General features: G+C 35.2%; 355 protein-coding genes, 1 other RNA gene and 13 pseudogenes (2 of these 369 cut by a window edge). 199 read left to right on the plus strand and 170 right to left on the minus strand.

The annotated features are described in order from the left end of the window. The 15 genes and pseudogenes from M2306_RS03860 to M2306_RS03930 all read left to right on the plus strand — a co-directional run. Positions 1–1,348: the 3' portion of a tetratricopeptide repeat protein gene (locus M2306_RS03860; RefSeq protein WP_259188067.1), read on the plus strand. Its footprint begins 71 nt before the window's first position; only the last 1,348 of its 1,419 coding nucleotides appear in the window; its start codon lies beyond the left edge, outside the window; the stop codon is at positions 1,346–1,348. A 10-nt stretch (positions 1,349–1,358) separates the two neighbouring features. Then, complete coding sequence (locus tag M2306_RS03865) at positions 1,359–2,696, plus strand: alkaline phosphatase family protein (RefSeq protein ID WP_259188069.1); 1,338 nt, start codon at positions 1,359–1,361, stop codon at positions 2,694–2,696. A gap of 249 nt (positions 2,697–2,945) precedes the next feature. Continuing rightward, positions 2,946–4,296, plus strand: a pseudogene (locus M2306_RS03870) (sigma-54-dependent transcriptional regulator). 437 nt (positions 4,297–4,733) lie between these two features. After that, complete coding sequence (gene kdpF / locus M2306_RS03875) at positions 4,734–4,811, plus strand: K(+)-transporting ATPase subunit F (protein ID WP_081474131.1); 78 nt, start codon at positions 4,734–4,736, stop codon at positions 4,809–4,811. 114 nt (positions 4,812–4,925) lie between these two features. Further along, a complete protein-coding gene (gene kdpA, locus M2306_RS03880; protein WP_259188074.1) occupies positions 4,926–6,620 on the plus strand; it encodes a potassium-transporting ATPase subunit KdpA in 1,695 nt (564 codons plus the stop codon). 3 nt (positions 6,621–6,623) lie between these two features. After that, positions 6,624–8,642, plus strand: coding sequence for a potassium-transporting ATPase subunit KdpB (kdpB, locus tag M2306_RS03885; RefSeq protein WP_115090582.1), 2,019 nt, complete (start codon positions 6,624–6,626; stop codon positions 8,640–8,642). A 4-nt stretch (positions 8,643–8,646) separates the two neighbouring features. Then, positions 8,647–9,207, plus strand: coding sequence for a potassium-transporting ATPase subunit KdpC (gene kdpC / locus M2306_RS03890; protein ID WP_115090581.1), 561 nt, complete (start codon positions 8,647–8,649; stop codon positions 9,205–9,207). Between the two features lies 1 nt (position 9,208). Next, positions 9,209–10,300, plus strand: coding sequence for a porin (locus tag M2306_RS03895; RefSeq protein ID WP_259188077.1), 1,092 nt, complete (start codon positions 9,209–9,211; stop codon positions 10,298–10,300). Then, positions 10,301–11,432: pseudogene (locus M2306_RS03900) on the plus strand (sensor protein KdpD). Continuing rightward, complete coding sequence (locus tag M2306_RS03905) at positions 11,429–13,135, plus strand: sensor histidine kinase (protein WP_259188080.1); 1,707 nt, start codon at positions 11,429–11,431, stop codon at positions 13,133–13,135. The pseudogene M2306_RS03900 and the gene M2306_RS03905 overlap by 4 nt, the downstream one beginning before the upstream one ends. A gap of 76 nt (positions 13,136–13,211) precedes the next feature. Continuing rightward, entirely contained in the window at positions 13,212–14,423 is a 1,212-nt protein-coding gene (locus tag M2306_RS03910; RefSeq protein WP_259188081.1) for a serine hydrolase domain-containing protein, read from the plus strand. Positions 14,424–14,517: 94 nt separating this feature from the next. Then, entirely contained in the window at positions 14,518–15,345 is an 828-nt protein-coding gene (locus M2306_RS03915; protein ID WP_259188082.1) for a helix-turn-helix domain-containing protein, read from the plus strand. A 61-nt stretch (positions 15,346–15,406) separates the two neighbouring features. Continuing rightward, positions 15,407–16,021 carry a DUF417 family protein gene (locus M2306_RS03920; RefSeq protein WP_259188084.1) on the plus strand — a complete coding sequence of 205 codons (615 nt, stop codon included), beginning with the start codon at positions 15,407–15,409 and terminating at the stop codon, positions 16,019–16,021. Between the two features lie 186 nt (positions 16,022–16,207). Further along, a complete protein-coding gene (locus M2306_RS03925) occupies positions 16,208–17,062 on the plus strand; it encodes an alpha/beta hydrolase (RefSeq protein ID WP_259188085.1) in 855 nt (284 codons plus the stop codon). A 384-nt stretch (positions 17,063–17,446) separates the two neighbouring features. Further along, on the plus strand, positions 17,447–20,281 hold the full coding sequence (locus tag M2306_RS03930) for a TonB-dependent receptor (RefSeq protein WP_259188086.1): 2,835 nt from the start codon (positions 17,447–17,449) through the stop codon (positions 20,279–20,281). Positions 20,282–20,371: 90 nt separating this feature from the next. Here the strand turns inward: M2306_RS03930 and M2306_RS03935 are convergent, their stop codons facing one another. Further along, the gene (locus M2306_RS03935) at positions 20,372–21,463 is read right to left on the minus strand and encodes a zinc-binding dehydrogenase (RefSeq protein WP_259188087.1); all 1,092 of its coding nucleotides are present in this window, start codon (positions 21,461–21,463) and stop codon (positions 20,372–20,374) included. Between the two features lie 241 nt (positions 21,464–21,704). Between M2306_RS03935 and M2306_RS03940 the strand changes: the two genes are divergently transcribed. From M2306_RS03940 to M2306_RS03950, 3 genes are read left to right on the plus strand one after another with little or no spacing between them, the layout of a single operon-like run. After that, positions 21,705–22,991 carry a DUF5690 family protein gene (locus M2306_RS03940; RefSeq protein ID WP_259188088.1) on the plus strand — a complete coding sequence of 429 codons (1,287 nt, stop codon included), beginning with the start codon at positions 21,705–21,707 and terminating at the stop codon, positions 22,989–22,991. A 21-nt stretch (positions 22,992–23,012) separates the two neighbouring features. Beyond that, on the plus strand, positions 23,013–24,170 hold the full coding sequence (locus tag M2306_RS03945) for a TIGR03364 family FAD-dependent oxidoreductase (protein WP_259188089.1): 1,158 nt from the start codon (positions 23,013–23,015) through the stop codon (positions 24,168–24,170). Between the two features lie 2 nt (positions 24,171–24,172). After that, entirely contained in the window at positions 24,173–24,853 is a 681-nt protein-coding gene (locus M2306_RS03950; protein ID WP_115090571.1) for a phosphonatase-like hydrolase, read from the plus strand. Positions 24,854–24,910: 57 nt separating this feature from the next. On the opposite strand, the gene M2306_RS03955 is transcribed toward M2306_RS03950, so the two are convergent. After that, positions 24,911–25,498, minus strand: a complete 588-nt coding sequence (locus tag M2306_RS03955) for a helix-turn-helix domain-containing protein (protein ID WP_259188091.1) — start codon at positions 25,496–25,498, stop codon at positions 24,911–24,913. A 214-nt stretch (positions 25,499–25,712) separates the two neighbouring features. Here M2306_RS03955 and M2306_RS03960 point away from each other — a divergent pair, with 214 nt between their 5' ends. From M2306_RS03960 to M2306_RS03980, 5 genes are all read left to right on the plus strand, one after another. Next, on the plus strand, positions 25,713–26,180 hold the full coding sequence (locus M2306_RS03960; protein WP_259188093.1) for a hypothetical protein: 468 nt from the start codon (positions 25,713–25,715) through the stop codon (positions 26,178–26,180). Positions 26,181–26,314: 134 nt separating this feature from the next. Continuing rightward, positions 26,315–27,196, plus strand: coding sequence for a hypothetical protein (locus M2306_RS03965; protein WP_259188094.1), 882 nt, complete (start codon positions 26,315–26,317; stop codon positions 27,194–27,196). Positions 27,197–27,373: 177 nt separating this feature from the next. Further along, entirely contained in the window at positions 27,374–27,511 is a 138-nt protein-coding gene (locus tag M2306_RS03970) for a hypothetical protein (protein ID WP_259188096.1), read from the plus strand. A gap of 182 nt (positions 27,512–27,693) precedes the next feature. Then, positions 27,694–28,497, plus strand: coding sequence for a hypothetical protein (locus tag M2306_RS03975; protein ID WP_259188097.1), 804 nt, complete (start codon positions 27,694–27,696; stop codon positions 28,495–28,497). 1,258 nt (positions 28,498–29,755) lie between these two features. Beyond that, complete coding sequence (locus M2306_RS03980) at positions 29,756–29,977, plus strand: helix-turn-helix domain-containing protein (RefSeq protein WP_115090566.1); 222 nt, start codon at positions 29,756–29,758, stop codon at positions 29,975–29,977. A 62-nt stretch (positions 29,978–30,039) separates the two neighbouring features. On the opposite strand, the gene M2306_RS03985 is transcribed toward M2306_RS03980, so the two are convergent. The 7 genes from M2306_RS03985 to M2306_RS04015 all read right to left on the minus strand — a co-directional run bounded on the left by M2306_RS03985 (position 30,040) and on the right by M2306_RS04015 (position 37,232). Then, on the minus strand, positions 30,040–30,483 hold the full coding sequence (locus M2306_RS03985) for a hypothetical protein (RefSeq protein ID WP_259188100.1): 444 nt from the start codon (positions 30,481–30,483) through the stop codon (positions 30,040–30,042). A 34-nt stretch (positions 30,484–30,517) separates the two neighbouring features. Then, positions 30,518–31,330, minus strand: a complete 813-nt coding sequence (locus tag M2306_RS03990) for a 5'-nucleotidase, lipoprotein e(P4) family (protein WP_259188102.1) — start codon at positions 31,328–31,330, stop codon at positions 30,518–30,520. A 145-nt stretch (positions 31,331–31,475) separates the two neighbouring features. Further along, positions 31,476–32,414, minus strand: coding sequence for a cysteine synthase A (gene cysK / locus M2306_RS03995; protein ID WP_002985321.1), 939 nt, complete (start codon positions 32,412–32,414; stop codon positions 31,476–31,478). 18 nt (positions 32,415–32,432) lie between these two features. Next, complete coding sequence (locus M2306_RS04000; RefSeq protein ID WP_259188107.1) at positions 32,433–33,254, minus strand: serine O-acetyltransferase; 822 nt, start codon at positions 33,252–33,254, stop codon at positions 32,433–32,435. Between the two features lie 6 nt (positions 33,255–33,260). Continuing rightward, entirely contained in the window at positions 33,261–33,635 is a 375-nt protein-coding gene (locus M2306_RS04005; protein ID WP_115091652.1) for a winged helix-turn-helix transcriptional regulator, read from the minus strand. Between the two features lie 1,112 nt (positions 33,636–34,747). Continuing rightward, entirely contained in the window at positions 34,748–36,562 is a 1,815-nt protein-coding gene (locus tag M2306_RS04010; RefSeq protein ID WP_002985317.1) for a chloride channel protein, read from the minus strand. Between the two features lie 70 nt (positions 36,563–36,632). After that, complete coding sequence (locus tag M2306_RS04015; protein WP_115090562.1) at positions 36,633–37,232, minus strand: acyl carrier protein phosphodiesterase; 600 nt, start codon at positions 37,230–37,232, stop codon at positions 36,633–36,635. Between the two features lie 99 nt (positions 37,233–37,331). Here M2306_RS04015 and glmM point away from each other — a divergent pair, with 99 nt between their 5' ends. Further along, entirely contained in the window at positions 37,332–38,720 is a 1,389-nt protein-coding gene (glmM, locus tag M2306_RS04020; RefSeq protein ID WP_259188110.1) for a phosphoglucosamine mutase, read from the plus strand. A 378-nt stretch (positions 38,721–39,098) separates the two neighbouring features. Here the strand turns inward: glmM and M2306_RS04025 are convergent, their stop codons facing one another. After that, a complete protein-coding gene (locus tag M2306_RS04025) occupies positions 39,099–40,172 on the minus strand; it encodes a peptide-N-glycosidase F-related protein (RefSeq protein WP_259188112.1) in 1,074 nt (357 codons plus the stop codon). A 155-nt stretch (positions 40,173–40,327) separates the two neighbouring features. Between M2306_RS04025 and M2306_RS04030 the strand changes: the two genes are divergently transcribed. From M2306_RS04030 to aroC, 3 genes are all read left to right on the plus strand, one after another. After that, on the plus strand, positions 40,328–41,377 hold the full coding sequence (locus tag M2306_RS04030; RefSeq protein WP_002985308.1) for an AI-2E family transporter: 1,050 nt from the start codon (positions 40,328–40,330) through the stop codon (positions 41,375–41,377). 5 nt (positions 41,378–41,382) lie between these two features. Beyond that, complete coding sequence (locus M2306_RS04035) at positions 41,383–41,925, plus strand: YqiA/YcfP family alpha/beta fold hydrolase (protein ID WP_259188114.1); 543 nt, start codon at positions 41,383–41,385, stop codon at positions 41,923–41,925. Positions 41,926–41,987: 62 nt separating this feature from the next. After that, positions 41,988–43,076, plus strand: a complete 1,089-nt coding sequence (gene aroC, locus M2306_RS04040) for a chorismate synthase (RefSeq protein WP_259188116.1) — start codon at positions 41,988–41,990, stop codon at positions 43,074–43,076. Between the two features lie 251 nt (positions 43,077–43,327). Here the strand turns inward: aroC and M2306_RS04045 are convergent, their stop codons facing one another. From M2306_RS04045 to hutI, 3 genes are read right to left on the minus strand one after another with little or no spacing between them, the layout of a single operon-like run. After that, complete coding sequence (locus M2306_RS04045) at positions 43,328–44,002, minus strand: response regulator transcription factor (protein WP_259188117.1); 675 nt, start codon at positions 44,000–44,002, stop codon at positions 43,328–43,330. Further along, positions 44,002–45,048: a formimidoylglutamase gene (locus M2306_RS04050; RefSeq protein ID WP_259188118.1), complete on the minus strand. Its 1,047-nt coding sequence runs from the start codon at positions 45,046–45,048 to the stop codon at positions 44,002–44,004. The genes M2306_RS04045 and M2306_RS04050 overlap by 1 nt, the downstream gene beginning before the upstream one ends. Before the next feature lie 27 nt (positions 45,049–45,075). Continuing rightward, positions 45,076–46,329 (minus strand): imidazolonepropionase, encoded by a 1,254-nt coding sequence (gene hutI, locus M2306_RS04055; protein ID WP_259188119.1) that lies wholly within the window; start codon positions 46,327–46,329, stop codon positions 45,076–45,078. A 76-nt stretch (positions 46,330–46,405) separates the two neighbouring features. Here hutI and corA point away from each other — a divergent pair, with 76 nt between their 5' ends. From corA to M2306_RS04070, 3 genes are all read left to right on the plus strand, one after another. Further along, positions 46,406–47,491: a magnesium/cobalt transporter CorA gene (gene corA / locus M2306_RS04060; protein WP_115090554.1), complete on the plus strand. Its 1,086-nt coding sequence runs from the start codon at positions 46,406–46,408 to the stop codon at positions 47,489–47,491. A gap of 777 nt (positions 47,492–48,268) precedes the next feature. Then, on the plus strand, positions 48,269–48,991 hold the full coding sequence (locus M2306_RS04065) for an OmpA family protein (RefSeq protein WP_259188120.1): 723 nt from the start codon (positions 48,269–48,271) through the stop codon (positions 48,989–48,991). A 121-nt stretch (positions 48,992–49,112) separates the two neighbouring features. Further along, a complete protein-coding gene (locus M2306_RS04070) occupies positions 49,113–49,802 on the plus strand; it encodes a phosphoribosylaminoimidazolesuccinocarboxamide synthase (protein WP_002985289.1) in 690 nt (229 codons plus the stop codon). Positions 49,803–49,837: 35 nt separating this feature from the next. On the opposite strand, the gene M2306_RS04075 is transcribed toward M2306_RS04070, so the two are convergent. The 5 genes from M2306_RS04075 to M2306_RS04095 form a co-directional block, all read right to left on the minus strand. Next, positions 49,838–50,911 carry an alanine racemase gene (locus tag M2306_RS04075; protein ID WP_002985287.1) on the minus strand — a complete coding sequence of 358 codons (1,074 nt, stop codon included), beginning with the start codon at positions 50,909–50,911 and terminating at the stop codon, positions 49,838–49,840. Further along, the gene (locus tag M2306_RS04080) at positions 50,911–51,354 is read right to left on the minus strand and encodes a GNAT family N-acetyltransferase (protein ID WP_115090552.1); all 444 of its coding nucleotides are present in this window, start codon (positions 51,352–51,354) and stop codon (positions 50,911–50,913) included. Before M2306_RS04080 ends, M2306_RS04075 begins: the two co-directional genes overlap by 1 nt. Before the next feature lie 344 nt (positions 51,355–51,698). Next, complete coding sequence (locus M2306_RS04085) at positions 51,699–52,814, minus strand: GNAT family N-acetyltransferase (RefSeq protein ID WP_002985284.1); 1,116 nt, start codon at positions 52,812–52,814, stop codon at positions 51,699–51,701. Positions 52,815–53,081: 267 nt separating this feature from the next. Next, positions 53,082–53,714 (minus strand): spermidine synthase, encoded by a 633-nt coding sequence (locus M2306_RS04090; protein ID WP_498882769.1) that lies wholly within the window; start codon positions 53,712–53,714, stop codon positions 53,082–53,084. Positions 53,715–53,843: 129 nt separating this feature from the next. After that, entirely contained in the window at positions 53,844–54,728 is an 885-nt protein-coding gene (locus M2306_RS04095) for a hypothetical protein (protein ID WP_259188123.1), read from the minus strand. Positions 54,729–55,103: 375 nt separating this feature from the next. On the opposite strand from M2306_RS04095, the gene M2306_RS04100 reads away from it, so the two are divergent. The 7 genes from M2306_RS04100 to M2306_RS04130 all read left to right on the plus strand — a co-directional run bounded on the left by M2306_RS04100 (position 55,104) and on the right by M2306_RS04130 (position 62,015). After that, entirely contained in the window at positions 55,104–56,054 is a 951-nt protein-coding gene (locus M2306_RS04100) for an ABC transporter permease (RefSeq protein ID WP_259188124.1), read from the plus strand. Continuing rightward, positions 56,047–56,994, plus strand: coding sequence for an iron chelate uptake ABC transporter family permease subunit (locus tag M2306_RS04105; protein WP_002985280.1), 948 nt, complete (start codon positions 56,047–56,049; stop codon positions 56,992–56,994). The genes M2306_RS04100 and M2306_RS04105 overlap by 8 nt, the downstream gene beginning before the upstream one ends. Beyond that, positions 56,991–57,749, plus strand: coding sequence for an iron ABC transporter ATP-binding protein (locus M2306_RS04110; protein WP_002985279.1), 759 nt, complete (start codon positions 56,991–56,993; stop codon positions 57,747–57,749). Before M2306_RS04105 ends, M2306_RS04110 begins: the two co-directional genes overlap by 4 nt. A 17-nt stretch (positions 57,750–57,766) precedes the next feature. After that, on the plus strand, positions 57,767–58,705 hold the full coding sequence (locus M2306_RS04115) for a siderophore ABC transporter substrate-binding protein (RefSeq protein WP_002985277.1): 939 nt from the start codon (positions 57,767–57,769) through the stop codon (positions 58,703–58,705). A gap of 172 nt (positions 58,706–58,877) precedes the next feature. Beyond that, the gene (locus tag M2306_RS04120; RefSeq protein WP_002985276.1) at positions 58,878–59,450 is read left to right on the plus strand and encodes a hypothetical protein; all 573 of its coding nucleotides are present in this window, start codon (positions 58,878–58,880) and stop codon (positions 59,448–59,450) included. A 110-nt stretch (positions 59,451–59,560) separates the two neighbouring features. After that, positions 59,561–61,744 carry an SEL1-like repeat protein gene (locus tag M2306_RS04125; protein ID WP_498882770.1) on the plus strand — a complete coding sequence of 728 codons (2,184 nt, stop codon included), beginning with the start codon at positions 59,561–59,563 and terminating at the stop codon, positions 61,742–61,744. Between the two features lie 22 nt (positions 61,745–61,766). Then, positions 61,767–62,015: a hypothetical protein gene (locus M2306_RS04130; RefSeq protein ID WP_498882771.1), complete on the plus strand. Its 249-nt coding sequence runs from the start codon at positions 61,767–61,769 to the stop codon at positions 62,013–62,015. Between the two features lie 51 nt (positions 62,016–62,066). On the opposite strand, the gene kdsA is transcribed toward M2306_RS04130, so the two are convergent. Beyond that, on the minus strand, positions 62,067–62,885 hold the full coding sequence (gene kdsA / locus M2306_RS04135; protein WP_002985271.1) for a 3-deoxy-8-phosphooctulonate synthase: 819 nt from the start codon (positions 62,883–62,885) through the stop codon (positions 62,067–62,069). Between the two features lie 18 nt (positions 62,886–62,903). After that, complete coding sequence (locus tag M2306_RS04140) at positions 62,904–63,461, minus strand: DUF4199 domain-containing protein (RefSeq protein WP_002985269.1); 558 nt, start codon at positions 63,459–63,461, stop codon at positions 62,904–62,906. A gap of 163 nt (positions 63,462–63,624) precedes the next feature. Between M2306_RS04140 and M2306_RS04145 the strand changes: the two genes are divergently transcribed. Genes M2306_RS04145 through M2306_RS04155 form a run of 3 tightly spaced genes read left to right on the plus strand, consistent with a single transcriptional unit; the run spans position 63,625 to position 67,146 of the window. Then, positions 63,625–64,113 (plus strand): SixA phosphatase family protein, encoded by a 489-nt coding sequence (locus M2306_RS04145; RefSeq protein ID WP_002985267.1) that lies wholly within the window; start codon positions 63,625–63,627, stop codon positions 64,111–64,113. Positions 64,114–64,116: 3 nt separating this feature from the next. Then, positions 64,117–66,225, plus strand: coding sequence for a polyphosphate kinase 1 (gene ppk1, locus M2306_RS04150; protein WP_002985265.1), 2,109 nt, complete (start codon positions 64,117–64,119; stop codon positions 66,223–66,225). A gap of 3 nt (positions 66,226–66,228) precedes the next feature. Beyond that, positions 66,229–67,146, plus strand: a complete 918-nt coding sequence (locus M2306_RS04155; protein ID WP_002985263.1) for a Ppx/GppA phosphatase family protein — start codon at positions 66,229–66,231, stop codon at positions 67,144–67,146. Between the two features lie 150 nt (positions 67,147–67,296). Here the strand turns inward: M2306_RS04155 and M2306_RS04160 are convergent, their stop codons facing one another. Both M2306_RS04160 and M2306_RS04165 read right to left on the minus strand, forming a co-directional pair. After that, positions 67,297–67,671, minus strand: coding sequence for a DUF488 domain-containing protein (locus M2306_RS04160; protein ID WP_115090543.1), 375 nt, complete (start codon positions 67,669–67,671; stop codon positions 67,297–67,299). Between the two features lie 89 nt (positions 67,672–67,760). Continuing rightward, positions 67,761–68,330 (minus strand): hypothetical protein, encoded by a 570-nt coding sequence (locus tag M2306_RS04165; RefSeq protein ID WP_115090542.1) that lies wholly within the window; start codon positions 68,328–68,330, stop codon positions 67,761–67,763. Positions 68,331–68,644: 314 nt separating this feature from the next. On the opposite strand from M2306_RS04165, the gene M2306_RS04170 reads away from it, so the two are divergent. Beyond that, the gene (locus M2306_RS04170) at positions 68,645–70,426 is read left to right on the plus strand and encodes a T9SS type B sorting domain-containing protein (RefSeq protein WP_259188133.1); all 1,782 of its coding nucleotides are present in this window, start codon (positions 68,645–68,647) and stop codon (positions 70,424–70,426) included. Between the two features lie 153 nt (positions 70,427–70,579). On the opposite strand, the gene M2306_RS04175 is transcribed toward M2306_RS04170, so the two are convergent. The 4 genes from M2306_RS04175 to M2306_RS04190 form a co-directional block, all read right to left on the minus strand. Continuing rightward, on the minus strand, positions 70,580–71,338 hold the full coding sequence (locus tag M2306_RS04175; RefSeq protein WP_259188134.1) for a TIGR02757 family protein: 759 nt from the start codon (positions 71,336–71,338) through the stop codon (positions 70,580–70,582). A 40-nt stretch (positions 71,339–71,378) separates the two neighbouring features. Continuing rightward, entirely contained in the window at positions 71,379–72,764 is a 1,386-nt protein-coding gene (locus M2306_RS04180) for a di-heme oxidoreductase family protein (protein ID WP_259188136.1), read from the minus strand. 86 nt (positions 72,765–72,850) lie between these two features. Beyond that, on the minus strand, positions 72,851–73,924 hold the full coding sequence (locus M2306_RS04185) for an imelysin family protein (protein ID WP_259188138.1): 1,074 nt from the start codon (positions 73,922–73,924) through the stop codon (positions 72,851–72,853). 26 nt (positions 73,925–73,950) lie between these two features. Then, positions 73,951–75,285 (minus strand): autotransporter outer membrane beta-barrel domain-containing protein, encoded by a 1,335-nt coding sequence (locus M2306_RS04190; RefSeq protein ID WP_115090537.1) that lies wholly within the window; start codon positions 75,283–75,285, stop codon positions 73,951–73,953. Between the two features lie 553 nt (positions 75,286–75,838). On the opposite strand from M2306_RS04190, the gene M2306_RS04195 reads away from it, so the two are divergent. The 6 genes from M2306_RS04195 to M2306_RS04220 all read left to right on the plus strand — a co-directional run bounded on the left by M2306_RS04195 (position 75,839) and on the right by M2306_RS04220 (position 80,574). After that, positions 75,839–76,252, plus strand: a complete 414-nt coding sequence (locus tag M2306_RS04195; protein ID WP_259188139.1) for a thioredoxin family protein — start codon at positions 75,839–75,841, stop codon at positions 76,250–76,252. Positions 76,253–76,295: 43 nt separating this feature from the next. After that, positions 76,296–77,225 (plus strand): FAD:protein FMN transferase, encoded by a 930-nt coding sequence (locus M2306_RS04200; protein WP_115090535.1) that lies wholly within the window; start codon positions 76,296–76,298, stop codon positions 77,223–77,225. Positions 77,226–77,227: 2 nt separating this feature from the next. Further along, entirely contained in the window at positions 77,228–77,437 is a 210-nt protein-coding gene (locus M2306_RS04205) for a DUF4266 domain-containing protein (RefSeq protein ID WP_230848010.1), read from the plus strand. 10 nt (positions 77,438–77,447) lie between these two features. Then, entirely contained in the window at positions 77,448–78,902 is a 1,455-nt protein-coding gene (locus M2306_RS04210) for a DUF3570 domain-containing protein (RefSeq protein ID WP_259188141.1), read from the plus strand. A gap of 11 nt (positions 78,903–78,913) precedes the next feature. Continuing rightward, positions 78,914–79,438 (plus strand): hypothetical protein, encoded by a 525-nt coding sequence (locus tag M2306_RS04215; protein WP_259188142.1) that lies wholly within the window; start codon positions 78,914–78,916, stop codon positions 79,436–79,438. Between the two features lie 110 nt (positions 79,439–79,548). Beyond that, positions 79,549–80,574, plus strand: coding sequence for a hypothetical protein (locus M2306_RS04220; protein ID WP_259188144.1), 1,026 nt, complete (start codon positions 79,549–79,551; stop codon positions 80,572–80,574). A 68-nt stretch (positions 80,575–80,642) separates the two neighbouring features. Here the strand turns inward: M2306_RS04220 and M2306_RS04225 are convergent, their stop codons facing one another. Further along, a complete protein-coding gene (locus M2306_RS04225) occupies positions 80,643–81,311 on the minus strand; it encodes an ABC transporter ATP-binding protein (protein ID WP_115090531.1) in 669 nt (222 codons plus the stop codon). Positions 81,312–81,456: 145 nt separating this feature from the next. Between M2306_RS04225 and msrA the strand changes: the two genes are divergently transcribed. The 6 genes and pseudogenes from msrA to M2306_RS04255 all read left to right on the plus strand — a co-directional run bounded on the left by msrA (position 81,457) and on the right by M2306_RS04255 (position 86,888). After that, on the plus strand, positions 81,457–81,987 hold the full coding sequence (gene msrA, locus M2306_RS04230) for a peptide-methionine (S)-S-oxide reductase MsrA (RefSeq protein WP_259188145.1): 531 nt from the start codon (positions 81,457–81,459) through the stop codon (positions 81,985–81,987). Between the two features lie 8 nt (positions 81,988–81,995). Beyond that, positions 81,996–82,290: pseudogene (locus M2306_RS04235) on the plus strand (hypothetical protein). Between the two features lie 112 nt (positions 82,291–82,402). Continuing rightward, the gene (locus M2306_RS04240; protein WP_115090528.1) at positions 82,403–82,816 is read left to right on the plus strand and encodes a hypothetical protein; all 414 of its coding nucleotides are present in this window, start codon (positions 82,403–82,405) and stop codon (positions 82,814–82,816) included. A gap of 271 nt (positions 82,817–83,087) precedes the next feature. Then, complete coding sequence (locus M2306_RS04245; protein ID WP_002985225.1) at positions 83,088–83,828, plus strand: sensor histidine kinase; 741 nt, start codon at positions 83,088–83,090, stop codon at positions 83,826–83,828. Then, positions 83,794–84,504 (plus strand): LytR/AlgR family response regulator transcription factor, encoded by a 711-nt coding sequence (locus M2306_RS04250; protein WP_115090527.1) that lies wholly within the window; start codon positions 83,794–83,796, stop codon positions 84,502–84,504. Before M2306_RS04245 ends, M2306_RS04250 begins: the two co-directional genes overlap by 35 nt. A 116-nt stretch (positions 84,505–84,620) precedes the next feature. Further along, complete coding sequence (locus tag M2306_RS04255) at positions 84,621–86,888, plus strand: cation:proton antiporter (protein ID WP_259188200.1); 2,268 nt, start codon at positions 84,621–84,623, stop codon at positions 86,886–86,888. 59 nt (positions 86,889–86,947) lie between these two features. On the opposite strand, the gene mdtD is transcribed toward M2306_RS04255, so the two are convergent. After that, positions 86,948–88,375: a multidrug transporter subunit MdtD gene (gene mdtD / locus M2306_RS04260; protein WP_259188147.1), complete on the minus strand. Its 1,428-nt coding sequence runs from the start codon at positions 88,373–88,375 to the stop codon at positions 86,948–86,950. Between the two features lie 172 nt (positions 88,376–88,547). Then, positions 88,548–89,126: an anthranilate synthase component II gene (locus M2306_RS04265; RefSeq protein WP_115090524.1), complete on the minus strand. Its 579-nt coding sequence runs from the start codon at positions 89,124–89,126 to the stop codon at positions 88,548–88,550. Positions 89,127–89,165: 39 nt separating this feature from the next. Here M2306_RS04265 and M2306_RS04270 point away from each other — a divergent pair, with 39 nt between their 5' ends. After that, positions 89,166–90,134: an aminodeoxychorismate synthase component I gene (locus M2306_RS04270; protein WP_259188148.1), complete on the plus strand. Its 969-nt coding sequence runs from the start codon at positions 89,166–89,168 to the stop codon at positions 90,132–90,134. A 91-nt stretch (positions 90,135–90,225) separates the two neighbouring features. Here the strand turns inward: M2306_RS04270 and M2306_RS04275 are convergent, their stop codons facing one another. Next, positions 90,226–91,752, minus strand: a complete 1,527-nt coding sequence (locus M2306_RS04275) for a hypothetical protein (RefSeq protein WP_259188149.1) — start codon at positions 91,750–91,752, stop codon at positions 90,226–90,228. Between the two features lie 207 nt (positions 91,753–91,959). On the opposite strand from M2306_RS04275, the gene M2306_RS04280 reads away from it, so the two are divergent. Further along, positions 91,960–92,778: a helix-turn-helix domain-containing protein gene (locus tag M2306_RS04280; protein ID WP_236594140.1), complete on the plus strand. Its 819-nt coding sequence runs from the start codon at positions 91,960–91,962 to the stop codon at positions 92,776–92,778. Between the two features lie 87 nt (positions 92,779–92,865). Here M2306_RS04280 and M2306_RS04285 read toward each other — a convergent pair whose 3' ends face one another. Further along, entirely contained in the window at positions 92,866–93,585 is a 720-nt protein-coding gene (locus M2306_RS04285) for a response regulator transcription factor (protein ID WP_259188150.1), read from the minus strand. A 338-nt stretch (positions 93,586–93,923) separates the two neighbouring features. Here M2306_RS04285 and M2306_RS04290 point away from each other — a divergent pair, with 338 nt between their 5' ends. The 5 genes from M2306_RS04290 (at position 93,924) to M2306_RS04310 (ending at position 99,870) form a co-directional block, all read left to right on the plus strand. Further along, positions 93,924–96,308 (plus strand): TonB-dependent receptor domain-containing protein, encoded by a 2,385-nt coding sequence (locus M2306_RS04290; protein WP_259188151.1) that lies wholly within the window; start codon positions 93,924–93,926, stop codon positions 96,306–96,308. 131 nt (positions 96,309–96,439) lie between these two features. Further along, entirely contained in the window at positions 96,440–97,165 is a 726-nt protein-coding gene (locus M2306_RS04295; protein ID WP_259188152.1) for a redoxin domain-containing protein, read from the plus strand. 239 nt (positions 97,166–97,404) lie between these two features. Continuing rightward, the gene (locus M2306_RS04300) at positions 97,405–97,965 is read left to right on the plus strand and encodes a HutD family protein (protein WP_259188153.1); all 561 of its coding nucleotides are present in this window, start codon (positions 97,405–97,407) and stop codon (positions 97,963–97,965) included. 15 nt (positions 97,966–97,980) lie between these two features. Further along, positions 97,981–99,327 (plus strand): HEAT repeat domain-containing protein, encoded by a 1,347-nt coding sequence (locus M2306_RS04305; protein WP_259188154.1) that lies wholly within the window; start codon positions 97,981–97,983, stop codon positions 99,325–99,327. Next, positions 99,328–99,870, plus strand: coding sequence for an RNA 2'-phosphotransferase (locus M2306_RS04310; protein WP_259188156.1), 543 nt, complete (start codon positions 99,328–99,330; stop codon positions 99,868–99,870). It begins immediately after the preceding gene. A 543-nt stretch (positions 99,871–100,413) separates the two neighbouring features. On the opposite strand, the gene M2306_RS04315 is transcribed toward M2306_RS04310, so the two are convergent. Then, entirely contained in the window at positions 100,414–101,436 is a 1,023-nt protein-coding gene (locus tag M2306_RS04315; RefSeq protein WP_259188158.1) for a M28 family metallopeptidase, read from the minus strand. A 160-nt stretch (positions 101,437–101,596) separates the two neighbouring features. On the opposite strand from M2306_RS04315, the gene M2306_RS04320 reads away from it, so the two are divergent. Beyond that, complete coding sequence (locus M2306_RS04320; RefSeq protein WP_002985184.1) at positions 101,597–102,406, plus strand: SDR family oxidoreductase; 810 nt, start codon at positions 101,597–101,599, stop codon at positions 102,404–102,406. A gap of 82 nt (positions 102,407–102,488) precedes the next feature. Continuing rightward, complete coding sequence (fsa, locus tag M2306_RS04325; RefSeq protein ID WP_002985182.1) at positions 102,489–103,145, plus strand: fructose-6-phosphate aldolase; 657 nt, start codon at positions 102,489–102,491, stop codon at positions 103,143–103,145. Positions 103,146–103,222: 77 nt separating this feature from the next. Here the strand turns inward: fsa and M2306_RS04330 are convergent, their stop codons facing one another. Together M2306_RS04330 and gltS are read right to left on the minus strand one after the other, a co-directional pair. Next, positions 103,223–103,378 (minus strand): hypothetical protein, encoded by a 156-nt coding sequence (locus M2306_RS04330; RefSeq protein ID WP_002985179.1) that lies wholly within the window; start codon positions 103,376–103,378, stop codon positions 103,223–103,225. 250 nt (positions 103,379–103,628) lie between these two features. Continuing rightward, positions 103,629–104,834: a sodium/glutamate symporter gene (gene gltS, locus M2306_RS04335; RefSeq protein ID WP_115090510.1), complete on the minus strand. Its 1,206-nt coding sequence runs from the start codon at positions 104,832–104,834 to the stop codon at positions 103,629–103,631. A gap of 251 nt (positions 104,835–105,085) precedes the next feature. On the opposite strand from gltS, the gene guaA reads away from it, so the two are divergent. From guaA to M2306_RS04360, 5 genes are all read left to right on the plus strand, one after another. Beyond that, positions 105,086–106,612 (plus strand): glutamine-hydrolyzing GMP synthase, encoded by a 1,527-nt coding sequence (gene guaA / locus M2306_RS04340; protein ID WP_259188161.1) that lies wholly within the window; start codon positions 105,086–105,088, stop codon positions 106,610–106,612. 68 nt (positions 106,613–106,680) lie between these two features. Beyond that, positions 106,681–108,708 (plus strand): LysM peptidoglycan-binding domain-containing protein, encoded by a 2,028-nt coding sequence (locus tag M2306_RS04345; RefSeq protein ID WP_259188163.1) that lies wholly within the window; start codon positions 106,681–106,683, stop codon positions 108,706–108,708. Then, on the plus strand, positions 108,708–109,115 hold the full coding sequence (locus M2306_RS04350; RefSeq protein ID WP_002985170.1) for an OsmC family protein: 408 nt from the start codon (positions 108,708–108,710) through the stop codon (positions 109,113–109,115). Before M2306_RS04345 ends, M2306_RS04350 begins: the two co-directional genes overlap by 1 nt. Then, the gene (locus M2306_RS04355) at positions 109,115–109,336 is read left to right on the plus strand and encodes a DUF3820 family protein (protein ID WP_002985168.1); all 222 of its coding nucleotides are present in this window, start codon (positions 109,115–109,117) and stop codon (positions 109,334–109,336) included. Before M2306_RS04350 ends, M2306_RS04355 begins: the two co-directional genes overlap by 1 nt. 317 nt (positions 109,337–109,653) lie before the next feature. Next, positions 109,654–110,958 carry an NAD(P)/FAD-dependent oxidoreductase gene (locus M2306_RS04360; protein WP_115090507.1) on the plus strand — a complete coding sequence of 435 codons (1,305 nt, stop codon included), beginning with the start codon at positions 109,654–109,656 and terminating at the stop codon, positions 110,956–110,958. Between the two features lies 1 nt (position 110,959). Here the strand turns inward: M2306_RS04360 and M2306_RS04365 are convergent, their stop codons facing one another. Next, on the minus strand, positions 110,960–112,054 hold the full coding sequence (locus M2306_RS04365) for a DUF3810 domain-containing protein (protein WP_259188165.1): 1,095 nt from the start codon (positions 112,052–112,054) through the stop codon (positions 110,960–110,962). A 64-nt stretch (positions 112,055–112,118) separates the two neighbouring features. On the opposite strand from M2306_RS04365, the gene M2306_RS04370 reads away from it, so the two are divergent. The 10 genes and pseudogenes from M2306_RS04370 to M2306_RS04415 all read left to right on the plus strand — a co-directional run bounded on the left by M2306_RS04370 (position 112,119) and on the right by M2306_RS04415 (position 120,153). Beyond that, complete coding sequence (locus tag M2306_RS04370) at positions 112,119–112,397, plus strand: (2Fe-2S) ferredoxin domain-containing protein (protein ID WP_002985161.1); 279 nt, start codon at positions 112,119–112,121, stop codon at positions 112,395–112,397. Between the two features lie 24 nt (positions 112,398–112,421). Further along, positions 112,422–113,243: a helix-turn-helix domain-containing protein gene (locus tag M2306_RS04375; RefSeq protein WP_259188167.1), complete on the plus strand. Its 822-nt coding sequence runs from the start codon at positions 112,422–112,424 to the stop codon at positions 113,241–113,243. A gap of 75 nt (positions 113,244–113,318) precedes the next feature. Next, on the plus strand, positions 113,319–114,068 hold the full coding sequence (locus M2306_RS04380; RefSeq protein ID WP_259188168.1) for an MBL fold metallo-hydrolase: 750 nt from the start codon (positions 113,319–113,321) through the stop codon (positions 114,066–114,068). Between the two features lie 304 nt (positions 114,069–114,372). Beyond that, positions 114,373–114,528, plus strand: a pseudogene (locus M2306_RS04385) (RHS repeat domain-containing protein); the annotation flags it as partial. 821 nt (positions 114,529–115,349) lie between these two features. Beyond that, on the plus strand, positions 115,350–115,826 hold the full coding sequence (locus M2306_RS04390) for a hypothetical protein (RefSeq protein ID WP_259188172.1): 477 nt from the start codon (positions 115,350–115,352) through the stop codon (positions 115,824–115,826). A gap of 437 nt (positions 115,827–116,263) precedes the next feature. Further along, positions 116,264–116,764 (plus strand): hypothetical protein, encoded by a 501-nt coding sequence (locus M2306_RS04395; protein WP_259188173.1) that lies wholly within the window; start codon positions 116,264–116,266, stop codon positions 116,762–116,764. A 389-nt stretch (positions 116,765–117,153) separates the two neighbouring features. Next, on the plus strand, positions 117,154–117,396 hold the full coding sequence (locus M2306_RS04400; protein WP_259188174.1) for a hypothetical protein: 243 nt from the start codon (positions 117,154–117,156) through the stop codon (positions 117,394–117,396). Positions 117,397–117,751: 355 nt separating this feature from the next. Next, complete coding sequence (locus tag M2306_RS04405) at positions 117,752–118,207, plus strand: hypothetical protein (protein ID WP_259188175.1); 456 nt, start codon at positions 117,752–117,754, stop codon at positions 118,205–118,207. A gap of 54 nt (positions 118,208–118,261) precedes the next feature. After that, positions 118,262–118,513: a DUF8617 domain-containing protein gene (locus tag M2306_RS04410; RefSeq protein WP_498882772.1), complete on the plus strand. Its 252-nt coding sequence runs from the start codon at positions 118,262–118,264 to the stop codon at positions 118,511–118,513. 1,319 nt (positions 118,514–119,832) lie between these two features. Next, positions 119,833–120,153, plus strand: a complete 321-nt coding sequence (locus tag M2306_RS04415; RefSeq protein ID WP_259188176.1) for a hypothetical protein — start codon at positions 119,833–119,835, stop codon at positions 120,151–120,153. A gap of 201 nt (positions 120,154–120,354) precedes the next feature. Here the strand turns inward: M2306_RS04415 and M2306_RS04420 are convergent, their stop codons facing one another. Beyond that, the gene (locus tag M2306_RS04420) at positions 120,355–121,581 is read right to left on the minus strand and encodes an MFS transporter (RefSeq protein ID WP_115090493.1); all 1,227 of its coding nucleotides are present in this window, start codon (positions 121,579–121,581) and stop codon (positions 120,355–120,357) included. Positions 121,582–122,271: 690 nt separating this feature from the next. On the opposite strand from M2306_RS04420, the gene M2306_RS04425 reads away from it, so the two are divergent. The 5 genes from M2306_RS04425 (at position 122,272) to M2306_RS04445 (ending at position 127,822) form a co-directional block, all read left to right on the plus strand. Continuing rightward, positions 122,272–123,141 (plus strand): helix-turn-helix domain-containing protein, encoded by an 870-nt coding sequence (locus M2306_RS04425; RefSeq protein ID WP_259188177.1) that lies wholly within the window; start codon positions 122,272–122,274, stop codon positions 123,139–123,141. Between the two features lie 85 nt (positions 123,142–123,226). Then, positions 123,227–124,546 carry a TolC family protein gene (locus M2306_RS04430; RefSeq protein WP_259188178.1) on the plus strand — a complete coding sequence of 440 codons (1,320 nt, stop codon included), beginning with the start codon at positions 123,227–123,229 and terminating at the stop codon, positions 124,544–124,546. Positions 124,547–124,563: 17 nt separating this feature from the next. After that, the gene (locus tag M2306_RS04435; RefSeq protein WP_259188179.1) at positions 124,564–125,691 is read left to right on the plus strand and encodes an HlyD family secretion protein; all 1,128 of its coding nucleotides are present in this window, start codon (positions 124,564–124,566) and stop codon (positions 125,689–125,691) included. Between the two features lie 18 nt (positions 125,692–125,709). Beyond that, entirely contained in the window at positions 125,710–127,287 is a 1,578-nt protein-coding gene (locus M2306_RS04440) for an MFS transporter (protein WP_259188180.1), read from the plus strand. Positions 127,288–127,462: 175 nt separating this feature from the next. Continuing rightward, positions 127,463–127,822 carry a four helix bundle protein gene (locus tag M2306_RS04445; protein ID WP_002985118.1) on the plus strand — a complete coding sequence of 120 codons (360 nt, stop codon included), beginning with the start codon at positions 127,463–127,465 and terminating at the stop codon, positions 127,820–127,822. Between the two features lie 848 nt (positions 127,823–128,670). Here the strand turns inward: M2306_RS04445 and M2306_RS04450 are convergent. Both M2306_RS04450 and M2306_RS04455 read right to left on the minus strand, forming a co-directional pair. Beyond that, positions 128,671–129,435 carry a sulfite exporter TauE/SafE family protein gene (locus M2306_RS04450; protein ID WP_259188182.1) on the minus strand — a complete coding sequence of 255 codons (765 nt, stop codon included), beginning with the start codon at positions 129,433–129,435 and terminating at the stop codon, positions 128,671–128,673. A gap of 52 nt (positions 129,436–129,487) precedes the next feature. Continuing rightward, positions 129,488–130,027 (minus strand): AAA family ATPase, encoded by a 540-nt coding sequence (locus M2306_RS04455; protein ID WP_259188183.1) that lies wholly within the window; start codon positions 130,025–130,027, stop codon positions 129,488–129,490. 583 nt (positions 130,028–130,610) lie between these two features. On the opposite strand from M2306_RS04455, the gene M2306_RS04460 reads away from it, so the two are divergent. The 24 genes and pseudogenes from M2306_RS04460 (at position 130,611) to M2306_RS04575 (ending at position 182,292) form a co-directional block, all read left to right on the plus strand. Then, on the plus strand, positions 130,611–130,943 hold the full coding sequence (locus M2306_RS04460; RefSeq protein WP_259188185.1) for a hypothetical protein: 333 nt from the start codon (positions 130,611–130,613) through the stop codon (positions 130,941–130,943). A 69-nt stretch (positions 130,944–131,012) separates the two neighbouring features. Continuing rightward, on the plus strand, positions 131,013–135,350 hold the full coding sequence (locus M2306_RS04465) for a CusA/CzcA family heavy metal efflux RND transporter (protein WP_259188187.1): 4,338 nt from the start codon (positions 131,013–131,015) through the stop codon (positions 135,348–135,350). Positions 135,351–135,362: 12 nt separating this feature from the next. Further along, positions 135,363–136,532 (plus strand): efflux RND transporter periplasmic adaptor subunit, encoded by a 1,170-nt coding sequence (locus tag M2306_RS04470; protein ID WP_115090485.1) that lies wholly within the window; start codon positions 135,363–135,365, stop codon positions 136,530–136,532. Between the two features lie 200 nt (positions 136,533–136,732). Then, positions 136,733–138,175, plus strand: a complete 1,443-nt coding sequence (locus M2306_RS04475) for an SWIM zinc finger family protein (protein WP_259188190.1) — start codon at positions 136,733–136,735, stop codon at positions 138,173–138,175. Positions 138,176–138,194: 19 nt separating this feature from the next. Further along, on the plus strand, positions 138,195–140,027 hold the full coding sequence (locus M2306_RS04480; RefSeq protein WP_259188192.1) for a HEAT repeat domain-containing protein: 1,833 nt from the start codon (positions 138,195–138,197) through the stop codon (positions 140,025–140,027). A gap of 24 nt (positions 140,028–140,051) precedes the next feature. Further along, positions 140,052–141,149 carry an ATP-binding protein gene (locus tag M2306_RS04485; protein WP_115090483.1) on the plus strand — a complete coding sequence of 366 codons (1,098 nt, stop codon included), beginning with the start codon at positions 140,052–140,054 and terminating at the stop codon, positions 141,147–141,149. Positions 141,150–141,260: 111 nt separating this feature from the next. After that, complete coding sequence (locus M2306_RS04490; protein WP_498882773.1) at positions 141,261–143,453, plus strand: DUF5682 family protein; 2,193 nt, start codon at positions 141,261–141,263, stop codon at positions 143,451–143,453. Between the two features lie 30 nt (positions 143,454–143,483). Further along, positions 143,484–144,638: a VWA domain-containing protein gene (locus M2306_RS04495; RefSeq protein WP_115090481.1), complete on the plus strand. Its 1,155-nt coding sequence runs from the start codon at positions 143,484–143,486 to the stop codon at positions 144,636–144,638. Between the two features lie 210 nt (positions 144,639–144,848). Further along, a pseudogene (locus tag M2306_RS04500) lies at positions 144,849–146,775 on the plus strand (LTA synthase family protein). A gap of 564 nt (positions 146,776–147,339) precedes the next feature. Beyond that, entirely contained in the window at positions 147,340–148,953 is a 1,614-nt protein-coding gene (gene pyrG, locus M2306_RS04505) for a CTP synthase (protein ID WP_115090479.1), read from the plus strand. 48 nt (positions 148,954–149,001) lie between these two features. Next, the gene (gene yidC / locus M2306_RS04510; RefSeq protein ID WP_115090478.1) at positions 149,002–150,900 is read left to right on the plus strand and encodes a membrane protein insertase YidC; all 1,899 of its coding nucleotides are present in this window, start codon (positions 149,002–149,004) and stop codon (positions 150,898–150,900) included. 250 nt (positions 150,901–151,150) lie between these two features. Then, the gene (locus M2306_RS04515; protein WP_259188197.1) at positions 151,151–151,930 is read left to right on the plus strand and encodes a hypothetical protein; all 780 of its coding nucleotides are present in this window, start codon (positions 151,151–151,153) and stop codon (positions 151,928–151,930) included. A 354-nt stretch (positions 151,931–152,284) separates the two neighbouring features. After that, positions 152,285–159,715, plus strand: coding sequence for an MBG domain-containing protein (locus M2306_RS04520; RefSeq protein WP_498882774.1), 7,431 nt, complete (start codon positions 152,285–152,287; stop codon positions 159,713–159,715). Between the two features lie 79 nt (positions 159,716–159,794). Continuing rightward, complete coding sequence (locus M2306_RS04525; RefSeq protein WP_259190351.1) at positions 159,795–160,655, plus strand: outer membrane beta-barrel protein; 861 nt, start codon at positions 159,795–159,797, stop codon at positions 160,653–160,655. Positions 160,656–160,832: 177 nt separating this feature from the next. Beyond that, positions 160,833–162,047, plus strand: coding sequence for a tRNA 2-thiouridine(34) synthase MnmA (gene mnmA / locus M2306_RS04530; RefSeq protein WP_115090474.1), 1,215 nt, complete (start codon positions 160,833–160,835; stop codon positions 162,045–162,047). Positions 162,048–162,064: 17 nt separating this feature from the next. Then, entirely contained in the window at positions 162,065–163,009 is a 945-nt protein-coding gene (locus tag M2306_RS04535; RefSeq protein WP_259190352.1) for an NAD(P)H-dependent flavin oxidoreductase, read from the plus strand. Between the two features lie 175 nt (positions 163,010–163,184). Further along, a complete protein-coding gene (gene acs, locus M2306_RS04540; protein WP_002985092.1) occupies positions 163,185–165,092 on the plus strand; it encodes an acetate--CoA ligase in 1,908 nt (635 codons plus the stop codon). A gap of 579 nt (positions 165,093–165,671) precedes the next feature. After that, the gene (locus M2306_RS04545; RefSeq protein ID WP_259190358.1) at positions 165,672–171,647 is read left to right on the plus strand and encodes a phage tail-like protein; all 5,976 of its coding nucleotides are present in this window, start codon (positions 165,672–165,674) and stop codon (positions 171,645–171,647) included. Positions 171,648–171,711: 64 nt separating this feature from the next. Further along, on the plus strand, positions 171,712–176,235 hold the full coding sequence (locus tag M2306_RS04550; protein WP_259190362.1) for a DUF8202 domain-containing protein: 4,524 nt from the start codon (positions 171,712–171,714) through the stop codon (positions 176,233–176,235). A 69-nt stretch (positions 176,236–176,304) separates the two neighbouring features. Further along, positions 176,305–176,853, plus strand: a complete 549-nt coding sequence (locus M2306_RS04555) for a phage tail-like protein (protein WP_259190363.1) — start codon at positions 176,305–176,307, stop codon at positions 176,851–176,853. Positions 176,854–176,909: 56 nt separating this feature from the next. After that, entirely contained in the window at positions 176,910–178,238 is a 1,329-nt protein-coding gene (locus tag M2306_RS04560) for a T9SS type B sorting domain-containing protein (RefSeq protein WP_259190364.1), read from the plus strand. Between the two features lie 11 nt (positions 178,239–178,249). Next, the gene (locus M2306_RS04565; RefSeq protein ID WP_002985079.1) at positions 178,250–179,182 is read left to right on the plus strand and encodes a PorP/SprF family type IX secretion system membrane protein; all 933 of its coding nucleotides are present in this window, start codon (positions 178,250–178,252) and stop codon (positions 179,180–179,182) included. Between the two features lie 11 nt (positions 179,183–179,193). After that, positions 179,194–181,155: an OmpA family protein gene (locus M2306_RS04570; RefSeq protein WP_259190366.1), complete on the plus strand. Its 1,962-nt coding sequence runs from the start codon at positions 179,194–179,196 to the stop codon at positions 181,153–181,155. 267 nt (positions 181,156–181,422) lie between these two features. After that, complete coding sequence (locus M2306_RS04575; RefSeq protein WP_259190372.1) at positions 181,423–182,292, plus strand: AraC family transcriptional regulator; 870 nt, start codon at positions 181,423–181,425, stop codon at positions 182,290–182,292. A gap of 89 nt (positions 182,293–182,381) precedes the next feature. Here the strand turns inward: M2306_RS04575 and M2306_RS04580 are convergent, their stop codons facing one another. Continuing rightward, positions 182,382–182,912, minus strand: a complete 531-nt coding sequence (locus M2306_RS04580; protein WP_259190373.1) for a DMP19 family protein — start codon at positions 182,910–182,912, stop codon at positions 182,382–182,384. Positions 182,913–183,150: 238 nt separating this feature from the next. On the opposite strand from M2306_RS04580, the gene M2306_RS04585 reads away from it, so the two are divergent. From M2306_RS04585 to M2306_RS04595, 3 genes are all read left to right on the plus strand, one after another. Next, a complete protein-coding gene (locus M2306_RS04585) occupies positions 183,151–183,540 on the plus strand; it encodes a hypothetical protein (RefSeq protein ID WP_115090464.1) in 390 nt (129 codons plus the stop codon). A gap of 209 nt (positions 183,541–183,749) precedes the next feature. Beyond that, a complete protein-coding gene (locus M2306_RS04590; RefSeq protein ID WP_259190374.1) occupies positions 183,750–184,796 on the plus strand; it encodes an SGNH/GDSL hydrolase family protein in 1,047 nt (348 codons plus the stop codon). Between the two features lie 3 nt (positions 184,797–184,799). Beyond that, complete coding sequence (locus tag M2306_RS04595) at positions 184,800–185,750, plus strand: phosphodiester glycosidase family protein (RefSeq protein ID WP_259190375.1); 951 nt, start codon at positions 184,800–184,802, stop codon at positions 185,748–185,750. Positions 185,751–185,815: 65 nt separating this feature from the next. Here the strand turns inward: M2306_RS04595 and M2306_RS04600 are convergent, their stop codons facing one another. Continuing rightward, the gene (locus tag M2306_RS04600; protein WP_259190376.1) at positions 185,816–186,988 is read right to left on the minus strand and encodes a proline dehydrogenase family protein; all 1,173 of its coding nucleotides are present in this window, start codon (positions 186,986–186,988) and stop codon (positions 185,816–185,818) included. 93 nt (positions 186,989–187,081) lie between these two features. On the opposite strand from M2306_RS04600, the gene aroB reads away from it, so the two are divergent. From aroB to M2306_RS04630, 6 genes and pseudogenes are all read left to right on the plus strand, one after another. Beyond that, entirely contained in the window at positions 187,082–188,149 is a 1,068-nt protein-coding gene (gene aroB, locus M2306_RS04605; protein WP_259190378.1) for a 3-dehydroquinate synthase, read from the plus strand. A gap of 299 nt (positions 188,150–188,448) precedes the next feature. Next, positions 188,449–189,853, plus strand: a pseudogene (locus M2306_RS04610) (type III PLP-dependent enzyme domain-containing protein). Between the two features lie 26 nt (positions 189,854–189,879). Further along, entirely contained in the window at positions 189,880–190,854 is a 975-nt protein-coding gene (locus tag M2306_RS04615) for a deoxyhypusine synthase family protein (RefSeq protein ID WP_259190380.1), read from the plus strand. A gap of 98 nt (positions 190,855–190,952) precedes the next feature. Further along, positions 190,953–191,249, plus strand: a pseudogene (locus M2306_RS04620) (DNA primase); the annotation flags it as partial. A gap of 685 nt (positions 191,250–191,934) precedes the next feature. Beyond that, positions 191,935–193,176, plus strand: a complete 1,242-nt coding sequence (locus tag M2306_RS04625; protein ID WP_259190383.1) for a phage tail-like protein — start codon at positions 191,935–191,937, stop codon at positions 193,174–193,176. A gap of 83 nt (positions 193,177–193,259) precedes the next feature. Further along, positions 193,260–194,459 (plus strand): CLIPPER-2 domain-containing protein, encoded by a 1,200-nt coding sequence (locus tag M2306_RS04630; protein WP_259190384.1) that lies wholly within the window; start codon positions 193,260–193,262, stop codon positions 194,457–194,459. 261 nt (positions 194,460–194,720) lie between these two features. Here M2306_RS04630 and M2306_RS04635 read toward each other — a convergent pair whose 3' ends face one another. After that, positions 194,721–195,185, minus strand: a complete 465-nt coding sequence (locus M2306_RS04635) for a GNAT family N-acetyltransferase (RefSeq protein ID WP_259190386.1) — start codon at positions 195,183–195,185, stop codon at positions 194,721–194,723. 189 nt (positions 195,186–195,374) lie between these two features. Between M2306_RS04635 and ychF the strand changes: the two genes are divergently transcribed. From ychF to M2306_RS04665, 6 genes are all read left to right on the plus strand, one after another. Beyond that, positions 195,375–196,469 (plus strand): redox-regulated ATPase YchF, encoded by a 1,095-nt coding sequence (ychF, locus tag M2306_RS04640; RefSeq protein ID WP_115090456.1) that lies wholly within the window; start codon positions 195,375–195,377, stop codon positions 196,467–196,469. An 82-nt stretch (positions 196,470–196,551) separates the two neighbouring features. Next, a complete protein-coding gene (locus M2306_RS04645) occupies positions 196,552–197,220 on the plus strand; it encodes a TIGR02117 family protein (RefSeq protein ID WP_259190390.1) in 669 nt (222 codons plus the stop codon). A 1-nt stretch (position 197,221) separates the two neighbouring features. After that, positions 197,222–198,145 carry a YihY/virulence factor BrkB family protein gene (locus tag M2306_RS04650; protein ID WP_115090454.1) on the plus strand — a complete coding sequence of 308 codons (924 nt, stop codon included), beginning with the start codon at positions 197,222–197,224 and terminating at the stop codon, positions 198,143–198,145. Positions 198,146–198,231: 86 nt separating this feature from the next. Further along, entirely contained in the window at positions 198,232–200,085 is a 1,854-nt protein-coding gene (locus M2306_RS04655) for a DNA topoisomerase IV subunit B (protein WP_115090453.1), read from the plus strand. Positions 200,086–200,088: 3 nt separating this feature from the next. Beyond that, the gene (locus M2306_RS04660; RefSeq protein WP_259190391.1) at positions 200,089–202,734 is read left to right on the plus strand and encodes a DNA gyrase/topoisomerase IV subunit A; all 2,646 of its coding nucleotides are present in this window, start codon (positions 200,089–200,091) and stop codon (positions 202,732–202,734) included. 99 nt (positions 202,735–202,833) lie between these two features. After that, the gene (locus tag M2306_RS04665) at positions 202,834–203,724 is read left to right on the plus strand and encodes a phospholipase A (RefSeq protein WP_259190394.1); all 891 of its coding nucleotides are present in this window, start codon (positions 202,834–202,836) and stop codon (positions 203,722–203,724) included. A 75-nt stretch (positions 203,725–203,799) separates the two neighbouring features. Here M2306_RS04665 and M2306_RS04670 read toward each other — a convergent pair whose 3' ends face one another. The 3 genes and pseudogenes from M2306_RS04670 to hemN all read right to left on the minus strand — a co-directional run bounded on the left by M2306_RS04670 (position 203,800) and on the right by hemN (position 206,046). Continuing rightward, positions 203,800–204,204, minus strand: coding sequence for a DUF5367 domain-containing protein (locus tag M2306_RS04670; RefSeq protein WP_259190399.1), 405 nt, complete (start codon positions 204,202–204,204; stop codon positions 203,800–203,802). A 270-nt stretch (positions 204,205–204,474) separates the two neighbouring features. Further along, positions 204,475–204,675, minus strand: a complete 201-nt coding sequence (locus M2306_RS04675; RefSeq protein WP_259190402.1) for a hypothetical protein — start codon at positions 204,673–204,675, stop codon at positions 204,475–204,477. An 8-nt stretch (positions 204,676–204,683) separates the two neighbouring features. Continuing rightward, positions 204,684–206,046: pseudogene (hemN, locus tag M2306_RS04680) on the minus strand (oxygen-independent coproporphyrinogen III oxidase). 92 nt (positions 206,047–206,138) lie between these two features. Between hemN and M2306_RS04685 the strand changes: the two are divergent. Continuing rightward, the gene (locus tag M2306_RS04685) at positions 206,139–206,513 is read left to right on the plus strand and encodes a rhodanese-like domain-containing protein (protein WP_259190406.1); all 375 of its coding nucleotides are present in this window, start codon (positions 206,139–206,141) and stop codon (positions 206,511–206,513) included. A 79-nt stretch (positions 206,514–206,592) separates the two neighbouring features. Continuing rightward, positions 206,593–206,886: a DUF4834 family protein gene (locus tag M2306_RS04690; protein WP_115090446.1), complete on the plus strand. Its 294-nt coding sequence runs from the start codon at positions 206,593–206,595 to the stop codon at positions 206,884–206,886. Between the two features lie 186 nt (positions 206,887–207,072). Here the strand turns inward: M2306_RS04690 and M2306_RS04695 are convergent, their stop codons facing one another. From M2306_RS04695 to M2306_RS04705, 3 genes are all read right to left on the minus strand, one after another. Beyond that, on the minus strand, positions 207,073–208,209 hold the full coding sequence (locus M2306_RS04695) for a hypothetical protein (RefSeq protein ID WP_259190408.1): 1,137 nt from the start codon (positions 208,207–208,209) through the stop codon (positions 207,073–207,075). Between the two features lie 137 nt (positions 208,210–208,346). Beyond that, a complete protein-coding gene (locus M2306_RS04700) occupies positions 208,347–209,549 on the minus strand; it encodes a hypothetical protein (RefSeq protein ID WP_259190410.1) in 1,203 nt (400 codons plus the stop codon). A gap of 114 nt (positions 209,550–209,663) precedes the next feature. Then, positions 209,664–213,017 carry a DUF4280 domain-containing protein gene (locus M2306_RS04705; RefSeq protein ID WP_259190411.1) on the minus strand — a complete coding sequence of 1,118 codons (3,354 nt, stop codon included), beginning with the start codon at positions 213,015–213,017 and terminating at the stop codon, positions 209,664–209,666. Positions 213,018–213,361: 344 nt separating this feature from the next. On the opposite strand from M2306_RS04705, the gene M2306_RS04710 reads away from it, so the two are divergent. Both M2306_RS04710 and M2306_RS04715 read left to right on the plus strand, forming a co-directional pair. Continuing rightward, positions 213,362–215,791: a YfhO family protein gene (locus M2306_RS04710; RefSeq protein ID WP_259190413.1), complete on the plus strand. Its 2,430-nt coding sequence runs from the start codon at positions 213,362–213,364 to the stop codon at positions 215,789–215,791. Between the two features lie 26 nt (positions 215,792–215,817). Beyond that, positions 215,818–217,116 carry a glycosyltransferase family 4 protein gene (locus M2306_RS04715; RefSeq protein ID WP_259190421.1) on the plus strand — a complete coding sequence of 433 codons (1,299 nt, stop codon included), beginning with the start codon at positions 215,818–215,820 and terminating at the stop codon, positions 217,114–217,116. A gap of 111 nt (positions 217,117–217,227) precedes the next feature. Here M2306_RS04715 and uvrA read toward each other — a convergent pair whose 3' ends face one another. After that, entirely contained in the window at positions 217,228–220,038 is a 2,811-nt protein-coding gene (gene uvrA / locus M2306_RS04720) for an excinuclease ABC subunit UvrA (RefSeq protein WP_259190436.1), read from the minus strand. A 222-nt stretch (positions 220,039–220,260) separates the two neighbouring features. Between uvrA and M2306_RS04725 the strand changes: the two genes are divergently transcribed. Next, positions 220,261–220,845, plus strand: a complete 585-nt coding sequence (locus M2306_RS04725) for a sigma-70 family RNA polymerase sigma factor (RefSeq protein WP_115090443.1) — start codon at positions 220,261–220,263, stop codon at positions 220,843–220,845. 49 nt (positions 220,846–220,894) lie between these two features. Then, complete coding sequence (locus M2306_RS04730; protein ID WP_002984984.1) at positions 220,895–221,050, plus strand: hypothetical protein; 156 nt, start codon at positions 220,895–220,897, stop codon at positions 221,048–221,050. A gap of 16 nt (positions 221,051–221,066) precedes the next feature. Here M2306_RS04730 and M2306_RS04735 read toward each other — a convergent pair whose 3' ends face one another. Then, a complete protein-coding gene (locus M2306_RS04735) occupies positions 221,067–221,738 on the minus strand; it encodes an endonuclease III domain-containing protein (RefSeq protein WP_259190450.1) in 672 nt (223 codons plus the stop codon). A gap of 275 nt (positions 221,739–222,013) precedes the next feature. On the opposite strand from M2306_RS04735, the gene M2306_RS04740 reads away from it, so the two are divergent. Next, positions 222,014–223,108, plus strand: a complete 1,095-nt coding sequence (locus tag M2306_RS04740; protein WP_259190451.1) for a hypothetical protein — start codon at positions 222,014–222,016, stop codon at positions 223,106–223,108. 114 nt (positions 223,109–223,222) lie between these two features. Here the strand turns inward: M2306_RS04740 and lpdA are convergent, their stop codons facing one another. From lpdA to M2306_RS04760, 4 genes are all read right to left on the minus strand, one after another. Next, positions 223,223–224,626: a dihydrolipoyl dehydrogenase gene (gene lpdA, locus M2306_RS04745; RefSeq protein ID WP_259190452.1), complete on the minus strand. Its 1,404-nt coding sequence runs from the start codon at positions 224,624–224,626 to the stop codon at positions 223,223–223,225. 16 nt (positions 224,627–224,642) lie between these two features. Beyond that, positions 224,643–225,818, minus strand: coding sequence for a thiolase family protein (locus M2306_RS04750; RefSeq protein WP_259190453.1), 1,176 nt, complete (start codon positions 225,816–225,818; stop codon positions 224,643–224,645). Positions 225,819–225,902: 84 nt separating this feature from the next. Continuing rightward, positions 225,903–226,496 (minus strand): TetR/AcrR family transcriptional regulator, encoded by a 594-nt coding sequence (locus tag M2306_RS04755; RefSeq protein WP_115090439.1) that lies wholly within the window; start codon positions 226,494–226,496, stop codon positions 225,903–225,905. Positions 226,497–226,621: 125 nt separating this feature from the next. Then, positions 226,622–227,521, minus strand: coding sequence for a helix-turn-helix transcriptional regulator (locus M2306_RS04760; RefSeq protein ID WP_259190454.1), 900 nt, complete (start codon positions 227,519–227,521; stop codon positions 226,622–226,624). 200 nt (positions 227,522–227,721) lie between these two features. Between M2306_RS04760 and M2306_RS04765 the strand changes: the two genes are divergently transcribed. From M2306_RS04765 to M2306_RS04785, 5 genes are all read left to right on the plus strand, one after another. After that, positions 227,722–229,881, plus strand: coding sequence for a TonB-dependent siderophore receptor (locus M2306_RS04765; protein ID WP_115091645.1), 2,160 nt, complete (start codon positions 227,722–227,724; stop codon positions 229,879–229,881). Positions 229,882–229,883: 2 nt separating this feature from the next. After that, positions 229,884–230,756 (plus strand): ABC transporter substrate-binding protein, encoded by an 873-nt coding sequence (locus tag M2306_RS04770; RefSeq protein WP_115090437.1) that lies wholly within the window; start codon positions 229,884–229,886, stop codon positions 230,754–230,756. A 2-nt stretch (positions 230,757–230,758) separates the two neighbouring features. Beyond that, a complete protein-coding gene (locus M2306_RS04775; RefSeq protein ID WP_498882775.1) occupies positions 230,759–231,784 on the plus strand; it encodes a FecCD family ABC transporter permease in 1,026 nt (341 codons plus the stop codon). Between the two features lie 12 nt (positions 231,785–231,796). Continuing rightward, complete coding sequence (locus tag M2306_RS04780; RefSeq protein WP_259190467.1) at positions 231,797–232,561, plus strand: ABC transporter ATP-binding protein; 765 nt, start codon at positions 231,797–231,799, stop codon at positions 232,559–232,561. Between the two features lie 138 nt (positions 232,562–232,699). Next, positions 232,700–234,073 carry an MFS transporter gene (locus M2306_RS04785; RefSeq protein WP_259190470.1) on the plus strand — a complete coding sequence of 458 codons (1,374 nt, stop codon included), beginning with the start codon at positions 232,700–232,702 and terminating at the stop codon, positions 234,071–234,073. A 71-nt stretch (positions 234,074–234,144) separates the two neighbouring features. Here M2306_RS04785 and M2306_RS04790 read toward each other — a convergent pair whose 3' ends face one another. Continuing rightward, positions 234,145–235,020 (minus strand): DMT family transporter, encoded by an 876-nt coding sequence (locus M2306_RS04790; RefSeq protein WP_115090433.1) that lies wholly within the window; start codon positions 235,018–235,020, stop codon positions 234,145–234,147. Between the two features lie 87 nt (positions 235,021–235,107). On the opposite strand from M2306_RS04790, the gene M2306_RS04795 reads away from it, so the two are divergent. The 25 genes and pseudogenes from M2306_RS04795 (at position 235,108) to M2306_RS04915 (ending at position 268,024) form a co-directional block, all read left to right on the plus strand. Then, positions 235,108–236,523 carry an aminotransferase-like domain-containing protein gene (locus M2306_RS04795; protein ID WP_259190473.1) on the plus strand — a complete coding sequence of 472 codons (1,416 nt, stop codon included), beginning with the start codon at positions 235,108–235,110 and terminating at the stop codon, positions 236,521–236,523. 222 nt (positions 236,524–236,745) lie between these two features. Continuing rightward, a complete protein-coding gene (gene pnuC, locus M2306_RS04800) occupies positions 236,746–237,342 on the plus strand; it encodes a nicotinamide riboside transporter PnuC (RefSeq protein WP_115090431.1) in 597 nt (198 codons plus the stop codon). Beyond that, positions 237,329–238,336 carry an acyl-CoA dehydrogenase family protein gene (locus M2306_RS04805; RefSeq protein WP_259190498.1) on the plus strand — a complete coding sequence of 336 codons (1,008 nt, stop codon included), beginning with the start codon at positions 237,329–237,331 and terminating at the stop codon, positions 238,334–238,336. Before pnuC ends, M2306_RS04805 begins: the two co-directional genes overlap by 14 nt. Positions 238,337–238,480: 144 nt before the next feature. Further along, positions 238,481–239,323, plus strand: coding sequence for an EamA family transporter (locus M2306_RS04810; RefSeq protein WP_259190499.1), 843 nt, complete (start codon positions 238,481–238,483; stop codon positions 239,321–239,323). A 142-nt stretch (positions 239,324–239,465) separates the two neighbouring features. Then, a complete protein-coding gene (locus M2306_RS04815; protein WP_115090428.1) occupies positions 239,466–240,938 on the plus strand; it encodes an aminoacyl-histidine dipeptidase in 1,473 nt (490 codons plus the stop codon). A gap of 208 nt (positions 240,939–241,146) precedes the next feature. Continuing rightward, positions 241,147–241,572, plus strand: coding sequence for a hypothetical protein (locus M2306_RS04820; RefSeq protein WP_259190507.1), 426 nt, complete (start codon positions 241,147–241,149; stop codon positions 241,570–241,572). A gap of 113 nt (positions 241,573–241,685) precedes the next feature. After that, positions 241,686–242,288, plus strand: coding sequence for a YceI family protein (locus M2306_RS04825; protein ID WP_115090426.1), 603 nt, complete (start codon positions 241,686–241,688; stop codon positions 242,286–242,288). Positions 242,289–242,382: 94 nt separating this feature from the next. Further along, positions 242,383–243,456: a peptide chain release factor 1 gene (gene prfA / locus M2306_RS04830; protein WP_115090425.1), complete on the plus strand. Its 1,074-nt coding sequence runs from the start codon at positions 242,383–242,385 to the stop codon at positions 243,454–243,456. 59 nt (positions 243,457–243,515) lie between these two features. Further along, on the plus strand, positions 243,516–244,337 hold the full coding sequence (gene pyrF, locus M2306_RS04835; RefSeq protein ID WP_259190513.1) for an orotidine-5'-phosphate decarboxylase: 822 nt from the start codon (positions 243,516–243,518) through the stop codon (positions 244,335–244,337). Beyond that, the gene (locus M2306_RS04840) at positions 244,334–245,134 is read left to right on the plus strand and encodes an ABC transporter substrate-binding protein (RefSeq protein ID WP_259190515.1); all 801 of its coding nucleotides are present in this window, start codon (positions 244,334–244,336) and stop codon (positions 245,132–245,134) included. Before pyrF ends, M2306_RS04840 begins: the two co-directional genes overlap by 4 nt. Positions 245,135–245,541: 407 nt before the next feature. After that, the gene (gene gyrA, locus M2306_RS04845; RefSeq protein ID WP_259190522.1) at positions 245,542–248,103 is read left to right on the plus strand and encodes a DNA gyrase subunit A; all 2,562 of its coding nucleotides are present in this window, start codon (positions 245,542–245,544) and stop codon (positions 248,101–248,103) included. Positions 248,104–248,124: 21 nt separating this feature from the next. After that, a complete protein-coding gene (locus M2306_RS04850; RefSeq protein ID WP_259190530.1) occupies positions 248,125–249,384 on the plus strand; it encodes a tetratricopeptide repeat protein in 1,260 nt (419 codons plus the stop codon). A gap of 560 nt (positions 249,385–249,944) precedes the next feature. After that, positions 249,945–253,112, plus strand: a complete 3,168-nt coding sequence (locus M2306_RS04855) for a phage tail-like protein (protein WP_498882776.1) — start codon at positions 249,945–249,947, stop codon at positions 253,110–253,112. 20 nt (positions 253,113–253,132) lie between these two features. Beyond that, positions 253,133–255,544 carry a phage tail-like protein gene (locus M2306_RS04860; RefSeq protein ID WP_259190951.1) on the plus strand — a complete coding sequence of 804 codons (2,412 nt, stop codon included), beginning with the start codon at positions 253,133–253,135 and terminating at the stop codon, positions 255,542–255,544. Between the two features lie 107 nt (positions 255,545–255,651). Further along, the gene (locus M2306_RS04865; RefSeq protein ID WP_498882777.1) at positions 255,652–256,956 is read left to right on the plus strand and encodes a T9SS type B sorting domain-containing protein; all 1,305 of its coding nucleotides are present in this window, start codon (positions 255,652–255,654) and stop codon (positions 256,954–256,956) included. An 11-nt stretch (positions 256,957–256,967) separates the two neighbouring features. Beyond that, a complete protein-coding gene (locus M2306_RS04870) occupies positions 256,968–257,900 on the plus strand; it encodes a PorP/SprF family type IX secretion system membrane protein (RefSeq protein WP_115090420.1) in 933 nt (310 codons plus the stop codon). A 12-nt stretch (positions 257,901–257,912) separates the two neighbouring features. Then, positions 257,913–259,866, plus strand: a pseudogene (locus M2306_RS04875) (OmpA family protein). A 287-nt stretch (positions 259,867–260,153) separates the two neighbouring features. Continuing rightward, complete coding sequence (locus tag M2306_RS04880) at positions 260,154–260,483, plus strand: hypothetical protein (RefSeq protein WP_115090418.1); 330 nt, start codon at positions 260,154–260,156, stop codon at positions 260,481–260,483. A 286-nt stretch (positions 260,484–260,769) separates the two neighbouring features. After that, positions 260,770–261,666, plus strand: coding sequence for a hypothetical protein (locus M2306_RS04885; protein WP_259190836.1), 897 nt, complete (start codon positions 260,770–260,772; stop codon positions 261,664–261,666). Positions 261,667–261,669: 3 nt separating this feature from the next. Then, positions 261,670–263,652, plus strand: coding sequence for a TonB-dependent receptor plug domain-containing protein (locus tag M2306_RS04890; protein ID WP_259190835.1), 1,983 nt, complete (start codon positions 261,670–261,672; stop codon positions 263,650–263,652). A gap of 25 nt (positions 263,653–263,677) precedes the next feature. Continuing rightward, positions 263,678–264,547: an MbnP family protein gene (locus M2306_RS04895; RefSeq protein ID WP_115090415.1), complete on the plus strand. Its 870-nt coding sequence runs from the start codon at positions 263,678–263,680 to the stop codon at positions 264,545–264,547. Between the two features lie 44 nt (positions 264,548–264,591). After that, positions 264,592–265,618: pseudogene (locus tag M2306_RS04900) on the plus strand (cytochrome-c peroxidase). Between the two features lie 111 nt (positions 265,619–265,729). Further along, positions 265,730–266,293 carry a hypothetical protein gene (locus tag M2306_RS04905; RefSeq protein ID WP_115090413.1) on the plus strand — a complete coding sequence of 188 codons (564 nt, stop codon included), beginning with the start codon at positions 265,730–265,732 and terminating at the stop codon, positions 266,291–266,293. A gap of 131 nt (positions 266,294–266,424) precedes the next feature. Next, the gene (locus tag M2306_RS04910; RefSeq protein ID WP_115090412.1) at positions 266,425–266,988 is read left to right on the plus strand and encodes a hypothetical protein; all 564 of its coding nucleotides are present in this window, start codon (positions 266,425–266,427) and stop codon (positions 266,986–266,988) included. A gap of 172 nt (positions 266,989–267,160) precedes the next feature. Continuing rightward, entirely contained in the window at positions 267,161–268,024 is an 864-nt protein-coding gene (locus tag M2306_RS04915; protein ID WP_259190833.1) for a DMT family transporter, read from the plus strand. Between the two features lie 136 nt (positions 268,025–268,160). On the opposite strand, the gene M2306_RS04920 is transcribed toward M2306_RS04915, so the two are convergent. From M2306_RS04920 to ribD, 4 genes are read right to left on the minus strand one after another with little or no spacing between them, the layout of a single operon-like run. Next, positions 268,161–268,778, minus strand: a complete 618-nt coding sequence (locus tag M2306_RS04920) for a Type 1 glutamine amidotransferase-like domain-containing protein (protein WP_259190831.1) — start codon at positions 268,776–268,778, stop codon at positions 268,161–268,163. A 2-nt stretch (positions 268,779–268,780) separates the two neighbouring features. Continuing rightward, complete coding sequence (locus M2306_RS04925) at positions 268,781–269,341, minus strand: methylated-DNA--[protein]-cysteine S-methyltransferase (protein ID WP_115090410.1); 561 nt, start codon at positions 269,339–269,341, stop codon at positions 268,781–268,783. A gap of 36 nt (positions 269,342–269,377) precedes the next feature. Then, complete coding sequence (locus M2306_RS04930; RefSeq protein WP_115090409.1) at positions 269,378–270,004, minus strand: IMPACT family protein; 627 nt, start codon at positions 270,002–270,004, stop codon at positions 269,378–269,380. Further along, positions 270,004–271,074 (minus strand): bifunctional diaminohydroxyphosphoribosylaminopyrimidine deaminase/5-amino-6-(5-phosphoribosylamino)uracil reductase RibD, encoded by a 1,071-nt coding sequence (gene ribD, locus M2306_RS04935; RefSeq protein WP_259190830.1) that lies wholly within the window; start codon positions 271,072–271,074, stop codon positions 270,004–270,006. The genes M2306_RS04930 and ribD overlap by 1 nt, the downstream gene beginning before the upstream one ends. A 45-nt stretch (positions 271,075–271,119) precedes the next feature. Between ribD and prmC the strand changes: the two genes are divergently transcribed. Further along, a complete protein-coding gene (gene prmC, locus M2306_RS04940; protein WP_115090407.1) occupies positions 271,120–271,959 on the plus strand; it encodes a peptide chain release factor N(5)-glutamine methyltransferase in 840 nt (279 codons plus the stop codon). A 122-nt stretch (positions 271,960–272,081) separates the two neighbouring features. Here the strand turns inward: prmC and M2306_RS04945 are convergent, their stop codons facing one another. The 3 genes from M2306_RS04945 to M2306_RS04955 form a co-directional block, all read right to left on the minus strand. Continuing rightward, positions 272,082–272,978: a 3-hydroxyacyl-CoA dehydrogenase gene (locus M2306_RS04945; RefSeq protein WP_115090406.1), complete on the minus strand. Its 897-nt coding sequence runs from the start codon at positions 272,976–272,978 to the stop codon at positions 272,082–272,084. Positions 272,979–273,193: 215 nt separating this feature from the next. Beyond that, a complete protein-coding gene (locus M2306_RS04950) occupies positions 273,194–273,622 on the minus strand; it encodes an acyl-CoA thioesterase (protein ID WP_115091641.1) in 429 nt (142 codons plus the stop codon). A 316-nt stretch (positions 273,623–273,938) separates the two neighbouring features. Continuing rightward, positions 273,939–275,144, minus strand: a complete 1,206-nt coding sequence (locus M2306_RS04955) for an NAD(P)-dependent oxidoreductase (protein WP_259190829.1) — start codon at positions 275,142–275,144, stop codon at positions 273,939–273,941. Positions 275,145–275,308: 164 nt separating this feature from the next. On the opposite strand from M2306_RS04955, the gene ssrA reads away from it, so the two are divergent. Next, positions 275,309–275,705, plus strand: a transfer-messenger RNA (tmRNA) gene (gene ssrA / locus M2306_RS04960). A gap of 998 nt (positions 275,706–276,703) precedes the next feature. Here ssrA and M2306_RS04965 read toward each other — a convergent pair. The 10 genes from M2306_RS04965 to M2306_RS05010 all read right to left on the minus strand — a co-directional run bounded on the left by M2306_RS04965 (position 276,704) and on the right by M2306_RS05010 (position 302,786). Continuing rightward, positions 276,704–277,288 carry a hypothetical protein gene (locus tag M2306_RS04965; RefSeq protein ID WP_498882778.1) on the minus strand — a complete coding sequence of 195 codons (585 nt, stop codon included), beginning with the start codon at positions 277,286–277,288 and terminating at the stop codon, positions 276,704–276,706. 34 nt (positions 277,289–277,322) lie between these two features. Beyond that, entirely contained in the window at positions 277,323–279,029 is a 1,707-nt protein-coding gene (locus M2306_RS04970) for an NERD domain-containing protein (RefSeq protein ID WP_259190827.1), read from the minus strand. Between the two features lie 41 nt (positions 279,030–279,070). Then, the gene (locus M2306_RS04975; RefSeq protein ID WP_259190826.1) at positions 279,071–283,111 is read right to left on the minus strand and encodes a hypothetical protein; all 4,041 of its coding nucleotides are present in this window, start codon (positions 283,109–283,111) and stop codon (positions 279,071–279,073) included. Positions 283,112–283,152: 41 nt separating this feature from the next. After that, complete coding sequence (locus M2306_RS04980; RefSeq protein ID WP_259190825.1) at positions 283,153–285,288, minus strand: DEAD/DEAH box helicase; 2,136 nt, start codon at positions 285,286–285,288, stop codon at positions 283,153–283,155. 5 nt (positions 285,289–285,293) lie between these two features. Further along, entirely contained in the window at positions 285,294–286,613 is a 1,320-nt protein-coding gene (locus tag M2306_RS04985) for an ATP-binding protein (protein WP_259190824.1), read from the minus strand. Then, positions 286,613–288,967 (minus strand): tellurite resistance TerB C-terminal domain-containing protein, encoded by a 2,355-nt coding sequence (locus M2306_RS04990; protein ID WP_259190823.1) that lies wholly within the window; start codon positions 288,965–288,967, stop codon positions 286,613–286,615. Before M2306_RS04990 ends, M2306_RS04985 begins: the two co-directional genes overlap by 1 nt. Before the next feature lie 730 nt (positions 288,968–289,697). Then, a complete protein-coding gene (locus M2306_RS04995; protein WP_259190822.1) occupies positions 289,698–290,288 on the minus strand; it encodes a hypothetical protein in 591 nt (196 codons plus the stop codon). Then, on the minus strand, positions 290,275–300,684 hold the full coding sequence (locus tag M2306_RS05000; protein ID WP_498882779.1) for an RHS repeat-associated core domain-containing protein: 10,410 nt from the start codon (positions 300,682–300,684) through the stop codon (positions 290,275–290,277). Before M2306_RS05000 ends, M2306_RS04995 begins: the two co-directional genes overlap by 14 nt. Before the next feature lie 19 nt (positions 300,685–300,703). Then, the gene (locus tag M2306_RS05005; protein WP_498882780.1) at positions 300,704–301,006 is read right to left on the minus strand and encodes a hypothetical protein; all 303 of its coding nucleotides are present in this window, start codon (positions 301,004–301,006) and stop codon (positions 300,704–300,706) included. 7 nt (positions 301,007–301,013) lie between these two features. Further along, positions 301,014–302,786, minus strand: coding sequence for a DUF8202 domain-containing protein (locus tag M2306_RS05010; RefSeq protein ID WP_259190819.1), 1,773 nt, complete (start codon positions 302,784–302,786; stop codon positions 301,014–301,016). Positions 302,787–303,246: 460 nt separating this feature from the next. Between M2306_RS05010 and M2306_RS05015 the strand changes: the two are divergent. Beyond that, a pseudogene (locus M2306_RS05015) lies at positions 303,247–303,348 on the plus strand (IS1595 family transposase); the annotation flags it as partial. 817 nt (positions 303,349–304,165) lie between these two features. Here M2306_RS05015 and M2306_RS05020 read toward each other — a convergent pair. The 7 genes from M2306_RS05020 to M2306_RS05050 form a co-directional block, all read right to left on the minus strand. Beyond that, complete coding sequence (locus M2306_RS05020) at positions 304,166–306,583, minus strand: phage tail-like protein (protein WP_310503498.1); 2,418 nt, start codon at positions 306,581–306,583, stop codon at positions 304,166–304,168. Between the two features lie 19 nt (positions 306,584–306,602). After that, positions 306,603–311,792, minus strand: a complete 5,190-nt coding sequence (locus M2306_RS05025; protein WP_498882781.1) for a beta strand repeat-containing protein — start codon at positions 311,790–311,792, stop codon at positions 306,603–306,605. Positions 311,793–311,825: 33 nt separating this feature from the next. Continuing rightward, positions 311,826–313,787: an OmpA family protein gene (locus M2306_RS05030; protein WP_115091668.1), complete on the minus strand. Its 1,962-nt coding sequence runs from the start codon at positions 313,785–313,787 to the stop codon at positions 311,826–311,828. A gap of 11 nt (positions 313,788–313,798) precedes the next feature. Then, positions 313,799–314,731 (minus strand): PorP/SprF family type IX secretion system membrane protein, encoded by a 933-nt coding sequence (locus M2306_RS05035; protein WP_115091048.1) that lies wholly within the window; start codon positions 314,729–314,731, stop codon positions 313,799–313,801. A 12-nt stretch (positions 314,732–314,743) separates the two neighbouring features. After that, positions 314,744–316,060: a T9SS type B sorting domain-containing protein gene (locus M2306_RS05040; RefSeq protein ID WP_498882782.1), complete on the minus strand. Its 1,317-nt coding sequence runs from the start codon at positions 316,058–316,060 to the stop codon at positions 314,744–314,746. Positions 316,061–317,257: 1,197 nt separating this feature from the next. After that, complete coding sequence (locus M2306_RS05045; RefSeq protein WP_259188738.1) at positions 317,258–318,082, minus strand: hypothetical protein; 825 nt, start codon at positions 318,080–318,082, stop codon at positions 317,258–317,260. 1 nt (position 318,083) lies between these two features. Continuing rightward, positions 318,084–318,683: a hypothetical protein gene (locus M2306_RS05050; protein ID WP_259188737.1), complete on the minus strand. Its 600-nt coding sequence runs from the start codon at positions 318,681–318,683 to the stop codon at positions 318,084–318,086. 221 nt (positions 318,684–318,904) lie between these two features. On the opposite strand from M2306_RS05050, the gene M2306_RS05055 reads away from it, so the two are divergent. Both M2306_RS05055 and chrA read left to right on the plus strand, forming a co-directional pair. Continuing rightward, the gene (locus M2306_RS05055) at positions 318,905–319,702 is read left to right on the plus strand and encodes a helix-turn-helix domain-containing protein (RefSeq protein ID WP_259188735.1); all 798 of its coding nucleotides are present in this window, start codon (positions 318,905–318,907) and stop codon (positions 319,700–319,702) included. Positions 319,703–319,780: 78 nt separating this feature from the next. Beyond that, complete coding sequence (gene chrA, locus M2306_RS05060; protein ID WP_259188733.1) at positions 319,781–320,914, plus strand: chromate efflux transporter; 1,134 nt, start codon at positions 319,781–319,783, stop codon at positions 320,912–320,914. Positions 320,915–320,933: 19 nt separating this feature from the next. Here chrA and M2306_RS05065 read toward each other — a convergent pair whose 3' ends face one another. The 8 genes from M2306_RS05065 to nhaA form a co-directional block, all read right to left on the minus strand. Further along, the gene (locus M2306_RS05065) at positions 320,934–321,500 is read right to left on the minus strand and encodes a lipocalin family protein (protein ID WP_259188732.1); all 567 of its coding nucleotides are present in this window, start codon (positions 321,498–321,500) and stop codon (positions 320,934–320,936) included. A 98-nt stretch (positions 321,501–321,598) separates the two neighbouring features. Further along, positions 321,599–322,633: an ACR3 family arsenite efflux transporter gene (gene arsB / locus M2306_RS05070; protein ID WP_259188730.1), complete on the minus strand. Its 1,035-nt coding sequence runs from the start codon at positions 322,631–322,633 to the stop codon at positions 321,599–321,601. 3 nt (positions 322,634–322,636) lie between these two features. Continuing rightward, positions 322,637–323,251, minus strand: coding sequence for an arsenate-mycothiol transferase ArsC (locus tag M2306_RS05075; RefSeq protein WP_259188725.1), 615 nt, complete (start codon positions 323,249–323,251; stop codon positions 322,637–322,639). Between the two features lie 18 nt (positions 323,252–323,269). Next, complete coding sequence (locus M2306_RS05080) at positions 323,270–323,722, minus strand: DUF6428 family protein (protein WP_259188723.1); 453 nt, start codon at positions 323,720–323,722, stop codon at positions 323,270–323,272. Positions 323,723–323,782: 60 nt separating this feature from the next. Continuing rightward, on the minus strand, positions 323,783–324,112 hold the full coding sequence (locus M2306_RS05085; protein ID WP_259188722.1) for an ArsR/SmtB family transcription factor: 330 nt from the start codon (positions 324,110–324,112) through the stop codon (positions 323,783–323,785). A 90-nt stretch (positions 324,113–324,202) separates the two neighbouring features. After that, the gene (tatC, locus tag M2306_RS05090; RefSeq protein WP_060875535.1) at positions 324,203–325,009 is read right to left on the minus strand and encodes a twin-arginine translocase subunit TatC; all 807 of its coding nucleotides are present in this window, start codon (positions 325,007–325,009) and stop codon (positions 324,203–324,205) included. A gap of 707 nt (positions 325,010–325,716) precedes the next feature. Next, positions 325,717–327,051, minus strand: a complete 1,335-nt coding sequence (locus M2306_RS05095) for a DUF389 domain-containing protein (RefSeq protein ID WP_002992104.1) — start codon at positions 327,049–327,051, stop codon at positions 325,717–325,719. Positions 327,052–327,069: 18 nt separating this feature from the next. Continuing rightward, entirely contained in the window at positions 327,070–328,392 is a 1,323-nt protein-coding gene (gene nhaA, locus M2306_RS05100) for a Na+/H+ antiporter NhaA (protein ID WP_259188719.1), read from the minus strand. Between the two features lie 292 nt (positions 328,393–328,684). Between nhaA and M2306_RS05105 the strand changes: the two are divergent. Next, positions 328,685–329,199, plus strand: a pseudogene (locus M2306_RS05105) (GNAT family N-acetyltransferase). 137 nt (positions 329,200–329,336) lie between these two features. Here M2306_RS05105 and M2306_RS05110 read toward each other — a convergent pair. After that, the gene (locus M2306_RS05110; protein WP_259188718.1) at positions 329,337–330,932 is read right to left on the minus strand and encodes an FMN-binding glutamate synthase family protein; all 1,596 of its coding nucleotides are present in this window, start codon (positions 330,930–330,932) and stop codon (positions 329,337–329,339) included. A 258-nt stretch (positions 330,933–331,190) separates the two neighbouring features. Beyond that, positions 331,191–333,800, minus strand: coding sequence for a cyanophycin synthetase (gene cphA / locus M2306_RS05115; RefSeq protein ID WP_259188717.1), 2,610 nt, complete (start codon positions 333,798–333,800; stop codon positions 331,191–331,193). 143 nt (positions 333,801–333,943) lie between these two features. On the opposite strand from cphA, the gene M2306_RS05120 reads away from it, so the two are divergent. Then, positions 333,944–334,822, plus strand: coding sequence for a cyanophycinase (locus M2306_RS05120; protein ID WP_060875538.1), 879 nt, complete (start codon positions 333,944–333,946; stop codon positions 334,820–334,822). Between the two features lie 14 nt (positions 334,823–334,836). After that, complete coding sequence (locus M2306_RS05125; RefSeq protein WP_259188715.1) at positions 334,837–335,691, plus strand: isoaspartyl peptidase/L-asparaginase; 855 nt, start codon at positions 334,837–334,839, stop codon at positions 335,689–335,691. A gap of 672 nt (positions 335,692–336,363) precedes the next feature. Here the strand turns inward: M2306_RS05125 and M2306_RS05130 are convergent. The 5 genes from M2306_RS05130 to M2306_RS05150 all read right to left on the minus strand — a co-directional run bounded on the left by M2306_RS05130 (position 336,364) and on the right by M2306_RS05150 (position 340,094). Then, the gene (locus tag M2306_RS05130; RefSeq protein ID WP_259188714.1) at positions 336,364–337,860 is read right to left on the minus strand and encodes an acyl-CoA dehydrogenase family protein; all 1,497 of its coding nucleotides are present in this window, start codon (positions 337,858–337,860) and stop codon (positions 336,364–336,366) included. A gap of 226 nt (positions 337,861–338,086) precedes the next feature. Beyond that, positions 338,087–338,320, minus strand: coding sequence for a hypothetical protein (locus M2306_RS05135; RefSeq protein ID WP_002992090.1), 234 nt, complete (start codon positions 338,318–338,320; stop codon positions 338,087–338,089). Between the two features lie 99 nt (positions 338,321–338,419). Further along, on the minus strand, positions 338,420–338,980 hold the full coding sequence (locus M2306_RS05140; RefSeq protein WP_002992089.1) for a helix-turn-helix domain-containing protein: 561 nt from the start codon (positions 338,978–338,980) through the stop codon (positions 338,420–338,422). A gap of 297 nt (positions 338,981–339,277) precedes the next feature. Then, on the minus strand, positions 339,278–339,508 hold the full coding sequence (locus M2306_RS05145; RefSeq protein WP_259188710.1) for a hypothetical protein: 231 nt from the start codon (positions 339,506–339,508) through the stop codon (positions 339,278–339,280). A 367-nt stretch (positions 339,509–339,875) separates the two neighbouring features. Beyond that, complete coding sequence (locus M2306_RS05150) at positions 339,876–340,094, minus strand: hypothetical protein (RefSeq protein WP_002992087.1); 219 nt, start codon at positions 340,092–340,094, stop codon at positions 339,876–339,878. A gap of 254 nt (positions 340,095–340,348) precedes the next feature. Here M2306_RS05150 and M2306_RS05155 point away from each other — a divergent pair, with 254 nt between their 5' ends. Beyond that, the gene (locus M2306_RS05155; RefSeq protein ID WP_259188709.1) at positions 340,349–341,275 is read left to right on the plus strand and encodes a beta-1,6-N-acetylglucosaminyltransferase; all 927 of its coding nucleotides are present in this window, start codon (positions 340,349–340,351) and stop codon (positions 341,273–341,275) included. Positions 341,276–341,410: 135 nt separating this feature from the next. Here the strand turns inward: M2306_RS05155 and M2306_RS05160 are convergent, their stop codons facing one another. Then, positions 341,411–341,602, minus strand: a complete 192-nt coding sequence (locus tag M2306_RS05160) for a cold-shock protein (RefSeq protein ID WP_002992085.1) — start codon at positions 341,600–341,602, stop codon at positions 341,411–341,413. A gap of 93 nt (positions 341,603–341,695) precedes the next feature. Next, positions 341,696–342,808, minus strand: a complete 1,113-nt coding sequence (locus tag M2306_RS05165) for a DEAD/DEAH box helicase (RefSeq protein ID WP_259188707.1) — start codon at positions 342,806–342,808, stop codon at positions 341,696–341,698. Between the two features lie 629 nt (positions 342,809–343,437). Between M2306_RS05165 and M2306_RS05170 the strand changes: the two genes are divergently transcribed. After that, positions 343,438–344,151 carry an ion channel gene (locus M2306_RS05170; protein WP_115089920.1) on the plus strand — a complete coding sequence of 238 codons (714 nt, stop codon included), beginning with the start codon at positions 343,438–343,440 and terminating at the stop codon, positions 344,149–344,151. 231 nt (positions 344,152–344,382) lie between these two features. Here the strand turns inward: M2306_RS05170 and M2306_RS05175 are convergent, their stop codons facing one another. The 16 genes from M2306_RS05175 to M2306_RS05250 form a co-directional block, all read right to left on the minus strand. Beyond that, positions 344,383–344,568, minus strand: a complete 186-nt coding sequence (locus M2306_RS05175) for a hypothetical protein (protein WP_147279615.1) — start codon at positions 344,566–344,568, stop codon at positions 344,383–344,385. A 6-nt stretch (positions 344,569–344,574) separates the two neighbouring features. Further along, the gene (locus M2306_RS05180) at positions 344,575–345,705 is read right to left on the minus strand and encodes a cytochrome-c peroxidase (protein WP_115089919.1); all 1,131 of its coding nucleotides are present in this window, start codon (positions 345,703–345,705) and stop codon (positions 344,575–344,577) included. Positions 345,706–345,725: 20 nt separating this feature from the next. Then, a complete protein-coding gene (locus M2306_RS05185) occupies positions 345,726–347,249 on the minus strand; it encodes a DUF6850 family outer membrane beta-barrel protein (RefSeq protein WP_115089918.1) in 1,524 nt (507 codons plus the stop codon). Between the two features lie 13 nt (positions 347,250–347,262). After that, positions 347,263–348,477 (minus strand): DUF4876 domain-containing protein, encoded by a 1,215-nt coding sequence (locus M2306_RS05190; protein WP_115091600.1) that lies wholly within the window; start codon positions 348,475–348,477, stop codon positions 347,263–347,265. Between the two features lie 13 nt (positions 348,478–348,490). Then, positions 348,491–351,319, minus strand: coding sequence for a TonB-dependent receptor (locus M2306_RS05195; RefSeq protein WP_259188703.1), 2,829 nt, complete (start codon positions 351,317–351,319; stop codon positions 348,491–348,493). A gap of 1,136 nt (positions 351,320–352,455) precedes the next feature. Then, on the minus strand, positions 352,456–352,674 hold the full coding sequence (locus M2306_RS05200; RefSeq protein ID WP_002992054.1) for a hypothetical protein: 219 nt from the start codon (positions 352,672–352,674) through the stop codon (positions 352,456–352,458). An 18-nt stretch (positions 352,675–352,692) separates the two neighbouring features. Continuing rightward, on the minus strand, positions 352,693–352,923 hold the full coding sequence (locus tag M2306_RS05205) for a hypothetical protein (RefSeq protein ID WP_060875544.1): 231 nt from the start codon (positions 352,921–352,923) through the stop codon (positions 352,693–352,695). A 580-nt stretch (positions 352,924–353,503) separates the two neighbouring features. Next, positions 353,504–353,836, minus strand: a complete 333-nt coding sequence (locus M2306_RS05210) for a hypothetical protein (RefSeq protein WP_002992048.1) — start codon at positions 353,834–353,836, stop codon at positions 353,504–353,506. 1,045 nt (positions 353,837–354,881) lie between these two features. Further along, complete coding sequence (locus M2306_RS05215; protein WP_259188697.1) at positions 354,882–355,496, minus strand: hypothetical protein; 615 nt, start codon at positions 355,494–355,496, stop codon at positions 354,882–354,884. A gap of 39 nt (positions 355,497–355,535) precedes the next feature. Then, positions 355,536–356,486: a thioredoxin-disulfide reductase gene (gene trxB / locus M2306_RS05220; protein ID WP_259188695.1), complete on the minus strand. Its 951-nt coding sequence runs from the start codon at positions 356,484–356,486 to the stop codon at positions 355,536–355,538. A gap of 21 nt (positions 356,487–356,507) precedes the next feature. Continuing rightward, complete coding sequence (locus M2306_RS05225; RefSeq protein WP_259188693.1) at positions 356,508–357,434, minus strand: ketopantoate reductase family protein; 927 nt, start codon at positions 357,432–357,434, stop codon at positions 356,508–356,510. 132 nt (positions 357,435–357,566) lie between these two features. Beyond that, entirely contained in the window at positions 357,567–358,766 is a 1,200-nt protein-coding gene (locus M2306_RS05230; protein ID WP_259188691.1) for an MFS transporter, read from the minus strand. Between the two features lie 144 nt (positions 358,767–358,910). Continuing rightward, positions 358,911–359,294 carry a hypothetical protein gene (locus M2306_RS05235; protein WP_259188690.1) on the minus strand — a complete coding sequence of 128 codons (384 nt, stop codon included), beginning with the start codon at positions 359,292–359,294 and terminating at the stop codon, positions 358,911–358,913. A 329-nt stretch (positions 359,295–359,623) separates the two neighbouring features. Further along, positions 359,624–359,929 carry a helix-turn-helix transcriptional regulator gene (locus tag M2306_RS05240; protein WP_259188689.1) on the minus strand — a complete coding sequence of 102 codons (306 nt, stop codon included), beginning with the start codon at positions 359,927–359,929 and terminating at the stop codon, positions 359,624–359,626. 105 nt (positions 359,930–360,034) lie between these two features. Further along, positions 360,035–360,253, minus strand: coding sequence for a hypothetical protein (locus M2306_RS05245; protein WP_498882783.1), 219 nt, complete (start codon positions 360,251–360,253; stop codon positions 360,035–360,037). Beyond that, on the minus strand, positions 360,228–361,289 hold the full coding sequence (locus M2306_RS05250) for a phage integrase SAM-like domain-containing protein (protein ID WP_498882784.1): 1,062 nt from the start codon (positions 361,287–361,289) through the stop codon (positions 360,228–360,230). Before M2306_RS05250 ends, M2306_RS05245 begins: the two co-directional genes overlap by 26 nt. A 1,016-nt stretch (positions 361,290–362,305) precedes the next feature. Here M2306_RS05250 and M2306_RS05255 point away from each other — a divergent pair. Further along, the gene (locus M2306_RS05255; RefSeq protein ID WP_259188687.1) at positions 362,306–363,286 is read left to right on the plus strand and encodes a glycine zipper 2TM domain-containing protein; all 981 of its coding nucleotides are present in this window, start codon (positions 362,306–362,308) and stop codon (positions 363,284–363,286) included. A gap of 672 nt (positions 363,287–363,958) precedes the next feature. On the opposite strand, the gene M2306_RS05260 is transcribed toward M2306_RS05255, so the two are convergent. Both M2306_RS05260 and M2306_RS05265 read right to left on the minus strand, forming a co-directional pair. Next, a complete protein-coding gene (locus M2306_RS05260; RefSeq protein WP_259188685.1) occupies positions 363,959–364,321 on the minus strand; it encodes a hypothetical protein in 363 nt (120 codons plus the stop codon). A gap of 58 nt (positions 364,322–364,379) precedes the next feature. Next, positions 364,380–364,598 carry a hypothetical protein gene (locus M2306_RS05265; protein ID WP_259188684.1) on the minus strand — a complete coding sequence of 73 codons (219 nt, stop codon included), beginning with the start codon at positions 364,596–364,598 and terminating at the stop codon, positions 364,380–364,382. A gap of 914 nt (positions 364,599–365,512) precedes the next feature. Between M2306_RS05265 and M2306_RS05270 the strand changes: the two genes are divergently transcribed. The 3 genes from M2306_RS05270 (at position 365,513) to M2306_RS05280 (ending at position 371,757) form a co-directional block, all read left to right on the plus strand. Then, entirely contained in the window at positions 365,513–366,730 is a 1,218-nt protein-coding gene (locus tag M2306_RS05270; protein ID WP_259188680.1) for an ATP-binding protein, read from the plus strand. Between the two features lie 186 nt (positions 366,731–366,916). Further along, entirely contained in the window at positions 366,917–368,113 is a 1,197-nt protein-coding gene (locus M2306_RS05275) for a hypothetical protein (RefSeq protein ID WP_259188678.1), read from the plus strand. 428 nt (positions 368,114–368,541) lie between these two features. Then, complete coding sequence (locus tag M2306_RS05280) at positions 368,542–371,757, plus strand: KAP family P-loop NTPase fold protein (protein WP_259188676.1); 3,216 nt, start codon at positions 368,542–368,544, stop codon at positions 371,755–371,757. Positions 371,758–372,155: 398 nt separating this feature from the next. Here M2306_RS05280 and M2306_RS05285 read toward each other — a convergent pair whose 3' ends face one another. From M2306_RS05285 to M2306_RS05335, 11 genes are all read right to left on the minus strand, one after another. Continuing rightward, positions 372,156–372,746, minus strand: coding sequence for a calycin-like domain-containing protein (locus tag M2306_RS05285; RefSeq protein ID WP_259188674.1), 591 nt, complete (start codon positions 372,744–372,746; stop codon positions 372,156–372,158). Positions 372,747–372,797: 51 nt separating this feature from the next. After that, entirely contained in the window at positions 372,798–373,889 is a 1,092-nt protein-coding gene (locus M2306_RS05290) for a DUF4903 family protein (RefSeq protein ID WP_259188672.1), read from the minus strand. Positions 373,890–373,901: 12 nt separating this feature from the next. Further along, on the minus strand, positions 373,902–375,395 hold the full coding sequence (locus M2306_RS05295) for a hypothetical protein (protein WP_259188671.1): 1,494 nt from the start codon (positions 375,393–375,395) through the stop codon (positions 373,902–373,904). 17 nt (positions 375,396–375,412) lie between these two features. After that, a complete protein-coding gene (locus M2306_RS05300; protein WP_259188670.1) occupies positions 375,413–376,129 on the minus strand; it encodes an HmuY family protein in 717 nt (238 codons plus the stop codon). A 4-nt stretch (positions 376,130–376,133) separates the two neighbouring features. Further along, positions 376,134–378,389 carry a TonB-dependent receptor plug domain-containing protein gene (locus M2306_RS05305; RefSeq protein WP_259188668.1) on the minus strand — a complete coding sequence of 752 codons (2,256 nt, stop codon included), beginning with the start codon at positions 378,387–378,389 and terminating at the stop codon, positions 376,134–376,136. 579 nt (positions 378,390–378,968) lie between these two features. Beyond that, positions 378,969–379,139 (minus strand): hypothetical protein, encoded by a 171-nt coding sequence (locus M2306_RS05310; protein WP_259188665.1) that lies wholly within the window; start codon positions 379,137–379,139, stop codon positions 378,969–378,971. A 52-nt stretch (positions 379,140–379,191) separates the two neighbouring features. Continuing rightward, a complete protein-coding gene (locus M2306_RS05315) occupies positions 379,192–380,670 on the minus strand; it encodes an FAD-binding oxidoreductase (RefSeq protein WP_259188664.1) in 1,479 nt (492 codons plus the stop codon). 10 nt (positions 380,671–380,680) lie between these two features. Further along, the gene (locus M2306_RS05320) at positions 380,681–382,591 is read right to left on the minus strand and encodes a thiamine pyrophosphate-binding protein (RefSeq protein ID WP_259188663.1); all 1,911 of its coding nucleotides are present in this window, start codon (positions 382,589–382,591) and stop codon (positions 380,681–380,683) included. Positions 382,592–382,594: 3 nt separating this feature from the next. Continuing rightward, the gene (locus M2306_RS05325; protein ID WP_259188661.1) at positions 382,595–383,896 is read right to left on the minus strand and encodes a hypothetical protein; all 1,302 of its coding nucleotides are present in this window, start codon (positions 383,894–383,896) and stop codon (positions 382,595–382,597) included. 24 nt (positions 383,897–383,920) lie between these two features. Beyond that, on the minus strand, positions 383,921–384,979 hold the full coding sequence (locus tag M2306_RS05330) for an FAD-dependent oxidoreductase (protein WP_259188659.1): 1,059 nt from the start codon (positions 384,977–384,979) through the stop codon (positions 383,921–383,923). Next, complete coding sequence (locus M2306_RS05335) at positions 384,948–386,705, minus strand: peroxidase, FMP-type (protein WP_259188658.1); 1,758 nt, start codon at positions 386,703–386,705, stop codon at positions 384,948–384,950. Before M2306_RS05335 ends, M2306_RS05330 begins: the two co-directional genes overlap by 32 nt. 658 nt (positions 386,706–387,363) lie before the next feature. On the opposite strand from M2306_RS05335, the gene M2306_RS05340 reads away from it, so the two are divergent. From M2306_RS05340 to M2306_RS05350, 3 genes are all read left to right on the plus strand, one after another. Further along, positions 387,364–387,513 (plus strand): DUF5808 domain-containing protein, encoded by a 150-nt coding sequence (locus tag M2306_RS05340; RefSeq protein ID WP_498882913.1) that lies wholly within the window; start codon positions 387,364–387,366, stop codon positions 387,511–387,513. 296 nt (positions 387,514–387,809) lie between these two features. Continuing rightward, positions 387,810–388,136, plus strand: coding sequence for a hypothetical protein (locus M2306_RS05345; protein WP_259188656.1), 327 nt, complete (start codon positions 387,810–387,812; stop codon positions 388,134–388,136). 263 nt (positions 388,137–388,399) lie between these two features. After that, positions 388,400–388,723, plus strand: a complete 324-nt coding sequence (locus M2306_RS05350) for a hypothetical protein (RefSeq protein ID WP_259188655.1) — start codon at positions 388,400–388,402, stop codon at positions 388,721–388,723. A 200-nt stretch (positions 388,724–388,923) separates the two neighbouring features. Here the strand turns inward: M2306_RS05350 and M2306_RS05355 are convergent, their stop codons facing one another. Both M2306_RS05355 and M2306_RS05360 read right to left on the minus strand, forming a co-directional pair. Continuing rightward, positions 388,924–389,538 (minus strand): Vat family streptogramin A O-acetyltransferase, encoded by a 615-nt coding sequence (locus M2306_RS05355; protein ID WP_259188654.1) that lies wholly within the window; start codon positions 389,536–389,538, stop codon positions 388,924–388,926. A gap of 128 nt (positions 389,539–389,666) precedes the next feature. After that, complete coding sequence (locus M2306_RS05360; protein ID WP_259188652.1) at positions 389,667–390,122, minus strand: GNAT family N-acetyltransferase; 456 nt, start codon at positions 390,120–390,122, stop codon at positions 389,667–389,669. A gap of 371 nt (positions 390,123–390,493) precedes the next feature. Between M2306_RS05360 and M2306_RS05365 the strand changes: the two genes are divergently transcribed. The 3 genes from M2306_RS05365 (at position 390,494) to M2306_RS05375 (ending at position 392,925) form a co-directional block, all read left to right on the plus strand. Continuing rightward, the gene (locus tag M2306_RS05365; RefSeq protein ID WP_259188651.1) at positions 390,494–390,787 is read left to right on the plus strand and encodes a hypothetical protein; all 294 of its coding nucleotides are present in this window, start codon (positions 390,494–390,496) and stop codon (positions 390,785–390,787) included. Positions 390,788–390,952: 165 nt separating this feature from the next. Next, positions 390,953–392,353: a phosphatase PAP2 family protein gene (locus tag M2306_RS05370; protein WP_259188650.1), complete on the plus strand. Its 1,401-nt coding sequence runs from the start codon at positions 390,953–390,955 to the stop codon at positions 392,351–392,353. Between the two features lie 245 nt (positions 392,354–392,598). Continuing rightward, positions 392,599–392,925, plus strand: coding sequence for a hypothetical protein (locus tag M2306_RS05375; protein WP_002992485.1), 327 nt, complete (start codon positions 392,599–392,601; stop codon positions 392,923–392,925). A gap of 191 nt (positions 392,926–393,116) precedes the next feature. Here M2306_RS05375 and M2306_RS05380 read toward each other — a convergent pair whose 3' ends face one another. The 8 genes from M2306_RS05380 to M2306_RS05415 all read right to left on the minus strand — a co-directional run bounded on the left by M2306_RS05380 (position 393,117) and on the right by M2306_RS05415 (position 409,038). Further along, complete coding sequence (locus M2306_RS05380) at positions 393,117–393,764, minus strand: hypothetical protein (RefSeq protein WP_259188649.1); 648 nt, start codon at positions 393,762–393,764, stop codon at positions 393,117–393,119. Between the two features lie 41 nt (positions 393,765–393,805). Further along, positions 393,806–394,558: a hypothetical protein gene (locus M2306_RS05385; RefSeq protein ID WP_259188648.1), complete on the minus strand. Its 753-nt coding sequence runs from the start codon at positions 394,556–394,558 to the stop codon at positions 393,806–393,808. 67 nt (positions 394,559–394,625) lie between these two features. Continuing rightward, entirely contained in the window at positions 394,626–395,336 is a 711-nt protein-coding gene (locus M2306_RS05390) for a hypothetical protein (protein WP_259188647.1), read from the minus strand. A 94-nt stretch (positions 395,337–395,430) separates the two neighbouring features. After that, on the minus strand, positions 395,431–396,363 hold the full coding sequence (locus tag M2306_RS05395; RefSeq protein WP_259188645.1) for a PorP/SprF family type IX secretion system membrane protein: 933 nt from the start codon (positions 396,361–396,363) through the stop codon (positions 395,431–395,433). 4 nt (positions 396,364–396,367) lie between these two features. Then, a complete protein-coding gene (locus M2306_RS05400; RefSeq protein ID WP_259188644.1) occupies positions 396,368–397,639 on the minus strand; it encodes a T9SS type B sorting domain-containing protein in 1,272 nt (423 codons plus the stop codon). Between the two features lie 90 nt (positions 397,640–397,729). Then, a complete protein-coding gene (locus M2306_RS05405) occupies positions 397,730–403,702 on the minus strand; it encodes a phage tail-like protein (protein ID WP_259188643.1) in 5,973 nt (1,990 codons plus the stop codon). 1,414 nt (positions 403,703–405,116) lie between these two features. Then, positions 405,117–407,078, minus strand: a complete 1,962-nt coding sequence (locus M2306_RS05410; protein ID WP_259188642.1) for an OmpA family protein — start codon at positions 407,076–407,078, stop codon at positions 405,117–405,119. A 778-nt stretch (positions 407,079–407,856) separates the two neighbouring features. Then, positions 407,857–409,038, minus strand: a complete 1,182-nt coding sequence (locus M2306_RS05415; RefSeq protein ID WP_236594155.1) for a helix-turn-helix domain-containing protein — start codon at positions 409,036–409,038, stop codon at positions 407,857–407,859. Between the two features lie 289 nt (positions 409,039–409,327). Here M2306_RS05415 and M2306_RS05420 point away from each other — a divergent pair, with 289 nt between their 5' ends. From M2306_RS05420 to M2306_RS05430, 3 genes are all read left to right on the plus strand, one after another. Then, a complete protein-coding gene (locus M2306_RS05420) occupies positions 409,328–410,134 on the plus strand; it encodes a helix-turn-helix domain-containing protein (protein ID WP_236594156.1) in 807 nt (268 codons plus the stop codon). Between the two features lie 255 nt (positions 410,135–410,389). Further along, the gene (locus M2306_RS05425; protein WP_259188641.1) at positions 410,390–410,911 is read left to right on the plus strand and encodes a hypothetical protein; all 522 of its coding nucleotides are present in this window, start codon (positions 410,390–410,392) and stop codon (positions 410,909–410,911) included. Between the two features lie 494 nt (positions 410,912–411,405). Beyond that, positions 411,406–411,906 carry a GNAT family N-acetyltransferase gene (locus tag M2306_RS05430; RefSeq protein ID WP_259188640.1) on the plus strand — a complete coding sequence of 167 codons (501 nt, stop codon included), beginning with the start codon at positions 411,406–411,408 and terminating at the stop codon, positions 411,904–411,906. Between the two features lie 58 nt (positions 411,907–411,964). Here M2306_RS05430 and M2306_RS05435 read toward each other — a convergent pair whose 3' ends face one another. After that, positions 411,965–412,873: an NAD(P)/FAD-dependent oxidoreductase gene (locus tag M2306_RS05435; protein WP_259188639.1), complete on the minus strand. Its 909-nt coding sequence runs from the start codon at positions 412,871–412,873 to the stop codon at positions 411,965–411,967. Between the two features lie 86 nt (positions 412,874–412,959). Between M2306_RS05435 and M2306_RS05440 the strand changes: the two genes are divergently transcribed. Beyond that, complete coding sequence (locus M2306_RS05440; RefSeq protein WP_259188636.1) at positions 412,960–413,340, plus strand: Fur family transcriptional regulator; 381 nt, start codon at positions 412,960–412,962, stop codon at positions 413,338–413,340. 30 nt (positions 413,341–413,370) lie between these two features. Here the strand turns inward: M2306_RS05440 and M2306_RS05445 are convergent, their stop codons facing one another. Beyond that, positions 413,371–413,721: a winged helix-turn-helix transcriptional regulator gene (locus tag M2306_RS05445; protein WP_115090377.1), complete on the minus strand. Its 351-nt coding sequence runs from the start codon at positions 413,719–413,721 to the stop codon at positions 413,371–413,373. Positions 413,722–413,806: 85 nt separating this feature from the next. On the opposite strand from M2306_RS05445, the gene M2306_RS05450 reads away from it, so the two are divergent. After that, positions 413,807–414,319 (plus strand): dihydrofolate reductase family protein, encoded by a 513-nt coding sequence (locus tag M2306_RS05450; RefSeq protein ID WP_259188633.1) that lies wholly within the window; start codon positions 413,807–413,809, stop codon positions 414,317–414,319. 139 nt (positions 414,320–414,458) lie between these two features. On the opposite strand, the gene M2306_RS05455 is transcribed toward M2306_RS05450, so the two are convergent. From M2306_RS05455 to M2306_RS05465, 3 genes are read right to left on the minus strand one after another with little or no spacing between them, the layout of a single operon-like run. Next, entirely contained in the window at positions 414,459–416,054 is a 1,596-nt protein-coding gene (locus M2306_RS05455) for an MFS transporter (protein WP_259188632.1), read from the minus strand. Continuing rightward, a complete protein-coding gene (locus M2306_RS05460; protein ID WP_259188631.1) occupies positions 416,044–417,117 on the minus strand; it encodes an HlyD family secretion protein in 1,074 nt (357 codons plus the stop codon). Before M2306_RS05460 ends, M2306_RS05455 begins: the two co-directional genes overlap by 11 nt. After that, complete coding sequence (locus M2306_RS05465) at positions 417,117–418,454, minus strand: TolC family protein (protein ID WP_259188630.1); 1,338 nt, start codon at positions 418,452–418,454, stop codon at positions 417,117–417,119. The genes M2306_RS05460 and M2306_RS05465 overlap by 1 nt, the downstream gene beginning before the upstream one ends. A gap of 129 nt (positions 418,455–418,583) precedes the next feature. On the opposite strand from M2306_RS05465, the gene M2306_RS05470 reads away from it, so the two are divergent. From M2306_RS05470 to M2306_RS05485, 4 genes are all read left to right on the plus strand, one after another. Then, entirely contained in the window at positions 418,584–419,372 is a 789-nt protein-coding gene (locus M2306_RS05470; RefSeq protein WP_115090372.1) for an AraC family transcriptional regulator, read from the plus strand. 359 nt (positions 419,373–419,731) lie between these two features. Continuing rightward, positions 419,732–420,265, plus strand: coding sequence for a DUF4334 domain-containing protein (locus tag M2306_RS05475; RefSeq protein WP_259188628.1), 534 nt, complete (start codon positions 419,732–419,734; stop codon positions 420,263–420,265). A gap of 35 nt (positions 420,266–420,300) precedes the next feature. Further along, the gene (locus M2306_RS05480; RefSeq protein ID WP_259188627.1) at positions 420,301–420,837 is read left to right on the plus strand and encodes an alcohol dehydrogenase catalytic domain-containing protein; all 537 of its coding nucleotides are present in this window, start codon (positions 420,301–420,303) and stop codon (positions 420,835–420,837) included. Next, complete coding sequence (locus tag M2306_RS05485) at positions 420,803–421,414, plus strand: zinc-binding dehydrogenase (RefSeq protein WP_259188623.1); 612 nt, start codon at positions 420,803–420,805, stop codon at positions 421,412–421,414. The genes M2306_RS05480 and M2306_RS05485 overlap by 35 nt, the downstream gene beginning before the upstream one ends. A gap of 138 nt (positions 421,415–421,552) precedes the next feature. On the opposite strand, the gene M2306_RS05490 is transcribed toward M2306_RS05485, so the two are convergent. Then, positions 421,553–422,599, minus strand: coding sequence for an alpha/beta hydrolase family protein (locus M2306_RS05490; protein WP_259188621.1), 1,047 nt, complete (start codon positions 422,597–422,599; stop codon positions 421,553–421,555). 301 nt (positions 422,600–422,900) lie between these two features. Here M2306_RS05490 and M2306_RS05495 point away from each other — a divergent pair, with 301 nt between their 5' ends. Further along, complete coding sequence (locus tag M2306_RS05495; RefSeq protein WP_259188618.1) at positions 422,901–424,181, plus strand: chloride channel protein; 1,281 nt, start codon at positions 422,901–422,903, stop codon at positions 424,179–424,181. 7 nt (positions 424,182–424,188) lie between these two features. On the opposite strand, the gene M2306_RS05500 is transcribed toward M2306_RS05495, so the two are convergent. From M2306_RS05500 to M2306_RS05510, 3 genes are all read right to left on the minus strand, one after another. Next, positions 424,189–424,755 (minus strand): HPP family protein, encoded by a 567-nt coding sequence (locus tag M2306_RS05500; RefSeq protein WP_115091639.1) that lies wholly within the window; start codon positions 424,753–424,755, stop codon positions 424,189–424,191. Positions 424,756–424,962: 207 nt separating this feature from the next. Beyond that, positions 424,963–426,048 carry a TFIIB-type zinc ribbon-containing protein gene (locus M2306_RS05505; protein WP_259188615.1) on the minus strand — a complete coding sequence of 362 codons (1,086 nt, stop codon included), beginning with the start codon at positions 426,046–426,048 and terminating at the stop codon, positions 424,963–424,965. 136 nt (positions 426,049–426,184) lie between these two features. Continuing rightward, positions 426,185–427,300: an SPFH domain-containing protein gene (locus tag M2306_RS05510; RefSeq protein ID WP_259188613.1), complete on the minus strand. Its 1,116-nt coding sequence runs from the start codon at positions 427,298–427,300 to the stop codon at positions 426,185–426,187. A gap of 397 nt (positions 427,301–427,697) precedes the next feature. Between M2306_RS05510 and M2306_RS05515 the strand changes: the two genes are divergently transcribed. Beyond that, entirely contained in the window at positions 427,698–429,638 is a 1,941-nt protein-coding gene (locus tag M2306_RS05515) for an oleate hydratase (protein ID WP_259188612.1), read from the plus strand. Positions 429,639–429,790: 152 nt separating this feature from the next. On the opposite strand, the gene M2306_RS05520 is transcribed toward M2306_RS05515, so the two are convergent. Further along, positions 429,791–430,375, minus strand: a complete 585-nt coding sequence (locus M2306_RS05520; protein ID WP_259188611.1) for a rhomboid family intramembrane serine protease — start codon at positions 430,373–430,375, stop codon at positions 429,791–429,793. A gap of 371 nt (positions 430,376–430,746) precedes the next feature. Here M2306_RS05520 and M2306_RS05525 point away from each other — a divergent pair, with 371 nt between their 5' ends. Genes M2306_RS05525 through M2306_RS05540 form a run of 4 tightly spaced genes read left to right on the plus strand, consistent with a single transcriptional unit; the run spans position 430,747 to position 435,414 of the window. After that, a complete protein-coding gene (locus M2306_RS05525; RefSeq protein ID WP_002992446.1) occupies positions 430,747–431,379 on the plus strand; it encodes a TetR/AcrR family transcriptional regulator in 633 nt (210 codons plus the stop codon). After that, the gene (locus M2306_RS05530) at positions 431,366–432,682 is read left to right on the plus strand and encodes a TolC family protein (protein ID WP_259188610.1); all 1,317 of its coding nucleotides are present in this window, start codon (positions 431,366–431,368) and stop codon (positions 432,680–432,682) included. The genes M2306_RS05525 and M2306_RS05530 overlap by 14 nt, the downstream gene beginning before the upstream one ends. Beyond that, positions 432,683–433,828, plus strand: coding sequence for an HlyD family secretion protein (locus M2306_RS05535; protein ID WP_259188609.1), 1,146 nt, complete (start codon positions 432,683–432,685; stop codon positions 433,826–433,828). Between the two features lie 11 nt (positions 433,829–433,839). Next, entirely contained in the window at positions 433,840–435,414 is a 1,575-nt protein-coding gene (locus M2306_RS05540) for a DHA2 family efflux MFS transporter permease subunit (protein ID WP_259188608.1), read from the plus strand. A 133-nt stretch (positions 435,415–435,547) separates the two neighbouring features. Here the strand turns inward: M2306_RS05540 and M2306_RS05545 are convergent, their stop codons facing one another. Next, on the minus strand, positions 435,548–436,066 hold the full coding sequence (locus tag M2306_RS05545; protein WP_259188607.1) for a hypothetical protein: 519 nt from the start codon (positions 436,064–436,066) through the stop codon (positions 435,548–435,550). A 931-nt stretch (positions 436,067–436,997) separates the two neighbouring features. Here M2306_RS05545 and M2306_RS05550 point away from each other — a divergent pair. The 6 genes from M2306_RS05550 (at position 436,998) to M2306_RS05575 (ending at position 441,981) form a co-directional block, all read left to right on the plus strand. Beyond that, positions 436,998–437,876 (plus strand): pirin family protein, encoded by an 879-nt coding sequence (locus M2306_RS05550; RefSeq protein ID WP_259188605.1) that lies wholly within the window; start codon positions 436,998–437,000, stop codon positions 437,874–437,876. 43 nt (positions 437,877–437,919) lie between these two features. Then, positions 437,920–438,450 carry a YceI family protein gene (locus M2306_RS05555; RefSeq protein ID WP_115090360.1) on the plus strand — a complete coding sequence of 177 codons (531 nt, stop codon included), beginning with the start codon at positions 437,920–437,922 and terminating at the stop codon, positions 438,448–438,450. Between the two features lie 27 nt (positions 438,451–438,477). Continuing rightward, positions 438,478–439,167 carry a hydrolase gene (locus M2306_RS05560; RefSeq protein ID WP_115090359.1) on the plus strand — a complete coding sequence of 230 codons (690 nt, stop codon included), beginning with the start codon at positions 438,478–438,480 and terminating at the stop codon, positions 439,165–439,167. 57 nt (positions 439,168–439,224) lie between these two features. After that, on the plus strand, positions 439,225–440,997 hold the full coding sequence (locus M2306_RS05565) for an amidohydrolase (protein ID WP_259188603.1): 1,773 nt from the start codon (positions 439,225–439,227) through the stop codon (positions 440,995–440,997). 79 nt (positions 440,998–441,076) lie between these two features. Beyond that, complete coding sequence (locus tag M2306_RS05570; RefSeq protein ID WP_115090357.1) at positions 441,077–441,397, plus strand: hypothetical protein; 321 nt, start codon at positions 441,077–441,079, stop codon at positions 441,395–441,397. 5 nt (positions 441,398–441,402) lie between these two features. Then, complete coding sequence (locus M2306_RS05575; RefSeq protein ID WP_259188602.1) at positions 441,403–441,981, plus strand: Crp/Fnr family transcriptional regulator; 579 nt, start codon at positions 441,403–441,405, stop codon at positions 441,979–441,981. A 135-nt stretch (positions 441,982–442,116) separates the two neighbouring features. On the opposite strand, the gene M2306_RS05580 is transcribed toward M2306_RS05575, so the two are convergent. The 25 genes and pseudogenes from M2306_RS05580 to M2306_RS05700 form a co-directional block, all read right to left on the minus strand. Next, positions 442,117–442,548: a VOC family protein gene (locus M2306_RS05580; RefSeq protein ID WP_002992429.1), complete on the minus strand. Its 432-nt coding sequence runs from the start codon at positions 442,546–442,548 to the stop codon at positions 442,117–442,119. A gap of 60 nt (positions 442,549–442,608) precedes the next feature. Then, positions 442,609–443,055: an SRPBCC family protein gene (locus M2306_RS05585; protein ID WP_259188601.1), complete on the minus strand. Its 447-nt coding sequence runs from the start codon at positions 443,053–443,055 to the stop codon at positions 442,609–442,611. A gap of 16 nt (positions 443,056–443,071) precedes the next feature. Further along, entirely contained in the window at positions 443,072–443,527 is a 456-nt protein-coding gene (locus M2306_RS05590) for a DUF1801 domain-containing protein (protein WP_259188600.1), read from the minus strand. A 71-nt stretch (positions 443,528–443,598) separates the two neighbouring features. Next, positions 443,599–443,946 (minus strand): DUF2200 domain-containing protein, encoded by a 348-nt coding sequence (locus M2306_RS05595; RefSeq protein WP_259188599.1) that lies wholly within the window; start codon positions 443,944–443,946, stop codon positions 443,599–443,601. A gap of 284 nt (positions 443,947–444,230) precedes the next feature. Next, positions 444,231–445,118: a helix-turn-helix domain-containing protein gene (locus M2306_RS05600; protein ID WP_259188598.1), complete on the minus strand. Its 888-nt coding sequence runs from the start codon at positions 445,116–445,118 to the stop codon at positions 444,231–444,233. Between the two features lie 79 nt (positions 445,119–445,197). Then, positions 445,198–445,710 carry an urea transporter gene (locus tag M2306_RS05605; protein WP_498882785.1) on the minus strand — a complete coding sequence of 171 codons (513 nt, stop codon included), beginning with the start codon at positions 445,708–445,710 and terminating at the stop codon, positions 445,198–445,200. After that, the gene (locus tag M2306_RS05610) at positions 445,643–446,110 is read right to left on the minus strand and encodes an urea transporter (RefSeq protein WP_498882786.1); all 468 of its coding nucleotides are present in this window, start codon (positions 446,108–446,110) and stop codon (positions 445,643–445,645) included. Before M2306_RS05610 ends, M2306_RS05605 begins: the two co-directional genes overlap by 68 nt. Positions 446,111–446,148: 38 nt before the next feature. Beyond that, the gene (locus M2306_RS05615) at positions 446,149–446,940 is read right to left on the minus strand and encodes an urease accessory protein UreD (RefSeq protein WP_259188596.1); all 792 of its coding nucleotides are present in this window, start codon (positions 446,938–446,940) and stop codon (positions 446,149–446,151) included. A gap of 1 nt (position 446,941) precedes the next feature. Beyond that, the gene (ureG, locus tag M2306_RS05620) at positions 446,942–447,580 is read right to left on the minus strand and encodes an urease accessory protein UreG (RefSeq protein WP_002992420.1); all 639 of its coding nucleotides are present in this window, start codon (positions 447,578–447,580) and stop codon (positions 446,942–446,944) included. A 27-nt stretch (positions 447,581–447,607) separates the two neighbouring features. Beyond that, a pseudogene (locus tag M2306_RS05625) lies at positions 447,608–448,301 on the minus strand (urease accessory protein UreF). A gap of 3 nt (positions 448,302–448,304) precedes the next feature. Then, positions 448,305–448,802, minus strand: a complete 498-nt coding sequence (locus M2306_RS05630) for an urease accessory protein UreE (RefSeq protein ID WP_259188594.1) — start codon at positions 448,800–448,802, stop codon at positions 448,305–448,307. A 90-nt stretch (positions 448,803–448,892) separates the two neighbouring features. Further along, positions 448,893–450,614, minus strand: coding sequence for an urease subunit alpha (gene ureC / locus M2306_RS05635; RefSeq protein WP_259188593.1), 1,722 nt, complete (start codon positions 450,612–450,614; stop codon positions 448,893–448,895). Continuing rightward, positions 450,611–450,985, minus strand: coding sequence for an urease subunit beta (locus M2306_RS05640; RefSeq protein WP_259188592.1), 375 nt, complete (start codon positions 450,983–450,985; stop codon positions 450,611–450,613). The genes ureC and M2306_RS05640 overlap by 4 nt, the downstream gene beginning before the upstream one ends. 16 nt (positions 450,986–451,001) lie before the next feature. Continuing rightward, positions 451,002–451,304: an urease subunit gamma gene (ureA, locus tag M2306_RS05645; RefSeq protein ID WP_002992410.1), complete on the minus strand. Its 303-nt coding sequence runs from the start codon at positions 451,302–451,304 to the stop codon at positions 451,002–451,004. A 134-nt stretch (positions 451,305–451,438) separates the two neighbouring features. Beyond that, complete coding sequence (locus M2306_RS05650) at positions 451,439–451,825, minus strand: hypothetical protein (RefSeq protein ID WP_115090344.1); 387 nt, start codon at positions 451,823–451,825, stop codon at positions 451,439–451,441. A 272-nt stretch (positions 451,826–452,097) separates the two neighbouring features. Beyond that, positions 452,098–453,168 carry an SMI1/KNR4 family protein gene (locus tag M2306_RS05655; RefSeq protein WP_259188591.1) on the minus strand — a complete coding sequence of 357 codons (1,071 nt, stop codon included), beginning with the start codon at positions 453,166–453,168 and terminating at the stop codon, positions 452,098–452,100. A 97-nt stretch (positions 453,169–453,265) separates the two neighbouring features. Next, positions 453,266–453,853 (minus strand): hypothetical protein, encoded by a 588-nt coding sequence (locus M2306_RS05660; protein ID WP_259188590.1) that lies wholly within the window; start codon positions 453,851–453,853, stop codon positions 453,266–453,268. A gap of 242 nt (positions 453,854–454,095) precedes the next feature. After that, complete coding sequence (locus M2306_RS05665; RefSeq protein ID WP_259188589.1) at positions 454,096–456,525, minus strand: TonB-dependent receptor; 2,430 nt, start codon at positions 456,523–456,525, stop codon at positions 454,096–454,098. A gap of 55 nt (positions 456,526–456,580) precedes the next feature. Further along, on the minus strand, positions 456,581–457,081 hold the full coding sequence (locus M2306_RS05670; protein ID WP_259188588.1) for a GNAT family N-acetyltransferase: 501 nt from the start codon (positions 457,079–457,081) through the stop codon (positions 456,581–456,583). Between the two features lies 1 nt (position 457,082). Next, positions 457,083–457,844: an ABC transporter ATP-binding protein gene (locus tag M2306_RS05675; RefSeq protein WP_259188587.1), complete on the minus strand. Its 762-nt coding sequence runs from the start codon at positions 457,842–457,844 to the stop codon at positions 457,083–457,085. Continuing rightward, complete coding sequence (locus M2306_RS05680; protein ID WP_259188586.1) at positions 457,841–458,839, minus strand: FecCD family ABC transporter permease; 999 nt, start codon at positions 458,837–458,839, stop codon at positions 457,841–457,843. Before M2306_RS05680 ends, M2306_RS05675 begins: the two co-directional genes overlap by 4 nt. A 15-nt stretch (positions 458,840–458,854) precedes the next feature. Next, positions 458,855–459,853 carry an ABC transporter substrate-binding protein gene (locus M2306_RS05685; protein ID WP_259188585.1) on the minus strand — a complete coding sequence of 333 codons (999 nt, stop codon included), beginning with the start codon at positions 459,851–459,853 and terminating at the stop codon, positions 458,855–458,857. A 4-nt stretch (positions 459,854–459,857) separates the two neighbouring features. After that, the gene (locus M2306_RS05690) at positions 459,858–460,316 is read right to left on the minus strand and encodes an urease accessory protein UreE (RefSeq protein WP_259188584.1); all 459 of its coding nucleotides are present in this window, start codon (positions 460,314–460,316) and stop codon (positions 459,858–459,860) included. A gap of 7 nt (positions 460,317–460,323) precedes the next feature. Then, positions 460,324–461,031: a hydrogenase nickel incorporation protein HypB gene (gene hypB / locus M2306_RS05695; protein WP_115090336.1), complete on the minus strand. Its 708-nt coding sequence runs from the start codon at positions 461,029–461,031 to the stop codon at positions 460,324–460,326. 12 nt (positions 461,032–461,043) lie between these two features. Then, positions 461,044–461,373: the 3' portion of a hydrogenase maturation nickel metallochaperone HypA/HybF gene (locus M2306_RS05700; protein ID WP_115091637.1), read on the minus strand. It continues 15 nt past the right edge of the window; 330 of the gene's 345 nt are visible here — the last part of the coding sequence; its start codon lies beyond the right edge, outside the window; its stop codon occupies positions 461,044–461,046.

Consider the following 461,373-nt stretch of genomic DNA (forward strand, 5'->3'; position numbering starts at 1 on the left):
TCCCTATGTAACGGAAGACAACTATCTAAATAAACCCAATGCAGGACAGAGCTGGGTGATTGGATTGCAAAAACAAATGGCCTTAACCACTAATATTATCGTCATTAATGCAGAAATCACCTCTGACAATTACTTCAATAATTACACCCAATATTCGAAAGTATTTGATCAACCTCAAATTGATTATTTTGATCCTGACGTCAATAATTTACAAGCGAGTATCCAAGCGTTGCGCGAAATGGCTACTTATGGATTGGAAGTTGTTTTACCAAAAGATCCAACCTTGACCGAAACGGATATTGCCTATATGAATTTCTGTAAGGGGTATGCCAATCTATTAGGGGGAGAGCTATTTCTGGGGTTACCTGAATCGAACTTAGGTCCTGTTATTACAGCCCAAGACATGTTGAAAAAAGCCGTTGAACATTTTACAAAGGCGTATGAATTAGAAACTAAAGCAGACAGTAAAAATGCCTACGCCTTGTTTATTGCACGTGCCAATTACCGCTTGGGCAATAAAGCACAAGCTAAACAATATGCAGAGATGGCTATCGCTACGCCAAACTTACTGTACAACATTCAGTTTGACGGTAAAAACAGCGTGCCAAATGAAATGCAAAATGCAACGTATGATGCCTTGCCGAATCGCTTAGCTCCATTGCCTCGTTTAGATTACCTCGATCCGAAGTTTTTCTCGGTGGGAACCCCACAAAATGATCAGAAATCACTAGCACTGGCTAAAGGAGAGGAAGGATATTTAATATTAGCTGAAATTGCTTTAGCAACCCAAGATATAGCAGGAAGTAAACACCAGTTGTACCAGCTGTTGGACTTGGTTGCTTCTCGACCAACGGAATTAGTAGATGACAAAAGAGAAACGAGAAATGGAGGAATCCGCCCAGATTATCCGTTGAAAGAAGTAAAGGTTCGCTTTGATGTAAACGCACCGGAAAAAGAAGGATATGTACTGGATCGTCAAAAAGGAAAAGTACTGGTGAGTAAAGTATCGGGAACCAAGGTAACAAAAGCTGATATTGAATCAATCACTACCGCAGATGAGTTGCTGTATACGATTTATTTGTTGCGCCAAGAAATCTTCATCAGTGAGGGACGTCGTTTGGCCGATTTGGGAATCAAATTTCCTATTTCGCAAATTGAAGCGGGAAACAATGCCCATGTTTCTGCGGAATATACCAAAGCGTTGATTCCTGATTTTATTCCGGCAAAGGCTGGGATGGATGATTTTACAACGGATACAACAACGGGAACTGTAACGATGAAATACGACATGAATAAGGTATTGGTTACGCATAAGAATAGCCCATACATCATGCCTTTATTTAAATAATAAGTGAACAATGAGAAAAGTAATTTTAAGTATAGGCTTGAGCTGTGTATGGGTATGCACCAGCTGGGCACAGGAAATTAAACACGTCATCTTAGTGAGTATTGATGGATTCCGTCCTGAATTTTACCAAGAAGAACAATGGGGAACGCCCAATTTAAAACAAATGGCAAAAAAAGGAGTATCGGCGAATGGGGTGCGTACTATTTTTCCTTCTGTTACCTATCCTTCCCATACAACCTTGTCAACAGGAACGCTCCCACATAAGCACGGCGTATACTACAATACAACCGTAGGCGAAAATGGTCAACCTGGGGAATGGATTTACGATAGTAAAGACATTAAAGTACCCACAATTTGGGAAAAAGCAAAAGCAAAGGGACTGATTACGGCTTCGGTTTCTTGGCCAATTACGTTACACAATACGTTTATTGATTATAATCTACCAGAAATATGGGATTTTGAACGTCCAATGGATCGCATTACACCAACCAAATTATACGCCACACCGAAAGGGTTGTTTGATGAGGTGATGACGCAGGCATTGGGGCAAATTCACTACAATCAATTGAATTTAAGTAGTCTAGCAATGGATGAAAATCTAGGACGTAGTGCTGCTTACCTCATCAAAACGTATAAACCCAATTTGCTAACGCTACATTTGCCAAATACTGACGGTGCACAACACAGTGAAGGTAGAGAAGGAGAAGAAGTAGTTCGTGCAATTGCTGGTGCGGATAAAGCAATAGGAAATATTTGGGATGCAGTGGTTCAGGCCGGATTAGAGAAGGAAACGCTCTTACTTGTAACGGGAGATCACGGATTTGTATCTACAGATTTTAGTATTGCACCCAATATCTGGCTTAAAGAAGCGGGACTATTGGATCGTGCTTTTTTCTTTTCAACAGGAGGAAGTGCAGTATTGCAAGTGAAAAACCCCAAGGATCAAAAGATTGTAGAAGAGGTGAGTCAACTCATTCGCAAACTGCCAGAACGCTATCAGGCCATGTTTGAACGTATTGATGAATCTTTGATTCGCGCTAGAGGAGGAGAAACAAAGGCGAAGTTGGCCTTATCAGGAAAATTAGGTTATGCGTTTTCGAATCAATCAACGGGAGAAATCGTTACCCCAAGTAAAGGTGGAAAACACGGATATTATCCGAATTTCCATGAGATTTACACCGGTTTTGTGGCTTATGGTCCAGGTCTGAAAGCGGGATTAGTAATTGATGAACTGAATTTAGAAGATATTCCCGTACTCATTAGCAAGGTATTGCAATTTGAAATGGAAGAAGCGGAAGGCATGTACCTGCCTCTTTTTGAATCAAAAAAAAATGAATCAAAAAAATAAGGGAAGTAATTGTATTTTAACTGGAAAAGAGTGGAGCAGTAATCTTCACTCTTTTTTTATTTTCAGCTGTTTGTATACCCACTTATAGGGTAGTTCGAACTTGAGGAAGAAGCGAGGAAGAAGTGATGAGGAAATAAGGGAAGAGTGAGGAAGATGTGAGAAAAAGAATTGACGATAGATTCGTGGAAGGGGGAAAATAATTCCATCATTTATTTTATACCTTTAGCCTATTCTTATTAAACAAAGCAAATGGCACTACAGAAAATTTTAGTGGTCGATGATGAAGAGAAATTGCGCAAGTTATTATCTCGTATTATTGAGTTGGAGGGATTTGAGGTTCACCAAGCAGAAAATCTAAAAGTTGCTGCTAAGAAATTGGCCCAACTGCCAATTGATGTGGTATTATGCGATGTGAAGTTACCTGATGGGAATGGTGTTGCTTTTGTCGAACAAGTAAAGGTAACGCATCCAACGGTAGAGATTATTTTATTGACCGCTTATGGCAATATTCCAGATGGCGTACAAGCAATGAAGAATGGAGCCTTTGATTATATCACAAAAGGGGATGATAACAATAAAATACTTCCCTTGTTGTATCGCGCCTTAGAGCGAGTGGCTGTCAATCGCAGTTTGGAGCAAAATAAAGTAGATCGTATCGAAGAAACCACAGGATTTGATCAAGTGATTGGCAAATCTCAAGCGTTTATGGGGGCGATTCATTTGGCAAAGCGCGTAGCTCCAACGAATGCAACAGTATTGTTGACAGGAGAAACAGGAACAGGAAAAGAGGTGTTTGCCCAAGGGATACATCAAGCAAGTACAAGAGCAAACCATAATTTTGTCGCCATTAACTGCTCCGCGTTTAGCAAAGATTTATTGGAAAGTGAACTATTTGGACATAAATCAGGATCTTTTACCAATGCGACAAAAGATCAAAAAGGATTATTTGAAGAAGCGCATCAAGGAACAATCTTCCTCGATGAAATAGGAGAGATGCCCATCGAGCTTCAAGCAAAATTACTTCGCGTGGTAGAAACGGGAGAGTTTTTAAAAATTGGAGAAACAAAACCAACGAAAGTAGAAGTACGCATTATTGCGGCTACCAATAGAGATTTAGAAAAAGAAATAAAAGAAGGGCACTTTAGAGAAGATCTGTACTATCGTGTTTCTGTATTTGAGATTAGCCTGCCTGCTTTAAGAGAACGCGAAGAGGATATTCCCTTGTTAGCGATGCGCTTTTGCAAACAATTTGCAGCCGCACAGCACAGTATGGTGCAAACCATCTCAAATGAAGCCTTAGAAGCAATGAAACGATATACCTGGCCAGGTAATATTCGAGAATTGCGCAATGCCATGGAACGCGCCGTTATTCTGTGTACACATACGGCCCTACAACTGGATGACTTGCCTTATGAGGTGCAACAAAAATCCCAAACAGCAGGAGAAGGCCTTGTTGCTTTAGATTTGGCTACGGTAGAAAAACTGCATATTCAAAAAGTATTGCAACACACCAAGGGCAATAAAACCAAAACAGCAGAATTTGTTGGGCATTGCCCTAACAACCTTATACCGTAAAATGACAGAATACAACTTGATGTAAGATTGAAATAATACTAGAAAAGCTCCCAATACGGGAGCTTTTTTCGTTTATACCTCAACTTCACCCTATCGTTTTGATAGGGTTGAACGACACAAACCCTATCAAAACGATAGGGTTTATTTTGTGCCAGTTGCTACCTTTTTTTATAAGATGTTGATTTATATGTAGTTAGGTTTTTGGTGTAAAAGCTGGTACGGCATTCGCTTATACCTAGGCAAAATAATACATCATGAAAGCACAATATGCAGTACAAAGCAGGCGTAGTCCAAAGCGACTACACAACACAGAATGCGCACTTCACGTAATCAATCACAAGTTTACTCTAATTTAAAAACAAATCCATGACCATTTTAGCGTGTATCCTTTTAGGCGTTGTGTGCTTTGTCTTGTTTTACAAAGCCATTCAATTTTTTGATAATCTATAATTTATTAGCCCCATGATTTTATTGTTCCTTATTGCGTTGGCAGTATTTGCTTATTTGTGCTATGTCCTACTCAAGCCCGAAAAGTTTTAAAAATAGCTTGAAAGAGACTGTGAAAGAAGTAGGTCTAACCCTACTAATCTTTACGATGGTATACGGTATGGTATACCTCATTCATCAGATTTTATTATTAATTGATTAATTAAAATGAATACAGAAATAATCGGAATCCTTGTCACCTTTTTAGTGGCCATCGGAATCTCCTTTCCCTTAGGGAAATATATAGCAAAGGTTTATGCAGGACAGCCAACCTTTTTAGATACAATCATGTCACCCTTAGAGCAGTTCTGCTATAAGAGTAGTCGAATTAATCCAGAAGAAGGGATGAACTGGAAGCGACATTTAGTCGCTTTATTGACGCTGAATGCCGTGTGGTTTGTCGTGGCCTTTATTTTGCTACTGACGCAAGGATCATTACCCCTCAATCCAGACCAGAATCCGAGTATGTCGCCTGATTTAGCGTTTAATACCGCCATCTCTTTCCTCGTCAACTGTAACTTACAACACTATGCAGGAGAAACAGGAGTAACGTATTTGGCTCAATTGGCGTTGATGTTTTTGCAATTTGTGAGTGCGGCCACAGGTATGGCAGCAGCAGTAGCTTTATTTGAAGCATTTAGAAACAAAACCACCACTTTGTTGGGGAATTTTTATGTGTACTTTGTGAAGTCAATTACGCGTATTTTATTGCCCTTGAGTGTGATTGTAGCCGCTATCTTGATCTTTCAAGGTACTCCTATGACATTTGAAGGGAAAGATACCATCACCACCTTAGAAGGACAGCAAGTAGAAGTATCCCGCGGTCCTGCAGCTGCATTCATCGCTATCAAACACTTGGGGACAAATGGAGGCGGTTTCTTCGGAACAAATTCAGCACACCCTTTTGAAAATCCGACTTACTTGACCAATATGGTGGAGATGATTGCACAGTTGATTATTCCCTTAGCCATGATCTTTGCTTTTGGTTATTACATCAACCGCAAGCGATTTTCTTGGATGATGTTTGGGGTAATGACACTAGGGTTTTTGTGTTTGGCGATTCCAAACGTGGTAATGGAAGCCAATGGAAACCCCAATATTACAGCCATGGGAATTGACAATAGCCTAGGAGCAATGGAAGGAAAAGAAGTGCGAATCGGTGCCGCAGCTTCGGGGTTTTGGAGCATTGTAACAACAGTAATCTCGACCGGATCTGTCAACTCAATGCACGATAGTACCATGCCGTTATCGGGAATGAATCAATTGCTCGCCATGATGATTAATGCCTTTTATGGCGGGGTAGGTGTTGGCATCTTAAATTTCTTTGTTTTTATCGTATTAGCAGTATTTATCAGTGGATTAATGGTCGGCAGAACGCCAGAACTATTTGGTAAAAAGATTGAAGCAAAAGAAATGAAAATTGCGATGGTTATCGCTTTAATACACCCTTTCTTAATTTTAAGTAGTACCGCTTTAGGTGCGGCTTTCCCCGAATTTACAAAGGATACTTTAAACAACCCTTCCTTCCATGGATTCAGTGAAATACTCTATGAGTATACGTCCTCAGCCGCAAACAATGGAAGTGGATTTGAAGGATTAGGAGACAATACGCCTTGGTGGAACTTCTCTACGGGGATTATATTGCTGTTGGGGCGTTTCTTACCCATCATTGGACCAGTAGCTTTAGCGGGTTGCCTAGCACAAAAACGCTATGTACCAGAAAGTGCAGGAACGCTAGCCACAGATACAACAACATTTGGAATGATTGTATTCACTGTTATTTTAATTGTAGCGGCGCTAGCTTTCTTCCCCGTGTTAACATTAGGCCCTATTGCAGATTACTTTACAATACTAAGTTTATAAAAAATGGCAATTCAACATAATCAAGCTCTTTTTCAAAAAGAGGTCGTACTAAAAGCAAGTAAAGAAGCTTTTAAGAAATTAGATCCAAGAACCTTGTTTCGAAACCCCGTGATGTTTACCGTAGAAATCGGAACGATTATTATGCTTGGCGTTTGTATCTGGATTTTATTTGGAGAAGAAAGTCAAGGGAGTTTGGGATACAATGTGATTTTATTCTTCTTGTTATTTATCACCCTATTGTTCGCCAATTTTGCAGAAGCAATTGCGGAAGCAAGAGGAAAAGCACAAGCAGATAGTTTGCGCAAAACCAGAGAGGAAACTCCTGCTACATTAGAAGATGGAACAAAAGTATCTTCATCAACCCTTTTAAAAGGCATGGTGTATAGCTGCGTGGCAGGAGATATAATTCCAGCAGATGGTGAAATTATCGAAGGCTTGGCAACGATTGATGAAAGCGCCATAACAGGAGAAAGCGCACCCGTCATCAGAGAGGCAGGAGGAGATAAAAGTGCGGTAACTGGCGGAACAAAGGTATTGTCTGATCGCATTAAAGTACGAGTAACCGCACAAGCAGGAGAGAGCTTCTTAGATAAAATGATTGCTTTAGTAGAAGGAGCCAACAGACAAAAATCGCCCAATGAAATCGCGCTAACTATTTTATTAGCTGGTTTTACCTTGGTGTTTACTATTGTGATTATCACGTTAAAACCCTTTGCTGATTTTGCCAATGTTGCGCTTAGTATTGGAGCATTGATTTCACTTTATGTGTGTTTAATTCCCACAACGATTGGGGGGTTACTATCGGCGATTGGTATTGCAGGAATGGACAGAGCCTTGAGAGCGAATGTAATTACCAAAAGCGGTAAAGCAGTTGAAACGGCAGGAGACATTGATGTTTTACTATTAGATAAAACAGGAACCATTACGATTGGAAACCGAAAAGCAACGCATTTTCATCCCGCTCCAGATGTAGATAAAAGTGTATTGATCAAAGCAGCAGTATTGAGTTCCCTTCGTGATGCTACACCAGAAGGAAAGTCTATTATTGAATTGGCTCGTGTAGACCCAACGGATTTTACAGTAAACAACCCGCGTTTTATTTCCTTTACTGCCGAAACAAGAAGCTCTGGTATTGATTATGATGAGGTACGCATTCGAAAAGGTGCTGTAGATGCCATCAAAAGCATTTGTATACAGGCAGGAAATGAATTTCCTTCAGCGGTTGCAGATTGTGTCCGCAAGGTTGCAGAAAATGGAGGTACGCCTTTGGTTGTGGCTCAAAATGAGCAAGTACTGGGCGTTGTAGAATTGCAAGACGTTATTAAACCGGGAATTCAAGAGCGTTTTGCGCGATTGAGAAAAATGGGAATCAAAACGGTAATGGTAACAGGGGATAATCCCATGACCGCAAAATACATTGCAACAGCTGCAGGGGTAGACGATTTTATCGCGGAAGCAAAACCCGAAGACAAGATGAACTACATCAAACGCGAACAAGCAGAAGGTAGATTGGTGGCGATGATGGGGGATGGGACCAATGATGCTCCAGCCTTAGCACAAGCAAATGTTGGGGTAGCAATGAATAGCGGAACACAAGCAGCAAAAGAAGCGGGTAATATGGTGGATCTCGACAATGACCCAACCAAACTCATCGAAGTGGTAGAAATTGGTAAGCAATTGTTGATGACTCGCGGTACCTTGACTACGTTTAGTATTGCCAATGACGTAGCGAAGTATTTTGCCATTATCCCCGCCTTATTCATTACGGCAATTCCCGCTTTGCAAGGATTAAACATTATGCATTTATACAGCCCTGAGAGTGCCATACTATCTGCTGTGATTTTTAATGCTATCATTATTCCATGCTTAATTCCACTGGCTTTAAGAGGAGTCGCTTATAAACCTATTGGAGCCAGCGCTTTATTGCGTCGCAACTTATTAATTTATGGCTTAGGTGGTGTAATTGTACCCTTTATCGGGATCAAACTCATCGACCTTTTTGTCTCACTATTTATGTACTAAACAAATGAAAAAAACGCTTATACCCTCTATTATATTAACAACCGTTTTATTCGTGTTGTTAGGAGGAATTTACCCCTTAGTTTTATGGGGAATTGCTCAAGTTGCCCCAAATGCGGGAGAAGGATTTATTGTGGAATCAAACAAAGGAAAACAGTATACCAATATTGGGCAATCCTTTACGACAGAGGCGTATTTCTGGTCGCGTCCTTCTGCTGTCGATTACAATGCAGCAGGTTCTGGAGCAAGTAATAAAGCCGCTACGAATGCAGCATATCTTGCAGAAGTAGAGCAACGCATAGCGGATTTTAGTAGACTGAATCCAACCGTTCAAAAAGAAGAGATTCCCGTGGATTTAGTTACCGCTAGTGGTAGTGGATTAGACCCCCATATTTCAGTTCAAGCTGCACGTGTGCAAATAGCGCGTGTTGCGGTACATAGAGGGATAGAAGCTAGTCGTTTGGAACAATTGGTTACAGCGCAAACACAGCATCCGTTGTTAGGTGTATTCGGGCCACAAACGGTCAATGTTTTAGCACTGAATATGGCATTAGATGCTTTACAATAACATGAAAAAGAGATTTTCTTTGGTGGGTGCGCTAGTCATCGGCGCACTTGCTTTTTCATCCGTACAAGCACAAGAACGCAAATGGATGGACGACATCCAGGTACAAGCTTATGGCGAATTGTATTATATGTACGACTTCAATCAATCCCAATCGGGGCAGTTGAACAATTTTTTGTATTCCTATAATCGACATAATGAGGTGAACTTGAATTTTGGCATGGCCAAATTGAGCTATACCAAAGAAAGGGTGAGAGCCAACTTAGCTTTGATGGCGGGAACCTATGTGAAATCAAATCTAGCCAACGAACCCGAAGGATTAAAAAATATATATGAAGCCAATGTAGGGGTGAAGTTATCCCCGACACAAGCGCTGTGGTTGGACGTTGGTATTATGCCTTCCCATATTGGATTTGAAAGCAATATAGGAGCGGATATCATGACGATGACCCGCAGTATGATGGCGGAGAATTCGCCCTATTTCTCATCGGCTGTAAAATTGTCGTATAGTACACCCAATCAAAAGTGGATGCTAGCGGTAAACGTTATGAATGGGTGGCAACGTATACAGCGCCCAGAAGGCAATTCAACACTAGCCATAGGACACCAATTGACTTACACACCCAATGCCGCATGGACCTTAAATAGTAGTTCTTTTATTGGCAGTGATACCCCCGATGTGGAGCGCAAGATGCGTTATTTTCACAACTTATATGTTGCGTATCAGTTCAACGAACAGTTGAAGTTACTTGCCGGTTTTGATATAGGCATGCAACAAAAGGAAAAACACAGTAAGGCCTATAACACGTGGTATGCCCCATTGATTATGGGGCAGTATAAAATCAGTGATGCTTGGCGTGTGGCGGCAAGAGTAGAATACTACGGAGATAAAGAAGGGGTAATTATACCAACGGATACAGCGCATGGTTTTCAAACTTGGGGGTATTCAGTTAATGTGGATTATCAAATTACAAAAGAGGTATTATGGAGAATAGAAGCCCGATCGTTTAACAGTAAAGATGCAGTGTTTAGTAGAAATGATCACGCCGTATCGGGACAAACGGTTATAGGAAGTAGTATCGCAATTCATTTATAGATGGAAAGAGAAACGCGTCAAAGTGCAGAAGATTTTTTAGCGCTTATTCGTCGTGCTAAACGAGGAAAGTTTAAGGTATATATTGGGATGAGTGCCGGTGTAGGTAAAACCTATCGCATGCTGATGGAAGCGAGAGATTTACAACGCAATGGCATCGATGTCAAGTTGGGATTCATCGAAACACACAACCGCCAAGAGACTCATGCGCTTTTAGAAGGATTGCCTCTTATTCCTCGAAAAGAGGTCTTTTATAAAGGGAAAATGGTAGAAGAATTAGACTTGGAAGCCATTTTAAAAGAACATCCTGAAATCGTTATTATTGATGAATTGGCGCATTCCAACATTGCAGGAAGTAAAAATGCAAAACGCTGGCAAGATGTAATGGAAATATTAGAGGCAGGAATCAATGTGATATCTGCCTTAAATATCCAACATATTGAAAGTTTAAATAATGCAGTGAAAGACATTACGTTCATAGATGTGATGGAACGCGTCCCGGATAAGGTCCTACAAGAGGCGGATGAGGTTGTTAATATCGACCTTACCGCAGATGATTTGATTGAGCGATTAAAAGAAGGAAAGATTTACCCTCCCGCTAAAGTACCGGCAGCTTTGCAAAATTTCTTTACATCATCGAATATTCTTCAATTGCGCGAGCTAGCTTTAAAAGAAGTAGCCTCTCATGTGGAGAATAAAGTAGCTTCCGAGGTGAGTATGTCCGTATCGGCCAAACCAAGTCGATTTATGGCTTGCATCAGCTCGAACGATAAACACGCCAAAAATGTAATTCGAAAAACAGCACGCTTAGCCAGTTACCTCAATTCAAAATGGTATGTGCTCTATGTACAAACGCCCAAAGAGCACCCAGATAAAATTGCCCTAGACAAGCAGCGACATTTGATTAATAATTTTAAATTAGCTACTGAATTAGGCGCGGGAAATTATTAAAAGTGAGCATCCTAATATTGCTAAGGCTATTATGGTACAGGTAGAACAACGGCAGGTCACAACAATCTGTATTGGAAAACCTCGATTGCGTTTATACCAGATTATTTTAGCCACTAATGTATTCAATCAGTTGTTGAAGAAGTTGACTTCTTTACCCATTGATATTATAATTTTTTCGAAATGAGAATTAAAACAAAACTAACGTTAGGTTTAGGCCTTTTATTCACGCTAATTATTTTTTTAGGGGGAATAGGAGCGGTATACATTCACTTTTTAAAGCTTGATACACGCAATATCCTACACGACAATTACAATTCACTGTTATATGCCAAAAGTATGTTACGTGCATTAGATAAGTCGGGGGATGGTCGTTTGGCTCAGTTTGAAGAACAATTGAAAAATCAAGAAGGGAATGCAACTGAAGTTGGTGAAAAGGAAATGAATAGTACGTTGCGCAACTATTTTGAAACCTATAAGAAAAACGGACAACGTCAGGAGGATGTTGTGCAAATTAGGGAATGGTTGATTGAAGTGATGGAGATGAATATGCAGGCAATTGCGCTGAAGAGTGAGTTGGCCAATAAAACAGCGGTGCAAGCAACCATCTGGATTGCTATTGCAGGGACTGCCTGTTTTGTCATTGCTTTAGGCTTGTTGATTAACCTGCCTTCCAATATTGCAGATCCCATTCAGAAGCTGACCGCCAGTATTAAACAAATTGCCAGTAGCAATTATAAAGAACGCGTTTTTTTAGATAAAGATGACGAGTTTGGAGCCTTGGCTCAATCCTTTAATACCATGGCTCAAAAGTTAGAAGAATACAACAGCAGTCATTTGGCTAAATTGATGCGTCAGAAAAAGAGAATTGAAGCTTTAATCAACAATATGTCCGACGTTGTCATCGGTTTAGATGAGAATATGCAAGTGATATTTGTCAATGAAGAAGCTTGTAAAGTGCTAGGATTAGGAGAGGATGAAATGGTTGGGAAAAACAGTAAGGATCTCGCGTTGTACAATGATTTAATGCGATTATTACTGAAGGAGATGAGTCTAGAACAAGTCGAAAAAGAACCACTCAAAATTATCCACAACGACAAAGAAAACTATTTTGACAAGCAATTCTTGCCCATTGAAATTACCCCAACAGGAGAAGAACACAAAGAGCTGGTAGGGCATGTTATTATCTTGAAAAATATTACCGAATTTAAAGAACTTGATGCAGCAAAGACTCGATTTATCGCCACAGTTTCTCATGAGTTTAAAACGCCTATATCTTCGATGAAAATGAGTTTGCAATTGTTGAAAAATGAGCGAATAGGTGCATTGAATGAAGAGCAGAATACGCTGATTGACAGTATTCAGGATGATGCAGGACGATTGTTGAAAATTACTTCGGAGTTGTTGAATCTGACGCAAATAGAAAGTGGTAAGATTGCGATGAATAAGCAATCGTGTTTAGTTAGTGAGATGGTACAAGACGCCGTAGAAGCTAATCACAGTCAAGCCGAACAAAAAAGAATTACACTCGAAGTGAATCTTCCCGAAGTTTTGCAACCTGTCGAAGTAGATGGAGAAAAAACAACCTGGGTATTGACCAACCTGATTGCCAATGCCATTAATTACTCCCATGAATCGTCAGTAGTACAAATCACTGTAGAACAACAGGAACAAGGAACCACAATTAAGGTGAAAGACGAAGGAATGGGGATTCCGCCCGAATATTTAAACAAGGTATTTGATCGTTACTTTAGAGTACCAGGCACCCATAAAGAAGGTACAGGGTTAGGTTTAGCTATTAGCAAAGAAATTATAGAAGCACAGCAAGGGACTATCACAGTACATAGTGAGTATGGCGTGGGAAGTGAATTCGTTTTATTGTTGTACTAGTAAAAGAGGTGAGAAAATAGCTAAATAATAAGAAAAGATGTAAAATTTATGCCTTTGAATAGTGTATATTTAAAAGATGAAAAATAAAATACAGGTAGCCTTAGCTTTTTTAGTACTTGCCCTCGCTGGAGGTGCTGTTGTGCTGTATCAAAGATGGAATGCAGTAGCGGATGTAACTGTAACCAAACAGGTCGAAAATGATAAACAGCCAAAGAAAAAAGAGAAGAGCCCGTCTTTTATAGCGTTAAGTCAATTAGTCGATCAATATGCTGCTAATGCATTACAACAAGGAAATATAAATGCGTTGGCAATTGCTGTATATAGAGATGGAGAAGTCTATCAACAATATTATGGCGCACTGGATTCAGTAACCAACCAAAAACCAACACCCCATACACTCTATGAAATTGCCTCCATATCGAAGGTCTTTTTGGGATCAATGGTAGCAAAGGCTGTGGTGGAGAAAAAGCTAAATCTACAGGATGATATCAGGCTCTATTTGCCAGGGGATTATGCTAATCTGCAATATGAAGGAACGCCCATTACCATTAAAAATTTATTGACTCATACGTTGGGATTTCAAAAGAAAGCACCGCCAAAATTAGATCAGATTTATCAGGGCGTACGAAAGGGAGATTATCAAGATAAAACCTTTGATTATACCATGACTGATTTACTGCAAGAATTACAAACCGCAAAGCTAAATAAGAAACCAGGAACAGTCTATGAATACAATTCGGTTGGTCCTGAATTGATGGCGTACATTATGGAACAGGTTTATCAAAAACCATATAAAGAAATACTCCAGGATTTTTTAGATACGCTTGATTTGCAGCATACTTATCTGTATGAATACGAGAAACATAAAAAAGATCTAGCTGTTAGCTTTGATGAAGAAGGCAAAGTTGCACCTTGGTTGAAAAATCCATTATTGGGAGGGTCTCATGGGATGATTAGTACGTTACCTGATTTGAGTACTTTCATGCAATTTCAACTAGAAAGCAATCATCCGCTTATTGGAGAATCTTCTCGTTTACTATTTAAAGAGGAAGAAGAAGGAGATGATAAAGGCTACTTATGGGATGTGGGATATGGTCAGAAGGAAGGAGCTTACCACGGCAAAACAGGAACATCAAATGGCGTGCAAAGTGGAATTTTAATCTGTCAAGATTCCAACTACGGTATGATTATCATTATGAATAATACCGCAGAAGCAGCTCAAGAGGATTGGATGAATCTATATAATCAAATAGAAACCGCCTTAATCGTATATCCCAAGCTGAATTAACGATAACAAAACCATGTTATTCTAACGGTAAACGGTTATTTCTATTGGAAATGACCAATAAGGAATGTATTTTTAGCATGAAAAACCAAGCATTTTGACTGATACTGTTAAGATTCAAAACTATAGTCACGCAAGTGAATTAGATCCTATAAGGCATCCTTATTACGATATCTTGTTACTCGATGGAGACTTTGCGTTTACCCTTGATGAGAAGCAATATCGCTGTCAAGGAAAGACGATTTTATTTATGTCGCCTTTTCAGCAGTTGGAGTGGTTGGAAGTTAATTCACATCAGGCAATCGTCTTGCGCTTTCACGGCGACTTTTACTGTATTGAATACCATAAAGAAGAAGTAGCGTGCAATGGAATTCTATTCAATAACATCTATCACGCTCCTTTTGTTCGTGTTTCTGATTCGTTTTTCGACGAAATTCGCTCCTTATATACTAAAATTGAAGAAGTCGAAGATAGCAGTCAATCGTATAATGTATCCATTTTAAAATCTTATCTACAGCTAATTTTAGCCTTGGTGAATAGAGAAAAACAGCTCGAATTACATCAATGGGATTATCAATTGGAAGAAGATCAACTTCAATTCAAGCATCAGTTGGAACAATCTTTTGCCCAACATAAATCGGTGGTATACTACGCGGAATTAAATGGTATTTCCCTCGCTAGTTTTAGCAAGAAAATTAAAAAAATATACGGCAAAACACCAACGCAATTGATTCAAGAGCGAATCGTATTGGAGGCGAAAAAACTCCTGCATTTGACAACAAAATCCATGAAGGAAATTGCCGCTGCTTTGGGGTTTGAAGATGAATTTTATTTTAGTCGGTATTTTAAAAAAGCAGTGGGATTATCCCCCAGCCAATTTCGCAAAGAAGTAGGCCTTTCTATCGTAGCAAAAAAGTCTAGGTAATAGGCTATTTTGTCCATGTTGTCAGCGAAATTACCCGCGTATTTTTGGATAAAAAAACAAGATGAACATACTTCAAGTTGCTGCAGATTTACAAAAACAATTTTTTAATGTATTGAGAATCGCTATCTGTCTCGTTATGGTGTGGATTGGCGGTTTAAAAGGCTTTCAGTATGAAGCGGATGGCATTGTGCCCTTTGTCGCTAATAGCCCTTTGATGAGTTTCTTCTACCAACACGCCAATGATCGGGTATTGACAGAGGAAGGAAAGGAAGTAGCCGCCTATACGTTGCATAAAAACCCAGAGGGAAAAACAGTAAAACAAAATGTAGATTGGCATACACAAAATGGAACCTATCTTTTTTCATATGGATTGGGGATTGTTATTTGTGCGATTGGTATTTTGGTGTTCTTAGGAATATGGTCACCCAAAATAGGGTTACTAGGTGCTATATTAACGGTAGGGATGTCTTTGGTGACACTTACTTTTCTTTTAACGACCCCAGAAGTCTATGTCCCTAATTTAGGAGGCGATTTTCCTACACCAAATTTTGGTTTCCCTTATTTATCCGGTGCAGGCCGATTGGTGCTTAAGGATGTTATCATGCTCACTGGTGGTTTATTGCTAGTTTCGGATGGAGCAAGTAGAATGCTGAAAGACAAACAGAAGGGTAAATAATAAAAAAAACGAAGCTGATGGCTTCGTTTTTTTGTTGTTGGTTAAGTTAAATTAGGTAATTGTTATTAAGTGGAATAATAATCGCACAATATGATTTTGATAGGAATAAATTAAAGTATATTTGAATATATAGGTAAAAGAAGGAATTGTTTTACCTAGGTAATTTAAAATAAAACATTTGATAGGATGAAACTTTATATATCCCTTTTCTTCTTTTTCTTTTTAGCGAATGGCTTGGCGCAGGATCTTACGATGAAAGGACATGTCGTTAAAACTACCGCAAGTAAGAAAGAATATCAAGTATATGTTTCTTTACCTTCGAGTTACACCAAAGAAGACCAAACGCGTTATCCTGTGCTGTTTGTATTAGATGCCTATTATGCTTATCCTTTAGTATCTTCTTTTTCAAAACTATTAGAAGCTAGTCAAGAAATTGAAGACGTTATTATTGTTGCAATAGGAGATAGAGACCAAACACAATCCACTTGGTATAAAAGTAGAATGGTTGATTTTAGTCCATCCAATGATCCTCAAGTAGATCAAGAAATAGCAAATGGATTAGGTGTTTCTATCGGTGAGGTTACAACAGGTAAAGCCAACGAATTTTTACAGGGGATGCGAGAGGATATCCTTCCGTTTATTGATCGCACGTATAAAACAACGGCGGATAGAGGTATAGTAGGCCATTCGGTTGGCGGGCTTTTTGTTGTTTATAGTCTCATTCATGGGCAAGATTTATTTAATAAATATGGGGTAAATAGCCCTTCGTTATTTTGGAATAACAACGAGTTAATAAAAGATGTGGAGCTTGCTTTTCAAGCCAATAAAGATGTAAAAGCGAATGTATTTGTTTCGTATGGGGCTTTAGAGCCAGAACTCATCATCTCATCAACACAGTCCTTTTTAAAGGTTATTGAACGCTATCGAATGGAAAATCCAAAGATGTTGATTACAACCAAAGTATTTGACGAAGAAACACATACTTCTGTCATTGGGGCATCGTTAACCCGAACATTGAAAACATTGTATGGCAAGAAATAGAAGGAAAGACTAGGCCGTACTCTTTTAGTCTGATTTTTAGTATCCAGAAACACGACACATTTCATTTGAAGAAAATAGTATGAGTAAGGTGAACTTTCCACTTTTTGTTATTTATATACTCCACTATATTTAATTTTTATATTTTACAAATAGTAAACTTTTTTAACTAAAGGTTTTATTTTAACTCTTTGTAATACTTTGTGTTTTCCTGAATTTCCTCTGTTTTATCTTTAAGATACTGTTTTATAACAATTTAGTCATGTTGTGGGCTTTTTTACTGATTTTATTTATGAATAGATAAAATTTTGTTAATGTAAAATAGTGACAAATAGTAAAAATTATTTTCAGTTTTGTATCGTTAATTACTAAAAATAAAACGATACTATGAATACAAAGTTTACCCTATGTCTAATTTTATCTTTGAGCGCAGTGGTGATATTCGCTCAGAATAAGACACTAAAAGGAAGAGTAGTAGATGGAACCGAACCTTTGCCGGGTGTTGTTGTGGCACTCGTAGAGGAGAATAAACATACGGCTACAGATTTGAATGGTTATTTCTCCTTTCAGGATTTGGATGCAAAACAGTATGAAGTTCTACTTAAGTATTTTAGTTACAACGATAAGCACGAAGTAGTCGATTTGATACAACAAGAGAACTATACCTTTCAAATGAATGCGTCTAGTGGTAATTTGGAGGAAATTGTGATTACGTCTGCAAAGCGATTAAGTGAAGCAAAAGCAATCAACATGCAGAAGAATTCCATTAACTTGGTTAATGTCGTTGCTTCGGATGGGATTGGAAAACTGCCAGATCGAAATGCAGCGGAGACAGTGCAGCGTATTCCTGGGGTTTCTATTGAACGCGATCAAGGGGAAGGACGTTATGTTGCTGTTCGCGGTTTACCTGCAGAGTGGAATTCTACTACGATGAATGGACATCGACTGCCTACAGCAGCGGATGAAGGAGCAAGTAGAGCAACTGCTTTTGATTTTTTTCCTACAGAAATTATTGGTTATGTTGAGGTTTTTAAGGCATTAACTCCTGATATTGATGGCGATGCTTTAGGTGGAAGTGTGAATTTCATCACTAAAACAGCTCCAGCTAGTTTTACGTTACATGCTTCGGCCGGAATGGGGTATAATCAACTGGCGGATAAAGGCGTGTATAGTGGAAGTTTTACAGTAGGTGATCGTTCAAAAAATGGCAAGTTTGGCTACATTGTCAATGCATCGCGATGGAATCGAAATTGGGCCACCGATAACTTTGAAGCTAGGCGCTCAGGAGATGAAGGGGTATATCGTTTGGAATTAAGAGATTATACTGGAGAACGTCAAACCACGGGGTTCAATACGGGATTGGAGTATAAGCTCAGTGAAAATTCAAAATTATTTGCTCGTTTGAATTATGGAAAATTGCTAGATAAAGAGTTGCACTATAAAAGACGCATTCGATTTGATAAATTTAATGCAGCAACAAATACAGGTCGCATCGAGTTACAAAATATTGTCAATGATTTGAATTTTGATTTTTATGGAGGAGAAGTGGGAGGAGAGCATCAAGGGACGAAAGGTAAAATGGATTGGAGTTTAGGGCATTACCGTACAGAGTTTTACTATGGTAATATTCCGGATAAAGCGAATCACAGTTACTTAGCAATGATGTATACCCAGGATCAAGTTCCTTTTAATGCCGATTTGTTAGAAGATAGAGGAAATGGGATGCGTGCGTATTGGGGGGCGGATCAAGGAGCTTTGAATGAGCATAATGTTTTTGACTATCTAGGAGATACTGCTTTTGTGGAGGATCCTACTAAAATGAAATTCACAAACTTTCAACTCTACAAAGTAGGGGTGAAAGAAAGGGATAATATCGTTGCTTCAGTAAATTACGAGTGGGAATCTGCCAATCAGTTGAAATGGAAGTTCGGGGCTAAATTCGTAGATAAAGAAAGATCTGCGGTGTTCGCTGATGAATTTTACGGATGGGCAGGCACACAAAGCACTCCTGTTTTAGCCGATCAGCAGCCGTATTTGGTTGGTCAACCTGGGGCTGCAGACTACTTAAAGCCGATAAATACAACTATTGGTAGTAGCTTCGGACCAGTTTTGTCTAAAGAAGGGATGAAAGATTTTTACTACAATCACTTCTTTAATGGTGATTTAGCTCTACTGAAAGGAGACTCGGAAATACTAGCTGCAGGACGCGGACTGGGGCGTAATTTTACAGTAAGAGAGCAACATACGTCAGCTTATGGAATGGTGACTTATCAAATCAATGAACAGTTAACGTTCTTGGGGGGATTAAGAGCAACGCATACGAATACAACGATTGAAGGGTATAATTACCAACAAGAAGAAGGGCAAACAGAGGGTGAGCTTACAAAAGTAAAGGATCGAAAGAAATATTTGTCTTTGTTGCCGATGTTGCACTTGAAATACACCATGGACGACAATACTAATTTGCGTTTAGCCATGACTCGAACATTTACACGTCCTGATTTTGGATATTTGGCGCCTGGAGGAACGTATTTGGCAGCAGATAATCAATACATAGGAGGGAATCCATCAGTAAATCCTACTTATGCGTATAATTTTGATGTAATGGCAGAACACTATTTTGGGGAATTAGATGTAATCGCTGGTGGGGTATTTTACAAGCAAATTACAGATCCTATTTTTGTCAATGCTGAACAAGGAACGTATAACGGAATCAGTGGGGTTGAAATGGCTCAGCCTAGAAATGGAGATAATGCTTGGTTATTGGGAGCAGAAATTAGTGGAAATAAGAGATTTGATTTCTTGCCTGGTTTTTGGAGTGGATTTGGAATACAAGCAAATTATACTTTTACAAAATCAGAAATGAAAATTCCTTCCAGAGCAGGAGTTACCGCTCTACCGCGTCAAGCGAAACACTTGTTTAACGCTCAATTGTATTACGAAAAAGGAGGGTTAAATGTGCGTGCTGCTTATAATTTTAAAGGAAAATATATTACAGAACACGGAGCGAGTGGCTTGTCAAGAGATGATGTGTATTATGGCAATTACGCAACATTAGATGCCAATATTACCTATAAATTAAGTAAGAATTTTACTGTTTTTGTGGAAGCAAATAACCTGTTAAATTCTAAATTAGAATATTATTACGGTGATTCAAGTCGCCCTTTACAAGTGGAATACTACGGGGTGAAAGGAATGCTGGGCTTGAAATGGGAATTGTAAATGAAACAAGAAAAGAATAAGAAAAGAATAAAAAAGGAATAAAAAAGGAATAAGAAAAAGACCTGATTCACTAGTGAATCAGGTCTTTTTTTAATGGGAAGTGGGAGTAATACCAACCCTGTAATGCTCTCCTGCGGAAGCTGTTTCAAAGGCATCTGCTAAATCTTTGAGTTGAAATTCAGCACTGACCAAGTCTTCAAAAGGAAAACGGGTGTGATAGCGGGTTAAAAATTGAATGGCTGTGGCTAAATCCTCAGGAATATAATTGTGTAATCCTTTGATGGTTAATAGTTTTCGAACAACCATTTCTGCGTTAATAGAAGTTGGCGGTTGATTGAACACTGCGCCTATCCATACACTTATTCCACCAATAGAAAGAAGCTCAATGCCTTCTTCCATTACTGCGGGAATACCTGTTGTGTCAATGACAACATCAAGGGATAGGTTGGATTCCAAAAGTATTTGCTTCTTTTCTACCGTTGTTAATTGACTGTCTAGAATGAGGTCTGCTCCAAATTTTTTTGCTAACACAAGTCGCTCTCTATTTAGGTCACAAAGAATGACTTGCTTGGCACCTAAAGTTGATATCATGGCAGCAGCAGAAAGGCCTAACATGCCTGCGCCGTAAATCAGTACGGTTTGGTTGATTAAAGAACCCGCTAGTCGAATACCACCTGCAATAGTAGCATGGGTGCAGTTCAGCGGAGCAATTTCCTTTAGGCTTAATCGGGGATCTAGTTTGAAGATGGCAGTCCCTTTTTTTAGGACGCAATGTGTAGCAAAACCACCGTTTAGCTCCTGATGATGAAAAGGATGATGTCCATATTTGTAAAGGGAAGTGGATTTTTGAGGATAACCTTTCTGAACCATAGGATCATCTGCTTCATAAGCATATACACACCAAGTAACCCAATCACCAAGGGCGAGTTCTTGATTTGTGTAGTCTTTGGTATTCGTTGTAGGCAGATGTACAATTTTTCCGACAATCTCGTGGCCTAAGATAGTAGGAGAGTCCAAAGGTCTTCTGCCACAATACGTGTGTAAATCACTGGTGCAGATGGTTGTATACAGAATAGCGACGACTGTTTCTCCTTCTTCCGCTTTTTCGAGTGCGACCGCTTTGGATTCAAATGTTTTTGATGTACTATCAAAAACGAGGGCTGTTGCATTTTTTAGTATCATAATTTTACTATTTGTAAATATTTTTATTTTTGGAATGAGCGTAAAAACACTTTGTTCGTTAAAGGAGGCTAGTTAAATTAGAACCCTTTATTTTGATGTGTTTACTACTGTTGTAAAGGTAATTCCTTTGATTATAGGTTGTTGTTTGGTTTTTGAATGGTAACATAAAGTTTACGATTCCGTAATATGCCCTTGTTTTCTTTGAATTACATTTGTTTATAAATAATAAAACAATAGCCTGATGGAGTTATTTAAGTTTACAAAGAGTAAAAATGTAGAAACATGGTTTTTATTGATCTCTGTTTTTATTTGTTACACCGGAATGTACGCGGTGCGCAAGTCTTTTCTAGCTGGACAATATGAAGATATGCAGGTGTTCTTGAATATGGATCCGAAGGTTTTACTTGTTATTAGTCAAGTATTGGGGTATATGATTTCCAAGTTTGTGGGCATTAAAATTGTCTCAGAAATGTCAAAAAGTAGTCGACTGTATTGGTTGATTGGTGCGACAACTTTCGGCTTAGCCATGTTGGGATTGTTTGCAATTTTACCTTCGCAATGGAAATTTATAGCCTTGTTTTTAAATGGTTTGCCTTTAGGGATGATTTTCGGAATCGTCTTCTCTTATATTGAAGGACGCAAGAATACAGAGTTGTTAGCAGCTGCTTTAAGTGCAACTTTTATCTTTTCAACAGGATTTGTGAAAACGATTGGTTTAGTATTGATTGCCAATTTTGGGGTGAATGAATATGACATGCCTTTTTTTACAGGTTTACTGTTTTTTCCTTTGTTTCTCTTGTGTTCGTTTCTTATGAATGCCTGTAAAGGCCCTTCGCAACATGATATTGAGGCTCGTAGTGAGCGCAAACCCATGTATAAGAAAGATCGCAAAGCATTTTTGAAAGCAAATGGTTTAGGTTATTTGGGGCTAGTGCTCATCTATGTTATCCTGACCATTGTTCGAGACTTTAGAGATAATTTCGTGGTTGAGTTTTGGGAGGAACAAGGAACATCTGGTGCTCCGAAGCTAATTACCTTAACCGAAATTCCCGTAGCACTTATTGTGTTAGTCATTGCTGCTTGTTGCGTTTTAATTAAAGACAATCGCAAGGCGTTTAATATTGGCATTTACTTAACGGTTGTAGGGGCATTGGCCATGATGGGAACAACCATACTCTTCAAAGAAGGACAAGTGTCTGCCGTGGTATGGATGGTTGTTTCAGGAATTGGTGTATACCTTCCTTATATTCTGTTTCATTGCCTGATTTTTGAGCGATTAGTGGCTCTATTGAGCTTCAAAGGAAATGTAGGTTTCTTGTTCTATTTCGCCGATTCATTGGGTTATTTTGGAAGTGTGATTGTATTGCTGTTGCGAGAGGTTATTGGTTTTGAACAACGATGGACGGATTTCTTTATCCGATTAAATGTAGAATCTGCCCTAGTTATATTAATCGTAGCTCTTGGAGTGGTGTGGTTCTTTAAGAAGCAAATTGAAAAAAAACCGATTTTAAATAATGTAACAGCATAAGTGTACTAAGAAGTAGAAGATATGAATAGTAAATATGATTTAATAGTAGTTGGTGGTGGGGTTTTAGGAACCTTCCATGCTTATCACGCCGCACAAAAGGGATTGCGCGTGGCAGTAATCGAAAAAGACAAGCAACCAGTGAGTGCTACCGTTCGCAACTTTGGGCAAGTGGTTCCTTCAGGAATGAATACCAAATGGCAGAATTACGGAAGAGAAAGTTTGCAATTGTACAAGGAAATTCAAAGTAAATTCGATATATCGGTTCGAAATAATGGTTCCGTTTACTTGGCATCTAATGAAGAAGAGTTGACTTTGTTAGAAGAATTACATGCAATAAATAAAGGGAATGAATACGAGTCGATGCTATTGACAAAACAAGCATGTCTAGAGCGATACGATGGAGTGAAGGAATCGTATGTAAAAGGAGGGCTGTACTTTCCACAAGAGGTAACGGTAGAACCAAGAGTGATGATTCACCGTTTACATCACTATATGCAGGAGCATTTAGGTGTTTCGTTTAAGTATCAAATGCAGGTGATTCACTGTGAGGAACAGCTGGATGGCGTAGCGATAACAACCGCAGGTGGACAAGTACTTCACGCTACTAAAGTTGTGATTTGTTGTGGTTCAGAGTTTAAAACCTTATTTCATTCTTTATTTGAACAAAGTGATATGGAAGTAACGAAGTTGCAAATGATGCAAACGGTAGTACAGCCAAACACGTATCAATTACGTGGGTCTATATTGACCGGATTGTCTATTCGTCGCTATGAAGCTTTTTATGAATGCCCCTCTTTTCAAGCAATCAAAGCGAGGGAAAGCAAAGATAGTTTAGAAAAGAAATGGGGCGTGCATATTTTGTTTAAGCAAGCTACTGATGGATCCATTATCATTGGAGATTCACACGAATATGCAGATGCAGCAAACAAAGATGATTTGGGATTTGACATCAAACAAGAAATCAATGCATTTATGATAGAAGAAGCCAAGAAAATAATCCATTTACCGAGTTATGAGATTAGAGATACGTGGTTTGGTGTTTATGCACAATGCAAAAATGCAGATATCTTTAATGAAACAATTGGTCAAAATATACATATTGTGACAGGTATTGGCGGAAAAGGGATGACAGGAAGTGCAGGATATGCAAAAGAAAATATTAATAGATTATTTAAATAAAAATGAAAAATATAGCATTGGTAGTTTTCGATATGGCGGGAACTACGGTAGACGAAGATAATGTAGTGTACAAAACGGTATGTAAGGCTATTTGTGAAGAAGGATACGACGTAAATTTGGAGCAAACTTTAATCCATGGGGCAGGAAAAGAAAAGCTACAGGCGATTAAAGATATTCTTCAGGCTTGTACAACGGAGAAAGAAGTGGATCAGCAGGCAAATTTGATCTTTAAAAACTTTAAAAAACACTTAGAAGATGCGTATACTATTTTTCCAGTGAAAACGTTTGATGGAATGGAAGACTTTTTTAAAGTGTTGAGAAATCACGATATCAAAGTCGTTCTAAATACAGGATATGATGCCAAAACGGCAAATAAACTGTTAGATAAATTGAATTGGCGCGTCGGAATTACCATTGATGGTTTAATTACTGCTGATGATGTAAAAGAGGGAAGACCTTCACCAGCGATGATAGAACTGGCGATGAAACAGTTTAATATTGAAGATGCTCAACAAGTACTCAAAGCAGGTGATTCTATTATTGATATTCAAGAAGGGAAAAATGCAAACTGCGGTATGGTAGTTGGGGTATTAACAGGAGCTCAAAATAGAGCTTTACTTGAAACAGCAGAGCCAACGATGATTGTGGAAACACTCGTTGAGCTACAAGATGTGTTAGTGTAGGAAGTGATTATAGCAAAAAAGGGATAGCATTTTTAAGTAAAGCTATCCCTTTTTGAATTATAAGATTGAATCATTTTTGTCATAAAAAAAGTAAACGACCAACATCAAACAATTTTCTTGCGTTTGATTGATAGGTACGTGCGGAATTCTACCGTCAAATAAAATGGAATCTCCCGTTTGAACAAGTACTTCCTCTTCACCAATTACATACGTACATTCGCCTTTAATCATATACTTAAACTCAAAAGCATCGGTTTCAACTTTGTCTCTCTTGGAATTTGGTTTGATCTCCAAGAGAACTGTTTCGAATCCACAAGAATTTAGTTGCTTGGAAAAAATGGAGCGATACTCAAAACCAACGGCCATCTCTTCTTTTTCAATCACCGTATAATCCGCTTGTTTGCACAAAACAAAATTTCCCTTTTCTGCTAATGTGATGTGTTTAAAAAACTCACCAACCTCCACATCAAGTGCTTGTATTAAATGCAATAGAACAGGGAGGGAAGGTATCGTTCTACCATTTTCAATTTTTGAAATTAATCCATTGCTCACCTCTGCTTTAGTTGCAACTTGAGTAATGGTGTATTTATTGCGCTTTCTAATTTCTTTAATTCTCTTGCCGATACCGATGAGATAATTATCCATGCTGTTGTTCGTGTTTAATAACAAATATAGTAAACTTTTAGCTAGTTCATCTGCTTTTGAAAACAAGAAAACCTTGCGTTTTTATGATGTTTAGCGTTAAGATGTATTCGTGGTTTATTTAATATTTGTTTAAGACTTCTTTAGTGAAATCAAATTCATTATAAGAGTTAAATTTGTCGCTTTTAAATTGAACTAAACGTATAATGAATTAAAAATGGAAATAATAAAATCGAAATACAGTTTGAAGTTTTTCTTTTTATATCCACTATTTTTCTTTTTGAATCTTGTGTTTTTAGGTGGACTTATTTATAATCTCTTTACTTATTCAGGAATCGTTTTTAAAGGATATTTTGAAAGAGAGCTATATGATGTGGTTGCAATAGTTTTTCTCTTAGTACTTTTTTTTGCTATGCAATATTATTTGATTTCAAATTGTAAAAGTATAGCGATTTCCGATACGGGAATCAAAATGGAAAGATTGTTAAGTAAATCAATTTATATAGCTAAACATGATGTGATAATTCAGGAAGGACACGATAATATTGGACATAATCCTCATACAAAAACATTCACGGTAATAAGTAAACAAACAAATAAAAAGTTTAAATTTAGAGCGTTTGAATACAAAAATTACGACAAACTTATTGCTTTCTTAAAGACCGAGGGATATGTTTTTTGTTAAGTATTGATATTAAATAGATGAGAAATAAAGGACGAACTAAAGATGAACGTCGTTGATGTAATAATGCGATCAAATCTAGGATTACACAGCTCAAATCAATATTTTTGCCCCCTTTTTAAATTAAAATAAATACTATGAAATTACGATTTTTAGCTTTTTTGCTAACGATTATGACCTTCATCAGTTGTGATGATCCGTTTAAAAGACAAGACTTTTATTTATCTAACCCAACAGCGCAAGAAATAAAAGTGTCAATTGATGACAAGGCGTATGTTCTTGATCCTCAGAGTTATGAAGTACTGAAGTTAGATGGAGGAATACACGAATTGACGTATAACAATCAAAAAACTTCATTCAACGTATTCAAGCAAAATTCAGGAGGTATTATTAACCCAACACTAGAGCCTCACTATATTTATTCGATGGTGTATGCGACTGAAGGGAACTTTGATAAGTTTGGTGCTACGAGGAGAGAAGTATGGATTGACGGGGTGAGTTATGAAGATAATATCAAATCAACCAATGCACTATTCATCGATAATAACTTGTATAGATGTACTTATTTCTTAGGAGAGGAGTATCCTGAAGAGCAAATTACGTATGATAAAAAAGCCGTTGGAAATTTCTTCAATAAGTTTTTTACTAAGGCTGAATTTATTGCGTTTTATGAAGAGATGCTAGTGGAAGAAGAAAAAGGTTTTTATCAGCAAAACCGCATTGAAGACGGGGAATGCACCATTACAGAACCTGATGGACTAGCGTTAGTATTACCTGATGTGGATCAAGCAGATGTTATTGCCTCATATAAAAAAGAGATGGAATTGGTGCAAGAATTCAAGACCTCAACGGATGCAAGTAGACAAAAAGCAATTCAAAAAGAATTGTTTGATTTAGCTATGAGTCGTTCAAAATTAGATATCAATTACAGCAAATTGACAACAGCACAAAATGAATCGATGAATGATTTCGTACACGCAAGTGGTAGAATCTCTGGAGCTGGAATTATTCAGTTGTAAAATACGAGTATAAAGGAATCAGTAAGGTTCCAGTTGAAGTAGTATAAAAAAGCAGGTTTTAGGAATGAAACCTGCTTTTTTTATGATTTTAAAGATGGTGAAATTATTCTTTAAGGTCAAATATATTACTTTTGTTGTGGAATAGATGCAGTTCAACGCTTATAAATAGGAGAAACCATGGGGAGAAATACACCTGCAAATCGCAAAGTAGTTAAAGATAAAATCGCGAAAAAGAAACAAAAAGAACAAGAGGCTGCCACAAAGCGAAAAGCACTGTTAAAGGAAATTGTCAATCAAATGACAATTAAGAAATAACCTTGTTATTTTTAAAAAAATAATATAGAAGCAAGCGTATTTTATTAGGAACCGATTGGTTCTAAAAAAAGAACTTCATTTAGTAGAAAAATGACTGTGTAAAGGGTATCTTATATTGATGGAGTAGGAGATGAAGCGAATTACATGTACACTAAAATTTTAAAAATAAATAGACCAATATTATGCGAGTTATATTTTTCCTAGCACTATTTCTTGTAGCAACTTTTAGCTATAGTCAAAATACAATTGAAATGGATCAAGATCGAATAATTGAACTTTTTTTTAAGAATCGAACAGCTCCTGTAGCAGGAAGTAGATTAGATTCAATTTTTCAATTACCGAAAAAAATAGTTCGTATTAAGTCACGAAATGGAACCTATACTTGGAAAGATACGTTTGAATTTCGACGTGTATTTACCAATATAGTTACAAAGGAAGAATTGGTGTTTGAAATTCAATCGAAAGGAATAGAAGAAATAGTAACGCTTGATGAAGTAAAACAATTAAAACCTATAGTAGCTATTGATTGCTCTCCTATAAGCATTGAGTGGGTGGAAGATCAACAGTATTTTGAAAAATCGTTGGGGTGTAATCGAGAAATAGGAGTAAGATTAAGTCAGATTTACTCCCGTATTATTTCGGATGAAATACAGCTCTTTATACTGCAACTACCTTCGGGTGCTTACTACAATGGGATGCAAAATCTTATCGTGGATCAACCGATTAGAGAGGAAGCTCAAAAATCGAAGGTGTATATAAAAATTGAGGCAGAGTTCCATAAAAATGGAATAGAGCTTAGCAATCCTTTGGAACAACCCCTCGTGATCATTGATGATAAAAGGGTATATTTAGAGGAACTTAATCAACTCGAAGAGCAGGAATTTTTGTCTTCCGTTGTCTTAAAAGGAACCCAAGCTACTGCTATTTATGGTTCAAATGCAAGGAATGGCGTAATGATACTGCAAACAGCGTCTCGTGTAAATTAGAAAATAGATAAGGCCATAGGCGTATCGTAAATACTACAAATAAGCGCTATTTTACCAAACACAACTATAATTTATACTATAAAAACAGCCTATAACACAGTGTTTTCTTGCGGTTGTGTCTCCCAATACAAACACGAGGAACACCGTGAAATAGGCATAAGTAGTCTGTACGCTCGCTGTGTTCTACAGCAACTGCGTATGTTGAAAAAAGAGTTGTTTCTACTGTCTCAAGTATATATTATATAATCGTATTGTAAATATTTGACACGGTTTATTCGTGAATTATGACTGATTGTATAGCTAAAAAACGTCAAATTATCTGAGATTGAGACAGTGTATGTTTCTTAATTTTAAAAGAACTAATATAAAGGGGGTTAAACATTATTTTCTTGGATGGGATGTTGGTTAAACCTGCCCAAAAACAGATGTTCTGAGCAGGGCTAAACAAACAAAAAACGAGATATTTAATCTCTTTACATTCCTATCATCTTGTGTATTTAGTGATAAATATCGTAGGATTCCTTTATCTAACAGGCGTATCAGGGCAATTCCTTCGCTATTGATACTAAACAAGCAACAAAAACGTATTTAAAAAAAATTACATTGAATGAGATAAAAAAGAAAATGTGAACTGCATTTGAGCGCAATTTTCTCTTTTTATGTTGTATTATCTTAGTTTGTTGGGAGATAAAAACTAAGTTTATGGTAAACGCAATAGTATATATTGCGAGTTTTGGTTGTGTGGATAGTTCAGTTTATAAGCTGAACTATCGCAATACGTCCCTCTTTAACAAATATCCTTGGTTTAAGCGGTTTTCTTTTGGAAAAAAACAAGAAAGTCTTTATTTTTAGAGTGCAAAATCATGTAAAATAAGATATCAAGTTCATAAACCTTGAGGCTTTTGTCTTAAGAGGAGCTGCATAAGAGGATATGACCCTTTTTGCAGTGATACAGAATAATCTGCTTTTACGCAATCAATACGCGTAGTAAACGAACAGTTAACCTAAAGCCCATTTTTAGGTAGCTGCTGTTTCAAACGTTTGGGCTAATGGAGTTAAATAAACAACAAGGTTTATATAAACAGACCTAAAAATACTTTGTGGTATACGTGTAACTAAAAATAAGTGAAGTTTAGGTATGGTCTATAAATCACCACGAATGAGAACAACCAAGTCTGTATTGATTATCGTTTTGCTAAGATACAAAAAAAAATAAAACTCGGAATGTTTTCCGAAAAAAAAGGTATAAAAATTTACTATGCACAATAAGAATAGAAAAATCGTCGAGTTTATCAGAGACGAATGGTTAATCAAACATTCCAATAATAGTCAGTTTGCACGAGATCATGGCATTGATGAAAAAATTGTACGTTTGATTAAAGATGACGATACCTATGCGATTAGTTTAAACACATTAATTAAAATTTGTAACGCCAGAGCTTTGTCACTTCAAGAATTTTGTGGTCTAGCTCAAGTATAAGACAGCATCTCAAGCCTAATAAAAAAGCCTTCTATGACGAAGGCTTTTTATTTTATGCGAGATTATTTTCTTTTGTATGTTACAGTAACAGGAAGTTTATCTCCTCTCATACTGATATCATATACTACGGTTAACTTTTGTTCTGTAACCGCTTGTATTTTTCTCGGTGTATGTCTAGGATCTTCACTAGTGAATGTAATTAGTTGATCTTTAATTACGCCTTGAACTTCTGGACTTACAGCGCCTTTGCGCGTAGTCTCTACTAGTGTTGCTTTGTCTTCTGTCAAAGTCATTACATCCTCAGTAACTGCATTTTCTCCACCAGGCATGTCTGAAAATTTATGTTTCATAGATGGACCATTAGGAATAGAATAGAATAAACTATCCGTTACCCATGTTCCTTCATAATCGCTTTTTTTGCGGATCACTGAGTTATCATCACTTGAACAACTGCTGATGGCAAATGGCAAAGCCAAAAAAGCACAAATAGCTACTAATTTTTTCATTTTGTCGAGTTATTAATTTTTTATTTTTGTTGGGTTAAAAGCCTTTGACGCTTTTATTGTATAGGTTGTCTTTCTCTTCGGTTGTCAGATTGCGCTTGTATTCTAACAAAGCAGATTCCCAATCTCCATATCCTGTATTTGGTAAAACAATGAATCGCTTGCCAAATAACGCTTGGTTATTTTTTACATTTTGCAAGCGCTCTGCTTGTGTTTTTTTATCAAAAGCAGTAGAGAAATCAGAAAGGTTGTCACCAAGAAGCATTACAATTTCGTGTGTTTCACTTAATTTTTGTCTTCTTGTTTCTTTGCTAGATTCTGTCGTGCGAACAATTACATGTTGATCATCAGCAAAAGGGTAGTTGTATTTTTTTAAATTCTTCATCGTACCCGCTTTGTCATTTTGCGTACGATTCGTAATATAGTACACTTCGATTCCTTTAGAAGCTGCGTAGTTGAAAAATTCTAAACTACCTAATAGTGGTAATGCTTCTCCTTTAGAAGTCCAAGCATTCCACGTTTCTTCGCTGAATACTTTTCCTTGACGTGCCATCTCAACGGCATAAGGGGAGTTGTCTAAAAACGTTTCGTCAATATCGGTCACAATAGCCAATGGTTTGTCGAATTGTTGTGTTAAGATTTCATCCACTCTCAAGGTCGCTATATTGAAGGCTTGTGCAGCTAAGGCTTGATGTTCAGCAGCATTTTGTTGAAATACCGCCGCGTATAGTTTGCCATTTACTTCAATATGGTGTAAAGGATTGGTTGTTGAAGTAACTTGACTTGAAGGAGTTGTTTTACATGCGGATAAAACAAGAAGTCCTGCAAGGAGGAAAGTTCTTTTTAACATATTCTAGTTTTACTGTTTATTATACTGCAAAAATACAACATAAAATTAGAATAGAAGGAATTATGTAGTGGAAGGTAAAGTTGCCTCCATAAAAAAACCTTTCTACTTTGAGGTAGAAAGGTTTTAGCTATATTAGTTGCAAGGCTTACTCTTTGTATTCAGCCGCTTTTTCGTCAAATAAATCATCAACAGACCAATAGCGTTCTCCTGTGTCATAGTTGAACGTTAAAATCGTAGCTCCTGCTTCAATCTCAGGTAGTTTTTGTGCGATAGCAGCCAACGATGTTCCCGTTGAAATACCCGCTAAGATTCCTTCTTCTTTTGCAACGCGATTAGTATATTCAAAAGCTTCTTCTTTGTCAATGGTAATAATCCCATCAAAAATAGCGGTATTTACCACCTTAGGAACAAATCCAGCTCCAATACCTTGTAATGGGTGAGGACCTGGTTGTCCACCACTTAATACAGGTGAGTTCTTAGGTTCAACGGCGTATACTTTTAGTTTTGGAAATTTCTCTTTTAAGACTTCAGCTACTCCTGTAATATGTCCTCCAGTTCCAACGCCTGTAATAAAATAATCAATACCTTCTGGGAAATCATTGATAATTTCTAAAGCGGTCGTTTTACGGTGAATTTCAGGATTTGAAAAATTATTAAATTGCTGTGGAACCCATGCATTTTCCATTTGTTCTGCCAATTCCGTAGCTTTTGCAACAGATCCTGCTGTTCCTAATTCTCTTGGTGTTAAAACGAATTTCGCCCCAAAAGCAGCCATTAATTTTCTGCGTTCAATACTCATGGATTCTGGCATAACCAAAATCAATTGGTAGCCTTTAACAGCGCAGACCATCGCTAATCCAACTCCCGTGTTTCCTGAAGTAGGTTCAATAATCGTCGTGTCTTTATTAATTAATCCTTTTGCCTCTGCATCTTCAATCATCGCTAAGGCAATGCGATCTTTTAAACTTCCTCCCGGATTTTGTTTTTCTAACTTCATCCATACATTAAGGTTTGAAGGGAAAAGTTTATTGATTTTTACATGTGGGGTACGCCCAATAGTGTCTAAAATGTTTTGTGCTTTCATAACTATTTTTTTGTGTCGTTATATAATAAAATTGATAGGTTCTGGATATTTGTCTGTATACTTTGAATAGACTTTACTTTTGCTGTAAATAATAGAATTGGGATCTACACTTTTGGTTAACCAAACGTTACCTCCAATGACAGAATCATGACCAATGATGGTATCTCCGCCCAATATAGTTGCCCCTGAGTAAATAACTACATTGTCTTCAATAAAGGGGTGTCGACGTGTATTGGCTTTATCTTTGGAAACAGATATCGCCCCTAATGTCACTCCTTGATATATCTTTACATTGGTTCTAATAACGCAAGTTTCTCCAATTACAATACCTGTTCCGTGGTCAATGCAAAAGTGCGAACCAATCGAAGCGGCAGGGTGGATGTCAATACCAGTTTTATTGTGGGCATATTCCGTCCAAATACGGGGAAGTAATCGCACGTTTTGTCGCTGCAATTGATGCGCAAAGCGGTAGATGGCAATCGCGTAAAATCCAGGATAAGCAATGTGTACTTCTTGTAAGCATGTTGCTGCAGGGTCATTTTCTAAAATAGCCGTTGCATCCGTGTTTAACAATTGATATATATTAGGAAGAGCTTCAAAAAAGTCATGCGCAATCTGATGTGAGCGGTCTTCTTGATTATTAATACTAAATAAAATGGAAATCATTTCATTCTTTAATGTATTTAATCGAATATTAATGGCTTGTTCAGAGTGATATCTCTTATCTTCTAATTGAAATAAAAAATGAAAAAGTGTATCTGTAAACTGTTCCATTCTTTTTTTATCTAGAAAAGCATTGGTGCTTTCATTTTTATGCAGTAATTCTTGAATAAAATCCATTAGATATTAGATATTGATGGTTAAGAAATGATTGATTTCATGTTTGTTTTCAGCCGTGAGCTGGGTTGCTTTTACGGGAAGTTCATTGGCTCCCCAACCTGAAAGCGCTTCTAAAACGGGACGTAAGGATTGGCCTTTAGCACTCAATTGATATTCAATGGTTACAGGTGTTTCTGTAATGATGCGTTCAATAAGGTTCAATTGTTCCAATATCTTCAATTCTGAAGTGAGCATTTTACTTCCAATTTTTGGTAAATACTGCTGTATGCTAGAATAACGAGCCTTATCCAAGTGAAATAAAGCGATCAATATTGGAATTCTCCACTTGCCACTAATGCAATGGAGGGTATGTTGAATCGTATGAAGATCTAAGGTTGCCATTTTTAAGTTTCTTTTAGGAAAGTTACTTCCTTTATAGAAAGCTAATGTAAGCAAAAGTGCACAATTCACAAGGTGGTTAACGTTTATTTAGTATATTTTTCTACTAAATGTGGCGAAAATTAGTTTTTATAGTGTAATAAATATACTCATTGCGAACAATGGGTATCTTTTTGGGATAATAATTGTTAAAAGCGAAGTCAAGGATGCAAGGTTTCAGTAAATTAATCTGTATCTTTGATTTAAGAAAAGTGAGGAGCGTTAGTTTAAACGCTCTGTAAAGAATGCATAGTTCTTTGTATGTTTGTTTTGAAATAGATTTATTTTTAAGATTTCTTTTGAGCGGCTACTTGTAAGGAATTTGGTTTTGTTGTTTTGTTGTTCTATTTCAATGGTAAGTAACAAATACAAAGATACTATAATACAAGAGAGTGCCCCCAAAATGGCACTCTCTATTATTTCTACCTTAACTCATGAACTGTATCTCAAAGGCAGAAACTGAGTTCTTATTTTCGAAAGGTTAACAATGCTATATTACGTTTCGCGCAAAAGCTCTATAATTAGTCCCCAACTTTTGCGCTTGATGCGTAAAATTGGTTAACGGTTTATGGTTTACAGTTAACGGTTTACTGTAGATAGTTTGTACGAAAAAAAAGGCTTATAGCTGACAGTCAACCATCTACTGTAGATAGTCTAAAATAAGAAACATATACAACCATACCCCATAACGGTGAGACATTCTTCTTTAACCGAAGAAATTATCAAAAAAGCCTTTAGTAAAAAAATAAAAAAGCAATACTTTAATCAGTTGCTCCGCTCTGTATGTCTCCCTGACGAAGGAAGGGTCGCATCCCGCGCTCACGCTAGGCTGTGAGGTTTGTGCTTTGTGAAATCGTGGGTTTTATCGATTAAAGATGAAATCAGACTATACCCATCACCTCCCCCTCATAACCACAACCTTTAACTCATAACCTTTAACTCATAACCCATAACCCATAACCATAACCCATAACCCATAACCATAACCCATAACCATAACCCATAACCATAACCTTTAACCCATAACCGATAACCCTTAGTACCACTGTACAATTAATTCCTTATATTCTTTCCGTTTAATTAATTGAAAGTGATTTCAAGTTATTTCGATAAGCTTCTAACATATCCGCTTTTAAGATATAACCAAAATAAGCTTTATCCTTTTGCACCAATAAAAAGTCAGACTTTCTTAGGTCAAAGCGATTGATTATGTGCTTGGTACTGTCATCGTAAGAAACCGTAATCGGTTGCTCAATCAAATCAGACAAGGGAGTAAATTTCGTTTGAAACGTACTAAATACAATAGGACGCACGTGATTGAGGTTAATAACTCCTACAAGCGTTTGATTGTCATCCACAACAGGAATAAATTCCTGCTGGGTTTGTGTGAATATAGTTACCGCATCTTGTGTCGTTTGTGTTGACTTTAAAATGTGGATATCATTGCGAATGAAATCATGTGCATTAATTGTCGATAAAATATTCGCGTCTTTATCAGAGGTGAAAACCATCCCTGTTTCCGCAATAGATTTAATATCCATCGAGTACTTTTCCATGTGTTTTGCAATGGCAAAACTGATAGAAGAAACAATCAATAGCGGCACCATTAAACCATAACCTCCCGTAATTTCCGCAATTAAGAAGATTCCAGTAAGGGGAGCGTGAAACAAACCACTGATTACACCCGCCATTCCAACGACGGTAAAGTTGTGAATGGGCATGTCTTTTACACCTAAAAGGGATAAGAATTTAGCTACTGTAAAACCGAGGTAAGAACCAACAAATAGAGAAGGAGCAAAGTTTCCTCCATTTCCTCCACTTCCCATGGTCAATCCAACAGCGAATGTTTTAACTAAGGCAGCACCTGCAACAAAAAGGAGAAGAACCCATTCATTGGTTGCGAAATTTTTTAATAAGGTATTGTTGAGTATCGCTTCAGGTTGATCACCTGCTAGTATTTTTATACTTTCATATCCCTCACCAAAAAGGGTGGGAAAGAGGAAGATTAAAACAGCTAACATGGTTGCACCTATCAGTGCTTTTTTATAGACGTGATTCGTAAACTTAGAAATATAGGCTTCTGTTTTTCGAAACATACGCGCGTGGTACACGCAGAATAATCCGGCAAGAACCCCTAAAATAACGTAATATCCCGTATTGAACGTATCGAATACCAGCTGTTTCTTAAAGGAAAGTAATATATCTTCTTTGATAATTAAATCAGTGACAATCGTTCCTGTTGCAGAGGCAATCATAATCGGAATAAAAGCAGAAACCGTAATATCCGCTAATACAATCTCAATGGCAAAAAGGACACCTGCAATAGGTGCATTAAAAGCAGCAGAAATACCCGCAGCTACACCACAACCTAAAAGTAAAATACGATCCTTATAGCTGAGCTTGTAATTTTGTGCAAAATTAGATCCAAAGGCAGCTCCTGTAATAGCAATTGGCGATTCTAATCCGAGTGATCCTCCCATACCCACCGTCAAGGAACTCGTAACAATCTGAGAGTACATTTGCTTTTTAGGCATGACTCCAGAATGTTTTGCGACAGCAATCATAATTTGATACGTTCCTTTTTCAATGCTGCCATTTAAAAATTTACGCACCACAAATACCGTCAATAGAATACCGATAATAGGTAAAATACTATTGGTGTAGGGCAGGTGAGAAATATTGTCAATATAGGTGGCAAATTTGAAAACAGCATGGGCAAATGACTTTAAAATGGTCACTGCTATTGCACTGGAAGCCCCTACTAATACACAGGATAAATACAAAAATTGGCGATCCGAAAGAATCGATTTTAAAAAAAATAAAATACCTTCAGCATACCGAAAGGTTTGCTTAAAATAGTACGCAATACGTTTTTTATTCCAGATTTTCATCTTGCAAAAATAGCCTAAATAGTCGATATAAGTAATCCGCTTCTCAATATTTTTTTATATAAAAAACAGATTAAATATCCGTAAAACGGGAAGTTTGTTGAATGGAAATAACGTGGTTTTCTAATTCTTTAAAAAATTGAGTAAAATCAGTTTCTAATACAGCATAGTGTTCGATTAGTTCTCTTGTCGCCTGAGACATTTTCGAAATTCCCTTGGTTCGTCTATCCATTTGAGAGAGAATATAGCCTAATCCTTCCACCGTTTCATAACACATAAACCAATTTTCTCGAATCATAATGGGTAAAAAGTTCTGAATCTTTGCAGGAAGTAAATCAAAATTGCGCGCTAAGGTATCGTAAAAATTAGCAGTATATGTAGCTAAAGGCACCTCGTGATACATGGTCCAATTCTTGGCCAGAAAATGATCGTAATACATATCGATAATCACTGCCGCATAATGATTGTAAGTTGGAACTAATATTTTTTTGTCCTTGCGCCAAATGGAATGGTTATCTGTATAGGTGTCAATCTCGCGATGCAAGAGGATTCCATGCTGAATGCCTTTTGGAAAATCTAAATATTGCTTGCCGCGAACACTGTCCGCAATAAAATTGCCAATGGCTTTTTGCTCGTCTTGTCCCGACAAATAAACATGTGCTAAAAAATTCATCTGATTGCTTTGAACTCAAATTTACAATTTTACCTTAGTATTTGAAAGTATAAGCGATTGAATTGTTTTATATTTGTTGGTAAGAAAAAAAATAGAAATATGACATTGATAAAATCAATTTCAGGAATACGAGGTACAATAGGAGGTAAGGTAGGTTTTAATTTAACTCCCATTGATGCAGTTAAATTTGCTTCTGCTTACGGAACATTCTTGAAAAATAATAGTGGTAAAGACCAATTGAAAGTAGTTATTGGTCGTGATGCACGTCTATCAGGCCCTATGATTCACAATTTGGTGATGCATACATTAGTTGGCTTGGGGATTGATGTAATTGACTTAGGTCTGTCTACAACACCAACAGTAGAAGTAGCTGTTCCGATGGAAGGTGCAGATGGTGGAATTATCCTAACGGCTTCACATAACCCGAAACAGTGGAATGCTTTAAAATTATTAAACGATAAAGGAGAGTTTTTAAGCGGTGCTGAAGGGGAAATCATTTTGGAAATTGCAGATCAAGATGCTTATGTTTTTGCAGAAGTAGATCGTTTGGGAAGCATTACCACAAGAAATGATTATATGGATATTCACATCGAAGAAATTTTAAAATTAAAATTAGTTGATGTAGAAGCAATCAAAAAACGTAAGTTTAAAGTAGTTGTAGATGGTGTTAACTCTTCGGGAGGGATTATTATTCCAGACTTGTTGCGAAAACTTGGCGTTGAAGTAGTGGAGTTATATTGTGATCCAACAGGACATTTTCCACATAATCCAGAACCATTAAAAGAACACTTACAAGATATTTGTGCTTTAGTAAAAGCAGAAAAAGCAGATTTGGGAATCGTTGTGGATCCAGATGTAGATCGTTTGGCTTTTATCTCAAATGATGGTGAAATGTTTGGGGAAGAATATACGTTAGTAGCGGTAGCGGATTACGTATTGAGTAAAACCCCAGGAAATACCGTTTCAAATCTATCGTCGTCTCGTGCTTTACGTGATGTAACAGTAAATAGAGGAGGAAATTATGGAGCTGCAGCAGTAGGAGAGGTGAATGTGGTAGAATTGATGAAAGCAACAAATGCTGTAATCGGTGGTGAAGGAAATGGAGGGATTATTTATCCTGAAATCCACTACGGACGCGATGCTTTAGTTGGAGTCGCTTTATTCTTAACTCATTTAGCAAATCAAACGTTATCTGTAGCTGAATTAAGAGCAACGTATCCTCAATATTATATGAGTAAAAATAAAATCGAATTGACACCTAAATTGAATGTTGATATGATTTTAGAACTAATTGCTGAAAATTATAAAAATCAAGAAGTTAGCACAATCGATGGAGTGAAAATTGACTTTCCAACGAGTTGGGTACACTTGAGAAAATCCAATACAGAACCAATTATCCGTATTTATACAGAAGCCCCTTCTCAAGAGGAAGCGGATGGTTTAGCTGCTCGTATGATGGAAGAATTACGCGTAATTGCTGGAATCTAATTGATAAAGAAAACGAAGAAAAGAAGAGCGATATAGCCATTAAATGTACATAATGGGCAAAAATCAATCAGATATAAATGAATAAAAAAGCGAAAGAAGATTCTTTCGCTTTTTTTTATAGATTAAATTTTTAATTTCTCATCATCTCACCATCTATCTCATGGGTTTATAATTGTTTTCGTATTCGATGAATATATCACACCGAGTTGCTATTTTGTTTTGGTGTTCGATGAATCTACACTTCGTTCCGATTTTCACTTCGTTTCGATTTCACCGCCTCTCAGCCTCACCAATCTCATCACCTCAACCTCTCATCGCCTCACCATCTCACCAATCTCATCACCTCACCAATCTCATCACCTCACCAATCTCACCCATTTATTGAACAACAGCAGGTTGAATCGGTGTAGTACTATGAACAACAACAAACGTAGAAATAGCATAGAATGCTTTATTTTCAGGGTTGTTCGCTGTCCAAGGTTCTAATTTATAATTGAAATTCAAGGTTTTGTTTTTCAAATCCCCCGTAAGGTTATTGATATAAGGAGGAACTACCATACCTGGACACCAACCCGCGCGATCAGGTTTCCAGTTTCCAGGTGCTTGATTGTTGATTGGATTATTGGCACAACCAATAGGCCCCATATAATGTTCAAAGGCGTTGCTTCCTTCTAATTGAATATGATGAGTTCTATAGCACCATTCTGCACATCCTCTACCACCAGCATCGTTTGGCGTTGCATGTCCCCAACCTGAAATGGTTGTTCTGAAATAAGCCAGTTCAGTATTAGCAGGTAGCTTAATACTTCTTGCTAAATCCGTTGTTTGTGCTGTTCCATACGGAACGCCGTCAATAGACGATTGATTGTATTGGAACAAAGGAACAACAGCAGAATATTGATAAGCCGTTTCTCCATAGATGAAATCAAAATCAACGCTGTATACACGTCCTTTAGCTAACCAAGTTTCTGTATATATTTTTAACTCTACATCTCCTGTTAATAGTGATTTGAAATCAGTTACGTCAAATTCCCATCCTCTAGGTAACTTTTCAGAACCTACCCAATATGGAGTGATAAAACGACCAATTTCATACCATTCGTTGGTTTTTTTATTTTTTACATACACATTGGCAAAGCGATCCCATTCATCACATTCTTTATTTTGACATGGGTTTTGTACATACATCTTAATGGTTTGCACTTTTTCTATATCGGTTGGAAAAGTAAAGGTTCCTTCAGCACTTTGAGATAAACCATCACCAAAACCTACTTTGACATCTTTAAATGTAGTATAGTTAAAAGTTCCTGTTTTGGCTGGTTCTTCAATTACTGGACCATCATCATCAGGATTTGGTTTTTCTTTTTTTGGCGAAGAATCATCCGAAGAACAAGCGGTGCCTAGTAGTAAACCGCAAACTAAAAAACTAAGTAATAAAATTTTTTTGCTCATTGTTTTTTGTTAAGTGTTATAAAAGTGTGAATATAGTTAAAAAAAACAAAAAATAATACAGATGGGTAAAATATATTTATAGGATTTGAAGGAATTAATCGGTTGTGAATTGTTATTTTTTATAACTTTAAACCTTACGTTTTAATGATTTCTATATGACTTCGAATCCAAAACCGTTAATTCCCAATTCTATTTTAGTACAGTTGGGATTTCTAGTTTTAATCTTGTTTGTATTTTACTTGTTGGCAAGTAATCTCGTTTTTTTTCTGCCTGGTTTTTTAGGAGCTTTGTGCTTGACTGTGTTACTCTTACCTCCTTATCGTTGGATGACACAGAAAAAAGGGTGGAACAAGAATTTATCTATTATAGCTTTGATGCTAGGAAGTAGCATGTTGGTTCTTGCTCCCTTGTATTTGTTAATTCAAACAATCACCCAAAAGGTCTTGGTGGTTCTACAAGACAAAGATAAAATTCAAGCCGGAATTGAATCGACGGTTCGCAGTTTACGAGAGAGTTATAATATCGATATTTTCAATGAAAATACAATTAGCAAAGCAACAGAGTTGGGAACACAAGCTTTTCAAGCTATTGTGAATACTTCCGTAAATAGCGTCGTGGAAATTGGAGTGGCGTATTTGATGCTGTATTTTCTATTGAAGGAATATCAACAAATTCAAGCTTGGTTAACGCGCTATTTACCTATGCAGGCCAATAACATGGATGAGTTGAAAGTAGACATGAAACGCTTGGTTGTTTCCAATAGTGTAGGAGTACCGCTAACTGCTTTTATTCAAGGTATTGTTGCGTTTATAGGGTATTTAATCTTTGGGGTAGAAGATGCTTTTGTGTTTTTTATTCTTACGGCTTTTGCCTCTTTGTTGCCTGTTGTTGGAGCAGCAGTGATTTACATTCCTTTAATCGTTATGATGTTGGCAAATGGTCAGCAGGGAAGTGCTATCGGTTTATTAATCTATTGCTTAGTGGTAGTGGGAACTTCAGATAACTTAATTCGATTTTTACTGCAAAAGAAAATGGCAGATGTCCATCCTCTAATTACTATTTTTGGAGTGATTGTTGGGGTGAATGTGTTTGGATTCATCGGAATTATATTCGGACCAATTTTATTTTCTCTTTTCATGTGGTTAATAAAGATATACTACAGAGAATTTGTGGAGGCCAATAAGGCTAAAATTATTGAAAAATAGATAGCATGCAGTTGATTTATATTCATGGATATGGCTCTAATAGGGAGTCAAGAAAGTATGTATTGGTAGAAAAATATTTCGCTATTTATCAAGCGAGTTGTGTAGAATGGACACCAGAAACGGATTTTAGTACGTGGTTGATGCAAGGGCATCCAGCGGTTGAACAGGAAGAAACACTACTCCTTATTGGAGATTCAACAGGGGCTAATTTTGCTTATCAATGGAAGGAAAAACGCAAAGCACAAGGGCTTCAAACCATTCTTATTTTGTTGAGTCCGTTGTTGAGTTATTCTCATCGATTAAATAAAGATTTAGTCTTTACCCCCAATTTAAAAAATAGCCTACTCGATATTCCTACGCCAGAAGATGCTTTTCTTCTGATTGGAAAACAAGATGAAACTTTAGACTTACAAGCGTTGAATCCGTATCAATGTGCAAATAGTGAGGTTCTCTATATAGAGGATTCTCATCGATTGCCTTTATTTGAACAATATCTACCGCTTCTTGCAGATTATGTGGAACGTCAACGACTGATTTTAGCGAAATAAAAGAAAGAAACGATTGGTTTGAAGTATCTTTGTTTGGCTCAATTAAATGATAGTATTGGATTATGAATGGAAATACCTTTGGCAACTATTTTAGCCTAACGACTTTTGGGGAATCACATGGCGAAGCTTTGGGAGGCATTATTGATGGATGTCCTGCTGGAGTAGTGCTCGATATGCGGGCAATTCAACAGGAAATGGACAGACGAAAGCCTGGGCAATCTACCTTGGTCACCCAGCGCAAAGAGGCTGATGAAGTTCGTTTTTTATCGGGTATTTTTGAGGGAATCACAACTGGAACTCCCATTGGTTTTACTATTGAAAATACCAATTCAAAATCCAAGGATTACGAGCATATTAAACACGCTTATCGACCGAGTCATGCGGACTATGTATACGATCAAAAATACGGAATACGCGATTATAGAGGGGGAGGAAGAAGCTCGGCTCGTGAAACTGCTTGTAGGGTAGTAGGCGGAGCAATTGCCAAACAAATTCTAGCTCCTATGCAAATTACAGCTTATGTGTCTGCTGTAGGAGATATTCGCGTAGAACAACCGTATACGGCGTTAGATTTCAATGAGATAGAATCCAATGCTGTGCGTTGCCCTGATCCAAAAGTGGCACAAGCAATGGAGGAACTAATTCGACAAGTAAAGAAAGAAGGGGACTCAGTAGGAGGGGTGATTACTTGTGTAATACAACAGGTTCCCGTTGGTTTAGGGGCTCCAGTTTTTGATAAATTAGATGCAGCATTAGCCAAAGCCATGTTGAGCATCAATGCCGTAAAAGGCGTAGAGTTTGGCAGTGGGTTTGCTGGAACACAACTAAGAGGAAGCCAACACAATGATATCTTATTGCCGAATGGTATCACTGCAACAAATAATGCGGGAGGAATTGTTGGAGGCATTAGCAACGGAATGGATATCTTTTTCAATGTTGCATTTAAACCAACTGCAACAATCATGAGAGATCAACCATCTATCAATGCGGCTAATGAAGTGGTAACGGTAGAGGGAAAAGGACGCCACGATGCCTGTGTATTACCTAGAGCTGTACCTATCGTAGAATCTATGGCTGCTTTGGTATTACTGGATATGCTTATTGAGCAATATGGCAGACAGGGATGGAAAAACTTCCAAGATCAAAAATAATTTTAATTAGTTGGTTCTTTGTGAAAGCGTTGGCTGTAAAATTGTTTGAATTATCTTTTAACAATCGATTTTCTTTTAATACAACGGATTACATACGCTGCAATTTTGTGAAGTTGTAGGTTGTGAAGTTGTAGGTTGTGAAGTTGTTTAAAATTCTCTTGCAGCAAGTCATTCTCTTTTATATAAAGGATAAAAATGCACTAAAGATTGAAGAATTGAACAAAAAAACAACTTCACAAAAAACAAAAAAACTATTCTTGGAGCATATACCCCGTTCCTTTGATGGTGTGAATTAATTTACCTTGTGTTTCGTCTATTTTATTTCGAATGTACGAAATGTACACATCTACCACATTGGTATTGGTATCATATTGAATGCCCCAAACTTGTTCCAAAATTTGTGTTCGTGAAATCACACGTCCTTTATTTTCCAGTAAATACAACAGTAATTTGTATTCTTTTGGAGATAAATCAATGATTTTTCCCGCTTGGGTAACCACGTGTTTTTCGGGATCCAATTGTAGATCTCCACAATTGTAAGACTTATTTTTATTTTCGTAGTTGAATTTAGTTCGACGGGTTAAGGCATTGATACGTGATAACAATTCACTGAAGTGAAAAGGTTTTGTTAGATAATCATCAGCTCCACCATCTAAAGCATCAATCTTATCTGTGGTATCACTAAGGGCACTCAGCATTAAAATAGGAGTATAATCCTTTTTAAAACGAATCATTTTCGTAAGCTGAATGCCATCAATACCCGGAAGCATTATATCCATGAGGATTAAATCCCAATCGCCATTGAGGACGAGTTTTCTCGCCTCATCCCCAGAAGATGCCAATTGTACATGCATTCCTTTTTCCTCTAATCCTTTGACTATGAATTCGCTAATTCGTTTGTCGTCTTCAACTAATAATATATTCACTACTTTGGGCTATTTGAATTTGATTTCATAAAATCAGAGACAAGATACGCTATTAATTTACCAACTACATGATTATTGGTCGGATAATCTAAAGAAGGAGCGCCTTCGCAAATATGCAAGTAAGCCACATTGGTCGATTCTGCAAAGAAATGCAAGAATTGACGGGTGCGTTCTGCAGAAAAACCAGTAGGAGTAATTGCACTACTAGCTACTTGCGGAATCGCGTCTAAATCAATTTCAATTCCGTAAAATCCTCCATCAATGTGTTTCTTTGCGAGTAGTAATTCATTGCTAAATGACTTTTCTTTGCGGATGTTAATCTGCTCATACGTATTGTATTTTACACGATCTGCATGCAATTTGATAGAACTGAAAACACCTTTGGATGTGTAGTTTTCATGCAATCCAAAAACAAAGTAGTTTTTTAAAAATCCTTCTTCAAAAGCATAAGAAAATCCATTACCGCTATGTCTCCCTTCTAAAGGTCTAAAATCCGTATGGGCATCAAAGTTAATGGCATTGATTGCTTTACCTTTGGCCAAAGCAGTTCCTTTGATATTTCCATAAGCATTGTTATGACCACCGCCAATGACAATGGGGATTTTACCTGCCTTTACGATTTTAGCAATCAGGTGAGAAACCTCTTTATCAATCAGCTGCACAAGTTCAAAAAGGCGTTTGCGATCCGCTTTGTTTGTTGGGTCTAACTGTTGAGCTTCTGCTACTTCAGCAGCAAAATTAAGATGGCCAAGAATGGTAACCCAATATCCCTTGTTGAATCTATTGTGTTGAATATTCAAAAAAGTAGCAATAAATTTTTCCCAAGCACTAGCCGTTCCCATACGACCAAAATTAGCTTTTACCCCAATGTCTTCCGGAATACCTAAAACAACGTATTTGCTTTCATTTTGAGCGAGTTCTTTTTCCCAATCTAAAGGCTGTTGAATCACGTGAACGCGTTCGCCCAATTTTATTTCTCCATTTCTTAAACTCGTCAATTCAAGTAGGTTGTCTCTTGTAAAAAGCGTTAGTTTAGTTTGTGTCATGTCGCGGTATTTTAAAGCTGCGTTTAATTAGTTTTTATAAGGTTGAATTTGCCCATTTAAGATGACAGTACCGATAGGGTTACTAGCAAATGCATAGGGTATTTCATAAAAAGAATGCAAAGGTTTAGTGATAATTACACTTGCTTTTTTTCCTTTAGTAATACTACCATGTGTTGCACTAACGCCCATCGCATAAGCGCCATTGATCGTTGCTGCATTGATTGCTTCTTCTGGGGTTAACTTCATTTTAATACAAGCCGTTGCTACTACAAAGTTCATATTACCTGAAGGTGTTGTCCCAGGATTGGAATCAGAAGCCAAAGCCAAAGGCAATCCAGCGGCTAACATTTTTTTTGCGGGTGTATAAGGAATAGAAATGAAGAAAGAGCAAGTAGGTAAAGCAACAGGCATGGTTTTGCTGTTTTTTAATACTTCAATATCTTCATCTGTTACAATTTCTAAGTGATCTACAGAAAGGGCATCGTGTTTTACACAAGCGGCAATACCATTGATAGCCGTAAATTGATTGACGTGAATTTTTGCACGTAAACCATATTGTTTTCCTGCCTCCATGATGCGCTCTGTTTCTTCCACAGAGAAATAACCCGTTTCTAAAAAGGCATCAATGTACTCTGCTAAGTTTTCTTTAGCAATTGCCGGAATCATTTCATTGACAATGAGGTCAATATAAGCTGTATGGTTGTCTTTGTATTCACTTGGAAAAGCATGCGCACCTAAAAAAGTCGCCTTAATGGCAATGGGATAGTTTTCTTTCAAGCGTTTAATCACGCGTAACATCTTTAATTCTGCTTCAACTGTCAACCCATAACCCGATTTGATTTCAACCGCGCCCGTTCCTTGTGCAATTACTTCTTCTACACGAACTTTTGATTGCTCGTATAAATCAGCTTCACTCGTTTCTTGTAGTTTTTTGGCTGAATTTAAAATCCCTCCACCGCGATTGAAAATTTCTTCATAGCTCAAACCATTGATGCGATCAACAAATTCCAAAGTTCGATTACCTGCATATACCAAATGCGTGTGACTGTCAACCCAAGTTGGTAACACAACGCAACCTTGGGCATCAATTACTTCTTGGATGCTATCATCTTCTTTTGGACAATCCGCCATTGAGCCATAATCCAAAATAAGTTCATCTTCAATCAGTAAAAAAGCATCGTCTATTTTAGGTAAGATTTTCATGTCACTACCTGAAATCATGTCGATAGAAGTTGCTCTTGTTTGTAGTAATTCTTTTATGTTTTTTATTAAAATTTTCATGGTTGTTCTTTAATTTTTTTATGTAGCTCTAAAAGTACAGTTTAAAAATGTCATATATTTAAACAAATTTACGAATGTGAGACGAGTTAAATATAGTAAAATAAGAAAACTTCAGCCAAATACTTTGGAATATTCTGGTTCTTTTCCAGATGTGCCTATTTCTATGCAGTTATTTATCTATACAGAAGATCAATTTGAAGAGTATAATGATTTAAGCCTGAAGGAAATAGAAGAAGTTTTGAAGAATTCTAGTGCAGATTCCATCAAGTGGTTCAATTTGCACGGTTTACACGATATTGAACTCTTACAAGAAATAGGGGAGTTCTTTCAAATTCAATCGTATATCATGGCCGAGATTTTAAACTTTGGCCGAAGAACAAGGGTTGAAGATTTAGACGATACACTTTTTTTTAGTTTAAAAGCATTATTGCCCTACCAAGATGCAAACCAAAATATCGAAATAGAACAAATTAGCTTTATTTTAAAGTCCAATATACTCCTGTCTTTTCAAGAGAAGAGAGGTGATTTTTTTCATATCATTCGAGAGCGAATTCGCAAGAAAATTGGACAGGTTCGCAAAAGGGATACGGGTTATTTGTTGTATTTGTTGATTGATTCTCTCATGGATAGCTTTTTTGTGACATTGGATGTCGTAGAGGATAATGTCGAGCAAATATTATTGGATGCAAGAGCGAAGTATCATCGAGATACACTCATTGGCATTGAGGAGTATACGCAGGAATTAAACGATGTAAAACGCGCAGTGATGCCAATGCGGGAGATTTTAAACAATGTAGGAACCTTGCATGATAAAAAACACGCCCACATGATTATCAGTAAAGATAGCTTGATTTTTTATGATCGATTGCAATATAAAAGCATTGAAATCTTGGATCAAATTGAATACAACCTCAATAAATTAGATAGTGCAACCAACTATTACTTTTCATCTCAAAGCAATCGAATGAATGAAATTATGAAGGTGTTGACTATTGTATCGGTTATCTTTATTCCGCTGACATTTATTGTTGGAGTGTATGGGATGAATTTTGAGAATATGCCAGAGCTCAAAATGGAGAATGGATATTTTATTACCTTGGTCGGGATGTTTTTACTTGTCTTGGTTATGATTGCTTATTTTAAGTGGAAAAGATGGTTTTAAACGCTATAAAATTAAAACAAAAGCCCAACGACTCTCGTTGGGCTTTTGCATAGGAAACAACATATAACTTAGATAAAGTATAAAACTTTATATAGTTCAATTTTGATAGAATAAAAAATACCGAAGCAGTTGATTCTACTAGCGCTAAGCTGTATACTCCTTCGCTTGTATTTTTCTTTCTCGAACAAATGTAGATAACCTTCTTCAGTTGAACTAATTTATTTTCTTAAAAAGTAATTAAAGATATGATAAATGTAGGGGGTAATAGTTAAAAATAAAGGATGCTTTGCTTTGAAATGTTGGATTATTTTTATTTAAACTATGTATTTATTGTTTTTATTTTAATTATTAACTATAATGATTTTTGGATAAATGAAAAATATGATAAATAAATACAGAAGACTTATTTATGCTAAATATTAAGACTTTCTGCGGAAAACCTGGATCAGACTGGGATTTGACAAGTAAAAACAAGAAGTAAAGAAATACAACAAGAAGCTTTTTTTGTGCTAAAATAGAGGCCATTCAAGTTATACGCTTATTTTTGCATAGGTCGAAAAAAGACGAGGACAATTTGAGAAGGTATAAAGAATTCGAAAGAAGAATGCGGTAGTTAAGAAGATATCCTTACTAGAAGATGCTAATAAAAGTGTTTTCTTTTTAAAAGAGTGAAAAATAAAAAGTAAATGTATTTTATTTTTAATTATATTTGATTTGTTTATGTTAAAAAATGACAGAAGTGAATAAGAGTTTCTGTTTTTGTAAAAAAAGAGTATTATGAAGAAAATCTATTTTTTAGTTTTGGGGTTGTCTTTACTTGGCACTCAACAGTTTTATGCCCAAAGTATCCGCGGAACATTCTATAATAAAGAAAACAATCAGGTGATAGCTGAAGGAAGAGTGTCTTTTTATAATGATAAAGGACAAAAAGTCATCGATATGTTGGTGGATCAAGAAGGAAATTTCGAAATCAACAGTAAAAATATAGACAAGGTTCAGAAAATTGTGGGTACAGCAGAAGGTTATAATTCAGCTGAAGTTGTGGTAAACAATATTCTAGACGATTTAGAAGTAAATTTCAACCTGACTAAAGAAATAGGGTATCCTAGAAAATCACAAGAAATAGGCGGACAAGGGACAACTTTATCGGCTGCTACAGCTAAGAATATGTTGCCGTTCTTTATTCAATATGATTTCAATAGTTCTTATTTTAACGATGACAATAGAGCTGCTGCAGATGAATTGTTGCGCTATATGCAAAAAAATACGACACAAGCAGTTGTGATTCGCTCGTATGTAGAAACAAGAAACAACGCCCAATACAACACCTGGATGGGAGAACGCAGAGCACAACGCGTGATTGATTATTTAGTAGAACAGGGAGTAAGCCCAAGTCGCTTAATAAAAGATGTAGTGCACTTGTCTCAAAATGCAAAAAATAGAGAAGGATCAACAGGAACAGCTAAAGATTTTAGACGATGTGATTTCTTGATTCAATAAAACATAAAACCGATGGATGTAATATCGGTTTTTTTTTGAGGTAGAGCGAATTTAGAAATTGAAAATAGCGGGATATGTCGTAGTTTTTCTTATTTTTGGGGCCTAAATAACAACACACACTATGGAATTAAAGTACCAAGGAAAGACAAAGGATGTTTATAGCTTAGGTAATCATCAAGTACTTCTAAAATTTAAAGACGATGTAACAGGAACAGATGGCGTTTTTGACCCAGGAGCCAATACAGTAGGATTGACAATTGAAGGAGCGGGTAGAAGTGGATTGAAAATGACCAAATACTTCTTCGAATTAGCAAATGCTAACAATATTCCAACGCATTATGTTACTGCTGATTTAGACGAGGTTTCTATGGTTGTTAAAGAAGCAGTTCCTTTCGGAAAAGGATTAGAAGTAATCTGTAGATACCGTGCGGTAGGAAGTTTTTTCAGAAGATATAACGATTATTGTACAGAAGGACAAGCATTAGATAGCTTTGTTGAAATTACAATCAAAGATGATGAAAAAGGAGATCCAGTAATTTCAGAAGACGCTTTGGCTATGTTGGGTATTTTATCACATGAGGAATACAACACATTGAAAGAGTTGACTAAAACAATTTGTTGGATGGTGAAAGAAGAGTTAGCCAAAAAAGAGTTGGAACTTTACGATATTAAATTAGAATTTGGTAGAGATAAAGCGACAAATGAAATCATTTTGATTGACGAAATTTCAGGAGGTAATATGAGAGTATACCAAGCAGGCCAATATGTTGCACCATTAGATTTAGAGAAACTTTTTTTAAGTAACTTATAAGAAACAAAAAGGAGAAGCGAAAGCTTCTCCTTTTTTTATGTAATTACTTTTTTCTCTACATAATCTGAATTCATCAATCGAAGGATTCCCATATAATCCATATGGAAGGAAATCGTATCACCTACTTTGAGTTTTTCTGGATTAGCATCCAAGTCGATGACCATCATATCTGAACTAGAACCGACCAATTGGTGTTTGGTATTAACAGGAAAGAAGTGATCCGTATCAATATCTAGTAGCCCTAAATCAATAATCGCTCTGAATTTGGTTACATCTTCCCATTCTGGGTTAAATTCAATTTTTTCGCCCGTCATATTGATGCCTGTTTCTCCACTAGGCATCATTGGTTTTTCATGCAGCTCAATAATTTCAGCATGCAGTTTAAAAATATGCTGTTCATATTCTTCGTATTGACTACCATCATAAGCATTAGTTCCCATAAAGAGCGTTTCACCAATTCGAAAGTGATTGATGGCTTTCGGTAGTTGATGATTGACAATTAAGGGAAGCGTAACAGAAGCCCCACCTGAAATAAAGGGCAGCTTTTTGTTGAATTTCAGCTCTAAAAGCTCTTTATAGAGGCTCAGCTGAATTAATTTATCATTGTTGGGCAAAATCCCATACATACAGGTTAAGTTCGTTCCTAGGCCTATAATTTCGATATGAGGTAGGCTGAAGACTTTCTCATAAAAAGAAATCAAATCTTCGCGTAAAACACCTTCTCGGAGTTCTCCTAGCTCAACCATGATCACAATTTTGTGTATTTTATCCTGCTTTACCGCTTCTTTTGACAGTAGTTTAATCGTTTCTAACTCTGTATTGAAACTAATATCAGCATATTCAACAATCTCATCGATACTCCCATTAGGAGCAGGTTTGATGTAAATGGTTTCAATGTCGGGATCAATGAGCTTGATGCTCTTGAGGTTAGAAACACGAGAATCACAAATTTGCTTGGGCTTTAATTCCAATACTTGTTCTAGGAATAACGAGTTACCACAAAGCAATTTACCTACCACAGCCCAAGTAATACCTTCCGTATCAAATAGGTTCTCAAGCAGATCAAAATTGTGCTTTAGTTTCGTTTTATTTAAGGTTAAAAAGGCCATTACTTGTTGTTTAATCTCATTTCTATATACTTCTTCTCAAATCCTTTTCGCTCGTATAAATGTTGAGCAGGGTTGTTAAAGTCAACGTGTAAGGCAATGGATCCTGTTAGGTCTTCTTTTAGGGAATCAATTAACTGTCCGCCAATACCTTTTCCTCTTTGTGATTGGTCTGTGGCAATATAGACTAAAATATGTTCAGGGATAAATCCTCCCATCAAGGTATTCAACACAACAGTCATCCCTACGATGCGTTCTTCCTCTTTTGCAATGAGAATCACGCCGCCTGGTTTGTTGTCTTGACCTAGTGCATAAGCAAGAGCTTTGGCAATATCTTCTTTTGCATCTCCATATTGTTCGAGATGTTGAAATAAGAAGTTGGTGTATTGTTCTACTTCTGCTTGACTGACGGGACTGTCTGAATTCTTTTTTTCTATTTGAATCATAATGTGTGTTTTTACAACTTAGTAGTCGTACGCAGGTAAAAACCATTTCCATTATAAAAAATCAGCGGTAAAAAATAAAAACTGATGTATCGGATTGATGCGCTTATTGGCACATGCAATTAGGGTAGATGTACTTCTCCTGACGTACTACTTACAATAGTTGAAAATTGTAAAATAAAATGTTTAAACCATAAAATTACAAAAAAAGAGGGCTTCTTGCAAATTTTTCAGAATTAATCTTCGTTTTATTTGTTTTAAATTGAGAATTATTCAAAAAAAATAAGCCTATTAAAAACAAGCGGAACACTTGGTTTTAATAGGCTTAGTACAGGTTAAGAATAATCTTAAATATCTTTGCGGTACGTTTTGCGCTCTTTGTGAATTTCAGGGTTGAAATGTTTCCATAATTGTTGAATTTTTACATTTTCAACAAGTAAAGGATTCGTTTCAATATGTTTGATTTTATGCTGTGTAAAACAAGCGTAAATCTCTTCAAATATAATGGCTGTAATTCCTTTATTTCTATAGTCTGGATCAATACCAATCAAATAGAATTCCGCGCGATTATTGTGTTTCATTGCTTGTAGCAAGTGAATGAATCCGAACGGGAATAATTTTCCTTTTGTCTTTTGAAAGGCTTTTGAGAATGAAGGCATCGTAATAGCAAAAGCAATCATCTTGTTGTTTTCATCCATGACACAAGATATAAAATCGGGATGAATGAACTGCAAGTATTTCTTTTTGTAATGTTCAATCTGAAAAGGTTCAATGGGAACAAAACTCTGCAAATCGGCATAGGTCTTATTGAGTAGGGCAAACATTTCATCTACATAAGGCATAAGCTCTTTGATGGTATTGAACACAAGGGGTTTAACCCCATAACGCTGTTGAATCATCTGCGACATTTTGGCGATTTTCTCTTGATCAAAATTAGAGATGTCAAGGCTGTATTCCATCCATTCTGCTTCTGGTTTAAAACCCAGTTGATTGAGGTGCTTTGGATAGTATTCATAGTTATACAATCCAATCATAGTCGCAATGCGATCGAAACCTTTAGTTAGCATTCCCGCCTTATCCATATTGGAAAATCCCATAGGACCTTCCATGTAGTGCATTTTGTTGGCTTTTCCGAATTTTTCAACTTCAGCTAGTAAGGCCTCGCTCACTGCTACATCATCAATGAAATCAAACCATCCAAAGCGAACTTTGGGCTTGTCCAAATCGTTAACTTCCGTCCAATTGATGCAACAGGCAATACGCCCCGCCAGCTTATTGTTTTTATATGCAAGAAAAAAACGAACATCTACAGTTTTAAATATATCATTGGAAGGATCAAAACTTTTTACCTCTTCTTTGATAATTGAAGGTACCCAATAAGGATTGTCTTTGTATAGGGTGAAGGGAAACTGGACAAACTCCTTCATCTCTTTTCGAGTACTCGCTTGTTTAACTTCGATCATTGTTTTTGAGTTAAAATCTAAAATGGGGATAAAAATACTAAATATTAGTCCGGCATTCCCTCTTTAAGGAGAATAAAATTTGAGAAGAGCATGAGGTTATTTGACGTTTTGCTTTGAAAACTTATACAAAAGATAAAATCTGCTGGTGTAAAAGAGAAACTGATGTATTACTGAACAAAATAAATCAAAATACAATCCACACAATCTATTCTATTAGTGAATAAAAAGATTAAGCTAATCGTTTAATTGTGATAATACTATTGTGTTCTAAGGTCGTTGGCATAAAACGAACAGAGAAATGAGTGGCATCAAATAATGCCTTGAAGGCTTGATTGCGCTGTTCATCTTCTGGTGTGAGGACAATCGTATTGAAAATAATAAAACCATCAAGGGCCAATAATTGTTTGAGATGATCAACAAAAAATAATGCTCAAATAAGAAAGAAGGCATATGACTATCTTGAAAAATATCAATGACAATGAGATCGTATTGTTCTTGACAAGTTAAGACATATTCAAAAGCATCCATTTGAATGATTTGATGGTTTGCTTGATAGCGGTCGAGATTAAAGTATTTGCGGGCAACATAGATAATCGCTTCATCGAGTTCAATACTCGTCATCGAACCTGTAAAATTGATGTCATTGCGAAGTAAATGAACAGTACTACCAGCACCTAACCCCAAGTTTAGTACTTGTTGCATGGGTTTAATTTTAGGATAGCCAATGAATTTAAACGCCTTTTTAAATACTTGTTCTAATTGACCATACGAATAATTGGTGTTCTTTGTATCTAATACCAATTGCCCGTTTTGCCAGGTTATTTCTAACTTATGGTTGATTTTCGAAGTGATTTTCTTTACGGGAATAGGTGTTACGTAACTTAACCATTTTTTTAGCATATACTTTCACATCAATAAAAACAAAGATAAAGGAAAATATAGAGTGCTTTGTATTTTTATACAAATAGAATTAAAACTTTAAAGAATATAAAAAAAGCCCAAGTTCGTCTTGGGCTATTTGTTGTTTATTTAGTCTTGTTTTGTGACTTCGTACTGGTAAACAATTAACATATAGTGCTTGTCTCTTACTTTGGAACCTCGATATATTTTAGTATGTGTAATATAGTTATCCTCATTATATGTATGTTCAAATATGAAGGGAGATTCTTCTGTTGAAAGGGTATAACTTGCTAAAGTGTTTGCAAATTTATAGGTAAGAGGAACAAAGTAAATATTGTCTAAAATGAGAGTGGTTAAATCAAATGGTAAAGCGTCAAACGGATTTTTACCTGTATCATAGCTAAAGTCAATCTCATTGTTTCCATCTGTGAGATTTATTAATTGATTGGCTGAGTTGTAGGTATAGGCTAACTCCATTGTTCGAGGTTCATTTTCTATTGTTTGAACGGTTGCCTGGTTAAATTGCTTTAAGTTGTTGTACACCAAGTGTTGATTATATGAAATACGAGCATTATCTAGGACTTGTAAGTTTTTTACTAGCTCATTTTCATAAGAAAACGAATATTCACTCGTTGTGTGTGCCTCTGAACTAACCGTTAACGTCTCCATCTGTTGAAAAGTGTTGTATTTAGGTTTAAGCGTATAAGAATGACGAGCAACAAGTAGGCCATTTTCGTACATGTCTTTTTTTAGAAGTAGTTCTTTTACTTGCTTGTCGTTATCATAGGTCAAGTCAAATAACGCTATAAATTCAGGCTCGCGATATTCCGGAGTGTAGTTTAAAGTGAAATCACCAGTTTGAATAGGGGCGGATGGGTAGGCAGTATAATTGACTCTTGTTAGTAGATAATTTTTTTTGCCTGTTGGTTCTTCCTTTTGGTTATCATCAGAAGTACAGCTGATAAATAGAAATAATAAGCTGAAAATTGCAGTTAATTTTAAGGTGTTGTTCATGTTTTTTTGATTTTATGCTAATGTATGTTGTTTTTTTAAGATAAGACAGTGTTAATTTTTGGCCGTCTGTAGTAATACAGAAAATAGTTCAGCGAAGGGCAAAAGAAACCTATAGTTGTAAGTGCTAGTCCAAGTAAAAAGTAAATTTTATATAAATTACGGTATTCAAATCAAATGTGTTCGAATAGTTAGGTTTTATATGCATTTACTTCGAATTACTAAGGCTTTCTGATTTTTGAGGAAAGCTGTTGAAAATATGAGAATTGAGAAAGGGCTATTTAAAGAAAACAAACCGAGAATAGTTTTTTCAACTCCTTCAAGTTTTATATATTTGCTCTTATTTAATTTTATTCTAAATAAAAATAACGCTTTTTTATGATAAGAATTACCTTAGTTCTTATACTGATAGTACTCTCTTTTTTATCCATTTTCGTGGGCGTAAAAGATATTTCGATTTTTGATTTGCACCAATTGTCGAAAGATGAATTGCTGGTTATTGTTGTCAGTCGTATACCTCGAACCATTGCGGTGTTGATTGCGGGTGTAGGAATGAGTATCTCCGGTTTAATTGTACAACAAATTTCCTTGAACAAATTTGTCTCTCCAACCACAATGGGTACATTAGATGCTTGTAAAATGGGAATTTTATTTAGTATGATTCTCTTTCCCAATGGAGGGATTGTGTTTAAAACGGTATTGTCTTTTACCATTGCTTTAGCAGCTAGTATTGTTTTTCTGCGTTTAGCTAGTAAAATCAAAGTGCAAAATGTAATTTTTATTCCTTTAATAGGAATTGTATTCGGAAATATCCTTAGCGCGATTGCTACTTTTTTCGCTTTCCGTTATAATCTCGTTCAGAATATGGACGGTTGGATGATGGGAGATTTCTCATCTATCTTAAAAGGAAATTACGAAATTTTATATCTCGGTGTATTGGTGGTTATTTTATGTTACCTCTACGCCAATAAGTTCACTATTGTTGGATTAGGAGAAGACGCGGCAACAAGTTTAGGGCTAAATCCCAAACGCATCATGTATTTAGGTTTGGTGTTCGTTTCTATTACTTCAACTGTAGTTGTACTGACGGCAGGAGTAATTCCTTTTTTAGGCTTGATTGTTCCCAACATTGTCAGTTTAATTTTTGGTGATAACCTCCGTAAAACGATTAGTTATACGGCTTTGGTCGGTGCCATCTTTTTGTTAGTTTGTGATTTACTTAGCCGCACAATCATTGCCCCGTATGAGGTGCCTATTGGATTGACGGTTAGTATTGTTGGGGGAGTGGTGTTTTTATATCTAATCTTAAAAAAGACAAAACATGCCTAAAAATAAGTTAATCACGATATTACTCGTTTCGCTACTAATCAGCATCGCTATTTATATGTTCACGTTTACAGGAACGAAGCTAGATTACGTCTTGCCTCGAAGAGGATTTAAAGTATTGGCGATGTTGTTGGTGTCTTTTGCTATTGGTTATTCCTCTGTCATTTTTCAAACGATTACAGCCAATCGAATTTTAACTCCATCTATCATGGGTTTTGATTCTTTTTTCTTGCTGTTGCAGTCGCTGATTGTTTTATGGTATGGAGATCGCACATTTCAAGTACTAGGATCGGAGTGGAATTTTGCCTTGTCTGTCGTCTTGATGATGGTGTTTGCCATGGTCATGTATTTCGCTGTCTTTAAGAGAGAAAGTAAGGGATTGTATACCTTGCTTTTAGTCGGACTTTTAATCGGGACGCTATTTAAGAGTGGGGCTTCATTTATTATGTTGCTAATTGATCCTAATGAGTTTAGTATCATTCAAAATGCCATGTTTGCTTCATTTGAGCGCATTAATTTGAAAATTTTAAGTATTGCTGCTGTGATTTTAGTGGCAACGATGTTATATGGAATCCGTTATTTCAAACAGTTAGATGTAATTAGTTTAGGTCGTGATCACGCCATTAGTCTTGGTGTGAACTACCACAAAGTAGTGCGATCCAATCTAATCTTTATCTCTATTATGGTGGCTGTTTCCACAGCGTTAGTAGGACCGATTACATTTTTAGGTTTATTGGTTGCCAACTTAACCTACGAATTGGTGAAGAAAAACAACCACGCTTTAATCGTCTTTACCTGTTGTTTACTGACCTCCGTAACCGTTATTGGGGCGCAGTATTTGGTAGAGCATTTATTTAATATGACAACAACAGTAAGTATCATTATCAACTTCGTAGGAGGGGTGTATTTTATTTACTTGCTGTTAAAAAGTAATAAAGTATGATTCAAGTCAATCAAGTATCAAAATCATATGGTGAGAAACTGATTTTAAATCAGGTATGTGTAAGTTTCCCCAAAGGAAAGATTTCCTGTTTTATTGGCGGAAACGGTACGGGAAAAAGTACACTTCTATCAATCATTAGTCGTTTAGTTTCCCGAGATAAAGGAGAAATCAATTTGTTGAATAAAGAAGTATTAAGCTATACAAATGAAGATTTCGCTAAGCGTTTAGCGATCTTAAAACAAAGTAATAGCCCAAATATTCGATTGACAGTAAAAGAGTTAGTTTCTTTTGGTCGTTTTCCCCATTCTAAGGGAAGACTCAAAAAAGAGGATCATCAGAAGATTGAGGAAAGTATTGCTTTCATGGGATTGAAAGATATTGAGAATCAATTTATTGATGAATTGAGTGGAGGACAGCGTCAACGTGCTTTTCTCGCTATGGTATTGGCGCAAGACACGGAGTATATCTTATTGGATGAACCGTTGAATAATTTAGACATGAAACACTCGGTCGAAATTATGAAAACCCTGCGTGAATTGGCAGATAAATACCAAAAAACCATTGTTATTGTTGTGCACGATATCAATTATGCCGCAGCGTATGCAGATTACATCGCTGCTGTAAAAAACCATCAAATTCTGTATTTCGGACCAACCAACGAAGTAATTACAGAAGAAAAAATGAAAGATGTCTTTGATATCGATATGAAAATTATCGACAACGGAGACCACAAAATTTGTGTCTATTTTAAATAATTTATAAAAACATCGTTATGAGTAAATTTATGATTAGCTGCTTAGCAGCATCCGTTTTTTTATTTGTTTCTTGTAAAGAAACAAAAAATGAAGAACAAAGTTCAGCTACTGAAACAGCAGTACTTACCGTGGATCACCTATCGGGTACTTCTGAGGTAAAAGTAAACCCTAAAAACCCTGTAGTATTGAGCTACGGTATTTTAGATACGTTTGATGAATTGGGAATTCCAGTGAAAGGAGTACCAGGATCAAACTTACCAGTTTATTTAGAGAAATACAGCGCAGCGGAATATGATAATGTTGGGGGAATTAAAGAACCTAATGCAGAAAAAGTAAACGCAGCAGATACAGAATTAATCATTATTGCAGGTCGTACAGCAGCAATGTATGATGAGTTCAAAAAAATTGCACCAACCATCAATCTTGATGTAGATGCTAAAGATTATATGAATTCATTCAAAAACAATCAACGCATTATTGGTAAATTGTTTGGAAAAGAAGAACAAGTAGAACAAGAATTGAAAGACATCGATGCGCGTATTGCTAAGATTAAGAGTATCACGGAGAATTCAGATAAAAAAGGATTAATCGTTTTAGCAAACGAAGGTCGTATGAGCTCATACGGAAAAGGATCTCGTTTTGGTATTATCCATGATGTTTTTGGTCTAAAACCAGCAGATGAAAACATCGAAGTTGCAACGCATGGTCAAGTGATCTCTAATGAATTAATCAAAGAATTAAACCCAGATTATATCTTTGTGATTGACCGTGGAGCAGCAATTAAAAGAGCTACCTTAAGCAAAGAAGAATTTGCAAATGCACTCGTACAACAAACGAATGCATATAAAAATGATAAAATCATTTTCTTAAACCCTGAAACATGGTATTTATCAGGTGGAGGACTAAAATCAATCAAAATGATGATTGACGAAGTAGAAAATGCTGTGACGAAATAAGTAAAGTTGTTGTTAATTTCAAACAAGTAACAAACGAGTGGGTACATAATAGTACTCGCTCGTTTTTTTTGCTCCTATTTTATCTAAATGAAATGTTAAAGGGTGTCGTTTTTTATTTAAATTAGCAACTAAAATCAGCGGGTATTAACTTCTTTCTTTGCTACTTTATCTTATGGACAATCAATTTTCAAACACCATTTTCAAGCGTTTATTTAAAGATGTACAAACGCTTTTAGCGATTGCCTATCTAGTTGCTGTCGCTATTGGAATGCTTTTCAACTACAAGAAGTTTATCTTATTCGATGTAAATATTTTCGATTATGCAGGTTTGTTTGATTTTTTAATTGCCCCTTTTGGCGATTTTACCATTACCTTGTTTACACTTGGAACGATTCTCCTGACAATCTTGATTTATCAACTCGATCTTTTTTGGCGTAAAAAACATCCCGCTTCCTATGCGAAAATGATGTTTAATATGGATCAAACCAAATGGTATACGAGTCAAAAGTATAGTTTAGGATTACTTCTTTTTGTTTTGTATATGTTTTTAGGAGCAGATGTTTATGCAAAGCGCAATAAACGCGCAGTTGTTCAAGAAAATCCCATTGCTATAACGTATGCAGACAATACACAAATACAAGGAATTTTAATCGGCAAAACAACGGATTATATCTTTTTGTTGCAGCAAGAAGAAGTAAAAGTAATTCCAATGAATGCGCTGATTAAGGAAATCAAATTGAAATAAGAGTTAAGAGATTGAGGGAATCTACCTAATTCTAGTGATTTTTTTATTTTTTATGCTCCAGTTGTTTTTTGCGAGATAGGTTCGCTTTATTTTTGACTGAAAATAAAGCTATGGCACATCGTATTTACCTCTACAATATAGACAGTGAAACCCATCAAGTAGTTGAAGGAAATTTAGGAGAATGGAATTACGTAATTCCGGATCTATTGTTGCCCCTTTTATCGGCAAATGTACGAGCGAAAGGAAAGGCGTTGTATTTCGACAAAGAAGAAGGACTCAATCGATTGACGAATTTCTATGATTTGTTGACCGAAACTTATCAACTGCAAAATAAACAAGCATTTACGGAAGCTGTCACGGTTATGTTTGAATTTTTGTCTGATTTGCCTTATGATGCGTTTTATATGGATGCAAGTGATGTGTATACCATGAACGAAGAGAAACCGAAAGAACAGGCCAAACAATGGGTAGAAGAAATCCAACAAAAATGGACGTTGTATCAAAAAGCCATAGAGACAAAAGACTTACGTGTATTAGATGATTTAATTCGCGCCTCAGGCTATACTTCCTTTCTGGAAGCTTTAGAACACGATTGGGTACAATATGGCTTGGGATATTGGGAGGAAAGTAGCGTAAAACAAACGCGTAGTGTTGTCTTTCAGGAAGGTGAATTACAGGGGTTAAAAGACAAAAATGGAGTAATTATCGCTCCTGCAATATACGATGTTATTTACGCATTTAGTGAGGCCTATGTCGCTGTAGTTGAAAAGTCAGGTAAATTCGGCTATATCAATGATCGAGGTAAATTGCTAGTACCGCTGGAATACGTGGATGCTTTTGATGGGTATCTTGTTGATCAAACCAAAGTGGGAATTGTTTGTGTAAACGGAAAAACAGGGCTTCTTCATCTTGATACACATCAGTGGGGGATTCCACCCGAATATGAAGAAATAGAGCAGTTGTACGGTCCTTATTACAATGTTGTACAAGACGGACAGTATCAATTACTCGATTATACAGGAAAGCACATCATTGAAGAAACAAGTGCGACGGCATTTGAACTCGACTATCCCATTAAGTTTTTTGCAAAACAACCCCAAACATCAAAACGAAAATACTATACTGTAACGGGACAATACCTTGGGGACTATCCCGAAGATGTATTGGAAGAATTGCCCTTGGGGTACTATTGGATTAAACCGAATAAGTATCAAAAAAAGAATAGTGTAATCAATCCCATGGGGGAAACCATACTGACGGATATTGACCAACTTATGCTATTTCCAGGATACACTTCTTTTGCCTATAAAGTAGAGAAGCAATGGATGCTATTTGATTGCCAAGAACAAAAGAACATACTAACTAATGAGGTAATTGCTAAAATTCATGCTAATTATTTGTGTAATTACATGCACGATGCCTATGTGATTCAAACGGAAGAGGGGTATGGGTTTTACCATACCACATCCTATCGTTGGCTAATTGAACCCCAGCAGGATAATCTAAAAATAGAACATGTAAACCAGTTGTTGCTGCAAGTGACCCAAAAGCAAGGAATGCGTTATTTTGATTATCAGACACATACCTTAAGTGAATTGTATACGTATCTATGCGAACCCATTGATTATCATACGCAGCGTTTGTGCTTATTTCAAGGAACGACAATGTATGAGCTAGATCTTGAAGGAAATCGCCAAGAAATTAGCAACGAGCAAATGGGGCAATTATACGAACAACGCTATAATTTACGCGGTAAAGATTTAGCTTTTTTTACTTCGTTTTACGAAGCTTGGACGCAGCGAATGGGCGATCAGTATGAGGCGTATTTTGATGTAGATACGTTATATCGACGCGGAATTGCCGCCAGAGATGAGGAGGATTGGATTTCAGCCATCAAGTATTTTACAATCGGAGCGGAGCGCAAAGACCCGCGTATGTTGTATGAGTTGGGCGTGATTTATACCGATGAAAATGCATGGACGGCAATAGCGAACGGAATTGCTTATTTAGAAGAAGCTGCGGAACAAGACTATGCTGATGCGTGGAATACCATTGGGTATTTGTATCAAAATGGCATTGGATATGCGTATGATTTTGAAGCGATGATTCAAGCGTATGAAAAAGCCGTTGAATTGGGATGTGTTTGGGCCAATAACAATTTAGGCGACTTGTATTTCTATGGACAACACGTGGTACAAGATTATGATAAAGCCTTGTCTTATTATGTATTATCGGAAAAATATTATGGAAGTTATGCCCAAAATCTGATCGAGATTTACTATCAGAAGAAGTGATTTTGATCAAGTATTAAAATACTTGAAGCGCAACAAATACCAACCGTATATTCACATTTATTACGGTATTCTATACGATCATGGGTATGGCGTCAAACAAAGCGAAAAGAAGGCGGTTGAGCACTATGAGCACGCAATAGAACATTCAAGCTATTTTTATGCCGTAGAACGCCTCTTATACTATTATAAAGAGCATCCTAAATTTCAAGATGCAACGCAGTATCAACGAATTGTAGATTATGCGCGAATAAATGAAATAGAAATACCCTAAATACAAAAAGAAAAGAGGATGCCAAAGCATCCTCTTTTTATATGATAAACCTTAGAACTGGCGAACCGTTTGTCTAATGGCAACTAATTTAGTCATCAAGTCTTCGAAGTAATCCAAGTGCAACATATTCGCACCATCACTTTTCGCTTCTGCTGGGTTGAAGTGTGTTTCTAAGAAAATTCCATCCACACCCACTGCGATTCCCGCTTTCGCTACAGTTTCAATTAAATCTGGACGTCCACCTGTTACACCGCTCGATTGATTCGGTTGTTGTAAAGAGTGCGTAATATCCAATACTGTTGAAGCAAATTGTTGCATAGCAGGAATTCCTCTGTAATCAACAATCATATCTTGGTAGCCGAACATAGTTCCACGATCCGTAACCATCACGTTTTCATTGTGGCAATCCAATACTTTCTGTACTGCGTGTTTCATGCTCTCTGGACTCATAAATTGTCCTTTCTTCAAGTTAACCACTTTACCTGTATTTGCTGCTGCAACTACTAAATCAGTTTGGCGAACTAAGAAAGCAGGAATCTGTAAAATATCTACATATTCAGCTGCTAAAGCGGCATCAGAAGATTCGTGTATATCTGTAACAGTTGGTACACCAAATTCTTTTCCAACTTTTGCTAGTATTTTTAATGCTTTTTCATCACCAATCCCTGTGAAACTATCAATTCTCGAACGGTTTGCCTTTTTAAAAGACCCTTTAAATACGTAAGGAATTTGTAATTTATCTGTAACTTTTATGATGTGTTCTGCAATGCGCATAGCCATTTCTTCACTTTCAATGGCACATGGTCCAGCTAATAAAAAGAAATTATCAGCTTCTGTATTTTTTATTTGAGGTATATTTCTGATATCCATAGTGTTCTTGTATTAGAATTATTTTCGTTTTGTTTTGCCTTTTTGCTTTTTCACTTTAACCATTTCTGGCTTTTGTGCAGCGGCCTTTATTTGGTCGTAATTCTTTGTTTTTAAAAAGTAAGCAATTATAGTAGTAAAGATAATACCAAATGAGAGATTATTCATCACACCATTTCTTAAAAATAAGTCAAAAGAAGCATTCTTCTGGGCTTCTTCCACACTCATTTTAGCATCGTGAATCAATGCTTGTTCGAGTGTTTCCATGAAATGTGGACTTACCTGATTGAAGGTAATGAATTGAACAATAGGGAAGAACAAGGTAATCATGATACACATAACTAACCCCGTTAGAAAGGCTTGTTGCCATTGCATCACGTTGTCAAAATACTCTTTCTTCTTTTGTCGGATCCCCAACCAGTAAAAAATAAAGAGTAAAAAACTAAATAACATCTCATGTAGTACCTCAAAACGCACCTTTTCAGTGTGGAATCCCATCGACTTTCCTATAAACATCCAAATTAATGCAGCCAAGGTGGCCAAAGCAGCCCATTTGAATTCAATAGAGAATTTTTTCATTGTATTAGCTTAAAATATAATACTTCAAAAGTAAAGTTTTTATTTTATAGCTTAAAATATATTTTTTTCTAATTTTTTTTCTTAGATTTAATAGGAAGTATGAAAAAACAAAATAAAATAACCACTATTTTGTAAATTAATATAGTAAAAAAAACAATTAGTTATGAAAACGCTTATTTTAATTCGACATGCAAAATCGTGTTGGGAGGCTATTACGGAAGATAAGAATAGACCAATCTCAAAAGATCGTGGGGTGCAGGATGCGCTTTTAGTTTCTCAGGCAATTGCTTCACTTTTACCGGATCGTTTTATTGTTTGGACAAGTACGGCACAACGAGCCAAACAAACAGCCGCTCTTTTTTGTCAAAACTTAGATATCAATCCAACTTATGTCATTGAAAAAGAAGATATTTATACTTTCGACGTCAAGAAACTGGCGCGAACGATAAAAAAATGTGAAAATACACACAATGCGCTGATTATTTTCGGACATAATGATGCTATCACGGATTTTGTTAATAAATTTGGTATGGTTTCGATTGATAATGTGCCAACATCAGGAGTGGTTGTGATGGACTTCCCTCAAGAGGATTGGAAAGAAATTAAAAACGGAACTGTAATAAGTAAAGTTTTTCCTAGAGATTTAAAATAAGCAATGAATACAACTACTGCAACACCTAAATATTATTATGTTGATCGTGAGAAAAGCTGGTTGGCTTTTAACGAAAGAGTTTTACAAGAAGCCGGAGATATCACAGTCCCTTTACTTGAGCGCTTGCGTTTCATTGGGATTTTCTCTAATAATTTAGATGAGTTTTTCAGGGTGCGTTATGCAACGATTCGCCGGATGGTTTTAACGGGCGAAAGTAATCGTCGACTGGGAAGTGGAGTAGTAGTCAAAGATTTGTTGACGCAAATTACCAATCGCGTAATCGTCTTGCAAAGTGAGAGCTTGCGTATCCTTGCGGAAATTGAAAAGCAATTAGAAGCAGAGAAAATTTTTATACTCAATGAAAATACTATCAATGACAAGCAAAAAGCCTTTGTCAAAGATTATTTTTTACATACCCTATCACATGATTTAGTCACAGTTATTTTGAGTGACTTGGCTCCGTTTCCCTTGTTGAGAGATACACATGGGTACTTAGCCGTAAAGCTTGAGGTAGATGAAGCTTTGCGAAGCCAGAGAAGTAAAGCAAATAAACGCGAAAAAGGAACGCGTTATGCTATTATTGAAATCCCCAATATTGTCAATCGATTTGTTGAGTTACCCTCAGAAGATGATAAAAAATACATCATCCTAATTGACGATATTATTCGAGATAATCTAGCGTCTATCTTTGGTATTTTCGATTATAAAGCGGAAAAAGCTTTTATGATTAAAATTACACGTGATGCGGAATTAGGGGTAGATACGGATTTACATAAGTCTTTTGTCGAAAAAATCTCTAGTGGAGTGAGAGACCGAAAGGAAGGTGAAATTGTTCGTTTCGTTTACGATCAAGAAATGGATCAAGATCTATTGGATTTTTTACTTAAAAATGTAGAGATTGAAATGAACGATAGTATCATCCCTGGTGGACGATACCACAACCGACGTGATTATATGAGTTTCCCAACAATGGGAAGATCGGATTTAACCTATCCTAAACAAATACCGGCAGCCGTGCGCGATTTGGATATGGAAGACAGTATCATTCAGCAATTGCAAAAGAAAGATTACTTGATCTATACGCCTTATCAGTCGTTCTCTTACTTGGTTCGACTCTTGCGTGAAGCGGCATTGGATCCACAAGTCTTGTCTATTAAAATTACCTTGTACCGCTTGGCTAAGAACTCTCAGATTATTAGTTCTTTAATCAATGCCGTGAAAAATGGAAAAAAGGTAATTGCACAAATTGAATTACAAGCGCGTTTTGATGAGGCTAGTAATATTTATTACTCTGAATTGATGCAATCGGAAGGAGTGCAACTGATTTTTGGAGTAAAAGGACTCAAAGTACACAGTAAAATCTGTGTGATTGAGCGATTAGAAAATAAGAAAATTAAGCGATACGGCTTTGTTTCTACCGGAAACTTCAACGAAAGTTCAGCGAAAATATATACGGATGTTACCTTGTTGACCGCTCATAATCAGATTATGAAAGACGTGTCTAAGGTATTTGAATTTTTACAAGTGAATTACCGTGTACACAAGTATAAGCATTTACTGGTATCGCCCCATTATACCCGATCAGGATTCTATAAATTAATTGATCGAGAGATTCGCAATGCAAAGAATGGATTGCCCGCTTATATCCGACTAAAAATGAATAGTTTATCGGATTTGAGAATGGTGGATCGCCTGTATGAAGCGAGTAATGTAGGAGTAAAAATACAATTAAACATTCGCGGGATTTGCTGCCTAGTACCGGGTATCCCAGGGATGAGTGAGAACATTGAAGCCATTAGTGTGGTGGATCGTTTCTTAGAGCATTCGCGTATTTATATTTTTGGCAATAACAACAACCCTGAAGTATACATCTCTTCTGCGGATTTTATGACGCGAAATCTAGATGAACGCGTGGAAGTGACCTGTCCTATTTACGATGAACGAATCAAACAGGAATTGATTGAAACGTTTGAAATTGGCTGGAAAGGAAATGTAAAAACGCGTATTCAATCGGGTGATTTATCTAACAAATACAGGGATAAAAATGGAAAAGAAGACTTCCAATCTCAAAAAGAAATGTATCGTTATTACAAAGACAAACTAAAAGGATAATTCATGTTGAAGATAAAGAAATATGCAGCAATCGACATCGGTTCCAATGCGATGCGTTTGTTGATTATGAATATTGTGGAAGCGAAAGGGAAAGACCCCGTTTTTAATAAGAGTTCACTGATTCGCGTTCCTATTCGATTGGGACAAGATGTATTTACGCAAGGTGAAATTAGCAGTGAATCCAAGCAACGCATGATAGAAGCGATGCAAGCCTTTTATTTGTTGATGCGCGTGAATAAAGTCGAGCGTTTTATGGCTTGTGCTACCAGTGCTATGCGCGAAGCGGACAATGGACAAGAAGTAGCAGAAGCTGTTTTTGCTGCATCCAAGATTAAAATCAATATCATTGATGGCGAAAAAGAAGCGATGATTATTGCTTCTACGGATTTGAAAAATTACATCAATCAGACGAAGAATGTGATGTTTGTTGATGTAGGTGGGGGGAGTTCTGAATTTACAATTTTCAAAGAAGGAGTGCCCTTGGCTTCTAAATCATTTCGCAACGGTACTGTCCGTTTGTTAAACGATATGGTGTCTAAAAGTGTGTGGAATGACATCCAAAATTGGGTTAGAGAAGAAACCAAAGACCTGCATGATTTGATTGTTATCGGTTCAGGAGGAAATATCAATAAAGCCTTTAAGATGTCTGGTAAAAGCCAGGATAAACCTTTGTCTTATAGTTATTTGAACCAACAATTGACAAAATTGACAGAAATGACCTATGACGAACGTATTGCAATATTGGGATTAAATCCCGATCGTGCGGATGTAATCATTCCTGCGTTGCGAATTTATACGTTTGCCATGAGATCAAGTGGAGCAAAACAGATTTACGTACCAAAAATTGGAGTTTCTGATGGAATTGTAAAAGCCATTTACTTTGGTAAAATCCCATTGGAATACCAAACGATCACGTATTAATACAGGTAAGTGCTTTTTCAAAAAAGCCCAAAAATAAAAATGACGCAAAGCTTTCTTTTTTAAGAAACTTTGCGTCATTTTTATTTTTTCTATAACAGTACTTTTACTTCCAGAGACAACGTAGCTTTCGGTTGATAGTTATCCAAAGATTTAAACATCAAAGCGTTGATTAAACAATTTTTGCATATAGTCTTGAAGGATTAGCGCATGTGTATGTTCCGTGTCACGTGCAGCATAAACAAACGTAATAACTGGGTATTCTTCCCATTTTTCAAGGTATGTAGGAATTAATTCATTGTGTTTGAGTTCTTGTAGATATTGATAGGTAAAAGTTGGCCAATTTTCAACGATATGTCCATAGGCTTTTCGAATTTCAGTAGTAGGAGTAATGTCTTTGGCCCATTCCTCAATTGCTGCATGTTCTTTGGAAATACCCCGCGGCCATAAACGATCGACCAAAACGCGATAGCCATCCGCTGCAGAAGGTTCTTCGTAAATTCGTTTGATTTTTATTTGCGGTATCATGTTGAAATTGATTTAATTGCGCGATTAAGTCCTACCTTCTAAGATACAATTATTCTTTGGGAAATTCTTTTTTAAGATGCAGAATACTACTACATATTTTTTATACACCAACTTTCTATTGTGTTTTTTACATTAAAATCATCAAATGTGTTTTCAATTACTCTTTGCCTTCTCTTTTTATTTTTAGGGATATTATAATATTCACCTTTATAATACACTACTATATTATATGTATCAATTATAGCAGTATCAAAAGTTAAGTAATTATCATAGATAATAATATTGTCATCCTGCCATAACGCTCTATACAAACTCTCTTTTTTAGGAAATATTCTAAAAAGGTCTAGTTTTTGACCTTCTGTATTAGAAAACGATACTTGCTTTAATTTAGTACTACGCAAACTATATTCTAGGTTGTTTAGTTTATCGCTAAGAATATTGTTTCGAATATAAAAAGAATCAAGTTTAATTAGTTGGTTATTATACAACATTTCACCTTTCAAAAACCCTTGATAAGAAATAGTTGTTCTACTATTTTTGGCGTAATTTCCAATATACAAGGGACTTCCAGGCTTAACGAAACTCGAGAAGTCGTAATTTTGAGCATAATTACAGCAATAAATAAGTAATATCAGAGTAGTTACTAGTTTGTGTATCATAATTTAAAGATAGAAAAAAATAGTAATATTTTTTGCTTTCCATTTAAATTTAAATGACAAGCGTATTGAAACGGTTTATAACTCTTTTATAGTAGATAATAATAGCTTAACTTATTAGGAGATACGCCTTTCCAAATACCAAAATCTACGCCGGCATTGTCGTTTGTAACCATTCATCTCAAGTACATATAGAACTGAATACTTAAAAGGATATAGATAAAAGTTAGGATATTAAAAAAATAATATTTTAAAATAGATTTTATTTTTGTTAAAATTAACATATATTTATAGATTGCCTATTAAATCAGAAACTTATGAGATATTTTGCTTGCGTTGTTGTTTTCTTTTGTTTTTATATGAATGCCTTATACGGACAACAAAACCTAGTACTCAATCCCAGTTTTGAGAAGGTGAATGAGGAGGCTTTACTTTGTAGAGGTTATTTACCGAATGGAGAATTGGAAATGGCAATAGAAAATTGGAAATCAGTAATAGGATCTGCAGATATCTATCATATGAGTGTTGATGTAAATTGTCAGTCACATCCTTTAAATACTTCCTTTGTTCTAAATAATTTTCTACCACCTAGAACAGGAAAAAGTATGGTTGCATTCGGAATAGGACTTGAGGCGATACAAGGGGAATTACAATCTCCTTTAATTGCAGGAAATAAGTATAAAATAAAATTTTATACTTCGTTGGCTAATAATAGTGGAATAGCAATAAATAATTTTGGAGTCAAATTTTTACAAGAACCTTATGATCAAGTACGTGATGGTTATAATCTAGTTCCTGATGTTAATTACTTAGAAGTAATTAGAGAAACGGAAGGTTGGTATCTAGTAGAATTGGAATTCACTCCTCAAATTTCTGGACAAAAATATTTTGTTATAAATAATTTTTTTCCTTCGTCTGAAACGAGAATTGAACCTAATTTAAACAGATTAACTCATTTTACTGCATTAGATAATGTAACATATTATTATTTTGATGATTTTTATATTATAGACTTAATACCATCCTTTCAGCCCATAGGTCCCTTTTGTAAAGGGATTATTTTTACTTTACCAGAAGTATCAGAGAATGGTTGGACAGGGAGTTGGTCCCCAACCATTAATAACCAAGAAACAACAACCTATACGTTTACTCCTGATGATGCTGAAGCTGAATCTGTAACATTAACCGTTGAAATTATTGAACCCCATATAAAACCTATTTTTGATATAGTAACAACAAGATGTAAAGGAACGACAATTACTTTATCAAGTGTTTCAGAAAATGGAATAGTAGGCAGTTGGTCTCCTGAGATTAATAATCAAACAACAACGACGTATACGTTTACACCAGAAGCCGGTTCTTGTGCATTAGAAACTTCTGTTACAATAGAAATAGTCGATATAGTAACCCCTGAATTTACCCTTCCTTCTTTTATCTGTGAAGGAAGTATGTTGGTTTTACCAGAAGTATCGAATAACAGTATTCGAGGTGTTTGGGCGCCCACTATTGACAACCAGCAAACAACGACATACACCTTTACACCCGTAGGGCATGATTGTGCTGTACCTGTAAAAGTAACAGTAGAAGTTAAACGAATAGACACTCCTTTATTGAATTCTTATTGTACCAAAAATGAGCTTTATGTAGAAGTGTTAAACCCAGAATTAGAACATCAATTCCAATGGCAGATTAATGGCATAGCAATTGATGAATCGTCTCCAACGATTCAGTTGTCGAAATATGCTAATCTACTACATGATAATCAAAATATAGTAACGGTAAGTATGACTAATACTTTAGGTTGTGTTAGCACCAATACGATCGAAATCGAAAATAAAAACCTTTGTTTTATTCCCAAAGGTATTTCCCCTCAAGGCGATGGATTAAATGATACCTTTGATCTCAGCCATTTTGGAGGAGTTTCTCTTCAGATTTTCAATCGCTATGGGATGAAAGTGTATGACAAGAAAAACTACAAGAACGAATGGTTTGGGCAAACGAATTCCAGTACTACGCTATTACCTAGTGGAACGTATTTTTATAAGATTGTAACGAATAAGGGAGAAACGCTTTCGGGTTGGGTTCAGTTGATGTATTAGGAGGTTTGTTTTTTGTGAGGTTTGCTCTTTGCTCGGTTTGTCTTTTGGTAGATTATTTTTATTATAAATTTTCTTGTATAAGGGCAAATTGCCATTTGCTTCTACGTTCACCCATAACCATAATCTCATAACCCATTTCCCATAACTAAAAAATCAAAACTTCTCAATCGCGCCCAATCCAAACAACGCAAAATCGTATTTCACGGGATCAACAGGATCTAATTCACGCAAAGCCGTATCCAATTCCAATAGCGCTTTGGCATCATTTTGTGTGCGTTTTAAAATGCCCAGTTTACGGGCCATATTCCCTGAATGTACATCTAACGGACAAGACAACTCACTAGGAGATACGCCTTTCCATAACCCGAAATCAACACCAGCATTGTCTTGGCGCACCATCCAACGGAGATACATATTAATGCGTTTTGCAGCCGATCCTTTTAATGGATCAGAGATGTGCTTTTGCGTACGTTGTTGATGTTGAATTTCAAAAAATAAAGTTTTAAATTTTGAAATACGCTCCTGTAGAGGCAGGGAAGAATCGCTAAATACTCCTTCTAAACCTCCATGATGGCGGTAGATATGCTGTAAAGCCTGAATAAAAGTAGCGAAGTCCATACTGTTAAAGGTACGGTGAACAAATCCAGCTAAAGCATCTAGATGATCTTCGTTGTGATTCATGACGAAATCATAGGGAGAATTGCCCATCAGTTCCATCATTTTATGCGCATTTTTGATGATCATTTTGCGATTCCCCCAAGCAATGGTTGCACTTAGAAAACCTCCAATTTCAATATCTTCTTTTTGCGTATATAAATGTGGAATTTGTACAGGATCATCCACTATAAAAGAGGGATTGTTGTACAACAGTACTTTCTCGTCTAAAAATTCTTTGAGTTCAGCTTTATTCATCTAACAAAGGTAGGAATTAAACCTAAAGAAAACCGTTGTTTTAAAGCGAATTCAAAAAGGATAATAGATCTTCTCTTTCCTTTTTGGACAACTGTTTGAATTTATCTTTAGCGCGTTGTGCTTCACCACCATGCCAAAGAATAGCTTCCGTTAAATTGGCTGCTCGACCATCGTGTAAGAACTGCGTATGTCCGTTGACTAAATACTGAAAACCAATGCCCCAAAGAGGTCTCGTTTTCCATTCTCTGCCCGTTGCCATAAAGTCCGGTCGACCATCGGCTAAATCTTCCCCCATATCGTGCAACAACATATCCGTATATGGATAAATGGTTTGATGTGCTAAGGCTTTGATTGGACTAGGTCCAGTTTTTTGTTTCGGAACATGGCATTTTGCACAATCAATTTCTTCAAAGATACGCGCGCCATTGCGGACATTTTGATTGTCGTGAAAGCGAGAAGCTGGGACTGCCAAGGTTTGGGTATAAAAAGTGACCGCATCAACAAGAGCATTGGATACTTCTAGTCCAGCCTTCAAGCCATCATCTCCATTGGTCTGTCCATATCCCGTTTCATAAGGAAATACATAGTTGGTAATTCCCATGTCATTGTTGAAAGCAGCTGCACATTGCTCTAGGAGTGAGGCCGTATTGGCTTTCCATCCAAAGCGTCCTAATTTTGTTTGTTTGGAAATCACATCGTATACATAATTAGCCTTTCCATAAATGCCATCTTGATTGGCATCGTTTGCATCAATTTGAGCAAGAATGTCTGCTTCAGGAATAGCTTCTAGTAAGCCTAAACCAAATACTGGAGAACCAATACGCGGAGATAACAAGATATTAGCGGGAATGGGAATATAAGATTCGACCAAACTATAGTGCGGTTTACGCAAAGTTACTTTCGTTCCGTCTGCTAATTCTTCTACGATAGTGGAATAAGTAACCTGAAATTGAGCCTCTGGTTCCACACCAAATACCGCCTGATTTTGTATTTGTAATCCAAAACCGGGAACAGGAACGGGGCCTCCGTTATCCGCGATGCCTGGTATACTTACGCGCATGAAAAAACCACTTCTTGCATTGAGGTTAGTAGGGAAGGGAGCCCTGCCATCTTTGGGATGACAAGAGATGCAGGAAGAATTATTAAAAATTGGACCTAAACCACCGTTTACTTTATTCGGAGGAGTCACATAAACCGATTCAAAAGTCAAGTCTCCTGTTAGATGTAAGGCTAGGTCAGCTCCTGATAAATTAGGAGCAGGAGTACCATACGCATTACTGGTATTGATAAAAATAGTAGTGGCTCCACCCGCCAATTGACGATCCAACAAAGAAGGAAGTTCTTCATAAGGCGTAGCATCATCACTAGAACAAGAGATAAAAAAAGAAGAAAAAAGAAGTACGGTAAGAAGTGAAATGTATTTCATTATAAATGGAAATCAGAGGGTGTTCTATGGAAAAAGAATACACCTTTTGGGGTGTATTCTTTTATAGGTTGGGTTAGTAAGATGAATTAAAGACTATTGATATAAGGTTTCAATTTAGACTCTAATAAAGTAGATAAATCATTAACAATGTTTTGCGCTTTGATTACTTCTGGTCTATGGCTATAAATAGCTTCTGTAAAGGTTCCAGGAATTGCTTCAATAGCTGTAATTGCCGCGGTGATTGCTGTTTTGATTTCCGTATCTAAGGCTTTGTTATCTCCAGCAACAATTTCAGATAATCCTTTAACCGATTTATTGTATTTGCCTAAATAGATATTTTCAATACTTCTCATGTTGTCTGCGAAGTCTCTTTTAGAATTGTTACTAAAACGAGATTCTTCTTTTTCTGGATAAGGAGTACTTCCTTCTGAGTTTAATGGATCTTCAATTTTACCTGTTCCTACTTCATCGGCAATGGTAATTAATCCATCGACAATTTCTTCTAATGCTGCTGCTTTTGAAGGGTATTTTGTCGAGTTTATTCCCGCTGAATTGAAGACTGCAGCGTAATTTCCACCATCAACTTTCCATTGATCATAAAGCAATTGCGTATTTTGTTGTAAGTCTTCTGTAGCAGCTTTCAAGTATTCTTTTTGTCTAGTAGTAATATCTGCCGCTTTTTTTGAACCTGTTTCTCCCCATAATAGGAACTCAATTAAGTGAAAACCACGTGCTTCGTTATTCGAACTAATTAAAGAAGCAGTGATTACTTGATTACTTCTCAAGATGTTGTTCATCGCTTCTACATCCACAGGCCAAGTGTCCATAGCAGGGTCGATTCCCTCTGTATCTACAGGGCCATATAAGAACCCTTCTGATTGCTCCCAAGGTTTTCTCGTTTCAATCCACGCTTGTTTAGCTAATTCTAAATTCGCATCTGTTGCGTTAGCTGTAAAGTTGCTGATCGCTTTTCTCAAGGCATTGGCCTTGTCATTTAGATCGCGATAGGTTTCTGTAACAACACTTCCTGTTAAATCTGAAATTACAGTTGCGTATAAATCATCCTTTTTGGTGTCTGTCGAGGAGTCATCATTATTACTACAGTTCATCATCATGAAAGAAGTAGCAACCAATCCTAAAGCTAAAAATTTGTTTCTCATTATTTTATACTATTTGTTTTTTATAATTAAAAAGTAAATCCAATTCCTGCAGAGAACGTATTCTCTTTCTGTTTGTTTCCTGTATTTAAAGAAGTCACCGGATCAAAGTGGTCTGAGCCTAGTCGTCTTGTTGCATAATGCGCCTTAACTACGATCTGTGGGTGAACAAACCAGTTGATTCCGCTGGTCCAAACACTTCTTTCCCAACGTGGTTTTCGAACTACAGCACCTTCTGTTTCATGCATGGTGTCATAGTATTCGTAACGCACAAAAGGATAGAGTTTTTGCGTTGTTGTATTGTTGAAAAAGTGGAGCACCTCATACCCAATATCCCCTGAAAAACCAATCATATTTTTCCCTACAGGTGTGCGTTTAACCCCTAGGTTATTGGAAAGATTGGCATTTTTTCGGCTGACAATGTTAGAGTTCTCTACATTTCCATATAAGAATACAGAACTAAATTTTAGGTAGTTCTCATCATAACTCACATGGGCTTCTAGGATGCTGACATAAGCAGAAACATCCATGTCATTTTTAGGTCTATTAGCCGCTGCATCGTTGATGTAGGCTGAAACTCCTGCAAATGTGTTTTTATTGGTACCAAATTTGTAATCAAGTCTAGCAGCGTACGCTAAACTATTGCCAACAGCCATTTCAAATCGGGTTTGATGCCCTCTTTTTATCCAATTTCTCGAGCTAAATCCAGTAGCATCCAATCCATTGGTAATGGAAAATTCATAGCTGAATCTATTTTTTAAGAATGTACCGTAGAATTGAATTCCGTTCTCATACCACCCCAGAGGAAGCATTTCATTCTCCATTTCTTGTCGATATGTTGTGAAATACTGTGTTGGACGATCGAGATTTTGAGCCAAACTCAGGTGTAGTTTCATGCGTCCAACGCGAACATTGAAGTAGGGGCGAATTTTGAAATCAATGTGAATTTGCTCTAATTTTACTTCTCCTCCTGATTCAATTTCTTTCTCATACTCACCGAATTCCTCCTGTGTATCAAGCTCTATGGTAGAACCCGTTCCGCCATGTTCATATTCGATTTCCGTTTTTAAGCTAATCCAATCATTGAAGCGATAGCCTAAATACAAATTCAATCGTTCCGCATCAAATTTATTTTTGATGTTTGGATCTGTATCATAACGGCCATAGTTGTAATAATTAACAGCGCCATAGCCACTTAGTGTAAAGTTGTTTAAGCTGACTAATTTTTTCTTGTCCTCTTTAAGCTCTTCGAGGATTTCTTTTTTTAATTCTTCTTTGAGTTGTTGAAGCGGAATAGCGTCTTTGTCTTGGGCTTGCGTAAGGAAGCATTGTAAGGCCAAACAAACCAGTAATCTTGTTTTCATAAAGTGGTTATGAGGTGAATAAATTCAGTAAATTTTGACGCAAATATATGTTTATTTAGATTTATTAAAAATAAAATATAAGATTTTTTTAACTTTGTACAAGAATTAAGAATTGCTGTTTGGTAGGGGTATGTCTGATTTTTAGGTTAAACGTTGATTATATTCATTTGTTTTTAAGAAATAAATTTAATATATGTAAAAAATGGTAAATTATTTTTTGAATTTGATTTAAATTTTGTGCTAAAAAATGAATTTTCATGGAGTAAAATGGAATAGAAAAGAGCATTATTGGTTTTTTGAAGTAAAATTTTAACTTATTTGTTTTTATTTGGTCTAAATAAATATATATTTGCCCTCGAAATTAGCATATACTTCACGAGGTATTGACTTATAATTAACAAATAAAGATTAGGATATTTTCTTGTTTTCTTTTCGCCAAAGGGGACGAATTTGAGTTTCGTTTTCTCAGGATGAAAGAAGGGAAGTAGCTGAATAAAAGTTGAAAAAGGCAATAGCGAATGAAGAAGGATTAAAAATATAACCCCAAAGAAATATGAAAAAATTATATGTACTCTGTGCCTTTGTAGTAACCAATTTTTGCGTAGGCCAAACATTTAACGAAGCTCTAAAAAAGGCAACTGCAGAAGACAAACCTGTTATGTTAGTTTTTGCTGGCTCAGATTGGTGTGCTCCTTGTATCAAATTAGAAAAGGAAATTTTTCAATCTGCTCTTTTTGAAGCAGAAAAGAAGAATTGGGTGTTGTACAAGGCTGATTTTTTAAAGAAATCAAAGTTACCTGCTGAGGTTAAGAAAGAGAATGGTCAATTGGCTGATCAGTACAACCAAGAAGGGTATTTTCCTTTGGTTGTGGTATTAAATTCTACGGGAAAAGTACTAGGAAAATTGAGTTATTCGAAAGATACTCCTGCAGCCTATATCAAAAAACTACGTGAATTTATTCAATAAAATAAAAACGGTTTAGCATCCATTTTTCTTCATTCCCTTTACTATGTCTTCCATTTTTAGTCGAGCGTTTTTCCTCATGGGATGTAATTTCGATGTTACTATAGTCGCTGATCAGTTAGAAGTAGCTCAAGCTTTAATTGATGGGGCCATAGCCGAAATGAAACGCATAGAGTATCTACTTTCAGAGTGGATGCCTGATACCCCTGTTTCTATTGTCAACGCTCATGCTGGTATGCAGCCTGTGCAAGTTCCTGAAGAGCTTTTGGAACTAACTGCTCGCGCGTTGAATTTTTCCAAACTTACCGAGGGTGCTTTTGACATTACCATGGCGGGTTTGAATCAAATTTGGACCTATGATGGGACCATGAAAAAGCTTCCTTCTTTTGCTGAATTAAAAGTGGCTATTCAACATGTGGGCTATCAAAAGATTCAATTGGATCGAGCAAATCAAACGCTTTTTTTAGCGCAAAAAAAGATGAAAATAGGTTTTGGTTCTATCGGAAAAGCCTATGCAGCGGATTGTGCAAAAGCTTTTTTAATGCAACACGGCGTGCGGGCAGGAATCGTTAATGCTTCAGGGGATATGGCAGCTTGGGGAACTCAACCTGATGGAAAACCTTGGTCGGTTGGCATCGTAAATCCCCTAAATAAAGCAAAGGTTTTCGCTACGTTTCCTTTAGAAAATAGCGCTGTTGTCACTTCGGGAACGTATGAAAAATACGCGGTCATCGGCGATAAAAAATACTCACATATTATTGATCCTCGCACTGGGATGCCCACAACAGAAATAGCAAGTGTTACTGTTTTTGCTCCTAAAGCAGAATTGGCTAACGGAATCTCAACATCTATTGCCGTGATGGGAATTGAAACGGGCTTGCACCTCATCAACCAGATTCCCAGTGCTAGTTGTGTTATTGTCGATCATAAAGCCAATTTATTCACCTCAAATAACATTAAAACCAATACGATTTAACAATGAGAAAACTATTTTACATGGGATGTTTGGTCTTGCTTCTCCCGTCCTGTCAGACGGTCAAAGAATACGAGAAGCAATACATCAATGATCCCGATATGGTACTAAGTGCGCATACATGCGAACGCTATGAAACTAATTTTCAGGTGTACAGAGAAGGGGCTTCGGGCGCCAATGGAGGTAAAACGGGTGGAGGTTGTGGATGCAATTAAATAAAAAACAATGAAAAAACGACTCATTACTTTAATGTCTTTAACCTGTGTATCAGGATTGCTATCTGCACAAGAACATAACTCGACCCCGCCCAGCTATAAAAAGAAAGTCTTGGAAACAACAGAACTTGACTTTTTAGGTAGTTATTATGATCAAAAAGGAAAGCATTCGGCTGTAAATGGCGGAATGGGAACGGAAGAACTGGATAATTACGCCGGAAATATGATTTTGTCTATTCCAGTGCGTTTGGATGGAGTATTGTCTTTTGATGTGGGATTTTCAGCTTATACTTCAGCGTCTTCAAGTAATATCAACCCTTTTATGAGTAGACAGATTACGCAAGTAAATGCTACGGGGGCTTCTACAGGTGCTACTTCGGTTGAAAGTACTAAAACACTGCAATATGGTAGCCCTTGGTATGCCTCAACAGGGCCTTCTCGCAAAGATGTCTTGTACAATTTGGGGGCGAATTACAGCCACAGTTCGGATGATAGAAACACCATTCTTACGGTTAATGCTGCTGTTGCAAGAGAGTTTGATTATGAATCCATCGGCGTAGGCATTGGTGTAACAAAGCTCTTCAATGAAAAGAATACGGAAGTTGGGCTAAAAGCTAATGCTTATTTTGATACGTGGAAGCCTTTCTATCCTACTGAATTAGATGAATATCATACCTATGGGACCAATTTCCAAAATGCAGGCTATTTTGCTAATGTGGAAATTTATGACCAAAACGGAAATGTATCTACTAAATATTTACCTGATCGATTTGTCGCTTTTGATGATTATAAACGCAATTCATACGCGGTTTCATTATTCGCCACACAAATTGTAACAGAAAAAATGCAACTCGCTGTATTTGCGGATGTTTTATATCAAAAGGGATTGCTATCAACGCCTTATCACCGCATCTATTTTGCAGATAAACCCGCTTACTATATAGGTACGCCGAATTATATTCCACTCTATGATTCTCCGCAAAATACAGAAGTGTATCGCTTAGCAGATGACATCGAACGCCTACCTGATACGCGTTTTAAATTACCGATTGGTATGCGTCTGAATTATTACGTCAACAATTGGTTAACTCTACGCAGCTATTACCGTTTTTATACGGATGACTGGGAACTGCGATCACATACTTTTAGTTTGGAATTGCCTGTAAAAATATCAGAACGCATTACACTATTTCTGATGTATCGTTTCTATACCCAAAGTGAAACTAAATACTTTGCTCCCTTTGGTCAACATACAACCAAGCAAAAATATTACACTTCTGATTATGACTTATCCGCCTTTGATAGTCATCAGTATGGAGGTGGTTTGGTTTACAACAATCCTTTTAGCAAAGCAGCAATTGGCGGTTTCTCCTTGAAAAATTTTGAAATCAGGTATAACTACTATGATCGAAACGATGGGTTAAGTGCGAATATCGTAAGTGTTGGATTAAAATTTGTACAATAAATTTAGAAGAGATGAAAAGAGCAGGAAGTTTAGCTGTCATAGGCCTATTCCTTTTGTTACTAGGATGTAATAAAAATGACGATTCCTCAGATACGCCTAAAGAAGACCTCGTTGGGATTTGGAGATTGAGAGAAAGAATAGAAAATGATCGTTTGATAACGTTGGGAATCTGTGATCTCAAAGAAGTTTATGTATTCGGAAAGGATCAGTATTCCCATGAAACCTATAGCCAGGAGCGCGTGAAATACAAAGCCGCAGGTGAGCCAAGTAAAAGCGCAGGAATTAGCATTTTTGGAAGTGATGATGACTATTATACTGAAATTGATAATACGATTAACTGCAAATCCAATGGAGTAGTCTTAGGAACCTGGACGAAAATAGGAGGAGATAAGTATCAACTGAAAGGAACAAATACAACTGAAAATAAAACAGTTGAGCTTTTTTTCAGTGCAGATAAAAAAACCTTTTATCTAGAGCAAGAAACCCGTTTAGCAGGCAAAACGCATAGCAGTTATTCAGTCTATAAGAAACAGTAAAATAGCCCAATAATCACAAGAATATAAAGGAATTCAAAGGGTTGAATCCAAAGTTGTATCAATAGTGCTAAGTAGCACACATAATTATAATTATTTTAAACACACACACTATGAGTTTTAAAAAAGCAGGATTATTGAATGTCCTAATGTTACTATTTATTATGGTAACTAGTTGTAGTAAAGGAGATGATAATACAGTAGATCCAGATACTACACCCACAACCAAATTGCCTACTTTGAGGTTAACGGCTAGCCCGAAGGACGCTTTTGTAAATGAAGATATCTCGTTTAAAGTTGTCGATGAAAAGGGAAATGTCGTGACAGATGCGAAGCTTTTTGTCAATGAACAAGCCTTAAATGCTACTACTTTTTCTTCAAAAACAGCAGCCAGTTTTAAAGTTTATGCCCAAAAGGCAGGGTTTAAAACCAGTAATACGGTTGAGATCCGCTTCATGGACAAAGAGGATGTTGATGCAGTAGTAACCGGAAAATGGAAGTTTATTCCGTCTACAGTAGAAACTATTTTCGAATTTAAAAAAGACATGAACTTTACTTATACACAAGGAGGAGAAGAGAAAAAAGGAACCTATACCGTAAAGGGAAATAGAGTACAGTTAACTTTAGTCGAAGGGAGTTCTCAAGACGGTGACTATGGAGTAATTAATATTTCGAACTATACGGCCAATTTACTAGATGTTGATATGATTATCAAAGATGGTTTTAAAAATGGTAAAACAGGACAATTGGAACGCGTAGTAGATGTGGATCCAGGAACTGGTGGAGGAGACGATGATGACGACAATCACGTGAATATCAATTTACAAATGTTCTATGGTGAATGGAGAGGATATGAAGATAATAACACTGAGTATGTGATCAAAATGAAGTTCAAATCAGAAAAGATGGAAGCGGAAGCTAAGAATATGGGCAAATACAATCCGGTATTGTACCTTGTTGATGAAATGCGTTATTACAGTTTGTATAATTCAAGTACCTTGCTTCTTGAGGATAAGCACTCAACAATCAAGTATTACTTTAAAGTATCGAGCTATACCAATAGAGAAATTGTTGGAACCTTATACTTAGATAGCATGATTCCAAGTAACGGTATCAAATTGACGTTGCAAAAGAAATAAACAGCTTTGTAAGTGGATACAAAAAAGGGTAACTCATTTGAGCTACCCTTTTTTATTTTATATCAAGGCTATGAATTACTAGTCATCAAACCATCGGTCATGATGAGTTTGCGGTCAGCCATATCAGCTAGTTCTTCATTATGTGTTACTATAACAAAAGTTTGACCAAATTCTTCTCTCAATTGGAAGAAGAGATTATGTAAGTTCTCTGCCGTTTTTGTATCTAAATTACCCGATGGTTCATCAGCGAAGATTACTTTGGGTTTATTAATTAAGGCTCTAGCAACGGCAACACGCTGTTGTTCTCCTCCAGATAGTTCGGAAGGAAAATGGTGTGATCGATGTGAAACACCTAAATAGTCCAATAGTCTTTTAGCTTCTTGTTCCGTTTCTTTTTTCTCTCTTCCTGCAATAAAGGCTGGAATACATACATTTTCTAAGGCATTAAACTCCGGAAGTAGTTGATGAAATTGAAAAATAAATCCCAAGTTGAGATTTCGGAAGGTAGAAATTTCTTTGTCTTTCAACTGTAAAACATCCGTATTATTGATGACAAGAGAGCTATTTGGTTGAATAGTAGGTTTGTCCAATGTCCCTAAAATTTGAAGTAAGGTTGTTTTCCCAGCACCAGATGCACCCACAATAGAGATGATTTCTCGCTCTTTGATGTGGATATCAACTCCTTTTAAAACTTCTAACTGGTCATAGGATTTTCTAATATTCGTCGCTCGTATCATAATACTGTCTTTGATCGATTACAAAATAACAATGTTTTACTTCAATTAAAAATTAAAAAAGGAAAAATATTTCAAATGATTGTTGACTTCCAATGATAATTAATAACTTAGACCTAGTAAAAAGAAGTAGTAAAGTATAGAATAAATGAAAAAAGCAATAGTAGCAGGGGGATGTTTCTGGTGTACAGAAGCGGTATTTAAAAGTTTAAAAGGTGTAATCGACGCAGTTCCAGGGTATATTGGAGGAGCGAAGGCGAATCCTACTTATGAAGAAGTTTGTACTGGAGAAACAGGGCACGCAGAAGCCATTGAGATCACCTATAATGAACATGAGATTAGTTATACTGAATTATTGGAAATCTTTTTTGCGACACACAATCCAACGACGTTAAATCGACAAGGAGAGGATGTGGGGACACAATATAGAAGTGAAATTTTCTATGTAGATGAAGGACAAAAACAAGCTGCTTTAGAATATATCGGAATTTTAAATGACGAAAAGGTTTTTGATCAACCTATAGTTACACAAGTAAGTCCCGCTTCAACCTTTTATGTAGCAGAAGAGTATCACAAAAACTACTTTGAACGCAAAGGAACAGAAAACCCGTATTGTCAGATGGTGGTAAAACCAAAAGTCGAAAAATTTAAAAAGAATTACACTTCTAAATTAAAATAAACCGACCCATGCAAGAGCAACAAACACAAACAAATTCACTCAAAACAAGACAGTTGATTATTGGTCTATTCCTTGATTTATTAGGGATGGCAAGCTATTTGATTCCTGGCTTAGGAGAATTTAGCGACGTGATTTGGGCCCCGATATCGGCTTTTATCTTAGCCAAAATGTACCCTGGGAAAGTAGGGAAAGTAGGAGCATTAGTCAATTTTGTGGAAGAGCTATCTCCAGGATTGGATATCATTCCAACCCTTTACCTTAACCTGGGTGTATACCTATTATTTTCAGAAGAAAAGTTTCTAATAAATATTGTTTTTTATTTTGTTAAAATCATAAATTTTTCTTAACTTTAAAGTGCTTCCAACAATAAGCTTGGAGGTGGGAAAGCATTGATTAACTATAAACCATAATTTTTATGAGAAACTTATTTGTGATTATTTGTAGCGTTTTTCTATTCGTTAGTTGTAAAGAAACAAAAAACAGTAGAGCGTTGGGGGATGAGAATGCAGGAAAAACTTTAATAGGTTGGTATTACTATAATTTAGGAGAAGAAAAGTATGACGATTTGAAACAATATCTCGACCAAGATTTTTTTAAAACAACGACAGAAGCGGAGTTTTATGCTAAATTAAAGGAGAGACAAGCAGAACTCGGACATATCGTTAAAGCTGTTTTTAGAGAAGGCGATATGACAGAGGAAAACAAAAAAGAAAAAATTAAAGAATTCGAATTTGAATACGATGTTCAATACGATAAAACGGCAGCAGTTGAGAAATTTCATTTAATCAAAAGAGGAGATGAATTCAAGATTGCTAAGATCGATTTCTAGAATTAGCACAACATATTATAACTCATGTTTGGGTGTAAAAAGAGAAGTTTAAAATGAACTTCTCTTTTTTTGTTTTGTACAAGGAATATTAAATATTCCAATCGAAGGAAAGAGTATATACAGAGAAAACTGTACATTTGTTAGCAATACTAGAGCGTAAACCGCTGAAATATTCAACTGATTCGACTAAACCGTATTGCCATAATCCTCATAAGGAAGAGCCACACGGTAGAAATTCGCAGTTGAAAAATAGTAGCTAAAAGAGCAGAGCATGAAGTATTTATATCTTTTTATCATCTTGTTGTTATTGATTATCGTTGGGATCTTGTTGTACTTTTTATTACAATACAACAAGCAGCGCGTTGCTTTTGAAAAAGAAAAGGATTTATTTGATACTAAAATCAAATATCTGCAATTAGAGAACTTAGAATCGAGGTTGGACCCTCATTTGTTCAAAAATATTTTAAATTCCATTCAATCTCATGCTTACCAGACGTATTATGCCTTGGATAAGATGGCAGGTGTACTGGATTATATCTTATATGATAGTCAACGTAAACTAGTAACGTTAAAAGAAGAACACGAATTTGCCTTGCGTTTGATTGATATTAATAAGATTAAGTTGAATCCTCTTTTTCGCTTGGATGTTCGCTCGAATATTGGAGAAGTAGAGGCACTGTACGGAGAAGATTTAGTTGCGCCTTTAATTTGTGTCGAGTTGATTGAAAATGCCTTTAAGCACGCAGATTTAACAGGAAATGATGCCTTTATTACCATTCTGTTTAAATTAAAAAATGGACAGTTTGATTTAGTTGTTTCTAATAAGAAATCTTCCAAAGGTTCGCTTAGAAAAGAAAAAGGAGGATATGGTTTATCCGCATTGCGTGAGCGTTTGCATTTGATTTACGGTCCTTACTATAAATTAGAAAAATCAGAAGACGAGCAAGTACACTCGATGCATTTAAAAATTAATTTGTATGATTTCAAAGCTAAAATGTATACTCTTAGATGATGAGTTGTTGGGGTTAAAATACTTGAAGATGTTATGTGAACAAATTCCCGAAATTGAAGTCGTGAAAGTATTTGATGATCCCACACAATTTTTAGAAGAAGCCCCTTCTTTGGATTTTGAATTGGCGATTCTCGATATCAATATGCCTGGTATGGATGGATTGAGTGTTGCTCAATTGCTGACCAACAAAGGAATTGTATTTGTTACTGCTTATAAAGAATATGCCCTAGAAGCCTTTGAAGTAGATGCAATCGATTACATCGCTAAACCCATAAAAAAAGAGCGATTGCAACGCGCGATTCAAAAGGCAATGCGCCAGTTGAAACCCATCGAACAAAATACATCGTTGACCATCAATTCCAACAAAGGGAAAGCCATTTTGCAGTTTGATGATATTCTCTATATCAAAACGTGTGAAAATGACGGCCGCGATAAAGAAATTATTCTAGAAGGTGAACAGCATTTAATTGCTAAGAATATTGCATTAGATAAATTAGTAGAGGTATTACCTGCTCATAAGTTTTGTCGCATCAATAAACGCGAAATTATAGCGTTGAAGATTGTGCGCTTTTTTGGGCATGATTTGATCACTACCCAGCTATTTACAGAGCAAGGAAAGCCCCTCGAATTGACCTTAGGGGTTACTTTTAAAACAGATTTCCTAGATAAGATATAATTTCATTACAAGAATTTCGCGTTTCATTACAAGAAAGCTTGGTTTGAACTCAAGGCATGGTTTTTGAACCTATAAATTTCAGAGTTTTGCCTCTGAAATCGAAAACCTTAATCATGATGTCAAAATATAGGAATACCCTACTTTACGTTTCAATTATTGGTGGATGTACGGCTCTTATTTATTGGGTAGTTACACAAGGATCAAAATTGGAAGTAAATACAAAAGCCATTGTTTCCGACAATACGGCTTGGGAAAATTTTCTTCAAACCTTAGTACACAATTTAGAAAGTCCCTTAGCTTTACTTTTAGCTCAAATTGTAACCATCGTTTTAGTTGCAAGGGTGTTTGGATGGATTTGTAAAAAAATTGGACAACCTTCCGTTATTGGTGAGATTATCGCCGGTATTGCTTTAGGACCCTCCTTGGTCGGAACTTATTTTCCGGAGTTCTCAGCTGTTATGTTCCCTACGCAATCTTTGGGGAATTTAAGTTTTTTGAGTCAAATTGGATTAATTCTCTTCATGTTTGTGATTGGAATGGAACTAGATCTCAAGATATTAAAGAATAAAGCACATGATGCTGTTTTAATTAGCCACGCGAGTATTGTGATCCCATTTGCTTTGGGAATGGCGTTGGCCTACTATATATTCGAATCGTTTGCACCTGATGGTGTTGATTTCCTTTCCTTTGGGCTCTTTTTGGGGATTTCCATGAGTATTACGGCCTTTCCCGTATTGGCGCGGATTGTGCAAGAAAGGGGATTACAGAAAACGCGAATAGGAACCATTGTAATTACCTGTGCAGCAGCGGATGATATCACCGCTTGGTGTTTGTTAGCAGCAGTAATTGCTATTGTACAAGCAGGAAGTTTCGTGAGCTCTCTTTATATCATTGCATTGGCTATTGTCTATGTAATCGTCATGTTAAAGCTGGTTCGTCCTTTCTTGGCGCGAATTGCAAAATATCAAGGGAATAGTAAGTTGCTATCGAAAGGAACTGTTGCTATCTTTTTATTGACGTTAATTATCTCTGCCTATTGTACAGAAGTAATCGGTATTCACGCTTTATTTGGTGCATTTATGACGGGTGCTATCATGCCAGATAATATGAAGTTTAGAACAATATTCATCGAAAAAGTAGAAGATGTAGCTGTTGTTTTATTCTTGCCTTTGTTCTTTGTTTATACGGGATTACGTACAGAAATAGGGTTGCTAAATGAACCTTACCTATGGGAAATAACAGGGTTAATCATTCTTGTGGCTACAGTCGGTAAGTTTGTTGGAAGTGCCATAACAGCCAAGTTCGTCGGGATTAATTGGCGGGATAGCTTGACGATTGGTGCTTTGATGAATACCCGAGGTTTGATGGAACTAATTGTCTTGAATATTGGTTTTGACCTCGGAGTAATGACAGGAGAGGTATTTGCCATGATGGTGATTATGGCGTTAGCAACAACCTTTATGACTGGACCTTTATTGGATTTAATTGCTAAAATATTCGGTCCGCTTGGAGATGAACCACAACACAAAGGGGTGATTATTGGTAAGTATCAAGTGTTCTTGTTCTTTGAAAATAAACTAAGTTTAGCTCCGTTGATGAAGTTGGCCAATGCCTTTACAGGTAAATCAAGTGTAGATACGCGTATTACTGCGATGCACATGATTGATAGCCAGGAATTAAACTCCTTTAATACGCAAGATTATGAAGAGGAGATATTTGAGGCAGTACAAGAACAAGCGACAGAAATGGACCAAGAAGTTCAAACGTATTATAAGGTATCCAATGACATTGAAAGTGATGTCGTAGGTATGGTTCACCAAGAAACTTGTGATTTACTCCTGATTGAAATGGGATATTCGATTTATCGCGGATCTGTATTGGGAAATATCCTTGGTTTTACAACGCGTATCATCAATCCAGATGTATTGCTAAACAAAGTAACAGGTAGAGAAAAATTGTTTGAAAATTCGTGGTTTAATGCACGTACGCAGCAAATAATGAATCGAACAAAAGTGCCACTAGGAATCTTGATTAACAAGGATTTTCAAAAATTAGAGCATGTATTCTTGCCTATTTTTAGCAAAGGAGATTTAAAACTATTGTCGTATGCGCAGAAGATGATTCGTAATAATGACGTACAAGTTTCGATTTTAGATGCTACAGGAGAGCTAGAAAATCATACTGAGTTTAAAGAAAATATCAGGCTTATTGAACAGTATAAGCCAAATCACATACGCATCGTAAGTAACAAGGTAGTGTCGAAGGAATTCATTGAGGAATTTGACTTGATGCTCATTACGTTAGATAGTTGGAAAAAATTGATTGAAACGAGAAGTATCTGGTTGAATCACGCTCCATCTATGCTTTTGATGCAATCGCTATAACTATTTAGTTATGTTGTTTTATATTAATTTGCAGAACCTCAAGCTGAAAAGCTTGAGGTTTATTTTTTGGTAGTATTATAATCCTGTGTACCAGATAAACTAGCCCCATCATTTTTATTGAGTTTCATAAAAACAGCGCTCGATAAAATGGTCAAAATACCCATGACTAAAAAGGTATAATTAAATACCGCTGTAGGGTGATTGGGTGTATCAATCGTACTCCCTTGAAAGAGTTGTAAAAACATAGCCGAAATGGAAATTCCCAAACTAATAGCCAATTGTTGTGTAACTGATAGTAAACTATTTCCATCACTTGATGTTGAATTGTCTAAATCTGCGAGGGAAATGGTATTCATAGAGGTGAATTGTACCGCGTTAAAAGCACCGTTAAATACCATCAATAAAATAATGACAAAGAACGGAGTATCTTGCTTGACAAAGAAAAACATACTGATGAGCACACCCGTTGCAATCGTATTAAATACCAAGGTTTTTTTGTAGCCATAGCGCTTCACAATGGGAATGACAAAGTTTCGAGATATTAAATTGGACAACGCTTGTGGAATCATCATCAAACCAGCATAAAAAGCAGAGTATCCAAAACCTAATTGCAGAAGTAATGGAATCATTAATGGCATTCCACCAATACCGAATCGCGTCACTAAGTTACCAATCAACCCAATATTTAAGGTTTTGATTTTAAATAAATCTAACTTTATGAGTGGGTGACTACTGCGTTTGGCATAGAAAATATACGCTACGATAAGCAATAAGGCTAAGACCAATAAACCGACCAATTGGAAAACAGATATAGTAGGCGAGTTCCAGCGTTCAATAGCCAAGGTTAATAAGGTCAATCCACCGCTGAAAAAGATCCATCCAATCACATCGAATCGCTCAACCTTGTTGGTGAAGTTGGGAATAATAGAGCGAGCGAGAATGATGGCAATAATTCCTACGGGTAAGTTGATCAAGAAAATCCAGTGCCAGGATAATTTTTCTACTAGAAATCCCCCCGCAGTAGGGCCTAACATCGGACCAATTAAGGCGGGAATCGTAATGAAATTAATGATCTTTAAAAGCTGATCTTTGGGATAGGCATAGAGGAGGGTTAATCGGGCTACAGGAACCATCATAGAACCCCCAATAGCCTGAAATATACGGGCAAAGATTAATTCATTTAACGTATTAGATAAAGCACAAAACAGGGAACCCAACGTGAATAAAGCAACGGCTAATATAAAAATACGCTTGGTTCCAAATCGATCGGCAAGCCAACCACTTAGAGGAATCAACAACGCTACCGTTAGGGTATAGGAAACAATAATACTTTGCATCTCAAGAGGTGATTCTCCTAAACTTTTAGCGATAGAAGGAAGACCTGTATTTAGAATTGTACCATCTAATGCTTGCATAAAAATAGCTAAAGCGCCTAAATAGGGAAGATATTTCTGAACCTTAGGATCTTGTATTATTCCAGCTTTCATCTAAAAAATTTGTTTAACCTATAAAACCTTGAATTTACCATTTTCAATTTAGCCTGACAATATTTTTTAGAAGTTTTATGATTTAAGCACAATTCATCCACGCCGAAAATCTAGTAAAGAAGGTGTCAACTCTTAGGTAAAATAAGCTAAAAAAATAACCAATAGGATGTTGTTATTGTTCAATCCAATTGGCAAGCATTTGCCTACCCGCTGGAGTCATATAGGATTCAGGGTGGAATTGAATCCCTCTGACGTTTTTTGTTTTATGCGCAAAAGCCATGATAATCTGATCATTGCTCATTGCTGTGATCTCCAGCGTTTCTGGGAAGTTTTGTGGAGACAATGCCCAAGAATGATATAATCCAATGGGAGTTTGGTCAGGGATATTATTAAAAAGCAAATCAGGGGTAAGGAGCTGTAAAAAACGCGTTTGCCCATGAAATACTTGTGCGATATTATACAGTTCTGCTCCATAGTATTCTCCAATAGCCTGATGACCTAAACAAACACCAAGGATGGGTTTTGAATGCTCATAACGCGCAATAATATCGAAGAGAATAGGATAGGCGCGAGGTACATCTGGACCTGGCGATAAAACCAACTGATCATAGGCCGCTAAATCGTCAAGTTGTACTTGATCACTCTGTACAATATGGATATTGCAAAGGGGATGCTCATCAAAAATTTGATACAAATTGTAAGTAAACGAATCTCGATTATCGATAATTATAATTTCCTTCTTTTGGCTCATAAACAATTTGTACTTTTGACCTTCAATTTAGATTAGACTATGGGCATCAAAGATACAATTATCTCAAGTATGAATGCATTGGGAAAGGAGAGAAAACCTTTTTTATTTTTTGTGGATTACAAAGGAGAAAAAGGGCAAGTCATTCCTTTAGATGAGGTTGATGCTGAGGAAATTTTATTTGCTTTTAATGGAGTAACCAATCAAGAGGCTCAACCAGCGTATAAAGCAGTTGAACTTCGCGCTTATCCTCTTTCTTTTGAAACCTATCAAGGTCGATTTAATCAAGTAATTGAACAAATTCAGAAGGGAAATACCTATCTGATGAATTTAACGGTTTCTACCCCTATTGAAATAGATGGAAGCTTACAAGATGTTTTTTATGCAAGTAAAGCTAAATACAAGCTTTGGGTAAAAGATCAAATGATCTGTTTTTCTCCTGAAATCTTCATTCAAATCAAAGAAAATCGCATCTATTCTTTTCCGATGAAAGGAACCATTGACGCTACAATTCCACAAGCAGAAACCTTAATTCTCCAAGATGAAAAGGAAACGGCGGAACATTATACGATTGTCGATTTAATTCGCAATGATTTAAATATTGTAGCCAAACATGTGGGAGTTGATCGCTTTCGCTATTTGGATAAGCTCCAAACCACCAAGGGGGAGTTATTGCAAATGAGTTCGCAAATCAGCGGTGATTTAGAAGCAGGATGGCAAGATAAAATAGGCGATATTTTAAATCAGCTGTTACCTGCAGGGTCTATTACAGGATCTCCTAAAGAAAAAACGGTAGCTATTATTGAAGCAGTAGAGGAATATGACCGGGAGTATTATACCGGTGTTTGTGGACTTTTTACTGGGGATTCACTAGATACGGCTGTGATGATTCGCTTTATTGAACAACAAGGGCAACAGCTGTATTATAAAAGTGGAGGAGGGATTACCTTTAGTAGTGAGGCTCAGAAAGAATACCAAGAGATTTTGCAAAAAATATACATTCCTACTTAGGAGAGTCCAAAGAAGAAAAACCTGCACCGTAACGAAGTATTGTACAGGTTTGTGTTATAGGGAATTAATTGTTGAATATAGCTTGTTTAAATTACTCAATGTCCAATGTGGAAAAAAATTGCTGTAAGTGTTTAACAACGGATGCATCTAGTACCAAATTGTATTTTTTTTCTTGTTTATTTTGAACGGTATAAGCAAATACATGCGGATGCAAGACATCATATAAAGACTTTAATTTAGGGGCTTGTTTGTCTTTAGCATACAAGGCTAAATGAACCAAAGTATGAATGCTATTGGTTTGGGGCAAATAGCGTAAGCGATGCAGAATGTAAATTTGTAATTTAACGATTAAACAAGTATGCAGATGATGTGTTGTAATAAACGTATCGCCTTGCGGATTTTTAAAATTGTGTTGAATCGTTTGATTGATTTGCGCTAAATGCCCTTGATAACGTTGCATGAAATCACTGTAATCTTTCATCTGGCTCTTATACCAATGAATAGTAGGATAATAGTCACTAGCATAAACCCTATTTTTGGATTGGACCACTGTGTTGAAAAAATCAAAAAATTCATATACATACTCTTGAATATAAAAGCGAGAATGAGCCAGTAGAGTAAAGCGAATCTCCTCTTTTTTTGCTTCAATTTCTTGTAGGATTTTTTTTATTTCTTTGGATGGATCTTCTTTGGTAATCACCAGTAAATAAATGTGTTTTTGCTGTTTTGTTTGCTGTAAATAAAGAATTTTATGAAATTGATAAATCTCCTCAACTTGATTGGTCCTTAGTAGGGGAGCTAGTTTTTCTTGGTACGTAAAAGGTTTCTTTTTTTGCTTTCCTCCTTTGCGTTTGCGTGGTATTCGTGTTGGTGATGCATTCATTTGTTCTAACACAAAAAGAACAATACGGTGGAGTTTCTTTTGAATTTTTTGAAGGGCTATATTCCACATCGTATATGGAACATCTTCTAGCTCTTGTGCCAAATCGTCTAAAATATAGTACGCTTCCGCTTCACGTTTGACAAATAGTGTTTTCATTTTAGGTATAAGTTGTTCCAAAAGCAAGAGTCGTTGGGTTAAAGTTGCTGCTGTTTGCGGTACACCTAGTAAAACAGTTTCCAAGACATCAATATCATAAGTCAATGACTTGAGCAATGCGTGGCTACTTCCGCGATAATTTTGTGCAACAAAATCACTACAATAGGAAGATAATAAAGCGTGTTTGTCTTGATAGAGCGCAATAAAGTTTTCAAGGGATTTAGGGACTTGTTGAGGGGGAGGAATTGCCGTTGTTTGATACATGATACGACTGGGAAGTAAGCTAGTTTTGAATAGGGTATTACCTATCGTCTGGTGATAGTTTAAATCCGCAGCGTCAAGTATAACAACAAGGAGCTGTTCTTCCTCTAGTAGTGTTTGTCTGTATGCAGCAGAAAATCGAAGATTTGTTTGAGTTTTATCTTGTACATACATCCATAATCCACGAAGGCTTGAAGATTCCCAAATGGGGCCAAACCAAAGGGTGAATAATTGTTTTTCTTGAATAGAAACGCTTAACTGCTGAAGGAGTTCTTGCGAAAAATCTTGTTGGGATATGTTTTGCCAATTGGTTCTCATAATAGTTTATTTTTTGGATGGATTTATATTTGAATTTTGTAATAAAAATGATTTATATTTGAATTATTGTAAATATAATTGATTATTTGTTGTTGATTTTTCTGTATTTTTGCTATTTAAGTGTAAAATCAAATGTACGAACAAAGTTTTTTTCTACCATGAAAAATTACGTATAACGTTCGTGTATTTTTAGTAAATTATTTAGATATGGATAAAATTGAACGCCTCAATGAGGCAGTTAAGTGGATTATTTTTGAAGGGTTGGCTAAAAATCATACCGACCTTGCTCAAAAATTGGGGTATAAGAAATCTTCTTTTTCCCAAATTGTCAATGGGAAAGTGAATATCAGTACAAGCTTTATTAATCGATTGGTCACATTTGCTCCTATATTAAATCGCAAGTGGCTAGCAAATGGGGAAGGGAGTTTATTTATTTCACAACCCAAAACGATGCACGATGAAGCGTTGAAAGGCCAGAAAAGGGGGATACATGTGTTATTTGAAAGTGAAGCGACGTATTTGACCAAAAGCCAGGTGCCTGAAATTTTTTATAACAAGCGAGGAAATATTTTTACTTTTTACTCGGGGCGGAAAATAGATATGGAGGTTCTTAAAATTCCATTTACAGCACATACGGCCTATATTGAAAAGTATCAAGATGTTCATTTGCTTCAAGATCACTTTGTGCGAGCAGAGTTTAGTGTGGATTATTTTGAACTTGGTTATTATCAAGCATTTGAAGTAGTAGGGGACACGATGAACGGAGGTAATATTGAAGATACACCAAATGGAGCAGAAATTCTAGCGAAAGAAATTCCTAAGAATCTATGGGAGGGAGGTTTTAAAGCTACAAAGTACGGTTTTGTATTAGTGACCAAAGACCATATTCTTCATAAGGATATTACAGATTACAATCCGCAAAGTCGAAAATTGATCTTGTCTAGCCGCAATACCAGTTATGCAATTATGGAATGTGCTATGGATGATGTTGTTCAAATTTTTCACGTGATTAAACGTTTTTTTTAAAGGGTAAACTTATGATACAAAACATGAACGCAGTTCGTGTTTTGTAGTTATAGGGAGACAGGGAAAGGTCTACAAGTGTAGGTAATATTATAGTAATTTGTTGACAATTGAATAGCGAATGGCCTCAGCTATGGTATGCACCCGTAATTTATCTAAAATCTTTTTGCGGTGAAATTTAATTGTATCGGAGGTTAGATAAAGGCAAGAAGCTATTTCGTGTATCTTATAGCCCCTGATAGCATACTGTAAAATTTCCAACTCTCTAGGAGAAAGTTTAGGCTTGATCTCGGTTTCCCAAGTGTTGTGGCTTAAATCATACCTCCAAGTAGATGTGCTGTTTAACTTAAATATCTTACTATTTCCCATTTGATATGCAGTCGATAGCGAGACAATACAAATAGATTTCCACAATTTTCCTGTTGTTGTTAAACAAAGTGGGGTTATCTCATGGTGAATCAAAAGGAGGGGAATTTGCTTGTGTTTCAGATGAAAATCACACGCTAAGGTATATTGTGTTCGTTCTTCCATGGGAATAGCATACAAAAAATGAAATCCCGCTTCCGCTATTTTAATTAACATATTTCGATCCTGATCAGGAATGCATTGGGTATAAAAGTCAAATCCCATTTTTTGTACTTCATAAACGGAATATCCACAGAGAAAAAGAGGGTTATCCGAAACATAATCAAATACTTTCTTTTGATGATCAATGATGTAAATGCTTTTATACGTCATTCTAGCTAACGCTTGTACAGCTTCTAGGTAGTTGGGAGCGCTTGCTTCCATTTCTTTCTGTTTTACTTCCATTTTTTTGTTTTTCTATAATTGATTAAAGGGGCTTTACTTTAAAAATAATAGAAAAGAATAGATGTAGAGCAATGATGTTTCTTAGTTGTACGTAATAGGAATGAAATATTTGAATCGTGATAGGAATAAAGACATGTAGGTATCTATACCGACGCTTATTGCAGGAAAGATACCTAATCTTTTGGCTACTCCTAGGGGTAGTTTTTTGGTGCTGAGCTAAAAACTACCCTTAGGAGTAGTTACTATTTAGACTCCCTTCTTTAATTTAGATTTTATTAATTAATGCACTGATTAATAGTGTTTTGTTTTTTAAAATTTAAATTAAAAATAGTTGGATTATGTATAATTTATCGCCTTGTTATTTTGTTTTTTTACTAATTCCTTGTTTGAGCTATGGTCAATCTTTTCAGCTACAAGGGCAAGTGGTGAATTCAAAACAACAACCTGTTGAATTCATGGATGTTTATCTTACCAGTAGTACAAATTCAAATACGCCTCATGCGTATACGGATAGTTTAGGGAATTTTACTTTACAGGTGTTACATGGAAACTACACCTTACTGTTAATTGAATTCGGTAAGCAAAAATATAGCCAGGATTTGGTAGTTGAACAAGATATGAATTTAGGAAAGATTCAAGTAGATGAAGGTGTTTTATTGGATAGCATTACCATTACAGCCAAGAAAAAATTAATCGAGCGCAAGGTGGATCGCTTGGTCTTTAACGTAGAAAATTCGGTTTCTGCGAGCGGTGGTGATGCATTGGATGCACTGAAAGTAACGCCTAGTGTTCAAGTGAAGAATGATAAAATTGCTGTAGCTGGGAAATCTAATGTTTCAATTTTGGTTGATGATAAATATATTATACTAGCTGGAGATGAATTAATTCAATTTTTAAAAGGAATTACTAGTGATAATATTAAAAGTATTGAAGTAATAACAGTCCCTCCTGCTAAATACAGTGCTGAAGGAGAAGGCGGATTGATTAATATAAAATTAAAAAAATCAGCACCACATAGTTGGAGTAACACAAGCAGAACATCTTATACCCAAGGAACTTATCCTTTGTTTTCTTTGGGAAATAATTTCAACTATCAACAAGGAAAATGGAGCTTTTTAGTTGATGTTTCCAAGCTGCAAAATAAGACAATTTACACCAATGATATGCAGTATTATTATCCAAGGGCCTATTGGAAGAATATGGTTTATAACCGAGTACACTACAATGGCTTTTCAAGTATAGTTAATATGGGATATGCCATCAGTGATAAGCGAAAAATCAATGTGCAATATATGGGTAATAGTGCAACACCGAAGATTGATGGAGAGGGAAATACACTGATTTACCAGCAAGAAAATGGGAGGTTAATAAACAGATTGCCTTCCGTTAGTCAAACAAAGAATAAGAATTACAACCATGCTTTTTCGGCATCCTTGGTTACCCAATTAGATACGTTGGGCAAAAAGTATACCCTAGACGCAGCTTATTTTGTGTACTTTACTGATAAAAAAAGTAAACAAACTAATCAAACACGGACAGGAGATAATGCGCTTATTAACACCACTTGGTTGAATAATAATAGTACACAACGGATTGAAAATTGGGCAACGCAATTGGATTTTGAGCTTCCCTATACTTGGGCAACTTTAGAATTTGGTGCAAAACTGAGTTTGACTAAAACGAATAGCGCTCTTGCTATTACTATGGTTGAGGATCTACAACCTCTCAATCAACAAGTAGACCAATTTACTTATTGGGAAAATACACAAGCCTTATATTTCTCAGGTACTAAGTCCTTTGGAGAAAAATGGCAAGTCAAGGCAGGGTTACGCGCTGAGGCGACCCAAAATAAAGGCGATTCGTTTAGTATGGATCAAGTCCATAGAAATAAGTATAGTAAATTATTCCCAACCGTGTATGTTTCCTATCAACTAATTAGTAATCATGATCTTACGCTGAAATATAGCAAGCGAATAGCACGTCCACCTTATGGAAATTTGAATCCAGCTCGATGGTATCTCAATACGACGTCTTATGAAGAGGGAAATCCTTTTTTACAGCCCGCTTTCAATACAAATGTCGAATTGTCTCATTCTTATAAAAAACAATTTACTACAACCTTGTCTTATACCCATACAACCAATGGATTCGGTCAATTAACCATTCACAATGAGGAACAGAATTTTCAGAAATTCGTTCGGCTAAACTATTATTCTGCTGCTATTGCCAACCTAAACTTCTACACCAGTATAGATGTAGTTCCGTGGTGGACCAATACATTGGAATTCAACACTTTTTATACGGAAACAAATATGCATACAATATACTTAAAACCGAAGTATAGCGGCTGGGGTGCTTATTTTATGAGTACAAGTAGTTTTACCCTCAATGCTGCCAAAACACTAACCGCTGAAATTAGTTATGAACAAGATTTTGCCTCCGAATATGCAGGAAATAAGGCAGGTGCAAATGCTAATGTAACCGCAGGAATCAAGTTGTCTCTATTAGACAAGAAGTTACAATGTGTATTAAATGCCAATAATATCTTGGGGACGGATCGAATGTTACTTTCAAATACCACTCAAAATGTATTTCAAACTTTCAAACAATATTATGACACACAATATGTCCGATTCTCTATGTCTTATTCTTTTGGGAACAAAAATATTGCAGTAAAAAAACAAAATAGTAGTAATGAAGAGGAAAAAGGGAGAGCGAATTAAGGGAATAAGTGGTTGTGATGAAATGAAGGGATATGAATACCTGCTACCTTCTGCTAAACGCATTGATTATTACTATTATAAAAGCTTTTTTTGCTATACATGAACGAATATGAATTATAAAATTATACAATATGATTAAATCACTCAGCTACTTCATTCTTTTTGTACTTTTTTTTAGTTGTAAAAAAGGAGATGATAAAGAAAATTACATCAAGGACAAAATACCTATGCTTTACACAAACTTAAATCATGTAGAACTTGATTCATTTAAAAATAGGATGCTATTAAAAGATGAAAAACTTCTTTCATTTGATATGAACTTATTAAGAAAGGGAACTAAAAATGATTTTGATAGCATCCTGGTTAATATAACAAGGGATTTAGGAGGCAATATAGAAAAGATAATACTGACTGATTCAGTTGGAAAGGAAACAAAAATAAATAGCGAAAAATTTATCCTAACAGCTTTAAAAGGAGAACACTATATTCTAAGTGATTTTAATAATGACAAAACATATATTATAATGATTTCTACATCTTGTGGATTCTGTTTACAATCATTTAAAAAATTAAATGAAATAGTTGAAAATGATACGGAAAAGAAGAAAAAATATGTTGCTATTTTTCAAAATACTTTAGAAGAGGTAGAGAATTATAAAAAGGGATATTCCATTGATAATTTTGGTTTTTTGAATGATCGATGGATCAAATTCACAAAAGAAAATGACTTTTCCAAAAAATTAAATTTTTCATACGATCCATATGAAGATGGATATCCAACATTATTATATAAAAATAAAAATTCCCGAGAGAAGGTACATCAAAGTAAAGAGATATATCGAATATTAACCCTTTAAATAACTAGCTAAATGATTACTTAGCTAGTTTTTATGTATGATAGCTGTTTATTTCTTTCAAGTTTTTGCTATCATTTTGAAAGGTGTAATATTGTTTCGTATAGTAGTTATAGCATGATTAAACGTTCAATTAGGGAGTACATACTATAACCTAGTCAAGAATCAACTAGAATTAGGGAGTTAATAAGCCAAAAAAATGTGGTAGTTTTAACCTTTCAATTACAAGGTTTATTTGTACGATGCATATTGAATTTATACAAAAAGAAACGGTGACTGCAAACCAATGGTCAGGCGGGCAAACGAGAGAATATAGCATTCATCCTAAAACGGCGCTATATGCAGATCGAAAGTTTGCATTTCGCATTAGTAGTGCCACCATTGAAACGATTCCTTCTGAATTTACAAAATTTGAAGGATATCACCGCTATTTAGCGATGTTAGATGGCAAGCTAACCTTAACAATCAATGGCGTAGATCAGAACTATGAAAATCACGAGCTATTTACATTCAAATCAACGGATACTATTACTTCCTATTCAAAAGGAACGGATTTTAATCTGATGCTGCAGGATACGATTGTCGATGAGGTCGTTGCGGTGCGTCAAGAACCCTTTCAAACAAATCAACCGTTTATTATGCTATTTGCATTAGCAGCGGGAGAAGTTGTGATTAATACCCAATCTTTTGAAATGCAATTATGGGATTGTATCCTGATAACCAATGAGGAAGAGCAAACAGTAGAAGTGCAAGTAAATCAACCGACTATTGTAGGATATTGGTCGATGCCAAAAATAAAATAAAGAAGGAAAAGAAAAGTGGAGATACAACTAAATAGAATCAAAGAAAAATTAGCGAATATTGAACAATACGACGAAGATTTTGTTGTATTTGGTGCAGATTCGCATGAATATAAAGTAGGAGCGTGTGTCAATCTTCAGGAAGTAACAACTTTTGAACAAAAGTGTGGAATTAAACTACCCGAAGCTTATGTGGCATTTGTAACCCAAATAGGAAATGGAAATACAACAGAAAACGCCTATATGGGAAGTGCTGCTGGCCCCTATTATGGGATTTATCCTTTAGGGGATGGGCTAGAAGACCTCAATGCAGGGGATGTTAAGCGCTATTTGAGTTATCCTTGTCTATTGCATCCTGATATGACAGATAAGACTTGGACAACGTTAACGCAAGCCATGTATGATGAGGAGTTATCCGATGAAGCTTACGATGCAATTGTAGGACCTTTATTTGGTGGATTATTACCTATTGGCACGCAAGGATGTGCAATTACCACTTGTTTAATTTTAAATGGACCACATAAAGGTAGAATTGTTTACCTCAATGATGATTACAAACCTGCATTTGCTTATGAAGCTGATTTTTTAGCTTGGTATGAGCGTTGGCTAGATGAAATTATTGCTGGGGATTTACTCGCAGAACACGCTGGATGGTTTGGTTACAGAAGGGGAGGAACAAGTATCGACTTATGGGAGGCTTTTCAAATGGCTACCACAGAACAAGAGCAATTGGAATACTTGGATGGGTTAATTAGTAAAAAAGAAATAAGCGAACCTATTCTTCAAGAGATGATACAAACAATTCCTCAAGTAACAGTTACAGTAAGACAACATTTGATTTCGATTTTAGCGAAAACAACCTTTGATCGTGCTATCTCTTTTTTAGAAGAAGAAGTGGAAGCGAACTTGTTGTTTGTCTTGCAGCAAATTCACTGGTATGGAGCAAATGAGGCCTATTGGCTTCCTGTATTAGAAGCGTATAAGGATAAAATAGAAGAGGAAGAAACCTATCGTTTTTACAGCTATATCGTTTTAAAAGCAACAGATAATTATGCGTATTTAATTGTGCCTGGATTAACGTCAAAACAAGCTGAGATTCGCAGTCAAGCTATCTATACGCTGGGTAAATTGGAAAATAAAGAAGCCTATATTGTTTCTTTTAAAGAAGCATTACAAGATGAAAATGAAAATGTGGTGTTGTATAGTTTACAAGCACTAAGAGGCATAATAGATGAAAGTTTACTACCAGTATATCAAGCAGTGTACCACAAGTATAAAGACAGTGCGGAAGAGAATTACATCCTGACTAATCTAACGCATCGTTTAACAGAAATGAAATTAACCGTAGAAGATTTACAAGCCTAAATGGAAGAAGCTAGAAAGAAAAGTATAGGGAAATTTTTGTCTTTGATTTTGCGTCATGAACCTAGTAAAATAGGAATTCAACTGGATGCGAATGGCTGGGCGGATATTGATGAATTAATTCAAAAATGTGGCAAGCACCGCGTGTCCTTTACTCGAAAAGAATTAGATGAAATTGTAGCAACTAATACAAAGAAAAGATATGCCTTGAATGAGGATCAAACGAAAATACGCGCCAATCAAGGGCATTCGATTGTGGTGGATTTAGAATTTACTCCACAAGTGCCTCCAGTATACTTGTATCATGGAACAGCCAATCGTTTTTTGTCCTCCATTTACGAGGAAGGAATCAAAAAAATGAATCGCCAACATGTGCATTTGAGTCAAGATAAAGAAACCGCAATTGCCGTTGGTTCCCGTCATGGGCGAGTTGTTGTATTGACGATTTTAGCAGGGAAAATGCAAGAAGATGGCGTGTTGTTTTTCTGTTCTGTAAATGGTGTTTGGTTGACAGATTATATAGATAGCAAGTATATTTCTAAATAGGGGATGGTTTACGGTGCCCAGTTGTTTTTTTGCTCTTTGTGAGGTTTGTTCTTTGTGAGGTTTGTTCTTTGTGAGGTTTGCTCTTTGTGAGGTTTGCTCTTTGTGAGGTTTGCTCTTTGTGAGGTTTGCTCATCGCCTCATCCTCTCACCGTCTTTTTTTCATAATTTATCTTGTTACTTGGCAAATTGCCATTTGCCACTACGGGATTTTACATCTCACCCTCACACCGCCTCACCCTCTAATCCCCTCTCACTCATCGCAAAATAAAAATCAAAATATACGTAATAACCAATGACTTAAGGGAGAGGAAAGCAAAAGAATCTACCGATAGTTTTCGATTTATCACGCTAAATCCCAGGGCAATAGGAAGTGCGTATAACGCATAGTACATAGGAGTATACAAGTGATTATACACCCAAGTTGCCCATGGTCCCGTATGGGAACCCGTAATATAGGAAGCGCGAATAATCCACAGGATTAAATGAACAAAACAAAGGACGAAAATCGAAATATCAACGATTTTAGCCCATTTTATTCTATTTTTAGTTGAGTTGAGGTCTATTTGCTCCATTAGCTAATTTCCAAGCAGTTTCAAATATAAATTGCGTTCTTTTGGTTAGAATAGGAAAATCTATTTTATCAAAAGTATCAGAGGGTAGGTGATAGTCATCATGCGTACCATTGTAAAAAAAGATCGCCGGAATATTGTTTTTAGCAAAGTTGTAATGATCCGATCGATAGTAAATTCGCTGTGGATCATTATCGTCATTAAAGGTGTAATCCAACATTAATTGTACCGATTCCTCATTGGCTTTTTCTGCCGTATCATGTAAATCCTGACTTAATTTATCTGACCCCACTAAAAAGATATAATCATCTGTTGAAGGATGTTCAGGGCTTCGTCTTCCAATCATGTCAATGTTTAAATTGGCAATGGTGTTAGACAAGGGAATAGGTGGGTTTTCGGTGTAAAATTTAGAACCAAATAAACCAAATTCTTCCCCTGTAAGATGGAGAAATAAGATGGAGCGTTTAGGTCGAATCCCTTCCTTTACTAAAGATTGAAATACACGTGCAATTTCCATTACTGCAGAGGTACCTGAACCATTGTCATCTGCGCCATAGTAAATTTTGTTTAGCAAAATACCCATGTGATCAAAATGAGCAGAAAGCACCAAAACTTCTTCTGGTTTTTCACTTCCTTCAATAAACGCCCAAACATTTTCACTGTCTTTTAATCGCATTTGCCAATTGGTCATAAACGAGGCAGGAATAGGTTGAAAATAACTCGTAGTTTGTGGAGGCATTCCAATCCCTAGTTTTTTATAGTAATTCGCCAAGTATTGAGCGGCTTTCTTTTGACCAGGTTCACCTGTGCGACGTCCTTCTAAACTATCCGCCGTTAAAACCAATAAACTTTGCTGAATCGAATCAGAAGAGATGCGCTTAAAATAAGCTTCTTCCGTCAATGTAGGTGGGTTTTGTACCACGGTTTGTGGGGATTGACATTGAATGAAGGCCAACGACAAGGCACTAAGGGCAATTAGGATACTATATTTTTTCATAGGATATTCGATAGGATATGTATTGAATCACAAGTGATCAAAAATACTAATTATTTTCTGTTGTATAGGCATCTTCTGCGATTCCCTTTGATTTTAAAAGACGACTTCCAATTGTCTTTTTTATTAGTTGTGCTATATTTGTTGAAAACAAAGCAAAAACATGACGAAGGTAGTTTTTATTACAGGAGGATCATCCGGGATTGGTAAATCGATCGGTAACTTTTTACATGAAAAAGGATACAAAGTATATGGAACTAGTAGAAATCCAGAGCGCGTAACGACCTCTGTGTTTCCTTTAGTGCAATTAGATGTTCGCGATGAAGCTAGTATTGCGGAAGCTATTCGAACTGTAGTAGAGCAAGAAGGGCGTTTGGATATTCTAATTAACAATGCAGGTGTTGGAATTACCGGAGCCATTGAAGAAGTACCTACTGCTGAAATTGTCAATAATTTTCAAACCAATGTATTCGGACCTATTGCGGTTATCAAAGCAGCTTTACCAACCATGCGCAAGCAAAAGACCGGATTGATTATCAATGTAACATCTATCGCAGGGTATATGGGGTTGCCTTTCCGTGGCTATTATTCTTCCTCTAAAGGGGCACTAGAATTGATCACAGAATCTTTGCGTATGGAATTGAAACCATTTGGTATTGAGGTAACTAATGTAGCGCCTGGAGATTTTGCTACGAATATTGCAGCAGGACGTTATCATGCACCTGTAATTGAAAAATCACCTTATGAAGATGTGTATAAAATGTCGTTGGAGATGATGAATGAACATGTGGATGATGGGGGAGATCCGATTGAAATGGCGCAAGCGATTTACAAAATTATCCAAACGCCAAAACCGAAGGTGCGTTATGTGATTGGAGCACCGATGCAGAAGTTCTCTTTGTTTTTGAAAAAGATACTCCCTGGTAAAACCTACGAAAAGCTCTTGATGAACCACTATAAAATTAAAGGCTAAAAAAGAAGAGTGAGGATGCCGGAAACGGGAATTAATATTGTATTTTTGACACACAACATAACAAATTTTAAGTTTTAAAATTATGAAGTTTTTTATTGACACGGCTAACTTAGATCAAATTAAGGAAGCAGAAGCGCTGGGGGTATTAGATGGAGTGACTACCAATCCTTCACTAATGGCTAAAGAGGGAATTACAGGTGCAGCAAACATTTTAAACCACTACAAGTCGATTTGCGAAATTGTAGATGGTGATGTTAGTGCTGAGGTAATTTCAGTAGATTACGAAGGAATGATTAAAGAAGGGGAAGAGCTTGCAGCTTTACACCCACAAATCGTTGTAAAATTACCAATGACAAAAGAAGGAGTAAAAGCTTGTAAATACTTTTCATCAAAAGGTATTAAAACAAACGTTACTTTAGTATTCTCTGCTGGTCAAGCTTTATTAGCTGCTAAAGCAGGAGCTACTTACGTTTCTCCTTTTATTGGACGTTTGGATGATATTTCAACTGATGGGTTAGTGCTTATTGAAGAAATTCGCCAGATTTATGATAACTACGGATATGAAACACAAATTTTAGCTGCTTCAGTTCGTCATACGATGCACATCGTGAATTGTGCAAAAATCGGAGCTGATGTAATGACAGGTCCTTTATCTGCAATCTTAGGATTGTTGAAACATCCTTTAACAGATAACGGATTAGCTCAATTCTTAGCTGATTACGCAAAAGGGAATCAATAACCTTTACAATACAAAACTTATTTACAAACATACAAACTAAAAAAACCAACCTCAAAAGGGTTGGTTTTTTTGTTGATCTATTTTTGAGATTTCGATTTGTTCATTAAAAATAATACTCCAATAAGAATAAAACCAATCCCTGTGATTAAAGGAGGTTGCATACTTGCTTTAATTCCTAGGTAAATCATGTAGATTCCTAATAAGATAACGATAATAGCTAGAATACGATGCATAGAAATGTTTTTTTTGTGAGGGTTGTTCTTTGTGAGGTTTGCTCTTTGTGAGGTTTGTATTTTGTGAGGATTTCTTCGATTAAAGAAGAAATCCTCATCGTCTCATAATTCACACTCAGTATGTCACCCTGAGGAACGAAGGGTCGCATCCCGCGCTCACGCAACTGTGCTTTGTGAGGTTTGCTCTTCGTGAGGTTTGCTTACGCCTAACCTCTCATCATCTCACCGCCTCACCTTCTCATCATAACCCCTACGATATAAACGTCAAAAAGATATTCAAAATAAGTGCATTGATAATATCAATAAAGAAAGCTCCGACTAAAGGAATAATTAAAAATGCCTTATAAGAAGGACCAAAACGATTAGTTACGGCTTGGATATTAGCAACGGCCGTAGCTGTAGCACCTAATCCAAAGCCACAGTGTCCTGCGCTCAGTACAATGGCATCATAATCTTTCCCCATCCAGCGGTAAGTAACATAAGCAGCAAAAAAGAGCATCATTACTACTTGAATTAAGAGAATCAGTAAAATAGGCAAGGCTAAATCTACAATAAGCCATAATTTCAGTGACATCAAGGCACAAGCTAAAAAGATAGATAACCCTGTATTTCCGACAACATCGATATTCCTGCTGTGTACTTTATACTTAAAGATATACGTTAAACTATTTCGAATGAGTAATCCAATAAACAAACACCAAACAAAAGTGGGTAATTTGAAGGAATATTGCGCATTCCAATCCGCTAACCATTGCCCTAAAACCAAACAAATAGCCATCATGGTTACCGTATGCATCATGGTCGTATAGCTAATAGGAGAGAAGTTTTTAGATTTTGTAATATCCTGTGCTTCCTCTTGCTTTTCGATGGTTGCTGGATCAACTTCTTTGTAGTTATTTTTCTTCAATAGGCGGTATGCCAAAGGGCCTCCAATTGAACCACCGAAAATTAAACCGAATGTAGCACAAGCCATTCCGATTTCCTTTGCACCTAAAAGGGGATTTCCACTAACGGCAAAATCATCCGCCCATGCACCTGCGGTACCATGTCCTCCCGTAAGGGTAATTGATCCTGCAATCAAACCGAATCTCAAGTCCAAGTTAAGCACCTTCGCTAAAAGGACACCTAAAGTATTTTGACAAACGATAAATAAAGCAGCAATAACGAGGAAAATAACCAGTGATTTCCCGCCTTGTAATAGTTTAGAAAAATCAGCATTTAATCCAATAGAAGAGAAGAAGACAAGCATCATACTCTGTTGGATGGCCTCATTAAAGGTAAAATCAGTGCCTAAAAAAGAATGAGCACCCCAAGTAAATAAGGCAATAAGAAAACCACCTACTACGGGTTCCGGAATATTATACTTTTGTAGCCAGTTGACTTTTGATACAATAAAATGTCCTAATAAAAGAACAAAACAAGCTAACATTAAGGTTTCGTAAATTCCAAAATCCATATTGAGTATATTTAAGTTTTTTCCTCCTGTTCGTAAGGGAAACAGGGATACTTGATGCACAAATATAAGTAAAGATCAAGTGAGTTCGCACTATGTAAAATATTTTTTACGTGTTTTTTAAGTATTTTATTTACGGGAATGTGAAAATATTTAAGTCTTTCATTTTATTAGGGCAGAGTGTTGAGAATTTAGCAATAAAAAAAATGCAGTAAAACTTTTTTGTAGTCTGTGTGAAATATCTATTTTTGCATATGCAACACAATGTACTTATTTTAGATTTTGGTTCGCAATACACACAGTTAATTGCGAGAAGGGTTCGAGAATTAAATATATTCTGCGAGATCCTGCCTTATAATGGTTTACCCGAGGATTTATCAGCGTATAATGCGGTAATTTTATCAGGAAGTCCTTATTCTGTTCGTTCACAGGAAGCTTTACATCCAGACCTTGCTCAGATTAAAGGTAAAATGCCTTTATTAGCAGTGTGTTATGGTGCGCAGTATTTAGCTCATTTCTTCGGTGGGGAAGTAGCTCCATCAGATACACGTGAATACGGAAGAGCGAATCTTGCTTTTATTGCAGAGGATCCTTTCTTAAAAGATATTCCACAAAACAGTCAAGTGTGGATGAGCCACAGTGACACCATTAAAGTATTACCTACTAATGCAGTTTTATTGGCAAGTACTGCTGATGTTACAAATGCAGCTTATAAAATCGAAGGAGAGCAAACGTATGCGATTCAATTCCACCCAGAAGTATACCACTCAACAGATGGTGCTCAATTATTGAAAAACTTCTTAGTAGATATCGCTGGTGTAAAACAAGATTTTACTCCTGCTTCTTTCGTAGATGAGACTATTGCTGATTTACGTGCTAAAGTAGGAAATGAAAAAGTAGTTTTAGCTCTTTCTGGAGGTGTTGACTCTACCGTTGCTGCTGTTTTATTAAGTAAAGCAATCGGAGATAACCTACACTGTATTTTTGTAAATAACGGATTATTGCGTAAAAATGAGTTTGCTAACGTATTAACGCAATATGAAGGAATGGGACTAAACGTAAAAGGAGTAGATGCTTCTCAACGTTTTATGGATGCTTTAGCAGGACAAGAAGACCCAGAAACAAAACGCAAAACCATTGGACGTGTGTTCATCGAAGTATTTGATGATGAGTCAAAATTGATTCAAGATGCTACGTTCTTAGGACAAGGAACAATCTATCCAGACGTAATTGAATCAATCTCTGTAAAAGGACCTTCAGCTACGATTAAATCACACCACAATGTTGGTGGATTACCAGACTTCATGAAATTGAAAATAGTAGAGCCTTTGCGTATGCTATTCAAAGATGAAGTACGTCGAGTAGGAGCTTCTTTGGGAATTGACCCTGAGTTATTAGGTCGTCACCCGTTCCCAGGTCCAGGTTTAGCGATCCGTATCTTAGGAGATATCACACCAGAGAAAGTAAGTTTATTACAAGAAGTGGATGCGATCTTTATCAATGGATTAAAAGAACACGGATTATACAATTCAGTTTGGCAAGCAGGAGCAATCTTATTACCTGTAAACTCAGTAGGAGTTATGGGAGATGAAAGAACATACGAAAAAGTAGTAGCGCTACGTGCAGTTGCCTCTACAGATGGTATGACTGCAGATTGGGTACACTTACCATACGAGTTCTTAATGGAGATTTCAAATAAAATCATCAATAGAGTAAAAGGGGTAAACAGAGTGGTATATGATATCAGTTCGAAGCCACCTGCAACAATTGAATGGGAATAAAATTAGAAAAATAAATAAGTCGCTGTATATTTGTATAGCGACTTATTCGCTTTTATAAAACGACCAAGATGAAAAAGAGAATTGTTATAGCTATAGCAGCATTTATTTTTACCAGTGGATTAACGTTCGCTCAAGAGCAAAATTATACAACGTATCGCGTGAGTAAAGGCGAGACAATTAGTAAAATAGCAAGAGAGCATAAAATTTCGGTCAGTGAGATTTTAAGGCTAAATCCAGATGCAAAAACGGGAATTAAAGAAGGAGATGTCATCCAAGTTCCTGCAAATAAAACGCAAGCAAAATCTGCTGTAACGAGCAAACCTACAACAACACAAACGGCACAGCCAACCGATAGCAAACGAAAAACACACCTTGTGCAAGCAAAAGAGACGGTTTTTGGAATTAGTCGCCAATACAATGTGAGTGTACAGGATTTGTATCAATGGAACCCTGAATTGGAACGCAACGGATTAAAAGCCAATACGTATCTTTATATTTCTCCTTCTGCTACTTCTCCAACAACAGATCAATCTGCACAAGTGAATGTCGTACTAGCAGCAACAAAAGCTGATACGCCGATTGACAAAGCAAAAATAGGATACAAGGAAATTGAAATTGAACCCAAACAAACGCTGTATAGTTTAGCTGTAGAATATCAAACCAGTGTGCAGAAAATTATGGAGTTAAATCCAGAATTGAGCGAAGGCTTGAAAAGCGGACAGAAAATAAAAGTACCAACAATAGGTAAAGCAGCAGTTTCTACTACAACTACACCAGAGGTAAAACCGACAACTACGGGAACTACATCAAAGGAAACAGAACAATATAGTACAATTACTGTAGCACCTAAGCAAACCCTTTTTGGTCTTGCTAAAGAAAATAATATCTCTATTGAGGAGCTGATTGAACTCAATCCCGAATTGAGAAAAGGATTACAAGTGGGCATGGAAGTAAAAGTGCCTCATACAGGAGAAATAAAAACGACGGGTTCTACTACAGCACCCAAATGGAATATGGAGTCTTCAGGTTCTTTTGTAGACTTGACGCAGTCTCTTGATCGTTATACCGCAAAAGAATTAGTTTTGTTGTTGCCGTTTAATACTTCACGTGTTGGAGATAATGCAAGTGAACGCATGAAAACGGATGGGTTCTTAAATATGACGATGGATTTTTATTTAGGAGCTAAATTAGCCATCGATAAAGCAGTAGGTATGGGATTACCCCTTACAGTTAAAGTTTTTGATTCTAACGAAACAAAAAGCAGCTCAGATGTGACGCGAATCCTAGCTAGTGAAAACTTGGCGAAGACAGAAGTAGTCATTGGACCTTTTTTTCAAAGCAATGTAGACGATGCGGTAAAAGCATTAACCAATAGCGATATTGTCTTGGTGTCTCCTTTGTCTAATGAAAAAGCCAATCCGTCTTCTCAATTGGTGCAAACGATGCCCTATGGAGATGTATTAAAACAATCCTTGTTGGAGTACTTTATTCAAAAAGACAGTAAAATCACGGTTATTGTAGACGAAAAGAAAGCTTCTACGAAGCGTTTCATGCAACGTCACTATCCGAATATTAAATTGATCGAAACAAAAGAGTTAAAAGATATTGATAAAACCTTAGTCGCAGGGAAAAACAATGCGTTTATCCTAGATTCGAACAGCATTGAATCTGCGCTATTATTGACCGATAAATTAAAAAACAAAACAGATAAGTTCGATATTCAAGTTGCTTCTTTTGATAAAAGCGAGGTGTTTGACTATGGAGAAATTAAAATTGAAACCTTAGTTGCTTTACACTATACGTATCCTTCAGTAACCAGAGATAGTGAAACGAGTTTGGATACTGCTTTTGCAAGAGAGTATAAAGCACAGAATAATGTTGTACCGAATCGATTTGCAATTCGCGGATATGACGTAACCTTAGACGTTATTTTGCGTATGTTCCAAAAAGACGGATTTACAGGTGCCTTGGGATTGAAATCGACAGAAATCGAAAATAAATTCGTTTACAGCAAGAATCCAGAAGGAACCGTGCGAAATAGAGGAGTGTATATCCTACAATACAATGATGATTTAACCGTAAAAGTAGTAGAGTAATGCTGTCAAAAATAACATATTTAGGAGATTTAAGAACAGAATCGGTTCACTTGCAATCAGGTGAGCATATTATAACTGATGCACCAGTAGATAACCACGGAAAAGGGCAAGCTTTTTCCCCAACAGATATGGTGACGAATGCAGCAGGCTCTTGTGCGATGACCATCATGGGCATCAAAGCCAATGAACTAGGTGTAGATTTAGTGGGTTCAACCATCGAAGTGTACAAAGAAATGCAGGCAGACCCAAGGAGAATTAAGAAAATTACCTTGCACTTGTCCATGTTGAGTACGGCAAATGAAAAAGAGCGTATCATTTTAGAGCGTGTGGCGATGCATTGCCCCGTTTTGTTGAGTTTACATCCAGAAATTGAGAAAGAAGTAACCTTTAATTGGACGCAAAAATAATGCTAGACAATCAAAAAGAACTGATTGAATTGGCTAAAGCCAAAATGCCCTTCGGCAAATACGAAGGCAAATACTTAATTGATTTGCCTGAATATTATGTCGTATGGTATCACAACAAAGGTTTTCCTAAAGGGAAATTAGGGCAACAATTGGCCTTGGTATACGAATTAAAACTAAATGGTTTAGAACCGTTAATCCGAAATATCCGAAATAATTTTTAACGATAAAACTGACTCCTTTGGGTCAGTTTTTTTGTTGATAGGCCTTCCTGAAATAAGCTGTAATGCCCGTAAATAGGGCGAAGAGTGTTAATTTTTTCTTTAAATAAAAAATTAGGACAAATTAAAAAAGAGGAAGGTATTTTGCTTAATTTTTTTGAATCGTTAGTTTAACCTCCTTTTTTTAGTAATTGAATAGCAAATGCCTTTATTTTTTGTGTAGTAGATAAAATGATTGCTTGCGTTTCCTTCATTTGCCTAAACTGGAAACGCAAAACTTGATAAATAATCGTAAATTTGTAAGATAAAATAGTGCAGTTATGATGAATATTCCTACATCTAATCGTCCGAGAGTAGTAATTATTGGGGGAGGATTCGGTGGATTAGCATTAGCTAAGAAATTGAAAAATAAAAATTTTCAAGTTGTTTTATTAGATAAGCATAATTATCATACGTTCCAACCGTTACTTTATCAAGTCGCAACAGGTGGTCTTGAGTCAGGATCTATTGCGTTTCCTATTCGTAAGGTGGTTCAAAATTATGAGGGAATTTACTTTCGCGTAGCTCAAGTTCAACGCATCGATACGGAGAATAAAAAAGTAGTAGCTGATATTGGAACTATCTTTTTTGATTATTTAGTTATCGCAACAGGATCTAAAACTAACTTCTTTGGCAATACAGCTATTCAGCAGCACAGTATGGCGATGAAGACGATTCCACAATCGTTAAACATCCGAAGCTTAGTATTGGAAAATTTCGAAGAAGCACTATTGACCAATGATGAAAAGGAAAAAAGAGCGTTGATGAACTTTGTGATTGTTGGAGCAGGACCGACTGGAGTAGAACTAGCTGGTGCTTTAGCAGAAATGAAGAAACACGTTTTGCCTAAAGATTATCCCGATTTAGATATCAGACAAATGGAAATCAACGTGATCCAAGGTGGATCTAAAGTATTAGATGCCATGTCTGAAAAATCATCTCGACGCGCACAGGAATTCTTAGAAAAACTAGGCGTAAATGTTTGGGTAAATGAAATTGTAACCAATTTTGATGGTAAAACAGTACAAACTAAATCAGGATTAGAGTTTCAAACCGAAACGGTAATCTGGACAGCGGGAGTAATGGGAGCTGTGATTGATGGATTTGAAGCTTCGGTTATCCAACGTGGAAACCGCTTAAAAGTAAATGAATACAATCAAGTAGAAGGTTTTACTGATATTTTTGCTATTGGAGATGTGGCTGCCATGGTAACGGAAAATTTACCTATGGGACACCCTATGATGGCGCAACCTGCTATTCAACAAGGACAACTATTAGCAACGAATTTAATTCAGTTGAGAGATGGAAAACCATTGAAGAAGTTTGCTTATAATGACAAGGGATCAATGGCAACCATTGGTAGAAATAAAGCGGTAGTTGATTTACCTAAATTTCACTTTAGTGGATTCTTTGCTTGGTTCGTTTGGATGTTTGTCCACTTGATGTCGTTGATTGGATTCAGAAACAAATTCTTGGTGTTCTGGAACTGGGTATACAACTACTTGATGTTTGATCGTCAAGCGCGTTTAATCGTACGACCATACAAGAAAAAGAATGAAGAAAGTTTTACAAAAAATAATGAATAAACTAGAAAGAGCCTGTAAATACAGGCTCTTTTTTATTGTAGTGAATCAGTAGATCGATAAATTTATTATAGGAGCGAATGCCTTCTTTTTGATTATTTATCTTGAGGAAATTGCTATAAATGAACTTGAAAATCGAATCGGTTACCGTTTTGTACGATTGCCAAAAGAGCGTGTTTTCAATTAAATTAGTTTGCACTCCAGGGTGAATCTGCGCGTACAATGCTTGGAAATTAGCCTCTGTTTCTTCAGTTCCTAGCGCTTTTAGACAATAGCGCAAGGCGAATATGTTGGCAGAATATTGATAGCGGATATCCTGTTGTTTTTTGGTGGCGAGAAAACCAATAAAATTAGCCTCACTTTCTTTTGCATAGCCCACTTGATGTGCAATTTCATGAGAAGACGTAACGATAAGCGTAGAAGTTGGTATTTTGGTATTGACTTGTGCTTCTAAGGTAAACGGATTGACATAACCCGAAAAACCCATATACGTTAAAGGCAAACTATAGAGTGAGCCTTTGGCTTTTTGATTTCCATAGGTAAACCATTGTGTAGATTCGCTTAATCGCTGTACGCCAAATTGTGCATCCAGTCTAATTTGATCTTTGTCAGCGGGCAGCACAACTGCTTGTAATGAATCTTGGGTGATTGCCAATTGTAAGGCATTGGTTTGTTGAATCATAGCTTGCGTCAGTTCCAAAAGCTCTTGTTTGGTGTATCCTTGTTGTAAATCTAGCTGAGTGGCTAAGGGAATGCGATAGTTGTTGAATCCCCAAAAGAGATTAAAGGCAACGTAAAAAAGAAAACACCCTTTGATAAGTAAACGGGCATACGCGCGTATTCGTTGCTTTGTTTCTCTGTTCTTTTTCCAAAGCTGGCGAATTTTCCATAGGAGGAAGAGGCCTACTGCAAAGTAAAGGGCATCGCCAATAGAGAAGGGGAATAGATTAGTGCAAGCGGTAATTATACGCAGATAACCCGCATAAAAGCCGTGGGTGTAAAACCGTTCAACCCATTGAGGATTAGCGGTCAATATTGTTTTTAGTAGGAGGAACGCAACAAATCCTACCAGGTAATATCTCAATTTTATTGGGCGCATTTTAACTAAATTTTATTTAGAATAGATAAATATAACCATATATTTGCAGCAAACTTTGATCCAAATGAGTAAAGTTAAGAAAGGTGAGCGAACAATCTTCGTTTGCGATGGAAAAAAATGTTGCCGATACAATGAAGAAGCCAAAGCCTGCTTTGAGGACCTACTGGAAGAAAGTGGTCTTGGAGCAGATTACGCGTTGTGTAAAATGAAATGTCAAGGCATGTGTAAAAAGGCTCCTGTAGTCTACCTTTCTGAACACGATACCTATAAAAAAGAAGTGACAAAGAAAAAAGCGAAAAAAATATTCGAAAAATACGTCACAGCTGCCGTTTTATCTTCTTAAATTTAGTCTTTACTTCAAGACCAAATGACAATACAACTTTTTGAACCGCCTGCTGCTTTACAATGGATTGTAAAGGGATATTGGTATTCCGATGCAACGAGTTGGAAGCACGCCTCTTATCGTATCTATGCGGATGGTTATCCCGGGTTGATTTTTCAACATCGACAAGGACAATCGGGTTTATTTAGGGGAGATACTCCTTTGCCCTTGTGTTTTGTCTATGGGCAAAAGACCAAGGGATTTTGTTTGAATCAATGCGCAAATGGAACGCTATTTTTTGGTATTCAATTTCAACCCTACGCGTTGAAGCACATTTTTGGAATCGATACAGCCCAATTGACGGATCTTTGTATCGATGCTCGGGAATTGTTTAAAGGTATTGAACTGGATCAATTGTTGCACTTGACGAATGGGCAGCAGTTGCTCGATTATTTTACCACTTATTTGAGCCAATTGATCCAGCAAAGTGTTACTCAACCGTCTTATATTATACCTATTGCACATGCTTTTGAGCAATATGTCGGTTGTTCCAGCCTGCAAGTGGCACAAGAATGCCGCGTTTCTCCTCGTACTTTTCAGCGCGATTTTAAAGCACATGTCGGATTGAGTTTTGAAGCTTACAAGCAATTGATTAAATTTCAAATGGCTGTAGGTCAATTGCAGCAATTGAAAGAGGAGAAGCTCGTTGAGGTGGCTTACGACTTGAATTATGCTGATCAGGCGCACTTTGGGCGTGTATTCAAAAGTTATGCGGGTTATACCCCTAAAGCATTTGTGCAAAAAATAGGGCGCTGCGAAGAAGGGGAGCTTCTGCGTACCCAACGCTTGCGAATTGTAGCCAATTAATACTGTCGTTTTTGTTCTATTTTTTGTGAAGGAGATACCCGTAGTTTGTTTTCTTCATTTAAAATTTGAATACCGATGAAAATACACCACCTGAATTGTGTAGCCATTCAATCTCCTATAGGCGATAATGCTATTGGACATTGTGTACTAATTGAAATTGCAGAAGAATTAATTCTGCTTGATGCTGGAATCAGCAGTATTGATTTAGCTCAACCTTCTCTTCATTTTAGCGAGGAACTCATACAGCAAATTGGACTTGACTTTACCGAAATGCGTTCAGCAAAAGAACAAATCCTCGCTTTGGGATTGAATCCCAATCATGTAACAACCATAGTACTGACTCATCTCGATTTTGACCACAGCAGTGGATTACTCGATTTTCCACAAGCTACGGTGCACATAGGCGCAGAGGAATTGAACAGTTTTGTTCAAGGAAATCCACGGTACTTATCTTTTGTCTTGGAACATCAACCAAAAATAGAAGCGTATGCTGCTTCTCCTGCAAATTGGTTGGGGTTTGAGGCAAGGTATCTCTCGATTCATCCTGAGTTAAAAATAGCGCTAATTCCCCTCTTTGGCCATACGATTGGTCATTGTGGTATTGCTTTTGAAGTGGAGCAACAAGTGTATTTCTATATTGGAGATGCCTATTATCTACGCGCAGAATTAACAGATCCCCATCACCCTGTTCATGGGTTAACTACAGCTCGGGCGGTAGATAATGCTCAACGCGTTGAAACATTAGAGCGATTAATGACTTTTGTCAAAGACCATCCAGAAGTTTGTGTGTTTGGGTATCACGATGCAGCGGAGTTCTTGAGTTAGTAAGGTATCATGGTAATTCTATACTTCATTAATGATTCTGTTTTTTTATTGCTATTCGGTGCACTCTGTGAAGGAAGTACTTCGTATATTACCGATGTTTTTATCTCATTGATGATTTTATTTTATATTGGTATTCGATGCACGTTGTGAGGAACACCTGTACAATACATAGAGTACTTACCGTTTGGAGAAATCGAAACGCAGTGAAAATCAAAAGGTAGATTCATCGAATACCAAAGCCAATATAAAATAGGTGAGATATATTCACCGAGACCTTCAATAAATATAAACTAGGAGGTAAACAGTGTATTACTACTATGGAGCGCGATATTATGATCCAGGAGCGAGTATATTTCTGAGTGTGGATCCGTTAGCGGAGCAGTTCCCAGGATGGAATCCGTACCATTATGTACATAATAATCCGATTAATTTGATTGATCCTACAGGGATGAGTGCGGAGTGGATATCTGGAACATATGATAAAAGAATTGATTTTAAAATTGACAGTGAAACACAAAAGCCTATTTGGATATCTAATACTTCAGAAGAGTTTAAAGAAATAGCAAACATTATGTTAGAAACGACAATAGGTTCAGAAGCTTTAAGAGAAGCTTTGGATAGTAAAATGAAAATAGTGTTTTTTTTAGTATTGTTTTTTTTAAATACTGTATTATCAGTAGCTCAAACTAAGGATGATTTAATCATAAAGAATGTAATATATCATTTTATTTGTGAGGAGGATCAATTTAAAAGTCACTTGGATTGTAACGATATAGATGACCTCATTATTAATAATGTACTTGTAGTAATAGAAGAAATTAAACTGGCCGAAATAGAAAATATAAAGGTTTTCTTTTTTAGAAGAGGAGTATCACCTTCTAGAGCCTATTTATTAATAAAACAGAAGGAAAGGATATTAATCATAGGTCAAAATAAAAAAGATATGTTCGAAGAAATGAAAGAACTATATAGTTTTATTGATGGTTCCGAGGAGGAGAAGATAAGGTTTTTTAGTACTATTTCTAAAGAGATGTTTTTTATTTACGAGAATAATTTAGGCGTTAAAAATTATAATAGAATAAAGGTAAACGGCGAATATATTGATTGAAAAAAGAGTAGGCTGGACTTCTAGATGTCTGATTATAATAAGTGTATAAAAGAATTAGAAAAGATTTCTTTTAAAGATTTTGAAAATTAGCCACTTTGGAAACAAGAAGAGTTAGAATTAGGTACTTTAAATCTTCGAAGCAGTTGTAAAAATCAATAAAGTAGAAATTAAGTATGAAAAAGTGGATAATTAAAATAAGCGTTTTATTTGGTTTTACTTTTATAATTACATCTTGTGTAAAAAAGGAAATGAAAGATTATTTCATTAATCATAAGGATGAATATTGGATTGCCTATGAATTCGAGAGCTATGGCCCTTTAGCCAATCGTTTTCAATTTTATGATAACAACAAATATGACAGAATTAGAATAAATGATGAAGGAGAAAAAGTTCCACAATATCATGAAGGAGATTTAGTATTTGATAGTAGAGATTGGAGTGTATCTACTGATAGTATTTTGACCTGGGAAGGACATAAATTCGATATAGTAGTATGTACTGATGAATTTATTCTATTACTATTTGGTAAAGAACAAAGACGGATTTTTTTAGTAAAAGATAAATTAGTTGAGGATGTAAAAAGTGCCCAATACTATTTTGAAAAAAGGCAGAAGTATCCTGAAAAATATAGACCAATTTGGGAAGAATAGAATTTAATACGCCATTCCAACCTTTTAAGTAGGATTGTTGAAGAGCATTTTAATTGCTGTTTGGTAGTAGGAATGGTTCTGCCTTTGATGTTTCATATGCCACTATAGATTATAATACGGGTTTTCGTATTGTATTAGAACAATCAAGTAGTAAGACCAAATGGAAAGCAGTAAAAAGTTTAAAAACGTAATAGCTCATGAGATTATTAATGATAATACTGGCTTTTGTTTTTTGGATGTAATGGAGAAATTGAAATGCTGAATTTTTTAAATAGTATATTTTCCCTTTAATTGATAAATCTCACAATTTTACAAATAACAACTTCACTTAATAGAGATTCATCGAACACCAAAACTAATATAAAAAAGTCTAATTTTAATAGAAATAAATCTAGTTCGAGTTATCACGAAAGATCAAATCAAGCAAATTGATAGATATGAAAAATAAAATATTAATTGGAGGAATTCTACCGCTATTTTTTATGATTCTTGGATGTCAGAATAAAAAAATAACAGAATTTGATGGTTATGCATTATTGAATTATTATCGTTTTGAAGATAGGAAGCAAATAGAAGTAATTCCTTTATATAATTATGCTGTAACAACTTCTTTAGAATCATATCTTCTGAAAAAGGACACTCTAAGTCGATTGATAACTTATGTTTCCTCAAATAATCTTAGTTATGATAAAATAGTAGATACAAAATATGAGAAGGAAGATAATTCTGATATTTTGTATAGTTTAGTTAAAATTAAATATAGTTTGCTTAATATAGCATTAGAATGGAGTAAGGAAGAAATGGATACAGTACAAATTGGTGGAGTAAAAAAAATATCTAAAAATTATATTTTTACAGATTGGAATAATAAGAATATTTTGGTTTTAGATTCAATTGAATATTTACCATTACTTTCTGAAAAAAGTACCATTAAATAATATAGAGGGGGCCTATGATAGATACGCTTATGATGGAATCAGATAAATCCATAGATTATGGTAGAAGTAATTTAGATAGATCATTTTATCCTGGATATGATAAGTAGAGTTTTAGTATATATATTATTGTTGTTATGTGTTTATACAGTTATTTACACAATAATGAAAAAAGATTTTTGGGATAAAAATAGAACGCTTTATAGTAATTTATTTACTCTTAAATCTTTTATTATGGGAGTGATTTTTGGTTTAATTTTAATTTTATTGATCGCAAAAGACAATGGTTTAATATGAAGTATTAGCCCCCTTATTGCATGGATTTACAGTCCGTACGCATAAATTATAAAAGAAGAAGATAGTAGTAGATGATATTGTTAACTAAATTTAGTATGAAAGAAATTTATATAAAGAAGTACTGGGACGAAGAAAGTGCATTGTTTTATTTGCATTTTCAAGAGGATAAAGCAGTAAGACAAGTGGAAATAACTCCTACATCTAAAGTATTGCTTACTTTGGATAATCCAATGATAGGAGATGCTATGTTGTACGATCAATCACTTGAAGAATTGGAGCTAAAAGAGACTGATTTTATTACGGAAGCGGAGTTTAATGAAATTTGGGAGGAAAAATAGAGTAAAGAACAATTCTTTTTTACCCAGCAGATTTCTCTGATTCGTATGTCCTGAGGTAACGAAGGGTCGCATTTGTCACATCACAAAAAAGCACCTAGCAAAAAAACAAAAAAGCATTTCTCTGTGGATTTCTCCGATTTGTATGTCTTGAGGTAACGAAGGGTTACATTTGTCACATCACAAAAAAGCACCCAACAAAAAGACAAAAAAGCATTTCTCTGTGGATTTCTCCGATTCGTATGTCTTGAGCTCACGAAGGGTCGCATTTGTCACATCACAAAAAAGCACCTAGCAAAAAAACAAAAAAGCATTTCTCTAGAGTAGATCACAGTATAAGGATGTAAAAAATAGGATAATGAAAAAAATAATAGTTTTTGGTATTTTATTCCTCTGTGTATTGGGGTGTAAAAATAAGAATACAGAAGAAGAAACTGCACAGTTGCAAGAAGATTACGGTACGATATATTTTGTTCGATATATGGTTAATACAGAAATGGCAGTTAGTTGTAATAACTTTATGGACAGCTTAGGGTCTTTAAGTTCTTATTTTAAAATAGAGGATGAAAATTTCATAGATGAATTATTGTACGGCACTGAAGTAGATGAAATGGTAGGTGTAAATTATGGGATGGATGTTCGGTATCGAATTGAATTGGAAGATAAAATAATCTGTATTGATGATTTTGGTTATTATTCTATTAATAATAAATATAGTGGCAAACTAAGTAATTTTCAACTACTTTTAGACTATGTTGAAAAACATAGAGAACATAGTATAAAACTGGAAGAAGATTTTCCTTTTGTAGATTAAAAATAACAGGGTAGTTCACTCGGTCAAATTATAGTATCGTAAAAAAAGAAAATTATGCCTAAAATAACATGTAATTGTGGTGAACACATAAATCTAAGTGGTATACCTTCAATTCATCAATATCTATTTATATCAGATACTGACTTCGATCAATATCATGGTACAATTGATGCAGAAGACGTCTATGCAAAAATGAAAATTTGTGTACAATGTCCATCGTGCTTGCGCTTACATATTTATTTTGATGGTTTTGAAAAAGAACCCCTGATTTATACAGTAGAAAAGAATCCCTTACAATCACATTGAGTTGTTACCTGATACACAGGAGATCGTCCCTTCTAATAGAAGCAAAATCTCATTTTGCATAAAAGATAAAATAATGAGTGAAAAAGTTGTATTTAAATTGAATAAAAAAAATTAAACAAAATACTTTTTTTTTAATTTTTGTGAAGGATGAACGTAAGTACTTTAGAAATAGAAATTTATTAAAAAATATAAATGCATTTGGATATAGAAGTATGTATGGAACCTCGATTGTTATTGAAACAAAGAATTTACTTTGTTCTTTAGAAGAAGTAAAATCAAATTTAAATAAGTATGTTAGATTTAAATAGTTAGGTTTAATTTTTAGTATGGTATATACAAAGCGATTAGTAAGTAGCAAGGGTTTCGTTTGGGGTATCCTGTCTTTTTATTGAGCAGATTTCTCCGGTTCGTATGTCACCCTGAGGTAACGAAGGGTCGCATTTGTTACATCACAAAAAAGCACCTAGCAAAAAAACAAAATCACATATAGGAGCAACAGATGCGATGCTTCCTTCGTCAGCATGACATGCTGGGTGTATGGACTGGGTCTAGGATCAGGTGTAGGTATGGATACTCAAAAGAATAATTCTTTTTTTACCCGGCAGATTTCTCCGGTTCGTATGTCCTGAGGTAACGAAGGATCGCATTTGTCACATCACAAAAAAGCACCTAGCAAAAAAGCAAAAAAGCATTTCTCAGTGGATTTCTCCGATTCGTATGTCACCCTGAGGTAACGAAGGGTCGCATTTGTCACATCACAAAAAAGCACCTAGCAAAAAAACAAAATAACATATAGGAGCAACAGATGCGATGCTTCCTTCGTCAGCATGACATACTGGGTGTATGGACTGGGTCTAGGATCAGGTGCGAGAGTGGATACTCAAAAGAACAATTCTTTTTTACCCGGCAGATTTCTCCGGTTCGTATGTCACCCTGAGGTAACGAAGAGTCGCATTTGTCACCTCACAAAAAAGCACCTAGCAAAAAAACAAAAAAGCATTTCTCAGTGGATTTCTCCGGTTTGTAATCACCCTGAGGTAACGAAGGGTCGCATTTGTCACATCACAAAAAAGCACCCAACAAAAAGACAAAAAAGCATTTCTCAGTGGATTTCTCCGGTTCGTATGTCCTGAGGTAACGAAGGATCGCATTTGTCACATCACAAAAAAGCACCTAGCAAAAAAACAAAAAAGCATTTCTCCAAAAAGCATTTCCCCAAAAAGCACTCAACAAAAAAACAAAAAAAGCCTGCATAACAAGTATTATTTTTCTAAATCAAGAATTAAATTGTAGTTTTATCGAAATTAAATGTACACCCATTGAAAAAGAGTATTATCATTGTTGCAGTAGTTGTCATTGTTGCAATTCTTCAGTTTACTTATTTTATGAAGAATCAGCCTAGCACGGCAGAACAAAAAGAAGAAATTTATTTTGTTGTAGATCAAGTTGAGGTCGCACCTGATTCAACCTATTCTTTTTACGATGCAGAAGGAAATAAATTTACGAGCTATACGTTCCCTTCACCTACAACAATAACAAAAGGAGATATTATCGCTAAAGAAGCAAATTCAAGTGAAATTATTGTTTATCGATTTGACCAAAATGGCAAAAAAGAGATTTTTTTAAGAGTTAATAGATAGGAAAGAGGAGAAGGTAAATTCTTCGTTAATCGATAGGAAAAGGGATAGAGGAAAGAAGAAATTCTCTTTAATCGATAAATGGCACAAAAAAGCAAAAATACAAAAAAGCCTTCCCACAAATCACAAACCTCACCCCCTCATCGCCTTACAACCTCACAAAGCACGAACCTCACGAAAAGCAAACCTCACAAATCACAACCCTCACCTTTTCGTTTTAATCAATTGATTAACGCGATACATCAGCACAATACTCAAACAAGACACGCCTACAACAACATAACCCACGATATCATAATTCATTAACGGGCTATTTTTATGATCTTGGTACACGATTAAACCTGCAATAGCAGCGGCGATTCCACCTGCAATTTGCTGAATAGACGCGTTGATACTCATAAAAGCACCGCGATCTTTTCCTTCTGGAACAGCACTAGTTAATGCAGAAGAAGGCACCATGCGACTCATAATACCAAACATCATGAAGATATTGATCACCATAACCAACCAAAGTGGAATTTGTGCCATATTCGTATAAACTACACACACCAGCATCAACCAAATAGAAGCGATGCTGAATAATAAGTATTTGTTCATTCTATCGCTCAACTTTCCAATGAAAGGCATGAAAATAAGGGAAGTAACCCCAGAAACCATAAACAGCAAAGGCAGTTGATCCGGGTGAACCCCTAAGTTATTGACTGCGAATATCGTTCCGAAAGGCATCATCATGAAACCGCCCACCGATAAAAATGTAGTTGCGACAAAACCGATGCGGTATTCTTTATTCTTTAGGGTATTCCATAAGTGAGTTAATGGCTTATGATCCTGTTGCAAGGCTAGGTGTGCATTAACTGGACGGAGGTAGAACCCAATAAGGAGAGCGATGAGAATGGAGAGCACGACAATTAAAAAGAATGGCGCTTCCCAAACCCATTTATTTGCAATATATAGTCCTATAGGAATTCCCAATACCTGACTAGCTCCAAATCCCATTTGGATGAATCCCATAACACGTCCACGTTGTTGTAAGCTAAAAATATCTGTAATAATAGCCATAGAGATAGAGCCAATCACTCCACCAAAGAGTCCCGTAAAGATTCGAGCAGCAACCAATGTTTCATAAGAATAGGCTAAACCGCAGAATAAAGTTCCTACAATAAAACCGATATAGAAAAACAGCAATAATTTTTTGCGGTCAAATTTATCCGCAAATCCCGCTGTTAATAAACCAGAGGCACCCGCACTAAAGGCATAAGCGGATACTGCAATACCAAAATCTTGCGTATCCATAGCCAAACTTTTGAGTAGTAAATCCCCTAAAGGAGCCATGACCATAAAGTCTAGAATAACGGTAAACTGTGTAATAGCGAGTATAAAGATGACAAATTTCTCATACCTTGAAAAAGGCACTGTTGAAGTTGCTTCCATAATTGACAAATAAATAGGTTGAGCTTTTCTTGCGATGGACTGTTTTATCCCTGTTGCAAAAGCATGCAAAGATAACAGATTATTCCCTCTTTCACTGAGTTGTTCATCATGTAGTCAGCTATTTAGAATAAGATAAAATAGACGGGAGAGACAAGAGGGGCTTTGGGCCTTTTCTTTGTTGGTTAGGCTGTAAAAAAAATCGTCTGTAGTTCGAATAATAACAAGGAAAAAAATAAGAAGAAAAAAAGAACTACTATTTGCTACTTTAAGGATATATGAATAATTTAAATTTTGCCTAATAAACGTCAAAAAGTAGGGCAAATAGTAGTTCAAAACAAAAAAAAATGAGGAAGTGCTAACTTCTAGTTTGGTGATTGTGAAGGGAGAATTTAGTTCTTAACCAACGAAAAACTTGTAATTATACGATTACAATAAAATAAACTAAACTAAATCTTTCACCAATAACCATTAGCAAGCTTGCTTACCTTTTTATAGTAATTCAAAAAACATGCCGAGTTGCGCAAATAAAGCTTGATAGCACCGGGTAAATTTGAATATTGTATGAAATACCCGTGTTTTTTTTGATTTTAATTGAAAGTTGTATGTTTTGGGGTAGGTCAAGAATATTGTTGCCCTTTTGTCTAATTATAGCCTAGCATTTTGTAATTTGTACCCCATAAGATTGAAAGCATGGCCGAAACGTCTATACCAGAACCGAAAATCTATGAAGCACTTCGCATATATGACGAAGATACCATTTTTGAAACCGCAGCTTCAGGAAGGCCTTATCGCCCAAAACGTTCTTCTATTTTGTTTGTACTGAAAGGGCGTATCCGAATGAAGGAGCAAATTAATGAAATTGAAATTGTCGGCTATTCGTTTCTCCTCATCAATACCAAATATGTATATGAAATTCTAACCATAGATCCGCATACGGAATTGCGACTGTTGGGCTATGATCGGGCTTTTGTTGAAAATAGTACGTTCCAACTCAATAAAGTCAAAGTGTACAAAGACCTAAAGAATCAGTTGAAACGCACCTTTACCATCTCAGCTCCTGAATTTGCTGTCTTTTGGGAGAATCTTACCTTGATAGATTATTATACTCAACACTTTCAGACGACAACCTATGCAGAGCAAATTATTCAGAGTTATTTCAATATTCTGCTGTATCATTTGGTAGGAATCGTTGCTCCGTTGCATGAAGAACAATTAGCACATTTAAGTAGACAACAAAAATTGGCGTATGATTTTGTCAGTTTAGTTTCAGATCACTATTTACAGGCAAAAAACGTACAGTTTTATGCTGATGCATTGTCGATTTCGATTCGATATTTGAGTGCAGTTGTCAAAGACGTGGCTCAACGTACCCCCAATCAAATCATAAGCGAATTTATCGTGAATGAGGCCAAAGCCCAATTGACAGATTCGTCTATTTCCCTCAAAGAAATTGCAGCCAAACTCCATTTTAGCGATCAATATGCTTTTACCCACTTCTTTAAAAAACATCAAAATATGAGCCCTACGCAATATAGAGCGTTGTTGAATAAGAGTAAATAGTACTTTTGAACATCTTATCGGTCATTTTAATCATTGTTGTCCCTGAGTAAGCATCTTACCTTTGTAAGCATCAAACAAAGGAAAAATGAAAAGAAAATTGCGCACAATCCTTGGTGGTTTAGGTGCTTTATTGTTTTCAACTATAGGAAGTTACGCACAAGAAAAAACAAAGCAACTATCCGTAGAAGAACTCATTGAATTAGCGTTAGCCAATCATCAACAACTCAAAATAAGTGCCCAACAAAAAGAAATTGCAACCCAACAAACTCAAATTCTAAAACAACAACAATTACCGACAATTGGGGTGTCTGCAACAGCCGCTTATATCGGGGATGCCTTAATTCTCGATCGTGATTTTTCAAAGGTCATGACGAAAGATATGCCTCATTTTGGCAATTCGTATGCTATTCAAGCATCTGAATTACTGTACAAAGGCGGGGCAATTAAAAAGTCAATTGAACTTGCTGAAATCGGCGAACAGTTGGCGGAATTAGATTGGGTCAACGATCAACAAAGCATTAAGTTCTTAGTTATTTCCAACTATTTGGATCTCTACAAGTTGTTGAATCAACAAGAAGTGTATCAAAATAATAAGAAGTTAGGGCAGCTTCGCTTGGATAATGTCAAACAATTTTATAGTCAAGGAATGTTAACGCGAAACGAAGTGATTCGCGGAGAATTGGCGCTGCAAAATATTGATCAAGCGTTATTGATTGTAAATAACAATAGAAAGATTGTCAATTACAATTTGAATATTGCTTTGGGACTAGATGCGAATAATCAATTAATTCCTTCAGAAACTCTAGAAGAGAAAGAATTGATGGGAATGTATGACAGTTATTTAGCGTTGGCTTATGAGCATCATCCAACCTTGCAAATGACGCAAAAAGCAATAGAAGCAGCAGATAAAAAAATTGAATTGGCTAAGACAGATCAATATCCCGCTTTAGCTGCTATTGGTGGCTATACGATGAGTCGACCTATTACGACTTCCAATCCTGTGATGGATATGTATTCTAATACATGGCAAGTAGGAGTATCCTTGAGCTATAGCCTAGATAATCTGTACAAAACACCTAAAAAAGTCAAGTTAGAAGAACTCGAAAAAACAAAGGCTACGGATACGAAAGTGCTGGCGATGCAACAAATCGAAATGAGTGTACATGCAGCCTATGCCAAATATGAAGAATCCATTCAACAGGCGCATCTCTTAGAAAAAAGTCAGCAATTGGCTCAGGAGAATTACCGCATCATTGAGGCAAAATACTTAAATCAATTGGCCATTCAAGCAGAAATGACGGATGCTACCAATGCAAAGCTAGAAGCTGAATTGCAATTTGCCAATGCTCAAATCAACGTACTTTATCAATATTATAGTTTATTAAAAGCAACGGGAACGTTGTAAAAATTGCTACAATTACTATGGAACAAACAGACAAAACGACACATACGGAACCTCAAGCAGAACCTCAAGAAAAAAAGAGCGCACCAATAACGATTAACTACAAACAAGAAGTAAAAAAGAAACGCAAAATTATTCTAGTGAATACGTTGACTTTTTTAGTTGTTGCTTTTGCATTTTATTGGTTGCTAACTCAATATTTCCACATAGGGGATAAGGATTATACGGAATCTGCTCAGGTGGAAGAATATATTAATCCCATTAATACACGGGTATCTGCTTACATCAAGGAAATTAAATTTATTGAACATCAACAAGTTAAAAAAGGAGATACGTTAGTTGTATTGGATGATCGAGAGATACGCACTCAGCTGGAACAAGCGGAGGCAGCCTATTTGAGCGCATTAGCAGCAAAAGAGGTTACCCAATCTAGTATGCAAACGGCAAGCAATAATATTGGGGTATTTGATTCCAATATTCAAGGTGCTCAAGCGCGTTTGTGGAATGCAGAACAAAACCAAAAGCGCTATCAGAATTTACTTCAAGTAGAAGCGGTAACGCAACAGCAGTTTGATCAGGTGAATACAGAATATCAAGCTGCGAAGTCAGCCTATGAAGCATTGAAAAAACAACAAACAACGACGCGTTTATCAGTATCAGAAATACAAACACGTGTGGCGTTAAACGATGTGGATATCAAGCGTACAAAAGCGATGCTAGACATGGCTCAACTGAACTTGTCCTATACGGTGATTCAAGCACCTTATGACGGTACAATGGGAAGACGCTTAATTAATCCGGGGCAATTGCTGAACCCTAGTCAGCAGATTACGACCATTGTACGCGACGATGAGAAATGGGTAACGGCCAACTTTTTAGAATCTCAAATGCCAGATGTACAGGTAGGGACAATCCTAACGATGACAGCAGATGCTGTAAAAGGGGAGCGATTCGAGGGGGTGGTAACGGCTATTTCTGCAGCAACAGGAAATCGCTATTCGAGTATGCCAACGGATAACTCAACCGGTAATTTTGTAAAAGTACAACAGCGTATTCCAGTGCGTATTGAATTTACGGAGGCGAATGCACAAGAAGCAATTCACCGTCTAAAGGCAGGGATGAATATGAATGTACAATTAAAAAAATAAGGATAGAACCAACGAAAGATGAAATATAATCAAGGTTTATTTTACGCTTGGGTACCCAAGTCAGTCATGCTATTGCTCATTGTAGTGATTGCGCTGATTTTCTTTGGGGTAAGCGCCATTTACACCCCCAATATTACATATTTGGTAGGGAGTACGGGCGCCATGAGCGAATATTACTTATGGGCTAACTACGCCAGTGTCGTAGGGATGGGAGCGGTTATGCCTTTGATTGTTCGCATCAAAGCGCGTTTCCGAACCAAAGAAATCCTGGTTGGTAGTTTAACGGGAATTGCACTCTTGTTTATTGTCATGGGAACAACGCATCAGCCTCAGGTGATAATTGGCGCTTCTTTTTTGATTGGCCTTTTTAAAATGTTGGGGATGATGGAGGTCGTGTTGCCCTTGATGTTTATCCTCTCTAAAGATGGGAATCGCGGGCGTTTTTATAGTATTTTTTATACCGCTGTTTTACTTGTAACCCAAGTTTCAGGCTACTATATCACCAAAATATCGTACTATTCAAATTGGCAATTCGGTTATTTGGTTTATGCTTCCATTTGTTTAGTAGCCGCTTTGATTTGTCTGGTATTTCAACACAATCAGCGTTTTATGCGCAAGGTGCCCTTGTTCTATATCGATTGGCTCAGTGTACTGTTATATGTAAGTTCCTTTATGATTTTGGGCTATGTATTGGCTTTTGGAAAACAACAAAATTGGTTTGAATCCGATCAGATTAAATATGCAATTTTGACGTTTTTGCTCTTGGTATTTGCTTTTTTCTTGCGTCAACAATTGCTTACTCGTCCGTTCTTATCTTTAAAGGCTTTCAATAAAAATAATGTGCGCCATGGAATTGTGATGTTGCTTTGCTTGGGGATGTATTTGGCCACAACAAATTTACAGAACACGTTCGCTATGGGGGTTTTAGGCTATAATGCCTTAACGAATGCTTCACTCAATATTATGATGATTCCAGGGCTATTAGTCGGGGCTATCATCGCTTATAAGTGGTTCAATCGTTTAGTGCCTATTCGCTTATTGACCTTCTTGGGATTCGCTTCTTTTATGCTCTATACCGTGATGATGTATTTTTTCATGGTACCCGAATTAAACTACAACCTTTGGTTGTTGCCTCAATTCTTTAAAGGAATGGGAATGAGTATTTTGTTTATTGTGATCTGGTACTATACACTGGATAAATTGGATATTCCTAGTTTGTTGAGCCTTATTGGTTTCGTTTTACTTTGGCGTACCTTTATTTCTCTAGGTATTTTTAGTGCACTATTCACTTGGTTGCAATATAAATTACAACTGCAGAGTATGAGTAATTTAGCTGTGTATTTGGATGATGTATGGCTGATTCAGTCCGGAGGAAATGTCAACTTGAGCGCTATGCAACTCAATGCAATCTTAGCCGCAAATAAAATAATCTTCGGATTTATTAATATCCTAGGAATAGGGATTCTGTTGTATGTGTTATTCCATCACTATGGCCGAACAAAAGATGTATTAACGCGAATCCGTCTATCTAAAATTGGTCAGCTGTGGATTAGCAGTAAAGACCAAGAAAAAATTGAGGAAGAACTTGCGGAGTAAAGGCGATGAGAGGGTGAGATGATGAGAGGTAAGGCGATGAGAGGTAAGGCGATGAGAGGTAAGGCGATGAGAGGTAGGGCGATGAGGGGGTGAGATGATGAGGGTGAGATTGAGAAACAAAATTTTGGTATATAATTTGATTGAGTCAAAGAGACTTTTAACCTCAATATATTCCATGTATACATATTACTTTGAAAAATTAACCGTTTGGCAAAACGCTAGAAATGCAACTAAAGATATCTATTTACTTACAAGGGAATTTCCTTCTGAAGAGAAATTTGGCTTAGTTTCTCAATTAAGGCGAGCTATGGCAAGTGTTACAGCAAATATCGCTGAAGGGATATCTAGATTATCTACTAAAGATAAAAAACGAATGTTAAACATCTCATATTCCTCTGCAATTGAAGTAATTAATTTTTTAATACTATGCTTAGATTTAAATTTAATTACAGAAGAAGAATACCTTGACCTAAGAGAAAAGTTAGAATGTATCACAAATCAAATTCATAGTTTACAAAAAAATATGAAGGAGTAGTTTGTTTTTTTAGGTCTCATTATCTTATAAATTTCTAGACTATAACAAGAAAGGGTTAGGTTTTTTTAATTAAAACCTAACCCTAATTTATTTTTATGCATTTACACACTTTAAGAGATAGAGCCATTTATCACCCCCTCATCAATCTCATCGCCTCACCAATCTATCTCACCAAGTTGCTATTTTGTTTTGGTGTTCGATGAATATATCTCACCTACTTAATATTGATTTTGGTGTTCGATGAATCTACACTGCGTTTCGATTTTCACTACGTTCCGAGTTCACCGCCTCACGATCTATCTCATGGGTTTATACTTGTTTTCGTATTCGATGAATCTTCACTACGTTCCGATTTCACCGCCTCACCAATCTCACCACCTCACCAATCTACCTCACCAAGTTGCTGTTTTGTTTTGGTGTTCGATGAATATATCTCACCTATTTCATATTGGTTTTGGTGTTCGATGAATCTACACTGCGTTTCGATTTCCACTACGTTTCGATTTCACCGCCTCACCATCTCACCAATCTCACCACCTCACCAATCTACCTCACCAAGTTGCTATTTTGTTTTGGTGTTCGATGAATATATCTCACCTATTTCATATTGGTTTTGGTGTTCGATGAATCTACACTGCGTTTCGATTTTCACTATGTTCCGAGTTCACCGCCTCACGATCTATCTCATGGGTTTATACTTGTTTTCGTATTCGATGAATCTTCACTACGTTCCGATTTCACCGCCTCACCATCTATCTCATGGGTTTATATTTGTTTTCGTATTCGATGAATCTCCACTGCGTTCCGATTTCATCGCCTCACCAATCTATCTCACCGCCTCACCAATCTCACAACACAACCTCATATCCAAATCTAAAAATAGCAATCAACATAATAAACAAGAAAACATACCTCACCCATTGTTGTCCTTTTAGGATGGCCATTTTTGCACCGAAATACCCGCCAATTCCATTGCATACCGCCATGGGTAACGCTACAGACCAAAGGATTTGCCCTTTGATTAAGAATAGAATAATACTGCCTAAATTCGTAAATAAGTTGATGAGCTTCGCATAAGCAGATGCTTTAAAGAAGTCAAATCCAATGAGGAAGATAAATCCCATGATGAAGAAAGTACCCGTTGCAGGGCCAATAAATCCATCATAGAAACCGATTACGAGGGAAATAATAATCCCATAAGTGTATCTTTTTTGTTTGGTAATCTCCGTGAGGTGTTTTTTGGTAAAATCTTTCTTGAAATAGGTAAATACCCATAGTGCGATAAGGATAATCAGAAGCAGAGGCTTCATAAAATCATTATTGACGATGGTTAGTACATAAGATCCAAGAAAAGCACTTCCACAAGAAAGGAGTGCCAATAAAAGGAAGTAAGACCATTGGATGTTTGTTTGCTTCAAGTATTGTCTCACCGCAATAGCTGTTCCAGAGAAAGCGGGAATTTTAAGTGTTCCAATAACAGAGGAAACAGGGATATTCGGAAGTAGGGCCAAGCCTAGAGGCGTTTGAATTAATCCACCACCACCGGCAATAGCATCAATGAAACCTGCGCAAAAAGCAATGATACACAGGTAGAATATAATATCAAATTCCATACAGTGAAGAATAAAATAGTCGTTCGTTTGTTTGGGTGCAAAGGTAACTCATCTACGGTTTTAAATGTAGATATTCAAGGATAAATTCGACGCGTTCTTCAATAGCAGTACACGGAACTTCAACTAGCTGATAGCCAAATTCTTTATACGTTGCATACATCACTTCATACGTTTGAATGGCAAGGGCAAAATCTTGTTTGCGCTCCTTATCGTTGGTGTAGATAGCTTCCCAAGGCGGGAAGATAAATACAGGAGAAGCATAAAGCATTTGTTTGGCTATATACAGCTGATTGGGTTGTATGTCCAAGTGTTCCAAACGCGCATATCCAATACTGTCGAGTAAGCCCCGATCAAAGAATAGCGGTGTTTCACTAGTCTGCGATTGATAATCAAGAATGGACTGATTAAACATCGCCTCAAAAAAGCGTTGCTTATTTAGCCACGGCAGTGCATCGCCTTCTGTTTGCATTTGCTGTTGAATAATAGCGCGTCCTACTTCAGGTACAGTTGGATAAGCTAAACGAGCTAGGGCTTGGAGCACAGTAGACTTGCCGCTACCAGGACCTCCAGTAAAAATATAATATGGTTTCATATAGAATTAAATAGATAAAGGATTAGTATATGGGATTGAATGTGGTAGCGACAACGCATAAAAATTTGGTTGAAGACCAGATCAATCCCAAGAGAATTCATATTCGAATGTAAAAAAGGAGGATGTGGAAAGGTAAAATATAACTTGATTGGTGTACGAGACACACCTTGTAGAAAATTTCCTAAAAAAGTAGAAGATTGATGCAGTATTAAACGGTACTACATAAGGAATAAGTAAAGCAAAGATACTTATTTTTAGGATTATGTGTTTCAAAATGAGCTGTTTTTTGCAAAAAATATAATTTTTTGAATCGCTAAATCGTTTTTGGCACGAGTTTTGAACTAAACAAAGTACGATAATTGCAAACAACAATTAAACATAATACCCAAAAGTAGCCTGCATATCACATGCAAAAACAACAAGTCCTAAGTAACCTTTTCCCAAGAAAGAAAAGGTTACTTTTTTTGTATACCCATGTTTTGTTGATGTAGTAAAGAGAAACAGAACAAAAAATGATGCAATTGCATTGCAAATGAAGGAGTAGAGGTATGGAAATTAAAAAAGTCTTGCTATTTTTGTAGGGATGAAACATTATAAGCACATAGTATCTTTACTTTTAGCAATAACCATAGCGGTTATTTCTTTCTATCCATGTGCGGATAGATATGTTTCTCCTGTGGTGTCAACAGAGACGGTTGCAACTTCGGTTGTTGAAAAACAACACGCAGACCATGTAGCTGATGCTTGTTCTCCATTTTGTGCTTGTGTATGTTGTGCTGTTTCCGTGAATTTAACACTGCCAAATTACACTGTGCCACAAGTTGTACAACTTGTCGTTACTGAAAAAACACTTTTACCTTATCCTTTTGTTGAGCCTGTAGTATACAGCATCTGGCAACCACCTAAACTCGTATAGTTACTCCGTATTCTTGTCGTTGATCTCAAAGAGATTGATGCCTTTTTTCACGTTTTTAATTATACAGAGATGCTAGATAAAATCATTCAGTTTAGTATTCGTAACAAATTCATTGTAGGGCTTTTCGTACTGGGACTTATTGCAGTAGGGAGTTACTCGTTGATGAATTTACCTATGGATACCCAGCCTGATATTACGAATAATCAGGTACAAATTATTACAAGCTCGCCAACGCTAGCTACGCAAGAGGTAGAGCAATTTATTACTTATCCCATTGAACAAGCGGTTAAGCCCATCCCCAATATTACAGAACTCCGTTCGATTAGTCGTTTTGGATTAAGTGTGGTGACCGTTGTTTTTAGCGAAGACACCGATATTTATTGGGCTAGAAATCAGATTAATGAAAATCTGAAAGCCGCAGAAGAAGTTATTCCTAAAAATGTAGGTACGCCAGAGTTAGCTCCAGTGAGTACAGGGCTAGGTGAAATTTATCAATATGTAGTGTATGCCAAAGAGGGGTATGAGGAGCAATACAACAGTATGGAACTTCGTACCATTCAAGATTGGATTATTAAACCTCAATTGATTGGGGTAAAAGGAGTGGCTGAAGTTAACACCTTAGGCGGACACCTAAAGCAATATGAGGTGTCTGTACAGCCAGATCGCTTGAAAAGTATGAATACCTCCATCATCGAGATTTTCGATGCCTTAGAGCAAAATAACGAAAATACGGGTGGTGCTTATATTGATAAAAAACCCTATGCTTATTTTATTCGCAGTATTGGAATGGTGCAATCCATGGAAGATATTGAGAAAATTGTGGTTAAAACAGTAAACGGTACACCCATTTTAATTCGCGATGTAGCAGAGGTTAAAATTGGAAGTAGCATTCGCTATGGTGCCGTAACCAAAGATGGAAAAGGAGAGGATGTAAGTGGGATGGTGATGATGCTGAAAAATGCAAATACCCAGGAAGTAGTGAAATTGGTCAAAGAGAAAATGACGCAAATTGAAAAAACACTGCCAGAAGGGGTTGCGATTGAACCGTTTATTGATCGTACCAAGTTGATTGATAAAACAGTAAATACCATTCAAACAAACTTAATTGAGGGTGCCTTAATTGTAGTGTTTGTTTTGGTTTTACTACTTGGAAATTGGCGTGCAGGACTAATTGTAGCTTCTGTAATTCCGTTGTCCTTGCTATTTGCCATCAGTTTGATGAAGCTGTTTGGGGTCAGTGGAAACTTGATGAGTTTGGGAGCGATTGACTTTGGACTTATTGTCGATGGGGCTGTGATTATTGTGGAAGCCATTGTCCATCGACTGCATCTAGGAAAGAATAGGAAGCTCACCCAGCAAGAGATGAATGAGGAAGTGTATAGTGCGGCTTCAAAAATCAGAACGAGTGCTTCTTTTGGAGAGATTATCATTCTGATTGTTTACCTTCCAATCTTAGCCTTAACGGGAATTGAAGGAAAAATGTTCGGACCTATGGCGATGACGGTGTCTTTTGCTATTTTAGGTGCGTTTATTCTTTCTTTGACCTATGTTCCGATGGCTTCTTCTTTGTTCTTGAAGAAAGAAGCAGGTAAAACCAAACCAAACTTTAGTGATAAATTAATTGATAAACTCTATAGTATTTATAAACCAATTTTAGAAAAAGCATTCAAAATCAAGCGATTCGTTTTGGTTATTGCCTTTGGTTTATTCGCCTTAGCTTTAGTCGTGTTTAGTAAAATGGGAGGGGAGTTTATCCCTACCTTAGATGAAGGAGATTTAGCTACGCATATTATTATTTCTTCGGGAAGTTCGCTGTCACAAGAAATTGAAACAACAACCAAAGCGGAACAAATCTTGATGGAGAACTTTCCGGAAGTGAAAATGGTGATTTCCAAAATTGGAAGTGCGGAAATTCCTACCGATCCAATGCCGATGGAAGCAGCGGATATGATTATTGTCCTCAAGGAGAAAAAAGAGTGGACATCAGCTACAACAAAAGAGGAATTGATCGATAAAATGGAAGCCGCTCTGGAGCAGATTCCAGGTGTTACCACCGAGTTCTCTCAGCCGATTCAAATGCGTTTTAATGAATTAATGACGGGCGTGCGCAGTGACGTTGCCATCAAAGTATTTGGAGAAGATTTGGATCGTTTAGCAAGTATTGGTGATGAGATTAATGGTATGATTGCCAATGTTCCTGGAGTTTCAAGTCCAAAACTAGAACGCGTTACGGGTTTACCACAGATTTCGATTAAATATGACAAGGATAAATTGGCGCTTTACGGATTGAAAATCGCCGATATCAGCCAGATTATTCGCGCTGGATTTGCTGGTGAAACCACTGGATTGGTATATGAAGGAGAAAAGCGATTTGATTTGGTGGTGCGTTTGGATCAGGCATCGAGATCGGATATTGAAAACCTAAAGAATTTCTTTGTTCCTCTTGTAGATGGACAACAGATTCCGCTGAGTCAGCTAGCAGATATAGATTATGAGGATGGACCACAGCAAATTAGTCGTGAAGATGGAAGAAGACGCATTGTGTTGGGATTCAATGTAAAAGGACGCGATGTTAAGAGTGTTGTACACGATATTCAAGCTAAATTAGACGCTCAGTTAAAGTTACCTGATGGCTATTATCTTACCTATGGAGGGCAGTTTGAAAACTTGGTGGAAGCAACTAATCGCTTGATGATTGCCGTTCCTATTGCCTTAGCACTCATCTTTGTTTTGCTGTATTTTACCTTTAAATCAGTGAAGCAATCCTTAATTATTTTTACCGCAATTCCATTATCCGCTATTGGAGGTGTTGCAGCCCTGTGGTTGAGAGATATGCCTTTTAGTATTTCCGCAGGTGTTGGCTTCATTGCCTTATTCGGGGTGGCAGTACTAAATGGTATTGTATTGATTGGTCAGTTTAATCAACTAAAAGAACAAGGAATGGATTTATATGAACGAATTATAGAAGGAACCAAAATTCGCTTGCGCCCCGTATTGTTAACGGCTGCCGTTGCTTCTTTGGGATTCCTACCGATGGCATTGAGTACAAGTGCTGGTGCTGAGGTACAAAAACCGTTGGCGACAGTGGTAATTGGTGGGCTAATAACAGCGACGTTATTGACCTTGATTGTTTTACCGATTATTTATTATTACGAAGAAAGAGGATTTAAGAAACCAACAAAAATACAAACCCTTAGTTTGACTTTGCTTGCATTTTTAGCTGTAGGTGGAGCACAAGCACAAGAAGTAAAACGATTGTCACTAGATGAGGCTTTAGCATTAGCACGTGAGAATAACCAAAGCTTACAAGCTTCTAGAGCCAATGTATTGAGTCAGGAGCAACTCGTTAAAACGGCCTATGATATCCCTAAAACAGAGGTGTCCATGGGGTATGGTTATCTCAATGGAAAAGCACAACGAGACATGAGCTTAAATGTCTCTCAAGCCCTAAGTCCTTTTACCTACGGGAAAAAGAAAAATATCCTGCAAAAGGAGTATGAGAGCGCTGAAATTCAATTGCAAGGAAAAACGATTGCAGTCGAATTTGAAATAAAGCAAACCTGGGAAAATATCCTTTATGCGCAATCCAAAAAGAAATTGCTAGAACAACAGTTTACGCTGTTAAAAGCCTTCTCTAAATCTGCAAAATTGCGTTATGAAACGGGAGAAACAACGTTGATGGAAAGCAATGTAGCACAAGCCAAAGAGCAGGAAATTAGTGTTTTAATTACGCAGAATAATACGTTTTTACAAAACGAAAAGTCAAAAATCAAGACTTTTTTGAACTTAGAAACAGATTTTGAATTGAGTGAACGTGAATTGATATACGATGAACATGATCCGTGGGCTGATTTGAATTTAGAGGAAAATAATAGCTTGCAATTAGCCAATAAGGAGATAGAACGCGTAGAGGCTACACGTAAGTTAGAAAAATCCTTGCTCTTGCCTGATGTAACGCTAGGCTATTCGATTGAATCGGAAGCTGGACTAAGAGCAAATGGAACAAATTATGGACGAGAATTGCGTATTCCGAGTTATACGGTAGGACTGAGTATTCCAATCTTCTTTGGCAGTCAATCCAAAAAAATAAAAGCCATGAAGTATAGCTTGGAACAAGCCGAACTAGAAAAGAATTATTTGCACAAGCAGTTGAGCGAATCGGTTCAACAGCAGTTGGAAATTATCAATGCGCAACAATCTGTGATTGATTATTATAAAGAGAGTGCGTTATTGAATGCCTCCATCATCCAAGATCACGCGAATAAATCGTACAATAATGGAGATATCTCCTATGTGGAGTACATCCAATCGATGGAAACCGCATTGAACATACAGATTAATTACTTAGATGCTGTATTGCAATATAATTTGGGACACAATGCCCTTCATTATTTAGTTAACCAATAATTCGAATTTAAAATGAAAAGAATATATATAGCTTTATTTGTTTTTGGAACGATTTTCTTTACTAGTTGTCAAACTAAAACAACGACGGAAGAAACTGTTGTAACGCAAGAAGAAGAGCAGGAGGAAAATACAGGGAAAGAAGTTGAACTAAATAGCGCACAGAAAAAGGCCGCTGGTATTGTATTAGGGCAGTTGGAAGACAAGAACCTATCTGACGTAATTAAAGTCAATGGACAAACGGAATTACCACCTCAAAATCAGGCAGATGTTACTACTTTTTTAAGTGGAACCATTACGCAGATCCTCGTTAATATTGGCGATCGCGTGAATAAAGGACAGGTATTGGCCATTGCGGATAGTCCGGAGTACATCAAATTACAAGAGGACTACCAGATTTCAAAAAACAATTTGGAGTATTTAGACTTGGAATATAAACGACAACAAACACTTCGAGCAGAGAATGTCAATTCAGAAAAGACTTATCAGAAGACGAAATCAGAATTGAATATTGAGAAATCGCGTTATCAATCGCTGACCAATCAGCTGTCCTTAGTAGGAGCAGGTTCTTCTCGAACGTTAAAAATTGTCGCACCAATTAGTGGAAACGTATCCGCAATTCCGATTCGCATTGGAACGAATATAGTGAATGGACAAACGTTGTTTTCTTTAGTAGATAATTCTAAAATACATTTGGATTTAAAGATTTACGAAAAAGATTTGCCTTATGTACATGAAGGACAAAAGGTGTCTTTTAATTTGACGAATATCAACAAAGCGGAAGTAACGGCCACTATTTTTAGTATTGGGAAAGCATTCGAGCCAGGAACTAAAACGGTTATTGCTCACGCAAATATTGATCAAGTGCCAGATAATCTGATTCCAGGATTATATGTAAATGCCTTGATAGATGTTGGCGAAAAAACGGTAAAAGCCTTGCCTAATGAAGCCATTATCAAAGCAGATGGACGAGAATTTATCTTTATTGCTGATGCGACAGAAGAACATGAAGAACATTTTCACTACAAACGCGTAGAGGTGAAAACAGGCGTAAAGGAATTGGGATTCACCCAAGTCGATATCATCGAAGCTGTTCCTGATCAGTACAGTATTGTAACCCAAGGCGCGTATTATTTACAAAGCCATTTGATTAAGAATGAAGGTGGCGGCGGACATAGTCACTAAAAACAGGGATTGTTTTAAATAAGAGAAAGTCGGAAGTTTGTTCTTCTGACTTTTTTTATGCGAAAAAACGGCGGAAATTTCAGTAGAAAAACGAATAATAAATTTGTTGAAAGAAGGGAGTCGGCTGTGCCAAATGAGGGGAATATTCTATCTTTAACAACAAGTAAAAAATGCAATTAAATATACGATAGTAGTAAGCTATGGAAATAACACAAAATAAAATTGAGGAGCTTGCCCCCAATGCTGCTGCAGCAAAAAACGGGCGTGATCTTTTGAAGAAGAACAAATTTTCGAATTTGCAAATTTCAGCGGAACAGAACCTTATTTGGGGAGAATGCGCAGGAAGTGGTAAAAATCCGTATCGTTGTTCAGCAGATTATGTAGATGCGATGAACCCTGTATTTCGATGCACCTGTCCAAGTCGACAGTTTCCGTGTAAACACGCCCTTGGTTTACTGTATGCCTATGATGAAAAGAGTACGGCATTTGAAATTGCAGAAATACCAGAAGATATTGCTTCAAAACGCGATAAAATAGAAAAGAAACAAGAGAAAAAGGCACAACTTAAAGAATCAATCAAAGAAAAAGCAGAGAAACCTAAAAAAATCAATAAAGCAGCTTTTAGTAAAAAAGTAGAGGCTCAGTTGACAGGAATTGAATTGGCTCAAAAAATACTCAAAGACATTACATTAACGGGGTTATCTAGCTTGGATACTAAAATGAAAAGAGCGCTTGCTGTTCAAATTAAAGAGCTAGGGAACTATTATATCAATGGAATTCAAACAGCCTTTAATTATCTGTTATTAGAACTAGACGCAGTACGCGAAGAAGAATATACAGGTGTGATTGATCAGGTGAATTTCATTTCAGCTTTGCTGAAAAAAAGTACGGAATATTTAAATAAGCGCAAAGAAGATCCCGAAGCAACTCCTGATTTAGCATCCGCTATTGAAGAGCAAATAGGATATACTTGGACTTTAATTGAGTTGATGCAATATGGTCTGTATGAGGAGAATGCGAATTTGATTCAACTGTCTTTTACGAGCTTTGATCACTTTGCTCGTAGGGAATATGTAGATGAAGGAATATGGCTTAATCTAAAAACGGGAAAAATATACAAAACGAAAAATTATCGTCCATATCGTGCTACCAAATACATCAAAGAGGACAATAGTAATTTTGAGGTTTTACAACTCAATGAAATTTACCTCTACCCAGGGGATCAAAACCCACGTGTTCGTTGGGAAGCAGAAAACACCAACGCACGTGCATTAACTCAAGAAGACTTAGCCGTGATTCACGCTTTTGGTAGTATCAATTTTGCAGAAACGATTAAAGAGGTAAAAAACACCATTAAAAATCCGTTGATGGATAAGAATCCAGTGGTTCTTCTTGCACTAGAAAAAGCCTACGTAATGGGAGAGCATCTGGTCGTGGAAGATGCGCTAGGCAATAAGCTGACTTTGCAAGATCTACCAGGCGAAACAGGCCTGCCTTCTTCGAATTTAAAGTCAATCTTACCCGCAGCTGCCAAAGGGTATACCTTAACGGCCATGGTGAATAATGATGTACAACGTGGTTTGTTTTCTATTCAACCCTTGTCTTTGATTACCCCTAACAAAATTGTAAGACTATTGTATTAATACCTGAAACAAAATTAGCATGAGAATTCAACCCTTATATGACCTCCAACAAGAAATAAATCGCTTATTTATAGCGGGAAGTAAATTTGCTAAAGGCGATCCTCGTTTGCAAAAACACATCGCTGTATTGAGTAAATTAGGAGAAAAAGCTCCCGTTTTTAAAAAAATGGCTACAGATATTGAAGATTTAATTCAAGCAGATACGCAAGAATCCGTAGAAAAATTGATGAATCTTTCCAATTTACTGTATGCTGTATTGTATACACAAGGGGAATTTACTGTAGAGGAGGCAGAAGTAACAACACAGCAACCCAATTTAGCCATTGCGGAGATAAGTACCACGTATTCTTATCTACAGTTGAAGCCAGTAATAGAGGCTTTAACGATTTCTAATTCGGGTCGATTGGAAGTTTTAAAAGATGCCTTTGAGCGCAATCTATTTCAAGATTCACGTACTTTTCAATATTTAAATATAGCTTTGGCAGATAAGTATAGCGAACTGTGTGAATATGTTGAAGAAACGATTATTCCAAGTATTGGAAAACCAATGCTTTACTTTTTGGTCGAAGGATTTAAATACGAAGATAAAACCGAACAGGTTAGGCGATTGCGTTTACTTGCCCTATTGGAGTATAGCGATTTACAAACGGTGATAGACACTATTATGGCTGAATCTTTGCCTGCTTTACAGGCAGAAGCCATAACAATTTTAAGTGCAGATGCCAAACACGAGCCCCTTATTATCAGTTTAGCAGAGGACAAGAACAAATTAGTTCGAGAAGCGGTGTACCAAGCCTTGGCTGTACTAAATACCCAAAGTAGCCTTGAAAAACTGAAAGACGTTTACGTGAAAAATGCAAAAAATAAAACGAATCTTCAATTGGTTACCAAAGCATTATCCACTTCTTCCATGCCTTTCTTCTTTGCAGAAGTAATGGATCAAGTGGTGGGAGCTTTTGAAACGCTAATAGCCCTCGATCAAGAGACAGAAGATAAGAAAGTAGGAGAAGCTGTAGAGCGATTCATTCTCCATTTGGATGTGTTGAAAGAGAAAGGACATCCAGAAGTATTCGCTTTTTTAGCTCAAGTAATCACGAATAAACAATTGGGGATAGTATTAACAGCGAAAAAGGCCTTTCTAAATTACAGTGTTAGCAATTTATTCTTTGCCATTGAAGCGTGTTTAAAAACCTATGATAAGGCCCAGGTATTGGAGTTTTATGAACAGCACATCCACCGAGCGTTTAGTAGCGAATACCAATCGCGTTGGTGGTTTGATTATATGGAAGTGGCTGTACAATTTTATACTCCTGAAAAGGTGTATGATATATTCGGCCCACGATTTGGCAAAGACAAAGCCTTGATTACGCCAACTGCTCTTTTTCATGTGTATACCGATGTGTATGGCTATCATTATCAAAATACAGAAGCAATACAAGTTACAGGGGATAAAATAGATCGACGCTGGATCCCTTTGCTGTTTGGATACTTTGACGGTAAAATTCGCTGGGATAATACATATAACGAAGTGCTGTTGCTCTTGCATACAGTAGAGCCAATAAACAAAGAGTTGGACAAACTATTGAAGGAGTTAACACTTCAAATTGCGCCAGAAGAGCAAATTACCATTTTTGAATTGCTGATGGAGCGACAAGTAAAAGATCGCTTTGAAGTGATTTATAAAGCGATGGATCGCTTCCCGAAAAACTCGTATTATTATGCTCTTTATCGCTTGATGAATAACGGATTTTGGACGCAATTTCCCAAAGAGTATGCGCCTAAATTTAAGGAGATGTTCGAGAAGAAAAAGGTTGATATCTATAACCAAATTGCTGAAGAAATAGCAAAATAAGCTTAATTATTTATACGATAAAAAATGACAGATACAAAACAAGATATACTGAGATTACCAGCGGAGCAATTATATGCGCATGAGTTAGAAGCTTTAAGAGAGGAAGATAAAAATGTTGAAAAGCCTGTGGGCTGGCAGCTTTCACCCAAAGCAGTTTTAAAATTTATTGTTGGAGGAAAAGCAGGAAAAACGGAAATCACGCCTAAATATATTGGGCACAATCGCTTGGTGGAAATTGCCATTGCGACTTTGCTAACCGATCGTTCGCTTTTGTTAATTGGTGAGCCGGGAACAGCAAAATCATGGTTATCAGAGAATTTAACTGCAGCTATTTGTGGGGATTCTGCCAAAGTGGTACAGGGAACAGCGGGAACAAGCGAAGAACAAATTCGCTATTCTTGGAATTATGCTATGTTATTAGCCAATGGTCCATCCAATGAAGCGTTAATTAAAAGTCCGATTTACAGAGCGATGGAAACAGGATCTGTGGCGCGTTTTGAAGAAATTTCACGTTGTGCTTCTGAAGTGCAAGATGCTTTAATTTCAATTCTTTCAGAGAAGAACATCGCCATCCCTGAATTGGGAAATGAATTAGCAGCTCAGCGCGGGTTTTCAATTATAGCAACCGCAAATACAAGAGATAGAGGTGTAAACGATATGTCATCCGCCTTAAAACGCCGTTTTAATATCATCGTCTTGCCAGCTCCAGCAAATCTAGAAACCGAAGTATCCATTGTTACCAAACGCGTGGCTGAAATTTCCAATAGCTATCAATTGAAGGCTACTTTACCTAACCAAGAGGCCGTTGAGAAGATTGTTACGATTTTCCGTGAATTGCGTCAAGGAGCTACTTTAGATGAAAAACAAAAGTTGAAATCACCAAGTGGCGTTATTTCTACAGCAGAAGCCATTTCTTTGATTACAAATAGCATGGCTTTGGCAGCTAGTTTTGGCGATGGAACAATCACGGATGAGGATTTAGCAGCAGGCTTACAGGGAGCTGTAGTCAAAGATGAAGATAAAGACAAATTAGTCTGGAAAGAATATTTAGAAAATGTAATGAAAAAACGAGGCGCATCGTGGCGAGGTCTATACAATACTTGTAGTGAGATGAATGCTTAACCGAAGGTAAATGAATGCAAAAGTAAATATATTTGGTGTCAGACATCTTTCGCCTGGAGCATCTCATCATCTTTTAGCGTATCTAAAAGAGAAAAGAAACCGAAGTGTATTTTGATTGAAGGCCCTTCGGATGCTACCGCGATGATTGTTTCTATGGCCCAAAAAGAGGTAAAACCTCCGATTGCTTTATTGGCGTATACAACGGAATTACCCATTGAAACGGTACTTTATCCCTTTGCTTCTTATTCGCCCGAATATCAGGCAATTAATTGGGGAGTGAAAAACAAAAAGGAAGTGCGTTTTATTGATTTGCCTACGCCAATTATGTTGCGTTTACAACAAGAACGCAAGCGTGAAGTTGATGAAAAAGCACAAGCTTTTTATACTTTTCACAATGGTTTGTATGAGGCGATTGCCCATCATAGTGATGAAACGGATTATGAGAATTATTGGGAACGCGATTTTGAGCATAATTTAAATACAGATGCTTTTCGTGAGCGATTGATTTTTCAATCAGGAGAAATGCGTGAATTGGTGGTTAATCAAGAATATGAGGATGCACCGTATGATTTTTCTTACAATCTGATTCGAGAAGCACATATGCGTCGTGAAATTCAACGTGCAATTACAGAAGGGTTTAAACCCGAAGATATTGTTGTGATCGTTGGAGCGTATCACGTTTTGGGTATGGATTTAGACCTACCTGCATTGACAGATCAAGAGCTGAAAAATATTCCAACAGTAGACGCTCAATTGACGCTTATGCCGTACTCTTACCTGCGTCTCAGTAGTCGAATGGGATATGGAGCTGGGAATAGGGCACCTTATTATTTTGAGTTGATGTGGCAAGCAATGACGCAAAATAAATTAGAGGATTTAGCCGCTATTTACCTTTCTAAAGTAGCGAAAATGATGCGAGAGATGGGGAATAATGCTTCTTCTGCAAGCGTGATAGAAGCGGTGCGATTAGCACAAGCTTTGACAGCTATGCGCGGTGGAGCATTCCCTGTTTTAGAAGATTTGCACGATGCCGTAATTACTTGCTTTGGTAGAGGAGAACTTGCACCTGTAGCAGAAGCCATTAACCACATTGATATTGGAACGGCTATTGGTTTTTTACCAGAAGGGGTAAGCCAAACGCCAGTACAAGAAAACGTCAATCAAGAGTTGAAGCGATTAAAGTTAACCCAATATAAATCTGCGGTGGCGCAAGAATTGAGCTTAGATTTACGAGAAAACTTTAAGGTTAAATCAACAGAAGCAGCATATATTGATTTAAATCGCTCTACTTTTTTACATCGTTTAGCTGTCTTGGGTATTCACTTTGCTAAACCAATTCGCACCCATCAAGATAATGCGACTTGGTCTGAAAAGTGGGAATTACAATGGACGCCAGAAGTAGAAATAGAAATTGTTGAATCCAATCTAAAAGGAGAAACGCTTGAGATAGCAGCAGCTTATCAATTGAGGGAACAATTAGCAGACTGCACAGATCTTGCTTTGGCTGCTCAAATTATTCGCTTAGCGTGTGAATGTCAATTGACGCATATTTTTGAAAATGCATTGCGTACCTTACAAGGGCTTTTGGTTGAAGCAGTTGATTTTAAAGCGACAGCTTATGCTGCGCATGAATTAGCAGTATTGATTCAGTATGGTGATTTGCGTCAGTTCAATTTAGAGCCTTTAGTGCCAATTTTACAGCAGTTGTTCTTGCGTGCGGCTCTATTGGTACAAGAAGCGGTTTCTTGTGATGATAAGGCGGCGACAGAAATGATGAAGGCGATTAATGTGATGGAATTGATTACACAACAGCAGTACGAAATTGTCGATGTAGAATCTTGGCAAAAGGAACTCCATCAAGTGGCTTGGCGTGATGATTTGAATACCAAACTTTCGGGAGGAGCTTTTTCGATTCTATTGGAACACAATTTAGCAGATGAAGAAGATTGTGCAAAAGAAGTTTCGCGTCGCTTATCGCCAGGGGTTCCCGCAGATTTGGGTGCGGGTTGGTTTGAGGGGCTATCTGGACGAAATCGCTATGCGCTCTTGTCTAGAACAATGTTGTGGAGGGAACTCGATCAGTATGTCGCTCAGTTGGATGAGGAAGAGTTTTTGCGTTCTGTTGTTTTTTTACGCCGAGCTTTTGGAGCGTTTGAACCCAATCAAAAGAATAGTATTGCCGAATTACTTGGAGATATTTGGGGAACAGGCGAAGAACAGACTGCTGAAGCATTACAAGGTGAATTAACACAGGCAGAAGCAGAAAAACTGGATGAATTGAACGATTTTGACTTTGAGTTTTAATCGAAGTTTAGCTGTAGAAAAGAGAAAGCAATGGAACAAGAAAATAAAAATACAACGCGTTGGCGATTGATTTTAGGGGAAGATACAAAGGCTTTGCAACAAGTAGCGCTCGATGAAAAAGCATCAATTATGGATGCTGCTTTAGCGGCAATTTACAATCGTACTGAAGAAGGGAAAAGTGGTCGAAAAGGCGCAGGATTAGGTGCCTCAGCGCCTAATTTAGCCAAGTGGTTAACGGATGTACGTACTTTTTTTCCAGAAGATGTCGTTAGTGTGATTCAATCTGATGCTATTGAACGCAAAGGGTTGACAAAATTGTTGTTTGAACCTGAAACACTGAAAAATGTAAAACCAGATATGGCCATGGTGGGAACACTGTTGGCGCTAAAAGGTCAAATCCCTGAAAAATCAAAAGAAACAGCGCGAGAACTCGTGCGCAATGTCGTCGATGAAATCATGAAAAGAATGGAGCAAGATATGCGTCGTGCAGTTACGGGAGCTTTAAATAAAAAGGCTCATTCGCCCATCCCTAATTTTGCTTCAACGGATTGGAAAAGAACAATTAATCGCAATTTAAAAAATTACGATATTCAGACTAAGCGACTAATTCCTGAAAAGTTTTATTTCTTTGAACGTAGTCAAAAGCAAAAGAGCTGGACGGTTATTTTGGATATTGATCAAAGTGGATCCATGGCAGATTCGATTATTTATTCCTCTGTTATGGGATCTATCTTTGCGAGTATGCCAGCGCTTGATACGCATGTGGTTGCCTTTGATACGGAAGTGACCGATTTGACTGAATTATGCCGTCAAGATCCTGTGGATATGCTGTTTGGTGTGCAATTAGGTGGAGGGACCGATATCAATAAATCGGTTGCTTATTGCCAAACTTTGATTGAGAACCCGCGTAAAACTATTTTTATCTTGATTTCAGATTTATATGAAGGAGGGGTTCGCAAGGGATTACTACGCCGTTTGAATGAAATGCACCAAGATGGGGTTAAAGTGATTACTTTATTAGCCTTGACGGATCAAGGTAAACCAGATTATGATGAGAATTTAGGTAAGGAAATCAGTAAACTAGGTATTGCTTGCTTTGCTTGTACTCCTGATCGTCTGCCTGATTTAGTGGCATCCGCATTGAAAGGAAAAGATTTAATGGCTTTTGGAAAAGAGGATAAGTAAATCAGAACATGGACTTTTAGCAGTGTTTGTGTATAGGGAAAACCGTAAATAATATCAAAATAAATCTCGCCTAAAAAGACGAGGTTTATTTTTTATATCCCTCAATCCATAGCATTACAAGCGAAAAGACAAAAAGAATTGGGTTATCTCATAGCTAAAGCCCTAGAAATAATTAAATTTGTATTTCAATTTTTAAATAAGGAACCTATCATGCTTTCAAATCGCTTCAGATTAAATGAAATGTTGGTATTTGCATATCGACTTTTTTTAGCATTCTTTTTTTACTTTATAGCGCGAGTTTTATTCTATTTCTACAATAGTGATTTGCTTGCTGTTGATTCTGCTGGACAGTTTATGAAACTGGCTTATCACGGATTGACCTTTGATAGAATGGCTATTTTCTACGTTAACATTTTGTTCATTTTGTTGTCTATTGTACCAATCTTTAAAAGTACATCGAAAGGATATCAAAAGGTTGTTTTTTGGAGCTATATCATTCCCAATTTATTGGCCTTTGCAACCAATTTTATAGATTTTATTTATTACCGTTTTATATATGCTCGTACCACAATTGCTGTATTTGATAGCTTAGAACACGAATCAAATAAAGGACAGTTATTCTTGAACTTCTTGGTGAACTATTGGCATGTATTTGCTTTGTGTATTGCACTTTGTGTTTTATGGGTGTTTTTGTATAAGCGAGTAAAATTTACGCAAACACTAGAAGTAGAGAGCAAAAAGAATTACTTTATTTCAAGTGCTTGTATTATCGTTATTGTAGGGGTTGGATTTATTGCGGGTGTACGTGGAGACTTAAAGAAAACAACGCGTCCTTTGAATATCATTGATGCCAATCGCCACGTAGAAAAACCAGAACACGCCGATATCGTATTGAATACGCCTTTTGCTATTTTGCGCACCATCGGTAAAACGAGTTTCAAGAAAGTAGAGTATATGGATGAGGCGACATTGAATCGCTATGTTAGTGGAACAAAACAATACTATTCTACAGATCCATCAACACCGAATATCGTTTTGTTTATTACAGAAAGTTATGCGAGAGAATATATTGGCGCTTTTAATGAAGATATGAATATTCCCCAATTTTAAAAGCTATACTCCGTTTATTGATTCCTTAGCACAACACAGTTTGATTTTTCCGAATGCTTTTGCTAATGGATACAAGTCTATTCACGGTGTATCTTCTGTTATTGCGGGAATTCCTTCATTTAAAGATGCTTTTACATCTTCGCCATTTCCAAAACAAAATATCGAATCGTTGGTTTCTACGTTGAAATCAAAAGGATATGATACGTCTTTCTTCCATGGAGCGCCGAATGGTTCGATGGGATTCTTAGGATTTGGAAACATCTTGGGATATGACCATTATTACGGAAAAACAGAATACAACAACGACGATGATTTTGATGGAACTTGGGGAATTTGGGATGAACCTTTCTTCCAATTCATGCGCCAAACATTAAACGAGAAGAAAGGACCATTCTTTGCAACGTTATTTACGGTTTCTTCTCATGAACCTTTTCAAGTGCCTAGTCAATATGAAGGGAAATTTCCAAAAGGAAATCAGCAAATTCACCAAACTGTAGGGTATACTGATTATGCGTTTAAACGCTTCTTTGAAGAAAGCAGCAAAGAACCTTGGTTTAAGAATACAATTTTCGTAATCACAGCGGATCATACCAACCAGATTGATTATGATGAATATAGAAAATTAGTAAACCGTACAGCAGTTCCTATTTTATTCTATACGGCTGATGAGCGTTACAAAGGAGTAGATAAGTCCTTGGCACAACAAATTGATATTTATCCAACCCTATTAGATATGATTGGATATGATAAACCTTTTAGAAGTTGGGGAAGAAGCTTGTTAAACGATACGATCGTCAAACCTTTTACAATTAACTACGGAGGGAATGAATATACATACCAAGAAGGAAATTATATTGTTCGCTTTAATGGAAAAGAAGTAACGGGATTCTATGCTATCAATGACAAGGGGTTGGAGCACAATTTAATCCAAAACAAGAACAAAGAAATGGAAGAGTTAGAACTGAAGTGTAAGGCTTTTGTTCAGGATTATTTCAATCGAATTATTGATAAGCGTTTGGATCGGTAGGGAGAAGGTTAAGAGTGAAGGTAAAATCCCGTAGTGGCAAATGGTAATTTGCCAAGTAACAAGATAAATTATAAAAAAAAGAACGATGAGGAGGTGAAATCGAAACGCAGTGAAAATCGAAACGAAGTGTAGATTCATCGAACACCAAAACCAATATTAAGTAGGTGAGATATATTCATCGAACACCAAAATCAATATGAAATAGGTGAGATAGACGATGAGAAGGTAAGGCGATGAGAAGGTAAGGCGATGAGGAGGTAAGGCGATGAGGAGGTAAGGCGATGAGGAGGTGAAATCGAAACGCAGTGTAGATTCATCGAACACCAAAACAAAATAGCAACTCGGTGAGATAGATGATGAGTAGGTTAGGCGATGAGAATAATCAATTGCGTGGAATTAATTGAATTAAAAAAGGGCAATTAGATAAGATTTCATTTGCTAATCGCTTTATATAGAAACGAGTAAATTTTAAAGTTATTTTACGACTTTTAAAATTAGAAGAATAGCTGGAAATGTTGTATTTTTGCCAAGTTTTATTCTTTACAACACAACAAATAAATATAAATGAGACAAGCTAAGTATATTTTCGTAACAGGGGGCGTTACGTCATCCTTAGGAAAAGGAATTATAGCAGCATCGCTGGCAAAATTGTTGCAAGCGAGAGGTTATTCTACAACAATTCAAAAATTCGATCCGTATATTAATGTGGATCCAGGTACATTAAATCCGTATGAGCATGGAGAGTGTTTCGTAACGGATGATGGAGCAGAGACTGATTTAGATTTGGGTCACTATGAGCGATTTTTGAATGTTCCTACTTCTCAGGCAAACAATGTAACAACAGGACGTGTCTATTTATCTGTTATTGAAAAAGAGAGAAGAGGAGAGTTTTTAGGAAAAACAGTTCAAGTGGTTCCTCATATCACCAATGAAATTAAAGATCGCATGCAGTTACTTGGTAAAACAGGAGACTATGATATCGTAATTACAGAAATTGGGGGTACTGTAGGGGATATTGAATCTTTACCGTATATCGAATCTGTACGTCAATTGTTATGGGAATTAGGGGACAACAATGCTATTGTAGTTCACCTTACTTTAGTTCCATACTTGGCAGCAGCAGGGGAGTTGAAAACAAAACCGACACAACACTCTGTGAAAACATTGATGGAAAGCGGAATCAAAGCGGATATCTTAGTTTGTAGAACAGAACACAATTTAAGCGCTGAAATTCGTCAAAAATTAGCACAATTCTGTAATGTAAAACCAGAAGCGGTAATCCAATCTATTGATGCGGAAACAATTTATGACGTACCTAATTTGATGTTGCAAGAAGGGTTAGATAAAGTAGCTTTAAAACGCTTAGACTTACCAGAAAAACAAACACCAGATTTAGTAAAATGGAATGAGTTTATTCACCGTTTGAAATTTCCTAACCACGTAGTTAATATTGGTTTAGTAGGGAAATACGTTGAATTACAAGATTCATATAAATCAATTTTAGAAGCTTTAGTTCACGGTGGTGCACAAAACCAAGCCAAAGTAAATATCATCACGATTCAGTCTGATTTGATTACAGCAACGAATGTAAGTGAGAAATTGAAAAACTTAGATGCTATTTTAGTAGCTCCAGGGTTTGGATCACGTGGTATTGAAGGAAAAATTGAAACCGTAAAATACGCAAGAGAAAACAAAATTCCTTTCTTGGGAATTTGTTTAGGAATGCAGATGGCTGTAATTGAATATGCTAGAAACGTATTAGGATACCAAACAGCCAATACAACCGAAGTAAACGAGAGTACACAATATCCAGTAATTACTTTTATGGAAGACCAAAAAGATATTACAGATAAAGGAGGTACCATGCGTTTAGGAGGATGGGATTGTAAATTAAAAGAAGGTTCTAAAGTATTTGAAATCTATGGAGACAGTATGATCAATGAGCGTCACCGTCACCGTTATGAATTCAACAACCAATACTTAGAAGATTTCGAAAAAGCAGGATTAACCGCTTCAGGATGGAATCCAGAAACAGGATTAATCGAAATTGTTGAGTTGGATTCACATCCATTCTTCGTTGGAGTTCAATTCCACCCAGAGTACAAAAGTACGGTAGCGAAACCGCACCCACTTTTTGTTCATTTTGTAAAAGCAGCGATTGATTATAAAACAAACTAATCAATCTACCTTTTTATATCATAAATTTTATCACTTACAAACTAAGTAATGGAGAAAAAAAAATTAGATCGTAACAGTATTATAGGCTTTGTGATTATTGCAGGATTGCTGATTTGGATGATGTTGAATAACATCAACAAAGAGCAAGAGTCTATCAAGAAAGATACTGAATTAGCAGAGAAAGAAGTCGTTAAACAAGAACAATCCGCTACATTTGAGAAAGCACTTCAAGAACCAGTAGCTGGAGATTCTTTACAATCGGAACAAGTTCGCGCTACATTCGGTCCTTTTGCTTATAGTGCTATGTTACCAGCAGCTAAAGGAGGAACTACAACTTTAAAATCAGATTTACTTACACTTGAAGTTGATAATAAAGGAGGGAAATTATCTCATGTTGTTGTAAATGATTTCAAGAGATTTAGCAAAGATTCAAATGAAATCGTTGCTTTGATCAAAGATCAAAACGCGAATTTCAATTTACAATTACACACTACTGATAATCGAGTTTTCAATACAGAAGACTTGTATTTTGAACCTACTTTAACTAAAGAAGGTGAAAATCAAGTATTAACTATGCGTTTAAAAGCTTCTGAAACAGAGTTTTTAGAGTATCGTTATGTATTGAAACCGAATGATTATATGCTTGATTTCTCTATCCGTACACAAGGATTGAGCAAAATCGTTGATGCATCAAAAACACCAGAATTAAACTGGGAAATGAAAACATACCGCAATGAGAAAAGTATTGCGTATGAAAATAGATACGTTCGTTTATACTATGAACACGAAAAAGGAAAAGACAACAACTTAAGTGAGTCTAGTAAAGATGATACAAAGGAGTTGAAAGACGTTTCGTATATCGCGTATAAACAACACTTTTTTACTTCTGTTTTATTGACAAATAAGAACTTTGAAACAGCAACATTAAACACGAAAAATTTAGTGGCTGATGAAAAAGTAGATACGGTATTTACAAAACAATTTGCGAGTGTTATTCCGTTAAACTATAGTAATGGAGAGTTAAACTATGACATGAACTGGTATTTTGGACCATCAGATTTCAAAATATTAAAATCATACGATCGTAACTTAGATAATATTGTACCATTAGGATGGGGAATTTTTGGATGGATTAACCGTTTCTTATTTATCCCAGTATTTGGATTATTGACTAGTTTCTTACCTTACGGTATTGGTATTATTGTATTGACGATTTTAGTTCGTTTATTTACTTCACCGTTGACCTATAAGTCTTATGTTTCTCAAGCGAAAATGAAAATGATTCGCCCAGAGGTAAATGAATTGAATGAAAAGTTCAAGAATGATCCAATGAAGAAACAACAAGAAACAATGAAATTGTATTCTAAAGCAGGAGTGAATCCGATGGCAGGTTGTATTCCAGCCTTGTTACAGATTCCAATCTTCTACTCGTTGTTTCAATTCTTCCCGTCTTCATTTGATTTAAGACAAAAGAGCTTCTTATGGGCAGACGATTTATCATCGTATGACTCTGTGTTACAATTACCATTTAATATTCCTTTCTATGGTAATCACGTGAGTTTATTTCCATTATTAGCGTCAATTGCAATTTTCTTCTATATGAAGATGACTACAGGAGATCAACAAATGGCTCAACCAACACAAGAAGGGATGCCAGATATGAGTAAAATCATGAAGATCATGATTTACGTATCACCGATTATGATGTTATTCTTCTTTAATAACTACGCTTCAGGTTTATCGTTGTACTACTTCATCTCGAACTCCATTACAATTGGAATTATGTATGTAATTAAAAACCACATTGTAAAAGACGAAAAGATTTTAGCTACAATCGAAGAGAATAAAACGAAAAAGCGTCCGCAAGGAAAATGGCAAAGAAAAATGCAAGAAATGATGGAACAAGCACAAGAACAACAGCGCTTGAAAGATCAGAATAAAAAATAATACTTTGGTATAGATAAAAAACTCCTCTTAAACAAGAGGAGTTTTTTTGTTTTATATAGGCTGCCTACTCGACAGCTTTTTTTAGATATAACTTTTTCACTCCGCTATGTATGCCAAAGGAAGGCCTTTATCACACACGTATTTTTAAAAAGAGAGTTCCATAAAGTATAGCTATAAATACAGGTATATATTTTTTATAAAAAAGCATTTGATAACATATTATTGTTACTTTTGGTTAAATTTATATTTTATGAAAAAATTAATACTTTTTAGCTTTTTAGCCGCTGCGTCAGTGATGAATACGCCGATACATGCACAAGAAAAAGTGAAGTTTACAAAAGAACAGTTAAAAATGATGGATGATATGCTTTTTGATGAAGTATTCGTCAGCGTAAGTTCTAAAAAAAATTCAACCCTTATTCTTAAAGATGGAACCAAAAAAGTAGGATCTGTTTCTGGAGTAAATCGAAAAAAAGGTCAAATTACATCAATCAAAATGAAAGATGCGGCTGGTAAAAAAGTAGAATACCAAGCGGATGAAATTGAAGAGATGTATTTGCCTATTACAGGATTTGAAAAAGGAGCTAAAGTAGCTAACTATTTTGGCACATCAAAAAACTGGGGAAGCAAAAACTTAACTAACTCAACCAATCCGGATGAAGTTTATGTAAGAAACATTACAGCTTCTTTAAAAAACAAAAAAGCAGAAAAGGAATACTTAATGCAATTAATCAATCCAAGCTTCAGTAGTCAAATTGAAGTATATGCTGATCCAATGGCTTCTGAAACAACCTCTATTAGCTTTGGTGGAGGACCTGGTATCGGTGGAGGAGTAATCAAATCGTATTACATCAAAAAAGGAGAGGAAGTAATGTGGCTTAAAAAAGGAGAATTTGAAGAAAACTACAATTTCCTTTTTGGAGACAATCAAGAATTTCTACAAAAATTCCCATACAATTCAATTAAATGGGAACACTTAAGCTATTTAGTCGCTGAGTACACAAAGATGACAGAAGAAAAAAACGCGTAAATTAATAAGAAAAGGGTGTCCCAATAGGGCACCCTTTTTATTTTAAAAGAGTAAGGTAAAAGGTCTTGTTTTTTGTTCTCGACCTGAGATTTCTGCTGGGTATTGTTAGTAAATATCACCTTTTGTCCGATTTAAATAGAGGTGTTGTAGTTGCCTACTCGAAAAATAATAGAGGTATATGGTGTTGATTTTTAATTGTTTAAAACACTTTTTTTATTTGTCCACCCATTTGTCCACCCCTCATTTTGTCATTTTTTTAGAGGAAGGGGCTAATTTTACGAAGAATCAGGTGGTGTGATACACGATAATCTCATTCAAAAGCTAAAAACAAACTATTTTTTTCTTCCCTTATTTATGAAAAAAGTTCTACTCTTTTTCGTCTTCATTTTGCTATTTGTGCAGTCTTTTCTATTACATGCACAGCCTTATCAACCCCTAGCAATGGATGGTTTCAATGCTGATGTCATTGCCAATGGTGTTGGAACGGTTGGAAGTTCAACTACCCATGATATAGATAATTCAGGGCATTACCTACTTGCCGAAGATTGGAAGTTAGATGCAAATCAACTTTTGAGTGGAACAGGCTTACCGACGGATGGTAGTATTTCTTCTGCTCATACACCAGGGATGAAATTTCTCTTACAAAATTACAGTGCGAATAATTCGATTCGTTTAACTACCACTATATCTAGTGTTACATCTAACTTAGTACTCCCTGTAAAAGCGAGAAAACTTTTTGTTCTAACTACAGCCGGACTAGCAAGTACAGCGTTAGACGTAACGGTAATCTTTGAGGATGATACCACAGAAATATTTTCAAGTCGTGTACCCGATTGGTATAATGGAACTTCTTTACCTGTGGTTCATAAAAATTTTGGGCGATTAACAAGAGCAAGTGTTTTAGAAAAACCAACAGATAACCCTAGACTATATCAAGTTACTTTAAATATTAGCAAACAAAATCAGCTAAAGAAAGTCAAGCAAATTAAGTTTTTACGTCCTATTTCATTTGAAGGGGTTGTAAATATCTTTGCTGTTTCAACAGAATTGTTAGACAGTTGTCCGAGCCCTGAATTTGTTGAATTTAGCAAACTAACGATGAATAGCGTAGTTGCAGCAGTTGATTTACCTGCGTTACCAGCAACAACGTATCAGTATGAATTACGTACCTCAGGTTTGCCCGGGTCTGGGGATACCGGACTCGTTCAAAGGCAGGATTTTAGTGAAAGTAACAATCAGATTACTTTTACGAGTTTAGCTAATGCAACAACATTTTTTTTCTATGTCCGTTCGTTTTGCTCAGATACAAATCAAGGGTATTGGAAAGGCCCTTTTACTTTTACTACCTTATGCAATGCTGTGAATACACCATATAAGGTGCCGTTTGATACGGTAGATGTTCCAAATGCACCTGCTTGTACGACGATTTTAAATGCAAATGAAGATGATTATACTTGGATCACAGAAAGTAGTGCCATTGATTTTGAAGGTCCTGTTTTGAGATACCGTTATAATCCTACTCAAGCAGCAGATGATTGGTTTTTTGCCCGTGGAATTAATGTAACTAGAGGAGAAACGTATCGTTTGCGATTTAAGTATAGAGATAAAAGATTTAATGAAAAGCTAAGGATAAGCTTGGGTAAATTCGCTTATCCCGAAGCGATGACCACTGAAATTTTTAATGTAGATACAGGAGGAACGGATCAAGTAACAGATAAATTGATTGAGTTTACTGCGGATGAAACGGGTGTTTTGTATATTGGTTTTCAAGTATATTCTCTTGCCGATCAATTTTTATTTTACTTGGGTGATATTGAAGTAACACAGTCAAGTTGCCACAGATTACTTTGGGGGCTAAGTGGATGGGTGTGTGAAGGCGGGCCTGTAACCTTGGAGGCTCAGGCTAATTATGGCACACTCCGTTGGTATGACTCGCGAACGAGTACGGAAGTTTTAGGAGAAGGCTCAACTTTTGTAACCCCTCCCTTAACAGAATCAAAAAGTTACTATGTTAAATCCTATTTAGAAGATAGCAAAGGGGGTAAACAAAGTTTATCTACCAACTCCAACGATACCCAAACGAATGCAACTTGGGGAATTTCATTTGATCTACTCGATCCAGGCACGATTAAAAGTACCACAGTATATGCCAGTCAATCGGGAAGCATCCGCGTTGCGATTCTAAATTCAAGTGGAAGAGAGGTATATGTATCAAATGTTATAGCGATTAATGCCGCGGGTCCTACTGTACCAATCACTGTCCCTTTAAATGCTGAATTAAATGCAGGCAATGGGTATAAAATGATTTTGAAAGAGGTAAATAATGCGAAGCTTTTTATTGATCAAAAGGTTCTTTTTCCGATGTATGATAGCCAAAATAGTTTGCGGGTAACTTCTAGTCTAACACCTGTAGAGAATCGAGCTTTCTATGCCTATTTTTTTGAGCTGGTATACCAAAGAGCATGTACAACCTCAGGTGTTATGCTCGATGCTACAGTAGTTAAAGCAGTTGCACCTACAGTAGATCAGACGGTACAAACTTTTTGTAAAAGCTCAAATCCAACATTGGCAGATATAACAATCACAGGAACAAATATTCACTGGTATGCAAATGAAACTGGGGGAGTTGCATTGCCTAATACGACTCCTTTGGTACACAATAGAACCTATTATGCTTCTCAATTTCTCTATGCTTGTGAAAGTCCAAGGCGTACCGCAGTAAAAGTAGTCTTAGAAGAAACTCGCCTTCAGACATCAGGAATGAATGTGCATTATAATTATGGAACCGATTCCCAAACGGTTGGAACTAACATTTATAATGCACTAGGTTCAACAGAGTTGCAATGGTACACAGAGGAGACAGGTGGCTTACCTGTTGACACTCCAGCATTTTCTACCTTAGCTGTAGGAAATTATGACTATTGGGTGAGTGGAGTAGTAAATGGTTGTGAAAGTATAAGAAGTCGTATCGGTATGACTGTACGTCCTGTGTCTGTATGGGTGACTGCACAACCTACTAGAAAAGTGTATGGAGAGGAGGACCCTGCTTTGTTATATCGTGTTAGTGGGTTAGTCAATGATGATGAATTAACGGGTTCGTTGACTCGTGCTCCAGGAGAAGATGTAGATACTTATGTTATTAGCAGAGGAACCTTGGCAGCTTCGTCCAATTATATATTTAATGTGGATAATGCGAACTTTAGGATTCTTCCAGCAACATTAACGGTAACAGCAGCGGATAAAACCAAAGTGTATGGTGAGGAAGATCCAGCATTTACCTATACCGTTACTGGATTTAAACGTGGTGAAGAAGCTACTGCCATTTTAAGTGGAGCCTTAAATCGCGAGTTGGGTGAAGAGATGGGAACCTATGAAATCAGACAAGGAAGTTTGACTGCTACGCCCAATTATGAAATAGCGTATCACAAAGCTGATCTTGAAATTACGCCTACTGTTTTAACGGTAACAGCACAACCTTTGGGAAAAATATATGGAGATGTTGATCCACTCTTAACCTATACGGTTTCTGGGTTAAAACTTGGGGACTCAGCTGCTAGTGCTTTGCGTGGAAATTTAGCTCGTACAGGAGATGAAGCAGTTGGAAATTATACGATTACACAAGGAACTTTAGAAGCTAATTCCAATTATACGTTGGTGTTTGAAGGGGCCGATTTTACGATTACGCCAGCTACAATCACCGTAATGGCACATCCAAAAGCAAAAGTTTATGGTGCACAAGAACCGTTGTTAACCCATACGACAGCCGGTCTGAAAAGAGGGGAAAGTAGTGCAACCGTATTAACGGGTCATTTAACTCGTACAGGTACGGAAGATGTAGGAATTTATACGATTGAACCAGGAACTTTAGCAGCCAATTCAAATTATAGAATTGATTATGTATCAGCTGATTTTGAAATTACACCTGCAGAATTAACGATAACAGCTGAGGCTAAAACAAAAATATATGGCGATACGGATCCAGCATTAACTTATACAGTTACAGGATTACAAAGAAGTGAAGAGGCTTCAACCGTTTTGACGGGAAGTTTAACGCGTACCGGTACGGACGAGGTGGGAACCTATACCATTAATCAAGGAAGTTTAGCAGCAACTCCAAACTATATTCTAGTATATGAAGCAGCTGATTTTGAGATTACACCTGCAACATTAACGGTAACTGCAGATGCCAAAACCAAAATTTACGGTGAAATAGACCCAGCGTTAACCTATACAGTTTCAGGACTGAAACGAAATGATAAAACAGCAACAACACTAACAGGAAGTTTGGTTCGCAATGGCAGAGAAGATATTGGAACGTATGCTATTACGCAAGGAAGTTTAGTAGCAACGCCAAACTATAACCTAATATATGAAGGGGCAGATTTTACAATTACAGCTGCTGTATTAACGGTAACAGCCAATCCTCAAACGAAAATTTATGGGGATGCGGATCCTGTATTGGACTATACGGTTGCTGGATTAAGACCTTCAGATCAGTTAGCTACTGTCTTAACCGGAAATTTAGTCCGCAATATTGGCGAAGCAGTTGGAATTTATACTATCAACCAAGGAAGTTTAGCGGTATCACCAAATTATACATTAGTATACGAGGAAGCTGACTTCACAATTGAACAAGCGATATTAACTGTAACCGCTAATGCTCAAACGAAAACATATGGAGAACCAGATGCTGTATTGTCTTATACAGTGGCTGGATTAAAAAATAACGATCAAGAAACAAGTATTACAGGTGTACTAGTCCGTGATAATGGTGAAGAAGTGGGTTCATACACCATTCATCAAGGTACTATACAAGTATCTACCGATTATACTTTGGCTTTTCAATCTGCAAATCTTACGATTATCCCTGCTTTACTAACGATACAAGCAGAAGCGAAAACCAAAGTATACGGTGATGCCGACCCAGTGTTTACGTACACTGTATCTGGATTAAAGAACCACGATCAAGCGACGACTATCTTGACAGGTAGCTTATCGCGTGATAGCGGAGAACATGTGGATACTTATGGTATTCATCAAGGGACTTTACAAGCATCCACCAATTATACTTTGGATTTTCAACCTGCGAATCTTACGATTATCCCTGCTTTACTAACGATACAAGCAGAAGCGAAAACCAAAGTATACGGTGATGCCGACCCAGTGTTTACGTACACTGTATCTGGACTTAAAAACAACGACCAACCCAATATTCTTACAGGTATATTAACCCGCGATAATGGAGAAGATGTGGGCTTCTATTCTATTAATCAAGGTAATATACAAGCATCCACCAATTATACTTTGGATTTTCAACCTGCGAATCTTACGATTATCCCTGCTTTACTAACGATACAAGCAGAAGCGAAAACCAAAGTATACGGTGATGCCGATCCGGTGTTGACCTACACTGTATCTGGACTTAAAAACAATGACCAAACCAATATTCTTACAGGTATATTAACCCGCGATAATGGAGAAGATGTGGGCTTCTATTCTATTAATCAAGGTAATATACAAGCATCAACCAACTATACTTTGGATTTTCAATCTGCAAATCTTGCGATAACATCCGCCTTACTAACGGTTCAGGCAGAAGCGAAAACCAAAGTATACGGTGATGCTGATCCAGTATTAACGTACATTGTAGCTGGACTTAAAAACAACGATCAAGCGACGACTATCTTGACAGGTAATTTATCGCGTGATAGGGGAGAACATGTGGGAACGTATGGTATTCAACAAGGTAATTTACAAGCATCAACCAACTATACTTTGGATTTTCAATCGGCAAATTTAATTATTACGACTGCTTTACTAAAAATCCGTGCAGAGGAGAAAACCAAAGTATACGGTGATGCCGATCCTATATTGACGTATACGGTATCAGGGCTTAAAAATAACGATTTAGTACAAGCTACTGTCACAGGAAATCTTGTGCGCCAAAGGGGAGAAAATGGAGGTACGTATGCGATTCAACAAGGTGATTTACAAGTAGGAGCAAATTATACTTTTACTTTTGAAGAAGCGTTGTTTACAATTACTCCTGCTACATTGAACATCCATCCTGTTGCGGGGCAACAGAAAAGATATGGAGCAACAGATCCAATATTAGTCTTTACTGTTACAGGTTTCAAATTCAATGATGAAATAGGGACAGCTTTAACAGGTAGCTTGACAAGAGCTGCTGGAGAAAATGTCAATCGATATGCGTATCAAATTGGAAGCCTACAAGCTGTATTGGCCAATTATAGCTTAACCTTGGATAGTCAAGAAAAATTTGAAATTAAACCCGCTCCTTTACACCTTGTCGTGGAAGAAAATCAATTCAAGCAATTTGGGGAAGCTGATCCAGTATTGCGCTATCGTGCGGATGGATTACAACGCGGTGATTTTATTATTCAAGCGGTTACTGGTCAATTGACGCGTAGCGCTGGAGAAGCAGTGGGAGTCTATGCAATAGAACAAGGAAGCCTAACGGCAAGAGCGAATTATTATATCGATGCTTTTATTTCTGCATCTTTTGAAATCAAAAAAAATAGCATCAAAGGGTTGACTTTACCAGCGCAACGTTTTGTGTATGATGGTCAGGTGAAACAAGTACAAGTGCAAGGAAATATAGAACCTCAGGCAACGATTGTTTATACGAATAACAATCAAACACAAGTTGGACAATATACAGTTACATCTACGGTTGACTATGGTCCAAACTACGAGGTTTTACATTTACAAAGCATACTGACGATCGTAAAAGCGGATCAAGAGATAACGTGGAATCAAGTATCGGAAGTGGTACTAGAAGATACGCCTACCTTGCAATTAACCGCAAGAGCAAGTTCTAACTTACCTGTTTCTTATGCTATTGATGAGGCTGCTGACCGCGAAATAGCTGTAATAGAAGAAACGGGACTGCTGCGCTTTTTACAACCCGGTCTTGTAACGATAACAGCAAGCCAAGGAGGAAATGCTAATTTTAATGCGACAAAAACGGTATCTCATACTATTGCAGTAAGTAGTCGAGATGCTAGTATTTGGGATTTAGTTGTTGATGGTGTTTCCTATGGCAAAATTGCCAAAGAAGTACACGTGGTTTTAGGATGTGAAACCCAACAAGACGAAGTAACATTGGCTGTTCATACTCAAGTGGGTGCAGAGGTACAACCGTCCAATCATTTTACACTATCAGTGAAAGACTACGGGATATATGAACAAATCATTACCGTTCAATCCCCCAATAAAAAAGTGACGGAGACTTACAAAATTATAATTGATAAACGTATTCCGACAGAAAATCTAGTGATACAAAAGTATAATAATGTGCTGTTGGTAAACAATAACAAACAAACCAATGGAGGTTATGTTTTCCATGCGTATCGTTGGTTTAAGAATGGAGCATTAGTAGGGGAGAAACAAGCCTATTCTGCTGGAGATGAATATGGTGCAATTTTAGATCCAAATGCAACATATCAAGTGGAATTAACGCTGTATAACGGTAAGAAAATCAGAAGTTGTCCAATTGTTGTCAAAGGAAAAGCAGCCGCTAATTGGGCGGTATATCCAAATCCCGTACAGAAAAGCCAGTGGTTATATGTGCAGATGAAAGAAGAAAAACAAGGTGTGGTGCACTATATCATTTACAACCTGAAAGGACAGTTGATTAAACGAGGCGCTTTAGAAGGTGGTAACAAGGGAATAGAAATTCCAAGTACAGCAGCTTCTGGTTCCTATTTCCTTATTCTGAAAACAGAAGATACCCAAGAAGGAGTTCAATTCATTATCCAGTAGGGGGCGAATGATTATTCGCCCCATTCAGTTCGAATAATAGAAATTCAAAAAACAAACGACAAACGAGTTCAAACAATACATGAAGGTAAAGCTATATATCACGTTAATAGGAATGATAGGCAGTGGATGTTCTACCCTACAAGCACAATATAAACCCTATTACTACCCAGATCATGAGGTAGGGGTTACCCTAAAAACAGGTTTGAATCAAGCATATGGGAGCTTACCTCAAGGAATAGGAAGCAATAAGGCTTTTACTATGGCCTTCGGACTGCAATATGATTATTATGTAAGTCCCACTTGGAGTATAGGAATTGCTGGGCAATATGCAACGCAAACGACCAATTATACAGGAACGAATCTAAAAGGTCAACGCCAATATATCGATTCAGAAAATGAAGCTTTTATCTTTAGCTATCAGGGTAAAAACTACAAAGAAGAGTGGAAGGTAAATCAAGTGAACCTTCCGTTAACCGTGCAGTATGTAGGAAAAGCAGAAACAAGCCTATATGTTCGAACAGGTTTGCAGTTTTCGCTGGTGATGCAAACAAATACAACATTGACGTGGAATAACGTAGAAGCATCAGGGTATTTTCCACAATATAATGTTGTCTTGGACGAACCTTGGTTTGCAGGATTCGGGAACAAAGAAAAAATAGAAGCCAAACCAGCCCTTGATATCAAAAACAGATGGGCCTGGATTGCAGAAGTAGGCGTGAAGCACAACCTCAAAGCCAATCAGAATTTATACGTAGGTATTTATTTTGACTTAGGATTAAATAACCAAAAACCAGAGGTTTCTACCTCTAAAGAAGAGCTCATTGCCTATAAACCTGAACTAAATAAAACGATAGAACTCAACAGCATCCAACAAAGTTCGAAAGCGGTGTTCAAAAATTATAGCATCGGCGTTCAACTGCGTTATGGTATTGGTTTGTAAGTACCTTTTGCGATGTTTTTTTTTACCTTTTATTGTAAATTTTCTTGTATAAGGGCAAATTGCCATTTGCCCCTACGTTCACCCATAACCCCCAACCCATAACCTTCTTAATACAAATGTAAAATCCTGTGTGTTTCGCACAATTCTCCTTACCTTTGCAACTTAGTTTTTTAAATTATGAAAAGAGTAGTAGTAGGACTTTCAGGGGGGGTAGATTCAAGTGTTGCCGCCTACTTATTGAAAGAACAAGGATACGAAGTAATCGGATTATTCATGAAAAATTGGCATGATGATACCGTTACGATTTCGAATGAGTGTCCGTGGCTAGAAGATAGCAACGACGCTCTAATGGTTGCCGAAAAGTTAGGCATCCCTTTTCAAACCGTGGATTTAAGTGAACAATATAAGGAGAAGATTGTAGATTATATGTTTAAGGAGTACGAAAATGGTCGTACCCCAAATCCCGACGTATTGTGCAATAGAGAGATTAAGTTTGATGTATTCATGAAGATTGCTTTAGAATTAGGAGCAGATTATGTTGCAACAGGACACTATTGTAGAAAAGCGGAAGAAGAAGTAGTGTTAGAAGATGGCACTACACAAACAGTTTATAAATTAATGGCAGGTGTAGATCCTTCTAAGGATCAATCGTACTTCTTATGTCAATTGTCTCAAGAACAATTGGCTAAAGCTTTATTTCCCGTTGGAGAATTATATAAATCAAAAGTAAGAGAAATTGCTGCAGAAGCAGATTTAATTACAGCAGAGAAAAAAGACTCACAAGGGTTGTGCTTCATTGGAAAAGTTCGATTACCAGAATTTTTACAACAGCAATTAAAACCCAAAGATGGTTTTATCTATGAGATTTCCAAAGATGCACCTATTTTCTCAACGAGTGAAGCAGTAACCTATTCGTCATTGGAGGAGGAATTGTATGCAGAAGCTAAAGCGTTTCACTATACTCCTGAGATGGGTAAAAAAGTAGGAGATCACTATGGTGCGCATTATTTTACAACGGGTCAACGTAAAGGATTGAATGTAGGAGGAACAGTAGAGCCGTTGTTTGTTATTGCAACGGATGTAGAAACTAATACTATTTATACTGGTCAAGGTAATGCACACCCAGGATTATTCCATAAAACGCTATTTGTAAAAGAGCACGAAATCCATTGGATTCGCGAGGATTTGCAATTGCAACCAGGAGAAACGATGCGTATTAAAGCGCGTATTCGTTACCGTCAACCGCTACAAGAAGCGACGTTGTACAAAATGGAAAAGGGGATGTATGTTCGTTTTGATGAACCACAATCTGCTATTACAGAAGGACAATTCGTATCTTGGCATATCGGAGAAGAATTAATCGGCTCTGGAGTCATATCCAAAGTAGAATAAATACCAAACAAAAACAGATGGCACAAAATAGAATAACTGCCCTTTTGGGCATACAATACCCTATAATACAAGGGGGAATGGTATGGAATAGTGGCTATAAACTCGCCAGTGCAGTAAGCAATGCGGGAGGATTAGGATTATTAGGGGCAGGGTCTATGTATCCAGAGGTTTTGAGAACCCACATTCAAAAGTGTAAACAAGCAACGGATAAACCTTTTGGGGTTAATGTTTCCTTGCTTTATCCAGATCTTCAAGAAGTAATGGATATCATCGTAGAAGAAGGCGTTAAAATTGTATTTACCTCGGCAGGTAATCCCAAAATATGGACTCCTTTTTTAAAAGCACATGGCATCACAGTAGTGCATGTAATCAGTTCCTCTAAGTTTGCGCTAAAAGCACAAGAAGCGGGAGTTGATGCTGTTGTAGCCGAAGGATTTGAAGCAGGAGGACATAACGGAAGAGAAGAAACGACAACATTGACTCTGATTCCGATGGTCACTGCTAAAGTGCAAATTCCTGTTATTGCCGCAGGAGGAATTGCAACGGGGCGTGCTATGTTAGCCACTATGATTCTCGGAGCGGAAGGTGTGCAAATGGGAACCCGTTTTATTGCATCTACCGAAAGTTCGGCACATGAAACTTTTAAAAACAGAGTGATTCAAGTCGAAGAAGGAGATACCATCGTTACGCTAAAAGAGTTGGCTCCTGTTCGCATGATTAAAAATGAATTTTATCAGGGAATTGAAGATCTGTATAAGAAGGGAGCAAATGTGGACGAATTAAGAGCCTATCTAAGTAAGGGACGTTCCAAAAAAGGAATGTTTGAAGGCGACTTAGTGGAAGGAGAGTTAGAAGCAGGACAAGTAGCGGGGTTAATCCGAAGCGTAGAACCTGTGGAACAAATTATCTCAACCATTATGGAGGAGTTCCGAGCAGCGCAACAAAAAAGTTTCGATTTTTAATCGATTACATCCAATAGATAAGACCCAATAACGCGTAAAAATGGAAGGGATCTTTTGTGATATTCTAAAAACCATGCGAATTTTAAATAAAAAGTTCGTATGGTTTTTTGCTATATACTAATAATCCTTTATTTTTATAGGAAGTAAAACAAAATAAAAAATCTACACACTACATATGAGTTATTATAAGATAGAAAACCTTGAACAGTATTTTAAACATTATAAAAAATCTGTACGAGAGCCAAGAAAGTTTTGGAGTAAGATTGCGGAGGAAAATTTCGTATGGTATCAGGTATGGGATAAGGTTTTTCAATTTGATATGGAAGAATCTAAATTTGAGTGGTTTGTCAACGCCAAATTAAATATCGTAAAAAACTGTGTCGATCGTCATTTAGCGAAAAGAGGAGAGAAACCGGCTATCATTTTTGAACCGAATAATCCGGAGGAATCCGCTCAAATTATTACGTATAATGATTTGTTTAATCGCGTTTGTAAAATGGCGAACGTATTAAAAGAACAAGGAGTTAAAAAGGGAGATCGCGTTTGCATCTATTTACCTATGATTCCAGAATTAGCAGTTGCGATGTTGGCTTGTGCTCGAATTGGAGCTATTCACAGTGTAATTTTTGCTGGATTTTCTTCTTCTGCTGTAAGTAAGCGAATCAACGATGCTGATTGTCATTATGTGATTACTTCTGATGGAAGTTTTAGAGGAAACAAGAGTATTCCTTTAAAACCAATTATTGATGAAGCATTAAAATCGTGTCCTTCTGTTGAAAGAGTATTAGTTGTACAACGTACAGAAGCAGATATTGAAATGATGGCGGGTAGAGATATTTACTTAAACCCGTTATTAGAAGCAGCTTCAACAAATCACGTGGCTCAAGTGATGGATGCAGAAGATCCGTTGTTTATTCTTTATACCTCAGGGTCTACAGGAATGCCAAAAGGAATGGTGCATACTACAGCAGGCTATATGGTACAAACGGCTTATTCATTTAAAAATATATTTGATTACAAAGACGATGATATTTTCTGGTGTACAGCCGATTGTGGATGGATTACAGGACACTCGTATATTGTGTACGGTCCGTTGTTAAACGGTGCTACTACTGTAATGTTTGAAGGAGTACCAACGTATCCGACTCCAAGTCGTTTCTGGGATATTATCGATAAATACAAAGTCACCCAATTCTATACGGCACCGACAGCTCTTCGTTCTTTAATGACAGAAGATTATAAATATGTGAATGAACATGATTTATCTAGCTTACGTGTAATTGGTTCAGTAGGAGAGCCTATTAATGAAGAAGCTTGGCACTGGTACAATGACCACGTAGGAAAGAAAAAATGTCCGATCGTAGATACATGGTGGCAAACAGAAACAGGAAGCATCTTAATTTCGCCATTACCTTTCATTACCCCAACGAAACCAACATATGCTACGTTGCCTTTACCAGGAATTCAAGCCGTATTGATGGATGAAAAGAGAAATGAAATCGAAGATAACCAAATTGATGGTTCCTTGTGTATTAAGTTTCCTTGGCCTTCTATGGCGAGAACAATTTGGGGAGATCACCAACGTTATAAAGACACTTATTTCAGTCAGTTTCCTGGAAAGTATTTCACAGGAGATGGTGCTTTGAGAGATGAGGTTGGGTATTACAGAATTACAGGACGTGCGGATGATGTGGTGATTGTATCTGGACATAATTTGGGTACTGCACCAATTGAAGATGCAATCAATGAACACCCAGCAGTTGCAGAAAGTGCTGTGGTAGGTTACAAACACGACATCAAAGGAAATGCATTATATGGTTTCATCACGCTAAAAGTGGAAGGGGAATACAGAGATCGTGAAAACGTGAAAAAGGAGATTAACCAATACATTAGCAGCCATATTGGTCCAATTGCGAAGCTGGATAAAATACAATTCGTTGATAGTTTGCCTAAAACTCGATCAGGGAAAATCATGCGTCGAATTTTGCGATCTATTGCGGATGGAGAAACCAAAGATTTTGGAGATGTATCTACATTAATCAATCCAGAAGTAATTGAAAAAATTCAGCAAGAAAAATTGTAAAATAAAGGAGATAAACCGGTCATTTAACGGGATTATTTTATAAAAAGACAGAGAAACAGGGGGGAAAACCCCTGTTTTTTTTTGTGCTTTTTTCACCCTTGGTATCGTTTTTTTGCTTGGTGTTTTTTCGCGAAAAGAGATTTTTTTAGAGGTAAAGTACCGTGTTTCTGCGATTTCCTGTTGTTTTTGGTTACTCACTTGTGCTTTTTTGGTTTATAATGATGTTATTTATTGGTGTTTTTGAATTTTTTCAGGGTGTTTTTTAGCTTTTAATTGTTAATTTCAACGAAACCACAATTTGTATTAATTACTTATTGTTTTTCTTTTTTACTTATTTGAGAACACCATTTTCTTGCTATTTATCGTTTTTTTGATGAAATCAGACTTTTATTTTTATAAGAAATATTTTTTTGAGAACATTTTATTGCGTATTAATCGCAAAAGAGGACTTTAAAATGGAGATAATTCAAAGTATCCTTTTGGTGTAATTATTGGTTATTTGGCTTTTTGGTGTTTTTGAGGTTTTAATTATGTTTAATTTTAATAAAATGTTGATTAAAATTTATTAAAAATTGTAATATGATTAGAAAAGTTATTCCATTGATGGCATTGTTTGCAACTGGTTTTGCAACTGCCCAAGTTGGTATAGGAACAGTAACTCCAGCTAATTCCAGTCAACTTGATATTGTCTCTGATAAGAAAGGGGTCTTATTTCCAAGAGTCAATTTAAAAGGTGAGAGAGATAAAGATCCTATTGTAGGTGATTTAACTGAAAGTTTATTTGTGTATAATTTAGGACATGGTGGACTACCTGCGGGTTTCTACTATTGGGACAAAGAAAAATGGGTTCGCCTGTTGAATACTCAATCCTACGTTAATACAACCAACGTAAGTTTTACTTTGATTAATGATGATTTAACGATTACAGATTCAGAGGGTAATACCGTTTCAATGGGAATAGATGAAATCGTTAATAATTCGAATTTCATCACAGAAATTATCAATAAACTACAAGGGAAATTTGGTAACGTATATTACAATACCGTAGACCATAAGTTTTATTATATCGATGAGAATGGTGCGCCAAATCTGATTACTTGGGAAGATTTAAATACAACCAACGTAAGTTTTACTTTAGAAAATGATTATTTAACGGTAACAGATTTAGATCGCAGTATAGTACAATTACACGTAGATGATATTGCGAACAACTTAACCTTCGTAACCAAATTAGCAGAAAATCAAAATTTCATTACTGAAATTATGAATAAGCTAAAAGGGAAATATGGTAATGTGGTGTACAATGCCACAGAAAATAAATACTACTATATTAAGGAAGATGGCACACAAGAGGAAATTGATTGGTCATCCATTAATACAACCAACGTAAGTTTTACGTTAGAAAATGATAAATTAACTGTAAAAGATTCAGATGGTAATAAAATACAATTAGACGTCAAAGACATCGCCAATAATACCGTATTTATTTCAGAACTTACGAATAATGAAGACTTCGTTACAACTATTGTAAACAAGCTGAAAGGCAAATACGGAAATGTATTCTATGATGTAACAAACAACAAATTCTACTACATTAAAGACGATGGAACCCAAGGCGAAATTGATTGGTCATCGATCAATACCACTAACGTTAGCTTCACTTTAGATGCTGATATGCTAACGGTTACCGATTCTGATGGAAACAAAGTTCAGTTGGATGTTAAGGAAATTGCAAACAATTCGACGTTCATTACAGAGTTAACGAACAATGAGGAATTTGTAACGGCAATTACCAACAATAATGAATTCATCACCGAGATCATAAACAAGCTGAAAGGCAAATACGGAAATGTATTCTATGATGTGACGAACAACAAATTCTACTACATCAAAGACGATGGAACTCAAGGAGAAATTGATTGGTCATCGATCAATACCACCAACGTAAGTTTTACGTTAGATGTAGATATGTTGACGATTACTGATTCAGATGGAAACAAAGTTCAGTTGGATGTTAAGGAAATTGCAAACAATTCGACGTTCATTACAGAGTTAACGAACAATGAGGAATTTGTAACGGCGATTACCAACAACAACGAATTCATCACCGAGATCATCAACAAGCTGAAAGGTAAATATGGAAACGTATTCTATGATGTAACGAACAACAAATTCTACTACATCAAAGACGACGGAACCCAAGGCGAAATTGATTGGTCATCAATCAACACAACCAACGTAAGTTTTACGTTAGATGCAGATATGCTAACGGTTACCGATTCTGATGGAAACAAAGTTCAGTTGGATGTGAAGGAAATTGCAAACAATTCGACGTTCATTACAGAGTTAACGAACAATGAGGAATTTGTAACGGCGATTACCAACAACAACGAATTCATCACCGAGATCATCAACAAGCTGAAAGGCAAATACGGAAATGTATTCTATGATGTGACGAACAACAAATTCTACTACATCAAAGACGATGGAACTCAAGGAGAAATTGATTGGTCATCGATCAATACCACCAACGTTAGTTTTACGTTGGACGCTGACATGCTAACGGTTACCGATTCTGATGGAAACAAAGTTCAGTTGGATGTTAAGGAAATTGCAAACAATTCTACTTTCATTACGGAGTTAACGAACAACGAGGAATTTGTAACGGCGATTACCAACAACAACGAATTCATCACAGAAATCATCAACAAGCTGAAAGGCAAATACGGAAACGTATTCTATGATGTAACGAACAACAAATTCTACTACATCAAAGACGATGGAACTCAAGGCGAAATCGACTGGTCATCGATCAATACCACCAACGTTAGCTTCACTTTAGATGCAGATATGCTAACGGTTACCGATTCTGATGGAAACAAAGTTCAGTTGGATGTGAAGGAAATCGCAAACAATTCTACCTTCATTACAGAATTAACTAGTAACGAGGAGTTTATCACAAACTTAACGAGTAACGAAACGTTGATTACTCATATTGTAAACAAGCTGAAAGGCAAATACGGAAATGTATTCTATGATGTGACGAACAACAAATTCTACTACATCAAAGACGATGGAACTCAAGGAGAAATTGATTGGTCATCGATCAATACCACCAACGTAAGTTTTACGTTAGATGTAGATATGTTGACGATTACTGATTCAGATGGAAACAAAGTTCAGTTGGATGTTAAGGAAATTGCAAACAATTCGACGTTCATTACCGAGTTAACGAACAATGAGGAATTTGTAACGGCGATTACCAACAACAATGAATTCATCACAGAAATCATCAACAAGCTGAAAGGTAAATACGGAAATGTATTCTATGATGTAACGAACAACAAATTCTACTACATCAAAGACGATGGAACCCAAGGCGAAATCGATTGGTCATCGATCAATACAACCAACGTAAGTTTTACGCTTGACGCTGATATGCTAACGGTTACCGATTCCGATGGAAACAAAGTTCAGTTGGATGTGAAGGAAATTGCGAACAACTCAACGTTTATTACGGAATTGACTAGCAACGAAGAGTTTATCACAAACTTAACGAGTAACGAAACGTTGATTACTCAGATTGTAAACAAGCTGAAAGGTAAATATGGAAACGTATTCTATGATGTAACGAACAACAAATTCTACTACATCAAAGACGACGGAACCCAAGGCGAAATCGATTGGTCATCAATCAATACCACCAACGTAAGTTTTACGTTAGATGCTGATATGTTGACGATTACTGATTCTGATGGAAATACAGTACAGTTAGACGTTAAGGAAATTGCGAACAATTCTACTTTCATTACGGAATTGACTAGTAACGAAGAGTTTATCACAAACTTGACGAGTAACGAAACGTTGATTACTCAGATTGTAAACAAGTTGAAAGGTAAATACGGAAATGTATTCTATGATGTGACGAACAACAAATTCTACTACATCAAAGACGACGGAACCCAAGGCGAAATCGATTGGTCATCAATCAATACCACCAACGTAAGTTTTACGCTGGATGCAGATATGCTAACGGTTACCGATTCCGATGGAAACAAAGTACAGTTAGACGTTAAGGAAATTGCGAACAATTCTACTTTCATTACGGAGTTAACGAACAATGAGGAATTTGTAACGGCGATTACCAACAACAATGAATTCATCACGGAGATCATTAACAAGCTGAAAGGAAAATACGGAAACGTATTCTACGATGTGACGAACAACAAGTTCTACTACATCAAAGATGACGGAACCCAAGGCGAAATTGATTGGTCATCAATCAACACAACCAACGTAAGTTTTACGTTAGATGCAGATATGCTAACGGTTACCGATTCTGATGGAAACAAAGTTCAGTTAGACGTGAAGGAAATTGCAAACAATTCTACTTTCATTACGGAGTTAACGAATAACGAGGAATTTGTAACGGCAATTACCAACAACAACGAATTCATCACAGAAATCATCAATAAGCTGAAAGGTAAATACGGAAATGTATTCTATGATGTAACGAATAACAAATTCTACTACATCAAAGACGACGGAACCCAAGGCGAAATCGATTGGTCATCAATCAATACCACCAACGTAAGTTTTACGTTGGACGCTGATATGCTAACGGTTACCGATTCCGATGGAAACAAAGTTCAGTTAGACGTGAAGGAAATTGCGAACAATTCTACTTTCATTACGGAATTGACAAGTAACGAAGAGTTTATCACAAACTTAACGAGTAACGAAACGTTGATTACTCAGATTGTAAACAAACTGAAAGGCAAATATGGAAACGTATTCTACGATGTAACCAATAATAAATTCTACTACATCAAAGACGATGGAACTCAAGGAGAAATTGATTGGTCATCAATCAATACCACCAACGTTAGTTTTACTTTAGTTGCTGATATGTTGACGATTACCGATTCTGATGGAAATACAGTACAGTTAGACGTGAAGGAAATTGCGAACAATTCAACGTTTATTACAGAATTGACTAGCAACGAAGAGTTTATCACAAACTTGACGAGTAACGAAACGTTGATTACTCAGATTGTAAACAAGCTGAAAGGTAAATACGGAAACGTATTCTATGATGTTACGAATAATAAATTCTACTACATCAAAGACGACGGAACCCAAGGAGAAATTGATTGGTCATCGATCAATACCACCAACGTAAGTTTTACGCTTGACGCTGATATGCTAACGATTACTGATTCAGATGGAAATACAGTACAGTTGGATGTTAAGGAAATTGCGAACAACTCAACGTTTGTTAATGAGTTGACGAATAATGAGGAGTTTGTAACAAATATCGTTAGTAAATTAAAAGGTAAATACGGAAATGTGTTCTATAATGTAACAGATAGCAAGTTTTACTATATCAAAGAAGACGGATCTAAAGAAGAAGTGGATTGGTCATCGATCAATACAACGAATACTAGTTTTACGTTGGATGCGAATATGTTGACGATTACTGATTCTGATGGAAATACAGTACAGTTGGACGTGAAGGAAATTGCTTCGAATACCACTTTTGTTACGGAAGTGATTAATCAATTAAAAGATCAATATGGAAATGTTTACTATGATGTAACCAACAACAAATATTACTACATCAAAGAAGACGGATCCAAAGAAGAAGTTGATTTAGGAAGCACAACCTTAGCTGGAGACGTAACTGGAGCAACTGGAGCAACAACTTTGTCTAAAATTCAGGGTAATCCTGTAAGTGCTGCGACAGTTGCAGATGGACAAGCTTTAGTGTTTGATGGAACATCTTGGGTACCTGGTACACCAGAAGTTGATGTTACTAAGATTACAGCAGGTAAAGAGTTAAAATCAGATGCGTCAATCACAGTAACAAATGGTACAGGAACGCTATTAAAAGAAGCGAGTATTAAGGTTGCAGATGATGGAATAACAACTGCACATATCAAGGATGGAACAATCCTACTAGAAGATATGGCTAGATCTCTTTCACCAAATCAAGTGTTAGTGACGAATGGAAGCAATATTCCTAGCTGGGCTGATCAATCTGTACTATCAGCTTCACCATGGTTGGTACAAGGTTCATCTACTATAGCGACATTGAATACACAAAATATTTACCAAACAGGTACGATTGCTATTGGAGCCAGTCAGATTCCTGCTACAGAAACGACAGCTAAACTATTTGTAGCTGGAGATGTCGTAACAACAGGGAAGTATTTTACAACCAATGCGGTATATGCGGATTACGTATTTGAAAAGTATTTTACAGGTAGCTCAGATATCAAACTGACATACAAATTTAATACACTAACCGATATTGCAAGATTCGTTAAAGAGAACCATCACTTACCAGGTGTTACACCAATCAGTGAGTTAAATAAAAACGAAAGCGGTTATGGATTTGATTTAACCAATCTTTCTGTTGAGTTATTAGAAAAAGTGGAAGAATTATTCCTACATACAATCGAACAACAAGACCAAATTGATCAATTGAAAAAAGAACAAGCGACAGTCTTAGAACGATTAGAAAAATTGGAGAAATTAATGGAGAAAAAATAAGCAACATCAGTAACAATATCCTTGCTGAAAGCGATTTCAGCAGGGATTTAAAAAAGAAAAATGTATGAAAAAAGTATATTTAATAATGTTTTTCCTATGTTCTATGTTGGTTATGGCTCAAACTCCAGGAGGAGTAACTGGAACAACCATAGAATATTGGTTAAAAGCAGATGAATTGGCAACTACACCGATACATGATGGGGATGATGTATCAATTTGGATGGATAAGTCTGGAAATTCAAGGCACTTTACAAATACCACAGGCTATTATCCTAGATTTATTAAATCGGCGATGAACTTTCATCCAGCTGTAGAGTTCTATAATGACGAAGATGCAACTACAGCCAATAATGAAAGACGAAGATTAGAATCGGTTGGGAATTTTCAGATGGATCCCAATAAATCCTATTTTGTCATTTGGATTTCTCGTTTAGAAAATGAATCTTTTTCAGGTTCATTAAAATATGCTCCTGTTTTTACGTTAAATACCGCATCTAGTGGTGATAACTACGGTTGGACAGCAGGTACGGGATCAACGGCTCAACGCTTGTGGCATGAAACGAGAGGAAGCTCCTATACCCACAGCAATGAGGGGAATATTTACGGTATTGGTATTGCAATGATGCCAAATAAAACAGCTACACCACAGAGTCAAATACTCAATGGGGTAGCGAGTACCTCAACCATGGCAGGGCGAACGATGGCAACGGGACAAACAAAAAGTATAATTGGAGGAGCGAGTTCAGGAACGACCAACCCCTATTACTACTATGGAGAGATCATGGAGGTTATTGTTTTGTCTAAACCAGCAGGAACTTCTGGAGCGGTTTTAACAACAGATGAATTGCGTAAAATTAATACCCATTTTGGTGTTAAATATGGGGTAAGTTTAGATGGTAACTATATTTTATCCAATGGAACTCCTATTTATAGTAGCGTTTTACCAGGGTATTATGATTATGCAAAAGATGTTTTTGGTATCGCAAGAGATGATCAAAGTGGATTGTATCAAAAGCAAGCCATGAGTACGGATAATCCTGCTTTAGCTGTTTCATTAGGAGATTTTCATGAGACTAACGCAGAAAATCCATCCATATTAGCAGATAAAAATGCCTTGATGTTTGGAGCAAATGGGTTAGAGGGAAATCAACCGTATGCACATTTAGCAGGCACGGCCTTTATGAATTACACCTTACAGGTGCACACAGATCCTGTAACAGGCGTGGTGAAGCAAGAAAAATTAACGACTTTATTTAACTATAAACTTAAGGCCAAAGCAACAGGACAAAGTTCTTATACGGTGAATGCTCGTATAGGAATTGGAACCTGGTTATTGGTAAGTGCCAATCCAAATTTCCCTCCAAGTCAATCGCGTATTTACAAAGTAGTAGATGGAGTGGCCAAAAACGTGGTCATTAACGATGGGGATTATATTGGATTTACTTCTGAATTTGTTGCTCCTGGTGGAGTAAGCAACGGACTGAGAATGTGGTTAAATGCGTCAAAGAAAAATACCATTACAGTAGATAATCGAGGAGAGGTGGTAAACTGGGTAGATCACTCGGGGATGGGAACAACGTATAGAAAAAGAGGTGCGAATGGATCAGCTCCTTTATACTTAGACGCTGAAGAGCAAACAAACTTCCACCCAACGCCTTATTTCCGTAAGTGGGAAGATTATTTGATTACGGATAAAGCGGCCATGTCGAAGGCTGTGCCTGAGGATGTTGCTTTTTATGCCGTAGTGAATCACGATTTTGAAAGTTCATCACGATCTTATTTTATTGGATTTGGTCAACAGACCATCGGAACCAATGCCAGAAGACCATCTTTTGGTGTATATAAAGGAGGTTCGAATAATGTCGATGGATTAGGACGTATCGGTTCTTCTGGATTGACCAATAGCCCGAGTCGATTGTTTAATACAGGAGCAACGACGATTGCTGGGTATCACTGGAAGGTAGGAACAAATGTTACCTTTGAGTTTGATGGTGGACATTCCGAAACAGTAAACCATAAATATACCAACGTGTTGATGAACGGACCTGGGATGTTAGGACTAGGGAGTTCCTCTAAAAGCTACACCTTAAAAGGGATGATGCCTGAGGTAATTTTATATGAAGGAGCATTAACGGCTAATGAAAAATCGAGAATCAACTCTTATTTAGGAATCAAATATGCCATTACAATCAAGTTAGGAACGTTTGGATCCGAGAATTTCAACTATTTACTTTCCGATAATACATCCATTTGGAATGGTAATGATGCATCACATAGAAATTTCCATCACAATGTGGCTTCGGTTGTACGTGATGACGATGCAGATTTATACAACTACCAGTCAAAATCAACCGATTTAGGGTCGATTGTCCACATGGGAGTAGGAACAAAGTTAGGGAATGATCCGATATTAGGCGTAATTAAAAAAGATAGAACGGCACTGACTTGGGGACATAATGATGGTGCATTAACGCGTTTCTCTTTCGCTGGAAATCAAACAATTTGTGGAGAAATGGATTCCAAATTAAGCGGTAGAATCTGGATGGTCGATAATACAGATTTCGATCAGAGTGTACTTGTACGTGTGGCAGATTCACAATTCCCTTTCAATGGACCCAACTGGCAAGTGTTTTTACTTGTTGCAGATTCTCCCGGTAAATTAACGGCTAACCAATGGGATCGCGTTATTCCAATGGAATACTTATACGATGGACACCAAGTGAATTATAAATTTCCGAAAGACCAATTCACCTATTTTACATTTGCAGCAAAAGCATTGCCAGGAATTTGTGAGTCTTGCGATTTTAGTGGCGTAAAACGATTAGAATTTACCAAGAATAGCTGGGCAAAAGGATCTACTGCACAAACGTTTAATTTAGGAGATGGATTTACAGCTGATGTAAAAGTAACAGTAGAGACACCTTCTTCTTTGAGAAGCCGTTACCCTCGACCTTCAACGTATCGCTCCTTAAGAGAATACAGAAGAAGAGGTTCAGGAGATAAGAAAATGGTGACCGAAGTTGTGCTCAAACAGAATGGTTCTTTAAAAGCAGCAGCGAGTTCATTTGAAATTTTTGAAGTTGATCGCTATGGCCATCGCTATAGTAATATCGAAGTATATGGAGTTTGTGGAGCGGGAATCGTCATGCCAAATCTAAGTTATGTTTCTGCTAAACCAACCTATAAAATTGAGGAAAATAGAGCAAAAGGAAATAAATCATCAAGTTATGCTTCTCCTAAAGGAAGAATGTATGTAGAATTTGATGTTCCTGTAGAGAAAATCTATGTTGTTCATACGTTTACAGGTAAAAATGGTGCCGGAAATATGCGCATGGGAATAGGCCCTATGGATTTCTATTGTTTACTTCCATTACCAGAACCAAATGAAGAAGGCTTAATCTTCACCAAACAAGGCCCACCAGAAATGTTACTATGCGAAGAAGCAACGTATACGTTCCGCATCGCAAATACAAACTGTGCGCCATACAAGGTGAATTTCTCTGATGTATTACCTGCAGGGATGAAATGGGTAGGTGAGTCGTTGTCAATTGATGATACTGCAGTTGCTCAAGCTACAATTAACGCGTATGCACAAAGCAGTACACTTGATATTCAAAACATAGAAGTACCAGGTACATCAACCCTGACCTTTAGAGCGAAGGCTATTTTTGACCTTGATGCACCGGCAGGAGTATATGAAAACAGAGGAAAACTGAGTTATCAACCGCTTGATGGGCCAGCTAGAACAGTAGAATTGCTGAGCTGTGATCGTTTGTCTACGGGATGTGAACCAACGCGTACGTTAGCAACAGGAGACCCAACAGCAAGACCTTTACCTATAGAAGTGGTAAGTGCATTAACAGATAAAGGATGTTATGTTGAAAATGATGTCGTTACGGTAGCTGTTAAAGTGAAAAATCCAAATGCGTTTAGCATTCAGGATATGATGTCAGAGTTCAACTTTAATGAAGAATTTACGTATGTAAATAATTCCTTGACTTCTGAATCCCTTAGTTTTGGAGGTTCAGTGATTGTGGATACTTCTGAATTGGGTAGTTTGATTATCGAAGATTTTGTACTCCCTCCAGGAGATCATACATTGACATTCAAAGTGAAAGCACCAAATCGTGCAGGAATCGTTATGGAAGATATTGATCCGCTTAATCCTGATTTAGGACAAAGAGAATCACCCTTGTATATTGATTTTGAATTGTTGAATGAATCGGATGATTTGTGTTTAAATAGTACAACATCAGAAGTATATGGGTCTTTAGAAGTAGAGTACTGTTCCGTTTGTTACTACGATCCAGTAGAAGGAGATAGTGGCAATATATTGGATTCATCAGGTTATTTGGCTATTACGACGCTAAACAGACCGGATAAAACGTGGATTCCGAATCGAGGAAATGCCTTCATGGTACTAGAATCAAAAACAAAAGGATTTGTTATTACGCGTTTGACTACGACTCAAATCGAAAGACTAAGTCCAGTGGAAGGAATGCTAGTATATGATACAACAATCAATTGTCTGAAGATGTATAACGGAACCAATTGGGGCTGTTTAGATCAAGGATGTGTGGATGAATAGTTAATCACTGTGGAAAGAGGAAGGAACACGTGTGAATTCCTTTTTCCACTACTCTAAATTTGAATTGCTATGACAAATATTATAAATAAATCATTCGTTTTCTTTATCCTCTGCTCTTGCTTGAGTATTACTTCAGCGATAGGACAAACGGCTATTGGAAAAAAAATGGTCGAAGGAAGCGATGTAATCCTCGATTTTAAAACCAATGATAATCGAGGTATCATCTTGCCTTGGGTAACCGGCGCACAACAAGTGACTACGCCTGTTGGAGGTACTTTAATTTTTGATTCAAGTGACAAAAAAGTAAAATACTATAAAGGAGGCACGGAGTCCACTTGGGTAGATCTGTCTATCCAAGAAGGGAATGTCGACCTAGGTATGCAGCAACCCTTTGCTGAAGATGCAACTGTGACGCCGTCTGTTTTAGGAAGCCGAACTTCAACCGCATCTGGGGTTCTTGTTTTAGAATCGAACAGTAAAGCGATGGTTTTACCAAAAATGGAAAGCCCACATTTGAATATTTTAAGCCCAAAAGCCGGAACGATGGCATTTGATACGGTGTCAAAAATGTTGTGCATTTTTAACGGAAAAGAATGGTCTTTTTGGAAAGTCAAATAAGGATATTCCCTTGTAAATTTGGTAAAAATAGCAAGCACAGTTTAAAATTCTAGAACATGAAAAAGACAAAGTATACAATAGGACTTGCCCTTAGCCTTTTGGCAGGAGGCATAGTTCAGGCACAAAATACAGTGCAACAGGTAATGGTCAATACAGGAGTAATATTTGTGGCATCTGATGAAACACTCGCAACTCGCTTTGACTTTACCAATACAGCGGAGGGCAAAGTAATTAACGATGGAACAGTTTACTTTTTTCGAAATTTTAATAACGATGGTCATTATGGTTATAGTGGCAGCAAAAGTAGAGCTACGAATAACAGTAGAGCCGTTTTTAAACGATATGAAGGCGAAGAAGGCATTCAACTGATTAGTGGTAATGCATTCTCTCAATTTTATAATGTCGAATTAGATAACAGTAAACCAGAGGTTGCTTTTGATCTTAAAAACAACATGGATGTTTTTGGTACATTGGAGTTTAAAGAGGGAATTGTAAAAGTAGATGAATCGTTCAATCCTATAACAAAAGGATCCTACGGTATGTTAACGTTCCATGAAGGAGCAATGGCTTCTAGTACAAGTGATCGTTCACATGCAGAAGGAAAGGTGGAAAAAATAGGCAATGAACGATTTGAATTTCCAATTGGCGATCAAACGTATTTTCGACAAGCAATTATTAGTGCTCCTAAGAGCACAACGGATGCTATTGTAGCAGAATATCGTTTCAATGATACGGCGTTCTTTGAAACGCATAAAACCGCGACAGGTGTTGTGAAAGAAGTGAACAACAGAGAATACTGGAAATTGGAAGGAAAGTCTAAAGAGGTAGAAACGGTTATTTTAAGCTTAAGCTGGGATGAACGAACCACCTTACCTTCTTTATTGACTGATGTGGAACGTGAGCTTCACATTCTTCGTTGGGATGATAAACAACAGCTCTGGGTAGATGAAGGCGGAGTAGTAGACATGTCTTCCAAGACTGTTTCTACACCAGCAAAAATTAAAAATTTTGGATACTTCACTTTAGGAACGGTAAAAGACGATTGGATTTTAGAAGGAGATGTAGTCATTTATAACTTAGTAACACCCGATGGGGATGGTAAAAATGATTATTTCATCATAGATAATATCCGTAAATATCCGAATAACCGAGTGGAAATTTACAACCGTTGGGGAGTGAAAGTATATGAAACAACCGGATATGATCCAAATGGAGATGGAAGTATGAATGTATTTAATGGATATTCAGAAGGTAAAATAACGGTTGATAAAAAGAAAAAATTACCGAGCGGAACGTACTACTATATTGTGACATACGAACATACCGATGCAAATGGTAGTCGCATGATTAAGAAAGCGGCTAACTTACATTTAGAGACCAATTAAACCACAAAAACATGAGACTAAAAAAGACAACACGTACCGTATTTCTTCTAAGCTTAGGTTTGGTTGGTATAACGCAAACGTATGCACAGCAAGATCCACAATATACCCAATACATGTATAATCATTCTAATATTAATCCTGCTTATGCAGGAAGCAGAGAAGGACTACAGATATTCGGATTGTATCGCACACAATGGGTAGGGCTAGAAGGTGCGCCTAAAACAGCCACCCTTTCTGTTAATACCCCGTTGGGAGATTCTGGACTGGGATTGGGAGTGAATTTTGTCAATGATCATTTGGGAGTTATGGATGATAATACGTTGTCCGTTGATTTATCCTATGCGATTGACTTGAATCACCAATATAAACTGGCCTTTGGTTTAAAGGGATCCGCGAACTTACTGGATGTAAATTACAGTAAATTACATATTTACAATCCAACGGATCCTGTGGCAGAAGACGATATTAAGAATGAATTTTCGCCTAATATTGGAGCAGGGTTATTCTTGTATTCCGATAAGGCTTATGTCGGATTGTCAGCGCCTCATCTCTTAACGAGATCGCGCTATGATGATAATGAGGTGAGAACACTTCGCCAAAAAATGCATATGTATCTAACAGGAGGCTATGTCTTTGACTTGAATCCCAATTTGAAATTCAAACCAGCTGCTATGGTGAAAATGGAACAAGGTTCCCCTTTGCAGATGGATGTCAGTGCCAACTTTATGTTCTTAGATAAGTTTACCCTTGGGGCAGCATATCGTTGGGATGCTGCAGTAAGTGGGCTCGTTGGGTTTCAGGTATCTGAGAATATTTTCGTTGGATACAGTTATGATGCTGAAACGAGTAAGTTAGCCCGATATAATTCAGGCTCACACGAAATATTTATGCGTTTTAGTTTGTTTAACAGCTACAAGCGCGTTGCTGCGCCGAGGTTCTTCTAAAAGAAAGTATTATGGTAAAACAAATCATACAAGTTGGCCTATTGACGCTTAGCTTAAGTCTTGGAAATTTAGGTTATGGTCAGATCAGAAAAGAAAAACAAGCCGATAAGAGCTTTGATCGAACGGCCTATATCGACGCTATTCAGATTTATGAACGCATGGCAGAAAAAGGCTATATCAATAGTTCTATCTTACAAAATTTAGCTGATGCGTACTATTTCAACGGAAAATTAACAGAAGCGAATAAATGGTATACGGAATTGTTTGAAGGACAATACGAGAATAAAAATGTAAGTGAACTTCCTTCGGAATATTATTATCGCTATAGCCAAACATTGAGAGCGATTAAGAATTACGAGAAATCTCAAGAATTGATGAATCAATTTGCACTCATTGAAAAACAAGATCAAAGAGTAGAAGAGTACAATAAAAATCGAGCTTATCTCGAGCATATTGAGAAGCATTCCAATCGCTATGATATTCAGTTGTTGCCTTTGAATAGTGCTTATTCTGATTATGGTGGGACGTTACTTGGCAATCAGTTTGTATTCACAACAGCTCGAGATACAGATCATCAAAGTAAAAGTAAGATTCACTCGTGGACGAATGAAAGCTATACGCGTTTGTATCAAGTAAAAATTGACGAAAATGGAATCGGTAATCCAGAGCGTTTTCCTCTGGACGAAGCAGCTTATGTCAATGACGCTACTGCTGTTTTTACCGCAGATGGGAACCACATGTTCTTTACCAGAAATAATGCAAAACCAAGTGGGAAAAGCAAGCAGAATAAAGCGCATAATTCTTCGTTGAAAATATACAGTGCTTTAAAGCAAACGGATGGGTCGTGGGGACAAGTATTGGAATTGCCAATTAATTCGGATAATTTCAATACTGCCCATCCTGCTTTAACTCCTGATGGGAAGTGGTTGTATTTTGCTTCGGACCGAAAAGGAACGTTGGGGCAATCAGATCTATATCGCGTTGCAGTGTATCAAAACAACGGTTATGGCCCAGTGGAAAATTTAGGAAAAGCAATCAATACAGAAGGTAGAGAAAGTTTTCCTTTTATTTCCTCCGATTACCAATTGTACTTTGCTTCAGATGGCCATCCTGGATTAGGAGGAATGGATGTTTTTGTTGCTAAAATGTATCCAGACGGTAGTTTTGGTCCTGTCGTTAATATGGGCGAGCCCATTAATAGCAGTCTCGATGATTTCGGATTGTATTTGGATCCAAAAGATGGGAAAGGTTTTGTAAGTTCCAATCGAGCAGGAGGTAAAGGAGCGGATGATATTTATCTATTCACAACAAAACCATGTAAACAAAGTATTGAAGGAACGGTTTATGACTTAGATACAAAAGAATTACTTGTCAATGCGTCTATTATCGTTTCAGATGCCTTGTATCAAAAAAGCGATACACTGTACACAAATAATCAAGGGCGCTATGTTATTTCAGATTTAAATTGTGGAGTGAAATACCGTATAAAAGCAGAAAAACAAGCTTATAATACGATCGAATTAGTTTTTACACTTAATCGTGACCCAGGAGTTAAGACGTTTGATATTGGTTTAGAACGCACAACGAAACCGCTAGAAGTTAACGATGATTTATTTAAGCGATTGCAATTGAAGCCGATCTATTTTGATTTTGATAAGGCTATTATCCGACAAGATGCAGCAATCGAATTGATGAAGATTGTAGAAGTAATGCGTGCGCATCCAACCATGAAAATTGATGTCCGTTCTCATACGGATAGTAGAGGAAATGACACCTATAATTTAAACCTATCTGATCGTCGAGTAAAAGCCACCATTCAGTGGATGAAAGACCAAGGAATAGAAGCCAGTCGTTTAACTGGACGTGGCTATGGAGAAACACAGTTGCTCAATTCTTGTAGCAATGGTGTACGTTGTACAGAAACTGAGCATCAAGTCAATAGACGCAGTGAATTCATCATTGTAGCCATGTAAGGCGTACAACATAAAAGCTCATAGTCGCAAGAAGGATCTTTTTAAAAAATCTAGTTTTAAAAAGAAAGAATATTCAGCTGTTCTATCCCGTGAACAGCTGAATAATTTTTTTGTTTCTCAACACAATTGAACCTCCTAGATTCATGAATAAATAGTTTATTTGCTTATGTTGAGAGTTTTATTTAACTTAAAAAGATTTAATATTTTTTAAATATTATTGATTTTTGTTGTTTATTTTTATAAATTTATGTAAAAAATTGCTTTATAATGAAAGATACTATTTTTGATAACTATGCTTTATATGATGCAAGCGGAAACAGACATGATTTTGTATTGATGGAAATAGATCAAGCCTTGCAATTAGGGACGACTAGTTTAACTATCCTAAATCAACAAGACTTCTTTAAGGTCATTTACATTACAGAAGGAGAAGGCGTATATTACGCCGATTGGCAGGCATTTGAGTTGAAGAAAGGGGACATTTGTTTTGTAGGTAATTTTGAACAGCAACGTTGGAGTGTAACCAAGAGTATTAAAGGATATATCATTAATTTTAAATCTGCTTTTTTGACCAAATTCATTACGAATCATTTATTTGTCCAAGAGCTAGCATTTTTTAATCGATTCACCACCCATAATTTATTAGAAAATAATGCAGTAGGAAATCGAGTAGAGCATGCGATTCAAAGTATTTTACATGAACTAAAACTTGAAATAAATAAGGATATTAATTTGATTCGTATCTATTTACTGGAAATACTTTTGATTTCTAAGCGAAAGATTGATCGGAAAAATCATATCAAACATGAAAGTGTTAATTCTAATATTCTTCTAGACCACTTTGAGGAGTTGATTGAAAATCATTTTTACGAATATAAGTTCCCTAAAGAATACGCAACTCACTTAAGGGTAACACCGAACTATTTGAATAGTATTTGTAGAAAGCTCAAAGGTAAATCTGCGGGTGATTTAATTCGAGATCGTATTTTATTAGAGAGTAAAAGGTTGTTGATGACCACGAATCTATCCGCTAGTGAAATTGCGTATCGGCTGAATTTTAAAGACAGTTCCTATTTTACGCGTTTCTTTAAAAAATATGTACGCCAAACACCAGATGAATACAGGCGAAATAATTAGTTAACCCTGGGTATGATAAGACAATGGAGTAGGGTTACAAAAAAACAAAGCGAAACGCATGTAATAGCTGTTCCGCTTTTAAGTATCAATTAATCTTCTTCTTCAGTTAAAAAATCAGTTATGATTTCTTGCATCTCTTCAATAGTCACAACTTGTGTATCGGGATGTTGTTTGAGCCAATTGGCATTTAGTAAAACTAGATCTTCCTGAGGGAAATTCTTATCCTCTAATACTTGACTTGTTTCTTTGCCTTGTTCGAAAGGTTGCTGTAAAAACTTAGTTAGTTTAATTTTACTAAAAAGCTTCATTTGGCGCATTTGCTTTTCAAAGTAAGTCAAATGTTCAACTGCATTCATGGCTGTTAATCCCGCTTGAATAATTTCAATCAAATCCAAATCCCACTGCGTTTTGTGTATAAATGCAGCTAACCCTTCATTTTTTACGGTATTGTAATAGTAGTCAACGCAATAGCTTGCGAAGGCATCCGGATGTAATTCATCATCACCTACTTCTGAATGACGTAAATAGTTAACAACCGAAATATTTGAATTTACAACTGCTAGGGCTGTATCATTTTCAATAGCATCTTTAGACAATAGAATAGAGGGAAATTCTCTCATGGTAAACAAAATTAAAAAACAAAGGTAAAGCAATTGAAAGTGAAAACACAAGGGAGAAGCATGGATTTAGTGTGAATTGTAGAATATTTCTACAGAAATTCCACAGCTTTAAAATGTAGGTTGTTAAAAGGTAAGGCTTGTATGGTTGATTAATAGGTGTTAAATGTTAAAAAATGTAAAAAATAGAGGAATAGTGTGATTCTTGTTTCATTATTAAGTAACTAAAAACAAAAACATTATGAAAAACACACTGAAAAGAATTGGAATGGTACTAGCAGGATGTAGTATTATCGCTTTTGTATCTCTATCATGTAGCAAGGATGATGATCCGACAGATAATGATCTATTTGTTGGGAAATATAAAGGACATATCACCTATACGGAAGGAGAAACGCATATTGATGCTGAGAATGGCAATGTAGAGGTTGTGAAGATTGGCAAGGATTATAATTTTATCTTTTCAGACAAGATTCCCAATCTAACAGGAGTTAAGTTTGAAAAAGACGGAGAAAATACGGTGATTAATATTGGTTCGGATGAAGCTCATCTCATTAAAATTGATGCAAATACGTTGATCATTGCCTATGCGAAAGATGGCAAAATTTGGTCAGCTAATTGCAGTAGATAGTTTGTAATTATATATAAATTGGTTTAAAGAGAGAATGTTTATTTGATAAGCATTCTCTTTTTTATGTTGCAATATAGGGGAAATCAACCAAGATAGGTAGGACTGCTGAATTGCTTCGAATAGAAAAACTTAGACCTTTCATAACCTCAGGATAATAGTAAGCTAATAGTAATTGTCTTGTTTTGCAGTTATAATTTAAATGGAATTATATGCAAAAAATAATAGGTATACTGCTGTGTTTGCATTCATTTTGTATGGGGGCGCAAACAGACAAAAAAGTAAAATATTACGAGATTCATCAACCTTTTGCTAGAGTAGATACGCTAAAATACAGAGAGTTACCAAAGGGGGTTAAGCAAACGGGCAGACACAGTGCAGGTTTGTTTGTTGACTTTAAAACCAGTGCTAAACAAATTAGCGCCAAATGGTGTGTTCAACCTTCGACGGTTTATGCCTATTTGAGTGAAGTAAATCGAAGAGGCTTGGACCTCTATGCGAAGGTAGGCACAACTTATCAATATGTTCGTTCTGGATTCCCTGATGCAAAAAGTGATTGTAGTGAGGCAATCATTATTGATCAACTAACAGGAGAAGATCGAGAATACCGCTTGTATTTTCCTGTGTATAGCGAGTTGGTTAATTTACAGCTAGGAGTAGAAGAGGAGGCAACTTTTAAAGCGATACAACCCACTTACGACAAGCGTATTTTGATTTATGGATCGAGTATTGCACAAGGAGCTTCCGCAAGTCGACCAGGTATGGCTTATCCAGCTCAATTGGAACGAAAATATGGGTATGAGTTTCTAAACTATGGTTTTGGAGGAAGCGCTAAGATGGAAGAGACAGTAGCTACACTTTTAGCTGATATTCCCAAAGTAGATTTATTTATTATGGACTGTGTACCCAATAGTTCTGTAGAGGAGATAAAACAACGTACAGCGGCGTTTGTCGCTTTGTATCGAAAGAAAAATCCAGATGTACCCATTGTTATGATTCCTTCTGTAATTCGAGAAGTGGGGTATTTCAATACAATCATAGGTCAACGAGTAATGGCACAGAATCAGCAGTTTAAAAAAGAGTATGAAGCCTTGATACAACAAGGTGTTCAAAACCTACACTATGTAGACGTCGAATATTTATTGGGCACCGATCATGAAGGTACTTCAGATGGGGTACATCCTACCGATCTTGGTTTTGCTCGATGGATCGAGGCTGTACAACCCCATATCGAAGTATTATTTCAGCGTTATTTTTAAATTATGTATAAATATCAGTTAAAAAACCAAGTATTAGGTTTGATTTGCTTCTCTTTTGCGTTTGTAAGTTGTAAAAGTGTACTCCCTAAAGAATCCTCCATTTTATTGCAAGACGATATGCAGTGGAAACAAGAACGCCTTGCGGATGATTTAATGCTTTATCGTTTAGTAGGTCAATATTATGAACCTTATGAGGCTTATCAAACTGTTCATGTGTTAGCATTGCCTAAAAAAAGTAAATCTTTGCAATTAGAACTGCTAGATATTAGGCCTGAAGATAGCTTGTCTCAAGCTGTAACGGTTGATCCCTCTATTGTTGCAGCAATCAATGGAACTTATTTTGAAAAGGGATTGACAAAAGGAAATTCAACGGCTTATTTGAAAATAAACCAGGTTTTGATTGACAGTGTTGAAGTAGATAAAAACCATCAGTTTGGTTGGAAACACGAAGGCGCATTAGCTTTTACAAAAGACCAAATGCGCATCTTAAGAGGAGACAATCAAATTTACGCGAAGGCCAAAGAAGAAAATATCATGTCAGGGGCACCCATTCTAATTGAAGCAGGAAAACCGGTGGGTGCTTATTTTGTAAAAACGCCTCATCGAGATTTGACACAATTACATTATGAAAATCCTGAACGACATCAAGGCGTTCGACATCCTCGAACTGCAGTTGCACTAACGGAAAAGGAAGTGTTATTGATTACAGTTGATGGGCGAAGTACGAAAGCTGAAGGAATGAGTGCTAAGGAATTGACTGAATTTATTCAAAAGTATTTTCCCGTGCAAGAAGCTTTGAATATAGATGGAGGAGGATCAACAACCATGTGGATATCAAGCGATACAGCCGCTCCTGTTCACGGGGTAATTAATTACCCTTCAGATAATCGAAAACAAGATCATTTCGGACAGCGACAACTGCGCAATGCCATAGTAATCAAAAAGATAAGATAATATGTTGTAAAAATAAAGGCGTGTTTCTTTTCGAAACACGCCTTTATTTTTATATCAAGCAGCAATTAAATTTTGCGTCTTTTCATTTCTGTTTCAATCAAATCCAATTCGCGGTTTGTTTGACCTTTTACCGATGTATTCTCTTGTGCTCGGCGAATTAAGTACGGAATTACGTCGCGTACTGGACCAAACGGAAGATACTTCGCTACATTGTAGTTTGCTTTAGCCAAGTTGAAACTGATGTTATCACTCATTCCATATAATTGACCAAAGAAAAGTCGTTTGTCATGATGTGCGATGTTGTGTTTCTCCATCAACTCCATCACCAATTTTGAACTATTTTCGTTATGCGTTCCTGCAAATAAAGCCATACAGTCCATGTTTTCTAACATGAAAGTAACCCCAGCATCATAATTGATATCTGTTGCTTGTTTGTCTACACAAATAGGCGATTTATATCCTTTTTGTCCAGCGCGTTCTCTTTCAATTTCCATGTAAGCTCCACGAACCACTTTCATTCCAATATGGAAACCTTCTGCTTTTGCAATAACGTGTAGATCTTTTAAGAACTGTAAACGATCCCAACGATACATTTGAGCCGTATTGTAAATCAATGCTTTTTCCTTGTTGTACTTGCGCATCATGTCCAATACAATCGCATCTGCTGCATCTTGCATCCAGCTGTGCTCTGCGTCAATTAATAAAAGAACATCATTGTCGTAAGCAAATTTACAAGCCATATTAAAACGGTACACAATGCGTTCCCATTCTTTCTCTTCCTCAGCTGTAAATGGTTTGCCTTCTCCTTTTTTAACGAACATATCGAAACGACCAAATCCAGTTGGTTTGAAAACTGCAAATGGAATAGCATCAGGTCTAGCCTTAGCAAATTCAATCGTTTTGATGGTCATATTTAAGGCTGCATCAAACTGTTCTTCTGTTTCTTTTCCTTCCACAGAATAGTCTAATACTGACGCAACACCTCCCTGATTGTACATTTTATCAACTACACTTAGACAATCTTCTTCGTTGATTCCCCCACAAAAATGGTCAAAAACCGTCGATCGTATTAATCCTGTTACAGGTAAATGAGTTTTGATGGCGAAATTAGCTAAAGAGGACCCCATTTTTACAAGTGCGGGTTTGCTAATCATTTTAAATAAAAAGTGAGCTCTTTTTAACTCCTTATTATTCTTAAGTGCAAAAGCTACTTCTGTATTGTTAAATAAATTTTTCATTATTTGCTAATAATAACTGTTGTGCAAATATAGCTACTCTTTTAGTTTTTATTCAAATATTTATACTTTACTTTGTGTAGAAAATGAATTTAAATGATAAAAGTAGAAACAGCTGATTATCCTATTTATTTTGGCGTAGAAAGTTATGCGATTTTAGGTGACTTTTTGAACGAAAAACAATACAGTAAGTTGCTGATTTTAACAGATTCAACCTGTAATGAACTTTGTTTGCCTCATTTTTTAGCGAACCTTCCGACAACAATTCCTTTTGAAATTATTGAAATTGAACCTGGTGAAACAGCCAAAGACTTAGCAACATGTGAGGGCGTTTGGTCTGCAATGCTCGATTTAGAACTGGATAGACACAGTGCGGTTATCGCAGTTGGAGGTGGAGTCGTTTCTGATTTAGGAGGCTTTGTGGCTTCTGTTTATATGAGAGGGATTGACTGCTTTCTGGTTCCAACGACGCTTTTGGCCATGGTTGATGCTTCTATTGGTGGGAAAACAGGCGTAGATGTACAAGGAGTGAAAAATGCGATTGGTACATTTACGATGCCTCAAATGGTCGTTATTGATGCTACTTATCTGGAAACTTTAGACCCAAGAGAACTGAAATCAGGCTATGCTGAGATGCTGAAACATGGACTTATCTATGATGAAGCTTATTTCAATCACTTGAAAAATATTGCCCAAGTCGATTTTGGCGATATTGAAACGCTGATTTATCATTCGGTAGTAATTAAGAACCAAGTGGTGCAAGAAGATCCTCAAGAAATAGGGTTGCGCAAAATATTGAATTTTGGACATACGATTGGACATGCGGTGGAAAGTTATTATTTGACAAATCCAACAAAAAATCGTATGTTGCACGGAGAGGCCATTGCTATTGGTATGGTTGTAGAAGCATATATCTCAACTGTTATTTTAGGGTTAAATAATACCACTTATCAAGAAATCAAAGAGTCTATACAATATATTTATGGGAAACAATTATTTACCCAAACAGACATTGCAGAAATAGTGGAATGGTTAAAGTTTGATAAGAAAAATAGGGCAGGAGAGATTCGAATGGTTTTACTAGCGAATATCGGGCAGTGTTCTTACAATAAAGAGGTGTCTAAGGATTTGATTGTGAAAGGGTTCGAGGATTATTTAAAATAGTCGCGATTTTAACCGCGTTTTTGGAAATTCGATTTAATATTTTGTTACATTTGCGCTCGTGAAAATGGATGTTTTATATATTAGATTATGTGTTTCATCTCGAAGGAACATTAAGCGTTTTGTCAGAAAACAAAAGGCTAATTTTGTATATACTATTATTAAATATTCAAAGGAAGCTCTGAACTCATTCCGTTTTAGAAACAAGCTTCCTATTGTATTTGCCAATATTAGAGTTTGAAAAGCGGTTGTAGTACCGTTTAAATTACAATAATTAATAACTTTTAAAATTGACTTTTCAAATGAATACAAAATATGTTGACTTAATCAACCAAACTTTTTACTTCCCGCAAGAGGAGTTCAAATTGAATAAAGATAATCTTCAATTTCACAATATCGATTTAATGGGGTTAGTTGAAAAATACGGAACACCATTAAAATTTACGTACTTGCCTAAAATTTCTGATAACATTGCAAAAGCAAAAGGAATTTTCAGAAAGGCAATGGAAAAAAACAAGTATAAAGGAAATTATTACTACTGTTATTGTACAAAAAGTTCTCATTTTTCTTATGTGTTAAATGAAGCGTTTAAAAATGATATTCACGTAGAAACTTCTTCTGCTTTTGACGTAAACATTGTAGAAAGATTATTGGATACAGGTAAAATCAACAAAGATACGTTCGTTATCTGTAATGGTTTCAAACGTTCACAGTACATTGATAATATTGCAAATCTGATTAATAACAAGCACGAAAAAACAATTCCAATCATTGATAATTACGAGGAATTAGAATTGTTGCAAGACCAAATTGAGAAGAAATTCAAAATTGGTATTCGTATTGCATCAGAAGAATCTCCTAAATTTGAGTTTTATACCTCTCGTTTAGGAATTGGATATAAAAGCATCTTGCCTTTCTACAGAAAGCAAATTGCAGAAAATCCAAAAGTAGAATTGAAAATGCTTCACTTCTTCATTAATACAGGAATCCGTGATACGGCGTACTACTGGAATGAATTAGTGAAATGTTTAAAAGTGTATATTACACTAAAAAAAGAATGTCCAACATTAGATAGTTTGAATATCGGTGGAGAGATTCCCAATTAAAGATTCATTGGCATTTGAATTTGATTACCAATACATGGTAGATGAAATCATCAATCAAATTAAAATTGTTTGTGAGGAAGCTGAAGTAGATGTGCCAAATATCTTTACAGAGTTTGGATCTTATACTGTTGGAGAAAGTGGTGGTGCGATCTATGAAATTTTGTACCAAAAACAACAAAATGACAGAGAGAAATGGAATATGATTGATTCCTCTTTCATTACAACATTACCTGATTCATGGGCAATTAACAAAAGATTCATTATGTTGCCAATTAACCGTTGGAACGATGCGTATGAGCGTATTTTGTTAGGTGGATTGACTTGTGATAGTGATGACTACTACAACTCAGAACAAAACTTGAACGCGATTTATTTGCCAAAATACAACAAAGAGAAACCATTGTATATCGGATTCTTTAATACAGGAGCGTATCAAGATACGATTGGAGGATTTGGTGGAATTCACCACTGTTTAATTCCACAACCAAAACACATCTTGATTGATAAGGATGAAAATGGAATCATTGCTTCTGAATTGTTCTCTGAACAACAAACGGCAGATGAAGTTTTAGAAATATTAGGTTACAACAAAAATAAATAAACAATAAAATATAAAAGATTAATAAAATGAGTAAAGGACCAATTAGTCAGTTTATTGAGCATCAATATAGACACTTTAATGCTGCTGCATTAGTAGATGCTGCAAAAGGATACGAATTGCATTTAGCAGAAGGTGGAAAAATGCTTATCTCTATGGGAGGAGCAATGAGTACTGCAGAATTAGGTATTTCATTAGCTGAAATGATCCGTCAAGATAAAGTTCACTTTATTTCTTGTACAGGAGCTAACTTAGAGGAAGACGTAATGAATTTAGTAGCGCACTCTCACTACAAAAGAGTACCAAACTATAGAGATTTAACGCCAGAGCAAGAAAGAGAATTATTAGACAATCACTATAACCGCGTTACAGATACTTGTATTCCAGAAGAAGAAGCATTCCGTCGTTTACAAAAACACTTAGAAGACGTATGGCATGCTGCTGAAGCAAAAGGAGAGCGTTATTTCCCGCATGAATTCTTATACCAAGTGGTAAATTCAGGAGTATTAGAACAATACTACGAAATTGACCCGAAAGATTCTTGGATTGTTGCTGCAGCAGAGAAAAACTTACCAATTGTTGTTCCTGGATGGGAAGATTCAACTTGTGGTAATATCTTTACTTCAAACGTAATCAAAGGTAAATTAAACGTACATACAGTAAAATCTGGAATCGAGTACATGATCTTCTTAACAGAGTGGTACCGTGCTAATTCTGGAGGTAAAGGAGTTGGATTCTTCCAAGTCGCTGGAGGTATCTCTGGAGATTTCCCTATCTGTGTTGTACCAATGATGTACCAAGATTTAGAATGGGAAGATGTTCCTTTCTGGGCGTATTTCTGTCAAATTTCTGACTCTACAACATCATACGGATCTTACTCTGGGGCTGTGCCTAACGAGAAGATTACATGGGGTAAATTAGATATTGATACACCGAAATACGTAATTGAATCAGATGCAACAATTGTGGCTCCATTAGTGTTTGCATACATTTTAGGTCATTAATGAATAGATAAAAAATCTTGATAAAATAATTGGCATTTTATTTGTTAATTAGGATTTAGCTATTACATTTGAAAACGAAATAAAGCAATAAATATAAAATGAAGAGAGTAATTGTTGATTACGCGAAATTAACAAACGAAATTTTGACACTATTAGTGGAAAAATTTCCTGATGGTTATGACGATTCAGATATTATTCGTTTTAAAAATATTAAAAACGAAACTGTTGAGGCTGTTGAAGTGAGAACAGAAGACACCATCTATCTAGTTAAAGTAAGTACTAAGTTAGCCGATCGTATTGAAAACTTCGATGACGAGGATGAAGATGATTTTGTAGATCCTGCAGATGATTCATTAGATGCATTAAAAGATTTAGAAATTGCTGACGAAGAAGATTAACAGTTTCAAATAATATAAAATTTAAAAGGCTATCGCATTGCGATAGCCTTTTTTTATGCTTTATAAAAAGTGGTAACGACTTTTTTCGCTCAAATAGTAGAATTAAGTAGTTCTGTTTATTTCGTTCTCGTACGTTGATTAAATAAAGCTATTTTAAGATCATTAGTCGATATAGCTCCAGCGGGCTATTCTTATTTCGCTCGGCTCTGGTATTTTTTTAAAATACTGTCAAAAGAGAGGCTTTTTTTAATTCTCAAGAGAATAATGGAATTGATGAGTATCGTGCTTCAATGTAATTTTAACAATTTGATATCACTTGCCAATTTATACTACGCTAAAAAGTAATGATTTTATAAAGGGAAAATGACAATTAGTCATTAAACTGATTTTTTTCTATTCTTACTCCTCTTTAATTTGCGATTTAGCTGCTTTCTGAAGCTGCTTTTTCTGCTAGTAAATCACAAAATATAACCTATATTTTACCTTGTTATATGTTGTTTACTTACTAAGTGAGATTTATCCTTATTTTTTTATTTTCTTTGTTTTTAACAATTTTATGTAGTTTTATTTGTTAAAAATCTAATATTGTTAAATAAAATTTAATTATTCCTGATATTTGTATGTGGTTTTTAAGTGTTTTACTATGAATATTAAGAATTGTAATATTAAAAAATAAAGAAATATGTTAAGAAAATTAATTCCGCTAGTAGCGCTTGTTTTAAGTGGCTCAGCAATGGCTCAAACGGGACTAGGGACTAAGACGCTTGCTGATTCAGCACAATTAGACGTTGTGGCATCAAATAAGGGGGTATTGTTACCTAGAATTGAGTTAGTAGCAATAGATGATCAATCGCCTATTGTTGGAGAAATGAGGGAGAGTTTGTTAGTTTATCACGTAGGGAACACTACTTTACCTTCAGGGTTTTATTATTGGAAAGGCAATAAATGGGTACGTTTATCGTCGGATGATAGTATAACGGATAGAATGAATAATAGCTTTACGATTGGTGCTAATCCCAATCTTAATGGGGAAGAATCGTTGATAATTACAGACACAAAGAATCATAGTATTTATTTAGCAATTTCATCCATTGCTAACAATGATGTATTTGTTACAAACTTAGTCGATAATCAAGCGTTTATTACTCAATTAGCCAGTAAAGAAGAATTCATTACCAATATTACTAATGAATTGAAAGACATCTATGGTAATGTTGTATATGAAAACGGAGCTTTTTATGTTGTTCGTGAAGTAAATGGTCAAATCATAAAAGAATTAATTGACTTAACTACAGTTTTACAAGAGGCTGGAGAGTCGTTGATGACAGATGGGGTTATTGGTGTTTTAGTCGGCGGTGTATTAGATACTGAAGTCGAAAAGGCAGTATTAAAATCATTAAAACTAACCTTAAATAATAATACGGTAACATCGGCTCATATTCAAGATGGTACAATTAAACCTATTGATATGGAAGAAGCCGAACCCAATAAGATTTTGATAACAGGTGTAGATAGAAAACCAGTATGGAAAGATCGCACTCAAGTTGCTCCTAATTTCTTCTATATGCCCGCTGTTATTTTTGACACTAGCGTTACAGGGACTGCAACTCGTGATCTATATCAAGAGTATGTAAATCAATTCACAGGAGGATCAAAAACTGTTGCTACAGCTGTTTCATATCCTATTTCACATGGTCCTGCGGGGACAGTACCGATGATATATAGTGGAGGAATTGTTGGTAGTAATGGAGCGCCAGCTGATATTTCAGTACTAAGTAAAGGGGATATGTATTATTATGTAACGTATTATGATGAAGAAGTATTTGAAAATCTCTCAATTAATGCAAATGGTAAATTAACCTATAAGGTTAAATCGAATGCTTCACCAAATTCTTATATGAATATTGTATTTGTTCTTAAATAGGGGGACTTATCTGAAAAATCTTATTCTGTAGTATAAGAAAGGAGATTCGAAAAAATGAGGTAGTAATAAATATTGAAAGAAAGATGATACAAAGAAAATATAATAGAATACGAAAATTACACATCTTGATGCTGGTGGTTTTTTGTGTGCTACTTGGTATGCAAAGTGTGTGGGCGGAAGGATCAAAAGATTTATATCCTGTAGGGGCAATTGGTGGAAGAGGTGTGTTGCATTTTCGACATTTTTCAGATGATAACGCAGTTCCATCTTTTATGCCTCATCCAAAGGGAGTGCATTATGCATATGCAGAAGAAGGAGAGCAAATTGCGATTGCAACAGCAACTGATGCACAACGAAATAGTAATCCTCGAATTTTCTTATTTGACCCAAGTGGAAATGAAATTTCTCTTTCCTTTGATGGGCAAAAAGGGAATATTCCGAATCGTATAGCTGAATTAGCGGGTTCAAAACTTCCTAATCAAGCTCCAGGAGGGAATTATTATGAACCAATATATGCAAACGGAGGAAGAGCATATCCTGAAAATGCGAATCATATTGTATTTCCCAATGGAACCTCAAGTCATGTCAACGGACGGATATTTGGAGTTAAGACAGATAGATTGAGACCAGCATTCGGATTTAATACAGCATTGGATACAGTGGCAATTCTTCGTTCTAGTAATGTAGAGGGTCCAGATGCAACGAATCAAAATAATGTTCTCTCAACTGATGCACATTATGAATGTGATAACAATAGATTAGCGATAGGGTGTAATAATATTAAAACAAATCAAGCGGTTGTATTTGGTACTGAGTCGTTGAGTTTTGTCAAAGATGGATTTCTGACGAATAGTAGTGCTGATGGTTTTGTGCAAATTGGAGAGACAATTACATATAAAATAAAACTTGTAAATAATGGAAGAATTAATTTGTATTCAATTGTACTAATCGATCCATTACTCGGGGGTACTATAACAGCAATGCCTCAAAAGAGTATCAATGCAGATAATGTTTTGGACGTAGGCGAAACTTGGACATATACACTAGAATATACCCTGACACAAGAAGATTTAAATCGAGGAGGTGTTTATAATCAAGCCAAAGTTCGATTTAGAGAAACTTTGGGTGGTGTAATAATAAATAAAAATTCTCAGCCAACAATACCGCTTACTCCAACGGACATAGGATACGATCCAAATCTATTCAACTATACTTTTGTCTCTTTTGAGGTAAAAAGTTTATTGATAACCAATCCAATGATTCGACAGCGAGTTAAAAAGTAGAGTAATAAATAGGTTTATACAAGGATGTTGTTGAATATGATAAGTTCTTAAGCCATAAGATTGGTTTCGGAAGTTTCTGAATTACTTGTTGATGAAGGTTTTTTATGATATTTCATAGACTAAAAAAACAAAAAAATGGAGTTAGAGCATAAGTAAAATAAATAGATGTAAAATCAGGATTTCATAAAATTGTATATATTAAAAAGAGAGTGTTTATTCGAGATACTCTCTTTTTGATTTTTAATAGTTGTTTTAATTTATTTAAATATGTAATTGTAACATAACCATATCAATCATTTGCTTGCCATTTTCAAAAATAGGTTCAGGATAATGGTCGATAAAGAAGTTCTTGCGTTTGTCGTATTGCACAAACCCATTGCGTTCATAGAACCGAATCTGTGCCTCTCCTGTGTCGGAAGTTCCGACAACGAGGGTTTGATACTGCTGTTGGCGTGCAATTTCTTTAATCTTCTCAATTAAAAAGCTGCCAATATGTTGATTTTGGTAGGTTGTGCTAACGGCGATGTTTTTAATTTCTAAACAAGTTGTATCCTGGGGATACAAGCAAAAAACAGCCAATTCATCCTCATGATGCCAAACACTATAGACGCGGCTATCATACAAGTACTGTTCAATAGCCTCTACTGTTTCATCCGCAAGTAAAAGTAAATGCATGGGATAGGGCGGGGTATGAATCTCTTTAATTTGAAGGGTTTCAAGTAACATAGACGATAAATTGAATCAAACACAAAAGTACAATCTTTCTGCTATTGAAGGGAAACTTCAGCACTAAAAAGGGGTGGTTTGCGTTTTTAGAAGGTATTCTTCCTTTTAATGTAGCGGATTATAGAAGAATTTCTGTAAAATTTGAATATATTTGCAACCATTATAAAAAGATACTAAGTTACTAAAGATATGAAAGCAGGTATTGTAGGATTGCCTAATGTTGGAAAATCAACGCTATTCAATTGTTTATCAAATGCAAAAGCACAAAGCGCTAACTTCCCATTCTGTACGATTGAACCCAATGTAGGGGTTGTAAACGTTCCAGATCCACGTTTATTAAAATTAGAAGAATTGGTAAATCCAGAGCGCGTTTTGCCAGCAACAGTAGAAATCGTTGATATCGCTGGATTAGTTAAAGGAGCAAGTAAAGGTGAAGGATTAGGGAATCAATTCTTGGGAAACATTCGCGAGTGTAATGCGATCATTCACGTATTGCGTTGCTTCGATAACGATAATATTGTACACGTAGATGGAAAAGTAAACCCTATTCGCGACAAGGAAACAATTGATATCGAATTGCAATTGAAAGACCTTGATACAGTAGAAAAACGCTTAGATAAAGTAAAAAAAGCGGCTAAAACTGGAAATAAAGAAGCACAAGTAGAGGCAGATTTATTAGAGCGAATCAGAGAGACATTATTAGCTGGAAAATCGGCTCGTATAGTAGAAGCAAAAAATCAAGACGAAGAAGAATTGTTAGAAGCTTTCCAATTGATTACTACAAAACCAGTATTATACGTATGTAACGTAGATGAAGGAGCAGCGGTAAATGGAAATGCTTATGTTGAGCAAGTAAAAGAGTTAGTGAAAGACGAAAATGCAGAAGTAATTGTATTGGCTGTTGGAACTGAAGCAGATATTACAGAGCTAGAGACATTCGAAGAGCGTCAGATGTTCTTAGAAGATTTAGGTTTAGAAGAACCAGGTTCATCAAAATTAATCCGTTCAGCTTATCAGTTGTTGAAATTGCAAACGTATTTTACAGCAGGTGTAAAAGAAGTAAGAGCTTGGACGATTAATATTGGAGATACTGCACCACAAGCTGCAGGAGTAATTCACTCTGATTTTGAAAAAGGATTCATTCGCGCTGAAGTTATTGCTTATGATGACTATGTAGCGTTTGGTTCTGAAGCAAAAGTAAAAGAGGCTGGAAAGTTAAGAGTAGAAGGTAAAGAATATATTGTTAAGGATGGTGATGTAATGCATTTCCGCTTTAATGTATAACAATAATAGAAGAAGAATTGAAGAAAGAGAGGTTTACAAAACCTCTCTTTTTTTGTATATTTAGGTTTTGATTGTGTAGAATATGCTAAAAAAAATCGCACATTTTTTAAAAGTGTTTACCCTGTGTTTCTTTACATTTGTTGCGGTTTACGGGGCAGTTTTCTATGGATTGTCTTTCGTGCCTAGTACAGGGGGAAGCGAAAAAAGACAAGCAACGGAAGATGAAGTGACTATCTATTTGTCAACCAATGGTGTACATACCGATTTTGTCGTGCCAGTGGTTCATGAGGTCATCGATTGGCGTACAAAAGTGGAGCAACCGCTAAATCGAGCCAAGTGGTTGGCTTTCGGTTGGGGAGATAAAGGATTTTATATCGATACCCCTTCCTGGAGCGATTTGCGTATGACCACCGCTTTAAGTGCATTATCAGGTGTTGGGGAATCAGCTATGCACGTGACGGCTTATGGTGCATTTGTGCTAGATGAAAATACGGTAGAAGTAAAGCTGTCTACAACCGAATATCAAGCATTGGTGCATTATATTGATGCGAGCTTTGACAAAAAAGAAGGAGCATATCAACGCATTGAAGTGGAAGGATATCATCAGTCAGATGCGTTTTATGAAGCTAGGGGAAGCTATAGTTTATTCTATACTTGTAACACCTGGGTAAATCAAGGATTGAAACAAATTAACCAAAAAGCAGCTTTGTGGACCTTGCATGATCAAGGAATATTGAGGCACTATAAATAATATGATACATATACCCTTTAAGAAAATAGGAACTTTGTTGAAGGATTCAGTGATGGATTTTTTAGATGATAGAGCAACTAAGTTTAGTGCAGCACTATCCTATTATACCATTTTTGCCTTGCCTCCCTTGATTATTCTAATTATTTCAGCCTCAGGCTTTTTTATAGAAGAAAAAGACGTTTCTGCATTCTTTTACCAACAAGTATCAGATTTAGTCGGACCAAATACGGCAAGAGAAGTAGAAAATGCCATGAACAATGTAACCCTGAATCGATCAGGTGTTTTGCCTACTGTAATTGGAATAGCCATGTTGCTTTTTAGTGCTTCTGGAGTATTTGCAGAAATACAAAGTTCAATCAATTACATTTGGGGATTTGTTGCAAAACCTGAAAAAAGTGTCATTCGAATGATAAAAAATCGCTTGCTTTCCTTCGCTATGATTGCTTCTGTTGGTTTTTTATTGTTAGTGAGTTTACTCATCAATTCACTGGCTAGTATTTTATACGATTACTTGGCTGAGTTTTTTGCAGAATCAACAATTTATCTAGTTAAGGTTTTAAATAATGCCATTGTCTTTGTTTTGATCACCTTTTTATTTGCTCTTATTTTTAAAACATTGCCCAACGGTATTATACGGTTAAAAGATGCTTTTGTAGGCGCAGCTTTTACAGCGGTGTTGTTTATGATTGGAAAATGGGGGATTGGAATCTACCTAGGAACAACCGCTACTTCTTCTTTATATGGTGCTGCAGGGTCAATTATTGTAATGTTGATGTGGGTTTATTATTCTGCGATGATTTTGTATTTTGGGGCAGAATTTACCAAAAACTATGCATTGTTATTCGGTGAGCGAATCAGACCAGGGCAATTTTCTTTAGAAATTGATAAAAATGCTATCAAAACAGTTGAAGAACAGAAAGTTTAGGTAGCAAAAAAACGATAATTACAAATTTTTATCATTTTTATTTTAGTTTAAATAGTAGTATTTTAGCACAAATTCCAACAAATTATATGCAAAATCAAAATCAGTATACTGAAGACAATATTCGTTCTTTAGATTGGAAGGAACATATCCGTATGCGTCCGGGTATGTATATCGGTAAGCTTGGTGATGGATCGTCTCCAGATGATGGGATTTATATCCTAATCAAGGAGGTAATTGACAATAGTATTGATGAGTTTGTAATGGGCACAGGAAAAACTATTGAAGTTACATTAAAAGACAAAATGGTTACGGTTCGTGACTTTGGACGTGGTATTCCGTTAGGAAAGGTGATCGATGTAGTGTCGAAAATGAACACAGGAGGGAAATATGACTCGAAAGCGTTTAAAAAATCTGTTGGTCTAAATGGGGTAGGTACAAAAGCCGTGAATGCTCTATCTAATTATTTCCGCGTTGTTTCTGTTCGTGATAATCAACAAAAAGCAGCTGAATTCTCAGCAGGTGATTTGGTGAACGAAGAGGAATTAACGGAAACTACGAAACGCAAAGGAACGAAAGTATCGTTTATTGCGGACGAGAAAATTTTCAAAAACTACAAGTACCGCAAAGAATATATTGAGCGTATGCTCAAAAATTATTGCTATCTGAATAAAGGACTAACCATTATTTTCAATGGGGAAAAGTTTTATTCAGAAAATGGATTAATGGATTTGCTGAATGAAAATATCGATGCAGAAGATCAAGTTTATCCAATTATTCACTTAACAGGTGATGATATTGAAGTGGCTATTACCCATAGCAAAACACAATATTCAGAAGAGTACTACTCGTTTGTAAACGGACAAAATACAACGCAAGGAGGAACGCATTTAGGTGCATTCAGAGAGGCTTTGGTTCGTACATTAAAAGAGTTTTACAACAAAAACTTTGAAGCATCGGATATTCGTAAGTCTATCGTGGCTTCTATTTCAGTAAAAGTGGAAGAGCCTGTCTTTGAATCGCAAACCAAAACAAAATTAGGTTCAACGGATATGGGACCTGATTTGCCAACGGTAAGAACGTTTGTGAATGACTTCGTTAAAACGCAGTTAGATAATTACTTGCATAAAAATCCGGAAATTGCCGATGCGTTGTTGCGCAAAATCTTGCAAGCGGAACGCGAACGCAAGGAGTTATCTGGTATTCGAAAAATTGCCAAAGAACGCGCAAAAAAGGCAAGTTTACACAATCGTAAATTACGCGATTGCCGCGTGCATTTAACAGACATCAAGAACCCAAGATATTTAGAAAGTACTCTTTTTATTACGGAAGGGGATTCAGCTTCTGGATCGATTACCAAATCGAGAGATGTGAATACCCAAGCTGTATTTAGTTTACGTGGTAAACCACTAAACTCGTATGGAATGACCAAAAAGATTGTATACGAAAATGAGGAGTTCAACTTGCTTCAAGCAGCATTAGATATTGAAGAAGATTTCGAAAGCTTGCGCTACAACAACATCGTAATCGCAACGGATGCCGATGTCGATGGAATGCACATTCGCTTGCTATTAATTACATTCTTTTTGCAATTCTTCCCTGAATTAATCAAAGAAGGTCATTTGTATATTTTACAGACCCCTTTATTCCGTGTGAGAAATAGAAAGGAAACGATTTATTGTTACAGTGAGGAAGAGCGTGTAGCAGCTATCGAAAAGCTAAAACCTAAACCGGAAATCACGCGATTCAAAGGGTTAGGAGAGATTTCTCCGGATGAGTTTCAACACTTCATTGGGGAGAGTATCCGCTTAGATCCTGTGATGCTTGATAAATCGATGTCTATTGAAAAAATGTTAGAATTTTATATGGGTAAAAATACCCCGGATAGACAGGAGTTTATTATTGATAATTTGAAAGTTGAACTTGATGTTGTAGAAGAATAGACTATGAGTACTGAAGATAATTTGAATGAAGATATCCAACCAAATAACCTAGAAAATGGGGAGTTTGTAGAAGATCATACGGAATTACAAGAAGAAGAGGAAAAGGAAACGATTACCAAGGTTACGGGTATGTACAAGGAATGGTTCTTGGACTATGCTTCGTATGTTATTTTAGAACGTGCCGTACCTGCTATTGAGGATGGTTTTAAGCCTGTTCAGCGTCGTATCATGCATTCCATGAAGGAATTGGATGATGGACGATACAATAAAGTAGCTAATGTTGTTGGACATACGATGCAGTATCACCCACACGGGGATGCGAGTATTGGGGACGCTATGGTGCAATTAGGGCAAAAAGAATTGCTCATTGACATGCAAGGAAACTGGGGAAATATCCTGACAGGAGATGGAGCAGCAGCTTCGCGTTATATCGAAGCGCGTCTGAGTAAGTTTGCTTTAGAGGTACTTTATTCGCCTAAAATTACTGAATGGCAGTTGTCGTATGACGGTCGTCGTAATGAACCCGTGAATTTACCTGTAAAGTTCCCTTTGCTATTGGCACAAGGAGCGGAAGGAATTGCCGTAGGTTTATCGACGAAAGTATTGCCTCATAACTTCATCGAACTTATTGATGCTTCAGTCAAAATTTTAAAAGGAAAACCGTTTACCCTATATCCTGATTTTCCAACGGAGGGAATTGCCGATGTATCTAATTATAATGATGGATTGCGCGGAGGGCGTGTACGTGTACGTGCGCGTATCTCACAATTAGATAAGAATACCTTAGTTATTACGCAGATTCCTTTTTCAACAACTACGACTTCATTGATCGATAGTATATTGAAAGCCAATGAAAAAGGGAAATTAAAAATTAGAAAAATTGAAGACAATACAGCGGCAAATGTGGAAATCTTAATCCACTTGCCTCCTGGAACGTCTCCAGATAAAACAATTGATGCTCTATATGCCTTTACGGGCTGTGAAACATCTATTGCACCTTTAGCTTGTATCATTCAAGATAACAAACCACTGTTTATTGGGGTTTCAGATATGCTAAAACGTTCAACACATCAAACGGTTGATCTGTTAAAGCAAGAGCTGGAAATCGAATTAGGGGAGCTAGAAGAAAGATGGCACTTCTTATCCTTAGAGCGTATTTTCATTGAAAATAGAATTTATCGCGCAATTGAGGAAGAAGAAACATGGGAAGGGGTACTTTCGTCGATTGATGAAGGACTAAAACCTTTTGTAGTTCATCTGAAAAGAGCAGTTACACAGGAGGATATTATCCGATTGACCGAAATTCGAATCAAGCGTATTTCTCGTTTTGATATTGATAAAGCCAATCAACAAATTGAATCTTTAGAAGGAGAAATCGAACAAGTGAAATACAATTTAGCACACTTGATTGATTTCGCTATCAAGTACTTTACTAACTTGAAAGAGAAATACGGTAAAGGAAGAGAGCGTAAAACGGAATTGAGAAGCTTTGATACCATTGAAGCAACGAAAGTAGTTTTGAGAAATACGAAACTTTATGTCAATAGACAAGAAGGGTTCTTTGGAACTTCGTTGCGAAAAGATGAATATGTTTGCGATTGTTCGGATATTGATGATATTATCGTCTTTTTACGCGATGGATCGATGGTGATTTCAAAAGTGGAAGAGAAGCGTTTCGTAGGGAAAGATATCATTCATATTGATGTATTTGCCAAAAACGATAAGCGCACCATTTATAACTTGATTTACCGCGATGGAAAATCAGGTCCAACGTATATCAAGCGTTTTAACGTAATGAGCATTACCCGTGACAAAGTATACGATTTAACGCAAGGAAATACAGGTTCTCAAATCTTGTATTTCTCTGCCAATCCTAATGGGGAAGCGGAAGTCGTAACGATTTTGTTGCGTCAATTGAGTAATGTCAAGAAATTGAAATTCGATGTTGATTTTGCAGATCTATTGATTAAAGGACGTATTGCAAAAGGAAACTTGGTTACGAAATACGCCATCAAGAAAATTGAACTCAAAGAAAAGGGAATTTCTACCTTGCGTCCGCGCAAAATTTGGTATGATGATACGGTAAGAAGATTGAATGTAGAAGGAAGAGGAGATTTACTTGGAGAATTCAAACCAGAAGATCGCTTGTTGATCATCACTCAAAGCGGAAGAGTCAAAACAGTTGTTCCTGAATTGACTACGCATTTTGATGAGGATATGATTGTTTTGGAAAAATGGAAGCCAACGAAACCTATTTCTGCTATTTATTATGATGGTGAGAAAGCAAGATACTACGTGAAACGATTTGTAGTTGAAAATGAAAATAGAGATGATGTGTTTATTTCTGAACATGAGAATTCAAAATTGGAGTTGATTTCAACAGATTATCGCCCTGTAGTAGAAGTTGTTTTTGCTAAAGTAAAAGGAGTGCAGAAAGAAAGCTTAGTTCTTGATTTAGAGCAGTTTATAGCGATTAAAGGAATTAAAGCTTTAGGTAACCAATTAACGGCTGACAAAGTAAAACAAATCGATCATTTGGAGTCTTTACCTTATGAAGAAGTAGTTGAAGAGGAGGAAGTAATTACCTATGATGTAGAGAATTTACCAGATATTACCATTGATGAAGACGGGCAAAGTAGTTTGTTTTAACAAGGGAATGGCTTGAACGTAACATCGTACTAGAGTTAGATAGACAATAAAATTGAGTAGGAGATGATTAGGAAGAAAGGTAAAATAATAAGTTGGTGCATGGCGTTAGCCACGATAGGAAGTACTTATGGACAGGAACAAGAATCTGTCCGTGATAACCTATTTGGTGTGCCAGAATCACACTCGTTAACTGAGCGATGGGATTTAGCTCCTACTGCAAGGAGTAAAACGTTTACGATTTCTCCTTATAAACCGGTGTATTTGCTTCCTGCACGTTGGAGTAGTAAACCCAATGATCAGCCTTTTAGCTTTAGTGAGCACATGGGGCAACCAGATGCCATTGATTACAACCAGGTTGAAATACGCTTTCAATTGAGTTTTAAAACAAAAGTGATGGAAGGGCTCTTGTTTGGTAAAGGGGATATCTGGTTGGCATTTACGCAAACAGCGAACTGGCAAGCGTATAATGAGAAAGTATCTCGACCTTTTAGAGAGCTCAATTACGAACCAGAGGTTATTTTTAACTATCCACTAGATCTGTCCTTGTCAAATCTTAAATTCAAGATGGCAGGAATAGCTTTTAATCATCAATCCAATGGGAAAAGTCAACCGAGTTCTCGAAGTTGGAATCGTTTAATTTTTCATTTGGGTATGGAATATAACGATTGGACATTCATGGTTAAACCTTGGATGCGATTGAAAGAAAAGAACAAAAGTGACGATAATGCAAGTATCACAGAATATGCAGGTAAAGGAGAAGTAACAGTTGCTTACCAACGAAATGGACAAGTCTTTACTTTTATGATGCGAAACAATATGCGTTTGAATTCACATTATAAAGGATTTCATGAATTTACCTATACCTATCCCATCAAAAATAACCTCAAAGCATTCTTTGTGATGAATAATGGTTATGGCGAATCCATGATTGATTACAACTGGAATCAAACCACCATTGGTATCGGAATTTCACTAGTAGAATGGTATTAAAATACAAACATCAAAATAAAAGGAGAGCGGTATCGTTCTCCTTTTTTTGTATTTATTCATTGATAAATGATGATTTTACTTTTGTTTTGGACGAATTCCACTAATTATAGCAGTAACTAACACAATAGAATAAGCCCACATCAACCAAGAACCAAAAGAAGCAGCTCTCGTTGCTGGCATATTGGGAAAGATTGCCTCAAAAAACTGAATGGCAAATGTATCGATAAGCATACCTGGTAATACCAAAAGAATTCCTGCTGCTGTTTTTTCAAATCCGTCTAAATTGAATTTCTTAAACGTGAATAAAGAAAGGAAAATCATGGAAGGAACGACAATTAGATACAGGATTGATAAAATTGTAGGAGACTCTGTGAGAAAGAAGAACTGTCCGGCTAAACGAAATGCTAAAGTGGCTAGAAGCCAAACTAAAAATCCGATAAAAAGAACAGGAAGGATAAACGAGGGTGTTACTTTGTTCATATTTGCTGTTTTGGTGCGACACAACATTAATTTCCAACTGTAGCTTTTTTTTTTATCTTCTTTTCTTGTGTTAAAAGAGTCTCTTTTAAGCCTAGTTAGGGGATATGTTTATCTCAATTTTACAGAACGAAAGTAAGAAAAAAACAAGAATAAATCCATTCGAATAAGGCTTGAAATAAAAAAAAAGACGATAAAAATAGGCTTTTATCGTCGTCTTGTTATTTTAGTAGTAACTCGTTTGTCATAAGGACAAAGAGCTACCTAAATTACTTACTTTCCTTTTTGTAAATCTTGTTGTTTTGCAGCCTTCTTCAATGAAAATATCAAATAGCAAAAGAAAACTAAAAAGGCTAAAAAGGAGAACCAATTGACTTGGATCGACCATAATTGATCGATATCCAATTGATAAATGCCATATACAAGTAGCAACAAAACAAGATAGGTGGTTATTTTTTCAATTCTTTTATTCATAGTATAGCTTAAATAGTCATAGAAAATAAAGCGCGTTCAGGTTTATTGCGTTGTAAGCGCAAATCCAACGCCATACAAATGTTGCGTACAAAGGCACGGCCTAATTTGTTGATGGTAATTACATTATTTTGAATGGTAATTAGCTGGTCATTTTCCATCTCTTTTAATTCCTCTAACATAGGAGTAAAATCAATCAAATGTAAATCGCTAGTTAAATCCGTTTGTAAATTACACATTAAATGTAGGATATGTTTTCTAATTATCAAATCTTCTTCATTTAAAATGTGTCCTTTGACTACTGGAATCTCATTATTAGCTAAAGCTTCGTAGTAGGCTCCTATATTTTTTTCATTTTGAGCGAAGGCAGTCCAACTATCACTAATAGAAGACACCCCTAAGCCAATCATCAAATCTGTTTTAGAAGAAGTATATCCCATAAAGTTTCGATGAATGCTATTGGTATTCATTGCTTTGTATAAAGAATCTGTTTTCAACGCAAAGTGATCCATACCAATTTCGATGTAACCTTTTTCTTCTAACAAGTTTTTACCAATTTCGTATAGCTTTTCTTTTTTCTTCATCTTTTGGTACATCCTCATCTTTGAATCCGCGTTGCCCATTTCCTTTAATCCAAGGCACATGCGCATAGCTGTAAAAAGCCAAACGATCAGGTGAGAGCGATTTCGTTTTCTCAATCGTATCAATTACGTGCTCAATTTGTTGAAAAGGCAGACCAAATATAATATCATGGGAAATAGAAGTATACCCCATTTCCTTGGCCCAAAGAGTTACTTTAGCGACATCGTGAAACGTTTGATTACGATTTATGGCCTTCTGTATCTCGCGATTATAATCTTGTACGCCAAAGCTAACTCTTCGAAAACCGAGGTTATATAAAGTTTGTAAATGTTCTCTTGTGGTATTATTAGGATGCCCTTCGAAACTAAATTCATAACCCTCTGCTTTGATTCCACGGGATAAGATACCTTCAATTAAAGTCTGCAAGTGCGCAGGAGCAAAGAAAGTAGGGGTTCCACCTCCAAGGTGAATTTCCTTGATGATGGGTTTGTCAACTAAAATATTACAATACAACTCCCATTCCTTTAATATGGCTTGGATATAAGGAACTTCAACTTCATGGCGTTTGGTAATGTGTTTATGGCAACCACAAAACGTACATAAACTCTCGCAATAAGGTAAGTGTATGTATAGACTAATACCTTCTTGTTCATTGGTTTGATCAAAGGTCTCCTTTACGCTTTTCAACCATTTATCACGGGAAAAACTTGTTTCGTCCCAGTAGGGTACAGTAGGATAACTCGTATAACGAGGTCCTGGTACGTTGTATTTTTGTATCAGAGGGGTAGCCATTTTTCGTATATTTGTAACAAATGTAACAGGAATCAAAAAGAATAATACTGATATTTGTCACTTGATTAAAAAATTTTTAGATTAAAAATAAGATGAAGAATATAATTTTAACAGCTATCTTACTAATGTTTTCATTTTTTAAGGTTAGTGCTCAGGAAGTTAAAGCGAAAGAATTAGTAAATCCAGTTGCTTTTGAATCGCAAATTGCGAATAAAAAAGTACAGCTAATCGATGTGCGTACACCAAAAGAATACAAAGAAGGTACGATTTTAAATGCCATCAATATTGATTTTTTAGACGAAGGTTTTTCAAAAAATATCAAACAATTGGATAAAAAACAACCTGTTTATATCTTTTGTCAATCCGGGAAGAGAAGTGCAGCTGCAGCTGAAAAAATGCAAGAAGCAGGATTTGATGTAATTGAATTAGCTGGAGGCTATAAAGCGTGGAAGGCTGAAAAAGACTAGGTTTAATTTATCAATTATTTAAGAATTGATGGCAGTAGATGATGGAAAAAAATGTTATTTTTGAAAAAAAAGGTAAAGTATGGATATAGCATCATTTGGAAGTTTTTTAAGAACCTTAGTCATCATTGTAGTGATTTATTATGCTTTTAAATTTGCGATGCGTTATTTATTTCCACTTTTTGTCTATAAAATGGCAAAAAAAGTAGAACGAAATTTTCAACAGCAACAGCAAGATTTTTATCAGCAAAATAATAGATCAACTCAAGAAGAACCTAATTATACGAATCAATCGTCAGACGGGAAGGACAAATTTCCACGTTCGACCAAAGTAGTTGGCGAGTATATTGATTTTGAAGAGATTGAAAAAAAATAATGTAAAGCTCCTTTTATAGGAGCTTTTTTTATGCTGTTTGTTAATGGGGGTTTCAAGTAGTATCAATAGGAGAGTGCCTCCTATTTAGATTCATGGATAAGGTATAGGAGTGGTTAGAGCTAGAAATAAGCTGTACTTTGTTTAACTTAACACTCTTTTGTCAATTAGTTGTATTGTTTAAAGTGTTTAAAGAGGACTGTTAATCGTCATTCTATCTATCTGCTCGATTACTTCTGACATATCTTCTCCAAAAAAGTCATGTGCCTCTGCTACTTCATATAGTTCAGGATAGTTTAGGGCAATACCAATAAAAGTGTAAGGAGAAATCTTCGTTTCGCTTGGCGGGAGATGTAGTTCTAAAAGAGAAGTATACACCCAAATCATGGCACGCTCTTCAGGTGTGTAAAAAGGCTCTCGTTCTGTCAAATAGTTATGTACTTCGCTGTAATCTGCAGCATATTCGTTTGGAATATACTTTGTTGTCATTTGAATAAAATAGTAATTCAAAGGCACTCGAATATAAGCTTCATCTTCTTTGGCTAATTCCACAGCCGCGGCTAACATTTTTTTCTTTACAATTAGTTTTCCGTCAAATCCGCGAGAAAAGAATAGACGATCATACATGCGATAATCCCAGCCTTCGCGTGAAAGTTCACTCATCTTTTTGTATTCCTCCATGTATTTTGTTTGGATTCTTTGGTATATATCATGGTACTCCTGAGAAAACCCTTCATAACCAAAATCTTTCACAAATTCATAAGGTAAAAAATCATATACTTGAATTAGTGCAGCTCGACTGTTATGAAAAATATAATTATTATATGCAAGGTCATAAGAATTTACGTTATATGCATAATACTTTTTGTCATAATCATCTAAATGTTTTTCTACATAACCAGGGCTAAAATTAAAGAAATATCTATGTTCTAAATCAAAAATATAATTTCCATAAGTAAAATACAGTAACGGAGCTTTATCATATTTATCTTGCATGTATACTTTAGGTGATAGTATTAGAAAATTGTCTATTTTTTTTATTTTGGAATTATTTGAATAATCAGCATAGATATCTACGTTAAAAATTTTCATAATCCGTTGAGCAAAAATTTGTTCACTTGGAAATTGAAAACCAAAAGATTTTAATCCCAAATAATATAGATGATTCATCAAGTTTATTTCTTCCATTCTATAATCTTCTTCAATAAATTCCTGACCTTCAGGTAAACCTAGAGTAAGATCATAAATACTTTCTAATAATTTTTGATTTTCTTCCGTTCGTCCTTCCATAACTTCAATGATTCCTTCTACTTTGTATTGAGGCATATGCAGCCAATCCCTTTTAGGTTGTATTAATATTTTTTCTTGTGCTATTAGTTCTTGATTTTGTTTTTTGCAATTCAGTAATGAATAACAAATGAGCAGCCATAGGGGGAAGAATTATGTATTTCATAATAAAAATATTACAATGTTTTTATGTAGTTAATAGGTCTAAAATATCCAAACCAACTGTCATGTGTATTGAGAGCTCCTCCTGTGCGTTTGTAGTAAGCTACCCTTGTTTTTTTTGTGTGTACTTTAGATTCCTTAATTTTTTTTGTTTTATTGTTGTCAAATATTCCTGTAACATATTTTAAATGCGTGTCTTCATCACCGCTTCCTAATGCATCTATAGCTTCTAATATTATCACTAAATCATCTTTTTGATTATACTTATATATAATTCCTGTATGACCTCGAACTTTACCTGTTTTCTTATTAAGACCCCGCCATACGAATATATCCCCTCGTTTCGGAATGAAATCTGCTTTTTCACTCCCTATAACATGTTCAATATTACTATTCCCAATGGCCTTTTGAAATTCTCTTTCTGTAGTCATCACGCCTGTATTTAGTTGCATGGGTTCTTGAATGATATCTAAATGATATAAATACAAGGCTACAACTTCTGAGCAATCAACTTCTTTAATATCCTTGTATTTTAATCCTTTCCGCGACCCTAGTTGACTATAAGGCCATCCTTTTTCTACATATCGTTTCATCATTTCCAATACACCATCTCCGTAATCTGGAAAATAAGTAAAGGTGCAAGTATCGGTTTGAAATAAGGGAGCTGTTTCCATATCAAATACCTTTTTCTTTTCTGGCCATGCAACATTAGCACCTATTAAGATTGATATCTTATCTGTTTCTTCTTCCATATTTGAGAGATGATGGAGTCCTGTATTTTTCCAATGTGCCATAGAAAATGCAGTGATGAGATATGCATTGGCATCCAAAAGCGCAACAATTTGATCTGCTTCTTTTTGAATTCCCAATTGTAAGCCTTTAAATGCTGGGTGATCTTTAATGCGATCATATGCATCACTATGATTAGCTCTACCTGTAATTTGACAAAGTCCCCTGCCTTTAAAACGCCATCCTTCTCCTGGGACATCTTTGTTATTTCCCAATCGATTACCATAGACAAAATTGGCAATTAACTGTTCTTTTTCTCTATTTACCCCATTGGTAGCTACTCGAATTTCTTCATATTTATTATAAATTTCTTCAGATTTAAATACTCTGTTTTCTTCATCTTTCCAGGTTGCGCTGGAATCTTTTTCCGATACCCATTTGTTGTTTATTTTTTTTCCTTTAAAAAAAACCGAACAAAATAAATCCAAGAAGTATTTCCTTTTTGTTGCTGTACTGAAATCATAAGCAAATGATTCTCCTCTTTTTATATTGATTTTTCTCCCTGATTCAATGATAGCTTGAGCAAAAAAATGCGCTTTATTTCAACAGGTATTCATGTCAAACGTTACCATATAATCGGTATAGGCTTTTGCGATGGCTTCTAGGGTTACGAGATCCGATTCAGGAAATAGCTGCAGGAGCTGTTCGCTTGTAACAGGGGCTTTACACCTTGGGCAATCAGAATGGGAATCAGGCACTATCTCTTGTTTATTTTTTGATTTACGCTCTACCTTAATTGGTATACTGTGTTCCTTAAAAGTTTGATTAAACACAAACTCTTGAACCAGTTTGAGCTGATGCAGGTAGAGGTAGCCCAGTTTGTTGTCTTTGCGATAGACAGCTAGACGACGTAGATTGTCTTTCACTCGTTTTTGAGTCTCCGTATGGAGTAATTCTTCTTCTATTTCGGATTTAAAGGGTTGCATCAACAAGTGATCATTGGCCCAATTTCGCTCATATCCCTTAGGAAATAGTACTTCCACTGCTGTTTTCTGTACGGTATATGGATTTTCGTTATATAATGGACCTTTGGTTTGGGCTTCATAGCTAATTCCTAAGTAAAATACACGGGGATTACTAGCTAATCCCTTGTCTTTTGTGTGGGTATTTCCCTTATAGATGACGCAATCACTTGTATCTAAAGGGTGATAAATCGTATTTTGTCCCTTGCTAAAGACAAGAGGAATTGCAGTAGCCTCTCGGTCCTTAAATTTCAACTTTAAAAAACTTTGGTTTGTGTTTTCATATAAAATTACCGTCACAGCATCAGGTAGAATTTCATCCTGATCATAGCGACCCAATAGGCGTACTACTTCAATTTCAATGGGTTCCTTGTATAGAATGGGACGAATTAGACGGTGATGGTTAGCCGTATTAAAATAGGCCTCAATGCGGTATTTCTTCAGAATATAAGCATAGGTATTTAGGGTATCCAAGGGAAAAACATGACCAAAAAGAGCTTCTTTTTTCTTAAACAATTCTCTTTTGACATTTGATAGACCAATTTCTTCCGAAAGGGTAAAGAAGATGGCGTATTCTTCCCCTTTTCCTTCGGGAACTTGATGAGCGAAAGTTTTCCAAAAATTAGAAAAGCTTTTGATCAGATGCGTACATTTCCCTTGGCTGTCAAAATGAACTGTATCGCGAAACAATTCGAATAGGTCTCGCTCTCGATTGCGGGAATCGTACCAGTAACAAATGGTAGCTGATTTATTTTCAAACCCTGTAATTTCCACTGTAGTTGCAAAGTCTTCATTAAAACTCAAGGTTGGTTGATACTGATCCAAGGTATTGACAAATTCCCATCGGTTGACTGTTCCTTCCATACACTCAATTTCATACGTATAGATTTGATCATTGAATAGCACCTCCAATTGATACAGCCCAACTTCTTCTAATTGAAAATCAAAAGTAGCTAGATTGGATCGCAAGACGATGCCCTCTGTTTGGGTGCGAGCAGTATAGATTTTAATAGTTTCTAAGGATTGATTACCGAGTGTATCAGTTGGTTCAGTCAGTTCCAATTCTTGTAAATCGAGTTGAATAGCTTGCTGGAGTTCTGGATTGGCATAATAGATAGACAAGTCAAAACCCGCATGCTTTTTAGGCCCTTTGACATAAGTCAGCGTATAACTTATTTCATGATCAACATTGGTGTGTATAGTAGGAGTTGATTGATTTTCTTTTTCAGGGAAAACATAGTGAATCAACTTTTGAAATACATTTGGTTGGTGAAGCTCTTTAGCTTCCACATAGACATCCGCTATAAGAGATTGATAACCTAAGGTTGTCTCTAATGTAAGCGTTATAATATCTTGACTATAAATCGTATAGGTTTGTTTTGGAGTAGTTTGTGAAGGAACAAGGCTTGGATGTAATGTCAACTTTTCAAGTTGATTAGCCATGACCTGAATGGTTTGTGTTGCTTTTTCTTTTCTTGTCCAAAAATTATCATATACACACGCAATAACATAGGTTCCTTCCTTCGTAAAATCTAAAGTAACTGTTGTATGACGTATAAAGTGCTGCTGAAATTGCTTATTACCAGGAGATTGTATCAACCATTTAACCTTTGTTGGATTGATAGCCTTCTTGTTTTGAAGTTCAGCCGTAAATACAACCCGACTGCCAAGGCGAATTCGCTCTATATTAGGAGAAATAGAGAGTACTGTATTGGAAGATATCTGAAAATATTGAACTGGAATCGCTAAATTAAGTTTTGAATTTTCATACACTTCCACTTGATAAGTATGGGCATTGGTAGAGGTATAAACTGCTTGAATAGTATTGTTTGCTTGGGTAAAAGGATACCTCCCTTTTGAAGAGAAAACAACAGCGGTTTGGGTATGTGAGTCTCCCTCTTTTACGCGAACTTTGATCCGCAGTTGATCAACTTGTTCTGGTGATAAGCGAATGGTGCTATGCAGGGTAATCTTTACTTCATCTCCCACAACCCGCGTTGGTGTATGGGGTTGATTTAATTCCAATAAGGTAAGAACAGCTTGATCTACTACTTCGATATAGTAGTAAAAATTACCATAATACGTCTTGGTCGATTCCTCCTTTGGTGTTCTTGCAGCAGATATAATATAAATTCCCGACTGAGTAGGTTTCCAACTAAAAGCGCGATGGGTAGTGGGATACGCTTGGTAATCGACTGTTTCGGCAGTTGTTTCGACGTGAAATGTCTGACCCATTTTTCCCGCTTCGAAGAGGCTCGAATCATCGCAAAGCTGTGTGACACTCCAACTGATGTACTGCTTTTCTTCTCTTGGAGGGGTGTTTGCTTTAAATATCAATGCCTCGCTAATGCCTACACGTAAGGCACGAGGATTTCTTGGTGTAAGAACACCCCAATAAAGACTGTCTAAATTTACAAGTGTTACACTATTGACATTGGAAACATAGAGGAGCGCTTGGGGTACAACTTCAGTTGGAGTTTCCTCGGCTAACGCCACGCAGCTATCTTCCTCTTGAGTTTTTTCTGTTTCTTGTTCTTCCTCTACCGTAACAACTTGACCGTGATAATGAATAGAAATTGTACCACCCATAGCACGTTGTAGTTTTCCTGTTTCGGTTAAGATATCTCGCTGTCCAATAGAAGGGAAATGTGCGTTATCTTCGACCTTCCAAAAGCCAAGAGGTTGATACAAGCAACTCTTGTCGTATCCCTTTTTGTGTTTGCACGTTTTAAAAGGGGAAGGTCCTTCAATAAATTGGGTATCTTCAATGGTAGCAATGAGTTTATCCACCGCATTGGCATAGTACTTTTGATGGGTACTAATGCGCAATTCAGGGAAGAGAGATGGATTTCCTGTACATGTACACTGAGCTCCTGAACAAACAATAAATTCAGAGCTAAGAGATGAAGAAGGGGAAGAGTCTTGTTGGTTCATGCTTTTTGATACACCACAACAAGAATCAAACCGAAATAATGAAACAAGATTCTTCAACTTTGTTTTCAATATGTAATCGTCTATTTATATACGTTTTTTTATATAAATAATTCGATTTGCTTACGAAAAGCATTACCAATCCAAGGATTATATATGAAGTAGCGAACGCAATTCCTTTGGGAGAAGTTAGGTAATAAATAAAGCAATAATAGGAGATGGGCTGACAACCTATAAAAAGCGACTCGTAAAAAAACAAAAAAGCCAAAAACAAAACCATCTAATCTTAAAATTACTTACTTTAGCTAATTGAACAGAATTCAAACCTCGCAAAGTAATTTTATAGCATGAATGCAGTAAAAAAGTATGTACCACATCTTTTGGTGTTGGTCGGTTTTATCGTAGTAGCTTTACTCTATTTTTCCCCAGTATTGCAAAATAAAGTCATATATCAGTCTGATATTGTGCAATATACTGGAATGGCTAAAGAACAGAATAATTTCAGAGCCGAATTTAATGAAGAACCTTATTGGACCAATAGCGCATTTGGTGGAATGCCAACCTATCAGTTGGGCGCCAAGTATCCTTATAACTTCGTTAAGCATTTAGATACAGCGATTCGATTTTTACCACGTCCTGCAGACTATTTATTTCTTTACTTCATCGGATTTTACGCTTTAATGATGGCCTTAGGGGTTCGTCCGTTAAAAGCTTTTATAGGATCTTTAGCGTTTGGATTTTCTACTTACTTAATCATTATCCTAGGTGTGGGACACAATGCCAAAGCACATGCCATTGCTTATATGCCAATGGTTGTTGCAGGGGTTTTGCTCGTATTTAGAAAGAAATATGTTGCTGGAGGAATCTTAACTGTCCTCGCCGCGGCGCTGGAAATCAGTGCCAATCACTTCCAAATGACCTATTATTTGCTGTTGTTCCTTCTGGTAGTAGCCATCGCTTATACCTATGAATATAGCAAAGCCAAAGATTGGAAAGGCTTAGGTATCGCGTATGGTATTCTTGTAGGGGCAGCGGTATTGAGTATTGGAGCAAATGCAACCAATATTATGGCCACTGCGGAATACACGAAGTTTAGTACACGAAGTTCAAGTGAATTGACGTATGAACCCGATGGTTCTCCTAAAACGTCTTTTAATGCAATGAGTTACGATTATATTACAGAATATAGTTATGGTGTTTTCGAGAGTTTAAATCTAATTGCACCTCGATTAACGGGTGGAGCAAATAATGAAGCCCTTGAAAAAGACAATGCGGTATATCGCTATTTCACGTCTATTGGAGCTAATCCACAGCAAGCGCAAGACATGAGTAAACAAGCACCAACGTATTGGGGAGATCAGCCTATTGTTGCTGCGCCAGCTTATATTGGAGCTGTTGTGTTCTTCTTATTTGTCTTGGGTATGTTTACAGAAAAACGCAAATTAAAGTATATTTTCTTTGTTGGAGCGTTGATGGCACTAATCTTATCTTGGGGTAAAAACTTTGCGGTGGTTACAAATCTATTCATTGATTTTGTACCGATGTACAACAAGTTTAGAGCCGTATCTTCTATTCAGGTTATCTTGGAAATGTGTATTCCTGTACTAGCTGTATTAGGACTTTATAACTTCTTTAAACTAGAGCAAAAGCAGCAAATTGATGCACTGAAGAAATCTGGTTTTATTGCAGGTGGAATCTTGGTATTCTTGTTTGCAATTAAAGGAACACTTTCATTTACGGGGTTAAATGACGACTATTACCGCATGGCCTATGGAGAAGTAGGACCTGGGTTTATTCGCGCCTTGATTGAAGAGCGAAAAGCAATGTATACGAGTGATTTGATTCGTTCGTTCTTGTTGATTTTAGCTACAGCTGCCATTTTATTTTTATTTGCAAAAGACAAAATGAAAGAAATGTATGCTTTGGTTATTATCGGGTGTTTATTGGTGGGAGATTTAGTGATGGTGGATCGCAAATACGTAAATGATGAATCATTTGTAGCGGCAAGAAAAATGCAAGAACCTTTTGATATCACACAAGCAGATAAACAAATTTTAAATGATCCAACACACTTTAGAGTATTTGATACGCAAGGGGGATTAAATAGTGCAAAAGCGTCTTATTTCCATCAATCTTTGGGAGGATATCATGCTGCTAAACCAAGAAGAATTCAACAGTTAGCAGATTACCAAATGAGTAAAAATCCGATGCCAGTATTTAATATGATGAATGTTAAATATGTGATTCAAGCAGATGAAGAAGGACGTAGTGTAGCGATGTTAAACAACGAAGCAAATGGAAATGCTTGGTTTGTTTCAACTGTTCAAAAAGTAACTACTCCAGATCAGGAGATGAAAGCGTTGAGCGATCTCAACACAAAAACAACAGCAGTATTGAACACGAATGCGTTTACACAAGCAGTAAAAGATACGTATACTGTTGATTCTTTAGCTTCTATTAAGCTTGTGTCTTATAAGGCTAATCAATTAGTGTATGAAGCAGAAAATGCAAATGAAGGTTTGGCTGTGTTTTCAGAGGTTTATTATCCGCAGGGATGGATAGCCAAAGTTGACGGACAGGAAGTACCTATTTTAGCTGTAGATTATGTCTTGCGTGCAATTGAATTACCTCAAGGAAAACATACGGTCGAATTTGCGTTTGAGCCTCAGGTAGTCAAAACGGGAAGTCGAATTGCCTTAGCTAGTGTGCTATTGATTTTACTAGCCTCTGCTGGAGCAATAGGTTGGTCAATGAAGAAAAAAAGAAAAGAAGAATAAATTAGGATGTAGGAGATAAAATGGAAATGAAAAAAGAAAAGAAGAAAGTATTAATTATCTGTTATTATTGGCCTCCAGCAGGTGGCCCAGGGGTACAACGTTGGCTGAAATTTGTCAAATATCTCCCTGATTTTAATATAGAACCTATTGTGTATGTACCAGATGGAGCTAATTATCCGTTGATTGATACACAGCTAGAACAAGAAGTAGATCCTTCGATTACGATTCTTCGACATAAAATCAAAGAACCTTACGGACTGGCAAAGAAATTGGCGGGACAACGAGCACAAACAATGAGCTCAGGTATGATTCCCCAAGTTCGCAATCAATCCAAATGGGATAAATTGCTGTTGTGGATTAGAGGAAATATGTTTATTCCAGATGCGCGTATTGGTTGGGTTAAGCCTTCAGTGGCGTATCTCAAAGACTATTTAAAACAGCATCCTGATATTGATACCATCATTACGACAGGACCTCCACATAGTGTACACTTGATTGGATTGGCTCTGAAGAAGAAATTGCATGTTAAATGGTTTGCTGATTTTAGAGATCCTTGGACAACAATAGGTTATCATAAGGAACTTAAACTATCAGATCAAGCAAAAGAAAAGCATATTGCCCTAGAACGCGAAGTGTTGAATACGGCCGATCAGCTGATTGTAACCAGTAAAACGACGCGTAAAGAGTTTGAAACCAAAACAGATAAACCGATTGCCATTATCACCAATGGCTATGATGTGGTTCATTTAGGAAAAATTCCACTGGATGAAAAATTTACCTTGGCCCATATTGGATCTTTTCTTTCGAATCGAAACCCAAGAGTGTTGTGGAAAGCCATCAGTGAGTTGAGAAGAGAAAACCAAGCCTTCAAAGAAGCCTTTGAGCTGAAGTTAATAGGGAAAATAAGTGAGGATATTCTGCATACTTTAGAAGAGTTCAAGCTACTAGAATGTACGGATAATAGGGGATATGTTGAGAACCAAGAAGCATTGAGACAAATGCGTGCTTCTCAGGTTTTGTTACTCGTTGAGATTGATTCTGATGATACGAGAGCGATTATTCCTGGTAAGTTATTCGAATATATGGCAGCAGAACGTCCAATTCTTGCAATTGGTCCAGAAGAATCGGATTTCTTTGAAATCATTCAACAAACCAATGTAGGACGAAATGCCTTGTATAGTGAGAAAGATAAAATACGTGAAATCTTAATGCAGTATTTTGAACAATATCAGAATAAGCAATTACAAGTACACGCTATGGGCTTACAGTATTTTGGTCGAAAACGCTTGACGGAACGCTTGGTGAGTGTTTTAGAAGGAAAATAAGTAAAGATGAATGAGTAAATAGAAATAGTTTGTGAAGGATGATAATACGCTCCATCACTAGATTTATAACATTTCAACTAGATAAAAAAAAGGAGCCAGCGGCTCCTTTTTTTATTTCAATTTATTTTTCAAGTATTGTCCTGTGCTAGATTCAGCACATTGTACCACTTCCTCTGGTGTTCCAAAAGCAATCAACTGACCGCCATTTTCTCCTCCTTCAGGGCCGATATCCACGATGTAATCAGCACATTTGATTAAATCCAAATTGTGTTCAATAACGAGAATCGAATGTCCTTTATCAATCAAAGCATTAAAGGCAGTCAATAATTTTTTAATGTCGTGAAAATGCAATCCAGTTGTCGGCTCATCAAAGACAAAAAGTACCTTTTCTCTTGTTGATCCTGCCAGTAAGAAGGAAGCTAATTTAATACGTTGTGCCTCACCACCCGAAAGTGTAGAAGACGATTGCCCCAATTGAACATATCCCAATCCTACATCTTGTAACGGCTGCAAACGCGTAGCAATTTTGGTTTGGTTGTATTGTTTGAAAAAGGCTAAAGCATCATCAATCGTCATACATAAGATATCGTCGATGTTCTTTCCTTCAAAGTTTACCTCAAGTACTTCTTTCTTAAAGCGTTTTCCATGACAAGCTTCACATTCCAAATGAACGTCTGCCATAAATTGCATTTCTACCGTTACATTTCCTTCCCCTTTACATACTTCACATCGACCACCATCGACGTTAAAAGAGAAGTGTTTCGGTTGGTATCCTCTTAATTTAGAAGTATTTTGTTTGGCGTATAAATCTCGAATCTCATCATACGCTTTAATATAAGTTACTGGATTAGAACGCGAACTTCTACCAATTGGATTTTGATCCACATATTCAATCTGTTTGATGTGGTCAAATTTACCCTCTAAAGCAGTGAATTGCCCTGGTTTATCACTTAAACCTGTTAGTTTTTTCTGTAAAGCAGGAAATAGAATACGCTTAACTAACGTACTTTTTCCACTTCCAGATACTCCCGTAATGACGGTTAAGCAATCCAAAGGGAAACGAACGTCAATATTTTTTAAGTTGTGTTCTCTTGCTCCAATAATATCAATATAATGCTTGTAGCTTCTTCGTTTTTTAGGCACTTCAATCGCCATTGTTCCATTGAGGTATTGCGCTGTTAAGGAATCCGATTTCAAAATCTCGGCTAGTGTTCCTTGCGCCACTAATTCACCACCAAAAGTACCCGCTTCAGGTCCGATATCGATAATTTGATCTGCTGCTTGCATAATCTCTTCATCGTGCTCTACAATGATAACTGTATTTCCTAATGCTTGAAGTTGCTTCAAGACATGAATCAATTTCTCTCCATCCTTCGGGTGTAATCCAATACTAGGTTCATCCAGAATATACATAGAACCGACTAAACTACTTCCTAAAGAGGTAGCTAAATTAATACGTTGAGATTCCCCTCCGGATAAGGTAGATGAATTTCGATTCAGCGTTAAATATGCCAATCCAACATTCAATAGAAAACCTAAACGGTTATTGATTTCAATCAACAAGCGTTTGGCTACTTGTTGTTCATATTCATTTAGTTGTAAGTCCTTAAAGAACCCCAATAATTTTTCAATCGGCATATCCACTAAGTCAGAAACAGTTTTTCCACCAATTTTGACATAATTAGCCTCAATTCTCAAGCGTTTTCCCTTACAAGTCGGACATTTTGTTTTTCCTCTATATCTCGATAGCAAGACGCGGTTCTGAATCTTATAATTTTTCTCTTCAAGTTCTTGAAAAAAGGCATTTAAACCGGTAAAGTATTCATTTCCTTCCCATAGTAACGCCATTTCTTCTGCAGTAAGCTGAAAGATAGGACGATGAATAGGGAAGTCGAATTTATAGGCGTGTTGTACCAATTGATCGCGATACCATCCCATGGATTCTCCACGCCAAGGGAATACGGCATTCTCATAAACCGATAATCCGGTATTAGGGAAAACCAGTTCTTCATCAATACCAATCACATTTCCATAGCCATCACACGTTGGGCAAGCACCATAAGGATTATTAAAGCTAAATAAATGAATATTAGGCTCTAAAAAAGTCAGTCCATCAAGTTCAAAGCGATTGCTAAATTCATGTTGGGTAGTACCTTCCAAAGCGCGAACATAACAGGTTCCTTTGCCTTCAAAAAAGGCAGTTTCAATAGCATCTCCCAAGCGATTGAAAAATTCATCGGTATCTTTAACTACAATACGATCCACAATAAGCAATACATCCGTAATGGCAAATTGATTAATCAACTCTTCTTCTAGTTGTAAAAATTCGTCTAATCGAACCGTTTCTCCTTTTACCAATAAACGCGCATATCCCTGTTTCAATAAAACAGCTAGATGCGCTGCTAAGGAGCGACCTTCTTCAAAAAGTAAAGGAGCCAATAAGAGCCATTTACTCTCTAAGGGCAACGATTGAATCAACCGAATAACATCTGTTACGGTATCTTTTTTTACCTCTTGACCAGAAATAGGAGAGTAGGTGCGTCCAATTCGCGCAAATAACAATTTAATATAATCGTAGATCTCGGTGGATGTTCCCACTGTTGATCGCGCATTGGTCGTATTGACTTTCTGTTCAATAGCAATGGCAGGGGCAATCCCTTTGATGTATTCCACCTTAGGCTTATCAATACGGCCTAAGAACTGACGCGCATAAGAAGATAAACTCTCTACATAGCGGCGTTGTCCTTCAGCATAAAGCGTATCAAAGGCCAAAGATGATTTTCCAGAGCCAGAAAGCCCTGTGATAACCACCATCTGATTTCTCGGGATGACAACATCTATATGCTTTAAATTATGCAGATGTGCTCCTTTAATTATAATATTGTGTTTAGGATCTAGTTTAGAAAAATCTATTTTAGACATAGGAGATTCGTGTATTTGAAACACAAAAATACGCTTTTATCTTTGTTTATGAAATGCTTTTGGCAGTAAAGAATAAGCGGTGCGTTTAACAATTTTTTAAAACTATTGTTTTTAACAAAATATTTTATATATATTTGTAGCACTTAACCGATAAATACAAGTGCCTATATAACAGAAATACTTTTTTAGAAATGAATAAAACAGCTATAAAAGAATTTTGTTATGGAATTAATTCAATTACCAGATGCAACTTTAGTGCATCACTATGTAGGAGGCAATGAGCAGGCGCTTGAAATTTTAATCAAAAGACATCAAGCTAAAATTTTTGGATTTATTTTCAGTAAGTTAGATGATGTTGAACTAACCAATGATATTTTTCAAGATACCTTTATCAAGGTTATTAATACCCTCAAAACAGGAAAGTATAACGAAGAAGGAAAGTTTATTTCTTGGGTAATGCGTATTGCACACAACTTGATTATGGATCACTATCGCAAAGAAAAACGAGTGATTATCCACAATGATAGTGCACAAACACCATTTTTTACTTTTTTAAAAGATGATAGTGAAACTATAGAAGAAACATTAATCAGCCATCAAATCACGGAAGACTTACAACAGTTAATTTTGGAATTACCCGAAGATCAGCAAGAAGTAATTCGCATGCGCTTGTATCAAGATTTGAGTTTCAAAGAAATTGCTGAAGTAACGGATGTTAGTATTAATACAGCCTTAGGAAGAATGCGTTATGCCATTATCAATTTGAGAAGATTAATGGAAAAAAAACAAATTTCACTAAGCCTATAATAAAATCTCAGTTTGTGCGTTTTTAAAAGTGGAAGCTAACAGATTTTATATGGAAAAAAATTACAAATCCCTTTTAAAAGCGAAAGAAGCTAAGTTACCTAAGACTGAAATAATTGAGAAATTATTGACGTATTCTAAGTTTTGGTCTCATTTAGCACTGAGCGATTTTATGGAGTCTAATTTAAAGACTTCAAAAGCGAACTAAAAAAAAAGCATCGAATTTATTTCGATGCTTTTTTTTCTTGTTTCTTATAGTATTCGTTGAGTACCGTTTTACGACCAATTACACTTGTAATAATATCCAGTTCTAATTTCCACGCTCTCGCTGGAGAATACTGACGTCCATACCATACCAATTGAAGGTGGAGTTTATTCCAATGCTCTTTAGGAAATAAACGCTTGGCGTCTTTTTCCGTTTGTTGTACACTTTTTCCATTTGAAAATCCCCAACGATAAAGCAAACGATGGATGTGCGTGTCAACGGGAAAAGCAGGAATATCAAAAGCCTGAGCCATAACAACAGAAGCTGTTTTGTGTCCAACAGCCGGTAAGCGCTCTAAGGCTTCGATATCAGCTGGTACTTCCCCTTGATGCTCTTCAATTAAAATCTTCGATAATCCATAGATCCCTTTACTCTTCATAGGAGATAACCCACAGGGACGAATGATGTCTTGAATTTCTTCAACCGTCATCTTAACCATGTCATAAGGATTATCTGCTTTAGCAAAGAGGAGAGGCGTGATTTTATTTACGCGTTCATCGGTACATTGAGCCGATAGTAACACTGCAATGAGTAACGTATAAGCATCCTTGTGATCTAAAGGAACTGGTATTTCAGGATACAAAGCATCTAATGTTTCAAGAACAAAGTTTACTTTTTCAGTTTTAGTCATGATTCAATAGTCAAAATTATAAATAAATCCTTCTTGGATAGGCATACAAATATCGCGAAAAAAGATGACATCCCTCAAGGAGTATCATAGATTTCAGTACTAGTGCGATTGACTATTTTTAAATCAATTTATTGTCTTGTATTATTTTAGTATTTTAACTTATTTTAATACTGAATTGTTTTATTATTTTTACTTTTAGTCTTTTATGGTATAAAGTTATTTATTTTTATTGCTATTTATTTAATAGTTTTGATTTTTAATTGAATCAAATTGTTATGAAAAAAAGAATTCAAATGATGGCTGTTTCGGCTATGTTACTAAGTGGTATGGGAATTATTTCTTGTAGTAGTGATGATAGTAGTCCTACACCTCCGCCACCGATCGAAGAGTTGAAAGTTCCAACGGCTACTAACTTTAGAGAATTAAGAGAAGCGGTTTTATCTGATCAAAAGCAAGAATTTGTTGCCAAAATCAATGAAGAAGGTGGATTTCGTTTTGTCAGTAAAAAAGGGGTAGAAGTAGAGGTAAGTAACTTGGGAACTGAAGAGTATTGGGGTGAAACAGGAGATGAAGTGACTTGTACCTTTATTGAATTGTATGATAAGGGAGTGATGGCGCTCGTTAATCGACCTACTACGGGAATTTACCCGAATCGAGATGAATCGGGTTATTTTGACGTGACTAAAGATGAGTATGGTCGTATAGCGGCGGAAGGATATCGTGGGTTTATTATTACAGGAGGAGAGTTTTATTTTGATATCAAAGTAAAAGGACAACAAGTAACCAATTACGGGATTCACATGGTGGTACCTGCTAAGAATACGGGGGGACTTCAAGATGATATGTTGCTTTGGCAAGGGAATGTTAATGAAAAAGATGATCTAACCTTTACTGAAATTCCAGTACAAACCGAAATGGGATTCTTGCATGGAGATGAAGAAAACGACAGTTATGTTCTAAACTTAAATGGTTGGAGCAATTTACCCGCAGAAATAGGATGGTCTAATATTGATAAATATGCAGGATTTGAAGGAGAGCAAACGCAGTTTTTCGTAAAAGTTCCTTCAGGGTATAATTACGAAAACTCAGCGATTTACCTGGGCGTTAAAGGGGAAGAAGGTTTAGCACATTTGGATGTATTTCTTACACATCCTGAATTAGGTGATGTTTTTACCGAGCATTATGGTTGGGTTCCCGTTGGATTAGAAGGTTATGTATTCTTTATTTCAGTGGATCCAGATACTAACAAAGTTGTGTATGCAATCAAGGATATTAAGGTGAGTAAAAATCAAATGGTGGAAATTAAATCGGAAGATTTAAAAACGGGAACCACAGAAGAAGTCATTCAGATTTTAAATGGATTAAAGTAACCGTAATAGTAGAAAAAAATAAAAGGATAGTAGTTTAAGGGGAATATTATTTTTAGTAAAAAGAGCTCTTTTGTTGATTCAAAGAGCTCTTTTTTAGTTGATATACAAGATGAATTAAATGTTGATAGCAGGGTGGCCATAGGCCATTCGATAGGCGTCTTTTAAAACTTCCGCAAAGGTAGGATGAGCATAAGAAATGGAGAACATATCTTGAGCAGTTACTTCATATTCTAAGGCCACCACGGCTTGTGCAATTAAATCTGCCGCACGAGCTCCAATGATGTGCACCCCCAGAACCTCGCCGTATTTTGGATCAACCAATACTTTGGCAAAACCATCCGTATCCATCGATGCACGCGCACGCGCATTGGCTGAAAATGGAAATTTACCTACGTTATACTCTGTATTTTGCTGTTTTAATTCTTGTTCTGTAGCTCCAACAGAAGCAACTTCAGGCCAGGTATAAACGACGTTGGGAATGCGGTTATAGTGAATGTGGGGTTTTTGTCCGTTGATGGTTTCCACAACATATACAGCTTCTTCCTCCGCTTTATGTGCCAGCATGGCACCACCAATGACATCGCCAATAGCATAAATGTTTGGAGCATTTGTCTGTAATTTTTCGTTGGTTTCAATAAAACCACGCGCATTCAAGGTAACAGCCGTATGTTCTAAGCCTAATCCTTCCGTATAAGGACGTCTTCCAACGGCCATTAAAACATAATCTGCTTGGAGTTCAAAATCTTCCCCTTGCTTATTTTTGAATTTTACACGTGCTTGTTCTCCTAGATTATCTACCTGATAGACGGATTGCTCAAGTTGGATTGCTATGCCCTCTTTCTTGAGTATTTTGTGTAAAGTCTTTCCAAGTTCTGTATCCATTGTGGAGATAAGGTTACTTGCATATTCTAATATCGTAACCTGAGTTCCCATACGGTGATAAATAGAAGCCATTTCTACACCAATTACACCACCACCTACAATGATGATGCTGTTCGGTTTTTGTGTTAAGGATAACGCTTCTGTCGAGCTAATGATGCGTTTCTTATCTAGGGTAATCCCTGGTAGCGTGGCGGGTTTAGAACCTGTTGCAATAATGAATCGATCAGCTTCCACCTGTATACGCTCTCCTTTTGAGGAAGTTACAGTGATAGTGGTGTTGTTTTGAAAACTCGCTGTACCGTGTAATCGCGTAATCTTGTTTTTTTGCATCAAAAAGTCCAAGCCTTGGGTGTTTTTCAGAATCACTTCATCTTTGCGTTGAAACATCTGACCGAAATTCAATTGAATATCTTGAATTTCAATTCCGTATGATTTGAATTTATGTCGTGCATCTGCATAGTGATGGGTACTGTCTAACAAGGCCTTGGTTGGAATACAACCTACATGCGTACAAGTTCCACCCAACCCTTCATATTTTTCTACAATAGCTGTTTTATATCCCAATTGGGAGGCTCGTATAGCTGCTACATAACCACCAGGTCCTGAGCCAATAACGATAAGATCAAATTTTTCCATTTTTTGTTGTATTTGATTATAATTTCTCAATAATTAAAGCCGTTGCGCCGCCACCGCCGTTGCAAATTGCCGCCAAACCATATCGTTTGTTCTCCTGTTGGAGGGCATGCGTTAAGGTAACTAAAATACGCGCACCAGAAGCACCAATAGGATGCCCTAGAGCAACTGCACCTCCACGTATATTGATGCGATCGAGTGGAACATCTAGGAGTTTAGCAATCGATAAAGGAACAGAGGCATAGGCTTCATTAATCTCAAAGAGATCAATGGCATCTAGGTCTAAATTAGCTCTTTCCAAGGCTTTTGGAATTGCTAGAGCAGGAGCTGTCGTAAACCAAAGCGGATCTTGTGCAGCATCTGCATAAGAAACAATACGAGCCAAAGGCTGGAGCCCATGTTTTTGTACAGCTTCCGCTGAAGCAAGTAGTAGTAGAGCTGCTCCGTCATTTAAATTGCTTGAATTTGCTGCTGTTAACGCACCACCTTCTTCAAAAACAGGACGCAATTGCGGCAGTTTTTCAGGAATGATTTTATAAATATCCTCATCTGTATCCATCATTTCTTTTTGCTTGGGTAGGGCAATAGGAATGATTTCTGCCTTAAATTTCCCTTCTTCTGTTGCTTTTTGAGCTTTTGTATAGGAGTTTAATGCATATTGATCGAGTTCTTCTCTTGTAAAAGCAAAATGACGAATGCCTATTTCAGCTGCATTTCCCATGTGACACTGTGCGTAAGCATCTGTTAATCCATCTTTTAAAAGTCCATCAATCGTTTGAATATGACCTAATTTATGGGCTTGACGATGAGAAGAATAAAAAGGAACATTACTCATGCTTTCTATACCACCAGCTAAAACAAGGTGCTCTTGCCCCAATTGAATTTGTTGGGCAGCTAGCGATACGGCTTTTAGTCCAGAGGAACATACTTTATTGATGGTTGTTGCTTCTGTATCTGGAGATAAGCCCGAAAGAATACCTACCTGTCTAGCAGGAGATTGCCCCAGACCCGCACTTAATCCATTGCCAATATACAGGGAATCAATAGCCGTAGCTGGTACGTTCAATTCTTTTCTGATTTCTTGTGCTACTAAACTTCCTAGTTCTGTAGCAGTAAAAGCCTGTAAACTACCCAAAAATCCTCCGGTGGGGGTGCGTTTAGCGGCTACAATAAATACATCTTTCATATTTTTCATTTTTCTAGTTATAATTATATACCAATTGGTATATTTTAGTTTTAAAAAAAATCATTGCGTTTGATGACCCAATGATTTCGGGGATTAAGAGGCCATTTCGGTTGTAATCATGCGTTCAATTTGGTCCAAGGCGATATCCAAATGTCTTTTGTTGGCCAAAGTACGCGAAAGTAAAACGCCTCCTTCTACTAGCATAACCATCAAAGCAGCGAGGTCTTCTGCTGCAATTTCAGGCTTAAAATACCCTTGTACTTGTCCTGCTTTAATTACCTCAACCAAGCGATCTTCCCAAGCTTTAAAATTGAGCTGAACACTTTCTTTTAAAAAGAAAAGATGATCATCTGCTTCTGTTGCGGCATTGAGTAAAACACATCCTCCCGTTTGAACTAAGTATTCCCAATGGTTGCGGTAAAAAGCCACAAAGCTTAATAGGGCTTCCTTTGGATTGTCTCCTTGGTTTAAGGCACCGCCAATTTTCTTTCGCAAAAGGGAAACATTGTATTTAAACGCTTCGATAATAACCTCATCTTTATTGCTGAAATTGCCGTAAATACTTCCTTTCGTTAAGCCTGTTATCGCTGTGATATCTGACAACGAAGTAGCAGCATACCCTTTGGTATTAAATAAAGGGGCTGTTTTTTCAATAATAAATTGTTTGGTTTTTTCGGCTTTACTCATGATGTTGTACTGTATTCGAACACCAAAGGTATAATAAAAATACCAATCGGTATATTAAAAAAATGCAAAGTTTTTACAAGATTGGACGTAAAGAAACTAGGGTAGAGTGAATGGTATTTGCCTTTTTATTTTACTTGAGTAGGTAGTTGTCCATAGTATTTTTTAAAAGCAGCAGTAAAATGATGACTGTGTTTATATCCTACAAATTCCGCAATCTCATAAATTGTATACGTTTGACTTTGAATCATTTCTAACGCTTTCTTCATGCGCAAATCGTGGATGTATTTGAAGGTAGTAGTCCCAAACAAAGACTTGAATCCTTTCTTTAATTTAGTTTGGTTAATTCCCACTTGATGAGCGAGTTCGAGTAGGGTAAAACTTTTGTTGTAATGTGAATTAATGAAGTGTTTGACCTCATGTAAAGCTTCTTCGTCCTTTTTGTGAAGGGAGGGATGTTTTTGCTCTTTCTGATAGGACCAATTGGCGTATTGCAAGAGGTGAAGTTCTTCAATTTTATTGTCCAAGTAATGTTGTGCTAATTTACCTTGGAAGGGATTCGCAATCAATTGCTGGAGAACTTGCAACGTGGTTAAATTTAAATCAAAACTAAGTTTTGGTGATTGCTTTTCTAAAAGCTCAGCCAGGTAATCTCTTTCTTCTTCAAATAAAGAGGCAATAAATCGCCTCTCAACTGCAATTTCTAAGAATTCTCCTTTTTTGTTTTGATCTGTTTTCATCAGGTGCTCATAAGGAACAGCTTGTTCTTGAAATAAGAGCGAACCTTGTTCTTGTATATTGAGATTCTCGTGATTCAACGTTAAACTACTGCCTTGTATACAGCTACAAGTCAAAATAGATTCTTTGGTGGGTACTACGGTATGATAAAAATCGTGTTCTGCGGTATAAATCCCGTGTTTAATTACGGCAATAGGCGTCTGAATAATGGTTATATCCATTTGATATTCCTTTCCTTCCTGATGGTGCTTGTCAATGGAAAAGGACTGTTGAGGTATGGATTGTAACATAATAAAATGGATTTGATGGTACAAAAATACGTATTTATATTGATTTTAAATAAGATAGAAACGAGAAGCAGTTTAGTTTGAAGGAATATTTCTCTTAGCGTTGTTTTATGACCGTATTGCGTGGTCTATTAGCTTTTCGAATATAAGACTTTTGCATTTTACTATTTAAAATGAATTTAAATAAAGAAAATGAAAACGTCATGAAAAAATCAGTTATCCGTTTATCTCTTCTTTTTTTGCTCCAAGGGTCCGTAGCATGGGCACAAGAAGCACAAGATAGTTTAGCAATTTCCACTCGTCAATTGGATCAGGTTGTCATCACTTTAGACGAAAATCCATGGGTGAAAACGAAACCTTCAACATCGCTGCGTTTAAATCAAGCGATTATTAATATTCCTCAAAACATTCAGGTCCTTTCGTCTGAATTAATAGCGGCTCGTCAGATTACAACACTGACAGATGGAATTATTCGAAATGTAAGTGGAGCCGTGCGTTTAGAGGAATGGGGCGATGTATATGCCCGTATTAATATGCGAGGTTCAAGAGCTTCTGCATTTCGCAACGGGATGAATGTATCTTCTACCTATGGTCCAATGGCGGAGGATATGAGTATGGTAGAGCGCATTGAATTTGTCAAAGGACCTGCGGGCTTTATGATGTCCAATGGAGAACCTTCGGGTATTTACAATGTTGTCACGAAAACACCAACAGAGCAAACGCGCCAAAAACTCGAACTCAATTATGGGAGTTATGATTTTATGCGAGCTAGTGCCGATATAGAAGGAAAACTAACTCCCGTTACGGAGCAGGTTTTTTATCGTTTAAACCTAATGGGAAGTAGTAAAAATGGATATAGAGATTATCAGGAGAACCAACGTTTGGCTTTTGCTCCTTCCTTTTTATTTAAACTAAGTGATAAAACTTCGCTAACAGCAGCATATAGTTATCAGCGTTTAAAACTGTCTGATTTTGGAGCGGATTATTTATTTTCTAAAGCAGGGTTTGCTACTTTACCGAGAAAGCGAACGTTTGGAGATCCAGGTTTTGAGCCTTCTATTATGAATGACCATAGTTTGAATGCACATCTGAAGACCCAATTGGATACTAGATGGACGTTACAAGCACAAGTGGGGTATTTTAAGTTCAATCAAGAAGGGCAATATATGTGGGTAACTCATATTGATGATGCAGGGGATTTTGTGCGAACTAGCAATTTGTGGGATGCGGAGAACAAAGCATTAGTTGGCCAGGTTTTCGTTACGGGTGAATGGAAAACAGGAAAAATCAAACACAATATTTTAGGTGGATTAGATCTTGGACATAAGCGCTATTTAGTGGATTGGAGCCAAAAGTTTGATTATGATTCCATCGGGAGTTTTAATATTTACAATACGGCTTATCAAAAACCTATTTACGGGTATCCAAACTTTGATCGAAGTCAACCTTTAAAACAACGAGTGGCTCAATTTGGTATTGGACAAGCAGATGTTGGGCAAAGTTATACAGGAATTTACATCCAAGATGAACTCGCTTTTTTTGATGATAAGCTGTTTATTACCCTTGCTGGACGTTATACAACTGTCAAAGAGAATGCCAATCGCGAGACACGAGAAGATCACAAATTCACACCGCGAATAGGAATAAGCTATAAGGTTGGTTATCAAATGAATGTATATGCCTTGTATGACAAGACGTTTGTCCCTCAATCGGGTATAAAGCGAGATGGAGCTACTGTAACGCCGCTAACAGGAAATAATATCGAAGTAGGGATAAAGAATAATTGGTGGAACAAGCGCTTTCAGTCTACAGTAGCGGTGTATCGCATCACAAAAAACAACCATTTATCTGCAGACCCTATGAATGCTCCGGGGGAGAATTATGTCTTGCAACTAGGACAAACCCGTACACAAGGTGTAGAAGTGGATATGAGTGGAAAAATAGCTCCTGGGTTGCAAGTCAATGCCAATTATGCTTATACAGATTCAGAAGTAACTAAAGAAACCAAAGGAGGAGTGAAAGGTAGTCGAGTAAGTGGTTATGCTAAACATGTGGCAAATGTGTGGTTAGATTATACTTTTGAGGCAGGACTTCTACGCGATTTCTCGTTGATGGCTGGAATTACCTTTATGGGAGATCGTCAAACATGGGCCTTTGGCGGTGGTGAACCACTTCCAGATTATACTCGTGTAGATGCAGGTGCAAGCTGGAAAAAGGATGATTTGAAAATTTCATTGCTCGTGAATAATCTTTTTGACCGCTATTTATACAATGGAGCATACTACAATTCTAGAGGAGGATTTTATTACTGGAGACCGGAAGATCCGATGAATTTAAAGTTGAGTTTAACCTATAGTTTTTAAGGATGAGAACGTGTGGTGTATTCCTTTTTGGAACTTTTCTTCTTTGCCTTGTCGGTTATAGTCAAACGGCAGATCGGGTGGTTTTATTTGGTCAACCTGCTTTAGAGATGGTGAAGCGCTTTGGCGGAAAAGAAAACGTTGTGGGGGTGGGTTATTTGGATCGTAAGATTAAAAAAGGAGAGGAGGTGGGTTGGCCTATTTTGACTTCCTTATGGCCTTCTATTGAATCGATTATTCAAACTCGTCCTACTCATCTTTTTGGAATGGAATCTGCGTTTAAGGATAAACGCAGTGGAAGTCCTTCTTTTTGGCAAGAGAAAAAGATAAAAGTAATACCTGTTTTTGATTTCAATCAGCCTCGAACGTTATCTGTATTCTTTCGCGATTTAGAAGCTTTTGGTACCGTTTTTCACAAGGAGAAAGAAGTAAAGCAATTTATTGAACAAGAGACTCATAAAATCACTCAACTCAAAGCAAAAGTCGCAAAAACCTCAAAAGAAAAAGAAAAACGCGTCCTTTTTTTAGCCAACGTTCGATCGAGTGATATTTTTTATTGTTACACCCAAGATAAATGTATCATCGGATCGTTATTAGAAGATTTCAACGTAACGTTTTTAACAAGTGAGACGATGGTGATTCCCATCTCTTTAGAATATTTAATTCGGTTAAATCCAGACTATTTGATTCTGTCTAGTTTTCAGGCGAATAGCTTACCTGAATTACTTCGTTATTTTCAAGAACATCCCGTACTCAAACGCTTGGATGCAGTAAAAAATAAACGACTCATTGCTGTTGATTATTCTAATGCAGTGAGTGGAGGACTAGAATTTGTGGCTTTATATGAACAATTAATCCATTTATTACACCCTGAATGAGTATGAAACAAAGAAAAAGAAAATACAGTTATTTGGTTTGCCTGCTTTTCGCCGTTGGTAGTATGGCGCTTTGGGCTGTATTATCGGGGCAGATTGCCATTACCACTCAAGATGTATGGGCGATTTTAGTTGCAGAATCACCAGCGAAGTTAGTTTCACAAGAAGGCATTCAATTGGATATTATTCAAGAAGTATTGTGGACGATGCGCATGCCTAGAGTGGCTATGGCTATTGTTGTAGGAGCGGCTTTATCCATCGGAGGGGTTGTGATGCAATCAACCGTACAGAATCCATTGGCGGATCCTTTTTTATTGGGGATTTCTTCTGGTGCTTCTTTAGGAGCAACCGTCGCTATTGTTTTAGGATGGGGCATCAGTAGCTTTTGGGGAATCCCCTTGATGGCTTTTCTTGGTGCGTGTGGAGCAACCTTATTTATTTTTGCACTGAGTCTCCAAAATCGAGGCGTATCAACCTTGTATTTGATTCTCGCAGGAACGGTAATCAATGCATTCTGTGCCGCACTTTCCAACGCTCTAGTTTATGTTGCGGAAGATAGTGAAAAGGTGAGAGCTGTTGCTTTTTGGAGTATGGGCAGTTTAGCACAAGTAAGTTGGCTCGAAGTGGGAATTATCTTCATAGCGCTTCTTGTGATATTGGGTTATTTCTTATTACATGCCAAAGAGTTAGATGCCATGATGATGGGAAATGAATCGGCCATTACTTTAGGAATTAACTCCAATAAACAACGCCTTATATTGATTTTATTGGTTACGCTACTAACTAGTTTAGTCGTTTCTTTTTGCGGCGTGATTGGGTTCGTTGGCTTGACCATTCCTCATATTGTGCGAAATCTAGTTGGTAGTAAACACCATTGGACGCTGTTGTTTAGTGCAGTACTAGGCGCTTTATTTTTAGTGGGTGCCGATTGGTTATCGCGTGTTTTAATTCCTCAAAGCGAAGTTGCCATTGGTATTGTAACCGCATTTAATCGGTTGTCCAATATTTGCCTTAATCCTTGTAACGAATAAAAAGAAAGCATCATGAGTGAAAAGCTATTAGAAGTGCAGAATATTTCATTTCATTATCCATCAAGAGCGATTTTAAACGACGTTAGTATTCAAGTCCAACCCCAACAATTTGTAGGAATCGTTGGGAGTAATGGCTGTGGAAAATCTACTTTGTTGAAAATTGTATATCGCGTATTGAAGGCCAAAGAAGGTCGCGTTTTCTATAAGGGTATTCCCATGCAACAGTATAGCTTAAAGCAAATGGCACGAAAAATTGCCGTAGTTGGACAATTTAACGATATCCCTTTTGATGCAACTGTTTTAGACGTGGTTTTAATGGGGCGAATTCCTTTTAAATCAAAATGGCAAGCCTTCAATGAAGAGGATTATCAATTGGCTTTAGCAAGTTTAGAAAAAGTGGATATGCTAGCGTATCAAAATACGGCTTTATCCATGTTGTCGGGAGGAGAAAAACAACGTGTTTTCTTAGCAAGAGCCCTGACACAACAACCCGAGTTAATCATCCTAGATGAACCAACCAATCACTTGGATATTCGCTTTCAATTGGAAATTTTAAAAATTGTCAAATCCCTTCGTATTGGTGTCTTAGCAACCATGCACGATTTGTCGTTGATCGCTAATTTTTGCGATTATATCTATGCTTTGAAAGATACTCAAGTATACTGTAGTGGAAAACCTGTTGACTTGTTGACACCGGAACAGATTCAATCTATTTTTGGTGTGAATTGCAACGTAATTCGAACAGAGAAGAACGAATTGTTTTTTAGCTATTATTAAATGATTAACACTAAAAACTCATCTTGCGTATTTTATGCTTCTTCAAGCGTTATGTGCATGTTCTCAAGCTTTCAGACTTTTGTATTAACGTAAAAAGAACGCAAAGTATAACGTGTTTTTTTATAAAAAAAGAAGAGTATGATGTTTAAAAACAAATGGTTTCTGTTGTTTATTTTATTACTAGCAACGATTTTATCTCCCTTAGATTTTTATATTGTCAATTTAGCCTTGCCTGCGATACAACAATCCCTCCAAGCAACTAATAGTGAACTGCAGATGATTGTTTCCTTTTATACCTGTGCTTATGCCATATTTCAAATATCGGGAGGGCGATTGGGTGATATTTATGGGCGAAAAAATGTGTTTATACTGGGGCTTTTTGGATTTATCTTTTTTTCAGCCCTCTGCGGATGTGCTCAATCCTCGACGATGATGATTGTTGGACGTATTGGTCAAGGAGTTTCTGGTGCGATTATGATCCCACAAGTACTCGCAATTGTACAGGGGATATTCAATGAAAAAGAAAAGCGATTGGTCATGGCTTTGTATAGTTTTACTTTCGGTATTGCTGCGGCCTTGGGGCAATATTTAGGCGCTTTGCTCATCGAATGGAATCTATTTGATTTGGGATGGCGTATCATCTTTCTCGTCAATCTTCCTGTAGGAATTTTGGCCTTGCTCTTAGCACTTGTCGCTTTACCTAAACAAGAAATAAAAACAGGAGAGACTATTGATTACCAAGGAACCTTATTCTTGACTTTAGGTTTAATGAGTTTTATCTATCCTTTAACGACTAGTATTGAAGATGGAATCACCTTACACACGATAGGGTATTTACTCAGTGCAATTGTTTTTATTTATCTGTTTGTTCGACTTGAAAAAAAGAGAAAAAGAGAGGGGAAAAGTGTATTAGTCGATTTTGATATTTTTCAATACAGAAATTTAAAATTGGGAGTAATCATTAGTTTTCTGTATTATGCAAGTGGGGTGTTTTATTTGGTTTTTGGGATCTATTTACAAAAAGAATGGCATTGGAGCAGTATGGAAGCAGGAAAAGCCATTATCCCTTTTGGTGTAGGATTTATTGTCATGTCTTTGTGTTCTTCTATACTCAGCAAATACCTCAAAGAGGCACTTTTATCCGTAGGATTAATGCTGTATATGTTGGGGTTTATTCTTTTGATGATTACGTTATATCAATATCACCCTGTGGTATTTAAAGTAAATTTATTTGTAATCGGTTGTGGGATGGGGCTAACCTTAGCCTCTGTCGTTCGCCTTAGTTTAAGCAATATACCTATTCAATTTGCTGGCTTAGCTTCCGGTGCAGTTAATTGTGGACTGCAAATCGGTTCTGCCTTTGGAGTGGCAGCTTTGGGAAGTGTTTTTTTTGCTCTAACTGAAATAAAAAATTACACCTTTGCTTTTGCCTTCGTTTTAGGATTGATTTGCCTGTTATTGCTGATTGCTTTTTACTTGAGCCTTAGGATGAGGAAAGGTAGGGGCGAATGATATTTGCTTTTTTGCAACAAACCTCTTTAATCGATAAATTTTGCAAATTCACAACTTCACCCCACCGCGTCTTACGCAAACTTCTTACTTGCAGCAACACATAAAACCACCCCTAAGGTAACGCCAATCATCCCAATTGAGATATATTCTTTTAAGAAAAAGGCAGCTAAGGCTAAACCGAAAAAGGGCTGTAATAGTTGCAATTGTCCTACTGTTGCAATTCCCCCTTGTGCGAGTCCTTTATACCAAAAAATGAACCCAGTAAACATGCTCATTGTCCCTAGATAAAGTAGACTTACCCAAGTATCCATTTGTATCGTTTCTAGAGAAGCTGGAATAAAGAAGAAAAAAGTAGGAACTAAAACAGGTAAGGCAAAAATAATCGCCCAAGAGATCACTTGACTTCCTCCCATGGTTTTTGTCAGTACCGCTCCTTCTGCATAAGCTAATCCGCATAACACAATAGCAGCGAGCATTAATAGATCTCCCATCAAGGAACTTGTCGCATGTTGCATATAAGCAAATCCTACTACGAGTGTACTACCCAAAAAAGCAAAAAGCCAGAATAAAGGTTTAGGGCGTTCTTTTCCTCGTAAGACCGCAAAAATAGCGGTACTCAAAGGCAAAGTTCCCACAAAAACTAAAGACCTCGCTGCGGTCATATGTTGTAAAGCCAAAGAAGATAAAAGAGGAAAACCGATAACTGCACCTGCAGATACCAATAAAAGCGATTGTGATTCTTGCTTGCTTGGCCAAGTTGCTTTTGTATAGAACAAGAAAAGCGCAGCAAGTATAGCAGCGATTAATGCGCGTACAAGGGTTACAAAAACGGGATCTAAGCTCAATACAGCAACCTTTGTTGCAGGCATGGATCCACTAAATAAAAGTACGCCAATTAATCCGTTCATCCATCCATTCGAAGCAGTGGCAGTTACTGTTGTTTTCATTAGTTTGTTATTTTTTTCAAAAGTAAGAGGATTTTATAGACAAACACAGTCGCAGTTTTGTATATTTGGATGGATACAGTTGGTGATATGAATCAGAAATATATTTACGTAGACTTAGCAGATCAATTAGCCCATCAAATTCGAAAAGGGGTACTCAAAGAAGGCGATCGAATGCCTTCAATTCGCACGTTGTGTAAAACGCACAACATTAGTATGAATACAGCAAAACGAGTCTATCTGGAATTGGAATCGGAATCACTGGTACAGTCTATTCCCCAATCGGGCTATTTTGTTAGTCATGTCAACTATACCCACTTTCCTTTACCTCAAGCGAGTAATCCCACGCCTTTAGCGGATAGCACAATTCCAAAGGACATTATTAATAAAGTTTATGCCAATATGGGGAATGAAGCGCTGACTTTATTTTCGTTTAATTCACTCTATGGCGAGTTTCTCCCTAGTGCACAAATGAAAAAGGAAATTGTACAAGCGAGTAAAACCTTAACCTATGGCGGAATTGATTACGAATCTGTGCAGGGAAACCTCAATTTACGCCGTATGATTGCTTCGCGTTCCATGAGTTGGGGCGGGAATCTAACGGAAGATGATATTGTAACAACCAATGGGAGTATCAATGCCATCTCGCTTTGTCTTTTGTCTTTAGGAAAACCCGGAGATACGGTAGCGATTGAAAGCCCTTGCTACCCAGGTATTTTTCAACTGGCTCTTGATTTGGGATTTAAAGTGGTAGAATTACCCACGGATCCTGTTACAGGAGTGAACATAGAAGCACTAGAGCAAGCTTGTTCAACCATCGATATTTGCTTGTTGGTATCCAATTATAGCACCCCTTTTGGCAGCTGTATGCCTACTGAACACAAAAAGAAAATTGTAGCCTTACTAGAGGCACATCAAATACCATTAATTGAAGATGATGTCTATGGGGATTTAAACTTCAATGGCAAACGCCCAATGTGTTGTAAGGCTTTTGATACCACAGGGAATGTATTGTTGTGTAGTTCTATATCAAAAACACTAGCTCCAGGTTATCGTGTGGGTTGGCTAAGTGCAGGAAAATACCAAGATAAAATAATCCACCAAAAGTTAATTCACGCTATTTCCTCTCCAGCCATTGTACAAGAAGCTGTCGCTAATTTTATTAAATCAGGCAAATACGAGAAACACTTGCGCAAGTTGAGACAAAGTGTCTTTGCAAATTACCAGAAGATACTAGCTGTTATTTTGGAAGATTTCCCGAGTGGAACGAAAGTTAGTCGCCCAGAGGGAGGATTGTCGTTGTGGGTGGAGTTTGACCAAAGAGTGAATACACTGAAGCTATATGATCTATGCATCAAAGAAGGGATTAGTATTGCTCCGGGGCGAATGTTTACTGTACAACACCAATTTCAAAACTGTATCCGAATTAGTATTGGATTACCTTGGTCTGAAGAGATAGAGCAGCAACTCAAGCGAGTAGGAGCATTGAGTTTACAAACCTTTTAGTCTAGGGTGTTGGTACTCTGATGCTTGGTTATTCTCTTACACAAGACAGATGCTAAATTTTTTTGTATCAAAAAAAAACGTCAACTTTGTGCCCTGAAAGGGGTGCTGCATCATTGTGCGGCTGAGATGATACCCTGGAACTTGTTTCCACACCTGACCTAGGTAATGCTAGCGTAGGGATTTACAATTTATCATCTCATCATTTACCTTAGTTAAGTTAATATGATGCAGGACATTTTACTACAAACAACGTGGGCCGAATGGCTCGGTGTGCTATTTTCTATGATTCAAGTTGTACTTGCATCGCGAAATAATTCCAACAACTATCTTTTCGGTATTGCGGGTATATCCTTGACGCTTTACGTCATGATTGCCGCAAAGCTCTATGGCGAATTTACGCTCAATTTATACTACTTGGTGATGAGTATTTATGGTTGGTTGTATTGGAAATACGGTAAACAAAAAGAAGAAACCAAGATTTCAACGACAAACGGGAAGGAAAAGCTTATTACCGTAGGCATTGTCAGTTTTACTTTTGGGTTATTCTGGTTTTTCCTTACGCACTATACGGATTCAGATGTGCCTATTTGGGATTCTTTAGTTTCTGCTTTTGCTTGGGCAGGGATGTGGTTGATGGCAAAACGCAAGGTGGAAAATTGGGTTTTATTGAATATTAGCAATTTGATTTCGGTGCCTTTGATGATTCACAAGGACTTATACCTCTACGCGGGATTGACTGTTTTCTTGTTTATTGTAGCTGTATTGGGGTATATCAAATGGAGTAAAATTTTAAAAGAACAAGCGTATGTTAAATGCTAGTACATTGAGAGTAGCCATGCAGGGAGCAACTGCTATTCCGGAGGAGGTTATTGCGCATATTTACAAACAACGATGGTTGCAAATATGGGTGCCTCAATCGTATGGCGGTTTAGGATGTGATTTTCAAACAGGTTTAACCCATTTATACGAATGGGCAAAAATGGACGGAAGTTTAGGTTGGATGTTGACGTTGTGTTCTGGTGCGAATTATTTTGCTCGCAATATGCTTCCTGAAACTGCAAATAGATTATTCGCAAAAGAAAATACTTGCTTTGGCGGAAGTGGCATGGTGGGAGGTACTGCGGATGAACAAGAAGATGGTACGTATGTTCTGGATGGACTTTGGCATTATGCAACGGGAGCACCTTATTTGAGCCATTTTACCCTTAATGCGAAATTGCTGAAACAAGGGAAACCTTGTTTGGATGCGGAAGGAAATCCTTGTATTCGTTCTTTTATTGTAGAACAAAATAAGGTAAAAATCATTCCAAATTGGAAATCCATGGGAATGAAAGCAACAGGAACCTTCTCTTTTGAGGTGAATCAAGCGGTGATTCCGGCGGATTACTACTTTGAATATGATACGTTTTACACAGATGATGTGGTAACCAAAATTCCTTTTCGAGTTTTTGCTGATTTAACGCTTCTCGTGAACTATTTAGGAATTGCGTATCACTTTATGGACGAAGCTGCTATACTGCTTCCTACTGCGACTTTAAGGGCTTATCAGGCAAATATTACGGCAACTTTTGAAAGAGTAGTAGAATACGCCAAGCAATTGGAAGACAATTTGGCGAAGAACGCTACGATAACCATGGCGAAACAAGAGGAAATACATGCGTTTGGTACACAGATTGTCGCGCAATTGATTGAACAGGTGATTCAGGTGCATGTACAATTGGGGATTAAAGGAACACAAGTTGATCAACCGATACATCAAATCTTCTGTGATTTCTTTACTGCAACGCAACATGCCAATTTTAGGGCAGAGTAAAAGAATAGGGCGATTTAATTCGGTTTTCTTCTAAAATAAAAAGATTGTTTCCATTGTGAGACTTCTCATGAAGCACTACTTTTGCACCAAATTTGAACTTTATGCTTGAAGAAGGATAAAGTTTATTTTTTTTAATTATTTGAAATGAGTGAAAAAAGAACTGCTATTTCAGCCGCTTTGACTTCTATAATGTGTGTGCAAGGTGGTGCGTCTTTAGCAAAAAGGCTGTTTCCTGTTTTAGGACCAGCAGGTGCAAGCTCCTTGCGCATTGGTTTATCCGCTATCTTGTTATTACTTATCAATAGACCTAATTTTAAAGCATTAACCAAACAACAATGGTTGTGCTGCTTAGGGTATGGAGTAAGCATTGGAGGAATGAACTTACTGTTTTATTTTGCAATTGAACGAGTACCCTTAGGCTTGGGTGTGACCGTAGAATTTGTAGGTCCATTGCTTTTAGCCTTGTTTTTATCGAGAAAAGTACTCGATGTGCTTTGGGCCTTGCTCGCTTGTGCAGGAATCTTGTTGATTGTGCCGTGGAAGAGTAATAATGTGGATTTAATCGGACTGGGTATGGCGTTTACAGCGGGGATGTTTTGGGTCGGTTATATTGTCATGGGAAGCAAGGTGTCTAAATTGATTGATGGACGAACTGCGGTTACTATTGGAACTCTATTTGCAGCAATGATTATCGTTCCTGTAGGGATTGCCTCTGGAGGATTGGTTCATCTGACACTTAATCTTTTTTTATTGGGATTGGCCGTAGCTATTTTATCTAGTGCACTTCCTTTTACGTTGGACTTAGTAGCCATGAAGCGCATGCCTGCAAAGAGCTTTAGTATTTTAACTAGTTTACATCCTGCATTTGCCGCTTTGAGCGGTTTATTGTTCTTAGGAGAAGCACTGAGCTTGATTCAGTGGTTGTCCGTGGCTTGTGTTTTTTTTGCAAGTATAGGAACAACAATTACTTCATCTAAAGTTAGTTAGGGTTTGTTGATTAAACTCTTACTTTAGTATTTTTGAATAGTAAGGAAAAGGGAACCGAACAAAATAAAAGGAAGTATCTCATTTTTAAAGAGAATAGTTTACCTTTGAGGAACAAGGAATAATAAGAATCTATATTGAAATTATGAACCAAGAAATAAGAAACTTAGAACCTAAACAAGTATGGAATAAGTTTGCTGATTTAAATGCAGTGCCACGTCCTTCTAAAAAAGAAGAACGCGTGATTGCGTTTATGGTAGACTTTGGAAAGTCACTAGGATTAGAAACAATCCAAGATGAGGTAGGAAATGTTATCATTAAGAAACCTGCAACTGCGGGAATGGAGAACAGAAAAACCATTGTGATGCAATCGCATTTGGATATGGTTCACCAAAAAAATAACGATACAGATTTTGATTTCGATACACAAGGAATCGAAATGTATGTGGAAGAGGGATGGGTACGTGCTAAAGGAACTACTTTAGGAGCGGATAACGGACTAGGAGTTGCTACGATTATGGCAATTTTGGAAAGTTCAGATATTCCACACCCTGCAATTGAAGCGCTTTTCACAATTGATGAGGAGACAGGAATGACAGGGGCAAAAGGATTAAAAGGCGGTTTATTAGAAGGGGAAATCCTTTTAAACTTAGATACAGAAGAAGACGATGAAATTGATATCGGATGTGCTGGAGGTATTGACGTAACTGCAGCAGCAGAGTACGATGAAGAAGATACACCAGAAAATTCGGTGGGATACCGCATTACAATTAAAGGATTAAACGGAGGACATTCAGGAATGGATATCCACAAAGGACTGGGGAATGCAAATAAAATCATGAACCGTTTGTTGTTTGATGCTTTTGATAATTTTGGTTTACAAATTGCTACTATTAAAGGTGGAAGTTTGCGTAACGCTATTCCACGTGAAAGTGTTGCAACTGTAATTATTGCTCAAATGTATGATGAGGCTTTCGTTTATGATATGACGCAAATTGTTGAGGATATCAAAGCGGAATTACATACCGTAGATCCAGGATTTGAAGTTGTTTTCGAAAAATTAGACGAGGCAGAAACACCGAAAAAAGTAATGCCTTCTATGGCACAATACTTCTTCGTTCGTTCTATGTATGCGGCGCATAATGGAGTATTCCGTATGAGTCCAGACTTTGATGATTTAGTAGAAGCATCGAATAATATTGCTAAAGTTGAGGTAGGGAATGGACAGTTAACCGTAAAATGTTTAACGCGTTCATCTGTAGAATCTTCTAAAATGGACGTAGCGAATGGCTTGCGTTCTGCTTTTGAATTAATGGGATGTGAAGTAGAGTTTTCAGGTTCATACCCAGGATGGAGTCCAAATCCAGATTCAGCAATTTTAGATGTGTTAGTTGATATTTACGAAAAACAACACAACGAAAAACCAAATGTGGTGGCTTGTCATGCTGGATTGGAATGTGGAATCTTAGGAACACATTATCCGGATATGGATATGATTTCGTTTGGTCCAACCATTAAAGGAGCTCACTCTCCTGCAGAGCGTGCAAATATTGAGTCACTTCAAAAATTCTGGAACTTTGTTTTAGAGATTTTAAAACAAATCCCAGAGAGAAAATAAAAAATATAAATACTCGATACAGAATAGCAGCAAACTAAAGTTTGCTGCTATTTTTTTTTGAGTAAATAAGAGAGGTAGAATCGTTTTGGTACTTGATATTTTATTGAGAAGGTAAATTATTAATTAAGTTATATTTAAGAAAATTAAGTTTTAATTATGATTTAACGTAAAAATTCTTATTTTTACTTGATAACTAAATAAATTATTTATGCTGAAGACGACTTACTTTACCTTACTAACGTTATTTTTTACAACCTTCCTCATGGCTCAAGACGTTAAATTCAAAAATAAAATAGTAACAATAGACAATAAGGAAGTTCTTACTTATGAACAGCCTTTTATGTCTGATAATATGACTTTTTTTAAGCTTAATTCTAAAGAAGAAATCCTTTATCTTCAACATACGAATGATCCACATAGTCGTCATGCTGATGTATTGTATTATACGATTGCCTTTGTACAGCAAAAAGTTTCTTTCGAAACACAAAAATTTAATCAACATGGGCTTAAAAAAGTCTTTAAAAAAATGGTAAAAGAAGGAATTGTTTTACCTGATGGGACAATTGACGTTGAGGCGATGGAACGTTTCAAAGTAAAGTATGAAGACAATATATCGAAGTTTTTAGTTCGTTAAGGGGCATCAAAACCGCCATAATTATTTAAGGAAATTTTAATTTTTGGGCACCGCAAATTGTGGATTGCTTTTTGTACATTAGTAGCTTCAAGAAAACAAAACTCAAAAGCATTATGAAAAAATCAATCTTAGCACTAGCTTTAGTAAGCATGGTAGCTATTTCATGTGGAGATAAAAAATCAACAGATACAACTGCACCAGAAGCAGTAGAGCAAACAACAGAAGCGCCTAAACAAAAGGAGTTGACTTACTCTATTGAGTGGACAGCTTTTAAAACACCTGCAAAAGTAGGAGTAAAAGGAACTTTTGACGAAGTGAAATTATCAGAAGTTAACCAAGAAGCGGCAACTTTAGCAGAAGGTTTAAAAGGAGCGCAATTCTCAATTGTTACTAGCTCTGCAAGTACAGGAGATCCAGCAAGAGATGAAACATTGCGTTTAAACTTCTTCAGCAAATTAGTAGGTAATATCAATGGGTTCTTTGGTGAGTTTAAAGACGGTAAAGTGTTGGTGAACTTAACAATGAATGGAATTACCAAAGAAAAAGAATTCACATACGAAGCAACAGAAGCTGGAGTAAAATTGAATGGATCAATTGATATTCTTACAGATTTTACAGCTCAAGACGCATTCAACGCTTTACATGAGGCTTGTAATGCCCTACACGAAGGGAAAACATGGTCTGATGTAGAGATTGCTGTAGAGATTAAAAAATAAAAGCAATAAAATAAACGAAATGAAGAGGAATATGCGGATATATTCCTCTTTTTTTTTACCTTTGCATTCCAATTAAATTATCTCTTTTCAAGATATGATAGATAGATTACAAATTATAAAACAGCGTTTTGATGAAATCTCTGATTTGATTATCCAACCGGATGTTATTTCAGATCAGAAACGATATGTTCAATTAAACAAAGAATATAAAGATTTAAAACAGTTGGTTGAAAAACGTGCTGAATATTTAAATCTTACAGCAAATATAGCGGAAGCAAATGAAATCTTAGCAGACGGAAGTGATGCTGAAATGGTTGATATGGCCAAAATGCAACTAGAAGAAGCAAAAGATCGTTTGCCAGAATTAGAAGATGAAATTAAATTCCTTTTAATTCCAAAAGATCCAGAAGACGCGAAAAACGTAATGGTGGAAGTGCGTGCTGGAACAGGAGGAGATGAAGCGAGTATTTTTGCTGGAGATTTGTTCAGAATGTATACCAAATATTGTGAATCTAGAGGTTGGAGAACATCTGTAGTGGATGTGAATGAAGGAACTTCTGGAGGATACAAAGAGGTTATCTTTGAAGTAACTGGAGAAGATGTATACGGAACGTTGAAGTTTGAAGCAGGTGTACACCGTGTACAACGTGTTCCTCAAACGGAAACGCAAGGTCGTGTTCACACGTCTGCGGCAACAGTAATGGTATTGCCAGAAGCAGAAGAATTCGATGTACACATTGATATGAATGATGTTCGTATTGACTTATTCTGTTCATCAGGGCCTGGAGGACAGTCTGTAAATACAACGAAATCTGCTGTGCGTATGACGCATATCCCAACAGGATTAGTGGCGCAATGTCAGGATGAGAAATCACAACACAAGAATAAAGATAAAGCATTATCTGTATTGCGTTCTCGTTTATACGAAATGGAATTAGCGAAGAAACAAGAAGAAGATGCTAAAAAACGTAACTCTCAGGTAAGTAGTGGTGACCGTTCTGCGAAAATTAGAACGTACAACTACCCACAAGGACGTGTTACTGATCACCGTATCGGATTGACATTATACGATCTAGATGGTGTAATGAATGGAGGTATTCAGAAAATTATTGATGAGTTACAATTAGTAAGTAATACGGAGAAATTAAAAGAAAGCGAAGTTTATTAATACGCAAGATAAAGAGAAACCACACTAAGCAGTGTGGTTTTTTTTAAAAGTACTAGAGCATGACAACACAACAACTCATAAAGGAAATTAAACGTAAAAACTCATTCTTATGTGTAGGATTAGACGTTGATTTAACTAAGATTCCTGCATTTTTACTCGAAGAGGAAGATCCTATTTTTAGTTTTAATAAGGCGATTATTGATGCTACCCATGATTTAGCAGTAGCTTATAAACCCAATATTGCTTTTTTTGAAGCTTATGGATTGAAAGGATGGGAGTCTTTGAAAAAGACAATTGCGTATATCAAGGAACAATATCCAACATTGTATACAATTGCAGATGCAAAAAGAGGAGATATTGGCAATACTGCATCGATGTATGCCAAGGCTTTTTTTGAAGATATGGCCTTTGATAGCGTAACAGTTGCTCCTTATATGGGGAAAGATTCAGTAGAACCTTTCTTGGCTTTTGATAATAAACACACCATTTTATTAGCCTTAACTTCGAATGAAGGGGCTTTTGATTTTCAAACGCAATTGATCGATGGAGAACCTTTGTATAAAAAGGTAATCCGAACATCACAACAATATAAAAATGCTGAAAACCTAATGTATGTGGTTGGAGCAACGAAGGCGGAGTACTTTAAAGATATTCGCCAAGTGGCACCAACTAGCTTTTTACTTGTTCCAGGTGTTGGAGCACAAGGAGGAAGTTTACAAGACGTATGTCAGTATGGATTAGCAGAAAATGTAGGCTTGTTAATCAACTCGTCAAGAGGGATTATTTATGCATCCAACCAAGCAGACTTTGCAACAAGAGCAAGAGAAGAAGCATTGAAAATGCAACAGGAAATGCAAGAGATATTAAAGAATAGATTATGATCGTAGGAAAGGACCAACTTGGTCGTGAGCATCGTTTTGAGCAAATGCCAAAACGCATTGTTTCACTTGTGCCAGCGCTAACAGAAATACTTTTTGACCTTGGGTTAGAAGATGAATTAGTGGGAATTACAACTGCTTGTATGCATCCTTATCACCTGAGAGTAACGAAGGCAACAATAGGAGAAGTAAACAAAGTAGAGGTAGAGCAGATTAAGTTGTTGCAACCTGATATTATTATTGCAAGTCCAGCAGAAAATACGTTGGAGGAAATTGAACGCTTAAAAGGGATTTGTCCGATTTGGCTGGTAGATGTGAGAACGATGGACCAGAATATTCAACTAATTGAAGCTTTAGGTCAATTGTTTAATAAACGAACAGAAGCGCGTAAATGGATTGATAAACTACAATTTGGACAAAAGGACTTGATGGACTTTGTTCGTGATAAGCCAGGCTTTAAAGTTGCTTATTTTGTAGGAAAAGATCCGTTTGTTGTAGCTGGAGAAGGAACTTTTGTACAAGAGCTTTTAACGCTAAATAAGTTTGAGAATGTCTATGCAGTACGAACAGAACAGTATCCAGAAGTAGAGATAAGAAAAATTCGAATCCAAGGCGATCCTGAACTGGTTTTTCTATCTTCTATTCCGTATGCCTTTCAAGAAGAAGATGCATTTGAGATTGGACGATTTACACACCATGGGAAAACCATTTTTGTGGAAGGAGAAATGTTCAGTTGGTACGGAACAAGGGTAAGTAAAGCCTTTGATTATTTTAAACAGATACATCATCGATTGGAATAAAAAAAATCTCACCAAAAGGTGGGATTTTTTTATTGTAGGTTGTGAGGTTTGTTCTTTGTGAGGTTGTTGGAAATCATCCGGTTATTTGGCAAATTGCCATTTGCCACTACGAGATTTTACATCTCACCACCTCATCATCTATCTCATGGGTTTATATTTGTTTTCGTATTCGATGAATCTACACTTCGTTCCGATTTCACCACCTCAACGCCTCACCATCAAAGGGTACAGCCTCATCTTAAAAGTGGCTTATTTCCGCCTTAAAATGACTCTATTTCGATTGGAGGAATAAAAAAATTAGAAAAACACTAAAAAAATGAATTTTTCATGGCTCTAGAGTATGGAAAAACGCTATAAAAACTGTATATTAGCACGTTTAATAATGACAATTTAAATTTAATATACTTATGTCTGAAGGAGAAAAGTTGATTCCTATTAACATTGAGGAACAGATGAAATCAGCCTACATTGATTATTCAATGTCCGTGATTGTATCTCGAGCGCTTCCTGATGTTAGAGATGGCTTAAAACCTGTGCATCGTAGAGTGTTATTTGGTATGTACGAGTTAGGCGTGATGTCTAATAGAGCACATAAAAAGTCTGCCAGAATTGTAGGGGAAGTTTTAGGTAAATACCACCCACACGGGGATAGTTCTGTATATGACGCCATGGTGCGTATGGCTCAAGATTGGAGTATGCGTTACTTGCTTGTAGATGGACAAGGTAACTTTGGATCTGTAGATGGAGATAGCCCTGCTGCAATGCGTTATACAGAGGCTAGAATGAAGAAGATATCTGAAGAAATTCTTGCCGATATTGATAAAGAAACCGTTGATTTCCAGTTAAACTTTGATGATACCTTAGAAGAGCCAAAGGTAATGCCTACGCGTATTCCTACCTTATTGGTTAATGGTGCTTCAGGTATTGCTGTAGGTATGGCGACGAATATGGCGCCACATAATCTTTCAGAAGTTATTGATGGAACATTAGCCTATATCGATAATAACGATATCGAAATTGATGAATTGATGAACCACATCAAGGCACCTGATTTCCCTACCGGAGGAGTTATCTATGGTTATGAAGGAGTAAGAGAAGCTTTCAAAACGGGACGTGGACGTGTAGTAATGCGTGCAAAGGCCAATTTTGAAGAAGTGGATGGTAGAGAGTGTATCGTGGTAACGGAAATTCCGTTCCAGGTGAACAAAGCCGAGATGATTAAGAAAACGGCTGAAGCTGTTAACGATAAGAAAATCGAAGGTATTGCTACTATTCGCGATGAATCGGATCGTAAAGGGATGCGTATTGTATACGTATTGAAACGCGATGCTATTCCAAACATTGTATTAAATACGTTATATAAATATACGCAGTTGCAATCGTCTTTCAGTGTTAATAATATCGCATTGGTTGATGGACGTCCGCAAACGTTGAATTTAAAAGAGTTAATCTACCACTTCGTAGAACACAGACACGATGTAGTAGTTAGACGTACGCAATATGAATTGAGAAAAGCAGAAGAGCGTGCGCATATTTTAGAAGGATTAATTATTGCATCAGATAATATCGATGAAGTAATTGCTTTAATTCGTTCTTCTAGCAATGCTGATGAAGCAAGAGCTAAATTAATTGAGCGTTTCGCTTTATCTGAAATTCAAGCCCGTGCAATTGTAGAAATGCGTTTACGTCAGTTAACTGGACTAGAGCAAGATAAACTACGTGCGGAGTATGAAGAGATTATGAAGTTAATTAATCATTTAAGAGAGTTATTAGCAAGCAAAGAAATGCGAATGAACTTGATTAAAGAGGAATTAAACGAAGTAAAAGAAAGATTTGGTGATGAGCGTCGTTCGGTTATTGAATACGCTGGAGGAGATGTAAGTATTACGGACCTTATCGCAGATGAGCAAGTAGTAATTACGATTTCTCACGCGGGATATATTAAACGTACACCACTTTCAGAATATAAAACACAAAATAGAGGAGGAGTAGGACAAAAATCGGCTGGAACAAGAGATCAAGATTTCTTGGAACATATGTATGTTGCTACAAACCACCAATACATGTTGTTCTTTACTCAAAAAGGAAAATGTTTTTGGATGAGAGTTTACGAAATTCCAGAAGGAACGAAAGTAAGCAAAGGTCGTGCAATTCAAAACTTGATTAATATTGAGAATGACGACAAAGTGAAAGCGTTTATTTGTACTCAAGATTTAAAAGATGAAGAGTACATCAACAATCACTATGTAATCATGGCGACCAAACAAGGTCAAGTGAAGAAAACACCATTAGAGCAGTATTCTCGTCCGAGACAAAATGGTATCAATGCCATTACGATTAAAGAAGATGATGAATTACTAGAAGCAAAATTAACAGACGGTAAGAGTAAAGTATTAATTGCTGTGAAATCTGGAAAATTAGTTCGCTTTGATGAGGAGAAAACTCGTCCAATGGGAAGAACGGCTTCTGGAGTTCGCGGTATCACATTAGCAGATGACAAAGACGAAGTAATCGGAATGGTATCTGTAAGTGATTTAAACAGCGAAATCTTAGTAGTTTCTGAAAATGGATATGGTAAGCGTTCTGCTTTAGAAGAATATAGAGAAACAAACCGTGGAGGTAAAGGAGTTAAAACTATGAATATCAGTGAGAAAACTGGATTACTAGTTTCAATTAACGTGGTTACTGATGCGGATGATTTAATGATTATCAATAAATCAGGATTAACGATTCGTATGCGAATCTCGGATCTTCGTGTGATGGGACGTGCAACTCAAGGGGTTCGTTTGATTAACATCAAAGGAAATGATTCAATTGCAGCTGTTTGTAAAGTAATGAAAGAGGACGATGAGGACGATCAAGATCAAGAGTTTGTAGAAATTGATGGAACAGTATTAGATGTCGTAGAAGATTTAGATGAACAAGTAGAAGATGATCAACTAGACGAAGAAGACCAAGATCAAGAATAAATCAATAAAAACAACAGAGTTATGAATAAAAAATTTGTTTATTTAGCAGCTGCCCTAATGATTTCAGGGCTTTCAATGGCTCAAAAGAAAGAGTTGAAAGATGCTGAGAAAGCAGTTAAAAAAGGAAATGTTGCAGAAGCTAATGCAGCATTAAAAGCAGTTGAAGGTGTTTTAGGTCAAGCAACGAATGACCAAAAAATTCAATTTTACTATTTAAAATCGAATTTAGCTTTCCAACAAATTGAGAAAAACCAAGATTTCGATGCAAATGTTGATCGAATGGTAGAAGCTTATAAAGAAATTGAGGCAATTGATAAAAACAACAAATTTGCAAAACAAGCAAATGAGGAGTTAGGAACAGTAGCTTCTAAAGTTATTAATAAAGCAATTGAAGATAATAACTCTTCAAACTATAAAGGAGCGACTAAAAAGTTTAAGCAAGCATTTGATATTAATCCAAAAGATACATTATATCTATACTACGCTGCTTCAACAGCAATTACGTCTAAAGATTATCCGACAGCAACAGCTTACTATAAGCAATTGATTGATTTAGGATACAAAGGAAATGAATCGTACTATACTGCAGTTGAAAAAGCTACAGGTGAAGTTCAAAATTTTGGTCAAGATTCAAAAATGAGAGATGTATTAGTGAAACAAGGAACACATACAGATCCAAAATTAGTAAAAGAAGAGTCTAAACGTCCAGAGATTGTTAAGAATTTAGCGTTAATCTATTACCAAGAAGGACAATACGATCAAGCGGAAAAAGCAATTGTTGAGGCAAGAAAATCAAACCCAGATGATACAAACTTGATGTTAACGCAGATGGATTTGTATTTGAAATCAAACAATATGGGTAAATATGAAGAAATTGCAAAAGAAGCATTGGCTAAAAACCCAAATGATGATTTATTGTTGTATAATCTAGGAGTTACAAGTTACCAAGCTGGTAAAATTGAAGACGCTAGAAAATACTATGAGCAAGCAATTCGCATTAATCCTAAAAATGAAAATGCTTACTTAAATATGGCGTTCATTAAGTTACAACCAGATGAAGAGTTGACAAATAAAATGAATAGCTTAGGAATGTCTGCTGCAGATAATAAAAAATACGAGCAGTTACAAAAAGAGAAGAAAGCGATTTATCGTGATGCTATGAATGACTTAGAGAAAGTGTTAGCAATTAACCCTACTAATGAAGAAGCTATTCAAACGCTAAAAAACATTTACCGCGCATTGGAAATGAATGATAAATTAAAAGCTTTAGAGGCGAAATAAGCCTTATTAAGTATTTTAATCGTACAAATAAAAAGAGTCTAATCCACAAGGATTAGACTCTTTTTTTGTTTGTATCAGTTTGGTATGAAATCGAGGAGTGAGAAATAGTATAAAAAGATACCTAAAACCTATTTAATTTTAAGATTAAAATGGATATAAAAGGGAGTTTATTTTTGAATATCTACTGTTGAATGTCGTGATTGAGTAGCTTATCTTATAAAAAAACCTTCTTAACCCAATGTGAAAAATGAAATTATAATTTTTTCTTAAAAAAACTGCAATTCGCGATTTATTTATTTTTTAAGACACGGTATTTTTTACTTATTCCTATCGTTTGTTTTTAGTTCTTTTTTTATTCGCTTTACGAGAATAAATGGTTCTATTTTATTTTATTTAAAGTTGTTTAATTTGCTGAAATTAACAGCAATTTTGTCGCTATTTTTTGATTTAATTGATTTATTTTGTAAAAATTATGATTTATTATAAAATAATAATCATTGGTTGTAAATTTGTTACCATATAAGATTTAAGTGTTATATAACAAAACAAAAACAAAAAATATGATAAAAAGAGTAATTCCCCTAGTAGCACTTATGCTAAGCGGTTCGGCAATAGCTCAAGTAGGTATCGGCACGAAAGTAGCAGCTAAATCAGCACAGCTAGATATCGTATCTACGAACAAAGGTGTTTTAATCCCCAGAGTTGAACTAGTTGCTTTAGATTTAACGGATCCTATAAAAGGTATACCAGATGAGAGTTTACTGGTTTACCATACTGGTAATCTGAGTTTAGAAGCAGGGTTCTATTATTGGAAATCTAATGCATGGACTCCTTTACTTTCTGGAGAAACACTAATTGATAGAATGAATAATAGCTTTACTATAGGTACAAATCCTACAAATAGTGAAGAGTCGCTAATTATTACAGACACAGAAAATCACAGGGTGTATTTAGCTGTAAAAGAAATCGCAAACAACAGTACGTTTATTACGAATTTAGTTGAGAACAGTGAATTTATCACGCAACTGGGTGATAATATTGAGTTTATCAATCAGATTACAAATAACAACGAGTTTATTGAAAATATCATTAACGAGTTAAAAGGTAAATATGGTAATGTAAATTACAATCCTACTACTAATTCATTCGTTTACTACGATGCGCAAGGTGTAGAGCACAATATTGATTGGTCTTCCTTAAATACCGTAAACTTTAGCTTCACTTTAGATCAAGATCACTTAGTAGTGACTGATTCAGCAGGTGATTCAGTTCGATTGGCTGTATCAGAAATCGCAAACAATAGTACGTTTATTACGAATTTGGTTGAAAATAAAGAGTTTATTACGCAATTGGGTGATAATATTGACTTCATTGAACAGATTACCAACAACAATGAGTTTATTGAAAATATCATTAATGAGTTAAAAGGGAAATATGGTAATGTAAATTACAATCCTACTACTAATTCATTCGTTTACTACGATGCGCAAGGTGTAGAACACAATATTGATTGGTCTTCCTTAAATACAGTAAACTTTAGTTTCACTTTAGATCAAGATCACTTAGTGGTGACCGATTCAGCAGGTGATTCAGTTCGATTGGCTGTAGCAGAAATCGCAAACAACAGTACGTTTATTACGAATTTAGTTGAAAATCAAGAGTTTATTACGCAATTGGGTGACAATATTGATTTTATCAACCAGATTACCAACAACAACGAGTTTATTGAAAATATCATTAATGAGTTGAAAGGGAAATACGGTAATGTAAATTACAATCCTACTACTAATTCATTCGTTTACTACGATGCGCAAGGTGTAGAACACAATATTGATTGGTCTTCCTTAAATACCGTAAACTTTAGCTTCACTTTAGATCAAGATCACTTAGTAGTGACTGATTCAGCAGGTGATTCAGTTCGATTGGCTGTAGCAGAAATTGCAAACAATAGTACGTTTATTACGAATTTGGTTGAAAATAAAGAGTTTATTACGCAATTGGGTGACAATATTGATTTTATCAACCAGATTACCAATAACAATGAGTTTATTGAAAATATCATTAACGAGTTGAAAGGGAAATACGGTAATGTAAATTACAATCCTACTACTAATTCATTCGTTTACTACGATGCGCAAGGTGTAGAACACAATATCGATTGGTCTTCCTTAAATACCGTAAACTTTAGCTTCACTTTAGATCAAGATCACTTAGTAGTGACTGATTCAGCAGGTGATTCAGTTCGATTGGCTGTAGCAGAAATTGCAAACAATAGTACGTTTATTACGAATTTGGTTGAAAATAAAGAGTTTATTACGCAATTGGGTGACAATATTGATTTTATCAACCAGATTACCAATAACAATGAGTTTATTGAAAATATCATTAACGAGTTGAAAGGGAAATACGGTAATGTAAATTACAATCCTACTACTAATTCATTCGTTTACTACGATGCGCAAGGTGTAGAACACAATATCGATTGGTCTTCCTTAAATACAGTAAACTTTAGCTTCACTTTAGATCAAGATCACTTAGTAGTGACCGATTCAGCTGGTGATTCAGTTCGATTGGCTGTATCCGAAATCGCAAATAACAGTACGTTTATTACCAACTTAGTAGATAATCATGATTTTGTTACAAAGTTAGGTAATAAAACAGAATTTCTTGAAGAGATTACAAATAATAGTGAATTCATGACGAACATTTTCAATAACCTAAAAGGGAAATATGGAAATGTAGGATATGATGAAGTGACGAAAAAATTCTATTATTATGATGCACAGGAGGTCAAACATACAATAAACTTAGAAGAAGAAATAAAGTTATACGAAACGTTAACTACACTTGAAAATGTTGTGACGAGAGAAACGGATGATGATGGACAGGAAATCGATGTTTACACACTGACCTATACCGATGAGAAGAATATTGCTCATCCGATTGATTTAAATGTATTGGTGAAGGGAAATGAAACAGTAACTACTCTTGTATATGATCCTATTGATCACGTTTTAATTTATACCAATGAAAAAGGGGAAAGTACAAATCTGAAGTTGAGAGACTTAATTGATGGTGTTGAAACCTTGACTAAATTGGAATTTGATGCTGCTACGAATTCACTTCTTTTTACGGATGAAAGTAGAACACTACATACGCTTGATTTGGATTCGATCAACCAACATCCTTGGTATGATGATACAACACAAAAACCTGCTACTAGTAATACAGCTAATATCTATACCAAAGGTTGGGTAGGTATTGGTTATACTGAACCTTCAGGAGCACCGAATGAAAGATTGCGTGTGAATGGTAGTATTACAGCAGTGAATAGTTACTATGCGGATTATGTATTTGAAAGTTATTTTGATGGATATTCTTCACTTAAATATGACTATGATTTTAAAAACTTAGATGTTGTAGAAGATTACATCAAAGAAAATCGTCATTTACCAGGTATTACGCCAATCCATGAACTAACAAAAATGGAGGAAGGATATGCTTTCAATGTATCAGAATTGTCTATTCAATTGTTAGAAAAAACAGAAGAATTGTATCTGCATATTATTGATCAGAAGAAAGCTTTAGGAGAAAAAGAAGAAAAAATTAAAGAGTTAGAACAAAGCAATTTGGAAAATCAGAAACAAATGAAAGAACAAAATGCGGCACTGTCTCAACGAATTGAGCAGTTAGAGCAACTATTGTTTGACTTTATGCAAAAAAACTAACTACTTAAATGGAACAAATTATGTCTTATACAAATACAAAATATAAAGGGATGAAATCGGCGATTTCATTGCTATTGATACTTTTTGTTGGGCTTTTTTCAGGTCTAGCCCAAACAAATATGACTAAAATTAAAGATGGTACGATATCAGGAAGTACGGCAGTACCAAGTTTAGGAGCCATTCTTGAGCTAGAAAGTGTGAATAAAGGGTTTTTAACTCCTCGATTAACTTCACAAGAACGCGACGCAATTACTCCAGCAAATCGCACTGATGGTTTATTGATTTTTAATAAAACAACGGGATGTTTTAACTATTGGAGTGCTGCTCAAGATAATTGGTTGAGCATGTGTGGTACACCACCACCTGCGGTATTTGATATTAGTACTATACAATGTGATGCAATGACAACGGAGGGTGTTTTTAGACAAGGAGAGTTCCTAACAGGAGCCAATTACTTGACTATTCCTGTTACAGTAACACAAGCAGGTACCTATGAAATTTTAGCTACTACAGCAAATGGATACTATTTTTCAACAAAAGGAACTTTTCCATCAGCAGGAAACTACACCCTTATTTTAGAAGGAGTAGGAACACCTAATATTGGGTATAATACAGAAGAACTAGGAGATAAGTTGACTATTACGTTAAATGGTAAACCATCGAATTGTTTAAATAAATATGTATTTGTAAATAAAGCAGCTGTAGATTTTACATTGAATTGTTCGACAGTGCGTATAGAAGGTGATTATTTTGTTGGTAGAGATTTAACCAGTACAAATAAAGTTTTAATCGAAGTAAATGTAAATGCAACAGGTTATTGGAGTATTTCAACCAATACAGTAAATGGATATGCATTTAATGGTTCAGGAACATTTACTACTAATGGCGTTCAAGTAATTGAATTACTGGGAACAGGAAGACCAACCGCTTCAGGTACAGATTTGTTTAATATTTCATCAAACTCTGATACACCAAGTACATGTTCTGTAATTCCAGTGACTGTAAAAGCGATTGAATTTACAGTGGATTGTAGTCAAACGACTGTATCAGGATCTTTCCAACAAGATGAACCTGTAACTTCATCTCATACGGTTACGTTGAAAGTAAACGTTGCTGCAACTGGTCAGACTTCTATTCAAACGAATACAGTTGGAGGTATTTATTTCTCTTCAGGACCACTTTCATTTGATACGATTGGCCCTCGTGATGTTGTGTTAAGTGCCGTTGGTACTCCAACAATTCCAGGAGTAAATACTTTTACCTTGAATACTGCAACTGGTTTAGTTAGCCCATGTTCTTTCGATATCACAGTTGGTAAACAACCAGTGGCTTATAGCTTACTTTGTAATTCTATTGCAGTGAGTGGAAATTATGCGCCAAATATCCCAATGAATGCGTCTAATACTATTACATTAAATGCAAGTGTAGGATATGTTGGAGATTATACTATTTCAACGAATACGATTAATGGAGTGTCATTTAGTGCTAGTGGAACCTTTACTAATACAGGATTACAAGAGGTAGTATTGAGAGGAAATGGAACTCCTTTAAATGGAGGTGTTCACCGATTTACGATTACAACAAACAGTAGTACTGGTGGAAATAGTTGTAATGTAAACATTGAATTTGTGTACCGTAGAATGAATGTTTTAGGTCTTGGTGGAGGAACATACCAACCAGGTACTGCTTCTAATACCCAATCTTCAAGAGCAATACTTCAAGCTGCTGGAAACTTCGGTCCTAATGGAAAAGTGAAGACAGATGGTTTGACTATTGTAAATGGTGGTACGAATCAAGGTACAGCATTGAAGAACCTAATTAATAATAATAAGATTGATATCATTGTTCTGGGGTATAACTATATACCAAATGCTGCAACAACTGCAATTTTACAAGAGTTTGTGAAGAATAAAAAAGGAGTGTTAATTCATTCTCAAGAAAATACTCCATCTTCAGTAGCGGGTGTTATTAATGCAATGACAAATTCGTCAAGTGCAACTGCATCTGGAACAGGGGGAACTTATATTAACCCAATTGTTAATTTGGATGATCCTATTTTGAATGGACCTTTTGGTGATGTTCGTGGAAAAGATGCAGGAAGTGATGTAAACAACTCCTACTATATTACAGGTTACTCCAATGAGTATGTTAGTTTATCTTACCAAGGAGGAAATCCATCTCGTTCTTGGTTCTTGAAACACAGAACATTAGGGTATGTTTATGTTGGAGATGGTGGTTGGACTTCAGGAGATGCATCGAATAGTTCTCTGACTATTTGGCCAGCATTAATAACTGCCGAAGGAGGAGTACCAATCGCTAAGCGTTATTATGGTGGAGCAACAGTTTATAACAGTATTTTATATGCGAATACCATTACTTGGGCGATTAAATATGCACAAGAAAATACAGATGTAAACTATACTTTACGATAGTTTTTTAAGAGCAATGAGTTTAGCTTAAGCTAAACTCATTGTCTTATCAAAAGGATTAAAATGCAATTCGTGTTTTAATTGAGTATTAATTTTATTCACTTAAACAGATGAAAATTAAAATAATACAAACGAGCCTATTGTTTTTAATAGGAAACGTTATATATAGCCAAGAACCTTTATCCATCGTCAATTCAGGAACATTATCCATTGCTCCGGAAAGTTTTATCTCTTTTAATGGAACCTTCGAAAATCAAGTATCTGGAGATGTCACCAATGATGGAACTGTGATGTATTATCACGATTTTATCAATGATGGAGGCTATGGTTTGACTAAGGGAAGCACCACTTCGAACACTATTTTTACAGTTGAAGGTCTGCCAACAACAGCTAAACAAATCGCGGGGAATGAGATTGCCTCATTTTACAATGTGATTTTTGATAGTCCAGTGAGTAAAGTAGCCTTTGATTTAAAGAATAATATAGATGCCTCAGGTTTAGTTGATTTTCAAAATGGAATCATTTTGGTTGATTCCACCTACAATCCAGTAACGAAGGTTTCCCACGGGATGTTTACCTTTAAAAAAGGCGGAAAAGCGCAGTCTATGGGGGATGCTTCTCATATTCAAGGCGCGGTAGAAAAGATTGGAAACGAAGTTTTTATCTATCCAATAGGCGATAGCGAGCGATATCGTCCTGCTCGTATTTCAGCTTCTAAAGCGGATGGCGATGTTTTTTTAGGACAATACGTGTATAATGATGCTGCTTTTTTCAAGGCTCGTACCAATACGGTAGGGGTTATCAAGGCAATCAATGACCAAGAATATTGGATTATCGACAAAGGGAACAACGAGCAAAGTGATGTGTTGTTGACTCTAACTTGGGATGAATCTACTACAGCTGCCGCTGTGTTAACCAATCCAGAGGAAGAATTGCACATTGTTCGCTGGGATGCCAAACAGCAAATTTGGGTTGATGAAGGTGGAGTTGTGGATATGTCTACCAAAGAAGTAACAACCATTGGTACGGTAAAAGGCTATGGTTTTTTCACTTTAGGTACAGTTAATAAAGACTGGGTGTTAGACGGAGATATTGTAATCTACAACTTAGTTACTCCAGATGGAGATGGGAAAAACGACTACTTTATCATTGATAACATCAAGAACTATCCCAACAATAAGGTTGAGATCTTCAATCGTTGGGGCGCTCGCGTTTATGAGACTAGAGGGTATGACCCGCATGGGGATGGAAGTACCAATGTTTTCAGGGGTTATTCTGAAGGTAAGGTTACTGTAGATAAAGGAACCAAACTCAGCAGTGGAACGTATTATTACGTGATTACGTATGAGTACACCGATTCCAATGGAAGTCGCATGATTAAAAAAGCGGCGAATTTACACCTTGAAACCAATTAACACCGGAAGCAATGAAAAGAAAAAACACAATCAAGCAGGTTTTGCTGAGCTGTTTAGGTTTGATGAGTATGTATCCAGCCTTGGCTCAACAAGATCCGCAATACACACAATACATGTATAATCCCGCAACGATCAACCCGGCTTATGCTGGAAGTGTAGATCACTTGCAACTCTTCGGATTATACCGCACCCAATGGGTGGGCTTAGAGGGAGCGCCTAAAACGGCTTACCTCTCGGGAACAACACCTTTGACTGATAACGGTTTGGGTATGGGCTTTCACTTTAAGAATGACCATTTAGGTGTGATGGACGAAAACAGCTTATCGATTGATTTAGCGTACACCGTCAATCTGAATTACCACTATAAATTGGCCTTTGGATTAAAAGCCAGTGGATCACTCTTGGATGTGAATTATGATAAATTACACATCTATGACGGAACAGATCCAATTGCGGAAAACAATATCAGCAATAAATTTTCAGGTAATATAGGCGCAGGGGTTTATTTATATTCCGATAAAGCGTATGTAGGGTTGTCGGCTCCTATGATTTTGTCTAATAGTATTTACAACGACAACGACTATAAAGTGATGAAAGAGAAAGCTCACTTTTATGCGATGGGGGGGTATGTATTTGATATCAATCACGACATTCAGTTCAAACCAGCCGCTTTGGTAAAAGTGGCTACAGGATCGCCTTTACAGGTAGATGTGACGGCAAACTTTTTGTTCTACAATAAGTTTACCTTGGGAGCAGCGTATCGTTGGGATGCTTCTGTTAGTGGATTGGCAGGATTCCAAGTGACTGAAGGCCTATTTGTAGGATATACCTATGACGCAGATACCAGCAAGCTCTCCAACTACCATTCGGGTTCTCATGAGATCTTTATGAAATTTGAATTATTTAATAACAACAGAAGAAAAGTGGCTCCTCGCTTCTTCTAAAGACAAGCATATATGGTTAGAAAATATATAGTTAATGGCGTCCTGCTTTGTTTACTATTTTCAAGTATAAGTAGCTTGGGACAAAATAGAAAAGAGCGCAAAGCTGATCGCAACTTTGATACGTATGCCTATATTGATGCAATTAAGGTATATGAAACGATGGTTGAGAAAGGCGAGGCAAACGCCTCTGTTTTGAGTAAACTCGGCGATTCCTATTACTTCAATGGCAAGTTTGCTGAAGCATTTAAGTGGTATGACGAATTGTTTCAAGGTTCTTATGCCGATAAGAATGTAAGTGCTTTAGACAAAGAATATTACTATCGCTATGGGCAAACACTAACAAGCGATGAATTATACCGAACAGGCCGATAAAGTGTTGCAAGAGTTTGCGAAGCTTCAGTCTTCGGATTCTCGCGCCCAGTTATTCATTTCCCACGAAGAATTAGTAGATCAAACCCTACCATCGTCTCGTTTTACCTTGGTTAATCTGTCTACCAATAGCGAGCATTCGGATTATGGGGCTACACTTTTAGACAATCGATTGATTTTTACTTCTTCTCGCGAGAGTGATGAAATGAAAAACAAGGTTCACAGTTGGACCAATCAACAATATACCAAGTTGTATTCCACGACCATTGGCCAAGACGGTAGCTTTAGCGATCCTGTTTTATTCGCCAAGGAGATTGCTTCCAAAGAGCTAAATATGGGAACGGCTATCTTTACAAAAGATGGGAATACGATGTATTTTACTAGTAATAATGGTTCAGTACGCGGGGGCAAACGCGCCCAATACAACGAGGAAGAATCGTCTTTGTTGAAGATTTACAAATCTCGCAAACAAAGCGATGGAAGTTGGGGGACAGTGGAGGAATTGCCTTTCAACGTAGCGGATTATAACACGGCTCACCCAGCATTAACTCCAGACGAGAAATGGATGTATTTTGTTTCGGATCGCCAGGGAAGCTTAGGTCAATCGGATTTATTCCGCGTGAGTATCTATGAAACAGGTCGATTTGGACCAATTGAACATTTGGGTCACGAGGTGAATACGGCAGGACGTGAGACTTTCCCTTTTATCTCGAGTGATTATATGTTGTATTTTTCCAGTGATGGCCACCCCGGATTTGGAGGATTGGACTTGTACAAATCCAAGATCAATCCCGATGGGAAGATGGGAGTACCAGTTAACTTAGGACCGGATATCAACAGTTCTTTTGACGATTTCAGTTTGTATATTGACACTGCTTCGAAGAAAGGGTTTGTTACTTCTAATAAAGCAGGCGGACATGGAGCCGATGACGTGTATTTATTTGTAGAAAAACCATGTTATCAAATCATGGACGGTGTGGTATCGGATCTCGAATCCCATGGCGGTATTCAAGGGGTAGAAATCACGGTATACGACCAGCAGAATAAAGTCGTTGAAAAGGTATATAGCGATGAGCAAGGATACTATAGCGCTGAGAAGTTATTCTGTGGTCAGCAGTATCGCGTTCAAGTTCATAAAGAAGGATATTTTTCTAAGGAATTTGAAGTAGATACCAACCGCGATGCGCAGCAACGCGTGAACATTCAAATAGAATTGATTGAGAAAGGGCATGATTTATTCAAGAAATTGAAATTATCACCGATTCACTTTGATTTTGACTCTGCAGTGATTCGTCCGGATGCACAAGTTGAATTGCAAAAGGTTGTTGACGTCATGCTTGAACATCCAAAACTGGAGATTGACGTACGTTCGCATACCGATAGCCGCGGAAATGACGCGTATAACATGGCTTTATCTGAGCGTCGTGCGCAAGCTACGATTCAATGGATGATCAGCCAGGGTGTAGCAGCAAAACGCTTGACAGGTAAAGGATATGGCGAGAGTCAATTGGTGAATACATGTAGCAATGGTGTAGAATGTACCGACGAACAACACCAAGAAAATAGACGAAGTGAATTTATCATTGTGAACTTGTAAGTAATGTAACATAAGTAATTTAATTTTTTCATAAACCTTCTTTGTTCATAATAAAAACAGAGGTTAGTTTACCCCAGCGGATGTTGTAAAAGACATCCGCTTTTTTTCTTTATAGCCTTTCAATAGTCGGTTAAATAATGGAAATAAAATAGAGTATTGCCATTTTTTGCTGTTAGATTTACTTTTTCAATCCATTAATTCACAGAAACACCACCAAATTTTGTCTTTTTAAAAATATAGCTGACCTTTGTAAGGTGAAAATAGCCACTCTCATATTATCCTTATTTATGTTTTTCAAACCAGTCTTACCGGTTGTGGAATATGTAGTGCTATATGATTATATCAAAAATGAATTGTGTGTCAATAAAGACAAACCAGAACTGGAATGTAATGGAAAATGTCACCTAAAAAAGGAGATGGCACATGCTTCTGATACCAAAACAGAAAAAAATAAAGTAAACTTTGCTTCAGCCGAATTACAAATCATGTATTATCAGGCACTTGAAACGATAAGTGCTGTTGATTTTAATCCGTATCGCATTAAAAATGATCGAGCTGTAACCAGTTTATATTCTTTTTCCTTCTCTAATTTACTGTTCAGACCTCCCGTTTTCTAAATTAAAAATAAGATGAGGAATTACGTTTGAGTATACTAGGTTTTGCGCATTTTTATCGCTTGCCTTAGTATAGTCAGCATATGGTATTCCATTCCATCTATCGTATTTTTAATTGAGTTCTCAACCCTAGATAGTATTCAAATACTATCTCTAAAGGCTCATTGGATGGTAACGAAAAGTTGATGCAGTTGATGCATACAGCAACCCAGCGCTTTACTTTGTTTTTTAATAAAGAAATAAGCCTATAGTCAACCTATTATAGTTACTAGAGCCATTATTGAAAACAATGAAAAATTTTATTTATTTGCTAACAGCACTTTTTGTTGTTACCGCTTGTACTATGGAAAAAACAGATTATGAGTCTGAAACGAATACTGTAGTACCAGATCATCGTGAATTTAAGGAGGTTTTTTCCGTAACCAAGTCTGCCTACAAAATAAGTGTAGAGGCTCTTCAAGGGCATTGGTATGAAGGATATAATGAGGTGCGTGTGCGAGTTGTTCAGACATCGAATAATCAGGTTGTTGAAGATGCCCAAACTACTTTCTTTCCCCTTTTAACTACAACAGAGGGACAAAAAGAATCAACTCCTAATTTGTATAAATTGGTGTATCAAAAACAAGAACACTATTACAAAGGATATACTGTATTCACCAAACAAAGTACAGCTGGGGATTGGCACGTATCAATCGAAGTGAATATTCAAGGTCAAAAGATTGAAATAACCCAACCAATTTTAGTGGAAAAACAAACCAATAAGAACTTGAGTATGACTTCTTTTACAGGAGAAGATCAAGAAGAATATTTGATTGCGCTTGTTGCACCCATTCAACCCAAAGTAGCTGAAAATGCTTTGATAGCAAGTATTTTTAAAAAGAATAAATCCGCTACAACCTTACAAGAGACCTATCAAATCGCTGATGGTTATTTGTTGTATTTAGATCCTAGAATGCCAGAACCTTCAATGGGAAATCATTCTTCACCCAATAACAAAGATTTAATCCAAGAAGAAGATGGTTTCTATCATGGAGTGGTTAATTATACGATGACGGGGAATTGGACGTTGAATTTTATTCTCCAAAATAACCAAGGTCGTATAGTAAAAGGAACCAAAGTACCTTTGGATTTTACTCCTGGTATAGAAGGAGTGAAGAGTGAATTACATCTTGATATACTTTTTTAAGTTATGCGTAGTTTATCATTTTTATTGTTCTTCGGATCAATAGGAGCTTTCGCTCAACACCCAGGTGTAGAACAAGATAGTATTACTGTACTAGATGAAATTGCGGTAATGACTCAAGCCAAAGCCAAAATTAAAACGGATTTAAAAATGGCGGTTTCTGTGGACGAGTATTTAGCTTCTTCAGAACAGATTAGTTTTATTAAACGCGGAGCCTATGCATGGGAGCCGTTATTGAATAATATGAGTACCGAACGATCAACGCTTACGATCGATGGGATGCATATTTTTGGGGCTTGTACAGATAAGATGGACCCAATTACATCTTATGTAGAAAGTAACAACTTAGCCGCTGTTGATATCCAATCCGGACAAGAAGGAGGGATGCACGGTTCAACTATTGCGGGTAGTATTGACTTAAAAAGAAAAAGTACGGGTTTTAGTCCCTATAATCAATGGACAGGAGGGTATCAAAGTGGATTTGAATTCAACAACAAGCAATTTTACAATCTTGGGAATATTTCCTTTTCCACAAAAAAGTGGGCCACTGATGCCAGTATCGCTTACCGTACCGCTCAAAATTACGAGGATGGAAAGAACCAAGAAGTCAATCACTCTCAGTATAAAAAATTCAATACTTCCTTAGGTATTGCGCATAAAACTAGTGAATTGTCTTCTGTACGAGTGGATGCTATTTTTGATGTGGCTAAAGATGTTGGATTTCCAGCATTGCCAATGGATTTATGGCTTTCACGTGCCATTATTACATCCATAAGTTACAAGCAATTATTTGAAGATCGATTTATTAAAGCTTGGGATTCTAAAGCGTATTTCAATGCAATTGAACATTATATGGATGATACCACCCGCCCAGAGAATTTAGTTCACATGGATATGCCTGGTTGGAGTACTACGTATGGTTTGGTATCGAAAGCAGATTTTAAAAAGGGAATCTACGCTTCTGAATTACAGTTGAATGTGTACAATAACCTTTCGATTGCAGAGATGCGCATGTACCCACAAGATCGCGCCAAACAAAGTATGTTTGCTTATACTTGGCCTTGGGTAACAACTACTTATGGAGGGATATCGTTAAATAATACAATCACCTTTTCACCCATTAGCCAATTGCATGTTGGTGGGGGGCTAGGTGTGAATTACAACAAATCCAAATACGTTGAATTCAACTGGATTTTCCATCCAGGAGCAGATCAAGAAAAAACAAGAGTCTTGCCTAGTTTACATGCAAGCTATGAAGTCACTTTAGATGCGTTTACTTTTGCTCTAGGAGCGGGATATGGTCATAGAGCACCTTCTGTTTCAGAAGCTTATGGATACTACATTTACAACAGCTATGATCGATACGATTACATTGGAAATCCCGATTTGAAAAATGAAGTTTCCCATGAATTAAATGCCAGTGTAGGGTATAAAGGAAAGCGTTTTGGACTACAAGCGAAAGCAAATTACTTCTACATCAAGGATTATATCATTGGACGTATTTTGAGCTTGGGTAGCCCGATGAATTATCAATCTGTCGGTGTAAAAGGCTATACGTCTTTGGATTATGCTACGTTGTTCAACTTTTCATTAACAGGGTCGTACAATCTAACCGATCACTTGCACTGGAAAGGAACGTTGACGTATGCGAAAGGACAAGATGATGATAAAGGCAATTTGCCTTTCATTCGACCATTAAGCTATCAAACGACATTGCATTATAGTTATGGAGATTTTGGTATGCAGACTTCGGTTCATGGAGATGCCAAACAACGCGATTATAGTCCGGAGTATGGGGAAAGTCAAACGCCTTCCTATGCCATTTGGAATGCTTCTGTTGATTATTCTTTTTATGTAAAAGATGTCAAAGCAGTTTTTCAAATTGGAGCCGAAAATCTCCTCAATGAATACTATTCCACTTATGCCGATTGGGGCAATATTCCAAGGATGGGACGCAATATCTTCACTTCCTTAAAACTTAATTTTTAAACAAAACACAATAAATAATACACCAATGAAAAACGTAAAAAAATACTTCGCTTTAGCTACTCTTACCTTAGCTATGGTCTCTTGTTCAAGTGATGATAATAGTACAGCTGCCAATAAAATCACGTTATCTTTCACGAATACCTTTGGAGATAAAACGATTGTTTTAGGGGATGCTACGTCAACTACAGCAACAGTTAATACCTCTGTTGAAGGACAAGTACACCATTTCAACGAGTTGAAATATGTAATTAGCAACATTCGCCTAATCAAGAATGATGGAAAAGAAATTCCTTATTTTATCAATGATTTGGACCAAGGAGCTGCAGTTATTGATCAAGCGAAAGCAAGTAGTTTGAGCTATGTTTTACGCGATATTCCAAAAGGAGAATACAAACAGATCAAGTTTGGTTTGGGTGTGCGAAGTGATTTAAATGTATTGAATGAAGTGAGATTCCCTAATTTTTATGCAGCGGCAGGAGCCAATGATACCCAAATGATGTGGGAATGGGGCACAGGATATCGTTTCACGAAGATTGAAGGTTTTTATGAAGCAGATCACCAACCTTTATCGATTCACACAGGAAGTACACTAGAAAATGGAGAAAAAGAAGATTTAAAACAAGGAGTAGATGCTTATCGCGATATTACGTTAGACTTGCCTGTTTTTGCGCAAGTAGGAAAATCATCACCTGAAATTTTGATTAAAGCTGATTTTAATGCTTTATTAAGCGGCAAATCAAATACGATTATGCTGAAGTCTGGTACAGACTCAGAGAGCAATGCAACACCAAATGTGCACACAGCAGTTCAAATGGTCAAATTTGTTGATAATCTAGGCGGAAATGGACGCAGTGACGTAAGCGGAATGTTTTCTGTTCTTCAGGTAAAAAATTAAATTAAATCTGAGCCGTTGGTCTCAACGGCTCTTTTGTTTTTGCAATGAAAAATAAAATAAAGAAAATCAGTGTATTGCTATTCCTTTTAGGTCTTGTTTCTTGTAGTTCAGATGATGCGTATGAACCAATCACAGACAATCCCGTATTGGATTTGACGATTCCAACAGGTTTTCCTGAATTAAATGCTGCTTTTTTTTAAAAACCAACCGACCAAGTACGGTGTTATTTTAGGGGAAAAGCTTTTTACAGATCCACGATTAAGTAGAGATAATACGGTGTCTTGTGCAACTTGCCACATACAAGCGAACGCTTACGCAGATCATCAAAAACAAGCGATTGGAATAGAAGGGAAGGTAGGCTTGCGCAATGTTCCGCCAATTCAAAATTTGGCTTTTATGCAATATTACAATTGGGATGGCAGTAAGCGTCAATTGGAAGGCCAGGTCATCGTGCCTATTATCATGCCCGAAGAGATGCATTCCTCTGTGGTAGAGGTGATTGGCAAAATAAAGAACGATCCTGATTATCAAAAGTTGTTTTTCCAGACTTTTGGAGATCGTGAGATTACCGATCAAAGAATTTATAAAAGTATAGTTCAATATGAATATACCTTAATTTCAGCCAACAGTAAATACGATCAGGTTCAACGTAAAGAAGCTCAATTTACAGCTCAAGAACAAGAAGGATATCATTTGTTTCAGCAGCACTGTGCTAGTTGTCATAGTGGAGCATTATTTACGGATCAGACGTTTAGAAACATTGGTTTTCCCCTCAATAGTGATTCAAACGAAGCGGGTAGAGCCCGTGTAACAGGAGATTTAAATGACTATATGAGTTTTCGCGTTCCTTCCTTGCGCAATATCGCCTATACAGCACCTTATGGGAGTTTTGGACAATTCGAAACCCTACAAGCAGTATTGGATTATATGGACCAAGGCGTATTAGATGCTGCTAATTTAGATCCTATTTTTAAAGATAACGAGAATCGATTGCCTTTAACGGAGACAGAAAAAGAAGTCTTGATTGCGTTTATGAATACTTTGAGTGATGAGAAATTTAGTGGAAAATAGAGCCGATAAAGTATTCATTTTTTTAAGAAGACGATAATTCGCTGGAGATTCAGTGAAAATTAGTACAAAAGATGTAAATTACGCTTTAATTTATATCCCAATAGATAAGAAATGAAAAGAAATCTTTTACTTCTCGTTAGTTTTGTTGTTTTATCGTCTTTTACTTGGCAAGATACTTTTAAAGACCGCATGCGGACTGCAGTAACTCCCTATGTAGAAGCTGAGTTAGGGATTGATTTGAAGAAAAAGGAAAATATCTTAACCATTGTTGGCATAGATACCTTAACAGAGAAAAATCGACTGTACATCAAAGGACAAGATCTACTTGAAGAATTACAAGTAGGCTATTTACCCTTTATTGAATTGCAGCGTCATGCCGTAAATCAATACATGTTGTTGTACAAAATTCACCCTGTAGCAAATGTGCGAACGGAAATCGATAAAGCAGTACGGGAGTATAGCGAAATAGAAGCGAAAGCAGCACCTTTAATTAAAGAATTAGAAGAAGTGATTGCCAAGGAAAAAACAGCGGATGACAAGCAATTTGTAGCCTATAAAGTAAGTGCCTTATTGCATATTCGAAACCAAGATCGCATCATTAAAACCGATACATTGGGCATTATTGTCAGTAAGGATTTACAAGTAATTAAACGGAAAGATTTTATAAAAAATTAAGCAGTAAAACCACGCAATGCGTGGTTTTTTTATTTTTTTTTGTAAGTATTGGATAGAATATAGCGGTAAAAGTGTAAATATTATTGATTTTTTCGTACATTTAATTTAAAATTTTGTTAAAGGTTGGGGGTATGAAAATGAAAAGAATACTGTTTTTATGTGTAGTTCTTGTGGGTTTGAGCTGCAATAAAGAAAAAGAAATAAAAGAGAATCAATTCATGCCCGTTGTGCAATATTATATTGCAAATGAAATCGGATTAGATTTAAGTAAACAAGGAACCAGTGTAGCTATTATTCAAATAGATACGTTAACGGAAAAAGACCGTTTAGCAACAAAGACCAGTGATTTAGTAAGACGTTTAAAAGAAAAGCAACAAGAACTAAATCAAACGAATCCACTAGAAAATCAGATTACCATAACGTCAACAGCAGATCTTGAGGATACAAGCCAAGAAACTGCTGGAATTGTTTTAGGCGAATACCAGAGGCTACGAAATGAAATGGATTTGCTTACAGAAGAATTACGCGCATTAGAAGCAAATTATCAAACAGCAGATTCCGTTCAATTTATCGCATACAATGTACAAGCGGTACTGAAATACTTAACCAAAGCGCATATTGAAAAAGCTAAACAGATTACAGTTATTGTGGATGGGAATTTAAATGCAATATCAGCAGAAGAATTTATTAAATAAGGGTATAGCGATAGCTGGGAGATATTGAATCAACATACAAGAAACCACGGTTCTACTCTTAATTATATATTTATATTATAATTAATATTATGTAAAATAGAAAATTTAAACTCCTCCTCGTATTGGCTACATTCCTAGAATTTCTATTTTTGTAGCCACTATAGCATTTATCATGATCTATTTACTTTGTAGTATTCTTGGAAGCGTTTCTGTGGGTGTATTTTTCAAATACATAAAAAAGTACGCCATCAATATTTTTGAAATCATTATCGTCAATTACGTCATCACTTCGTTATTGGCCTTTTTTATTTTTGAAGTTGATTTTACGCAAATCTCAGCGACAATGCCTTTTGGAATTATTGCTGCTTTGGGAATTTTATTGCCGACAATCTTTGTGGTTCAATTTTACTCTATTAAGCACGCCGGTTTAATTAAAACGGATATTGCCCAACGATTATCCCTATTGATTCCTATTTTAGCTGCCATTTTTATCTTTCATGAAGCGCTAAATACATTGAGGTACATTGCTTTAGGTGTTGGATTGGTTTCTGTTTATTTTATTTTGAATAAAGGAAATACAGCAAAAAATATGGGTTCTAATACGAGTTCATTCTATCTCTTAGGAACCTTTTTAGGTTTTGGTGTCATTGATATTTGCTTTAAAAAATTAGCGCTGTATTCGGCAATTCCCTATACGCAAAGTTTGTTTTATGTTTTTGCTACAGCCTTGATTTTGAGTCTAGTTGCCTATACGATTGGAACAAAGAAAAATATTTTTAAGCTAGCTAAACTCAACCTGGCTTCAGGTGTTTTTATTGGAGGATTGAATTTTGTCAATATCATTTTTTACATGAAAGCCCATCAACACTTCTCCTCCAACCCCACCATTGTGTTTGCAGGAATGAATTTTGGAGTCATTTTCTTGGGTACACTCTTGGGATATACCTTATTTAATGAGAAACTAAATCGAAAAAACATCATTGGATTGATACTAGCCGCTTTAGCTATTACACTCTTGGTTATTTCCCTAAATTAAATTGAAATTTTAACGTATTTCTACATACCAAAACTAGAAATCATCCGTTAGTATAGTAGATAAATATTGTTTTTTATTGTATTATTTACTGAAAGGGATTTCTGTTTTATAGAAATCCCTTTTTTATAGCGTATACTTATCTCGTTTTGATTTCAATCTTATCGTTATCAACGAGTAAGACTTGTTTATTGCTTAGTAAGACTAAAGGAAGCCTATCTTTATAGGTTTGATAGATTTGCTCTCCAACTTCTACAAATGGAAAATCTTGATAATGAACCAAAGGATATTGATCAATTAGATGCAACCCTTTATAATCCTGTAATACATGAGCCTTAGACTTGTCATCCATAGCTTCAACATAAGTAATATCAGGTGCCATTATCATACTTCCTGCAGATGTACCAATATAGACCTTTCCTTTTGCTATTTCAGCTTGAATAAGAGCATCAGCCCCGGATTGGCGAAGTTGTTCGAGTAAATAGAAAGTGTTTCCGCCAGACACAAAAATACAATCATTGGTGGTTAGTTTTGTATTGATTTCCTCCGGACTTGCCACACTTAACTCTACTACATCTACAGTCATACCTAGACGCAAAAAAGCATTTTTGTCATTTTCTACATGGCCTTTATATTCTTCGACTAGACTTGCTGTTGGGATAAAAGTTACTGTTTTAGTTTGTAATTTTTCTCCTACAAAGGTTTCTAATAGATCCGCTACATCACAGAAGGATGAAGCTAAAAACATTTTTTTCATTCTTATTCTAATGCTAAAGTCAATTGTTCCGTTTGATTATATTCCTTGTTTTCGAGTTCCAATAGAAATTTTTTACGCCAAACTCCCCCTCTGTATCCTGTTAGACTTCCGTCTGTCCCGATAATGCGGTGACAAGGAATAACAAGAGCAATTCGATTTTTTCCATTGGCATTGGCTACAGCTCGAATACTCTTTGGAATCTGTAAAAGTTCAGATTGCTGTTTGTAGGATTTGGTTTCACCATAAGGAATTAATTGTAATCCCAGCCAAATGCTTTTTTGAAAGTCCGTACCGATAAGATCTAAAGGAACTGTAAACGCTTTTAATTCTCCTTTAAAATAAGCATCCAATTCACTTTTAAGTTGTTCGATTAAATCAGAGGAAGCTTCTATAATTTGTGCTTGTTTCTCTTTACAGATTTGTTGGTATTCTCGTTCTAAATCTTGAATATCCGCAAATTCGACCAAACAAATTCCCTTCTCACTCGCACAAATAACAAGCGTTCCAATTGGAGATTCTATTTTTTGTAAATGAATGATAGATAAGGAGTTGTTTTGTTTCATTTGAATGTAAAGTTTATGTTTTAAATGTCGTCAAAATTAATAATCTTCTGCTGAAGGTTCAATCACTTTAACTTCATAATAGGGAACAAAAGCATCTAAAGCTTGTTGATATTCACTCTTGCGAATCGATAACTCAATTTCGCACGTCATTTCTAATTTCTGTTGCACTAATTGTAAGTTGCGTTCTTTGATGACGCGCATCACATTATTCATGTCTTTATAATCAAAGCGAACTTTAAATTTTTTATCAATCGTACATTCGATAATATCCGCTTCTTCCAGTGCCATCTGTGCTGCCGCGCGATAAGCCGTTATAAGTCCGCCAACGCCCAGTTTTACGCCTCCAAAATAACGAACAACAACGATTAAGATATCCGTTAAGTCAAAGGATTGTATCTGACCATAAATAGGCGCTCCAGCCGTATTACTCGGTTCTCCATCATCATTGGCACGATAATAAACGGGATCAGTCCCCAGTTGAAAAGCATAGCACCAATGGCGCGCATTGTAATGCACTTTCTTAATCTGATCGAGTATTTCTTTTACCTGCTCTTCCTTTTTGATTGGAAAGGCATATCCAAAGAATTTGCTGTTTTTTTCTTTGTATAATACTTCTTCTGTAGGTTGACTGATGGTTTTATAAAAATCTTTTTCTTCCGTCATTATTTGGCGTGTAAAATATGTAATTCATTATTCGCGATGGTATAGCGTTCGCTTGCACCAGCGGTTGGTAATTCAGGAGCTGGAATACCTTCTCCTAATCGTACATCACTCGTAAAAATACGAGCTTCATCCCAAAGATTGGCCGTGATAAAATGTTCAATGGTTTGCGTTCCCCCTTCAATAACGACCGACATGATTTGTAGGTCGTACAAGATGGTACAAATTTGCTGTACTAAGTCTTGATCAAAATCGGCATAATAGTATTGCGTATGTGCTGTAGATTGCAGCGCTCGATTAGCTGTAATACAAATAGCGGGTTCTTCTTGCTGGTTAATAGCAAAAGAAGGGCTGATCTTTCCTTGTCGATCCAAATAAATGCGAATGGGATTCTTGCCATACCACGTTCTCGTGGTGAGTGACGGATTATCGTCCAATACGGTGTTTGTACCCACTAAAAAAGCCATTTCTTCACTTCTCCATTGATGAACCAACTGTTTTGCATACGCGTTGGATAACCAAACAGGAGCTTGTTCATTTCGGTGTAAAGGGGCAATAAAACCATCTTGACTTGCGGCCCATTTTAGAATAATATACGGGCGTTTCTTTTGGTGAAAGGTAAAGAAACGTTGGTTGCTTTGTTGACATGCTTGTTCTAGTACACCAACAACGACTTCAATTCCAGCGTCTTTCATCCTTTGAATTCCCATTCCACAAACCTTAGCAAAAGGATCAATCGTTCCAACCACTACACGGGGAATTTGTTTGGCAATGACCAAATCAGAACAAGGCGGTGTTTTGCCAAAGTGACTACAAGGCTCTAAACTAACGTACAATGTACTTTCTTTGAGTAATGCTTGATTTTTTACACTGGCAATTGCATTAACTTCTGCATGAGCACCTCCGTATGCAGTAGTAAACCCCTCTCCTATAATCTGATTGTCATGTACAATAACGGCTCCAACCGAAGGATTAGGCATTGCTGCAAAAGTTCCTTGTTTGGCTAATTGTAAACATCGAGAAATATAGTATTCGTCTTTTTCCAACATTGATAAAACTGTATCTTTGAACAAATTTAATTCTTTTTAGCTAAACTCATAGGTTTTAGCTTTTAAACTATGTTGATAAAATTACTTCAAGACCAGTTTGTCACTGAGCTCACTCCGATTTACGACGAGTTAGAAGCTCAGCAATTGTTTCTATTCTGTTTGGAAGAACTCGAAGAGAAAACGCGCATTGATTTGGTGATGCATCCGGATTTAGTAACTGTGAATCCTGAAAAATGGGCACATACATTGGAAGAACTTCGCAATCAAAAGCCTATTCAGCATATTTTTGGCAAGGCTTATTTTTACGGATATACCTTTCAGGTGAATGAACATACGTTAATTCCTCGTCCAGAAACAGAAGAATTAGTAGAATGGATCTTAGCGAGTGTTCCTGCTGATCAACCCATACGTATCTTGGATATTGGAACTGGTAGTGGTTGCATTGGACTTACCTTGGCGAAAGAATTGCCACAAAGTCAAGTTACCCTCTTGGATATCGCTGCAGAAGCTTTGCAAGTAGCACAACAAAATGCAACAAATTTAGGTGTACAAGTTAATTTTATACAACAAGACATTTTAGCTTTATCCCAATTGGCTACCACATTCGATGTAATTGTTTCAAATCCACCCTACATTCGTCAATTGGAAAAGGTAGAAATAAAGAAAAATGTCATGGATTATGAACCGCATACAGCGTTATTTGTAACAGATCAAGATCCTCTTATCTTTTACCGTAAAATTGCAGCATTAGCCTTTGATAATTTACAAACCGGTGGACAATTATTTTATGAAATCAATCAATATTTAGGTCAAGAAATGGTTGAGTTATTGACGTCTATAGGGTTTAAAAACACGGAATTACGCCGTGATTTACTACAGAACGATCGCATGACTAAATCCGTTGTTTAGATATGTTTAATTCACTAATATTATGTGTTTTACATAATATTAATTAAAGTAAAACTTTAAGTAAAAAAAGCCTCAAATATACGAATGTATTTGAGGCTTTTTCATGTTTGATACTAGGCGATTTATTTCAAGAAATCTTTATCTAAATACGCTGGATTCGGATAAGTATAAAATCCTTCACCAGTTCCTACACCTAATTTATTTTTATCAATAAATTCCTTTTTAAGGTATTCCACCGTTTTAATTTTTAGTGGATCTTGTGTTGCATCAGCAGCCATTTTATTGATGTTATAAGCCGTTGTGATTCCCACAATATCCAAGATACCAAAAGGACCCGTTGGTGCCCCTGTTGCAGCCATCCACGTCTTATCAATCGTATGCGCATCGGATACCTCATTGACTAGAAGATTCGTAGCCGCATCTAAAAAAGGAACGAGTAAGGAATTTAAAATGTAACCCGGTTGTTCTTTGTGTAAGGGCAAAGTAATCATTCCAATTGCTTTTGCAAAGGCTACAACTTGATCAAAAATTTGAGGATCAGTTTGCGGATGCCCCATAATCTCTGCGGTATTATGCGTCCATATTTCATTGGCAAAATGCAATGCCAAGAACTGTTTGGGTCTTTGAGTTGCTTCTGCAAATTGGCTAGGTAATAAAGTAGAAGAATTTGTAGCAAAAATAGTATGTGCAGGTGCTACTTCAGCTAATTCATGGTAGAAACTCACTTTAATTTTCAGGCTTTCAGGAACGGCTTCAATAACTAAATCAGCCGAAGCTGTAGCTGCTTTTAAATCGCTTGAGTACGATAAGTTTGCCTTTGTCTTTTCGATTTGTGCATCAGTTGCACCTAAGTCCTCTTTATAGCGTTCACTCAACGGATCAAACTTCGCCTTAGCCTTGTTAATCGCTTCTTCATTGATATCATAAACTGTAACATTAAATCCGTGAAAAGCAGTTTGAAATGCAATTTGATATCCTAAAACACCGCTACCAGCAACGGTTACATTTTTTATATTCATAATTTTTTTGATAAAATAGGTTGTCCTTTAAAAATACGAATACTAGATTTAATTAACTAATTTTGGAAGCCAATTCTTAGTTATTTTAATTTTTTAAATGATAAGCTATTTTGGAGATTACTGCTCCATTGGGATTAGGAATACTTGAAAGAAGTTCAAACAAAAAAAGCTACTGTTTGCAAACAGTAGCTTTTTTTGTTTTTATTTGAAGAAACTTAAAACATTTCAATTTCATCCATTACAGGTACTGGACGTTTGCTTTCGTTAATCGCAACTAAAGTAAAATTACCAGAGATTGCCTTTTCACGACCCTCTCTATACATGCTTTCTACAAATACGTCTACCCTAACATCTAAACTTGTACGTCCTACACGTACCACTGTTCCAATTAATTCAACCAAAGTTCCTACAGGAATCGGTTGATTGAAATCGATTTTATCACTTGAAACAGTAACAATTGGTTTACGGCAAAAGCGAGTAGCGGTCATAAAGGCGATTTCATCCATAATGGCTAAAACAGCACCCCCAAACATGGTACCATGGTGATTGGTTTGTCCTGGGAAAACAGTTCTAAAAACGTGAGTTTCTGAATCTTTAATCTTTTTTTGAATACGCAGCTCCTTGCTTGTTAATTCACCTTCCATAGTTTTATCTTGAACAATTAAATAATAGACTTGTTGTTTGGAAAAATACATGCTCTTTGAAAGACAACTATCCGTATTGTTTGGATTGAGCGGCTCTTTTTATTACTTATTTAGAAATAAAAAGGCTCAATTTGTAACAATTTTAAAGCATCTTCTGCCAATCGCTACACAATTGTTAGTTTGTTCTTTTTTGAGATTGTAAATTTCGCAACAAATATACGGAGTAAAACTATTTTTTTAGGAATTTTTCAAATAATATTTGTTTTTGGCATACTCTTAACAATTTAAAGTCCCAAGTACGCCAAAAACGATATTTCTATTTACCGTCTACGTAGTCTTGTAGATAAGTAAAGCGCTCTGTCAGATGACCGTCTTGTGTAACGGTTGCACGCGCTAAGATTTGATCTTTATCATTGTTGAAAAAAGCAGGTAGGGTTGCGTTTAAGAAAACGTCTCCAAAACCTTCACTTGCATCTTTAGGTAATTCGCAAGGTAGGTTGTCAATCGCCATAACAGTTATCGCTGCTGGATGATCAAATGCTACTTCTTCATTTTTACCTGGGTGATAGCCATACAGCGGATCTGCAATTGTAGAGGCTCTTAGTGTACTTTCGATAGGTCCGTGATCTACATCACAAGACACATCCCCTACTACTTGAATCTTGTTGTCAATTGCATTCAACATTGCTCTAGTTAGGATCTTCGGCGAACCATGTTTAAAGAAATGCCCTGTAATTAATACATCCGTCACTTTTGTAAAACGCTCGAAATTACTTTCGTATTGTTCTGGATTAGCGTAGAAATCAGCTTTTGTAGCCTCTCCTCCATCTTTGCGCTTGTAGTAATCCATTACCTCTAATTGCGTATAAACCGGAATATCGTATTTCTGTGTTAAGAAATGTTCAATCGAAACTTTTTTGGCTTTCATGCCATTTAAAATCTCCATGATTCCATGACTTACTTTTCCATTTCCTGTAACGGCAATCTTGATTGGTGGGAAATATTGCTTTTTTAGTTGTGCAATTAAATCTTCTGTATGTAGCATTTGCTCCGCTTTTTTCAGCGTAAATAGCTCATATTTCAATCCAAAAGCACGAAGGGTGTTGTATGCCCCTACGATTCCTGCATAACGCCCAAAACCTATTAATCGCTTGTTGTTTTCGTCCACTAAAGTTTCGTGATCGATTAAGCGAATATTCTTTGCCAAACAAGTTTGTAAAATACCTCTATTGTATTCTTGTTCTTTAATGGTATGGGAGAAGAAAAAGTAGGTTTTATTGGGTATTAAATCCTCTACGGGAACCTCCTTTACGCCTATTAAAACATCGCAATCGGATAGATCATCACTAAGGGGGATGTTTTTGTCAGCATACGCTTGGTCAGGAAAGATTCTGATAGGCGAAGGTTCTACGACTGCTTCTAGGGTATCAAACGTTTGCAACGCCTTTGCTAGAATTTCAGGTGTAAACACAACACGTCTATCAGGAGGACTTTTTCGTTCCTTAATAATGCCAATTTTCATAATATGTATAATAAATTAGTTGTTTCGTTTTTTTGAGGGTGGTTCTGGCAAATATAGCTGTATTTCTCTGTTATTCCAAAAATCTAAACTTTTTTCAGCCTTAAAGGTTGTATTCTTTATTTTAAAATTGTAATTTTGCAATCTCTTAAAAACTTATTCTATAAGGGGTCGATCGGTTTTGACAGCGAGTGGAATTAGTCAGTAAGCACGTCGAGCGTTGTTGTTTTGCTCGTAAATATCAGACAACGAACTTTTTAAACGGCGAAAATAATTACGCTTTAGCTGCATAATCTGAATTATAGTAAGATTGCCTTAGTTTCCACTAGGTGGAAGAGCTAGATTCCCCTTAAGAGCCTTGGTTTGTGGCGCTTTGTTGAGGGGAACCGTAAAATAAACCTAGGAAGGTTAGTGTCTCGGACATCTTCCGAAATCTTAGAGGCTAAGTCAGTAGTGGTTGTTTCAAACCAAGCTGCTGATCGAAAATTTAAGTTGAAACTAAGCGTGTAGAAAGCTCTCTGATTGCTTGTTTGGACCCGAGTTCGATTCTCGGCGACTCCACAGATAAAAAAGCCTAACTATTGATTTTTAAATAGTTAGGCTTTTTTTATGTCCAAATCTGTACGCTTTTTGTACGCTTTTATTTTTTAGATTCTTTTAGATACTTCTTTCTATGTTGTCTTATCTTTACTTTTTTGTTTAAAAAGCAATGTTTTTACCGTGTTTTTTGATTAAGTATTATTAATCGAATAAGTTAAAAAAATAATTATGCCGTAAAAGTTATATTTGAGGTGTTTCTTCTTAAAAGATCCTTAGTAATAGCATTTAAAATAAGTTATTTTTATTATTGAGTGATATATCAAAAAAAGAGATAAAACCTATAATTTAGGATTTATCTCTTTTTCTATATCTTATTTATCCTCTTAGATCAAAAGTATTAAAGAGGGATTTACCCCCTACTCCATATATCTTATAAATTACGGCTTTCAGGCTTTTGAATTTTTGTGTGCCATGAAATAGCCGAGCTTTTAAATCGATGATTTTTTAGTGTATTAACACAATCTCAAATATAGAAATTTTATCTATAATAATCAACACTAATATACCTGTTTTGTTATTCATTTTTACTTAATAAAACAGCTTGAATTAATTTAAATCAATAAAAAAAGAGATAGAGCTCCTAATTATATCTATAAGGAATTAATTCACCATAAAAATTATTATCCACCCTGTAGATATGATTTCTCTTATCTTTTTCACATTTACCTATAATACCATAATTTTTATCAGTATATAAATAAACTCTACCGCAACACCCTACTTTTAAACAATTAGCAGTCCTTCTTCGAAAAGTAAACCTCCAAAGAGAATCTCTATAAATTGAATAGAACGATTTTCTATCAAACAGAACCTCGTTACCTACTTTTAATTTACCACTAAAAATTAAGCACAAAATTCTTATAGGAAACTTAGTCTTCATAATACGTTCTTTATTAAAATGTACAAACGTCATGATTGAACAAAAACAAAATACAAAAAATGTTAAACGCATTACTTCATTTCTAGAAAAAACAAATGAAACTGTAAATATTACAATAGGAAAAAATTATCAGAACTATATAGTAAAACTTAGAATCTATAAAGGATTGTTTTATGCTGAATGATTCTCGTTTTAATTCATCTTCATCAAAAAATATTGTACGCTGAACTGGAAAATTTATTTTTCTATTAAGCACAAACTCAATATCTCTTTCTGACATTTTCATAATATCTTTTGCGATATTTTTATAGGTTAATACCTTTATTCTAATATTTGGATATTCATCTTTCAACTTCTTAACTATCTCCAAATCTCTTACTGTTTCAACCCTATTGGTTATAAATGTAAACTTTTCAACATCATCATTTTTCATTAAACAATTTCTCAAATCGGATTCAAGTTTTTTATTTACTTCCTTATTTGAAGAAATTGCAAAATATTCTTTGGTATTAACACAGTAACCGTCCTTTCCTCCATCTCCATCTCTTCCATTTGTAGCCACGTGTTTAAAATCATTATACTTTAAACTTAAGTATCTCTCACAATACTCTTGAAATTCAAACCTTTCCTTACCTCGTAAAACTGTCTCTATATAATCTATTTCCATTAATATATTAAAAAGTAATTTTTATGATATCATCCTATAAAAAAAGAAATTCCCCACTTTGCTTTTCTTCTAAATATTTCTCATTCCTAAATCCCATTGTCTTGTAATACTGTTTATCAAATATATCAGCTAAATCTGGAGTTGTTACTAAACCATCTAAATACTTCAATTTTTTTCTATTTATTTTTTTACTAAGAAATGCTCCACAAACCTCTAATTCATCAGCACAAAATAATTTCCCGTGCAAAGACTCTCTCATTAATAAAAAATCAACTAATTTCTCAGGTCTTTCCTTATAAGCAATTAGTGTTAATAGAAAAACTTCTAAATCATCATATTTAATAGCCCAAGGAAAAACGTCTTCCGCATTTTCTAAATGAATTAATGAAGATAAATCACATTGAATTTGTCCAAATGTTTTAAGGTTGACTATAATTGAAAAATCATTTTTGAATTTTGTTGTATCAATCTCTTCAACAATATTCCCATTTTTATCGGTAATTTTTAAAGGCTCTCCATTAATAAACTTTTGTTCTACTCTTCTAGTCTGCTTATAAGCATAACCAATACAATTATCAAAATCATCCTTGATTCGAACAAATGCTTTATTTGGATCCCTAAAAGGTTCTCTAATGGAATAACCTTTTGCTTCTATTATAAATGCATATTCTTTCCATAAGAATAAAATATCCTGTTCACAACCATCAACATAATAACCAGTATATAATTTATAATCAGAATCTAAAAAACGAGAAAATATTTCGACAATATTTTTTTCTAATAATTTTCCTTTCGAATCTATAAATTTCTTTTTGTTAACTTCTATATTAGTTACTATTTTTTCAAGTAATAATTCTATAGCATGCATAATTTGCTTTACCTCAAAAACCTGATACATCTTTCCATCAATAGACAGTATAGGTTTTTCGTACAATAGATTTCCTGGCCTAGTTTCTGTATAGTATAAAAAATTTCTTTCTTCTCGTTTTACAGATAATAAATTCAATATTTTTTGAACTTTCTGAATTGTTAAAGTATCTGAAATAAGTTCTTCTGCATAAAATCGATCCATTATTCCGTGATCAGCCATAAAAGTATAAAGATGCATATCTTTATCACCCATTTCTCTTATAAAATCAGGCACATGTTCAACTATGCCAACTTCAACTTTTGCATATTCTTTCCAATTCGGCCTTAACAACTCTTTATTAGTTGAAAATGCTTGAAAGTTTTTTTGAATTAAATTATCAATACTTTCATAAAATTCAATAAAATCCTCTGTTACTAGATTAGTTTCCAAATAAATAATATCATTCATTGGAATAAATAAATCTCTTACCCAATTCAATACTTGTTCTTCATAATTTAATGGACCTTGATTAAAATATGATAAGAAAGATGGCATCGAAATTTGTCTAACTCTTTTCCATTCTTCTGTAATTTCTCCTAAATCTTCAGTAGAAAATAAATTATAATATTCTAACTCAATCTCATTTAACAAGATAATTATCTGCTGCCATTTTTCATTATCATACTGAATATCAGTTCCATTTTCATTATTTGAAGAAATATTTAAACCTACTAAATAATACAATTGTCTAAGAGGTGACGATAAATGTCCTATCTGATCGTGAGCTCGACTTATATTCTTCATTAAAAATGATATATCACCGAGAAACCATTCTGTGTTGTAAGTTGAAACTAATTCTTTTAATGCTTTTGATTTTAATTCTAAACTCATAATTCAAATACGATATATTTATAAATAAATTAATACAATTATCAATACCCTTTATATTTATTAATATACCTCTCATAAAGCAATATTATAAAAACATTCCAATTTTCTGTACATATTTTTAACCTTTCCGTCCAACTGAAAATAATTTCCATGTTGATTTTGAACTGGAAACCTCCTTCACTTTCTACTGATTCAGGAAATATATGATCTTTAATATTCATCAATGCATCAAAATATTGCCTTTCTTCTTCATTTTGAAGATAATTATCCTTATCAAAAGGAAATATACTTAGCCATTCTGTTAAAGAGTTAATTACCTTCTGAAGAGATATTTGTATCTCTAAACTTACTTTTTGTAAGTAATTTTCTAAATTAATTTGATCATATTCTGCCAATTGGAATTCTTCTAATAATCTTAAATCATAAAAATGATCTGTTAAAAGAAGTATTTTTCCGTATGCTTCTGTAGTTCTAATTATATCATTAAATTCTGGATATAAATTCGTCCATCCCTCAATATTTAGATTTTCAATAATTTCTGTTTCAATCGGTTGTGTCATAGAATTTGTCAAAGATAAATCTTCAAACAACGTCTCTTTTATGCTGTACAATCTAACTTCATTCCATTGATTGTTTAAGCTCTTTTTGTGAATGGTCTGGATAAAATAAAAATTAGTAAACCAGAGTTCTAGCATTAAAAATTTTAAGCTGGTGTATTCAGAATTATCTATTATTTGTTGTATAATTTGATAAGCTTCTTTATATCCCATTAATGCCCAATAAACATTTTCTCCATCAACTAAAACAATAGGTTTATAATTTGTTGTCTTATTATTAATATACTTGATTGAGAAAGAATTGAATTTTGAAGTTTGTTTAAATTCGTTTATTATTTTTCCTTCGAAATCTGATTTTAGCTTCAAAATTCGTCTTTCAGATCGAACTCCTTTACTATTATTATTCAAAAAGTCTTTCCATATTGAAGCTGTAGTAAATAGGCTATTCATTTCGATTTTTGAATAGTGTTTATTAGCAATGTTACCTAAAACATTGTTGTATTGACTATTATAAACTTGAAGCTTTTCAATTGCACTATAAAGGTTGATTTGAGATAAACGTTCAATATTTTCATCATGTATATGCTCCTCATCGGTGTTTAATTTAACTTTTGAATATAATGTACTTGCTGACTGTTGAATAAAGTTCTCTATATCTATTCTAAAGTTTGAAACACTTTTAAAGAATAATTCATATTTTGTTTGTAACTTTTTGTTGCGTTGTTCTCTTTCATTTTCATTAATTTTCCCTCTTTTATTACCACCATAAATACCTAATGGATCTGTAATTGATTTGGGTTCTTTGATCACTTCTGACCTTTCAAAAGCCATGTTCTGCATAATAGGAACAACAGGCATATAATTTATACTACCTTTAAGCAATTTCTCAAATGAGGTATTAAACTCGCTAATTTTATCTTTGATAATTACTTCCCAATCATTTAGTTGGCTTATATATTCAGTCCAGTCTTCTGGTCTTAATTGATATTCATATAGTCTAACGATTGAAGAATTGATGTCTACCCATTCTTCTAAAGGAATATTTTCGATAGATATTGTTTTGCGTGTATCATCATAATCTATACCTAAAGTATGTAAACGATGACCATATCCTTGAGAATTAAATTGTTTTTTATCTGGAATAGCGGTTCTGATAATATCTAAAACAGATACAATAAAATCATTAGTTGACCTCTCTATATTATTCTTTAGAATATCAATAATGAAATGTACATTTACTTCGTTGTCATCTATAGATAAGTGGATTATATCAAATTCTTTTTTTATTTGTTCAATGAAGACGTCAACATACTTTTTACGTATCGTATCCAATTCTACTGAATAAGAATACATACCTAACATTAATTTAGATAAGCTTCTGCTATCCATCATTTTGAATGCAGATTCATACACATTTTCTTCAAATAGTAATAATTTTCCTTTTTGATTAGATATATTTTTAAGCCAGAATAAGGTTTCTCCGTAAGATTTCCATCCAAAGATACTTGAAGGTATCACTTCTGGGAAATCAAGTTTATGGATGACTTCAGTTGCTAGATTGAATACATATTGGTTAGATGTTAATCTATGATTGATATCATTTATTTTTTGTCTGCGTTCGTCATCCACATTAAGCACATCTAGCATTATATCTTTATTATAATTGCTTTCAAACATAAAATCTGTAAACATTGCCCAAGAACTACCACAAATAGTTCTACATTCATCTATAACTTCACGATTAGTCTCAACATAATTTTTAGTTCCCTGCCAAATAAATGATTTTAAAATAGAAGCATATATAGACCAATTACTTACGCTAATTTTAATATTTAAATCAGTAATAAATTGATTAGGTTTTAGTATTTCAAGATGGAACATTTGTAATAAGAATAAATACAAATCTTTCTCATCTATCAACGGAATAGATTTATAGGCATATTCTTCTTTATATGTTGTAAATTCATCAAAAAGTATTTCAACTAATTTCTGTGAACGGATTAAATGTAATCCTTGAATATATTTTCCATTCAAGGATTTTTTAACTAAATATTCATTTTCTAACTTTTCGATTATATATTGATAATCAATGCTTGAACTCAATTTAGATACATCAATCTTAGCACCTAAAGAGTCAACAAGACTAACAATTCTTAAAAACTCAATTTCAAGATTACTACCATGATTATTTTCGCTACGTAATTGCTGAACTTGTTGTTTCAACTTGTTTTGTAACGAGGTTCCTTGAGTAATAGAATACACAAATTCTAATAGTGGAGCATCATCACCAATTTGAATCCAAACCTGTTCAAAGTCAGTAAAATTTGTATTTTTATTACGCTCATTTAATTTAGAATATATACTTTCAGCTTCTTCCTTAGATAAGGATAAGTCTATTTCTTTATGTCCAAATTCTACTCCGATTGCCGATGCTCTGTACCAGTCTTCATTCCTTATGGCTACTAAAAACCTAATATGATTTAAATGGGCAGATTCCTTTATGATCTGGATCCACTCTGTTGAATTGGGGGTTACATTAATGACAAGTATGGTTGGAATTTCTAATTTCTTACTTATAACATCAATAGCTTGAATTGATTGTTGTGTTATAATAGGATCTTGCTGTATATTTAGTTCGTAAGAAAGCCAATCAGTGGCATAGTTACGTATATAACTATAGAGTAAAGTTGTTTTTCCTTGGCCAGACGCTCCTTTTACTATGATAATGTTATGCTCTTTTAATTCATCATGTATTTTTTCAAGATACTTTTCTCTTTTAACATCTAAACTCAATAAAATATGCTCGTATCTTGTTAAAGTAGCATTGTAGAACTCCTTTTCTAAAAGTGTTAGATTTGTATTCTCTATAGAAACCTTATGTAATGGTTTCAAGACCACTCCATATTGATTGTGAATAGCAATCCTTTCTGATAAGTATAAGGCAAAATCTTGAATCTTATTATAAAAAACTTTCGTTGAAATAGGTTGTTGTTTCTCAGCAATAAATTGTAACCAATTCAACAGAAATCCAATAGTAGGGATAGGATCAACTTCAGGAAAATGACTTTTTAATAGTTTTTCTATTTCTCCAGCGGTTTCTTCCTCATTAATCTCTATAAATTGAGTTTTACTTTTAACTAATATCCATTCATCTTTTGTTATATTATATTTTCTTAACGTTGGCTTCTCTTTTACAGAAATAGTATCTTTATGATTTATCCAATTTTTTAATTCATGACTTATTTCCCCATAAGAAACTAATATTGGAATTCCGTCTGAGTATTTAGATAAAAACCTCTTAATAAATGAAGTTTTTTTGACAGATAAAATATCAGATAATGTAATTGGTTTTCCCAAATTCTTTAATTGTATTGCATATAAAAGTTGACCGTTGCTATCCAATATATCTAAATCTTCTTCTCCTTCTAATCTAAATATAAGATCTTCTGATAAAGAGGTTAAGATATAATACAATGAATATAAAAACTGGGTTCGATAACCACGTAAAGCTGCTATTGCTGACATTAAAAACTCTATTTTAATTATTATAAAAACTCTTTGTTCTATTAAATATTTTCCTTCAATTCTATATTATTCAGAAATTGCAATGTTTCTTCTATAGAATAATAAGCATCTACAAGCAAACTAACTTGCTGATTAATGGGTAAGTATTTCCCCCATTTACTAAAATCTATAATATTTGGGTTTTCTTCTATAACATACTTTAGATATGACTTAATCTCCTTTGAGTCAATATTAAACTTAGAAAATAACTTATATAGATCTTGAGCTGTTGTTAGCTTTAGTATTATACTATTTTCTAAATCGTTATAGTCATTTTTGATTCCGTTAAAATCGAGAAATAAGCAAATTGTTCTATTTATCTTTGACGAAGCAAAGGTGTATAGTTCAGTCTTATTTACATCGTGTTTTAGTGGTCGATCTATTTTGTAGTTTATTAGTTTGTAAACAGCAAACTCATCTCTAAGCAACTTTAAAGCATCTGTTGATGGTTGGTCTAAGTAATCAAATTCTTGTTTGCTAATTAGAATTTCTATCATCTTCTCTTTTATGATATGACTAATATCTACAGGTCCTCCATAAAAAGTAGGCTTATCTCCTGAATTTGCAGGCTGAACCACAATCTTCTTACTATCATTTTCAATGAGTATTACTTTCCATACTCTTGAAGCCAATAAAAACTTACTCTCTTCACTAAGCATAGGATTTAAAGGAAGTTCACCAATAACAATATTTTGATGAATTACTTTATACATTTGTTCACTCTCGAAAACACTATAAAAGTCTTTTGAATTAACGATGTATTCCCCATCAAGGCTTATCAATAATTCTTGGCCTGTTTGTTCTACAATTTGCTTTTCCAACAGCGATTGTATAGTCTGTTCTATTTGAATAGCTGTAACATGCTCAAAAGAATAATTTTGTTCAAAATAGTTTATCAACTCATTTTGAGTAATTCCATTTCTACTTTTAATTACAGAAAGTATTTGATGAACTAAAATATCAAATGGACATACAGCATTCGTTTTACTATCTATGACTCCTTGTTGATATAGCTCGCAAATAGCAAGACTTTGTAATAAAAACCAGCTATTTGTATTATACAGGACTACTTTACTTTCTTGTCCATCTTTTCTACCACTTCTTCCAATTCTTTGAACTAGCGAAGCAATATTAAATGTGGAATCAATTTGAACAACTTTGTCTACTGAACCGATATCAATACCAAGTTCTAAAGTAGAGGTACAACAAATTGAAAATGGTGAATAAGTATTTGTTTTGGCAAAATTCTCAATGTATTCTCGAAGTGATTTATCGACTGAAGAATGATGAGCAAAAAAATTGGTGTGTAAATTTCCTTGTTTACTGATCTTTAAAAGATAATGTGTAATTTCTTCAACCTTACCTCGACTATTAGGAAATATTAAAACCTTATTATTATAAACTTCTTTAAATAGATCTTTAATCAAATCAAGATTATAGTTATTCCCTCCTTTATTTTCAAAATATTTAAAAGAAATTCTTGTTGGTTTACTTGAAGAATCTTTTAACACCTTCGTATCTGATGGACGTCCACCAAATTTTTTAATCGATTCTAAATCACCTATTGTAGCAGAAAGACCAATTAATCTGAAATTGGAATTTGCCCTTTTCTGGATTCTATATAGCAATGAATTTAATTGGACTCCCCTATTTGAACCATCAAAATAATGTATCTCATCTATTACAACATATTTTAAATTGCTAAAAAGATGCGGTATCTCGTGTGATCGATTACAAAACATAGCTTCTAAAGATTCCGGAGTTATTAAAACAATTCCATTTGGATTTTTAATAAGCTTCTTTTTAGCTGATTGACTAGCCTCTCCATGCCATTTGGTAATCACTATATCTAAATGTTCGCAAAGCTCTTCAATACGCTTAAACTGATCATTAATAAGAGCAATTAAAGGAGAGATATAAAGAACTTGTACTCCGCTTTCAGAAAAATCAACATCCGTTAGAATAGGCAAAAAAGCAGCTTCAGTTTTACCCGAAGCTGTTTTTGCTGATAGAATATAATTATCCGTTGTTGTTAATATTCTTTGTATTGCAGCATTTTGAATAGGACGTAGTTCAGACCAGTTCTGCTCTGCAACATATTTTCTAATGGGTTCTGAAAGTAAATTGTAACTGCTCATACTTTTTATAGTTCTTCAATGGTATCTAAATACGATAAATCCATATCATGGCGTTCATCTAAAACATTAACTTCTTTAAACAAAGAGTCCTTGTTTAACGTTGGGTTCTGTCTTAATAGATTCAATATATTTAAAAAATCACGTGTAACTTGTCTTGGAGTCAAGAATTCTTGTGCGCCTGGTTTATTATAAATCTCTTCCATAAAATTTTTAATATCTTGATCATCAACCTGAGATTCAATTTGATAATTCTGATTAAAAATAGTTTGCAGATTTTTAAGTAGTACATAAATCTCATTGTGATTAAGTGGTCTAAGTTTAATCACAGGTTGAGCAAAATCACGAATTTCTTGCGTTTCAAATCTATTGGTTTGAAGTCTAGTTTTTAAAGCATTATAACTAAAAAGACCTCTTCTTTCGTTTTCTAAAAAGTCTTTTGTCCCCGCTATATTAAAGAATAAGTTCTCTACTTTACCTTGTAAACAATCGTTATAGATTGTTAGTATTTTTTCATAGTTTTTTTCCCTTGTACCTGAATTTTGAATTTTATAGAGATTAATTGCTTCATCTAAGTTTATCATAAGTCCACTGTATCCAATACTTGTAAATAACTTACAGAAGTTTTTAAGCATGTCATAGTAATTATGATCATCAATAATTTCTCTAATACCCAATTCTGATCTTGACTCTGTTTTTGTCTTATACTCGCCTTTCAACCATTTCAGCGCATATTTTTTTAGGTTTTCATCATTCTGAATATATCCTTGGTAATACTTCATAATTACAGATCCAAAATCAAATGCTCCTACATCAGATAGTTCATTAATCGTAGTCATAATTTGTGTTTCAACAAGTGGAAGATTTTGTTCTTGTGTAATCTCAGTAAGTGGAATTTGATTATCCTTAGAAACTTTCATTAAAACACTCTCAATCCACTTTTGCAGTAAGATAGGCAGTGCCCCTCCTTCAGGTTTAGTTTGAATAGCTAGGTTATTCATAATAGCAGAATAAAGAAGTACTGCTTTACCATCGTTGCTGTATAATCGATTCTCAGGAGTAAAATCTGCATTAGCAATTACAAATTTTTGCTTTAATGCTACTGTATTTAATAAATGAAGCATAAAAGATTTTCCTGACCCAAAATCTCCTATCCAAAACTTCATTATACTATGGCCATTCTTAACATCTTCTAAAGCGCTAATAAAGGCATTTACTTCTTCATTTCTTCCTACTGCAATATGAGAAACTCCTATCTTAGGTACTACACCTCCAATAAGAGAATTAATTATAGCTGTTGCTTCTTTTGGCTTGATATTAGTTGTCATTACTTTAGTATATTTTGATAATATTGTTCTTCAATTGTATAAGTATCCTCTTGTTCTTCGATTAAATTGTCATCAATAAGTTCATAGGTCTTTTCATTAATATTGTTGATTAATGAATCTACAAACACCCCATTCTCACTTGCAAACTCTTCTACTAATTCACGCGTAATTTCATTATTAAAATTCTGAATCATCTGTAAAAGTTCAATTTCATGTGTGTTATATCCTAACTCTTCATTAAACAAACTTTCTTGTTTTGGTTTTGTTGCCAATTGTTCTAATAACGAAGTATCTAATTCTGATTCTACATCCTCATCTTCTAAATATTCATTTAAAAGCTCAACAGTTTCATTTAGTTGCTTTTTTACATCACTTATCTTTTCAAAATCAAGCTTAATTTCTTTTCGCTTAACTTCATAAATGCCTTTAAGCTCCTTTACTGCACGCTCAAAATCCTTTGTTTTTAAAAAATTATCCAAAATAACATTGAACTGATCTAATTGCTGCTGATTCTTAAATAATACTTTAAGTGTGGTTTTATTCAGTGGTTTATTATTTATAGTTGCAGAATCTAAATCTGCTTGGATGTATTTTAAATAATATTCTAAAGCCAATAATTGATCCTGCTTTGCAATGTGCTTACTGGCATCAAAATAGATATTTTCTATGGAAGGGTTATACTTATTAAACTCAGCTAACTGATCAATCTCTTTTTTAAACTCTACTGCATTTTGAATATTTTTTACAATTTGCTCAAATGCAATTTTCCATCTTGTTGTGTTTTGTTTATTTAAAACAAGTTCTGATTCTAAATTTGCAGGTTCACATAACAAAATCTCCTTTTCCAATGCTTCTTCAAAAACTCTTTGCAAATCTTCAAATAGGTCAATTATTTCAGGTTTTGTGTGTAGAGCATCTACATTTAACTTGCGTTTGTGATTATAAAATTCACGGACTTTATTCTCTGTAAGCTTAAAAAAGTATCTATAAATTTCTTGTTTATAGGATTTTAAACTCGATCCTTCAGAATAATACTGAGCATAGTATGGATTTGAATCATGCTTTTTTAGTAGAGCTGCTATTTCATCAATTCTAACAGATAAAGTTGTATTATTCTTCTTACAGTACTTTTCTAAAGCATCTATTACTCTACAATATACCAGCCCCTGTTGATTAAAGCAAAATTCAGCTTGATTAAAAACTGTCTCATGATAAATACCAATTCTATTTAAATATCTAATCTGTTTTGGAGTTAAATCAAACTTTTCCTTAATATAATTCCCTACATAATAATCCTGCTCATTATAATTAATATAACTACCATGAGAATTATTTTGGATCAGGTCTCCATAATTATTTGATAACGTGTTTGAATTATATTTCTTTAATATACTCGCAGTATATTTACTTATTTTTGGATACAACTCATCAAGTACACGATAATACGATTCTAATTTCAAATAGTCTTTATTTTCTTGATGTTCCTGTTCTAAATCAAACATTAAAGTAAAAGCATAACCTAAATTATCTTGCTCTAATTTTATATATGATTTACTTTTAAAGTCCTGTTTAAACTTATTATAAAAGTTTTTTATTTCCCTTTCAGCATACTTAATGGCAGTAACTGAATAAATGTATCCACTATTCCAATATGGGACCTGAGTTATTTGTTCATTACTTTCTTTTTGAATAGATTCACTCTCTGTTACAACTTCTGTAGCAATATTTATTGTATTAACTGCATTTCTTTTTTCTAATATCTGTTCACAATAAATTCTAGTTCTTGGATAATGTTTAACAAGAATATTATAATTAGATTTTAACTTCTCATAATCATTAGTAATCAAAAACTCTCTTTCAAAATCAAATAAAAGCACGAAAGCATAATTTATTTCATCTTTTGTCAGTGGCAAAAACACATGAGTTAAAAAATTTTTTTTAAATTGATTATAAAATTTTCTAACATCACTATTCGCTGTCTTAATATCATTATATGAATAAACAGAATTAAGTCCCCAATAGGGAACCTCAATTTTTTGTTGATCCATAATTTGCTCTCTTCTTTCTGCCTTTTCCTTTATTAATTGTAGTACTTGAATTACCCCTAAATTGCGTTGAATATTACCTGTTTTTCGCTCTATTGTTTTTATTTCTTCTTTTATCAGAGGTATTTGAGTTGTACTTAAGTTATCTTGAGTATTGAATATATTTTGTTCTTTTTTTTCTATCTCCTCTTTTATAGATGATATTTGATTTACAATCGATTTATGCTGAGTATTAACTATCTTTTGCTCTGTTGGTTTTACTTGTTCTTTTCTTGGAAGTAATTGATCTCTGTTTGGCTCTTTATGCATTGTATTATTTTTTAATTGTTGTACTAAAAGTAAAAACAATGGTATTTCTGCTTTGTAGTTTAATACGTCGACTACTTTCTGCTTTTGTACTTCAATAAAGTAAATGCAATATCATTCTTTGCTTCAAACATTGGTTTTAATGCAGTAAATCCTTCGTACAATCGATTTACTTTGTTTTAATGAATCAATTGCTATGTTGCAAAAATAAATACATACAATCTTTTGATTTTCATTTGGCTGTTTTTATTCTTTTCAATGGTAGTCTTTAGTTCAATGTAAAAAAGTAGTATTTCAAACCACAATTGTTTATCCTCACTGTCGTAGCCTTCGACTCACTTCGTTCCTCTTTACTACTCCACTGACGATAAACTACTTTTAAATACATTGCTACAACCATTTAATTTTATTGCAATAGATAACTTACAGCAAAACACTTTTTAAATCAATTGTACGCCTTTAAATTGTAGTGTACATTGTAATTGTTTGCTATTATATAAACCACTGCCCAAAACCCAACTACTCTTTTTACTACTCCACTGTTGCTTTTTTGTAGTCTATGGCTGTACTTTACCTTTTTGAAACACTTCTACCATTGTCGTTGGTTAAAGTCGAAGCCTTTTTTAATAGTGTAATGGTGGTAGGGTGTTTCTTTTTATCCACTAAACAATACCCCCTAAAATAACAAAACCCCAACGATCCGTTTTGGAAGGTTGGGGTGAGTTTTTATTTGTTACTTTAATATAGTTAGTATCTCTCTTTCAATTAACAATAAATCTCTTTTTCTATTCTTTATTAAATAACTGAAAGTATTTTGAGGAACTCCATTATAATAGTAATCTAAATACTTTAAATAAACTCCATCTTCATTCTGTACATCATCTATTCCTAAAAGTAAATCAATTCTTTCCAACAAATCATCATTTTTTATATATGAATTCATTTTACTTAATATTATTTTACTTTTCTCTAAAAAAATTAAACCTTCACTGTTCAATTGCCCTTCGGTAAAGAATTCATTTCTTTGATTAATACTACTAATAGAGTCCACATAAGTCAAATAATCATAATACTGTTTAAATTCACTATTTATTTGGCTACCAATATTATATTTTTCATTATTTTCTTTTAAAACTGACAAATCCTTAATAATTAACTGTTCTAACAATAAACAATCTTTATCTACATTTTTTCCTAATTCGTAAAACATAGCATCTAATTGAATATCAAATGAATTATAACTGTCCTTTTTAGTGTAGTCACAGGAAAAATTCATAAAACAAAAAATTAAACTACCATATATTATTAATCTACTTTTTATCATCTTCTTCAACTTTTTGATTCTTTAATTTATATCCTTTCATACTAACGCCCATTGGATTTTTTGTTTTCACCCAAATAGTATCATTAGTTTCTCTCACAGCTTTATCTTTATCATTTGTAAAATCACTAATAGCACTACTAAAATATTGAATTAACCCTAAAATGCTATTTTTTTTAGTAACCGCTCCACCTGCTCCTTTACCTCCAAAATCATCAGCATTAACAACTTTAGGAATTCCTTTAATACTTCCTCTCTTACGACCATTATCATCACTTCCGCCTCCATACATATGATATCCTCCTAAATTTCCACTTAAATCTTTATCATTTCCATCTCCAATCCTAAAATCGTGATGACATGATACACAATTTTCACTTCCCGAATCAATTGGTTGATGTGTTCCATCAGCATTATAAATTGTTTTATCTCCAATTATTGCGTCTCCATAGTACCATCCATCAGGTGTATTCGTTCCATCATAACTTTCACTAAATTTTGCTTCACCTGATTTTTCATTAATAATCCATCCATCAGCTGCCATACCCGTTGGGTCAATCAAATTAATCGGGTTATTGTGTACATAATGGTATGGTATCCATGCAGGAAACTCTTCCGCCAACGGATCCACACTCAAAAATATACTCGTACCTGGATCGTAATATCGCGCTCCGTAATAGTAATACCCTGTTTGCGTATCTAATTCCTTACCATTGAATTTATACACATTCTCCAAGAGGTTGTTGGTGCTTTGTTCCACCATCACTTCTCCAAACGGTAAATACTCCACGTACTGTACAGGTGTTCCTAAAACATCGGTAATATACGACGTACTGCCCAAATGGTCGCTATGATACCACCAAACAGGACCGTGTTGTTCCAATGGATTGGCTTCAATTGGTCTACTTTCCTGACGATCATCCTGCCATTCTTCTTCTTCGCCTTCTCCTATCTCTTCCGCTGGGAACTCAGGTTCGGGTTCGGGTTGCGGATCGGGATCTCGTGGAAGTGGCGGAACAACTAATGTACAAAAATTAATTATATAAGTCACACCATCTTCATGCAAAGTCACACCTGGTAAATAAGCACAGTCTTCGCATTTAGTACAACGTAAACACATGTAATACCTAAGAAGCTCATAATAGCTTTGTGGTTTATCATCTATTTCTTCATAATAATGGATATAATCCAACAAGAGATTATAACACTCCAATTGCAATCGTCGACGTCTTGCTTCTTCTTCGTCTTTAACTAGTCCTAAATCAATTGGTTTCTTGGTAATTGGATCATACGGAATTCCTGTAAGCGGATCGTAAATATACCCCGTTTCTGGATCGATAATCAACCCATCGTCGGTATATTTCACACAGCCCGTAGCATTGATTTTTTCTAAAGCCAAGCAGTAATCCACACCAACAGCTACCCGTTCATAACGCAAACAGGGTTGGTTCGGATTGGACGAAGGCTCTACACAACGCGTTTCATAGCGTGTAAATTCTTCTATAATAGCTAATAATTGTCTTCTACAATACTCCTTCTCAGGTGTATTATATAGGCTATTTAGTAAGAAGTCAATCTGATTTCTACAGATGGTCTCTGACATTTGACTGCCATTTCCATTAACATCTCTCAATCCATTTGTTCTCGATGAGCCACTTGTTGGGCCACTTACACTGCGAATGCTTGTCCTTTTTCCTCGATTTGTTGACGATAACGATAAATCAGGACGATTCGGACCGGTCGTTGAAAACTCTTCTTCATTGAAATCTTCGCGTTCAAAATATAAAATATCATCAGAATTTCCAATACGAGAGGCTATGCGTTTGGCATTGGCATAATAATGTTTGGTATACATTCTGTCGGTATATACCAAATTACCACTTGGATACAAGACCTCATCTGTGCCATACATCCCATCTTGCATGTGTTCTCCATTGATATTCAGATTATTTCCTCCACTCAAACGCTTAATCACGCGTTCTCCTTTTCCATCATACAAATACGTACTGGTTATTCCGGTATTTTCTTTAATTTTTATGATGTTATTATTACCATCCCAATCTATTATACGTTTTTGATATTCTAGTGCATCAGGAATATTCCCAGAAGATTCAATCTCATTGATATTCCCATTCGCCATGTACTTAAATTTTTGATAAAACCCGATTCCATCCGCATGGCTTCCTTCAATAGCCGTTAATTGAGGTACACTAGCATCACCATATTGATAATTTCTAGTTAAAGCATTTTCTGTATTTCTCGTTTGTTGGCTATTTCGATCATACACGCGATGGCTTTGCTTTTTCACAGCAATAGAATGATCCTTGTTATACTTCATCTCTAAATTATAACTATGCACTTCAAACTTTCCATCCCATTGTCCATAAGCATCAGCCAAACGATTGAAGGCATCATATTTATAGTTCTTCTTATACCTTCCTCCTATATTGAGTCGTTCCTCTTGACTATATTCATTATACACATCTGAAATATTGTTATTTCTATCATACCTATATACATTTCTAGAAAATATACCCAAGTGATTATTTCCTTGCCTTGTTCCAAATTGTGCTGCACGTAGGCGTTCCAAGCTATCAAATTCTTGAACCATTTCTACCTTATTTCCATACTGAATAAAATACGGTTGATCAAAATAAGTATACTTCACGTTAGTTAAATACTCAAAATTATCTTGATTCACCATAGAGATCAATTGTCCTACGCTGTTGTATCTGTAAAACACTTTTTCTCTATCTGGATAAATGATTTGCAGGATTCTACCCCATGAATCGTACTTGTATTTGGTTTTAAAGTAACGCTGCGTTCCATTTTTATCTCGAATCATCTTCAGATCCTCAACTACTTCTCCTAGCTTACCATATTTAAATGCATGTGTCCCTGTATTATCATCCATTAAAGCTAAGCGTCCTCCTTGTTCATATCTAAACTTTGTAGATATCTCATGTCCACTTACCCTTATTAAGCGATTAAAGTCATATTCATAATTAATAATTAAATCATTCCCATCTATTTTCTCAACAACTTGCCCTAATTCATCATATTTATATGAAGTTCTTCCAGCAGCTGAGGTCTCCTTTTGCTTCACTCTCCCCAGTAAATCGTATTCATATCTAGTAAAATGATTAGCTGCATTGGCTACTTCCTTCACTTGTCCCAAATTGTCATACGCAAAGATTGTACTCAATGTTTGCCCATTACCCAATTGGTTTTGAATTACCGTTTGCCCAAATTTATCAAAATAACTAACCGTTGTATTTCCTTCTGGCAACACAACCTTATGCGTCATCCATTGATTTTCGAAACTATACGTATTTTCTGTCAGGGAATTAGAGCTGTTAACCAACTGTTTCAATACACGGTCTTGATCATCATAGGTTGTTGTAATTTTACGTCTATCTTCATCCGTTGTTGGATAATACGTAGTTAAAATCGTTTCAAACACCTCTTGTGGACTCAGGTTATTGAATCCCATAGCATCCAAATCCAATGGACTACAATACAGCTCTTCTTCCGAAAGATAATTCGTCACCACACGCCCAAACTCATCATATACATTTTTACCAGACACCGCAAGTCGCAGGGCTACATTACCACTCTCGCAACCTTCGTATTCTGTATCATTTTCCAACTGCTTTTTCACCTGAATCACACGTCCTAGTCCATCGGTAAACATACTGGTATGCAAAATGAACCCATCGCCCAGATTGTGTTGAGTCATAGACTTTCTATTACTCAAATATTTGTTTCGGATCGTCCATTCCTCTTCATAAGGTCCTTTCACTTCTAATAGACGATTGAATGCATCGTATTTATACTGAATTTGTTCTCCGTATGTATCAACAGATATTACAGGTGCTCCAAAAGCATTAGGATAAATTCGCGTTATATTACCAAACGAATCTACTATTCTCGTAGGTACAAGATTAAAATAATCTCCGGTGTATGCTTGAGGATTCATTCTTATATGATCATCATATTTATAATAATATTCAAACGCATACCCTCCTGGCAAAATTTTAGCGGTTATATTTCCAACAGCATTGTATTTAAAACTAACCGTTACCGCTTCTGTATTTGACAAATGCTTACTCACACTCGAATACTTGGTTCCATTTGACACAAGTGTTGCTTTGGTCAAGCGCAACTGTTGATTGGTTGCGGTCAGACTCACTTTATGGCTAATCGGCATGGTTTTACGTCCCAAATTATACGTGATATCTACCGTTAGTCCGCGGTCTACATCCTGATACTTCTTGACATTCCCCTTCTTATCATACAACAGGAATTTTTGTTGCATTTGATTCACTAATGCATTCGTTCCCGTTTCCTCTTGATAAATCCATTGCTTGGTTTGCATATTGGTCACCAAAGGCAATACGGATAATTTCTCCGTAAATACATTTACCTCCGTATTCGAAGTTGTTACTGTATTAATATCTCCTGTTATACGACGACTATCATAGTATTTATAGTCATAAGTCGTTTCGGTTAAGAGCCTTCTTCTCTTATCTAAGGTATAGGTCTTTTTCGGTAATCCCTTTTTATAAATGTATTGTTTAAGATCCGAACTTGTTCCTGGCATATACAATTCATTATCGCGCATACCATCCTGTACATATTCCGTTATATCGGTACGGAAAGGAACCCCATTAGCATGTAAAAGATGTGATTTTGTTTTTCCAAACCCGAAAAAGTTACGCTCTTTACGATCCTTATACCCATTGTAATACTCATACGCGTACTGGGTAGTATTTTTACCATCTCCTTCAAAACCGTCATAAACCGATACTTTGGTCAAAGCCCATTTCTTATACGGCATTTTGTACGTTGTTCCGATGGTTGTTCCGTCAATTGGATTTTTCACATCATAATCCAAACTAATAGTAGCTCCCGTAGCTTGGGTTACTTTCTTCAATAAATTCGTGCGTTTAATACGCGATTTATATACGGTTACACTTTCATTTCTAGAGGAAGTAACATAATCCATAAATCCATCCCCATCAAAATCCATATAACGTCCTTGTTCACTCGAAACATTTCGTCCTGCAGCAGCTCCAAAAGAAAAACAAAACTTCGGTCCCGTAAAAATAATAGGAATTGGAAAATAAATACAAATTGTTATATTTCCATTCAACCCTCCTTCAACTGATTTCTGTGCTTGATTTCCTGGTACAGGATATCCTGAAGATTCAAAACCAATACCTCTATTGATGTAATACTTCCCATCATCAATTTTTTCAGGTAATCCATCCCCATTTAAGTCCATATAAAACACTTGATCTCGAGATGTACTTTCTGAGAAACTCATACCTAGAGAAATATCCATATTAGATATTGCTGAGAAACCGCCGCCGCCGCCGCCATTTTTAGTTTCTGTAATATTTTTTTGAAAAGGAATACTACCCCAAGTAGTACTTCTTCTAAATACGCCTCCATAGTTTAATAATACACTGCCATCATCTTGCACAATATCTACCAATCCATCTCCATTGATATCTACATAAAAGCGTTTCGTGGTATTGGTGGTGCTAAAGCGACTACGGCTGGCCGAGGCGCTTCCTTGATTTCCGACTACTAAATTCAATTTACCATCATTCGCTGCTCCTGAAGTAGCACCGCTGCGAACACCAGCATATGACCCTCCCAATAAAGATCCGGTTCCTCTAATGGAAGTAGAGATTGTGAAATTAGCCTCAACAATACGATTAGAAAGTCCTCCTCGTTTCGCTGTTAGTTGAACGCGTTCACCAATAATATCAGGAAAACCATCGCCATTGACATCCATAAACTCATTCAACAATTCACTCGATCCATCAACTTTGGTATCGCCAATGGAAAGCATACCAAACCCTAACGATCTGTTTTTACTCTTATTCTTTACAGCAGAATATTTATTAATTCCCGCAGCTCCATAATTACCTACTGGCACTGTTGGTGGGCGTAAATCTGGAATTTCATCCGTTAAGAATCGCGTATAGGGGCTAACTCCTGAACGAGAAACATACAAATGCTCATGGCTTTCCCAGCGTTCTTTTTGCTTGTTTGGCAAGAGCATAGCAAAGGATTCTGTCATATTACCAGCCATCCCTCGGATATCCTCTATATTCATTTCCACTTGATCTAAAGTCGTGTTGGGATTCCCTAAAATATCTTCTGCTGTTGCTCCTGTACTCGTGGTACTCGAAGAATTAAAAGGGTGTATATTTTTACCCACAATAGCTTCATACGGTTGCCCAACATCCGCTCCTTTGTAAGCAAATTGCCCCCAATTTCGGAACATCGGCCCCCAAGCAGTATTTTGTTCTGAAGTGTAAACGTTGGCTTTTACCTTACCTGTACTGTCTACCCCTTTCATATAAGTATAAGGGGCAGGACTGCCTCCTGTTACCTTAATTAACGGAGTTGCTGTACTGTTTTGATACGCATCCAACAATTCTCCTATTTTATATTCTGTGGTATAATATTCAAAAAAGAATCTTTCACCAATACTCGTAGTTAAATTAATATTATTACTATCATCTAAATTTTGGTAAACATAATTTTCATTTAAACGTTGCTTTTGTACAATATTACCCGCTGCATTAAATTTATAACGAAATTTAGTATACCCTGAAGGAGCACCTGAACTAGAGTTCACCAAAGGAACAATTTGTCCATTAGAATAACGGGCTACTAAATACACATAACGATCTCGGCAAACGGCCTCTGTGCAAGCAGGTAAAGAAAAATTATTTTTTATTGTTACACGAACATTAGGTCCCGAAGCAATGAATTGTAAAGGTGTATAACTTGTATGTACCTTGCTGTAATTGCCATAATAAGGCGTTAAGTAAACATCCGTATTCTCGCGGTTTAGAGAGACTAATTTGGGTTTGAATTTTCGATCTAGTTGCCCCCAATTAATTTCAGAATCACTCAACACTTCTACCTTAACATAAAGAAAACTGCTCGGTACACTGGTAATCGAACTCATGTCTAAGTCTAGATTAGGTGAATTAAAGCTCGTATACTCACGTATATTACTTGTTTTCTCATAAATCACTACATTATTTCCTACTACAGGTAGGTTTCCTCCGCCATCGGTTCCTTTTTTGAAAAAAGAAACGCGAATAGTCACTCGATCCTCATCGTAATTGCTAAAATTAGGCCACTCCAAGCGGTACTTTCCTTTAGTATTGAAAGTATGTTCTAAGTTAGTTCCTACTAAAACCCCCTCATCATAAGATGATTCATGACGAGAAGCCGCTTGAATTGGATCAGGATTTTCGCCTGTATATTCAACACGAGGATTCCACTTCACTCCCAATTCTTCAAAAGGAGTTTGATTGGTATGTGCTCTAAAAAACAACAAATCTCCTTTGACTACGGTCAAGGTATGATTGTGACTCTCACGCGTAGATAGCATTAAATTAGGCCCTAAAACATAAGTTGCATTGCCCATATTGGTTTCATGCATACGCTCGATTGAAAACTTCACTCCATTCTCTAAATCCACATGTTGTTTGGTAATGGTTCCTGATACCCTTACTTGTCCTGGTTTTGGCGCACGCCAAACCATAACGATATCCATCGGGCCATTAGTCATATCTACCTGAGGTATTGGATTCAATATAGGCGCTACATCCTCTTCTTTTAGAATAATTACAGGCGTAATCGAACTATCTAAACTATACGAAGGTGCTTTGGTTCTCGGATCAATATACCCAAAATACACGCGTTCATTATCCACAACATCCAAGAGTCCATCGGCATTCACATCCGTCATATAGGTCGTTGTTTTAGATGCGCTTTTTGCGTCCGATTCTGTATAATTTCCAACCATGATATTCGCACTAAACCCCATATCACTGTTCGTATTTCTAGAGTAACTTAGGTTAGGAAGATCTTTAATCGGGAAAACTTCTGACGAAAACTTATCACCTAAATTCTTACGGTAGAAAAACTTACTCCCATCCTTGAATACTTTATCTGGTAATCCATCGCCATCAATATCCGCCATCATTACCTTCGTTTCGGAATTCGAAGATCCTCCTCCGAAATTTGCTCCAAAGGTAGCAGCCCAACTAAATGGAATCCAAGAACTAGGGAAAACTGGGGTAACAATACCAATAGATCCACCACCACTAAAGTTCGTCGATTTTCCTTCTGTTCCACCCAATGCCGAAATATAAATTTTAAAATCATCATAATCCGTCGCATAATCCTTAAACGTATTATAGGTTTTTCCACTTGTTTCAAATAAAGAACCACTTCCTATATCATCGTGATAATCAAAAGTATATTCTTCGATTACAGGCTGTGTCGTATTAAAATTATGATCATAATTATTATTGCTATTCTTATTGATTATCTTATATAGCAAGCTTCGTCCAAATTGACCTGCTTTATACTTAAACTCATATTCATTAGACATATGACCAAAGGATACAAATTCATTCTCTGGTGTATAATAATACCAAGATTTACCTGTTAAACTAATCACTATTTTATCGATCAAATCCACACTTTTGGATTCCTCTCCTGAGCGATTGTTTACTTTCACATCACGACGAGGGCCTGATGGGGAATCAATCGTCGTTTTTCGATGAATTTCAATTTCAAATTGGCTAAAATCAGAAAACGTAGTTGTATTCGATTCCTGTATATTATACATAATTTTACTCAATTGATAATCACCACTGGCATTTCTTCCATACTCATATCGCATTGCATTTTTGTAAGCATCACTTACCCTGGACAGATACCACTTTCCTTTTGCATACGTTTTATATTCATAAATCCATCCCGTAGCATAATCAGTCACTTCCCAGGTATAGTTATTAGCAGATCCCAAGCGTTTGATGACCTGATTGGGGTTGTGCTGTGCTTTTTGAAAAGTAGCATCTGCTACACGGTTAATCAAACGATCTTTATGAGGTGCATATAAGATATTATCACTTTGTACCAAAAGCAATTCCTCCCCATTGTAGAGGTAAGACTCCGTTTCCTTTCCATTGTCATACAACGGAACTCCCCACCGAGTATCTACGGATATCGTGGGCACAGATAAACTCCATCCCAATCCAAAATCCCCTTCATCTGCACTACTGTTGTAATTCACCGAGATATCAGGAGTCATCCCGTGGATTCCCTTAGGTAATATCAATGGAAATTGCAACGCTGCATCTCCTTTATCATTAATTTGAGGCACACTAACCATCGGAATACTCTCCGTTGGATTCACAGCTTGTATTCCGCTAATAGTCGTTGGGGCAAAAGCATCTCCATCAGGACTCTCTGGTTCTTCAATCACGCCTGCTAAATAATCTGTGAAGTGATTGGTCAATGCCACAACTTGTTGTGTTTCTTCTAATACATCAATTACCTTTACTTTGGTCCACTGCTTACTATCCGTATCAAAGTAAAATACCTGAATATCTTTGGCACTATATCCACGAGGAATTGCCGTTACATCATACGGTATTTTTACTGTAACATCTTTGTCAAACTGAATCCCATCTGGTAAAAAACGATAAGCTCCATTGTTTGCTGTTACATTGACCAATGCCATACCCGTTGGAGCATAATCACTTGCACGAAGTTCTTGCATGGACAATACGAAATCTTTCTTAAAGCTACCTTGAGGAAATTCAAGAGCCACTTGACCGAAACCAAAAACAGAAGCTTCTTCAATTTTTTGTACCTCAAAGTGATGACGATCATACGCTTTAGTTACCGCTTTCGTTTGAGCGAATGCTTTACTTGTCTCTACTGGTATAACTTGGGTATAAACCACTTGTCCTTTTTCCTTGAGTTCTACAACCAAGGGCTCTGCTACTGCTTGTTCTGCTTGGGCGACATACTCAAATGTATGATGAGTGATCGGAATCTGCTGTCCTGAAATAAATAGTTCCATTTGTTGATGTGGCGGAACTACTCCCGACACATACACTTTGCCTGTTAAACTATCACGCACCACATCATTAACCTGAATCTTATCTCCTTGTGGTTGATTTACGCGTTTTTCAAGCTGTAAATTGCGAACCAAATAGTATTTAGTCTGTGAATCTGCAGTAAATAAAATAGTATTGAGGCCTTGTTTTAAATTAGCAGGTGATACAAATTCCTCTACGCGGGTCCACTGATTGTTTTGACTAGTCAGGTATCCACCCACACTCGTTGTGGTGTTAATACTCTTCGCCACTTCAATCGCACTAGAAGCGCCAAACAATTCATACGAGAGCACATAAGTAGCTGCAGGATCAACCGCATCAGCGAGTTGTATTTTAAATAAGTTATCACTTGGATCATCATACAGTAGGTGTTCATTGTGACCAATCACCCCATACGGTATATCTGCCGCATATAGTGTAGAAGATCCCTCCATTCTTGGAGCCATTCTAGCCTCCGTTGCAGTTCTAGTAACTGAAACTTGAGGTGTAGGTGTTTCTTCTTTCTTCTTTTACTTCTTCTTTTCCTTCTTCAACCGTAAACAAATCCTCAGGATTCAGGGTATACACGCCCTCTTGTTCATCCAGTACTTCGTTGTCGTATTTCTCTTCTTCCGTTAACACAGGAGAAGTTCCATAAAAATACGCGCGTTCAGCAATAGGAATTGGTTTTGCATAAGCTGTAAAAACCTCAAATACAAAGCTTTGTAGTAAGCTTATCAAAATAAAAGTAGAAATCTCTCTTTGATATCGTTTAAAAAATTGCATCATAGTAAGGTTATTTAACAATTAAGGTTTGAAAAGATGTTTTGTTGTTGATGATAGAAACTAGCAAATACGTTGTTCTACCCGCTAAGCGATAGGTGTATGTTCCTCCTTCAATGAGGCCTAGTTTTTTGCGTTGAATGAATTTCCCTTCTAGGGTATAGATATAAAAATCAACCTGTTTAGCGGATTCAAAATCATAGTGTACCGTGAATTCCTCTCCTGCTACCACCGGATTAGGAGTGACCAACCACTGCTCCTCTATACCATCAGCTGTTTTAATTTGCTTGTCAACCGTAAATCCAAAACGCTGTGATTTACCTCGTACATCCGTTACCTCCAACGAGAAACTACCTGGGTAGTTTACCCGTAGAACTGGAGCTGTAGAAATAAGCTTATCCTCTAAATACCAACGGTATCCGTATTGTTTGTTTTTACTCTTAATTTGAGGTTTAATTTCGATCAAATCACGTCCTTGTAATGCCCAAGTAGAAGCTAGGCTCAGCTGATCTGCCTCAGAGAAATCCAAAACAACAGATGCAATATCCGCTTGTTGCCCTTGGGTATCTTGCACGCTCAAAGCATACGTAGCGCTAGGTAACCCTACTAAAGGAAAGGATGTACTTTCACTGATAAAAGCATGGATTTGTTTGGTTTGTACATCCGTTACCTGAATGTAAAAAGGAGGCTCCCCTACTTCATTCATTCCCAACTTATAACTGCGATTGATTCCTAAACTATCTTGTTCAATATCAATAGCAAATGGTTTTACTCTGCCAATAGACAAATAGGTACTAGACTGTGGATGTACTGTGATAGCTGCAAAGCGCAACTTTACAGTATCTGTAACATCATGGGCAATCTCGCCCCCTTGTGAAGTATATAAAAAATAAGTATTCTCTTTCTCTGGTTGAACGGCAACCTCCAGATCAAAGGTCAGGGCGTGTTCTCCTTTATTTTGAACCAACCACTGGCGCTTAAAGCGATTGTTCTGAGCGTCAAACGTTTTTTCCTTGCCATTATCGCCAATCAACACATAGGTTTGGTCTTCTAACTTGGTGGTGGCATCCGTTTTTTTGAATACAACAGCCGGCTCTACATTACTCTTGGTAGCGGTTTGATTCAAACCAAAATACTGATCCTTTGCTAAACCAATGATGTGGTTATTGAAAGAAGAATCCTGCTTTTCATCCCAAACCTTGACTGCTTTACTACTCCAATACTTGGATTTATCACCCAATGTAATTCCATACTTCAACGCCAAATAAGTATCAATTTGATTGCGCTTTAAAGACTCAGAGCAGTCGTTACAAATCAAAACCTCGTACAAGGCAGTTGTCGTCTTATCATACGTATTATCTAAATACATAATTCCCTTAGACTTTCCCTTTTTAAAATTTTTATTGTAAAAATTAAAATTGACAACAGCCCCTTGATTCAAGTAGGACAAATCAACCTTTACTTCCGAATTGGTTTTGATTACATCAGTATAAAACGTATGCAACTCATCCGAATCATAGAGTGAGAATAATTTCTCTCCCCCTTTTGTCGTCTTTACTACATAAAAAACATAGCTAAAGGTCGAAGAAGTAAATTTCTTATTGAGCACTGGAAATTCACCACTAAATGCAATAGGCGCATGATAATTAAATCCAGTATGGCTATTAGGCGTATCTACACCTTTCACCCAAAACAATTGATGACTGTCTTTAAACGTTTTTTGTCCGAAACAACTTAGTGTGCCTGAACATAAAATAACAAGGGAATAGAGTAAGGTTTTGTACATATGCTAAGATTTAAATGCAACGATTGAAAGCAAAGAACAGAACAATAAGATTTACTGTAAAGTGCTCTAGGTAGTGCTAGGCTGAAATTCAATGCTTCATTGCCATTAAAAATTAATTATTCAAACAATAATTTGATTTAACATTAAGAAAATATCAAAAAATCAAATTCAAAAACTTTTATAAAACAGTATTATATATGATAATTTAAAATACAAAAATTATATTTTATACTTAATCGCAATCAATCTAGAAATAATCAACAAGTATAGTAATTTTTTTATTAACTTAAAATTAACCTAACAATAATTATATATATTTTATAAAATAGAAAAAACACTAACTATAAGAACAATATTTAAGTTAATAAATAGTAATAAAATTAAAATAAAGAATAAACAACAATATTAAACACATAAAATATTATCAGAAAATATATGCAGTCTAAAACATAAAAAAGTCATGCTAAACCTTTTTACTTTTTCAGCTGAATTTATAAGTGAAGAGGCTTTTAAAGAACAACGCGACAAATTAGGGATTACTTATCAAAGATATGGACATGATTAAGTTTACAATATTTATCATACTGTTTGAAATAAATCAAATTGATCTGGAAACAAAACATCTAATTCTTCTTCTGTCTGTACAATACTCTTTTATCTGTTAAAAAAAATGTAGTTGATTTTCCTTTGAATTACTTTGAAAAAAGTGTTACACAAAAATACAAAAATTGGGGATAAACCCCTATGAATGCTAGGATCTTATTTATTGTATCGCGAGGTATAAAATTTTACTCGATGAAACGATTAAAAAAAGCAAAATACACTCCTATCTATCATCAGATAAACAATTATCTCTTTTGCTTGTGTAAAACTTATCATCATTCAAAAATACCAAGAAATAGGAAGGGATTATAAAAAAAAGTAGTTAGAGGTCATATTAGGCATCAAATATGCTTATTTATAGCACTAAAATTTGGACATCCTTAGGTCAATCGCTCTTCTAATAGGCCTTTCCAACTAATAAAACCTTTGTTGTCATTTGAATAATCATGGACAATTCTTGAAAAATTAATAGGATTAGTATCTTAATGGACCATTTGAAGGAAAAACACGTTCTATTTAATTCATAAAATACCACCTATCGGATATAAAACATTAAATTTAACACAAACTATACCTGAAAGGGTATTATTTCATTTTTTTACATTTATACCTGAAAAGGTATAGATATGGATTCAATACAAGTATTTGTAAAACAAAAGCGAAAAGAATTAAAGCTTACGCAAGAGGATTTAGCACTATAATGATTTATTTAATACAAAAAAAAATAAGCTTGATTAAATCAAGCTTATTTTTTTAATTGTTCTTCATTATATCCACTATGGAACTATATAATCTACATTTGTATTCTCTTGTACATATTGGATAGCCCAAGTCATAATATTAGCGTATAAAATACTATTATAAACCAAAGTACCTCCATTATATGCTTTAGAGATTGGCAATCCTCCTGCTGTCATAGCAGCTGGCCAAATAGTTGTCGAACTATTAGTAGCATCACCAGAGGTCCATCCAGAATCACCAACATAAATATATCCTAGTGTATTGTGCTTAATCAACCAAGAACGAGAAGTATTACCTTGTTGATGAGAAAAGCTAGTATATTCATTCGAAAAACCTGTTACGTAATAAGAATTATTCACATCACTTCCTCCTGCTTTATTTCGAATGTCTCCAAAAGGCCCATTTAGCAATATATTATCCATATTTAAAATTGGATTAATATAGGTGGTTCCAGTTCCTGATACAGCAGTAGTTGCAGAATTTGCTATTGCATTAATTAAATCTCTAGCCCCTGTAGCATCATTCTCTTGAGAGTGAATCAATACACCTTTCTTATTTTTAACAAAGTCTTCTAAAATGGCAATCGATGCTGCTGATGGTAAGTAATTATAACCAATTACAATTACGTCTATTTTATTATTATTGATGTTATTTCTCAATGTAGCTCCTTGTCCTGTACCTCCATTAACAATCGTAATACCATCTACTTGAACTTTTCCTGTAGGTCCAAAATTCGCAGGTGATTGTAATATAGCTCTTGTACTTTGCGTATTACTAGCCGTTCCAGGTTGATAGGTACCACCTCCTAATCCAAGGACATTTATTTTGCGATAAACAAACTCTACATTTTTATTACATGTATTACTTCCTAAACTACTATTTGATGTAATTGTAAATCGATGAGTACCTCCTGTTAGACCTGTACCTGAAGCTTGTAATGTTACATCTTGTGTACCGGTCAAAGTAAATGTACCGCTTGCTGAGAACGTCACTCCATTTACTGTATTGGTAGATATAGTATAAGCACCTGGATATTGAACGTTTACACTTAATGTCATTGTATTCGTAGCATTCATGGCTATATTAGGAGCATACGTTCCATTTACCACTATAGTAGAACAAGTTAAACTATAAGCTACAGGTTGTCCTGTTATTGTAACATCAAATCCACAAGTAGCAACCATACCTGGTGATGCATCTAAAGTAAAGGTATTTACACCCGGAGTAGTTGGTGTTCCAACAGCTGTTAATACAACATCCCTCTCACCTAGTGAATCAAAAGAAAGTGGCCCTGAAGTGAAATAAATACCGCCCACAGTATTTGTACGAATTGTGGTTTCACCGGTTGCTTGTACATTAGCCTTTATCGTTACTGTATTAGAAGCTGTCATGGCTTCATCTTGTTTATACACCCCAGCAACAATTGCTTGAGAACAATCTACGGTATACTTAATAGCTTGTACTACAACTTGAACACCCGTACAACTTGTACTTGTACCAGCATCAGAATTTGAAGTCAAATTAAATGAATTTGAGCCTGAAACTATTGGTGTTCCAGTTCCCAATAATTCTATGGTTTGAGGACCTCCAATTTGCGTAAATGTCCCAGATCCTCTAAATGAATAACCATTGACTGTATTAGTTGATATACTCCAATATCCTACTGATTGCACGTCAACCTCTAAAATAATCTTATTATTCCCATCTAACGATCTACCGATCATATAGTCACCTTGAACTATTGCACCATTACAATCTATTTCATAGCTAACACTTGCTTTGTCTACAAAAACATACTTAGTGACACATGTACTAAGCTTATTATTTAATGAGATAGTCAATAAATCTCCATTCTCACCAACATTATAGCCCACATTAGGAGTTCCTACTCCTTCTGCAATCAAAGTATATGTTCCTGAGGTTGGGAAAGTTCCTTTAGTTGAAAAATAATAACCATTATTTGTTGCAGCTAAAATATCATAGGTACCTGCTTGTGTTACTGTTACAGGTATAGTCAAATAATTTGAAGGTTTCAAATATTCTCCTTGTTTAAATGTTCCATTTACCGTTATCTCTGAACATTGTATTGCACTAATTTCAAATACAGCAGGAGGCGGCGTACCACATAAACTCAACCAGGTATCTTGTACTTCACTCCAATAGTTAAAACAGCCTGTTGTTTTATTGTAAATCAATAAACCATCAGTTCTATTGGCAACTGCAATTGCATCTCTTTGTTGTGTGGTCAATCTTGGAGTCAAAAATCCTTTATTAACACTTTCTAATTCAAGTATTACTCCCAAACCAGGTACAGCAGCGGATCCAGAAATAGTGCCATCTTTAATTTTAGTCATATTAGTTTGGGCCATACTTGAAAAGATACCTATAAAAAGGATCAATAGTAATGAAATTATATCTTTCATTCCCTTGTATATCGTATTATTATAACGCATAATTAATAATTTTAAAAAGTTAGTTTTTGTGCATGAAGTCTAGAAGCATTTTCTCTAATTGCTCTACTTTTTGTTGAACATTTTGGTTAACTTGCTCTAATTGCTCTACTTTTTGCTGAACATTTTGGTTAACTTGCTCTAATTCTTTAATTCTTGACTCCTTTTCCTCTAATTCTTTATTTTGCTCAATAATATGCAAATACAATTCTTCTGTTTTTTCTAAAAGTTGAATTGATAATTCTGAAACATTAAAAGAATAGCCGTCCTCTGATTTACTCAATTCATGAATAGGCGTTATCCCAGGTAAGTGACGATTTTCTTTAATAAAGTCTTCAACAACATCTAAGCTTTTAAACTTATAATCATATTTTAAGGATGAATACCCATCAAAATACTTTTCAAATACATAATCTGCATAGTAACTATTTACAGCTGTGATACTTCCATTAACTCTTAACTTCTCATTAGGAGCGCCAGATGGTTCAGTAAACCCAATTCCAACCCATCCTTTAGTATAAATATCAGCTGTACTACTAGTAGCGACATTATGTGTTGAGGAATCCAACCAAGGATGTTTATTAATTGATTCGATTTCAATCGTATGAATAATTCCATCCTCATCTGTATATAATAAAGAATTGGTCGCTGCATCAAATTCCAACTTAGTTAACGATTCTCCATCACCAACTAAATCTGTTAATTTTAAGTTAGTAACTTCCCCTTTTTCATTTTTATAGGTTAATACATGCTCCATTGGATCATAAACCAAGGTAGTTACTGTCTCTGTTCCTTTCACTAACACTTTAATATCGATTGGATGTAGATCTCCCGCTTCATCTTTGTAGGTTAGCGTATAAATATCAACAATTTCTCCACTCTCCTCGCTCTCTTGCGTTACTATATTTTCAAGAACCGTTAACGTTTCACTAGACTTAACTAAAGCAGGAATATCTACTACTACTGGGACATTAGCCTCATTCGTATACGTCAGAACTCCATTTGCATTTGCTAGGGTTGTTACTGTTTCATTAGCCTTAATGATTGTAGACATATCCAAGGTAACTGTATCTCCATCTTCATTGACATACGTAAAGGAATTTCCGTCATAATGTACGTTACCCGCATTCTCTGTAAGGTATTGATTTAAAATTTCTTGAACATTCGTATTATTAATAATGTCTTCGAAGTTGTTGATCACATCAGCCTGAACATCAATTACTACAGCTACACCCGCCTCATTGGTATAGGTGTATTGTCCGTTACCTGATGGATCTTTTACTAAAGTAGTGATAGTTTCATTCGCCTTGATAATCGTGGACATATCCAAGGTAACCGTATCTCCATCTTCATTGACATACGTAAAGGAATTTCCGTCATAGTGTACGTTTCCACCTACGTTTTTAATGATGTTGTTGATGATTTCCTGTACATCTGTTTGGTTGATTATATCTTCAAAGTTGTTGATCACATCTGCTTGTACATCTATCACAACTGCTACACCCGCCTCATTGGTATAGGTATATTGTCCGTTACCTGATGGATCTTTTACTAAAGTAGTGATAGTTTCATTCGCCTTGATAATCGTTGACATATCCAAGGTAACCGTATCTCCATCTTCATTGACATACGTAAAGGAATTTCCGTCATAGTGAACATTTCCTCCTACGTTTTTAATGATGTTGTTGATGATTTCCTGTACATCGGTTTGGTTAATGATATCTTCAAAGTTATTGATCACATCAGCCTGAACATCAATCACAACTGCTACACCTGCCTCATTGGTATAGGTGTATTGTCCGTTGCCTGATGGATCCTTAACTAAGGTAGTAATAGTTTCATTCGCCTTAATAATTGTTGACATATCCAAGGTAACTGTATCTCCATCTTCATTGACATACGTAAAGGAATTTCCGTCATAGTGAACATTTCCTCCTACGTTTTTAATGATGTTGTTGATGATTTCCTGTACATCGGTTTGGTTAATGATATCTTCAAAGTTATTGATCACATCAGCCTGAACATCAATTAATACAGCTACACCTGATTCATTGGTATAGGTGTATTGTCCGTTACCTGATGGATCCTTAACTAAGGTGGTAATAGTTTCATTAGCTTTGATAATCGTTGACATATCCAAGGTTACTGTATCTCCATCTTCATTGACATACGTAAAGGAATTTCCGTCATAGTGAACGTTTCCTCCTACGTTTTTAATAATGTTGTTGATGATTTCCTGTACATCGGTTTGGTTGATGATGTCTTCAAAGTTGTTGATCACATCTGCTTGTACATCTATCACAACTGCTACACCTGCTTCATTGGTATAGGTATATTGTCCGTTGCCTGATGGATCTTTTACTAAAGTAGTGATAGTTTCATTCGCCTTGATAATCGTTGACATATCCAAGGTTACCGTATCTCCATCTTCATTGACATACGTAAAGGAATTTCCGTCATAATGTACGTTACCCGCATTCTCTGTAAGGTATTGATTTAAAATTTCTTGAACATTCGTATTATTAATAATGTCTTCGAAGTTGTTGATCACATCAGCCTGAACATCAATTACTACAGCTACACCCGCCTCATTGGTATAGGTGTATTGTCCGTTACCTGATGGATCCTTAACTAAGGTGGTAATAGTTTCATTAGCCTTAATGATTGTAGACATATCCAAGGTTACCGTATCTCCATCTTCATTAACATACGTAAAGGAATTTCCGTCATAGTGTACGTTTCCTCCTACGTTTTTAATGATATTGTTGATGATTTCCTGTACATCGGTTTGGTTGATGATATCTTCAAAGTTGTTGATCACATCAGCCTGAACATCTATCACAACTGCTACACCCGCCTCATTGGTATAGGTGTATTGTCCGTTACCTGATGGATCTTTTACTAAAGTAGTGATAGTTTCATTCGCCTTGATAATCGTGGACATATCCAAGGTAACCGTATCTCCATCTTCATTGACATACGTAAAGGAATTTCCGTCATAGTGAACATTTCCTCCTACGTTTTTAATGATATTGTTGATGATTTCCTGGACGTCAGTTTGGTTGATGATATCTTCAAAATTGTTGATCACATCCGCTTGTACGTCAATCACAACTGCTACACCTGCTTCATTGGTATAAGTGTATTGTCCGTTGCCTGATGGGTCCTTAACTAAAGTAGTAATAGTTTCATTAGCCTTAATGATTGTAGACATATCCAAGGTAACTGTATCTCCATCTTCATTGACATACGTAAAGGAATTTCCGTCATAGTGAACGTTACCTCCTACGTTTTTAATGATATTATTGATGATTTCCTGTACATCGGTTTGGTTGATGATATCTTCAAAGTTGTTGATCACATCAGCCTGAACATCTATCACAACTGCTACACCCGCTTCATTGGTATAGGTGTATTGTCCGTTACCTGATGGATCTTTTACTAAAGTAGTGATAGTTTCATTCGCCTTGATAATCGTGGACATATCCAAGGTAACCGTATCTCCATCTTCATTGACATACGTAAAGGAATTTCCGTCATAGTGAACATTTCCTCCTACGTTTTTAATGATATTGTTGATGATTTCCTGGACGTCAGTTTGGTTGATGATATCTTCAAAATTGTTGATCACATCCGCTTGTACGTCAATCACAACTGCTACACCTGCTTCATTGGTATAAGTGTATTGTCCGTTGCCTGATGGGTCCTTAACTAAAGTAGTAATAGTTTCATTAGCCTTAATGATTGTAGACATATCCAAGGTAACTGTATCTCCATCTTCATTGACATACGTAAAGGAATTTCCGTCATAGTGAACGTTACCTCCTACGTTTTTAATGATATTATTGATGATTTCCTGTACATCGGTTTGGTTGATGATATCTTCAAAGTTGTTGATCACATCAGCCTGAACATCTATCACAACTGCTACACCCGCTTCATTGGTATAGGTGTATTGTCCGTTACCTGATGGATCTTTTACTAAAGTAGTGATAGTTTCATTCGCCTTGATAATCGTGGACATATCCAAGGTAACCGTATCTCCATCTTCATTGACATACGTAAAGGAATTTCCGTCATAGTGAACATTTCCTCCTACGTTTTTAATAATGTTGTTGATGATTTCCTGTACATCGGTTTGGTTGATGATGTCTTCAAAGTTGTTGATCACATCTGCTTGTACATCTATCACAACTGCTACACCCGCCTCATTGGTATAGGTGTATTGTCCGTTGCCTGATGGATCTTTTACTAAAGTAGTGATGGTTTCGTTAGCTTTGATAATCGTTGACATATCCAAGGTTACTGTATCTCCATCTTCATTGACATACGTAAAGGAATTTCCGTCATAGTGAACGTTTCCTCCTACGTTTTTAATAATGTTGTTGATGATTTCCTGTACATCGGTTTGGTTGATGATGTCTTCAAAGTTGTTGATCACATCTGCTTGTACATCTATCACAACTGCTACACCTGCTTCATTGGTATAGGTATATTGTCCGTTGCCTGATGGATCTTTTACTAAAGTAGTGATAGTTTCATTCGCCTTAATGATTGTGGACATATCCAAGGTAACCGTATCTCCATCTTCATTGACATACGTAAAGGAATTTCCGTCATAGTGAACATTTCCCGCATTCTCTGTAAGGTATTGATTTAAAATTTCTTGAACATTCGTATTATTGATAATGTCTTCGAAGTTGTTGATCACATCAGCCTGAACATCAATCATGACTTCCGTCCCTGCCTCATTTTTATACGTATACTTTCCATTACCTGATGAATCTTTAACTAACGTGGTAACGATATTTAAACTTTGAAGATCTATAAAAATAACATCATCATTTTCATCATATAGTTTAAGTAAATCATCTTCAACTACAAAACTTTTATTTTTTGCATTACTCCATTCTTTACCATCTAATTCTGTTAAAAATCGATTCCAATTATTTCCTTTCCAAAAATAATATCCTGGTTGTAAATCTCCTGAATCTGTTACGTTATAAACCAATAAACTTTCAACATTTCCATTGGTAATCGTACCATTGTCAGTAAGACTTTTCAATTCAACTCGGGGGATTAGAACCCCTCTTTTATCAGAAGTTATTTCAAGTTGAGAAGAAGGATTAGGGTTAGCCGTACCTATTCCAACTTGAGCGTAACTTATTGCCCCAGTACAAAAAGCACCGAGTAAAATCCATCTCTTTTTCATGTGATTAGTTGTTTAAATTATGTTTCCTGCGTATTAAATTTCTTTAATAATAAATTCACTGCGTCTATTTTCTTGGTGTTCCGAAGTCGTACACGGTACACCATTGCTACATTTGTTTAGCAACTGACTTTCTCCATATCCTCGTCCAGTCAAGCGACTTGGATCGATTCCTTGTTCAATCATCCATTTAATAGTTGATTTCACACGACGATCGGATAAACTCATGTTGTATACATCATTTCCTCTACTATCTGTATGAGAGCGAACATCAATTTTTATGGAAGGGTATTCTTTCAATACCTCGACTACTTTCATCAACTCAATCGCAGCATCTCTGCGAATATTCGATTTATCAAAATCAAAGTAGATCGGTTGTAAATTGAGTCTTTTAAATAAATCATCATTTAAGCCTAGCGGTTTCTCTGCTTTTTCTAAGCCAATATTTACTGTTTTTACCCCAGGTTCTCGATTTACATTAAAAGCAACTTCAACGGTATTATAGGATTCTTTTTCTGCTTTAATGCGGTACTTATATCCACAATCTAAAAGTGAAGTGATATAATATCCTTTCGCATTGGTGTAAAGTGTATCTGATTTTTGATAAAGCGCATCTGAAATAACAATCAAGGCATTTGCAACGATTTCATTGGTGTCTTTGTCGTATACTGTTCCTTCAATCGTTTGCTTACACGGTTTTTCAGCAAGGAAATAAATATCATCTGATCCTTGTCCATCAGCGCGGTTTGAACTAACAAATCCTTTATTTTGTTTGGGATCCAAGTAGAACCCAAAATCATCCATGCTACTATTAATAGGGGTTCCCATATTCACGACAGGACCAAAACTTCCATTAGGATAAATCTTAGCGGTAAATATGTCCAATCCCCCTAAACCTAGATGCCCATCAGAAGAGAAATACAACTGATAATCAGAAGCTATAAAAGGAAAATTTTCTCTACCTTCTGTATTGATGGAGGAACCTAAATTTTCAACTGGTCCATATCCTTCATGTTCATATAAAGCCACGCGAAACAAATCGGATTGTCCTCTTGTACCTTGTCGATCAGAAGCAAAGTACAACCACTTATCGTCTGGTGTTAATGCAGGATGGGCGGTATTAAAATTATCCGAATTAAAAGGCAATTCTTCTACTTGTCCCCACTTTCCATCCGCTTGTTTTACTGCTTTGTATAATTTCAATAAAGAAGTTTTCTCTTTATTTTGTTTGCTTTTTCCGCTCGCTTTGGAATTATTACGCGTGAAATACATGGTATTGCCATCTTGCGTAAAAACAGCTGTTGCATCATTGACCTCAGAATCAATTTCTGGTGCAAAAAGTACCGGTTCTCCAAAACCACTTTGACCAATCGTTGAACGATATAAACTGGTATAACTTTCATTTGTCCAAGCATGGATTTTACTATCCTTTTGCTGATCGGTAGCTCGTGCTGACGTAAATATAAATTGATCCCCAAGCAGGGTTCCGCCATAATCTGAATAGGCTGTATTAAAATCTAAGCGTTTAATATCATAGCGATCCGATCGATTTTCAATATGAGCCAAATAATCGCGGTTCTTGCTATATAGCTCTACCCTAGAATCTCGCTGTTCTAATACTGCAAACTGATCCATCATTTGTTTCGATTTTGTATAATCTTCCACTGACTTTAAAGTTTGTGCATAGCGATAGTAATATTCTGAAGGTAATTTGGCCAATTCTTTATCTTCATAATTCCCTTCAAAGAGCTCCGTATACCATGTATTCGCCTCTACTAATTTCCCATTAAAATAGTAGGCATCAGCGAGGTTTTGCAGAATAGAGGTATTGACATACCCTTGATTTGCCATGCGTTCATACACTTTAATGGCATCAACATAGGCCAATCGATCAAAGCTTTTATCAGCCTGTTTTTCCTTTTTAATTTGACTATAACCTGTTGTGCTTAAGCCCAAGGCTATACTTAATATTCCAAGTTGTATTATCTGTTTCACCATACTTGTACCCATTAGAAGAACCTTGGCGCAGCAACGCGCTTGTAGCTATTAAACAAAGTGAATCGCATAAAGATTTCATGAGATCCCGAATTATATCGAGCCAATTTGGAAGTTTCAGCATCATAGCTATAACCAACCATAATCTGATCTGACACTTGAAAACCAACTAAGCCACTCACGGCAGCATCCCATCGGTAAGCAACTCCTGCGGTAAACTTATCTACAAACATAAAGTTGGCTGATACATCCATTTGCAGCGGAGATCCTTGTTCCATTTTTACCATAGCAGCCGGTTTAAACTTGATGTTTGTATTCAGGTCAAACACATACCCCCCTGTCACATACAAGTGCATCTTTTCACGCATTGTTTTGACATTATTATCGTCATAGCGTGAACGAGTTAGTAATGTGGGTACCGAAACACCTACATAAGCCCGGTCCGAATACAAGAATAATCCCGCCCCTATATTGGCATTAAATTCATTCTTAATATCATCTTCTGCTACAGGATCTGTCGGGTTGTAAATATGCAGCTTACTGTAATTGACATCTAGTAAATTTGCAGACCCTTTCAATCCAAAAGCTAACTTATAATTGTAGTTCAGATTCACAGCATAAGATAAATCAACCGCTAAGGTATTATCGTCCATCACACCTAAATGATCATTGACAAAACTCACCCCTAATCCCAATCCTGATTCACCCAAAGGAGTATTGACAGACAAAGTTGCTGTTTTAGGAGCCCCTTCTAACCCCACCCATTGGGTGCGATACAAACCAAAAATATTCAACCCTTCTCTACTTCCCGCATAAGCAGGGTTGATGTTCGAGTGGTTATACATATACTGCGTATATTGTGGATCTTGTTGTGCATAGGATTGTTCCATACAAAACAAGCCTACCCCTCCAAGAACAAAAGTCTTTATTGTGTTTTTTAGTCTCATCTATTTTGGGATTTAATTGGTCTCTACATGTAAATTGGCGGCTTTCTTAATCATACGACTACCATTAGCATCTTTGTATTCATAAGTCACTACGTAGTAATACGTTCCACTTGGTAATTTTTTATTTTTATCCACTGTAATCTTACCGTCTGAATAGCCTCTAAATACATTTACACTTCCATCTCCTTTTGGATCATATCCCGTAGTTTCATATACTTTTACCCCCCAACGGTTGTAAATTTCTACGCGGTTATTGGGATATTTGTTGATATTATCAATGATGAAGTAATCATTTTTACCATCTCCATCAGGTGTGACTAAATTGTAAATCACGACATCACCTTCAATAAGCCAATCTTTTTTTACTGTAGCTAGCGTGAAATAACCAAAATCTTTAATTTCTGCGACTGTTGTTACCCTATTAAGAGACATATCCACAACTCCTCCTTCATCCACCCATAGCTGTTCTTTGGCATCCCAACGGACAATATGCAATTCCTCTTCTGGATTTTTAAGTAATTCCGGAGGCGTAGTTTCCTCATTCCAATCCAAACTCAAGACAACCATATTCGGTTGTGTTAAATTCCCTTCCAATCGCCAATATTCTTTCTCGTTTAACACCTTAATTACCCCTGCTGTTTTTTTGTGTGCTGCAAAAAACGGAGCATCTTCTAAATAATATTGCCCGACAATAGTGGCTAAAATGTCATCTGGTGCACTTATCACTGCTGGACGAAAATATTTTTTATATCCAATAGGGTATTCAAAGCGATCATTTCCTTTCTTTTCTACTGCTCCTTCAATAAAGCTGTGATTGCCAACATTCTCATGTCGAGCCCCTGCAAGGAAAGTAACCATACCATTAGAAACTGAAGTACTAGCATTTTTTGTTGGATCTACTTGTACAATACCATTTTTAAAATGAGCCAAACCTGAAATATCAATATTGTTCTTTAAGTCAAAAGCAATCCCATTTAGTTCGCTGTCAAATTCAATATTGTAGAAAGAAGCCAAACTATTGCCACTGATTCGCTTTGCTAGGGTAGAATTAGATAAAATAAAAAAAGTAGAAGAGCTCTTCAGCGAAGAAGAAATCCCATAATAACCATCATTCGTAAAATCCTTATAATAATACACACTCCCATCATTCACAAAAGTACCAGAAGCTGTATTTGTAAAATCGGACCGAGTAGATAATATGGTTTCTGGGCGGACACTGAACAAACCTGTATTCACTAGTTGAATATGCTCCGATTCGTCTTGCCCATAAGATAAGGTATGCACACAAACAAGAAGCAAGGAGGTTAATTTGAAATAATTCTGACTCATATAAGTTTTATTTAATGGTTGGTATTCCTTTCTATTGCCCAGTATCACTATACTACCCAATATATTGAATCACTAAAACATATCTTAATTTTAATACACATATATTAAAATTCACATAAATTTAAACAAAAAAATAAATCAAAACCAAATTTAAACCAAATTTAAACTAAAGTTAATTTAGCAATAACATTAAAAAAAGATTATTTATTTAATAAAAAAACAATCAAATAAAACAAAACAAATGTTTTTAAATGAATTTATTAATATTTCTGTTTAAAATTTGATTTTATAATAATTTTATTTTTATTAAAACAAATCAAATACATTTATTCTAAAATATAGAGCCATCAACACTATTTATTTAAATTAAATTATTAAAAATTTGAAAATGATTCTCGTTTAAAGTAGTTTAAAAAAAGTGTTATAAAAACAACTAGTAACAGGTTTACCTCACATTTGGGTGCAAGTATTTAATTTACTGCATCAAAAAAACATTTCACTAAATATCAGCAACTTATATTTTCAAAACCAACAACTCTTGTCAAATAATAAGAATCAATCGTATCCTTTATTGAGTTAATCGCATTGGAAGATAAAACCAGTATAGAACACAATTTATAAGTGAGATTAGAACAAGATAAAAACAAGTAAATTCGAGTAAATTTATTGTGATTACAATACAAGACAAATCAATTCCTTACAAGATTATATCGATAAAAGCATTGCTTTAGTAAGATTAATTCACTAAAATATGATTTCCATACAGGAACTATCTAGGGTTATTCTACTAAAATTATAGCTTTTATAGTATCCTAAATTCGTGTTTATTTTCCTATTACCAGACTTGTTACTTAATACAATAAATTAAAGAATTAACAAAGAGAAAATAAATAAAATTTATAGGTCGAAACCAAGGGGAAATTAATGCTAGCATAAAAAAAAACAGGCAATAGAAATCTTCACACTATTGCCTGTTTTTTTGTTATCTAATGCTCCTTAAAAAGTTATACTAAATTCTTCTTTTAATGGTTGTGCTTTTTTCATTGCAGTAATCCAATCATATTTTACTTCGGCAGAACCTCTATATTTTAATTAAATATTATCACAATCGTGAAAAACAATATATAAATCTAAAAACATATTGTCAAACTTAGACCAATCTTCTCCTTTTATCTTTATAAGATATTTATACTACTTTCAATAAAGCTTCACAGTAATTACAAAATGACCATATTCAATTTTATGATTACTATCAATAATAGTACAAACAAACAAATAACTATCTTTAGATACTTGTCGGTAATGGACTAGCGAGCTTAATTCTCTATAGATTGGAGTAGCTGTATTTAGAAATGTTTCTAAATTATCTACAACTAATTTTTTACTTTGGAGATCCTCTGCTTGAAGCTTAAAGAATTTTTCAATTCCCTCTAATAATCGATCCATTATAAAAACACCTGGCACCATAGGATAATTATCAAAATGTCCCTTACATTGTTCAATTGTAAAAGCGGGAATTTGAATTTTAAAACAAAATGGTTCGATTAAATTCACCAGTAAGTCCTCATTTATTGGAGCACTTTCTGCAGGAATTTTCTCTGTATAAAAACTGCTAAAAACCTCGTTAAAAGCATTTTCATCGAAAATAACATATTCTAGTTCAGAGGTATAAAACAATTGATTTTGATTATTCAAAACGTCTACTAAAACTTTTCCTTTACGCTTTGAAAATGAAAAAGGCTTAGTACAATACTTTAACCCATCCTCTACAATCGTACTATTGATTTTCCTTATCCTTATTTTTTCAGCTAAAAAAAATGTTTTAGAAGAGATATCCATGGCTGTCAATAAAGAGATACTTCCTAATGATGCAACTGTTTGTCCTATTGCTTTAAGTCCTCTCAATTGACTATCTGAGCGACTTGTCGTACTATACTCTACTGTAGATTCCTTCATTACCAAATTATCCATTGGAAATAAATAAGGATAATTCTCCCCGATGTAATTATACAAATGTTTCATCTTACAAATTATTTTGTTTAATAATATAAGTACAGTCTATATTTGAATTTTCGTCATAGAAAGATTGGGACACTTGTATTTCTATATTACTTAATTGAAGATAATCTTTGATTCCATCTAAAAAAGCTATTAAAGTGGGAAAAGTTAGATACTGATCAATTTTATATTGTTTAGCAGCTCTATGATAACGATCAACACCTTTCAAATGAATCACAGCATAATCTGACATATATTCTTGCACATCAAACTTGAACTCCGGACTCGAAGTGTAAATAGCAGAAATAGCAACCATAACCATTGATCTGCAATCTCGAACCATAGTAGTATCTTTAATTAATGCTTGCTCTGCTTTTGCTTTGCCAAGATTGTAAAATAGTTTATCGGAGTGCAAACGTATTTTATCTACTCCATACTGCTCTCCTATTGACTGTAATTGCAAAGCATAGAATTGGGAAGTAATATTGGATAAATTAATCGCTAAGTCTGATACAGTCGAAGGAAGATATAAATCAATTAATTTCTCTTTAATCTGCTGTGAAGGATATTGATCATCCCCTCTTAAAAGACGTAATTCTTCAAATAAACTATTTTTTTCTTTCATTGTCACATATTTTATTATTCTACTTTTTAAGTTAAAAAAAACAATACTTGTAAAAATATAATTAAATTAATTTTTTCTTAAATCAGTTATTTAGGATTAGAAAACCGTTTAAATCTTAGTGTAAGCTACTGTTTAAAAAGAGCTATGCTTTATTAACATTTAAATACCCTTTTATTAGAAGATAATAGTTAGTTTTACTTGTATTTTTTAATTAAATAACGTTGAATACATCTATTAAAATAAAAAATAAACTTGAGACAAGAACACTAATAAAAGTTGCTCCTTTTAGACAAGAAATTCGAAAAACTAATCCTCATAAACACAATAATTACTTCGAAATTATTTATTTAAGCGAGGGAACAGGCTTTCATACAATTGATCAAACTGTATTTTCGATAACTACTCCTACAGTTTTTTTTATACAAAAGGAGCAAGTACACTTTTGGGATATTACAAGTATACCTAAAGGCTTTGTACTTCTATTAAAAAAAGAGTTCTTACAAGCCTCATTAGATTATAAGTTAAGAGATCTCCTGTCCCAATTAAGTCATTTTACTTGCTTAAAAATAAATGATACCCAAAATATTGATGCATTATTTCATCTACTTGTATCAGAGAAGGATTTTACGGTAACAGAAGGTCTACTAAAAGCTTTATTGGCTAAGATAATAGCAAGATCTACTTCTTTTTCTACTTCCGTAAATAAAAGCGATACGATCGCCTTGTTTCAGGATTTTTTAAAGCAAACAAATAACTTACATAATAGTGTTGCCTATTATGCTCAAAGATTAAAAATTTCACCACAAAAGCTAAATGCCATCTGTCGCAAAACACTCCAACAGTCAGCATCCGAAATATTAGCAGAACATATTATTGATGAAGCAAAAAGACAATTACTATACTCTGAAAACAGTGTTAGTGAAATTGCTTACAACCTAAACTTTAGTGACTCTTCTTACTTTATAAAATACTTCAAGCGCTATATGGGTATTACTCCTAAAGCATTTCGGGAAATTTAAAGTACCATTCTTTTTTCAAATTCACCCTATTTTAAGTTCTAATTGTGACATATTTGTATGATTAAAAAGTCTTAAGATATGAATACCAAACAAGGTGAAGTAAGTCTCAAAGAAATAATCAAGGTCTTTACAAAATTAGGGATTATTGGTTTTGGAGGTCCTGCGGCTCATATTGCAATGATGAGAGAGGAAGTAGTTGTAAAAAGAAAATGGATGGATGAACAACACTTTCTAGATCTACTTGGTGCTACTAATTTAATTCCTGGCCCTAACAGTACAGAAATGGCCATTCACATTGGTTATGATAAAGCGGGCTGGAAAGGTCTTATAATTGCAGGGCTTTGTTTTATTCTTCCTGCGGTTTTACTTACAGGTGTATTGGCTTATTTTTATAAAAATTATGGAGAATTACCCCAAATTCAACCCTTTATCTATGGAATTAAACCTGCCATTATTGCTATTATCCTTGGAGCCGTATTTCCACTAGCCAAAAAATCCATTAAATCCTTATTCTTAGCCTTTATAGGACTTATTGTCTTAGTAGCTTCTTTATTTGGGACTAATGAGATCATTTTAATGTTTGGAGCTGGATTTTTAGCTTATGTAGTTTTTTATATTAATACTACAAAGCGAAGTACCTTACAAAGTTTTCTTCCATTCCCCTTCTTACTTAGTATACAAAATACTCTTTTCACCAATACCAATATGCAGCTATTTTGGATTTTTCTTAAAATAGGGGCTATACTGTACGGTAGTGGCTATGTATTATTTGCTTTTTTAGATACAGAACTCGTGCAAACAGGTTTACTCACCAAAGAGCAACTTATAGATTCTATTGCTGTAGGACAATTCACACCAGGACCTGTTTTCTCTTCCGTTACTTTTATTGGTTTTCAAATTAATGGTTTATCTGGAGCAATTCTTTCAACTGTTGCAATTTTTTTACCATCCTTTATTCTAGTAGCCTTACTAAACCCATTGATGAAAAAACTTCGCAACTCAAAAGGATTATCTGTCTTTTTAGATGCAGTAAATGTTGCCTCTGTTGCCTTGATTATCGCTGTTTGTATAACGATGACACGAGATGTGTTGCTGAACTGGCAAACCCTTGTTATTACCCTACTTAGTGGTATACTCGTTTTTAAATTTAAAAAAGTAAATAGTGCTTTTATTGTTTTAACAGGAGCTTTTTTGGGGTATCTTCTCTTTTAATTACTCGCTTTTCTTGTATTTATTTAAACTTTATTACCGACATATCTTCCTTGTCATGTTCAACCCAAATCAAACGAGATACATCATAACCAATTTCATTAGCTAGTGTCAAGTATTGTTGTTTAATAGCTTCAGGGATACTTTTTTCTCGAGATAAAACCCATAAATAATCAAGATTTTTTCCTGCTATTAGAGCATACTTATAATCTGAATCTAATGCAATGACATTATAACCCGAATAAAAAGGACCAAAAAAGCTAACTTTAAGTGCCCCTATATTTTTCTCTGCTCTGAACTTAGCTATTCCTTCTGCTTGTTTCCATTCTTTGGTTTTAACATTAAAACCTCGATTTAAAACCTTGAGATTTCCTTTCTCGTCCAAACTATAGTAAGCTGTGGTATTATTTAAATCTCTTTCAAAATAAAAATCAAACCGAGCAATTTCATACCATGTTCCCAAATAACGATTTACATCAAAATTTTCAACGGGTTTAGCTTTTTCTGGTATTGTACTTGTATTACATGACACAAACAAAAAAGATAGAATAGCAAAAAAACTTATTCTATAAAACACTTGTAAATTCATAAAAAATTAGTTTATCTCAAAAATAAAAAAATAAATGATGAATTGATTTATTCTAGTGATTAATTTAATAGAAACGATTTAAAAACAACTATATTTTATCACTTTGCATAATATTTCTTTTTCATCCACAAACTCACTCGTACCAGAAGAATCAACACAGGAACTTCAACTAAAGGTCCGATAACCCCCACAAAAGCTTGAGGCGAGTGAATTCCAAATACGGCAATGGCAACAGCAATAGCTAGTTCAAAATTGTTACCTGCTGCTGTAAAAGAAATAGCCGCATTTTTATCATAATCCACATGCATTGATTTATTTACGAAGAAGCTGACAAAGAACATCAAGACAAAATAAATAACTAGTGGGATAGCAACCTGAACTACCTGCATCGGTAATTGAACAATCTGCTCTCCTTTTAAGCTAAACATAAGCACAATGGTAAACAGTAAAGCATATAAAGTAAAGGGTGAAATAAAAGGGATAAACTTGCGCTTAAACCAATCTTGTCCTTTGATTTTAATTAAGTACTTATGACTTAAAAAACCTGCTAAAAATGGAATCCCTAAATAAATAAGCACACTTTGTACAACATCGCTCATCTTAATTGAAATAGCATAATCAGCAAATCCAAAATAAGAAGGTAATACGTTGATAAAAAGCCAAACAAAGAAGCTATAAAACAGCACTTGAAAAACACTATTTAATGCAATCAGTAAGGCTGCATATTCTCTATTACCTTTTGCTAAATCATTCCATACAATCACCATTGCAATACATCTGGCTAAACCAATTAAAATTAACCCTACCATATAATCAGGCTCATCACGCATGAAAATAATAGCCAGAACAAACATTAAAACAGGTCCTACAATGCAGTTTAAGAAAAGAGATAAGCTTAAGACTTTTGTATCCCTAAAAGCCAATGGTAATAGATTATAATCAACCTTAGCCAGTGGAGGATACATCATGATGATAAGTCCTATAGCCAACGGAATATTGGTCGTTCCAATAGACAGTTTATCCATCACATTAGAAACACTTGGAAATACATTTCCTAAGAGAACACCAATTCCCATAGCCAAGAAAATCCAAAGGGTTAAGTATCGATCTAAAAATTTCATTCTAACTTGCATAACTTACTTTTTAATTTGTGATACGATGTAAAACATTTCACTTGCAATTTCAAGGCTTCGATTAAAATATCCTTCTTGCTGGTTTTCTGTTTCATCAAACATTTTAGGGTCCTCAAATGTAATCGGGATTCTTCGTTCAGCACCCGCTATAAAGGGACAGCCCCCATCAGCTTGTGAACAAGTCATAACAGCTGCAAAATCACTACTTGGATTAAAAACTGCATCGTACTTCTTAGAAAAACCAATAATAGGAATTTCATTATCACCATACTTTATCGCATAAATAGGATTCTCTCCTTCCGAAATTTTAAATACGTTAAATCCCTGTTCTTCTAAAACTGTAGCAACTATTGGATACATAGCTGTTTGTTCAGTCCCTCCTGAATAACAAATAACATCTGAAATACCATAATAAGTTGCTGCTACTTGCATCCAAATCTGAGCCAAATGACTTCTTCTTGAATTATGCGTACAAATAAAATTGATTCGAATTGGAGATTTTGAATCAACCTTAGCTTGAATGTATGCCAGTAAAGGAGCTAAAACTTCTTTTCTATGATCAGTTATCACTCTTGATTCAAGCATAATGCTAATTGTAGTTGATAATGTTTTATACATCTTTTACCTTTTTTAAGATTAACAACATCCAGCGTTAAAATCGAAACAACTAGTTTGATTTACCTGATTACTTGGTGTAATTCCACAAGCATCTTCAGCTAAACAAGCAGTCAATGTATTTTTTAATAGAAAGTGAGTTCCATTAAATTCTAAGAAATACTTTCCTATTGTTTCTTTACCTTGAACTTCTACTTCAATATCCGCATCAACAATACCTAATTTTGTTTCTGATAATCGAATAATATTAAGCAATTTACCAGCTTTTAAACGGTGTTCATAATCATCTGCATTCCACAATTGAAAGCTTACTTTAACCTCTTCTCTTATTGTTCCTCCGCAGTCGATAAATTTCTTTGTCACTTGACCTACTTCTGTTACATGGAAGTGTTCTGCTACAAACGTCCCATCTTCAAATTGAAAATCTACTCGATCTAATTTTTCTAACACTACTTTTACTTCTGATAATTTCATATTTTATCTGTTTTAAATTATTTTAATATCGCAATATTACGATGATGTTGAATAAGAATATTAACAGCAATCCTTTGATTGTATTTTTTGAGCAAAGAAGAATTCAAACTCCCTGAAGAATTCATTCCAAACTACATCGTCAATACAATAACAAACGGATTTACCATCAATTGTTCCTTTTATAAGTCCACTATTCTTAAGCTCTTTTAAGTGCTGTGAAATAGTCGCTTGAGCCAATCCAAGTTCTTCTACCAAATCATTACAAATGCAAGCATCTTGATTGATAATATACTGAAGAATGGCAAGTCTTGCTGGATGCCCTAAAACCTTAAACATAAGCGATAATCTATTCTTTTTATCACTAAATAATTCTGATTTTGTTACTCCCATTGTTTTATACTTAAATATACATCGTAATATTACGATGTATATTTAAACTATGCAAGTTTAATTAATTTTTATAGCAAATACGATAATATATTATTCTGTAATGTGATTAGACTTCATAAACTTTGAAAAGAAAATACTCACTTCATACAATAAAACTAATGGTATAACCAAAATAACTTGACTCAATACATCTGGAGGGGTAATAATTGCTGATGCAACTAAAATCAAAACATAAGCATATCTGCGATACCCTTTGAGTGTATCTGTTGATAAAATTCCCATCTTGTATAATACTAGAATGACAACTGGCAAAACAAACACAATACCTGATGCTAGTATAGTGGTTCTAACAAGAGAAATATATGAAGTAAGATCGATTTGATTAGCAACAATACTACTAATCTCTATATTCATAAAAAAATGAATAGATAACGGAACTATAATAAAATATCCAAACAAGACACCTATAAAAAATAAAAGACTTGTGATTGTTACAAATACAATACTATATCTTGTCTTACTATTATATAATTTAGGTTGTACAAGTTTCCAAATTTGATACAAAATCCAAGGAAATGAAGTTATTAGTCCAAAGGTAAAACTAGTCCAAATCATAATCTTTAACTGACCATCCATTTTTCGATTTTGAATATCAAAATCAATCCCTTCCATATACAATGATGAACTCAAATTAAAAAAATCTATCAAAGAACGATGCCAAATATAAATAGGAAAATTAGGGTTCTTAGGAGCAAATAATATTTGCTCAAAAATAAAGTTAGTATATAAAAACGCTATGCTACTACATAAAACAATTCCAATAAAACACTTGATTAAAAAACTTCTTAAAAGTCCAACAAAATTCAAAAATGTCTTTTTCTTAATATCTATATCCATATCTTATTATAAGATGCTAAACTACTGCTATTTTAATTATTTAATATCCAAATTAGGGCTTAGTTTTTAGTTGCTCTAAATATAGTTGTATGCGCTTGATTTAGCTCATCCACATAGTTCCACTCTAAAGCTTTATTTTCATTTTCTGCAAAAATAGTAGCTAACTTATTTGTATAGGGAGAAATATCAGAGACATACTATTCTACAAACCAAAACGTTATCCTTACTGACTAATTCACCTAGATCAGCGTTAATATTATCAGTAAATGGTGATTATTTTACTAAATTCAAGAGACAAATGCTAAATAATTAGCAAACTATTCTAGTTCTAAAAAAAAAATACTTAAAAAAATCTGAATAAGATTTCTCTTGTAGTGCTTTTTTACCTACTTAGTGATATATCTTTGATTTTTTACTTCAATAATTCTTCTTTTAAAAAACTTATAAAGTTACATTCTTTACTTGTAATAATATTAAAAAATAAATTTATAACAATTAAAAAATCATTAGATTTATAATTCTAAAACTAGTTCTCCTTATTTACTAGTTGTCTTTAAAAAGAGAAAGTCCTAGGGCTTTCTCTTTTTTCTATTTAGTTACAATTTAAACTTCGTCTATAAAGTAACGTAAACTCCGCTTATTACCAAAAATATTATATCTACTTTTTGTCTTTACCTCCTAACAGACCTTAATGAAGATAACTATTTTTACTTTATCTGGTTATTCCCTTTCTCCTGTATAGGATTATTTCCTTGAACAAGTAAAATGGTATCTGCCTTTAATCGAGTCTTTAACCAATTATTAAGTAGCTTACCATCTACTGCCTTTGTTTTTTCTTTTTGATTAAAAAGAAAAAACCAATTCATTGTAATACTATCAGTTTTTATATATCGCTCTACTTTCCCAATGGATACTTCTTCTATATTAGGAAAAAGTACATTAATTTCATTTATCAAATTAGGTTCATCCACTTTATACTTAGACAGTTCTTTTTTTAAGTCATTGATTATAATATCTTTCTCTGCATATGATCGATCTTGCTTACTGAGTTCATTTAAAATTTCTGATTTAATATCCTTTTCATCTTGTTTAAATGTCAGCTCTACATTGTCTAGACCTCTTTCCTTTAATAACCTGTTGTAGAGTAAAATATTTTCTTCAGTTAATTTCTTATCCAAAAAAGCAAGTTCTACTTTTTTGGGCTTAGTATTATAATTAATCTTTTTATAAATCACAGTATACCCTCTATCATTAAACTCAGAATCAATGAACTCCTCGACAGTTTTTGTGAATTTCTTTTCTTCAAATAACGTATAAGCCAAGTAGAAACTAGGTACAATCATCACAACAATCAACATACTAATACCATATCTTATACGTCTTTCTTTCTGGGTATCTAAAGTAGATGATGTTGGATATTTCAAGTACTTAATAACAAAAAAAGTAGCAATACAAATAAAAAAACAGTTAATAGTATACAGGTAAAAAGCTCCCAAAAAGTAACTTATATTAAATGTAGCTAACCCATATCCTGCTGTACATAAAGGGGGCATTAATGCAGTAGCAATAGCAACTCCTGGTATAGGATTTCCTTTTTCAACCCTAGTAATAGAGATAACTCCAACAAGACCTCCAAAAAAAGCAATCAAAACATCATAAATTGTTGGGGAAGTACGAGCTAATAACTCAGATTGAACATCCTTAAAAGGACTAACGTAGAAATAAATAGCAGAAACTAATAAACTAACAATAGTAGCAATGATTAAGTTTTTTATTGCGATTTTTAGCAATAAAAAATTATAAGTTCCTAATGCAAAGCCTGCACCTACAATTGGTCCCATCAATGGAGAAATTAACATGGCACCTATAATTACTGCTGTTGAATTTACATTTAACCCAACAGATGCAATGATAATGGCACACGCTAAAATCCATAGATTAGCTCCCTTAAAGGCAATATTAGCTCTAATGTTTTCTAGAACTTTTTCCCCTTTCTCTTCTCCTTTATGCAGATTAATGTAATCAAAAAACTTATTTGTCATCTGCTCTTATTTTTATTGTTATTTTTTTTCTCTACTCAAAACATAATATCCAATCACTCCCCCAATTATAGAAGCGACAAAGATTCCTATCTTAGCTTGAGTCATATATTCCTCACTTGTAAAAGCTAATGAAGTTACGAATAAAGACATGGTAAAACCAATAGCTGCAAGAAGGCTCAGTCCAAAAAGATTTTTAATATTCATCCCCTCAGGGAAAGGAGCTACTTTTAATTTTACCAAAACAACTGTAAAACCTACTACTCCTATTACCTTTCCAACCAATAAACCAAGTGCTACACCTAGAGCTACATTTGTACTAAACAAATGATCAAAATCAATAGCTAAAGATACACCAGCATTGGCTAAAGCGAAAATAGGAATAATTAGAAAAGTAACCATCGGATGCATCATGTGCTCTAAACGCTGTAAAGGCGGTGTTGCACAGGCACTACTGTTTTCTATCTGCTCTAAAATATGTAATTGTTCATTAGTTAAAGTAGATTTAGTATTATCGGGATCTATTGCTTTGAACTTATCTAAAAGTACTTGTATTTTTTCACTAAATACTTTTTCACTAATTCTAACATTGGCAGGAATTGTAAACGCTGCTAAAACTGCAGCAATAGTGGCGTGAACGCCAGATAATAAAAACGCTGTCCATACCCCTCCAATTCCTAAAATAGCATAAAAAAGTATATTTCTAACTCCTATTCTATTACCCAAATACATAATAACTAATATAGAAGCCCCAACTAATAAATGCAAAGTCGAAATCTCTGAAGTATAAAAGAAAGCTATAACAAGTACAGCTCCTAAATCATCAACAATAGCTAATGCCGTTAGAAACACTTTTAATGTTAAAGGGATTCTACTTCCTAATAAATAAAGAACCCCCAAAGCAAATGCGATATCGGTCGCCATAGGAATTCCCCAACCATTAGACATCTCTCCACTTGGATTTAAGGCAAAGTAAATAACAGCAGGAACAACCATACCTCCTAATGCCGCTCCAATAGGTAACATTGCTTTTCTAGGATTAGATAACTCGCCTGCTACAATTTCTCTTTTCAGTTCTAGCCCAACAACAAAGAAGAAAATAGCCATCAATCCATCATTAATCCAATGGTGTAAACTATATTCAAAAAAACTATTTCCTGCCCATTGAAAACCAAACTTATATTCCAAGATATGATGATAATGCTCTTTTAACGAGGAATTAGCTAATACAAGTGCAATAATTACACTTATCCCTAATACTATACCACCTGACTTCTCTTGTTTAATAAATCGTTGTATGGGGGATACCATCCTCTCAATAGGGGTCTGATTTAACTGGTTCATAAAAATATTTCTTCTTGTTTTAATGTTATAAATAGTTTACAATTTCAAAAATAGAAAATTAATTTTGTTAGTTAATAAAAAACACGTATTTACATGAATTATCCCTTACATTTAACTTTTACAAGATTTTTATTGCAATTATAGCTAAAGTAGATTACAAATTATTCTTATTGGACTATCTACTTTATTTATATTGGTTAATTTTTATACGCTATAAACATTTAAATTTGCTTAGATAATAGCTTTCCTTGACATTGACATTAAATCCTTGAAAACAAAAAAAAATAAAAACATAGTAATTAAGAAAGTAACTCTAAACGATATTCAAGAGTTACAAACAATCAGTAGGCAAACTTTTTTTGAAACCTTTTCAGAAACAAACAGTCAGGAAAACATGACCAAATATCTTGAGGATAGTTTTTCAATTAAGACACTAACTAAAGAATTAACTGATATTTATTCTGACTTTTATTTTGCAATTTTATCACATCAAATAATTGGCTATCTTAAATTAAACTATGGAGTTTCTCAAACAGAAATAAAAGATTCCAACAGCATAGAAATAGAAAGGATCTATGTTTTACAAGAATATCATGGGCAAAAGGTTGGGCAAATATTATATGAAAAAGCTTTACAAGTAGCATATATTAAAAAAGTCAACTATTTGTGGTTAGGTGTTTGGGAAGAAAACCCAAAAGCTATTCGTTTCTATCAAAAAAAAATAGATTTATAGCATTTGATAAACATATTTTTCTACCAGCAGATGATAAGCAAAGCGATATAATGATGAAGAAAACATTAGTATAGGATTTTTTTAAACAATACAACCAAATCATGTTAACCTTAGAGGTTTTTGACTGGCTATAATCTAACATGTTGAATTTCCATATATAAAAATTCTTCTATTAATTTTATAGAAAAACAGCTCAATTTAGGTTTGTTTTTCATTTGAAAATCCACCATCGGTTCATATTTGCATATTCAAAATCTTGTTTATAGCGATCGGGAATATTCCCTTCGAGTAAAAATCCCACTTTTAAAGAAGGAAAAATTTCTTCATACGTCAACATCTCATTCAATGAAACACGTCTGTAAATATGGGTACGCGTGATGTTTTTCATGTCATCTAGTCCAGAAGCTCCTAATAACTCAACGAAGCTCTCTACTGTTCCTTTATGGTAATTGGCCATACGTACTTTTTTGTCTGCAACGTCTAAACCTATGGTTAGTTTAGGGTCTTGCGTAGCAATTCCAGTAGGACAACGGTTGGTATTACACAAAAGTGCTTGGATACAACCTATGGCAATCATCATGGCACGAGCGGCATTACACGTATCTGCACCTAAAGCCATAGCACGAGCAATATGAAACGACGAAGTTACTTTTCCAGAAGCAATGATCTTAATGTGCTTGCGAATTCCCATTCCCATTAAAATATTATGTACAAAAGCCAGTCCATCCAACATAGGGGCTCCTACATAATTCGAGAACTCTTGCGGTGCAGCCCCCGTACCACCTTCGCCACCATCTACAGAGATAAAATCCGGATACGTATCTAAATGAACCATCGCCTTACAAATAGAAATAAACTCTGCTTTGTGTCCGATACACAGTTTAAACCCAATCGGTTTCCCCTCTGATAGAGTTCGCAATTCCTTAATAAACGAAACTAATTCTAATGGTGAATTAAAAGCCGAGTGATAAGGCGGTGAAGCCACAACCGTATGCGGTTTTACGTGTCTGATTTCCGCAATTTCCACTGTATTTTTAGACGCAGGAAGTATTCCCCCATGCCCTGGTTTAGCTCCTTGTGAGATTTTTAACTCGATCATTTTTACATTCGGTAATTTCGCTTTTTCCGCAAATAAGGTAGGATCAAATTTTCCATGCTCATCTCTACATCCAAAGTATCCCGTACCAATTTGCCAAATTAAGTCCCCTCCACCTTTTAAATGATACGGACTTATTCCTCCTTCACCTGTATTATGCGCAAACCCTCCTAATTTTGCACCACCACTCATGGCTTCTATAGCTTGAGCGCTTAGTGAACCAAAACTCATGGCTGAAATATTGAGGATACTGGCTGAATACGGTTGTTTACAGTCTTTATTACCAAATAGTACACGCGGATTGTGATCTAGTTTATCAAAGGCTTTTGGAGCAATTGAGTGACACATCCATTCGTAACCCTCTGCATAAACGTCTAATTGCGTTCCAAATGGAATTGTTTCCAATTCTTTTTTAGCACGTTGATAGATGGTTGCACGGTCGATACGACTAATTGGTTTACCGTCGGTATCGGATTCAATAAAATATTGATACATTTTTGGTCGAAGTTCTTCCATCACATAGCGAAGTCGACCAAAGATTGGATAAATACGCCTCAGTGTATGTTTCTTTTGATACATATCCTGATATCCCATAATCACAAAGATGAGAATAACTACAAAAAAGATGCCCCAATTCTTATTTAAAAAGAGAGTAAGTAGAAGCATTACAATCAAAAGTAATGTTGAAAAAACGACAAATTGTTTACGCATAAGTTTGACTTGTTTTTAACCTTCACTATATTATAAGAATAATAAATTAGGTTTACTGTTAAATATCTATCTCTATATTCTAGATAAATTAAACCACTCTTCAGAGAAAATATACCAATTAAACTAACGATTCGATTATAAATAATCCTGTACTGATAGTATAAAATTTATTTTTCTTGTTCTTAGAAACTTTTATTTAACACAATTCTTGATAAAGTTAGAGTATTATCTTACTATCAAAATCAGTTAAAAAGTATTCTATTTATCATTTTCAAGATAGGACTCAATAAGATTGATGGCATTGGATACTACATCACTTAAGGCAACTATATAATTTCCTTCTTTAGCAATAGATAAAACATGTTTAAGGGCTTCAGCTTCTTTTGGGATTATTTCATAAGTAACCTGTTTATTAATACTAGTTATTCCTATTAATATCAATTGTATTATTTCTTCTTCAGTCCTTCCTCGTAGATGGTTTTCTTGTCGAATAATAATATGATCAAACATTCGTGCAGCGATTTTACCACATTTAATAATATCCTGATCTCGTCGATCTCCTACTGCTGCTATTATACCAATTTTCCTAGAGGCTTCAATAAACGTTAAATAGTCTTCAATGGCTAAATATCCTGCTGGATTATGGGCGAAATCAATCATGATTTTAAATTTTTTAAATTCAAAAACATTCATTCTCCCTGGAGTTTGAGTGGGACTAGGAATAAAACTTTGCAAGGACATTCTGATGTTTGCTGGTTCAAATCCATACAGATAACTGGCCAGAGTAGCTGCCAATACATTTTGCACCATAAATTTTGCTTTTCCCTGCATAGTAAGAGGAACATTAATAACTTTTTCAATTCTAATGTTCCAATGCTCTTTTTTAATGGTTATATATCCATTTTCATAAACAGCTACTATTTCACCTCTTTTCAAGCATGCTTCTACAATAGAGCTATTTACATCTAACGAAAAATATGCAACTTGACAGTCTAGTTTTTGTGAAATCTTCATACAATAGGGATCATCTGCATTTAAAATAGCCCAGCCATCTGTTTTTACACTCTCAACTACAACAGCTTTGACTTTTGCCAAATCAGCCAACGTATGAATATCATCTAAATCTAAGTGATCTTCCTTAATATTGGTAATAATAGCAATATCACAACTAGTGAATCCTAATCCTGCGCGCAAAATACCTCCTCTAGCTGTCTCTAATATAGCGATTTCAACACTTGGATCTCGCAGCACATAATGAGCACTAACAGGACCTGTGGTATCTCCTTTTTCCATTAGTTGATGATCGATATATATGCCATCAGATGTTGTAAAACCTACTTTAAAGCCATGATTTTTTGCAATATGAGCCAGTAAACGAGTTGTTGTTGTTTTACCATTTGTTCCTGTTATTGCTAGTATAGGAATTCTAGATTCTTTTCCTGGAGGATATAACATATCCAAAACAGGTACAGCTACATTACGCGAAATCCCTTCGCTAGGCGCTAAATGCATTCTAAATCCTGGTGCTGCATTTACTTCTAACACCACACCCTCATTTTCTTTTAAAGCAGTCGTAAGGTTAACAGCCATGATATCAATTCCACAAATATCCAATCCGATAACTCTTGCAATCCTTTCTGCTAATAAAATGTTTTCTGGATGGATTTGATCCGTTACATCAATTGCCGTTCCTCCTGTGCTTAAATTAGCAGTAGATTTTAAATTAACAATCATATTATCTTCGACAATAGAATCCAGTTGAAGCTCTCTTTTAGACAAAAGACTCAGGGTATCTCGATCGATTTCTATCTTAGTTAAAACATTCTCATGACCATTTCCGCGTAAAGGATCTTTATTTGTTAATTCAATTAATTCTCTTATTGTTCGAACTCCATCGCCAATAATATGAGCAGCAACCCTTTTTGAAGCCGCTACGACTTTATTATTGATGACCAAAACTCTAAAATCATAGCCCCTAATAAATTTTTCAACGATGACTCTTTCACTATATTTTTGTGCATGTATTAAAGCTTGTTTAGCTGTTTCAAAGTCGAGAACTTTAATAGACACACCTTTTCCCTGATTTCCATCTAATGGCTTTATCACTATAGGATATCCTACTTTATCAATGAGTTGTTTAAGTTGATCTTGGTTTATACAAACACCACCTTCTGCAACAGGTATGGAGCATTGTTTGAGTATCATTTTTGTCTTCTCTTTATCACATGCTAAATCTACAGCGATATGACTAGTTTCACATGTGATGGTTGCTTGAATGCGCATTTGATTAACTCCATAACCTAACTGAATAAAAGATTGATTGTCCAATGGTATCCATGGAATTTTTCTATTTTTTGCTTCCTTTACAATACTAAGTGTAGAAGGTCCTAAAATAAAACGTCGATAAATTTGCTTTAACTTTTGAATTGTCGAGTCCAAGTCATAAGCAACTCCATCAACTAGTGCTTGGGCAATTTCTACTGCTGATTTTGCAGCAAATACACCTGCATTTTCTTCCTCATAATCAAACACAACATGATAGGTCCCTGAAACTTTTGTTTCTCTGGTTCTTCCGAATCCCGATTGCATACCAGCTAAAGATTGGATTTCAATAGATATATGCTCCACCACATGTCCCATCCAAGTGCCAGTGCTTACTCTACTGAAAAAACCTCCAGGACTTCCTTCAGAACATCGATGACTGTATAATGATGGTAATAATACTTTTATTCGTTGTAAAAACCCATCAATTACATCTGTGGGTCTTTGTTCTAGCTCTTCTATATTTAATCGCATTTGAATGAGCTTCACTCTTGTATTACTCCAAATATTAGGACCTCGTAAAATTGATATTTTTTCTATAATCATATACCTTACTTTTATATTTATCAAGATACTATTAAATAAGGACTACAACTATTTTAATTAAAAATATTACCAATAAATTAAGACAATTATTTAATGATTTAATGATTTAATTTAATTAAATTACAAAATCAATAATTTTAAACATGAGTATTAAAGGAAAATTAATTATCGTTGGTGGAGGAATAGATGTAGGAAATTCTATCGCCAGTGAAACAGAAATAAAACAAATAAACAGTAATTACTTTTACAATTGTGGTATTCTAAAGAACATAATAGACGAGTCGAAAAACAAGGAAGAATCCCGAATTGAAATTATAACCACTGCCTCTAAAATGCCAGAAGAGGTAAGTCAAACATATATACATGCTTTTAAACTTCTCGGAGCCACAAACGTTGGACACTTGCCAATCAATAGTAGATTAGAAGCTAATGATCCTGATAATTTACAGCGGCTCACCCAAGCAAATACTGTGCTATTTACTGGAGGAGATCAATTGCGTTTAACTTCTGTGATAGGAGGAACTCCGTTTCAACAAATGTTATTGGATAAATATCATCATGAAGAGTTTTTATATGCAGGTACCTCTGCGGGTGCTGCAGCAGTATCATCTAGTATGATTTATCAAGGTAACAGCTCCGATGCTTTATTAAAAGGTTTGGTAGAAATAAATAGTGGTTTAAGCCTGATTGATTCCATCATTGTTGATACTCATTTTATACAACGAGGTAGAATTGGCCGATTATTTCAAGTTGTTGTTGGAAATCCCATGAAAATAGGTATAGGTCTAGGCGAGGATACCGGATTAATAATTACTGATAACAATGACACCATGATTGCAATTGGTTCAGGTAGTATTATACTTGTAGACGGACGACAAATTACAGATACCAATCTAACTCAAATAGACATTGGGAAACCTATTTCTATTAGTCACTTAATTACCCATGTTATGACTCAAAATGATATTTTTTTCTTTAAAGAAAACAAAATAATTATAAAGGATTCTCAGTATAATAACTAATAAATATAAGTAGTATGAAATTAATTATACATGGTGGTTTTCTCTCAGAATCCCATACCAATGACAAAACAAGAAATAAAAAACAAGAGGCGTTAAAACGTATTATTCTTCAAGGTTTTCAATACTTAAAAATGAATACTTCTATTCAGACAGTTGCCTATGTTGTTAGTCTTTTAGAAAATGATCCTCTTTTTAATGCTGGGACAGGTTCTCAGATACAATCTGATGGGATTATAAGAATGAGTGCTGCATTAATGGATGGAAGTACTTTAAGAATGGCCGGTGTGATTAATATTGAGAATGTAAAAAATCCAATTTTAGTAGCAGAAAAATTAATGTCTTATGAAGATAAAATACTTGGTGGAATTGGAGCTATTGAATTTGCAAGAGCGCATCATTTCATCTTTTTTAATCCTCAAATTAAACAACGCAAAGACGAATATGATAAAAAAAAGCAAAACAAAGATAAAAACACATTAAAAACAAGTACTGTAGGATGCGTTTGTATAGACAATTCTGGTAAAATTGCAACAGCCACTTCTACTGGAGGTAAAGGATTTGAAATACCTGGAAGAATCTCTGATTCTGCAACAGTGGCAGGAAATTATGCTAATACCTATTGTGGAGTAAGTTTAACTGGTATTGGCGAGGATATTGTAAGTCTTGCTATGGCAGCCAAAATTGCAACACGAGTGAGTGATGGCATGACCTTAGCTGAGGCATTTGAAAAAAGTTTTCAAGATCTGAAACAAATACAAGGATTGGCGGGAGCTATAGCAATCGATTATAAGGGCAATATATATCATCAAGAATCACATCCAACAATGGTATATGCTAGTTATGATGGAATTAAATTGGATATTTTCTAAAAAAATTCAATAGCCTTTCACTTCTTTGTCAAGCATATCAAGAGAAACAACAAATGTAAACTTAATTCAAAAACCACCTGACAATAAATATCAAGTGGTTTTAGAAAGAAGCAACAAATTATTAATAAAGTTTTTTTATTTTGGTAAATGAATTAATAATATTATAATCTGTCTTTTTTTTATTTTGTTTAAAGTCTATTACTAATTGCTTTCTTTGTACAGACTTTTTGTACAGACTTGTATCTTTGTGTTACTTTATACAGCTTTTCAACCAATCAATATTTATAACACTTACCAGTATTTAGATGGTATTTAATGCCGATTCTAAATTAAACGTAAGTAGTTTGGTGATGATTTTTAATTGGTTTTTATGGGGGCATAACTAACACCACATTACTACCTTACAAAGGTTGTTTTTATTAATTGACAAAGTATTATATAAAAAACATAAGAGATTACATAATTCACACATCTTCCCTGCTACTTTTTCTAGGCGTGAATCTATTATATTGATAAGGTAAATTGACTTCTCTAAAGCAATTAAATCTATACAAAATCTCAAATAAACTTAATTCATCATACTTCAGATTTGAATCTTACAAACGATATTAAATTATTCTATCGTATTTTGTGGTAAATTATTCAATATATAAGCTTGAGTTCTCATTTTTGTTAAAACGTAGTCCAATCTGAATTCATCTCGTAATCTAAAATGGGATTTACATCATTTTGTATATTAAATTGACCATAAAAAGCAGCCAAATCTGAAAGAAGACTTTGACGTGTGATTTCTATAAGTTGCGTATTAAAACCATCCAGTTGCAAGACGAATTGAAAGCTTATAACTCGAGCTATCATTTTACCTATAAGTATTAAATTGCGTTGTTTTAACGTACTATCAATACTTAAATCTAATTGAGACACAAAATATTCAGCACTCAAACTCGTGCGCTCATACTCTTTTAAAAAACCATATAGATTCGTTTTTTTTGCTTTTCTCATCAATTTTAGTATCCCCTCCGCAATTTGGGTATACAACATTTCGTTTGATCCTTCAAAAATTTGAAAAGGTCTACAATCAACCAAGGATCTTCCAGCAATATGGTCTAATCGATATCCATTAGCCCCAGCTAATTGTAAACTAATTTGGGCTGATTCTTGCATTAAATCTGTAACTAAAGCTTTCAGTACATTAGCCTCAATACTCATTAAGGCCAAGTTTTTGTCAATTCCGCTTATATCAACGCTAAAAAAACACATACCAGAACACAAAGTGTAAGCGGCCTGTATCTTTGCAATTTGATTTTTGACTGAATCAATTGTCAACAAAGGCGTACCTCCTACTTGTCTTTCTTGGCAATGTGTTAAGGACTCATCTAAAAGCCTTTTAATAAAACCTAATCCCATACCAGGGAATTGAAGCCTGCTGCGATGAAGCGTATCAAGCATTAATTTAATTCCTGTGGTTTCATTGAGTAATTTTTGCTCCTTAGGAACAATTATATCAATTTCATTAATACCATAAGCAATAGCATACAAACCCAAGTTATTATATCGATGAGTCATAGGAATATATTGATGTTCTTTATTATTTTCACAAACAAAAAAATCAATATCTCTTGCTAATTCTCCATTTGGTCTAGTCTCTCTGGCCGTTACAATCCAAAAATCAGCTGTACCACTTAATCCTTGCCAGTGTTTTTGTCCTTTAATATGATACATATTTTGCTTTTGCTCAAAAGCTGTTTTCATATTCAAAGCGTCACTCCCGTGAGCTTTTTCAGTAATCATTAATCCACCCATCGCTTTGTTTTCTATAAACTCTTTAAAAACCCTTTGCTGAACAGCAGCTTGTCCATATTTAGCCAAAGGTTCCAAAAAAAGAGCGATATTAATCCCAAAAATCAATGAAAGAGGTAAAGATTCATAAGAGGCTGCTGAGAGAATTTGCAAGCATTCTTTTACTTTCATTCCCCTGCCTCCATACCTCTGAGGGATAGCTACAGACAAGGGGGTTTGATCCATAATTTCATCCACTAATTCAGCAGGAAAATCACGGGTAAGTCCCAAAGCATTATAATTATATTTTTCTCGAAACAGATATTTCAATCGCTTCTTAAATTCTTCAATATAAATACTAAAATCCATATTTTCTACTAATGCATTCATCTCTATTATCTTTTATAAATTAAAACTTCTTGATTGTCCGAGAATTTATAACCTTGGCATAGCAATAATATTTGCTGGAATTTAATTTTTATTAATAATAAAAAAAACCACCTGACGACAACAAATATCAAGTGGTTTTTAAAGAAGTAACAAATTATTAATTAAGTTTTATTTATTTCGGTTAAGAATTAATAGTATTAAAATTTGATATTCTGTTTACTTCTAATTAAAGTCTAGTACGCATCTTTTTGCCAGTTTCACTGATTGCTTTTTCGGTACAGGCTTGTGCCTTAGTATTACATTCTACAGCTTTTTCAACCAATCCATCCTCATAATGTTTAGCAGCATCTAAATGATATTTTACAGCTGATTCTAAATGACCAGCCGCTTCACGATGATTCTTGATTTCATTTTGTGAACTACTAGCTAAGGCTTTGTTTTTTTCATCTTTCTTGTCCATATGTTTTGTGTTTTATTTTGTAGTTTAATTACTACAACACAAAGATGGAAATTACTGATTATAAAAGCATTACACAATAATCATTATCTATTATATCATTCACACATCTTCGCGATTTATCCTTTTCTTATCTTTGAGCTTTTTAAAAAAAGTTGGGGTCAAACCCGTGACTTTTTTAAATTGAGCAGATAAATGTGCTACACTACTATAGTTAAGCTTATAGGAAATCTCAGATAAATTTAATTCATCATAAATCAAAAGTTCTTTTACTCGTTCAATCTTGTGAACAATACCAAATTGTTCTATTGTAGTACCTGTAGATTCGGAAAATATGTTAGCCAGATAAGTATAGTCATAATTTAGCTGTTTACTTATGTAATCAGATTTTTTTATTTTTAAAACCTCTATATCACCATACACCATTTCAATTACTACTTTTTTAATTTTCTCAATCAAAATAGCTCGTTTACTCTCCATAAGTTCTAATCCTGTTTGAAGTAAAGCCATTTTTAATTGCGTAAACTCTTCATTGGTAAGTTCTTGTTTTAATTCTACTTCACCAAGATCTACACTACCATAAATGATTCCGAGTTTATCCAGCTCCATCCTCACTATCATCTTACAGCGAAAACTCACCATGTATTTTATGAAAATCTTCATACTTAAGAACTTTTATCTAAAGGTAATCTAAAGAATTGATTAACTGATGTTAATAGTCAAAAAAAGCGAATTGATATATAACCTAAAAAACAAAGAGGAAGATCTATATAGATCTTCCTCTTCTAGCAAAACGCTGTTTAGTTAAATCTCACAGCAGAGATTCCTTTAAAAAAATATTGATAAAAACCAAGGTAAGGATATCGAAAAAAATTACTTTTGGGCATTCAATACCAACGTCTGTTTTCTTACCCCGATTTTTATTCAACATTCATTAAACCCAATCATGAAATTATTATTCTATTTCGATAAATGTTTGTGCCCAATTTTTGAACTGTATTCCACCGCCTTATTCGTGCTATCTTGTGCTTTTGCATTGCACTCAATAGCTTTATCAATATCGCCATTTTCAAAATACCTAGATGCATCAAAATGATACTTTATAGCTAATTCTAAATGATTGATTGCTAAATTGTGATTCAGTATCTTTTGCTCCAAAATCTTTTGATCGTTTTGAGTTTTTATATCCATATTATTTACCTTCAATAACTACATTTACATAACCTAAAGGTCTGTTTTACTTATCTAAAAAGCATTATATAACAATTGATATAAATTATATTTTTCACACATTAAAACATACTATCAATAAGCTGCTTAAAGAAAAAAACTTTTTATATATTAAAATACCCTTTCTATAGACTATCGAATTAGGTCTCACTTTTTAATTGATTAAGCAAACCAGTTATATTACAACATCCTTATTTCAATTGTAGTAAAATCTACAATTAGATGTAGGTCAATGTAGTTTGAACAAACTAAATTTTAATTCAGACATCCAGATTTTAAGAAATAAAGTGCACTTACAGTTATATTAAAGCGTTTTATAACAAAATAATTACACTTTACTCTGTTTTTCGTATTTATTGATTAAATCAATCACCTCTGAGCGTTTTTTATTCATTTTCTTCTCAAGACGATTTAATAAATCATTCTCCCTTCCTACCTCATACTTCAAATCAACATCTGTCAATTGCGAAAATTGCTCTTTTAACTTTTTTGACGATTCATCCCAATTTGAAATTTTAACTACTTCTAATCTTTGATTATTATTCATAATAAAGAATTTTATTATAGCTTAATTGCTATTTAGTAAATGTAGCGTTTATAAACTCCTTAGGTTTATATAATAAAAAGTAATGTTTATATAATAAAGCTATTTTCCAAATTCTATCACTTAATTTTTTTACAATAAAAACTACCTAAATTTAATCACTATATTGCGTATGTTATTTATAATTAAGATTTTACATCTTGTATAAATAATACAATTCTAAACTGAATTATTGAAAATAATATCCGATATAACTTATGGCTGCTAACCAAGATAAAAATCACCCCCAATTGAAATTTGAAACTAAAAATAATACAGTAAATAAATTAATTACAGTAGCTTATTTTATTACTATAAAATACAATCCAGATTATTTTTTGACTATGTTTAAAAAATTATACAACAAAGATCAATTGTATCTTATTTATATCGATCATACTTGCTCTTTAGAGGTAAAAAACATGATTCAAACCTACGTAGTCCATTTATCAAATGTATACATATTAGATAGTTTCTATCTACAAACAGATAGTTATAATAAATACAAAATTCAATTAAATGCGATGCAATATTTATTAAATGTCAGCGCTAAATGGGACTATTACATCAATTTAACTGATGACCATTACCCCTTAAAATCTCAATATAGAATTTGTGAATACTTAAGTAATAATAAAGAGCATAATTATTTTATCTATTATGATAAAAGCAAGTATAATCTAGATACTTATAATAGTAATAAGCATAATTATAGTGGCTTAATTGCACTAAAAGACGCTGGTTTTAGTAAAAATACAATCATACCGTATATGAGTAATACATGGTTAATACTAACACGAGATTCATGTGCTTTTCTCTCTTACAGTAAACTAGTTGATCATTATATAGAATTATATACAAATTCATTATTGCCATCTAATTCATTCTTTGCCACTATCTTATTAAACTCTGATTACAAACGCATAATAATTAATCATGACCAAAGAATATTATTTTCAAAAAGCGAACCAGTTGAATTAATTCTAAAAAAAATAAAATCTAATAATCATTTTTTTGTAAGAAAAATGAATTTGACGTCTAATAGTATAATAGACAAATGCATTGAAGATAATTATCAATTATCCCTAATGGATAAAAAAGAAAATAAAAATGAACTAGGACTAAATAGTAATCAACAAAATTAAAATAATACTTGTTTGTAAAATATTTTACTGATATTAACTAAGTCCATTTTTTAAAATCTAAACTTAAAAACCCCGCCTTTAAAGCGAGGTTTTTTTTAGAAGTCTCTTATACTTCCTTATTGTAATACCGATAAACTATTTTCTTTTAACATTCACCGCTATTAAACCTTTTTGACTATGTTGTAGATCAAAAACAACATCATCATTTTCACAAATATTATCTAGTAGTCCTGTTGTATGTACAAAAATATCTCCACTTCCGTTTGTTTGTGCAATAAATCCAAAACCTTTGGATTCATTAAAAAATTTTACTTTACCTTCTTGCATATAGGTTTTTATTTTAATTGATTTATATTCACTTTTATACTTATCTTTTAAGTATAAGATTACATTTATATTTATTTAATTACAAAGATGAATTTAACTCGACATTACCGGAATAGTGAATCCAATGAGTTTTTCAATTTTCTTAAGATCCTTTAACTGATCTTCATCACAAAAAGAAACTGCGGTGCCTTGAACACCTGCACGCCCTGTTCTACCAATTCTATGAACATAACTCTCAGGTTCATTAGGTAATTCATAATTTAATACATGAGGTAGTTCAGCTATATCAATACCTCTTGCTGCAATATCCGTTGCTATAAGCACTCTAATGCGATTATTTTTAAAATCATTTAATGCTTTTAATCTTGCATTTTGTGATTTATTACCGTGAATAGCAGCTGTATAAATCCCCATACTCGCTAGCTTTTTCACTAATTTATCTGCCCCGTGTTTAGTCCTTGCAAACACTAAAGAACGCTTTATTGACTTATCCTTTAGAATAGTAAAAAGCAAATTCAACTTTTCTTCTTTTTCGACAAAGTAGATGGATTGCTTAATTGTTCTGGCTGTAGAAGAAATAGGAGTAACTGTAATCTCTATTGGATTTCTCACAATTTGTAAAGCCAATTTTTTTATTTCGATAGGCATAGTAGCCGAGAAAAACAACGTTTGTCGTTTAGAAGGTATCTTTGTAAGTATTTTTTTTACATCCTTTACAAACCCCATATCAAGCATGCGGTCCGCCTCATCAAGTACTACAATCTCAACATGACTAAAATCTAAACAATGTTGATTTAACAAATCCAACAAGCGTCCTGGAGTAGCAATTAATATATCAACGCCACGATTTAGTTGAGCTACTTGCTTTTTTTGTGGCACCCCTCCAAAAACAGCTAAATGTCTTAATCTTAGAAACTCACCATATGTTTTAAAATTCTCATTAATCTGAATAGCTAATTCTCTTGTTGGAGTTAAAATAAGAGAACGGATTACTTTTTTCGAACTGCTTTTTTGATTTAAAAGCTGTAAAATAGGTATTGCAAATGAAGCTGTTTTACCAGTTCCTGTTTGTGCACACCCAATTAAATCTCTCCCTTGTAATATATGCGGAATTGTTTGCTCTTGTATAGCTGTAGGCGTCTGATATCCCACTTTATTAATTGCCTCTAGTATGGGTTGAATTATATTTAATTTTTTAAAACTCATCTTGGTTTGACTGGAATTACCAGTATTTATTTAACTCCTATATATAGTTTTAAATAATCTGGAGTAGTTAGATTATAAAAAACAAAGCTTCTTATCTGAAAAAAATAGGTAGTTAAATTATAAGACCATCTAATATTTAAAGAAAATTAAATTTAAAACCTCTTATTACTTTTATTTTAGTTGTTATAAAAATTAGTATAATCAAAATCCATTTAAAAAATGTATTAATAATTTTTAACTTTTACAAAAAGTTACTAACATTATATATTTAGCAACAAATAAAATGTACTTTTTTACGAAAGTAATTGTAACTAAGACAACTGAAAGCAAAAACTGAGAAAGAAAAAATGCTTTTGACTATTTTCAGATAAGGCAGAAGGCAGAAGCCTGTTTATAAATTCTGGACAAAGATAGATCAATTTATTTGAATTACATTAAAATAAATTGATCTGGACAATAAAACAGTTTTTTAAACTTAATTGATAATCTCATTAATTGGTAAAAAGAAAATATTTATTGAATCAAATTTTACTCTTTTAATTAACTATATAATTTTATATTATCATTTTTTGTACTAAATTAAGGATAGATAATATTATCATTGTACCTTTTAACAAACTACTTAAAATATGTCAGAGGCTATATCAAAAGAAAAAGTCAAGCTACAAATTATTAAGACATTACATATAATTTCAGCCTTTATGCTAATTGTATTAGGAGTAAGTATTTCTATTGATACCTTTAGTAATATTTCTTATTTAACTGGGGATACTTATATGAAAATTCAATTGTGGATTTGTATTTATTTTTTACTAAGTCTATTCATTGAATTTATTCTATCAAAGAAGAAATCAAAATTCTTTTGGAATAATATAATTTTTATTCTAATTTCCATTCCTTATCTCAATATATTTCAAGCCTTAGAAATTAATTTCTCTGCTGAAGTAAAATATTTCTTTCGATTTATTCCCTTAATTAGAGGAGGATATGCACTTGGTTTTGTAATTATCATGTTAAGTAGAAAGAAAATTTCGGGTTTGTTTTTCTCTTATATACTAATTTTACTATCGCTAATATATTTTTATAGTCTTATTTTTTATGTCTTTGAACATGAGATAAATCCAGATGTAAATTCTTATTTTGATGCTCTTTGGTGGGCGGCTATGGGAGCTACTACAACTGGCTCTAACATTATTGCAATTACTCCAGTTGGTAAAATATTATCTGTTATAACAGCTATTTCTGGCATTACTATGTTTCCTTTTTTTACAGTATACGTCACTTCTTTAGTACAGCGAAAAGTTGCTTTTCAAGGAAAAAAAGTTAAAAGTAAAATTGAGTAATCTAATTTATCACAGGTGAAATATTATCTCAATGCTATTTATATTTACTTATTACTTTTTTCTAGAAAGTAAAAAAATCCGTTTTAGAATATTATCTTATACAGATTTTTTCATGTTATTCTTTTATTGTTTTATAAATAAGAAAGTTATAGCAAAACATTAATTATCTATCATTACAAAAGTTAATAAAAAAACAAATACAACGATAAGCTACATTAAAAATGAATACTTTTATCTAATTATAACAAAACAATATTCTATAATTCCAAAAATAATAAATTTACTTCTGAGATTAAATTGATGCTCAGCTTCTGTACAATACACACCATTACTACATGAATTTAGTAATTGAGTCTCCCCATCACCACGTCCAGATAAACGGTCTGCTTCAATACCTTGCTTTATTATTTTCTTCATAAAGGATTACTTTCTAGGAAGATCAGGTCTAGGCATTTTATAATAACTTCCTGATAGAGATTCAAGAAAAGCAACTATCGCTTTTATTTCTTGTTCATTGAGCTCAAGAGATTTCATCAAGGTATCTGTTGTTGGGAATAAAGGATCGAGCCTTTTTTCTTCTTCTGTAGGATTTATCATATTCATTCCACTATTATACAAATTGACAATACCTTCTAAGTCATCCATCAAACCATTGTGCATCCAGGGTCTAGTTACAGCTAGATCACGAAGTGAGGGAGTTTTAAACTTTCCAACATCTTCTGCTCTTTTTGTATACCAATAGCGCCCTAAATCTTCATATTCTCTCTTGTAATAGGTAAGACCAATATTGTGAAAAGATTCATCAGTTAGGTATTTTCCATGATGACAATTCATACATCCCGCCTTCGTTCGAAACAAATGCATACCGTAAATTTCTTGGTCTGTTAAATACTGGTATTCCCCTTGAATAAACTTATCCAATCGGCTTGGTTGACTTTTAATTGTTTTTTGAAATGTTGCAATTGCACTTATAATCCGATCATAGGTTATCTTTTCTTCACCAAAAGCAGCTTTAAATAAGGGTTTGTATTCTTTAATAGCACGAATCTTAGCAGGAAGTGATTTAATATCCGTATCCATTTCGTGATGAGCAGATAAAGGTCCTACCATTTGTTGTTCTAGTGTTTCTGCCCTTCCATCCCAAAAATATGAAGTACGCGCTGCTATATTATATAGCGACGGCGTATTGCGCTTACCCAATAAGTGGTCATTTCCTAGAGATACTTGTCTATGATCTGTCCATCCCATTTCTGGATCATGACATGAACTACAGGATATTTGGTTAGACTTAGACAATTTAGGATCGAAAAACAAGGTTTTACCCAATACGACTTCAGGCATTTCTTGAGTTTCGTAATACAGTGTATCCATATCTAAGGCTTCGAATTCTCTCCATGCTACACCTTTATCCACCACAGGAGAAGGCCACTGCTCTATCGGTTTTTTATACTGAGCTACAATAACAGCATAAGTTTCATTTTCTTTGAGCATAAAATTAGCATAAACAACAAAAAGGAGTAATCCTCCAAGTATAGCACCTATATTTTTTCTCATTTTTTTCTCATTTTTTCTTATTAAAAGGTAATTCCCAAACTAACTAGCGTAGTGGAATTATTTCCGTGATGTTGAATATTTTGATACTGATATTCTCCTAGAACAAAAACATCCAAAGCTCGAGCTACAGTAAAATCGTAGCGTACTTTAAAGTTTCCCTTCCAATAATCGGCAATTTGGAGGGCATAATTGGATAAGAGCATTTGATTTATGAGCTGACTATTTCCATAGGAAAAATTAGCCTGTTCTTTTGTATTTCGTTTTAAAGACCAGAGTGACTCTACTGTTACTAAACCTTTGTTTTCAAATTTATGCATCCATTGTCCTTGAAAACCCAACTGCATAGAAGCAATTGTTGTTTGACTAAACGGTTGCGTATATCGTTCGGTTTGCTTTAAAAAGGTAACAAAAGGCAAAAGACTATAGTCATTTCTATTGGTCGAATAGTTCAAAACACTGCGAAAATGAAGTTGACTCTCTTCAAAACGATACCGTTCTTCTTGCCCTATTTTGATAAAATTATTTGTTGTAGCATTGATAAATAAGTTTTCAGTACCTTTTCGTATTTGCTTTGTTCCTTGAATAACAAATCCGATTTGCATAGGTTGTATATCAAACAACTTTCCTGCTGTTAGCACATAACTGAGATCCTTTGCTTTTGATGCCTGTACATCATAAAACTCAGGGAGTAACTTTTCAAATCTAAAATGAGTTACACCTCCCGTTACAAACCAAGTTTTAGCTTGACTTTCATAAATCTGAATAGCAGTACCATAGGCCCAACCATCATAAAAAGCTTCTCTACGTTTTCCCTTAAGCATATTATTGAAATTTCCCATCCCGTTCATTTCATAAATCACTGGGAAACCTGTAGGGCTATAAAAGCTCATCTTGTGCTTTTGGGTATACTTTTCGATATTAGCTTGTATCCCAATGGTTAAATACGAATTAAAATCTCTGCTTACTCCTAGTGTTCCTCCCACTTGTGTTGCTAAATTTTTAGGACGTGGGTCTATATTTCTGTATTCCATTCGGGCTTTATAGAAACCTGAAATACCTAAATTGTACTTTCCTATTTGTTGAACATATCCTCCTTCAACCACATAATGCTCATACTTGATATCACCACCTATACTATCCGCTACCACATAGGGGTATATTAGAGCGTAATCTGCACTTTCATTCCAATATACTTCTTTATTTCTTCCTTGACGATACGATGCTCCTCCCCATACAGCACTGTTTTCATCTAATCGATTAAAGGCATCTGCTTGTAAGAGCATACTTTTTTTATCCTTTCCTTCTTGTGCAAGTGTAGCTGCTTCCTTATTTGAAATAGTAGCTATTGAAAAAGACGTTAGGTTGTACTTTCTATAATTCAAACGTGCAGCAGGATTACTCCAGATTGACTCTTGAAAGGAATAGATTACATCTTGCTTATCTTTTATTTTAAGCACCAATGAATCGACCTGTTGACTATAGGTATACATCCAGGTTACATTAACAAAGAAAAAAAGAATGACTTTGAAGTGAAAGTGCTTCATACACATGGATATTTTATTTAAATAACGAAGGTTTTACTGCAGGTTTAAAATCTACGGTAGAATTATTCGTATCCTTTAAGATGTTTAATCCTTGTTTATTTTGTCCTACGACATTTCTTCTAACTGCTTTTCCATAGCGCGCTTCATCTCCAGAATGCTGCGTAATATAGGTATATCCCATATCTAAAGCTGGAGAAGTTACATTCCACAAGTATTCTGAAGCTACTCCAAGATTTACGACATCCATTACCCAAGCATTAGGGATTCTTATAGCTGATTCCGCCATGGGATAAACTTCTCCACCAAAAACAAAATCAAAGGTATAATCGTATAAATTATCCACTACTAATTGCTTGGTAGTCATTCCTTCCGGCAATTGAATCAAAGCATAAGCATAGTTTCCTTGAATATTAATAACCAATTCATCGTACACATTGATCATATTTTGAGCTTTCAATCCAACTACTTCATGTACATCCTCTCTATAATTTTGGAAATTGGCTTGAGTTAAGTCAATAGAATTTGAGTTATACTCTTTGTGATTAATTGCGTTTTCAGCAAAAATTACGGATTTACCTGGCTCTACAGCAAAGTCTTTTCCTTTACCAGGAAATTGGACGATTGCACCAACTGAAAATGCTTCTTCCATAAGATTCGGTGTATACTCTTGTTTTTCATTGGTCATAAATTTTGATTGTGCAAATAATAAACCATCGAGATATAAAATTTCCTCTGAATTATTGGTAATCTTGAAATACTGATCTGCCGTATATTGATTTCCTTCTGGTGTTTTACTTCCTGCAAAATAAATTTCTTCAATTACAAAGCCCGTACTACTCCCTTTAAATACTAAATCAATTGGTTGAGTCATTTCCATCCCATTAATTACGATTCCTTTAATGAAATTACTTACTTTACTCACTTCCAATACACCATTCACTTGATGTGTAATAACTCCTTCCACACTAATGTCATAGGTTCCTGTAGGCAATGCTTGTTTCATCGCTCTATTACCAGAATATACCAGCTCTGTTTTTGTATTGGAGTTCAGTTCTACTACTTGAAGAGTTAATTCTTTAATATCTTCTATTTTAGTGTCTTTAGGATCATTGATCCAAAATGTAACAAATGTTTGTTTATTTACTTGGCTATTGTCATCAGAAGAACAAGCATTAAGGCCTAGAACCACGAGTAATAAACCCAATAACTGTAATAATCTTGTTTTCATTTTTTTTAAATATTTATAGATTAAAATTAATTTCCATTCCAAAATAAGGGTCTTGCAATCCCTTTCGGTTGATCTTTTCACCATTTACCTCATAAGGGGCATAATAAGTAAATAGTTTATTAGCGAACATGGATACCCTAATTTGTTTATTTTTAAAACTCTTTGACAGTTTCAGGTTTATATCCATAAGCATTGGTGTTCGATATAATTTATTTGCACTATTATTTTGAGGAATAACCAATTGTTCTAATAAGGTACCTTTCGCTTGTTCTATATCAAACACAACCAAATTTCCTTCTGTATCAACATAGTGAGAAGGTATTCCATTCAATGCTTCATTCTTTCTTAAATAATACCAATTGAATTGAAAAGAAGTAGAAAATTGCAAATCTAATTTAGGTATATAGGTATCTAGTAATAGATTGGTATTGAGTTGTTCATATTTATTTTTGGGTTCCATTTCCGAATAAAGTCCTAGATATGGATATGGTTTTCCGTTGATATTGGCATCTGATTTTCCACGTCTATAAGTACCTAAACTACTGCTATACTCCGTTCTAAACCAAGCGCCATTAATTGTAATTCGCGTATGAATAGATGGAATTCTATTAGAGCTATACTGAAATTCAATCCCTTCTTTATCTGTTCTACTTCCATTACGCGATACTTGATATAAGAAATTCTCTTGAAATTCACGATAAGGTAAATCTTCTTTGTTAGGAACAGTTGTAATTTCATCATGAGCAATTCCCGAACTATCATATTTTTTATAGTTTAAAAAACCGTATTGATTCATTGTACGAAACCCATTGTCCATCTTTTCTTTAAAGACAGTAAAGGTCAATTGATGAAATCCCCAGTTTATATCTACTCTAGCTTCAAGTTTTTTATTTAATGCAGGTGTCAACTCTTTATTTTGTGGATCAAATATGGTTGTTTTATAATTTACCGTACGATAAGCAGGATTAGGATGAAAATAATTTAACTGTTGGATATCCTTGTAATACAATTCTGGATAAAGTAAGTTCAAATCAGGAAATAGACGTTGTTGTCCCCATCCAAGAGTCAAATCAACTGTTGTCTTTTTCGAAAATAGGGTAAATTTGGGTAAGCCCCACTGCAAATTAATACGTGGATCTACATAGATTTTTCCCTGCATTTCGAACTGTGAATCTAAGTTTTGCAGTACCGATCCCCTTGCTCCAACAACCAATGTTAGTTTGTGCTGACCCAAAGTACGGGTAGCCATATGCTCTGCAAATAGTGCTGTTGTTACATAGGCAGGAATATCTTTATATGCCCTATTTCTATATGTAGCAGTTGGATCAAGAGGCTTATAGCGATCATATACTTGTCCTTTTCCGTTATTCTTGCTATACTGCCAATCTATCCCTAAACGAAAATCAGCTAAAAAGCGTAATTTTTCATAGTGAAAAGAACTGATCAATTTAAGAAAAACATCTAGCGGTTTACCATCTACCGTTCCTTGTGCAACATAGTTTGCAGCTGGGTAAAACCCGTCAAATTCTCCTTCTATTCTAGATAAAGGTAGTGCTGTTGCTGCATCAAGTTGAACAAACTTTGTTTCGCTAATCTTATCAAATCTCTGATTAATTGTTGTTTGTAATTCAATATCTCTGAAAAATGATTTTGTATTACTTTCATAAGTAAAGCTATTGTTCAAGCTGTAAAACTGATTATCAACTTTATAGCTATTAACTCCCGTTAAATCAATATCTGGATCAGATTTAGCTTCATCAATAGAAGCGGTATAGTTTAAATTAGATACCCATGAAAAATAACCTCCATTTTCAAAGTATTTTTCTTTACTTAAACGCAATGCTCCTGTTATTCTTTTGTAATTATCCAAATCATTGCGCGGTTCTGGTGTGGCATTCAAATAGTCAAGCCCAAGATTTACTTTAAAAGAAGTATCTTTTGATTCAAACCCTTTGTTTAAGGCAAATAACTTACTGTATCCATCAGCTTTAAATCTAGCTTGCCAAACAGAGTATCCCTTTTTCTTAGTTATTTTGACTACCCCAGAAGTTAGATTTCCGTATTCAACAGATGGGATTCCACGAATGATTTCGACCTGTTCAATTTGATCCGTTGATATGGTGCGCATATCAACTCCTGAGCTTACATGAATACTTCTGTTGATTACATTACCTACATTATCCAAGTAATTATAAGTATATTGTAAATTTGCATTAGAATTAAGTTGAGCCCCATCTACTACAAATAACGTTCCCAAAGATGACGTATCATAGTTTCTACTACCAACTCCTCCAGTACTTAACTCCACACGGCTAACTTCTCGAAGTTGAATCTTATTTACTCCACTTAAATAAGGATCCTGCGCCCTTCCACCGGGAACTAATTCCATTAAATCTGAAAAACTAGATGGTTGCAAGTGTTGCATAGCCCGTTGATTAATTACAGATGTGCTAGTTAACCCAGTACCTTCTTTAGATGTAATGACTACTTCATCAAGTTGATTGGCTTGAGATTTTAATACTACAAATAGAGTTTGATCCTTTAGGACATTCAATGATTGAATATGCCCCACATAGCTAATATGTTGAATGGCTACAACATATTGATCCGGTACTACATGTACGGCAATCTTTCCTCTATCATCGGTCAATTCTAAATAAGTTCTACTTGAGCTTTTTAAAGTTACTATGGCAGCAACAATATCAGCCCCCTGTTCATCTGCTACTTGGATAGAGACAAAAGATGTAACTTGCTGAGCGTAACCATAGCTAAACAACAAAAAAGTAAATAAAATAGTAGTTAAATGGGTTGGTTGTGTGAATTGTGTAAAATATTTAAACATCACAACGGTTTTGTTTTAATTGGACTGCAAATATATTATTTAAAACGATTCTAAACAACATTGTCTAGAAATATTTTCATACATTAAACAAAGTGAACACTAATATATTTTGAAACGATTTATTGTTTAGCTTAGAAAAATTTATACAAATAACTTTTTCCAATAAGTCTCCTATAAATTTATTTTAAACAAAAACCACCTAAACAAAACAAGTGATAGGTATTTTTTGTTTAAATCACCTAATTATTGATAAAATTTTATTTATTTCAATTACGAAATAATAGTATTGAAACTTGTTATTCTGTTTACTTCTAATTAAGGCCTATAAATCAAAAAGAAGTGAGGACTCTTCTCTAATTGTCTTTGTTTCTACTTTTTCAATTTTAACCACATCTTCCTTTTGAATAAGTTTTAAAAACCTATTCTACCTTTTGTTGATCCTCTCATTTCTCATTTGAGAGTGATTTAAATAGCACCTCTTCTTGATGGGTAAGTTCTAGTTAATAATACAGCTTCTTTGTAAATGAAGTATGCTCTATATAGTTTGTCAAATTATTTTATTCTATTTAAAAGTATAAAAAAAGTCCGATTTGCTCAAGAACAATCATGCTTTATCCACAACGTTTTAACTTTCAACGCAGTAATAAATATCAAGTATTGCGTATAGTATAACTTACTATTTTTTTCAAAAAACAACCCAATCAAATAAATACAAGCAAGTAATTTGTTACATCACAAAGCATCACCTAGCTACAATTAGAGAAGAATTAACCATGCTCAAATGTGAGATTAGTAAACAAAAATAGACTATCCAAATTTGGATAGTCTATATATAAATCAAGCACTTATATTGATTCAAAAAACAAAATATTACTGGGCTTATTTTTAAGTTCAGTGAATACATGGCGCTAATAGAAACAAATAAGAACTCAATTGAGCGGCTTATCTATTAAGAACCTCCTTATACAGGTTACCAATTTTTTCTAATTTTCTGTTTGTGATTTTGGATATTTTCTTTCAGATTTTTTCGTTGTGAGTTTTATCAAAATTTTTTCCAATACCAATCATATCATTTTTTATTCTAATATTCTTGTAAGCCGTAATACCATTGATTTATTCATATATACATATTTTGCTTAATAACTCTTATTTATTTCCACGTCTACTTTTACATGAGGGTAATATCCTTTACTAAATTTTGTTCCATTACTTTTCAAGAACTCATATACTTTCTTTTTTTCTTCAGAAAATTGATCAATAGATGTCAACTCAAATTCAACTATATGATAAATCAAATCAAACATTAATGTTTCCATTATCATATCCAACTCTTCTTGGCTAATTTCGTGTTTCATAGAAATCTGTAATAAAGATTATTCTAATACTTTCTTCTTATTAATCTTTTTCATTCTCCTGTCAACAATGTCTATATGTTGTAATTCATTCGTTCTGTTATCTTTTAAAAAATTATATGAATCCTGGATATCTTTTGTCATCTCTGAAACAGAACCTATATTATGCTCTAAAATATACATCAATATAGTATGAAGCATAATATTCATTACTGAATTAAGTTGGCTTTTATCTCTAAAGTTTACTTCCATTGTTTTTTATTATTGATTAAGCAGTGTAAAATGACTCTCTAAAATTAAGACAGTCATTAACAATAAGATGTAAGATATATAGCTCCTTACACAACGGTAATTATAAAATACGATATTACTAAAAATATAGAATTCACAAAAAGCTGCCTTAAATAATTAAGACAGCTGGACGCAATTTTTTATACGATTTAAGCTCCCTAGGCCCACGTACTATAATGCTAATATAAATAAAAAAATCACATTAAAACAAATTATATTAAAATTTAATTATTTATTGTTAATTTCAATTATACAAATACAAATCCTTTGATTTTTAAGCAAAAAGCAATATTTTTTTTAATTCAATATATCTATACTTATAAAAAATATCTTAGTATTTATTTAGTAAAATTATTATCAACTATAGATATAATACATTTAATTAAATTTTATTAGTAGATGAAATATATGATATCTATTTTTAACTAAATATACCACTCACTCAATAAAATGACTGTTTCACTAAATTCAAAATATACTGTTCTAGTAACAAAAAAGCCCCAATTAAGGGGCTTTCCTGTTTATATAAATATATTTTTATTTAAAAATAACGATTTATAAGATCTTGAATAATATCTCTAAAAGTGAAATGTCTAGGATAATGATATTCTCCTTCATAAATATCCCACACCCCTCTATTTCTATCATAGATTCCAACATATAAAGTAAAAGAACCCCCATAATTTGAAGAAGAAGGTGAAATTCTTTGGCCCTCTTCTAAAATAGCTTTAACAGCATCTTTGCTTATTGAACGTTCAAATTGATATTCAAGAACCTCTCCGCTTCTTACATCTTTAAATTGCGCTCTGGTCTGAGCTTGGACTGCGGTATTTACTCCAAATACCAATAAAAATAACATAATAAAATTCTTCATAGTTTCTGATTTTAAATTATTAAAAATAACGGTTAACCATATCAAATATAATAAAAAAATATAAAAATTAATTTATTTTTTAATAAAAGTTAATTTATATACTTTTTTTATCAAAAAATTATGTTTAAAAAAAACAAAAAATTCAGGTTTTTCAAACACTCAAGACTAGAATAAAAAAGCCCCTTAATTGTTTTTTTTTATTTAAGCATATTATATAAGACATAAGATATAACACTTATTTATCGTCAAATTTTATAAATCTTGTAAACATAATAGATAGACTCTACAAACGGAACGAGTTTTATATAGCAAGTAAATATCTTCTTGGAGAAATCATTATAAATCAAACAGGGAAAACACCAACTTCAAGATGAACTTTTTTACAAAAACGATATAACTTAACTGTTAGTTTACCTATCCAAAAATGGAAACTTAAAGTTGAATTTGAGCCTTTATTTTAAATGAAAGATTTTACCCAAATACCACAAGAACGATTTTTATATAAAGATGATTACTTTTTGATAATTAAAGATATTTTTCCAGTTAGTCCTAATCATTTACTTATCAGAATACTGTAAGATAGGATTACCTATAATATGATTGATTATCATTTTCGAGTCATAATCACACATATGATTAATATTTATCAAAAAGTATGGAATGATTTTAAAATCAAAGATTTCATAGATTCTCCAAATGATTAATTTGAAGTAAAATAAGACATGTAAAAAAATCGCCAATTCGCTACTAAAATCCCCCATTCCTTCTAATAAATCTGTTAAAATTCATCAGTTGATTTTCCTTTGAATTACTTTGAAAAAAGTGTTGTACAAAAATACAAAAATTGGGGATAAACCCTTATGAATGCTAGGATCTTATTTATTGTATCGGTATATTTTTATTTTCCATATATCTAATAATCTAAACATTAATCAATAGAAAAAGAAGTTTAATCTATCTGATTTCTATTTACTAAAAATTGAGCCTTCCTTCCTAAGAAGAAAAACTCAATCTTTATATTTGAATACTTATATGATAGTTGATATTATTGAGGTCTACTTGTAAATACCAACCAATTTACACATGCCAAAATACAAGTATTAGCGATTCCTAAATAAACAATAGGCCAACTAAATCCAAACATATATATTATCGGAATCCAATAAGTAAAAACGCTCCATATAGAAGACATACATATTGGACATTGTATGATTGGCTTTCTAAAGTATTTATTAATCTTAAAAAAAACATATTCCTTATGAAATTGAATACCTGTATCATGAAGAGTAATTATTATTTTTGAATCGATCCGTTTAATACGTTCATTGAGTAAATTCATAAAAGTAATAAAATCTTTGTCTGACCTCGTAATTAATATCTGTTTATTAGAGAAATTAAAATCAAACTCAGGTAATTGTACTTTTATTTTTTCTATAAGATCATAAAAGAAGTTATCTTGAAATACAATTGTTTCCTTACGAGATTTCATTAAATATTTCTTCAAAGGAAAAAGGATCATTTCACTATCATAGTCTTTCCCATTTGGCATTTTTTCCGTTTCACCTTTTGCTGAAATCCATACGCCTATCATAAAAAAAGACTCTAAAATCACATAAATTAAAACTGACGCTACTGTATAAAAAATTGTACTTGCCTCCATGGTTTGTGTGTAATTAATTCAAATTGATTATTTTTTTTATTATTCCTCTACAAATGCCAAAAAACGTTCAGCATCTAGAGCTGCCATACAACCGGTACCTGCTGCTGTTATAGCCTGTCTGTAAATACTATCTTGTACATCTCCACATGCAAAAACACCTGCTATATTTGTTCTTGCAGTACCTGGTATTGTTTTTATATATCCATTTTCATCTAAATTGATTATTCCTTCAAATATTTTTGTATTAGGTTGATGTCCTATTGCAATAAAAACACCCTGAACATCAAGTATAAACTCTTCAGATGTACTATTACTTTGCACAAGAGCACCTGTCACGGCATTGTCTTTGCCTATTATTTCTTTTAATTCTGTATGATATAGAATTTCAACATTATTCAAAGAATTAATTCTGTGTTGCATTACCTTAGAAGCTCTAAGCTCATCCCGTCTTACCAATACATATACTTTCTTACATAGTTTTGCAAGATATGAGGCCTCTTCAACTGCTGTATCTCCTCCTCCAACGACTATTACATCTTGGTTTTTATAGAAAAATCCGTCGCAGACAGCACAAGCTGAAACCCCATATCCATTATATGTCTTTTCAGAAGGAAGACCTAACCATTTGGCCGAAGCGCCTGTTGCTATAATAATTGTATCTGCAATTATACTTTTTGTACCATCAATTTCTACTTGAAATGGCCTAATAGCAAGATTAACTTGAGATACAATACCATACCTAATATCCGCGTTAAAGCGTTCTGCTTGTTCCTTAAGATCATCCATCATCATAGGTCCATTAACGCCCTTGGGATATCCTGGAAAATTATCGACCTCCGTAGTGGTTGTTAACTGCCCACCAGGTTCCATCCCCGTATAAAGTACAGGATTCAAATTTGCCCTTGCTGCATAAATTGCAGCAGTATAACCCGCTGGTCCAGATCCTATAATCAAACATGAAACATGCTCTATATCTTTGTTATCCATCATTATATTAGTTTTAAATCAAAATCATTTTTTAATAAGCTTTTTATACATCATAGGATATTTTACCAGTTGACAATTAAACAGCTGAGCCTGTTTTACAACATAGCCTGTCAAAGAATGAACTTCAGTTATTGGTTTTCCTGCTAAATAATCAGCATGCATTGAAGTGGTTGCTTCAGGAGAAAGAGCGATAAAATTTTGCCATATTCTCTCCTTTATATCAGTAGATAAATTGATGTTCTTCTGTTTTGCTATAAGATTACACTCATCGACAAGTTGAAATAAATCATTACAATAAACTTCAGATTTTTTAATTTCTCCAAAAGTTATATTATAGTAAGAAGTAATGGTTGCTATGGCAGATATAAAAATAAATTTCTCCCAAATTTTGGCAGCTATATCTGTTGTAAGAATTGATTCTATTCCTGCGTCATTGAATAACTTATGCAAAAAATTTAAACGTGCATCTTCCAAATCTTGTAATCCAAAAGTAATACTTTGATTATTTCCTAAATTTTCAACTTGACCAGGTGCAACTAATCTGGAAATAATATATGCACAACCATCTGCAACCAAATTGTGAGGATACATTTTTTTGATTTTTTCTACACTATCAACTCCATTTAATAGAGGCAAAAAAACAGTATCAGCTTTAACACAACTTCGGAGCTTTTCTACTGTTTGCTCAATATCATAACTCTTAGTACAAAGAATAATATAATCTACTTCTTGAAAATCTAACGGATTATCAGAAGCTATAGTAGGATAAGTTGTAAATCGACTCTCGTCTTTTATTACTAATAAACCATTTTGCTTAATTGCTTCTAAATTGTCTCCTCTTACCATAAAGCAAATAGAAACATTTTTATTATCATAGAATTGTTTAGCAAGTAACCCTCCAAAATACCCTCCTACTCCACCAATCCCCACAATTAATACTTTCTTTGCCATATCGTTTTTCTTTTATTTAAGATCCTTGACGATTTTATATTGATCGATAGACAAAGATCCAAGGTATACTTGTTTTACATACTGCCTAAATAAGAAAAGAAATGGTACTTATAAGAGAGTTGTATGTTCTTTCTAAAACTTTTTAAGCGATTTTCTACGATTTATCATGTAGAATACCAAGCTAAATAATGCAACTAAGAGTAAAGGAATAATAGCTAAGTTAACTCCTTTCCACCCCCAATATTTAAGAAGAGCTCCTGCAGAAAAACTAGATGTACTCATAACTGCAAAAACCAGAAAATCATGAAAAGCTTGTGTTTTTTCTTTTTCTTCTATGTGGTAAACTTGAGTTAATAAAGTAGAACCGCCGATATACATAAAGTTCCACCCTACACCAAGAAAAATTAACCCAGAGATAAAATGCATAAAATCACTTCCCGTTAAAACAAAAGCTAAATGCACAAAAAAGATAATAATCCCCAATAATATAATATTGTGTACTCCATACTTTTTAATCAATACTCCTGTAAAAAAGGAAGGAACAAACATAGCTAAAAGATGCCACTGAATAACTGTGGCAGAAGCGTCATCAGTATGTCCAATATGATGCATCGCTATTGGAGTAGCCGTCATTACCATAGTCATTACAGAATATCCTACAGCTGATGATATTAGAGCAATAATCGTATCTTTCTTTTTGATGATCTCTTTTAGTGGTCTACCTGAATTTTTTGCTTCTTTACTTTGGATAGCTGTTTTTGTAAATCCCAACTTTAATAACGATATAACAATCAAAGCAATTATGCTTAAGAATGTTATTGATAAAAAGGAATAAGCAAACATTGCATTTCCTATATGTTGTGTATACTTAGCTAAATTGGGGCCTAAAATTGCAGCAGCCACACCAGCAGCCATCACAAAAGATATAGCTTTTCCTTTACTCACAGCGGGTACTGTATCGGCTGCAGCAAAACGATAATATTGAGCAAATCCTTGATAACAACCAATCAGCATTGTTCCGAGTACAAAAGCAGAAAATGATCTATTTATAATTCCATAAAAAGACAATACTCCAGCTAATATTCCAAACAATGTACCAAACATAAATGTCCTGCGCTGACCTATTTTCTTCATAATAAATGAAGCAGGTATCATCATTGCTGCCGTACCAAGTGATACAACAGAAACAGGTAAGGTCGCTAAACTCTCGCTAGGAGCTAACTCCATACCTACTAAAGCTGATAGTGTAGACCCTATAAAAGAACTTGTCTGATAAAGGGCTTGGGAAGTTGATAACAGAAATACATTATTCCATTTTGTTTTAATTGCCATACGATATAAAGAATACAAAAAAGCCATATCTTTCTTAAATAGAAATATGGCTTTTACTAATTAATTTTCTAATTGATATGCATTTAATTGGTATACTATAAATACACACTCATTAAACACTTTTAAAATGTAATTCTAATATTCTTATTTATTAAATACTGAATATATTCTTACATCTGGTGATGCTTGTAGATAAGGTTTCAGGCTTTCTACTACATCCTTTTGAAAAAGATCTGATTTTAAATATGCTTCTGCATCCTCTACCGTTTTAAAGCCATGAAGTACCTGTACATCGTCAGTTCTAATTAATAGTTCTTTAGATACTGCTCCACTGATATCCTTTAAAAATGGCGTTTTGTATTTCAAATAAACTCCTGCTGCAGCTTCGCGATCAGCATCATTTACTTTAAGGGTTATTTCTAAGTAGGCACCTTTTATTACTCCCTTACTTTTTTGTGCAAAAGTAGTTGTTGTAAATGCGAATAAAATCGCTAATAATGCAAAAATGATTTTTTTACCTTTTCCCATGTTAACTGAGTTAAATTAATACTATACAAATATCCTTTTAAAGCTAGATGTAAGCACTGGCCAAATAGGAAAAGAGATGGTAATTTCAGGAAGTGATACAAAGTGATTTGTACATTTATCCAATCACAAGGTTATATATAAAGCCTTTTAAGAAATCTACTAGTTTTATTAAGTTTCCTTACCGAAGGTGAGTTAACCGAAATAATCTGAAAGGATGAATATATTTAAAGAGTAAAATAGGAAACCTGGTTCGATACCCGGGCTCACCGCATAAAGAAAGGTTAGCAAATAGCTAACCTTGTTACACTTTGAGAAGAATCTTAATTCTTCTATTTTTCAATTTTCTTCAAAGTATAATTCTGAGTTTTTTCCTTTATAGAATCTCCACTTAATGATTTGTTTTTAATCAACCATTGGTCAATTTCAGATTTCTGAAAGTATAGCAATTTACCATTCGGCTTTGAGAATGGGATGGCATTGGTGTGTACAAGTTTGTAGATATAGGATTTTTTAAATCCTGTATATTCCTGTAAATCATCAATGTTTAAAACCTCTTTAATTCCAGTGATTACTCTACTCTCTAGTAAGCTTAGAATGTAATCTAGTTTCTTTACTATTTCTTTGCTTTTTTTCATAATATTATAATTTTGTGGTTAATAATATTGCAATATCCAAAATCATCTTTTTCATTAAGTTTATTGTCTGTATATAGTACTAGATGGCGTTATGTGTCAATATTATTATAGCGTATCTATATACTTAAAAGCAGAAATGGCACTTTCTAATTTATTTTTTCCTATATACGTTAATAGCATTGCTTCGGTTGAATGTCCTGTTAAATCTTTAAGTAAAGAGGTAGGCATTTTTCCATAATAAAGTGTAGCGAATGTTCTTCTCCCAATATGCGTAGTTACAAATTTATATTTCTCTGCTTTAACTAGTTTTTCTTCTATATCCATGCTTAGTTTGAACACTCATACCTCCGTCTACTATATCATTAATACCAATAAGCTCTGTTAATTCTTTAATTTGTTTATTGTATTCTTGATCGACAAGTGGGGTAGGAAATTCTCCATTTCTTAAGGCTAGTATTTTCTCAATTTCAGCATGTAGTGGGACACTAATGTATTTCTTTGTCTTTTTTTGTTGGATTTGTAGAATTTTCCGTCCTTCTATTTTCATAATCATCTCGCTTTTGAATCGCATAAAATCAGATACTCGCTGTCCTGTATAACAACTAATAACAAGCCAATCTCTAGCTGTTTCTAAATATTTGAATTCATCTTCAAATTCATAGCAACTAATTTTATCAAGCTCTTCTTTTGTAAAAAAAATAATATTCTCGTTTCGATACTTTTTAAAGGTTAAAGTATCATATAACATATTAGTATGGACGCCTAAACTTCTAGCATGATTACATAGCGTTTTGATACTCACAAATTCACGTTGAAGCGTATTTTGAGCATACTCATTTTCTCTATAGTATGCTTCAAATTTCTTTCTAAACTTTTCATTTATTGTATTGAAATGGATCTGTTCATCAAAAGCTTTTTCTAAGCTTCTGAGTTTATTCTTAAGTGTAGCATATTTCTTTACATGACAATTTGATAACTCATGTTTACGATATTCTAAATAATAGTCTATATACTTAATGATTCGCGTAGGGATTTTTTGCTCAATAGTGGGATTATAAAATAGTTTAATCTTTTTATCTAACCATTTCTTGTTTATACGTTTAGCCTCTATCTCCTCTACTTCTCTTAGTATAAAATCTTGAATTTGGAAAAGGTATTGTTCTAAAATAAGCTTTTCGTTTTTTTTATTAATATCGCGAATGTTAGTTTTTGTATGAATATTCTCCCAATACTCTCTAGTAACTTCAACTTTTGAATCACTATCTAAAGTATATTTTATATTTTTATAGGTATACCTTAATCTTAGAATTAAGTTTGCCCTATCTTTGGAAGAACGATATAGAAAAGAAATTCCTGCCATGATGAACTATTTTTAAGATTAATAATAATTTTGTTATTATTAAATAACTAGGTCCATCAAGGATGACGTAAATATAGATAACAATACTAATAAAGCAAAAAGCACAGAGCGCAATAAGAGACCTTTTGATGTCAAGACTTTAAAATATTATCAAAGAAATAACCGTTATATTGAATTAAAGCAAATCTTACAGCTCTATCAATTTAACATCTCAATCAAGTCTGATTTTCATAGTAAAACTTGTACGCTTTTTGTACGCTAAGTGAAAATTATCTGAAACTAAAAGATCTTTAAAAAAATATAAATAGCTACAAATCAATATATTAAACAACTTGTTTTTCGCTTAATTGGAGATGATTTGAAGTCTAATCATTTCGGCGACTCCACAGAAATAAAAGCCTAACTATTGATAATTAAATAGTTAGGCTTTTTTTGTTTCGTTATTTGTAGACTTTTTGTAGACATTGGTGTTTTAATTTTTTTTAATAGACTAAAGGAATGTCTTATTTTTTGATTTTTATATAATTAAATTCCATCTTCTCCACTTAACAAAAACGCAATCAGCTTGTAATTAATTGATTGCGTTTTTTATTTGGTATAACTTGTATAGAGTTTAAATTTAACACCTACTATCATTTTTCAACTTTTCTATATGTTTATCTATCTCTAATGAAAATACTTCATATTTCTCAATCGAATTAGATTTTTCGATCTCCCTCGATTTTAAATTAATAACAATCTGAAATATAATACTATTAGAGCTGCACTCATTAAACAAATTAAAAAAGCTTAATGGAGTATTTTATATCACTAAATCTAATTCACAATGCACTTTAACAAGAAGATCTGAATAATTTTTTTTGAAAATTTAATTATTTTCATGATATCCAGCCGATCGAATTAGGTTTTGTTTTAAACTTAAAAACAAAACAACTAATTATAAATGACTTAATAATCAATTGTGAAATAAAATAACAATTAAAAGTTATTTTTTGCTAATTATAAAATTAATCAATATGTTTGAAAAATTAATTAACAAAAAATATTATATCATGAAAAAATCACTTGCAACATTTCTTGGATTATTTATATTTGTATCTTGTTCCTCAGATCAAAACATTTCTAAAGGAGATGAAGCACAATTAAATTCAAAAAACATCGAATTTAATTTAAATTATATTGGCGAAGAACACAATAAAGGTCTAAATTATATCTACAATAAAATATCTTCAAGTAACTACACTTTTGACATTGAAGACTATTCAAAATCGTATTATGACATCAACAATGTCACTGAAGAATATTTAAATTATTCAAACATTGATAAATCTAAGAAAGTTTACTTTTACAACAAAAAAGACATTGATGTTTTTTTATTACAAAAAATAAACTTTAGCTCAAATGCAAAAAAAATCTTAAACGACTATAATATCCTTTTTGATAGTGATGATAATTTAGATGTTGTAAACCAGAAAATGAAGGATCTAAATAAGGAGTTAGATTTTTCATATAGTAAAAAACTTCTTTTCGACAAAGAATACTTAATATTAAAATCTTATATGATTACTGGACAATATTCTTTAGATTATTGGGGAAAAAATATAGATAACTGGATTACAAATATTGATAGAAATATAGAGAAAAGCAAAACATCTAATAAATATCAAACTAAAAGTTGGGACTGGGATAGATTCAAAAGAGCTGCTAAGAATATGGCTAAAGCTGACGCAAGAGGAGCTGCTGTAGGAGCTGTAGGAGGTTTGATATTTGGAAGTGCAGCTGGCCCAGGTGGTACAGTGCTTGGAGCAGCTGGAGGAGCAGTAGCTTTTGGAATGAATGGAAGTGCAGTAGCAGGTGCGGTAGAATTATACAATGGGTATGTGGTTGTAGACCAAAATCTTAATTTTCCTATATTTGCAAATAATTTAAATTTAAATGATGAATTATTTTTATCAGATTTTAATAAAAACATAGCTACACCTGTCTTACTTAAATAGATACTAATGAAAAAAAAGCTAATCTTTTTATTTTCATTCTTAGGAATGACTTTTGTATTCTACTACATTTATAAAGACATTCTATTATCTATATTGGCAGGTTTAATTACTTCATTAATAAGCATATGGGGGATTTTTAGATTAAAAAAGTAATATACAAAAAAAGTAAGCCGACTAAAACAGTCGGCTTACTTTTTTCAATGGTTTTCTGAATATATAAATTAAAAAAACAACTATCACCAATGGTACAATAACCACACTTAACCAACTAAACTGCTTCCGTTCCACTTTCCTCCTATCCTCCTCTTCAGTTTTCTTTTCATCCTGATCAAAACTCAACTGAGCATTTTCCTCTTTTACTTTCGTAGATTCCAATTCCTCACCAGCTTATTTGTTCTTCAAATCAATTATTGGGTGATAATAGAAAAACCCTCGTTTTAAAAAGATGAGGGTTTATTTTGTTAGGCTTTTATAAATAATTTCGTTTTATAACGATCGTTTCTTTATGGTTCTGCCTATAATAGAACCAATTATTAAAGATAAAATTGAAATAGGTATAATATATTCTCTAGGGATTTTAGGTAAAAGATCAAGTTCTTTTAAAACAAAATTAAGTAGTAAAACCCCTAGTATTATCAATAGATATATAATTATTTTTTTCATATTATTTATTTAAAAAGCACAATAAACTCCGATTCCTGCAACTCCTGCCATATAGCCTAAAAAAGAAGAGCCTCCTGAAGGTACGGCAGCAGCGGCGGCACCTGCTAACAATACTTGATTTAAAGGATCAGACATTCTCTCTTCCATGCAACTATACCATCCACCTCTAGTGCTAATTAAATTGTTACTTTTGCTCTGATTTATATGGTTGTAAATCTCTATCGTTTTAATGTTTAAATTATTACTAGCATCATAAAGCATTGCTATTTTTTGAAGTTTGACATTGTTTTCATTTAAAACAAAAAATTCATTTTCAGCTATTTTCTTTATGTAGTATACTAAACTTGTTTCCTTAAATGAAATTGTAAACAAATCAATTCCATCATATTCAACTAAAGCAGTCCTTATTTCACCAAAAGAGTCTATAAATTTATTTTCTAAAAAAATACTTCTTTGATTTTATTAGCATCGCATTTTCATGAGAAGGAACAAAATTTGTTTGAACATCTAAATTCACTTTTGAAATATTATCTTTTAATACAAAAGCATTGTGATTATAAGTTAATTCATCTTTTTTCATTTTAGCGTCATCAGAAGAACAAGAAATAATTAGTGAAGCTCCTAACAATGTAAATAATAGTTTTTTCAAAATTTTAATTTTTAATTTAACAAAGTGCAATTTTATCCCATATTTAACATAATTAAAATACCATGTGTATGGTATTTTAGCTCATATATGACTAATTCTTAAAACACAACTTAGCGCTATAATTAGCTTGCAATCAAAACATTCTATGGAAATACCTGAAAAAAGAAAGTAATACAGAGATATATGATTTGTTATTAATAGCCTGGAAAACTAAAAAACTACAAATAAAAAAGACCTTAAGTTTAATTTACTAGGACGGTTTATGGTTGTTCTTTACGCAAAATCATTATTACTTACCTTTTTAGATACATCAGTACCTTGTGACTGATTTATCTACCTATGCAAATATGATTATACATACAAAGAAACTTTATAAACCAGCTGAATCTGATTTATGAAGTTTTGTGGTAATACTTGGCATTTTAGTGTCAAATAACGGGTGATTTCTTAAAATGAAATCACTTTAGATTTTACGTTGTAAAATTGGTGGAATTACTAATCGAAAGATTAGAGCAAGTTATGTTTTGAGGCACTCGAAATTGAGATTCGAGCTTTCAAAACTACTTGCTTTTGCAGAGAACTGGAAAACTACTCCAAAGTCGTTAGTTTTGTGTAAAATAGTAGATAGACTCAAAATATTGAGTGGTTTACGGATTTACGTAATAGAATTAGAAAAGTTATACTATGTTTGAAAGTAAAATTATTTCACTATACATTTAAAAAGATAGTTTTAGTTTTGATAGTCTCCTTATCAACAATTAGATAGTTTACTAAAAAACTAATTATATTAGTAATTTGTTATATGAGAAAAGTGTATAAATTGAGAATTTTACACAACTATGCCTATTTCATATTGTAAAGAAAAAGTGTAAGTGGCTATATTATCTAAAAAACATATTATTATATTTAAACCTATGATTCAAAAGCAAAAAGCATATAATTTGGAGGAAGTTTTTACGCCAAGTAAACCTGCTGATTTAGCCTTTGTTGAAAGAAATGAAATTAATCGTAGAATTGATCGTGCAATTAGAACCAGTGGAAAACAAATTATAATTTATGGATTTTCTGGTGTTGGTAAGACTACACTATTATCTAAAAAATTAAAAGAATTTGAAATAAATTCTATAAAAACAAGTTGTATATCAGGAATGACAATTCAAGATATTGTAATTGATGCTTTTAATCAACTTGCTGTATATTATCCTTTTGATAGAATAATATTTCCTTTTGAAAAACTCTTTAAAAAACTACATACAGATGACATCTACCCAAAACGCAAAAGTGAGTTAGAAATTCATTTAGATTATTACTTTAATAATGAAGAAAAAATAATTTATGAAAAGCATTTTAGAAAATGGATTAAAGAATTAAATGTTCCAATTTATACTTTTCCAGAAACTAAAGTTGAAGGTTTTCTTCGAAATAATGAGAATCACAAAAGTTGGGAGTCTGAGAACCATTCAAAATGGAAGTTTATATTTGAAGAACAATGGTCATCATTAGAAAATCAATCTTTAATTATTATCAAGCTTCCAACCAAAATGAACTCATATCATGATTTTTCTGAAACATCACTATATGAATTTGATAAAATTGATAATATTATAAAAAGAAATCAAAAACTAAGTTTTAAGGTAGATTTAAATGGAAATAAAGAATCTTTAATAGAGTTGTCCAAAAGAATAGAAAAGAACTGTACAAGAATTTGGGATGGAACAAGGAATTTACCACTTACAAATTTTGAAATATATAAAATCATCATAGACTACATTTTTTTCGAATATTATGAATATAATTTTAAGAAAGTTTATTCTATTAATAATGAGGAATTAATTACTATTGAACTAACAAATAAATATCATAATGTAACAAGATGTTATGTAAGAAAAGACAAAATAAAAAACGCTTTTAGAGATGATATTAAACATATTTTAAATGAAAAATATAGCAAAAATATTAATTCGTTCATCTTATTAAATGTAAGTATTCCTCAAATTATTTTTGGCTTTGAAAAACTTTTATCCTTGTTCAAAGAAGAAATGATTGCTTATCAAGTTGTTTATAATAGTGAAAAAATAAATCCTGTTATATTCTATTCACCAGTTGAATTAAACAGACTTGGATATAAATAAAAAACTTACACCTATGTCTAGTATTTACCTGATGGATATTTAATATGTTGTAAATAGATTACGAAATTTTTATATTTAAACAGTTAATTATGAAGTCAATATGACTTCGGTATGAGAATAGATTATTCTATTTAATCTTAAATTTACTATAATACAAAAACAATAAAAGATAAAACTAATTTTTAAATGATAACAATTGAAAGTCTAATAGGAATATTAAAATTAGGTCTTGAAAACCTTAACGCATTAAATAAAAAAAACAAGAATATCAATGTTCGAGATATTTTAGTAATAAATGAAGATACTTTATGCTGTAATTTTTACCCAGATGCTGAAAAATCAATGGATGTCAAATTGGAAATCGCTACTATTATGAGTTTTTTTAATGGTTTTTTTAGTAATGATGGATATGAAGGAATTTGTTTTTCCCATTACACAGTTAGAGCATTTGATAAAAATAACGTAGAAGTAATTTATGCTATCTCTTCAAAAACTACAGCTGCATTAATTGCTAATGGTAACTCAATTGATTGGTTAAAGTCAACTCTTTTTCAAGAAAACACATCAGATTATAGACTTTCACAAGCAAAAACAATAATATCGGAAATAGAAAACTGTTTACGGGAGCTTATTAAAGTTAAACTCAATGCAAAATACGGAGAGAATTGGTGGGATATTTCTTTGGATAATAAATTAGGAAAATCAGTTAAGGATACATACTCTAATCAATTCGGTGTTGAATGTAATGATGGGGATATATTGATTTTATATACATTCACACTTCAATTGAAAAAAATCATTACAGCTAACTTTAATATGTTTAAAACGTATTTTGATGATCTTTCTAGTTTTAATAATCAAATGGATAACCTTAATTTAATTAGACGTGAAGAGGCACATAATAGAGAAATTACTGAAAGTCATTTAATCCAACTAAACAACTTACATGAAAGGTTATTATCTAAGGTATTGGTTGAGTTAACAGGATTTCAATCAATTTATTTAACGGAGAATTGGAAATTAAAAATAAAAAAAATATTTATAGAAAAGCCTTTTAAATCTATTTATAGTGAACAAGATGTTTTAAATGAAGAAAACTTAATAAGCAAAATACAAAAATCTAAGAAGAATACAGAACATTTAATTTCTTATTTAAACGAAACTATTATCAAATTAAAATCTATTTCTGCTCCTATTCATAAAAAAACAACACATAGGGATTTAGTAAAAAATCTTGCAGTTTTTAGAGAATTACAAGATGAATTACTTTTAGCACATTCAAAATTCGACAAAGATAATTTAAACTCTATTGTAATAAGAATTAATACTCATAAAAAAGTAATGGATGACTTTGTTTATAATTATTTACTTAATGAGAGTTAAAATTACTTTAAGTTTTATAATACTAGCTTAGCGAACTTATGAAAATGATATACAACAAAGACAACATTTAGGTATCTCAGATTATATAAATTATAAAAATAAAAACTAGGTATAATATAGACTAATATGCTTAACGTAAGTTAAAATCAAGGTTTAAATTCACTTGACGCTGAATAGAGAAATGTTTTTCCAATTTTTATTAATAAAAACCAAGTTCAAAATGTTATGTGACAAATTATCAAAACAAGAAGTTTTCAATAATAAAATACAAAAATGAATATATAAGTTCTGAAAAAAATCTTCAGAAACAATTGAGAATCTGTATTATGATTTACTTGTAAAGTATAATTTTTACAATCCTATTTGGTGAAATTAAATATATATCTTAATAAAGCAGATTTTTAGAATATAAAAAATACAAAAACATAATGAATAATAAATATAAGTGGTCTAATAAAGATACTATTACATTAAAACTTTGTCTTATATTAATAATTGTATTTATATCCTTTGAATCTAAAATAATGGGTATTTATAACAAAGAAATACTATCTGTCCTTTCTGAAGTCGAAGAAAATGTACTTCCATTTGTTCTTATACTAATTACTTCAATCGCATACTGCATTTTCAAATTCAGTAATTGGCATACAAACAAAGTTTTTACCCCCTACAGATACTTAATAAGTGTAGGATGTTTTGTTATAACTTATATATATTACCGTTGGATTACTAAACAATATATAGCTTACCCGAATTATTGCGGTATAGGTTTAAGTGATTTACTTGTGTTTTTACTAATAGTAATAACAGTTTATCGTGGTTACATAAATCTTAAACAAGTACTTATACCTAATAGTAATGTTGAAAAGTCAAATATTGATTACTGCCCAGATTTTTCTATTCAAGAACAAAAGTATGATTTACTGAAACTTGATCAAAAGATAAAGCAAGTAAAGTTACGCATTGATAATCTTAGTGTGGAATCGCATGGTTCTACAAGTATTGGAATAATTGGAAAGTGGGGCCAAGGAAAAAGTTCTTTTTTAAATCTATTAAAAGAACAATATGACAAAGACGGTAATGAAAATGTAATAATCAACTTTAATCCAAGATATTCTAAAGACTTAAAGAGCATCCCATTTGACTTCTTTGAACTATTGATATCAAAATTAAAAACATATAATATTGAATTTTCAAACACTTTTAAAGAATATCTTAATGCTATTAAAGTAATTGATAAAACAAGAATACTTGAGGCTCTTACTAGTAGTCCAGTGTTTCTTGACAAGGAACTAACAAAAGATAATCTTAATACTGAATTTAGAAAAATAGGAAAGAAAATTATAGTTTTTATAGACGATTTAGATAGACTTCAAGCTGATGAAATAATTGAAATTTTTAAAATTCTCGATTACACAGCTTCTTTTAGTAATGTTGTTTTTATAACAGCCTATGATAAGGATTATGTAAACGGTATACTTGATACTCGATATCATAAAGCGGAAAGTTTTTTTTCAGATAAATTTTTTAATAAAGAAATATTCTTACCTCCTATAGGTAAAGATATTATTTATAAATACTTGAATGAAAAAATAGAGCAGAGTTTTGATAAAAGTACAGATGAGTTCGAAAAAATCATGAATACACTATACATCCGCGAAAACATTATACATAAAGTATTTCTTTCTCTGCGAGATGTTAAACGATTTTTAAATATTTTTATTTATAGATATCATAAATTAAAAGGTTACTTAGATTTCAATGATTTGTTTTTATTATTTATACTGAAGAGTAAATGGTATGATTTCTACCTATTTGTATATAGAGAGTATTTCAATATATATGATGAATGGATACTTGATAAAGCAACAGCTAATCAAAAATCAGAACCTTTAGAGAACAGAATAATTAAAAATTATCTCGCTCTTGATACAAACGAGAGTAACGCATTAAAAAAACATAAAGATTTAGTTGAATCAATTTTAAAAGAAATTAATTTTTTAGAAACTAGCCGCAACAATCAGAAAGTATTATTTGAAAATTATTTTCAAGAATATGAAGAAGATAATGATTACAAACTTACCTATAAGTACATTGAACGTTTTGTAAATAAAGAGTTTAGTTCCATTAAACTAGAAATTGATTGGTATTTTGATAAAAAAAAGTATAATGAATTATGCAAGTTTGTTGGGCATTTTGATTTAAATAATATTACTAGTAAAAGTAATTTAGAAAACTACCTCGATTTATTAATTTATATAAATACAAGGTCAAATAATGAACAAGGCACATATTTTCAATTATTAAAATTTTTCGATAAAAAAGATTCTAATGTTATTTCTTTTAAACAAAATTTCGAGATTAGTGATGATAATTACAAGTCATTAATACTTGAAAAGTTATATATAGGATATCCTCATTATCCGATAAAATTTATTCGAAATCTAATCTCTAAGCTTTTTCCATCCGAACAACTTGAGGGAGAAATTACGATTACTCAAGTTGTTGAAAATCATGAAATTCTAACACTTTCTAAAAGGTATTTTGAAGATTACTTAAAAGAGAACCCTATATTTAAAAAAGGACATTTAGATATATTATATGTTTGTATAGAAGATATAAGACGAGACTTTCATAGAAATATTAAACTTGACGAAGAAATTTGTGCTAAAGTGGAAAAACTAATCAGATATAACCCATCTGAATATTTCAAAATAGCTTTGAGTTATCTGCATAATGAAGTATATATAGAACCATTCTACACTCAATTATTTAAATCTAATGAAAATTTTGAACGTTTTATAAGTGATAAAATGTATGATAATATTGAGAATGCTAACTTAGTGCGAAATTACTGGTTGTTATACAAAAACAATGAATACAAGTCGGTATCTTTTAATGGTTTTGAAAGCATGGAACAAAAAATAAACAAAGAATTCAAAACTGAAATAAAACAGCTTGAGCAAATTTTAAAATTGAAAGAAAGATTCATTGAAATAGAAATAAACAACCTTAATGAATTTTTAAAAGAGGTTTCTGAAATCACGAAAGTTTCTAAATTTTTTACACCATCTAATGCTAGAGAATTTTGTGTAAAAGCGACTACAAATGTAGAGAAAGTTTTGGATGGGCTTAAAAAGATAAAAGAATTAATCCTGGAGGCTCAAAGTACAAAATATAGTAATTTTATAAACATAGTTGTACTACAAGATCTAAAATATTATCAGGTTAGAAAGTTAAAACTTGATGGTATGGAGAATTTTGACGATATCATACAAACTGTTGAGAAGGTTAAGGAAGAGAAGAAAATTAGTATCGAAATTCTCGATAAGTTACAAACCTCAGTTGAATTTGTATCACTTTGTTACAATAATCTAGAGCCAAGTTTAAATAGAATTGATGAGGCTTCATTTAGTATTGATTTTCAAGATTTAGTAATTAATATTGGCGATAATTCTTTTGATTTCTACGGTGGAAAATTTGATGTGATAGGAGGGCTTGATTCTGACATAAATGATAAACCAATTAGGGTAAAAGTAAAAGTTACTGGTAGTGGTAATTATAAATTGAATGAAAATGGAAATGTTAAAGAAGTATATAATTTAGAAATTGACAAATCATCTCTAATGGACATGAAAAACTAAGCTAAAATTCACTATATTCGATTTAGAATCAAACGTTTCTAATCTAGTTAAAAACTTTAGTAATAAGGTGCTCACCACAATCCAAAAAAGTGAACCTTCCTATTTATAAAGCATACGGCATAAAAGAGACTAACCCTCTTTCTCCACAACATTAACTGAATGATTGTCTTATAAGGGCTCAAAACATAACAAAAGCCTGCTAATTGATTCATTTTGCAGGCTTTTATATTTGATTTAGATACGTATTTGTTTTAAAAACACTCAAAATATGAATATCTAATTCGGTGCATATACATTATAGTGTTTTCTTACGGATTCTTTCCAATTTTTTGATGATGATTTAAGGAAAAAACAACTTTCTTATTTAACTAAACATAGCCTATTTGTTTATAATAATCTTATTTGGTTCCTGAGAAATCTACATCTGCATTGATCACCATAGGTCCCCATTGGCTATTCGCTACAAAATTTAATTGCATTGTATAACTAGTGCCATTTTTGGTAATCGTTGCATCCACATCAATATTTGAATATACCCCTAGAACGCTGAATCCATCAATTTGAGTTCCTTGAAAATGGATTGTATTCCCGCTTTCTGTATAAGGGATATTATCCATGTCAATATTAATATTAGCGGGCATTTTTCCAACCTTAAATGGCTCAATTTCTAATCCTATCGTTTGTGCAGCTTCGTTTACTGTAATTGTAATGGTTTTATTTTGTACATCTGCATAATCACCAGGCCCCGATCCTGCAAGCATACTATTGATTACATACGTTCCCGTATAAACTCCTGCATAATCACCCGCAGCAAAAGTTGCAAAACGACTATCACTCTTCACTCCATCCGCATGGAATAAATCATAGAAAAACGTCTTGTTTGCTACTTGTTGATCTTGTGCTTGTATTTCATTATCCTCTGTACTACAAGAAGTAAATAGCAATACGCCCAAAAGCGAAAATGCCGAAATAAATTTGAAATTTTTCATAATAATATAGTTTTAAAGTGGTTAATAAAGGCTATGTTTAGTTTTAAATTTTTATCGATTTCCTACATTTATTCTAAGTTTTAACCCTTGAACGAAGTGAATTTCCATGTCTGTCAATCGGAGTTTAGCATAATCATAAGAGTCTCCAAGCCAATCTGTAGAGCTCCAAGTACCAGTAAGGGCTCCCCCATCAATTTTATTTTGTCCTTCTATACTTACATAGGCGATTTTTGGTTGGTCACTTTGTAATAATTTGGTGTGTATAGGAGTCTTCCAAGTTGGATAAATGGGTGGATCAGGATTAAACAAAAACTGAATATCTCCTTCAAAAGCAAGAGTATATTTTTTACCAGCCAGCTCAAAATCAACAGGCCCAATTTTACCATGTGTCTGTTTAGGATTATTCGGATCATAACTAAAAGTGAGTGGAATATCCAGATTGATGCTGTTGTTTTCTTTATCTGTCAGTACCCCGTTAAACATTTGATTTGAAAAATTGAACATCTTATTTCGAACTTTATCAATCTGACGGTGCGTATCATAATAGCCATCTAGGAGCACTAAATATTGATCTAATGGATGTGCATCAAAGGTTTGGTCTGGAGAAATAGAAGTTACGCTCATGAGTTTAAAATTGATATCCATAAAAATCTCATTGGTATCGGGATTGTAATAACCATTTACTTCTGCACTAGGACTTGAATCATATTGGATTCGTTCTCCTTGTTCATTGTAGATGTACGAACCCGCTGTTGCTTTATTCGAACGCGTACCGAAATAAATCCAGTTTTTCTTTTCTGGATATGCGTCTACATATTTGTTTATGATGTCTAGTTTTCCACTGATTGTTGCCGCTAAGGGCATATTGCCAAACTGAAATTCAGGCATTTCGAAATAAAGTTTATTCGGATCATTTTTGTCATAATCAAACTTAAATTTCACGGGCATTCCCTTTTCTCCAACAGTTCTCTCTCCATTGGAACGAAAAGCTCGAGTATAAATAATTACCTCTTTATTTTTAAACTTTTGTTCAAAAAGATTTTCTTTAGCTTCTTCTAATTCCACTTCAGATTCTGTGGTGCTACATCCACCAAGAAACGCAAATACAGCTAAAAGAAAAATAATATATACGGTTTGTTTCATTGCTTATTGGGATTATAAAATGTTTCCATTTTTATCTATTTTTTGCGTATTGCCCCATTTACCTGTTGCATCTAGTCCGCTATAATAGAACTCGGCTTTAGGTGCGGCAGTTTCTACTTTATGCATTAATTCTATGCTTTTTTCTTTGTGAACTGTAAGCATTACTTTGTCAAAAGCGAGTTTGAGTTTATGGTCAACTGCTGTTAGTGTTTTTGGAAATTGAACATTCCAAACAGGTAAACCTTTAAAATACGAAGAACCCCAAAAAGCATGTAAATGTGAAAAATCAGCTTTTTGCAATTTAGGTAAGTACATCAATTGAAGTTGGCCAGCTTGCATATCGGGTAACTTACTCTTTGGAACTATAATTTCTTCCAAATCAGGGCAATTAGCAAGAACCAAATCAGACATGGTTAAAGATCCACCGACAAACCAATCAGCACTGCTACTTAAATCGAGCGTTTTAAAACCAGAGATAAACTCAAATTTTAAGCGCTTCAGAGAAGTACTGGTAATTTTTACGCCTTTAGCGATGTGAAAATTGCGCATCCAAATCCAAGTCACTCCATTATCGGGAATTTTCAAATACTCGATAGTTGTATTTTTCGCTTGGTGATTGTTATTGATATCCACCCAACTAGCACCGTAATCCTTATGCTGAAGTACATATTGAATTCCTTCGTAGTTTTCAATTTTAGATGTTACATATTGCGCATCTGTCTTTTCTAAATACAAATAGGTATTGTCATACGTAATTGGATCTATAGCTTTATCATAATTCGGGTCTTTTGTCGCACTTACATTAAAGTATTGTCCCAAATGGAATTCTGCTGTATTTTCTGGTATACGCATGGGAGTGGCTATGTCTAACTTATCTCCTGCATTGGGAAATAAAGAAGGAAATGTCTCTTGCATATAAGTTCTCAAGATGGGATCTGGAATTTCTCTTAAGGTAGTGTAGGTTTTTAATTCCCCTTTTTCCAACATTTTCATCTCTAGTGTCCCCTTCTCCACTGCTTCTTTGTTTTCTTTGTAAAAAGTGAGGATTTCCTCCATATTAAATTTAGCTTGTTCAGGTAGGTATAATTTTTGAATTTTAAGCGCATTCATATTGTAAAATTCATATAATGTATTGCCTTGTAATTCAATAGCTGTTACTTTGGTAGGTAAAGCCGTGAAGTCAAACTCCATATCGAACTTGTTATCTGCTAATTTTATTTCCTCCAAGTGTTCAAAAGCTTTGATTCCTTCCAGATCACTAATTTGCTTAGCTGTTAAATTCAAACTTTTAGTATCTAGGACTTTTTGGTCTATTTTTAAAGCATTCCCTTCAAAATCATACCCTTGTTCTTTCAAGGCAGAGATAAGATTATCATCTTTGATAACACGGGTATCAACGGGGTTATCAGGATCGACAATAATCACTGAGTCGTCATTTGAGGAACAAGAAACAAGCTGTGTCACTAAAAGGACAAGCGTTGTAAAACGTAAAATTCTTTGATTCATGATTGTTAATTATTAGTTTAAAAGATTTCATCACATTTATAGCTGATTAATCCTCCGCTTTCTCCTATCTCTAGTTCTGGATTATACCAGCTTATAATAAGTAGTTTAAAAAATCGAGTTCCTTCTGCACTTCTGATGATATACACGTGAAAGGACGGTTGATAAGATGGAGGTGGTCCAGAGAACCGCAAGGCGTTTGCTAATAGTAAATTGGCGGTAGATTTCATTTGTTTAGGACCATTATTAGGATCAAACCAAGGGTCTGTATTACCTGTTTTACTGCTCTCTAAAATCCACTGTTCTTGACTCATGGTAATACTCATTACAGTATCTGTTACAAATAGGGCTTGTTTGGGTATTTGGCTAATGGATGTAATACTTTCATAAGAAACAGCTCCCATATCATAGGCTCCTCCCTGTCCATTTCCACTTAAACCACTATTGGTTCGAATATTAAAGCGATTAAAAGCAATATCCCAGTCAAAACGGTCTTTTTGCTCTCCTTCGACAATTGAGCGATCCGCAGATCGAAAAAGTGAATCTCCAGAAGAAAAGGGATTTAAAAACTTATCTTCTCTAAGGTTATAGTATAACCAATCGTTGCTATATTCTGTAAGTCGCGGTAGGTTTTTGCCATCATAAGGCAACGCATCATACTCCACACAGCTTATAGGAACAAAAACAAGTGTTAGAAATAAAACGATTGGCGTAATTGGATCTAAATACTTTTTCATGGCTTTAAAATTTGTATTCTACTTGTACAAACCATCTTCTTCCTGGTGTTGCTGGAATATTAAACATGGCTACACCTGCCCCTAGTAAGGAGGGTTTATAATTGAAAATATTATCTACTCCAAGCGTTAATTTATAATGCTTGTAAAAGGTTTGATTAACAACTAAATTGGTCATCGAATACGTTGGAAGATCCACTTCAAAGTAGGCATCTTGAGCTTTGCCATCAATCATCAGTTTATCTTGTACATTGAACTTTTTAGCCCCAATAATATTGGTATTTATACCAGCTCTTAAATCATAGTTGAGTCGTGAAAAATTGTATTCGATCTGAATATTGGCATTATGTGGAGAGGCGGTATTGAGTTGAACGCCTTTTGTTTTGCTAACCTGTACATAAGAGTAAGACCAATTTACATTGAAATTAGTGTTGATTTTAAGCTTTCCTAAAACATCAAACCCTCTAAGGTTACTCGTATTCAAATTTTGATATTCAAAATTGTATTGAAACTCAAATACACGCCACACTCCCTCTATTTTATCCTTAAAATAATTGGCATAGGCATTAAAGTTGACAAATAAGCTACTGTTTTGAAACTCAGTAGAAAAAGAAAAATAGGTATTCTTTTCTGGTTTTAAATCTGGATTACCTACGATTTGAAACATACCGAGATGATCCCAATCAAAAAACTTCTCTTTAATTGTGGGTATACGATAACCATTGGCGTAAGTAAATCTAAAAGAGAATTGCTCTTTTAAATCATACTTAACCGAAAATTTAGGTGAAACATTGGTTCCAAATAGTTCATTGTAAGAGGATCGAACACCGAAGGCTATTTTAGTGCGTTCGATACCTGAATACTCCTCTTGAACAAAAGCTTCAATTTCTTTTGATTCTCTTTCTGTTAGGGTTCCTTCTCGACCAAATCTATCGCTAATTAGTTTTTCTGCATTTTGTTCGACACCAACCGTTAGTTCATGTTGATCAAAATAATTGGACACAAATTTTAATCTTGGTTGCACTAATTTAGAATCATATAGCTTTTTTCTTTGATCAATGCGTTCATGTCTTTTAAATCGCTTGTAATTATCGGCATGTATACTCGCAGACAGCTCCCCTATATTTTTAATTTTATATTTCACTTTCAATCCACCTGAAAAATCCTCTGTTTGATTGAAGATCAAGTCTTGAATTAGATCATATGAATTCATAAAAAAATACGTCCCATACGCCTGAAAGTGGAGATTGTCATTTACGTCATAATAAACTTTCTGAGAAACATTTACGAACTCATCCCCTTCTATTCCCAAAGGAGGACGCTCAATAAAACTCGTAATTACCGTATCGCGAAGTAAACCTATTGCAGGGTTTTTGCGGAATGTCTTTTTATCATACCCTGATTGAAATAAATAGTACGCATCCATACTCGTATATTGAACATCTGTTTGCAGCGTTATTTTTCCTAGTTTACTCCCCATAGACAACCATCCTTGTAGGTTAGGTTTATCTACATTTTTTTCATACATGTATAAAAAATCAGATTTTTTTGGATTTTTGTAGTTCCTTTGATTCCACTCCCCATAACGAACACCGGCTGTAAGTGCAAACTTTTGATCTGTTTTTTTGGTAATTAAATTGATAACAGCTCCTGAAGCCATGGAGCCATATAAGATTGAAGAAGCTCCTTTTATAATTTCAATATGATCCACGGAGTGAATATTAAATCGCTGATAATCAAGATTACCTGCCATTTCACCTGTTAGTTTTTCTCCATCAATGAGAAATAAAATATTCCTAGCGTCTAGTCCACCTACATTTACATCAGTTCCAAAACCTACTTTTTGAAAATTCATTCCGGGAATCTCGCTCATTAAAGCATCTTGTATTCCCGTAAAACCAGATTCAGAAAGTTTTGCTCCTGAAATAACCTGCACTAATACCGAAGAATCTTTAGTTCTTTTAAGTGCTGTATTTGAAGTGGTTATTAAAATATCTTCCATCAATTCATTCCCCGCTTTTAGTTGAACCAACTTAAAATCTTGATTGGACGCTAAAGCTGTTGTGGTAAATTGATATTGAAAAGCCTCAATGTACAATGTGATGTCTCCTTTTTCCGTTAGTAAAACTTCTCCCTTTTCGTTTGAATAAAAAATTTGATCCCCTTTATTTAGTACAACAACTTTTGCAGCTGGAATGACAGCACTTGTTTGTTCATCTACAAGTTGAATAACTCTTTGTTGTGCATAGACATTAAATCCCATGCATAACATACATGTAAACAATAAAAGTCTTAGATTAATCCTAAACATAGTCTTACTTATAATTGATAATCAAAAAATTAACTGACACAAATATATTTTTATTATTTGTATTTAATCTAAATAAATATAATTTATATGTAGATTGGAATTATTTAACATTTAAGTTAATTTTCAAATTACCTAAACTAACATTATTGTGTGTTTTTATTTTTTTTATCTTAAATTATATGTATTAAATATTATTTTATACTAAAAAATACTAACAAATTGAGTAGTTCTGCTTTTTTTAGCAGTTAACATTCACTTGTGTTTACAGGTCAAATAGAGGTGAATTCTAGATTAATTTCTACTTATTTGATTTAATAACACCCTGTTTAATCTTAGATTCCTCCTTTTATGAGGCCCATTTATATTGCTATCAGTTTAGTCAATTTTTTCATAGTCTAATCATTTAGGCGACTCCACGGAAATAAAAAACCACCACCTGATAATCAGGTGGTGGTTTTTTATAAGTGGTTTTGTATAGTTTCTTTTTTTAGAAGATTTAAATACTCAATTTCTCACCAGTATCTTTACTCTTCAAATCAATTTCATCCCTATGGGGCGGTCTTGGTAGTAAAATGAATTATCGGGTGTCTCCATGATGGCGCCTCCCATTCCATGTAAACTCAAGTAACAGGCGATTTTTTCATCTAAGAATAAAAATTTTCGATCCACCTCTACTTTATATGTTAACTCTAATGAATTCATTATTCTTGTATGCTATATTTTTAAGTTGTCCTTTGAAAGCAAAGGATAGCCATTACTTGGTTGATTCTGATTTATTGTTTAATGGGATAGCCATTGGAAAATTAAAAACCTGATGGGGATCATATTCTCTTTTTATCTGTTGAAGTGATGGATAATCAGTTCCATAATACTCATTTAACTGAATATCCGAATCTTGAAAATTGATAAAGGCTCCTTTAATAAAGGGTTCTAATGCACTTCTAAAATTTGAAACCCATGCTCGGCAAATAGGGGCATCCTCTTTTTCTAACCACCAAGACTGAATCTGAACAAGAATCGTCTTATTTGTATAAGCCAAAACATTGTTTCCATTCTTTGTTTCCCCTCCTATAGCATGAAGCGTAATGATGTTAAAAGCACCTTTTACTTTATTTGCTTTTATAAATGTTTCGATACAAGAAATAAATGGACGAGGACATTGACTAAATTCCTCTTTTAAAAAGGCAGAAGTAACTTTATGCGCTACGGGTTCTTTACATTTATAGCTTGCCTTTGCTGATGCACGACTACTTAATAATGCAGATATTTCAAAAGGTAATCTAAAATCCATCGTCTTCAATTCATTTGTAAAGAGTTGATTTCCATTTGTTAATGCTTGTAATGTTGGAATATGTGGCTCATGTTTGTGAGCAATAGCCTGTATCGTTTTTTCGTAAATTTCACTTTGATTCCCAAAATAGGTTAGCAACTCCTCTTTGATTGATTTATCCTTTTCGAAAAATATAAAATACCCTCCAAAATTCACACCTAGTGAATCTTGAATTGTTAGGTAGGATGTGATAGTATTATCCGTTGTGTGTTGTTTGAGAATCCAATTTTCAAGATTTGCTGTAAAGTCCATTCCTTTTTTATAAGCTCCCATAAAACTCCAGATCTGATCGGTGTCATATAACTTCATTAAAAAACGCGTTACAATTCCAAAGTTTCCTCCTCCGGATCCTTTTAAGGCTTTAAATAAATCGGGAAGATGCTGTTCTGAAACGATTTCAATACGTCCATCAGCTAAGACAAGTTCTACAGCTAATAAAGAGTCGCACGCCCATCCGTATTTTCTGCCTAATAAATTCCATCCACCACCTAAAATATATCCACCTAAACTGACTTGAGAGCACGAACCGATGGGAATAATTTTCTTCAGTATTCCGTTTTCTGATAGCTCTGGTAGGTTTAATACTTCTTCATTCGTTAAATTAGAAGGTAACCAAGCGGCAAATTTAGCTTGATATGTTTCTTGTCTATTTTCTAGCAAAAATGGTTTACAAGCGTCTGAGGTTAAAACCTCAACCTTGAGTTTCAGACGTGATAAATCTAATACGTGGCCTTGGTCTAAGGTACACATCGCCTCGTGATGATGCCCTCCAGAACGAATTGAAAATTGGTTTCCGTCCCTCTTTTTTAAATAATCTGAAATATCAGCTACTACCTCAGCATATATGACTTTAGCAGGTGTGTAATTATAGGCGATGTTATGGTGTTGATCATACTTTTTCATATCTCTCTACTTAATACACTCCAATTGGAGGCCAGTTTATATTTGTAATTTCATCTTCACCAGATAGCTTGTTTTTATCGCGATTTTTAAATTTCAATCGTGTTGCCTTTGGTACATCTGTACTAGGAATATGTACTTCCACTAAATAGTGCTGAGTTGGATGATGTTCAATATGCACAAGTGCCTTTTCTAATTCTTCAAGTGTGTCGACGCGTATTCCTTGTCCACCTAATGACTCATTGAATTTGACATAATTCCACTTGGGTAGAATATTGTAATCATGAAATTTATCTTTTGAATCGATAAATGGCAATGGATCTACAATTTCTTGTTCTATTCCATATATTCCATTGACAAGGACAAAAATCACATTCTTTTGTCCGAGTGTAATTTGATCGGATATCGCTTGGCAAGTTTCTTGAAATGCTCCATCTCCGACGATACACACACAGCGTTTGTCCGAATAAGCCATGGCAACACCTGTTAAGGCACCTACAGAATATCCAATAGACAACCAAGAAGCTTGTGCAATAAAGTGTGAGGGCTGATGAATTTGTAATGATTGTGCACCGATAAGTGGAAAACCGGCATCCACTACTAAGGGTTTGTCCTGAATAAATGGCTGAATCGTTTCAAAAAAGGAATCATATCCCAATGCTGTGTCTTGCTTTCCTTCCAATAAATTTGATAAATTTAAAGCTAATGGCTCTAACTCAAGGATTGGATTTCTTCCATTTGAAAGCCAGGATCCCGCGGTGGTATGTTCATTCGTTAAGTGAGCAATATCGATACCAAATACCTTTTTGAATTGATCGTTAAATAACGAAAGAATATGTTTAAGCTGGTTATTCTCAGTTATTAATAGATTTTTTAAGAATGCTTTTGTAAATTCAATGATAAGCTCGCGTAAATCTATTAGCGGAAAAAAAAGCGCTCCAACCCAAAGTCCGTTGTGAGAAGCAAGTATGGTTTGGTTACTTCTAATATTCTGATTTCCATTATCTTTTCCGATGGTCCAAGCGCCAAAACCGAGCAGACATCCATCATCTCCAAGAAAATGTTCTACTTTCGATTTATTCAAGGTCACACATCCATTATCTTCAAAAAAAGAATGTTCTTCGCTCAATACAGACTTGCTCAAAGGAGTTGTAATAAATTTTATTGGCTCTTGATTTTTCAATGCTCTTCCTTCATTGATTACCTTCAACATCAACTCAAATTCAGCGGTCAAATTATACCGTTGTAATTCTATTCCAGCCCAGAAAATCATTTTTTTGTGCATATTGAGGTTTTTAAAAATGGCTTCAATCGCTTCTTCTCTATTACTTTTTGTAATATAGTCCCCTTTACCAGAGGTAAGTTTAGGTAATTTATCGATTTCGACCTCAATTTCTTTTCGCCAAACATCTTCTGTTATCTCCAAATAAACTGGGCGGTTATAGGTAATCATTGCGGTTAAAGCAGAATCAATTTGAAAAGGAGCTTGTCTAGCATTGATAATTCGCTCAGCTGCAACTGTAATATTTCGATACATTTCAATATCCGGTACCATATCACCAGTGGTATGCGCATAGGTAAGTCCAGCATTTCTTTCAATGCTATATTCTTTATTGGTTGGCGCACCATTAATTAGTAGAATAGGTACTTTTTCTGTATACGAACCAGCAATTGCATTGATTGCACTAAAAGCTCCAACACTGTAGGTCACGTACACTGCACTAGCCCCTTTTAATCGCGCATAACCATCTGCAGCAAATCCTGCCACTTGCTCATTTGTATTTCTAATTACTTGAATTCTACTCCCTTTTTCACCTAGTATATTGAGTAATGGTGCGGTGTAATTTCCTGCTACCCCAAACATCTGTTTAATGCCAACCTGCTCCATACGAGCAATTAGGTATTCTGCAATCGTCATTGTCATCGTTTATACATTTAAATTTTTAAGATACGTTGCTCTAACAAACACAAGGAGTTCCTCCTCATTTGAATAGTCTTTACCTCCGTCTAATGTTGATCGTATTCCCAACTTTTCCAAAACTAAATTTGTAGATCGCAGGGATCCTTCAACCCACCCTTGAAAATCAGAATAGGCTTCCCCACAGGTATAAATTGGTAAGTCCTCAAAAGGTTTAACCATCTTTTGTATCACTTCCTCGTCATTTGTGCCTACTCCCCATTGGTGGACACCATAGCCAAAATCACCATAAGCATCTGTTTTTAACGATTGAGATCCTTCCCAGATTCGCACACTTGTCGCTAGAGGTTTTGGTATCCTATTAGTTTGAAATAGCAGTTGAAAATAGTCTGTAATTGCGGCAACCATTTGTTTTGAAGCGGGGGTAATATACTCTGGTTTGATAAGATCTGTCTGACTCTCTAAAGGAACCTTTCGGTTCAGCTCAACAATTTGTCTGATGCTGTCACTTTGTGGGTACCAATTATCTTCATTTGCTATTTTTGCAAACCCTTGCCAGAAGTTAATGTTTTGATAGTCACAATAAATGGTAAGTGCTGCTGGTTTAGTATAAACCGTTTTCATGCTTTCTTTCAGCTGGTTTTCCAAGTGCTGTAAGTTCGCTAGGTCTTCTGGTTTAGTTTCTTGCTTCTCTTCTTCAGCTAACTTAACGCGTAGGAGTTGAAGATTTCCTGCAATTTTATTATTCTTGGCATCGTCTGAATAAAAAGGATATACACTCCCTAAAGGTAAATCCGTAAAGTTAGCGCCAAAAGTTATGTCTGCGTTAGGTGTATATTCACCATTCCACCAAGCATGTGGATAGTATAAATTGATTTTTGCTAAGGGTTGATTCGTTGTAGATTCTAAGGTTTCCCAAAGTTTTTTTTCATTTTCAATAGGGAAATGACATGCATTGATTAGCTTTTCTATAGCAACCCTAGGAAGAGCTAATATTGTAGTAGAAGCTTGAATTGCTTTATATAGTTCTTCGTTTTTTAAATTCTTATATGCATTTAGTATTGCAACTATTTTGGTTGCATACCTCGGATCATACTCGCCAATAGGTTTGTAAATACGTTCGAGAAAAACAATACAAGTATCCAGCTCTAGATTATTTAAGCGTTTGAATGCTGTAATTTCCTTGTTTATTGCATCAACCTCATGATAATTCTTAATTATTCTACTAACTATTCTTTGTATTTCATCTAGTACATCCTCAAGGTTTGGAGCTTTAATGCAAATTCGGTTATTTTCTTTTATTTCTAACACTTTTGTATTCAAGGCAATATCTACTTAGCAATGGTCTGTGTTTAACTCGCTTATTCTATCAATTAAGACATTTGTCAATTGACTAAAACCGTAACGTAAAGACTTAAAATCTGGTTCCGTCGGAAACTCCATCAAGAGTTGAAATGCTTCTCCAGCATTCATGGTTGAGAAATACGTACCATTAAAACCAGATACTTTTGCCATCATCTGGATACACTCATTTGAGTAGCCCATATCAGCCAATAAAGCCCACAACGTCCATTTATTTAATCCTATTCCCTTCCATTTAAATGCTAAACGGAAAAACTGCCAAATTCCAGGAGCTGAAACTTCAATATGCTTGGTTGTACTTTCTGCATGATCTCCATAAATGGCTTGTATTTCCTTCTGACTTAGTACGATTGTTTTATCATACGCTGCGCCACTCAAATATTTTTTATGCGCTGTGTTTAAACGATCTAATACTTGCCTAGCAACTGTATTTTCGTCGGCAAAAACTTGATCGTCGTGTGTGCTGTTAATAATTTTGGTATAAACGTATTTCGGAATAATTTCAGTTGGATTTATTCCTTTTTCCCCATTCTTTAGTTCGTATAAATCGCGCCAAATTTTGTAGTTGTTGTGTTTACTCTCTCTGCGACTGAATGTTTTTCCTCTGTAGAACATGCGATTATTATCATCTAAGTGCATCGGAAATGGAACGATATCATCAGTTAAACCTAACTCAACAAGCAGATTTAGCAACTGAGGCATATCTTCAAATGTGAAACGCATTCCCCCTTCTTCTTCTTTTAGCACGTTATCATTCATAATAAACAAATCGGTATCTAATCTTCCACCTGTTCGCTTCGACTGCTCCAGAATCAGAATCTGTATTTTTTCATTCGCATCTTTTTTGCTTTTTAAAATTTTATATGCTGCGTATAAACCCGCTATTCCTCCTCCTACAATGAGGACATCATAAGAATCCTTTAGTACTGTTTTGCTTATAAATATTGGGAGATCTCTTTCTGGGGTAGATGTAATTAAATCTTGTAATGAATCGAATTCTCTATCTATGTTGTTTATACTGTAATGTGCCATGATTATTGGTTTTTAGAATGATAAACGGACATTTCGTTAGGTCGGTAGCATTTAGGTCCGTATTTGCTTTAATTTTTTGTTTGGCTGCTTCCAAAGCTGGTACGATAAACTGCTCCTTGGCCAATGCTTTCGAATAGCAATTTAAATCCTTAAATTGTCTCAATGTATTAACTTGAATATGTGGCCAGCTAGTCGTTCCTCCACCATCGCCAAAGCCAAATTCAAAGAATACAATTTGCTCATATTGCAACTGCAAAACTTCTTTAAACTCATGGGTCTCCGGATCTTTTTCGACAATGGTTTCCAACCACATATCCATTTTCATAGAGACTGCAGGAACAAACCGATTGACGAAAGGAATATTAATAACCCCACCTTGAGCGCCTTCCGCCTTGTGTGAAAACATCTCAATCTTAATGTGGTTTTTTACGTTTTGATTCTTGACCGTATCTCGTAGTCTCAAATCAGGTCTGACAGCGTATGGATATAAATGGTGAAGAAAGAGTTGTTGTGAATAAACTAAATTTTCTCCATTGTCGTTTTCAATAGTTAAATCTTCAACAGCTGTAAAGGGTAAACTAGGAGGATTGTATAAATCAAAAGGCCTTGATTGATCACTTGGACTTGTACCACCTCCCATTGTTGGAGAAACAGCAAGATGATTATAATCCCAGGTTCCTATTGCGGGATTGACAAACATCGGTTCGCCCTTGATTAAAAAACTACCGCTTTCGCGTTTTAAGTCCCCAAGTAACGTAATGGTGCTTCCATGTGGAATTACTCCGCTGCGAGAAATAGAATAATCAGGTACAAATGTTGGTCGGTTTATTCCTTCACCAGGTTGAAGCTCTTTTTGGGGGACAACGCTTATAACACTGCTTGGATCATTTGGTAATTCAGTTACATAGTGTGGTTCTCTTATTGTACCAAGGTTATAAAGCGAAACATCTAAAAATGGATGTCGTTGTATAATGGATTTAAAATTGGTAAATTCCTCTTCATTAGGTTTAGAGGGATACAATCTCTCTACCAATTCTTTGATTCCTTTTTCATTATCCCAATTGTGAACCCCTCTGTCTTTTTTAATCGAGTCTGTTGTCGCAGGATTCTTATATAAATCAGATAACCATAAATACATTCCATTTTCTTCGTGAATTCCAGCAAACACTTTTTTTTCATCTTTTGTGTTTATACTTTTTATTGCTTGTTCATACTTCACCGCTCCACAAAACTGTTCATTTGCCCCTCCTCTGTTTCGAACACCTCCAGGTACTAAATCGAAAGATAATTGCTCAATATATTCTTCACATTCAAAAGAAAATTTCCCCGGAATATTGTTTTGTGTTGTACCAGGAGAAGGCATAATCGTGGTGTGAATCCCAGAACCAATATTGCTCTTAAACTTGCCTTTTTTCTCATTGCTCACTCGTTGTGACTGATCTTCAATATAGCTATACCAATCACCTTGCAACAATTCTAAAATTCCATATTCTACTTTTGTCTCTTTGCTTTTTAAAATCTCCTCCGTAAAAATTTGAAAAGGCTGATCAATAGTAACTGTACTGAAACCTTGCATAAATTTTTCAAGAATATCTTTTTCGCTTTGTTCAATTTCCTTTAGATTAAGAGAAGAGTTTTCCTGAATATTAGGCTCTTTCTGAATATCTCCATTTTCTTTAGACAACCCCTTTGGTTCTTGACTAAAACCTAAATTTGATTTTAACATATTCTAATTCCATATCCTACTCGTTTGGCTTTTCGGTTTACGCCTCGTTTTTGAATGGTTTCTGATCTCCATTTATTTTTAATGTAAATTAAATTTAACAAAATATGATTTTAAAATTATATTTACAGATGATGATTAATTTTAATTTATGCAAAAAGACAAAGTATATTAAAAATTAAAACACAAAAGCTTAGTAAATATTTATATTTTGTTATTTTATTATTAAATCAAAATTGAACCCATTGTATAGGCGTTTTGTAATAATTTCTCAATGGATTTTGAGCCAAAAAAAAGTGAATCTCCTCCTAGCCTTAAAGTTTGCTACTACTAATACTAATTGATTAAATCCGCATTCTTTCCTTCTGTATAGCGTAGAAGCATAAAAAATGCCATAAAAACCTATTTTAAAGCTTTTATGGCATTTTTACTGACGTATTAATTTAATGGATTTTATAGCTATTCATTTATACAGACAATGCTTATCTTATAACAATGCTATTTCTAGCAAACAAATATTCTCCATTCACTTAGTAAACCCAATATTTGAAAATAAAGTATTAAATTTAGCCTACATGGATAAGTTAGATGAAATACAGTAATAGAAACAAACAAGATGAATAACTCAAATTTTAACGACCCCTCTAATTGGAAATGGGGCATGTTTTATTTTAACACCAAAGATCAACGACTAATCGTACCGAAACGAATAGCTAGTATGGGTATCACAATTAATTTTGCCAATCCTTGGTCTATTTTATTTGTGGTTGTTTTGATTTTACTAATCACAGTCCTTGTAACTTCTCAGTAAAATTTCTCAATTAATTATAGCGCTTAAACTAGGACTAGTTCCATGTGATGTCTTTTAAACTTTTCCTTATATAACTCAAGAACATCATTTTTGTGTTAGGCCCTTCTCTGTCCTTCCATGAAGTTTTGCTTTTAATTCATTTTGTGCAATAATCACAAATGGTTTGATATAAATACAGGAGTTTTTGATTTCGTTCAATACAGTAAAACTGTATACTTTGTTAAGTATTAAGATTTTATTTTTAATAGATATTAACTTTCTATACATTTAGAACAACCAATTTTTAAATATTTATTATGAAAATTTTTTTATTAGGATTAGCATTTATGCTATCAATGGGAGCATTTGCTCAGACACCTATTGGGCCACCTACAAATCCAGGACAACTATGTGTCTTTATTGCTGGATTTGTTCCTGAATGTAACTTTTCATCACCTACCATAAAAGGAAGTTATATACTAAAAGTTTGTGGTGTATCCATGTCTGATTCTACCCCTCTTTGGGAAGCTAGAATTCAGAAATTCATATGTGAGAATGGTTTCTTTCCTGATTACGTAAAAGTTCATGCTTTTAATCCTGATCTACTTTATGAAAAGGCAGAATCAATATTAATAAATAATTAAACTTTAAAAAGCATTCTAAATTTTTAGGATGCTTTTTTAAAACGGTCTATCATCATCTCTAAAAGCTTCAGCAGCACTCACTATAGGAACATAAGCTTCCGAATTACCAGTTGTGCTACAACACAAATGGTTTGATATAAATACAGGAGTTTTTGGTCTCGTTCAATACAGTGAAACTGCATACTTTGTTAATTATCAAGGTTTTATTTTTAATAGCCATTAACATTCTATACATTTAGAATAACCAATTAAAAATATTTATTATGAAAAATTTACTTTTAGTAGTAGCTTTTATGTTATCAATTGGAGCTTTTGCTCAGAATCAAACATACCCAAGAGATCCCGATTTGATATTATGTGAACAAATGCCCAATTTCATACCAGAATGTCACATAAGACAAGGTAATGTATACACCCTTCCAGGAGAATACGTTTTAGAGATATGTCTTAAAGAATCTTTACCTCGAGATGTTATAAAGGAAATGATTCAAGAATATATTTGTGAATACAATAAATTTCCAGATTATGTAAGAGTACTTAGAGTAGATTATAAAACCACTCCATACCCTGGAGGGGTACGATTGTAAATTGTAAAGCATTCTTAATTAGTTAAGGATGCTTTTTTTAAAACGGTGTATTATCATCTCCAAAAGCTGCAACGGCACTCATTGTTGGAACATAGGCTTCCGCATTATTATACACAGTCGACTCTTTCGGATTACTTCCACATTACTTCCTCTAATTTTATACCTAGACAAAAAGAATTAGTGTATAATTCAACTAAGAATTACTCCGTCATCTTCTCGGTTAAATAGCTTAGCTTATTTGTTATCTTTTCTATATCCCAGTTCCACCACTGCATTTCTAGTAATTCTTGTATTTTTTCTTCAGAAAATCGCTTTTTTAATTCCTTTGCAGGGTTACCGCCCACTACGCTATAAGGAGCTACATCCTTAACAACTGTAGCATTAGCAGCAATAATAGCTCCATCTCCTATATGTACGCCGGGCATAATTGTTACATTCGTTCCGATCCATACATCATTGCCAATTACAGTATCGCCTTTATAAGGCAACTCCGCCAAGGTAGGTTCCACTTTTTTCCAATCTTTGCCAAAAATATTAAACGGATAAGCCGTAATACCATCCATCTTATGATTAGCGCCATTCATGATAAAAGTTAGACCCGAGGCTAGCATACAGAATTTACCAATGATCAACTTATCGCCAATAAAATCAAAGTGATACTTTACATTTTTCTCAAAGTTTTCTACGCTTTCGAAATCGTCATAATAGGTATAATCCCCTACGATGATATTTGGATTCTTTATGATGTTTTTTAAAAAACACAATCGATTATAAGGCGCTAAAGGAAAGGTATCATTACAATCTGGTATATTCATAATTCTGTTTTATTTTTAAATGTCTCCTATTAACGAGTAACTGTTCGTGTACAGGCGTATGCTTTCACCGTAGTATCAACGGTTGTCTTGTATCGTGTTGGTGCCTTTGGTCAAGTGTCAAAGGACACTTACAAAGTTAAAGTATAAACCAATTCATTATCTTTTTCAACTCCAGTAAATCTGAACCCACATGATTCATACAATGTTATTGCAGCTTTATTACTTTCATGTAATCCTAAAAAAATCTGATTCACCACCTTTTTATTTCTCATTTGTTCAATAAACGCTAAAAATGATTGCTTACCATATCCTTTTCCCTGAAACTTATAATCAATCATAAATCTAAGAATCCAATAATTATAATTATCATTTTCATAAGGCCCTGACATTATAAAACCAATAGGCTGATTATCTAGGTAGATCCCTTGAGGTAAAAGTTCAGGATAAAATTTAGATTCTGCTATTGAAACTGTATTCGCACAAATATATTCTTCATCGAAGGTAGGCATCCCACTAGCATTAGTAGTCAACAGCCCGACTTCAAAGAAATTGTCTTTTGTAATCTTTCTTAATTCAATTGCCATATTAGATTTTTTTTAAATCATTAGAACAAAAATAGAAATATCTTTCTGCTCTATTTCACTTGCAAATTATATAAATGACGAATTGCCTTTAGCATCTTCTATAAGCAATTAATTCATAGCAGAGATTGATACGAAATAAGGGGGGACCGCTATCACTAGACATGGGTAATTCGCCAATCAACTTGGCCTAATTTTTTGAGGTTCTTGCATTTTCCTTTCTTAGAAGCCTATGTAATAATAAATCGCACATTGTTTGTAACAAATGCAACAATAGTGCAAATAGTGGTAATAAAATAGATAAATCCTATCTTTTTATGGTTTATTAGTATATTTGTATGGTGAAGATTTTACAAAATATAGCCTCCCTAATTATGCTAGTTCTAACATTAGCCTTATCTCAGTACGCTTGTATGGATCGCTATGTTGTGTCTCATTCTACTCTTGAAAACAGCATCGCTGAACAAAGTGAAACTAGTATGGAACTAGATTTGTGTTCTCCTTTTTGTGTATGCGATTGTTGTGCAGTACTAGATACTGTGACAATTTTTAATACACCCTTTGCCACTCGTTTAGATTTAATCATTCGTGCTGTTCCTCAATATTGTACTCCAATATTTCAAGGTATCTATTTTTCTATCTGGCAACCTCCTCAACTTGGATTTTAATTTTATCGGATTTATAACTTATAGCTTTTTAAAAGCAACAGACGTATAATACGAATAAATTTTAAGTACATCTATTTTATAAAGTTCACAACACAAGATCCTATTTACAGCAACGTATGGATTGCGTATTTAGAATAGGAATACGTTTAATAAAATAAATTTAGTATGAGGATAAGACAACTTTTGTTGCATGTAGTTCTTTTATTTACTGTGTTTCAGGCCAGTGCTTATCAGCAAAAGCTTGATTTTGATGACAAAAAGAACAATGCCTTTTATACCGTATCCGATTCAATTTTTCCAAAGTCAATTTGGAAAAATGAAACGATTAAAATGACTTTTGTTCCAACGATTTTCTTTGGGGCTACTGCTGTAACTTGGAACAGTAGAGAACACATTCTCGAGACGAGAAATAAGTATATTCCTGAGTTTGCCAATACGTTTGATGATTACCTCCAATATGCTCCAGGAGCCTTGGCTTTCGGTTTGAAAGCAGCTGGAGTAAAAGGTAGAAATAACATGAAGCGAAGTATGTACAATTATGCTGGAAGTATGTTATTTACAGGCATCTTTGTAAACAGCTTAAAATATTCAACCAAAGTCATGCGACCTGATGGAAGTACAGCTAATTCATGGCCTTCGGGCCATGCGGCAACAGCGTTTACCAATGCTGCGTTTTTAGATAAAGAATACGGATTGGTTAATCCTGCTTATTCCATTTCGGGTTATGGAATGGCAATCATGACAGGTGTAGGTCGCAGTATGAATAATAGGCACTGGTCTCCTGATATTTTAGCTGGGGCCGGATTTGGTATTTTATCCACAAATCTAGCTTATTTTTTTATTGATAAAATATATGGAAATCAAGGAGATAATCTCAGTATTTTATCCAAATTTGAGGGCAATGAAAATCCTTCTTTCCTGGCGATTAAATTAGGGGCTAGTTTTAATAGCAATAATTTACTTGAATTCCATAAAGATGGACCCGAAGCTAAAATTGGTTGGGAAGCTGGGTTCGAAGGGGCTTATTTTTTTACAAAATCTATGGGGATTGGTGGAGAATTTACAGTATCAGGGTATCCCCTATCATTGAGTAGTATTAAAAATCTAGAGCAATCAGAAGCTTTTGAACAATACAATCTTACTTACCAAAGTTCTGCTCTTGGATTTATGAATGTGGGTGTAGGGCCTTATTATGCTTTCCACTTTTCCTCAGATTTTAATCTAATGCTTAAAGCTACAGCAGGCTATTCTTTTGGAGCCATTGGAAAAATTGAAGCGAAACAAAGGGATACAAATCTTTTTTTACCCGCTAGTATTCAAGATAATATGACTGTGAGTTCTTATAAACCACACAGTTCGTTTCGGTGGTCAGCAGGTACCGCTTTTACATATAATATAACTGATCAATTGGGATTGTCCTTGTATATTGATTACTCTAGTACCAAACCTATGGTACGTTATACACCAGAAAATCCGTTGTTAAATGGTCCAAGTGCCAAACCTAGTGCTACAAAAGCAGATCTGCATTATGTAGCAACAGGAATAAGATTAACGGCCTATTTTTAGGTTATACTTAGGTAAGTAAGACTTAAATAATCGAAAGATAGTTGATTGTGCATAACTTAAATCCCTACCTCATTGATGATAATGATTTAGGGAGGACTTTATTCTATGCTATTGAACAAAATGCTAAAACTAATGGATCAAATTTTATGTAGTTAAACTATGTATTTTGTTAATTTCTAGTGTTTTAGTTTTTATCTGGATTGACATTCTTTATATTTAAGATAATCAATTTTAAAATATTTATTATGAAAAATTTACTTTTAGTATTAGCATTCATGCTATCAATAGGAGTATTCGCTCAAGATGTATCCCGTTTAGATTCAGAGCCTTCTATTGGTATTTCTAGGTGTTATCTATTAGGGTATGAAGTAAGTCCTATACAATCAGCTTTTTGTTATTATCAAAAGCCGGGAAATTACACCTTAGAATTATGTCCACCCTTTTTTAGCGAATTTCTTACTGCTGATTGGGGGAAAATGGTAAGAGAATATTGGTGTGAGCATGGTGAATTCCCTGAAGGAGTGCGTATTAAATCTTATTATCCAAATCATCCTCTAGAGTGGATGCCTTAAATAAAAAAAAGTTGCTTTTTTAAGCAACTTTTTTTTATTTTAATGTAGTTATTTTTAAAAACTAATATAGTTACTAGAATAACTGCTTCGCTTCCGTTGTCTTTATAGTACAACAATAATAAAAAGTATGTACTTCTATACCTTGTAAATAACTATTTGCAAGAAAGTTTTTAACTTGTATAATCTATCTCTTAATTGGTTTGTTTTACCTTCATGATTTTATTAATGACAAATAAACCAGCATTAGGATAATAAGTAGGTGAATCTGCAAAAGAAACACTAATCTTTTTAGTTTGCGCATTATAGGATAAGGTATGCCCCGATGTGGCTGTACAACCCGTTGCTTTGGCTAAAGTTTCTAGTGAGGTGCCAAAAATACTTGCTGTTGAAGTAAGTGTTACGACATCATATTTAGTCTCTCTTGAGGTAGAAATACCATGTAATTCAGCCCCAATATAAGTGGTCCCTATAAAATAGATAGTAAACTTAATCATGACACCATAACAAGCTCCAATTCCAAAACCTTCTAAGGTTGTAATATACCCATTTTCCAAAGTAAAAGGAAGTTCTTCCCTATGCGTCGGAGCCATAGGTGCAAAGCCTAAATAAGTAGAATAAGAGGTTATATCCTTAGACAGTGAAACTATTTTATTGTTTTGATCATGTCCAATGGCATAAAAGGCTTCTTTTTCTTTGACAACAGGAAGATCTCGAACTATTAAATCACCATTTACCTCTAAAGTTGCTTGTGGATTAGTTGTATTAATTCCTGTTTTAGGCTGAGCCAAAAGTAGATTGGACAACAGCAAGAACAGCAAGATATAACCCTGTTTTTTCATTTTCATTGAGATTTAAGTTAACGCTCTAAGTTTGGACTGGATTATAATTTGAGTAAAGAAAGACTAAAACCAGGGGTGTTATAAGCACTTTGGATGGATACCCCAGTAATCGCAGCTCCTTGCACGCCTCCACCTGTATATTGGCTTCGTTCAAAATAGAACTGAAGCTGGGTTCCTCTTTCTAGATAGGTATTAATTGTTGGTAAAATAATCGGAGTATTTTGATTCGCTAATGTCATTCGAATAATTGGTCTAGTACCTAATAAGGTTTCCCAACTCGATGTAGTACTCGCTCTTTTTCGAATCCCCATCATCACAAAGATTTCAACTCCTGCATTGGCAGTTAGAAAATAAGTATTTACAGATGAGGCGATGGTATAAATTCCCGACTCTCCAATTTCATACGTACCGCCTACTACCTTTACCCCAATCTTGTTGTATTTTATATCTTCTGTTTTAAAAACAATATAATTTGTATTTCCAGCATTAAAAGCAGTTGTTTGGCCGGCATTCGTCGATACAATATTGGTAACTTCTCCTTGTGCATAAAATATAGGTGTTGATATTGTTGTGGTATTCGTAGGCAATACACCTACTAATCCATTCGAATCGATATATAAAGATTTCGTGTTTGTAGCGTTTAAAACTTCAGGCGTTCGAACAATTAAGTTTCCATTTACATCTAAAGTTGCTTGTGGATCAGTTGTATTAATACCTGTTTTCGCCTGTGCAAAAAGTAAAGTAGGCAAGAAAATCAGGAATATAAGGGTAAAATTCACGATATAATTTTTCATATCTTTCTATTTGGAATTAAAGGGGTTTTTAAAAAATAGACTAAAAACAAGTAGAATAAATAACGAGTTAGAAGACCAAAATCGAAATGTTTAATGAAGAGTAATCTCCTCTACTGAATGGATTATTAATTACCCGTAAATCTTCATCACCAATGGAAGCATTGCTATAATTAGAGCGGGCTTTGATTTCATACTTAACTTGAACTTCTTGTGCTGTTGCATCTATGAATTCGATATAAGTCAAAGGAATAATAATGAACTCCTCAACAAAACCAGAAGAGTGAATAATTTGAGAGGTATTTGAAATAAGAATCGCATTATTCTTAAAAATACCCGATGAAACACCTGCTAAGTTAAGTATGTTTTTGGTTTGTTGTACACAAATCTGCGAGACCAAAGTAACCATCGCCTTTTTGCCTTTGGGAATAGTTATCGTTTTGGTTAAATTGGGTACAGTTAACCAGGGTTTATTGAATCCTGAAGGTAGAAAAATGCTATTGGTTTGTTGAACTTGATAAACACTAGGCGATAGTATATTATCTAGATTGGTCCATTGGGGGCTATTCCCTGCGCCTTTTGATACTAAGACTTCACCAGTGTTCCCAGCACTTCCTTTTGCAGTTGCAGTTGCTCCTACGTGAATGGAAGAGGCTATACTAACATCCCCATTGACATGTAAATCTGAAAGGGGGTCTGTTGTGCCAATTCCTGTTTTTTGTGCATAACTCAATAAAGAGATTAAAAACAGGCCGATAATCATGTTGTATTTTAAATCCATATCTATTCTTTTTTAAGAAAATCAAGACTAGTCTCTTTGACCAGTTGATTTTAGGTTTGTACTAATTGTTCTGCTCTTTTCGGATGTTTTTCCTTTAAAAGAAACGAGGGGCATTAATTCTACTACCGCGTTTGAATAGTTCAAATCGCAAGAAGACTTCATGTGATCCGGAATTGTAATGACGGAGTTGGGTGGTTTCAAAATCATAAGCATAGCCTACAAATAAGTCTTTGGTTACTTGAAATCCAGCTAGTGCACTTACGGAAGCATCCCAACGATAAGCCGCTCCGAGTGTGAATTTTTCATAGAATAAAAAGTTCGCTGTTGCGTCCACTTGTAAAGGCGAGCCACTAATTGCTTTGGCCAACACAGCGGGTTTGAATTGTACGTCTCTTCCTAATTCAAATACATAACCTCCCATCAGGTAAAAATGAGCCTTTTGACGCATTGTATTGACTTCATTATCATCATAACGATCTTGTGTTAAGAAGTTGGGAACTGAAATTCCCAAATAAGCTCGATCAGAATAAAGGTATAGTCCAGCTCCTATATTGGGATTAAACTTGTTGCTAATATTTTCTTGAGCAACAGGATCTGTAGGATGATAAATCGTTAATTTGGTGTAATCTACGTTGAGCAAATTAGCCGTTCCTTTTAATCCGAAGGCCAACTTATAGTTGTAGCTTATATTGATTGCATACGCCAAATCCACAGCGATATTATTTTCTTCCATAGCGCCTAATCGGTCATTCATAAAGTTAACCCCTAACCCCAATCCACTATCTCCTAAGGGCGTGGATATCGATATATTCGCTGTTTTAGGAGCTCCTTCTAAACCCACCCATTGCGTGCGATACATCCCAAATACATTCAGTGTTCCTCTACTTCCTGCATACGCTGGATTAATCATCGTGGTATTGTACATATATTGTGTATACTGAGGGTCTTGCTGTGCGTAAAGGGGAGGAACAAAGCCTACACCTAGTAGGCTTAATCCCCAAATTATAATTCTCTTTTTCAATTCCATAACCTTAATTCGTTTCTAAATGTAAATACCCAGATTTCTTAACCTTACGAGAACCACTTGAATCCTCATATTCATAGGTGATGACATAAAAATAGGTTCCACTTGGTAGTTGCTCTCCTTTTTTCAGGGTAACTCGCCCATCCGAATATCCTTTGAATACATTACCCGTACTATCATAATTTGTTGTATCAAATACTTTTATTCCCCATCGATTGTAAATCTCTACGGTATTATTGGGAAAACGATTGATATTGTCAATCAAGAAATAGTCGTTCTTGCCATCTCCATTGGTGGATACAAAATTGTAAATCACGAGATCTCCTTCTAGGATCAGATTCGTTTTTACGGACGCTAAAGTAAAATACCCGTACCCTTTAACTTGGGTTGCTGTAGTAATAGTGCGTCTGGACATATCAACGACACCTCCTTCATCCACCCACAATTGTTGCTTTTCATCCCATCGAACGATATGTAATTCCTTCTCTGGATCTTTTAACAACGCAAGATCAGTAGTACGTTCGTCCCAACTCAAAGTCAATAATACATCCTTCGTTTTGTTATCCGAACGGGTTAATTCCCAGTATTCTTTGGTATTTAGTGTTTGAATAACACCTGCTAGGTTGGTTTTTTTCTCAAAGAAATCACCAGTAGCTAAGTGGTATCGACTCACAAATACATCCATTTCTTCTTCTGGAGCTGAAATGGCAGCAGGACGATGATATCCACCATCTCCTATGGGAAAATCAAAAGCTTGTGAACCTTGTTTTTCTACTGGTCCATTCACATGGCTGAGGTCTGAAGCATTGATCGCTGTCGATTTGGATAGAAAAGTAAACATCCCTCTCTCCTCCTCTACTTGAATAATACCTGAAACGAAGTTCGACTCTCCTTTGACTGAAATTTCATTCGATAAGCTAAAACCCAGGTCTGAAAATGCATGATCAAATTCTACATTTTGGAATTCAGTGAGTTTATTTCCACTAATTTGGATTGTTTTTTTAGCATCCTTAGGTGAAAAAAAGACTTTAGCATTTTTAGTTAAAGTTCCTGGATAGAATAAATTATCATTTTGAAAATCATTGTAATAATAAATTTGACCGTGGTTTTCAAAATTCCCCAAAGCGCTATTTTCAAAGGCATAGTCACTACTGAGAATTGTACCTTCGGCAACTACTAATTCACCTATATTTACAAAGTGATTGGACTGGTTTTCTTGGGCCAGAACAACTGAACTGCAGAGGGTGAAAAAGGTTAGTTTTATATAAGCTTTTTTCATAATTAACTGTTTAAAAAATGAATATGCAATGGTAAATGCGACTAAAAGTCAATGAATAAGTAGATTTTATTTGCTCTATTCTTACTTTTTTCATCTACTTTCTAATGCATTAAGCCTATTTTCTAGTTCGTTATTCTTCTCTAGTAAGAGTTGAATTTTATCTTCTTTTTCATTTAAAGCCTCTTTAAATTCAATCAGATGTAAAAACAACTCCTCTATTTTTTCAAGCTGTTGAATTGATAATTCAGACAAATCAAATTGGTAGCCATTTTCATTTCTCTCCAAATCGCTAATTGGTGTTACCCCTGGTAAGTGGTAGTTGGTGGAAATGAAGGATTTAATATCATCGAGGCTTGAAAATTCATAATTCGATTTAATTGACGAATCCCCTAAGAAATATTTTTCAAAAACGTAATCGGCGTATACTGAACTAGTAGTGAAAAATTTACCTTTTGTTTGAATATTCCCTTCTACATATAAAGCAACATTGTCCTTCAATGTAGGTTCTGTCGTTGAAGAGTCTAATCCAATATATACTTTCCCTGTACGGTATATATTTTCATTTTGAGCAAATGAAGGATCCTCAGATAAGGTTTTATTCCAGGTGCTTTTTTGTGGACTACCAGAAAAACTTACTCCTGTTGCTGTTGGTAGTAAAGTACCTGTAGCATCGTAGTCCTTTTCATTGTAATAGGTATAAGTTCCGTCTGTATTAGCTACTAAATTAGTAACAGTTTCATTGGCTTTTACGAGTTGGTTTAGGTTGATGACTTGATCATCACCGTTACCGTCTTTGTATACCAAATCTGTTCCATTATAGGTAACATTGCCTTCAATGTCTTTGGCAACTTTTTCGATGATCTCTTTTACCTTTTCTGGATTGGTATTGACAATCGTTTCGAAATTATTCGCTACCGAAGCAGGGATATCGATGATGGTTTCCGTTCCATTCTCTGATTTATACGTATAGGTACCATCCGTATTGGCAAGTAAAGTTGTAACGGTTTCATTGGCTTTTACCAATTGATCTAGGTTGATGATTTGATCATCTCCGTTTCCATCTTTGTACACTAATTCCGTTCCGTTATAGGTAACATTGCCTTCTACGTCTTTGGCCACTTTTTCGATGATCTCTTTTACTTTTTCTGGATTGTTGTTGACTATTGTTTCGAAATTATTCGCTACCGAAGCAGGAATATCGATGATGGTTTCAGTACCATTTTCTGATTTATAGGTATAGGTTCCATCTGTATTAGCAAGTAAAGTTGTAACGGTTTCATTGGCTTTTACCAATTGATCTAGGTTGATGATTTGATCATCTCCGTTTCCATCTTTGTATACCAAATCCGTTCCGTTATAGGTAACATTGCCTTCTACGTCTTTCGCTACTTTTTCAATAATCTCTTTTACTTTTTCTGGATTGTTGTTGACTATTGTTTCGAAGTTATTGGCTACCGAAGCAGGGATATCGATAATAGTTTCAGTTCCATTTTCTGATTTGTAGGTATAGGTTCCGTCTGTATTAGCCAGTAAAGTTGTAACAGTCTCATTGGCTTTAACCAATTGATCAAGGTTGATGATTTGATCATCTCCGTTTCCATCTTTGTACACTAATTCCGTTCCGTTATAGGTAACATTTCCTTCCACATCTTTGGCTACTTTTTCGATAATCTCTTTTACTTTCTCTGGATTGTTGTTGACTATTGTTTCGAAGTTATTGGCTACAGAAGCTGGAATATCGATAATAGTTTCGGTACCATTCTCTGATTTATACGTATAAGTACCGTCTGTATTGGCAAGCAAAGTCGTAACGGTTTCATTGGCTTTTACCAATTGATCTAGATTAATCACTTGATCATCGCCATTTCCATCTTTGTAGACTAAGTCTGTTCCATTATAGGTAACATTGCCTTCCACGTCTTTCGCAACTTTTTCGATAATTTCTTTTACCTTTTCTGGATTGGTATTGACAATCGTTTCGAAGTTGTTGGCTACTGAAGCTGGAATATCGATAATAGTTTCGGTTCCATTTTCTGATTTATACGTATAGGTTCCATCCGTATTGGTAAGCAAAGTCGTAACAGTCTCATTAGCTTTTACCAACTGATCTAAGTTGATGACTTGATCATCTCCATTTCCATCTTTATACACTAACTCTGTTCCGTTATACGTCACATTACCTTCCACGTCTTTGGCAACTTTTTCGATAATTTCTTTTACCTTTTCTGGATTGGTATTGACAATCGTTTCGAAGTTGTTCGCTACTGAGGCTGGAATATCGATAATGGTTTCCGTACCATTTTCGGATTTGTAGGTATAGGTTCCATCTGTATTGGCAAGCAAAGTCGTAACAGTCTCATTGGCTTTTACCAGTTGGTCAAGGTTGATGACTTGATCATCGCCGTTTCCGTCTTTGTATACCAACTCCGTTCCGTTATAGGTAACATTGCCTTCAACGTCTTTCGCTACTTTTTCAATAATCTCTTTTACTTTCTCCGGATTGGTATTGACAATTGTTTCGAAGTTGTTCGCTACTGAGGCTGGAATATCGATGATGGTTTCCGTACCATTTTCGGATTTGTAGGTATAGGTTCCATCCGTATTGGCAAGCAAAGTTGTTACCGTTTCATTGGCTTTAACCAGTTGGTCTAGATTAATCACTTGATCATCTCCGTTACCGTCTTTGTACACTAACTCTGTTCCATTATAGGTAACATTGCCTTCTACGTCTTTGGCAACTTTTTCGATAATTTCTTTTACTTTCTCTGGATTGTTGTTGACAATCGTTTCGAAGTTGTTGGCTACAGAAGCTGGAATATCGATAATAGTTTCCGTACCATTTTCGGATTTATACGTATAAGTTCCGTCTGTATTGGCAAGTAAAGTCGTTACGGTTTCGTTTGCTTTAACGAGTTGGTCTAGATTAATCACTTGATCATCTCCATTTCCATCTTTATATACCAACTCTGTTCCATTATAGGTAACATTGCCTTCTACGTCTTTGGCAACTTTTTCGATAATTTCTTTTACTTTCTCTGGATTGTTGTTGACAATCGTTTCGAAGTTATTAGCTACTGAGGCTGGAATATCGATAATGGTTTCCGTACCATTTTCGGATTTGTAGGTATAGGTTCCATCGGTATTGGCAAGTAAAGTTGTTACGGTCTCGTTGGCTTTAACCAGTTGGTCAAGGTTGATCACTTGATCATCTCCGTTTCCGTCTTTATATACCAAATCCGTTCCGTTGTACGTCACATTGCCTTCAACATCTTTCGCAACTTTTTCGATAATCTCTTTTACTTTCTCTGGATTGTTGTTTACAATCGTTTCGAAGTTGTTCGCTACTGATGCTGGAATATCGATGATGGTTTCAGTACCATTTTCCGATTTATAAGTATAGGTTCCGTCTGTATTGGCAAGTAAAGTTGTTACGGTCTCATTGGCTTTTACGAGTTGATCTAAGTTGATCACTTGATCATCTCCGTTACCGTCTTTGTACACTAATTCCGTTCCGTTGTAGATTACGTTTCCTTCTACCTCTTTCGCTACTTTTTCAATAATCTCTTTTACTTTTTCTGGATTGTTGTTTACAATTGTTTCGAAATTGTTCGCTACAGAAGCTGGAATATCGATAATAGTTTCCGTTCCATTCTCTGATTTATAGGTATAGGTACCATCGGTATTGGCAAGTAAAGTCGTTACGGTTTCATTGGCTTTAACCAATTGATCTAGATTAATCACTTGATCATCGCCGTTTCCATCTTTGTAGACTAACTCTGTTCCATTATAGATTACGTTTCCTTCCACATCTTTGGCAACTTTTTCGATAATTTCTTTTACTTTCTCCGGATTGTTGTTTACAATTGTTTCGAAATTGTTCGCTACAGAAGCTGGAATATCGATAATAGTTTCCGTTCCATTCTCTGATTTATAGGTATAGGTACCATCGGTATTGGCAAGTAAAGTCGTTACGGTTTCATTGGCTTTAACCAATTGATCTAGATTAATCACTTGATCATCGCCGTTTCCATCTTTGTAAACTAAATCCGTTCCGTTGTACGTAACGTTTCCTTCCACATCTTTGGCAACTTTTTCGATAATTTCTTTTACTTTCTCTGGATTGTTGTTTACAATCGTTTCGAAGTTGTTGGCTACTGAGGCTGGAATATCGATAATGGTTTCAGTACCATTTTCGGATTTGTAGGTATAGGTTCCATCTGTATTAGCAAGTAAAGTCGTAACGGTCTCATTGGCTTTTACCAATTGATCTAAGTTGATGACTTGATCATCTCCATTTCCATCTTTGTATACCAACTCTGTTCCGTTGTACGTCACATTTCCTTCTACGTCTTTGGCAACTTTTTCGATAATCTCTTTTACTTTCTCCGGATTGTTGTTTACAATCGTTTCGAAGTTGTTCGCTACTGAGGCTGGAATATCGATAATGGTTTCAGTACCATTTTCGGATTTGTAGGTATAGGTTCCATCGGTATTGGCAAGTAAAGTTGTTACAGTCTCATTGGCTTTTACCAATTGATCTAGATTAATCACTTGATCATCGCCGTTTCCGTCTTTATATACCAATTCTGTTCCATTATAGATTACGTTTCCTTCAACATCTTTGGCCACTTTTTCGATAATCTCTTTTACTTTCTCTGGATTGGTATTGACAATCGTTTCGAAGTTATTGGCTACAGAAGCGGGAATATCGATGATGGTTTCGGTTCCATTCTCCGATTTATAGGTATAGGTTCCATCGGTATTCGAAAGTAAAGTAGTTACGGTTTCATTGGCTTTTACGAGTTGGTCGAGATTAATCACTTGATCATCTCCATTCCCATCTTTGTATACCAATTCTGTTCCATTATAGATTACGTTTCCTTCAACATCTTTAGCTACTTTTTCGATGATTTCTTTTACCTTTTCTGGATTGTTGTTTACAATCGTTTCGAAGTTGTTCGCTACTGAGGCTGGAATATCGATAATGGTTTCCGTTCCATTTTCTGATTTATAGATATAGGTTCCATCGGTATTGGCAAGTAATGTGGTAACGGTTTCATTAGCTTTAACGAGTTGGTCTAGATTAATCACTTGATCATCTCCGTTTCCGTCTTTGTATACCAACTCCGTTCCGTTATAGGTAACATTGCCTTCCACATCTTTGGCAACTTTTTCGATAATCTCTTTTACCTTTTCTGGATTGTTATTGACAATCGTTTCGAAATTGTTCGCCACTGATGCTGGAATATCGATAATAGTTTCCGTTCCATTTTCGGATTTATAGGTATAGGTTCCGTCTGTATTGGCAAGTAAAGTTGTTACGGTTTCATTGGCTTTTACCAGTTGGTCTAGATTAATCACTTGATCATCTCCGTTGCCGTCTTTGTATACTAAGTCTGTTCCATTGTAAGTCACATTGCCTTCTACCTCTTTGGCCACTTTTTCAATAATCTCTTTTACTTTCTCTGGATTGGTATTGACAATCGTTTCGAAGTTGTTCGCTACTGAGGCTGGAATATCGATAATGGTTTCAGTACCATTTTCGGATTTATAGGTATAGGTACCGTCTGTATTAGCTACTAAAGTTGTTACCGTTTCATTGGCTTTTACGATAGTGGATAAAAGCAATTCGATTTTTGAACCTGAGCGATCGAGGTATTCAAATCGTGTACCATCATAAAATACATTTCCTCCTGTTTTATTTATAAGATTTTGAACCGTCTCATTTTTGACAATTTCTTCAAAATTCTTAATTACTAAATCACTAATATCCACATCGGATACGATTCGTACCCATTTTGTGGCGTTCCAATAATAAAAACCAGGAAGAATATCTCCTTGTTTTTTACTGGCATACACTACTAGACTCTCTACATTTCCATTGGAAATTGTTTGGGTATCACCTGTACTTTCTAATGTTATACTTGGAATAAGTAAACCTTTATCTTTAGAAATAATCGTAAGCTCTGCAGATTTGTTTGGTGTTCTTGTACCAATACCTACTTGAGCTTTTAGGGACAACACAAATAAAAAAGCTGCCACACAAAGTAATTGTCTTTTCATAATTCGTTGATTTATACAAACGAATGTCACCACAATTACCTCAAAAAGAGTTTACATTTGTTATTCTTTAGCGCAAGTTAACAAAATTAAAACACTTTGTTAATGCCTTCATTTAGCACCCTAACAATTCGATATCCTCTCGCTTAGCCCCCTATTTATAAGGGATGAGAAAAGGAACAATTCTATTTTTGCATTTATCGTTTCCTTCAATTTTTTTGTCCTAGTTCTCTTGTTCTGAAATAAGATAAACGAACAGAATAATATCAAATGGGGTAGTTTATGTTGGGAGAAATAAATGAAAATAGAATGATAAGAAACGATAGAAACAAAAAAAGAGAGAACTTTATGGGTTCTCTCTCTTTCCTCAAGCAGTTCAACTGTATTTTTACATCTTACAGCAGGATGGTGAAAAAAAATATTTCAATAGCTAACCTAAACATTCTTTTTTTTAATGAAGGGACTTGGTTGAACGAAGTCCCTTTCATAAACAACATCTGACTTTAGATAAGTCAAGATTCAAATCAATGTAATGTATGTAATACTAAAAATGACTCTTATTGGTTGTAAATTAAAGAGGGAAACTAATGAATGTTCCCTCTTTTTTGGCTACCTGTAAATTTTAGATCCTACAGCAGGATCGTAGGAAAAAAATAGTTGTTTTGAAATTTATTATTTTAATAAAACAAAGGGTTTACACGCTGTTTTATAGTAAGTTTCTTACAAAATGTATTCAAAAAATAGTTTTACTTTCCAGTCATTGCCTGGTGTGCCAATTTTTAATTCAACTTCCTTTGCAATCAAAAAAGAATTTGTCAAACCGAATAGTTCTTCTTCTTTTTTTAAAACGACACAATACCTTACTAGTTTATCCGGAAGTTCTTTATTTAAAAGAGACAACACCAGCTAAATAAAGCCCTTTTAACCTCCAAAAACTTCAAGGTATTGTTGTCATTACAGTAATCCCCATACAAATTTGACGTAATTTGTCTTTTTCCATTACTCCCTCAATAAAAATTGAAGCCAGTAAAATTATATCCCAATGGTCTAAATGAAATTTATTTAAGTTAAACAATACCTCTTTGGTTTATCGAAAGTTCTTACTAAAAGGAACAACACGATCTGCAAAAAAATCCTTTTCCTTTCAACACCTCAAGGTATTGTTTTCACCATTTCAACTATGACCTTATTTTTCGATTCTTTTAAACGTTAGATTACTAGTTTTATTAGATAAAGCAAAACAGAACAATACTTTGATCGTTGTTTAGAAAGCCCTTTTTTATCAGGGCGCAACACAAAATTTAAGCCCATTTATTTCAACCTACTTCAAAGTATTGCTGTTTTACTTTCATTCAACATTCATTTTATTTATGTAATCTAGTAGTTTACTGTAAATCAATAGAATTTCGAGCTTTATTTATCTATTTAGAATGATAAACTCACTGCGTCTATTTACTTGGTGTTCTTTTGCTGAACAAGGGACTCCATTACTACATGAATTGAGTAATTGAGTTTCACCATATCCTTTTCCGGTGATGCGTTTAGCCTCTATTCCTTGGTTAATTATCCAACGGACAGTTGCTTTTGCTCTACGATCCGACAAACTTAAATTATACGCATCTTTTCCTCTACTATCTGTATGAGCGCGTACCTCTACTTTTAGGGTTGGATGCGCTTTCATCACTTCTACTATTTTCATTAATTCAATTTGTGCATCAGGGCGGATGGCTGACTGATCAAAATCAAAATAAATAGGGTTTAGTTTTAAACTTTTAACTAAATCATCCGTTGGATTCATTGTTGCTTGGATAGGTACTAATCCAATATTGTGTTTAGAACGTTCTTGATGTTTGGCCTCTAGTACAAGTACTTCCTCTGAGGTATTATACTGTGCCGCTTCTGCTTTAATGCGGTACTTTTTATGACAGAGCAAATCCGCTATTTTATACTCCCCTTTTTCATTTGAAACTTGGGTAGCAATCACGTGATATTCATTATCATAAATGGTGATTTTAGCTTGATTTAGTACATTTTTAGTTTCTGAATTAAAAACTATCCCTTCTAAAGTAGTCTGACATATTTTTTCGATAAAAGAATAGATGTCGTCTCCCCCGCTACCACCTGCTCGATTCGAGCTTATGAAACCTTTATTTGCTTGAGGATCGAGATAAATACTAAAATCATCAAATGGACTATTAAACGGAGTTCCCATATTGCTGACAGGTCCTACCTGGCCATCATCCGTAAGTTTAGCAACGAATATATCAAGTCCTCCTAATCCTGGATGACCATCAGAAGCAAAAAATAAATACTGATCATTTGAAATGAAGGGAAATGATTCTCTCCCTGCGGTATTAATTTTATCGCCCAAATTTTCAATTACTCCATATTCACCCGTTGAAGAAATGGATACTCTGAAAATATCTGATTGTCCAAGTGTGCCCTGGCGATCGGAAGAAAAATAAAGCCATTTATCATCAGGAGTTAAACTAGGATGGGCTGTATTAAAATCATCTGAGTTAAAAGGCAATTCGATTACTTCTCCCCATACGCTATCCTTGTTTTTGGTTGCTTTATATAATTTCAACAAGGAAGATTGATCCGTATTATTTTTTTGTTTTCCTTTTTTATTGGAATTGTTACGCGTAAAATACATTGTATTGCCATCCTTTGTAAAAACAGCCGTCGCATCATTTACTTTAGAATTGATTTCTTTTGCAAATAGTTTTGGCGTCGAGAAAGCACCATCAGCTTTTATTTCTGCAGCATACAAACTAGTGAAGTGTTCATCTGTCCATTCGTGAACAGGCTTCGTTGTCTGTTCAGTTCGGGCTGATGTAAAAATCAGTTGTTGATTCAATACCGTTGCTCCATAGTCTGAATAGGTGGAATTCAAAGCCAAAGGCTTCATTTCATATCGCTCCTCTTTATGCTCAATCTCAGATAAGAAATTCTTATGTAAATTAAAGAGCTTAGCTCTTGAATCAGCTGCTTCCAAACGGGTGAACGCTTCCATCATTTTGCTCGACTTTTCATAGTTCCCGACTGATTTTAAAGTTTGTGCATAGCGATAGAAATATTCTGATGGAATATCTTCTTTCCCTTTATCTTCATACTCCCCTTCAAAAAGTTCTTGGTACCACGTATTAGCTTCAGCTAATTTCCCATTAAAATAATAGGAATTAGCTAGTTTTTGTAACAAGTCCGCATTGCTATATCCTTTTGTAGTAAGGCGTTCATAGCTTTTAATGGCCTCACTATAAGCTTGGATATTATATTCTTTATCCGCTTTTTTTTCCGTTATTCGTTGGGCATGCATATTGACCCCAGCCAAAAAAAATAGGCTTAATACACTTATTCTTAGTAGTTGTTTTTTCATAATCTGTCCATTTATACCAACGAATTTCAAAGTATTTGCTTTAAATTGAGTCTATTTTTGTTATTCCTACGAACAACTTAACAAAACTAAAATAGCCGCTGTTGTTTTGTTTTTATCGGCTAACAATTAAATACTGCCTAGCATCCTTTTGGAATACTTCTTTAAAATATGCATTTATTTTAATTCAATTGTAGATTCTCTTTTCTTTCATGTTCTCCTTGTGGACTTAAAATTTCATCGTTAAGCCTTTTTCTTTACGAAATAAAAGAAAGGATAGAATGTGTTTTTGACTTGTCTTTTTGACTCTTCCTTTTTCCAACAATTAAAAAAATGAACCTACTTATTTTACCGTTTAATACTAGTTGTTTTACTATCTGTCTTATGCTTAAATCAAAACTCATGATAAAGTCAAAAGGATAGGTATTATTTTGTTATAATCGAGTACGTTTAAGCTAAGAAGACAAAAAAATAAAAGTATCCTAACAAAAATGAACTTGTAAAGTGTTGAAAAATAGTGTGTTTTGTGTTTTTTATTTTTTCTCTAATTGATGAAATATTTTAAAAATATTATGTTGTGCAATTATAAAAATGAAACAAAAACTTACTTCTACTTGTGCTATTTTGATTTAAGAAGGTAGGAATCACTACTAGAAGTTCGCTCTTCGCTTTTTTGCATCTAATAAAAGTGCTAGAGCTAAATTATACTATTAAAAAAGCCACTAGCAGTTAAACTGTAGTGGCTTTTTACTAATAGTAGTAAAGTTGTATATAAAACAAACTAGATCAGCTTGATATATTCAAAAGGAGTCATCCCTGTAACTTGTTTAAAACTCTTAAAGAAAGAGGCTTTGGAGTTAAAGGCACTTTGATAAAATAGTTCATTTGCTGTAAATTGCTTTTTATCTTCATGACTGTTAATCGTTTCTAATATTACATTAATTCTAAGTGAATTGATATACTCTCTAAAACTCATTTGGTGAATATAGGTAAAGTACTGAGCTAAATAATAACGTGAAATTTTGGTTTTATGTGCTAATTCACTAATCTTGAAATCTGCATTTAAATACGCTTTTTCCTTTAAGATTACTTGCCTTACCTTGATATCAATTTGAGCTAATGTTTCATCGCTCAATTTGACTTTCTCATATTTTCCATCATATGGATCTTTATTCTCCTCTTCTGGCTTATTTGCTTCTTCAGCTTTTACTAAATGGAGTGCAAGTTCAACTTCATTGTAATCCAATCCCCTATTGTTTGCTTCATATTGGAAAAAAAACGAAGTTGAAATGCGATAGCGAAGTAAAAGAACTGTAAAATAAAAGCAAATTAAACTAAGTAGTATAGCGATGAAAAATACAATAGGATCATTATTATACACGAGTGAAATAACAGTGATACTAGAAAAAATAATCAGAAAACTAATTAAATATGATAGAAATTTAATCAGTTTAAAATTATCCAAAGGAGTTTGATTCAAGAGATTGTTTTCCTCCTTGAGGATAAAAAAGCTTTTGATTGCATAAAATAAGAGGTAGACAATAATGAATACGTACAAAAAATAATGTAGCGTATTTTGATCAATTGCGATATTTCCCTCTGATAGAAAAAAGATGCAGAAAAAGACCGTAAAAAATGAAATAGCGAGATAATAGTAATCTTTAAAATAATTTCTAAACAGTGGTTGTTTTTCCTTATATCGATAATAAGAGAGTAATAAAAATACATGTGGCCCATAGAAAATGAAGATAGAGATCCATAGCGGATGAACTTCAAAATTCTTAACCATTAAAAATTGTCCCAGTACGAATAAGATCTGAATAAAAATCAAATAACTTAATATACTTAAAAGTCGAAAAGCATCATAATCAATAAGCGAATTTTTAGCTTTTGTATAACGTCTATATTCTTGAATTCCAGCTAGTAGAATAAGAATACCAAGAAAAGTGATTAGAATATACATATCTATAATTTGTAAAGAATTAAACATAAATTAAGCAAAGACAAGATGTTTAACACTAAAATTATATTAATACAATATCAAATTTAATAAATTTTCGGACTTATTCAATAATAAAATCGCAAAATTCGACTTTTTATGAATATTGGTACCTTAAAAGGATATCCATATTTATTTAAAGCCTTATCTTTAAATAAAAAAAATGTTAAATACCAAAGCTAACACCTCCTTAAAGAAGAAACTTTTCTTATGTCTCATTATACTTTTAATCGGGATTAAGCTAAGTATAAACATGAAGTACTCGTATGCGGATGTTTATTTTTACCTTATCGTACAACTTATTCTAATACTCATTAATATTAGTAGTTATAGATTTTATTTTCTTTTAATTGCTTTAGAAGTTAGTACGATTCTGTTATTCAAACAGCAATTTATAACTAGCAATGCCTATTATCTCATTTCTTTTGGTCTTACCTTACTAGGGATCCTGTACTTCCTAAAACCCAGTAATATCAACCAATATCGCTATCAGCCGATTCATTTATATTTGCACCATACTTCTATTGCTACGCTATTTTTAGTGCTTATCAACGTATTAATAAATGTACAGTATGGGTTAAGTGAAGTAAATCCGTTTCTGGAATTTACCTCTATTTTAATCCAAATTTACATACTCGTCTATTCTGTGTTAACTCTGATTAATTATCTAAAACACAATCTATTCCAAACACTGATGATTGATTTCATTAAAGAAAAAGAATATTCAGAGATAACAAAACAAATCCTTCACTTTTTTGAAACGAGTACACCAGTGTACCTAAATCCAAGCTTTAATATTGATACTTTAAGTCAGGAAATTGGTGTTCCCGTGCATGAAATATCAAAGAAAATAAACAATGAGTTGAATACCAACTACTATAATTTAGTCGCTTTTTATCGAATTCAACAAGCGACAAAGCGAATGAAAGAAAAACCAAATCATAAAATTGAAGTGATTGCTGAGGATTGTGGTTTTAATTCAAGAGGTACGTTTACCAAGTATTTTAAACAATTTTTAAAATGTACCCCAACGGAGTATCGCAATAAAATGGAGCGTTAAGCTCCATATGTAGACTCTTTTCATTTATGGGGTTTTAAAAGTAAAATCGATTTGATTTTGTACTAGTTTGCTTATGAATTAAAATGTTAAATTAGCCTCTGATTTTAGCAAGTTCATCGAACTTACTATAAGTCTGAAAAAGAAAGATCAATGATACGCTTTTGTATCAGGACTGACTAGAAGCTCATTGTTTTTTTCTGTTTTGACTAATTTAAAATTAATATACTATTATAATCGATGAAAAAACTTTTAACTATGCTTGTGCTAATCTGTTCTTGTAGTTCATTTGCACAAATTATCATGTTTGATGAAACGGATGAATTTACGGGAACGCGTGCGATATCAATACGAAACAGTGAAAGTAAAGAAATATCTTTGACTGATGATACAATTATTATAGATTCTACGGATCATATATTTCTTATGATGGACCTCAATGTGAGCAAAGACAAAAAAGAATCCCTTATCCGCTTTATTTTAGGTATTGTATCAACCGAACCTAAATGCTATAAAAAAAGTGATTTATCGATTTTGTTTGAGTCAGGCGAAGTGAAAACAATCAAACAAGAAAGTCCATCTACTTGTGATGTAGTAGCAGCCGTTGGATATTCTCTATCAGATAAAGATTTAATCTTTCTTCAAAACAACAAAATAAAAAAGATTAGAGTTACGAATGAGAAAGGGCAAGAGGACTACACCATCAATCCAGAGAAACAAAAAAGTATACAAGAAACATGTAAACTTGCCTATACTAAGTTACAAGAGATGAGAAAATAGGTATTGTTTTAAGCTATAAAAATAAAAGGCAATCAAAATACATTTGATTTTGCATAACTTAAAATCCCTAACTGGTTTGTAATCCCAAGTTAGGGATTTCTTATTTTATACTATAGAGCCAAGTAGGGTAAAAAATGAATCAAATGTTGTGTAGTTAAACTGTGAATCATCATCCAAAAAATTAACCAAACTCCTTGTCAAAAGATAGGTTTATGTATTACTTCACACATTTAAACCCTTGTTATTACGTCAATTTGAACCTGTCATGTGGAATATATCTTCGTGTATTATCACAATCCTACCCTACTCTATGTGGTGTTAAGTGTACTGGTTATGGGGAGTATCTTTTACGTAAAAAAATGATTCGGTAGCTAGTTCTCTTTTTTGAAAATGGATAGTTTGGCCTGGTATTAATGGGTTTTGAATAAAAAACAGAAGAATGAAATGAGGTTTATTCCTATTTATCTACCTTCGTAAAAAGAGGAAAATAATTTATGATACGACAAGTAGCAGTAAGTGATGTAAATCAAATAGTTGAAGTACTTCATCAAGTGAAACAAGATATGTTTTCCAAAGATATTGATCAATGGGATGAGCATTATCCGAATGAAAAGACCATACAAGAAGATTTAGATAAAAAACAAGCCTATATCTACAGTGAAAATGGAGAAGTTTTGGCTTATATGGTCTTAAATCAAGAATATGATATAGAGTATAATGATTTAAATTGGAGTACCCCTACGCCTTTTGTTGTGATGCATCGTCTTTTTGTAAAACCTACAGCTCAAGGGAAAGGGATATCTAGCCAGATGATTCAATATGCAGAACAATATGCAACAGAAAATAACTTTGCTTCCATTCGCTTTGATGCTTATGCTTTAAATAATACAGCTAATGCTGTGTATCTTAAAAAAGGATACGCATTTGTTGGTACCGTACAGTTTAGAAAAGGGGTTTTTAACTGTTATGAAAAAGGATTAAAACCAAGCAGTTAGGCATATATGTCTATTTATAAAATCGGTATAAAACCATCCCTAGGGATGGTTTTATACTTTAAAATAACGCATCGGTAAGTTCTTTTACAACTATCGCTCCGGCCATTGATCCACTAGCAACAGCTGCAGCGATCGATCTGAACAAAGTTGTATTATCTCCACAAGCATAGACACCTTCTATTGTCGTTTTTTGAAAAGCATCTACCTTGATGTGCCCCGATTCAGTTTGTTCACAACCTAAATCAAACGGAATACCACAATGTTGCTCAAAGGGCACTGCTGCGTAAACTGCTTCAACAGCTAGTTTTGAATGATCTTGAAAGACTATGGATTGCACATAACCGTTATCATGTTCCACTCCAATCACTTTCTCTTCTATAATTGCAATATTATTTTGTTCCAGTTTAATCCGTTGTTCTTGTGTAAAGGCAGTTCCTCCATGAGTGGCAATTGTAATATTCGGAGTTAAGTTCTTCACCAAAGAAGCCAAATGTAAGGCTTTATCGGAATGCGCTAAAATAGCTGTTCGTTTGTTTTGAAACTCATAACCATGACAATACGGGCAATGAATAACAGAAATCCCCCAACACATTGATAACCCTGTTATAGCAGGTAACTTATCTTTAATCCCTGTAGCAAAAATTAGCTTCTTACTGCTAAAAACGTCTTGTGTTGCGGTTGTAATTTCAAATCCTTCTGGTGTCTGTCGACCTGAAAGTGCTAATCCCTGGTAAAAAGACACCGTTTTGTATGCCAATACTTGTTTTTTTGCTTTAGTTGAAATTGCCGCAGGTGTTTGTCCATCTTGGGTAATGAAATTATGCGAATAAGGTGTTTGTCTATTACAAGGCAAACCGCTATCAAGAAGTAAAACAGATTTTAATAAACGGCCTAAAGCCATTGCTGCTGAAAGTCCAGCATAACTTCCTCCAACAATAATTACATCGTATTTCTCTTTGTACGTCATGATTTTTATTTTTATTAATGCAATTTAGTTGCAATAATAATGATTAAATTTGTAACTGCAACATTGTTGCATTACTATTTTAAATGATGAAACAAACTAGAAATACACTAGCTAAGACTGAGATATTAAAGCTTATTGAAACTTCAGAGGTCGCTTTATCCCCTGCGGAAATCCTCGCTATACTACATGGGGTATGTGATAGAGTTACGATTTATAGAGTATTGAATCGCTTAACGGAAGAAGGAATTATTCATAAAATAGCTACGATAGAAGGCGTTATTAAATATGCTATTTGTCAAAATTGTACCTTAGAAAAACACAACCACAATCACCTTCATTTTACTTGCGAGCGTTGTCAGACAACGACTTGTATTACAACAGTTGAGCCTTCTTTTACCCTACCTGAAAAGTACAAGATCAAAAGCTTAAATTTTACTATTTCAGGGATTTGCCCAGAGTGTAATTAAGATTGTGCAAAAAGAGAGTACGGAGTTTTTCTATTTATTCTTAATTTTTGCTCTGTGTTTTAAACCAAATTCAATAAGAGACGTTAGTACAGGATAGCTTTCTTGTGCATGTGCAGTTAGTTGGTAAGAGACCGTGATTGGTTTGGTCTTGTTGACTGTTCTTGTGATGAACAGGTTATCTTCCAATGCTTGTAACTCATTAGACAAGACTTTAGGCGAGATTCCCTGCGCTTTTTCTTGTAAGTCTTTAAACCTCATTTCTCCCTTCGTATGAAGATGATGAAGAATACAAAATTTCCATTTTCCACTTAATAATTCCAAGGCATCTCGTAAAGCCAAAATCGTTTCTGTGGGTACTTGATCGTTTTTTATTGCTGTCATACTGTTAGTTACTAACCTCAAAGTAAGTCATAGCAAAGATAAAAGAAGTGCGTCTTACTTTTGTATAGAACCTAATAATTATACAATGAAAGTAACCTTAATCGCTAATATTTCAATCAATGGCAGAATCTTAGTATCCGATAATCCGGCGCATCAATTGCCAGAAGAAGCCTTCGCTTTTTACCTGAAACTCGCCCATCAAGTGGGAAATCTAGTCATAGGTAGACAAACCTTTCAAAATTTCCAAGAATTCCCACAAGCAGTTAAAGACCTTTTCAAGGGCATTGAAATCTTAGTGCTATCTAATACCACCCAAGTAGTAGAAGGGTATACTTATGTAAATTCACCCGAACATGCGATAGCTTATATGGCTGAAAAAGGAATAAACGAAATTGCAATTGGTGGCGGGACAGGAACATTCAATGCATTTATAGCAAAAGATTTGGTAACCGACCTCTATTTGAATGTAAGTCCAATACTCACAGGAGAAGGAGATTTCTTAGGTCGAAATAATCAATTGCATGCTGCATTTGAACTCGTAACCCACAAAGTAAAACAAGGCTTACTTCAGTTACACTTAGCTAAGACTAGAAATTAAAATGGCAATTGTTGAGGCGTTGTGTTTTCAACAACTAAAAAAACAAGTATTGAAAATAAGGGTCTTGATTTTCAATACTTGTAGTAGTTAGATCTTGCTATTTATGGCGCATTGATATCTCTCAATCTGTTTTATTCAATTAGAACGGAGATACCGTTCTAGATTTTAAATACACCCAAGTTTTACTTAGATAGGGAGTAAAAATGACTAAAAGGATAATGATGATTAACATCCAACACATAAGTTCATAATAATCCATCGCATACCTCAATTCAACTTGCTTGTTTACATCGGTAAGCAAGAGTTTGGTACTTGCCTGTTCTGCTGGTGTATGTAAGAGTCCCCTAGCCTCTAATTTACGCATTCCATGCGTTAATTTTTGTTGAAGCCATGGATTGGCATAATTTAAATAATCCGAAAAACGACTTTGATGAAGATTGCTACTATAGAGATTATAGTAATTCATTACGGCAATACTCGTTGTATAACCCAAATAACGAATGGCTAAACAAATCGCAGCAGCTGAAGCTCCTAATTCCACTGGAACTGATGCAATACAATAGATAATCGTTGGCACCATCAATAGTCCCACTCCAAATCCTTGGCAAAACAATAAGACATAGTAAGTATCCGTATTGGCTGTAGGAACAAACAGGAAGTACATCCCCAAATGATAAACAAATAGAAAAAGGAACCCCAAACTCCAAATCAAGCGCATGGACCATCGTTTTAACAGCCAAATACAAACAACTACAACACCTATTACTAATCCGATCAGGTTATAGATATTGAGATAAGACAAATGTCGAGGATCTAAGTGAAGGGAAGTAATGAAGTGGGTATTGGTTATACCTGAGGCAAAACGACAGAGGTATAAGATAAAGAGTAAAAATAGTCCGATCTTAAAATTTCTATAGTTCCATACGTTCCAATTGATATAAGGTCTTTTTAAGTATTTCTGGCGAATGATAAAAATAACTAGTGCAAGTAGGATGCCCAATCCAGCCCAACGAATCGTTTCATCTTCAAACCAGTAATACTGTTGACCATAAATTGTAATGTATCCAAAGAGTACAATCGCAACAGCATAGAGTACAAAACTCTCCCAGTCTAAACAATACAAAGGCAACTTGCGATTCAGTCGTACGTGATTCATCGTGAGCATAATCAGAAGTAATCCCGGAATAAAAGAAAAGGCAGCGGCTTGGTATAAAAAAGAATAGTCGTACTGATCAATTAAATCTGAAGTAATGAGCTGATTAAAAGGGGTTGCACAGATTAAAATACCGTAAAAACAAGAGAAAGAGATCTCTCTTGCCTTAGAACTTTCGAGGCGTATATACAGCGTCGAAATGCACAGATTTACGGTGCTAGCAAACAGCATACCTTGTAAAAAACGAATGGGAAATACGATACACCACGCTTGTACATGATACAATACAACGCAGCCCAAGAGTTGTAAAACATTAAAGATGATAAAGTATTCTTTCGTTGCGAGATACGTAAAAAAACGTCGTTCTAGGCTATAAAAAGAGACAAAACCAGCATACAGTAAGGAAACTGAAAATTGAATATCTCGAGGATCACATCCAAAATAACCTGCTGCTGCAGTAGCATTAGCAGCAGGTAGAAAAAAGAGCACAATACTCGGCATCAAAAGTACAAAAAGGATGACGCGTACGGCCCATTCTGGGATCCAATCAACGAATAATGCTGTTGGTTCGCTATTTTGCATGGACTTGTTTTTTTGAAATCAGCACCTGAACATTCATTCCCGCTTTCAGGAGTTCTTCTGAATCACGAGGGGCTGTAATCTCGATACGCACAGGGATTCGTTGAACAATCTTAACGAAGTTCCCTGTAGCATTATCGGGTGGTAATAATGAGAAGCTAGACCCTGTAGCCGGTGCAATAGAGATTACCTTTCCTGTAAATGGAGTATCAGGATAAGCATCTACTGTTAGGACTGCTTCATCACCTACCTGGATATTTCTAATCTGTGTTTCCTTAAAGTTGGCTACAATCCATTTCGGTGTTTCATCATTGACCATATAGGTTAAAACTTGACCTGGTGTAATCATCTGCCCTAAATCTATACTTCGCTTGCCCATTCTCCCGCGATAGGGAGCGGTAATAACAGTATAGCCGACCGTCAGGTCTTTGTAATTCTGAAGCTGTTCCAATCTAGCGATTTCTTTTTCTAGCACTTTCTTTTGTGCTTCGATGTCAGCAATACTCGATTTAGCTGCTTGTGCATGTTCTACACTACTTTGCCAATCACTGCGATCAAGATCAAGTTGGGCGCGTTTCTCTTCTAGTTGTTGGGCAGTAGCTGCATCCGCTTGATAGAGTTGGTGATATCGGTTGTAATCTAATTCCTGTTGATTGTATTTGGATGCGCGTCCTTGGATTTGACTCTGAGCCGCAGCCGCAGTTAACGATAAAGTATATTGACGGGCTTCTAATTCTTTTAATTGCGCATATTGTTTTGCAATATCAGCGTTTGTTTCTGCCTGTGCATAAATATACTCTCTGTTATCTACGATGAGTAAGGTATCTCCCTGAGCAACGAGCTCATTCTCCTCAAAGCGAACTTCCGTGAGGTAACCCCCTACTCTTGCTATAACAGGATTAATATACTCTTGTACTTGCGCATCATTGGTTTGTTCGTATTTCCAATACGTCCAAAGGGTGTTCAGCCCCCAAATGCAACCAAAAAATAAAACAATTAATGCGATATAACGAGTTACACGCGTAATAAAGCGATCTGTAATTCTAATACGTGTCTTTGTATCCATTATAATAATCCTTTGACTTGTTGGAGGGTATAATACTTGTAAAGGCTATCTAGCTTAGCCGCTTCTAATTCAAATTGCGTTTGTAAATGCTGTAAATTCGCATCTAATAAATCCGTAAGTAAGGCTAACTTATTAAAATAGGTTTGCTTGATGATACGGGCATTTTCAGCTGCTTGGGCACTGTTCTTGGTACAGACTTCTATTTGTACTAAAGATTCCGTATAGCGCAAGTAAGCTTCTTGTACCTCTTGTTTTATCTGGTCTTGAACATAGTGATGTTGGATTTCTTCTTTTTCATGTTCTAATGCACGACTGCGAACTTTATGGGTATTGTGATACAGGGAGGAAATAGGAATGGATACCTGCACGCCAATGGTTCCTAAACTATACCAACTGGGATTATAAGGATATAAAAAGATTTGCGGATTGGCCATGGTGAAGTTTCCTATTAATCCTATACTGGGTTTGTTTTGTGCTTTTACTTTCTTTTGTTCAATCGCACTAAGAGCTAAATCGGTGGTTGAAAGTAATTGTTTATGTGCATAAACAGAGGCAATCTCTAGCGCCTCTTCATAGGGTTCTAAAGGCATCGCAGCAGTTGAGTATGCTTCTGGCTTAATAAAATCTGAATCCTTACGGCCCAGCAATAGAACTAATTTTTGATTTTCAATTAGAATATCATTTTCTATCTGTACCAATGTCATTTCTCGTTTCGATACTTCCATTGTAGCACGCAATACATCGCTTTTGAGAATAACACCATGTTCGTAGAGCTTTTCTACTTCGGCCAATTGCTCTTGTTGATCGGCAATATCGTGTTGAATCACGGTTCTAAAGCGCAATACTTTGGCCAGTGTCAAATAACACTTCGCTGTTTCTAGGCGAACTTCTGACTGTGATAATTCGGCTATAATCGCTGTTTTTTGTTCTTCGGTTTTGCGTGCTGCGATTTCTAAATTCTGGCGATTTCCACTGTAGAGGTTGAGATACATCGAAACTCCTGTATGATAAAGCGTATGAATTACATCATGCTGTTCGGGCTTGTTGAATATACCATCCGAATACACGGGAATATTACTGGCCTGTTCTACTTTCGCTATTCCATTGAACACAGGGTATCTACCCATTTCAGCATCTTTCGTATTTTCTCTACTAATTTGCTGCGCTTTGGTATGGAGTAAGGCTTGCTTGCTTTGGACATCTGTTTGCTGCCAAACGTCCGTTAAAGTCAGGTGGATGGTATCTTTTTGAACCATCAACACAGGAGTGGTTTGACTATAGCCTATCAGGGCAATACTAGCAAACACAGGGAGTAGAAAGTGACTTCCGAGATTCATATACAATTTTTAACGGCGCAAAATTAAAGGGAGTACAGTATATCTTGTACTTCGAAAATAGTCAACTTTTTATTGAAACCAGACAAAAATCATTCCTACTTTTGTATTCCAAAATAAGTAGTAGATCCCATGAGAATCATCGATTCCTTAGACTTTATAGATACCGTTCAAGACGGCGTATTTGTAACACATGAAAAATCAGATAAACGCTATCCCCTACACCAACATGAGAAAGGGCAATTAACCTATGTAGAGGGGGGAATTACGTATGTTACGGTCGATACTAAAACCTATGTGGTTCCGGCTAAATATTTCTTTTGGATCCCCAAGGGTGTACCTCATATTCTGAAACTTAGTCACTCGGCTACTGTATTGCGTTCCTTATATTTTTATACCCAAGATGATGCTAAACATCCTTTTTACGCTGAACTTGGCATCTATGCAGCTTCTGATTTGGTTGTAGAAATGATTGCCTATACCGAATGCTGGCACAATCAGATGGTGAACCCTCAAACCCCAAATTTTGAGTTTCTACAAGCCTTAAAAAATATACTGCCTTCTTCCATCAATAAGAATATGCAGTTACAGTTGCCTTTCAGTGATCATCCCCGTATCATTAAAATAACAGATTACCTGGACATCCATTTTGGTCAGCAATTAACTTTAGCAGCCATTAGTGATAAGTTTAACCTTAGTGAACGTTCGGTTTCACGCCTATTTCAGGCAGAACTTCAAATTTCGTTCTTACAATACTTGAAAACAGTACGCATCGTAAAAGCCATTGAGTTATTGGTCAAAACAGAGCATTCAATCAGTGAAATAGCTAATACAGTTGGCTATGTAACGCTGGGGTCATTCAGCAATGCCTTCTATGAGTATACGGGAATACGCCCTCTTGAAATGAGACAAAAAAGGTAAGAGTTCTCTTCATTCTTATCCCTCGACCTCCATTCATTAGTTGGTATGGAGTGATAAATTTATTCTTGCAGCTCAATTGAATTACTTATTTTCTTCCTTCAATCTCTTTATTCTAATTAACAGTAAATTTTAACGCTTATAAAAGTGAATAAATGTCAAGTAATATAGAGGGTAATTTCGCACAAAGCGAATTATAAATTAAATATTGGTAAAGTTTATATAATTGGCATTTTTTTAGGTTATTTTCTCTTTTATTCATTGTAACTTATAGGTTATTAACATGTTGGATAGGTGGTTTTATTACTTATAAAGAGCTTGTTTGTAGCTCAATTAGCTGTATAATTTTAAAAAATGAAGAGATGAATATTAGACTAGAAAATGTATTAAAAGAGAGAAAAACAACAGTAGAAGAAGCCTTTAAATTATTTGATGAATTAGAACCTGCAACGCTGGATTTTATGATTGGGCGTTGGAAGGGAATTTCGATTAATTCAGGGCATCGATTGGATGGGAAATTAGAACATAGTGGTTGGTACGGAAAAGTGTTTTTTAACTTGGAAGAAGTACATCCGCTGCTGTATTTTACTGAAGATAAAACAGCTATTTATTCTGTTGAACCTACAAGTCTGTTTGGACGTACGGAGCATACAGAAAAAGAAGAAGCTACACGCGTTTTTGAAAAAACAAAAGAGGCAAAAGCACGGCTTAGAAATACAGAATATAGAGGAAGATCTTGTGCAACGATGGTCTATGATGAATTACCGATATTGGATGTCTTTGTTAAGATTGACGACACAAAAGTTTTAGGGGTTATGGACTTAAAAGGAGATCCAGAGCCTTTTTTCTTTGTCCTAGAACGAGATAATCAATCAACGATACATTTAGATGTTTAATAGCAACAGAAAAATCACCCTTTAAATTAATCAAGATGAAAATAAAAGCAGCCGTTCTTCAAGAACCTAAAAGTAAATATACCATAAAAGATGTGCAATTGGATGAGCCAAGACCAGATGAAATTCTAGTTAAAATAGTAGCTACAGGAATTTGTCACACCGATATTGCCGTTACAAATCAACAAATCCCTTTTCCAATTCCAGGGATTTTAGGTCATGAGGGAGCTGGAATTGTGGAAAAAGTAGGAGCAAATATTCAGAAAGTAGCTGTTGGAGATCACGTGGTCTTAGCACCAGGTGCGTGTGGTACATGTGAACAATGTATTGCTGGGCATCCCTCCTATTGTTTTAATTTCCACAAATTAAATCTAAGTGGGAAAAGAGCAGATGGAAGTTGTGCGTATCACGATGGAAACCAGGAATTAGGTGGATTCTTTTTTAATCAATCGTCGTTTGCAACGTATACATTGACCAATGAGAGTAGTGTGGTGAAAGTAACCAAAGAAATAGATTTAGCGCTTTTAGGTCCATTGGGATGTGGAATTCAAAACAGGTGCTGGAACCGTATTTAATGTAGCTAAACCTCAAGCAGGCGACATTATAGCTATTTCAGGTGTTGGCCCCGTAGGATTAGCCGCTATTATGGCGGCAAAAGTAGCAGGATGTACTAAAATTATTGCGATTGACATCCATGAGGAACGATTGACTTTTGCTAAAGAATTAGGTGCCACTCATACCATTAATAGTAAGAATATTGTTGAGGTAAGCCAATACATCCGCGAAAATTTAGCTCCTAATGGATTGAATCATACCATAGATACTACAGCCATTAATTCTGTTATCAATGAATTGGTTAAAGCCATGCGAAGCAATACTACTGTTTATACCTTAGGGGTAATGAAAGCTGGAGGTAAATTAGAAATTGATTATTCTCCTTTTTCATTTGGTGTAGCTGTTAGATCAGTTATTGAAGGAGATAGTATTCCTGATTTATTTATCCCACGATTGATTCAATTGCATTTAGATGGTGTATTTCCCTTTGATAAGATGATTACTTTTTATGAATTGGATGAAATTAATCAAGCAGTTGAAGATTCAGGAAAAGGAATTGTAATAAAACCAATTATTCGAATGCCTCATCAAGCGTAAGAGATGGACGTTATGAGGTTGTAATTACCTAAAAAGGCGTTAGTTATAAAAACTAACGCCTTTTTGAATTTTTTTATCAAGGTTAAAGGGTTCTGGAAGGCCTTGATAGTCAATGTTTATACTATATTGGAGTATCTTCTATCCTTTAGGATCAATCTGTTCCGTCTGTTCCAATATAAAATTGGCTATATCCGAAAGCACAGTTGCTGTATATGCTTTGCGTCCCATACCGACAAATAGCCCTTTCTTCCAGGTTGGCCATTGTGAAGTCAATTGGTAATTAAAATAAGCAGCCTTTAGTAAACCATGTGTACTTTGAGGATATATTTTGATTTCTGAATGATAATTCTTTCTCCCTTTTGCAATTTCACGGTATTTTTGAGCATTATCTTCCGCAGGAACATTGAGATCATCTTCTCCCCATAAGGCCAATAAAGGGCCTTTCATAGTTAGAATATCCTGAGTTGCATCTGCTTTTAGATTTCGAGCAATAAATAAAAAACGATCTTTTTCTATGCCCGATTGTTCAATATCATTCGCATTGAAATCAGTAAATAAGGCGATATCGTTTCTTCTTATTGAATCGAGTTTTTTAGCGATAAGGTCTTGGGAAAACCCTTCTTTTTCGAGGCGTATTTTAGTCAAGTAATTGCCCTGATCCAACCAGTTTACGGCCCCTCCGATGATAATTGAAAAAGCGGGATCCGTTAGGGTACTTGCCTTGGGGATAACCCAACCTGCTTGTGAAAAGCCTAAATATCCTATTTTATCCACAGCAAAACCAACCTGAGTAGATAAAAAATTAAAAGCGTCTTTCGCTTCTACTGCTCTATCTTCAATAGATTGATTGAGCCAATTCCCCTTACTCATTCCTATTCCTTTTTTATCCCAAGAAAATACGGCAATTCCTTGCTCCACTAGGTAATTAATCAAAGGAAGATATCCCTTAGCTGATGTACGGTCTTGAGGGCCATCGCCATGAATCAGTAACGCTACAGGCGTTTGCTTACTAATACCGCGCTCAGGTATAAATAAAGTAGCGGAGAGTTCTTCTCCTTTTGAAACAAATACATAATCTCGATGTTGCATGTTGTCAATTTCAAAATCATTGCTGCCAACAATAAAGAAGTAACCGATAATTACGAATAAAATTAGAATAAGTAAAGAGCCAATTTTCCAACGCATACTAAAAAACTTTAAACCTTTTGCTAGGGATATTAAAAGTAGAAATTATTTTTTGAAAATAGGTTCTAGTGAATAAAAAAGCAGAACGCATGTGGTGCCTATTCTCAACAAATAATTTTAGGGCTATAGATTTTAATAGCTGATTGAGTAAGACAAAAAAACAATACAGATTTAACACCCATGTTTTCCTGTTTTTTATACTTTTGCAACGATTTCTTATAAAAGTGGTTTATATCCACTTCTGCCCGTTCTGTAGTAAGGATAGACAGCTAAAACTAGACTACAATTATATTTAGTGTAAATGAAAAGACAGCAAATTACCAATCAGCATGTATTTAAATTAATTCTAGCTTCTGCTCTTGTAAGTATAAGCAGTTTACTCTTAGTTTTTATTACCCAACAACTAACGGAAAAGGCAGAACACTTTATTTTTGAAACGGTATCTGAGACGCAAAAATTACTTTTTATCCTGCTTCCTACCCTTGGAATAACGGCAATTTATTTTTTGCGAAAGTTAGTATTTAAAGGACGTAAGAATAAGGGTATTACCGAGATATACAAAACACTAGATCAACGCAAAGATCACCTTCCTGCTTTTAAAATACCTTCCCATTTAATCAATGGTTTTTTAACGGTATCTACAGGAGGATCTACTGGTATAGAAGTCTCTTCTGTAGTGGCTACTGCAACTGTCGGAAATATGGTTCATACAAAGCATTTCTCTGCAAATAAGTATAAAAAGGAATTGATTTGTGCTGGAGTTACAGCGGGTGTCGCTTTACTATTCGGTAGCCCTTTGGCAGGTCTGCTTTTTGCTTTGGAAGTGATTGCAAGAAAGACAAGTAAAACGTTATTCATTAGTTGTGGTACATCAGCGTTGTTGTCTTTAGCCTTCATCTTATTCTTTAACTACGAGCCTCTATTACCTTTTAAAATAACAACTTGGAATGAATATGCTATTCCGTTATTTTTGATATTAAGCTTGTTATGTGGATTGTTGTCGGTTTATTTTACCTTGTTGGTTACCCGTATGAAAAAGCTGTTTGGAAATATTAATAACAATTTCCTACGTGTAAATTTAGGGGCTATTTCTGTCGGACTTTTTATTCTTTTATTTCCGGTATTATACGGAGATAGTTATCACGGGTTAAAAGAGATTCTCAATCCAACGCATGTTATCACATTATATAGTTTAGCCTTTTTAATGCTACTAAAACCTTTAGCTGCCGCATTAACTTTGGGTGCAGGTGGAGATGGTGGTGTATTTGCTCCTAGTATTGTAGCTGGAGCTTTCTTAGGTGTTTTATTTGCTCATATTTGCAATGCTCAATTCGGACTAGCACTCATCCCACTTAATTTTGCTTTAGTAGGTGCTGCAGCAACTTTATCGGCTTCTATTTATGCGCCCTTAACCGCTTTAATTTTGGTGTGTAACTTAGTTCCGAATGGATATCAACTGTTCATTCCCTTGTTATTGGGAAGTTTTACAGCTAAATATTTTGCAAAACGCATCTTGCCGTATAATGTTTATACGTATGATTTTTATCTAGCCAAAAAAGAAGCGGATTTAGCTGCTAAATAGGCCTTTATTAGCGTCTTTTTCTTCGTCTTACTTTATGTAGTAAAATAAACGATCGAACAGGGTATTGTCGTTTGTGCGGAATATTGTTGAAAATAAGTGCTGCAATAAACAAAATCGTAACACCTGTAATCACAGGTGAAACCACATATTCATACCCGAGGTTGGTAATACTACTCCCTCCTGTAACAGCAATCAAAGCTGTTGCGCCTCCAGGAGGATGGAGTGCTTTGGCCATTTGCATACCAATAATAGATAAGGAAACAGCTAAAGGAGCCGCTACCCAAATATATTGACCTAATAATTTATAAATGGTCACCCCAATCAGGGCTGAAATAATATGGCCTAAGAATAAGTTTTTGGGCTGCGCTAAAGGACTTCCAATTGCCCCGTAGATCAAGACACAACTCGCCCCAAAAGAACCAATGAGCAACGTTAAATCATACTGTGAAAAAGCTTCATAATGAAGGTAACAAATGGTTCCTAAACCAATAAATGAGCCTATAAAAGCCCAAAAGTGTTCTTTAAAATCAACTAGTGTTTCTTTGTACAGCAAATAACGAGTTCTGCGGTACATTTTGTTTTTTTTTATGGACATTTTGCTCTACCTCTGTTGGATTGCAAATATATTACATCTGATAGAGATAAGATTCTAGTTTTAACTTTAATTTGAATGAAAAATTGTACAACCTACTTCTCTAGTAGTGGCTGTACAATTTTATCTGATTCATATCTATTTGCTGTATAACGATACTGTTGCGCTTTCTTTATCAGGCCTGATTATTTAGTTTTTGGAGATTAGAATAACAAATAGCACTATAAGGATAATTGCAAGGACAGTAGCACATCCAATTTTCCAAGCACTATAAGGTTGTTCGCCTGTAATTTTACCCGTTACTCCATTGACATAATACGTATATTGCTTGTTTCTATAAGAAAACGAACTGACGTATAAGGGCAAAAGAATATGCTTAAAAGTAATTTGCGACAAATCCGTGTTGACTTGATGGATGCGTTGTTGATCTCCTCCAATGTGTCTGCGTACACGTTCTCTTTCCTCTTCATAGACGATACGCTTCGCCAAGTCATAGGCTTCTTTGATATCAATTTGATATTTTTCTGTAATAAACCCTTTAAGGTAATCGGCTTTAATCGGTTGTATCGCTTTAGGATTCCAACTAGAAGATAAGGATTGTAATAAGTTAGGTTTTAGTGTCTTATTTCCAGAAATGAGAATATCATCGTAAAAATGGGTTACCGTCCCCCTCACATGAGTCCACGAAATACGGCGTTCTTTTCTTTTGTTTTCTCCACTCCCCACAGTTACATAATAAGCGTCTCCACGCTCGCCTTTATACTGGGTATAGGTTTGCATATCATAGGTCCAGAAAGGAACATAGACGCCGCTTAAATGTTCCGCGGCAAATAAACCTCGCTGTATTTTATTTGGAGCAAACCAAAGTCCTTTAATCCAACCTTGTAATAATCCTGCAACTTGATTTTTATCTACGACAAAAGGAGCAATATACTCGGGTTGAATATACCGTTCTTCATGTATGTTTCGTTCCACAAATGGCGTAGAGCAATAAGGACATCGGATGGATTTTACTTGTTCGTTTACAGTAGATTGCGCATGACAAGTATTACATTCGATAACTTTAGTCATTGTAAAGTTCTCTTTCTCATAGTTTTGCATAAAACCTAAGAAATCGCGCTCCTGTATTAGATTGCTGCCTTTTTCAATACTCTTTTTGCTACCACAATATTCACATACCAGTGCATTTGAACTGGGTTGATACGTCATTGGCGCACCACATGTACCACAAGAGGTGGATTCAGCTGTATTGCGTTTTATTTCTTCTGATGTCACTACAATAGGAATTAAAAAATATTTAGTTCAGGTTCTATCGCATGGGATTTGACCTGTTTATAGATGAGTTAGTCCATCTATTATGAAAGAATCTACTAAAGATTGTTGAATCCAATCTTTAGTAGATTTATATTGTTTATACCTGAGGTAAAGGGGGGGGCGTTTGTGACCATAAGACATTCAAATCGCTTTGATTTCCAGCCTTATCCCACGCACTCATTCCATTTTTCCAAACTAAGGTTTCGCGGTTTACCTGTCCTTGAAGTGCCATTTGTTTTAAATTTTCTAAATCAATTGGACCTGTTTGTTGACCGTTGATGGCTACAAAATATTGAACAGGTACTGCTTGTGGTATTGGCGGAGGAGTACTGGCTTGAGGTGCTTGTGCAGCCGCCTGATTTTGCGCCATCGCTTGCCCAAACTGATTCGCCATGGCAAAACCAGCGCCCATTCCTACTCCTGCTCCTGCTACTCCTGAAGGATTATTCGCGGCAGCTTCCATCGCTTTAGCCGCTTTCATTTGAGTTAATTTATTTAAATCAATATGGTTTAATCGACTGAGTTCAAAGATTTCCTTCTTCACTTCTTCCGGCATCGACACATTCTCAATCAAGAATTTTGTTACATCCATTCCATAGACATAAAAATCATCTTTCATGTAAGAGAAAATCGCAGTAGATAACTCGTTAAGATTTGCGGCATAATTTTCAATCGGAAGATTCGCTTCTCCTATAGAATCAGTAAAACGCGTAACAATAACACTTCTCAATTGATCTGTTATATGTTCTGTTGTAAATGTTCCCGTTGTTCCGACAATTTCGCGAATAAATTGACCCGCATCTGCGATTTTAAACGTGTAAGTTCCAAAAGCACGTACTTCAATCATTCCAAAGCGATTGTCGTTCAATATGATGGGGTTTTTTGTTCCCCAACGTTGATCAATAAACGTTTTGGTATTAACAAAGTAAACTTCTGCCTTAAATGGACTATTAAAACCGTATTTCCAACCTTTTAACGTAGCTAAAATGGGTAAGTTTTGTGTATTTAATGTATAAGTACCTGGACGAAAAACATCGGCTAATTGCCCTTCATTGATAAATACCGCCATTTGTCCTTCGCGAACAACAAGCTTTGCATTGTTCTTAATTTCATTTTGAAAACGCTCAAAACGGTGTACAATTGTATTTTGCGTCGGATCTAAGAATTCAATGATATCAATGAATTCATTCGTTAGTCTTTTAAAAAAGTTCATATCTTCTCTTTTTCTGCGATTCATTTATTGAGTAAATATAACAGATTTCTGCCAATTTATAAACGAAGTAATCTCCAAAACGAAATTTTAAGATAGGCTGCAAGAGTTCACTAGGCCTATAATTATAAAAAAGCTTATTACTAAAGTAGAGTAAGCTTTTCTTTTACTGCTATAAGCGAAGTAGTTTAGTGAGGACTGCAATTTTTAGCCTATAGTCTTGTAATCTCAATTCAATTAGCAAGAATAATGGACATAAAATATATTATACATAAATAAAACAAAAATCTATTTCTATTTATTAAATTATTCAACTATTATTATTTATTTCTACTTTAAAATGGTTATACTAAATAATATTTCTTTAATTTTAAGTAAATATTACTAATAAAACCCAAAAATGAAAGTAGACACACAAAAGTTTGATAAGATACTAGAGACTTCCTCTAAGTATGGACATGTAAATCAGGCTCCTAATGGCAACACAGAGCCTCCCGTTAATACCGCTCAACGTTCAATGCCCTTTGCTGATGAACCCGGTAATTATCAACGCAATAAAGGTATTCCTTCGAAAGATTTTTCTCAAAGTAAAGTCTATATTGTAGGTAGTGGAATCGCAGGTATGGCAGCAGCTTATTATTTTATACGCGATGGTCGTATTCCTGCAGCTAATATTACCTTTCTAGAGCAATTATCCATTGATGGTGGTTCTTTAGATGGTGCAGGTAATGCGCAAGAAGGCTATATTGTTCGCGGAGGAAGAGAGATGGATATGACGTATGAAAACCTTTGGGACATCTTTCAGGATATACCTGCTTTAGAGCTTCCTAAACCTTATAGTGTATTAGATGAATATCGCTTGATTAATGACAATGATCCGAATTATTCTAAATCTAGATTCATACATCAATTAGGAGAAATTAAAGATTTTAGCCAATTTGGACTAGCTAAGAAAGATCAAATGGCTTTAATCAAATTGCTATTAAAAAGGAAAGAAGAACTCGATGATATTACGATAGAACAATACTTCAATTCCACTTTTCTGGAGAGTAATTTCTGGACGTTTTGGAGAACTATGTTTGCCTTTGAAAACTGGCATAGTCTACTAGAGTTTAAATTGTATATGCATCGTTTCTTACATGATATTGATGGACTAAAAGATTTATCTGCGCTTGTCTTTCCGCGATATAATCAATATGATACGTTTGTTGTACCGCTTCGAAATCACCTTACTGAATTAGGCGTACAAATCCGATTGGATACGTTGGTGCATGATGTGGATTTACACAGTACTACAGCAGGTAAACTCGTAAAGGGATTGTTAGTGAATCAAGGAGGACTCGAAACGCGTATTGAGATGAATGAACAAGATTTTGTTGTCATTACAACAGGTTCAATGACAGAAGATACATCGTATGGAAATAACACAACAGTACCAATACCCAAAGTAGATAATACAACAAGTGGTAAAAGCCCAGGCTGGAGCTTGTGGAAAAATTTAGCTGCAAAATCACCTGTTTTTGGGCATCCTGAAAAATTCTGTTCCAATATTGAAAAATCGTCTTGGGAATCTGCAACCTTAACGTGTAAACCTTCTCCACTAATTGATAAGTTAAAGGGATATGCGGTAAATGATCCGTATTCTGGAAAAACAGTTACTGGTGGTATTATTACAATAACAGATTCCAACTGGTTGATGAGTTTTACATGTAATCGCCAACCCCACTTCCCTACGCAACCCGATGATATTTTGGTACTTTGGGTGTATGCTTTGTTTATGGATAAAGAAGGAAATTACATAAAAAAAACAATGCCTGCTTGTACGGGAAATGAAATTTTAGCTGAACTATGTTATCATTTAGGAATTATTGATTCACTGAATCAAGTAGTTGAAAATACAATTGTTCGCACTGCTTATATGCCTTATATTACTTCTATGTTTATGCCACGCGCTCAAGGGGATAGACCTCAAGTTGTGCCTGAAGGTTGTCAAAACCTAGCGTTAATTGGGCAATTTGTTGAGACGCATAATGATGTAGTCTTTACTATGGAAAGTTCAGTGCGCACGGGTCGACAAGCGGTATATCAACTGCTTAATTTAAATAAACAAGTACCCGATATTTTCCCTCTACAGTATGATATTCGCCATTTACTCAAAGCAGCTCATGCATTAAATGATGATCAACCTATTGTCGGTGAAGCTCTATTGCGCAAATTCTTGCAAGGAACTTATTATGAGCATATTTTACCAACAGTTGAAAAGAGAAAAGACGATCAAGAATCTTTCTTTGTTGAACAATATGAAAAAGCAAAAGACTGGTTTAAAAAAGTGATTGGATAACTTGATATAAATTCAAATTAGATAAAGTATAAACACTGCAATACGGGAGAAATAAAAGTTCTTATTGCAGTGTCCTCTTTTCTTTTTTAAACGCAAGAATAGAGTACTCTAGTCTATGTTTTCTATTGGAAATAGTAGGATGTTTGAAAAGATTAAGTTCTTCTTTTCTTTTTGTTCAATTGATAGGCATAGAAAAATCCAACTAAGGTACCAATTAAATGTCCTTGCCAAGAAACGTCAGCCCCAACCAAATGAGGAAAAATAGCATAAATTAATCCTCCGTATAAAACGGCAACAAGTATAGAAACTAAGATTAATGCCATTTGACGCAAAAAGATTCCACTAAAACAAAGAAAAGTCGCAAGCATATAAATTAAACCACTAGCTCCAATATGACAACTGTGAACCTGATGTTGCAAATAACTAAAATCAGGTAAAAGCCACAACAATACACCAGAAAGAATCCATCCAGAAATGAGGACGCTATACGCCAGCTTTTTATAAAATAAAAAGAGTAGAACGCTTAAAATAAATAAAGGTATCGTATTGCTGCTAAGATGACTCAGGTTTCCGTGAAATAAGGGGCTTAAAAAAATCCCTTTAATTCCTTCTATACGCCAAGGTATTACACCATAACAACGTTGAAAAAAACCGATTTGTTGCAAGATGAATATAATCCACAGGATAAGAATTAGGGTTATAGCAGGATAAAAATCTTCTTTTTTTAATTGTAACACTCTTTTTTTCAAAATAACAAGGCTATTGATGAGTTGTAAATATACAATTTACTTTTTCTTTAGGTTTACTTTTTGATGTAGCTCATTTATTGACCTAAATCTTCTATTTAAAAGAACGGTTTTTAAAAGAATGGAGAAAGAATAATATTGTTTTATAAAAGGGAAAATGGAAGTGATTTATGAATCCCTTTCCCTTTCTTGATTTATACCTAAAACTTCTAATCTACAGTAAATCAAAAACTTGAAATTACATTAAATCTATTTAATATCTTTGATTAGTGAATTAAAATCATTTTGTTTGAAAAAAAATGAATAAAATGTAAAAACTAATTAAACGTTTGTTTAATTTTGTGCCAGATAAAAATGAGATCATGGCATTAAATGACAAACAAAAAGAGATTTTATTAGTTGCAGAAGAATTGTTTTCTCAAAAGGGAATTGACGGAACAAGCATACGTGATATTTCTAAAGCGGCTGGAATTAATGTGGCCATGATTAATTATTATTTTGGTTCAAAAAGTGCCATGGTAAGTGCTCTTTTTGAAATACGCTTAACTCGTACTAGAGAAAAACTAATCGATTTAACGGATAATACGCTTCTAAATTCCTTTGAGAAGCTATTAGCTTTTGTAGAGCATCTTATGGCTGTACAATTGAATAATGCCGATTTTCATCTGATTTTGATGAATCAATTGGCCAAGAAACAAAATGTACCTGAGATTTCGGAAGGTATTGTTTTATTAAAGCGTGATATCATGCAACATATCAATCGCTTTATCGAAGAGGGATATGAAAGTGGTTTATTTCAAGCCAAACCAGATCCCATCACATTTGTCATTTTCTCTATGGGGGTAACAACCTATTTGATTCATCACGAGCACATGCTTTATGAATATTGGAATCTGACCAATCACGACGAATTTAGTTTACATATCAAACAACAGATATATCCCCATTTAATTCAATCCTTTAAATCAATACTAATCTACAATGAACAGAAGTAATTACGTCTTACTTGCTTCATTATTTATTGCCCAAGTTTTCGCTCAAACCCCTACTCCAATCACCTTAGAGGAGGCTATTGCATTGAGTTTAAAAAACGGCAAGGAAATAAAAAAAGTAAAAGCAAGTACAGAAGCCTCTAGACTTCAGATTCACAGTGCGCAAAATATGCGTTATCCTGAATTAGAAGTATCTGGAACCTACAACCGTCTTTTTAATGGTACAGACATCAACCTAAAAGTACCTTTACCTGCTTCTTCTGAAGACAAGCAAATGCCTGACGTACAACCTAAGCATTTGATGATCGGCCAAGCAAAAGCCAATATTCCCGTGTTTAGTGGTTTTAAAATTACCAACGCGGTTACACAAAGCAAACAATATTATTCTCTTGCTCAATTAAATGAAGCATCCACAACAGAAAATGTTGTTTACCAAACGATTAATTTATACTTCGCGCTGTACAAAACACAACAGTCGATTGCTTTATTAACGGAGAATTTAAAACGCGCCCACCAACGTACCCTTGATTTTGAACAATTCTTAGCTGAAGGAATCATCGCTAAAAATGATTATCTGAGAACGCAATTACAAGAGGCTAATGTGGAGCTTTCGCTAGAAGAAACCAAGAATACGCAAAAAAATATTACTACCCGATTGAAAGTCTTACTTGACCTTGAGGAAGGAGAAACTATTTTGGCCGAAAAAGTACAACCTGTAGCTATTTTTCCGACCAAAGCAGATGATCTCTCTTCTCGTAAGGATGTACAAAGTGCACAAAAGATGGAAGAGATTGCGCAAACGGGAATCAAAATTGCAAGAGGAAACTTCTTCCCTTCTATTGGTTTAACTGCGGGATATTCAGCGATCCAATTAGATCAAGTCGTAGATATTACCAATGCAACAAGCGTAGGTGTTGGGTTGAAATATGATTTGACGCAGTTGTTCAAAAACCGAACAGAAGTCAATAAAGCAAAAGTCAAAAAAATCGAGGTAGATTATCAAGCGCAACTCGTTGAAGATTTAGCCAAAGTAGAAATTGATGAGGCATTTAATGCGTATGAATTAGCCTTAAAAAGGAATGCTGTACTAGCAAAAGCATTGGTACAAGCCAACGAAAACTACCGTATTGTCAAAGATAAATATGACAATGGATTGACGGATACAGATCATCTATTAGAAGCGGATGTACAACAGTTACAAGCGCAAATTGATACGATGTTAGGTGAAGCAGATGAAACCTTGACGCTTTATCAATATGCGTACAAGACAGGTAAATTAATTGACAACTTACAAGTAAAAAACTAAATGGAAACAAATAATACAGCCACTAAAAAACCACTAAACAAGAAATTTATCGTTGCTTTAGGTGCAATCGTTCTATTCGGAGGAGGATATGGAATTTATAAATATATACATTCATTGGCACATGAGAGTACTGATGATGCTCAAATTGAAACGAAAATAACGCCTATCGTATCTAAAATTCCAGGGTATATTAAAACAATCTACATTCAGGACAATCAGGTTGTTAAAAAAGGTGATACGTTGATTCGTTTGGATGATACAGAATACGCGATTCAAGTAGAACAAGCAAAAGCAAACTATCAAGCTGCTTTGAGTCAGCTGCAAGTGGCAGAAGCAGGAGAACATACAAGCCAATCAACTGTGCTTTCTTCTCAGGCGGGAGCTTCTACTGCTCAAGCCAATGTAGCTACAGCTCAAGCCAATATCGATGCTGCTAAAACGCAATTGTGGAGAGCGTCGAATGACTATGATCGTTACAATCGTTTATATCAAAGTCAGTCTATTACTAAACAACAATATGAACAGGCTTTAGCAGCAAAAGAAACCGCAGAAAAACAAGTTGTTGTTTTACAAGAACAACTAAAAGCAGTTGAAAAACAAGCTCAGGCAGTTGCACAGCAAGTGAATATTAGCAAATCTCAAGCGGTTGCGTCAACGTCTCAGATTGATGCGGCGAAAGCAGTTGTTGATCAAGCCAAAGCAAATTTAGATCACGCAGCTTTGTATTTGTCTTATACGGTGATTACAGCAAAAGAAGATGGACAAGTTTCAAAAATCAACTTACAAGCGGGACAATTAATTCAACCTGGACAAGGGCTGTTTAACACTGTACAAAAAGGTAATATTTGGGTAGTAGCCAACTTTAAAGAAACACAAATGGAATATATACGTGAAGGACAAGCTGTGAATATTAAAGTAGATGCTTTTCCCAAACATAAATTTGAAGGCGTAATCAATTCGATGTCTCCTGCTACTGGAGCTAAATTTGCTCTATTACCACCAGATAATGCTTCAGGTAACTTCGTGAAAACGGTACAACGTATTCCAGTAAAAATTACGTTTACTAACCCAGAAGACGAGATGTTGGTATACGTTAAACCAGGAATGAATGTTGATATTGATGTGAATATTAAAAGCGGACGATAAACGAGACAACTATGAGTGAAGAAAGCCTAGTAGAGCATGGCTATCGTCGAATTATCATTACCATTACAGCTATTCTTTGTGCACTATTGGAAATTGTAGATACAACAATTGTCAATGTAGCCATGAATGACATGAAAGGGAGTATCGGTGTTTCTTTAACCGATATTGCTTGGGTGGTCACAGCGTATGCTATCGCCAATGTAATTGTAGTGCCAATGACTAGCTGGCTCTCACAACAGTTTGGAAGACGCAATTATTTTGCTGCTTCTATTATTATCTTTACCGTCGCTTCTTTTTTATGTGGAAATTCTACTACATTATGGGAGATTATACTTTTTCGTTTTATTCAAGGATTAGGTGGAGGAGCTTTATTGGTGACTTCCCAAACTATTATAACAGAAAGTTATCCCGTTGAAAAACGAGGAGTGGCGCAAGCCATTTACGGTATGGGCGTAATTGTAGGTCCTACACTAGGACCACCTTTAGGAGGGTATATCATTGATAATTATTCGTGGCCTTTTATTTTTTATATTAATGTACCACTGGGAATTTTAGCAACGGTATTAGCGCTACTTTATGTGAAGAGCCCAAAATATGCAGAAAAAAGTAAATTGAATGAAGTCGATTTCTTGGGAATTATATTACTCGCCATTGCGGTTGGATCTTTACAATATGTACTAGAACATGGACAGCAAGATGACTGGTTTGAAAACTCCACCATCCTGACGTTGTCGATTACTTCTGTATTGGGATTCTTTTTCTTTATCTGGAGGGAATTAACTTGTGAAAAGCCGATTGTCAATTTAAGAGTATTGAAGGATTCTAATCTAGCTATTGGTACCGTATTATCGTTTATTTTAGGTTTTGGACTTTATGGTTCGACCTTTATTATCCCGATTTATACGCAATCAATTCTAGGATGGACAGCTACAGATGCCGGAATGTTATTAGTACCTAGTTCTTTGATGACGGCCTTGATGATGCCTTTTATTGCTAGAATGTTACAACGAGGTGTTCCTCCTAAGTATTTAGTAGCTACTGGATTTTTAGTCTTTTTTATCTACAGTTTCTGTGCACATAATATTTTAACTCCAGATACAGGTAGTGAGCATTTCTTTTGGCCTTTAGTTATACGCGGAGTAGGTTTAGGTTTATTATTTGTACCCATTACAACGCTTTCTTTGTCTAATTTGAGAAACAAACAGATTGGTGAAGGTGCTGCATTTACAGGAATGATGCGTCAATTAGGAGGTTCTTTTGGGATTGCCTTAATTACTACTTTTATTTCTCGTTGGACCGTCAACCATCGATTGGCCTTAGTGAGCCATTTAGATACCGCTTCACTAGAAGTCCAAAATCGCGTGCTAGCTTTACAACAAAGTTTTATAGCCAAAGGTTTTACAGCTGATGAAGCTTTGCAAAAAGCCTATACCCTACTTGATTTAGGAGTAACGAAACAAGCAACTGTACTGACGTATATGGATGTCTTTATGTTCTTGGGCGTTTTATTCTTAATCTGTATTCCTTTTATTCTTATTCTAATTAAAAAAGGAGCTGGAAAAATTATTGCTGGTGCGGGGCATTAGTTGGTTATGGGGTGTGAGATGGTGTGATGTAAAAAACCCGTAGTGGCAAATGGCAATTTGCCAAGTAACTAGATAAAAAACAAAAAAGCGGGTATTCTTTTAGAATACCCGCTTTTTTTATTTTTTCTCTTCCTTAAGTCTTTTTTTTTTCATTTTTATACTGCGCTTTTCTTTTGTTTTTTTCTCTTTTTAGCGCATTTTTATCTCTACTATAGGTTTGTTCCATTCGCTTGATATCTTGTTCATATTCTTTTTCTAAACGATCAATTTTAGCTTCAATCTCATCATTTAAAGCATCATATTCATAATAATCTCCTTTGTATTTCTGCTGATTATAATTGGACCATTTAAGGTATTGTTCTTCATATAAGATGGCGCGTATGTCATCTTCAATCTCTTGGGAAAGCGCTCGTTTCTTCACCCCTTTCTCATACCCTGACAAACTCCTATCTTTTCCAATAGCGGCATATTCTTTACCTATTTTTTTCTTACGTGCAACTAACTGTTCTTTTTGTTTTGCACTTAGTCTATATTCCTCTCCTCTATCTAACAAATCTGAAATATCGTTGTTATTCTGATTGGGTTCGTTTACATGTTGGGCTTGAATTGTAGTAACAAGTAAACAGGCAACTAATACAATATATTTTTTCATAGCAATTATATGTTTCTTTTTATAACCTGCAAAGTAAGTGTTATTTAGATATACCTAAAGTAAATAAAGATAATTAGCAAAAATTAACAGTTAAATGAAGTAAAGTAGTTACCCTAAGCATTTTGAAATTTTTAAAAAGTGCGTTGGATTCTATTGCGCAAGAACTGACTAAAATGCTTAGTGAATTAGAATAAGCTAGATTAGTAATATGAGCAGTATATACTGAAGCTTCTCTAAATGTACTCCAAAAGGAATTCATTTCTCTATTTTAGAAGTTTTAGATGGATGAGATAAAGAGCAATAAAAGTTTCTACTAGATATAGTATTATGTCAAAACGGTATACATTTATATATAGGAGGGTTAATTCGCAAAAACACCCCCTTTTTATGCTTTATTTTAATTTTTATGTCAAAAAATTAGGTTTTTACAAAAAAAATTAAGTACCTTTAACTTGATTTTGATTGGTATTTAAGAGGTAGAAAGTGAATTTAAACTCAATTTAGGGAGATTAACCAATTATGTTCTCCAGTATTATCTGTTTATTTTTAACCGATACACTACTTCGTCAAAAATAATACCCCCTCTTTCTTTTCAATAGGACCAAACCACTTGAGGGAAATGACAACATCTAGCGATTGTCAGTACAAATCAAAGGATTATATGGTGAAGGCATTGCTATTCGACATGTAATGGTGTAGAATACATTTACTTTTTAATTAAGAATTAGTTTTAGTAGTTTTTCTATTTTAAGACGAACAGTAAGATTATGCTGTTTAATTAAATATGAAATACAAAAACACACTACGCCTATTTAGTTTGATCAATATTTTAACCGAAAGCAAGTTTACTACCGTTTTGTTCTTTCTTTAACTAGTTCAATGTAATCCGATTTTCTTACATCTACCTTTGAGGTATCAAAATAGAATAATAATGGAACTAAGAAATTTTTTGAAAAAAGGTTTATTAGGGACAGGAATGTTCGCCGCTACGGCAGCGCTAGGAAATATACTGAAAAATGAAATTGATGAACTCGAACCTTTAGAAGTTTTAGGTTTTAATCATATACCGAATACTACGTCTAAAATTAAAGACAATTCTGTTTTTCATCCAGCGAGTTCAAGAGGATTAGTTAATCACGGGTGGCTAATTAGTCACCATACCTTTAGTTTCGCAAACTATCACAATCCTGAACGCATGCACTTTGGAGTACTTCGCGTATTAAATGATGATCAAGTAGCTGCAGGTAAAGGATTTGGTATACATCCACATGACAATATGGAAATTATTAGTATCCCCTTAGAAGGTGATTTAAAACATGAGGATAGTATAGGAAACACTTCTATTATAAAAGAAGGTGATATTCAAGTAATGAGCGCTGGAACTGGTATTATGCATAGTGAATACAATAAAAATCAAGACCGTGAGGTCCAATTTTTACAGATTTGGGTCTATCCAAACAAGCGCAATGTATCCCCTAGATATGACTCAATAACCTTAGATAAGACAAAACGAAAAAATAAGTTTCAACAAATACTTTCGCCAAATCCCGAAGACGAAGGGGTATGGATTCACCAAGAGGCTTGGTTTCATCTAGGCCTATTTGACAATCAAATGCAGGTGAATTATACCATAAAAAAACCAGGAAATGGAGTTTACATCTTCCTTATAAAAGGAAGTGCAACAATAGAAGATCAAAAAATAGAAGCACGAGATGGATTGGGAATTTGGGATATTACAAATCTTACTATCCAAACAACGTCACCAGAAACAGAAATTTTAGTTATGGATGTTCCTATGACACTCGCTTAACAACACAATAAAATATAACACAACATTAAAAATCAAATCAATTATGACAAAATCAATTTGGGCAATTGATCCAACACATTCAGAAATTGGATTTAAAGTAAAACACATGATGTTTACTAATGTATCTGGAAAATTTACCAATATACAAGCCGTGATAGAAAATGAAAATGACAATTTTGAAACATCTAAAATTTCATTTACAGCAGAAGTTAACTCTATTGATACCAATAATGAAGATAGAGATAAACATTTAAGAAGTGCTGATTTTTTCGATGTTGAAAATTATCCAAAACTTTCTTTTACATCAACAAAGGTTGAGAAAAATAAGGAGGGTAACTATACAATATATGGAGATTTAACCATTAAAGATAACACACAAAGTATTGCACTAGATACTGCATATAGCGGATTAATGAAAGACCCGTGGGGGAATACCAAAGCAGGTATTTCACTTACTGGAAAAATTAATCGAAAAGAGTTTGGGTTGACCTGGAACTCAGCGCTAGAAACAGGTGGAGTATTAGTAGGTGAAGATATCCAATTGATATCGGAGATACAAATAATGAGAAAATAATAACTAACTAATTAAAATTTTAAAAAGATGAAAAAAGTATTTTTAACGTTCGTTTTAGGTTTAGTAACAGTGACAGCATTTGGGCAAAAACCAAGTCCAGAATTATTGAGTCCAACCAATCACTCTTTAGTATTGATTGACCATGAAGGACAAATGGCTTTTGCTACGCATAGTATTTCTATGAATGAATTAAGGCAAAACACTGCTATTGTAGCGGGAGCATCTAAAATATTCAATGTACCAACAGTAATTACTACAGTAGCAGAGAAATCATTTAGTGGACCTGTTTTCCCGGAAGTGATGGAATTTTATCCTCAAGCTACTTCAAACTATGTTGATCGAACTAGTATGAATACCTGGGAAGATGTAAATGCGTATAAAGCAATTACGGGAAAAGGGAAAAAGAAAGTAGTTATGGCAGGATTGTGGACCAGTGTATGTATTGTTGGACCAGCATTATCTGCGCTAAATGATGGATATGATGTTTATGTAATTAGTGACGCATCTGGAGATATTACACAAGAAGCACATGATCAAGCGATGACTAGAATGATTCAAGCTGGTGCAAAACCAATGACTTCAATTCAATATTTATTGGAGTTACAACGAGATTGGGCACGCCAGGAAACATATCAAGCAGTGAATGATTTGATTGTGAAGTATGGAGGATCTTATGGTATAGGTATCCAATATTCTAGAGAAATGTTGACACATTAATCTTACAGCGGATACGTTAACTCGTATCCGCTTTTTTTTAAATTTAAAATTAGAGTTATGAAAAAAATATATACTGTTTTAGTATTTAGTATGATCACAGTTTTTTCATTGTATGCGCAAAAAGCAGATATTATTATTTCAAATGGAAAGATTACGACTCTCAATGATACAAAACAAGAAGTAGAAGCAATTGCAATAGCAGGCAACAAAATATTGGATATTGGTTCAAATAAAGATATTTTAAAGCTTAAAGGAAAACACACAAAACTAATTGATGCCAAAGGAAAACGCGTAATACCAGGGCTATTTGATAGCCATTTACACGTTATTCGCGGCGGTAGATTCTATAATTTAGAATTGCGTTGGGATGGTGTTACTTCGGTAAAAACGGCTTTAGGAATGCTGAAAGAACAAGCCGCTCGTACGCCAAAAGGACAATGGATTCGAGTTGTTGGTGGTTGGAATGAATATCAGTTTGAAGAAAAAAGATTACCAACCCTAGAGGAAATCAACGAAGCTACAGGTGATGTGCCAACTTTTATCTTATATCTATATGGAAAGGCCTGGTTAAATAAAGCTGGAATTCAAGCTTTAAACATTACGGGGGATACACCAAATCCAGCAGAAGGTCTTATTCAAAAAGATGAACAGGGAAATCCTACAGGATTACTCGTTGCAGAACCGAATGCTTTTATCCTATACTCTACTCTAGCTAAACTTCCGAATATGACTCGCGAAGAAGAGGTGAATTCAACCCTGCAATATATGACAGAGTTAAATCGCCTAGGGGTTACTGCAGTTATGGATGCTGGGGGTGGTTTTCAAAACTTCCCTGATGATTATACGATTACCGATGAATTAAATAAACAGGGGAAAATTACGGTTAGACTACCTTATTTCTTATTTGCTCAAAATGAGGGATCGGAATTGAAAGATTATACTCAATGGTTGGGTATGGTTAATATAGATGAACACGCACCTAATGGCCATAATGATATTGATTATTATGTAGGAGGTGCTGGTGAAAATTTAGTGGGTGATGCTGGAGATTTTGAAAACTTTCTATTTCCACGCCCTATACTTCCAAATGCAATGGAAGACAATTTAAAATCAGTAATTAGTCTTTTAGTTCAAAATAGATGGCCTTTCCGCTTACACGCTACTTATAATGAGAGTATTGAGCGATTTTTAACGGTAATCGAAGAGGTAAACAAAGAGACTCCACTGGATGGACTTGTTTGGTTTTTTGACCATGCGGAGACAGTAAGTGAAGAAAGTTTGCAAAGAATTAAAGCATTGGGTGGTGGTATTGCGATTCAACACCGCATGGCCTACCAAGGAGAAAGCTTTATAAAACGCTATGGTAAAACTCCAGCATTAGCCTCTCCTCCTATTAAGCGAATGCTAGAATTAGATATTCCTGTTGGACTTGGAACTGATGGAACGCGTGTAGCATCATATAACCCATGGATTGCTTTGTATTGGATAACAACAGGTAAAACAGTTGGAGGCAATCAAGTTATGGCTAAAAGCAATGCTATTAATCGTATAGATGCCTTGCGATTAGTAACACACAAAGGATATGAGTTAATAAAAGAAGAAAAGAAAGGGAAAATTGAAAAAGGATATTATGCGGATGTCGTGATATTAGATCAGGATTACCTGACTATACCTGAACAGGATATTAAAAATGTTACAAGTGAACTAACTATAGTAGACGGAAAAATCGTGTATGGAAATAAAGAATTTAAAACATTTACTCCTGCTCTACTGCCTGTAATTCCTACTTGGAGCCCTGTAAAATACTTTGGTGGATATCAACATAAATAGTGATAAAAACACATCATTTACCTAGATTTTAATCTAAATGTACTCCCCCTTATAGGCTCAATAAAAAAATATAAATCAGATGAAAACACTCAACTTTCTAGTAATCGGAAAAAACACAGCGATTTTGATGACGTTAAAACGAATCATTGAAGCGAATAAAGGATGGTACGCCACTGTAACAGAAGATGAAAACGCATTAGAATCTTTTTTAAATGAAAACAAAGTGGATATCATTCTATTAAGTGCTGGTTTAGATGAACTAATCGAAATAGGGATAAAAGCCTATGCCCTCTCTATTGATCCAAATATCAAAGTTATTCAGCATTTTGGTGGTGGAAGTGGGCTTTTGAAAAACGAAGTTTATAGTGTATTTCCTGATTTGAATCATTCAAAAAACTAAAATAGATGTATGCCAGTATAATTAATAATGTAGGTAAATCCATGAAATTTACTACTGAAGAGGAATTTTTTTTTACTAATCTTCTAAAGAAGGAGTCTTATCCGGCTAAAACAAAGCTTTTACGAGAAGGCGAAATATGTCAATTTGAAGGGTATGTACAAAAAGGTTGTATTCGCATTTATTATGTTAATGAAGATGGTTTTGAAGTTACCATTTCCTTTGCGATAGAAGATTGGTGGGTGAGCGACATTGCTTCATTTCACGAACAAATTCCATCGGACTTGTTTATTGAAACTTTAGAGGACACAGAGCTCTATTTACTTACGCCACAAACAAAAGAAGAACTATTACAGGCAATTCCAAAATTTGAACGAGTATTTAGAATGCTCGTTCAAAGAAATCTAACTAGTGTACAAAATCGTCTAATTAATACGATTTCAAAAAAAGCAGCTGATCGATACCTCGAATTTATCTCGTTGTATCCAACTATTCCTCAACGAGTGGCACAATATTATATTGCCTCTTATCTAGGTGTAACGGCTGAATTTGTAAGTACAATTAGAAAGCGATTGCTCACAGAATAAATAAAGGGACCGTCTCAAAAGACAGTCCCTTTTTGTTTTTGAACACAATTTATAAATATAATATCAACATTACTTTCTCCCCGAATTTTAATAGGGAGTACTAAAGAAAGCCTTACTTATATGATTTATTCGATTTTATAGCGGGACAGTATCAAAATTGACCATCCAATTTACGCCAAATTTATCCGTTGCCATACCAAAATAAGCTCCCCAAAACATGTGATCCATCGGCATAATAATTTGCCCTCCTGCGGAAATAGCAGTAAATAATTGATCCGCTTCTTCTATACTTTCTGTATTAATTGAAATAGAAAAATTATTCCCTTGTAAAAATGTAGGTGCACAGTCTCCTCCTGTATCACTACCCATCAACACCGTATTACCAATAGGTAAACTCACGTGCATTATTTTATTTTTATCTGCTTCAGAAACTGTAAATCCTTCTTGCGGAGGCATTTCACCCAGTTTTCCTATATAAGTGAATTCCCCACCGAAAACGGATTTATAGAAGTTAAATGCTTCTTCGCAATTGCCGTCAAAATTTAAATAAGTGTGTATTGTAGCCATAATTTGATTGGATTTAATGGTTTATAAGATAGGATTGTAACATGAGGATAGAAACTTCGTTTAATTATCAGGAATTGTAGGTTCAACTAGCTTCTTTAATTTATCTAAGCTTTCCTGCCAGCCCAAATAACACATTTCTACGGGAATAGCATCCGGAATCCCTTCTTGTGTAGCCGTGATTTCCGTACCACATAAAACCTTTTTTAAAAGGATGGTGGTTATCATTTCTCCTGGTAACTTTGGATCATTAAAGCGATCCGTATACTTGATTAGTTCATTGTCTATAATCTCGATATATTGTCCACCAAAAGCATGACTACTTCCTGTTGTAAAATTAGTAAAGGACATTTCGTACGTCCCTCCTACCTTAAACTCCATGTGGTGAAGTTTGGCTGTAAATCCATAGGGAGGTAACCACGAAACAAGCGCATCAGCATCAGCAAATGCCTTGAAGACTTTAGCTGGGCTTGCCGTAAATACGCGATGTAAAGTTACTTTGTTCGACATAAACAGTAGATTAAGGTTACTTTTTCAGTTTACTTTCATACAAATCAACCCACTGCTGTACGCTCATCTTTTGCATCAATTCTCCAATCAGTTGGTAGGGAATTTCTTCCATTTTCTTAAATCGGATACAACTTTTTCCCATATCCAATTTTTGTTTGCTGTGCTTGGGATATGCTGTTACAAACCATTCTAATAAAGTTGGATCAGAATAAATTCCCATATGATAAAAATTAATCGAATTCTTTTGAGAAGCAAGGCCTGCAAAAGGCAAAGCTTCGATAGGCTTACAGTGATATCCTGCTGGATAAAGGCTGTGTGGAACAACATAGCCCAATCCTCCATAACTAATTGCAGCTTCAAAACCCGAAGGCAAATGAGCTACGATAGTCTGATGTAGCTTGTTAAAAGCCTCTGCTCGTTCTGCTGGTATATGTAATAAAATTTCGTCTACTGTACTTCCTACTGCTTTCATGCGAATGGGTAATTTCTTCTGTGAATTAATTTAAGATTAAGATGTCGTTTGGACAACAGTTATCTCAATATCTATTCCATTTTCTTTCCTTTGGCTAGTTCGTCAACTAATTTATCGAGATACCTAACCTTTTTGGTCAATGGATTTTGAATTTCTTCAATTTTATAGCCACAAATAACGCCTTTAATCTCTTCCGCTTTTGGATTTAATTGAGCTCTCTCGAAAAAGGCTTCAAAAGAAACTTTTTCATCCACCAATTTATCTAGCTTTTCTGGATTAAAACCCGTGAGCCATTCAATAACTTGATGCAGCTCTTCGATGGTTCTTCCTTTACGTTCTACTTTCGCAATATAATGGGGATAAACAGAGGCAAATGTCAGCGTAGCCATACGAAGATTATGTTGTTCTGTTTCTTTCATCTTATTTTTTATTAGGTACTCTGCAAAGTTAAAATAGCAACTGACGGATAAGTAATTTTCTTTACACTTTATCGTTCTACTAAGGTAGTAAAAATAAGAATATGAAGTATTTATAACCTATATTTATATGAAATCAGTATTTATTTAACATAATACAATTGAAATAAAAACAATATATTTTTTGTTTCCTACTATATTTATCTTAAATAATACTTTATTGTGATAGGGCTATTCTGTCGCTAAGAATCGACAAAAAAAAGCAACTTAATCTAATATAAGTTGCTTTATAATATAAATTTATGACGGCGATAGTCGCTTGGTGAATATCCCGTCACCTTTTTAAATAACCGCGTAAAATAAGAAGGCGAATTGTATTTTAATTCAAAGGCTATACCTGCAATATCTCTACTTTTATCCTGTAACAGGATTTGACTGTGTAAGATACTAATCTCATTAATCCATTGCTTAGGTGGCTTATTTGTAGCTTCTTTGACACATTTGTTTAAATAATTTTCTGAAATATGAAGTAAGTTAGCGTAGAATAAAACATTCTTGTGATCAATATGGAATTTTTGAACCATTTCTCGGAAGCGAAAGGCAATATCCAACTGTCGGCTCATCGGTGTTTTCTTTTCCATATCTACACGGATTACCTTCATTAGGACCGTTTCCAATAACGTAATGCAAATTTCCACATCGCGTTGTTCGCTAATGCTTTCTTCCTCCAACAAATCAAGCGTCCTTCCTACCCAATTGGCATTCACTTCATTTAATTTGACATACGGATTCATGGTAAAAAATTTCAAGTCGTTTGCACCTAATGAAATATCCGTAATCACTTCATTTTCATACACAACGAAGTACCCCTGAATATCATCTGAAATAGATAAAGTCGCCGTAATATTGCCATTTTTCACATTGATGATTTCATTTTTGGATAAGGTATAGGCCCCACTATCTAAATATTGTGTCATCTCTCCCTTCGTCAATAAAATCAAAAAATTGAACGTTGTACGATAAGGAATGACAGGCATTAAAATACCTCGTAAATAGTCTTCCAAACGATAGACTTGTATTTTACTATCGTTTTTTAAATAACTATCACTCAAATGAGGCAAAAACAACTTTTTATATTGATAGTTGTTTAAAATTTCAATAGAAGGTTTCGACATGCTTAATCCAAAAAATAAAACAAAGTTTATAAAATAAATGTAACATTATACGTAATAAAGAATTAATTTTTTATTCTTTCTAATGAAATAGTTCGTTCCATATTCTATTTACTCCTAGTTCTTCTAGTTTTAAGACAATCCATTTGTCTAATCGCTTGATAGGATACATGACCCACATCGCAAATACAAAAGGAAAGGTTAAGGTAGTCCATCCGTATTGAATCATAAAGATATCAAAATACGTGGAGATAATCACACTAATTAGCACATACATTCCTGCCCGTACTTTATCTTCTCCCATAGCTATTCCACAGAGCACAGCATTAAAACTGAAAACCCCTTCGTTAATTAAGGCATTGGAAGCGTGATTGCTGTGTGAGATATAAACGCTGACAATAACCGCTACAAATCCATATAAGGCTTGTATAGGGCGACTAATAAAAACGCCTAAGAAAAAAACAACTCCTGCTACAAAACTCCCTTGAAATAACACTTGTCCGAAAGCGTGCCCTTGGATTAAAAAATCATCGAGTTCTTGAATATCGACAAAGTGTTCTGGAACAGAGCGAATCGCTAAATCGGGAATACTCAAAATAAACAAAGAAATCCACGTAAAAAATAATAAAGGGGAAGGTATAGGCTGGCAATTCGCGTTTCATAGCCCAATGCATAAGTATGGTTGAAGCAATCGATGAGGCGATCATCAAAAGATACACCCATAAACTAGGCTGAAAGTAAAACATTAGCGCTATAGCAATCAAACAAGGATTAAAACCATACAATCCATCTTCAATTTCTTGCTCATCGTACTTTAATAGTTTAGCCGTTAAGATGGCAACAACATTACTCAAGGAAGCCGCCAAAGCCATATCCGTTGAATCATAATAGATTGCGGCTAAGAATAAAATCCCCGTTAGCGCATTAGCTTGTAACATAATCTGTCCAAACCCTTTAAAAAAGGCATTAAAACAATGGATTAGTAGTGCTTTCATTTGTTTTCTTTTTAGTATTTGTCGGGGTTTGTTTTTATTTAGGGTAACATCAGGTCATCCCAGAGTTTCTGTTGAATGGCTTGAAAAATGGTAAAGAGTTTCTCTGCTCCTTGTCCTAAAATTCGGACCATAAAACCATCTCCTTCCACCGCACTAATTCCAAAGGCAATGGCCTCCATTTCTCCATATTGCTCATAAAAAAAGTCGATGTATGCTTGTACGCTTATTTTAGCTGTATTAGAATAAATCAACGTTCCTTGATGCGTATACCCTTCTAAAATACCCAATCCTTGCAGGGGTATTAACCCCGGTTGCAACAAGACATTATCCTTCAATTGGAGCTTTCCTTCATAGTAGATTTCGGTGAGATTTTGAAAATGATCATATTCAAATTCTTCTCCCGAAAGTTTTCTACCACAAGTAATGATATCAGACAGTAAAAAATGACAATCCGCCTTTAGTTCTACCCTATTTCGACTAATAAACGTAGAAGCGCGTTGAGGAACCACTGGATGTGGAACATAAGCAAATGCACTTCCTTTTTCCATTTGAATCGTCGTTGTTTGTGTCGACTTGTTTTTCATGTGAAAAAGACGCTGGTATGCCTGTGTTTGCAATTGCAACTTGGTATTTGGTGCAAGATTAATGCTGATCTGATGCTCATCATTATCTAATAATCCAGGGGATGAACTCATAATCATCAAATACGCCGCCTTGTCTTTTTTGTATTGCCCTACAGGTACAATGCGGAAAGGTTGTGTAACGTAAGCATCTTTTAAATAAGATAAGCCTTCGCGTTGTTCAATTTGAACTGCTAAAGAAGAAACCATATTATCGCACTAAATTCGGTTCATCAATGTCTTCTAGTAAGGCATATTTTTTGATCCATCCAACAATCTCTTCTAATCCTTCCCCTGTTTTTAAATTAGAGAAAAGAAAAGGAGCTCCTTTTCGCATGCGTCTTGCATCGCTTTCCATCACACTTAAATCTGCACCAACATAGGGAGCTAAATCGATTTTATTTATAAGTAATAAATCAGAACGCGTAATAGCTGGTCCACCTTTTCTCGGTATTTTTTCTCCCTCTGCTACATCAATTACAAAGATGGTAATATCCGCTAAATCAGGACTATAAGTTGAAGAAAGGTTGTCTCCCCCACTTTCAATGAGGATTAATTCCAAATCGGGAAAGCGATTAGCCAATTCTTCTACTGCTTCTAGGTTCATACTAGCATCTTCGCGAATAGCAGTATGGGGACAACCTCCTGTTTCTACTCCAATGATTCTGTCTCGATCCAATAAGCTGTTTTTAGCCATGAATTCAGCATCCTCTTTGGTATAAATATCATTCGTAATAACAGCTAAGTCATATTCGTTTAATAAACGGCGACTTAAGCGTTCTAATAAAGCTGTTTTTCCTGATCCAACAGGTCCTCCAACTCCAATTTTTACATATTTTCTAGTTTCCATGATTATTTTATCTTTTTAATTCGTGATTTAGGATAGGTATAGTCTTGAATACAATCGCTCGTGTTGCATCGAGCGAATGTCAAAACCGATGGTACATAATCCTATTAAATTGCGGTCCATTTGCAGGGATTCTTCACTCAATTGAAGCAAGTCATCGTGTAAGTAATACAGAATATCTTGTCCGTCTAATTGCCCTAAAGGCACTAATTTAACGGCATTGGTTACCATACCAATGGCCGCATTATAGTAATAGGCATGCATCGCCTCAACTAAGGGAATTTGCATAATTGCAGCAAATAAACCATATAGAATACAATAGTGATTGTATACCGTTTTATTTTGTATATAGGTTCCCCATGCTTGTACTAGGGGGTGTTCTTGATGGTATCGACTAAATATTTTATACAACCGCAAACCTAATTTCTGACTGGCTACTCTCGTTTCCATTGGTGCCTTTAGCGCATTGCATTCCTGATCGAGAAGGATCAATTCTTCCAGATTAGCTTGTTGCGTTGCATCATAGGCTAATTTCATCAAGGCAGCATCATTGTATTTTAAATTATACCACAAATAATGTCGGACATACTGATCTGCCGTGGTCTTATCACAGACACCTCCATTCTGTACATAGGTTTCTAATCCATTAGAATGGGTAATATCCTCCTATGGGCAAAGTTGGATCTGCTAAATGCAATAGTCGACCTAAAAATGAATCTTGCATGAGTTAAATCTTTAGTACTAAACCGCCCTGAGGTAGTTTAAATGATATTTTTTTATGTTGTTCGTAATCCACATTGGCATTCAACGGATTACTCAATTTTTTTTGCTCTACTTTGGGCTCATATCCTTTGCTCGTTAACCAATCTTGCATGGGACGCTCATAAGGCATATACAAACAGGTTCCTTCTACAAAAAGAGGAACGTGTTTGTTGCCAATTTCATACGCCAACCAACTTAGTTGAATCCAGTGATCTGTAGTAACAACAAGCGCCTCGCAGGGTAAAATAGAGACCATAATAACCTTAGATTCATCTTCATATAAAATATCTCCCTCACTTAACCGTTGATTTTTGCCTAAAAATCGAATGGCAATTGCTTGTCCATCAGCTGTGGTAAGTCGTTGGATGCGTTTGCTTGTTTGGTACCAAGCGATAAACAAATAATCAATCTGCTTTTCTACTTCTTGAGGAAGGCAATTGCATAAGGCTTGTGTTATAATCATTGTTAGACGAAAAAGTGAGAATACAAGGCCACTTTGTGATCCTTGTATTCTCGAGTTGAATTGGGCTATGTTTGTTGTTTCTCTACTGAATTAAAATAAGAAGTAACGCTGTCCTAAAGCAACTTCATCTATGGGCTGACAGGTGATTTTTTTACCGTCAATGCTTACCTCATAATTTTCTGGATTGACAATAATCTCAGGTGTAGCGTGGTTGTGAATCATATCTGCTTTGGAGATATTTCTACAATTGACTACAGGAAGTAAAGTGCGTTCAATTCCGTATTCTTCTTGAATTCCTTTGGTTAAAGAAACTTGAGAAACAAAGTTGAAACACGTTTGCGTTACGGCCTTACCTAAACCACCGTACATGGTACGTAGTATAATTGGCTGTGGGGTTGGAATTGAAGCATTTGCATCTCCCATTTTCGAGGCAGCAATCATTCCACCTTTGATTATCATCTCCGGTTTTGCACCAAATAAAGCAGGTTTCCAAATGACTAAATCCGCTATTTTTCCGGGCTCAATTGATCCGATATACTGAGAAACTCCATGTGCAATTGCTGGGTTGATGGTGTACTTAGCCACGTAGCGTTTGGCGCGGAAATTATCATTATCATTTCCTTCATCTTCTGCTAATGGACCAAGTTGTTTCTTCATCTTATCTGCCGTTTGCCAAGTTCTAGTGACAACTTCTCCTACGCGTCCCATGGCTTGCGAATCTGAACTCATAATACTAAATACGCCTTGATCTTGCAGGATATCTTCAGCAGCTATGGTTTCTGGGCGAATGCGCGAATCAGCAAAAGCAACATCTTCCGGAATATCTTTACTCAAGTGGTGACAAACCATTAACATATCGAGGTGTTCATCAATTGTATTCTTAGTAAAAGGGCGAGTTGGGTTTGTTGATGCAGGTAATACATTAGGATACATGGCAGATTTAATAATATCTGGTGCATGTCCACCACCAGCTCCTTCGGTATGGAAGGTGTGAATTACTCGGCCATTAATCGCTTGCATGGTATCTTCCAAGAAACCTCCTTCATTCAACGTATCTGTATGGATAGCCACTTGGACATCGTATTGATCTGCAACAGTCAACGCTCTATCGATTGTAGCTGGTGTAGCTCCCCAATCTTCGTGTATTTTAACCCCTAAAGCTCCTGCTTCAATTTGTTCAATAATTGGGGCTTCCGTACCAACATTTCCTTTTCCGAAGAAACCAAAGTTCATCGGCAAGTGATCAACAGCTTGCATCATGCGTTTTAAGCTCCATTTTCCGGGTGTTACAGTTGTTGCATTTGTTCCGTCTGCAGGACCTGTTCCTCCGCCAATCATGGTGGTAATACCACTGTATAAAGCCGTTTCTATTTGAGTTGGACTAATATAATGGATATGGGTATCGATCCCTCCAGCAGTTACAATATAACCTGCACCACCGTGTACTTCTGTTGAAGCTCCAATAATCATATTAGGGGTTACATCATCCATCGTATCAGGATTTCCTGCACGTCCTACACCGACAATTTTGCCATCTTTAATTCCAATATCTCCTTTGACAATTCCCCAATGGTCAATGACAATGGCACCCGTGATCACCATATCAAGTACACCTTCGTGGCTCAAGTGATTGGACGATTGCATCATTCCATCGCGTACTGTTTTTCCACCACCAAATTTGCTTTCATCACCATAACTTGCAAAATCTTTTTCCACTTCGATGATGATAGCTGTATCTCCTAAACGCACACGATCACCAACTGTGGGACCAAAAATTGCGTTATAGTTTGCTCTACTAACTTTTAAACTCATACACTTTTGTTTTTAAAGTATTGTTTTTCCACTTTTTTCATCGCTGCTATTTTAGCTTCTTCCGAATGAGTTTCTCCGTTAACCAAATCATTGTGCCCGTATATCTTACGTGCTCCGGCATAAACAACTAGTTCAACTTCTTTTTCTTCTCCGGGCTCAAAACGAACAGCTGTACTTGCAATAATATTGAGGCGTTTTCCAAAAGCCGCAGCTCGATCAAACTCCATCATTTTATTAACTTCAAAAAAGTGATAATGTGAGCCAACCTGAATTGGTCGATCTCCTTTATTTACTACAGTAATTGTAGTTATAGCTCTACCTTCATTACAGATAATAGCTTCTTCTTTTCTAAAATATTCTCCTGGAACCATGGTATTACTGTCTGAATTAACGTATAGGATTATGCACCGTTACCAACTTTGTTCCATCAGGAAACGTCGCTTCAATTTGAACGTCGTGAATCATTTCAGGAATTCCCTCCATAACATCCTCACGCGTTAATAAGGTCGCACCATATTGCATGAGTTCAGCCACAGTTCTTCCATCACGTGCAGCTTCTAAGAGCTCACTGCTGATATAAGCAATCGATTCAGGGTAGTTTAATTTTACCCCTCTCGCCTTGCGTTTTTTAGCCAGTTCCCCAGCTAGATGCAAAAGCAATTTTTCCGTCTCTCTCGGTAATAAATGCATAACTATTTTTTAATTAAAAATTGAACAATAGATGAGTAGCTACCCTATTTTAAACTAGGTAGGTACGATAAAAAATAACTTACTTTTGTAATAAAGGTGGTATCACTTTTAGGAAGCGATCTCATCTGAATCGTTTAGGCTAAACGATGAGGAATCTTAATAGATTGATATAACAAGTACTTCGCTCGATGCTGTTGCAAAACGATAGCAACTTGTTGTGCTCCTACAAGAGGTTTAGTCCAAGCTAACTCAAAAACAGAAGTCATAAAAAAATAAAACGCATCGCTTAAGTCGACGGTTTGAATAGGAAGATCTTGGTTCTCAACGGAAGTAATAAGTTCTAGATTTACTTCAATCTGACAAAAGTCGACGCTACTTTCTTTTTTAGGGGTTGAATTGGATATAAAAGTCTGATCCAAGACGACAGCATGAGACTCTACTTTTGCATGTTGATGGGCAAAGCCCAAGCCAAAACGCAAAAGAAAAAAACACAAAACGAATAGTCGAAATAATGCTTTCATAATAGTCTTACACCTTGTTTTTAATTACGCAACAAAGATAAGTTCAATCGGGGTTGATAAATAGCACAAATCTTGACTAAGCTAGGATAAAATAGGCAATTCTGGTGCCTTTTACAGCTAATGGATCAAATAACCTTCCTAATTATCTTCGTTCTATTCACATAAAGTAGCTATAACTTTTAAAAAGAGCCATCGTTTAGTATTTGCCATCCCATTTGTTTGAAATTGAAGGCTAGCTGTTACCCTTTTTTTAGCATTTTGTGATTTTTAAATTAAAAAGCGCCATTTTCTAGAATAAACTTATATTTTTCAACTTGTTCTTGCTGGATAGAAGAAATTGCACGATAAATTAATTCTTCTAAACTTTGGGCAACTACCATACGGGTCCAGGCTTCATTTTGCAGTTCAATAATTTGTCCATACCCCCCTGTTTGACTTGGATCGGTATCGAACAATAAATAATCGCCATTTCGTCCTTCTGCGAAGGGAATCCATCCTTTATTCGCATAACTGTTACATTTCAGTTTAGCATCAAACTGATCTTTTGTTTCTTCCTCTATCTCTTCCTCCTCATCAAAAAGTTCCTGTATCATCTCCCACTCATGAGGAATACGGTCAAAAGGTAGTAGATCATAATCCCAACCATTTACGTGTATACTAAAAGCAGAAGTTACAGCATCCCATTTTACATTTCCCGCTTTATAGAAATTAACTAAATGTAATGGTAACTTTATTTCTTCAAGCTCTGCTTCCACTTGAGTCAATTGCTCTTGTGTAAGGCCATGAGTCAGGTTGTAATAGCGATTATCCGAATCAATAACTTGTTCAATTGCTGTTTTCCAATCCTGCCAAACTACGTGTAAATAGGCGAAATTATCCTCTAAAGGCAAGATCTCAATGGACTCGACTACGGGTTCTTCATATGCACTTAAAGAAAGGGAATGTAGGATTGTATCGCGAATGGAATACCAAACGGATACATCCTGAAACACAAATGCGCCCGATGAATCACTGTCCCATAGTTTCACGCGTTCTTTTTTATGTGTATCATAATAAACACGAGGATCTGATTCTCCATGCATAGTAAATAAACCACTAAAACTAGAACGGACTGCACTCGCATACTCCTCCACTTTATAGGTAACCTCTAGGGTTTCAATGCCAATGCTGTCTTTTGAAAACCCTCGTAATCCCAAATCATGCCAAATATAAATCTCATTGTATTCACTCAAAAAAACAACCGGAGGTCCAAATAGCTCAACTAGAGTTTCTTTTTTTAGAGGAAAGCTATACTCTTTCCCATTGATTTGAAGTCCTTTAGAAGTACACTCAAAATGTATCATATCGATGCAGTTTAAAGGCGCAAGATACTCTTTTTTAGGGCTGTTTTTAGTGCAAAATTATGTTGAATAGAAAAAAAGACAATAAAACGGAAGGAAATTAAGCGAGCGCTTCCGTGATATAAAACTTAGCACAAAGTGAATCTATAATGGCCTCGAATAGCGTTTTTAAAGCAATTAGTTCATGTTCTTCTAATCGTGTAGACTCTACGTAAATAGCTACTTCATACTGACTGCCAAGTAAGGGATCTCCCCAGATTCCGTCTTGCGTATCTATAAACAAACCTTCTACATTGAGATCCAATAAGCTTCGTCTAATAGCTGGAGATAAGAAAACACAAGTATTGGGATTTGTCGCATGTACATGATAATGACGATCAAATTCAGCATCTAGTGTTCGATATAAATTACCTGTAAATATATTAATTAGACGATTTAAAAAACTCGCTTTTTCTATTCGAATTTTTAAAGATTGAGGGTAATTAAATTTACAGTAAACACGAGTAATAAAAGACTCGTAACTTCTAGTGCCCACTGTACTAGTAAAATAGTAATTATCAAAAACAATAGAAAAACCTTTGTAAGTATAAATTGCTTTTGGAGAATACCAATATTGTCGTTCTACAAACTCGGCTTGAATAGTATCACTAAATGCTTTCCAATATACATTGTCCTTTTCTGTAAACATAAGTTTTAATTTGAGTCAATAAATATAAATTTAATATAAAATATTTGATTTTTTATAGAAAAGGAGCTAAATCCTTTTTCTAGCTAACAAATTCTGAGTTACTAAATAAGTCTATTTATTTTTGCTCCATGGTTTCACTTATCCTGACATTCAATAGCATTAAAAAACCCTCAAGGAATTTTACTTCCTTTGAGGGTTAAAAGTAACTCAAGTAAAATAATTAATTTGTTTCTATAATGGGGCTAAAAATTATAGCTTAAGGCTACCATCACATTGCGAGGAGCTCCAGCAAATACACGTGTATAATCAAAACCACCTAAGAAATAATATTTGTCAAATATATTATTCATATTTACGGCTAGTTTAAACTTATCTAGGTGATAATATACCGCTGCATTAGCAGTAGTATAAGCCGGAAGATACCCCCATGTTGCATTTCCAGCGGCATCTTTGCCTACACTTTCGCTCAATCGTCTTTGATCAACATAATAAGCCCCTACACCAAATCCTAAGCCTTTCAAAGCGGTATCAGAGAAGACATATTTCAACCAAACACTAGCAGAGTTTTTTGGTGCTCCAGGTAATAGTTCTTCTTTTTCTGAAGGGATAGCCGATTCCTTAATTTGTGTATCATTAAAGGTATAATTGGCCATGATTTGGAATTCCTTGGTAATTTGTCCACGTACATCTAACTCTACCCCTTGAGAAATAACCTTTCCTGATTGTCTGTAAACAGGTAATCCTGCTTCAGTGAGTTGTCCTGTTCCAAGAAGCATATCTTTTCGTTCAATGCGGAATAGCGATAAATCCATTTGCAATTGATTCGCAAAGAAACCTGTTTTTAAACCTGTTTCTATTTGAAAACTACGTTCTGATTTGAAGGCGCTGTCTGCACCATAATCTTTATAATTCGATACAAAGTTAGCTGCAATTGGTACATAACCTTGCGAGTAGCTTGCAAAGTAATTGATTTTATCATTGATGAGATACGTCAATCCTACACGAGGTAACCATACATTTTGCGTAGCTTTAAATGTCTCTTTCGGATCTGTTGTTTCTGATTGATAGCTTTCATGTCTTAACCCGAGTACCATTTTTAATTTTTCACCAACTGAAATTTGATCCTGAATATAGATTCCTGTACTCTTGTAAGGGCTCATAAAAGGATATTGCGTATTCGAACGCCAAACGTAGTTGTTGATATCAGCTCCTTGGTATACGGGATTATTCATGTCAAAGGTCAAGGCTACTGTTTCTCCATTTTCTTTTTTACTACGCGCTTCTCGTTGGTAGCTATTTTTATCCCCTTTGTATTGAGCATAATCTATTCCCACTACAACATGATGATCCAAATACTTGCCATAGGTATCCCATTTTAAATAAGACACAAAGTTATCGGTATACTCTTTCCCATGGCGATCAAAAAAGCGCAAATTGACAATTGTGTTTTCTGGATTAGCATACGTATTAAGTGTGCGGTGTTCATTTAAATCCTCTTCATAGATGGACTTCATATAGTTGACATGTAGATTTAAATTATCTACAATACGCTGAGTTAAACGCCCGCTGATCGTTGTGGTTTTTGTTTTAAAATAATCCGAAGGCTGACTTAACGTAAAAGTAAAAGTACGCGGTAAACCATATAAATCCCCGCCTTTAGTACTCATTCCACGATCCAAATACCCGTTGAATTGGTCAAAGACTAAATCAACATCTAACGTAGTTCCTTCAACCGGTTTAAACGTAAATGAAGGCGCTACAGCAAAGTTCTTGCGGTTGTTGATATCTCTAAACGTTTTTGAGGTTTCATACCCCGCATTCAAACGATATAAGATTTTCTTTTCTTTGTCTAATGGACCACCTACATCAATAGTTGTACGAAGTGTTTCAAAACTTCCTGCAGAAAAAGAAAGGATTCCCTTGTGTTCTTCTCGCGTTTTTTTGGTTACCATATTAATGGTTCCCCCAGGTGCAATATCTCCAAATAAAGAAGCTCCAGGGCCTTTTAACACCTCAATGCTCTCAAAATTAATCGTCATCGGCGAACGGTAATAGCTCTCACCAAAGCCATAAGCCGAACGCATTCCATTAATCAATCGAATCCCATTGTCATACCCACTTTTAAAGCCGCGGATAACAAATTCATCGTAAACAGATGCTTGTGTAACCCCAGCTAAATCTGGAATAACATCAGCCACTTGAAATACTTGCTTATCTTCCATTAACTCACTAGATACAATAGAAATCGATTGAGGTAAATCTTTAATTCGACCATTGTATTTTCCACCTAAAACGGTAGAATTCGTTAAATAAGAATTATCTCGTCTTGAGGTTACCACAATTTCCTCCAATTGATTCGTATCCTCCTCCAATTGAACTACAAAACCCGCTTTGTAATTGGCTTCTGTTAAGGTTACTTGCTTGGATTTATACCCTGGGGCATGAATCTGAATGACCAATGGAAAAGCCAATGTAGTTGCACTTTCAAATGCCCCTTCTCTGTTGCTTTGTTCAATATTATGCTGATCTAAAATTACCGTTGCTGCAACAATAGGATTGTTTTTCTCACCTAAAATACGCCCCGCAATACGCTGTGAGCTTTGTGCCATAAGCACAGCAGGAAATAAAAGCAATAACGCCCCTATTCCTAGTTGTTGTATCTGTTTTTTCATTGTTTTAAATTATATAGTAGCTAACCGTCAACCGTCCGCCGTAAACTGTTAACCATTAAACCATCCTATCCATATGCCAGGTCGTAAATCCACCGTCTATGGAAGTTGTACGATGTTGAAAACCCTGTTTTTGCCAATACTCAAAAGCACCTGTCAAAAAAGGATGAGTATGCAAGTACAAGCATTCAATCTCTTTTTCTTTGGCTACTTCAATTAAAGCTTGAAATAGTTGAGTTGCTAATCCCGTTCTTCGATAAATAGGTTCAACAAAAAGACGAGCCACTTCTACCGTTCGTTGATGCTTATAATCGAGGTAATCAAAACGGTCATCATAAGGCATCATGCCAATTACGCCAATTAATTCTCCTTTTTCATTATTCGCTTGTAGAAAACACCCATGAGGATGATCCAAATAAGTTGCTTTAAAATGAAGTAAATCATTGGGAACCTTTGTGCTGTCAAGCATAGGAAATAAATTCTTTCGAAATGCTTTGACATACGCAAGTATGGTTTCCATTTGATTTTCATCCACCTTTTTTATCTTAATTTCAAACATATTAAACTTCAATTAAGGGCATAAACATCAATTTACCTTGATTATCAAGAGGATGTAAAGGCAATTGATAGGTTTCTTCTAACAATTGATGTACTTCCTTGTTTTCGAGCGATTGAATATCAATCAATTGGTTGTTTTGCATCAAGTAAAAGCGATCCCCAAACATAAAAGCTAAATTGGGATCGTGCATCACACAAAGAATAGTTGTTCCTTCATCAGCCAATTGTTTAATGCATTTCAAAACCGCCACCTGATAGTGTAAATCGAGGTGATTCGTTGGTTCATCGAGCATTAATACGGCTGGTTTTTGAACCAAAACACGACAAAGTAAAACCAATTGTCGTTCTCCACCTGAAAGCGCAGTATAAGGCTTATCAATCAGATGAGTTAACTGAAAGCGCGCTACAATCTCTTCCACTTCCCGATGATCTTCTGCAGAAGGCTTAAAAGAGGAAAAGGAAGCACGTCCGGTTAAGATGACTTCTCTTACTGTAAAGGGAAAAGTCGTTTGATGGAACTGATTTAAAAAACCCAAACGAATGGGATGTTTATTTCCTTTTCGCTCGATGCCGTCAAAGAAAACTTGGCCTTGATATTTCTTTTCTAATCCTGCCAAGATGTTGAACATGGTGGACTTTCCACTGCCATTTCGACCTAAAATGACAGATAATTTCCCTTTTTCAAAAGAAGCATTGATTTGATTCAAGACCAATTGCTTCTCATAAGCAAAGGATACATGCTGTAATTGAATAAACTGTTTCATGCATTCCACTGCGTTAGACTTTTCTTCATGAGGTAAATAAAAATTGGCGCTCCGATTAACATGGTAAACACACCAACAGGAATTTCAAAAGGCATTACAGCACGAGAAAAATCATCAATAACTAATAAAAATGAACCACCGATGCTGATATTCGCCCAAACACCGATGGTGTTGTTCGGGCCAAAGATCATCCTACTGATATGAGGAACAATCAAACCAAATAAACTGATGACTCCCACAGCTGCTACAGCTGAAGTTGTAATCATGGTGGCTACGCCAATTAATAACAGCTTTAAATATTTTGGATTTACACCCACCGCTAATGCTTCATGATCTCCTAGAGCTAAAAGATTCAACTTCCAGCGCAAGAGTAAAATAAGTAACAAACCAATTAAAATGGGTGCAAAAGCAGTTTGTACTTTCGCCCAAGAAGCGGTATGTAGATTTCCCATCGTCCATTGTACAATCGCTTGTAATTTATACGGATCACTTAAATATTGCAACAAGGTTAGTAATGCCGTAAAAATACCCGAGACAATTATTCCCGATAAAACCATACTCACAATGGATGTTCGTTGACCAGCATAAGAGACCATATAGGTTAAAAGAACCGCCAAAACCCCAAATACAAAAGCAGAAAAATTGACTGAAATAAAGGGAAATAACATCGCTAATGCCGCGCCAAATGCCGCGCCAGAAGAAATACCTAGGGTAAAAGGATCTACAATCGGATTTCTAAATATAGCCTGTAATACTCCCCCCGATACAGCTAAAGCTGCCCCAACTAAAAAAGTTAAGATAATTCGAGGTAAACGCACTTTCCACAAAATCGTTTCAATAGGATCCGTTGTATCTCCTGTGTGATGTAAAGCTTGACCAATATAATGCACTAATTCTACAGGCGAAAGATTCGTTGTTGTTCCCAACAACAGTGAACCAATCAGCAATAGAATGGGCACAATTCCCAATAGAATAAGACTAAAACGACCTTTCATATACCAAGTAAATCTCTATTTTTTAATAGCATACAAAATGTGCATGGCCTCCATTAAATCAGCTTGCAAAGCCTCTTCTGTATAGGTTGGATAACTCCACTGTCTCACTTGTTTAGCAAATAATAAAAATTTTACGGTATGTGGATCAAATAAGAATGACGGTTGCATAACTTTCACCTGTTTGTTAACAACCGCAGGTAAATTGGCTAATTCACTTAGGTCATACACATCACTTTCATTTGAATTCCATAATAAAATAAGATCTGGATTCCATTTGTATAACATTTCTGCCCCAATATTAGGCGCTTGCATTTCAAGCGGACAAGCATTGACTGCTCCTGAAAGCGTAATGGCCATATCCATTAATGTTCCCTTTCCCGAAGTAGAAAGAACACGTCCTTTGGACCAAGCATAATAGACTTTCTTTTGGTTGTCAATTTTAGTTGCTTCCATCTCCTTAATTTCCTTTTGGATATAGGCCGTAATATTTTTTGCGCGCTCTTCTTTACCAACTAAAGTTCCTATTCCCTCTAGTTCTTTGATAATACCTTCTTTATTTTCACTAGCAATCGTATAAACAGCAATACCTAGATTTTCTAGTTGAGCCACAACTTCTTTATCTTGATCAAAAGTAAGTACAAGGTCTGGTTGTAAGCCAACTAGAGCTTCCACATTAGAAGATCCACCTCCAAAAGTAGGTGTAGCAATTTCCTTTTTAGCCATACGACTATCTAAGGTTGAAAAAAAAGCAAAAGCATCTTCGTTTAGATACGTCTGCTGTGGTATACCCACTAGTTTATCTTGAGCATCTAGCATGAAAACATCATCAACTAGTGCTTCATATAAAGCTACAACACGGGTAGCTGCTTTTGGTAATTTAACCTCTTTACCTCTACTGTCAATAGCGTGCACTGTAGTGTCTGTATCAATAGTAGAAAGGGCTTTCGTTTCTTGTTTACAAGCTTGTACTAAACTTAAAACAACCAATAAAGGAAAGAAAAATAATTTTCTCATGGATTTATACTTGTGTCTGTTGTTGAGTCAAAAGCATTGTAGCATGCAATGGCTGTTTGACTAAGGTGATATAGGTTGGAAACTTTGCTATTACTTGTTCATATAACTGGCCATCATAGGGCACTAATAATTGATTCGTTTCCTTTTCAATAAAAATAGGCAGGTGTCTATTGCCGATATAATAAGTAAAATCTGCAATTGGCGCACCATTTGTTACTGAAAATTGAATGGTCAAGGTTGGTTTGATTACAACTTGAGCAAGTAATCGTCCGTTGCAATATAAAACGTCTCCTTGCTGCCAGATGTGTCCTTGCTTTCTCTCGATATGAAGTTCAATACCCTGTTTTGTTGTTCGCTTGAACAAGTGCTTTTGTGTTTCAAACCATTCGATTTCAAACCAATCGACTCTTTCAATAAGCGTCTCTTGGAATTGAACTTCATTAATATAAATAGGCTCTTGCATGAAGGAGTTATTCCGCTATTTGCGCTTTTTTAGCTTCTACACGAGCTTGTAACCATTCACACCAAGCATCTATTCCCTCTCCATTCAATGTGCTGATAGTCAGGATCTCAATATTAGGGTTTACCTCTCTCGCATCTTGCGTTACATTTTCAACCGTAAAAGGAACGTAGGGTAATAAATCGGCTTTAGAAACCAACATTAATTCGCTCGTTAAAAACATACGAGGATACTTTTTCGGCTTGTCATCGCCTTCTGTTGTCGCTAACAAAGTAACGCGATAATCTTCACCTAAGTCAAAAGCAGAAGGACACAATAGATTTCCAACATTCTCAATAAATAATAGATCAAGGTTTTCTAAATCGATATGATCTAAGGCTTGGAGAATCATTTGTGCTTCAATATGACACATTCCTCCAGTAACAATCTGAAGGGCATTCAAACCCACTTCTTTCATGCGTACCGCATCGCGATCTGTTTCAGGATCTCCAACCAAAACGGCAATATTTAGATCTTTCCCTAAGCGTTTTCCCGTTTCTTGCATTAATGTAGTTTTACCAGAACCGGGTGAAGAACAGACATTGATTACACATACATTTTTTAGACGTTGTCTAATTGCATTGGCCACAAAGTCATTAGCCTTTAATAGATGTAATGTCGTATTATCACATTGTAATGAACCGACGCGATTTCCCAAACTTTTTGGATTTGATGCCATAAAAATAATTTATTAGGATTGTTTGACGATAACTTTTGAAATATACAATTCATTGCCTTGTACAATGTTAGTGGAGGGTGTACCACAAGAACAGACAAAACGATGATATTCTACTTTAAAATCTTTATTACAGGTCTGGCAATGGGCTATGATATCTTGTACAACAACCTCCAGTTCCATGTGTTTATAGTTATGATGCTCTGTAATAAAAGCATCAAACGCATTTTGTATCAAAACAGGTTGTACATTTGATAGTAATCCTGCTACAATTTCTATTTTTTGGATATCTTCTACTCTAGCCTCATAATGCTCTTCCAATGTAGAAAAGATATCTTTCACGAT

Origin of the sequence: Myroides gitamensis, from assembly GCF_029894455.1 — a bacterium.
Classification (GTDB): Bacteria; Bacteroidota; Bacteroidia; order Flavobacteriales; family Flavobacteriaceae; genus Flavobacterium; species Flavobacterium odoratum.

Bases quoted from the DNA above. Each gene is read 5' to 3' on its own strand.
- M2306_RS03865 (WP_259188069.1), top strand. From the start codon at position 1,359: ATGAGAAAAGTAATTTTAAGTATAGGCTTGAGCTGTGTATGGGTATGC.
- kdpF (WP_081474131.1), top strand. From the start codon at position 4,734: ATGATTTTATTGTTCCTTATTGCGTTGGCAGTATTTGCTTATTTGTGC.
- kdpA (WP_259188074.1), top strand. From the start codon at position 4,926: ATGAATACAGAAATAATCGGAATCCTTGTCACCTTTTTAGTGGCCATC.
- kdpB (WP_115090582.1), top strand. From the start codon at position 6,624: ATGGCAATTCAACATAATCAAGCTCTTTTTCAAAAAGAGGTCGTACTA.
- kdpC (WP_115090581.1), top strand. From the start codon at position 8,647: ATGAAAAAAACGCTTATACCCTCTATTATATTAACAACCGTTTTATTC.
- M2306_RS03895 (WP_259188077.1), top strand. From the start codon at position 9,209: ATGAAAAAGAGATTTTCTTTGGTGGGTGCGCTAGTCATCGGCGCACTT.
- M2306_RS03905 (WP_259188080.1), top strand. From the start codon at position 11,429: ATGAGAATTAAAACAAAACTAACGTTAGGTTTAGGCCTTTTATTCACG.
- M2306_RS03910 (WP_259188081.1), top strand. From the start codon at position 13,212: ATGAAAAATAAAATACAGGTAGCCTTAGCTTTTTTAGTACTTGCCCTC.
- M2306_RS03920 (WP_259188084.1), top strand. From the start codon at position 15,407: ATGAACATACTTCAAGTTGCTGCAGATTTACAAAAACAATTTTTTAAT.
- M2306_RS03925 (WP_259188085.1), top strand. From the start codon at position 16,208: ATGAAACTTTATATATCCCTTTTCTTCTTTTTCTTTTTAGCGAATGGC.
- M2306_RS03930 (WP_259188086.1), top strand. From the start codon at position 17,447: ATGAATACAAAGTTTACCCTATGTCTAATTTTATCTTTGAGCGCAGTG.
- M2306_RS03935 (WP_259188087.1), bottom strand. From the start codon at position 21,463: ATGATACTAAAAAATGCAACAGCCCTCGTTTTTGATAGTACATCAAAA.
- M2306_RS03940 (WP_259188088.1), top strand. From the start codon at position 21,705: ATGGAGTTATTTAAGTTTACAAAGAGTAAAAATGTAGAAACATGGTTT.
- M2306_RS03945 (WP_259188089.1), top strand. From the start codon at position 23,013: ATGAATAGTAAATATGATTTAATAGTAGTTGGTGGTGGGGTTTTAGGA.
- M2306_RS03950 (WP_115090571.1), top strand. From the start codon at position 24,173: ATGAAAAATATAGCATTGGTAGTTTTCGATATGGCGGGAACTACGGTA.
- M2306_RS03955 (WP_259188091.1), bottom strand. From the start codon at position 25,498: ATGGATAATTATCTCATCGGTATCGGCAAGAGAATTAAAGAAATTAGA.
- M2306_RS03960 (WP_259188093.1), top strand. From the start codon at position 25,713: ATGGAAATAATAAAATCGAAATACAGTTTGAAGTTTTTCTTTTTATAT.
- M2306_RS03965 (WP_259188094.1), top strand. From the start codon at position 26,315: ATGAAATTACGATTTTTAGCTTTTTTGCTAACGATTATGACCTTCATC.
- M2306_RS03970 (WP_259188096.1), top strand. From the start codon at position 27,374: ATGGGGAGAAATACACCTGCAAATCGCAAAGTAGTTAAAGATAAAATC.
- M2306_RS03975 (WP_259188097.1), top strand. From the start codon at position 27,694: ATGCGAGTTATATTTTTCCTAGCACTATTTCTTGTAGCAACTTTTAGC.
- M2306_RS03980 (WP_115090566.1), top strand. From the start codon at position 29,756: ATGCACAATAAGAATAGAAAAATCGTCGAGTTTATCAGAGACGAATGG.
- M2306_RS03985 (WP_259188100.1), bottom strand. From the start codon at position 30,483: ATGAAAAAATTAGTAGCTATTTGTGCTTTTTTGGCTTTGCCATTTGCC.
- M2306_RS03990 (WP_259188102.1), bottom strand. From the start codon at position 31,330: ATGTTAAAAAGAACTTTCCTCCTTGCAGGACTTCTTGTTTTATCCGCA.
- cysK (WP_002985321.1), bottom strand. From the start codon at position 32,414: ATGAAAGCACAAAACATTTTAGACACTATTGGGCGTACCCCACATGTA.
- M2306_RS04000 (WP_259188107.1), bottom strand. From the start codon at position 33,254: ATGGATTTTATTCAAGAATTACTGCATAAAAATGAAAGCACCAATGCT.
- M2306_RS04005 (WP_115091652.1), bottom strand. From the start codon at position 33,635: ATGGCAACCTTAGATCTTCATACGATTCAACATACCCTCCATTGCATT.
- M2306_RS04010 (WP_002985317.1), bottom strand. From the start codon at position 36,562: ATGAAAATCTGGAATAAAAAACGTATTGCGTACTATTTTAAGCAAACC.
- M2306_RS04015 (WP_115090562.1), bottom strand. From the start codon at position 37,232: ATGAATTTTTTAGCACATGTTTATTTGTCGGGACAAGACGAGCAAAAA.
- glmM (WP_259188110.1), top strand. From the start codon at position 37,332: ATGACATTGATAAAATCAATTTCAGGAATACGAGGTACAATAGGAGGT.
- M2306_RS04025 (WP_259188112.1), bottom strand. From the start codon at position 40,172: ATGAGCAAAAAAATTTTATTACTTAGTTTTTTAGTTTGCGGTTTACTA.
- M2306_RS04030 (WP_002985308.1), top strand. From the start codon at position 40,328: ATGACTTCGAATCCAAAACCGTTAATTCCCAATTCTATTTTAGTACAG.
- M2306_RS04035 (WP_259188114.1), top strand. From the start codon at position 41,383: ATGCAGTTGATTTATATTCATGGATATGGCTCTAATAGGGAGTCAAGA.
- aroC (WP_259188116.1), top strand. From the start codon at position 41,988: ATGAATGGAAATACCTTTGGCAACTATTTTAGCCTAACGACTTTTGGG.
- M2306_RS04050 (WP_259188118.1), bottom strand. From the start codon at position 45,048: ATGACACAAACTAAACTAACGCTTTTTACAAGAGACAACCTACTTGAA.
- hutI (WP_259188119.1), bottom strand. From the start codon at position 46,329: ATGAAAATTTTAATAAAAAACATAAAAGAATTACTACAAACAAGAGCA.
- M2306_RS04065 (WP_259188120.1), top strand. From the start codon at position 48,269: ATGAAGAAAATCTATTTTTTAGTTTTGGGGTTGTCTTTACTTGGCACT.
- M2306_RS04070 (WP_002985289.1), top strand. From the start codon at position 49,113: ATGGAATTAAAGTACCAAGGAAAGACAAAGGATGTTTATAGCTTAGGT.
- M2306_RS04075 (WP_002985287.1), bottom strand. From the start codon at position 50,911: ATGGCCTTTTTAACCTTAAATAAAACGAAACTAAAGCACAATTTTGAT.
- M2306_RS04080 (WP_115090552.1), bottom strand. From the start codon at position 51,354: ATGATTCAAATAGAAAAAAAGAATTCAGACAGTCCCGTCAGTCAAGCA.
- M2306_RS04085 (WP_002985284.1), bottom strand. From the start codon at position 52,814: ATGATCGAAGTTAAACAAGCGAGTACTCGAAAAGAGATGAAGGAGTTT.
- M2306_RS04090 (WP_498882769.1), bottom strand. From the start codon at position 53,714: ATGCTAAAAAAATGGTTAAGTTACGTAACACCTATTCCCGTAAAGAAA.
- M2306_RS04095 (WP_259188123.1), bottom strand. From the start codon at position 54,728: ATGAACAACACCTTAAAATTAACTGCAATTTTCAGCTTATTATTTCTA.
- M2306_RS04100 (WP_259188124.1), top strand. From the start codon at position 55,104: ATGATAAGAATTACCTTAGTTCTTATACTGATAGTACTCTCTTTTTTA.
- M2306_RS04105 (WP_002985280.1), top strand. From the start codon at position 56,047: ATGCCTAAAAATAAGTTAATCACGATATTACTCGTTTCGCTACTAATC.
- M2306_RS04110 (WP_002985279.1), top strand. From the start codon at position 56,991: ATGATTCAAGTCAATCAAGTATCAAAATCATATGGTGAGAAACTGATT.
- M2306_RS04115 (WP_002985277.1), top strand. From the start codon at position 57,767: ATGAGTAAATTTATGATTAGCTGCTTAGCAGCATCCGTTTTTTTATTT.
- M2306_RS04120 (WP_002985276.1), top strand. From the start codon at position 58,878: ATGGACAATCAATTTTCAAACACCATTTTCAAGCGTTTATTTAAAGAT.
- M2306_RS04125 (WP_498882770.1), top strand. From the start codon at position 59,561: ATGGCACATCGTATTTACCTCTACAATATAGACAGTGAAACCCATCAA.
- kdsA (WP_002985271.1), bottom strand. From the start codon at position 62,885: ATGGATATCAGAAATATACCTCAAATAAAAAATACAGAAGCTGATAAT.
- M2306_RS04140 (WP_002985269.1), bottom strand. From the start codon at position 63,461: ATGAAAAAATTCTCTATTGAATTCAAATGGGCTGCTTTGGCCACCTTG.
- M2306_RS04145 (WP_002985267.1), top strand. From the start codon at position 63,625: ATGAAAACGCTTATTTTAATTCGACATGCAAAATCGTGTTGGGAGGCT.
- ppk1 (WP_002985265.1), top strand. From the start codon at position 64,117: ATGAATACAACTACTGCAACACCTAAATATTATTATGTTGATCGTGAG.
- M2306_RS04155 (WP_002985263.1), top strand. From the start codon at position 66,229: ATGTTGAAGATAAAGAAATATGCAGCAATCGACATCGGTTCCAATGCG.
- M2306_RS04160 (WP_115090543.1), bottom strand. From the start codon at position 67,671: ATGATACCGCAAATAAAAATCAAACGAATTTACGAAGAACCTTCTGCA.
- M2306_RS04165 (WP_115090542.1), bottom strand. From the start codon at position 68,330: ATGATACACAAACTAGTAACTACTCTGATATTACTTATTTATTGCTGT.
- M2306_RS04170 (WP_259188133.1), top strand. From the start codon at position 68,645: ATGAGATATTTTGCTTGCGTTGTTGTTTTCTTTTGTTTTTATATGAAT.
- M2306_RS04175 (WP_259188134.1), bottom strand. From the start codon at position 71,338: ATGAATAAAGCTGAACTCAAAGAATTTTTAGACGAGAAAGTACTGTTG.
- M2306_RS04180 (WP_259188136.1), bottom strand. From the start codon at position 72,764: ATGAAATACATTTCACTTCTTACCGTACTTCTTTTTTCTTCTTTTTTT.
- M2306_RS04185 (WP_259188138.1), bottom strand. From the start codon at position 73,924: ATGAGAAACAAATTTTTAGCTTTAGGATTGGTTGCTACTTCTTTCATG.
- M2306_RS04190 (WP_115090537.1), bottom strand. From the start codon at position 75,285: ATGAAAACAAGATTACTGGTTTGTTTGGCCTTACAATGCTTCCTTACG.
- M2306_RS04195 (WP_259188139.1), top strand. From the start codon at position 75,839: ATGAAAAAATTATATGTACTCTGTGCCTTTGTAGTAACCAATTTTTGC.
- M2306_RS04200 (WP_115090535.1), top strand. From the start codon at position 76,296: ATGTCTTCCATTTTTAGTCGAGCGTTTTTCCTCATGGGATGTAATTTC.
- M2306_RS04205 (WP_230848010.1), top strand. From the start codon at position 77,228: ATGAGAAAACTATTTTACATGGGATGTTTGGTCTTGCTTCTCCCGTCC.
- M2306_RS04210 (WP_259188141.1), top strand. From the start codon at position 77,448: ATGAAAAAACGACTCATTACTTTAATGTCTTTAACCTGTGTATCAGGA.
- M2306_RS04215 (WP_259188142.1), top strand. From the start codon at position 78,914: ATGAAAAGAGCAGGAAGTTTAGCTGTCATAGGCCTATTCCTTTTGTTA.
- M2306_RS04220 (WP_259188144.1), top strand. From the start codon at position 79,549: ATGAGTTTTAAAAAAGCAGGATTATTGAATGTCCTAATGTTACTATTT.
- M2306_RS04225 (WP_115090531.1), bottom strand. From the start codon at position 81,311: ATGATACGAGCGACGAATATTAGAAAATCCTATGACCAGTTAGAAGTT.
- msrA (WP_259188145.1), top strand. From the start codon at position 81,457: ATGAAAAAAGCAATAGTAGCAGGGGGATGTTTCTGGTGTACAGAAGCG.
- M2306_RS04240 (WP_115090528.1), top strand. From the start codon at position 82,403: ATGAGAAACTTATTTGTGATTATTTGTAGCGTTTTTCTATTCGTTAGT.
- M2306_RS04245 (WP_002985225.1), top strand. From the start codon at position 83,088: ATGAAGTATTTATATCTTTTTATCATCTTGTTGTTATTGATTATCGTT.
- M2306_RS04250 (WP_115090527.1), top strand. From the start codon at position 83,794: ATGATTTCAAAGCTAAAATGTATACTCTTAGATGATGAGTTGTTGGGG.
- M2306_RS04255 (WP_259188200.1), top strand. From the start codon at position 84,621: ATGTCAAAATATAGGAATACCCTACTTTACGTTTCAATTATTGGTGGA.
- mdtD (WP_259188147.1), bottom strand. From the start codon at position 88,375: ATGAAAGCTGGAATAATACAAGATCCTAAGGTTCAGAAATATCTTCCC.
- M2306_RS04265 (WP_115090524.1), bottom strand. From the start codon at position 89,126: ATGAGCCAAAAGAAGGAAATTATAATTATCGATAATCGAGATTCGTTT.
- M2306_RS04270 (WP_259188148.1), top strand. From the start codon at position 89,166: ATGGGCATCAAAGATACAATTATCTCAAGTATGAATGCATTGGGAAAG.
- M2306_RS04275 (WP_259188149.1), bottom strand. From the start codon at position 91,752: ATGAGAACCAATTGGCAAAACATATCCCAACAAGATTTTTCGCAAGAA.
- M2306_RS04280 (WP_236594140.1), top strand. From the start codon at position 91,960: ATGGATAAAATTGAACGCCTCAATGAGGCAGTTAAGTGGATTATTTTT.
- M2306_RS04285 (WP_259188150.1), bottom strand. From the start codon at position 93,585: ATGGAAGTAAAACAGAAAGAAATGGAAGCAAGCGCTCCCAACTACCTA.
- M2306_RS04290 (WP_259188151.1), top strand. From the start codon at position 93,924: ATGTATAATTTATCGCCTTGTTATTTTGTTTTTTTACTAATTCCTTGT.
- M2306_RS04295 (WP_259188152.1), top strand. From the start codon at position 96,440: ATGATTAAATCACTCAGCTACTTCATTCTTTTTGTACTTTTTTTTAGT.
- M2306_RS04300 (WP_259188153.1), top strand. From the start codon at position 97,405: ATGCATATTGAATTTATACAAAAAGAAACGGTGACTGCAAACCAATGG.
- M2306_RS04310 (WP_259188156.1), top strand. From the start codon at position 99,328: ATGGAAGAAGCTAGAAAGAAAAGTATAGGGAAATTTTTGTCTTTGATT.
- M2306_RS04315 (WP_259188158.1), bottom strand. From the start codon at position 101,436: ATGAAAAAATATAGTATCCTAATTGCCCTTAGTGCCTTGTCGTTGGCC.
- M2306_RS04320 (WP_002985184.1), top strand. From the start codon at position 101,597: ATGACGAAGGTAGTTTTTATTACAGGAGGATCATCCGGGATTGGTAAA.
- fsa (WP_002985182.1), top strand. From the start codon at position 102,489: ATGAAGTTTTTTATTGACACGGCTAACTTAGATCAAATTAAGGAAGCA.
- M2306_RS04330 (WP_002985179.1), bottom strand. From the start codon at position 103,378: ATGCATCGTATTCTAGCTATTATCGTTATCTTATTAGGAATCTACATG.
- gltS (WP_115090510.1), bottom strand. From the start codon at position 104,834: ATGGATTTTGGAATTTACGAAACCTTAATGTTAGCTTGTTTTGTTCTT.
- guaA (WP_259188161.1), top strand. From the start codon at position 105,086: ATGCAACACAATGTACTTATTTTAGATTTTGGTTCGCAATACACACAG.
- M2306_RS04345 (WP_259188163.1), top strand. From the start codon at position 106,681: ATGAAAAAGAGAATTGTTATAGCTATAGCAGCATTTATTTTTACCAGT.
- M2306_RS04350 (WP_002985170.1), top strand. From the start codon at position 108,708: ATGCTGTCAAAAATAACATATTTAGGAGATTTAAGAACAGAATCGGTT.
- M2306_RS04355 (WP_002985168.1), top strand. From the start codon at position 109,115: ATGCTAGACAATCAAAAAGAACTGATTGAATTGGCTAAAGCCAAAATG.
- M2306_RS04360 (WP_115090507.1), top strand. From the start codon at position 109,654: ATGATGAATATTCCTACATCTAATCGTCCGAGAGTAGTAATTATTGGG.
- M2306_RS04365 (WP_259188165.1), bottom strand. From the start codon at position 112,054: ATGCGCCCAATAAAATTGAGATATTACCTGGTAGGATTTGTTGCGTTC.
- M2306_RS04370 (WP_002985161.1), top strand. From the start codon at position 112,119: ATGAGTAAAGTTAAGAAAGGTGAGCGAACAATCTTCGTTTGCGATGGA.
- M2306_RS04375 (WP_259188167.1), top strand. From the start codon at position 112,422: ATGACAATACAACTTTTTGAACCGCCTGCTGCTTTACAATGGATTGTA.
- M2306_RS04380 (WP_259188168.1), top strand. From the start codon at position 113,319: ATGAAAATACACCACCTGAATTGTGTAGCCATTCAATCTCCTATAGGC.
- M2306_RS04390 (WP_259188172.1), top strand. From the start codon at position 115,350: ATGAAAAAGTGGATAATTAAAATAAGCGTTTTATTTGGTTTTACTTTT.
- M2306_RS04395 (WP_259188173.1), top strand. From the start codon at position 116,264: ATGAAAAATAAAATATTAATTGGAGGAATTCTACCGCTATTTTTTATG.
- M2306_RS04400 (WP_259188174.1), top strand. From the start codon at position 117,154: ATGAAAGAAATTTATATAAAGAAGTACTGGGACGAAGAAAGTGCATTG.
- M2306_RS04405 (WP_259188175.1), top strand. From the start codon at position 117,752: ATGAAAAAAATAATAGTTTTTGGTATTTTATTCCTCTGTGTATTGGGG.
- M2306_RS04410 (WP_498882772.1), top strand. From the start codon at position 118,262: ATGCCTAAAATAACATGTAATTGTGGTGAACACATAAATCTAAGTGGT.
- M2306_RS04420 (WP_115090493.1), bottom strand. From the start codon at position 121,581: ATGGAAGCAACTTCAACAGTGCCTTTTTCAAGGTATGAGAAATTTGTC.
- M2306_RS04425 (WP_259188177.1), top strand. From the start codon at position 122,272: ATGGCCGAAACGTCTATACCAGAACCGAAAATCTATGAAGCACTTCGC.
- M2306_RS04430 (WP_259188178.1), top strand. From the start codon at position 123,227: ATGAAAAGAAAATTGCGCACAATCCTTGGTGGTTTAGGTGCTTTATTG.
- M2306_RS04435 (WP_259188179.1), top strand. From the start codon at position 124,564: ATGGAACAAACAGACAAAACGACACATACGGAACCTCAAGCAGAACCT.
- M2306_RS04440 (WP_259188180.1), top strand. From the start codon at position 125,710: ATGAAATATAATCAAGGTTTATTTTACGCTTGGGTACCCAAGTCAGTC.
- M2306_RS04445 (WP_002985118.1), top strand. From the start codon at position 127,463: ATGTATACATATTACTTTGAAAAATTAACCGTTTGGCAAAACGCTAGA.
- M2306_RS04450 (WP_259188182.1), bottom strand. From the start codon at position 129,435: ATGGAATTTGATATTATATTCTACCTGTGTATCATTGCTTTTTGCGCA.
- M2306_RS04455 (WP_259188183.1), bottom strand. From the start codon at position 130,027: ATGAAACCATATTATATTTTTACTGGAGGTCCTGGTAGCGGCAAGTCT.
- M2306_RS04460 (WP_259188185.1), top strand. From the start codon at position 130,611: ATGAAACATTATAAGCACATAGTATCTTTACTTTTAGCAATAACCATA.
- M2306_RS04465 (WP_259188187.1), top strand. From the start codon at position 131,013: ATGCTAGATAAAATCATTCAGTTTAGTATTCGTAACAAATTCATTGTA.
- M2306_RS04470 (WP_115090485.1), top strand. From the start codon at position 135,363: ATGAAAAGAATATATATAGCTTTATTTGTTTTTGGAACGATTTTCTTT.
- M2306_RS04475 (WP_259188190.1), top strand. From the start codon at position 136,733: ATGGAAATAACACAAAATAAAATTGAGGAGCTTGCCCCCAATGCTGCT.
- M2306_RS04480 (WP_259188192.1), top strand. From the start codon at position 138,195: ATGAGAATTCAACCCTTATATGACCTCCAACAAGAAATAAATCGCTTA.
- M2306_RS04485 (WP_115090483.1), top strand. From the start codon at position 140,052: ATGACAGATACAAAACAAGATATACTGAGATTACCAGCGGAGCAATTA.
- M2306_RS04495 (WP_115090481.1), top strand. From the start codon at position 143,484: ATGGAACAAGAAAATAAAAATACAACGCGTTGGCGATTGATTTTAGGG.
- pyrG (WP_115090479.1), top strand. From the start codon at position 147,340: ATGAGACAAGCTAAGTATATTTTCGTAACAGGGGGCGTTACGTCATCC.
- yidC (WP_115090478.1), top strand. From the start codon at position 149,002: ATGGAGAAAAAAAAATTAGATCGTAACAGTATTATAGGCTTTGTGATT.
- M2306_RS04515 (WP_259188197.1), top strand. From the start codon at position 151,151: ATGAAAAAATTAATACTTTTTAGCTTTTTAGCCGCTGCGTCAGTGATG.
- M2306_RS04520 (WP_498882774.1), top strand. From the start codon at position 152,285: ATGAAAAAAGTTCTACTCTTTTTCGTCTTCATTTTGCTATTTGTGCAG.
- M2306_RS04525 (WP_259190351.1), top strand. From the start codon at position 159,795: ATGAAGGTAAAGCTATATATCACGTTAATAGGAATGATAGGCAGTGGA.
- mnmA (WP_115090474.1), top strand. From the start codon at position 160,833: ATGAAAAGAGTAGTAGTAGGACTTTCAGGGGGGGTAGATTCAAGTGTT.
- M2306_RS04535 (WP_259190352.1), top strand. From the start codon at position 162,065: ATGGCACAAAATAGAATAACTGCCCTTTTGGGCATACAATACCCTATA.
- acs (WP_002985092.1), top strand. From the start codon at position 163,185: ATGAGTTATTATAAGATAGAAAACCTTGAACAGTATTTTAAACATTAT.
- M2306_RS04545 (WP_259190358.1), top strand. From the start codon at position 165,672: ATGATTAGAAAAGTTATTCCATTGATGGCATTGTTTGCAACTGGTTTT.
- M2306_RS04550 (WP_259190362.1), top strand. From the start codon at position 171,712: ATGAAAAAAGTATATTTAATAATGTTTTTCCTATGTTCTATGTTGGTT.
- M2306_RS04555 (WP_259190363.1), top strand. From the start codon at position 176,305: ATGACAAATATTATAAATAAATCATTCGTTTTCTTTATCCTCTGCTCT.
- M2306_RS04560 (WP_259190364.1), top strand. From the start codon at position 176,910: ATGAAAAAGACAAAGTATACAATAGGACTTGCCCTTAGCCTTTTGGCA.
- M2306_RS04565 (WP_002985079.1), top strand. From the start codon at position 178,250: ATGAGACTAAAAAAGACAACACGTACCGTATTTCTTCTAAGCTTAGGT.
- M2306_RS04570 (WP_259190366.1), top strand. From the start codon at position 179,194: ATGGTAAAACAAATCATACAAGTTGGCCTATTGACGCTTAGCTTAAGT.
- M2306_RS04575 (WP_259190372.1), top strand. From the start codon at position 181,423: ATGAAAGATACTATTTTTGATAACTATGCTTTATATGATGCAAGCGGA.
- M2306_RS04580 (WP_259190373.1), bottom strand. From the start codon at position 182,912: ATGAGAGAATTTCCCTCTATTCTATTGTCTAAAGATGCTATTGAAAAT.
- M2306_RS04585 (WP_115090464.1), top strand. From the start codon at position 183,151: ATGAAAAACACACTGAAAAGAATTGGAATGGTACTAGCAGGATGTAGT.
- M2306_RS04590 (WP_259190374.1), top strand. From the start codon at position 183,750: ATGCAAAAAATAATAGGTATACTGCTGTGTTTGCATTCATTTTGTATG.
- M2306_RS04595 (WP_259190375.1), top strand. From the start codon at position 184,800: ATGTATAAATATCAGTTAAAAAACCAAGTATTAGGTTTGATTTGCTTC.
- M2306_RS04600 (WP_259190376.1), bottom strand. From the start codon at position 186,988: ATGAAAAATTTATTTAACAATACAGAAGTAGCTTTTGCACTTAAGAAT.
- aroB (WP_259190378.1), top strand. From the start codon at position 187,082: ATGATAAAAGTAGAAACAGCTGATTATCCTATTTATTTTGGCGTAGAA.
- M2306_RS04615 (WP_259190380.1), top strand. From the start codon at position 189,880: ATGAGTAAAGGACCAATTAGTCAGTTTATTGAGCATCAATATAGACAC.
- M2306_RS04625 (WP_259190383.1), top strand. From the start codon at position 191,935: ATGTTAAGAAAATTAATTCCGCTAGTAGCGCTTGTTTTAAGTGGCTCA.
- M2306_RS04630 (WP_259190384.1), top strand. From the start codon at position 193,260: ATGATACAAAGAAAATATAATAGAATACGAAAATTACACATCTTGATG.
- M2306_RS04635 (WP_259190386.1), bottom strand. From the start codon at position 195,185: ATGTTACTTGAAACCCTTCAAATTAAAGAGATTCATACCCCGCCCTAT.
- ychF (WP_115090456.1), top strand. From the start codon at position 195,375: ATGAAAGCAGGTATTGTAGGATTGCCTAATGTTGGAAAATCAACGCTA.
- M2306_RS04645 (WP_259190390.1), top strand. From the start codon at position 196,552: ATGCTAAAAAAAATCGCACATTTTTTAAAAGTGTTTACCCTGTGTTTC.
- M2306_RS04650 (WP_115090454.1), top strand. From the start codon at position 197,222: ATGATACATATACCCTTTAAGAAAATAGGAACTTTGTTGAAGGATTCA.
- M2306_RS04655 (WP_115090453.1), top strand. From the start codon at position 198,232: ATGCAAAATCAAAATCAGTATACTGAAGACAATATTCGTTCTTTAGAT.
- M2306_RS04660 (WP_259190391.1), top strand. From the start codon at position 200,089: ATGAGTACTGAAGATAATTTGAATGAAGATATCCAACCAAATAACCTA.
- M2306_RS04665 (WP_259190394.1), top strand. From the start codon at position 202,834: ATGGCGTTAGCCACGATAGGAAGTACTTATGGACAGGAACAAGAATCT.
- M2306_RS04670 (WP_259190399.1), bottom strand. From the start codon at position 204,204: ATGAACAAAGTAACACCCTCGTTTATCCTTCCTGTTCTTTTTATCGGA.
- M2306_RS04675 (WP_259190402.1), bottom strand. From the start codon at position 204,675: ATGAATAAAAGAATTGAAAAAATAACCACCTATCTTGTTTTGTTGCTA.
- M2306_RS04685 (WP_259190406.1), top strand. From the start codon at position 206,139: ATGAAGAATATAATTTTAACAGCTATCTTACTAATGTTTTCATTTTTT.
- M2306_RS04690 (WP_115090446.1), top strand. From the start codon at position 206,593: ATGGATATAGCATCATTTGGAAGTTTTTTAAGAACCTTAGTCATCATT.
- M2306_RS04695 (WP_259190408.1), bottom strand. From the start codon at position 208,209: ATGCCTCAATACAAAGTAGAAGGAATCATTGAAGTTATGGAAGGACGA.
- M2306_RS04705 (WP_259190411.1), bottom strand. From the start codon at position 213,017: ATGAACCAACAAGACTCTTCCCCTTCTTCATCTCTTAGCTCTGAATTT.
- M2306_RS04710 (WP_259190413.1), top strand. From the start codon at position 213,362: ATGAATGCAGTAAAAAAGTATGTACCACATCTTTTGGTGTTGGTCGGT.
- M2306_RS04715 (WP_259190421.1), top strand. From the start codon at position 215,818: ATGAAAAAAGAAAAGAAGAAAGTATTAATTATCTGTTATTATTGGCCT.
- uvrA (WP_259190436.1), bottom strand. From the start codon at position 220,038: ATGTCTAAAATAGATTTTTCTAAACTAGATCCTAAACACAATATTATA.
- M2306_RS04725 (WP_115090443.1), top strand. From the start codon at position 220,261: ATGGAATTAATTCAATTACCAGATGCAACTTTAGTGCATCACTATGTA.
- M2306_RS04730 (WP_002984984.1), top strand. From the start codon at position 220,895: ATGGAAAAAAATTACAAATCCCTTTTAAAAGCGAAAGAAGCTAAGTTA.
- M2306_RS04735 (WP_259190450.1), bottom strand. From the start codon at position 221,738: ATGACTAAAACTGAAAAAGTAAACTTTGTTCTTGAAACATTAGATGCT.
- M2306_RS04740 (WP_259190451.1), top strand. From the start codon at position 222,014: ATGAAAAAAAGAATTCAAATGATGGCTGTTTCGGCTATGTTACTAAGT.
- lpdA (WP_259190452.1), bottom strand. From the start codon at position 224,626: ATGGAAAAATTTGATCTTATCGTTATTGGCTCAGGACCTGGTGGTTAT.
- M2306_RS04750 (WP_259190453.1), bottom strand. From the start codon at position 225,818: ATGAAAAATATGAAAGATGTATTTATTGTAGCCGCTAAACGCACCCCC.
- M2306_RS04755 (WP_115090439.1), bottom strand. From the start codon at position 226,496: ATGAGTAAAGCCGAAAAAACCAAACAATTTATTATTGAAAAAACAGCC.
- M2306_RS04760 (WP_259190454.1), bottom strand. From the start codon at position 227,521: ATGTTACAATCCATACCTCAACAGTCCTTTTCCATTGACAAGCACCAT.
- M2306_RS04765 (WP_115091645.1), top strand. From the start codon at position 227,722: ATGAAAAAATCAGTTATCCGTTTATCTCTTCTTTTTTTGCTCCAAGGG.
- M2306_RS04770 (WP_115090437.1), top strand. From the start codon at position 229,884: ATGAGAACGTGTGGTGTATTCCTTTTTGGAACTTTTCTTCTTTGCCTT.
- M2306_RS04775 (WP_498882775.1), top strand. From the start codon at position 230,759: ATGAAACAAAGAAAAAGAAAATACAGTTATTTGGTTTGCCTGCTTTTC.
- M2306_RS04780 (WP_259190467.1), top strand. From the start codon at position 231,797: ATGAGTGAAAAGCTATTAGAAGTGCAGAATATTTCATTTCATTATCCA.
- M2306_RS04785 (WP_259190470.1), top strand. From the start codon at position 232,700: ATGATGTTTAAAAACAAATGGTTTCTGTTGTTTATTTTATTACTAGCA.
- M2306_RS04790 (WP_115090433.1), bottom strand. From the start codon at position 235,020: ATGAAAACAACAGTAACTGCCACTGCTTCGAATGGATGGATGAACGGA.
- M2306_RS04795 (WP_259190473.1), top strand. From the start codon at position 235,108: ATGAATCAGAAATATATTTACGTAGACTTAGCAGATCAATTAGCCCAT.
- pnuC (WP_115090431.1), top strand. From the start codon at position 236,746: ATGATGCAGGACATTTTACTACAAACAACGTGGGCCGAATGGCTCGGT.
- M2306_RS04805 (WP_259190498.1), top strand. From the start codon at position 237,329: ATGTTAAATGCTAGTACATTGAGAGTAGCCATGCAGGGAGCAACTGCT.
- M2306_RS04810 (WP_259190499.1), top strand. From the start codon at position 238,481: ATGAGTGAAAAAAGAACTGCTATTTCAGCCGCTTTGACTTCTATAATG.
- M2306_RS04815 (WP_115090428.1), top strand. From the start codon at position 239,466: ATGAACCAAGAAATAAGAAACTTAGAACCTAAACAAGTATGGAATAAG.
- M2306_RS04820 (WP_259190507.1), top strand. From the start codon at position 241,147: ATGCTGAAGACGACTTACTTTACCTTACTAACGTTATTTTTTACAACC.
- M2306_RS04825 (WP_115090426.1), top strand. From the start codon at position 241,686: ATGAAAAAATCAATCTTAGCACTAGCTTTAGTAAGCATGGTAGCTATT.
- prfA (WP_115090425.1), top strand. From the start codon at position 242,383: ATGATAGATAGATTACAAATTATAAAACAGCGTTTTGATGAAATCTCT.
- pyrF (WP_259190513.1), top strand. From the start codon at position 243,516: ATGACAACACAACAACTCATAAAGGAAATTAAACGTAAAAACTCATTC.
- M2306_RS04840 (WP_259190515.1), top strand. From the start codon at position 244,334: ATGATCGTAGGAAAGGACCAACTTGGTCGTGAGCATCGTTTTGAGCAA.
- gyrA (WP_259190522.1), top strand. From the start codon at position 245,542: ATGTCTGAAGGAGAAAAGTTGATTCCTATTAACATTGAGGAACAGATG.
- M2306_RS04850 (WP_259190530.1), top strand. From the start codon at position 248,125: ATGAATAAAAAATTTGTTTATTTAGCAGCTGCCCTAATGATTTCAGGG.
- M2306_RS04855 (WP_498882776.1), top strand. From the start codon at position 249,945: ATGATAAAAAGAGTAATTCCCCTAGTAGCACTTATGCTAAGCGGTTCG.
- M2306_RS04860 (WP_259190951.1), top strand. From the start codon at position 253,133: ATGTCTTATACAAATACAAAATATAAAGGGATGAAATCGGCGATTTCA.
- M2306_RS04865 (WP_498882777.1), top strand. From the start codon at position 255,652: ATGAAAATTAAAATAATACAAACGAGCCTATTGTTTTTAATAGGAAAC.
- M2306_RS04870 (WP_115090420.1), top strand. From the start codon at position 256,968: ATGAAAAGAAAAAACACAATCAAGCAGGTTTTGCTGAGCTGTTTAGGT.
- M2306_RS04880 (WP_115090418.1), top strand. From the start codon at position 260,154: ATGTTTTTCAAACCAGTCTTACCGGTTGTGGAATATGTAGTGCTATAT.
- M2306_RS04885 (WP_259190836.1), top strand. From the start codon at position 260,770: ATGAAAAATTTTATTTATTTGCTAACAGCACTTTTTGTTGTTACCGCT.
- M2306_RS04890 (WP_259190835.1), top strand. From the start codon at position 261,670: ATGCGTAGTTTATCATTTTTATTGTTCTTCGGATCAATAGGAGCTTTC.
- M2306_RS04895 (WP_115090415.1), top strand. From the start codon at position 263,678: ATGAAAAACGTAAAAAAATACTTCGCTTTAGCTACTCTTACCTTAGCT.
- M2306_RS04905 (WP_115090413.1), top strand. From the start codon at position 265,730: ATGAAAAGAAATCTTTTACTTCTCGTTAGTTTTGTTGTTTTATCGTCT.
- M2306_RS04910 (WP_115090412.1), top strand. From the start codon at position 266,425: ATGAAAATGAAAAGAATACTGTTTTTATGTGTAGTTCTTGTGGGTTTG.
- M2306_RS04915 (WP_259190833.1), top strand. From the start codon at position 267,161: ATGATCTATTTACTTTGTAGTATTCTTGGAAGCGTTTCTGTGGGTGTA.
- M2306_RS04920 (WP_259190831.1), bottom strand. From the start codon at position 268,778: ATGAAAAAAATGTTTTTAGCTTCATCCTTCTGTGATGTAGCGGATCTA.
- M2306_RS04925 (WP_115090410.1), bottom strand. From the start codon at position 269,341: ATGAAACAAAACAACTCCTTATCTATCATTCATTTACAAAAAATAGAA.
- M2306_RS04930 (WP_115090409.1), bottom strand. From the start codon at position 270,004: ATGACGGAAGAAAAAGATTTTTATAAAACCATCAGTCAACCTACAGAA.
- prmC (WP_115090407.1), top strand. From the start codon at position 271,120: ATGTTGATAAAATTACTTCAAGACCAGTTTGTCACTGAGCTCACTCCG.
- M2306_RS04945 (WP_115090406.1), bottom strand. From the start codon at position 272,978: ATGAATATAAAAAATGTAACCGTTGCTGGTAGCGGTGTTTTAGGATAT.
- M2306_RS04950 (WP_115091641.1), bottom strand. From the start codon at position 273,622: ATGGAAGGTGAATTAACAAGCAAGGAGCTGCGTATTCAAAAAAAGATT.
- M2306_RS04955 (WP_259190829.1), bottom strand. From the start codon at position 275,144: ATGAAAATTGGCATTATTAAGGAACGAAAAAGTCCTCCTGATAGACGT.
- M2306_RS04965 (WP_498882778.1), bottom strand. From the start codon at position 277,288: ATGGAAATAGATTATATAGAGACAGTTTTACGAGGTAAGGAAAGGTTT.
- M2306_RS04970 (WP_259190827.1), bottom strand. From the start codon at position 279,029: ATGAGTTTAGAATTAAAATCAAAAGCATTAAAAGAATTAGTTTCAACT.
- M2306_RS04975 (WP_259190826.1), bottom strand. From the start codon at position 283,111: ATGTCAGCAATAGCAGCTTTACGTGGTTATCGAACCCAGTTTTTATAT.
- M2306_RS04980 (WP_259190825.1), bottom strand. From the start codon at position 285,288: ATGAGCAGTTACAATTTACTTTCAGAACCCATTAGAAAATATGTTGCA.
- M2306_RS04985 (WP_259190824.1), bottom strand. From the start codon at position 286,613: ATGACAACTAATATCAAGCCAAAAGAAGCAACAGCTATAATTAATTCT.
- M2306_RS04990 (WP_259190823.1), bottom strand. From the start codon at position 288,967: ATGCATAAAGAGCCAAACAGAGATCAATTACTTCCAAGAAAAGAACAA.
- M2306_RS04995 (WP_259190822.1), bottom strand. From the start codon at position 290,288: ATGATAAAAAGTAGATTAATAATATATGGTAGTTTAATTTTTTGTTTT.
- M2306_RS05000 (WP_498882779.1), bottom strand. From the start codon at position 300,684: ATGGCTCCAAGAATGGAGGGATCTTCTACACTATATGCGGCAGATATA.
- M2306_RS05005 (WP_498882780.1), bottom strand. From the start codon at position 301,006: ATGATGCAATTTTTTAAACGATATCAAAGAGAGATTTCTACTTTTATT.
- M2306_RS05010 (WP_259190819.1), bottom strand. From the start codon at position 302,786: ATGTACAAAACCTTACTCTATTCCCTTGTTATTTTATGTTCAGGCACA.
- M2306_RS05020 (WP_310503498.1), bottom strand. From the start codon at position 306,583: ATGCGTTATAATAATACGATATACAAGGGAATGAAAGATATAATTTCA.
- M2306_RS05025 (WP_498882781.1), bottom strand. From the start codon at position 311,792: ATGAAAAAGAGATGGATTTTACTCGGTGCTTTTTGTACTGGGGCAATA.
- M2306_RS05030 (WP_115091668.1), bottom strand. From the start codon at position 313,787: ATGGTGAAACAGATAATACAACTTGGAATATTAAGTATAGCCTTGGGC.
- M2306_RS05035 (WP_115091048.1), bottom strand. From the start codon at position 314,731: ATGAGACTAAAAAACACAATAAAGACTTTTGTTCTTGGAGGGGTAGGC.
- M2306_RS05040 (WP_498882782.1), bottom strand. From the start codon at position 316,060: ATGAGTCAGAATTATTTCAAATTAACCTCCTTGCTTCTTGTTTGTGTG.
- M2306_RS05045 (WP_259188738.1), bottom strand. From the start codon at position 318,082: ATGAAACATTTGTATAATTACATCGGGGAGAATTATCCTTATTTATTT.
- M2306_RS05050 (WP_259188737.1), bottom strand. From the start codon at position 318,683: ATGAAAGAAAAAAATAGTTTATTTGAAGAATTACGTCTTTTAAGAGGG.
- chrA (WP_259188733.1), top strand. From the start codon at position 319,781: ATGAATACCAAACAAGGTGAAGTAAGTCTCAAAGAAATAATCAAGGTC.
- M2306_RS05065 (WP_259188732.1), bottom strand. From the start codon at position 321,500: ATGAATTTACAAGTGTTTTATAGAATAAGTTTTTTTGCTATTCTATCT.
- arsB (WP_259188730.1), bottom strand. From the start codon at position 322,633: ATGCAAGTTAGAATGAAATTTTTAGATCGATACTTAACCCTTTGGATT.
- M2306_RS05075 (WP_259188725.1), bottom strand. From the start codon at position 323,251: ATGTATAAAACATTATCAACTACAATTAGCATTATGCTTGAATCAAGA.
- M2306_RS05080 (WP_259188723.1), bottom strand. From the start codon at position 323,722: ATGAAATTATCAGAAGTAAAAGTAGTGTTAGAAAAATTAGATCGAGTA.
- M2306_RS05085 (WP_259188722.1), bottom strand. From the start codon at position 324,112: ATGGGAGTAACAAAATCAGAATTATTTAGTGATAAAAAGAATAGATTA.
- tatC (WP_060875535.1), bottom strand. From the start codon at position 325,009: ATGGATATAGATATTAAGAAAAAGACATTTTTGAATTTTGTTGGACTT.
- M2306_RS05095 (WP_002992104.1), bottom strand. From the start codon at position 327,051: ATGACAAATAAGTTTTTTGATTACATTAATCTGCATAAAGGAGAAGAG.
- nhaA (WP_259188719.1), bottom strand. From the start codon at position 328,392: ATGAACCAGTTAAATCAGACCCCTATTGAGAGGATGGTATCCCCCATA.
- M2306_RS05110 (WP_259188718.1), bottom strand. From the start codon at position 330,932: ATGCGTAAACAATTTGTCGTTTTTTCAACATTACTTTTGATTGTAATG.
- cphA (WP_259188717.1), bottom strand. From the start codon at position 333,800: ATGATTATAGAAAAAATATCAATTTTACGAGGTCCTAATATTTGGAGT.
- M2306_RS05120 (WP_060875538.1), top strand. From the start codon at position 333,944: ATGAGTATTAAAGGAAAATTAATTATCGTTGGTGGAGGAATAGATGTA.
- M2306_RS05125 (WP_259188715.1), top strand. From the start codon at position 334,837: ATGAAATTAATTATACATGGTGGTTTTCTCTCAGAATCCCATACCAAT.
- M2306_RS05130 (WP_259188714.1), bottom strand. From the start codon at position 337,860: ATGAATGCATTAGTAGAAAATATGGATTTTAGTATTTATATTGAAGAA.
- M2306_RS05135 (WP_002992090.1), bottom strand. From the start codon at position 338,320: ATGGACAAGAAAGATGAAAAAAACAAAGCCTTAGCTAGTAGTTCACAA.
- M2306_RS05140 (WP_002992089.1), bottom strand. From the start codon at position 338,980: ATGAAGATTTTCATAAAATACATGGTGAGTTTTCGCTGTAAGATGATA.
- M2306_RS05145 (WP_259188710.1), bottom strand. From the start codon at position 339,508: ATGGATATAAAAACTCAAAACGATCAAAAGATTTTGGAGCAAAAGATA.
- M2306_RS05150 (WP_002992087.1), bottom strand. From the start codon at position 340,094: ATGAATAATAATCAAAGATTAGAAGTAGTTAAAATTTCAAATTGGGAT.
- M2306_RS05155 (WP_259188709.1), top strand. From the start codon at position 340,349: ATGGCTGCTAACCAAGATAAAAATCACCCCCAATTGAAATTTGAAACT.
- M2306_RS05160 (WP_002992085.1), bottom strand. From the start codon at position 341,602: ATGCAAGAAGGTAAAGTAAAATTTTTTAATGAATCCAAAGGTTTTGGA.
- M2306_RS05165 (WP_259188707.1), bottom strand. From the start codon at position 342,808: ATGAGTTTTAAAAAATTAAATATAATTCAACCCATACTAGAGGCAATT.
- M2306_RS05170 (WP_115089920.1), top strand. From the start codon at position 343,438: ATGTCAGAGGCTATATCAAAAGAAAAAGTCAAGCTACAAATTATTAAG.
- M2306_RS05175 (WP_147279615.1), bottom strand. From the start codon at position 344,568: ATGAAGAAAATAATAAAGCAAGGTATTGAAGCAGACCGTTTATCTGGA.
- M2306_RS05180 (WP_115089919.1), bottom strand. From the start codon at position 345,705: ATGAGAAAAAATATAGGTGCTATACTTGGAGGATTACTCCTTTTTGTT.
- M2306_RS05185 (WP_115089918.1), bottom strand. From the start codon at position 347,249: ATGAAGCACTTTCACTTCAAAGTCATTCTTTTTTTCTTTGTTAATGTA.
- M2306_RS05190 (WP_115091600.1), bottom strand. From the start codon at position 348,477: ATGAAAACAAGATTATTACAGTTATTGGGTTTATTACTCGTGGTTCTA.
- M2306_RS05195 (WP_259188703.1), bottom strand. From the start codon at position 351,319: ATGTTTAAATATTTTACACAATTCACACAACCAACCCATTTAACTACT.
- M2306_RS05200 (WP_002992054.1), bottom strand. From the start codon at position 352,674: ATGAAACACGAAATTAGCCAAGAAGAGTTGGATATGATAATGGAAACA.
- M2306_RS05205 (WP_060875544.1), bottom strand. From the start codon at position 352,923: ATGGAAGTAAACTTTAGAGATAAAAGCCAACTTAATTCAGTAATGAAT.
- M2306_RS05210 (WP_002992048.1), bottom strand. From the start codon at position 353,836: ATGAAGAATTTTATTATGTTATTTTTATTGGTATTTGGAGTAAATACC.
- M2306_RS05215 (WP_259188697.1), bottom strand. From the start codon at position 355,496: ATGGAGGCAAGTACAATTTTTTATACAGTAGCGTCAGTTTTAATTTAT.
- trxB (WP_259188695.1), bottom strand. From the start codon at position 356,486: ATGATGGATAACAAAGATATAGAGCATGTTTCATGTTTGATTATAGGA.
- M2306_RS05225 (WP_259188693.1), bottom strand. From the start codon at position 357,434: ATGGCAAAGAAAGTATTAATTGTGGGGATTGGTGGAGTAGGAGGGTAT.
- M2306_RS05230 (WP_259188691.1), bottom strand. From the start codon at position 358,766: ATGGCAATTAAAACAAAATGGAATAATGTATTTCTGTTATCAACTTCC.
- M2306_RS05235 (WP_259188690.1), bottom strand. From the start codon at position 359,294: ATGGGAAAAGGTAAAAAAATCATTTTTGCATTATTAGCGATTTTATTC.
- M2306_RS05240 (WP_259188689.1), bottom strand. From the start codon at position 359,929: ATGAAAAAAAGCAAAGAAATAGTAAAGAAACTAGATTACATTCTAAGC.
- M2306_RS05245 (WP_498882783.1), bottom strand. From the start codon at position 360,253: ATGGATATAGAAGAAAAACTAGTTAAAGCAGAGAAATATAAATTTGTA.
- M2306_RS05250 (WP_498882784.1), bottom strand. From the start codon at position 361,289: ATGGCAGGAATTTCTTTTCTATATCGTTCTTCCAAAGATAGGGCAAAC.
- M2306_RS05255 (WP_259188687.1), top strand. From the start codon at position 362,306: ATGTTTGAAAAATTAATTAACAAAAAATATTATATCATGAAAAAATCA.
- M2306_RS05270 (WP_259188680.1), top strand. From the start codon at position 365,513: ATGATTCAAAAGCAAAAAGCATATAATTTGGAGGAAGTTTTTACGCCA.
- M2306_RS05275 (WP_259188678.1), top strand. From the start codon at position 366,917: ATGATAACAATTGAAAGTCTAATAGGAATATTAAAATTAGGTCTTGAA.
- M2306_RS05280 (WP_259188676.1), top strand. From the start codon at position 368,542: ATGAATAATAAATATAAGTGGTCTAATAAAGATACTATTACATTAAAA.
- M2306_RS05285 (WP_259188674.1), bottom strand. From the start codon at position 372,746: ATGAAAAATTTCAAATTTATTTCGGCATTTTCGCTTTTGGGCGTATTG.
- M2306_RS05290 (WP_259188672.1), bottom strand. From the start codon at position 373,889: ATGAAACAAACCGTATATATTATTTTTCTTTTAGCTGTATTTGCGTTT.
- M2306_RS05295 (WP_259188671.1), bottom strand. From the start codon at position 375,395: ATGAATCAAAGAATTTTACGTTTTACAACGCTTGTCCTTTTAGTGACA.
- M2306_RS05300 (WP_259188670.1), bottom strand. From the start codon at position 376,129: ATGAAAAAGTATTTAGATCCAATTACGCCAATCGTTTTATTTCTAACA.
- M2306_RS05305 (WP_259188668.1), bottom strand. From the start codon at position 378,389: ATGGGATTTAATGTCTATGCACAACAAAGAGTTATTCAACTTGTAGAT.
- M2306_RS05310 (WP_259188665.1), bottom strand. From the start codon at position 379,139: ATGAATTCATTAGAGTTAACATATAAAGTAGAGGTGGATCGAAAATTT.
- M2306_RS05315 (WP_259188664.1), bottom strand. From the start codon at position 380,670: ATGAAAAAGTATGATCAACACCATAACATCGCCTATAATTACACACCT.
- M2306_RS05320 (WP_259188663.1), bottom strand. From the start codon at position 382,591: ATGACAATGACGATTGCAGAATACCTAATTGCTCGTATGGAGCAGGTT.
- M2306_RS05330 (WP_259188659.1), bottom strand. From the start codon at position 384,979: ATGGCACATTACAGTATAAACAACATAGATAGAGAATTCGATTCATTA.
- M2306_RS05335 (WP_259188658.1), bottom strand. From the start codon at position 386,705: ATGTTAAAATCAAATTTAGGTTTTAGTCAAGAACCAAAGGGGTTGTCT.
- M2306_RS05340 (WP_498882913.1), top strand. From the start codon at position 387,364: ATGTTTTATTTTAACACCAAAGATCAACGACTAATCGTACCGAAACGA.
- M2306_RS05345 (WP_259188656.1), top strand. From the start codon at position 387,810: ATGAAAATTTTTTTATTAGGATTAGCATTTATGCTATCAATGGGAGCA.
- M2306_RS05350 (WP_259188655.1), top strand. From the start codon at position 388,400: ATGAAAAATTTACTTTTAGTAGTAGCTTTTATGTTATCAATTGGAGCT.
- M2306_RS05355 (WP_259188654.1), bottom strand. From the start codon at position 389,538: ATGAATATACCAGATTGTAATGATACCTTTCCTTTAGCGCCTTATAAT.
- M2306_RS05360 (WP_259188652.1), bottom strand. From the start codon at position 390,122: ATGGCAATTGAATTAAGAAAGATTACAAAAGACAATTTCTTTGAAGTC.
- M2306_RS05365 (WP_259188651.1), top strand. From the start codon at position 390,494: ATGCTAGTTCTAACATTAGCCTTATCTCAGTACGCTTGTATGGATCGC.
- M2306_RS05370 (WP_259188650.1), top strand. From the start codon at position 390,953: ATGAGGATAAGACAACTTTTGTTGCATGTAGTTCTTTTATTTACTGTG.
- M2306_RS05375 (WP_002992485.1), top strand. From the start codon at position 392,599: ATGAAAAATTTACTTTTAGTATTAGCATTCATGCTATCAATAGGAGTA.
- M2306_RS05380 (WP_259188649.1), bottom strand. From the start codon at position 393,764: ATGAAAAAACAGGGTTATATCTTGCTGTTCTTGCTGTTGTCCAATCTA.
- M2306_RS05385 (WP_259188648.1), bottom strand. From the start codon at position 394,558: ATGAAAAATTATATCGTGAATTTTACCCTTATATTCCTGATTTTCTTG.
- M2306_RS05390 (WP_259188647.1), bottom strand. From the start codon at position 395,336: ATGGATTTAAAATACAACATGATTATCGGCCTGTTTTTAATCTCTTTA.
- M2306_RS05395 (WP_259188645.1), bottom strand. From the start codon at position 396,363: ATGGAATTGAAAAAGAGAATTATAATTTGGGGATTAAGCCTACTAGGT.
- M2306_RS05400 (WP_259188644.1), bottom strand. From the start codon at position 397,639: ATGAAAAAAGCTTATATAAAACTAACCTTTTTCACCCTCTGCAGTTCA.
- M2306_RS05405 (WP_259188643.1), bottom strand. From the start codon at position 403,702: ATGAAAAGACAATTACTTTGTGTGGCAGCTTTTTTATTTGTGTTGTCC.
- M2306_RS05410 (WP_259188642.1), bottom strand. From the start codon at position 407,078: ATGAAAAAACAACTACTAAGAATAAGTGTATTAAGCCTATTTTTTTTG.
- M2306_RS05415 (WP_236594155.1), bottom strand. From the start codon at position 409,038: ATGTATATTCTAATCACTTTTCTTGGTATTCTTATTCTACTAGCTGGA.
- M2306_RS05420 (WP_236594156.1), top strand. From the start codon at position 409,328: ATGAAGTACTCGTATGCGGATGTTTATTTTTACCTTATCGTACAACTT.
- M2306_RS05425 (WP_259188641.1), top strand. From the start codon at position 410,390: ATGCTTGTGCTAATCTGTTCTTGTAGTTCATTTGCACAAATTATCATG.
- M2306_RS05430 (WP_259188640.1), top strand. From the start codon at position 411,406: ATGATACGACAAGTAGCAGTAAGTGATGTAAATCAAATAGTTGAAGTA.
- M2306_RS05435 (WP_259188639.1), bottom strand. From the start codon at position 412,873: ATGACGTACAAAGAGAAATACGATGTAATTATTGTTGGAGGAAGTTAT.
- M2306_RS05440 (WP_259188636.1), top strand. From the start codon at position 412,960: ATGAAACAAACTAGAAATACACTAGCTAAGACTGAGATATTAAAGCTT.
- M2306_RS05445 (WP_115090377.1), bottom strand. From the start codon at position 413,721: ATGACAGCAATAAAAAACGATCAAGTACCCACAGAAACGATTTTGGCT.
- M2306_RS05450 (WP_259188633.1), top strand. From the start codon at position 413,807: ATGAAAGTAACCTTAATCGCTAATATTTCAATCAATGGCAGAATCTTA.
- M2306_RS05455 (WP_259188632.1), bottom strand. From the start codon at position 416,054: ATGCAAAATAGCGAACCAACAGCATTATTCGTTGATTGGATCCCAGAA.
- M2306_RS05460 (WP_259188631.1), bottom strand. From the start codon at position 417,117: ATGGATACAAAGACACGTATTAGAATTACAGATCGCTTTATTACGCGT.
- M2306_RS05465 (WP_259188630.1), bottom strand. From the start codon at position 418,454: ATGAATCTCGGAAGTCACTTTCTACTCCCTGTGTTTGCTAGTATTGCC.
- M2306_RS05470 (WP_115090372.1), top strand. From the start codon at position 418,584: ATGAGAATCATCGATTCCTTAGACTTTATAGATACCGTTCAAGACGGC.
- M2306_RS05475 (WP_259188628.1), top strand. From the start codon at position 419,732: ATGAATATTAGACTAGAAAATGTATTAAAAGAGAGAAAAACAACAGTA.
- M2306_RS05480 (WP_259188627.1), top strand. From the start codon at position 420,301: ATGAAAATAAAAGCAGCCGTTCTTCAAGAACCTAAAAGTAAATATACC.
- M2306_RS05490 (WP_259188621.1), bottom strand. From the start codon at position 422,599: ATGCGTTGGAAAATTGGCTCTTTACTTATTCTAATTTTATTCGTAATT.
- M2306_RS05495 (WP_259188618.1), top strand. From the start codon at position 422,901: ATGAAAAGACAGCAAATTACCAATCAGCATGTATTTAAATTAATTCTA.
- M2306_RS05500 (WP_115091639.1), bottom strand. From the start codon at position 424,755: ATGTACCGCAGAACTCGTTATTTGCTGTACAAAGAAACACTAGTTGAT.
- M2306_RS05510 (WP_259188613.1), bottom strand. From the start codon at position 427,300: ATGAACTTTTTTAAAAGACTAACGAATGAATTCATTGATATCATTGAA.
- M2306_RS05515 (WP_259188612.1), top strand. From the start codon at position 427,698: ATGAAAGTAGACACACAAAAGTTTGATAAGATACTAGAGACTTCCTCT.
- M2306_RS05525 (WP_002992446.1), top strand. From the start codon at position 430,747: ATGGCATTAAATGACAAACAAAAAGAGATTTTATTAGTTGCAGAAGAA.
- M2306_RS05530 (WP_259188610.1), top strand. From the start codon at position 431,366: ATGAACAGAAGTAATTACGTCTTACTTGCTTCATTATTTATTGCCCAA.
- M2306_RS05535 (WP_259188609.1), top strand. From the start codon at position 432,683: ATGGAAACAAATAATACAGCCACTAAAAAACCACTAAACAAGAAATTT.
- M2306_RS05540 (WP_259188608.1), top strand. From the start codon at position 433,840: ATGAGTGAAGAAAGCCTAGTAGAGCATGGCTATCGTCGAATTATCATT.
- M2306_RS05545 (WP_259188607.1), bottom strand. From the start codon at position 436,066: ATGAAAAAATATATTGTATTAGTTGCCTGTTTACTTGTTACTACAATT.
- M2306_RS05550 (WP_259188605.1), top strand. From the start codon at position 436,998: ATGGAACTAAGAAATTTTTTGAAAAAAGGTTTATTAGGGACAGGAATG.
- M2306_RS05555 (WP_115090360.1), top strand. From the start codon at position 437,920: ATGACAAAATCAATTTGGGCAATTGATCCAACACATTCAGAAATTGGA.
- M2306_RS05560 (WP_115090359.1), top strand. From the start codon at position 438,478: ATGAAAAAAGTATTTTTAACGTTCGTTTTAGGTTTAGTAACAGTGACA.
- M2306_RS05565 (WP_259188603.1), top strand. From the start codon at position 439,225: ATGAAAAAAATATATACTGTTTTAGTATTTAGTATGATCACAGTTTTT.
- M2306_RS05570 (WP_115090357.1), top strand. From the start codon at position 441,077: ATGAAAACACTCAACTTTCTAGTAATCGGAAAAAACACAGCGATTTTG.
- M2306_RS05575 (WP_259188602.1), top strand. From the start codon at position 441,403: ATGTATGCCAGTATAATTAATAATGTAGGTAAATCCATGAAATTTACT.
- M2306_RS05580 (WP_002992429.1), bottom strand. From the start codon at position 442,548: ATGGCTACAATACACACTTATTTAAATTTTGACGGCAATTGCGAAGAA.
- M2306_RS05585 (WP_259188601.1), bottom strand. From the start codon at position 443,055: ATGTCGAACAAAGTAACTTTACATCGCGTATTTACGGCAAGCCCAGCT.
- M2306_RS05590 (WP_259188600.1), bottom strand. From the start codon at position 443,527: ATGAAAGCAGTAGGAAGTACAGTAGACGAAATTTTATTACATATACCA.
- M2306_RS05595 (WP_259188599.1), bottom strand. From the start codon at position 443,946: ATGAAAGAAACAGAACAACATAATCTTCGTATGGCTACGCTGACATTT.
- M2306_RS05600 (WP_259188598.1), bottom strand. From the start codon at position 445,118: ATGTCGAAACCTTCTATTGAAATTTTAAACAACTATCAATATAAAAAG.
- M2306_RS05610 (WP_498882786.1), bottom strand. From the start codon at position 446,110: ATGAAAGCACTACTAATCCATTGTTTTAATGCCTTTTTTAAAGGGTTT.
- M2306_RS05615 (WP_259188596.1), bottom strand. From the start codon at position 446,940: ATGGTTTCTTCTTTAGCAGTTCAAATTGAACAACGCGAAGGCTTATCT.
- ureG (WP_002992420.1), bottom strand. From the start codon at position 447,580: ATGGAAACTAGAAAATATGTAAAAATTGGAGTTGGAGGACCTGTTGGA.
- M2306_RS05630 (WP_259188594.1), bottom strand. From the start codon at position 448,802: ATGATTATAACACAAGCCTTATGCAATTGCCTTCCTCAAGAAGTAGAA.
- ureC (WP_259188593.1), bottom strand. From the start codon at position 450,614: ATGAGTTTAAAAGTTAGTAGAGCAAACTATAACGCAATTTTTGGTCCC.
- M2306_RS05640 (WP_259188592.1), bottom strand. From the start codon at position 450,985: ATGGTTCCAGGAGAATATTTTAGAAAAGAAGAAGCTATTATCTGTAAT.
- ureA (WP_002992410.1), bottom strand. From the start codon at position 451,304: ATGCATTTATTACCGAGAGAGACGGAAAAATTGCTTTTGCATCTAGCT.
- M2306_RS05650 (WP_115090344.1), bottom strand. From the start codon at position 451,825: ATGAAAGCATTATTTCGACTATTCGTTTTGTGTTTTTTTCTTTTGCGT.
- M2306_RS05655 (WP_259188591.1), bottom strand. From the start codon at position 453,168: ATGATACATTTTGAGTGTACTTCTAAAGGACTTCAAATCAATGGGAAA.
- M2306_RS05660 (WP_259188590.1), bottom strand. From the start codon at position 453,853: ATGTTTACAGAAAAGGACAATGTATATTGGAAAGCATTTAGTGATACT.
- M2306_RS05665 (WP_259188589.1), bottom strand. From the start codon at position 456,525: ATGAAAAAACAGATACAACAACTAGGAATAGGGGCGTTATTGCTTTTA.
- M2306_RS05670 (WP_259188588.1), bottom strand. From the start codon at position 457,081: ATGTTTGAAATTAAGATAAAAAAGGTGGATGAAAATCAAATGGAAACC.
- M2306_RS05675 (WP_259188587.1), bottom strand. From the start codon at position 457,844: ATGAAACAGTTTATTCAATTACAGCATGTATCCTTTGCTTATGAGAAG.
- M2306_RS05680 (WP_259188586.1), bottom strand. From the start codon at position 458,839: ATGAAAGGTCGTTTTAGTCTTATTCTATTGGGAATTGTGCCCATTCTA.
- M2306_RS05685 (WP_259188585.1), bottom strand. From the start codon at position 459,853: ATGAGAAAATTATTTTTCTTTCCTTTATTGGTTGTTTTAAGTTTAGTA.
- M2306_RS05690 (WP_259188584.1), bottom strand. From the start codon at position 460,316: ATGCAAGAGCCTATTTATATTAATGAAGTTCAATTCCAAGAGACGCTT.
- hypB (WP_115090336.1), bottom strand. From the start codon at position 461,031: ATGGCATCAAATCCAAAAAGTTTGGGAAATCGCGTCGGTTCATTACAA.